Below are 461,373 nucleotides of genomic sequence, written 5' to 3' on the forward strand. Positions count from 1 at the left end.
CTTTTGTAACACAAAGTTTCAAACACACTTAGTTGCTGAGTGGCTAATCGCAATGGATTTCAAAGCAAAGGCAATCTCAGGTGGACTTTCTCAAAGTAAGAGAACAAAGCTAATCAAAGATTTTAGATCAAAAGACACGACGATCCTTGTTTGTACAGATGTTGCAGCACGAGGGCTTGATATTAAAGATGTTAACCTTGTTATCAATTACGATCTTCCTCAAGATGCTGCTAACTATGTTCACCGAATCGGTCGTACAGGGCGTGCAGGTTCAGAAGGTGAAGCAATAAGCTTTTGCTCTTTTGATGACTGTGAATACCTAGACCCAATTCAAGAATTTATTGGCGATAAAATTCCAAAATTTGAAGTTGGACCAGATGATATTTCTAAGCAGCTTTCAAAGAAGCCATTCATTGATCGTAAAACTTACAAAGTTGTCGATAGAACGACTGGCAAGCCTCTAACTCAAGAGGAAAAAGATAAGCGAAAGAAACCTGTACGCAAGAACGCCCAAAATAATTCAAAGAAGAGAACTCAAGAGAGAGTGAAGAAAACGCCTGTAAATGAGCAATCGACAACAAAACCAGTTAAGAAAATAGAAAAGAGACCAAATACACCAAAGTTTACGATTCAAGCAGACTCTCAAGAAAGTGCAAAAAAAGCCGCTCTTGAATTCTTTAAGATAAAATATGATTCTCAACTAAGCCTTGATGAATCGACACCTGGACGTAAGAAGTTTTTCTTATTTGGAAAAAGGCTTACAAAGTTCACTTATAGTCTTAGACCAACGTATAAGAAGATCGTGATGCCTTTCTTAATTGATGTCATAAAGAAGGCAAACTTAAAATTATTTGCAAAGTTCTCATTCAATGGAAAGAATATTAAAATCTTCTTTTCAGGAAAAGATGAGAAGATGTTAACACGTGATAATAATGAGCTACTCCAAGCTCTTGAACACCTGACAAGACTACACCTCTACAACAGTGTTGAAGTCCCAAGAGAAGTCAGACTAAACTTCAAGTGTAAGGGTATTAAGAATCAAGAAGACTATCTTATTAAGATGGTTGAGCGCGAGACAGCTAAAGTGCTAGACACTCGTGAGCCAGTCACACTTAAAGCATTAAACTCTTCAGATCGCAGGCTTGTTCATCAACACCTTGATAAGCACAAAGAAGTTAAAACAGTCTCGATCGGTGAAGGCCGAATGAAGAAGATTCAAATAACACTAGTGTAATTTTCTAATCCAGGTGCTTCTTCATTTACCTTACATTAATGAAGTCTAGCACCATTTGGAACGTCTTTATCTAAATCGAAAAGAACAATATCATTGTTTTTGTCTGAAAATCCCATAACAAGAACTTCCGACATAAACTTGCCTATTTGCCTTGGAGGGAAATTTACTACGGCCAATACTTTTTTACCGAGCAACTCATCTTTTGAATAATGTACAGTGATTTGCGCACTTGATTTCTTTATACCTACACCATCACCAAAGTCTATTTTAAGCTTAAAGCTTGGTTTTCTAGCTTCCGGAAAGTCTTCAACTTCAACGACCTCTCCAATTCTCATATCAACATCAAGAAATTGATTAAAATTAATTTCAGCAGCTGGCTCACTATTTGGATTAAAATCAAGGTGCACTTGCTCTCCCATTCTAATTTAATTCGAAAACTTATTTTAGGGTATAAAAATACCCTTGTAAAAAAATAGAGTTTTGTAGTGTGCAATGTTTTGATGATTGAAGGTAAAAAAATACTCGATGCAAACTCCCCCGCATCCTGCTCGTTGGATACCTCCGCCCATCGTGGGCTACGGCCTGCCCGAACTCGCACTCATAGAGATCATCTTTTCACTTGGTACTTAAGAGATAAAAACGTGCGCTTTGGGCACGTTTTTTCGGTCAGGTTGCTCTAACGAGCAAAGTCCTGAAAATCCTTTTTGGATTTGTAGTGTGCAATGTTTTGATGATTGAAGATAAAAAAAAGCCAGATCAATGATCTGGCTTTTTTATGGTGCCCCGACGCGGATTCGAACCACGGACACAAGGATTTTCAGTCCTTTGCTCTACCAACTGAGCTATCAGGGCATAAATGATTTGGTTCCAATAAATTAATGGTTTATGCCTTCTTCGTCAATAGAAAATTAAAAAGTTTTTTAATTTTAATTTGAGATATCTTTAATTATTATGTCTGCTATGAATGAAAAATTTTTAAGTATCGATAAAATTATTTTAACAGTAAATGAGACTACGGTTAACGCCCTACTCTTTAGACCACCACAAACTAAGCTAAAAAATACTGGTTACGCTATTTTTACTCATGGATATACTTCTCACAAGATAAGTATTTTTTCATGGGCACAGAAGCTTTGTGACGATGGAGTCCCAACTTTAATCTTTGACCAACCGGGTCACTTTACTGGATCTTTTCACGATGTGAACTCATTTGAAGACTTTAAAAATGACGCACCGGAACTTTTTAAAGAAGCAATTACAAAATTAACTCAAGCCTATCCAAATCAAGAAAAGAAACTTCTAGTTGGTGGCCACTCACTCGGAGCTCTTACATCTATTCTAGCAGTTCAAAATAACTACTTTGAAGGCTTTGACATTCATCATGTTGGTGTTGGCTTTGGTGTTCCACCAGAAGGTGTCACACATGTATTTGATACGCCTTTTTATCAGGCCACAGTAAGAGCAAGAGCAGAGCTTGTCTCAACCCACCTTGGCCCAGATACAATCTTTCCTTGGATCAAGGATCAAAAACACAATTTAACCTTATCAGGTCACAAAATTCACCTCATCTCAGGTGAAGATGATGTGGTTGTAGGTAAAGAGGGAATGGAGAATTTTGCAAAGATCTTAGAAGAACTTGGCAATACAGTGACAATGGAGAAGCCTAAGAAGCTTGGCCATCACCTACCAGATATGGCCGGAAGTTTTATAAAGAAATATGCAAAGAAAATTGATCTAATCTAGATAATAGCGAAGGTTTTTTAGCATCCCAACACGTCCAGTGCGCTCAAGAGGAGTGCCTTTGAATTGACGTCGATACTCACGATTACTCATGGCCTCAAGATCATTAATAATCTCATCCACAGGCCTTGTTAAAAAGAAGTCGATAAATTGCCTTCCACTTTCTTTAAACGCTTCAGAGTCGCTTTCTAGCTTTCTCTCAAGCCTCTTATTCCAAGGACAAACATCCTGGCAAATATCACAACCAAAGAATTCTCCGCGGGCCTTATCAAAGCCTTCAGGTGCTTGAATATCTTTAAAATGTTCGATGGTAAAAGTTGATATACACTTATCTGCAACAATTGTTCGCTTCTCTAAATCAATAGCATCTGTAGGACAAGCATCCGCACAACGTGTGCACTGGCCACAGTGATCCGTTTCAAATTTATCATTTGGGGCCTCCACTTCTTTATTAAGTAAGAGTGAGCCGATTATGAAGTAGCTTCCAATATGACGATTAATAAGCATGGAATTCTTTCCATACCAACCAAGCCCTGACTGATAAGCAAAGTCACGCTCAAGAATTGGTTGGGTATCAAGAGAGAACTTAAATTCAAGATTCGGGTCAAGCTTTTGTAACTCTTCCCCTATGGCCTGTAATTTATCTCTCACCTCATAATGATAATCACGACCTTTAAATCCAACAACGTAATTGGCGATTTTTAGCCCATTGCTCTCGCTACTTTCATAGAACTTCTTAGCACTACGAGCGATATGAGAGTAATCAAAAGCGATAACTAATGTTGACTTAATATCAGGATAGTAATTTTTAAGATCTTCTCTTTTTATAGCACGTTCATCCGCAAGATAGCCAAGGGCACCATAGAGCCCATCACTTACCCACTTTTTGAATCGATCAAGAGACTTTGGTTTTGATTCAGAGACGACACCCCATACTTTAAGGCCTTGGCCATTTAGGATATTTTGGATATCATCTCTTTTAATCATGACTTTTCAATAATTTCGATAGCACCTGTTGGACACACTCTGATACATTCATAATCAAGAGTACAGTGCTTAATATTGTCTTTATTAAGTTTTGTAAGCTTTGTTTTCTTATCAGCTTGCCAAATCTCATGCGGACAAATTGAAACACAGTTTTGACAAGTTGAGCAGATATTATGATCTAGTAAAATTCTTTTTTTTTTATCTTCTGCTATATCAAAAGGTTCTTCACCAGATTCTTCATGATGCTTTGCTTGTTTGATTATTTCAACTTTCACCGAGTTAGAATAACCTTTAGAGAAGATCTTTCCATCACCTAAGGTAACAACGATCTTATCTCCGTTAAAAAGCCCCATCTTCTCTTTTGCATGATTCACAATATACTTAACGTAAGAGCCTGTATCTTGTACTTCTTCTTCTACAAGATATGGATAAACACCCCAGTATAAACAAATACGACGAGCGGTACGAAGATTATGAGTCACACCTGCAACTGGTGTTTGTGGTCTAAACATCGAGACCTTACGACAAGAATTACCACCTTCAGTTACTGCAAGAATTCTCTTTGCTTCGACTTTTTCAGCAATCATTGATGCTGCAACCATTACTGATGAATTAACAGAAGAAAGGTCAATATTTCTAAGAAGAGGTCTCTCCTTTGGAGTCTTCTCTGCTTCATAAATAATATTACTCATCATAGTAACTGTTTCAACTGGATACATACCAGAAGCCGACTCACCAGATAACATAACAGCGTCTGTACCGTCCCAAATAGCGTTGGCAACATCACTTGCTTCTGCTCTAGTTGGTGTTGGTGCATCTGTCATACTCTCAAGCATTTGTGTCGCAGTAATAACAGGAATCATACGATCATTACACTTTTGAATAAGCTCTTTTTGAATTGAAGGAACAAGGTGGTTACCTACTTCAACCCCCATATCACCACGAGCAACCATAATGACATCTGTAATATCAAGAATTTCTTCGATATTATCTAGGGCCTGTGGTTTTTCTATCTTAGAAACAATAGGAACTCTTACTTTTAGCTTATGAAGTAAGGCCTTCACTGTTTGAATATCTTCTTTTTTACGAACAAAAGAAAGTGCGATGTAATCGATATTATGTTTTAGAGCAAACATTAAATCTGCTTCATCTTTTTCAGTAAATGCAGGAGCAGAAACTTCACAGTCAGGAAGATTAATTCCTTTATTAGACTTAAGCTCGCCTCCTACAATAACTTCGATTTTATAAACATCACGATCACGCGTTGTCGCTTTTGCTATTAACTTTCCATCATCAAAGAGGATTCTTGCACCATCATGACAATCATCAACAAGCTTTTCGTATATCGTAGGAATATAGCAATCTTTATACTCAGGATAATCTTCTTGCTTAGACGAAGGACCTATTACCCATGTTTGGCCTTTTTCTAATTGAAGGCCATTTGGTAATTTATCTGTACGGATTTTTGGACCTTGAAGGTCGATTAGAATCGCAATTTCACGTCCAAGGTTCTTAGAAGCCTGACGTATATTTGAGATAAGCTGTGCATGTGCCTCATGAGTACCATGGCTCATATTTACACGAGCAACATTGATCCCTGCTTTGATGAGTTTTTCAATCATCTCAACAGTGTTTGATGAAGGACCTAAAGTCGCAACAATCTTCGCACGACGGACTCTGCCCATTCCCATTATCTCTCCCTGAATTCTTATATTTCAATTCTTTCTAATTAAGCTTTTCGACTTGCTTGCTGTTCTGAGAACATTCCCGAGCTAATCTCCTTAGATCTTTCTTCTAAGGCCATTGCATTTGCAGCGCGTACCTCTTCAATACGGTTTTCATATTGATTAATAAGGTTTCTTCTTTCAAGCTTAGAGTTCTCATATAAAGTATTATATTGATTTTCAAGTTCTGTCACTTTACTCATATACTTTCTTTGAGACTCATCACGTTCACGTGCAAGCATATCTTCATAGTAATCTACCATTCTTTTTACTTGAATGTCTGCTCTTTGTTTAACTTGAGATAAACGTTTATCAAAGTCACCTCTAACTTCTGCTAGATGATTTTGATTTTCTCTATCCTTAAGAGCAATAGCATTTCTAGTCTGTTCTTTCAAATGCTCTGCTTGTAAATGGTTTGTCGTTTTTATACGCTCAATCTCTTTAGCATTAGCTTTCTTAAGACGACTTAACTTACCTTCATAAGAAGAAATTAACTTTTGGTTTTGTTCTTCTAGTTGTTCGATTTTTTGCGTCATAGACTTAGTAAGCTTCTCTTTATTTTCCAGGAAGCTTTCTTTAACTTCTTTCATCTCTTTTGCATGCTTGAAACGGGTCTCTTGAATAAATTCTTTTGACTCATCAGAGAAGTCTTCTTGCATTTGAGAAATTGCCTCAGAGTTTCTATTATTGATCTTTTGAATCGTTTCACTAAATTGATTTCTTTGTTTTTCATTTATCTTTTTAGCGTGTTCTTGTTCGTTGTAAGCATTGACATCTTTTGCCATAAGCTTTCTCTTATAACTATCATGAAGCTCTTCAATGTCATTATTAACTTCAACATTGATTTCACTTAGCTTATCACTCTTAAATTCGGCCATATCCTTTTCAAGAGCTGCGATATAATTTGATGCTTTTTGTTTTTGATTTCTTAAAACTTCTTTTGTTGACTGGGTACGACGACGTTCTTGAATATCTGCATTAAATCGATCGTCTTCAATTTGATCGCGAATATTCTTAATACGAGTTTCGTAACCACGCTTTGTTTGATCTAATTTATCATTGAAGATATCTTCGCGATTACCACCTGAAAGTTTTTGGTTCATTTCACGACGTGCTCTATCTAGAGAACGCGCATGTTGATTTTGAAGATCTGTTGCTGCTTGCTTATTATCACGTTGTTCAAGTTTTCTCTTTCTTGAGTTACGAATATTGATATCATCAATAGAGGCCTTAAAGCTCTTTTGATTTTCAGCAAGTTGTTTATCTTTTTGATCTCGCAAATCCTCTATTCTTTCATCTTGATATGATTTAAGAGATGCTTCTCTTTGTTTATGAGTTTTACGTAGATTTGTTACATCATCATTAAATTCTTCGTACAGTTTTGCTCTTTCACTACCATGGGCCTTATTTGATTGTCTGATCTCATCTTCAAATCTTCCAATCAAACGACGACGATCATTCTTTGTTGCTAATTCATGATCATGAGCTGTATCGCGGGCATTAGCATAAACATCTTTGATCTTTTCGTTAAAATGTCCTTCCATTTTATCGATAGTATTTTCAAAACGTCTTTGATTCGTTGAGAGTCGATTTCCCATCGTGGCCACATCATTCTTACCTTTGGCGTCATATGCTTCACGGATATTTTTAAAGCGATTATTAAAATCATCACGTATATCTTTGCGCTCTCTTTCAAAGTCGCGCTTATTTGTATTTAGTTTACTTAGGTAATCTTTTTGCTGCTCTTCAATTTTCTTTTTAGTATCTTCCGTTGAGATTTCTCTGAAACGATCTTGAGTTTCTTCTAGCTTCTGAATTGAATTATCATAAGCCTTTCTTTGCTTATTAAGACGATATTCTTGAGTTTCTTTTAACTCATCTAACTGACGATCATAATTTTGGCGCTGCTCTTCGCGCTTACGATTAAAATCCTCTCTGCTCTGTGACAATCTCTTACTATAGTCTCTAACGTCCATAAACTTTCTTCCAATTACCTAAAATATGAAGATTAAATAGGCCAAAATTGGCCAGATTACCTTACTATTCTATCAATTCTGAAGAATTTAAAAAGGCCGGGAATAAATGCCCGGCCTTCTTTATATAGTAAATATCAGAGTCTTTTACTTTGTCATTTCTGAATCAATAAGCTCTTTAAATACCTCAAATGGTTGAGCTCCATTGATTAACATACCATTTACGTAGAATGTTGGAGTTGATTTAACACCAACCTTTACACCTTCTTGTACAGTAGCATCAACTTGTGACTTCATCTTTCCAGAATCAAGACATTCATTAAATTTCTTTTGATCAAGTCCAACTTTCTTCGCCTTGGCCTTAAGTCCATCAACTGCTAGACCTGACTGATCAGCAAACATCTCATCATGTAATTTCCAAAATTTCTCAGATGATTGTTCATTTGCACATAGTGCAGCTTCAGCAGCTTTTGCAGCATCTTTATGGAAGCTAAGTGGAAAATTCTTAAATACAATCTTAACCTTATTTCCATAAGCTTTTTTGATTTCGTTCATAATCTCAACACCCTTTGCACAGAAAGGACACTGGAAGTCAGAATACTCAACAATAGTTACTGCTACATCTTTTCCACCAAAAGTTGGCTCATTTCCAGTAACAGGAATATCGAAGCGAGGTCTCTCAGGCTTTGCAAGATAGATCTCAACTGGTGAGTCCTTTGTTTTCTTAGCGATATAAGCTTCAATAGCATCACGCTTTTTTGTATTCTTTAGGAAGTCGATAATTCTCACTTTTAGTTGTGGATTCATCTGTGGAATATTTCTCTCTTTTGCGAAAGCATTGATTTCTTCTTCTGTGATCTCAATATCTTTAGCAACAACTGTATCAATAAAGTTTTCCATATTCATTGAAGTACGAGCTGGGTCTTCATTCTTATATTGTTCAAGTAGGTAGGCTTTTACCTTCCCTAGCTTCAGCTCATAAAGCTTTTGCTTCATTTCATAGATTTCGGCCTCTGAACCTTTGAATAATTCATCGTGACTTACTTCTTTTCCATTGAATTTAATTACAGCTGTATCATTTGGAGCCTTCTTAAATAGAAAATTAGGCTTTGAATTTACATCACTCGTACAAGCAATTAGTCCCATTGCAGAAATAGCAATCAGACCAAGAGCAATCTTGGATTTTTTGATCATGTTTGTTCTCCTTCACATCAATTTAAATTAATTATATGTAAAAAAGAGAAATAATGCATTAAGGAGTACGTCATTTTTTTGTCAATTTGATAATTCTTTAACAAATTGATCATACTGCGGTGAAGTATTTTTCAACTCTCCGTGTGTTCCTTTAGCAACAATACGTCCACCTTCCATCACAATAATTTGTTGTGCTTCTAGAATTGTCTCAACTCTGTGAGCGACAATAATTGTTACCGCTTGCTTTTGTACAAATAAAATCATTCTACGCAATGCTTCTTCAAGATCACTATCTAGAGATGATGAGATTTCATCAAAGAGAACAATTGGCTTTTTTAAATAACAAGAGCGGATAGCTGAGATAAGTTGTTTTTGTCCCAAAGAGATCTCATTTTGGTCTAATACTGTATCTGGCCTAATTCCCCACTTAGAAATATATGAGATCTGTGTACAGACTTCATTCCAGAAACTGTCGAAGTCACCAAATCCAGGCTGACCCATCGTAATATTAAACTCAACACTTTCAGAAAAGATATGTGAATCTTGTGAAACAATTCCTATTAATTCACGATACTCATTAAAGTCATCGATATAATCGAAATTATATTCTTTTTTCAGTCCATCGTGGTTTTGAACATAGACCCTTCCTTCATCAGGAATAATATTTGCTGCCATTATATTTAAAAGAGTCGACTTTCCACTACCTGATAGGCCAACAATACCAATGAGGTCACCTTGGTTTGCACTGAAATTAATATCTTCAAGAGTAAATGGCGTCGAATTCTTACCCTTTGCAGGATAAGTAAATTTTTGGATATCAATATCCATTGTATCAACATCATATTTGCGTCTTTTTGCGTCTATATCTGAAGACTTCTCTCTTTCTAGATCAGTTAAAAATTCGTCAATTCGCCCAACCCCAGTAGCTGCCCTTTGTATATTTGCAACCTTAGATGAAACGTCTTTAATTGGATTAATTGATCGTTGAATTAAATCAATTAATGCAAAGATTAAAGCAACCTGAGTTATACCACTATTTGGAATAATGAAAATTGCACAGGCCAAGAAAACAGGAAAAAGAGATTCAGCAAATGAATAATAAGAAGCATCCCAAACATTTGAAGAAAGGATTTTTCTTAAGAACTCATCAAAAACCACTAACGACTTTTTTGAAGTATACTGCTTTGCCGGATTATAATAGTTTTCACGAACCCCACCGATTAAATCAGCAACGACGCGATAAAGCTTAGCTCTTGAGTTTCTAACACTCAAAAATACTGCTCTCATATACTTAGAGCACCAAATAAGAATTAAGGCCGCACCAAATTGAATAGCAGCAAGATATGCACCAGCGATGGCATTTAAGCTAACAAAACTCACCAAAGAAGCTAAAACGAAGAAGATATCAATAATGATTCCAAATGTTCCAGACGTTACAAGCTCTCTTAAACTCTCTGTATCACTCATGATACGTGCAAGAACTTCTCCTTGAGGATAACGATCATTACGGTTTTCTTTTGACGTTTGAAGCTCAACACTTGATAGCCACTTCGAATAACAATGAGTTCTAACAAATTGAACCATTCCCACAACATAGCGATTTATAATCAAATTATAAACAGCGCGGTTTATAGCTGTCCCTAGAAAGACAAATGTCATGATTAGAAGGGTCTGGCGATAAATAGCTTCATTATCATAATTTGCCGTTAATTTATTTATTAACTGTGGCAAGGATGCCCCAAGAGCACTTGAGATAACTAGGCATAAAGTCATACTTAGAAGATACTTTCCACTACCTTCAAAGAATAAAAACTTAGAGGAGTTGTTTTTTGAAATGTTCATATATTTCTCCTTCTAAATTACTGTTTTCTTCTTTTTTCTTAAAGGCCTCAACTGTCATTTCTTCTAAGAGACCACCATCATCACAAATAAGAGATAAGTGATCACACTGCATGGCCGTTGTATAGCGGTGAGTAGACATAATAAGTGTTCTGCCATCAAAAACGCCCATATCGTTTAAACGCTTTAAAATATCTCTTTCGAGTACAACATCAATCGATGAAAATGGATCATCCCAAATAATAAACTCACTATCAAAGAGTAGAGACTTTATGAGTGCAACACGTTTAATTTGTCCACCTGATAATCTCTTACCATTCTCCCCTACAACTAAATTAAATAAGCTTTCACGGTCCTGGGCGAGATAATCTAATCCAAATATTTTTAATAACTCGTAGGCTCTTTTAGACTCCTCTTCGCTAAAGTCTTGGCCCAGTGATAAGTTTTCAAAAATAGTTCCATTATATAGATATGGATCTTGTGCGACATAACTTGTTGTATGAGATTGTAGCTTTAAAAGTTCACTGATCTTTATTAGTAGCTCAGATTTCCCACAACCAGTCTTTCCAACAACTGCATTCTTTTGACCCACATGAACTTTAAGTGCTAAATCACGTTCCCAAAATGGAAGTTGTAACTCTACAATTTCCTCTTTCTTCTTTAATGAGAACTCTCGTTTCAAAGACTTTTCTAAATCACTTTCACTATTCATGGCACCAACGAGCTCTCTTACTCTGGCCCATGCACCAGCAGAACGAGTAAAGACAACTCCAATCCAAGCTAGGAACATAATTGGTTCTAAGAATAGGTAAACAAAACCAGAAAATAAGATCAGGGAAGATGCACCAAGCTGTTCCTTATAAATAATAAAAGCACCCCAAACAAGCGATAACCCCACACCAGTAGGCATAAGAGGAATCGAGATACCGACTCGCTTACCGGCTTCATAGAAGTTATCTAATTCTTCTTGAGACTTCTTTGAGAATAAATCAATAAATGCTTTTTCTGCATGAAAGTTTTTGATTGTTTTCTTTCCTGCATAAGTTTCAATAATTGTATTTTGAACTTCACCTTGTAGGTCTTGAGTTTTTCGATAAAATTTTCTATTCGTGGAGACAATGACGCTGAAGACGATGAAAGCAAAGAACATCGGCAGTAAGGCAACAAATAATTCTTTATTAAAGCTTAAAAGTTTTGGAACAAGAATCGAAAGTGCAATAATGATATTTGCAATTTGAAGTAGAGCAAAACCAACGAGGGCCCTAACGTGCTCTAAGTCCCCTCCAATAATTTGAAAGATTTGTCCTTTAGAAAATTCTTTATAGCGAGATGGGCTGACTGTCTCAAGCTTCTTCATTAACTCAAATCTTAAGATCTTTTGCAGGACTCGTGCTGGGTAAAAGAAGAGAAGCCTAGATGAAGTTCTAAAGATAATAATCCCTAGAGCTAATAAAAATAAATGCCCCACAGGAATTGAAATTCCCTCTGATATTTTCTCTGCCAAATCTTTAGCAATAAATGGTAATTCACTTTGAATATTATGAGTTAAATAGAGACAAATAAAAGCCCCTATATAGTAATACCAGTAATGAATAAATTGGCTCACAACTAGTGAAGTTAATTTTTTATTAAGATAGCTTTTCATTGCGCACAGTCTACTTGAATAAGAACTATCAGTCTATACAAGGGTTTATGGTGATTTATATAATGAACAATCAACAAAATATGAAGATACCTTCTTAATTTAAGTTAAGTTTAAACCTGCCGTCTTTTTATTGAATAACTTTACAGTTAATATCCATAAAAATAATTTAAACAACAACACTTCTGAAAGGAAACATTGTGACCTATATCGCCGCGATTCTCTTAGTATTACTCTTAGTATCCATGGCAACAACAATGCACATGGTCATTAAAAATAAACAGCTTGAGGTCGATAAGAACGATCTTTCTCAAAGTCTTGAAGAAAAGCAGCACTTATTATCTGTCCTCTTCCACGACCTCTCTAATTCAACAACATTATTATCTCTTTTAAGTGACTCAACAATATTGGCAATGAAAGATAAAGAAGGGATTCTTAAAAATCTTGGTCGAGTAAGTGGTGTGATTGAGAATATGAGTGAATTAATTCAACATATAAGAAAAATCCAGTCTATCGAATCCGGAAAATCCACAATCAAATTAGAGCCTGTTAAATTAGAAGATACAATAAAGAGCTCAATTCAGTTAGTGCGAAAGAGGCTCGATAAGAAAGGACAGCATATTAGGCTTGAGATTCTTAATAAAAACCTAAAAGCAATGGCCGAACCATCTTCCTTAAATCAAAGTGTCTTCACAAATCTTATTACTAATGCTTCAAAATTCTCTCCACAAGGATCAGAGATCCTAATCAAAGTCAGCAACAGAAACTCAGCAATTCAGGTTGATATTATTGACCAAGGAATAGGTATTCCAGAAAGTATGCTAAGTGGTCTTTTCTCATTTACAAATGAAACTCATCGAGAAGGAACTCACGGCGAAGAAGGCTCAGGCTTTGGCCTTCCAGTGGTTAAGAAGTATATGAATTTCTACGGCGGAGATATTAAGGCATTTAATAATCGAGACGAAATAGGATCGACATTTCGCTTAAAATTCGTAAATGCAGCATATGTTGACACATCAATTGATACTCAAATTGTAGCAAAAAGAAGCCTTAGCAATCGAGATAAAGATGTCTTAGAAATCCATCATTAAAAAAAATGGTAGGACTATGCAGATTCGAACTTTACAACCTGCAGTCAAAAGATGCCCAAAGGCATGTTTTGATGCTGAGTTGATATCGGTAAATGTACTGGGTATAAAAATCGAATTGTACTAGATCAAATCAAAGATGGTAGGACTATGCAGATTCGAACTGCAGACCTCTACCATGTCAAGGTAGCGCTCTAACCAACTGAGCTATAGTCCTAAAATCACTCAGAATAATATTAAAATTCTCAAACAACGTCAAAAGATAAAATTGACGCACAAACCTAAGCCTCATTGTTTCTGATTTGCTAATATAACCAAAATTCGTGGAGGATATATGAAATATATTTTAATGATACTACTACTTTGTAGTTGTGCAGTTTCAAAGACAAAGCTTACAGAAGAAGGAAGCAAAGTTAAGGTTACATACCAAAAACCACGTAAGAACTGTACTGTCTTCACTTCTGTAATCGGTGAAAATGAAAACGGAATAAAAGACCTTGCAATTAACCATGCTATCAATCAAGTTGCAGATAAAGGTGGAAATACAATCTTTATCAAAGAAGCAGTTAATGAAGGCGGTCGCTGGAAAGTGACAGGAATGGGTTATCACTGCAAATAATTAATTGAGGAGTATTATGAAAGTTTTAGCAAGTGCTAAAGAGGCCATCGAAAATTTTTCGATGCCTGATAAAGTAGGATTTGGAAAAGTTCTTTTACCAATTATGGCAACGTGTGAATTCAAGCGTGGCGAATGGGGCGAGCTTGAGATTAGGCCATATGCAAAACTTGAACTAGATCCAACATGTAAAGTTCTTCATTACGGACAAGAGATCTTTGAAGGAATGAAGGCATATAATTACAAAGGAAATGGACCAAACCTCTTTCGTCCATTAGAGAACTTCAAACGCTTTAATCATTCAGCAAGAAGAATGGCCATGCCAGAAGTTCCAAATGAGATTTTTGTAAATGCGGTAAATACAATTACAAAGATGGGTGAAAACTTCATCCCAAAAAGAAGTGGTGAATCTCTTTATATAAGACCGTTTATGATCGCAACAGAAAATAACCTTGGGATAAAGCCAAGTGAAGAGTTTCTCTTCATGGTTATCGCCTCACCTGTTGAGTCTTATTTTTCTGGTGGTAGCTATAAAGTTTTAATTGAAAGACAAATGGTTCGTGCCTGCCCAGGAGGAATGGGGACAGCAAAAACAGGCGGTAATTATGCAGGAGCTCTAAACTCTGGTGTACGCACGCAAAAGCTTGGCCTTCACCAAAGTCTTTGGTTATCTGCAAGTGATAGAAAGTCTATTGAAGAACTGAGTGGAATGAATTTCTTTGCTGTCATTGATGGAGAAATTCACACTCCAGAATTAACAGAGACAATTCTTGATGGAATCACACGTCGCTCACTCATTGATATTGCACGCTCAAAAGGACTTAAGGTTATTGAGAGAAAGATGAGTATCGATGATTTAATTGAAGATATTAAATCAAATAAATGCACGGAATGCTTTTCTTGTGGAACGGCCGCTATTATCACTCCAATATGCTCTCTTCATGAAGAAAGTGGAGAAAGATATAATGTGAAAGAAGAATTTGGTCCAACCACAAAAATGCTAAGAGAGACTCTTCTCGGTATTCAAGAACAAACAGTGGAAGATCAATTTAACTGGGTTGTAAAACTTTAGATCAAATAAAAAAGGGCCTCAAATTGAGGCCCTTGTTATATCTACTTTCCTAGATTAGGAAGAATTTGGAAGAATACCATTGCTAGGATTGTTGGAAATAAGGCTCCAAGAAGAAGCTTTCCAGGATTAATCCCATCTTTACCAAATGTCCCCTTAAGGATTCCAAAACCAGCAGGGTTTGGAGCATTGGCAATAACAGTAAGACCACCACCGGCAACCGCACCAGCGACAAGGTTATACTTAGCCGAATCTGTAAGTTCAACAAGTGTCCCTAGATAAGTAAGAGCTGCGTTATCAGTAATCGCTGTAAGTGAAGTTGCACCAACAAAGAGAACAAAATCACCTAACTGAGTTAGGATCGGTTGTAGCCACCAACCTTGTTGTCCACCAAGTGTAACAAGACCACCAAGGAAGAAACCAACAAGAAGTGATTCTTTTAGTTTGATTTGATCTTGGTATTCGTTAGTTACTGTTGTGAAACCTAGGAAGAATAGGAATAGACCTAGGAAGAAAACCATATGGTGAGCAGAGAAAACAACTAGTCCCATGAAGATGATATGAATTAATGTCATCCACCAAGTTGGAGCAAGCCAATTTTCACTCTTTTCTTTAATTTCAAGCTTTCCTGCAAGTTCATTTTTAAATAGGAATGCAATAACTAATGTTCCAACAATAATTGAAATCGTTGCTTTATAACCGAAGTTAGTCAGCATGTGCATGAATCCCCAGTGCCATTTTCCAGCAACCATTAAAACAGGTGGAGCAGCAAAGTGAGACAGAGTACCACCGATTGAAACGTTTACAAATAAAAGACCAATCGTTGCATACTTAAACTTCATACTCATCTTCTCATCTGTGAAGAAGTAATCAAGAAGGATTAGTGCCGTAACAGTCATTGCCGCAGGCTCAGTAATGAATGAACCTAGGATAGGCCCAATGATAAGAGCTGAAATATAGAAGGCCATCTTTCCAGGGAAAGGTAGAACCTTAGCAATCATACCAATAATTTTTTCAGCAAGAACGATAATTGGTCTCGTACCGGCCATACACATAATAACAAAAACAAAGGCTGCTTCTGTGTAGTTAACGTCTTGTTCAAGATACTTTAGAGCACCGCCAATAACCTTGTGGTGATCATCGTAAACAGCAAAACCTTGAGTTGCACTGTAATAAACAATAAAAGCAGCTGCCCACATTCCAAAAACCGCTTCAACTTCACCTAAGAAGTGTAAAAGGTTTTCCATCATCGACCCTTCTGGGTACTTGTGTGCTAAATGTTGAATTTTCGAAACTAGAAACGTGTGCAAGATGGCACATGCAAATAGAATCGTACCTACGAGCTGTAGATTAGTTGGATTCATGTTACGTCCTTTGTAAGTAAAAATACTCTTTTATTTTATTCCTGTCGGCAAAACTGCGCAAGTACTGAAATTTTCATCTACATTAATTTATTTTAGTATTTTCCTAAAGTTTTTCTAAACCTTCATTCTATGAAAACCGAATAGATATCGTGTCACTAAATAAAATTAGCATATTCCTATTTTCATTTATTCTTGCTCTCAAGAGCATTGCAGGTATCGATTCGATTTCTAATCAGATTATCAATATCAACGGCACTAATTATCGAGCTAAAGATGTTATTTCAGATATTGTTCGTATTGCCAGGGCCAGAGATCCAAAACACGTCTCACCTCGACTAATCCCTCATGAATACGGTGAAACCCCTGTTAGAAATGAAGGTACTAGAGAGATCTGTATCGAATGCCAAGACATGACAAACTTTACATCTCAAATTGTCGACATTGTTCAAAAATTTAATGAAGACAACCCTACAAAAGACAATGTTGAACTCTCACAAGAAAGCTTTAAATTACAAGCAGTACTAGACTATACAAAAATAACTGACAACGATGGTCAGCCAAGATGTATAACGAATACATTTGCCAGTAAAGAGGCCTTTTACAGACCTGAGCTGTTTGAGGACTTCGAACTTGTTTTTACATCTGAAGCAGATTTATCTCAGTTTTCTTCAATGACTCTTCAAAGTAGCTCAAATATCCTTTCTCATATCACGTGGTTTAGGGCCACGGATGAAGTTGGCGAAGATATATTTGTCAAAGTCGTTAATATTAAAGATAAGAGGCCATATTTTCAGATTTACTATGCTGGGGAATCCTTTGTTGATCCCATCGCTCATCGAAAGCTTGCCCTACCAGATCTTACAACTTCAGAAGAAGAGATCATTCCTCGCAGAAGAGAGTTGTCTGCATTAGAGAATCGATCTTACGAAACAGGCCTAGGTTCTGTAAGAATTAATAAGGCCCTCCATCTTAGACAAGATTACTATATTCCAACATCTCTCACTCTGATTAATATGGAGACTGAGAGTAAGCCTTTTGAGAATACAACGATTAGAAGTAATCTAGATATTTCAGATCGTGATCAAGAATTAAATATCGGTGTGGATAATAAACTAACAGAAACAATTGATCTCAAAAGTAATCTTGAGCTCTCTCCAAAAGATCAGGAGCTTGATATGGCCGTAGAAGTAAATGGCCGTAGACGTGCAAGTGCTCACGTCGAAGCAGATGGAACTTATCGAGTCGGTGTTTCAATGGCCTCACCTCGATTCAAGAACTTTGATTTTGAAACTGATATTTCATATGACTCAAATCGAAATACTCGAATTGATAATAATTTTCGTTTAAATGGCTCAACGATTATTCAAACAGGTACAATTTTAGCAGAAAATGGCGATTTCGATTTTGTTGCTGGAAGATCAATTGATGTATTTGATGATGCTATTGTTACTTTTGAAGTTAGAAAAAATGGCATCGCTCAGAATGCAACAGATAACGATAGTCTGAACAGACTAGCTGATCAGACTTCCGCATATATTAGATTTGATATGAAATTTTAATTATCCGTCATCACCGATTGAAGCAACTGGACATGCATCCATTTGCTCTTGGCAAAGCTCTTCATCTTCAGGAGTTTCAGGCTGCTTCTTAACATAAGCATTTCCGTCCTCATCTTCAGCGAAAAACTCTGGTGCACCTGTGTAACAAACGTTACATGCAATGCATCCTTCTCCATTATCATCATCAGGATCTGTACAGTACCACTTACCTGCTACATTATCCTTATGCTTCATATCTTTGTTTGCCATGTTAACTCCTTGATTTTATTAACACACAACGTAATAAATTGTTGATATTATTTTGCCTAAGTCTACTAGATTTGAGAATATAGCACAAGATACTCAATCATAAATTTCACAGGAGATTTTCAAAATGACAACGAGCCTTGAAAAAGCTAATGCTTGGGCCAATAACCCTTACTTTGACGACGAGTCACGCGCTGAAATCCAAAAATTAATCGACGCTGACGATATGAAAGAGATCGAAGAAAGATTTTATAAAGATATCGAGTTCGGTACAGGTGGACTACGTTCCATTCTTGGGGCCGGACATAATCGCATTAATAAATATACTGTTCGTCGTGCTACACAGGCCCTTGCGGGTGAAGTACTAGATCACAGCTCTAAAAATGGAATTACAAACCCATCAATTGCTGTAAGCTACGATTCGAGAAAATTCTCTTTCGAATTTGCAAAAGAAGTTTGTGGCGTTATGGCGGCCAATGGAATCAAGTCTTATATCTACAAAAGACTTAATCCAGTGCCAATGCTTTCTTACTCTGTAAGATATCATAAGGCCCAAGCAGGAGTTATGGTAACGGCTTCTCACAACCCTCCTGAGTACAATGGCTACAAGGTATACTGGAATGATGGAGCACAGGTTACTCCTCCAAATGATAAGAATATTATTAATCGCTACTACGATATTACTTCTTATGATGCAGTTAAATTCATGGAATTTGACCAAGCTGAAAAAGAAGGATTTATTCACTGGGTTGGCGAAGATGTTGAACAAAGCTTCTATAACGATATCTTATCAAAAACAGTAAATCCTGAAATGTGTAAGAAAGATGGGAAGGATCTAAAAATCGTCTATACTCCAATTCACGGAACAGGACTAATTCCTTGTACAACGGCCTTAGCACAACTTGGGTTCACAAATGTTGAAGTAGTAAAAGAGCAGGCCCAGCCAGATTCAAGTTTTCCAACAGTAAGCTCACCTAATCCAGAAAATCCATCGGCAATGAAAATGGCCGTTGATTTAATGAAAGAAACTGGAGCTGATATCGCTTATGGTTCAGACCCAGATACAGATCGTCTTGGAGTTGCTTTTGAACACGAAGGTGAAGTTCAGTATATCAACGGAAACCAAATCGGAATCCTGATGCTTTACTATATGTTACATAGCCTAAAAGAAAATGGAACAATGCCTGCAAATCCATACTTTGTTAAAACTGTTGTAACAACTCCTCTACAAGAACTTATTGCAGATAAGTACGGAGTTAAATCATATTCTACTCTTACTGGGTTCAAATGGATCTGTGGACTTATGAATAAGATCGAAAAAGAAGATCCATCTGCAAACTTCCTATTTGGAACTGAGGAATCATTTGGTTACCTACCTCATGACTTTGTTCGAGATAAAGATGGTGTTGCTTCAATAACATTCATGTCAGAAGTAGCTCTCTACTTCAAAAAACAAGGCCTAAACTTAATTGAGGCCCTCGATAAAATCTATGAAGAATTTGGCTTTAGCCAAGAGACCCTTTTAAATCTTGTTTACCAAGGTAGAGAAGGGGCCGAAAAAATTACACGAATTATGAGTCATTTTAGAGACTTAGCTCCGTCGAGCTTGTGTGGTCAGGATATTCACGTTATAGAAGACTATCAGACAGGTATTGTTAAAGATCTTGAATCTGGTGAAGAATCAAAGCTGGAGTATCCAGTAAGTAATGTAATTGGTTACCACTTTAAAAATGGAAACCGCCTGTATCTTCGCCCATCTGGAACAGAACCAAAAATTAAGTTCTACATAATGATTCAGGAAAAAGAAGGAAGCTTAGCAGATAAAAAAGCAAAAGCTTCAAAAGTAACTGATGAGTTCTTAGCGTTTATTAATAAAACAGCAGAAGGACTATAAGGTTAAGGAGTAAAAATTTTGAAAAGTGATAAACTTGCAGTTGTATTAGTTAGTGGTGGTATGGATTCGTTAGTTTGTGCTGCAATTGCAAATGAGAAGCATGAGAACCTTGCATTTCTTCACCTTAACTACGGACAAAAAACTGAAGAACGAGAGCTTGATTGCTTCCAAAAAATCGCTGATCACTACGGTGTAGATAAATCTCTTCGTAAAGTAATCGACGTATCTTTCTTAAAGCAGATTGGTGGAAGCTCACTGACTGACGATGGAATTGATGTAAAACAATACAAAGGTGACTCAGAAGAAATCCCTGATAGTTACGTACCTTTTAGAAATACTCACATCATTGCAATGGCCGTATCTTGGTCAGAGGTTGTTGGTGCAAAGAATATCTACATAGGTGCTGTTAACGAAGATTCATCTGGTTATCCAGATTGTCGTCCAAGTTACTACGCAGCTTATAATGAGCTAATCAAGCAGGGAACAAAGGATGGTGATATCGAAATCATCACTCCAGTAATTGATATGGCAAAGAATGAGATTGTCCAAAAAGCGGTAGACCTAGGTGCTCCACTTCAATTTTCTTATTCATGTTATGCTCGAGGGGACAAAGCATGTGGAGTGTGTGATTCATGCGCTCTAAGACTTAGAGGCTTTCAAAAGGCCGGGATTGAAGATCCGATTGAGTACGATCAAAGACCGAATTACTTATAATAAAAAAGAAAGGCTCCAATAAGGAGCCTTTTTTATTTTTGATTTAAATAACCGAAAGCCGCGCCTTCGGCTAGCTTTCTTGAGTCACATTCATCTGTGCGCCAAAGCTTGCCTCAGGGCAACCTTTGATCGCACGATGTGATCAAAGACCAAATTATCTATAATAAAAAAAAGCTCCACTAAGGAGCTTTTTTTATTGGAATTATTCAGCAGCAGCTTCTTGAGTTTCTTCAGCAGGAGCTTCCTCTGCAGGTGCTTCTTCTACTTTTGGAGCAGGAGCTTTAATTAAGCCTGCATCTAAAAGGATTTTTACTTTTTCTTCTTTGTTGATAAATTTTCCATTTGCATCTTTAACAGCAAAACGGCCAGATCTTTTTTTAACGATTGTATACTCGCCTACTTTTTTAACAACTTCCATGAATTCTCCTATAATAATTCTTTGCGTTTGTTATCTTTTAAGTGTTGAACAATTTCTTTCACTCGTTGCGAATCATCCTTTGGCACAATCATTACGGCCTTATCATTTGAAACAACAACAAGATCTTGAACATTAATTAAAGAAACATGCTTATCCGGTGCATAAATAATATTTCCCGTAGCGTCCTTTAAGAAAGTTCCGTTACTATCAATTATAGTGTTTCCTTCCACACGGTCAACTACTTGTTCAAGTGCTTCCCATGAACCAAGATCATTCCAATCAAACTCGGCCTTAACTAGAGTAATGCGGCTCGACTTCTCCATGATGGCATAATCAATAGAGTCTTTTGGAATTTTATTATAAACTTCTTCCAGTTTGGCCTCTTCATTAAGATTGGCCTTTAAATCTTCATAAAAATTAAACATCTCTGGTGAATGGGCCTTAAATTCTTCTTTAAAGACACCAAGAGGGGCCATAAACATTCCGGCATTCCAAACATACTTACCAGTCTTTAGGTAAGCCGTGGCCTTTTCAAAATTTGGCTTTTCAACAAATTCTTCAACCTTAAAGCCATCACCAAGAGCATCCGCAACCTTAATGTAGCCGTATCCAGTATGTGGAAAGTGAGGCGGAATACCAATTGTTGTAATGGTTTTTGACTCACTTGATAATTTAACAGCTTTTTCAAAACTCGAGCGAAAGCCCGTTTTATTTAAGATGACATGATCTGAAGGCATAACAGCTACGATATCTTCATCTTTAGCTCCTGCTGCTTCTATTGCTGCAAGAGATAAGAGAATACATGGTGCGGTATTTCTTCCTGTTGGCTCATAAATGATATTATTCTTATTTACTTGATCCTTAGAACAATCGATGGCCAATTCACTTTGATCACGCGTTGTAATTATGAATCTCTTATCAATATCAACTGCACCATCAAATCGCTCAAGAGTTTGACCAAGTAAAGTCTCGCTACCAACTAATGAAAGATACTGTTTCGGTTTAGATTCAGTTGACTCTGGCCACAGACGAGTTCCCTTGCCACCGGCCATGATAAGTGTATAAATATTCATAAAAAAAAGCCCTTAATTATTAAGGGCCATCATATCATAAAAATTTTAAAATGCTGAATTAATCAAATTTGGTAAAGAAGTAATCACGCCCTGCAAAAAGAGAACGATTTTTCTTAACATACTGCTTCGCTTCAATAATTCTCTCAAAAGCTCCCAAGCTTACGCGAAAGCGATTCCCCTTTCCTGGAATATCCTTTTCATTAATAATTGGACTAAAACCAAGAACTCTAAAGCCTTCAGCAAATTCTTTAGCATCATCAATTGACTCAAATGAACCAACAACAATTGTGTACTTACCTGTGTACTCATCTGTACCACTTGATGTCTCTTGAATTTGAGTCGTCTCTGTTTGAGCTTGAACAACTGGTTCGGCCTGTCTTTCTTCTACTTGTTCTTGAACAGGTGGAGTATCTGCAGCGAGGTCATTGAACTCTTTATTCTCACTTGAGAACTCCTTAACCATTTTCTCTTTCAATGATTCCTCAATACGCTTGTTAAGATCTTCTTTCGAAACGTCTTTTGTACGTTGCTCTTGAACAAGTTCTTGAACCTTTTCTTCTTCTGGTGAAGTTAATTCGATCTTCTCTTTTTGTGTTACCGGTGAATCTAAAACCTTTTCAGCTTCTTGATCTAAACCAGACTTTTCAAAAGCATAGTTTGAACCAATCTTTAAACCAAAGAAGAAAGATGTTACCGCTACTAAAATAACGAAGATAACAACCAATAGGATTTCTTTTTTCTCAAAAACGTAGAAGTTACTTTTATCATTCATAAGGATATTTTAATCTCTCCCAAATTATTAGCAACTTGCTGAAAATACTAGGAAAAATAATCCTTTATTTCATAAATGAAATAATCCCCGAGTTTTTCTCTCATCTTAATGAAAACATTCATGCAATCATTTATAACGCCTCTAACTTAATTTTCGGAGGTACAAAGTGAAAAAGATTCTAAGAAATAATAAAGGCCAAGGTGTTATGGAATATATGATCATTACAAGCCTTGTAGGAATCATCTGCATAACGGCAGTAAAAGGCCTAGGTAGCCGAGTTAAAACAAGACTTGAGGATGCTTCATCAAAGATCACAGAAAGCATTAAGATCGACTAATGAAAGTCGTTCCTTTTTTCATATCAACTATTCTAATTTTAACGGTATTTCTTGCGGGTATTTCAGTTAGCGAGAAATACCGTTGTAAAAATATGATGGTATTTCGAAGCTATGTTCACACCCTAGCAAATACTCATCATAAAAATGAACGATTCAAACATTTCTCATGTGAAAGTCTTATTTCTCTTAAGAGATGGATTGATCCAAATTCACAATTAACTTTCGTGAAAACAAAGACAGAAAAATTTCTTATCTATAAAGGTAAAAAACACTACCTAAGGATGAAAGATGGACTTAAACCATAAGAAGATTCTAAATAATGAAAGAGGTAGCGTTAGTCTTATTGGTGCTTTCTTCTTTATGACTTTTATAGCTATCACTTTCTACAACATGGCAAAGTCTTATGAAGAACTTCATATTATCAAGCACTATAACAAATCATATATCTGTGCAAAAAAAACCGTTAAACATTACAATGACTTTTACAAGTTTATCTCTCAGACGAATATCGTTATTCGCTCCTTCTTTTATGGAAAATTTATACCAATATTAAGCTGGCTAAGGCCCTTTCTTTCATATGGAGAAAAAGGATTAAAAATCCTACAAGCAAGTTATCGATTTTATTTTCGATTAAAGTTGCTACAAATCAGTGAATGTAATTCTTTAAATATTGTTTCTCTAATGAAGGATGATCCTCTTGGACAAAAAGTCTGGAAAATTAAAAGGCAATTCGATGGAGGTGCAATATTTCAAAAAGAATGGAAGGGATTTATGCCTTTTCACTACAAAGGAAGTGATCTATCAGAAAATCATTCGTTCGTAATTACACTAAAGTTCAAGTTAAAGAAAGGCTATGTCTTAGACGATTTCACACTCAACTCAAGACATATGGCACCAATGGGTTTTCAACAATTGAAGGAATACTATGGTCTTCAATTCTTATAAGTACCCTCGTTTTAATAATTAACCTGGAGATTAAAATTGAAAATTCTAAACAACAAGAAATCAAAAACTTTACCAAGCAATGGAACGCAATCAAATAACTCTTGTACTTCTAAGCTTTTATTTAATAAAGAAAAAGAACAACAATTAAAAAAATCACTCTATCTTAGATTTTGGGTAGCACTTGTCCTAACTAATATCTTCACATTCATCCTATCCCAACCCATGACAGAGGCTACAATTGAAAAAGAAATAAATATTGCTAAAGATGAAAGACTTTTAAAACTTAGAATTAATGAGATGACTAATCTTGTAGGAAAAGACCAATATGTTGCCCTATATTCGGGAAATAACCACCTTACAAACAAGGCAAAGATTGTAAAAAAGCTTGAAGACAATACGAAGTCCATTTACTTAGTAAAAATATCTATTTCAGAACTGAATAAAATAGCTCCATATAAGGCACTTGAGTTAGATTCCTATCCAGTTACTAATCAACCCAAGTCTATTGGAGGCGTATATGAAATTGAAATTTAGCTTACTACTTCTACTTATTTCCCTAAACACTAATGCACGAAATGTCGTTGTCTACACTTATGATATTAAGGACGTCATGTTTGAAAAAGTCATGAAACTTGTTTTAGATGAAAATGCTGTAAAGAGTGAAGATATTAAGTTTATTCAAAAGAGTAATCCATGTGAAGACATCTACAAAGATGCTCTTCTTCATATTTGTATTAGTGAGAAAAATGAAGAATTTAAAGTTGTTCGCCAGAACAGAGTCGCTTTAAATAATACTTTTAACAAATAGCAAAAAGGACCCTGAAGAGGGCCCTTTTCTTATATCTAAAAATTAATTGATTTATTAATCTAGATGAATTTTAAACTTAGGAGTTGTTCCCTTGTTTCTGTTTTGCGCTTTTCTTCTAGCACCCATTTTTGTTTTTTTAGCATTACGCTTATTTCTTGTAACACGAGTTCTTGATACCATGATAAATCTCCTCAATATATTTAAAACTAATCTGAAAACAGTTTTCGAGTATAGCTTTATACTAACTTTCATGCCGTTTGTCAAAGTCATTTGCTTAATGTTCTTAGTAAATTTAAACGTTTACGCACAAGTTCACAAGCAAATAACACTCAGTATCGGTCAAGTATCTGAAATTTCATTAAAAGATGCTGAGAACTTCAGTGTTTCCAATAAAGAGATCCTCTCTTCCAAGGTCATAAAAGCCAAACAAAAATTATATATAAAAGGCAAAATGAAGGGACAGTCACTAGTTACAGTCTGGAAAAGCAATGGAAAAAAAGTCGTCCATACAGTCTATGTATTGTCTAAAAGTGGCCAATTTAAAATCCTTGAGACCTTATCAAATTTAAAAAACTTTGGCATCAGAGGAACAATAAAAGGAGATAAGCTTCTCATCTATAGTGATATTAAAACTATTGATCAATATCGAATAATCAAAGAACTTTTAAAAAGTAATGAGGACATAATCTATAAAGGAGAGCTACAAAATAAAGTGGCCAAGAAGATTATATCTGAAGTTCACCATCGTTTCTTCCAAAACTTTTATGATGATATTCGATGTCAAAAACAAGAACTTGATATTATATGCTTAACAACTGAAGAGATCCTTTCAGATGAAGGTTTTCTCTCACCTATCAAGGATAAATTCAAAGTTAAGTTTAGAACATCTCAACGGTTTAATAACTTGAGAAATCACAAATTAGAGATGCGAATTATCCAAATTGAGCGTCTTGATGGTAAGGAAATTAACTTTGGACTTGATCAAATTGATGTAGGCTTAACTGATCTTCTCGACAATGGAGCAATAGCACTTACTCGTAATCAGAATATAGTGTTAAGAGATACTGAATATAATGTTTCAACACTAGCAACGCAAAAGATTCTTCTGCGTACAAAACAAAAGTCGACGGTACAGATTGGATCAGAGATCCCATTTACAACGACAACGGTCAACAATGGAAATAATACTCAATGGCGCTTTGCTGGTTTAAAGATCTCAATGACACTTGAGAGAATTAACAATCGATTTAAGATTGAATATCAAACAAAACTAACCAGACCCATGGCCCAAAACAATGGCGACACTTATATAAATGGAAGCGCTCAGAGCTCAAGTTTTCTAATTCAAAAAGATTCAGCTATTCAAATGTTTGAAATTGATCTCACAACAGATGATCAAAGCGGCAGATCAATTCCATTATTTGGAAAGATTCCAGTTTTAGGAAAGCTCTTTTCTTCTTCGGCAAAATTTAAAACTTATAAACGAATCATTGCAATTGCAAAGCTTAAGTGAGGATATAAAGATGGAAGATTTAAATCAGTTTTTCTTTAATGAATTTAGAGCTTTATTAATTGAGAAGTCAAAGAAATCAAATCTCTTAAGCTTCGATTTAATCGTAGAGGAGGCTCTATCAATTAATAATCTTAGGCTATCTGACTTAGATAATATCGATCAAATAAAGATTTGGTTTGAGCATGTATACAATCAAAGCTATATCGATGATCTTCTTAAAATGTATGATGCAAGAGAGTTCATTATTCACTCTCCGAGCGATATCGAGGTTCACGCAAAAACAAATGAAAAGCTTAAAGTAGAATTCCTATCTAACGAAGACTTTCAATTAAGTCTGACTTTCTTAACAAGAAAGTTAAATATTGAATGGAGCTTTAGTTCACCATTTGCATCATTCAAAGTCTCAAGAATAATTACAGAAAAACCAATTGATATGAGAATAAGTTTAACACATCCTTGCCTTTCCCCAGTTAAGCAAGCGAAAGCTTTTATTCGAGTTCATAGTAAAGAAGTTTTTAATTTAGATAATTTCACACAAGACAATCAAGTTAAGTCACATATATATAAATTAGTTAATGAATATAAGAATATCGTAATTGCTGGCTCGACTGGAAGTGGAAAAACGAGTTTTCTAAAGGTTTGCAAAGATATGGCAAACTCAAATGAACATCATGTCATTATTGAGGATGTCGCTGAAATAGATGGAGATATTTCAAATACCACTCACCTCCTTTCGCACTCGAGCTCAGGAAAGAGCTTAAATGATTATTGTACCTATGCTCTTAGGATGTCGCCAAAGAGAATATTCTTAGGAGAAATTCGTTCTGAAGAGATAGTTCCCTTTTTACTAGCGATGAATACGGGACATAAAGGAATGATGACAACAATCCATGCAAATAATGCCAAAGACACTCTACTAAGGCTTAGTACTCTATTTTCTATATTCTCATCGAGTAAGAATGGTATTGAATTTAATCAAGTCTTAAAGTTAATCTGCCAATGCGTGGATAATGTTGTCTTTGTTGAAAACAAAGAAGTCACTGAGATTATAGAAGTCTATGGAAGTGAAGGAGACAATCCTATTTACTCTACTATTTATGAGAAGAAAAAAGATGATCACCAAAAAGGTTTATCAACGCCGCCAAATCTTGCTGTCTAACTTCCAAGCTAAAATAGTCATCATTATTCTCATCAAGTTCATAAGGATGCTCATTTGTAACCAAGGACTGATCATAATCGAGTCCAAAAACAGTTAATAAAGCTTTTGCCCCATCGATCTCTTGAGTTGAGATTGCCTTAAGTTTTGCAACCTCACCTTCACTAATACAACTTCCAGACTCATCAGGAAAAAAGACACTCTTGACAATTAGGGGCAGATTCTTTTCTATCAATGGATTCATTGTACGGTGAAAGAGAATCTTTGCTCCTTTATTTGTTAGAAGTTTAGTCTGACGATAGCTAAGATTTGGTATGAGTGGCGCAGAGTCTAATAACTTTGGATCATGGCCGTAAATCCCTTTTACATCCTTCCAAATCACAAGTTCTCGAACATCATCTAGGGCCCAAGCAAAAATAGCAGCAGAATAATCAGATCCTTCTCGACCTAGCGTAGAAGTTTCCCCGCTAAGTGTTTTTGCAATAAATCCCTGAGTAATGATCAGTTCTTTCTCATTTAATGGGTGGCACTTATCTTTTGTATTTTTAAAGAGAACCTTAGCTTCATTAAAATTACGATTAGTTGTAATATAGTCTCTAGCATCTGCAAGATGATTATGAACTTCCCTCTTTTGAAGATAATCTGAGAGAATCCTCGTTGAGACTCTCTCCCCAATACTATAAACACTATCTAAAACAGACTTAGTCTTTTCATTTTTAAGATAAGACTCAAGTTCACTTTGGAAATCAGATAGATCAGTGGATGTCTCTAATTCATCAATAATAACTTGATGCTTATTAAAAAAAGCTTTAACGAGATCAAGACTAGAAGTTTCAAAGATCTCTTCTAGCTCGTTTGTGGAATTATAAGTTGCAGACAAAACCACCAAGCAATTATTTGGGCACTTTATAATAAGGTCTGCTATTTGTTTTATAGTGGCAGCACATTTTATCGAGCTGCCACCAAATTTATAAATACTACGCAAAAAATTAGTCTCTTGTTAATTTCTTATAAGTGTAACGTTTTGGATTAAGAGCGGCATCACCTAGACGCTTTCTCTTATCTTCTTCGTACTCATCAAAGTTACCTTCAAACCAAACAACTTTTCCTTCTCCTTCAAAAGCAAGAATATGAGTTGCAAGACGATCTAAGAAGAAACGGTCGTGGGAAATAATTACAGCACAACCAGCGTAGTCTACGAGGGCCTTTTCAAGGGCCTGAAGCGTATTTACATCAAGGTCATTTGTAGGCTCATCCAGTAATAGAACGTTTCCACCTTCTTTTAAGACTTTTGCAAGGTGAACTCGATTTCTTTCCCCACCAGAAAGTTCAGAAACTTTCTTCTTTTGGTCTTCACCAGAGAAATTGAATTTTGCAATATAGGCACGAGAATTAACTTCAGTACCTGCAACGTTAATGAACTCTGTCCCATCAGCAACAACATCATAAATTGTTTTTTCTGGATCTAAGTCACGTCCTTGATCAACATATGCAAGCTTAACTGTTTCACCTACATCAAAAGTTCCTGATGTCGGCTCTTCTTGTCCGGTAATCATCTTAAATAATGTAGTTTTACCAGCACCGTTAGGCCCAATAATACCAACGATCCCACCTGGAGGAAGAGAGAATTCAAGGTTTTCATAAAGAAGCTTATCACCAAATGCTTTTGAAACACCTTTTGCTTCGATTACTTTATCACCAAGGCGAGGACCTGCAGGAATGAAAAGGTCATTTGTTTCATTTCTCTTTTCATTAGATAACTTTGCTCTTTCTTCATAGTTTTTAATACGAGCTTTTGACTTAGCTTGGCGAGCTTTAGGGTTTGAGCGAATCCACTCAAGTTCTTCCTTCATGGCCTTTTGTCTTTTAGACTCAGACTTCTCTTCTTGAGCAAGACGTTTTGCTTTTGTCTCTAGCCAACCAGTGTAATTTCCTTCAAAAGGAATCCCTTGTCCACGGTCAAGCTCTAGAATCCAGCCAGCGACATTATCTAAGAAATAACGGTCGTGTGTTACGGCGATTACTGTTCCTTTATATTGCTGAAGATGTCTTTCAAGCCACCATACTGTTTCAGCATCAAGGTGGTTTGTCGGCTCATCTAGAAGTAAAATATCTGGTTTTTGAAGAAGTAGACGACATAGCGCAACCCTTCTCTTTTCCCCTCCTGATAAGTTTCCACACTTTGCTTCTGAAGGAGGACAATTTAGAGCTTCCATTGCAAGATCAAGCTGACTATCAAGAGACCATGCATCAACTGCATCAAGTTTATCTTGAATCTTGGCCTGCTTATCAAGAAGATCGTTCATCTCATCGTCACTCATCGGCTCAGCAAACTTTGCAGAGATCTCATCAAACTTAGCGAGAAGGTCAACTGTCTCCTGGCAACCTTGCTGAACAACCTCTCTAACTGTTAACTCAGGATCAAGCTTTGGCTCCTGTTCCAGATAACCAACAGAATAGTTCTTTGCTAAATGTGTCTCACCTAAGTGATCTTCATCTAGGCCGGCCATAATCTTAAGTAACGTTGATTTCCCTGATCCGTTAAGACCAAGTACACCAATTTTGGCACCATAGAAATATGAGAGAGAGATATCTTTTAGAACGTGCTTTTGCTTATAAACTTTTCCAACACGGTTCATTGAATAAATAATTTGCTTATCGTTTTGATAGGCCATCGAGTAACTCCATTTGGTTAAATACTTACACAAATAAAGTACCTACAAAAGTATGGAATATCAATCACTCAGCGCGTTCCAATCTAAAGATTTAAATGACTTATCAAACGAAAGAAGTTTCCCACATAAGGAATGAAAAAGAAGACAACCAGCCAGATAAACTTACATATTTTAATTTTTGATAGTAGTTGTTCGTTTTGTGACTTGTATTCATCCCATAGTCCTATTTCAATTGACTCAAGGTCATCCCCAATATCTAGTCCTTGTGCCTGCTTCATCTCAACGAGGGCCGTTAGACGACGAAATAACTCCTTTGCATAGGACAACTGTATATCTGCTAAGGAATTGATTCTTGAACGACTTATTAACTGATTAAGAGGTGTTCCAACATCATACATGAGCTTGAAAATTAAAAAACTGTGAAGCACATGGCCAATTGGGACAATTTGCTTCTGTGCTAATCTCTTAATTAAATAATGAAAAGTTATAATTCCTATTAGATTGTAAGCAAGGGCACAACTAATAAATAGTGTATCGATTTCAAAATCGAGAATCTTCGTCGAGAAAATATTTAGGAATAAGGTTAAGCAAGCAGCAAGAATAAATTGGAAATAGCTTTCATTCATTACACCAGAGCTCTTCTTCTCGATCTGTAAGTCTGTAGACAATGAGTGCCTAAGCTTTGAAAGTGTTTTACTTGTTGCAGCTCCAAACTCCTTAGCAACTTGTGAAATTTCACAAATTAACTCATCAAAGAACTTATAATGAGAGAGGTGCGTCAAATCTCCCATTAGGTTTAGTTGCGACAAGTCAATTAGCAGATCCTTTCCTCTGCGATATTGACTACGATAACGATATGATAAGTTACTGGTTTTACGAATGAGCTTCTCTGCAGGAAGTAAGAAGACCAAGATTGAGATAGAAAGGAATGATATTATTGCCAAAGTGAACCTCCAATATCTTGACGTAACGCTATGTATCTGAAATAACAATTACTAATGGATAATAAAGAAGAGTTATTTCACATTCGAAATGAAAACAGACAACTTCATGCTGAAAGCGGCAAAGTTTCTCATCCAGACTTCTATCTAAATGATGAGACACTTGAAGAGCTTCAGAAGTTCTGCCAAGACTTTGACCCTTACCGAGACCTAGATCTTGAGACAAAATTTCGTCTACAAGAATTTGGAATAATTGATCTTTCTAACCCATTTGATATCACAAATAAATTACTACTCTTATTAGAGAACAACCTTCAGTATCGTATAAAGTTACAAGAGAACAAATAGTCATGAATAAAAAGACGTCAGCATCCTCTGGAAAATCCAAGGGGAAATCAACAGGGCGCTCACGCATCCGTACACCACGAGTCGAGCTACACCCTGCAAGTATCAAATATCTTTATAAAGGCCATCCTTGGATTACAAAGGATCGCTTCTCAATGAAGTTTCCTCAGGGATCTCCATTTGTAACGGCAAAACTAGAAGAAGGTAAATTTGCCATTTTATTAAATGACCCTACTCACGATAGTGTGCTAGCTCGCTTATGGAGAATTGGAGAAGGCTCACACCTTGGCCCAAAAGATTTCTACTTTGAATTAAGACAAAGAATGCAAGATAGCTTTGAGGCCCGCCGAGGAATAACAGACCGTGAAAACTACTATCTGGCGTTTGGTGAAACTGACTTCTTGCCAGGTCTTTTCATAATCAGACTTAAAGATCGTATTCTTGTTCAATTCTACTCTAACTTTTGGAATCACTTTGAAAAAGATATTCTAAAGATTATCAAAGACTTTTATCCGAATGATAAAGTTTGGGTACAAAAGAGAAACTTGAAACGTAAAAAAGAATTTTACTGTGCAAGTAATAAATCGATTCAAGAAGATGAGTTCACTGTAAATGAGTTTGGAGTCGATTATATAATCCGCCTCAATCAATTTTACGATATTGGTCTCTACACTGATATGGCAGCGATAAGAAATAGAGTAAAGGATGACTTTGAAGATAAGTCAGTTCTAAACTTATATAGCTATACAGGTGCATACACTCTCTTTGCTCTAAAGCAAGGAGCAAAGGATGTTACAAGTGTTGATCTTTCACAAAAATACCTGGACTGGCTTGAGGAGAACTTAGAATTAAATAAGATGGAAGGAAATACTTCTCTTTGTATGCCTACAATCAAGGCATTAGAAAAGTTTAAAGAAGAAGGTCGAAAATTTGATCTTATTATCTGTGACCCTCCTAGTGCTTCAAGTGATGGAAAGAAAGTATCAAAGGCAATTGATGCATATAAGGATATGATTCCTTTATTTGATATGATTTTAAATAAAGGTGGAAAAGCACATATCTTTTTAAATACTCACTCAATTACAAGAAAGAAGTTTGAAACAAAAGTAAAAGAGTATATTGGAAAAAGAAAGATAAGCATCACAGGAGCTTTAAGACTGACAGGCGACTGCCCTTCTCTAAAAGGCTTTATTGAAGGTGATTATCTAAAAGGTTTAACCCTTTTAAAGAAATAGGAAAATAAATGACAACAAATATATATGTACTTGTACCTGTACTAATTGGTTTTATTGGTATCCTTCAAGGAGCACTAAATCGTGTAATGACCCAAGATATAGGCCTTACTTGGATGGCACTTCTTGGAAACTTTGTGACTTTAGTAGTTTGTATAGGATTCTATTTCTTTGCAAAGGCCAACCCAGAATTCTTTCCTGATTTTGTTCGTCTAAAAGAATTTCAATTTAAATGGTGGTATGTCATTCCTGGTATCTTTGGATTTCTCTTTGTAGTCGGGCTTCCAATTGGTATTTATCAAATTGGAGCTGTTAAGACGACAGTTGGACTTATTGCCGCCCAAATGGTGACGAGTGTTATGTGGGATTTATTCATAGAGAATATACCAATGACTGTCCCAAAAGGACTTGGTGTTCTTATGGCGATAGCTTCAGTTCTTCTTATTACGCTATTTTAACATTTTTAAAAGATTGCGTTAAAATAGAATAAATTTAACGTAAGCACCGCTAAAATATTATGCTATAAGAAACTTATGGTTTTAGCTTATTTAAGATTACTCTTAGTTGGTATATTTCTCGTTCTTGGAACCCTTGTGTGGATTCCTATATGCATGCTGCGTCCTGCAAATCGTGGAAATACATTCTTTATTGCTCGTTACTATTCATGGCTGACGAGAATATTTCTCAATATTAAAATCGAAACACGCCTACCAGCAGGTTACAAGAGTACTCGCAATGCTGTTTTTATCTCAAATCATCAATCAAACCTAGATATATTCTTTGTAGGCCCGGCCCTTCCAAGACGAACTGTTTCACTTGGAAAGCAGTCTCTTGTTTGGATACCAGTATTTGGTCAAATGTACTGGCTTGCAGGAAATATCCTTATCAATCGAACAAATAAGAGAAAAGCCTGGTCTGTTATGGAAAAGGTTGCTCAGACAATAAAAGAAGATAATTGCAATGTTTGGATCATGCCTGAAGGTACGAGATCAAAAGGCCAAGGACTTCTTCCTTTTAAAAAAGGCCCATTTATTGTTGCAATAAAAGGTCAAATGCCAATTTACCCAGTAGTTTTTTCTAAATATGAGGATTCATTTGATCTTGGAAAGATAGTACCTGGTAAAGTTATTATCGAAGCTTTGGAGCCTATCTCAACACAAGGGTTAACTGTTGACGATATTGATGAGCTAATGAATAAAACTCGTAATCTTATGGCCGCAAAGCTCGATGACTTATCTAAAGAGCTTGCAAATTAAAAGATATTTACGCGAGTCATATAATCAACATCTCTAGCACTTGTTCTTCTTAAAGGGCCCTTTGTTCCAGGTGTAGTTGTTCTTCTTCCATCATTAACAGCAACACTACTTGTTGGACAATCCATTCCTAACCCACAAAGGTCCTTATTATTTAAATATAAAGCTGCCTCAAGAAAACTATACTTCTTACCTTTATACATTAGTCTTAGATCTTCAATCTTTCCTGAGCTATTTGGAAGAACAACAAAGTCCCCCTTCTCTAAAATATCAAGCATGAATTCTTTGTATGGTTGGTACTCTTCTGTGATTTTAAAAAGGACGTCATTATATTGTCTACCATTCCTATTTTTAGAATATGCACTTACAGTATCTCCATAAACTCTAATTGAAAGGATCTCTTGGTCACCATAATAAGGTCCTCTTATTTTCAGGTCACCTGTTGTTGCAAAGATTTGATCATAAGAAAATGCGTTTAAAGTGATAAAAAGTGCAACTGTAAGCTTAAGAATAGTCTTCATATTTTTCCCCTTGTGACTTATATTTATGCACTTTGTATGCCAAGTATTTCACGTATTATTGGGGAGATAGAGTGTTTAAAAGATGAGCAGTGTAAACAAAATAACTATTCTACCTTTTGGGTTGGATTGGGTTGGGTTGGGTTGGGTTGGGTTGGGTTGGGTTGGGTTGGGTTGGGTTGGGTTGGGTTGGGTTGGGTTGGGTTGGGTTGGGTTGGGTTGGGTTGCTAACTTTCACTTCGTGAAAGTGTCGCTTCTTCTTTGCGATTACTTTCCCATTGCTCCTGAAACAACAAAGCCGGGCTTGAACCCGGCTTGTTGAATAAAATTTTCTAGCTAAAGTGTTGGGGAGCTAGCACCGCAAACAATAGACTGGCTTTGGCCAGTCAATTTTGCGGGTGCTTAACCTACAATACGTTCACGCCATTTTCTAATATCTGGCGCTAGGTAGTCGTACTTCATCTCATCAAGAGTATATTGAGAGAATTCATAGTCTGTCGTGTGAGTTAGACACTCTGTTGGACAAACAGTTGTACAAAGACCACAGTAACAGCAAAGTGCTGTATCAATTGTGAATTGCATAAGATCAAGCTTAATAGGAGTACCATTTTTCGCTTTAATCGTTGGTGCATCTTTTTCTCTTCTAGTTGCTGTAATATAAATACAGTCAACTGGACAAGCCGTTGCACACTGGTAACAAGAAATACAGTTTTCAACATCGTTGAAAAGACGAGAGCGAGAGTTTTTAGGAAGCTCTTCTCTTACTTCTGGATACTCAATTGTTACAGGCTTTACACCATATACATATTTAAAAGTAATACCTAGACCTTTTGTTACAGTTCTAACTGCTGTCCAAATATTCTTAAACCATTTTCCTAATGTTAATTGCTCACCTGCTTGGTAAGTTGCTTGTGTACTCATCGGTCAACCTCTCCTAGTACAATATCAATACTTCCGATTGTAGCAACGAAGTCCGCAATCATCTGACCTTTTCCAAGCTCAGGAAGCATTGAAGTGTGTGTAAAACATGAAGACTTAACTTTAACTCTGTAAGGAGTTTTACCACCATCTGAAACGATGTGATAACCGAGCTCTCCACGTGGACACTCTGTTTTTGTATAGATTTCACCTTTAGGTAACTTGATGATCTTTGGAACTTTCCCCATAATTGGACCTTCCTCAATTCCATCAAGTGCTTGGCGTAGAATCTTAATTGATTCAAAGATTTCGAAAACACGTACATAATAACGGTCCCAACAGTCACCAACAGTTCCCATTTCACCTTTACCTGTAACTACATCAAAATCAAATTTCTCGTAGTAACCGTATGGCTTCTTCTTACGAAGATCCCACTCAACACCTGAACCACGAAGAACAGCACCTGTTGCTCCGTATTGGTAGGCCATTTCTGGAGTTACAACACCAACATTTGCAGTTCTGTCACGGAAGATAGCATTCATACCAACAAGATCGTGGTACTTCTTCATATTCTCTTCCATCTTAGTACAGAAAGTATCGATACGACGAAGTTGATCATCAGTGATGTCGTTCCATACACCACCTACCCAAATATAATTATAAAGAAGACGTGCACCAGAAAGCTCTTCAAAGAGTCTTAGGATTTCTTCTCTATCTTGGAATGCATATAAGAAAGGAGTGAAAGCACCAAGGTCGATTGCATAAGTACCAAAGTACATTAAGTGTGATGCAATTCTTTGTAGCTCTGCTACGATAATTCTGATGTATTCAGCTCTTTCTGGAATTTCTGTCCCAAGCATTTTCTCAACACCGTGAACATATCCCCACTCCATTCCCATAGCACCCAAGTAATCCATACGGTCAGTGAAAGGAATAATTCCGCGGTAGTCTAAGTTCTCGCTGTGCTTTTCCATACAACGGTGTAAGTAACCAAGGTATGGAGTTGCTTGAACAACAATTTCTGAGTCTGTTTTAATCTCAACACGTAAAACCCCGTGAGTCGCCGGGTGTTGAGGACCCATGTTAACAGTTAGAAGATCTGTATGAAGAGCCTCTTGCTGTTTAACATCTTGTGTTTTATTTAATGTATCTTCCATTAAAAATATCCTTAAAAATTAATTATTTGCTTCATCCATTTTCTTATTTAGAGCGGCCTCTAAATCAGCAGAAATCTTTCCATCCCATGAACCAGATACTTTCTTTGGTTCAGCAGCATCAACTCTCGCTTTAGCGAAGAATTCATGGTCAGCATTATTGATTTTATGTTCAGGATTAATCTCAAGACCATGCCAAGCTTTTTGAACTTCATAATCTTTACGAAGTGGAAAACCTTCCCAGTCTTCAGGGCATAGGATTCTTCTTAAGTCAGGGTGTCCAACAAATTCAACACCGTTCATGTCATAGACTTCTCTTTCAAGAAAGTTTGCAGACTTCCAAACGTCACATACTGAATCAACCTTAGGAACATCATCCTTGTTAGCTTTTGGAAGCTTAACTTTAATGATGACGTCATCAGAGTTAGTAATAAATGAAGCTAGCATATAATTAACTTCAATTTCACTATCGTAGTCAACGCCTGAAACAACTTGAAGAACATTGAATTGATATTCAGAGCTATCTCTAAGAACAAAACAAACGTCTTTGATTTTAGAAGCATCAACTAAGATTGGCTTATCACCTGCTTCATTTTCAATTAAAGATGCGTTTGCGCCACTAACTTTATCATTAATAAAACTTACTAATTCATTAAGCATGCTTCACCCACTTATCTTTAAGAAGTCTCTCATTTGCTACTTTCTTTTGAAGTGTCATAAGACCCTCAATAAGAGCTTCTGGTCTAGGTGGGCAACCTGGAACGTAAACGTCAACTGGAATGATTTCATCAACACCCTTAAGGACGTGATAACCATGTTGCCAGTAAGGGCCACCTTTGTTGGCACATGAGCCCATTGAAATAACATATTTCGGCTCGGCCATTTGTTCATAAAGAGTTTTAATTCTTGGTGCCATCTTAAGTGTTACTGTCCCTGCAACAATCATTAAGTCCGCACGTCTTGGAGTCGCCATGAAAGCACCACAACCAAAGCGTTCTAAGTCATACTTAGCACCACCAGTTGCCATCATTTCAATAGCACAACAAGCTAGACCAAATGTCATTGGCCATAGAGAATTCTTTCTTCCCCAGTTAAGGAAGTCATCGAGTTTTAATAAAACAACACTATCTTGCATTGTCAGCAATCCTTTTTAGATATGTAAAATTATGAAATTCTTAGCTTATAAATTACCAATGCTTAGGTTTCTAGTCAATTAAAGGCACACAAAAAACGCATGTTTTTTGATAGCGCATAGGGACAATCCCTAAACAGCTATATATCAAACAAATCAATGGACTAAATAAAATTCAATCTAAATATGCTCGACATCGAGCATTAAAGTTGGCACGTGCCTTTGTAACCTTCTCATTAGCACTAGCAATTGAACGAGTTTTTGACTCCGAAAGATAGGTCATTCGTTTAAGGTCATTGTGACAGACCTTTGTCATGATTTCTTGAAACTCTTCTACGATGGCCACCGGATACGGGCTGGACCAGGCAGATGAGATCAAGCTCGACTGTTCAGGTGAAATATGTGTAATCACTTCTTGTTTAATTCCGTGCTCATCAGCAGACTTTTTAAACTTATCATAGTGTTCACCTAGTTTATAAAATTCCTTTATAGCGAGATTTCTTGAGAACTCTTCCCCATCTAAGATATTAAGACATTGTGCAGATATGGACTTAAGTCCGTAAATATCACGTCCCACCTTACATTCAACGATAAATGCATCAACTTCCCCTCCTATACCTTGAATAGTATCTTCAAGAAAAGAAGATAGAGAAAACTCTCCAACATAAGGATTAAAAGGCTTCTTATAAATATAGTGTGTAAGTTCGTGAATTAAATCTAAAACAGCGTTCTTTGTATTATGTGACTTATCGATATAAACTTTTGAGCGAGTTTCAAAGCGTACACTTTCTGGAGAATTTGGACTGAACTTTCTTACAAGAGTCGTATCTGTAACAGAGACTTCACCACTTTCAATAACCTCTTCAAGTCTTTTATGATCCTTAGCAGCTCTTAGCCTGGCCTTATCAATTAAATTCACACCAAGTTTAGAGGTGTTAATTATATTAATTAATTGCTCAATACTCTTTTCTTCAGTTGAAGCAAGTCGTCTCCAATTCCCACTGTACTTCTTAGTACCAGAGTAAATTGTTCCGCCTCTTTCTCCCCAACTTTGTGCAAAAGTATTGCCCATGCTGCAAAGCAAGTAAGTCATCATTATAAATATCGTAGAATTAGACAATATCGACATTAATTTAAGTATCGACATTTGATGGTAATTCTTGAGTTATAATTAGCAGTTTTAACGAAAGTGCAAAATACTTCCTTTAACTTAATGCGTTTTGCACTTAAGAGGCAAAGCCATTAGAATAAGCATGTTCAAAAAAGAAAGAATATTAAGAATCTATGAATCAAGGAGAAAACAATGGAACATAAACTTCCAGAACTACCATGGGCAAAGGATGCTTTAGCACCTCATATTTCAGCTGAAACAATCGAGTATCACTACGGAAAGCATCACAATGCATACGTAACAAAGCTTAACGCAGCGATTCCAGGAACTGAATTTGAAAACATGACTCTTGAAGAGATCATCATGAAGTCAAAGGGTGGATTATTCAATAATGCTGCTCAAGTATGGAACCATACATTTTACTGGAACTGTCTTGCTCCAAACGCAGGTGGAGAAGCAACTGGTGCAGTAGCTGACGCTATTAATGCAAAATGGGGATCATTTGATAAGTTCAAAGAAGAATTCTCTAATTCTGCAGCAACTAACTTTGGTTCAGGTTGGACTTGGCTTGTTAAGAACAAGGCTGGAGAGCTTGAAATCGTTAACACTGACGATGCCCAAACTCCAATGACAGATGGTCACACTGCTCTTATGACAATCGACGTATGGGAACATGCTTACTACGTTGATTACAGAAATGCTCGTCCTTCATATATCGACGCTTTCTGGAAACTAGTTAACTGGGACTTCGTAAACAAGAACCTTGCTTAATTAGCGACAAACAAATCAAAAAAGAAGGGCCTCTATTTTAGAGGCCCTTTTATTATCCAACAAATTTTAAAACTTTTACTTCTAGTCCAAAATTATCCTCTTTTCGAAGAAGCTGAAATCGAGTCTTATCCTTAGTAGGATGAAGGTGCTTTACCTTTCCTAACTCTTCCTGAAGGTGTTTAGCGGACTCAATCGACTGACATTCAATCTTGTACTGATCACCCTTCTTTTGTTCAACAGGCAATAGATAGAACTCATCTTCAAATAAGTTTACATCAATTAAAAACATAAATAATTCCCCTATCTCTCTAAGTACCTATTTTTTCGGAAGGAATTAAAAAATATTAATGATTTTTTTCAGAATGTCGATATGTTTAATAAGTATTGGAGCAAATTATGAAAAGAATTATCGCAGCAAATTTAGTTATTTTAATTGCACTTACAGTTAAGGCAACTCAGGACTTTAAAAATAAAGATGAGTCTGTTTTCAATAAACACATTAATGCTCAAGCAAAGACTGCTGTTGAACTTTCTAATTTAAAAGATCAAGCGGATTTTGCTACGCGAACAGCGGCAACATATAAAGAGAAGTATGAAAAAGTACTTCAAGAAAAAGAAGTCCTATTATCTGAATACAAGGCCTATAAAATAAGAAGTGAAAAGCTTGTTGAAGTTCTCGATGAGAAAGGTCTTATTACACCAGAGATTGCAAAATATACTCAAAGATACGATGGTCGCCTACCGGCCAGTGACGAGTAATCTAAAAGCTAATTACATTATACGTAACAGAAATATCAAATTGGAGAAGAGAGTAAATCTCTTTTCCAATATAATAATTGAAATCCGTCCTCACTCTTAGAGCTTCTGTTATCGGAAAATTAAAACCCATTCCAAAAACCACTGAAGAGAACGTTTGATCTAAGAGACCTGATAACTTTGTACCATTATATACTGAAGAACTTCCTTCAACTGCTGTTGAATGATAGCCAAGGTTGAGATCAACTATATCTTCGAGCGTGAAACGAAACATAAAACCAAATTGTAAGGTTTCTAGGTCGATCTTATAACCCTGATGATCATTCTTTAAAGTTCCTGGCCTAAAGAATCCTTCAAGAGAAATTGTGTCATATCGAATTCCAACATTTGCAGAAGGAATAATTGCAGTAGCGCCATTATAATAATCGCTCTCAGAGATGACTCCAGAAAATGTAGTTCCACCTCCAACATAGAAGTCCAAGGCCTTTACATTAATAGATATGAAAATAGCAATTACTATGGATAAAGTCTTAAAGAATCCCACTTATTACCTTTTTTAACAAATTGAAAACGATCGTTAAGTCTGTGCTCTCCGTAAATGAAAAAAGTTATCTCATTAACTTCAACATAATACCCTCCCCAATTCTCTGGATAAGGAACACTTTCATTATTATAACGTATTAGGTTTTCATGGTATTCAGTTTCTAAATTTTTCCTACTAGGTACAGATTCTGATTGTTTTGAAGTAAGGCTTGCAACTTGGCTTTCCTTAGCTCGTGATTGGAAATAGCTTCTTGAAATATCTCTTTCACACTTACTAATTTTCCCACGTATACGGACTTGCTTACCTAGACGGTGCCAATAAAAAGTCATTGCAACATTATTATTACCATCTATCTCTTTTGCTTTTACAGAATTATAATTAGTAAAAAAGAGAGGCTTTCCTTTGTGAACTTCTTTTAGCAAGAGAGTCCTTGCATTTGGAGCACCGTGTTCATCCACTGTTGATAAGATAAATGCTGGAGCATTTTCTTCTTTATCTTGTGCATCTTGGAACCATTTTTCAAATATTTCAACAGGTGATTCTTTAAAGTCTCCAATAAAGTCTTTGTAATCGCTCAAATTATTACTCCATAATTATTTGAAAATCTCGCTTCGAATCGTGAAAGTCACGGTTGATGTCGAGAATTTCATAGTAAATACTTGGGAATTCATGCTCTCCGTACTGAAAATGAACAGGGGCACTTCTGTTTCCAAGAATATCAAGTTTAAAGTACATCAAGTTTGGTAGGTCATTAATTGGTACCAAACTCTGCACAACTCGATAAAAGTACTTCCTAAAATTATTCTTGTCGATGTTATCGATCACCTTTTCTAATTTTAAATACACATTATCTGGATGAGATTTAAGAACTTTTAAAATTTGCTTGGCCACATGCCTTGTATGGGCCCTTTGCCAGAAGAAAACTCGACTTATAAAGTACTTACCATTTTTTCTCGTTCCAATAATACGATAGCCACGATCTTTCTTTATCTTATTAACTTCATGAATAATATCATCAAGAGTAATGTCGCCAATATAATCAAAGATCTCTTTTCTAAGTATCAAGCGATAGCGTACTTCTGTGGTAATATTCGTCTTAAGTCCTGGTACTTCTCCAAAGTCAATTTTTCTAAAAATAAAAGAAGGAACGAGTGCTCTTAACTTACGATAAGTTTTTTTCCACTCTCCTTTAGTGAAGTAGCGATCTTTTCGAAGATAATTTGTCCCAAAGTCTAATGCTGAGTTTAGGACCTTATTTTTAGGTATAAATGAAAAGAAGGACTCTTCCATCTTATCTTTTCGTCGATGAATTAGAATATTAAATTCTTCGCTATATCGGTAGACTTTATTAGGAAAGAAATAATCTCCTTGGTCTTCTCCATTTAGAATTGAAATATTATTCTTATAATAAGTCATATTGTAGTCGATCTCAGAAATAAATACTCCAAACTTTAATCCACTTCTTTCGTACTTATATTCGTTAAAGCCTTGAAATAGTAATTCCACCCCAGCATTAAAAGCGGCCAACTCATTTGCTAAGCTAAAGTCTGAGATTAACTTCTCTTCAATATATTGACGTCCCGTATACTGGCCGAACATTTTATCAAAGTTTAGCTTAAACTTTGGCTTTAAAATTAGATCGAAAGCTTCGCGTGCCTTTGGTTTACTTAAATCAAACACGTAATCTAAAATATATTGTTCACCGATTCCTCGACCATAATTGAACTCAAAGACTTCAAGCTCAAAGCGTTTTGATACAAAATCAGGAGCTTTAACTGCTTTTACTAAAGTTACAAAAAAATCACTTTCAACTTTTGCTCCAGCTCTGGCCTCTGTAGATGTACGAGTAACTATTTTGAGTCTTACCTTAGACTCATCCATACGGTAAATATTTATAATATAATTACCACTAGTGATAACATTTGCGTTTACTTTAGCACCAATAATATCGGCATAATCATAACCGTAACTAGCTCCAATATTTAAATTCATGCTCGCAGGCATGGAAACAAAGTCTCCAACATTTAAACGCTCTAATGTACTTTCAGCATCAAATGGAATCTTATGGAATGAATAAGGAAGTGCGAGTATCGCTTTTTTCTGACTTTCAAAATGTCTAATAAAAGTAACTCGATCATCTTTTGAAAATGTAAGGCTTATTGGAGTAATGGCATCGATATAAGAGCCAGGGTTTACAGATCGATTAAATCTCCACTCATCTACTCTTGCAAACTTCCCCTTCAGATACGAAGGAGTCATTTCATAATTATACTTTAAACCGAGTCCGACACCTTTAATTTTATCGTAATTGAAAATATCAACAGAAGTTGAAAGGTTTAAATTTGCAACCTCTCTAATAATAATGTCTTTTAGTTTTCCATCTTTAAGAAAACTATTATCTTCACTATTGGCAAATGAAGACAAATTAAACACTGATAAGAGTGCAATAACAAAGTGAATTGGTCTGATTTTATTCATCGCTAGATGCTAACGATTTTTGAACTAGTCGGCAAATACAATTTAATGAAGATTTATAAGGCCTCTGGCAGTATTATCCTCGTTTTCAACATGTAGAAGATCCTTTAGCTTACGTGCATAAAGAAGATTTTCGTTACGGCGTTTTAATATGGCATATGTTGGAACTGCAATCTCATTATCTGGGCCAAGGCAATATAGATTCTGAAAGATTGTTTCATTACCTATTGCAGCAAGAATGATCTCACCTCTCAATGCCAAGGTTTCAAGATATTCAAGGTGCTCGCTAAAAAAGCTCTCTTTCAAATAAATTCCCTGCTCTTTTAATAATTGCGTAGCATTAAGAATTAAAGACTCATCTGATGATAAGAATCCAACTGGCAATTTTTTAACAACTTGCTCCATAGGCAAATCTCTAAACTTAGCGGCCATGGAAGTACTTATATAGAAGCGAAGCTGATTATTTGCGACCAAGAAGTTCTTATACATGTCATTACTTATCGGATTGTCACTAATAGCAATATCAACAGTATCGTTTTCTAAGAAGTACATTGTCTGTGAAAAATTTTTGGATCTCTTTGTTTTTGTATGGCCAAAGTCTCGATATAATTGAAAGTAATCTCCCAAGAAAGCCGAGACGGCCTGTGATTCTAAATGTGACTCTATAGAAAAACAAACATCATACCCGCCATCATCTTCAAAAGTTAGGCTATCAATAAGGCGCATACCATTATCAAAGATATTCTTTGCATAGGAATAAACGTCTTCGCCTTTTTGCGTTAGAACAATCTCACGGACCTTACGCTCAAACAATTGAACATCGTAATGCTGCTCAAGCTTCTTCACCTGTTCACTCACTGTAGAGGGAGCTAGCCCCATTTTTAATGCGGCCTTCTTTACAGATTTATGCTTTGCAGCTTCATAAAAACAATAGAGATGATTCCAATTCATAGATGTAACATAAATCGGAAATTCCGAATTTACAAACAATTAACTTAATATAGCTAAATAAAATCGCTACTATCTTAACAGTTTTAAAAGAGGAAGACTTATGACTACGCAAAACACGATGTTTACTGCTATTAAAAAGCAAAATGAAAACCGTATAAACCTTCGAAATATGGAGAATATACGACTGATCAGTGCTTCAAGACTAGAGAATAGTTCATTCGATAACTCAATGCTAGATAAAATCAATATTAGACACTCAGACCTTAATGAAAGTGACTTGAGAAAGTGTAATATGAAGTACGCAAAGCACAATAATTCAAATTATGAAGGTGTTGACTTTACTTGGTCAAACCTAACAAGAAATAAATTCAAAAGAATCAATCTTAAAGACGTTACTCTTGAGTGTACCAACCTTGAAGATAGCTCTTTTGATGAATGTGAACTAGCTGCAACAAGCTTTCGCTGGGCAAACCTAAATGGTGTAACTTTTAAAAGCTGTAACTTAGCAGGTTGTGACTTCTCAAATGTAGACCTTACAAATACAGTCTTCATTAATTGTAACCTTAAAGGTGCCATTTTTAACATCAATACAAGAATGCCATTTCAAAAAGATAATGCAATTAACAAACTTGGCATGGATTTCGTTGGAATCCAATAGCCAATTAAGACGCGCTCCAGAAGATTTTACTCATTCAGTAGTAAATTGCTTAAACATTTCACTGCTTAAGTTTCTGGAGCGTCTACATATTCTATCTCATCCATTTCTTAATAATATTTCCATAGATTATCTTAGAAGAACTTTATATATTTATAGAGTAATTTTAAAAAGGATTAAATCGTAATGAAACGTGCTCACTCCATCGCAGAAAGCGTTGCTAAGTATATTGTTGATCATACTAAAACATGCCTCTTTCTTTCATTCTTATTACTTGCTATTGCCGGAAGTGGAATCGTAAAAATTAAAGCCAATTACTCAGTAAAAGGTTGGCTAATGGATGATGACCAACGCCTTGTTGATCTTAAGGCCCACGAAGGAACATTTGGAAGTTCAGATACAATCGATATCATGCTTTATAAGGAAGATGGTATTTTCGATGAAAAGACGGTTAAGACGATTCAAGATATCACAAGAGATCTGTGGCAGATTAAGCATATTGTTCGAGTTGAAAGCTTAACAAATTATAATTCAATTGAATCAGAAGAAGATGATATTTTTATCACTCCATTTTTAGATGAAGAGGTTGAACTATCAGCTGAAAACCTAGCAAAGAAAAAAGAGAGAGCAATTAATGATAATCAACTTATCAATTCATCACTTTCAAAGTCTGGACGATTCACTTACATAAGGGCGTTTCTTGATACATTTGAAACGACTCCTCCTTATGATCAAGTTGTTGTTGATACCGAAGAATTGTTAGAGAAGTACAAAAAAGAAGATAATAATATCCAGTTTTTTCTCGGTGGGATTTCATTTATTAACGAATCACTACAAAGAGCATCTGATCGAGATATGGCCGTTGTTTTCCCAATTGTTGTGACGGTTCTTTCGATAATTCTTCTATGGTTTTTTAAAAGCTTTCTTGGCGTTGTTCTCCCCTTCTCACTTGTTGGTCTTGCGATTTTAACAACTTTTGGGATTGAGGGACACTTAGGAATTGAGCTATCAAGTATTATTGCTGCACTTCCGGCCATTCTAATAGCAATTGGTATTGCAGACTCGATCCATATCCTCATTGGCTATCGTCACTTTGCTTTATTTGAAGGAATGAATAATCACGATGCTGCAATTGCATCTTTAAAAAAGAACTTCATTCCAACCCTTCTTACAACATTAACAACTTCAATCGGTTTCTTCTCTCTAACAACGACAGAGATTAAACCAATTTATAATCTTGGTATTCTCTCTGGTATTGGAACATCAGTTGCTTGGTTTTTCACTTACTTCTTCTTAGGAGCACTACTTACTAAAATCTCATTTAAAAGAAAGGAAAATGAGGATGAAACAAAATTTAGTGCCTTTGATGGTATCTTCCAATTTGCAGAAGATCATAAAGTCTCTATAAATATCATCACACCAATTATTGCAATTGGCGCCATTTACCTAGGAATGCAAAATTATATCAATGCTGATCCAATTGAGTACTTTGATAAAGGTACTCCTGTAAAACAGGCCTTTGATAAAACAAGATCTGAATTTGGTGGATCACGTGTCATCGAATTAGTTTTTGACTCAGGTGAACCTGAAGGTGTAAAGAACCCAGCTTTTATGAAGAAAGCTGAAGAGCTAGTTCAATGGATGCTAGAGGATGAGAAAATAATTCGAGTAAGCTCTATTCTTGATATCATCAAGAAAATGAATAAGACGCTCCACTCAGACAATGAAGAATATTATGCAATTCCAGATACAAGAAGGGCCATTGCGGATCAACTCTTCTTATACACTCTAGGACTTCCTCAGGGACTTGATCTAAAGAATCAATTATCTCTTGATAATCAAAAGTTTCGCGTACTCGTTATGTGGGATATCAATGACTCAACTGCTGCAATTGAAAAAACTGATAAGATTATGGAAAAGGCCAAGGAAATTGGAATTGATATTTACGAAGCGGGACAATCCCCTATCTACAATCGAGTTAATGACCTTGTTGTAAACACTCTACTAACATCAATGAGTATTTCACTTCCAATTATTTTCTTAATTATTCTCTTTGTTTTCAAAGATCTCTCACTTGCACTACTTTCATTAATTCCAAACGTCTTACCTTTAAGTGTAGCCGCAGGAATTATGTACTTAGTTGGTGATGAATTAAATATTGGAAACGTAATCGTCTTTGCTGTTTGTCTCGGTATTGCGGTGGATGATACTATCCACTTTGTCTCAAATTACAAACTAAAGATGATGGCCGGTATGAGCGGGCACGACGCTTTAGCATCAACAATGCACCAAACAGGAAAAGCACTGACCTTGACAACGTTAATGCTTACGATCGCCTTTGGTCTCTTCTACTTAGGAGACTTTGTGCCTAATCAAAAATTTGGTGTTTACTGTTCAATTATTCTAACTTTAGCGCTTATTGCAGACCTAATTGTCCTACCTGCTGCGTTATTAAGTCTAAAGAGTTCAAGAGAATAGACTCTAAGGTATAGAAATTACATATCAACTCATCATATGTCTTAACTTACAGCTTACAAACTGCTATAAGCTAAGACATATTTTGAGGTATTTTAATGACGAATCAAACAGATCAAAACACACAAGAGTACACTGATCAATACGAGGCCCAACGCCAGAAAATTCAACAAAAGAAGGCCCGCCTAAATATCGGAAAAGAGAAAGAGGCCAGAAACCTGGAAAGAAAACCAGAGTGGCTTCGAGTTGGTCTACCAACAGGTGATAACTTTAAAGAAGTAAGAAAAGAATTACGCGAAAAGAAGCTTTTCACAGTATGTGAAGAAGCAAGTTGTCCAAATATGTCGGAATGTTGGTCCGCAAAAACTGCAACAATGATGATTCTAGGAGGAACGTGTACAAGAGCATGTAAGTTCTGTCATGTTGATACAGGAAATCCTAAAGGTGTCGTTGATTTTAATGAAATAGAAAATGCCGCAAAAATGGTTGAAACCATGTCACTAAAATACCTTGTTGTAACAAGCGTTGACCGTGATGATCTTCCAGACTTCGGTGCTGGCCATTTTGCTAATGTCGTTAAACGAATTAATAAAGACTATCCAGATACTCTAGTAGAAGTTCTAATCCCTGATTTTAATGGTGAGTCCCAACATATGGACACTCTTGCAAAGAGTAATCCATTTGTCATTGCTCAAAATATTGAAACAGTAAAAAGACTTACTCACGATGTACGTGACAGACGTGCGGGATATGAACAAACTCTTAATTGCTTAAAATATTACAAAGAAAACTATCCTCATATAGCAACGAAATCCTCTATCATGCTTGGACTAGGAGAAACTCATGAAGAAATTCTTGAGACGATGCAAGATCTAAAAAATGTAGGATGTGATATCGTTACTCTAGGTCAATACATGCGCCCTACAATGAGACACCTAAAAGTTGAGCGCTACTATAAACCACAAGAGTTTGAACACTATAAGAAAGTCGCCTATGAAATGGGATTTGAATTCGTAGCCTCAGGACCGTTAGTACGTTCAAGCTATAAAGCAGCAGATTATCTTGATCACCTAAGAGCGAAAGGCCATGACATTTAACGAATTACTTAAAGAATTAAATATCAATGAATTTGACCTTGAGACTCAAGGCCAAACTCATATTTTTCATAAAGATAATTGGGACTATGAAGAAGCTCTTACCTTTCAAGAGAAGGTTAATGAGTTTATTTATAATAACCCTGAACAAATGGTTTATATTATCACTTCCCATCCAGAAGTCTTTACGATGGGACGAGGGTTACAACGTAATCAAATCGAACAACATGGACTTGTTGACTTTGACCAGGCCATTATTAATAAAATTGATGTTCCTGTAGTTAATATAAAAAGAGGTGGCGGGTTAACCTTTCATCATCCAGGTCAAGTGATAGTCTATCCAATCGTCCATATTGGTAGGCAGAAACTAAAGACAATTGAGTTAATTAATAACCTATTCAAAAGTACAGTTAGGGCCATTGAAAATAATGACAAAACAATTTCTAATCTAGACTTTGATAGGCCATTGCTTGGATTATGGCATGGAGAAAAGAAGTTAGCATCAATGGGCGTCCAACTTAAGCGCTTTGTTTCTATGCATGGAATGGCATTAAACGTCTATCCATCACAGAAGATGAATCGTGCACTACAATTAACTTTTCCATGTGGCCTGCCTGGAGATATTTACAATACCCTCGTAAATGTATCAGAAGATGTCATTGATAAAGAAAATTATCGCTCAAATTTTATAAAATGTTTAAAAGAACAATTACTTAATTAAAAAAGGCCTCATTTGAGGCCTTTTCTTATTTTCGATATGATTTAATCTTCTCTCTAAACTTTTTGCGCTCGGCCTTCATTTGGGACTTAAATTCTTTCTTTAGTTTCTTAATCTCATCTCGTTGAGTTTTATGTCTAAGTTCTTTCATTTTTTTCCTAAACTCAGAGCTTTTCTCTTTCAATTCTTTGCGAATACTTTTATTTGCATCTTTATTACCAAATTTAAGTTTCGACTTTATAGCATTCATCTCTTTTATATGCTTTAAAACCATACTACGGTTCTGTTCCAAAAACTTTTCTCTTAAATCAAAGATTTGATTTTCTAACTTCAATCTTTTATTCATTTGCTCTTTTTGAAATTTATTAAATTCACCTTCAAGCTTAGCAATATCTTCTTTAGAAAGTTTTGCAATATCTTTTGAAAAGTCCTCTACTTTTTCATGACGATCTCGATGACCTCGCCTTCCCTCTTCGTCACGATATTTTCCGCGTCCTCCACCTCTTTCAGCAAGAGCAGAAAAGGTTAATAAAAAAGTTAAGATAAGAATATTAAATTTCTTCACGACTCACTCCTTAGGTTGGTCTTTAACTATTATACTCAAGCGATATCAAAAAGTTTCACACAAGCATAAAGTGCTGATATTAATGGCATTTTTTATCTAGTGAAACTTAATACTCAAATAACAGTATAATATATATGCGTATGATGAAGACAATATTTGGTGCAAATTCAAAACTTACAAGGGCCTCTGACAAAGAGCTGATGCTTCTTGTTACCAAAGATAATAATCATCATGCTTTTAGAAAACTATATGAGCGCTTAAGTGAGAAGCTATATCGCTTTATCTATTATATTGTCCTCGATGAGAGTGTTGCCCAAGAAATCACTCATGAAGCTTTCCTTACCCTCTATGATAAGAGAAAGATGTATCGAAGTGATTACCAAGTTTCAACATGGCTTTGGACTATAGGTAGAAACAAAGCATACGACTATAAAAAGAAGAAAAAAGAGATCAGTATTGATGATGAAATAATAATCTCATTACCAAATGATGATATCTCAACACTTCAAAAACTTGCACAAGAAGCAAGCTCTGAAACAATAAAAGAAGCATTAAAGCTTCTTCCAGATTCACAAAGAGATGCCATCCTCTTATGGATGGATGACTATAATACAAAAGAGATGGCTGAGATTATGGAAAAATCGGAACAGGCCATTAAAAATCTTATAAACCGAGCAAAAATGAAACTTAAGGAAGTACTTGAAGGAAGAATGGAGTCGATATGAAAAAAGACTTATTAAAAGACATTCTAAATGAGAAAACTCAAATTCAGGTTCCAAGAAACTTGGAACAGGATTTCTTACAAAAGTTTGATAATCATATTGAAATGAAAAGAACCAAGAAGAGAATTTTCTTTGGTATTAAGAATATTACTCTCACTATCGCCTCTTTATGTATTTTTACTATAGCTTTTATTAACTATACAGCTCCATCATCTAATAAAACGACTACAGTTTCTGATTATCTAAGCTTTGTTGAAAGTAATTTTAAAAACGACGATATTATTAACGAGAATATTGATGAAATAGATGGACTTGCATATACTAACTTCTATGATGATTACTAAACCATAATAGGAGTTTAAATGACACAAGAAAGAAATGACCACTTAAATGTTTTAGGTACTCCTTTACAAATGTGTGGCTGTACTCCAATGACAGGTTTTTATCGAGACGGTTTTTGTCGAACAGATATGCAAGACAGAGGAATGCATACAGTTTGTTGTGTTGTAACAGAAGAGTTTTTAGAGTTTTCAAAAGCTGACGGCAATGATCTCTCAACCCCTATGCCTCAATTTCAATTCTCAGGATTAAAACCAGGAGACAAGTGGTGTCTTTGCGCTGGCCGCTGGCTAAATGCATATAAGGCAGGGAAAGCTTGTCCTGTTATTCTTGAATCTTGCCATGAGGAAACCCTAGCGGTAATCCCTCTTAGCGCACTTAAAGAATTTTCACTTAGATAAGATAACTGCCTTGTTCCTTTAGATAATTTTTCATTAAGATGACTTTTGTCATACTTTAAGAGCAATTTTAAAATTATAAGCTGTATACCTGAATCAAAAGTATACGGACCCTAAAAAAAAGTTAAAATTAAAGTTACTTTTTAGAATATTCGTATATATAGATTCTTAAAAAGTTTTACTTCTAATTATTATGAGGAATAAAAGTTGAGAAAGCATCTTATCATCATCTTGGTTTTTTTATTTTCACAAGCTGGCCAAGCAGCTAAGAACAAAGACAATAGTCAATCTCCAAACAATCAAAATACTTCAAGTAGTAAGAATACTGGAAGTTCGAATAATAATGGCAACAAGGGCAATGGAAATAATGGCAACGGCGTAGGCGGTTCTGAAGGCAACCAAGGAACCGGCAATAGCGGAGATAACGGAAACGCTGGTGGAAGTCATTCTGGTGGCCAAGGGAATTCTGGAAATAGTGGAGACAACGGAAACCACGGTAACGGAAATAATGGCAACGGTAATGGCGGTTCTGAGGGCAATCAAGGAAACGGCAATAGCGGAGATAACGGAAACGCTGGTGGAAGTCATTCTGGTGGTCAAGGGAATTCTGGAAACAGTGGAGACAACGGAAACCATGGTAACGGAAATAATGGCAACGGCGTAGGCGGTTCTGAAGGCAACCAAGGAACCGGCAATAGCGGAGATAACGGAAACGCTGGTGGAAGTCATTCTGGTGGCCAAGGGAATTCTGGAAACAGTGGAGACAACGGAAACCATGGTAACGGAAATAATGGCAACGGTAATGGCGGCTCTGAGGGTAACCAAGGAAATGGCAATAGCGGTGACAATGGAAACGCTGGTGGCGATAACGGAGACTCTGGAAATAGTGGAGACAACGGAAACCACGGTAACGGAAATAATGGCAACGGTAATGGCGGCTCTGAGGGTAACCAAGGAAATGGCAATAGCGGTGACAATGGAAACGCTGGTGGCGATAACGGAGACTCTGGAAATAACGGAGACTCTGGAAATAATGGAGACAACGGAAACCACGGTAACGGAAATAATGGCAACGGTAATGGCGGCTCTGAGGGTAACCAAGGAAATGGCAATAGCGGTGATAATGGAAATGGCGGTGGCCATGATGGCGATAACGGCGACAACGGCGACAATGGCGATAACGGCGACAATGGTGACAATGGCGACAATGGTGACAATGGCGACAATGGCGACAATGGCGATAACGGCGACAATGGCGACAATGGCGACAATGGCGACAATGGCGACAATGGTGACAATGGCGACAACGGTGACAATGGTGACAATGGTGACAATGGTGACAATGGTGACGATGGTGACGATGGCCAAGAAGAAGACCAAGATGATGAGTCACAAGATAATACAGATAATGATGAAACACCAAAAGATACAGCAAAGAAGACAGATGAACTTAAGATGGAGTTTGCAGGGATAAAGCCAATTGTATTTGGTAATATTTACTCAACTTCTAGAATTGAAGCTACAGGTGAAGGCTTTGATGCTCCATCAGAAATTCAGTATACAGATAATGCTGGTGGATACCTTGTAACAACAAAGAGAAAATATGATTTAGGTCTTGGAGCTGCTGGTGTTTGGAATTTCCCGTACGCAGGTGAAGAATATCCAGAGCTAGTAAACTCATCTTTTGTTATTGGCCTAACAGCACTACAAAATTCAAGTGTTATCTATAAGAAGTCTTACCCTACTCTTGCACAAGCAAAGGCAAATTCACTTAGTGGGAAACTTCCATTTAAGGCCAGCGAACTTGAAATTTGGAACAATGGGGATAGTGTAAATTATATGGCAGAAGGAGGAGTTCTCCTTTCATTCACTGCTGTCTACAACTCTATTCCAGTTACGTTAGGTGGTATTTTTAAAGGTACTTATGATTACTATATTGAAAAACTAGAGGATAAAAGAGTCTATGTTGAAATAACGAGAACAGACTTAAAATCTGCGCTACTTTCAACAGGTATTTACTATGCGAATGCTTCTCTTTCAAAAGTTGAGAAAGAGGGTCAAAAACTATCATATATTTTTGATCTATCAGATGAATATACAGCAAAGGTATATGAAGATGTTCTTAAAGGTAAATTCTTAGAAGCTCAAGAGATGGGAGAAACATATCCAGATCTAAGAGTGACTAAAGTTGAAACAACTGATTTTAAAATGAAAGGAAAAGAATTTAATATTGGATTCAAGACACCTTTTGCGCAAATTCTTTCTTGGAACTTTAACAAGAGTCTTTTTGTTGGAGTATCAGACACTGAGATTCATAGTAACGGAGTTATCACTCATCGTGATTATGGAGTATATAAGAGCGGAGTATCTTCAAACTTTGGGCCATTAGAGAGAACTTCACTTAAAGCATTTTATGGTGCGACAGCGAAAGCGACAGTAGAAGGAAAAGACATTAATAATACTAGTGGAACATTTGTATGGTTATATGAATCCAACAATGGAACTTATAAGAAGTTAAGAAGAGCACTTTCGAAAGTTAAAGACTTCACTAACCTAACTGACTTTCTAAATGTTAAAATTGGAAAGAAGAAAGAGAAGCTTAATTACACAAAGCTTGAACTAAGTCTTGAGTATTCTGAAGCATTTACAAAATATTTAATGGATACGGACTTAAACTACAATACACTAAAATATGATCTTGTTGGCGATATCAATACTGCATGTACACAAAGACATTACAATTATGATCGCCGCATTGAATGTATTGATAATGAGTCAAGAAAAGCAAGGTCTGCACTATCTTCTATCAAGAAGTATCTAGCTAAAATGAAAGCAAGCTTTAAGAAAGATAATAAAGACTTCGTTAGTAATTATGCAAAAGTTGGAAAGAAGATATTATCAAGTAAGTACGTCTTCCAGGAAATTTTTGAGAGAGGTACTAAATGTGGAATGAAATTAAAACTTCATATGACAGGAGAGAAGTTTATTGCATTTGAAAAAGAATTAAATTATCCGAATACACCTGAATGTAAATAAAGAGAAGGCCAGCTTAGCTGGCCTTTTTTATTCTTTACCTTATCTCACTCTCCTTTTACAATTTAACTACATGCAGCCGTAGTTCAGTTGGATAGAACGTCAGACTTCGGATCTGAATGTCGGGGGTTCGAGTCCTCCCGGCTGCGCCACATCGTGCGGTAAAAGTGCCCCAAAGGGCAGTTTTGAAGCACAGATGGATGTCATTTACTGAATACGACCTAGTATTCAGGCAAGACGAGCGAAGCGATGTCGCGGCTTTCAGTTACACTAAATGCCAACTCTAACATCTTCTAACTATAGAGCTTCGTAAGCAACTAACTTCGCGTAATTTCGTAGACTACGTCACAACGCGTCTTCAAATACAATTGCCTAACGTGTAATGTCACTGCATGAAAAAACTAATCGTAACAACACTACTGGCAATCAGCACATTTGCCACACCCACTACAACTGAATTCAACAACTGGCTAGAAAGTCTAAAGACAGAATTAAACGAGAAAAATGGCTTTTCGTACGCACTACTAGATGAAGCATTTGACGGAGTAACATTTAATACTGATGTTATAAAATACGACCGCAGACAACCTGAGCATGTCATGAGTATGGGCCGTTATTTAAATATCGTCATTAGTAGTGAACGAGTTGAGAAGGGACAAAAATACCAAAGACAACTTGATGATATCTTCACTCAAATAAGACAAGACTATAACTTTCAAAGCCGCTTCCTTCTTTCATTCTGGGCACTAGAAACAAATTTTTCAAGTATTACTGGAAAGCTTGATATTATACGATCATTAACAACACTAACTTATGATGGAAGAAGATCAGCATTTTTCAAGAAAGAACTTATTAATGCACTAACAATGCTTGATAAAGGAATCTACTCTTACCCTACTGAGCGCATGCAAGGGTCTTGGGCCGGCGCAATGGGGTCAACGCAATTTATGCCATCTACAATGTTGGCCTATGCAATTGACTATGATCAAGATGGCTACATTAATATGTGGGAAAATCGTCATGACTTCCTTGGTTCTTCTGCAAACTTCCTATCACAAGTAGGTTGGCGTGGAGATGAGAGTTGGGGCCATGAAATAGAGCTTCCACAAGACTTTGATTACTTTCATAGTGGACTAAAGTATAAAGAAGATCTTCAATATTGGATCGATCGCGATATCACTCTAAAAGGAGGAACTCAACTTCCTCACACAGATGGAAAGACTGCAATTTACCTTCCTCAAGGAGCAAAAGGGCCTGCATTTATTGTATATCCAAACTTCTTCACTATTTTTAAATGGAATAATTCTGAAAAATACGCCCTAGGAATTGGTGTCTTGTCTGACTTAATTAATAATCGTGCGGATTATTTTTCAAAGTTTAATTTAAATGAAAAGTCATTCATGTCATTTGAAATGGCAAAACAAATTCAAGCTAAGTTAAATGAACTTGGCCATGATGCAGGTCCAGTTGATGGAATCCCTGGAAAACAAACAACAGCAGCAATTCAACGCTACCAAGTCTCTATTGGGCAAATACCCGACGGCTACCTAACTAAAGAGTTGGCCGAAGAGATTCTCTCAAAATAAACTATTCTTAACTTTAATACACAACCTCCTTCCCGATGAGAAGTTTACTAACTAAGTAATTAACTCATTGGAAAGGAGATTATATGCTTAAAATTATGCAAGGATTGCCTGATAGCATTGTAGGAATTGAAGGTTCAGGAAAGATCACAAAGAATGATTATATTGATGTTCTCGAACCCATTCTAGAAGAGGCCCTTGAAAAGGAAGAAAAAGTTTCATTGCTTTTCTACCTAAATGAAAACTATGAAGGATATACTCCAGGAGCAGTATTTGAAGATACAGCAATGGGAGTAAAGTACTTCAATGTGATGAAAAGATGTGCCGTTGTAACAGATAGCCCACTTATTACAGGTGCTGTTAATCTCTTTGCTCCAATTATTCCCATTGATTTTAAGTCATTCAAAATTTCAGAATTATCAAAGGCCAAAATGTGGCTTGGAGAAACACCTGAAACAGATATTGAATTTCACTTCGATTCAAATGACAATATTTTAACAGTTACTCCTACTGAAGCATTAAACATATCAGATTTTGAAACTTTGCAAACACTATTAAACCAAGTTTATAAAGAGACAGATATTATCTCGGGAGTAATCCTTAACACTCAAAACTTCCCAGGATGGGAGGATTTAAGAAGTATGTTAAGGCATTTTGAATTTTTAAAAGATAATCGATACCACTTTGAAAAAGTTGCGATATGTACTGATAATCGTTTTATTCAAAAAGCATTACCGACAGTTATTAAACATCTTGAAGATATCGATGCTCAAATTTTCAAGTATGGTGCCATCGACGAGGCAAGGAATTGGCTTCGAAATGTGGAGACACTAGATCAGATGCGTGCCGTATAAAAGAAGGCCCTCTTCATTAAGAGGGCCTTTTTATTTTTTTAAAGTGAATCAATCACAGAGTTAAGTGTTTGAGATGGTCTCATTGCTTTAGCAACAAGTTCAAAATTAGGATGATAGTATCCACCCATATCAACGGCAACACCTTGTGCACTATTTAATTCTTCAACGATCTTAGCTTCATTTTCAACTAGGTTTGAAGCAACTGGAGTAAAGATCTCTTTAAGCTCAGCATCGTCATTTTGATCAGCAAGTGCCTTTGCCCAGTACTGAGCTAGATAGTAATGAGAGCCACGGTTATCTAGTTCACCAACTTTTCTTGATGGAGACTTATCATTCTTAAGGAATGCACTATTTGCTTCATCAAGAGTTTTAGCAAGAACCTTAGCTTTTGAGTTACCAGTTTTAATTGCAAGATCTTCAAGAGAAACACCAAGTGCTAAGAACTCCCCTAGAGAGTCCCATCTTAGGTGATTTTCAGCTGTGAATTGTTGAACATGCTTTGGAGCTGATCCACCAGCACCAGTTTCAAATAATCCACCACCAGCAAGAAGAGGAACAATTGAAAGCATCTTTGCAGAAGTTCCAAGCTCTAAAATTGGGAAAAGATCTGTTAGGTAATCACGTAATACGTTACCTGTTACAGAAATTGTATCTTCACCCTTAATGATTCTCTCCATTGAGTAACGAATTGCTTTAACTGGATCAAGAATCTTAATTTCAAGCCCATCTGTATCGTGATCTTTTAAGTACTCATTAACTTTCTTGATTAAGTTAGCATCATGGCCACGGTTTTCATCAAGCCAGAATACGGCCGGAGTATTTGTTAGACGAGCACGTGTAACACCAAGTTTAACCCAGTCACGAACTGCAACGTCTTTAGTTTGACACATTCTCCAAATATCACCTTCTTCTACTGTGTGAGTAAAGATAGTGTTCCCTTCAGAGTCAGTAACAACGACTTCTCCTGCTGCAGGGATTTTGAAAGTTTTATCATGTGATCCATATTCTTCAGCTTTCTTTGCCATAAGACCAACGTTAGGAACTGTTCCCATTGTCTTTGGATCAAAGGCACCATTTTCTTTACAGAAAGTAATAACTTCTTGGTACATCTGAGCATAACTTCTATCTGGGATACAGAATTTAGTATCTTCAGTTTTATTATCTTTATTCCACATTTGTCCTGAAGTTCTAATTGCTGCAGGCATAGATGCATCGATAATAACATCAGATGGTACGTGAAGGTTTGTGATACCTTTATCTGAGTCAACCATAGCTAGACGAGGCCCATTTGCAATAGCTGCATCTAGTGCACCTTCGATCTCTGCTTTCTTTTCAGCTGGAAGGCCAGCAAGTTTTGCATAAACTGAACCTAGTCCGTTTGCCGAATTAACACCAAGTTCTTTAAACTCAGCTGCATATTTTTCGAAAACATCTTTGAAATATACTTCTACACAGTGACCAAACATAATTGGATCACTAACTTTCATCATTGTTGCTTTCAAGTGAACAGAGAAAAGAATGTCTTTCTCTTTTGCATCTTGAATATTCTTTGCAAAGTATTCTCTAAGTGCTTTTGCACTCATTACACCTGCATCAATGATTTCATCTTTAAGAAGTGAAACTTTTTCTTTTAAAACAACCTCTGAACCATCATTTTGCTTAAGTGTGATTTTTACATCAGTAGCATTTGGCATAATTGCTGACTTTTCAGAACCATAAAAGTCATTTGCTTCCATATGTGCAACATGTGACTTTGAATCACTCTTCCACTCACCCATTCTATGTGGATTAGCTTTTGCATATTCCTTTACAGGACCAGCAACACGACGATCAGAATTTCCTTCACGTAAAACAGGGTTAACGGCAGAACCAAGAACTTTTGCATAACGAGCTTGAATATCTTTTTCTTCATCAGTTGAAGGAGAATCTGGGTAATTAGGAACTTTAAAACCGTGATCTTGAAGCTCTTTAATTGCAGCAGATAATTGTGGAATAGATGCTGAGATATTTGGAAGCTTAATAATATTAGCTTCGGCCTTCTTTGCTAACTCACCTAAGTAAGCAAGGTCATCTGATTGCTTTTGCTCATCTGTTAAAAACTCTGGAAAATGAGCTAAGATTCTTCCAGCAAGAGAGATATCACGAGTCGTAACATCGATACCTGCATGCTTTGTAAAAGCTTTTACAATTGGAAGAAGTGACTGCGTAGCAAGAGCTGGCGCTTCATCAGTAATAGTGTAAATAATTTGTGACATTTTACATCCCGTGTTATTTGTTATGAAGTGATTATAAAACGCCTTATCCTATAATAAAACCAGCTACTTCGTCCACGATCTATGCGTCACACCCCATAAAACTAGACTTGTTTACTTTATTTTAGTTTGACACTTCAAACATTATTTCTAACAATCAACCTAATGAAAATTACTAAGGGAGATAAATAATGAAAGTATTTTTACTTCTCGCACTTGCACTTCCAGCATTTGCAGGAATTACTATCGATAAAAATAAAGACATCCAAGAAATTAAGAAAATGACAGGGTGTTACGAGATTAAGTTTCAGTCGGCCGAGACTTTTGCTTACAACAGCGGCTATGACTTTTATGACCGCTACGCTTCTGGAGCTCTTGAGTGGATCTTTGTTGATTCTGAAGATAAAGACTCAGTTAATATTCAACACATTCTTGTTACTCCACACGCCATTGTAAAGCATTGGCGACAGCAATGGGATTGGGAAGCTTCAAATGCACTAGATTATAGAGGCTTTTCAAACTGGAATAACCGTACAGTAAAGAACCCACAAGGTAATTGGGTACAAAGAGTATATCAAGTGGATGACTCTCCAAGATATGAGTGCTCTGCACCTTGGATTCATACTGATAAGAAATCATTTTGGGAATGTACGGCCAACGCACCTCTACCAAGAAGAGAATTCTCTATTCGTTCAGATTACAATGTACTTAGGAGAACAAATCGTCACGAGCAAACTTCATACGGGCACGTTCATGATCAAGATAATGTAAAAGTTAATATGCTTGAAAATGGAATGGAACTGAAACTTGCTATGGAAAAGAGCTACAATACTTATGTAAAAGTTGATGATAAGAGATGTCAGCCTGCACGTGATTGGTGGAAAGAGCATAAACTATTTTGGCGTGACGTAGTCAAAGTATGGGATGCTACACTTTACTCTCGCCCATCAATTCGTTTTGACTTCAAAAAAACAGGGGCACCAATGTGGTCTAGACTTTTCGCCCTTGATGATAAGTTCTCTACAATGCCTGGTTATAATTCAGAACTTGCGACTCAAGAAATCAAGGACTTAATTGAGTCTCATATCGTAGAATAATTTAATTACAATATTATAGAATAAAAAAGGGCCTGTTTTTCACAGGCCTTTTTATTTACTCTGCCCGTGGTATAATTAGTTTATCTTATTAATCACCGATACTTTACGGGAAAATATGCTTAAAAACGTTTATCTTTTAGTCTTTTTAACCTCATCAATGGCCCATGCTTCTACATACCAAGCTTCAAATGGGATTGAATTTGAAATTGATCAATGTTTAAAAGACTCAGATTGTAAGCAGCAACTTATAAAAGAGTCTCCCGTAAAAATTGCAAAAATTTTGAATGATTCAAAAAACCAGGGACAAACGAAGTTAGTATTAACTTCATTATTAGATGAAGAAAACTTAGCTAAATTTGATTCTCTTTATCGTTTAAGAACAGTAAATGATCAAAACCTTTTAAATAAACGAGACGCTAAGAAAGTCGAAATAAGTCTAAATAGGATGTCAGACACATATAAGTTTAACTATGCGACAGACTATATCCGCAATAACCATGACCAATTTAAAAACAATTCATATATTAATATCTTAATTAATAAAGTAATTAGAGATGAAATTAAGAATTCATCACCCCTATCAGATCAGAAAAAAGAAAAATTAAATCACCTTCATAAAGAAGGCCTAATAAACCTTTCTCATTACTCTCAAGATATCGATTTAGAAGATAATAAATCAGATGAATGTTACGACTGTAGTGTACAAACAGCTTCAACAAGTGAGTATATGTCAGTTACAAATCTTGTAAAGGTTGCAGAGCAAATGATAAAAGTTACAAGTACATGGTCTTCTGAATGTAATCTCGATGCAAAGAAAATAGAAGATGATGTCTTCTTCTATAATAAAACACGTAGGGCCAAAAGAGACTTACAACGTTACAAGAATACAACTTATATTAATCAAGAAACGTTTGAAGATGGCTGTACTAAAAAGATTGAGGCAAAAACTTATCGCAAGTAACAACGATGTCCTGCTCGTTGCATTTTATTTGCCCAAACATTATCACCGGCACCCCTAACACCATCACAATAGTATATTCCTGACCTTGAGAAATCACTTCTTTCTATTTTCTTAGGTTCGCTTTCCACATAAGTGACAAGTTGATTGCTGAAGTCTTTATAGGCATCAAAAAGAGGGCCTTCTTCTACCCAACCATTATCATTGAATACATTAAAATGAGTCCCCCAACTATTGTGGACTTTATATTGATTACGACATTCACCATTGCTATCACAGATAGTTCTAAATCCGCTTAAAAGATAGGCATGACCGCCACACGAACGCTTTCTCTTCTCTTGAGGACACATTGACATATCACTAATATCATCCTCTCCTTCACAATAGCGTTGCCAAGTACAGCTTGATATCGCAGCTGATTGATCATTCTCAAATAACTCAATCATTTTCTTTCTAAATTTATCTTTATCAGAAATATGTTCTTGATGAAACTTTACTCCTGGTATCTTAACCTTCTCTTTTTCATCTCGACATTTTTTAGGTATCAGTACTTCATTTAAGAACTCTTCAAAAGCGTTGATTGAAGCGATTTTAGTAGCTGCCCTCGATAAGTTTTCAATCATATCCGTACTAAATGGATAGTACTTCTTAAAAAACTCTTCATTACAAGGCCTACAAAACCCATCACTCTCAGTTTCTTTTTTTACCTGATAATAAATATCATTCATGGCCTTTAATTGGGGATGCTCTTCGATATCAAAGTCCCCATTTGCTTGGCCATTGTAGTTTTCAATTTGTTGATAAGGTGCACATTCTTCAGTTGAAAATGATAAATCAACTTTTTTACCATTTGTTAATGATCTAGTAACTTGAGGAATATTTCCACCATTTAGTCCTAAGAATTCTTTAGAATTACCATTTTGTAATTGAGTCTTCCCAAGTACATCTAGAACGGAAATTTGTTTATCCTCATCACAAGCTCCACTTTTAATACAAGCTTGATCTAATAAAGAAGTGGTAGCAAATAAGTAACATGAACCAAATCCATCTTGATCACGAATGATTGGCTTACTCTTTACCTCTAGCTGACTTGTCACTCTTTCACTCCCCATAGGAGGAAGTTGTTGATAAGCAGCATGATTATATTCATTCCACTTCATTTCTTCAGTAATTTCAAGCTTTGCAAAGGTTGTTAATGAAAGAATAGAAAAGATAAATATTTTAATCACGTAGCAGACTCCACGCACTAATCATACTTCCATCTGAAAAGCGGCAAAAGCCGATTTGATTACCATTTTTCATTTTTAAAATTTTATATTCAGAATTACCTATTGCTTTACATGCTTTTGAGCCAGGGTGGCCAGCTAGTCCACGAGCCTTCTTTTGCTTTCCCCTTCGCTTAAGACAGTCTTTTGATTTCTTACAAGTATCATTCATAAATACGGTATTTTTACCGCTGCCTTCTTTATAGATTTTTACTTCTTTGAATTTATCTTTTTCATAAATTTTCATAATTTGAAAATCTTTTGCAAAAAGATCAAAGGTAAAGAAAATTGTAAATGTAGATAGTATTATCATCTTAAACATCGACCTATCCTTTGGCCTTGAAAAATTGTTTGATACGATAAAAGAACTTCTCTACCCAATTACCCTGTACAGATGAAGGATCACGAGTAGTATCACTTGTTTCTTGTGCAATAACTTCAGCTACTTCTTCTAATGTTTTATCCATTTCATCGCCGTGCTCAATTTCTACAATAACTTCTTCAACCTCAACACTTCCATCATCATTTGATTCGATAACTTCACCATCTTCATTTACTTCTTCAACAGTTGCCCTTTCTTCAAGCTTCGATCTTTGATAGAGGTAAATAGGAGTTGAAGCTGGTATAAATTGTACAAGTTGTCCAATTACAGAACGACGATGAGTGATACTAATATCACCACGTGCATTTGCCTTCTCTTCAGCGGCCAGCATTCTCTCATAAAATTTAGGATCATTTTCTTTTGCATACTGCTTGAGAAGCTTATACTTCTTCACAGCAAGTGCATCAACCATTCGAGCAAAAGTCACGAGAAGTTCATCTTTAGGAATTGTCGTATTTACTGTTTTTAAATTTGAATAACTCTTTACTAAGTCATTACTGAAACTTTTTACAATATTATTAATCTTTGGAAAGTGTAGTCTTCTTGCTCTAGCATTATAGAAAGCTTGGAATAAGCGTACTGCTCGATACTTACCGATATGTTTTGACTTATAAATAAGGCCCATAAAGGTATCAACTATTTCGGGTTGTAATAATAGTGAATATAGCCAATTGACAACTTCAGAGTTTCTTTCCTTCTTTAGTTTTGTAATTAAGGCCATTGGATTTTCGTGAACAATTCGAGTTATATCATCTAACTCTGGACGACTCTCTCCTTTGAAAAATATTGGAAGAGTACTTTTTTCTCTATCACTTGCAACACCAAGGTTTGCCATAAGTTTTTTAAGCTCTACTTGGCATTCCTTATTACATAGATCACTATTTTCAAGGTCTCTAATATGCTCACGAACTAAGCGGTATTCATAATAATCATTACCTATATTAATAATATTTCTTTCTGCTTCCTTATCAACTTCAATCTTAAATAAGTCGACATTCGGTGAATTATCAAACTTTGATAAAATAAACTCATTGAATTCATCCGAGTACTCTTTTTCTTTCAAATATTTTTTAAGCTTTGTTTTTGTGACATCAGTAGATGAAAGAAAGTCAGATATATCTTTCATACGTTTAAAAGAGATAAAGTTTACTTCAAAATCTCTAAAGAATACTCTCCAGTCTCTTACATTCACTGAATAATGCTTAGTAAATAAGTTATTATCGAGTTTCTCAATCTTCTTCCATACAGAAAGAGACATTGCAGGCTCTTTGTGTTCACTAGTATTACGAAGACGACGATTTAAGGTCTCTAGTTTGTTAATCTTCTCCTTTAATTCAAATTCAGGAGTGTCATAGAACGAGTTTTTCTTTATACCAAGAAACGATTTAAATGCTCCTCCACAAGAAGCATAAATCTGAAAGTGAATAATTGAAGATAGAATTATTAAAGTATTTAGTCTTTTCATAGGCCCTCGTCCTCATATCGGATACTTGGGCCTAATCTTTAGAGTGTTTAGCTAAAGAATATATGTAATTTTAGCTATTTAAACAGTTTTTGATACTCACCATAACCTTCTTTCTCTAAATCTTGTTTAGGAATAAAGCGCAAAGATGCTGAGTTGATACAATAGCGCTTCCCTTCAGGGCCTGGGCCATCGTCAAAAACGTGACCGAGGTGGGCATCTCCAGACTTCGATCGTACCTCGATTCGAGTCATAAAGAGTTTATTATCCTCTTTCGTTTTAACTAAGTCTTTATCTATTGGTTTAGTAAAGGCTGGCCATCCTGAACCAGAATCATATTTATCAAGAGAACTAAAAAGTGGCTCACCTGTTGTTATATCAACATAGATTCCTTCTTCTTTATGATCCCAATACTTATTAGCAAATGGACGCTCAGTCCCTTCTTTTTGAGTTACTTCATATTCTAATGAAGATAGCTTTTCCTTTAATTCTTTTTCGCTTGGTTTCTTATACACTTTATTATCCTTTTTTGTTTCTTCGCATTTCAGAGGTTTTGAAGAATTGTTTCGAATAAATTGTCCTCGGCCAGATAGCTCTTTATAAGTCTTATATCTAATTGGGTTTTTCTTGTAATAGTCTTGATGATACTCTTCAGCTGGATAGAAAGTCGATCCCTTTTCTATTGCCGTAACTATTGGTGAATCATACTTCTTACATGCTTCAAGATTATTCTTCGAGTTTTGCGCTATATTCTTTTGTTTTTCATTTTCATAAAAGATCACAGTACGATATTGATTTCCCCTATCTGCAAATTGTCCTCCTTCGTCAGTTGGATTTATATTATTCCAATAGATATCTAAGATTTGTTCGAGTTGAACTTTCTTATCATCATAAACAATTTGGACAACTTCAACATACTCGCTTTTACCTGATGATACGATTTGGTAAGTAGGCTTAACTAAATCTTTAGTATTATCAGGGGACATGTAACCAGAGGTAACACTTTTCACTCCCTTAATTTTTTCAAATGGAGCTTCCATACACCAGAAACAGCCACCACCGAGAGTAATCTTGGCAGCATTAATATTATTAGCGAAAAGAAGGCCGATAAATAGGTATACAGCTGTAATAATCTTCATTTATACCTCCATGAAACTATTATAACAGGTTCTCGTATAAGTATTCGTAGCTGATGGCCTAATTGTTACATAATATTATCAATGAAAGGTTTGACCTCCTGATTACGGCCACTTAAAATTGTCTTATGAAAAAACTCATTCAATACTTTATCGATAACCTACTTATCTCAAACGTTCTTTTCTTCAGTGTATTTGTTATTGCCATTTTTGCTTGGACAAAAATTCCAAAAGAAGAAATGCCAGAGTTTGAGTCACCTTATGTTCGTGTTTCCACAATTTACCCTGGAGCAAGTGCTGAGGATATTGAATTCTTTATTACAAAACCCATTGAAGAAGAATTAAAAAATGTAGCAGGCCTAGATGAAGTGCGATCTGTTTCCTCAACTGGCTCAAGTTCAATTACTGTTGTTATGCTTGAGAACTACCCTAATCCAAGAGAAGTCTATCTCGACATTCAAGATGCCGTACTTAGGGCCGATCTACCTAGTGAAGCAGAGATTCCAACATTTAGACAATTTAAATCATCTGAAAAAGCCTATATCGATGTTGGGTTTTACCTAGAGGGAAAGAGAGACTTAACAGTTGAAGACCGAGCAAGACTGCAACAGCTTGTTAGAAACTTTGAAACACAAGTTAAAGCGCTACCTGCAGTATCGTCTGTTACTCGAAGTGGTTACCTTGATCCAGAAAATCATGTCCTTCTTGACCCATATAAAATCAAGCAAAACAGAATCTCAATTCACAACGTTGTAAGAAGTTTAAGAGAAAGTCATATTCGAGCACCGATTGGTGTATTAGAAGATACACAACAATCAAAGGTTACCTCTATTAATGAATTAGTTGATGAATCAGACTTTAAAGACTTGATGGTAACAGGTAATTACGAAGGTGATGGTGTCAGCCTCGATCAAATCGCAAGTTTTAAAAAGTCTTTTGAAAAAACGAATTCAATTTATAAAATCAATGGCCACGAAGGGATAATGCTCAACCTTAAAAAGAGTCATAATGTTGATATCCTAGCGGCCAATAAAGCAACACTTGCCTTTATTGAAAAGTATAAGAAGGGTCAACTTGATGATTTAAGGATTGTGACTCTCGATGATGAATCATATGATGTAAAAAACCGCCTATCAATTGTAGCAAGTAATGGGCTTCTAGGGTTTGGTCTTATTGTTCTCGTTCTCTTCCTATTCCTTGATTTCAAATCGGGGATTTGGGTAAGTATGGGGATTCCTTTTACTCTATGCTTTACCCTAATTTGTATGCTCATCTTTGATTTCACAATCAATAATATGACTCTGGCCGCTATTATTATTGTAATGGGAATCGTGGTTGATGATGCAATTATTGTTGCAGAAAATGTTGGCCGAATTACAGAAGATCATAAAGGCACATTAAAAGAATTAATGGATAAGGTTACAACAGAAGTAACTAAGTTACTAATGCCAATTACTAGTGCCATCGCCACAACATGCGTTGCCTTTGTTCCCCTTCTTTTCTTCGGTGGATGGTTTGGAAAGTTCGTGGCCGTACTTCCATTTATTATTACAATGATGTTAGTGGCTTCACTTATAGAGTCATTCTCTGTTTTACCGGCCCACGTTTATCAAAGAAAACCAAAGAAGAAACATGAAGTAAGTTGGTTTAGAAAATACGAACAAGTCTATGCAAACTTCTTAGAGAAGGCACTAAACTTTAGATTTTTAATAATCTTATTCTTTATTTGTTCAACCGTTTTATCAGGATATCTTTTTACGACAAAATTAAAGTTTGTCATGTTTCCGCGAGAAGAAAGTAAAGAGCTTAGCCTAAGTGTATATACAGAGAAAGGTACATCTAAAGCTGAAATCAATGAGTACCTAAAACCTCTTGAAGATATCTTACTTGAAGAATCACAACGACTAAGTATTGTTGGTTTTCGCTCTAACGTAGGTCAATCTCGTCGTGGAGGAGCTGTAAACTATAATCGAGCAAGTATCACTGTAGAGATTTTACCTGCCGATGAAAGAGAATTATCAGCAAATGATATCGTTGATATCTTAAAAGAGAGAACTAAAGACCTTCCAAATATAAAAGAAATACGCTTCTTTAAATCACGCTGGGGAAGTGGCTCAGGTTCAACAATTGAGGCGCAAATTCAAGATAATGATGACGAAGTTAGAGAGAAAATTGCCAATCTTATTGCCGATCATCAAAAGAATAATAAGAAGTTAAAAAATGTTGAAATTGAAAGACCAATAAATACAAAAGAATTCAACTTTAAAATTAACCAAAATGAGATCCTACGCTTTGGCCTTACTCCTAGTGATGTAACCACTTCTCTACGTACATTTGTCCAAGGTACTATTCTCTATACTCTTAAGAGTACTGATGAAGAGGTTGAGGTAAGACTAACTGTCGCAAAGAATTACAAAGTTGATATTGAAAAGCTAAAACAGTTAAGAATTGATAATGGAAAAGGTGGTTACGTACCAATTTCACGATTTATTACAATTGAAGAGGTTGTAAAACCATCAAATATTGAGCGCGTTGATTTCAAACGAACAACAATGGTTTATTCGGATATAGAAGAAGGTGCAAATACTACACCACTTGAGATTGCTGAATATTACGAGAACGAAGTTTTCCCAGAGATTTTAAAAGAATATCCATCTGCAATTATAAACTTTGTTGGAGAAATTGAAGAAACAAGAGAATCGACTGGTGATTTTAAGATGGCAGGATTTTTAGTTATCGCTCTTATTTATATGATTTTAACAATTCAGTTTAAATCATTGTCTGCACCTCTAATTATTATGACAATTATACCTATTGGGATTTCAGGAGTTATCTATATTCTCATGGCCCACGGCATGGAGATCTTCGGCTTCTTCGCAGTTATTGGGGCCCTTGGAATGGTTGGGGTTGTTGTAAACGACTCGATTGTCCTCATTGATAAACTTATTAGAGAGACAAAGTATACAACGCACAAGACTCAACTTTATAAGCAGATCGCACAAATCTCTTCCACAAGACTTAGAGCAATTATCTTAACTACATTAACGACAGTTATTGGAGTACTTCCTACGGCCTATGGGTTTGCTGGTTATGATTCAATGTTAGCAGAAATGATGCTTACAATGGGATGGGGTCTGGCCATTTCCACAATCATTACACTTTTTCTAACACCATCAATCTTCTCTCTTTTATCAAGATTTCTTGTGACGAAAGAAGAGCAACAAGAAGAAGCATTCTTATAATATTGCCCCTTGGAAACAAATACTTTCAAGGGGTTACATATTGATTTAACTTGTTCAAATTTTATACATATGGCCATAATTTTCAAAATAGGCTTAACAGTTAATAAATAATGTTAGTTTTGTCATATGACAAAGCTCTCTTTGAAAACAGGTATATTCACTATACTCCTCACCTACTTGTACCTAAGTATGGCACAGGTCTATGCTCAAGATTCCATGGAAATGGACTTAGTAATCAATGACATTACAATCGAAAATGATTTGGGTGAAGATATTGGAAATAATCTCTTATTCGGAATTGAAGAGCTTGAAAGTAAGACAGGTGAAACTCTTGATATCATCAAAGTAACAAATGATCTTGAAAACTTAAAAAAGAAAAATGATGAAACATATGAAAATGTTGAACTTGAAGTACTGCCAATAGATTCAAGTAGCATTTCGATCAAATTTGAAATGCAAAAGAAAAGAATTATCAAAAGAATTCTAATAAGTATTGAAAGTATAGAAAAAGACAAAAATGACATTGATAATGACTTAAGGAAGGAGCTTAAATTAAGACGAGGAGGGATTTTTAAGTCCAAGGATATGATGCTTGATATCTCCTCTATTGAAAACTTCTATAAGAAAAAAGGATATCCTCTTGTTAAAGTTAAAAAGAAACTAGAGCTAAATAGTGAGTCCGAAATTATCATCGACTTTAAAGTTCTCCTAAATACAGCTGAAGTTAAAATTGATGACATTAAAATTACTGGTAATAATTATTTCACTGATAAAGAATTAAATAAAATTATCAAATCTAAAGAGTCTTCTTTCTTCTCAAAGAATCTCTTTATTGAAGAAGAATACTTGAATGATATCGAAATCATTAAACGTCATTATATGGAAAGTGGTTTCATCAACATTGAAGTAGAAGCAGATTATAAAGTTAAAAAAGATGAAGCAGATATTTACTTTAAAATCAGTGAAAACAAGCAATTAAAATTAAACAAATTATCAATTGAAGGTAACTCTTTTTTAGAAACTCAAGAAATTCTTAATATTTTAAACACAAAGTTACCCACGGCCTTTTCAATAAAGAAGCAAAGAGAGGCCATTCAAAGAGTGCGAGAACTATACGGAAATAATGGTTACATCTTCACACAAATAACGATGAATTATGACGATAAGAGTGAGAGCGCAACACTAGTTATCAATGAAGGTAAGCCGCAAAAGATTATTAAAATTGAAATAATTGGTAATACAAAAACAGTGCCAGAAGTTATTTATGAAAAGTTAAATTTTAATATCGGAGAAATGGCAAATACGAGTAAGATTAATGAGTCTATATTGAACCTTTATAAAACTGGTTTCTTTAAAGATGTAAAAATTGACTTCTTCCCAATGACAACAAGTGCTGGAAAAGTAGTCATTCAGCTTCAAGAAAATAGTACTCAAACAATCCAATTCTCACTTGGTTCAGCCTATGGTGGAGCAGGTTTTGGAGTTTCTTTAAGTGACAATAATCTCTTTGGTACAGGAACATCACTTGCCCTATCAACAATGATCTCAAAAGAAATAAACCGTGTTGGGCTTGTTTATAATAATGAGAATATTTTTGGATCTGAAATTGATCTTAATATCAGTGCCAATCATGATTTTGAGAGAAGTTACCATTATAAAGAAAAGAAAACAGCTCTTAGAATAATGTTTGAAAAACAAATAAATAAGAATATAAGTCTAGGGCTAGGAACTCGCCTCGAGTTTGTTTCCATTGATAGCTTATCACAACAGTACTCAGATAATATCGACTTATCTGACACAAAAGATGTTGTAAGTGGCCTCATTGGTTCTTTCGCATATCGAATTCAAGATAAAGAAGAAAAAACTAATGGTGTAATATCTGTACATCTTCTACCTTCATTTCATAATCAGGAATTATTCTTTAAAGGTGTCGTTAATGCTCAAGTAACAAGAGATATTTATGAAAATGATGAAGGTGGTAAACATCAAATTTCAGGAAGAGTAACCCTAGGATATGCATCTCAAAGTACTCCTTTTTATGAAAGACTACAAGGTGGAGGAAATGGAACTATTCGTGGGTTTGAGTATGGATCAATAAATAAGGATGGCCAACTCGGATCTAACTCAATGATCTCAGCGAACCTCACATATAGTCTTCCAATATATAAGGATATCTTTAGCGGTGTACTCTTTTTAGATGCATTTGCTCCAGGTAGTAGTGACTTCGCATTTGATGACTTTAGAGTAGTTGGTGGTCTTGGGCTACGCGCTCACATGAACGCAGGCTTTGTACAAGAAACATTTGAAGCAGGTGTCACTATCCCACTCATAAGCAGACAAAATGATATAACAAAACCTTTTTATTTTATAATTGGAGATTATGATCCAGCTTACAACTTATAGGAGATTGTAATGAAGAAGAATCAATTACCTCAGCTCATAATGGCCCTTACCATTATAAGTGGAGTTAGTGTCCAGGCACAAAACTTAAAAGTATGTGACAGATTAAAGAAAGACTTTGATATTAAAGATGTTTCATTTGAAGAGTCACTTGATAAGGCCGAGCGCTATGCTAATTCAGATAAGCATTGTAAAGCGGCTCGAAGCTTTCAATTAGCAATGGTTAAGGATCAATCTAAAGCTCTTGAGCAAGGGCTAGATATCAAATTACTAAATGAGCTTTATGAAGGGAACTTCCTTAATGATTATGTAAACTTCTCATTATCTCTAAAAAAACTAATAAAGGATCATCCACAGTCAGAGCTAATGCATTTTCAAATGGCAAACCTCTATAATCAGAACCTACCTAAAGACATTAAAAATATGCCAATTGGTAATTTTGTAAAAGCAGATGGTAGTGCTAATAATATCGTTAATGAGTCAATTCTTGTTAACCAAGACTTCTTAAACAATTATCCAAATTCAAGATTTTCAAGAGAAGTTGAAGAAAATCTAGCTAATTCAAAAACAGTAGCTCTAAAAAAAGGGTTGGCCGACTTTAAAAATGAAGTTTGGCTTAATAGAAAGTCTGAAGATAAAGATATTTACGAATATCAAGCTGCAATTCTAATGAATCAGATAGTTGAAGCAAATGACGGACGCACAAAATCTCAAGCTCTATTAGAACTATTTGAGCTATTTGCAGACAATCAAAATCTAACAGATGCAAAAGAGAGAATGGCAAATTTAGCATCATTAATTGAAACAAGTGAAGATGTAAAAAGATCAGAGCTAAGAAAAGTAAGTAAAGAGCTTAAAAAAATAGGAAAAGTCCCTCAAACAACGAGTCTTTTAGATTTAAATAATAAAATACAAGAAGCTAGTGAACTTCAACAATCAATGCTTAGCAATGATGACTTAAAAGAATTAATCAAAAGTAAAAAAGGTAATGATCGTTCAATCTTTATGCCTATTGAATTCTCTGATTCTGAAAAATCAATGATGCTAAAAACACTTGGTGTTGTTGGTGTAATGATGGCCTTTGATAAGCCTTTGATGGATTTTGTACAAGATAATAAGAACGATACAATGACAACAATTACTGACTTTACTAACCTCTTTGGAGAAAAAGCAGGACTGCTTCCTGTAGTTGGTGCTTCAATGGCAATCGGACTTGTTTTTAAGAATGATCAATTTAAAAGAGCTGCCGTTAGAAGTGTCGGGGCCGTTCTAATTGGACAATTAGCAACTCAATTACTTAAGTCATTGAGCTCACGTGCAAGACCTCGTGAAGGAAAAGGTCCATATCACTTCGATGGTGTAAACTTTGGACGAAATAACACTTCTTTCTCTTCTGGTCACTCTGCTGGAGCATGGTCAGTTATGACTGTATTTGCAACAGAGTTTAAAGACACAAAAATTGTACCGATTGCAGCCTATTCTCTTGCTGCTTTAACGAGTTTTGCAAGAGTCTACAAGAATGCTCACTGGTTCTCTGACGTTACTCTCGGGGCCCTAATTGGATGGGTATCAGGTAAAATTATGTATCGTTTATTTGATAAAAAAGAAGACGGCCCAGTAAGTTTTACGCCAGTAACTGGAGATCTAAACGGTGCTGCTGTAACTTATAAGGTAGATGGGCAAAAAGACCTTAGAGCTTGGCCTATCGATTATTATCAACTAGTTTTTAATAATAAAGAGTCTGAGTAATACTTGAAAACAGTACTGGTTATCATATTCACTTTAATACTATCAATTGGCGTAAGTTCAAGTACTTATGCCATTGATTATAGTGTTTCTGATAATCAGGATGTTTTATTAGATATTAATAAAACTATAAATAAGCGTTGGCGTGACCTAGAAGAATTACAAGAGAACTCTGACTGGGTTGATACTCAGCTTAAACTCCAATATTTTGGAACAATTTATCAAAAAGGCTGGTTTGGGCCAAAAGTTCAACGTCAAATTATGCCATCTTTAGATGGAAAATACATTGTTGTTGATTCTATATCTGTGGGTGTGCCAATTCTTAAGCAAATGGCCTATTTAGGAACAAACTTTTTAATTAGATCTTCTTTACCATTCATTCAGGGTACTCCAACTGAAGAAAGACATTTCTCTAAGGCAACAGCTGTAGATAGTTATGAAGAAGCTATTGAGCTAAAGCATATGGAAGTGATAGACTTACCGACTTCACGTGAGAGATTTAATTCGTTAAGAGTGGGTCAACAAGTAAATACTGTCCTAACATCTGGTTTTGCTTCAAGAGTAAACCTTCTTTGGCTTGATTTTCTAAATGTTGTGATTCCAGAAGTTACGACTTTTGCACCAAAAGCAAAATTGAAAATTTCAAAATCATTAGATGTAACAATTGAGAAAGAACAAAATGACATTGCAATAATAACAATAAAGCACCTCGATGATATGTCTAAAGGTGCAGGACTAGGCTTAAGTTTAATTGTCGATGAGATTATTGATCTTCCAATTTCAATCGGTATTAATGAATCACAGGGCTACTCTCCTATTGTCTTTAATCTAAAAAAGAGCAAACAAGAAATAAATCAACTAATCTACCGCCTTGATTTGAGTTCACCAGAAGGACTTAAAGCTTACCTGAGTTTTCTTGATCAAGACTTTTCAGAGATTCAAGATCTAGAAGAAAGTGGAAATGAGAGTGTCGAACTTTTCATGAAAAAAGAAGGCCAAAGAAATAATTCTGAATTTAACTGGGGTTTAAACTTTGTTCTATGGAAGACAGGTGCCCGCTATATAAGTGAAAACGGAAAATATGAAACTAGGTTTAAAGATGGTGAAAACCTAAAGTACGAAGAAATAATTTATTCAAAGGTCAGTGATCATAAAGGATTCTCAGGCAAGGAGAAAAGAAATTATAACTTAAAGGCCGTTGTACCTACAAATGATAATGCGACAAAGTCTTTTAGCCTAACTATCAATTACTCTTATTCTGATGATGACAGTTCAGGAAGAGAGTTAAACAAAGAGGCAGACTTTTTATATGAGCGCTACCTTGATAATGGGATGAGAATTGATTTCGATAAAAACCAAGACTATGGAAAAGTCCAAATTTATTCATCACTTATCTTTTCAACAAAGGCAATTGAGGAGCTTATAGAAGTCGATGACTTCACCCTTTGGGAGTCCATTGCATTAGCATTTGAATATACAGATTCTCTAATATGGATAAGTGAAGAAGATCGCAACGACTTTAGAAGAGATAATTATGTGTACGAACATTCTGTCCGTAAGAGAAATCATCTTTCAGCTAATCAAAAGAAGAAACTTAAACAACTTGAAAACTTAAAATTAGCACAAAGAGTATATAAGCTATTTAATAAATTACGTTCAAATATCTCGGTAAAAGAAAAGGCCAAGCTTCTTGTTCATGGACTAAAGTCATCAAAGCTAGCACCAGTCGTGCAAAAAGCAATGGTCAATATAATTGGAATTAACGATTTAATGGGACAAGGATATATAAAGGGAAATCTCTACTAATCTTTTAATCGCCTTAATTTCTTTCCATGTAAATAACAATTAGTACTATGATCTTGAACGATTCCACATGCCTGAAGAAATGCATAAACAATAGTACTTCCGACAAAACGAAAACCTCTTTTTTTCAAATCTTTTGATATATCATCACTTAATTGTGTTTTAGAGGGATATTCTTTTAGATTTTTAAATGAGTTATATATAGTTTTTCCCTCTGTAAAAGACCAGATATACTTATCAAAGCTACCAAACTCTTTTTGAATCTTTAAAAAAGCCTTTGCGTTTGAAATAGTTGACTCGATTTTAAGGCGATTTCTAATAATTCCTGGATTATTCATAAGTTTTTCAACTTTAGCAGGGGTAATCTTTGAGACCTTCTTTATATCAAATTGGTAAAAGGCCTTACGATAATTATCACGCTTCTTGAGAACTGTTTCCCAGCTAAGCCCGGCCTGGGCACCCTCTAAAATGAGGAATTCAAATAATACTTGATCATCATGCACAGGTCTTCCCCATTCACGGTCATGGTACTTCACATATTGGTCGTTAGTTAATTTAAGCCACGGGCATCTTTCTTTCATAGAAAAAATTATATCTCTTTTTTTAATTACGGTTAAGTATTAAAATATAAGCTAGTGCTTTAAAGAAGGAAAATAAATGAAAAAAGTCGTTAAAAATCTTAGCTTCTGGGTCCTTATCGCTGGGATTCTAGGGTATATATTTGGGTCAATTTTTGGTGACCCATCTTGGGCAACAATGAAGACGCCACCAAACTTCTATCAAATAATCGTTATGATTAAGTCAGTATTTATTAGTGCTCTTAAGATGATGATTGCACCAATGATTTTCTTCTCTCTTATCGGAGGGATTATCAATATTGGTGAAATCACAAAGCTTAAATCAATGGGACTAGTGACTATCACTTACTATGTCTCAACGACGATTATCGCAATTATGATTGGCCTTACTGCTGTTTTCTTTATTCATCCATGGAAGAATTCAGGTGTTACCATAAAGACCAAGGATACAATTACTCAACAAAAGCCTGCTCAGTTTATTGAAGAAGGCTCAAACTCGATTCCTGTAGTTATTAAGAAAGTATTTGAGACAGCTCTTGTTAACCCATTTCACGCTCTTGCAAATAATAATATTTTAGGAATTGTAACTGCGGCACTTCTACTTGGGATGTCATTATTAATTGTTCATCATACATCAAATCCACTATATCAAATCGTAAAGGACCTCAATATTGTCATAAATAAGGTACTTCATTGGATTATTAACCTTAGTCCAATTGGAATCTTTGCCATCGTCTTTGATTTTAAGGTGAAGGTTTCTGGAGATATCTTTAGTGAGCTGCTTTCATTTGCCCTACTAGTCTTTGGGGCCACCATGGTTCACGGCCTTTTGGTTTTACCATCAATAGCTTGGTTCTTTGGAAAGCTTAATCCAATTGATCTATTTAAAAAGACGGCCCGTCCCCTTCTTCTTGCCCTGTCAACAGCATCAAGTTCAGCAACTCTTCCTGTTACAATGCAAACTTGTGAAGAAGAGTTAGGAGTTACAAAAGGAGTCAGTGGTTTTGTTTTTCCTCTCGGTGCTACAATGAATATGGATGGTACAGCATTATTTGAAGGTATTGCGGCCATCTTTTTGGCAAATCTCTACGGGATTGAATTATCTGGTGTTGCCATGTTCTCAATATTCTTTATGGCAATGCTCTCATCTGTTGGAGCTCCAGGAATGCCATCAGGTTCAATGTCGGGAATGCAAATGGTATTATTAGCGGCCGGGATTCCTCTTGAAGCAATTGGTATCCTCCTTGTGATTGAAAGGCCTCTAGACACATTTAGAACGGCCGTGAATGTGGAAGGTGATATCATTGGTGCTGTCGTCACTCAAAGATACTTAGATAAAAGAGAAGCAACTTAGAAGAAATAAAAAAGGGCCTCATTTGAGGCCCTATGTACTATTTGAGAGAGTCTTAACCTAACTACTTAAGAACAACATTAAATGCTAGGCTAACTTTATTATCAATTGCCTTATCACCTAAACTTTTGAAGAAGCTTTTAGATCCGTACTTAATTCCAAAATCTGTTCTATCAAACTCAAGTGTTCCAACAAATTTCTTTCCATTATTAGCAGCAAGGAAAGTTACTTCCTTTGTTTTACCCATAATTGTCATGTCCGCTATTACTGTAAAACCTTTTACTTCTTTAATTTTTAATGTAGCAGTTGGGTATTTCTTTACGTTGAAGAAGTCTTCATTTTTAAGGTGACCATTTAATTTATCTAGCCACTCACCTTCAAGATCTGTTGCTGTAAAAGAATTCATATCAACGACAACTGTTCCTGATACAAGCTGACCTTTTTCAACTTTAACATCACCTGATTTAATTTTAACTGTACCAAAGTGGCGACCTGTTACTTTTGTTCCCTGCCAGTAAATCGTTGACTTAGCAGTGTCGATTGTCGCTGCATTTGTTGTTAAAACCGTTACCGCAGCAAAAGCAAAAACTAATAACTTCTTCATAATATTTTCCTCCATTTGATTATTGAATTATGAAATTTCTTAAAAATATAATAGCAAAACATAGTGGAAAATAAAGATCATTATTGGCGACAAGTTGTGCTATAATTAGTCCATGATTTGGATAACGATAGAACAGATAAAATGCCTTCAGGCCCTTGATGAGGCCGGCAGTTTCACTAAAGCCGCAACAGCACTAGCAAAGGCGAAGTCTGCGGTAATTTACTCAATTAACAATCTCGAAGAGCAAGTAGGATTCCCTCTTGTGGACCGAACGAGCTACCGACCTCAAATTACTAATAAAGGTAGAGACTTTCTCAATGAAGCGGCCAAGCTAACAGCTCAATATGATCATCTTATTGAAAAAACCAAGCAAATTTCATCTAACGTAGAGACTCGCGTTTCCATTTCAGTATCAGGAATCTACGAACAAGAAAAGCTTTATCCAATTATCAAAAAGGCCATGTCGCTTTACCCTTCCACAGAAATTATTCTTGAAAAAGAAATACTAAGCGGAGAGAAAATGCTCATGGAAGGTCGAGTTGATTTAGCAATATTTGAAGATCTTTCTCGTACGAAAAATTTTGAGTTCAAGCCTGTTGGTGAAGTTGATATGTACCTAGTTATTGCAAAAGATCATCCTTTTCTTGATTTACCTAAGAAAGAACAGAGTTTCGCTAGTCTTGTGCAATATCCACAAATCATCCAAAGAAGTACCATTCCGGATGACACAATAAAAATTGGTGTAATGGATGAAGCTTTAAAGTGGCGAGTAACCGATACTCCTTCAAAGAAAGAGATAATTCTTAATGGTTTTGGCTGGGGACGTCTGCCCTCAACGATGATTAGAGATGAGCTTAAGAAAGGTAGCTTGGTTCATCTTAAGTCCCTAGAGAAGAAATCACTTGTAAAATTCTGTCTCGGACACAAAAAAGGCCATCAACTAGGAGAAGTGGCCCGATTTATCTGGGATTCTTTCTAGATACCTAAAAGAATTACCTATTTTCAAAGGTTTTCTCCCTTTTTTCAGTGATAAGTGTTAGGTTGGGCCATTATTATTGATTTAAACACAAGGTCCAAATGGAAACTATTTATATTGGAAATCTCAATTACAAGACTTCTGCACAAAACCTTAAGGGAATTTTTTCTCGCTACGGTAAAGTAAGTGATGTGAATCTTCTTAAAATTCCAGGAACTGAAAAAAGTAAAGGTATTGCTTTTGTAAAAATGCAAAAGAAAGACCAGGCACAAAAGGCCATAGATAGTCTAAATGCCACTCAACTTGATGGTAGAACTGTTAAGGTCTCATTTGCAATTGATAATCACGAAGTAAAAAAGCAGCGTGAAGTGGAAGATAAGAAAAAAGTAGCTAAAGAAATAAGCGAAGAAAAAATTATTGTCGCTAAGAAACGTCGCCGTCGTCGTGGCCTACAAGAATTATTTGATAACGTTAGAAAGTAGGCACTGAAATGACGAATAATGATATTTTAAAAAAGCTGCGAATTGCTCTTTCTCTAAAAGATTTTGAAATCATCGAAATCTTAAAACTTGTCGAATTTGAAATGACTAAAACTGAACTTTCAGCTCTATTTCGAAAAGATGATCACCCTAATTATAAGGAATGTGGCGATCAAGTACTAAGAAAGTTTCTAAATGGTTTAATCATTAAAAACCGTGGAACGAGAGAAGAAAGGGCCGAAAAAGCTGCGGCCAATGCAAAGAAGCCTACAGCAAATAAAGCGGCTCCAAAAACAAAGAAACACTCAAAGGTAAAATCAAATGGTTCATATAGGAAAAATAAACCTTCTAAAGGTCCTAAAAAAACTTCATAACGGTTATCGTCTAATTGACCAAGAAGGAACTCAGGAAGTCTTTCTTCCAGAGGACTTCGCACCTTTAAAAATCACAATCGGTGGTGACTTAAAGGTCTTCATCTATCCAGATACTCAGGGAGAGCTAGTGGCAACAACAGAGATGCCATTTGCATGTGTTGGTGAGTATGCTCTTTTAAAAGTTGTTGAAGTTCAAGAGTTTGGTGCTTTCTTTGATTTTGGTATTAGTAAAGATCTACTCGTTCCTGGAAATGAACAAAAAATAAAAGTACGTCCATATGAGTCTCACCTTGTACGAGTTTGTAAAGAGGACGGTACAGGGAGAATCTTTGGTACAACAAAACTTGGCCAATATATTCAAGGCTCAGACTTTGATATAAGTGAAGGAGATCAAGTTGATATTCAAATTGCTTCTCAAACTGAGCTTGGTCATCGTGTAATTGTAAATCGTAAATTTATTGGAATGATCTATAAGAATGAAACATTCCAACGAGTTTTAGTTGGTAATACATATCAAGCATTTGTAAAAAAGATCCGTGAAGACGGACTTGTGGATGTGGCCTTGCAAGAACAAGGAATTAAAAACTTAGTTGATTCAAAAGATGTTATTTTAGACTTTTTAAAACGCAATGGCGGCTCAAGTATCTTACATGACAAAAGTTCACCAGAAGATATTAAGAACTTTCTAGGAATGAGTAAGAAAACATTTAAGAAATCGATTGGTATGCTTTACAAAGACAAGCTTATCGAAATAAATGATAATGGAATAAAATTAGTAGAAGATAATAGATAAAGAAAAGCCTCGCAAAAGCGAGGCTTTTTTAATAAGTGAATTTGCAATATTATATATATTAATTAGTTACTTTAACATTAATAGCGCATGGACCTTTTGGACCTTCACCTAATTCGTATTCTACTTTGTCACCATCATTAGGTTCTCCACCTTGAACTGATGAAATGTGAAAGAAAAGATCTCCACCATCATCTTTTGTGATGAAACCGAAACCCTTTGTTGAATTGTAGAACTTAACTGTACCTGTACTCATTTTAATAAACCTCTTAAAAAAATTGTTTTTGTTAAGATAATTTTACCCTACAAGTAGCCAAATACCTACGAAAAAAGGAAAAAAAATTTATTTTGCTGTCCATTGTCAGTTTTGTGAAAAAGCCTCTTTAAGTTTCACTTCTAACTCTTTGATTTTAAATGATTCTTTTTTTGACTTTGTGCCCCATATAGCTCCGGGCCACGCTCTATCACTAGAGTAACGAGCGATAATATGAACATGTAATTGCGCAACTATATTCCCTAGAGCGCCAATATTTATCTTCTCAGGCCCAAAATTCTTATCAAAAAATAATGAAACCTCGTTAATTTCATCCATCAATTGTATTTGATCCTGACGTGATAATTCATGCACTTCTCTTATGTCTTCAAGACGTGGAATTAAAACGGCCCATGGGTTTTCAGTATCGGGAAGAAGCATGAGCTTACAAAGCTTTAAGTCACAAATCTCTACTAAGTCTTTCTTTAAAGTTGGGTGTAAACTAAACATTGAGTTTTCCTTTTATCGACTTCGCAACTTGAAAAGCTGTCGAAAAGCATCCTTGTAAGAGATATCCTCCAGTAGGTGCTTCAAAGTCTAACATCTCACCTATAAAGTAATATCGATCATTAATTTTCATACTTAGGTCTTCGTTTAATGAAGAAAAACAAACTCCACCAGATGTTGAAATGGCCTCATCCATTGGACGAGTTCTTCGAGCAGTAATTAAACAGTCCTTAATAACATGTGCAAGATATTCCTTATCAACTTGTGCCTTCTTGCGATCAAGAACTTCATACAAAAGAGCAAGTGCCACTTTATCTAAACCTAATCCTTTCCTTAATCGATTTGTAAGAGAGTCTTTTCCCCTCTTAGTAACTTTCTCAAGGACTTCTTTAAAAGTGAGATCAGGCTTTAGGTCAATACTAATGACTCCTTCACCTACTTCATCAATTTCATCACGAACAAAGTTAGAGATAGCATAGATAGCGCCACCTTCTAGGCCATATGGAGTTAGCATAATCTCACCTCGAGCAGACTCTCCTCGACTAGTCACAATGACATTCTTTACAAAGCCTCGGTCAACTTTTTCTAAAAAGTGCGATGACCATTCAACTTCAAAGCCACAATTCATGGCCTTTAGCTTACGGGTTTCAACTCCAAGTTTTTCGATATAATCGATCCACTTACCATCACTACCTGTCTTTTTCCAACTTCCGCCTCCAAGAGCGAAAATATAATAATCAGCTCTAACTATTTTTTGGGCATGCTCATGACGAAAGACAAGATCGCCATCATCAAGAATATATTCTAATTCGTGTTTTAAATGGAGATGAAAATTAGGATGATCTTTTAGGGCCTTCATCCATTGATAGAGAATATCAGCGGCCTTCATTTTCTTTGGAAAAATACGTCCGCTTGAACCAATAAACGTTTCTGTACCAAGCTCTTTTGCCCAATTAACAAGATCCATCGGAGTAAAGTCTTCAATATACTTTTTAAATCGCGCTTCATTAACACCATAGCGCTTAACAAAGCTTGATAACTCTTCACCATGGGTAAGATTTAAGCCGCTATTTCCAGCAACTAAGAACTTCTTTCCAACTCCACCTGTTTTTTCATAGAGGTGAACTTCAATATTATTTTTTAACAGCTCATATGCGCAGAAGAGGCCGGCCGGGCCTCCTCCAACGATGGCAACCTTTACTTGTTTTGACATGTTCAAATTTTAACATGCTAGCAAGTGACAGGAAAGTTATGCAGCTTTTGAGGAAATTGTATCCATATCAATTTTATATCTCAAAGCCTCGATTAATCGATCAATCTTATCTTCAGAGATGGGCTCATGTTTACGAGAATCATTAATTAGGTCATTCCAAGCAACCACATGGTCAATGACATCCAGATCAACATCACTTAATTTAATAAGTGCCATTGGCCAATTCTCAAAACTTCTGTGCTCAATCTCACGATCTGATAAGAGATTAACATTTTGATGTCTAGGATCGAGAATAATCTTATTATAGGTATAGATAACGTCTTCTTTTTTTCCTTCAATCACTTGAAAGAAGAAACCGCCGTTGTACATGAGAACACCGGTGACATCACGGGCATTATTATTTCGAAAGGATGCAGAAGTAATTTTATTCAAGTCGCGTTCTGCCTCAAATTCACTAGTCTTCTCACTAATGTAGATAATTTGATATTCATTACTCATTATGAACCACCTTGCTCGTCTATTTCTTCCATTATAGATGTCCAAATAGATTCTTTTGAAGACAAGAATACTTAAATTGCTACTTAATAATGAATCTATTCAATGCTTGATTTTTGATACTTCAAAAAGAACTTGAGCATTTTTTTGTAAAAACGATACCGCAGCAGCTCGATATGCCTTCCTCTTCTAACGGTTGCTAATTTCACAGTTGCTTGGTTTTCACAGTTGCTAAAGGTTTCAACTCTTGTTTCTTTGCCCCAAATAAACAAGCTCGCATTTGTTCTTTTCTGATCCCCTTGCATGTCACATCGATTATGATAAAGCCATCGCTCAACAGCTTGCCTTGCTCCAATATGGCCAAAGTCATACTCAGGCATATAATCCTTTCCTGCATACGGAATTGATTTATCCTTGGTACCATGAATATGAAAAATAGGAATCGCACTGGCCTGTGGACATGGATCCTGCTCAACGATGATTTCTCCATTTTCATCTCGAAGATCTAGAGATGCTCCCAAGGTGCCAACGGCCGTTACATAATTGGGATAAGTACAGGCCATCTTATAGGCAAAGAAGCCGCCGTTTGAATGGCCAAAGTAATAAATTCTTCTGGTATCCACTCGATTAAAGTCTGGATGTGAAGCTATATAGTCGATAAGATTTTTCATATAGAGCGTATCATCCACTCCAGTTTCGTAGAAATCACAACAGAAATTTCCACCATTCCAAAATGTATTACCGTCGCGATCAGTTCTCCCTTGAGGAGTAAGAATCATAAACCCAAGAATATCTTTATAAATCGAAAGTCTCGTTAGTATATACTGGAGAAAGATATTACCGGTATAGCCATGTATATTGACCACAAGTGGCCATTTTTCCCTTTCTTTATATCGTCTTGGTAGCTCTAGAAGGGCCTTTGGGTGGCCATCTTTTGATATCTTTATATAGTGAGTTGTCTTAATTGCCTTAAAGCGATGATGCTTTGAGTAATAGTCTGATGGACCAGCGTAAGCATTTAAAGCAATAAGAAGGAACGCCACAATTGTGGCCCAAGCTTTCATGACAGACTCCTTTAATGAGACAAATTTTATCACAATCAAAAAAATCTTTTGATGAAGTTAGTTGCCTTTGGCCCTAAAATAATTTTGCTTTAAGAACCAAGTAAATCCGTAGACTAAACGCATTAAATATATTAAGCTATGCCTCGTTAAGCATCTATTTAAAATGAAGGACAATTTATGATTTCAACTTCCAATGTTGGTTTAAGCTTTGGTGGAAAGAAGCTATTTGAAGACGTTAATATTAAGTTTACTCCAGGTAATTGCTACGGGCTAATTGGTGCCAATGGTGCTGGAAAATCAACGTTTATTAAAATTCTTTCAGGAGAAATTGAGCCTAATAACGGTACAGTTAATATCACTCCAGGTGAGCGCCTCTCAATTCTTAAGCAGGATCACTTTGCATATGAAGAAGAACAAGTTCTTCAAGCTGTTCTTATGGGTAACGAAAAGCTTTACTCAATTATGAAAGAAAAAGATGCCATCTACATGAAAGAAGACTTTAGTGATGAAGATGGAATGAAGGCAGCAGAGCTTGAAAGTGAATTTGCTGAAATGAATGGTTACGAAGCAGAATCTGAAGCAGGTATCCTTCTTTCTGGTCTAGGGATCGGAACTGAATACCATTATAAGACGATGAAAGAACTTACTGGTCCAGAAAAAGTAAAGGTCTTACTTGCTCAAGCATTATTTGGATCTCCAGATATTCTTCTTCTGGATGAGCCGACAAACAACCTTGATATCAAGGCCATTCAGTGGCTTGAGAACTTCCTATTAAATTATGAAAAGACTGTGATCGTTGTATCCCACGATCGTCACTTCTTAAATAAAGTCTGTACACACATTGCAGATATCGACTTTGGTAAAATCACAACTTACGCTGGAAACTATGACTTCTGGAGAAAGTCTTCAGAGATTGCAGCAAAGCTTCGTGCCGATCAGAATAAGAAAGCAGAAGAGAAGGCAAAAGAGCTTAAGGCCTTTATTCAACGATTCTCTGCCAATGCTTCTAAGTCTTCTCAGGCGACTTCTCGTCAAAAGCAATTAGAAAGACTAGAGCTAAACGATCTTCCAAAATCAACTCGTAAGTATCCATTTGTTCATTTTGAACCAAAGCGTGAAGCTGGAAAAGAGATCCTACGAGTTAATAATATTTCTAAGACAATTGATGGTGTTAAGCTGCTTGATAATATTTCATTTATGCTCAATAAAGATGACAAGATTGTTCTTCTTGGTGAGAACGATGTTGCTAAGTCAACTCTTATGAAAATCCTTATGGGTGAAATGGAGCCGGATTCAGGTGACGTTGAATGGGGTGTGACAATAACGAAGTCATACTTCCCAAAAGATAACTCAAGCTACTTCATGGATGGAAAGAATGATCTTGTGAATTGGCTAAGACAATACTCTGAAGATAAGGATGAGACATTTATTCGCGGCTTCCTTGGTAAGATGCTTTTCTCAGGAGAGGAAGCTCTTAAAAAGACGAATGTTCTTTCAGGAGGAGAAAAAGTTCGTTGTATGATGTCTAAGCTTATGCTCTCAGGGGCAAACGTTCTTCTCGTTGATGGGCCAACGGATCACCTTGACCTAGAAAGTATCACATCAGTGAACGAAGGTTTCACTAGATTTAAAGGTAATCTAATCTTTACTTCTCATGACCACGAGTTCATCCAAACCGTTGCAAATCGTATCATCGACCTGGATCACGAAACAGGGAAGATGATCGAAGATAAGTACATCAGCTACGATGATTATCTAAAAACAAAAATTAAATAATTTGAAATACCAAGGCCTCTTAACTGAGGCCTTTTTGCTACTTAGTTCTCACTTTTGACTTTGTGCAATGTAAGAAATCCTTCCAAATACCTATAATATCGTAACAATAAATGTAAGAAAGTTAATTTAATCGGCCAAATAAAATTTTTATTTCAAATCTCCTTTTTCCCAAGCTAGAAGAAAGAATATTTTAATAAACTCTAGGGAGATTCTAAATGAGAAAATTAGTTCTTTTTGCTGTTCTCACAGCACTAACGGCCACAACATTTGCAGCTGGTAGACGTGATGACCGCGATCGTCGATCACGAGGAAATAGTGGAAAATACGACAATAGCCGTACACGTGGTAATAACCAATCAGATAGAAGTCGTTCAAGAAATACAAGAGATGACAGACGTTATGATAACTCAAGAACACGTAATGATCGTCGCTATGATGACTCTCGTACGAGAAGAACAGATGATAGAAGATACGACGATTCTCGCACAAGAAGAACGACTGATAGAAGATACGATGATTCTCGCACAAGAAGAACTGACGATAGAAGATACGATGATTCTCGCACAAGAAGAACGACTGATAGAAGATACGATGATTCTCGTACAAGAAGACCAGATCCAACAAGAGCATATCGTCGATATCGCCACACACCATATCGCGATCATGTAAGACACAATCGTCGTTGGTACACGACTCGTGACTACCACAGAACAATTAGACCAATTTACGTATATAACAACCGTTGGCTAAGAGTAAGAGTTTCATATAGTGATGGTTATTGGTATGGATCAGATTACCCATACTTCATTTATAATGGTTACCGTCACCGTTACAGTTCATATGATACATGTAATTACGAGTTAGTTGATAGCTATACTGATCACGTTGAGCAAACATTTTACTCATATACTTGTTCTGTTGGTTATGACATCTGTGCTGACCTTAGAGATGATCTAAATTACTACCAAAACGATTACCGTTATTTCTGTGCCGAAAGATATAACTGGTAAATTTCAATACTTACTCCAAGGCGGCCTTTATACCGGGCCGCCTTTACTTTCTTATAAAGCGATTAAAAGAAGCAAAAGAAATGATAATTGAAAGAACAATTATCAGCATACCAAAGCCAATAATTTCAACTCCACTAAAGATATAGCGCAGATCAAATTGTAATTCAGCAATTGCAAAAGTTACCAGTTGACCAAGGACAATACCCACTAAAACAGAGCTTATGGCCATCAATGCCATCTCTTTCATAACAGACTTTCTGATCTCACTAAATCGAATTCCAATTATATTTAAAAGAGAGATATCCTCTCTTCGTGACTCTAATTGATGTGAGATTAGAGAATAGATCACTAAGAGTCCAACTAAGAAAACAATGAAGCTCATAGTGACTAGAATCTTTGTGATACTCTCCATTATTGTTGCGATCCTCTTTAGAGAACTTTGAATATCGATAAGTGATACGTTTTGAAATTTAGCGGCGAAATTTGATTGTAGCTCATCATTTACAACGCCCTCACCTTTACCAACTGCTGCGATAAAAGTTTTTGGTGCATCCTCAAGAACACCAGGGCCAAAAGAGATAAAGAAGTTTGGAAGAAAGCTTGTCCAACGAATTGATCTAAGAGCAACAACCTTAGCTAGTATTGGCATTCCCAAAACATTGAATTCTAACTCATCACCTAAATCAACTCCAAGTCGATTTGCATATCGATACTCTAGGCCGACTTCTGCAACTTCATCAGTTTCAAAGTCGAACTTCTTAGGCAGGCGTCCTTCTATAATCTCCTCACCGCGTACGAGGTGATCACGATAACTTAGATTCGTGGAGCGGTTACGACTCCTTCTCTCTCTTTGTTCTTCCCTTGTAAGATCTTCTCCTTCACTAGGTTTATAACCTTCACCATTAATTTTAACAAGTCGTCCTCGAACGATTGGAGAGATATTTAAGAGCTCTAATTTATTTTCTTTAATAAAAGACTTTAAATCATCGACTTGTTCGGGTTGGATATCAAAAAGAAAATACACAGGTCTTTCTTCTGCGGGAAGCGAAAGCTCTGCACTTAGAATGTTTTTCACCGATGGGATGAGAGTCATAAGTGAAGTCGATATAAATAGGCACAGAAAAATAAATAAAGTGGAAATCTTATGTCGAGTTACATACTTATAGGCCATACTTGATGAGAGATTAAGATTTAATCTAAGTTTACCAAGCCTATCTAAGATAAAGCTTCCCAACGGAAAGAATATACCGACAATAACAAGGAAGACGGCGATAAATGCACTTCCAACTTTTATACTTTCACTTAAGTAAATGGCCATTACCCAGTAAAAAAGAATAATTGGAATATATAATAAATAATCATAAATATTACGTGAAAGCGTTGTATCGTGATCAAATAGTGCCTTCTGGTCTAGTCTTAAATAAGGAATAATTAAAGCTGGAGCTAAGACAATTGTTGAAGCAACACCAACGGCCATTGTGACGAAGAATGTTGTTAATTCAAATTGCAATTTAATATCAATACCTAGGTTCTTACTAACCATAGTCTGAATAACAGGACTAAAGGCCGAACCAATTGTAATACCTAATAGAGAACCAATAAGACCTAGAAAGAAAAGCTTTAATGTATAGATTTTAAAGATATCTTTCTTACGCATTCCTATGAAACTTAGGATAGCAAGGTCTTTTCTACGTTTTAATAAGAAGCCTCTAAAAAGGTAGATTAGGCCAAGTCCTGCTAGAAAAAGACCACAAAGAGATACTAGGCCAAGAAAGTCTCCCAGATAATCCATCGATCGACCGACTCTTTGGGAATTAGACTGTGGTGATCTCACTCGAATGGATGAGTCCACAATTTTACTTTCTAAATTCTTTTCGACTTCTCTTAAATTCTTATCTGAGAGTTCACCTGCAATTTTAAAATGAACACTTCTCCAAATTGTACTCCCAGGCTTAATTAGCTGGGTTGAATTTAAAACTTCATTTTTAAGATATAATCTCGGGGCAAGCTGCCCCATCGAAAATCCGGCCGCGCCATCCTCTTCTACAATTCCTGCGACAACAAAGGACTTCTCCCCTATTTTTACATTATCACCAACTTCTAAACCTAGTTGCCCAACAAGCTCTGGATAAATAAAAACTTCATTATCTTTTATATCTTTAAAGTGTTTTCCACTTTTTGCAATGATATCTCCATAAAATGGAAAGCCTGCACCAAGTCCTCTAACATTAACTAAACGAGACTTATCACCGTTAAAGAGCATGGAATAAAGAGAGCGATTCTTAGTCATCTCAGTATAATCGAGATTTTCCTTGGCCGTATCAAGACTGTCTTTTGTGATGGCAATTCTTGAACTAATAGAAATATCAGAACCAAGAAGAGTTTTAGACTTTGCACTTAAAGCATTATCAAAAGAAGATTTAAATACTTCAATTGTTGAAAGCCCAACCATTCCAATTGATAAATTTAAAATAAAAATAAGAAAGAATACAGGAGAGCTTCTTAGCTCTCGCATTACCATTTTAATCTTCAAGACTAAGAACTCCATTCTCAAGATGATATATTTTTTCACATCTCTTAGCTAAGTCCTTATCGTGAGTCACAAGAACAAGACTCATTCTTTCATCGCGAACGATATCAAATATAAGATCCATAACTTCACCACCTGTATTCTCATCAAGAGAGCCACTTGGTTCATCGGCCAATAAAACACCAGGATGAGTAACGAGAGCTCGGGCAATAGCAATCCTTTGCTTTTCTCCGCCACTTAGTTGGTTTGGAAAGTGACTTTTTCGATGAGACATTCCGACTTTTTCTAAGAAGTAGTCCACTCGCTCACTTTTATCACTATTACCATTGACCTCTAAAGGTAGCAGAACATTTTCATATGCGTTTAGATGTTCTAATAGGTGAAATTGTTGAAATACAACACCAATATGTTTTGCTCGAAGATCAGTTATCTCTTCACTATTTAAGTTCTTGAGAGAATTAGAACGATAAGAAATATTGCCGGAAGTTGCATCATCAATTCCACACAGTAGTGAAAGCAGAGTTGATTTTCCACTTCCTGACTTACCTAGAATGGCAATGGTTTCCCCTTCACTAACATTTAGGTCAACGCCCTTTAGAACGTTTAATACTTCTTCCCCTTGAGAAAAGTCTTTTTTTACTTCATCTAAAGTTAAAACAATTTCAGTCATTAAAGTGCTCCCTTAATAAATGGGGCAACAGTTTTTGCAATGATCTTATGCCCTTCTTCATTTGGATGAATTCCATCATCTAAATTTAGATTTCTTTGTCCTGCTACGTCTTTTAAGAGAAAAGGAAGTAAGGTTACTCCTTCTTCTTTTTTTAAATCAGGAAACATTTTCTTAAACTCTTTTGTATACTCAGGCCCATAATTTGGTGGGATCTGCATTCCTGCAAGAATCACTTTTACACCTTTTGATTTTGCTAACTTAATGGCCTTTTTAAGATTATCTTTTGTCGAGTGAAGTTTAATTCCTCTTAGACCGTCATTTGCACCAAGAGCTAATAACATCACATCTGGCTTACCTCGTAGTGACCACTTTAGACGGGAAACAGCTGAAGCTGAAGTTGAGCCACTGATACTAGCATTCATAACAGTGATCTCAATCCCTTCTTTCTTTAGAATATCTCTAACCAGATTTGGATAGGCTTTTTCCGGATCAATTCCATAACCAGCAGTTAGAGAATCTCCTAGAAATAAGACTTTATTTGATGCAAGTGCACTAAAGCTGATTAATAGAACTAATAATAATTTATTCATATAAAACCCCATTTTAAATATTCTATGGCATCACAGCAAAAATAGCGAAGTTCATTTCGCTTTTTTACAAAGATTTAACATTGCAGCTTTTAAAGCTTTGCCGACCCTTTTTGATCAGTTAAACTATAGTAGTGAGTCAGGGAATAGAAATACTTCAAAATATATTCAAATATGATGCGTTTCGCGGCAAACAGGAGCAAATTGTGGAAAGCGTTATCGCTGGAAACAACGCACTGGTCCTAATGCCAACAGGTGGCGGTAAGTCATTATGCTATCAGATTCCTGCCTTGGCCCGCTTTGGCACGGCCATTGTAATCTCTCCTCTTATCGCTTTGATGAAAGATCAAGTCGATGCACTTATCGAAAAAGGTGTTGAAGCTGCTTATCTTAATTCATCAATATCTCATAGTGAACAAGATGATATTGTTGGTAATCTTCTAAATGGAAATATTAAAATTCTCTACGTCTCACCTGAGCGTATGATGAATGAATACTTTCAACGTATCCTAGAGCGAGTTGAGATTTCTCTCTTTGCAATTGATGAGGCCCACTGTGTTTCTCAATGGGGCCATGATTTCAGACCTGAGTATATGCAACTTGGAATGATTACAAAGAAATTCCCAGATGTTCCAAGAATGGCCTTAACTGCAACTGCGGGAGAGGCAACTCGCGGAGAAATTATCCGCTGTCTAAACCTTCATGGTGCAGGTATATTCATTAGCTCATTTGATCGTCCTAATATCACTTACGCCGTTAATAAGAAAACCACAAAAGAAAAAGACTTTTATAAGCTTGAAGAATTCATTAGTGAAAATCTCAATGGCCAATCTGGTATCGTTTACTGCCTCTCTCGCCGTGGTGTTGAAGAATGTGCAGATAAACTTGTTAAGGCGGGCTTTAAGGCCTATGCCTATCATGCCGGGATGAGTGCGCCTTACAGAGAAAAAGTGCAAGAAAAGTTTATTAACGATAGTAACGTCATCGTTGTAGCAACCATTGCATTTGGAATGGGAATTGATAAAGCAGACGTTCGTTTTGTTGCCCATATGGATATGCCAAAATGTCTTGAATCATACTACCAAGAAACAGGACGAGCTGGACGTGATGGACTTCCTTCAAAAGTCCTTATGTTCTATGGACTAAGAGACCTTGTTCTTCTTAAACGAATTGCCACTAAAGGCGTAAGCTCTGCTGCTAGAAGACGAGTTACAGAAGAAAAACTTGATGCAATCCTAGGCTTTAGTGAAGCAACAACTTGTCGTAGAGAGGTCCTTCTAAACTATTTTAATGATCCATACATTGGCCCATGTGGAAATTGTGATATTTGCTTAAACGATCAGACGAAACATAAGCGTATCAATGCAACAGAACTAGCTAAGGCAGTTCTTACTTGTGTTTATGAAACAGATCAACGCTACAACGTTCATTATATTGTAGATGTTCTTAAAGGTAATATCTCGGGAGTTATACAAAAGAATGGCCACCACCATATAACAAGTTTTTCTTATGCATCTAATGAAGATGAAGGCTTTCTCTATTCGCTTTGTCGCCAACTCATTGCTCAAGGCCATCTTAAGATGATCATGGATGGAACCTCTCAGATAAAACTCACTCAATCTGCCATTGAAGTCATCGAAGGCCGAAAAGAGGTCTTTATTCGTGCAGATTTTAAAAAAGGTGCGCCAGCTGCAAAAGTAAAAGCAGCAAAGAAAGCAGCTAAGGCAACAAAGAAAAAAACGACGAAAAAGAAAACGACTCGCAAAAAGTCTGCAGCAACTTATAAGCCTAACGACGGAACAGATAAAACTCTTTATGAGAACTTAAGAGTCCTGCGCTCCAAGCTTGCCAAGCAAAAACGCACTCAAGCCTTCAAGATCTTTCCAGATAAGACACTAATGGAGATGGCCGCGCAACGTCCACAAACCCTCACCGACCTAGAAGATATCTATGGTGTTGGGCCAAAGAAATTAAAGAGATTTGGAAAAATCTTTTTAGAAGCGGTTAATAGCGATTCTTAAATCTTACAATTAGAGACGGCTTTATATGGAGATTTCCGCGACGGTAATCAATGAATTTTGCACGCATAAGATTCTTAATGGCGTGAGAAAAGTCTTGATCACCAAGAGCAAACTCCTTGTACTGCGGCTGAGTCCAAAGACTTTTAAGTTCATCATGGAGATCTTTTTCTCTCTTTCTAAACTTTCCAAGATCCCTTAAGTGATAAATAATGAAAAGCTCTTCATCATCTAATTCAAAGCCTAACTCGTCAGTAATAGCACGAAGAACATGAGTTCCTGCAAGATACTTCTTATCTTTACCAAATTCATTTTGAAAATTAGGCATTCCTTTAAAGAATTCATCGAGTTTAAAAACCATATTATTGTACATTGCGTACGTACTCTTAGACGAATCGTTAGAGACGTGGATAAGCTTAGGTAAGAATTCAGCAAATTGCTGATGCTTCTTAAACTCAATTTTTTCTAAGATATTTTCAAATGCTTCTGATAATTCATCCATAGCGTCATTTTTAGCACAAAAGATCTGAAGATTCTATTGTGAAATACCTCGTACTTTATAATCTTTTCTAGGTTTTGAGCGCCAATTGAATTCTTTTTCACCTGAAGATCGCGAATTATTATAGACATCTTGAGCTGAATAAGAGTTATTAAGCATACATGCATTTAATTGAGCAACACGATCACAGCTTGCTTTAACTTTACTATCGTACTTCTGCTTCACTGTTGTGGCCATATTTGCTCGGCGATAACTATCACCTTCTGCATATTGAGTAATAAGATGCTTTTTGCCTGGAAAAATTTCATCTTTATAAATATCAAAGACTAGAGACTCACATGTTACATCTTTTAACTCTCTTTCAATTTGAGGAAAGTAATTCTTGAGATTGGCAGCTGAAGTCATTCTAAAACCGCCCTCATCATCACGACCTTCAAAATATGAAATATTACTGTAAACATCTTCAATTCCAGCAGATTCATTTTCACATGCGACTATTTTTTCATCTACTTTTGAAAGTAGTTTTTCAAAATTTTTCTTAGTGACTTCCTTATTTTCATCTGAGCAGGATACACACCACTCTCTCTCAGCAAAGTCAGAGTTTAAGTATAGTAGTGTTGCTAACATCGCATTTTCTAAACCTGTATTTGCATCTGCAAATGCAGGACTTACAATAAGATCTAGGATTGTTACCCTCTTTTGTGTATTAACCTTATCCTTAAGCTTATTAAATGCTTGATTAAAGCTTAATTTCTCAAACTCATAGGCCCTACCATTGACAAGGATTTCATTTTTAACAAGTGTTGCAATCGAATATTGAATCTTATGTTCACCTACTTGAATTGTTGCAATACCTTCTTCAATTTTTGCCTCTGGTAATTTCTTTATACCAACTTTCTTGGCCCAACGATAAAACTTATGTTGTTCTTTAACGTCTTTGAAAGAAGTTGCAAATGTCTCAGGATCGAGACGATTATCATTATATGTATCAGTAATATCAAGGAAGCGTTGATAGAAGTTTTCAAGAGCATACTCTTTGATAATGGCCTGAGCATTATATTCTTCTTTTTCAACAATCATTTTTGATTGAGCGGGTATTGAAACTAATGAAATTAGTGTAAATGTCGCAATAAATGATTTCCTCATATAATTCTCCCATTACACTTAACGGAGTAATTATATCAGAAATTAAATATTTATCTTATATTGATAATGATATTAAGGACTTGACCAACTTAAGAAGCTAAGTTGGTCAAATTTGTGCCAATTAGAGTTGGAAAGACATATTAAAAATAAATGCGCTGGAGCATTTAAAAACACCTTTTAGGTCCTTTCCACAATCCATGGCCGACACTTCATAATCCATGGCAAAACTTAAATCCTGAGTATTCATATTAAGGCCTTTGGCCAAAGAGATTCCTTGTTCGTCAAGGACAGGCTTTAAAAAGGCTTCTAAGTCTTTAGAAAGTACAGAAAATGATTTTATCTCACCTTTTTCATCCTTAGTGATAATTGCATTTACATTGGCATCCAGATCATTTTCTTTGCTACTAATATTAATCTTCTTATCGGAAAGAATTTTAATTATGAATGAATTGCTTCCCACATCAGTTGGGATACCTTGAGAAATTTCATTTCGTTTACCATTAACACTAACCATCATGTCGAAGTCACCATCAATGATAGAATTAGTACCCGTGTAAGTCGTCCCATTGACAACATACTCATCAATACCTTTTAAAAGTATTGTTGCTTCGATTCCGTTATCAAATAGCTTCTTAGAAGTATCAACGTTATTGATAATATCTTCGTATTTATAACCTTCTTTTAGTGCCATAGTCATAGCTGTCGAACACGAATCGACTTGAGCAAGATCAGCAGTGCTAATTCTGGCCGCTGCAACAACAGAGCCATCAAGTGCCTTTGCAAAGTTTCGTGCTTCATACTTACTTGAGAAGCGACAACTTGATAGTCCCTCTATATTAGAAAGGCTGGCCGAAGCTGATAGATTCAAAAGTGCAAGTAATGCAATAATTGAAATTTTCCTCATTTTCTCCCCTATTAAATATTTGAGAATAAATTATCATTTATTGAATAAAATATTCTAAAATTGAAAAATTTAAAGCTAGTGAACTAAGATTAAACACCATATTGTGACAGAATAAAGAAAGCCTTAAAACTTAAGATTTCTCTTAAATTTTAAGGCCTTATAGGTTATTGCGGACGCATTTTATGAATAAAGAGTCGATAGAGAGATGGTAAGACAATTAATGTTAAAATTGTTGCCGACAATATTCCCCCAACAACAACTGTTGCAAGAGGGCGCTGAACTTCGCCACCAAGTCCCGTTGAAAAAACCATTGGTAAAAAACCAAAGATATCAGTTAGGGCCGTCATTAGAACAGGCCTAAGTCTAATCATCGTCCCTTCTCGAACCACATCATCTGGAGACTTACCATCTTTTAGAAGGCGATTAAAGTAAGTCACAAGAACAACCCCATTTAAGATACTAATCCCACAAAGAGCAATAAAGCCCACTCCAGCTGAAATACTAAATGGTAGGCCAAGTAATTTAAGTGAAAGAACTCCACCAATTAAGGCCATTGGTGCGCATAAGAAAATAAGAAACACTTGTGCATAATTTCTAAAAGCACCATAGAGCATAACGAGAATTAGTAAAAGAGCTAGAGGAACAAGAATACTTAAGCGCTTCTTAGCAGAAATGAGATTCCTAAAACTTCCACCCCATTCAACATAGTAGCCATCAGGAAGGTTAAGCTTCTCAACTTCCTTAGATGCATTCTTTACAAAGTTTTCAATATCACGAGTTTTTGGATTGATAAGAATAGCAAGTCTTCGAACAGAGTTTTCACGATTCACAGAAGAATAGGTTTCAGAAAAATCAATATGGGCAACGTCACTTATTTTTACAGTATACCCATCTGAAATTCCGACAGGTAGATTGGAGATCGTTTCAACATCACGCCTTTCTTCACCAGAGAGTCTTGTGACAATTGGATACTTCTTAACACCATCATAAATGCTACCAACTTGAGCGCCACCAATGGCCGTTGAAATGACATCTAATACTGGTTTACTACTAACACCAAGTTTTGCAAGTTCATCGAGTTTAGGAGTGTATTGAATCATTGGAGACATTCCCTTTGATTCGACTTCTACTTCTCCTGCACCATCGACTTTCTTAATTGCGGACGCAACCTTATTTGCAACATCAGTTATGACGGCCAGATCTTCACCGTAGACCTTAGCTGAAACTTCAGATCGAGTCCCTTCAAGAATCTCATTAAAACGAAGTTCAACTGGTTGTGAAAACATCATCACTTGGGCCGGAATATTATTGGCCAAGGCCTTGCGAATCTCCTCCATCAAATCCTTCTTCGTTTTAATATCTCCTTTAGGCCACATACTTTTAGGATTTAGCATGACATAGGTGTCTGAGATATTAACTCCCATAGGATCAGTACTAATTTCACTTGCACCAGTACGGCCAAAAGCATTTTTAACATGAGGGAATTCTTTAATGACATCTTCACTTAAGCGTTGAAGTTTAATTGAGTTTTCAATACTGATATTTGCAGGACGAATAAATTGGACAGCAAAGTCTCCTTCATCAAGTTGTGGGATAAATTCTGATCCAAGAGAAGAAAAAAGTAAGACACCAAGAGCGATACTTGCTAATCCAAAACCAAGAACAACTTTTTTAAACCTTAATGCTAGATTTAAAATAGGCGCAAAAGACCGCTTTGCCATTGTCATAAGTCTTGGTTCCACATCTTTTGTATTTGAACTTAAGAACGTTGCGGCCAGGGCCGGAACAAGAGTGAATGAGAGAACAAGGGCACTTGCTAAGGCCATAATAAAAGTCATGGCCATAGGCCCAAACATCTTTCCTTCAATACCTGTTAAAGCAAAGAGAGGAATGAAAACGACGATAACGATGAGCTCACCAAAACCTGCAGCTGAGCGAATTTCGATAGCACTTTGAATCACAAGACTTTTAATCTCATCTCTTGATAAAGACCTTCCTAACTCCTTAGTTCGCTTTTGTAGACGATGAACACAATTTTCAATAACAATAACAGCACCATCAACAATAATACCAAAGTCTAAAGCACCAAGGCTCATGAGATTCCCTGAAACATTTTGCCAGTGCATTAGAATAAAAGTAATAAGAAGAGAAATTGGAATTGTTGCTGCGACAATGATAGCTGCTCTAAAATTTCCAACAAGAAGCATGAGAAAGGCCATGACAAGACCCGCTCCAACAATTAAGTTATGCTCGACAGTACTTAAAGTAGCATTAACCATGTCAGAACGATTATAGACAACTTCTAACTCCACCCATTCTGGTAAGTTCTTCTTAATCTCATCAATCTTATCTTTTAAGCGTAGAGAGACGGCACGAGAGTTTTCACCAAGAAGCATAAAGGCCGTCCCAAGAACAATTTCTTCACCATTATGAGTGGCAGCTCCGGTACGAATTTCTTTATCAAACTTAACGGCCGCAACATCCTTAACACGAATGATATCAAGCGATCCAAGTCTCTTAATCACAATATTTTCAATATCTGAAATTGATTTTAAAAGACCAACACCACGTACTAAGAGCTGCTCACCTGTTTGAGGAATATAGCCTCCCCCCACATTAAGATTCGTACTTTTGATGGCCTCCTCAATATCATCAAAGTGAATTCCGAAACGAGACATTTGATTGATATTAGGCTGGATGAAGTACTGCTTTTGATAACCACCAGTTGTGTTAACTTCCGTTACTCCCTTTACAGTGAGAAGTCTTGGTTTAATAAACCAGTCTTGAATTGAGCGAAGCTCCATTAAAGTAAGAAGCTCCTCCGATTCGTTAACATATTCTTTCTTAGATTTTAGAGAGTAATGAAAAATCTCTCCAAGACCAGTGGAAATCGGGCCCATTTCAGGCTTAATTCCTTGAGGAAGATCCAGGTTAACAAGTTTTTCTGACGTTAACTGACGGGCCTTGTAAATATCAGTCTCTTCACTAAAGATTACTGTAACTTGTGAGATTCCATACTTTGAAACTGAGCGTGTCTGTTCTACTCCAGGCATACCTGTTAAGGCCGACTCAATTGGGAAAGTCACCATTCGCTCAATTTCTTCGGGTGTTAGACCTTTAACTCCGGTATTAACTTGTACTTGAGTATTTGTTATATCTGGAACAGCATCAATTGCGAGTCGATCAAATGAATAGATCCCACCAATAATGAGAACAACCGTTGCGATAAAGACAAAGAGTCGATTGTGAACACTAAATTCAATAAGCTTATTAATTAAATTCATCTTATCCCCCCAATCCTAATGTGCGTGGCCATATTCAGACTTATCAGTTGAGAAGATATCGCTTATTCTAAGTAGCTCTATTCCTTCAATGACAATTTCATCTGAGGGTTTAAATGCAGTGGAAAAATCATGCTCATCAATAAGCTTATAAAAACCATTTCTTTTACGATAAAGAGCGCGCTCTTTTCCGATGATCACATATGATGACTTATTTAGATCACTTAAATTATAAGAAAAAGGAATGGTTTTAATCTTTAAGCGTGCTGTTGCTTGAGGTGAAAGCTTTAAGCCCAAGTGCTCGTCAATTTCTGTGATGGCCTTATTTTTTCCTGATTTTTCATTTCCGTGTCCATGATGATCGTCATGATCGTCATGATCGTCATGATCGTCATGATGTTCTCCATGCTCACCTTTGTGTTCACCATTGTGTTCTTCATGGTGGTCCTCGTGGTGATTATCGTGGTGATCGTCTCCACTAGCAAAAATGCTTAGAGAGAAGACTAAGACTATTAACTTAATATATTTCATATTCTTTCCTTTAAAATTGATCCGCGTAACAGATAGATATTCCATAAAGCTTCAACGGCTCCAAGTTCATAATCGTTACGACGATTAGTGAAATCAACGAGTTGCCTATGAGCCTCAATAACAAGGCCAGTAGAAATGACTCCTCGTTGAAAGAGAGTTTCAATACGCTTATGTTTCTTCTCAAGTGAACTTCTTGAAACCATACGCTGATAAACAGACTTATACCTCTTGTACTTGGCCAGCCAATTATTTAAGTCCATCTTTAAGTCAATTTCTTGATAGCGCATATTAAATTCGGCCCTCTTAACTTGGGCCAGACCTTTCGCTTTTGACCCATCATTGGTATTTAAAACAGGTATATCGAAAGTCAGACTTAATCCAAAAGCATGATCCTTTTGGTTATCGGCCTTTGCAAACTCATACATCGGCCCGATTTTTAAATCACTATAGGCATTAGACTTTGCCAGATCATAACTAGACCTTGCGGCCAAAAGCTTTGCCTTATTCTTTTGATACTCAGTACTTTCTTCTAAGTTAAGCTCGTGCATGGAAATATTCTTAAAACGAAATTCTCTTGGTAAAGAAGTTAGCCTAACACTACAACCTCCTCCTGCATTTAATTTCAAATGAGTTAAAAGCGTTGCTCTCTTAGCAGTTAATTCAGAAAGCTTTAGGTAGTAATCATCAATGGCAAGTGAAAGAGTTTCATATTCAACCTCCTGTGAAGGAGAGAGAGATTTCTTGATACGGCCCTTCTTCTTTAAAAGACTCTGTAGAGACTCATAAGCTTCTTTATAAATCGGTATCAATTCATTAATTTGTCTTAAGCGGTAAAGACTCAAAACATTTTCTAAAATAACATTCTCTTTGTTATTCTTTATTTCTAATTCACCCAGTACCATTTGATTTTTCGCAAGACTTTCACGGGCCCCACGCTTTCCACCAAGCTCAAATGTTTGAGTAACCTTAATCATGGAGTTTAATTCACCACTGCCACCAGAAACAATCTCAGATTCAAATTCTGGATTATAAACAGCATTAGCAGATTCAATTTCTCCTGCTAGAGACTCTCTTGTTGATTCGGCCAAGAGATTGACTTGATGGTTTTCTTTAATGAGCCTTAAGAACTCATTGGCGTCTTTAATCTGACAAGTACTCTTTGTAGCAAACACTACTTGTGAGAGTACAAGCGTTAAGACGCAAGTGTATAAGCATTTCATGCAACTATCCTTCTAATATTCTTTGATAAAAGTCGTGTTAAATTTAGTTAAGAATAAGAAGGTGGTTTTATTGTGGGATCTAGGAATGGAGACTTAAAGAAATTATCTCCAGAAGTTAATAATTGAGATTCAATTTTAACTGGCACATCTAACTGGTGTACTTGGTGTATATCGGCCACGAAATGGAGTCCTGTACAATGAATATGACAGTGGTCTGGGTTACTATCATGGCCATCGCAGTGATTAGCAGGAGTAATATCGTGTGAGGAATTAATTTTCTCTACTTTAACTTGTAGTTCAGTCATAACTTCGTGGGCCTCGTGAGAGAAGCTCACAAAAATCATGGCAATTGTGAATAGAGAAAGAAGAATTCTTAACATGATAAAAATATTAGCACGCAAATATTTGATAGTCTAGCCTCCAGTCTGCTTCCACTTCAAATTCTTTTTATCGAGTAGCGCCTTCACTTCTTCAAGTTTTTCACCATGAACTTCGATATAATCATTCTTATAAGCACCGCCTACACCTAGGGACTTCTTGCATTCTTTTGCTAGTTTTTGGCACCATTTCTTATTATTTGGAAGGCTTGAGATCTCCACAATAGCACGGCCCTTACCTGAGGTAAGTCGTCTAATACTTAGAACAAGTTCAGATTCGTTAACTTCTTCGTTGGCATTTTTATTTGAGTTCTTCTTTGAATTTTTTTGGCGTAAATCACCGGCCTCGTCAGACCATACTAATTTTGCATCTTTCAAGATTTATCCTTTTCAAACTTTTGTATTGCAATGCATGTTAACAAATTAAAGGACAAATGTGAATTTTATCTCAACGAGATCTCTGACAGAGGCAATCCAAATTGATGGATCTGGTATCTTTAACGCCTTAATTGATACATTTGAATGCCCTGAAATCAAGGTTTGTTTTTCATTATGACTTTCCCTCATAAAGATTTTAATTGGATACTCTTGCCCTCTAATTTTAATGATAGCAATATTTTCTTGATTAAACTTGATAGGACCTTTTAGAGAAACAATGATTTCAGGATACTTCTTAACAGTTAATGTCTCCTCATACATTTTTTCATTTCTTGCATCGTTATCAGTATCCAAGCTCATTGCCTTTATCCTAATAACAACATCTCGATATTGCCCTTTTTCCTCTTTATATACAATACTTCCTTCTTTAACGACACCATCAAAACTGGTTGTAATAAGCCCCGCCTTAGTGGACTCCATATGAAAGATGATTTTCTTATCTCCACTATGTGCACTGTCATAATCGTTATAATTTAAGCTCAGCTCCTTTGCATAAAGAGACTGAAAAAATAGAATTGTCATGAATCCAATAAGTATATTCTTCATATAAACCTCGATTTAAAAAATCATTTTCATTACACCACGAAATGGTGTGTAGATATTTCCAATAATGCCGATGAAAGCATCTCTTTTTTTCTGACTTAAATTAATAAAGGCCGCAACGATCTCAACAAGGAGCTTAGAACGAATGAGCCATTGAAATCCCTTATTAAGTCTTGTCTTTTCTTTAAAGTAGAGTTCTTTTTTTTGTTTATAATTCAGAAGGCCCTGCTCAAAACTCACAAGAGATGGGTAATCCTCTAAAGACTGCACTAACATATGGGCAGTCTTGATGGCATTAAAGATCCCTTCACCTGTAATAGGATCAACGAATCCAGCGGCATCACCTATTAAGGCGACATTTGTTTTTATGATATCGCTTACAGAGTGCTCGATAGGAAAACTGGTATGAACCTTTATCTCTTTTGTGATAGAGACTCCTATTTGATCTTTTATTTTATTAAGATAGAATTCAAACGTATCATTTGCCGAGCCGTATTTCTTTATATGCTTTGCCTGACACACAAGAGAGATATTAACTTCTTTGTCATTGATTGGATCAACACCAATATAGCAACCTTCATCAAAAATAAACATTTGTCCTTTTCGAGGAAGTTTTCTTTTACAAGGAAGCCAAGCATGTAGAGCAATATTCTTCTTTTCGTTTTCAAGCTTTAGATTAAGACTTTTAGCAACAAATGAATTTCTGCCATCAGCACCAATTAAGAGACGGCAATAAAACTCTCCTCCATCAAAAGTTTTAATCTGCCAGAAAGAACTATTAAATTTAATCTCGACAACTGTTGTTCCCATTTTTACTTGTGCCCCACTCTCCATTGCTTGAGAGAGGAGACGGTTATCAAAGACTTCACGATTAACACTGACTCCATAATTAGAACGGCCATGACTAGCTGGAAAATTTGAATCGACAACCGCTCCTTTCGGAGAATGGATAATCATTCCATTTAGATGTTTAAAGCCAGATAAGACATGATTTAAATCTAATTCTCTAAGGGATTTAACTCCTTCAGGACAAAGATATTCTCCACAAACCTTCCTCTTTATTTCTGATTGTCTTTCCAAAATTAAAATCTTATTTCCTTGTTTTGCCATAAGGTGTGAAAAGATGCACCCAGCTGGGCCGGCTCCAATAACAATTGCATCATAAATCATGACTTCCCCCAGTGTTAAAATCAGATCGTCCTAAGTAAAGAGTTGGTAGAACAAAGAGATCAAATATCATCCCACAAAGTAAAATAAATGAAAGATTGAGCCCAAATTCCTTTATTGGTAGAAAATCGTAGGCGCCAAATAAGAGGAATGCGACAATCAATGTAATTGAACTTGTTAAGACGGGTTTAACAATTGTCTCGAGGTATTCTTCCATGGAAAACTTATGACTACCTAGATAATGAAGAATATGGAATGTGCTATCCACCACAATTCCAAGACCTACACTATAAGTCATAACAGTAGCAATATTAAGTGACATATCACTAAGGTTTAAAAAACCAAGAGAGAGCCCTAAAGGTAGTGTATTAACGAGAATAAAAATAATAAATAACTTAAGCTCCTTAAGTGTTATCACTGCTATCAATGCCATAATGATAAGACTAATAAGAAAGCTTTTTGATAGCGTATGAACCATCTCTTTTTGAGAAATCATTAAATTATAATAAAGGCCATCAATTGTGTAATTCTGCCCTTTTAGAATCTGATGCACTTTTTTTATAAGACTTTCATACTTATCAACATTTAGAGGAGCACCGAGTAAAGTGATCTTATATTCGCCATCAATAGAATAGGCTTCCCTTAAGGCCTCTGGTGCTTTTGAATACAGCGTAGTATAGGCAAAACGATTTTCAGGTATTGAGAGGCTTCCACTATAGTCTTTATTAATTCTTTGAATCATCTGATTTCGTGAAAAGACCTTAAGACCTGTTACTTCTTTCAACTCATTTTCTAATTTAAGAATATGTTTTAAAGACTCATAGTCCTTTGTGTTAATACCAATTTCAACGATGGGCACTCCACCTGCAAGCTTCGTTACTTCTTCAAAACTTGCATGTATATCACTTTCTTTAGGAAAGTACTTTGTGGCATCAGTGATAACCTTCACATTATTTCCTCCCCAAATCCCTGCCAGGAGAGCAATTACAACAAGAGAAATAATCCCAAAAAAAGAAAGGCTCTTTTTAGGATAGAGTCTTAACTTATATTCTCGATCTCTACGGTAGTGAAGGAGCCCTTCAACAGATATTAGCCATATAATTGCTAAGATCGATGAGATAAGAATGAGAAAGCTACTGAGTAGACCAAAGCTTCTAATGACAAAAATCTCACTAATATATAAAGACAAGAAGCCTATAAAGGTTGTGATAAGCATTAAGACAATTGGCTTTAATTTTACTTTTAAGGCAAGCTTTAGGGATCCCATATCTCTTGCAGTAAAATAAAGATGTTGTCCAAGAGATAAAGTAATCACAAAAGTCATCAAGGGCACTATTGAATTCACCATATTCATATGATGAAAGAAATACTTAATGACACTAAGAGAGAGTATAGAAGAGAGGACACATGGAAAGAATAAGAGAATCGAATCTACGATATTTCTAATAAAGACAAAGAGTAGAAATAAAGAGAAGGCAAAGAGAAATGGAAAGATCTTTTCTTGCACGACCTCAGAAGACTTATCCAATTGGTAATTTGTATAGTCATGACCTGCACAATGAAAGCGAACTTGTTTCTCCACTTCCCTAACAATATTTTTTAACTGCCCCTTCTCCCCTTTATTAAAGACGATAAAGCCGACACTTTCTGAAGATGTTAACTCAAGACTTTTGAAGTCTCTTTCCTTTAATCTGTCTAAGTAGTCCTGGCGTTTCCTAACTAATTCATGTGGATAGAGAAAGTAACATTCATCATCACATGCCTCCTCTAGCTTCTTTCCAAATACCTCAAGATCTTCGTAGGTATTCACGGTAGGCATACCATGAGAGTAGATCACTAATGACTCGACTTCTGGAAAATCCTCTTGGAATTTTTCAAACTTTTCCATTCCTTCATCAGTTAGAAAGATAGATTCTGGATTCTTCTGGGCCAGCTCTCTTGTGTAAGAGAACATGGCACCAAAGGCTGCAAGAAAGATGAGAATGAGGGCGGCGCGATTGAAGTTCAAGGTGGGCTACCTCCACTCGAGCAAAATACTCTGGGCCATAAATCCAGGGCCAAAGGCGAGCATATAACCACGTTCACCTTCTTTAATTGTGCGCTCACTCGTTACCTTATGAAGAATATGCATAATAGTAGCACTGGACATATTGCCATGATTTTCTAAGACCCAACGAGACTCAGAGATATCCTTTTGGTAGTCTGAAATATAATTTTCCACCATTTGAATAATCTTCTTTCCTCCTGGGTGAAACATATAATTTTCAATATCTTCAATCTCAAGTCCATTGCGTTTTAAAAAAGGTAGGAATATATCTTCAAAATTTCCTTCAATTGCGGAAGGTACATCCTTATCAAGCACAATCTTTAAACCTGAGTTAACAAGCTCAAAGCCCATGAGATACTCACCGTGACTAAAGTGGTACATATCACTATCAATGATATGGGCGCCCTTTCCTTCCCCACCTTTTAAGACAGCACAAGCAAAGCCGTCTGAGAAAATTGCCGTTGAAACAAGGTTGGCCCCATCAAGATCATCCTTTTGAAATGTGATACTTGGTATCTCCATTGTTAAGACAAGGGCCGTTTTATCAGGATTTGATTTTAAAAAGTTATCTGCATAAATAAGGGCCGAAGTTCCACCTGCACAACCCATTTCAGTAACAGGTAGCCTAACCACCCCCGGCTTCATTCCAAACTCATTTACCAAGTAGGCATCCACTGATGGAATCATAAAACCAGTGCAACTTGTTGTTATGATATAATCCACTTGCGATGGATCCACATCACTATTTTCAAATGTTTGCTTAAGAAGCCTTTTTCCATACTCAATCATTTTCTCTTTGTAGATATTATTCTTCTCTTCAAAGCTTAAGTCTGAGAAAACTGTCTCTAAATCCACCACAATACTTCTTTGGTCAATATTTGCACCCTCAAGAATCTTTAGGGCCTTTCTTCTTGTTAACTTATCTACATCTTTCAACCACATACGATCAGCAGTCTCCATAATTTCCTGTGTTGAATAAGTGTAGTCTGGTCTAAGCGTTTCCATATGAACAATACGAGTCATTTGTTCCTCCTTCGTGCATATAGATTCGCTCCAAAAGTAAATTTTTGTAACTGGACTTACGTCCTATTTCCAAATAAAATATGTAAAAACAAGATGTTACAAATATATAAGACCAAGGTCCTAATCCAATGTTAAATAAACGTGAACGCCTTATAACAGGGCTTCTTTTCCTAACCATTTCAATTTTTCTTATCTTTGACATTTACGAGGACCTCCATGAAGGGGCAAGTTTTGAACATGTCTTTGAAGAGGCCATCATCATGATCATTGGCTTCATCGGAGCTGCATATTTGTGGTTTAAGTTATTATTTATTAAGAAAGAGAATATTAGGATAAGTGCAAACGTATCAAAGTTGAAAACTGACTTACAAAACTTTAAAGAACAAACAAAGAATCTCTCAGAAGGAATTTCTGACAAAATCAATGAACAATTGGATGACTGGAATCTGACCAAGTCAGAAAAGGATATCGCTCTACTTTTGTTAAAAGGCTTAAGTATCAAAGAAATCGCAGATATTCGCTCCACAGCAGAAAAAACAATCAAGCAACATTGTACAAAAATCTATCAAAAGTCGAATCTCAGTGGACGAAGTGAACTATCGGCATTCTTCCTTGAAGATATTTTGGTTATACGTTAAAAACTTGAGCCAGGTGTTTTTAAAAACTTCTTTTCTTCATCTGTTGAGCGTCGACCTAAGACCTTATTTCGATGTGGGTAGCGACCAAAGCGTTCGATAATGGCCATATGCTGATGCATATAATTAAGGGCCTGCTCACTTCCTAGTTCCTCAAAATACTTCAGTCCTTCTTTTTGAACCACTAAGGATTCACTGTGCATAAAGGGCATATAGAGAAAGTGTTTCTTTCTTTGCGTGAAGCCTTCATGAGTCTTCTGGGCCACCGCCTCCTGGGCCAATACTAAGGCCATGTCATCACTGGCAAACGAGCGAGGATCGTCGCGGTAAATATTACGAGAAAATTGATCTAAGAGAATGATTTCAGCAAGACGCCCTAAGTGCTCATGGCGCCACTCAAAGAGCTCACCTTTAGCGGCCATAGTGTGAAGACGACCAAAGCGCTTCTCTATTTCATGATCAACTTTAGGATCTTTGACCCATTTTTGTTCATCACTTAATTCATCGAACCAAAAATCAAGTACTTCGTGATACATCACTCCTCCTAATACTCTACTTTTTTACCATCTCACTTGCTCTAATTCTTAGATCTTAGTACATAGCATATATGAAAAATTTCATTCTCTTAGTGGCCCTAGTCTTTTTAGCAAGCTCATCTTTTGCAAGTGTGACAAGAGATGAATTTCTACAAGTAAAAGAGGCCCTCTATCAAGCATATAGCGAATTGGCCCCTTCTCAAAATGAAGTTTTAAAAATTAACTTACCAATCCCAGGTATCCCCAATGCTGACACCTATTGGTGGGATATCGACATGGTTCACGCTTCATATGTAAAAGTTGAAAATGATCAGAATCAAATAGAGCATCGCATTTACTTAATGGGTGGTTTTGCTCGTCTTTCAGGCATGACTCCAGATGGCCTTGCCCTTACAGGCTGTCATGAAATCGGACACGGTATTGGAGGAGAACCCTTTAAGAGCTCAGGTAGTACAACAGAGGGACAATCTGACTACTTTGCCACAAAGGTGTGTTTACCAATAGTTTTTAAGTATTTAAATGAGTTACGTGAGATCAATAGTAATCCAACGTATGAATCAATTTGCTCAAATCAGATTATGCACAACTCAAATACATGCCTTAGATTATTAACGGCCATGGAAGCCGATCAGGCATTTTTTAAGACTACAGGAGATGAAGTCTACTTCGATCACTTCTCTAATGAAGTTGCAACTGAGCTTAATACCGATGCATCCTATTACCCAGATTCACAATGCCGTTTTGACACAATGATCCATGGAATTCTAAATATCGAGCGGCCGATTTGTTGGTATCCTGGTGGTGCCGCAAACGGAACAATGCGACAATAGCTCAAATTTTCGACACATCCTCCATTAAGTGCTATGGTGCCTTTTCAATACTGTCAATTAAACAAACAAAGGGTGTTTATGGAAACTCATATGGAAAAAGTAAGTTACATTATCGGTCGTCAAATTGGATCTGATTTTGTTGCTCAAGGAATAGAAATCAATTCTGAAATCTTCGCAAATGCTGTTACGTCAGCAATGAAAGGTGAAGAAAGCCAACTTTCAGCAGAAGAAACACAAAAAACAATGAATGAATTTCAAGAGCATATGGCAAGACAACTTGCTGAAGCTGCAAATAAGCTAGCGGAAGAAGGTCGTGCTTACCTTGAAAAGAATAAGAGTGAAGAAGGTGTAACAACAACGGCATCAGGTCTTCAATACAAAGTTCTAGAAAGCGGAAGCGGTGCAACTCCAAGTGCTGACTCAACAGTTGAAGTTCACTATGAAGGTAAGTTAATTGATGGAACGATTTTTGATTCATCAATCCAAAGAGGACAAACAATCCAATTTCCAGTTGGTGGCGTAATCAAAGGTTGGACAGAAGCGCTTCAACTAATGAAAGAAGGTGATTCTTGGGAATTAACAATTCCATCTGAACTTGCTTACGGTGAGCACGGTGCAGGAGCGAAAATTCCTCCACACTCAACTTTAGTCTTTAAAGTTCAACTAATTAAAGCAAACGTATAGAGTAAATAAGGGGCCAGCATCGGCCCCTTAACTTTTACTAACCTTTCTTAACCAATCTTAAACATCAAAAGTATTAATAAAAAGCTACATTTCCTTTCATTAACTTATGGGAGGATTCAATGAAAAAACTCGTACTACTTTTAACGGTACTACCGTTTCTATTTAACTCGGCCACAGCTGAGCAAGTAAGAAAAAGCGGAGAAACAAAATTATCATCAACACAAACAATTAGTGCAATGGCACACTCGAGAAACTTTAGAAACTTCTTAAGTGCAGCAAAGTTAGCTGGACTAGATGATCTCGTTGATGCTGATGAAGATCTAACGATCTTTGCACCAAATGATCAGGCATTTGCAAAGCTACCGCCAGAAACAGTGGAGTATCTACTTGCAAACCCACTTGAGCTTAGAAAAGTACTTCTTTATCATGTTGGTTATGGACGTCTTGAGAAAAAAGATCTTCGTGAAGACAAGCAAGTAAAGACTTTTAATGGAAGGGTTATTCTTGTTGATCAAGATAGTGAAGAGTTCATTTTAAATAATGCAGCTATTCGTCTATCGACTATCAAAGGTCATGAAAGAAATATTATCGTTCATGAAATTAATGAAGTTCTTGTTCCTTCAGAAGAGCTACCACTAAACAACTTTCAAACAGTTGAATATGTTGACCTGAAGCAATACCTTGGTACTTGGTATCAGCAAGGTGCATACGACGCATTTTTTAATCTAAGATGCAAAGGAACGAAAGCAGAGTATAAGCTAAAGCATAACAGAGTACGTGTTAAGAACTCATGTCAACTTGCTAATGGTGAAGAAAAAGTTGATAAGGCATATGCTAAGGTTGCAGATAAAATTTCAAATGCGAAACTTAAGGTAAGCTTTGTTCCACTTCTTGGATACTTTGGAGTAGGTGCTGGTGACTATCAAATTATTCACCTTGATGAAGACTATACAGAAGCAATTGTTGGAGACGCTGCAAGAAATACTCTCTTTATCTTAACTAGAGAGAGAGAAATTGATGAAGCAAAGTATGAAGAATTAGTTCAAATTGCAGTAGATAATGGTTTTAGACCAGAATACATCAACAGAACTCCTGTTTATGAGATGGATGAGCCAACAGAACCTACTGAGCCTACAGAGCCGACAGAACCAACTGATCCATCAGATTCAAATGATAATCAAGATCAAACAGACCAAGATGATGACCTCATCATGGATCCAAATAGAGATCAAGACTCAAATGATGAAGATGCTATTCTAATTTTTAAATAAGCTAGCAAGAAATAAGGGGGCGATTGCCCCCTTTTTCTATTTAAGAATACATTTGAAATAAAATCACAGCAAAGAAGACTGCTACAAAGAGAATAAGGATTAGATAGAGACCTAAATCACTTCCCTCTTCATTACTACTCTTATAGTTACTTGTTCTTCCTTCATATTCAAAGTTCTTTACTTCTACAGTATTAACATCTGTTGTATTTTCCATACATTCTCCATAATTTTAAAATGACTAATTTAAACTCTTTATGAAAATGAATGGTATGGTGGGCTTAATCCGGAGTGACCTCCAAGATGTCTTTGAAGGAAGTGTGTTTGTGAAAACTCATTAACAATAAATATGTCTATGAATACTAATTGAAGGTTATAGTTACTAATAAATTGAGGATGATCAAAATCGACCTCTTCTTCACTTAACTCAGCTTCCTCAACAGATAGATCTAGGGAAATTGAACTATTAGTCTTAGTGAAATTAGAATGGTCTTTATGTAGGCCTGCTGAATTGTGACAAATGGCCCCAAATAAGAAAAGCGATAATAGAAGATAGAGTGATCTAATTTTCAAAACGCCACAGTCCTCTTACATTTGATACACCTGAAACTCTCCACTTATCTTTCTTGCGTAAAGTGAAAGTAAGCTCAACTGGCTCAAGAGTATATGCACCCTCTTTGATATTCTTCAAAATTGTAGCATTGGCCTGAGCTCTTTTCGAAATAAGAGGTGGCCTTGTAAGGCTTAATAAAGCAATTTGCATATCAAATTTATTATCAAAGTCAGGAACCATGACTATGGCCTTAACTGTAGCACTTCTTCCCTCTTCATTAACTTCCACAACCTTGAATGAGAGAAGTCCTTGAATTGACTCCAGTACCTCTTTCTTTGTCTTCTTAATATTCTTTTCCCAAGTAACGACATCTTTTACAAAGCCACGATAGTCCGCAATTTGTTGCTGAGAACCAAAGCCAGGATCATAGTAACTAAATGTCTCTTCAAAATTAACTAAGAAAGTCTCACGAATGACTGTTTCAATAGTTTCTTTTGAACTTGGTTTAGAGCAACTCATAAGAGAGATAGTTAAGCCTAGAAACAATAAATGGATAAAAGCCTTATTCATTGCTCCATTATACATGAGATATAAGTAAAATCGTTAGTTTTTATAAGTATTCTTTCTTTAAAAATTCAACATACTTAGAAAAAACAATATACCAAACCTTTATCCCCTGATTATCTCTTTCAACAACAGCATCCTTAATCTTATGCACAATTTGATCCATCTGAGTAAAACCATAAGATCTGGCCGAGCCTAGGATCGTGTGACATATCTGCCTCATGCTAACGTAGTCATTCACTCCGTAAGCAAAGGTCAATTTTTCAAAATCACTAATTGTATACTTTACGAAATCAGGAAGTAATCCAACAAGTTCATAATCTGTTTTTGCTCTTTCAAACTTCACTTTTTCTCCACTTCTTAAATTAGTTAAACAATATTTTGATAAGATTCTCTATATAGAAGGTTATAAACCGTCTTCTTTAAGACTGCACTGGCCACAGGTTTTTGAATAAATGCCGGAAAGTCATCACCACTATTTTCAACAAGCGAGCGGTAATTCACATCTTGAGATATAAAGATATATGAAATATCCGCACTACTTAATGACTTAATGACTCTCTTCACACTCATTCCATTAGTATCATTAAGATTAATATCAATTATGACCAGATCAACATCATAGGCAGTGATATAGTCAACTGCCTCGTATTCATCATTAAAAGTGATAACTTCTAACTGATAGTCTGACTCAAGAATTGGCTTTAAGTAATTTGTCATCTTTGGGCAATCATCAACTATCACGACGCGTTTTTGATAAGACCTAATCTTTGTCTTATTGTGATCCTGCAGCTTCTTTGCCCTTACATCAAATGTTCCATCAAGTTTCATAGAAATCCTTCCTTTAGTTCATTTCTTTTGACATAATATAAAGAAGTTGTGGGCCAGTTATCGCCAAGATTTCGAGAAGCCATAACAATTCAATAATTACGGCAACTTAAGTCAGTATTGTTTCTGTTTTTCAATTTGAGATTAGGAAAATTATGCTGCTTCGAATGAGCAATAACTACTAAGAAGAGAAGAATGAAGAACTACTTACTGATTGAAGACGATATTAGAATCCATAATCTCATTAAGGTTTATTTAAATAGTGATGAAAAGCTTCACTGTTATCAGGGCACCAAAGATATTCACAAGGTCCTAGAGCAAGTTAAAGTTGATATTGCTCTAATTGATATCCAGCTGGAAGATGAAGATGGACTTGCATTCTTTATGGAGAAGCGTGAGATCTTTGATAAGAATAATATCCCTGTCTTTATCCTTAGCCAAAATAAGGATCTTGTCACAAAGCTTAAGGCCTTTCAATTTGGAGTTGATGATTATATTGAAAAACCATTTGAGCCACTTGAACTATTTGCAAGAATTCGAAGAAAGGTTTCAAAGAATCAAAATAACTCACAAGACTTATCAATTGGAGACCTAACATTTAATGTTCTTAATCGAACGCTCTTTCTTGATGGACACGACGGTATTGAAGAAATTAAATTATCAACAATTGAATATAGTTTAATTCTCTATTTTGCCATGTCACCAAATATCGTTCTATCGAGGGAAACTCTCTTAAATGAAGTATGGGCAGATAAAGAAAATGTTACTGACCGTACCATCGATCATCATATTAGTAATTTACGAAAGAAGGTAAAGTCTAATAAGTATCATATTAAGACTCACTTTGGCCTTGGGTACTCATTCGCCCAATACTAGTCTTAGTACTTTAATTTAGTAGAGATGAACTCAATGTATTTTTTAAATACTTCATTCTGTTCTTGAATTTTATCAAGCTCACCTTCATCAACTAGATTCTTGATATTTCTAACTATCTCATCAAGTTCTTCAAAGCCATAAGAAATAGCTGTTCCAAGAATAGTATGACAAACATGCTTCATGGCCTCCACATCCTTATCACCATAGGCCAATTGAAATTTTTCAAAGTCTACTTGAGTATTGTCTATAAATGCCGGAATAATCTCTTTTAAATCTTCATCAATATTTGGTTGCTTAAATTCCATACTACACTTCGCTTCTCTTTAAAATTTTAGATACTTTCTTTAATAATAAATCTTTTTCAACTGGTTTTACAATATAATCGTTAACACCTAGGTCAATAACAGTTTTTGCAATCATATAGTCTTGGTTGGCCGAACATATACAAACAGGGATCTTTTTCAGTTTTTTATTTTCATTTCTTAAAACTAAGAATTCTCCACCGAACTCATTCGTCATATTTAAATCCAGAAGAACTAAGTCAGGAGAATAGGTATCAAGAACTTCATAAGTCTCTTTTAAGCTTTCACATGACTCAACAATTAAATCAAGCTCTTCAAGGTATAGCTTCATTAAACGAATAAAACGTTCATCATCATCAACAACAAGCACCATTTTGCCACTAAATTTCATTATAATTTTCCATTTTTATTTAATATTTTATCTATTGCTTCTAGAACACTGTTCTTTTTCACTGGCTTTGTTAGATATTCATCACAACCAATTTCAAAGCAACGATCCATATCCTCTTTAAGAGCAAAAGCAGTGAGAGCAATAATTGGAGTTCTTACTCTTTTCTTATCTTCTTCTAGTTGCCTTATCTTCTTAATCGCCTCAAATCCATCTAGAACAGGCATTTGAAGGTCCATAAAAATAAGATCAAAATCAGCTTCATACTTAAATAAGTAAAAGGCTTCCTGACCATTTTCTGCTTCAACAATGTCAAAGTTTTCATTTTTCAAGTAGACGTTAATTAAATTTCGATTATTAATAGCATCATCAACAAGAAGAATCTTAAGCTTCTTAGTCTTCTCTAACTTCGTTGGTAATTCATCTTCTTTTTTATGCTTACTAGACTGCTGCGGGCCTATGCTCCCCTTTTTCAAATTCAATGTAATTTGAAATTGACTTCCAATTCCAACCTTACTTGAAACATGGATAGCTCCCCCCATCAGTTCAACTAACTCTTTTGTAATAGCAAGTCCTAACCCAGTTCCACCATGTTGGTGAGTCGTTGACTTTTCACCTTGATCAAAGGCATTAAAGATACTCTCACTAACTTCATCTGGTATTCCAATACCACTATCAGTAACTGAAAAATGAATATTACCAGGAAGATCAGATGAGTTTTCTTTAATTACAACTCGTACACTTCCTTCTTGTGTGAACTTAATAGCATTTCCTATTAAATTAATTAGCACCTGAGTAATACGAGTCGAGTCTCCAATAAAATATTCTTCAACTCCATCTTCAATATTATAGGAAAGCTCTAACCCCTTCTCCTTAGCTGGCCAAGCAAAGATATCCATAACTCCTTCTAAGAGTTCCACTAGACTGAAATTTCTATCGTCGATGGAAATAGCAGAAGCTTCAATTTTAGAAATATCTAAAATATCATTTACAAGATTCAATAAGACTTCACTTGAGCTTCTAAGAGTACTTGCATATTGAATATACTCAGCAGGAAGAGGTGAATTAGCAAGAAGATCAGCATAACCAACGATGGAATTGAGTGGAGTTCGAATTTCATGACTCATATTTGCAAGGAATAAGGACTTTGCCTTTGAGGCCTCTTGAGCATCCTTAGTTGCCTCTCTTAGGCTTCTTTCATATTCAACCTGCTTAGTCATATCCAAGTTTACGCCAATATGACCGGCCGTACTTCCACCGCGATTTCGAAGAGGTGTTGCAATAGTTTTTGTGCGAGTCACCTCGCCAGTTTCCACATTGCAAAAATCAATATTGAGGTAAAATTCCTCTTCATTTAGAGCAGCTTCTGCCCATTTCTTAGCGACCTCCTCTCTTTGGTTAGAGTCAATGGCCTGAACCCAACCTTCTCCGAGAGCTTCTTCTTTATTCATACCTGCATAATCGAGCCAACGTTTATTTTGATACTTGGCGAGACCATCTGCACTTGTTAGAAATACACCTACCGGTAAAAGTTCCGCGAGTGTTTGAAACCTATTAAAACTATTTTGTAATTCTTCGAAAGCTTCCTGTTTTTCTTCAACAGCTTGCCAAGTCTCTATTTTCTTAGCAATAAGCTGAGAAAGAATTTCGACAAACTTAACCTCTTCTTTTGAAAAGCCACTTTTTCTAATGATTCTTGAAGAATAGTTTAAAGTTCCAAAGACTTTACCCTTAACGATAATTGGTGCACCGATATAGGATTCAAGCTTCATGTTTACATAAACAGGATGAGAACACATCTTAGGATGCATATCAACGTTTGAGAAAACAACTGTCTCTTTTCGAGATAGAACCTCAGCACAGTATGTGTTTTCAACTTCAGCTTCAAATCCAACGGTAATTTGCTCGTCAGGTCCGGTTACTTCAATAACTTTATATATTCCATCTTGAATATGGCTAATAATTCCATATTCGAGATCAAGAACAGCTGTACCTTTTTCTAAAAATTTTTGAAAATGATCAAAAGGATTTCCACGAACTCCAACATTAAGACTCTGGATTTCCTCCATCATAATTGAAAACTTATTACTGATAGTTAATTCGCTACTCATTTCAATATATTGAGAAATACCTTTTACTAAATTAGAAGCCAGTCGTACTTCATTCTCAGTAAGCTTTCTTGGTTCTTTGTCATAGAGAGATAACGCTCCAAGGACATACTTACCTTTAACGATCAAGGGAAAGCCAGCATAAAAACGATAATTTTCATTATCTATTCTTTGTGCCTTCATTGAAAACCTTTCATCGTTTTCTATATCTTCAATAATAAGGGGATCAAATCCCTTTGCTGTATTTAGAAAAAGAGAGTCGGAAACCTTTAGTTTTTTTGAATTGACGCCAAACGAAGACGTGATAATTTGATCACGTGTATTATCAATAGAGATAAAGCCAATTGGACATTTGACAAGTATCGCTACTGTTTCCAGGATACTGTCAAATGTCTCAATAATAGGCTCATTAAATATTTTTAGAGAGTTAAAAAGGTCAACCCTCTTTTCTTTAAATTCAGTTAAATTGGTCTTACTCATTTTTTTTTCTCAATATCAAAATTCTAAGAAAATTATAACACCTTTTTTGATCTGTGCACGAGTCTTCTTTATTTTACGCCTTCTTTTATTTCTTCCACAACTGATGGATCAAGAAGAGTTGACGTATCACCAAAATTATTAAAGTCATGGGCAGCAATCTTTCTAAGAATTCTTCTCATAATCTTTCCACTTCGAGTTTTTGGAAGACCTGAAACGATTTGAATCTTATCAGGACGAGCAACGGCACCAATTTCTTTTATAATTGTGTCGTTGATATGCTTTGTAACTTCTGCCTCATCTTTTAAATCAGTCACAACATAAGCATAGATCCCCTCACCTTTTACATCGTGCGGGTAACCAACAACGGCACTTTCAGCGATGGCCGTATTCTTACCGATAGCATTTTCAATCTCGGCCGTTCCAAAACGGTGACCAGACACATTGATAACATCATCCACGCGTCCTGTGATTCGCATATAACCTTCGATATCGCGTTTGGCACCATCACCAGAGAAATAATAACCCTTATAAGTTCTAAGATAGGCATTCATGAAACGCTCATGATTCTTATAAACAGTTCTAAGCATTCCTGGCCATGGGTGCTTAATACATAGCTTTCCTTCGGCCATTGTTTCACCAATCTCACGGCCATCATCATCAACTAGAACAGGAATAATTCCAGGAAGAGGAAGTGTTGCTTTACAAGGCTTTGTCTTTGTCAGCCCTGCCAGTGGAGAAATAAGAATCCCACCTGTTTCAGTTTGCCACCAAGTATCTACAATTGGACATTTCTTCTTTCCAATATGCTCATTATACCAATGCCAAGCTTCAGCATTAATAGGTTCACCAACAGAGCCTAGAACCTTTAAAGTTGAAAGGTCGTATTTAGCAGGAACATCGTCTCCACACGCCATTAAAGCACGAACCGCAGTTGGCGCAGTATAAAAATGTGTTACCTTATTCTTTTCAACGATATCCCAAAAGCGTCCCGCATCTGGATAAGTTGGTACACCTTCAAACATCATTGTTGTGGCGCCATTTAAAAGTGGCCCATAAGTGATGTAAGTGTGGCCAGTGATCCAACCAATATCTGCTGTACACCAGTACATATCTTTACTCGATTCTCCTGGGTCTACTTGAAAGACATTGGCAAAAGTATAAGCGGCCCAAACCATATAACCAGCTTGCGTATGAACAACACCCTTAGGCGTTCCAGTTGAACCAGAAGTATAGAGAATAAATAATGGATCTTCTGCATCTAGTTGAGGAGCTGTGTGCTTATCGGAAGCTTTATCAAAGAGTTCGTGCCACCAAAGATCACGCCCATCTTGCATAGTTACTTTATTATTTGCACGCTTATGTACAATTACATTCTTAACACAAGAGCAGTCTTTTTCTTTTAGGGCCTCATCGACAATAGACTTAAGTTCAGTGACTTTAGTTCCGCGAAGTCCTCCATCATTTGTGACAAGCACACTACACTCTGCATCTACAATTCTTCCGGCCAGGGCCTGAGCTGAGAAGCCACCAAAAACAACAGAGTGAATCGCACCAATTCTGGCACAAGCAAGAACTGTAAACATCAGCTCTGGGACCATAGACATATAGATACAAACACGGTCACCTTTTTTAACACCAAGCTCTTCTAACATATTTGCCGTTTTACAAACTTGAGCGTGAAGTTCTTTATAAGTGAATTCTTGATTTTTCTCACTAGGATCATTAGCAACATAGACCAGTGCTTTCTTATCACCTCTTGTTTCAAGATGACGATCGAGACAATTTTCAGTGATATTTAATTTGGCACCATTAAACCAACGAATTTCCCCATCAGTAAAATCACCTAACGTAACATCTTGCCACTTTTTAGAAAATTGAAAATTCTCTGCGATCTTTCCCCAGTATTCACTCGGGTTATTCTTTGCCTGCTCATAAGCGGCTTCATATTCTTCGAAAGTTTTAAGACGAATATCCATATTCTTTACCTCATAAAATTTTAGTGATTAGAACTAAATTTTCTCGCAAAGATATGAATTCGTCTAGTAAACGTATGGATTCTTAACTTCTATAATCTTACTTAGTAAGGCCCTTAAATCATTCATTTGGCCGTACCAATAATTAGGCGACTCAAAGTAGCCAAAAGTATATTTAAATGACGGATCGTCCCATCGCTTCGCAATCCATGCACTAAAGTGAATGAGGCGTAGTGCACGAAGAGAAGGAATTAATTTTAGCTGCTCATAAGGAAATGAGCGAATACTATCATATGCATCTAAAAATATATTTCGATCGATAATGGATTGTTGATCATCCCCTGGACAAATCGGCCATACATCCTGAACGACTGGGCCCATTACCATATCATCAAAGTCAACAAAGTAAGAATCATCACCTCTTAAAATGATATTTCCTTTGTGAAAGTCACCATGAACTCTTTGAAAGTTCATATTCTCAAAGAGAGGCTTTGATTCACGAATGATCTGATCACAAATTGTAATGAAGCTTTCTCTGATATCTGCAGGAATATAGTCCGTAGACTTTAAGTAGTTAAGATTAGCTTCTCCGTAAGATTCAGGAGTGAGTTTTATTCGATGTTCGGCCGCCTTAAGAGCACCAACACTATGGATACGAGCAAGTGAGCGCCCCATTATTTCAAGTTGCTCTTCATTCATTTCTTCAGGGTTTCTTCCCCCTCTCTTTTCATAAAGGCAATACAAAATCTTATGATCAGGCATTTCAAATAGAGTTTCACCATCGATATTTAATGGTGGAATCACAGGAACTTCTGCTTCCACAAGGTCATTTAAAAAGTCGTGTTCATCTCGTATTTGTTCCTTTGTCCAACGCCCAGGACGATAGAATTTGGCCACGATAAAATTATCACTTGGTGAGTTGATCTCACTTTCAGGTCGATCAACTTCAATTTCATAAACACGATTTTCGATACTATTTAAAGGTAAACAACGGCCAGTGGTTTTAAAGCCCACAGCGTCAATAGCATCCAAGATGGCCTCTGGATTTAATTTGAAGAAGTATTGGGTCTCTTCACTACCCCAAACATATTTAGACATGTAAAAAATCATACGCTTGCGCATGGCACCATGGCAATGAAAACATCGAATGTTACAAAGCCATATATTTAGGAGAGATTATGTATAAATTTGCACTTTTAGCACTTATTTCAACTTTTAACCTTGCTGCAACTTTTGAATTTGTTGGCCCATGTGAAAGAGCCGCTCTATTTGAAACCCAAATGCAACTAGATAATGGTGCAACAGTTGGAAGTGCAACAATTAAGCTTCTAAATACTTATCAAATCCCTCATAAGGGTACACAACGAGGAATGAATTCCATCTTTGATACTCCAACAGGAATTGATGCCATGGAGGTCTTAAGTGATACTCAAATGAATGCTCATGGATGGTGTTACTCAGTAAATGGCCTAAGTCCAGAGGTTTATCCAAACGAAGTTGAGCTTAAAGACAACGATCACGTTATGTGGTGGTTTGGATACGCTCACTATGATAGCGGAAAATGGATCACACAATGTGAGCCGACTTGGAAGCGAGCTCCTGCACAATTTTGCAACTAGGCCCTAAATTAGCTTGAACAACTTAGAGTTGAGCATCCTGGTCGTGAAGTCGACCACTCAGGAGCTTTTTTATAAAAAGGTCTCGTGAACTCATTTAATTCATATGGATTCAAAATCGCCTGCTCTAAATTACGTAGACTTGTTTCATCACCTTTTTCTAGGTCATCAAGAACAAGTTGCACGATATAATTTCTTGGAATAAAGACAGGGTTTGATTCGTTCATAACTCCATAGGCAATCATAGGATCTACTCTTTGAAGCTTTTGCTCCCTTTGCCATTTCTTTAACCAGATATCCAGACGATTTCTATCATCATTCGTTAAGTCTTTATAGAAGATGCTTTGCCAGTCAACTTCTTTGCCCTCCATCACAACCATTAAGCTGCGATAAAAGAGGGTCATATCTGCTTGAAGATCATATTGAAGATCAAAGAGTTCATCTATAAATTGACGCTCACAGGTTTTAAGTCCAACTTTCTTTGCTTGAATATCTTGATAGAAGTGATGGAACTTATCAGGAAAGCTATCCAGTTGTGCATCGAGGTTATCAAGACAAACAGTCTGAAGCGCCTCTTTTAATTGAGCAAGATTCCAATATGCAATATTGACTTGATTAATAAATCGGTAACGTTTTTCTCTGAAGTCAGTTGTATTTGGTGTCCAATTAGGATCGAATCGATCAAGCCAACCATAAGGCCCATAGTCGATAGTAAGTCCTAGCATTGATAAGTTGTCAGTATTCATCACTCCATGAACAAAGCCAACACGCATCCATTCACTCATGAGACAAGCAGTTCGGCGCACAACCTCACCAAACATTTCCTTAATGGACATGCCAGGAAAATAATTTTCTATCGTATAATCGATAAGTTCTTTTAATTCTTCGAGTTCATGGTTGGCCGCATGTATTTGATAATTCCCAAACCTCAAGAAACTAGGTGCAATTCTAGTACAAATAGCTCCTTTCTCGTAAGCAGCATTTCCATCATAGAACATATCCCTAAGGACATCCTCTCCGGTCTCAACAAGGCTTAATGCCCTTGTCGTTGGAACTCCTAAATGAAACATTGCTTCAGAGCAAATATATTCTCTAAGTGATGAGCGAAGAACGGCCTTACCGTCTGCTCCCCTTGAATAAGGAGTTAGACCTGCTCCTTTCAGTTGAATTTCCATCCCATTTAATTGACCAAGACTCATGGCCCTGCCATCACCAAGCTGTCCGGCCCAATGTCCAAACTGATGGCCACCGTAGCGAGCAGCAATCGGAGTTGGAATATAATTATCTTGATTACCACTTAAAAGTTTAATCCAAAGCTCTTTATCTGAATCTTTAATTCCCATGGCAGAAGCTAGGCCATTACTCCAACAAAGTAATTTAGGATTAGGTGCTTTCTCAGGTCTAACTTTAGAAAAGTGTGCACCTGGAGTTTGTTGAGGGCGACCTGTTAGCTGTTTAAACTCTCGTAGCCCCTGATAAATTTCTTCGAGTTTAATCATTTTTTGCCTCTAGTAATGTGGTGGCTTAAAGTCTTTAAGATTCTCAAGTGTCATCTGCTCAGCAGGACCGTCGCTCTGGGCGGCCACGAGATTCTTAACATGTGCAACTAATTCATCAATGATAAACTCTTGCTTTGTTACAACTTCATTTAGTTGGCCTAATAAATGATCTTGATGACAAAATTTTTCTTCAAGATCGACTAATCTCTTTTCAAGTTCTTCTTTATTCATGTTTATTAAATACTACATTCCTTAAGTAGCGTCTATTTATTAGTCGTAGCTTACTGTACTTCTAGTAACTTAGAGAGGTGTCAAAAATTAGGATTTAATTAATCACTTCCATTTAAGATCATGCTAAAATATTTGCCATGAAAAAGAAGTGGAATTTTGCCACCAATTTTATCAGTCTCATGCTGCTTGGGTTTATAATTTACAAGCAGGCGCCTGCTGTCATGAATAACTTTAAGAAAGAGGGCTCAAATCTCAATCCAAAAGAATATCTTGATATCAGAACAAATGAGAAGATCAACTTTCCGTCTCAAAATGAGAAGGATCACTCTATTGCGATCTTTTGGGCAACGTGGTGTGGGCCATGTAAAGTTGAAATGCAAAGACTCCATGACTCAGTATTGGAAGGAAAAATCAATCCACAATCAATCTACGCTATTAACGCATTTGAAACAGGTGTAAAAGTACGTCGCTTTATTAATCAAAGTCCATATAAGTTTCGTTTCATAAATTCTCCTTATGCAACGAGAAAGCTCCAAGTAAAGTCCACACCCACAACAATCTTTTTAAAGGGTAATAATGTCACTTCCATGAGTTCTGGTTTGAGCTTAATTGGTATTTGGCGAGCAGAAAAGCATCTGGCCACAAAGTAAGAACTCTCGACAAGAGTTTCTTTAAAGGCTAATATCGATTTATGGATTCAAATCAAAAACTTACATATACTAATGATGAAGGCCTAGAGGTTAAGACATCACAATTTTTAAGAAACCGAGGTTCTTGCTGTCGAACAAGCTGTCTTCACTGCCCATATGGATTCACTCTTAAGAATAACGATATCACTTTTAGAGATGTTGAAGCACAAGAGATAAAACTCGCACAAACAATTATGGATGAAAGTGCTGGTAAGCAAGAAGAAACTTCTTCCATAGCGGCCTCACTCATGGGATCTGCATTTGGTGCACCTAAGAAAAAAGTTAATTCAATACAAATTAATGATGAAAATTATCACAATTATGCTTTTGCTACTTTAAAAGAAGTTGTCTTTGGGCTAATTGAAAAAGGACCGAATCAAGCAAGAAAGCTCTACTTAAGAGAGCACTTTAAAGAGCAAGGCCTGGATATCGACTTCATAAATTCAACGATTTAAACCTGTTCATTAAATTTACACCCCTAAAAACTTTTACAATCATACTCATCTGAATCTCTAAATAACCTATATTAACAGGGAATATTTGGAGAATTAGATGAAGAGAACCGCACTACTTTTAGTAGTACTAACTACATTAATTTCAAGCTTACAGGCCCAGGCCAGACACAGCGACTCAGACTTTCGTGAAAGACAACGTGAAAGGATGAAAGAGCGTCGCAAAGAAAAAGAGCGCAAGAAGAAAATTAATCGAATCAACTGGTCTGCAAATTATCAGGACTTATTAAATGAGAATGGTCGCTTCTTTCAACGCCTATTTAGGCGTCATGATGCCGGTCGAATTATAGGTTTAGAGCTTATTATTGCATCAAGCTCTTGGTCAAATATTGAAAGTGGCTTTGGTCACACAATGCTTCGTTTTGTTGATGATATTGGAACTGAATCTGATGATGTTGTTCTAAGCTTTGTAGCAAATGTCGATAGTGTAAAGCTCAACTATGTAAAAGGTATATTTGGTGGATACCCAGTATTTCCTCAAGTCAAAAGTCTTCGTCTTTTTATGGATGAATACAATAACAGACAAAAAAGAGATCTTGATCGATACATTATTATCTCAAATGAAGAAATCAGAAATAACGTAATTAACGAGTTAAAAGAGCAATGGCGACAGATCGCTAAACACCGCATTGAAACACATAAAGGTGTAATGCAAGAAACTGTTGAAAAACTTAAAAACTACTCTAGTGAAAAATATGGACAGGGACAATATGGAATCCTGCCACTGAGGTCGCAAACAGGGTCAATCTATGCCCTATCAGCAATTCCAAAGAAAACTGAAGGACAAGTAAAGACAACAGTAGAAGAAATCTTTCCTCTTCTTTATGACCTTCCACAAAGTAGTGATTTGGGAGATTATACTTTCTTTGCAAATAATTGTGCTGGAGCACTTGTAAACTTCTTTAAACAAGTAGGACTTCCATATCATAAGAGCCTTGGTATAAAAGGAAGAATCCCTCTAGCTCTACCAAAGTACTTAAAAAGAGCATTAGTTAATCCTTATCCAATTATTAAGATTAAATCACTAAGAGAATTAAAAGAAAAAGTTGTTGAGATACTTGATCTTAAAGATATTGATCAACTTCGATACGACATAAAACCAGAACAAGTTAAAGTGCTAATTAATAAGCTAACTCTTAATGAAATTAGAAAACTAAATGAGATTGTATCATTTGACCTAGCTGCCTTTAATGAATACAAGGCTTTTATCAAAAAAACAGACCGTATTGGATTTGATGAATTACATGGCCTAGAAAAGGTTCCAGCTAACCTCTATGAAATTTGTAATAACTCAAAATGCGAGTCTGAAATCAAGACAAGCTTAGAGTCATTTTATGGAAAAGGTACTTTAGCAAAGATTCAAGAAGAAGGACAAAAGCTTTCTAAAAGAGAAATTATTAAGTGGAAACGCGATCATCGAACAAAAAGAAGAGTTCGTGTCTACACTGACCCATACGAAGGACTATTAGTTAACAAAGAAATACTAGATCATCAAAAACGATTCTATCTTTTACATGAGAGATGGTAATTTTAGGAGGAACAATGAAAAAGTCACTTTTAGCACTTGGGCTACTATGCTCTATTGCAACAACAGCAGCACAAGCAAATTGTCTTGAGCTTTACAAAGAAAGAAATGATGCACCTACTGATAAAGCAATTGGTACGGCTGCAGCACTTAGTACAACAGGTGTAGCACTTGCCTGGGGTGGAACTGAGCTTGCATCATCAACAATTGCAGCAGGAACAGCTGTTTTAGCAGATTCAGATAATGTTATCATTGATCTTATCGCTCTAGATATTATTCATGATGGTATTACTTCAGCAACTGAAGCTGTTTACTACGGTTCATCAAGTACGCTTGCTGCCTCTGGTGTTCTAGACTCAAGTAGAAGAAACTTTAGCGGGCAAATTAAGCTTATCGAAGATGCACAACTTGCACCAAAAGTAACAGGGACAACTCTTGCAGAGTTTACAGAAGACTTAAATGACAAGCGCTCTGAAGATGCTAAAGTTTCAACAGCAGATGTTGCTAACGAAATCCGCATCGCTAACGATCGTCTTGAATTCTGTATTGATCCAGATGATATGATGTCTATGTCTGAGATTAGAGATTTCATCAACAAGCAACTATAATACTTGTCTATATCGTGGGCCAAATTCCTTGGCCCACTGTTTATTTCCTAAACACTTTTCAATAACTAAACATTCAACTATTTGCTAACACCCTATAATCACGATATGAACTTGGCATATCTATTGCAATTATATATGAAATAGAAAAATCCAATCGTAAATCACAATTAGGGAGAAAGACGATGAAGAATATCTGTTGCCTAGCTTTAATGACATTAGTCGTTTTCAGTACGAATACACAAGCTGAAAGCTACCGTGGAAAGTTATTCAAGAAAGATGGTGTTGTGAAAGCAAAAATCCATATTGATGGCCAAGTCGATAACTTCAAAGTTACACAATTAAAATTCCCTAAACGCTACAACAAGTATCTCGATAAAGTCCTAGTCAACTCTCCTGATTATGTCTTTGAGTTTGATGGTGAGATCTCTGAGAATAATCTTATTATTGATAAGATGCCAAGAGTTGTTGCCGACTTAGAAGATCGAGTTGGAGTTCTTACAAAAAGTGCCGATGGTACATTCTATCTTAATGATCAAAAGGCTGAGTTTGGAAGAACAAAGAAGATTTACGGAACAAAATTTGATAAAAAATCACGTAACTATTTTGTTGGAAAGAAAGTCCACACTCAAGGTCACATGGAAGACAATACTTATATAATTAATGCAATTATTCCTGCAAACCTTTTCACTGTTGGTGATAATCCATATCCAGCAAATAAGAAATTCGAAAAGAATCCTTTAAAATACATTCTTAAAGAAATGCCAAAGAATAAAAATTCTCAATCACTTGAGCCATTTAGAGGAACTATTCGTCATCGTGATAATTATCAGGCCACTCCAGGAGATCACGTTTTTGTTGTCACTTTAAGTGGACGACAAGGAGATATTCCAGGTTCAGCAGCAGGACACTTTGCTATTGGAATGGGAGAAGTACAAAAAGACTTATCAATAAAAGGTGAAACATTTAATTTTTACTTTAAAGGTGAAAAAGAGGTTCTTGCTAGTAATACAGACCTAGTAAGTTACTTTGGTCACCTAATTCAAGGACAGGTTAATTACCGTCCAACTTATACACTAATTGGCTATGCTCGCTCAAAAGAAGATATGATGAAAGTTCGTGATATCTTTGAAGAACAACTACATCGAGTACGTACAGAAGAGGGTCTAGAAATTACTCCATTTTATAATTGTACAACGACTTCTAATGATACAATGAGAGAAATTGGCATCAAGGGAGCACATGAGTTTGCTATTAGTAATATCCTTGACTACCAATTTTATCTACCACTTAGCCAAAAAGCGCCAAAAGACGGAACTGATGCATCGAAATTATCTCAATTACGTTATATTCTAAAAAGAGATTCTGAGCATTACGTACCAAGAAAAGCATTTGAGTCTTTTGCTAAAGCAATGGTTTATCAAAGTAAGCGATTAAAGCTAAAAAGAACTGATTATATATTCTTACCTCAGACACCATCAGAGAGAAAGATGGGTGGTATCTCTTATGATGAAGTACTTGCTGAAGGAAATAAGATTGTTAACTTCAGTAAGGCCAGAGATGAGAGGATTGCAAAAGAAAAAGAAGCAAGAAAAGTACTGGCAGACGAAAGTTCTACACAAGAAGAGATTAACGCTGCAAAAGAAGTACTAGCAAAAGCTCCTTCTAAAGAGGAAGATGAAAAGCAAATTGATGAGCTTCTCTATAGTATCGATTAATAAAATTTAAATACAAAATTAAGTTTCTCCTAAACTATATAAGTGTCACTATATAGTTTAGGAGTTTTCATGTTTAAGGCCCTATTTTTTTTGGTTATCACTCTCCCCTTTTTTACACTCGCTTCAGATGAAATGAAGTGGCCCACTCACAGTATCAGCTTAACTTATGGTGTCTCTTTCCACGATAGTTCAATTCGACTAAACTATGACTGGCGATTTAGTGATAATAAAAAGCATATTATGGCATTTTCCTGGTATCAGTATCATCGTAGTGGAAGAAAAGTACTTGCTGAAGATATAAAATATTAGGATAAAGATGGTAATGAGCAAACAATCCCAACTGGAACACTCATCGACTCAGTATTTAACTTTGATATCATAAGACTCTTCTATGCTTACTCATTCTTTCTTGATGATCGAATTAATCTCTCAGGTGGTGATGGATTCTATGTTATGCCTTTTGAAGTAGGTGTTGGTGAATCAGGACAAGCAAAGACCAAGAATAGCTTTGTCGCACCATTACCAACATTTAAACTCAAAGCTGAGATTAACTTAACTCAAAAATGGATTTTAAATAGTGAGTTAAATCTCTTCTATATTAAGATAGGTAGCTTTTCTGGAAAGGTCTTTTCTAATAATCTCTATGCTGACTATCGATTTGATAACGGTTTTTTCCTAGGACTAGGTATCGAAGCATTTAAAATCGATATAAAACTAGATGAAGATAACACAATTTTTGAATCTGAGCTTGATGGACGAGTAATCCTCGCCAATCAGTCACTGCTAATGCGTCTTAGGTATGATTTATAGGAGTCTTATATATTTTTAAATATAGATCAATCCAGGCCAGAACCTCTTGTTTCTTCTTATTAAATTTTTCGACTTGTTTACTTGTTAAGGATTTTTGAAATTCATCAAAGAATTTAAAGAAGTATTCATTGTCTTTTAAAACTTGCTTTAAATTCTCTACATCACTAAAGTTTCTTTTCAATGCTTCTTGGTAAGCTATTTGATCATCTATCTTTAATGTCTCGACAAATTTCTTTCTCCAAGCACTTGAAGCCTTAAGATTTTCCTTCTTCTTTAAGTAATCCACAACAAGCTTTTCCACTAAAATATCTTGCTTGGGTGTTAATTCACCAAACAATCTTGAAAGCCTATCGACTCCTCGCTTTTTATAGCTTTTAAGATCAGTTTCTCTTTTTTCATTTGCTTTTTTCTGTTTTTCAACAAGCTCCTTTCTTTGCTTACTATCAAGCTTAGAGAGCACTTCAATAGAAATAGCATTTACATCTTTTAGAACACGAGAATACGGAGGATATCCTTTCACGACTTGCTTTCTTAGAGAGTCCTTCGTTATATCATAATCAGCTAAGATTTTTCTTAAGATGATTACTTCTTTATGATGCTCAAAAAATGAAGATGTTACCTGAGAGCGAAGTTCTTCTTCCTGCGCCTCATCTAATTCTAAATAGTCTTCAATTTTGTCACTGAGGAAGTCAGGTGCCTTACGTAGAATAGTTTCACGATAACTACAGCTCGATAAAAAAACAAATAGAAATAAGAAATATAGGACTTGTTTCATTTTGGGCACTCCACTTGTCGCCACTTCTTATCATTTACATAGCGAAGAGTGCGTGCATCCTTAACACCTGCTTCTTTTAACCAAATATCCCAACCCCACTGTCTCATGACAATATAGGTCTTTGGAAACTTATCACTTGTCACACAAGTATTTGCTTCTCTTTGAATTACAGTTTCGCCACCACAGCTTATAAAAAAAGCAAAGGCCAATAAAAGACTCATTAGAACCACTTTTCAACTTTAAATATAAAATCTAAAAAAGTATTATCTGCAACATAGAGATCATTGTTATTTATAAGTAAATTATAACGATCAATACGTTGATTAACTTTAAAGCTTATAATACCTAAACTATTTTGAAACTTAAGATAGTCAAATTCTATGTAATAATTTTGTTGAGTTGATTGATCAAGATTAACTCTCTCTGTCGCACCAGTGAGGTCAAAAGCGTCGGCCGAAAGGAAGTTGAAGCCGACAGTCGCTCTTATATTCTTTGTCACTTTAGCTTGTCCCAGAAAGCCCAACAGAACCTGAGAACTGTCCTGTGCCTTTAATCGTTCATTATTAAACTCTGACTGATTAACACCACCATTGTAGAAGTTAGCACCAATAACACCCATAAATGAAAAAGTATTAAAATCAATACCAGTATACGCAGCAATCTTATAGTATTCTTGTCCATCAAAAGGACTTACTGTTCTATTTAAAGGAGTTTTAGAAGAATTAGTAGCACCCCATACAATAGAGGCTTCAATATCAAAGAAGACTTCATTTTCTTGAATTAATCGATAACGTAAATCAACGCTTGGATCATAAAAAGCAAAAGGACTCTTCTCAGGTGTTTCACTATCATTTTCATCTTCTAGATGAGTATCAAAATCAGCTACTTCAGCATGAGTACTAAAAGCAATAAGAAAACGATCCGATATTGAATACCTATAGTTAATCCCAGCAACTAGAACAGAGCGATCAACTTCAAAGAATTCTTCAACGCCACCAGAGCGATCATCAAATTCCATTTCATCTAATGACCAATAGATAGAATATTCTAATACACTCCCACCCTTTTCTGGAAAGCGATATAAGTAGTCTAGACTCTTAAGTTGGGCCATTGATGAAAAAGAGAAGAAGATCAATAGAATAGAAATTAAATAATTCATAGAGTAACCCCAATGCTTAGACCGTAACGGTTACGAATAGGATCAACAGTTGGAGTTAGAATTGCTCCACTCTTATTATTAAATCGATACTTTCCATTTTCATCAAAGTGAAACTCGTACATGAAATAGCTTGTCAGAGATCCTATAAGGGCCCCAGTAGCGACATCTTTGAAGCTATGCTTATTTGCATCAATACGAGTCCAGCCAATATATGAAGCGTAAATAAGTGGTAGAGACGCAATGTAAATATTTTCATGAAACTTCGCGCTTCGATAAATATCCATACTCATCCACATCCCAACAGTAAAAGCATGAGTTGTATGACCACTTGGAAACGAAAGATAATTAGATTCATCTGGGCGCTGTTTATTTACAGCATACTTTGTACCAAATGTTATCCCCTGAGAAATGAGCATAGACTCAGTAAAAACAAATGCTTTTTCAAAAGCGTATTCATCATTTCCAAATAAATAGTATCCATACATTCCAGCTGTTAAAACTTCAGGCCCATGATTACCTAGTTGGTATGCCCATACAGGAACTTCAATATCATCTTCGTCAAAATCGTAATCACTACTATCGATTTCTTGTTTTACAAATACAGGGGAAATTATGGAATATGTCACTAATTCGATAGCAAAGAAAGTAGCTAAGAATTTGATTTGGATTGGAGAAATATCCCAACGACTCTTACGGATATGCTCAGAAGGAGGTGAAAACGCAAAAGAGTGAATGGTCACAAATAAGAATAAGATACATGCTTTTAACATATATAAATGAGACCAAATTTTACTTTAATCGTCTATCTATTTTACTTTTTTTACGATGAAAAGAGATAGCATGCTACAAACTAAGAAGCCTATTGCGATAGGCGTTACCGTTTCATTATACAATTGCCCAATAGTGGAACCAATAAGAGCTGAAATAAGAATCTGGACAGAGCTTATAACAGAGTTTGCTGTTCCGGCAATATGCCCCATAGGCTCGAGGGCCAAAGCACTGAAGTTCCCAAATAGTAGACCGAAGTTGAATAAACAAAGAAGCAGAAAACCATAGAATAAATAAAACGATGGATTTCCATTTGTGAAGTAAACAATAATATTAAATATAATTGCGACAATAGTAAGAACTGTAAGAGCTGTTTCACAAAGCTTTCTCATCCCCATTTCTTCAACAAGTTTTGAATTTAAAAATGAAGATAGTCCAATGGCCAATGCTAAAACACCAAAAGCGATTGGAAATTTATCACCTAGTCCATATTTTAATTGTAAAATTTGTTGAGATGAATTTAAGTAGCCAATAAAAGCACCAAATATTAAACCAGCTGCTAGAGTGTAACCAACAGTAGCAGGGTGCTTAACGGTTTCTAGAGTTGCTTCTTTAATCTTAGAAAAAGAAAGAGGTCTGCGATACTCTTCAATTAATGTTTCTTCTTGTCTCGTACTGAACCAAGCGAAATTAATGATCGCCAAAAAGATCATAAAGAGAAATATATCTCGCCATCCTCCAAAGCTTAGAATTAGTTGACCTAAAGTTGGCGCAAGCGCTGGAACGAGGACAAATATGATCATAATTAAAGACATCGTCTTTGCCATGACATTTCCAGAGAATCGATCTCTTACCATCGCTGTTGATATAATCTTAGCTGATGCTGCCCCTAAACCTTGTATAAGTCTTCCTAACAACATTAGATTAAATGTTGTTGCACTATAAGATATTATACAACCAAAGAAGAAAGTTCCTATACCAATATACATTGAAGGCTTTCTACCGATGGCATCAGAAATTGGCCCAAATAATAATTGCCCAATTCCCATCCCGATAAATATAAATGATATGACCATTTGGTTATCATTGGGATTAACGACACCTAAGCTATCTCCAATTAAGTTTAGGGCCGGTAACATCGAATCAATAGCTAGGGCCGCAAATGACATCAGTGCGGCCATTAATGCAATAAATTCTTTCTGACTTATTTTCTTTTGAGTTGCTTCAATATCTTGAGAAGGAAAATCCATTAACTGAGGTGTCCCATTTTGCCTGATTGGTAATCTTCAAAAGCTTGAATAATTTCTTCTTTTGTACTCATAACAAAAGGGCCGTGTGAAAAGACAGGCTCATCAATTGGAACGGCATTCATTATTAAAAGCTCTGCCCCCACTTTACTCGATACCTCAACCTCTTGGCCATCCCTATGAAAAATTGCTAATTGATGTTCGTTAACTTCATTACCATTTAAAGAAATACTTCCCTTCCTAACGAGAACAAGTAAGTTTGTTTTATCTTCTAAAGAAAGCGAGAAGTTAGAAGCTTCTTTCATATCTGTTTGAATAAGATTTATTGGAGAATACGTTTTACAAGGACCCACTTCTCCTAAATAATTTCCTGAAACTAATTTTAGTTCAACTCCTTGAGCAGGATGAATCCTTGGAAAAGTTTCTCCCTTTACGCCTTGATATCTTGGCGACGTCATTTTGAACTCGCTTGGAAGATTTACCCAAAGCTGTACCATTTCAAAAACGCCACCCTCTTCACTAAACTTCTGAGAATGAAATTCTTCATGTACAACACCACTTGCAGCAGTCATCCACTGGACATCACCTTTTCCAATGACTCCTCCGCCACCACTTGAGTCTCTGTGCTCAACTTCTCCACCAAAAGCAAACGTAACGGTCTCAAATCCTCGATGGGGATGTTCTCCGACTCCACGTTTTGCTTTTGTTGGAGCAAATTTCTTAGGAGCAGCAAAGTCCATCATAAGAAATGGTGTCGTATATTTATAAAGATTATGTCCAGGATGAAACATTGTGTGGACATGAAAGCCGTTACCAACCCAGTGCTTAGGAGGTGGATCAATAATATATGCTAATTCTTTTTTACTCATAAAATCACCTATATAATTTCCGAAGGGCCAAGAGCGACAATTCGATATGGATTAATATCCTCATGGCTATAAAAATAATGTCTTTTAATATGTTCAAAATTCGTTGTTTCACTTATCGCCTTCATCTCATAAAGTTCCTTGAGATAACGAGATAAATTTTTGTAATCTTTTATTCGTTTAAGATTACATTTGAAGTGGGTCACATAAACGCAATCAAAACGAAGAAGAGTTGGAACCAAACGAAGGTCTGCTTCGGTTAACCTTTCTCCTAAGAGAAAACGATTTCCTTCTAACTTCTCTTCAACTTTATCTAAAGCATCAAACAAACTAGTAACAGCGGATTCATAAGCTTCTTGCTTCTTTGCGAAGCCACTACGATAAACTCCGTTATTTATATTTGGATAAATAAAATCATTTAGCTCATCGATTTCACTAGCTAGCTCTTTAGGATAGTAATCATCAGTATTACCTGTTAGCTCATTAAATTCTTTATTAAAAATACGAATAATCTCAGATGATTCATTATTTACGATTCTCTGTGTCTTCTTATCCCATAAGACTGGAACAGTAACACTAGTACTCACTTCTGGATCAGCTTTAGTATAAATCTCTTGCAGGTAATTTAGGCCATATAGGTCATCTCCAGTGGCCCCTGAAATATTAGTTTCAAAAGTCCACCCCATATCTAACATATCTGGAGAGACAACACTTACACTGATATGCTCTTCAAGCCCCTTGAGCTTTCGATAGATTAAAGTTCGATGGGCCCAAGGACAAGCGTAGCTTACATAGAGATGATAGCGGCCAGACTCAGGCTTAAAAGTGTCGTGATCTTTTGAAATCGTATCTCTAAATGATCGAGGAATACGATCGTAAGCACCATCATCATCACTTGTTATGATTGAGGTTTTTATCCATTTTCCATCTACTAAACGTCCCATTTCGACTCCTTTTATTTACTAAAAGAATAGTGGGAATTCCGTCCTATTAAAAGTACATATATTTTAAGATTTTGTACTAAAATTAGATCATTTGGTATTGAGCTGACCACATGCGGCCAAGACATCATCACCCTTGGTTGTACGAACAAGAGTTGGAATAGAGTAAGTATCGAGGATTTCTTTGAAATTAAGAATATTATCTTCTTTCGGACGCTTGTATTGTGTTCCAGGAAATTCATTGAACGGAATCAGGTTAATAAGGGCCCTTCTATTTTGAAGCAAGTTCCCTAGCGCTCTAGCATCCCTTTCTCCATCATTTAAGTCCTTAATTAATAAATATTCATAAGTAACAAATTGCTTATATCTTAATGGGATATTATCAATGTACTCGAGAACTTCTTCTAATGGATAGCGCTGATTTATTGGGATAAGTTCATTTCGTATCTCATCAAATGCAGAATGTAGAGATAAGGCCAGATTAACTCCAGGTATTTCATCCTTCCATCTCTTTAATCCCGGTATATATCCACTTGTTGATATGGTAATTTTTTGATGGCCAATTGAAGTTCCATATTGTGAAGTAAAAATATCACATGCTTTTTTCACCTCATCAAAATTATGTAGAGGCTCACCTTGTCCCATGAAGACAATATTTAAGATGCGCTCTTCTCCAGGGCGATTCTCCTTAAGCCAATGCCATGCCGCTAGAAACTGACCTATAATTTCATAGGCCTTAAGGTTTCTTTTTAGGCCCTGCTTACCAGTAAAGCAAAAAGAGCATTTCATCGCACAGCCAACCTGAGAAGACAGACAGATCGAATACTTCTTATGAAATGGGATAAGAACACTTTCAACTTTATTACCATCTTCTAATTCAAAGAGAAATTTAACGGTACGATCGTTGGCCTCTTGAACCATTGCGACTTTAGGCAAAGAAAAACTTAAGTTTTCATTGATAAAACTTAAAGTTGATTTAGCAATATCTTGGATTTCTTTGCTATATGCGTTTTTCTTCTTATAATACCAATTGTAAAGAAGGTTTGCGCCAGACGAATTTAAGCCTTTAGAACTCAATAACTCTTGTAGTTCAAGGAATGTGAATTGAAAGAATGATTTTTTCACAGGGCAACAATATAGAATTTCCCTTTGTCCGTCTAGCTCAAGGGAAGAAAATGGAGAAAAAATGAAATATATAATCATTTTATTACTGTCTTTAAGTTGTTTTGCATCTGAAATAGGTCTAAAGGCCGGTGAGAAGGTCCCAAATTTAGCTCTAAAATCTATCACAGGAAAAGAATATCAATTAGATAATTTAGATAAAAAGACCGCTCTGATTTTCTATCGTGGTTCATGGTGCCCGTACTGCATAAAGCAATTAAAGAGTGTGCAATCAGAAGTTATGAGTAAAATCGACAAGAACTCACAAATCTTAGTTATAAGTGTCGATCGAGCTGCAGTTGCAAAGAAAATGAAAGATAAAAATAAATTCACTTTCGATGTTATTAGTGATCCTAAAGCACAAAGTTTATTGGCCTTTAATATTGTGAATAAAATTGATGATGAACTCGTAAAGAAATACAAACAATCATATCAAATTGATGTTGAAGCAGACTCTGGAGAAACACATCATATGGTGGCCCATCCTGCAGTATTTGTTATAGATGGAGATAAGATTACTTATAGTGATATCCATATTAATTACAAAGATCGTACAAAGAATGAAGAGATCATAAAAGCACTTAGTTCTAATTAATAAAGTAGCTTGCGATATTGCCATCAATAATAATGAATTGATCTTTTTCAAAGATAACCACTCCCCTGTAGTCACCATTAACAGGCAAGAGAATAGATCCAGTAAAAGAAGAGAAATTATTATCTGAAATAATGATTTCTCTATTATCAGGAGCAAGTCCATAGGCAATGGAATCATAGATTTTCAAACTCGTCACATGAGGCTGAAATTCACTTTCATTAGTAAAGACTTCCTTTTCACTACTAAGCATATAGTCTATTGAAGAAAATCTTGTCGCAATGATCTTATTGAACTTCTTATTAGGAACACTTAAGGTAACAAATTCATTTGTTTCGCGATCAAAGCTTAAACTTTGAATATATGCATATTTAGAGCGTACTGTTGAAAATCGTCCTCGCCTGGTTTCTAAAATTCCATCAGTACCATCTTTAAAAGACGCATATTGATTCTTTAACTTAGCCTCTTTATCCAATTTTAAAATGACATAACTCTTATTAATTCCCGTAACCATTAATCGATTACGATCAATAAAGGAAACTGCTGTAAGAGTCTTTATTTCGATACTAAAGAGATTATCCAGGTGGACGTAAGCTTTTATATCACTTAATTTATCATCGAGGATATAAACGTAGAACTGATCTGTAACAAGAGCAAATAATTTCGATTTTGGATGATAATCAATGTCTGTAATATTACCAATGATCGTTTCAGGAAGTTTTACTTCCTTAACTTTGATTAACTCATCACCGCTTTCAAACATGGCAATATCTCTTTTGGCCTGAGTCTTAATAACTGGCTTTTCCACATGATACTTACCACGTAAACTCATAGGACTAAGAATATTTGACCACGACTGTGTCGACCATTTCCAATCTTTTGGAGTCCAAGAAAAACGTATAGGATCACTTTGACCAATAAATGGTGGTGGCCCAACTTGTGTAATCGCTTGTATGGAGTTAATTCCAAGAACGATGAAATAGATAATAAAAGCACTTCCCTGCAGCTTAGTAAGGTATCGTACTTCTCCGTCCTCGTTATCAACAAGGTTCCCTCCAAAGAAGCCAAGAATGATGGCCAAGCATATAAAAATCATCCAATAAACAAAAATCCCCCAACTGTATGTATGGAATCCTAGAATCTCAAGTGCAAATCCCTGTCCAATATCTCTTAAGAAATGACCACCAGTGTGGCGTAAGGCCATAAAGATTCCAATTGCACAGTAGAAAATAAGTAAGGCCAAGTACTTTGGTCTTAGGCCGTAGCGCAAAATAAAGAGTGTAGTCAAACTAATGAACATCATAACAGCTCTTTCTTGCCAACAAAGAATACAAGGGTTATCGCCAAATCCGAAACCTAAAACAATACTTGCGATACCAATAGGTAGTACAACCAGAGCAATCGTTGCAAGAGAGACAATATTGTAAAAGCGCTCAGTTTTGCCTGACATTAGTAATTCCCTGGAGGAAGGATCATATGCTTAGTCGCTACAAACCAAACAAAGAACATAATAAAAGTAGCTCCAATTAAAAGATTTTCGGCCCTTTTTTGAAATTGAGGCCTACGCCAAATATAATAGGCCGACATAATCAGTAAAATAATCTCTAAGAATTCCATATATACCTCCTCAATGAAATACTTTGTTAGAAAATCGGAAGAAATATTTTCTTAGATAAGTTAATTTCACTTAAATTCGAATTGCCCTTAAAATTAAAGCTACCCCAAAGGAGAATTTATGAAATCGATAATCTTAAGCGCACTTATTTTTGTATCACTAAATACATTGGCAGGTCTTACACCTAAAAGAAAAGAGCTATACCATTGCGTAAATTATGACATGAGCTCGAAAGTTACTGATGCAATAATTTATGAGTCGCGATTTGGTCGAAATACTCCATTTCATGAAGTTGAAGTATTCGTCGATGATCTAAATCAAAATAATGAGTATTCGTTTATAAAGAAGGTAAATTATATTCATAAATACAACAAGAAAGTGGAATCGTTTACTACAGGAAACTTTCGTTTTCGCCTAGATCATGTTGCCCCAGGGATTAATGGTAATATTTGGACATTTGCTAGAGTTCCAGAACATGGAGTTCACTCTTTTGATTGGTCTTGTAAAGATATTAAAGAAAATAAATAAAAAAAGGGGCCAATGCCCCTCTTTTCTCACATCAAGTTAAATTGAAGAAGAAAGTTAAGCCTTCTTAACTTTCATTGCACATGGGCCTCTTTTTCCTTCTCCAATCATATATGTCACTTTGTCATCATTAGCTAATTTGTTACCTGATTCGACAGCAGAAATATGAACAAATAAGTCCCCGTCTCCTGTATCTGGCTTAATAAATCCAAAACCTTTTGCTTCATTAAAAAATTTAACCTTTCCCGTTTTTAATTCATTTTGTAATGCTTCCATAATCATCCTTGTTTTTCCCTTTCTCAGTGAGAAGTAATTTATATTTGATAAAGAAAGTTATCTCCCTAATGAAACAATATGAGAATTTAAGATAGGTTAATTTTTCACACAAATATAATCATGACATCCACATGCTACGGCCACTCCACCTTTTTCCTGACATCGCTCAGCGAATGCCTCATCTTCAGTAAAAATTTCTGTACAAGATGTTCCTTCCTTCATAGGGTGACAAGATCTTTTCATTCCCTGACGGTCAACACCAACAACTGTCTCTGTTTCATATTCAACGCAAACAAAATTGTGGCATCCACATTGAACGGCCTTAAATCCTCTTGCACGACAGTCTAGTCCATGCAAATCACCTACTTGAATTTCCATCGAACAATAAAGAGGCTGTACCATACGCAAACAACTTGACTCATTACCATTAACATCAATACCTGTGACAATACTGTCTAGCCCTTCGTTTTTTACAGCAAGGGCATCATTTGGAATAAAGAAGTTTAAAAGAAATACAACTAAAAAAAATAAATATGATATTTTCATAAGGCCTCCTAAAAGCATTATTATTAGAAGGCTCTTCGACATGAGTTTAAAATCTCGAAACTAAATTATGTTAAAGATTCAAATTAAGTAGCGATCTTTTTTCGTAATATAAACGGTAGTACAAAGATTGGAAGAACTGTAAATACCACAACGATGATTGCTCCAGCAGGAAGATCAAGAACATAACTCAAGGTCATACCAATAAAGCTAAGTATCGTTCCTATGACCCAACCTAAAAGAAGTTGTCCTTTTAGAGAGCTTACAAGATTGCTGCTTAAAAGAGCAGGTACCACTAGAAATGAGAAGACAAGTAAAATACCTGCAATCCCAACTGAGGATGTTATCACAACACCAAATAGAGAGAAGAACACAAAGTCCCAGAAGCTAGATGAGTCTGACTTTTCCATACTAGCTGCTATTATTTGTTTTCTAAAAATATAATGAATTAAAGCAACAATTGAGTAGATCACCCCTGTCTTTAGAACATCCATCCATGTTACCCAAAGGATTTTTCCAACAAGGATTTCTTTTATATGTTCAGCTCCATGGGCCATCATATTAACAACTAAAAGAACAGCAGATGAAGCAAAAGCATAAACAAGGGCAATTAGAACTTCTTGCGAAATATACTTTTCATACTTCTTTGCCCATGCAAAATATCCTGCTGCTACAAACGTGAAGCCAAGGGATATAAAGTAATTAAGTGAACTATGGTGATCTAAATGAAAAAGTAATGCGACAGTTGATCCAAGACTCGCAACTTGAGCTAATGAAAGATCAACAAAAATCACCCCGCGCTTAAGCACATGTAACCCTAAATAGCAGTGAATCCCCACCAGGATTAAACACATAACAAAAGGAGCTGCTAAGAACGAGATGATTTCCATATTTATTCCTTTAAAGCTTTAGCTAGTTCATCATATAGAGAGAAAATATCTTTTGCCTTTTCATTTCCATTTACGGCCACTGGAACGATATTAATTTTAACATCTTTAATGCTCGTTTTAATTCGTTTTGCCACACTAGAATCGAAGTAATTTTCAACGACAATACTTCTAATCCCTTCTTCTTTCATCTCTTTTATCACTTTAATGATATGAGAAGCTGTTGGAGGAATTCCAGGTTTAGGCTCAAGAACATTTTTAATATGAATACCAAACTCATCTAAATAGTAAGTTAAAGTTCTGTGATAAGTGATAATATGAGTCCCACTCTTAATTACACTTTTTAGCTCTTTGATCTTGCTCTTCATTTGATTCTCAAAGCGCTTGAAATTTTCTTCATAGCGAGATGTATTTTTTGAATCAATAAGAGAAAGCTTATCCTTAATCGCCTTTGCAACCTCAAGGGCCTTAGTTGGAGAAAGCATAAAGTGAGGATTTCCTTCAGGGTGAACATCACCTTGAGCTCGACTAATCTCTCCCTTATGCTCTTGCTTTAATGAGACAATATCTGCTGCTTCAAAACGTCCTCTTTGGCCATCTCTAATACTAGGGTTTCGACTTCCTCTAATAATTAAAGGAAGCCATCCACTTTCAAGACCTGCACCAATATTAACGAGAAGATCAGCTTTTGCTAATTTAAAAGTATAGCTAGGCTTAGCTTCTAAGAAATGTGGATCTTGAGTCCCTTTAGCAAGAGAGAGTACCGAAACACTCTCTCCACCTATTTTTTCTACAACATCAGCTAAATTAGTCGTTGTCGTCACTACTCGTACTTGAGCGAGACTTGCTATTGAGAATAAACTCAACACCAAATAAATCAATAATCTCTTCATCTTCTATCCCCTAGTATACATGGGCCGGATGGGCACCAATACTAAAGCTTAGCTGGAGAGAGACTCTTTTTTCAGGGCGATCTTCACCATCATGAATATCATCGTATTGTACTCTTAGAGACGAGAATTCAGTAGGAACAAAAGCAATTAGACCAGTATAAACATTTGTATCTGTTAGGCTCTCATCAGCAAATAGACCTAGGTATTCATACTGAGATTGTGCATACCAACGTTGTGCTAACTGATAGCGGAAGAATGTTGAAACACCACCGTTCTTTAACTCATTTTCACCTTGAATATCCTTGTGAATGAATTCTGTCGACCAAACAAATGAAGAGTACTTTCCTTTCTTAACTGGTTTCCACTTAAAAGTAAGGTCTGAACCAAGAACAGTCGTACGGTTTCTTAATTCAGTTGGTAAGCTTCTGTGATTATAGTATAGACCAGAAAGCCCCCACTCTAATGTTAGAGACTCAGATAAGTCCCAAAGGTTTTTCAAGTTTGCAACTGTTGCAATTGAGTGTGGATCCTCATGAAATAATTCTTCATTTGATGGTTGAATGAACTGAACTGTAAGGTCACTAAACCATGGAAGTGGAAGCATTGTTGAAACGCCAACTCCAACTTCATTTAGACCTTCTTCACCAAACATATACTCTTGAACGACACCACGATAAATAAATGGCTGTGCGTGCGTATGAACCATATTGTACTTACCAAATTGAGTATAGAACTTACCAATTTTAACCGTCACATCAGGAATTGAAATCGTTTCAGCAAAGATCTCTTCTGGTTCAAAAGCATAACCATGGCCTTCATGTCCAGCTTCTTCCTCTTCTTCATGTTCAGGGTGAATTGCAAAAGTTGCTTCTGCTCTAAAGTAAGCATCAACATCTGCACTAAATTGAATTTCTGCTTCTTGTAACTGGAAGCCGTCATGATCATTATCACGAGCAGAGTTCTTATAAAGAGTTAGTGCATTTAGGCCAATTGATGGATTAAAGCCGTTTCCTCTGGATGTGTCTGATAATGATGTTGATTGAGCTGATGCACTAAGAGCACCAAGTGTTAAAAGTGATGTAATAATATAATTCTTCAAAGTAACCTCTTTGTTATTTCATAAATAATAAATAAAAATTTAAATTAAATGGGATTATGAAATAAGACTAGGGGGACCGCGAAGAGTGATAGAAGTTAAATCTAAATAGAAAAGTGGTTCATCAGATGTGATAAATGGACCAGCAACTTCAACATCAGTCGCACTTACAATTAAAGTTGATTCAAGATCAGGAGAATCAAGACAGCTGATTCTTTTTCCATGAAGACACACGCTACAACTATCATGGATATTTGATATTTCATGAGAGTCATCGTGGGTATGAATCGTTGCAGCTAAGAAGCTTGCAAAGAATGCAATTAGTAATGTAAGTCTGGCGTAACGTAACATCAGACAAATCTTATCAGGAAGCTTTAAAAAATGTCTCGTTTTTTTTCAACAATAGCAAATATTTAGATGCGCAACATCTGACCTATAAAGAGGTTATTTGAAGATAATGAGTTACGTCTTCTAATTTCCCTCGCCGTCGTGTTATACAGTCTTGCAATGCGAGAGAGGCTATCTCCTCTTTTAACGCGATAACGAAATGTACGGACACCTTTTGTTACATCAAGTTTTTGCCCTATATAAATTCGGTTAGAGTATAAACCATTTAAGCGTCTAAGATAGGACACAGATAATCCATGACGTCTTGCAATCTTTCCTAAGAAGTCATTCTTCTTAACAAAGTATACTTTCTTCCCAACGACACCCTTGTACTCATCTAAGCGTAGAGTTAGTTTTTGTCCCGGATAAATGCGACTTCCTTTAATTCCATTTATTCTTTTTAATCTTTTTAAAGAGATCTTATACTTTCTAGCAATACGAATTAGAGAGTCCCCTCTTCTAACTTTGTAGCGAGTTGGAAATGAGTTTAATTTTCCCCACTGACGATTTGAAGAAAGCTTCTTTTGAATTTCTTCTACGTTTGTATAGTCATTTCGAGGAAGCCAAACAGCATAACTTCTAATCCAATTAGGTGTTCGTTTATATTTTAAAGCAGGATTAATTCTTTCTAACTCTTTACGATCAACTTCAAAGTGCTTGGCTACTTCAGCTAGCCTTACACCGCCAGGTACTTCAATAAGCTTTAAGTCAGGATATTTTTCGACTTCAGCAATTGCATTTGTATCAAAGCCAAACTCTTCCAAGTTTTCTCCAACATAGGCAGCGGCCAAAAACTTTGGAACATAATTTCTCGTCTCTCTTGGAAGAAGTTTACGATCAACGAGCTCCCAAAAATTTCTTGTCCTTCCTTTCATAATGGCACGAAGAACTCTAATTTCACCGCAATTATAAGCTGCAATTGCAAGCTCCCAAGAATTGAAGACATTATATAAATCTTTTAAATACTTTGTGGCCGCTTCAGTACTATGAATTGGATCATGTCTTTCATCAACTACGCGATTGACTGCTAAACCATAGCGACGGCCAGTTCCCTTAATAAATTGCCAAGGTCCAACCGCCCCAGCATGTGACAATGCTCTTTGATTAAATCCACTTTCAATTAGAGGAAGATAATATAGCTGATAAGGTAGCTCCTCTTCTTCAAGAACTGTTTGAATTACTTCTTTATAATACATCCCTCTTTCAATGAAGCGCTGAAACCTTTCGCGGTCTTTGGAGGCAAAATAAGTGATCCATTTTTTTACATGCTTATTCTGATATAACTCCATCTCATGGCGAATATCATCGTCGTATTCATAAGAAATAGTATTACTACCATTATTGATATCATTACTTTCAACGCGCTTTGGAGACTGTCCACAGCTAATGATGATTGATAGTGTTGATAAGATTATTAAAGTATTAATTGATTTTGACATTTTAGTTTTCATAGAGAAATTCTACGATGAAATAAATGACAAAAGGAATGCAGTATTGGCCTAATTAGACAAAACCAAAACCCTCAAGTTTACTTCAGTAGCTCATCTGAGACGTCTGAGACTTCAATCTGAAGATCAACATCTTCATAACGCTCAGGAACATTAGAAAGCTTCGCCTGAATTAACTCTTCAAGTTTTCTAATTGAGATAAGTCCTTCATCAGACTTCTTCCAAATCGCATATAAAGACATTCTAATTGGCTCACCTACGCGAAATGTCTTAATACCTTCATAATCCTCTAGTGGATTCTTTGGTAAGAACATAACACAACGGCCACGGGCACATAGCTTATGAACAAAGTCCAAATGATCGCTATAGACCTTTTCCTTTGGAACAATTCCATTCTTTCTAAGATGCTGATAAATAACTTTATTAAGAGTCTTATCCCAATTACTTTCGGCAAATGGAATATTAACTAGTAGGTCCTTGTGATCACGGAACTTTCCATAGAGATCTTTTGAACAGCAGAATACAAGCTCGAATGAGCCAATTTCAGCAACTTCTAAGCTTTTTCTTTTCGGCTTTCTTAGAGAAATTCCCCAGTCAATATAACCTTGTAACAGGTTATCAACGAGAATATCATGTCCAACTTGGCGAAGTGTATTAACGGTACCGTATTGAGTGTAGAGGTCCCAATATTGAGAAGCGAACTCTGTCGCTAAGTCGTGAGAAATTGTTTCTTCTATTCCGATAGAAACAGGGTAACCACCAACAACATCTTCCGAGAAATGTTCAAGAAGTTTACTTCCCTCTTCAAAGATCCCCTTAGTGCGCTCAAATAATTGCATCCCTTCTTGAGTAAGAGTTAGGCCTTTTGAGCTACGATTAAAGAGCTTCATATTGAATTTATTTTCGAGGCGTTTAAGTTGTTCACTTAGTGTTGGAGACGAGGTTCCAATAATTTGTGCGCCTTTTTTTAAAGACTGGACCTTTGCTACTTCATAGAAGCAATATAGGTGGTTCCAATTAATGTCCTTGAGTTTCTCCAAGCTTATACCCCTAATCATTAAATTCGTCTCCTAGCTTAACAAGTTGAACATAAATTAGCAAAAACCTAAGACTAGGTCCTAACTAACTAAAAATAATCAATTCTTTTGATTTTTTAAGCTTCTAAGAATTAGAAGAAATTGGGAAAACTTGGTTTAGAACGAATAAGACAATTTTTGTCGTGCGTTCAATAAAGTTTTGAAATAATTTTTTAAACATAATAACTACCTTTCTTGCTTACTAATATTAAACTTGTGGAAATCGATACCTTCTTTTTGAAACTCTGCATAAAGCATTGTTCTCATATCGTTTCTAAGCTCCCATGCTTCTGATGGGTTTTCCGCCCAAGCGGCCAACCAGCATTCAACAGCATCTTTTTCTAAATTCATCACCCACATTGTTGGGTCCTCAACATCGCAATAATACGATGATTTCTTTGCTGCCATTGTTCCTATCTCTTTCACCCTTTCAAGGTCCGTTCCAGGAGCAATGAAAAATGAAATATGGGTCCAAACAAAGCTGTCATTAATCGTGTAATTCAAAATTTCTTTTTGTAGAAGTTTTGAATTTGGAATAACAACACGAATCCAATTCCATTTTTTTACAACTGAATAAGTTAGTCCGATCTCTTCTATAATCCCGTAGTTATCATCTATCGTTACTGTATCTCCAATCTTAATAGACTTGAAGAAAGATATAATAACTCCAGCAAAGAGGTTCTCTAAAAATGGTCTTAGAGAAAAACCGGCAATAACTGAAACAATTGCTGCAATCAATGAGACATAGACTGTTGGAATCTTTCCAAGATAAGGAATTGAAACAAAAATCGACCAAAGAATAAAAATTAGTATTGGAAGTGCTCTTGTCATAAACGAGAAGCGGCCTTCAATACCTTCAGCTCCCTGTGACTTTAATTCCTTCTCCTGATCATCAACCGGAGAATCTGTCTCAACGGCATCAATGATATCTCTTCTCTTGATGCCTCTTAATTTCTTTCTCTCTACTCTTTTAATATTTAAAAGAACAAAGAAATACCCTCCTAAAAATAGGAGGGTAACTGTAATAGGATATAAATAACTAACTACTAAATTCTTGAGATCCATCATTTCCAAATTCTGCCGCTTGCTGAGTTCTGGCGTCTTTCACCTTGTTAGATGAAATTATATCATTGAACTTCGTCTGTGACAGAACTAGGTAAGTTATTAGACCCATAACAATTCCTGGTGCAACTTCATAAATGATTCCACCAAGGCCTTGTACCATCCAAATAACTGTCGTAGCACCACCAATTACCATCATGGCAATTCCTGTAAACTCTGAAACCTGCTTCTTCATTGCATAAACAAAGAGTAGAGGTCCAAAACAAGCTGCTAGAATCGACCAAGAAAGAAGAACTAATTCAAATACGTTCTTACTTCCATATAGCGCAACAACTAATGCAATAATTGTTGTTAATGCTGTCGCTAATTTTGTTAAATAAACATTATCTGATTTCTTTGGCATTAAATCTCTCGTAAATGCCGCTGAACAACTTAGTACCTGAGAGTCAGCTGTCGACATTGTTGCTGCAAAAATACCAGCTAGAACAACACCAATTAAAATCTCAGGAAGAAGCATTTGACTCATCATTGGAAGAGCAAGTTCAGCATCAAAGTTAGCTGAATTTGGCAGAAGTAATCTAGCTGTAAGCCCTGCTCCAATAGTCATAACAGTAAATGCGATGAACCATGCATAGTAATACATTCTTGTTTTATTCATGTGTTTCGTATCATCAATAGTCATGAAACGAATCATAATATGTGGCTGGCCAATTACACCAAATCCTGCAAATACCCATCCAAGGATAAAGAGGAAGACACCAGAGGCGCCGCCAACTTCAAGGCCAGTAGGCATGAAACTTAAATAACCAGGTGAAACTGCATTTAGCTTATCAACGTATTGTCCATAACCACCAACTTCGTTAACACCTACTACAAAGAGCATCCCCATAGCGACAATCATAACGAAAGACTGAGCAGCATCGGTCCAAATTGAGGCCCTAATACCACCTGATAGACAGTAAGCGAAAACAATAATGGCACCAATAATTGCACCAGTACTATAGTCCCATCCAAAAAGAACATGTAGTGCTTTTGAACCGGCCTTAAATTGGGCAGCAGCATAAACACCTAAGAAAATAAACGTGATTAGACCCGCAATGAATCTAAGTTTTTTAAAGCTTGTTCCTCGTTGCCATCTTGATAATACCCCACCGAAACTTAATAAATCTTCGGCTTCTGTTACTTCTCTTAGTTTCTTATGAACAAACATACTCATGATGTAGTCACCAACAATCCAACCAATCATAATCCATGAAGACTGAATCCCGCTGGTGTAAGTATAACCAATTAAACCAATGAACATGTAACCACTGTTGTTTGTGGCAACCGCTGAAAGAGCGGCCATCCAAGGAGGAGTGTTATGTCCTGCTAGGAGATAATCTGAGTTGTTTTTCTTACTTTTAAAACTTGAAGAAACTCCAATCAATGTGAACAGGAGTAAAAAAAAGAGGAAACTGTAAACAATCATTTAGCAATCCTTTCTTTTTGAGCCCTTTTCTTTTTCGACTTGTACTTAGTCTATAAAACCCACAATCACAGTTATTGCGGGCAAGAAAAGAACTCTTGTTTATTAATAAAAATTATCAATTTAAAAATATTTACTTTTTTAAAGGACTGAGAGGCAATTATCCTCATCTTCAATTAGGCTTCTACGAACGAAACCTAAAGGCCTGAGCGCCTTCCCGTGTCCTTCGTCATTACCAGTTTTTCTTTTTGGTGCGCGGTGTGCAGGTTTTTGATCCTGTTCAAGTGCACCATAACTAACTAATTGTACTAACTTTTCTGTTTTTTTATTATTCATATACCTACCTTAACACTGTCTGGATTTATTAAGAATTGCTTACCCCACTAATTAGGTTATACCTAATATATTGGTTATAGCGATTTCTTAATTTCGAATGAGCGATTAGCTGCTTGCTCTAAACCTGCCTGAATTCCACTACTTAACTCATCTCGACGAAATCTGTCGATTGCCTCAATCGTCACACCTTTCTTCGATGTCACCTGGCCAATCATATCTTCCAGATCCATATCAGACTTTTGAAGTGCACTCTTGGCACTTCCTCTAAATAGTTGAGCAACTAGAGCTCTTTGATCTTCTTTTTTGACGCCCCACTCTCCTAGGGTTTTCTCCATTGCGGCCATGAAATAATAAATATATGCAGGGCCAGATGCAGAGACGACTGTTACCTGATCAAAAGCATCTTCATTTTCAAGTTCAAATAACATTGAGTTCTTCTTTAGAATTGTACTAAGAAAGTCTTTTTCACTATCTTCAACAGCTGGAGAATAGTGAAGAAGACAAATTCCTTCTCCGTGTTCCATAGGTAAACTCGGCATTAAGCGTATAACCTTAGGTGCGCTTAGAAGTTCACTTACTTTCAATTGACCGATTCCGGCCATAATCGAAATAATCACCTTCTCACTTAAATCAACACCTTCTAGCATTTTGGCCAACTCAGAAAACTGCTGTGGTTTACAACCAACCATAATGTAGTCAGCTTTTGCTACATCTTCTAAGTTTTCTAATACGCTTCCCCCAACTTCCTTAGCAAGTTCTATTGCTCTTGTTTTGCTTGGAGTAAATGTTAGAAACTCAACTCCTTCTTTATTACTATCATTCATTGCGCGTACTACCGCGCCGGCCATGTTTCCACAGCCAATTACTGCAATCTTCTTCATTGAAATCTCCTAGCTTCTAATCTGACCATCACCTACGACTACATAACGAGATGTTGTCATCTGCTCAACACCCATTGGCCCGTAAGCGTGTAGTTTAGTCGTTGAAATACCAAGTTCAGCACCTAGTCCAAGCTGTCCACCGTCATTAAATCTAGTAGAAGCATTTACCATCACACAACTTGCATCAACACTACGTAAGAACGTTTCACAATTTTCTTGGTTATTTGAAACAATACACTCAGAGTGGTTACTACCAAACTCATCAATATGTGAAATCGCTTCATCTAAACTATCAACTGTTTTGATTGAAAGAATATTATCTAAATATTCTGTCGACCAATCTTCATCTTTAGCTGCAACAAAATCTCCCTTTGTTGCTTGAGAAAACTTTTCGTCAACTCTAAGCTCAGTTCCTTTTGCAAGTAAACGCTTAGCAATTTGATCATTAACTTTTGGTAAAATATCTTTATGGATTAGTAATGTTTCAATCGCATTACAAACTCCAGTTCTTTGTGTCTTTGCATTCTCAACAAGATTTACGGCCTTTTCAATATCAGCATCGCTATCAATGTACATATGACATAGCCCTTGATAGTGAGCAATAACAGGCATCTTAGCATTTTCAAAAATATGATTAATCAGTCCATGACCACCACGTGGTACAACTACATCAATTTCTTCTTTAAGAGAAAGAAGACCGTTTAATTGTTCACGACTATCTGATGCTAATACTGAGACTACATTCTTATCAACATACTTTGAAATTGAATCCTGAATAATTTGACCAAGAATCTCATTTGAATGTTTCGCTTCTTTACCACCTTTTAAAATAATGGCATTTGAAGACTTAAGAGCAAGAGCAGCACAATCGACAACGACGTTTGGTCTACTTTCAAAAATCATAAGAATTACACCAATTGGTACTCTTTGTTTCTTTACTCTAAGTCCTAAGTCATTTGTAAATTCATCATAGAAGCTACCGACAATTTCAGGTTGATCCTTGATTGTCTTTACACCTTTGATAATGTCATCAATTCTCTCATCAGATAACTTAAGACGATCAACCATTGCTTTATTTAAATCGTTCTTAAAAGCTTCATCAAGATCGAGCTGATTCTTTTCAAGAATAAGTTTACGATTTGAGTCTAGTCCTTTAATTAGGTCATCAAAGATTAAATCTTTTGTTTCTTTATTAAGCTTTAATAGTTGCTTTGAAGCTTTTCTAACTGTTTTAGCTAATTCTTTCATTTTTATTTTCCTTTATTATATCGTGTTCTAAAATTAAATTAATCGTATGAATGACTTCAATAGATGTTCTAAATCCAATTAAGTCTTCAATCTCATCACTATGGCGTCCTTTAATCTGTTCAACTTCAGTATTTCCATATTCACAAACACCTGAAGCGAATACTTCTCCATCACAGATAATATCCACGCAGTCTCCCTTATAGAATTCTCCGTAAACATCAATAATACCTTTAGGAAGAAGTGACTTACTCTTCTTAAGGGCCTTATAAGCACCGCGATCAACTTCGATGTAGCAATTTGGCTTCTTCATCGATAATAGCCACGCCTTTCTCTCTTCAGGATCATAAGCATTCTTAGGAGCAAAATATGTCCCAAGATCCTTAGTCAGTGGATCAAGAATAATGCGATCAGCATCAAGAGAGCTGATAATTGCCTTAATCCCAAGTGGTGTAATCTTTGTTACAGCATGGACTTTTGACTCCATCCCACCTTTACCGACAGCTGTTTTACCTTGAAAGTTAACCGAATCGAGAACGTCACTTCCAAATGGAACTTCTGCAATTCTCTTAGCATCAGGATAACCTGGGTCTTTGTCATAAAGACCATTAGTTGATGTAATCATTAATAATGCATCAGCGTTAATCATTTGCGCGGTCTGAGCAGCGAGATGATCATTGTCACCCAGAGCAATCTCAGTAAAAGAGATTGAATCATTCTCATTCAAGATTGGTGTAATATTGTTTTTAAGAAGAACATTAATATTCTGCTTAGCATGTAGATTTCTCTTACGATTTCTAAAGTCATCGTGAGTCAATAAAATCTGTGAACAAAGCTTTTCGTTCTCTTCAAATAATCTTGAGTAAGTATTAATTAATTTTGGCTGGCCAATGGCACTTGCTGAATGTTGAAGATCAATCTGCCCCTTTCGTGGTAGATGTTTCTTCAAAAATGACTTTCCAACACTAACGGCACCTGAACTTACCAGAACGACCTCAATACCTGAGTCAATTAATTCAGAAATATCCTCAACTAATTTTCTCAATCTTCTCGTATCTAAGTTACCGTTTTTCTTTGTTATTACGTTACTTCCGACCTTCACAACGATGCGCTTGACACCCTGCAGCTCTTTACGGAGTCTCATTAATTCCCCTTATCTTGGTTTAATAAGAAGATGCCACAAATTAAGGATAACCTAAAGTCAGTATATTACGTATTAGGTTTTACCAAACATGACATAGGGGCATTTGAATAAAAATATATGTGACGTATGATGTAGAAAACATGGAGGTATTAATGTTTATAAAAAGAGGAAGTATACAGCGACAGAGCAACGATACAACACCTATTCTGATTAATCCACAAGGTAAGCGCTATGAAGTGAGTTTTTTAGCTGCTTTCATTTGGGATCACCTCGATGGAAGAAGTCCGCTTCAAGAAGTTGTGACAGAAGTACAAAAAGCGGCCCGTATTGAAAAGCCAGGGCTATACAAAGTCGCTGAAAATATTGTTTCAGACCTTAAAAAGGTCGATTTAATAACAGAGACATCTAGTGAAATGAGTCAGCGTTAGATCGCTAAAACTTACTCGTGATTTATATCGATTAAGGCCACACATTGTTGTGGCCTTTTTTATTTGCCAAGTATTTCCCTCAACATTTACACATCAGGTTAAATTAATTTTTATGAAATATAAAAATAGGTTTTCGTTGTCTTTCAATTTAAGACTATAATGATGTCACATAATTTATTTTTGAATTGGAGTAATTTTGACTACAAAAACAGTAAAACTAAGAAAGGTCGAACGTATTAGACCTGATAACTTTGAACAAGAAGATCACTTTTATCCGAAAGCACTAAATTCACAACTACATCCACTAGTGAGTAACTTTTTAAATTTAGATCATGAAAGGATTATTAAAAGGTATAGTCACCTAAATCCTCAAATATGTACTGATACATTAAGAGATATACTTTCATACGAAACTCAGCATTTCTTTTGGGGAGGTTCAGACCTCTTCTATGTTACGACAGAAGCAGGTAACCGCCGTATGGTAATCCTTGAAACAAACTCATGTCCTTCAGGACAAAAGTCAATGCCACCTCGTACTGATGCTGATGAACACCGTGGCTATAAGTTTTTAATTGAAAATTCATTTATCCCAGCATTAAAGAAAAGAAAGAAGCGACTTCCAAAAGGCTCTCTTGCAGTTATTTACGATAAGAACTATATGGAAACTTCTGGTTATGCATCGACAATCGCTGACTTAACTGGAGAAGATGTTTATCTAATTCCCCACTTTCATGGTGAAGAGCAATTCATTACTTTTGAAGATGGTGTAATGCAACTTAAGCTTGAAACTGGTGAGATCATTCCAATTAGAGCAGCATTTCGCTATGTTACCCAAAAGCCATGGAATAGAATTCCTGCAACGACTAAAACATTTATTTATAACTCAACTCGAGTATGCTTAGCTGGTGGACGTAATAAACTCTTAGCAAATAAAGCGTATGAACTTTATAATTCAGAGCTTGCCGAGTCAGGTCTTCGAATCAACATGCCTGAGACAATCAAAGACGTTAACAAGCTTGCCGTTCCACTATGGGTACAGAAGTTTGGAGGTAAGGCCGTTATTAAAATTCCTTATTCAAATGCCGGACAAGGAGTTTTTACTGTAACAAATCAAGATGAATTAGATGCATTTATGCAAATGGATTATCCATATGATCAATTCATTGTACAAAGCTTAATTGGCCACTATGAATGGAGTTCGACGAGTGAGCATGGTAAGTTCTTTCACATTGGAACTGTTCCTAATAAAAAAGGAAATATCTATATTGCTGACTTAAGGCTTATGGTCTACAACTCACCTTCAAAAGGTTTCATGCCTTGTGCAGTTTATGCGCGTCGAGCGAGAAAGCCACTAGAAGCAGACTACCCAAAAAATAGTTGGGATGTTTTAGGGACAAACCTTTCTGTTAAAACAGGTGAAAACCAATGGGATTCTGATACATCTAGACTCATGCTTATGGATAGAAAAGATTTTAACTCACTTGGTATTGGTACAGATGATCTAATTGAAGCTTATATTCAAACAGTTCTAACAATCGTTGCCATTGATAAAATGGCCCAGTATCTATCAAACAAGAAAGGTGGATTTAAGAAGAAGTTATTTAAAACACTTGATAATGATGAATCATTATTTAATGAAATTATGTTCTAGGAAAAGAAATGAACGATATAAGAATTATTAAAGCAACTGAAGAAATTGATATTAATAGCTATGAGCTGGGAGAAGTTCACAGACTTCAAATTCTTCTTTCAGACAACTCCATGGGGGTACCGTGGAGAATTCCAATCGTCATCATCAGAGGAGTTGAAGACGGGCCAGTATTTGGAATTACTGCGGCCGTACATGGTAATGAGTTAAATGGTATCTCCACAATTTTTAAATTAATTGAAGAATTAGATCCCAAAAAAGTTAAGGGAACATTAATCATGGTTCCTATAAGTAACGTTCCAGGCTACTTAAATAATCAACGCGCCTTTATTGACGGTGTTGACCTAAATCGAATCATGCCAGGAAAACTAGGTGGTAATACAAGTAATATCTATGCTCATTATTTTACGAGCAAGATTATTTCAAAGTTTGACTACTTATTAGATCTTCACACTGCAAGTCATGGCCGTGTAAACAGTCTCTATATTAGAGCTGATCTTGAAAATGAAGAAACAAGAACATTGGCCTTCCTGCAAAATCCACAAATTATTGTACAAAAATACGATGAAAGTGGAACACTTCGTGCTTGGGCAAATGACCAAGGTATTCCAGCTATTACAGTTGAAATTGGAAATCCAAATGCATTTCAACATACATTAATTGATGAAACCCTTGAAGGAATCAGAAACACACTCCGTTATTATAATATGATCGAAGGTGAAGTTCACGATATGGTTACAGATGCAACAATTTGCGATCATTCATACTGGATATATTCAACAAAAGGTGGAATTGTTGATGTTCTACCAAAATTAACTGATCGTATTAAAAAAGGACAAGTCATCGCTAAGGTATATGATGTCTTTGGACAAGTTAAAGAAGTTATCTGTGCAAACAAGAAAGGAATTGTCATTGGTAAGAATGTAAGACCTAACTGCGAAGCAGGAACAAGGATCTTACACTTGGGTGTTGATTTTATGGCCCCAGACCCAGAAGATATTCCAGGTCATGATGATTACGAAATTACAGAAAAATAAAAAAAGGGCCATTCATGTGGCCCTTTTCTTATAAATTCATATTTAATGTCAAACCTACATTCGTTCGATCAGCTCGTATATCCTCTGCGATAAAACGAATATTTGGCGCTATCGAAATATCACGATTGAAGAAATAAGTTCCTGCGATAGTCTGTTGCAATACTCGCTTTTCCATTTCACTCTCTCTTCTCATTTGATAACGAGAATAAATGTCAGAGATAAGTCGAATTGAAATATTTCTTCTCAGGTACATTTCTGTCGATAAACTGAGCTGGTAAGTTCTCTCTGTTTGATATGGTAGTAATGACATATCAAAACCCATATACTTTGTTTTTGATTTATTAAAAAAGTATTGTGTAAAAGTTGCTGATGCAGCGATATAGGCAAATTTAGCTATTCGATAGGCCATGGCCTGAGAAAAAGCTGCAGCACCTTGATACCCATAATCTTTTTCAGTACCACGAGTTACGTGTTGGTATTTAACAAATGATACATTTTGTAATTCACCAAGATTATAAGTTTTAAAGTATGAGAGTACAGGATTATCAATATCTAATTCTTGTGAATTATCATCAAATTCTTTTTGAATAGTTGAAGTTGAAGCCGTGTGATTTGAATGAAATGGAGTTGCCATATACATACCGGCCTGAAGAGAAATATTGTCAGATTTAGTTAATCGATACTTTGCTCCAAACACACCAGAGATATTTGAAAGAGACGGTGTCCCTTGCGCATTTTTAATATTTGGTCTTTCAGCACTTGTTAGATCATTTATCGCTCCGCCTTTATAAGCGAATGTTGAATAAAATGACCACCTTTTTAAAGAGCCCGATAAAGTCTTAAGCGTTGGGTTTTCAATAACCTCTTCTTTTGTATCAAAAGATGATGCCTTTTTTACTTCTTTTTTTGAATTCGCTACTGGTGCAGCAAAAGTCATACTTGATACTAATATCAATGTTAAAATTTTCATTTTATACTCCATTTATTTAAAAAAGCTTAAAAAGCTTTCTCCTGTATTTTGTGTATTATATGTTGTCTCATTCGTTAAATCGTTAGCAATCATTGCAGATCTCCAAGACATCAAGCTTGTTTGAGGATCAGCTATACCGTGGCCATGGCGACTAAAATTCATTGTATAAATCTTTCCAGAATTAATATTTGTTAAAAGGCTATAGTCTTGATTAACAATCACTCTTCCTTGATGATCTTTTTGAATAACATCGGTTAATGAATCTAAGAATTTTGGTAGAACGCTTTTAAAGCCTGTTGCTAAAATAACAATATCTGCTTTAAATAACTCCTCACTTTCTGACATTAAATTATCAACTAATAATGAGTAATTACTTCCATTATTCTCTATACCTTTAAGCCAGCGCATTGGCGCAATTTTATATTCAGGTAACTTCTTTAAGTAAAACTTATCTAAATAAAGCTCATTATACATCTCTTGTAAATATTGGGGAGTATTGCCATCACTGGCAAGAAGCTGTGCTTGAGTATAGCTATCTTTTTGTTCTTGAGGTAGGGAATGAAAGTTTAAAACAAATTCAGGTGTGAAAATTTCATTTGTAAATGGTGCCTCATCTAATGGCTGCAGATTTTGTCTCCCACTTAATAAAGTTACACTCTCAACTCTGCCCCACATACCATTTAAAGAATTTCTAAATGTCTCAACTCCAGTTTGTCCTCCACCAATAATAACAACTCTCTTACCTTCAAGATTTAAGTTTTTCATGTACTTTGACTTAGCATGAAATACCTTGTCAGAAAGATGTGACTGAGCACACTCTGGAATATTCTTAGTTGGCCCAGAGGCAACACAAATATTCTTTGAAAAATAAGAGCCATCTTCTTTTATTACTTCAAATTTTTCACCATCATGTTTAATGTCAATCACATTAGAATTAAAGTCGATATCTTGGGCAAGTTTTTTTGAAACCCATTTACAATAGTCTTGAAATTCATAACGGTTAATGGCCTTACGATCTGTATTTAGGAAATGATAGAATTGTCCATTTTCCGTTAAATAATTTAAAAAGCTAAACTCACTTCTTGGATCCACAGGGGTAACTAAATCCTTAAGAAAAGATGTTTGCATCATAGCATCACCAAACATTAATTCCGGATGCCAGCTAAACTCAGACTTATTATCTAGAAACTTTTTACTAACATTATTAAGGGGATTTAATAATGCTGCTAAACTAAGATTAAAAGGACCTAAGCCTATACCTACAATATCATATGTCGTCTTCATCACTTACCTCTACTTATCCGACAAAAGGGGATTTTTTATATTATTACCAAGCATTGGCTTTAAACGTTGCGCTGTTTCACTGTAACCAGCAACAAATCGCACAGAATTAACCAATACTTTTTCAAATTCTACTTTTAATAAATTTATATTCTCACCAATATTCTTATCATCTTGATAATTTGAGATCACTCTACCGAGTAAGTGATAGAAGTCTCTTTCTTTATAATCTAGGTTTTCTTCAACAACTCTTGAGAAGTAACGAAGAAGCGTTACAAAATGACCTGTAATAAGATCATGGATTAAATACTCAGGGGCAAGCGTATCAAGAGAGACTCCAAAGTCCTCATTTATATGCTTAGAATTTGAGGCCATTCTAAAGTCGCCATGAAAGTCTTTTATAATTAACTTCTGAGGAGCTCCATTTTTTAAGATGACAATAGTATTCTGCCCATGAGCGACTAGTCCTAGTCCATGTTCGGCCTGAAGATGATAAAGAGGGATAACCACTGATTTAAAGTATTGTTTTAACCATTCTTCACACGTAAGTCTTGATTGTTTAATGTACTCAGCTACAAGGGAGCCCTTATCATTTGAAAATAATAAGGCGGCCGTTGGTATAGCAATTTCATTATCCCCTAACTTTGACTCAACACTTTCGCGCCAAACACATCCTAATAATTCTTTATAACGATAAGATCCGCCAGAAATCCGATCAAACTCTGGCATTGGACAACTAATCGCTGCGACTTCCTTTAGAACTATTACCTTATCTTTGAGAATATTATCGTCTGCGATGATCTTTTCAATTTTTTCAGATAGACGATGGCCATCCTTAATATATTTTTGAGGAATCCCTCTTACACACGAAGTATTAAGGATGGAAATCGCTAGTTTTAGATCATACTGACTCCCCTCAGTATCTGAAGACAAAGTACGAATAGATACTTGAGGGGTATAAGTTGCCCCTAACTCTCCAAGAGAGATAATTATATTTTTATAGATAAGCGGCGCAAATTGAATACTGATATACTTATTCCATTGCCATGGATGAACTGGAACAAGTAAGTAATCATCGAAATTAAGATCATAACTTGCAATCTTTTCTTTGATTTCTTTAAGCTCACTCTCATCAAATGAATCTGAATACAATGTAGAAAAAGCTAATTGTGTCTCATCTAGGCCCCAGATAAGATTGTTCTTTGCGATTGCGCACCAATGAACTTGATAACTATTACGTGACTCAGGAGCATATTTTTCTAATTCGCTCTTTCCCCATCCTAGACGTCCTTTATTCATAATGATTTTTGGATGCCCAGATAGGATTTGATCAACAGATTTAAAGTTATATTTTGCAATTTCTTCAATATTTATATTTTTTAATGTCTCATTTAAAATGAGATCACCATAAATTGTCTGGTTCCCTTCCTCAATAAATTGAGCAAGAGTTTCATCAGACATTTTACAAATATCTTGAACTTCATAAAAGAAGTCTGCCAATGTATACTCTTTTACGACTTTCCCATTACTATATTTTCTAAAGGATTCTTCTTCTATTTGGAGATTATCCCAAACACTTATACGTCCAAGAAATGTATAATAAACTTCTTCAGATATCTTTAAATAGAAATGACTATGATTATATTCAATATCAAATAACTCTTCATATTGAAGTTCTTCAATGGCCTTTATAATAAGCTTCTTATGAAGATTAAAGAATTCATGACTATTCATTTGTATTCTCCATATAAAAAAGCTCTCGACTAGCTTTTAAGAGATTAGATCTTTTATGAGGAAAGTCGAAAACACCTTCATGAGACCAGCCAGGAAGTAGTTCAGCTAACTTTAAAACCTTTTTATTATCTTCACGTGGCTCTCCCCAAATACTTTGAGTGCGCTTATCATCTTCAAAGATAAACTTTGTTAAATGAAAGATAGATTCATAAACTGCTTTTGTTCTTAAGTACTTCTCTTCACCAATTAAAATATGAATTCCACGATCATAGATATTGGCATCACAATATGGGGCAATACGATCATCAAATGCCCAATAAACTTCAAAATATCCTGCCTGTTGGCCATTGATATCGACAATTATTGGTAATTGAAATGGTGAAGACTTAAGGCCTTGAATATATTTTGCCAATTCATCTTTTGAGAAATTCATTTCCCAAAACTCATAGATATACTCTTTATTATGCCACTCATGGAATTTATCAATATCTTTATCTAAATCAAATGCACGAAGAGATATCGTTTGGCCAGAGTGAGTCTTGCACTCATAAAGAGTCCCTTGATATTGACGAGGTCGTCTTAGAAGAGAAACTATTGGGTTTTCGATTTGGTTATAAATATCCCAAGGGTTAGCTATTGTATTTTCATTAATATTAGTAATACAGCATCTAAAGTTTCCTTTTTGAAAAAGAGTTTCTGATTCAAGGAGAAATTTAAGAAAGGATGATTCTTTATATCCCTTAAAAATAAAATTTCTAAATTGATTTAAATGAAAGATCTCTGCTTTCTCATCTCCATTAGCGAGAGATATGATTGTATTAAAAACTGAGTTTATTATTAAATAATAAGTATAAACCTTATTTACATCATCTGGATTTAAAATATTCCCCTTAGTCTTGCTAATAAAATCATATTTTTTGCCAAACTTCTCAACACTCTTAGAAGTGAAGCCAGTCCCCTGACAATCACGATAGACTGCACCAATAGGCAGGCCATCTTTCATTCTTAAGATAATATTTTGCATATGAGCACCTAGAAGTACTCCATGCTCCTCTGAGAGCTTAATAAACTCTCCAACTACATTTTCAAGAAAAGCTGAAAACCAATTCTTACGAGCTAAAAAGAAATTACCAGTTTCAAGTTTTAGGTTTTTAGCATTTTCTTCTACTAACGTCGTTAAGTGAGACTTTCCAGTATATGGATTCTCTTCGGCCAGTGTTGCTAAGAGTAGACAATTATCACTTGCAAAATTCTCTCGTAATTGAATCGTTGATTCTATTATTGCACTTCCATCATTATTTTTAAGTGCAACATAAAATGGCTCATACAGGACTTCAAATTTCTGGCTAAATTCATCGACCTTTTCATTTTTAAAAACAGTCTCCATTTGCATACCGCGAATGGCCTCTTCAGGCTGAAGATGACGAATTGAATTAGTGAGCTTTACATCCATTGAATACTTAACTAAGTACGGAGCATCTTTTGAATATAGTGATCGAAGAGATGAAAGGGCACACCATTTTCTTCTCCCCTGTAAAATTTTTGTGATAAGTCCACTTTGTAAGAGGGTCTCGACTTCATTCTTTTTGGCCAAACGACTCCATTGCCATGGATGCATAGGTATATAAATATAGTCCTCTTCAAGTTCTTCAAGGTCAAAATTGGCCAATTCATTCATGGCCTTATGAACATTTATAATGTCACCATTTGTATAAATGACAGAAGAATGGCACTTAAGCCAAATTAAATTAAACTCATTTTTAAATTCTGGTGAATATAACCTCATATCCTCTTCGTTCATTCCATTTTTACATTTTGGGTATGGATGAAACGGATGGCCTAAGAGCATCAATTGTTCACTTGAGAGATAGTCATCAATTATAATGTCTCTATTTTCATATTCTCTTAAAATAAGTTCCATATTATTTCGAGAGTTCAAAACATTATCAATAAATGATGTATCTACTTCATTAAATCTTTCACATAGAATGGGTAGCATTTCATCAAAAGAGACTTCCTCATTGTTAAACAAGATCTTACCTGAATAGCGGTGACCACCTAGCGGAGAATATGCAGCTAATTCAAAGGTTAAACAATTCAGTTCATTGACTTCAACGATAAGAGCATCATTTGAAAACTTAATAAAATTCTCTTGAGAATAATCACGTGCCAAAGAATTAATAAGAGAGCGGATACTGTACTTATTTGCTAATATTCTTGGATTAGAGCTAATCATTACTTACTCCAACATAGGCTTTACTCAACTTTAGGCGAGAATTTTTTATAATCATGTAAACAGATAAAAATGTTAAAATTGAAAATATGAACATTATATAAACATCTAAATTAAGCTTAATTACTGTCCCTGCAATTATGGCCCCACAAGCATTACCTAACGTTTGATAAAAACTTATCTTACTTGCCACAATACTTTTTTGATCTGTGACATATTGTCCATAAATAAATCCCATGTAACAAACTGGGATAATTGCCGCTGCGATTGCAAATAATAAAATGAAAGCAACTAGAGTTGTGATACTAGTAATTAGTGAAAATGCGTAAAAGCTAGCAATGAGTGAGACAACACCAAAAGTTATGAAAATGTATGATTCAAGAAGTTTATATTTTTTTATTATAAATTGAATAAGGACAAGACAAAGTGTAGCTAAGGTTAAAGACCAATAAATAGTGGCCGACTGTTTTGTTGCCTCTTCAAAAATAGAACTTACAGCTTTTGTAATTCCTGTATTATAGAATGATGATATAAGAGTAAAAAATAAAGGAATTAAAAACAAAGGCTTAAACCTTACTTTCTTATCTTTTATTTCATCACTTTCTTCTTTGTAGTCTTCTTCACAAAGAAGAATTCCTTTTCCTGCTCGCTCCCATCCATTTAAAGATACTGCAATAATGAACACCATTAAGATCACTAAACTCATATTTAAGTTAAATGCGAATACACCACCTAAAATTAATCCAAAAAGACGGCCAATATTTAAGAACATTGTTGTATTAAGAACACCATCGCTAGATTTAGTGTGAAAACGTAAATTAATTAATTGAGAGAATGGAACAATGCTACTTGCAGTTGAGGCATGGATAATTCTTGATATGATGAATAGCCCAAATGCAGCGATTGGACTACTCACAAGAAATACCAGTAAGAGAAACCCATAAGAGAAGAAAATCCCAAAGAGTCCCACTCGATATACCGTAACTGGACTTAAACTATTAAATAAATTTCCCCAAACTCTTGTCATCAAAAGAAAGTGAAAAATTGAAAGTCCATAGAAGATAATAATTGTCGTAATATTTAAATTTGTTGCTTCTGAGATCATTGGAAGAAGTCCCAACAATATCATTTGTGAAGCGCCAAAAATGAAGCATAATAAGGAGATGGCCTTAACAAATTTATTATTAATTTGAACTTGTGAACTCATGAGACTTCTTTCCTTACTACTTTATCTTTTAGACGAAGAGTAAAGCTAAGAATATCCTTCCATGAAATTCCTAAGTAAATAAGAAAGAGTCCACTTAGTGGCCAATTATAATCAGAGGAAACAATGAAAATAATAAAAATAAATGCGCTTGGTAAAACGATCTCATTTAAAGAAATATTCACATCATTTAAAGTCGAGCCATCATACATTTTTGATGTAGAACTAAGTAATCGTTTTCTAAATAAGAAAATATAAATTCCACTGATTGGAATAAATGAAATGACTAATCCTAAAATACTCCAAATGACTTTTAAGATCACCCCACCATAATCACCGAAGTGTAGTGGTTCAGATAGAATAAGTAATTCTAGATACCAAGGAAGTGAAACAGTTCTAATTAAACTTCCTGTGATAGCATCAACATAAGCAATTTCATGATGATGCTCTTCATTTTCCATAAGAATCACAAAGTGATTTGGAACCGAAAACTCATTATCTGGAAATGAGATAAAGTCATATTCAAGATGTGGCAGCTTTTCTTTTAGCTCATCATAGATATCTAAAACTGAAACATAAGTGGCATTTTCAATAACTCTTGCATTTTCTTGTTGGGCACGAACATTATCTCTTAAGAAGAGGCCTATCAGTGTACTATTGAAAGCAAGAATTGTTCCTGTAAATGTCACGATCAATAGCCAAGCACATGTCTTAACTCCAATTATCTTATGGAAGCGACCTAAGAGAATTCGAGAATTCATATTCCTTATATTTCGGTAGAATTTATTAGAAATAAGAGCACCACTAATAAGTGCAATTAAAAAGAAAAGCCCCATTAGTCCAATTAAGATCTTCCCCTTACCTCCTAGGAGAAGTTCTCGGTGAAGCTTTAGAATGAAATCGATAACTTTATTAGAAGTTTGTGATTTAACAACTTCCTTATCGATTGCATTACCTGCCATATCAAATTTAAGACGTGTGGCACCTTTAAACTTTTCGATACCTGGCTCGGTTACTCTGGCATTAATATCACCATCATCACCTTTAAAAATAGAAAGGACTTTCTTACCTTCATACTTAGTGGAAATGAAATTTTCAATTTTTGAAAGAGATGATTTTTCTGAAATAAATGACGTTCTTTGTTCAACAGCTTGTACAGGTGCGAGCTCGTGTCTCCATACCAACACAACACCAGTAAGTCCTAAAATTAAGAAATTCACGGCCAAAACAAGGCCAAGGATTCTATGTATTTTTAAAAGTTTTCTAATTAATGAGCTCATATCTAAAATAAAAACAGGGCCGATCAAATTTCTTTGAAGGGCCCTGCTTCATATCAAGGATTTTTTTATAGTCTTTTATAAACCATAAAATCGATTCCAATATGTGTTGCACCAGCTCCACAAACTTCAGCAGCTCCAGCAGCAGGAACCATTAGTGTTGCGTGGTGAGGGTGTCCCCAGTATAGGTAGTCATTGTACTCAAGCTGAGAATCAAGGATTGCCTTACCTTCCGAACAGTCAGCAGCGGCATCAACTTTTGAGAAAGCTCTTGATTCAAGAAGTTCGATTGTTGACGCATCGTTATCAGCAAAAAGAAGTGAAGAGTAAGAACATTCAACACCATTTGCATTTTCAAAAGTTGCTTTAATTAAAACATTATCAAGTGTGTAATCAGTCGATAGGTCACCCCATACTACATTCATCCCAGAGTGAGATGAAGGTGCATTTGTATAATCAGAGTAAGCTCCACATACATAACCTTTGTTAGCAGCAAGCCATCTCTCACCTTCAAGAACTAAGTCAGTTTGAGCAAAAGCTGTAATTGAAAGTAATGAAACAAGTGCAATAAGTGATTTTTTAAACATGTTATTCTCCTTAAATTTAATACTTTTGTTAGTATGGAGAATAATTATCGCCACTGGTTTGATATGTCAAACAAATATCAGCAATACTAAACAAATGATTACGCACTCAAAATAAAAAAAGGAGGCTAAAACCTCCTTCTAATAATAAAATCGTATAGTTATAATCTTCTCTAGCTTAATATAATTGTTGTAAATAGTGTATGAACTCGCATATGGTCCTCCTTTTTTATGTGACCAGTATATGAGTTGATATAATTACTAGCGAATAATTTCCTGGAAGAGCTGTTTGAAGGCACCGAAATAAGCTCTGAGTTCCGACTTTTTAGAATGCCCATATGAAGACAAGTAATGTATTATGTTGCGGCGATGAAAAGCGTGCGCCCAGTCATAGGCCGTCATCTTATTTGAATTTTCAATTTCAATATTAGATCCATTTTGAATCAGTAATTTAAAAAGGCTCAAATCCCCTTTTTGTGCGGCCTTCATAAGAGGTGTATTTCCAAGATGATCAAGACAATTCGGATTTGCGCCGGAGTTTAACAATGTGTGTGCAAATGAACGATGCCCATTTTCAACAGCGACGTGAAGCGGTGTTTGGCCTTTTTGGTTTCTTACCTCTAAATTAATCTCTGATACAGAAAGTAATAAGATGCTCAGCTCCTGAACATTTCCTCTCTGGGCCCATTTAAAGATTCGCCTATCACTCATTAACATCTCCCTAAAATAAAATTTTAATCACCTGTATAGGAAGAAGAAACTTAATTATGTTAAATTTAGCGCGGAACGCATCATCGTATTTTATTGAATATCAAGGATTTGTTAAGAAATTATTTGATCTTTTACGTCGTTCTTTAGACAATAGTACCCTAATTAAAAACATACACATGGAGTGAAAATGAGAAATTTAGTTAAAAGCTCAAAGCTACTTATGCTTCTTCTAGCAGTGGCAATGGCAGCACCTGCTCAAGCGCAAGAAGAATCAAACAAGGAAGACATTGATAGTGAAATTACAAACGCAAGACTTAGAGCACAGTCTGGTTCAAAGTCTGACTACTCTTTATCTCTATCAATGGGATACAACGGTGGTACACTAGATGATATCTTTGGTGAAGAGAGACCAGATATCTATGGTGATCCAGAAACAGAAACAAAAACATCTTTTGGTGGTTCATTCTCAGGAAGATACCGTTTCAACAAAAATGACAGTATGACTGTTGGTGCAGGTTTTTCTGTACTAAACCCATGGGGACATTCAGAAGGTAACGTTGATAATCCATATATCGGTTATTCAAGAATTTACAAAATTGGTGACTTCCAAACTTCAACTTCTGCAGACGTAACTTTTGGTACAGCTGAATCTTACAAGAATGTAGACCTAAGACAAGTTGTAAGTGCTTCACACAATATGATGAAGAACTTTGAAGGAACTAACCTTACTATCGGTGCTTCAGTTTCATTAAGTGCATACTTCTATGGAAATGAGCCAGAAACAGTAGTTCCAAAAGATGCTCTTACTGAACTAGCAGTAGGTTTCTACCCACAACTAGAGTACAGATTCAATGATATGTTCTCATTCAGAACAGTATTTGGTTACTTCAACTACCAAAAATCAAGAGGTGAAGATTCAAACTTCTTAAGAGCATATGAATACCAATCAGTTGGTGTAGGAATTTCTGTAACAAGAGATATCTACGTATATCCAAATATTCAGTTCCTTGCTGATGATCTTGACTCAGACAAGACAAACTTTGCAATCTCTGCAGATATCAATATTCTTTAATCAAGTTAAAGTTTATACTTAGGCCCGCTTAGCGGGCCTTTTTTTTTGCCTTAATTCTATCTTAACCCTATAATTTAAATATGAATGTATTTAAGGGATTAAAGAATACCCACACAGAAATAAAACGTATCAACGGTTACTTAAAAGAAGTCGTCACTTTCCTTGATGACTCTGGAAAACCGATGGGACATGTAATAAACCCTCTTATGGTTGAATTGCGCTTAAGAGATATTACCCAAATCTTTGTGGGGGCCTTTCTTGTTGCTTCTCCTCTGTGCTTTACAGAAGAAGTCTGGACACTTAGTGAGACTCTTCCCTTTCAAAATATTTACTATTTATTTGCCGCATCTATTACGACAGTAACGTTCTTTGTGTATTTTAACTTTTATCGTTTTAAGCTTAAGGGAAATGTCATTGAGTTCTTAAAGCGTATTTTTGCCATCTACTTTATTACGACTTTAAGTGTTGTTATGATTTTATTTTTGATTAATAAATTTCCAGTAAAGACAGACCATATACTTGCATTTAAACGTACTGTAATTATCGCCTTTCCAAGTATATTTGGTGCTGCCGTTACTGATTATTTAAAATAATTAGAAGCTTGTATCTTTACTACCACAGTGAGGCATATTAGCAGCGTATGGGTTGTGTACTTTTTCTTGCTTAGAAGAATTCTGTACCCACTTCTTCTTAACCATAGGACATGAATAAGCGTTATACTCGCTTCCTACATCATAAGTATTAAGAATATAGATAAGTGCCATTGAGATCGTATGATAATTTTGTCCATTCTCATCTTTTGTCTTATTAGCTTTTATTTCATCAAGCTTAGTCATTGAAAACTTCAATAACTTCTTTATCTTTTCATGTGAGACCTTATTCATTGCATTCTTAAGCTCTTGGGCCGAGTCTGCAACACTCTTAGCATCATACTTAAAGAAGCTTGCGTGTAGCTTCTCATTGGCCTTTAAAACATTCACAACTTCTTCTTTCTGTGCTGATGTTAAGCTTTCTCTTACATCTGCAAATGTTGAAAAATTAATTAATACTGAAAATAATGTAATTAGCTTAAACATTTTCTTCTCCATGAGTAATTTCTTTTATACGTCTTTCTTCAAAGTACGAGTATGTAATTGGAACAATGAATAGAGTAATTAATTCAACTAACATTCCACCTAATGTTGGAATGGCCATAGGCTTCATGACTTCAGAACCTGTACTCGTTGACCACATAATTGGAAGTAAGGCCACAATAGTTGTAGTTGTTGTCATAATAAGAGGTCTAATACGTCGTGAACCTGCATTACTTATGACCTCTTTTAATTCTTCCCAGTTTTTAGGATTAATTTTTCGATTCTCTTCTTGAAGATACGTCATAAGAACAACACCATCATCTACAGCAATTCCAAAAAGAGCAATAAAGCCAACCCAAACTGCAACAGAAGTATTAAACCCACCAATCCATAGTAAAATTAGGCCACCAGCAAATGCAATCGGTATTGCACTAAAGATGATACCTGCATTTCTTAAGTTCTTTATTCCCATATAGATAATGAGAAGATTGATAAGTAAGGCCAACGGAATTAAAAGCAAAAGCCTCTGATTTGAGCGAACTTGATTTTCATATTGTCCGGCCCATGAAAGAGAGTACCCTTTTGGAAGCTCGATCTCTTTAGCAACTTTTTCTTTTGCCTCTTCCACAAAGCCTATGAGATCCCTATCTTGAACATTTAATAATACCAATGACTTTAGCATACCATCTTCTGATTGAATCATTGCAGGCCCTGTTACAACCTCAATTTTTGCTAATTGCTCAAGTGGTATATGTTGACCTAGAGGACTTGGAACTAAAACTTTCTTTAGTTCATCAATTCGATCCCTTAGCTCTTTTTTATAGCGCACACGAATAGGAAATCTTTTTCTTCCATCGTAAAATTGACCGATAGTCATTCCGCCAATTGCAGTTTGTAGTATTCGATTAATCGTTCCAGTATTTATACCAAAACGACTTGCAGCGATTCGATCAATATCAAATTCAATATAAGGTTTACCTGTGATCTGTTGAGCGTAAACACCACTTGCACCTCTAACCTCTTCTAATTTTCGTCCAATTTTATTACCAAGTTTTTCAAGAGTCTCGAGGTCATCACCAAATATTTTCACGCCAATTTGTGTTTTGATTCCTGTGGAAATCATTGAAATACGGTTTTCTATTGGAAATAACCAAGCATTCACAAGTCCTGGAACCTGAATCTTTTGATCGAGATCATTCATAATATCATAAATAGAAGTACCACTAGGCCATTCATCTTCAGGAATAAGTTTAACAACTGTTTCAAACATTGCGACAGGCGCTGGATCAAGCGCAGTTTCAGCTCGCCCTAATTTTCCATAAGCATCTTTTACAAGAGGGTGCTTCTTTAATTCACGATCAGTATAAGCTAGTAATTCACGAGCTTTTGTCATACCAACATCAGCTGTCGTTACTGGCATATAGAGGATCTCTCCTTCATTTAAAGAAGGCATAAATTCCTTACCTAATTGAGTCAGAGCAAAACCACCAAGAACTAGAATGATGACGGGAAAAATAAAAAATACTTTTCGATTATCAAGGAACCAATCTAGTACTGGTTTATATGTTGAGACTATTTTCTTACTTACTGGGTTTTTCTCAATTGGCCTTAAATCACCTTTTAGAAAGTAAACACTTAATGCTGGTACGAGAATAATAGCAACAATGACAGATCCAAACATTGCTAGAGTTTTTGCCCATGCAAGTGGACCAAAGAGTTTGCCTTCACTACCTTCTAATCCGAAAACCGGTAAAAATGTAATTATTGTTGTTGCCACAGCAGTTAAGATAGCAGGCCCAACTTCTCTAGCAGAACTTACAACAGTCTCAATTCTTTCATTTTTTGTGAGCTTATTTCCTTTTTCAGCAAGTGAAGAGTAAATACTTTCAGTCATGATAATTCCCATATCCACCATTGAACCAATGGCAATAACGAGACCTGAAAGACTCATAACATTTGAATCAATCCCTAATAACTTCATTAAAATAAAGCTAATTCCAACACCAAAAGGAAGTGTTAGAGAAACGAGAATAGACGATTTAAAGTGAAGTAAGAAAAGAAGAATCACTACGACTGTAATAACAATTTCTTGAGCAAGTGCACTGTAGACAGTACCAATTGTTCTCTCAATTACCTCAGTACGGTCATAAAATGATTTAAGCTCAACTCCCTTAGGTAGGCCTTGCCTTACTTCTTTGAGTTTTTCTTTTACATTATCAATTACTTCTTTAGGGTTTTCCCCAAAGCGCATCGTAACAATGCCGCCGACAGCTTCTTGTCCATTCTTATCGAGTGCGCCACGTCTAAATGCCGGCCCTGTTCCAACACGGGCCATGTCTTTAATTCTTATGGGAGTATCTTTTTTTACATCAACTACAACATTTTCAATGTCTGAAATTGATTTAAAAAATCCCTTACCTCGAACAATAAACTCTCTAGCTCCATCTTCGATGACTTCGGCGCCAACATCAATATTACTATTCTCAATAGCTGAAATGATTTTAGTAAGATGAATATCATATGCAATGAGCTTATTTGGATCCACATCAATTTGATACTCTTTAACAAAGCCACCAATACTTGCAACTTCACTTACACCATTTACACTTTGAAGGAGATAGCGAACATAGAAGTCCTGTAGTGTACGAAGTTCTTCTAACGATAATGGTTTTGAGTTTTCAGGAGTATTTTCCAATGTATACATATACACTTGGCCAAGTCCTGTTGCATCTGGTCCCATTGCAGGAGACACACCAGTTGGAAGCTCATTCTTTGCAGACGTTAGTTTTTCAAGAACACGTGACCTCGACCAATAAAAGTCAATTTCATCATCAAAGATTACGTATATCGTAGAAAAACCAAATGCAGAGGTTCCTCGAATATTCTTAACTCCAGGAATACCTTGTAACATAATACTTAATGGATAAGTGATCTGTTCTTCAATATCTTTTGGTGATCTTCCGGCCCATTCAGTGAAGACAATTTGCTGATTTTCTCCAATATCAGGAATAGCATCGACTCTTGCCGTATTGAGACTAAATATAGACAGAAGTCCAATTAAGATAAATATAAGGACAACAGCTACACGATTACGAATGGATAATTCAATAATTCTCTTAATCATTCATATCCTCATAGCCACCAAATAATTGTGCTTGTGCATCTAGTAGGAAGTTGCCCTCAATAACAACTTCATCACCTTCTTTCAGTCCTGATACAACTTCAACATAACCTTCTGACTCATGACCTGTATTAATAATTATCGATTTAAAACTTCTATCAGATTCTTTAACCCACGCAACCTTTCTCTTACCAGTATCAATAACTGCCGAGCGTGGAATAACAAGAGGCATCCCTTCTAAATTAAGACTTATTTGAGCGTTTGCAACCATCCCAGGTTTTAATTTTCCATTCTTATTTTCAATTGTTGCCCTAACTTTAAGTGTTCGAGATGTTGAATCTAGTACAGGACTAACAAAATCGATTTCACCAGTAGTAGTCTCACCAGGAAGGGCAATAAAATTTAATTCTACTTTTTGGCCAATTTCCACTAGTGCAGAGTCTTGCTCATAAACATCAAACTCAACCCAAACATCACTTAGGTTTGATAATTTAAAAAAGTCCTGACCTTCTTTAAAGTACTTTCCTACGGTAGCATTTCTAGTTTGAACAACACCAGTTGCAGGAGAATAAATCGTGATATTCTTAGGAATTTTTCCGTTTTTGGCCCATTCTTCGTATTGGTCTTTCTTTATTCCCCATAATTCAAGACGTTCACGACTTTGGTGATAAAGATCTCGAAATTCACGACTTCTATTCTTTAAATATGTACTTCGGGCAAGAATATATTCTTCTCCACCTGTGATAAGTCTTGGACTATAGATATCAACGACAGGATCACCGGCCTTTACAAAACTTCCAGTCGACTTCACATATACCTTTTCAACTCGGCCATCTATTCTTGCCGGAATATTACTTTCTTTTTCTTCTGACTCTAAAACTTGTCCAAGAAGTCTAATTTTCTTCGTCATTTTCATTGTCGTTACAGGAAAAAAAGATGGATTAAAGTGATTAAGATGAGACTTTCTAAGTTTGACTTTTGCAACAACACTTGCCGCTTCTTTTTTATTTATATCCACCTTAACCATTGGAGTTCCGTCTAAAGGACAAACTTCTTCTTTCTCACTTGTAACTTCAGGAAAGTTCTCACATGCCCAGAGCTGTTTCTTTTCGGCCTTGGCCTCTTTATCAGTGGCGTGATCGTGTTCCACCTCAACTTTTGTTAAGTTCATATGACAAATAGGACATTTCCCTGGCTTGTCTTCTCTTATTTGAGGGTGCATTGAACATGTGTAATAAGTTTCAACTTTTTGAGACGTTGTTGTTTCAACTTCTTTCTTACTCTGACAAGAAGAAAAGAGAGAGATAAACCCTAAAAAGACAATAATCAAGACCTTATTCATATAAAGATTCTCCAAGAGTATACTTTAAGTCCACCTTTCTCATTGAAAGCTTTGACTCTAAAGCGACCTTCTTTAGTAATATTGTTTGTAATCTAATTTCACTCTGTAATAACTCAACATAAGTGCTATTACCTAATCCATAAGATTTAGAAGTAATTGAACGTGAGTTTTGCGCAAAGTTGACTGACTTTCTTGAGATAATTCTCAGCTCTGCATTAAGCTTAGCAATATCGTCTTTAATAACCTCAATATCACGACTCTTTTTTAATTTGTAATCATCTAATTGCTTAAAGGCAACATATCGATTGGCAACAGCTTCCCCTTTAGCACCAGACTTATCGTCTGATACAGGAATTGGAAATGTAATTTGTGCACCAATAAAGTCACCATTATTATCAATGTCAGATCTGATCGTATACCCTACAGATACGGTAATATCAGGGATATAAGCGAGCTTTGATTGTTCTAGTGAATATTCTTTTGCCTTTAGATTTTCCTTTAAAGAGCTTAAGCGAAAATCCTGGCCTTCAGTTTTACTTGTATCAAGAAGCTTCCATGGCACTGATTTATAGTTAAAATTTAGCGCCTTATTACCTACCAGATACTTAAGCTGAGATTTATTCTGCTTTATTTCAAAGTTTTTATTACTAATTTCACTTTCAACTTCAGACTTTCTTATTTGAATATCTAATAAAGCTTGTTGGGTAATTCGGCCATTAGAGTAGAGTTTCTTACTCACTTTCAACATCTTAGAAATCCAAGATAAATTCTCTTTTAATATATCTAATTCGTTATTAATCCTTTTATATTCAATAAGATTTGCCCAAAGACTTTTTGTTAAGGCCTGTTCGAGATCCATTGCACTGTAGTTGATTGACCTTGCTTGTGCGCTTTGACTTTCACCGGCTTTTCCATATTTATTAGATAAAGCTATTTTTTGACCGATTCCAAATTCCAGTCCAGACATTGGCGTTTGATCAAACTTAAGAGAGTCCACAGGAAGATTTTTTGCAGCAATCTTAAACATTGGATCACCCCATGAAGCTTGCTTCTGAGACTTTTCAAGTAAAGATTTTGCACTTCCTTTCATGGCCTGAAGGCTATTGTGATTCTTTAGTTCTTCTACTGCTTCATTGAAAGTAAAAGCAAAAGTTGAGCAACTCAATAATATGATCAAATACTTAAACATTGAAACTCCTAAGACTTGGCAGATCTTTTAAGTAATTCCATGATTTCATCTATCTTTTCTTCTGATTCTTTAGAAGATCCAGATTTAAGAGCATTTATCACACAACTATTAAGGTGAGACTCTAAAATGACTAACTCTAGTCCCTTCAAAGCACTACGAATTGATTTTATTTGTGTAAGAATATCAACACAGTATTTTCCATCCTCGATCATATTCTTAATGCCTCTGACCTGACCTTCAATACGATTTACTCGAGTCAGTGTCGCCTTATGGTCTGGGTGTTTACTCATATCAACTTCCTTATTCTTAAACTATTAGTAACAACTGAAATACTACTAAGTCCCATAGCAATACTTGCAAGAACAGGTGGCATGGCAGGGCCTCCAAATGGAACAAGAACGCCTGCAGCTACTGGTATTAATAATGTATTATAAATCATCGATAGGAAGAGATTTTGCTTAATGATTTTCATTGTACCATTAGCAAGTTCAATAAACTCTACCGCTTTAACTATATCGCCTTTAACAATTGTAACATCAGAAGCACTGATTGCAACGTCTGTTCCAGTTCCCATGGCCATGGATAGATCAGCTTTAGCTAAAGCTGGGGCGTCATTGATTCCATCCCCAATCATTGCAACTTTTCGCCCCTTGGACTGTAATTTTTCAACTTGTTTGGCCTTTGCAATCGGTAATGCCTTAGAAATATAATGGTCGATTCCAATTTCTTCACTTACACTTTTTGCAACTTGCTCGTTATCTCCTGTAATCATCCAAGTTTCGATTCCAAGATTTTTAAAATGATCAATGGCCTCTTTTGCACTTGGCTTAATTTCATCACCCACGATCAGAGTTGCGATATGAGTCTTATCCTTAGCGACAAAAACAAAACTTCCTACTTTATTTGAAACAAGATTAGAGTCCCTTTTAATTCTCGCATCATCAAATAATGCTTCATTACCAATATGGTATTCAATATCATCGATTTCAGCGATTAGCCCCTTTCCTTTAATAACTTCAAAGCTATCTGGTTCAAAAAGCTCGATATCACTTTCTTTAGCAAAGTTAACAACGGCCTTAGCTAGTGGATGTTCCGAAAATTGCTCAATAGAAGCTAAATGAGTAAGTAGTTCTTTTCTGTCACTCTTATCTAAGTAGACCTCATCAATAACACTAGGCTTTCCAAAAGTTATTGTTCCTGTTTTATCAAAGATAATTGTATCAATTTTTACGGCCTTCTCTATTACTTCTCCACCACCAATTAAAAGTCCTTTTAAAGATGCGCGACCAGTTGAAACAACAACGGCCGTTGGAGTTGCTAATCCAAGTGCACAAGGGCATGCAATAACAAGAACAGCAATAAAGTTTGAGATTGAATTACCCCATTTAGGTTCTCCACCTAAGAAGTACCAACTAATAAATGTGATAATTGAAATAAGTATAACTGCAGGAGTAAAAATACTACTTATGCGATCTGCATATTTTTGTATCTCTGGCTTTGACGACTGAGCATCTTCTACAAAACTAATAATCTGAGAAAGAAAAGTGTCATTACCTACTTTACTCGCTTTATACTCAACGACATTGTCATCATTAATTGTTCCGGCAAAGACTTCATCATCAACTGTCTTACTAACAGGAATTGGTTCTCCTGAAATCATTGATTCATCAATTGAGCTGCTACCTTTCGTAATAACCCCATCGACAGCAAATTTCTCACCAGGACGAACTCTTATGATATCTCCAACGACGACTTCACTAATATCAATTTCTTTAAAAGTATCATCTCTTAAAACATTTGCCTTCTTTGCAGATAACTTAAATAAGTCATTTAAGGCTTCTTTTGTTTTCTTCTTTGCTCTTTCCTCAAAATATTGACCTAAGTAGACAAAAGAAGTGATAAATCCTACTGCTTCAAAATAAACTCTTACAGTCAATCCCATCTCTCTTGCATAGCCAGTAAAGACAGTGATAAAAACACTGTAGAGAAATGCCGCACTAGTACCTAAACCAATGAGCGTATTCATATTAGAGCGACCACTCGTTAAGAATTGAAAAAGTGATCGTTGAAATTTCAGACCAATCCACGCCCATACAGGTAGAGTCAAAAGAAGCTGGATATACCAATTTGCTTTTTGATTAGGCCAAGACTTGAAAGGTCCCATCTCAAAGAGGAAAACAGAGATTGCCAGAATAATCCCAAATAAGAACTTATAGAAATTATCTTTTTCAATCGTCTGTTTAGAATCCTCTTGTTGCTCACCTTCAACATCAGATTGAATTGAATAACCTAAATCGACGATTTTATCTTCAATCTTTTTCAAGGTCTCCTGATTATCAAATTCAAAGTGTCCACTTTCAACAGCGTAGTTAACACTACTAGACTTTACGCCATCAATCTTTGCAACTTCTTTCTCAATTGAAGAAGCACAACTAGCACAATGCATGCCTGAGATTTTAATATTTATATCCTGTTGATTCACATTTTCACTTTGCATTTGTCTCTCCTAAGCCTGAAGTTTTTTAATACTTGAAACAGGGAAACCGATACCAGAAAGAGTGGTCTTGATTTGCATATTTGAAAAGTTACTCTCACCACTTACAAGCACTTCCTGATTTTCAACATCAACATCAACACTTGAAATACCTGAAATATCTTTAAGTCCGCCTTCAACTTTACTTACACAACCACCACATTTAATACCACTTACAATAAACTTAACTTTTTTCACATAAACCTCTCTTTAAACCATATACCCCCATGGGGTATCTCACCTAATCATATTATTCATCGAGGTCTAAAGCAAGAGAAGTTAAGTTAAGTTGACAAAGAAATGACAATGAGGTGGAGGCTTATTATCTAAGCTACTGTAAATTCGTTATAAGAGATAGCAAGGATTTCTATTGAGAGTTCTTTATATAATCGGGAATTTTAGGGCCAACAAATCGATCGTCGTTATAGACATTATTCACACTAGATATATTGCGACAATTTGCTTTTGATGTTGGACTTGTGTGTTTAACAACTTTTTGCCCTAAAAGACTTATGATAACTTGATCTGGTAGCATTTCATTAAAAATATGGCCAACCACACTCTCCCTTAAACTCGTACTCTTCTCACAACACACGAGTTCACGAATGGTAGGCCTAGTTGTATCCACAAATTGCGCTTCATTCAAAGCCTCATCAATTTGAGGACCAACAAACTCTTGTCCATATTCTTGTACTTCTAAGCATCTTGTTTTTTGAACTTCATGACATTTTAATGTGGCCACTAACTCTTTATCAGAAATCTTCCCCTGTGCTAGAGCGACAGTTGAATAGAGAAGAGCAATTGAAAGAATGGCCAATTTTAAAAGGATCACAATTCCCTCCACAGAGACTTGAAAATACGTATATATACATATGATCAATAGATCTATTTTACTGCTCAATCAACTTTGATGTTGAATATCACCTAGGTACCTAGAATCACGATCGCAAATAGAGTTCTTTACAATAATATTTGGCTAGTTTTTCGGGCAAAGAGGCATATCAGGGTCTTTTTCACAAAGGTAGGCCTTAAGAATTTCATTTTCCTCTTTTAGGGCATCCACTTGCTCTTCAAGAGAAGAAATACGGCGTGAGTTGCCTTCTTGCATGAGCTTTTGCATACGCTTATTTTCTTCAATTTGCTCCTGCTGCTCTTTTGTTGCATTAATTAATGCCAAGAAGATTGGGTCATTATCAACAGTTAAGAAGTCATCAGTTGTCTTTCTAACTGCTTCAGGAATTACTTTTTGAACATCTTGAGCAATAAAACCAGAGTGCTCTCTTTCATTTAAAATACCAAGGGCATTATTATCTTTATAGCGATACTTAACAGTGTTTAAATTCATGATCTCATCTAATCCGTGACTATACTCACCAGTAAGATCCTTCAGTCTCTCATCTGAATATGTGGCCCAAGAACCTCCACCAGGTTTTGCAGCAGTACCATTAACAACTAATCTCTCACCATTTGCCGTTAATTGCGTCCCAGCACTAAGACCAATGGCAACCCCATGATAATTTGTATCAGTTCCAACATCTGGCTGAAGGTGTAGAGTTGATAAATAATCTCCATAAGTACTCGTTGAAGAGTGCCTTGCAAGAATCCAGGCACGCCTTCCATTTACGGCCCCACTTGTCCCAATTTCAACACCATTATTGGAATTTGTTATCTTATGCACAAGGTTTCCAGCTGTTGTATCTGTCGGATAGGCCGCAGCGCTATCTCGCCCGTGAACATGTAAATCAGCTCCAGGATTTGTCGTTCCAATCCCTAGTGACCCTGTACCAGTAAGCCTCATATACTCGGTGTAACTTCCACCACTTGTATATCTTGTAAATGCTAGGTCATCAGTTGGGTTATCACCCCAATAAACTGATGGAATTTTATCATCACCGGTTCCTGCACTTCCATCGATATCAAAAACCTGTAGGCCGACCTGATCATTACCTGATATTACAGTTAATCCACCAACTCCACTTGAACTCATCTGTCTTAAAGATTGGTTTACAGTAAAGTCTGCCTCTGAAGTAGGGTTTCCACCTACTGCAACTTGTCCATCTGCGTATGAGAGACTATTTCCATCTCTTTGCCATTGAAAGTGTCCACCCCAAGTATGAGGAAGAGAATTAGCTTCACCTGATGCACTACGAATTGTTACTGCAATACTATAATCATTAGTATGACTTGTTTTTATCTTAGGAACATTAGATTCAATAACAACATATGGATTATTAGAAGTCCCGTTATTACGACTAGAAAGACGAGTCTTCCATGTAGCAGAACCTTCATCATACCAAACAAGATAAAGTGCTCCTGTATCTGTAGCTGTCCCCTGAGTAACGAGTTGAACAGAATATACCCCAGTTGTTGGAAGAGACGCCCCACCAATCGTAACTTCAGCTAAAGTCGTATTACTTGCTGTTACTTGATATGAGTCAGTATGGTAGAAATTACCAACAGAGAGTTTTCCTTCTCCTGTTGTTGTTCCAATCCCGACGTTACCTCCATAAGGATTTAAGAAGAAATCATAAGCTGTTGAACCTGCACCATTTGTTCTCTGAAGATAACCAGCACCTAAACTAAAGGCCCCAAAAGAGGTTAAGGTAGAGTCCGTATCATGAGTCTTTAAAAGCATTGTTGCTCTAGAAACTGTCTCTGGAAAGCTTGTTGTGTAATCAGCAATATTTCTTTCAACAAATAATGGTGCAGTAGGTGTAGTTGTACCAATCCCGACTTTTCCATGTCTAAAAACGGCCGTTGGTGCTGCCGTGAAATCATCGTCTTGAGTAGCGGCTCCTTTTGTTGAATAAATAGAGACTACTCCTGAGTCAATAAAGTCGCCAGAAGTTGTGTTACCACCAATAGTAATACCAGCACCAGACATAGTAGCATGAGTTTGACTCACTTCGAGATCATGTCCAACACCGGTATCTGAAATTCTTAAATTGGAACCAATTAAAAGATTTGCATGATTATTTGATTGAATATTTGAGTAATCACCTTCACCATCTGTACCTGAAATGACGACATTTCCTTCATTGCCTACAACTTGAAAATCACCGACTGGAGTATTTGTTCCAATTCCGACATTCCCAGAACTTTCGACAGTTAGAAGATCATTAGCTCCAATTCCTCCAGAACCAGCAATAGAGAAAGCTCCAGTTGCATCATTAACTCCTAAATTAACTTGATCTGCTGATCCACTATCTGGTCTTAGAGTGACAAAAGTATTATTTGCACCAGTTGACTCTAGGATAAGTCGACCGCTAGTATTGGCAATATGAGCAACTGATTCAGGCGTACTCGTTCCAACACCTAGATTTCCACTATTATCAATAGTCATCTTTGTTGTACCACCAGTTCGAAAATTAATAACACCTGTTCCATTTGAATCACTATCTGCAGCGATGACATTATCAACTTCATTTGATGAAGATGTTGAATCAACACCAGTTAAGTTTGAACCATCACCATAGAATGCTGCCCCTTTAATATTTCCAGAAACATCAAGCGCCTGAGTTGGTGATGCTGTTCCAATTCCTACTCGACCATTTCCTTGAATTGTCATTGCAATCTTTGGAATATCATCACTACCTGTGTTGATAAAATATAAGCCGTCATCTGGTACGGGATTATTACTATCTTGATTTTCAAAGATGATAGCGCTGTTATTATTTGTCCCATAGACATTTGCATTGGCCTGATCATCTTGAACAAAAACCCTAAAAGGCTCAGTTGTTTCAGCTGAAGGTGCCTTGAAGTGATTGGTTGGATTATTATCAAATCTAAGAACTCCGCCAGATAGATCTAATGTATCCTTAGGATTTGTTGTTCCAATTCCTACATTTCCAGAGTTATAGTAAATATCACTACCAGCTGTCGTCCACTGAGTCGCACGAGCATCAACATATGTTTTAATAGCACTAACTGAAGGTGCTTGAGTTGTCTCATTCCCTACTGTTGAATCAACGACTGCAGCAGTTTGAGCACGGCCATCTGTAAAATATAAATTAGTCACTCCTTCGGAAAGATCATCTGTATCACTTAGGCCAGTGATTGCCGTGTAGTTAGCATTAATCTGAGCTTGAAGCTTTCCATAAGCATCAAGAATTGTATCGGTTGGAGCAAGAACAGCATTTGCACCAACAGTGTAACCAGTTAATGGTGTCCCCATTACATTTGATGCAGGCACTCGCCCACTTCCATCAAGTCTTAAAACTTCACCTGCACCATTAGATGTTGAAACTCCAATTTGAATATCATTGGCATTTGCCGTAAGTGCAATATCACTTGTCGATGTTAGGCCTTTAAATGGTAGATCTGTTCCAGACTTTGGAAGAACAAGTGAAGTCCCTCCGGCACTTGAGGCAGTATTTGTTTCACCGCCACCAGAAACAGCACTTGATAAACAGCCAGATCCATCAATACAAATATCATTTCCTGTTGTTACATTAATATTTCCATCTACAGTTAGTTTTTGAGTTGGAGAAGTTGTACCAATACCAACATTTCCAGTATCTGCTTCAATCGTAAAACGGCGTCCAGTTTCACCGTGGCCAAATTCGTATAATTGAAAGCTATCACCATACATTCCAATGCTCCAATCGGCACTTGAAGCTGTACTTAGAAGAACTTTTGCTTGATCTGAACTAGTTGCTCGATCTAAATGTAAGTTAGCTGCTCCATCATTTGATTTCACTAAAACATTTGTGGGCCCAGTTGTTGTCGTAACTTCAAGTGGAACCGTTGGTGTTTGAGTTCCGATACCAACACTTCCAGTATTGTAATAGATATCACTTCCTGTCGTGATCCACTGTGATTCATTTATTGCACCTGTTTCAGCAAGTACGTATGACTTCATAGCGGAAACTGATGCAGCTTGATCTATTTCACTTCCAGCTGTTGAGTTTACAACTGATGCTGTTTTTGCACGAATATCTGTGAAGTATAAATTTGTTGCTCCTTCAGTAATATCATCTGAATCTGTAATAGAATTTCCTGCAATTGAAGTTGCATGAGCATCAAGTTGGCCTTGAACCTTACCAAAAGCACCTAGAATACTATCCGTTGCAACTACACTTGAAGCGGCCCCTGTTGTGTATCCAGATAAAGGAGTAGCTAAGGCTGTACTTCTAACAACTGCTGTATCAAGCCCTATTCCAATGTCACTTGCATTTGATGTAAGAGTAATCCCACTCGTTGAAGTTAGACCTTTAAATGGAAGATCAGTTCCAGACTTTGCTAAAACAAGAGAAGTCCCACCAGCACTTGAAGCAGTATTGGTCTCTCCGCCACCTGTTACGGCACTAGATAAACAACCTGATCCTGCAATACAAATATCATTTCCAGTTGTAACCTGAATATTACCATCGACTTCTAGCTTTTCAGCTGGATTTGTCTTCCCAATACCTACGTTACCTGAATGAGTTAGGTTTAAAATCTTATTGGCACTAGTCATGGAATCATCATTAGAAGTGAAAGATAGAATATTTTCGGCAGTACCATTTACATTCATGATTTGAAAATGTTTCTTATCGAGTGGTGCTGGAGATGCTGCGGCCAAGAACTCCACAACAGCAGTAGAAGCACCAACCGCATCACGGCTTGATTCAAGTCTTAGCATTGCTTGAGTATTTGTACTCTCTTTTATATGAAGATGTTTTGCGGGAGTTGTTGTCCCAATTCCAATATATCCACTGCTATAATAAATATCACTTCCTGAAGTCGTCCATTGAGAAGAAGTAATTGCTCCCGTTTGAGCCGTTACATAATTTTTCACTGAATCAACAGAAGGAGCTTGTGTCGTTTCTGTTCCGGCCATTGAGTTAATTACTTTAGCGTCAGCGTAAATATCGATGTATCCTTTTACAGCAAGCTCACTTGGAACCTGTGTTGCACTATCAAGAGTTCCCGAGTTATCAAGATCTGATGCTGGGATTTGAGCAACGTTTAAAACATTTTGTAGTCCGACATAAGTCTTATCAATTGTTGGAGCATTAATTTTTGACCATGATATATTGGCCGCTGAATTAATATCGGCATCAACAATTGAACCATCTGTAATCTCACTTGAACCAATTGTTGGAGTAGGATTTGAACCAGCGGTAACACGCCCATAAGCATCAACTGTAACAGAAGTATAAGTTCCTGCCGTGCCAACAGTTGCTTGTCCAATTGTTCCTGCATTATTTACAAGAGTTGAATCAATTGAAAGCGCTGCCGTTTGATTTATACAATCAAATTGAGATCCATTCTTAATTAGTATTTGGTTATCAGCACAACTTGCAACAAAGTCTAAACTTTGTGGTGTAATGGCCGCATCAGCAATAGACTCTGCCGTTACTGCGTAACTTGCAAGAGGTGTTGCTAGAATATTTTGATAATCAAAAGTGATCGTATTAGTTGTATCGCGAACTTGTATTACAAGGGTTTCACTAGCAGGTGTATTAGCAATTAAAGTTGCCAATGAAGGAAAGTCTAACTCAACAGTATAGATTCCATTTGAAAGAGGTACTGAATTAAGTGTTTGCGTTGCAAGTGAAGTTGCAAGATCGTTCGAGTAATAGAGATCAAATTGAAGATTAGGTGTTCCTGAAATTGGAGTTCCATCTGCTTGAACGAGTCGACCAGAGTAACCAATTTTTGTCGCAAGCGTATTTGAGCTTAATACTAAGCTTAAACATAGTGCTAGAAAAAATGTCAATTTTCGACTTACGTGCAACATAATCCCCTGTTGTTACAGTGGCTTATCGACATCTTAACGCTCTTTAATTAACAAACAAATATCAATGAGTTAACAAGGTTAACTTTGCCTAAAAGACAAAAATTGTGCCTTCTAAATGTGCGATTTTACATTAATAAAATGGAACAATAACTGCTATTTACTAGTAGCCATTTGGCATATTATAGCCAACATCATCTGCACTCATATCAAAGTAAAAGACTTGGCCATTCTTCTTAAATGAAAAGCATCCATTCTTAGTGGCATTAAAAGAAATTCCAGATCCCCAATAACGGTATTCATCTGGACGATAAGTTGATGTCGCCTGTCCTGAAGCATCAAGATTGAAGAGAATTTTTCCGTTTCTTGATCCATCATTCTTGGCCACGAAGCTTCGAGTATAGAATCTTTTTTGAATATAGCGATCGGCCAGAGGAAATTCATCTCCTCTTTTTTCAAAGAACTTCATTTGTTCTGCGGTATGATAAAGAGATAGAACACTTTTCTCATTCATTAGAGTTTCAAAGAATTTTGCCTTCTCTTTTGCATATGAATATTTCGATAATTCACCATCATAGAATTCATTTGGAATGAAGAAGTGGCTATGGCCCATATCTGAGAAATTGATAAAGTCCACATAGTCATTATCTAGTGCGTATTCAATTTGTGAAACTAAGCTCTTGATAAAGACCTCTGGAACACGAGCATATTGAGTTTTTCCACCACTTGCCTTAAATGGCATAAGGAACTTATCATCCTCATAAAAGACGCGATTATCCATGCGCTTACCAGAATTATATATGACCCAAGAATTCTCTTCCATTTCAGCTCTTGTTTGATTCCAAGGAAACATATCCATATAGAGAATTTCTTCATTATCTGAAAGATAACAACTTGGACGAACTTCAATTGAAGCAAAAGATTTAAAGGAAATAATTAAAGCGAGTACGGGGATAATTTTCTTCATACTGAATACTTAACATATCCAAATAATGAGAATGAGTAGAATGTAATATTTTTATAGGTTGTGAGTAAGAGTTTTTACTGGCAAAATGGAGCTTGCGGATCTTTTGAACAAAGATAGTCTTTAAGCATCTGGTTTTCGGCCTTTATCTGCTCATTTTCTTCCTTGAGTGATGCTATATCACGAGAATTCTCATCAACCTTAGATTCAATTCCATTACTCATAAGATTATACTTTTCTTTATTGGCCACAATCATATTATTTAAATCCTGAAGGGCATTGATAATATAAGGTGTGAACTCCCCTTGGTTAAGAGTTAAATATTCACCGTCTTCTCTTTCTTTATCAACAGTTACAGCGTGAGGTATTGCTTCTTGAACTTCCTGAGCAATGAAACCATAATGTAGTTTTTCGCTTTGATCTGCATTCCAAACATAAGTACGAGGACGAAGTTTCATGATTGTTTCAATACCATCATTAAAGTCTTCAATATCGTGCTTAAGCCTTCTATCTGAAGAACAAGAGAATGTTGCAGACCCTCCTGCCTTACTACAAGCAGAACCTGAACCAGCATAAGTCCTGATTCTTCCATCGGCGTAATTAATTACATATGCATCACTTGAACATGAGCCTTCACAACCTGCTCCAACCCATCCTGTGGCACCGATATTTCCAGTGACATGTAGTTTATTTGAAGGTGCTTTATTTCCGATACCGACGTATCCAGATCCTGTTCCAGCAAGAGAAATATGTTGTCCACCTTGTTCATTCGTAACTGAAAGTACATCTGTCCCAGAAGTACCATAACCAATCCAACCAGAGCGAGTCGTCGGATTATCTCCATCTGCATACAATTGTAAATAAACATGGTCACTTGTAGGTGTTGCCTCAAGCTTCATAATACCTGCTCCACCTTTAACATGCAGAGGTGCACTTGGAGATGTTGTTCCAATTCCAACTTCTCCTGCTTCATCGATAACCATTCGGCCAGTCTGATCATTTGTACCAAACTGGATTTTTCCACTAGGTAGGCGATTTAATAAATATATATCGTCTGTTCCAATTGAACCAAATCCAACATAACCCATATTAGTATTAAAACCTTTAAACTCCAGATAAGGATTTGAATCTGTAAGCGATGTTGCACCAGTGTCCTCTATGATAGCAGCTCTTCCTCCTGTATTTTTTGCAATATGAAGAGTAGATCCTGGACTTGTCGTTCCTATACCAACATTACCTGACGTATCAAGAAATAGTGATTTGGTATCATCATCATCTGAAGCAAGAATCAAGCTATTTCCAGCAGTAGACTTTAGCTTTAAACCTGTGTAAGGTCCGCTTGTTTGTAAGCCTAAATAACCATATTCAGTTCCAGTAAATTCTAACCCTAAAGATCCTGCAACAGAGAGTTTTCGGGTAGGCGTGCTAGTTCCAATACCAACATTACCAGATCCATCAATTCGCATTCTTTCAGAATTTAATGAAGCAACAGTATTTCCACTTGTTCTAAAGATTAATGAAGCCTGTCCGTAATCTGCATTTGAACCAGTAGTCTCCTGAAGACTTGCAATAGAAGAATTAATAACAGTAGATGAACCAGTATAGTTTGATGAAAAAACAATATTATTTTCTACCCCTACTCCTGTTGTTGGATTATGTATTTGTAGTGTTCCGGGAAAGTCTCTATCAGCGGCAAAGTTTAAATTTTGATCTGTAGACGAGATAGTTAATCGTCCATCAGGGTTTGTTATTCCTAATCCAACATTACCAGTATTATAGTAAATATCACTTCCAGTTGTCGTCCACTGAGACTGATTAACTCCACCAATTTCAGTTGTTACATAATTTTTCATTGCACTTACCGAGGCAGCTTGAGTGGTTTCACTTCCTGCTGTTGAATTAACAACCGAAGCTGTCTGCGCTCTAGTATCTGTAAAGTATAGATTTGTTCCTTCACTGACCTGAGTGGTACTCATGCCTGTTAATTGAGAAGCATCCATAGCAGGAATTCTTCCAGAACCATCAAGCCTAACTAATTCATTAGCTCCATTTGAAGTTACAATCTCACTTTCATTTGCAAGAACACTTGAAAGACAATTTCCACCATCAATACAAATATCATTATCAATGGTAACGGCTCCGTCAGTTGCAATTGAAAGACCTGTTCCCCCACCATTTCCAACTAATTTATTTGTTGCTAAATCGAGATTTTTTGAAGCGATGTGATTCCCCATATTATCGGCACCACCAAGCTTTATAATTCTTAATGTCCCATTCGTAACAGATCCTGTACTTAATGAGTAACGTCCTTCAATATAGTCAGTAGAACCATTCATGGAAACAATAGCAGATGCGTTTTTATCTGCATTACTTGAACTCGTTGATCTTGTCCAAGAGCCTATTACTCCACTTCCATTTTTTGTAATTGAAGCATAATGGTGCCCCCCAGTTGTCATTCCATTTGCAACAGTGTGAATAATAACTAAGTAATTTCCAGCTTGTTTTGGGGTAAATCGATCAGTACTTAGATCAAATTCTCCATTTACATCAATACTTTCATTCGTATAGTTAATAACTCCACTTCCACTTTGTGTACCACTTGAAAATGAGACTTCTACATAACTTTCCGCATCTCCCGCTCCAGTTACACTATCACCTACGGCCCTCCAAGCTCCTCCTTTATAGACATAGATCCCTTGAATATCAGTATCATAAACCACAAGACCTTCTGCTGGTGATGCAATAGCATTTCTCTGAACTGAAGTCATACGCGGTGGCAAGAAACCTTTTGAAGTTGAGCTCACATCAAGAGCTGCTGATGCATCAGGAGTTGTTCCAATACCAAAACTTGTATAAAAGTTATTAGCTAAATCGAGTGGATCATAACAATAGAAACTTCCTAGGCCATTTGTTCTTAGGACCTCACCATTAGCACAACTTGTTGCTAGGCCGGCCAGTTGAGTATCTGTAATGGCCTGGGCAGCAATAGAGAACTCTGTTCCAGAAAGTGTTAAACCACTACCAGCTGTATATGTTGTGTTAGTATCTGTATCTGTGTCTATATCAGTGACACAAGAAAAACTTGACCCATCTGAAGATAAGACTTGTCCTGCGCCACAAGTTGGAAGAGTTGTCTTTGCAAAAGACTCAACACTTGGATCTGTCTCAACTGAACTTGGAAGGCGTCCACTTCCATCAAGTTGTGGAATTTGTCCTGCACCTGTACCTGCATCAACAGCAACTGTACCGGATGTTGTAATTGTTCCACCAGTTAAACCAGTTCCTGCTGTAATTGATGTAACAGTTCCAGCACCTGTCCCTGCAGTTGAGAGACAATTTCCACCATCAATACAAATATCGTTTCCAGTTGTAACATAGAAGTTACCATTAGCAGTTACTGTAGTATCAGCAGCAATTGAAAACCTCTTACTTCCTGCTCCAAAAACTCCAGAGTAAATATTAAAGCTACCATCATTATCATGAACAATATGATGGTTTTCACCTGCGATATTATTCCCTAACATTAAAGCACCATAACCACCAACGACAGCAGGATTACCAATATGAAGCTGCGTGGCCGGTGAAGTAACTCCAACTCCAACACTTCCAGAATTATAATAAATATCACTTCCAGTCGTCGTCCACTGGGACTCATTAATTGCACCAACTTGTGAAGTCACATAGGTTTTCATTGAAGACACAGATGCTGCTTGTGTCGTTTCACTACCTGCTGTTGAATTAACAACAGCGGCAGTTTGTGCACGCGTATTATTAAAATAGAGATTTGTAGCACCTTCTGCTACATCATCTGAGTTTGTAATAGTATTTCCTGCTATCGCAGTTGCATGAGAATTTAATTGTGCCTGAATTTTCCCAAAGGCCTGAAGAACAGTGTCTGTTGCAAGGGCCGCCGAGGCGGTTGAAGTATCAAGACCCGTTAAGGCCACATCAAGTGCTGGATTATAGTTTATAATTGAGTCCGCAATTTTATCACCCGCTCCAACTTGAGCAATCTTGCCATTTGTTGTTCCCACATCAACTGCAAGTGTTCCTGATGATGTAATTGTTCCACCAGTTAATCCAGTTCCTCCTGTTACTGATGTCACAGTTCCAGCATTTCCAGTTGGCCATGCACCACGGCAATCGGTACCAATACATAATTCAGTACCCTTTACCTTTCCTGCAACTTCAAGTTTTTCAGTTGGAGTTGAAGTGCCAATACCAATATTCCCACCAGGAAGAATGGCCATTCGATGAGTTAATCCCTGCTCAGATATTCTAAATGATCCATCGGAAACGCGATGACCTAGTTCCCATCCATTATTGGCAACACTATTTACGTTATTGATATGAATAGATGATTCAGTAGCATGATCACCCTCAAAATAAGCGATAATCCAATTAGAATCACTTACATGAAAAGCTGTGCTTGGAGCAATAACTCCAATCCCTACTCTTCCACTATTGTAATAAATATCACTTCCTGTTGTTATCCATTGAGAAGAAGTTATGGCCCCAGTCTGTGCCGTTACATAATTTTTTACAGAATTAACTGATGGTGCAATCGTTGTTTGCGTTCCAGTCATATCATCAATTACTTTTGCATCCGCAATTGTTTGCGCTGTCGTATCAACATAACTTTTTACAGCAAGCTCACTTGGGACCTGTGTTGCACTATCAAGAGTTCCCGAGTTATCAAGATCTGATGCTGGGATTTGAGCAACGTTTAAAACATTAGGCAGGCCTACATAAGTCTTATCAATTGTTGGAGCATTAATTTTTGACCATGAGATATTGGCCGCTGAATTAATATCGGCATCCACAATTGAATCATCTGTTATCTCACTTGAGCCAACACTTGGTGCCGGATTAGAACCACTTGTTACGCGCCCGTAAGTATCTACTGTAACAGAAGTATAAGTTCCTGCCGTGCCAACAGTTGCTTGTCCAATTGTTCCTGCATTATTTACAAGAGTTGAATCAATTGAAAGCGCTGCCGTTTGATTTATACAATCAAATTGAGATCCATTCTTAATTAATATTTGGTTATCAGCACAACTAGCAACAAAGTCTAAACTTTGTGGTGTTACGGCCGCATCTGCAATAGATTCAGCGGTCACAGCGTAACTTGCAAGAGGTGTTGCTAGAATATTTTGATAATCAAATGTGATCGTATTTGTTGTATCGCGAACTTGTATTACAAGAGTTTCGCTCACAGGTGTATTTGCAATAAGGGTTGCAAGACTTGGAAAGTCTAACTCAACAGTGTAGATCCCATTTGAAAGAGGTACTGAATTAAGTGTTTGGGTTGCAAGTGAAGTTGCAAGATCGTTCGAATAATAGAGATCAAATTGAAGATTAGGTGTTCCAGAAATTGGAGTTCCATCTGCTTGAACTAGTCGACCAGAGTAACCAATTTTTGTCGCAAGAGTGTTTGAGCTAAATACTAAGCTTAAACAAAGTGCTAAAAAAAATGTCAATTTTCGACTTACGTGCAACATAATCCCCTGTTGTTACAGTGGCTTATCGACATCTTAACGCTCTTTAATTAGCAAACAAATATCAATGAGTTAACAAGGTTAACTTTTCCGATTCTCAAGAATACTGCCTTGTAAATGTGCGATTTTTAGTGAGTTAAAGTGTAGAGACCTTGCTTACTTGAAGTTGTTCCTTGGGTATTTGAAAGTTGACCAGAAGTAGCGGAATTAGGTACTGCCTGAAAGTGTCCAAAGCCAACAAAACTTCCAAGTGTTCTTCGAACACCTGTTGTCACAGGAGTTGCTCCAGTGCCAGTAAAGTCAGCGATAGCGAAGTCTTTGACCACTACGTTTTGTACCTGACAGCTTACCACCCCAAGAACACGATCTTCTAAAACTGTCACAATATGATTATCTCCAATAACAAGATTTGGCATATCAACAGTTTGTATAATTTGATCTGTCACAGCAAGACCTGAAGTTGAAAAGTTCGTTTGAATAACTTGAGGTGACGGTGTTGCCGTCGCATAATCATTTAAAACCTCATTACATGTCCAAGGAGTCGCCGCAGTAAGCGGATCAAAGCTTTTAAAGTTTATCTGATGATAGTAATAGTCAGGCATTCCAAAGTCCGTTGATGCAGTCGTATTCTGTAATGGAACTTGAGTCGTTTGAGCATAAATCACATCATGAGATACACTTAGATCAGGACTTGTTGTATCAATTCGATAAAGTAAATCATCAACATCTGTTGTACTTGCTGATGCTTGTGCATAGTATGAGATTCCATAATCACCATCTGTAGGTAGATTAATTGGAGCTGTATATTGAATTGAAGGCGTACAAGAACTTCCTCCAGTATCTAAGCAATACCAAATCGTTGCGGACTCACTACAACTAATTGTCACACTAATAGGTGTAGCATAACTTCCCTCGGCCATATCATGCGAACATGTCACTTCTGTCACTGCAACATCATTAGACGACGGTCCAGACGAACCAGGGTTCGGTATAGAAGGAGGTAAAGTTGGAGACGTAGGACTATCCGGACCAGGACTTACACAACGCTTACAGCCAGGGTTATTTGGGCTAGGATTACTTGGAGAATTTGGTTTTGACTCCGGTGTTGGTGACGGCTGTGAGTCTGGCGAAGGAACAAATGGAGGCGTACTTGCTTGAGAATTATTTCCATCAAAAAAGTTTCCTGAATTACTACTGCCTTCAATTTCTCTTGAATTATAAGCAGGGTCACGAGCCTCACGGGCGGGCCTTGAAGTATTGGCCCCAACACTAGTTCTTGATCGATCCTTTCGATTATCTCTCTTCGTTTGTATTTCATCTGAGAAATTTGCCAGGCCACGATTTCCGCGCCCTGATGAGTTGGACATATCATTTTCGTTATTTTGGTCTTCAAGATTTTTAACTTGTTGTTCATCAATTTGAGAAATATTATCTTTGTTTTCATCTGAAGAAGGAGCAATGAAAGTAAGATAAGAAAATAGGCTGGCCAGAGTAACTCCACCAACAACATTTCTTAATAAGGACTTAAATTCATTTGTCATAATTCAAAACGCTCCAAAACCGCAATATCACACTATTTCTATCGGTTAATTTTATTGTAATCTTTAATTTAAAGCGAAGTGTTATCTATCGTACTGAAATGACATAAAAATAAAAAGGCACAGCCTAAAGCTGTGCCCATGATTTATGCCATATAAGTAATTAGAACTAAACGAGTTCTGAATTAGTTAAGTGTAGGAATTGATAATGCTTCTCGTATTGGTTTACTGCATCCGCAACAATTTGCTCTTTTGAGTAACCAAAGACATCATATTCCTGGCCTCCACTTAATAGGAAGACTTCTGCACGGTAATACTTTTCTTGATCACCTGGTGCATATTCTGGAACTTGGAATGTTCTTAAATAAACTTCGTATTTGAAATCATCAAAGCCTTCTTTTTCTATCACTAAAGAAATTGAGTCGTCTTTTCCATGGCGAATTTTTGCATCCAGGCCATTTTTAACAAACTCTTCTTGTAATTCAATGAGTCCTGGCTCGACTACTTCTGTTAAGAACTTATCGGCTTCCTTAAATTTTGGATGCCTAAAGAGAGCATTAAGTCGCTCTCGCCACGTCATACTCGCCTGTTCATATTGAATAGAGCTATTATGATTCCTTACTTGATTTCTAAGCATATAATCATCTTGTAGGGATCGTACTAGACAATAGACGGCCAAGAGAATCAAGAAGATCATAGGAAAGGCCGAAGCAATCGTCATCGTCTGTAGTGCCTCTAGACCACCAGAATGTAAAAGTACGGCAGCAACCACACCTTCTGTCACGGCCCAAAAGATTCTTTGCCACACAGGAGGATGCTGACTTCCACCAGAAGCAAGGGTGTCAATAACAAGAGATCCCGAGTCAGATGAACTAACAAAGAATGTAATAACAAGAATTACACCAAGAACTGAAAGAGCTGCTGACATTGGAAAGAATTCAAAAAATCTAAAAAGTGCAACTGGTACATTTGAACTTACTGCTTGAACAAACTCTCCAGACTTATCTTTTAGAGCAATACTAATTGCAGAGTTTCCAAAGACAGTCATCCAAAGAAATGTAAACCCAGAAGGAACAAAGAGAACACCAATTAAGAATTCGCGAATTGTTCTACCTCTTGAAATACGAGCGATAAACATCCCGACAAACGGTGACCATGAAATCCACCAACCCCAATATAGAAGTGTCCATCCACCGATCCACTCTTCTTTCTTATCATAAGCGTAGAGATTAAAAGTTTTATAGATAATATCAGAAAGGTAGGCTCCACTATTTTGAACATATTGTTGAAAAAGGTGTACCGTATCTCCTAAGAGCATTACTGAGACTAAGAGAATAGCCGCTACAGCTAAGTTGATATTTGATAACTTCTTAATTCCACCATCAAGCCCTAAAACAACCGAGATTGTTGCAAAGCCAGTAATTATAGCAATTAGAATAACCTGAATTGTTTCTGATTGAGGAATTCCTGTCAGATAACTAAGACCTGCATTTACTTGTGCAACCCCAAAACCTAATGAAGTAGCAACACCAAACATCGTTCCAATAACTGCAAACGTATCTACCATATCCCCTAAAGGGCCATGAATCTTATCTCCTAAGATTGGAAAGAATGCAGATCTTGGAAGTAGCGGAAGACCTTTTCGATAGCAAAAATAAGCGAGACAAACTGCTAACATTGCATACATTGCCCAAGCATGAAGTCCCCAGTGAAAGAAGGTAATCTTCATGGCCTCTCTGGCACTTTCTATAGTCTGTGGATCACCAACCGGTGGAGATGAAAAGTGCATAATCGGCTCAGCAACTCCAAAGAAGAGAAGTCCAATCCCCATCCCAGCAGAAAAGAGCATGGCAAACCACGAGATATTAGTATAAGACGGTTCTGAATGGTCAGGACCTAATTTAATATCTCCTAACCTACTTACCATTAGCCAGATTGCTGTAAATAACATTGCCCCCATTGCAAGTACATATACCCAACTAGTCTTGGCAATCAGCCAGCCCTGAATTCCCTTAAAGAACTCACTTAACTGTGTAGGCCATATTGAGCCAATCGCAGTAATGACGAGGATAAAAAATGCGGAGGAAAAAAACACATTTTTGTTAATAGTAGATTCTTTATTGATAACAAACTCCCTTTTAATCAGACCCGTTTCGGGACCGACACAAATTAACATATAAAAACCAATGCCAACTTATCGGAAGCTTGCTCTTAAATTTTAGGTACTTATATATTATTTACTCCCAAGGGCCTTAGAATTCACTCACTTGGCCAATAGCAACCAGTTAGAGCGTATAAAATCTTCTTCTGCGTTCATTTTCATTGAGAAAAATTCTGCGATCTGACATAAAGAAGCTATGTTTAAAAAGATCTTCCCCACTCTAATGTTTACGCTATTAACATTTAATTCTTATGCTCTACAAGAATATGCCGCTCCTTTTAGTAGCGTTAATTCTGCAAAATGTTTACAAGAGATGCCAACCCTCCTTGAGATATCAAAATTTTCAAATAATTTTCTTCATCGAGGAAATAAAGAAGTAGCGATTAATGGCTTTAAGTTTAGAAATGAATCAGAGACTTCATCTCGCCTATTTCGATCTTTAACAAGAAGCTATGTCTTAAAAAAACTAGATAAACATGAAGACTTTTCTCATTTAATTAAAGCAGCAAAGAATTGCGACAGTATACGTTGTGCTTTAAATGAATTATTCAAGGGACAAGAAATGGTTTATAAAACCATTTATCTCTCTGAAAAGTATGGCCTTAATACTTCACCATATCGAAATAACGATGCAGCACTTTTAAACCTGAAACAAATGAATGCTATCTTAAAAGGCATAAACTTAATTCCATCTCACTTTCCAAGATTATGGAAGAGTAAAAGACTTGTTCGTCACATAAAAGAAGACATCGGCTATGGCCATGTTGGGATGATATTTGCAAACGCTTCCATCGAACTATACACCCCTTGGGATCGTGAACTCGATAAAGATGGAAAGGCATATACCCTATTTCATGAAATTGGCCATAACTTAGCCTACTTCTACAATCTTAATTATTCTTCATTTTGGTGGGATATGTCTGGTTGGATCGATCACCCAATGGGATGGCGCTATAATCGTGACGAAATGGTTTCAACATATGGCCAAACAAATCCAGGCGAAGATGCAGCAGAAAGTATTGCGGCCTACCGTCTAAATCCAATAAATCTCAAAAGAGTATCACCAAAGAAGTATGCTTTTATAAGAGACTATATTTATCTTGGGCAAGAATATCTAAGCAGTAGCTCGTGTGGCCATACTCCAGTTAAGGACTACCTTAACAAGGTAATAAATAAAGCATCGAAGAATTGTAGCGAGACGAGCTGCGTAATAAAAAATATCAGACAATCAATAACAAAAGACAATCGTTTTCCACTCTTTAATAAGGCCAAAGACGACTTTTTTGAGGTATTTCTCTAGTGATAGGAATTGTAAGACATTTTCCTCACTTAAAAGCTGCCAGAAACTTTAATAATGGTTCACTAAGAATATATAATTACTCAATTGTATTAAATCTTAGGGAAACATTATGAGAAAGTATATTTTAATTACTTTTCTTCTACAATTATCTGCGTTTGCAAATATTTGTTTTAGTTTAAATTTACCAGAATCAAAAGAATACACTTATGAACCAGATGTCGTCATTTCAACTTTTGATAATATAGAACTTCACGGAAATCTCTTAACACCAAAGAATAAGCAAGGTCCATTTCCAACAATTATTTTTCCAAATAGTTGGACGATAGAAGAACATGAGTACATGGCCCAAGCAATCCGCCTTGCCAAAGAAGGCTTTCAAGTTTTTAGTTACAGTACACGTGGCTGGGGATGCTCTGGCGGATATATCAATGTGGCCGGAGAAAATGATTTAAAAGATCTAAAGACTATTATCGATTGGCTTGAAGACGAAACTCCAGCTCAAAGAAGTAATTTTGGTATGGCCGGAATCTCTTATGGTGGAGGACTCTCTCTAATGGGACTAGCTAGGGAATATCGTATCAAGACGGCCTTTGCCATGAGCTCATGGACTGACTTAAAGGAGTCACTTTACGCTCAAAATACACCTCGACTCTTTTGGACAAAGTTCTTAGTAAACTCAGGAAAGCTACTTGGAAATCTCGATCCAAGAATTCCAGAATTATTAGATGAAGTTTTAGAAGGAAATGAAGAAGGTTTTAAAAAGTGGGTTCAAAATCGAAGCCTCAATGACAACCTTGGTATGATTAATCTTTTAAGAAAGCCTGTCTACTTTGCTAATAACTTTAGTGATAATCTTTTTCAGCCAAATGCCCTTATTAAAACATTTCACAAACTAAGAGGACCTAAGGTCTTAGACCTAAGCCAAGGCTCACATGCAACAGCAGAGCTGCCTGGCCTCTTTGGATTACAAAATTATGTCTTTGATAAAATGAGTTCATGGTTTAAGTATTGGTTACAAAATGACAAGACTGCAAAAGACTTTGAGTTAGGAAAGATTGTTGTTCAACCAAGTGTCTATAAAGAAAGAGAGATTCAATCTTATTATCAGGTACCAAAGAGACTTTATCTTCATCCAAGAAGAATTACTCGAGGTGGCCTCTCGCCTTTTCCATATCTCTTACCTGCTCAAAGCGATAGCTTTATGGCAGGACTTGATACAGGAGCCAGCACAGGAGTTCCATTCCTTTCGGCCATATTAGACGCTCACTTTGAAGTGCCCACGATAAAGTATCCAAAATTAAATAACTTAATAAATAGTATAAGATATCAAACTGATCGCTTCGAAGAAGGCCTTAAATTAAGAGGAATCCCGCGCTTAAAACTAAATGTAGAAGTTAGTTCTACTCCTTATCAACTCATCGCCTATATTTACGATGTATCACCGACAGGAATAGCAAAGCTAATAACTCATGGTGCATATACTGGTAAATCACCACAAGAGAGAATTAATATCGAATTAGTTGCTACGGCCTATGATATTGAAGCAGGTCATCGCCTGGCCATTATCATCGACACTCAGGATCCTCTTTATGAAGAACCTAATAATAAGCTTTATAAAGTTAATTTAAACTTTGATTTCAAATCACAATCTTATTTAGAAATAAAAGGTTGGAAATAAGAAAGGCTCCTTACGGAGCCTTTTATTTTAGCTTAATTTTTCAAATGCTTTTAAAATATCTTTTCTTGTAATCATCCCTACTAATTTTCCATCATCAACAACAGGAATTCTTTTAAGGTGCTTAGACATCATTAATTCAACAACGCCATTTAGAGTATTTTCACTTGTGACTGTAACAACATTATGACTCATTACATCTGCTAAAGTCTTATTCTTAGACTTCTTATATACATCTTCAACATCTGTTAGATTAAAGTCTTGCCCAAATAGTCTCTTTATAGAAACAAGAGCATGCGGGATCTCAACTTCTTTACTGATGAAATCAGACTGAGTAACGATTCCAGTAAGAATACCTTCATCATTTACAACAGGCATAACACTTATACCTAGTTCAATCATTTTTTTAGCAGCGTCACCAACTGTCTGTGATTCAGTACAAGTTGTTACATCTTTAGTCATAAAATCTAAAACTTTCATATTCACCTCATTTGAGTTTTAATGCCCCCCTATTTTAACTCAAACTCTAGTTTTATTCCACATTTATGAACACAGGCACCAAAGTAGCATTTTTTCCTGACAAATATCTTACAATTACCTGACCAAATAACACTACAATTAAATTGACACGGATACCGACTGACTTTAAGCTATTCTAATACGTCGAGAATTATGCCAAGGAGTTAACTAGCTAATGCTAATTGTATATATCGTAATCTCAATTGGGGTTTCATTTCTGTGTTCCATCATGGAGGCCGTTCTTCTCTCAATTACTCCAAATTTTATTCTCGCTTCAGTTCGTCAAAATAAGGGATTTGCTAATTCTCTAAAGAAATATGCATCAAATAAAGACGAAGCGATTTCAGCAATCTTAACTTTAAATACTTTTGCTCACACTCTCGGTGCAGCAGGTGTAGGTTCTGAATCCATTCAACTTTTCAAAGAAATGGGAATCACTGGGGCAAACCTAGAGTTTTATCTTTCTGCTGTATCTGTTGTCTTAACACTGGCCATTCTATACTTATCAGAAATTATTCCCAAGTCACTTGGCCACCAACATTGGAAAAGTCTAACTCCATTCTTACTAAGAGTGTTGCCTCCACTTATTTTCATTCTAAAGCCTGTTCTTGTTATTTCAATGGGACTGATGAAGTTCTTTAAAAATGAGCCCTCTCATACGATGAGTCGAGAAGAAGTTGAGTCGATGATTGAGCTGGGTGTTCAGACAAAAGCACTTGCAAAGGATGAGGGTGAATTCTTACGTGAGTCTCTATTGGCATCTCGTAAAACGATCGATGAAGTCATGACACCGGCCAGAAAGGTTTTTATGGTTAAAACGACTTCAACTATTAAAGAAGTATATGACTTAAAGGCACCAGTAACTCGTATTCCATGCTTTGGTGAAACAGTGAACGATATTTGTGGCTATATTCATAAAGAAGATATCGCAAAGAATGTCATTGAAAAAAACTGTGATAAGCAATTATTTGAAGTGGATATTATGCGACCGATTTCTATAGAAAATTGTCGCACACCTCTTCGAAGTCTATTTAAGAAATTTATTCGCGGAAAAGAACATATTGCCATGGTTTCAGATGAGTATGGAACAATTCTTGGTGTCATCACTCTTGAAGATATTGTGGAAACATTCTTTGGTATTGAGATTATGGATGAGTTTGATGAAGTTGAAGATCTCCAAGAGCAGGCAAAAGAAGAGATAAAGGCCGAAGTGAAAAAAAAGGAGCACAGTTAAGTGCTCCTCCTAAGGAAGAAAGAGAGTTTATTCCTTAAAACTGAGAGGCATTTTGAGGTATCTTACCCCATTGGCCTGTGGACGAGGCATATGCCCGCCACGAATATTTACTTGAATACTTGGTAATAACAGCTTTGGTGCACTTAGAGTCTTATCACGACTTGTTCTAAAGTTTACGTACTCTTCACGTGTAGTATCTTCTTTTAAATGAATATTACTCTTCTTATTCTCACCAATGGTACTCTTATACTTAAGCTCACGGCCACCTGGCTGATAGTCATGTCCCGTATATACATTAGTATCATCTGGTAATGCATATAGCTTATTCTTTACAGAATCATAAAGTGCATTTGCATCTCCACCAGGAAAGTCACAACGGCCAGTACCATAATCTGGCATAAAGAGGGCATCTCCAGTAAAGACATTATTGCCAATGACAAATGAAGAACACGCTGGAGTATGGCCAGGAGTAAAGATCGTACTAATCTCAATAGAGCCTGCATGGATAGGTTTATCTTCATGCAAGAACTCATCAAAATCCTCTAGCTTTAGCTCCTCTAGCATATTGAAATGTTTTCCAAAAACATCTTGAACAATTTTTATATTTTCATTTATTGCAACTTTAACGTTTGGAAAAAAGTCTTTTAACTTTAAAGCTCCAGTTAAGTGATCTGCGTGAGCATGAGTTTCAAGAACATAATGTAGCTTAAGCCCTGCATCTTTAATAAAGTTCGTAACTTTTTCAACTGATTCAAAGCTTATAGAAGATGATGCCTGATCATAATCAAGAACTGGATCAATTATAACTGCATCCTTCGTTTCTTTATCGTAGACGACATAAGTAAGGGTATAAGTTAGTTCATCAAAAAATGTTTCAATTTTTAAATTATCCATAAGTTCCTCCTACACTAGAATAAATAAATTTCTAGTAAAAGACATTGATTCCCATCAATGTTTAAGAAAATTTTATCTACTATACTAATTAAAGGAGGAATAATTCATGGCCTATCTACTCGCACTTATAGCTGGAACAACTTTAGGACTTCTCGGAGGAGGAGGATCAATTCTAGTGGTTCCCATTCTAGTCTACATTGTTAAAGTTGACCCTAAAATTGCAATTACAATGTCTCTTGCTATTGTCGGTTTGACTGGATTCATGGGGACTTTCCGTCATTATAAGAATGGAAATGTACTTGTGAAGTTGGCCTTTCAATTTGGTGCCATGACCATGCTTTCAACGTATCTTGGAACCTACTTAGCAAAGTTTCTAACTGGTCAGATGCAATTATTTATCTTTGCTGGAATTATGCTTCTTGCTTCAATTTCAATGCTTAAAAATGGTAAAGAAGTTAAAATTAAAAATACATCTAATTTAACTATATTCTTAGCGGCCAGTGTCGTAGGAATTGTCACAGGTTTAATTGGTGTTGGAGGTGGTTTTCTTATTGTACCAGCTCTAGTGAACTTCTTTCATGTAGACATGAAAAAAGCAGTGGGTACTTCCCTTCTCATTATTGCAATAAACTCATTGATTGGGTTTGTAGGAAATATTATTAACTCCCCTGGCCTAGAACTTGATTATCAATTTATTGCGATTTTCACAGCTCTTGCAATTGTTGGATCTCAAATAGGATCAGCACTTACTCATAAATTGCCACAAGAGAAGCTAAAAAAGATTTTTGGCTACTTCTTAATTGTAATGGGTGCTTTTATGATTATTCGCGAAACTCTTCTTTAACTTATAAAGATACTTTTTCATAAGAAGAGAATAGAGTTTTACCACAACTTCAGGTTTAGCATTAAAGCCAAAAGTTTCTTTAATCATACGTTTATCAAAATCAACAACATAAGAAAAAGTTGTTCCATTTTGTGTTTCCTCAAATAAGCGGTTACTTCTTAAAAAGTATGGATTTGATTTTACAGTCTCAAATAGTGCCTGATGAGGATAGTCTAGCTTAATTAGCTCAGTTGTCGTTATAAAATGCTTTCTTATTCCAATCCAAGCATCTTCCCTAAAAATACTTCCTTCTTTAAGATGACGAGTATTCGTTGTCATCTCATTTACTTCACTTCTCCAAATATGATCATTCATAGGATCTGCAACAAATTCAAAAACCTCTTCAATAGGTGCATCGATTTCAATACTTCCTACAACTTGAACAGTCTCAATTGCATATGTAAATGTTGATATTAATAAGGCCACTAAAATATAGTTAAGATTTTTCATGTTAAAATGATGGCAGGCTTAGCGAGATGTGGCAAGTTTCCCAGACAAATGTAAGAATAATTGAATAATGGCCACACTTAAGAAGGCACTTAGTCCTAGCGCCCCTCCATACCCCTTTAACAGAGGGACTAAATAATGAAAGAAAATTGCAAATATGATTGAACTAATCGTTACTGTAATATTATGCATTCGACTAGGACAACTCATCCCCACAAAAGAGGCGCCAAAGAAGACAATGGATAATAATTCATAATTTGGTGTTAGCAAATAAAGAATACCATATGCAATAAGACTTAAAAGAGCTGATGATCTTATTATTCCAAACGCTTTAAGTTGTGAAAGCTGAAATGTTGAAATTCCTGCAATAATAGAAATAATTATTGAAGAGATCATATAATACTCCCCTTAATTAAATAAAAGAGAGCAACACTCACAAAAGCGATAGTACCGAGTTTTCCACCAAAGCCTTGAAAAAGTTTGAGTGAGTAGAGATAGATTACAGCTCCAATTAATGAAATCCCAAATATCTCCCAATAATTAGAAACTAATTCACTAGAACACATCCCTGCAAAGCTTCCACTATAAATGGCCGCACGCATATTTGAATTCACAGGAAGAAAACTTCCAATAAGTCCCACTGAAGCAGATGCTAAAACGGGAGACCAACCGGCCTTTGAATGGAGGATAAAACAAAAAAGGCATCCTAAAAAGAATGCCCCTAGCTTATATAGAAATCGTATTCTCATGCCCTTCTATCTTAGAGCAATGATCTTAGTTTTCCAACACGTAATGAAAAACTAGTGGTGCAACGATTGTCGCATCAGATTCGATAATGAATCTTGGAGTCTTAGAAGATAGTTTACCCCAAGTAATTTTCTCGTTTGGTACAGCTCCAGAATAAGAACCATAACTTGTTGTTGAATCAGAGATTTGGCAAAAGTATGACCAAAGAGGAACATCATCTTCCATATCTTGATTAAGCATTGGTACAACACAAATTGGGAAGTCACCTGCAATTCCACCACCGATTTGGAAGAAGCCAATGCCGCTATCTCCACAATTTTCTGGATACCACTTAGCAAGGAACATCATATATTCAATTCCATTTTTAACGAGTGACGGCTCAAGCTCTCCTGTTAGACAGTAAGAAGCAAAGATATTTGCTGTTGTTGAATCTTCCCAACCAGGAACGATAATTGGTAGGTTCTTTTCACAAGCTGCCATCATCCAAGAATTCTTAGCATCTGTTTCAAATTCTTTGGCAAAATCTTCTCGGCGAAGGATGCGATATAAGAACTCGTGTGGAAAAAGCCTCTCACCTGCTTTTGCAGCATTTGACCACTCTTCAAAAAGATATTTTTGTAACTTTCTAAAAGCTGTTTCCTCAGGAATACAAGTATCTGTTACGCGGTTAAAGCCTTGTGCTAGAAGCTCCTCTTCTTCCTCTGGACTTAGGTCTCTATAATTTGGAATACGCTTATAGTGATTGTATGCGATTAAGTTCATGATATCTTCTTCAAGGTTTGCACCAGTACAAGAGATTATTTGAACTTTATCTTGGCGGATCATTTCAGCAAGACTGACACCTAACTCTGCTGTGCTCATAGCACCAGCAAGAGTGATCATCATCTTCTTCCCACTCTTTAAATGATCAACATATGCCTTTGATGCATCAACAAGTGAAGCGGCATTAAAGTGACGATAATTGTTACTAAAAAATTGGGCCATTGTGCTCATAATAATTCTCCAGAGAAAGCCTAAATAGAACGAGACTTATTACACCATATTATGGATTCAAGTCTACATAAATTAATCAAAAATATTATAATTCGAAGAATACATTAAACCAAAGACTTTACTGCCTGAATTAGAAGTACTCTTTTCATCTTCATAATAGACTCCAAAGATTGGACTTGTCTTTCGATTGGCCAATTTAAAGCCAAACGAGAATTGATAAGTGCGTCCTGTATTTTCCTCATCTGTAGACTCATTGACGGTATCAATTTGTCGATACTGGAGTCCAAAAAGATATGAATAAGTCGATCCTTTAAAAACTCTGTTGGTAGGTAGCTTAAGTTCAGGTGAGCGCAGGCCAAATTTTATCAAAACATCATCAGAGAAATTGGCCCTATTTCGGTCTTCATTTCTTGAAATATTAATATCAATATTTTTCAGATCATAAAATAGATCAACAGAGGGGGCCCAGTTAGCACTTAAATAACTATAGCCTAAGTTTAGGCTTGTATTGCTTTTGTAGTCCGGTTTATTTTCACTTTTCAAGCGAATAACATCACCACTACCATCTTCTAATAGAAAAGTTTCAGTTCGTGAGGAAGAGGAATACTTAATACCAGGAAAGTCCAGACCTGCACTAAAGAAATGCCTCTCTTCTTTATAAGAAGCACTTATAATGGAGTTTATAATAATAAACTTTGTAATATTATTAGTCGTTTGAAGAAAAGTGTTACCACCACTTCCCCCTTCAAAAGTTGAAAAAGTTTTACTACCTTGTATCTCAAGGCTGAAACTTGCCCCCAGTGAGAACCTTTCATATTTCTTAGCAACAGAGATCCCAAGAACTGTTTCTTCAAATTGTACATTGGCCTTACCGCCGCCACTAATACTTGGAATATTCAAGTCAAATTGCCCGTTATTTGTACCAGAGTAAGTTACAAAATTTGTAAATGTTAAACCAAAGAGCTCTCCAGCAAACCCGGTAAAGTATGGAATGAACTGACTCTCAAAACTACTTCCCGTCCCTTCAAGTTCGCTATCTCCAATTGAGCCAATCTCTTGACGCGTATAAATTAGACCAAAGTAAATCTTTATATCGTCATATTTAGTAAAGGCCGTGGCAGATGGAAAAACGAGTGCGGCCCCAATATCTCCCGGACGTGATGTCGTATTTCCAAGAAATCCAGACTCGTGACCAATTGGAAGCCCCAAGCAAGAAAAGCAAATAAACGTAAGTATTACTAACTTATGAGAATTCATAGACAAAATTAAAACACTTAAAGTAAACAAAGTCTATTTACTATAAAAATTAAACTTTATTGTTGAAGTAACATACTGTTTGAGGTATCAAACCAATGTTTTAAAACATAACCTTTTGTACAAGCAATATAACAAACAAAGGATCTAACAATGATTAAAAAGTCTATCTTATCGATTTCACTAGGTTTTGGCCTAAGTATCTCTGCAGCTACGACAACACAAACTGTAATTAATAATTATGCTGATCTCGTTTACAGCACTTATTCTGACTCACTTGATAGAGCTGTTGTTCTTCAAGAAGACGTTGAATTCTTTATTTCAAACCCAGGGGTTATGACTCTAGAGATGGCCAGAGAATCATGGAAGCAAGCAAGAGCTCCATATGGCCAATCTGAAGTTTTTAGATTCTACAATGGACCAATTGATAGTGATCAAGGCCCAGAGGGACTTTTAAATGCATGGCCTCTAGATGAAGCATATATCGATTATGTTGAAGGTGCTCCAAATGCAGGTATCGTAAATAATGTTGCTGACTATCCTGTAATTACGAAAGACCTACTTTCTTCTTTAAATGAATTAAATGGTGAGAAGAATATCTCAACAGGATATCATGCAATTGAATTCCTACTTTGGGGACAAGACCTTTCTGCAACTGGTCCAGGTAATCGCTCATATACTGACTATGTAATTGGCCTTGGGCAAAATGCTCAAAGACGTGCAACTTACCTATCTGTAGCAACAGATCTTCTTATTGATCATCTTCAAACTCTTGTTGATGCATGGGAGCCTAATAAGAATAATTATAGAGCTGAATTTGTAGCTAAGAATCAAAAAGAAGCTCTTAATAATATCCTTGCAGGAATGATCTATATGTCAGGTGACGAATTATCTGGTGAAAGAATGTTCGTAGCTTGGGAGACAATGGGACAAGAAGATGAGCACTCATGTTTCTCAGATATGACTCACATGGATATTCAGTGGAACTTCTGGGGTGTCGCAAATATCCTAAAGGCAACGGGAATTCTAAGCCTAACTGAAAACACAGTTTTATCAGATGCAATTAATACTCGAGTTGCAAAGATCAACAAAATGCTAGCAGGTCTCCCTGTACCATTTGATCAAGCAATTCTTGATGAAAATGCTAGAGTTGATATCCTAGCTTCTATTGAAGAAATGGAAGAGCTTGCCATTGAACTTGTTGAACTATCTGAAGAATTAGAGACTCCAGTACAGTGGTAAGAAACTTAGTCTTAACATTTTTCTTTGTATTATCTTTTAATACATACTCCAGTGAAAAGTTCCCGGCCGGTGCCGGGACTACACTGGATCTTTCAGTTAATGCCTTCTCTCATCCAATGGCGGGAACCAGAGGAATGCTTCGTCGCTACTTTCAAACTGGAAATAGCTTCTTTAAAGGAGCATGGGTTACGGCCCCTTCATCAACTCCCCTACGGGACGGACTAGGACCAGTCTTTAATGCGACATCTTGTACTGCATGCCACTTTCTCGATGGCCGTGGTCGAGGACTACCAGATACTGACGGGCCAACAGATATTTCTCTTCTCTTTCGTCTTAGACAGATAAAAGAAAATGGAGAAGTCATTGAGCATGAAAAATACGGTGGCCAATTTCAGCCACATAGTATCGAAGGTGTAAAAGGCGAAGGTGAAGTCTTTGTTAAATTTGAAACCATCATTGGAAGTTTTGCAGATGGTGAAACTTATGAATTAAAGAAACCAAATTATATCTTTAGAAAATTATCTCAAGGTAAATTAGGTGATACTACCATAATTTCTCCACGAGTTGGGCCACAAATGATAGGCCTAGGCTTATTAGAAAATATTAAGGAAGAAGATATCCTTGAAAAAGCTGATCCTGAAGATAGAGATGGTGATGGAATTTCAGGTCGAGTAAATCGCGTCTTCTCGGTTGTCGAACAAAGAGAAGTACTAGGACGCTTTGGGTGGAAAGCAGGAAAGCCTAGTCTTCTTGAGCAAAACGCAGCGGCCTTTGTTGGTGATATAGGAATTACGAGTTATCTTTTCCCAAAAGAAGAATGTACTTACGTACAACTTGATTGTGAAGAAAAGAAAACTAAAAGTGATATTTCAAAGCACCTTTTAAATCGCGTAACAGAATACACTCAACTTCTATCAGTTCCAGTTAGAAGAAACTTTGATGACCCAAGAGTAAAAAGCGGTCAAAAGGTTTTTAATCAAATTAGTTGCCAAGCTTGCCACACTCCAAGTTATACAACTGGAAATCAGTCAAAGTTTAAAGTCTTAAATAATCAAAAGATATATCCTTATACTGATATGCTTCTACACGATATGGGCGATGCCCTTGCAGATGATATCAGAGAGTATAAGAATGAAGCTCAAGCAACAACAAGAGAATGGAGAACTCCTCCTCTTTGGGGTCTTGGCCTAATAAAGAAGATAAATGGGCACACTCGTTTTCTTCATGATGGAAGAGCAAGAAATCTAAAAGAAGCAATTCTTTGGCACGGTGGCGAGGCAAAAGAGGCCAAAGAAAACTTTTTAAAATTAAAAAAGTCGGATCGAGAAGATCTAATTAAATTCCTAAGGAGCCTATAATGAAGAGAATCATTCTATTAGCAACAATTCTAACTAGTAGCGTTTTTGCACAAATATGGCCTCTACCAGCAGGTACAACATATATTGTAAAAGGTACGGGCTTTGATTGTGGAAAATTCATTCGTCGTTATAAGGTTGAATATACTCAAACACCAAAAGTCTTTTTAGAAAGAGGCATTAATTTTAATCTACTAACTGCAGATAAAGACCTAAATACTTTTTCAATTGAAACAAGCTGGTCAACAAATAACGGACAAGTCTGTCAATTTGGACTCTTCTTTAACCGAGCAAGAGAAACCAGAACCCTTGATCTCGATTATACGATGTCACAAACTGATGGTGATTCTAAGTCTTGTTTAGAAAATGAAGAGCTTTTAAAGAGTAAACTTCAATCTGCTACTTATACAGCATCAAAACGCGGTATTCGATATATAGCAGTGGATATCTTAAATGAAGAAAATAACGTATGTGACGAAAATCGAGTTAGACTTATTTTTGACCGTAGAGCTCAATAATTAAGAAACGGCCTGCTGGTCATTTAAGTCTGGCAGGCGCATAACAAAGCGAGTATTTTCACATTCTGCATCATAGAAGAACTCTCCCCCATAATTAGAAATAATATTAGAACAGACAGTAAGACCTAGGCCGGCCCCCCTCTTATCTGCTTTTGTCGTAAAGAATGGGTCCATCAACTTTGATTGATCCTCTTTCTTTATTCCTTTACCGGAATCAGTAATTGAAATCTCAACATAACTCTTATTATCTCTTAGATAAACTCTTTCAGCTTTAAGTGTAATCCATCGATTGTCTTTTTTTGATATTAGCTCATCAAAAGAATTATTAAGCAGGTTTAAGAGCATCTGCCCAATTTGAACAAGTGAGCCATAAACCTTAAGCTCTGGATCAACCTCCACATTGAAAGTGATATCATATTCCTTAAACCTTTCTTGGCAAAGAGAGTTAACATCTTCAATCGATTCCATTAATAAGAAGTTTTCTTTCTTAGACTTTTCACCGTCTTTAGATAAGTGTTTTAAACCTTTTATAATTTTAGATATACGAGATACAGTTGTATTTATTCTATTGATTTGCTTGAAGTTACTTTCAACCTTGGTTCTTTGTTTTACTCGACCAGCAGTTAAGTCAATAATTGCTAGAGGGTTATTAATCTCGTGTGCGATTCCACTTGCCATCTCACCCATTGTAGCTAGCCTAGCGGAGTTAACAAGCTTAGACTGCTGATCAATTAATTGTTTTGTTCTCTCTTGTACTTTTTCTTCAAGAATATTATTGAGAGTAATTAAGCTTTCTTTAAATTCTTTTTGCTTAATAGAAAAATAATAGAGTACGCCACTACTAATGAGAAGAACGATAAATGACAATAGAGTCAACCAAAATTCTTTCTTATAACTAGTGTATAAATTATAAAGCTTCCCGTGATGGTAAATGACCCTTGCGTTTGATGGGATCCTTTTAAAATCAATATTATATTTCTTTAAAAGTTTAGAATCGAGAATCAAAGGGTTTTGTGGGTTTTTAATAATAGGAATATCTTCGACTTTTTTTCCACTTAGATAATCATTGGCCATTTTTGCCATAGACTTACCTTGCTCAAAACCACTTACAACATGGCCACCAGCAAGGCCATAATTTAAGTAAAAATCAGTGAAGCCATAGACAGGAAGAGTTGAGTTACGACTTATATTACTTATGACATCGCGAAATCGAGCATGTTGATTAAGGCGATCACGTGAATACCCTCCATAGAATACAAGCGCATCATCTTTAAAATTTCGACACCTCTTATATAGTTCTTCAAAACTTAAGTCTTCAATATATTCTACTTCATATTGCGAAAGAAAAGGTTTAACACCATCTTCAAATTGCCCTTTGAAATATCTACCTGATGGAGTGTGCTTTGTGTTGATAAAGATTATCTTCTTGGCATTTGGTTGTAGTCTTAAAGCAAGTTCGATATTCTTTTTAACATCTAGAATTGAGAGAATCCCTGTAAAGCTTTTATCTCTCTTATAAAGCTCACGCTTTCTCTTATCAAAACCATTGATACCACTAAAGATAATTGGAGCGTTATTAAAAATTTCCTTTCGATACTTTAAGGCAAAATCAAGAGCATAATCATCAGTAGTCGCAATCAAGTCAACACTAAGAGTTTTAAACTTATTAAAATATAAGTTCTTTAATGACTGATCAAAATCATCTCCATAAAAGCGCTTACTATCGATATACTCGGTAAAAAAATCAACCCTACTATACTTTGAAGAATTAATATTACTCTTAAATCCTTGTGCAATTCTATTTGTCCAATCATTTTCTTGGCTATAAGAATGGAGAACGACAATATTCAGATCTCCTTTGACTTGAGCATGCAGAGAGCTTGAAATAAAAATGAAAAGAAATGTGAGTAAAGTCTTTAAATATAGCACCTATAAATAATAACACTTTATCCTATAAATGAAATGCTTAAGTGTTAAAAATCTAGTGTCAATCTAGGAGATAGAAGGTATTTGAATCACAAATCTCGTATTAGAGGATGATGTATCAACAAATAGACGCCCGCGGTGATGCTCGATAATATTCTTACAAATACTTAAGCCTAAACCAGTCCCCTTCTTATCAACTTTCGTTGTAAAAAACGGCTCCATTATGCGCTCACGTATCTCTTGAGGAATACCATCTCCGGAGTCAGTTACTGAGATTTCCACCATGTCATTATCTCTTTTCCCCTCTAATTTAATCCAACGCTTCCCTTCACTTTCTACCAATTCATCAAAGGCATTATTTAAAAGGTTTAGAATTACTTGAGATATCTGAACAGCGCCGCCAGTAACCTTAAGATCATTTGCGATATTTACCTTGAAATCAATTTCATTATCTTTGAATCTTGCCTGACAGATTGAGATAACATCATCAATGGCCTCACGTATATTTACGAGCTCAGGAGAAAGCGAATCATCTTCTTTTGCTAATTGCTTTAGTCCTTGAATTATCTTTGTAATTCTCTGAACTGTATCTTTAATTTTCTGGGCCGACTTTTCAACTGTTTCATTATCTGCATTCTGTTTCAAACGGTGGGCCGATAGATCAATAATAGTAAGAGGGTTATTGATCTCATGAGCTATTCCACTTGCCATTTCACCAATAGAAGCTAGTTTTGCAGAGTTAATAAGTTTGGATTGCTGCTCAATAAGCTGCTTTGTTCTATCCTCAACTCTTTTTTCTAATTCTTCATTAATACGCAGAACTGCTTTCTTATGATTTTTTTGCTGATTAAAATAATATGAAAGAATAAAAACACTTGAGATTAAACTTATAAATGAAAAGAGAATAATCCAAAACTCAATTGTATATTCTTGATAAAATTTTTGAAGTTTATTCTTCTGGTTAATGATTTGTGCATTCTCAGGAAGCTTAGAAATATCAATATTGTATTTAACTATTTTTTGATAATCAAAGAGGATTGGGGCAGGAGCCTTTAAAACGATAGGCAATTCATCGACATTGCGACCCGCTATAATATGATTGGCCAAAATTGCAGCTTGCTCTCCATAAACCTCGCTACTTACAAAGTAGCCTCCAGTTAATCCATGAGGTAAATAGTATTTCAAAAAACCATAAATTGGAATTCCTGCGTAACCACTCATACTTTCTAAGCTTTTTTCAAAGTTTAGAAAAGTACCATTCTTATCACGTGAGAATGCTCCAAACAAAATAAAAGAATTTTCATCTAGTTCACCAAGCTTCTTATATAAGTCTTGTATTGCATAATCTTCAAGATAAACGATTTCCTGTGAAGGCTTAAACTCTTCAAAAGCTTTTTTAAATTCTTGTTTTAAATAGAGACCTGAATTTTCATGTATAGAGTTTAGAATATAGATCTTTTTAGCTTTAGGATGAATCTTTAGGCCTGTTTTTACCATTTTTATAATCTCAAATGATTCGACAACACCAGTGTAGCCACCTACTTTCTCATATTCATCAAATCTCTTATCATTGACTCCATTTAGGCCGGTAAATACGACAGGTGCATTTCTAAATATTGAGCTTCGATTCTTCATAGCAAAATGAAATGCATTATCATCAGTAGTAATAATTAAATTAATCTTAGTCTTTTGATATTTTTGTTTATAAAAATCTTCCAAGCTTTTTAGGTACTCCTGTGAAGAGCGCCTTTTTGTATCCATATACTCGGAGTAAGTAATTATTCTATAGTTTTCATCATCTATATTCTTACGAATGGAGTGATCTAATTGTGAAGTCCAAGAACTATCAGGAGAATACGAATGAAGTATTAAAATATGAAAGGAGTCGGCCGCCTTGGAAAACACCTGACTAGAGAAAGCAAAGAACAAAAATATTGAATATAAAGTTACTTTTAAATTAACCACTCTTATTTTTATCATTTTAAACAACTTTTGTACCCATAAATCGCCATCCGCACAGCGTCAATACAAGTTAAACGAGACATCACATAATGGACTTATGACTCATGATGAATTCTTATTAAAGATTAAAGAGTGCGACACACTGCAAATAATTGGCCCTATGCTGAGCGATACTTCAATTTTAAATAGTGAGCTAGCTTCTATTTATGTTGATGGTGGCCTAAACTACTACCGGCCATCTAAAATAGCCTCTCTTTCTATTGGTGATAATGATTCAAATATAAGTGATTTTAATATTGATATAAGACTTAATCCTGAAAAAGACTTATCTGACCTTGATGCCGCCCTAGAGCTTATTCCCAATAATATTACAAATTTGTACTTCTTTGGCTTTAGTGGCGGAAGAGCCGATCACCAACTCTTTAATTTAGGCTCTATTCATCATTTTTTAAAAGATAGTAAAAATCGACGTATTTGTTATATCGATAGGAATATTCAAGTTATATCAGCTGGACATCATATTATAAAACAAGACGGGCCCTTTTCAATTATTAGCCTAGAAAAGCAAAAAATTAAAATTTATGGTGAGTGTAAATATAAATTACGAGATTGGACCAGTGTTGAAGCGCTAAGTAGCCTTACTCTTTCAAATATTGGAAATGGAGAAGTCCACTTAGAAAGTGAACTCCCCCTTTTCATCTACCTTGATTAGTGTGAAGACTTATCACTGCTATCGGCAAATAATTTCACGAAGCTTTCATTAGCATCCGATACATTTATTCGCTTTGACTTGTTCTCAGCGCTTTTTGGTAAAGCTAAATACAAGATACCATCTTGCATTTGAGCTTGAACCTCATCACGATTTATTGTCTGAGGAACAGTGATGCTTCGAGAGATTCTTCTTGTTTCTCCCCCACCATTTTCAAATAATGTTTTACGAGTTGCTTCAATTGTAACGAGTCCATTATCAACCTGAATATTCAAGTCTTCCTTTTTTACTCCAGGCATATCAACACTTAGTAAATAAGCATTATCCGTTTCTTTCATTTCACCAAAGCCTGCACTTTCACTTGAAAGACCACGTCCCTGCCAAATATCCTCTAAACCATTGATCATCTCTCTGAAGTCGCTATCAATTGAATCTCCAGAAAAAAAGCTCGATGCGAGATTGGAATTTCTACGTGGAATAATTGAACGTCTCATCATATTCGCCTCCTAGTTTTAAATTAATAAGACGATTGAGATTTTAGCACTGTGAAAAAAGGAGCTAAACTTAAGAGATTTTTAAATGATTCAAATAATTATTAAATGACCTCATGACCCATAAATGAACAACTGCTTGTGTATAGCGATAAAGATACCAAGGTAAATATGGCCTAAATTCATTAACCGATACTATTGTGTAGCGTCCTTCGGCAACAGCGCGAAACTCGAGCCAGCCAGTATTCTTTGAGCCAGACAATAGACCTCCTACAATATGAAATTTAACTCGATTAAGGTTTGAGGTATTTGAGATTTTCTTAAGAGCAAGTAGAGACTTTTTTAACCCTATCAATTTGAATTTAACAATCTCATCATCTTGCTCCACATAAACAATCGAGTGAATATAGCGTGGGAGCCAATTCATATACTCTTGGGCCACTCTTTGCATATCTAAATGAGACGGATTGTCTAAGCGCTGAATTGATCGGACATTCTTATGTTCAAATCGACGCTTTTTATAACGTTTTGATTTTTCAAACTTATTAGTTGAGATCTTCTCTAGCATAGACTTATATGTTGGATAATTTATACAGTCCTTAATATCTTCATTCACCTCAACTACTGGTAAATGACATTTAAGGCTATCCACAAGAGGAGCAACTAATTCAAAAGGGGCCTCACCAAAAGTACTCACCCACCATTTTGAAAGGCTTAAATAATTAATTGGAACAGGTATCATTAGACACTTCTTTCCAATATGAGTGGCCGTCTCTCTTATTAATTGTTCATAAGTGACCTTTTCGCCATTAACAATATTAAGGCACTTATTATAGAACTTTGGGTTGCCTACTACTTTTTTGAAAATATCTGTTAAGTCATCTATATAAACAAGCTGAGTACGACTCTTCGTCCAGGATGGCAGAATCATTGCAGGAAGGTTTAGAACAAGATTTTTTAAAATTTCAAAAGAAGATCCACCATTTCCAACAATCATTCCCGCTCTTAAAATTGTCGTAGGGATTTTACAAGTCTGGAAAACTTCTTCAACTTCTAAACGACTTTTTAAGTGAGTACTTGTTTCTCCATCCGGAACTAACCCACCAAGATAAACGATCTGCTTTACATTATTTTTTACACAGGCCTTGGCAAAGTTATCTGCTAGTACTAAATCTGTATCTTGAAAACTTCCTTGAAATAATTTTGATGATGGCAACATTGAATGGACAAGGTATACTGCAACATCAGTATCTTCTAGAGAATTTTTAATACTCTGGTAAGAGAAAAGATCACATGACCTCCACTCAAAACTCGCCTCATTCGGACGATTAGAGGAACTACGAGATCGACCAAGGCCTCTAACATCATGAATCCCATTAAGTTTTTGAATAAGATGATGACCTATAAAGCCAGAAGCACCAGCGATAGTAATTTTCATTATTAAAAGATATCATAAAAAAAGCCTAGGCAATACCTAGGCTTAGTTAATTTATGTCGAATGAATAGATTTTAAGAAATTATGACTCTAGCATCATCTCATCAGAGCTCTCTTCTTCTGTTGATTCCTCTTTAGCAGGTGGTCGACATATAGCAATAACTTCTTCCATGTCCATCATTGCCTCAACCTTCTTAGGTAACTTCATATCAGCTACGGTTAAATTCTCCGCAATATCAAGCCCTGAAACATCAATTTCAACCTTTGCAGGCATATCTTTTGGAGTACCGCTAAGAGTGATATTATCGTGCATTAAAACAAGCACACCACCTTTCTTACGTCCAGCTGGCTCACCCATTGCAACAATAGGTACTTCAACCTCATTTGTTTCACCTTTAGGTAATTCAACAAGAGAGAAGTGAACAAGTTCCTTTGAAACAGGGTCTCTTTGTATTTCTTCAAACTTTACAAAGATAGTACGTTTCTTTGACTTAACTTCATAGACCTCACCTGTTTTACTGATGGCCTTTTTAAGGTCTAATTCAGATGCTCTAACAGGAGTATTCTCAACATTTGGTCCATACATTGTCCCTGGGATTAATCCCATATCACGTAATTCGTGAGTCTTTGTATGTAGATCACGATCTTCTATTTTTAGTTGAGTTAATTTATTAGTCATTTTGCTCATAACCATCCTTTTTTTTGTTGAACGATTTCTATTTGTTAGTAATAACCTAACGCAAATAGACTTATAAATTAAATGCATATAAGATTATGGATATATAATGTTAAATCTATATAGGTGCTTTATGTATAAGATCAATTTCAATCATCTCAAGTACTTCCTGACAATTGCAGAAGAGGGCTCAATTGTTAAAGCTTCTAAGAGGCTTAATATTACTCAACCAGCACTGAGTCATCAATTGCGTTTACTAGAAGAAGATCTTGAGAAGAAACTATTTGACCGCTTGGGCAAGAAGCTTGTTTTAAACGACAATGGAATTGTCGTTATGGAGTATGCACGAAAAATCTTTCGACACTCAGAGGAGATGATTCAATATCTCAAGTCTAATAATGATGATTTTATAACAATTATAAAAGTTGGAACTGTTCCATGGGTACCTAATGATGTTATCTATGACTTTCTAAAACCACTTATCATCAATCCACATTTAAAAATACAAATCTATCAAAAGGACCTCGACTCCCTTTATAAAGATATAGCAAATAACAAACTAGACTTAATCCTCTCGGATACTGAGTATACAGGCCGCTCAAAGAAGCTCATTGCTCACAAATTAAAGGCAGAACCATTAGTTTGTGTTGCAGCTTCTAAAAATAGCTTTAAGGGAAAATTTCCAAATTGCTTAAGTAATAAGAAAGTAATTAATTATCCAGAGATCTGTGTACTTGGACGCAATATTGAAGACTATTTTGAAATTAATAATCTTTCGGTAAAGATTGTTAGTGAATTTACAGACTCATCTTTAATAAAGTCTGCTGTCGAGCACGGTGGAGTTGCCGCATTTCTACCTAGAAGTGTTGTAAAGCAAAGCTTGAAAGAGAAGAGGTTGATAAAGCTTGGACAAGATAAGAATCTAGTCTTTAACTTATGGGCCATCACAAGTGGAGATATTTCAAAAGAAAATGCTCTTGCTCAAAGAATTGTAAAATATAGAGGCAGTTAAACAAGAGGTAGGTTTAGAGTTACTCGAGACCCACAATCTGGTAAGTTTTCAATTAATAATTTTGCGTTATGTTTTTCCAAGAATGAATGAACTAATTTTAAGCCAATACCAGTTCCCTTCTCACCTTTCGTTCCTTGCTTAACATGGAATGTGTTACCACTTGCAAGTCCATTGATGACAACATCAGGAACGCCTTCTCCTTGATCAACAACTTCAATCTGATATCCATTTTCATCATGTTGACCTTTGACATTAATCTTTCCACCTTCAGGAGTGAATTTGATTGCGTTGGAAATAATATTTCTAATACAAGTCTCAATCATAACGCTATCGTGATTTAGAACATAATCTTCAAGGTCGACATCAATATCAAGTTCTTTTGTCTGGGCCAATTCAATTGCAAATTCAATGGCCTTCTCAATTGTTGGCTTTATATTTGTATCTTTTGGATCATAGCCTAAACTTTCATTACTTGTTATGGCCCAAGATAAGAGGTCTCTTAAGAGATTATCTGTTTTACGAGCTGCTTTTAAAATTCTATTTTGATAGCTTTGAATTCTTTCCGTACTTAGTTCTCGATTTGAGCGTGTTACAGCTTGAGCTGAAGACATAATCACTTGAAGAGGACTCTTTAGATCATGTGCAATTGTTGAGATGACATCATCTTTAGTCTTATTCATTTCAGCAAGTCGTCTATTTGAAATATGAAAAAGTCGCCAAGCGCGATTAAACATAGAACGAAAAGCAAAGAGAACAATATTTAAAGAAACGAGAATAAAAACGCGATAACCATGATTTGCTAAGTCTGCTTCAGGATGTAAAAGAGGAACTGTTAAAAATACTAAAAACAAGAGAACACAATTCCAAATGATGCATTTTAGTCGCCCAGGAAGCATGACATAGAATGAAGTCGTCATAATCATAACACCAGCAAGAAGTGTTGAACTTCTTCCTTGAACCATAAATGTTAGAGCAGCAACGATAATGACTGATAGAAGTTTAATATAAAAAAGATGGACCTCAACTTTTTCACTATATGCCTTATTTCTCCACGAATAAACAAAGTAGAGTCCATATGCTACAAGCCCCACTCTTAGAGCTGTAAGTATATTGGGAGAACCATAAAAGAATGTCCTTTGGTAATCAGCGAAAAGGCCAGCAAAAAGCATCAAAATACAACAAGTGAGATAAGAGTAACGAGTATAGAAAGAGTCCTTATTCCAAGCATTTTCTAAATACTCTCTCTCTTCTTCAGAGTTTTTAAACTCTCCAAAGACATTTATAAATTGATCCAAAATTAAGTCCTACTGAAAAATATTTAAACTTAGTTACAATAAATTTTAATTAATGGCGACAGAAAAAATCATATCTAAGAATATTATACAATCGGGCCTAGCGGTCTCAAAGTTCTTTAATATTAAACACTTAGAACAGTTAAGGATATGAATTATTTTATAAAACTCACATACATGTACACGTTCATAATCAAGATTATAAGTAGTTACAAAACCATTCCCAAGACAGTCTAAATATCTAAAGGAAACGTAATTTATTTACATGATTAGAGAAGGGGTCAATTTTTCCGTTTTAAATTTAGACGGCCTAGAAAAATGTTTCAAAATCCCCTAATCAAATAAGTAAAATGTTAGTTTTCCTTATGAATAATTTTCTAGCAACTCTACTATTGTCCACAGCTCTATTAAACCTAAACTCTTTTGCCAAAGAAGATCATCAAAGCTTTTTAAAAATCTCAATGGAGGTTCAACAAGAACTGCAATGTGAGAGAGAGTTTCAAATTATTAATAAGGCCTTTAAAGTTCGTTCTAAGGATTTTGTGGATTGCGAAGATGCCTTTTGGGCCGATAGGGCCATGAGTAAAGTTAAACAAATTTCAAATATATCACCTAAGGTTAATCTTGAATTACTTGCAAGAGACAGTGGTGCCTCATTTGATATAGGAAGCACTATTCGCCTTCCCTTAAGACTTACCTTTTCAAATCGATGGGGACAAGTATATGACTCTCTTAGCCTAGGAACGGATGCCATCCTCTACCATGAGTATTCACATGCAATTTTTGGCGAGGTCATTGGAAAGAAGTTTTATCCACAGTTTAAGGCCATGGCAGAAACCTTATCACGATACAAAATAGCTCTTCAAAACGCCTATGCCACAGGAAACTATGGCAACGCTGTTAAGTACTACGAAAACCAGATAAAGAGACTACAAGAGAAAATGAAAACTCATCATGAAATTGAGTATTATCATTTATCATCATCGTATAATGAATTCTTTGCTGACCTTGTTGCGGTCTTAGTAACAAATAACGCTAATAGTATATTCAATGCTCTCTACTATGATGAGATGAGTGATCAGAGCTATCAAATGATTAAGCTTAGGTCTTTTGAAGATCAGTCAACAAACTACGATAATCGACTACTAAATGAGATCCATGGGGAACTGGCCCTAGCAAGACAATTTATTGGTAAAACAGTACTAAATGAGATTTTTTCAATTAGAGATGAAAAGTTAGCGAATCAGAGAAAGAAAGCACTTCTTGATAATGTTCTTAAGGCAATTGATAACCAAATGACGAAGAGAATTGAGCTTAATGACTTTGGAATTTCACCAAAGAAAAACAATGAAAAGTTAATTAAAGAGCTAAAAGAAGTTCTAAAGCTAGAAGTATAATAAGCTAAGCAAAGCTCTCGCCCATTAACGCACACCCTAATAAGAGGTTTAACTTAAAATCTTTACAAGATTAAATTGACGCTCTATGCCCCTAACATTTATTATTTTCTACAGGAATCGTTTAGGAGCATTTCATTAGCATCGACTTATTTAAATACTTTTATCCAGCTTCTGCATATGACCAAGAAGATGAGTTAGCGGCTATCCAAAAGAGATATCAGGCGCGCCTTATCACTTTTTCAACAATCACACTTCTAATACACTTTATAACAATAATTTTAATTATTTTCTCTCAAATTCAATTTACGACGAATTTTATATACACTGAAGCATTAGTGATTCCATTGTGTCTATTCTCCTTATACACATATAAGAAATACGACAATCTTCTCACATATCGAGTTCTTTTATACATTACAACATTTGTACTCTTAAATTATCGTATTTATGTCATGCAGTCCCACTCGACAGAATTACTGACATGGACTCTCGCTTTCTTCATCGTCATGGTTTACACGACAAGCTTAAAAGTTGCCATTACTATATTGATAAGTAATTTATCGCTAATAGTTTATAATACACAATATGGTGAAGCCTATGTGTGGCTACTACCACTAAAATATCAATTAATAATTCATAAGATCTACCCCACCCTAATTATTGCCTTTATCCTTTTCTATAAAAAATTGTCAGAAGTTGCCAAGACAAACGAACTAGAGCGTTTTAATAAAAGAGACGTGATATCAAAAATGATAATCACTTTATCTCATGAAATTAATAATCCATTGGCAATCGCAAAACTCACTGTAAATAAACTTAAAAGAAAAAGTGAAAATGAAATTATGAATAAGATGGATGAAAACCTAGATCAGATTTCTAAAATCACACATCTTATAAAAGACATAAGCGACTTGAAAGAAGTGGAGCATGGTGACAGAAGAATCTTCGATCTCTATAGTACTATCAGTACAAAAGATAAGTCGGCAAAGACTTAGGAGAATTTTATAAAAAAGGACCTGTTAAATTACTTTTATCCAAAGTCTGCATTTGATCGTGAAGATGAACTTGCTGCAATTGAAAAGAGATACCAAGCGAGGTTAATTTCTTTTACGGTTATGACCTTAGTAATTAACTTTGCATTAATTCTCTTAATTTTCTTCTTTCAAATTGAAACGAATTCATTCTTCATTCTAGGCTCATCACTCGTTATCCCGGCCGGGATATGCACTCTCTATCTCTACAAGAAATATGATAGTACCTTTTTATTTCGCTTATATATATTCTTTATTACTTTTGTCCTTTTAAACTACAGAGCCTATGAACTACAATCACATTCAAGTGCATTACTTCCATGGTTTATTGCTTTCTTTGTTATTAGTGTTCAGACAGTAGATTATAAGTCTTCATTTCTCATACTTGTGAGTAATCTCCTTGTAATGAGTTATGGCTACTTCTATGGGACTGTCTTCGAAGGTTTCCTCGCGCTGAAATATCAGATAATCGTCAACCAGATATATCCAACACTTCTTATCGTTATCTTTTTGCTTTATAAGAAATTAATAGAAAGATTAAAGGAAAAAGAAGTTGAACTGTTCCAAAAGAAAGACGTTATATCTAAAATGATTATTACCCTATCTCGAGAAATTAACTCACCTCTTACAGTTGCAAAGCTTACTGTTAATAAGCTTAGAAGAGAATGTGATGATGAATCAGTGGATCGAATTGAAGAGAGTCTAAATCGAATCACAAAAGTCACTCATCTAATCGAGGATATTAACGAGCTAAAAGAAGTGGAATATGGTGAAGGAAAAATGTATGACCTTTATAACTCTGTCAGAAATAAAGGTCGTTCAAAAAAAGATATTCTATCTTAACTTAGCGATCAAGCAGAACTGACAAGTATAAGAGATCATAATAAGTTGCCAAAAAGAGGTCTGGATCCCTTTGAGAAAGGTCTCGATAATACCTCTTTGCTTCCTCACTTCCCTCTTTAAATGACTTATTAAGGGCCTGGAAACTGCGACTATTTATTGCATGATGCTCAACAACTTCTTTCGATAATGCCAAGGTTTGCTCTAAATTGAAGTCCATGACACCTTTTTTATAGTTCTCCAACTCTCTTTGAGCGGCAATGATAGCAGGAGTTAAGAAATAAACACTTCCACCTTTTTTTACAATCGGTCCAGCAAATGTACTGACTTTATCACTTGCGAGATAAGGTCCCATATACTGACTATATGTCTTTCGAAGTAAGCTTCTCTTTGCACCAAGATTCCTCATTCCCTTCTTTTGGGCCAGCAGGAAAAGAGCATTTACTTCAGCAAATGACTCTGCTTCATGTACTCCATGTGCAGATGGTGAAGAAGAGTAATTCTTAAGCATGAAGTTTTGATCAAGACAATGTGATAATTCATGATAAAGTGAATAAAGATATAACTCTTCGAGCGTAAAGAGATTTTCAAATCTTGAAAAATCAAAGTTCTCATAAACATCGACTTCTTTTGAGTCACCTAAAACTCTTCTGACTTCTGCTGATAGATCATTCATAATTCCATTTGGTAAAACGGCGCAGAATTTTAATTCTTTCCCCCATCCTCTTTCAAAAAAAGGTATCGCTGAAGCGGCACCATTTAATGACGTAAAGTACGGAACGAGATTAACGGCCTCATTATGTGAAAGTTCGATGTCATGAATATCTAGGGTATAATTTTTAACAATTTCAATTTGATCAGTCTCTTCTAGACCAACGAGTTTTGGCGCTATTTCATTCTTATCGAAAATGATAATAGGATACTCATAAGTATTACGATATTCCTCATTCAACTTTTCAACTTCACTACTGAGATCAAAAGCAAAACCAAGGCCATGAGTTAACATTAATAAGATAGGGACAATTAAACGGGGTAGATTCTTCATGTTAACGTTAAACCATATATAAGAGGTGAAAACATTAACTCCAGAAGAATTACATGGAGTGAATAAAAAATATGCAATAAAAAGGGGGCCTAAGCCCCCAATATTATTATGCTACCTTTATTTTTGGATTTAATTTTAAAGAGCAATTAACAGTATTTGTTACTAAACACTTATCCTTAGTTTCTTCAAGTAACTTCATATACTTATCGACATCCTTTTTATTTTTGACTACTAACTCAGGCTTAATCTCTACCGAAGTAAAGGCCATACGTCCGTCTTTACGATCTAAAGTTGCATCCGCTTTAACGTCAATTTTATCCCAGTCTAATTTTCGGGCCTTTGCCAATTCTTTAAAGCTTAATAGATAACAACTCGAAATACTTGCTGAGAATAGGTCCTCAGGTGACCACTGATTTTGATCTCCTTGAAAGTCAGGACCTTGAAACTCTCGTGGAGCTGTTGAACGAATTTTACCTTCAATTCCAGAAGCTGAAATTTCCATGTTGTCATTTTTACTTTCACCATGTGAACTCGTTGTGTAAACACTCATATTTGTCTCCAATGTTTAGTTAATAATTGGATATTAAATGAAAAACGAACTCAAATGTTTTAAATAAAACCTCATTTTTATTTAAAAAGTAAACATGTCACTGATCTTCCAGTGTTTTAATTCTTTATAATCATGTTCAAATTACATGACTTAAATTAAATTGAATTTTCCTAATCTAGGTCATCTTTTTTCTAAGGAATTTCTTCTATGATTAATCTCAATTAGGAGAAAGATATGAAATCTCATGATCTTGAAAGAAAGTACAACATCCCAGTTCCTCGCTATACAAGCTATCCTGCCGTCCCCCATTGGAATGGGGCCCCATGTGAAGGTATTTGGCTTGGACACCTTAAGGATCATTATGATCCAGCTCAGGGAGTGGAATTATACATACATGTTCCTTTCTGTGAGAAGCTTTGTTACTACTGTGGCTGCCATCGTGTTATTTCCAAGAATAAAGATCGTGGCCTTGAATATGTGAACTACCTAATAAAGGAATGGAAGCTATATAAGAAGAAGCTAGGAGATATCAAAATCGCCTCGATTCATCTAGGAGGAGGAACTCCAAACTTCTTAACAGTAGAGGCCTTTACAAATTTATTTAATGAGTTATCTCCAAGCTTCAAAGAGGAAGAATTTAAAGGATCAATAGAAATTGATCCACGTACATGCACTAAAGAACAACTCGATATGTATAAGAGCTTTGGAATTGAACGACTCTCAATGGGAGTCCAAGACTTTGATGAAAAAGTGCAACTCGCAATAGGAAGAGTTCAGCCTTATGAGAAAGTAAAAGAGCTTGTAGATTATGCTAGAGAAATTGGAATTGCAGATATAAATTTTGATTTAATCTACGGTCTTCCTTTTCAATCAACAAATACAATCACAGAAACTATAGAAAAAGTATTAACTCTGAACCCATTACAAATCGCTTTTTATAGTTATGCTCACCTTCCATCAAGAATCAAGAATCAAAGACTCATTCCAGAAGAGGGCCTACTACACGGTATGGAAAAGAGAGCACTTTATGAAAAAGGAAAAGAGCTTCTTGCCATTAATCATTACGAAGAAATTGGATTAGATCATTTTGCAAAAGATGATAGCAGCTTGGCCAAGGCCAAAAAAGAAGGTCGTTTAAGACGTAATTTTATGGGACATACACATAAGACATCGTCTATGATCATAGGTCTCGGTTGCTCATCAATCTCTTCTTCAATTAAAAGCTTTGCTCAAAATGAGAAGGAAGTTAAAGAATATTATAATAAGATTAATAGTGGCCTTCTTGCCATTAGATCTGGTCATACACAATCATCCCAAGATCTTGAAGTAGAAGAAATCATGCAAGACTTCTTTGCAACTAATAGCATTGATAAGAAATCATGGAAAAAACTTAATCATGCAAGCATCATTAAACAAAAACTAGATGAGCTGCAAGAAGATGGCCTTATCGAAGAAGGTGATCGTTTTCTCGTAACAGAAAAAGGGAGACCTTTTATGAGAAATATCGCCAGTATCTTTGATCATCATTTACTAGAATCAAAGCAAAATAGTGGCTCGACATCCCTTTAAACAGATAGGCTGACTTGCAATTCCTCCCGGGATGACGCATAATAATATGTACACAACACACATATCTATAGGGAGAATTAATGAGTCAATTATCGCCACAAATGAAAGAAGAATTACTTGCTGAAATCAAATCTCTTGAGTCACAACTGACTGGAAATATGATGGATGATATGGATATTCGTGGGCGTATCCACAACATAAAAATGAAACTTGAAGGTGTAAAACCTGTTGATAGTTTTGTTGATTGCATTGGATGTGGTTCTTAAAATAATCAAATAAATTACAGTATAAAAAAAGGCCTCAACTAAGAGGCCTTCCTTATGACAAAAAACGCGAGAGAGAGAGATGCGTTTTTATGACAGCATTAAATCTTCAAATGCAGTAAGTCCGGCCTTGGCCCCCTCACCCATTGAAATAATAATTTGCTTATACGGAACAGTTGTAACATCACCTGCCGCATAAATTCTTTCTTGATTCGTGCGACATTTATCAGTCACAATAATTTCACCAAATTTATTTTTTTCCACAAGATCACCTAAGAAAGCGGTATTTGGAACGAGCCCAATTTGGACAAAGACTCCATCGAGATCAATCTTTTTAATATCTCCAGAATCACGGTCCTCATATTCAAGGGCCACAACCTTTTCACCGTCTCCAATAACTTTATCTGTTCGAGCATTTTTAATAATTGTTACATTCTTTAGTGACTCTAACTTATCAATTAAAACTTGGTCGGCCTTTAACTCAGGAGCAAACTCCACAACCGTTACAGACTTAACAATTCCAGCAAGATCGATCGCTGCTTCAACTCCAGAGTTTCCGCCACCGATTACACTTACATCCTTGCCTTTATAATAAGGTCCATCACAGTGAGGACAATAAGCAACACCACGTCCTAGATAGTCTTTTTCTCCTTCAACTCCTAGCTCGCGCCACTTAGCACCCGTTGCAATAATAAGAGACTTTGTTTTAACCACTTCACCACTATTTAAAAATAAAGTCTTAAGCTCTCCATTTTCAATATTATCAACACGACGATGTTCTAGTAGCTTAATATCGTATTCTGAAACATGTTTTCCAAGTGCAGCTGAAAGCTCAGGGCCTTCAGTATATGGAACAGAAATAAAATTTTCGATTCCCTTAGTATCTTGCATCTGACCACCAACACGATCAGTGATAATGGCAGTCTTTAGGCCTTTTCTTGCTGTATAAACAGCAGAAGACGCACCAGCAGGTCCACCACCAATAACAATGACATCATACTCTCCAAGATCCTTAGTTTCATTTGAAGTTGAGCTCTCATCTTTGCCAAAGCGCTCTTCTAACTTCTCAAGGAGATCAACAAGTGATGACTTACCAGAATGTACAAGGTCTTTATCGTGAATAACACTTGGTACACCTTGAATTTTCAACTCCTTAATTTCGTCTTGGACGAATTCACCATCAATCATTTCATGAGTAAAATCTTCCTTATAAATGGCCATTAAGTTTAAGGCCTGAACAATATCAGGGCAGTTTTCACATGAAAGAGAAATATATGTCTTAAGATCTATTGATCCTTTAAGAGCTTTTATTCGATTAATGATCATATCATCAGGGAGCTTCCCTTTTAGATCACTATTTAAAATGGCCAGGATTAAAGAGGTAAACTCATGTCCTCCAGGGATCCCTGAAAATTTAATTCCATTTGCCTTCCCATTAACTTGAATTTCAAAATGTGGGTAATCATAAGTCTCCCCACTCGACTTTGTACTTATTTTAGGAGAAGTACCTGCGATGCTCTCTAGCATCTCTACAAGCTCTTGTTGCTTTGAATTGCTAGATTCACTGTACACAAGTCCAATCTCACTTTCTAAATTAGCATAGACTGATTTTAATTGTTCAATGATTGCGTTATCTAACATTTTGTTCTCCTTCTTCAAAAAAGGGGGCACGAAGCCCCCCTATATATCTAGTATTCTGTATAAGAATAATTCCTAGATTTTACCTACAAGGTCTAGACCTGGCTTAAGTGTTTCCGAACCTGGCTTCCACTTAGCTGGACAAACTTCATCTGGGTGCTCAGCAATAAATTGAGCAGCTTGAACTTTTCTCATTAGTTCATCAGCGTTACGTCCAATTCCGTTGTCTTGAACTTCAGCAAGCTTAATTTCACCAGCTGGGTTGATTAGGAAAGTCCCTCTATAAGCAAGACCTTCTTCTTCAATATGAACACCAAATGCTCTAGTTAATTGACCAGTTGGGTCTGCAAGCATTGGGTACTTGATCTTCTTGATTGTTTCAGAAGCATCATGCCATGCTTTGTGAGTGAAGTGAGTATCTGTTGATACAGAGTAAACTTCTACACCCATTTTTTGGAATTCTTCGTACTTATCTGCCATGTCACCTAGCTCAGTTGGACATACGAAAGTAAAGTCAGCAGGATAGAAGAAAAGGATAGACCATTTTCCTTCTAGGTCTTTTGCTGTAACTGTTTTAAAGTCATCGTTTACGTAAGCTTGTACAGAAAAGTCTTGTACTTTTGTGTTGATTAAAGTTTGCACTTGCATCTCCTTTATAAAAGTTTTCAGTGTTTAATTCTTGCCTAGAATTATGGCAATAAATCAAGAAATTCTCTAATATTAATTGTCTAATATGTGATAGATTTCACCTATCAAGAACGGTAATTACAATAGATCTTGCTTATGTGTCGCATCAAAAAATAAGTCGGCCATATTGCTCTAAATAAGTGAGACGCGGTTAGTCGAGATGATATATCTCCATGATTTCACTAAGAATCTTATCAAAATCGATGTTGAGATCCTTGAGCTCACCTGAATGAACATCAAAAACCCAACCATAGACCTTAAGCCCTCTTTCACGGTTTGCTTTTTGAACAGCAGCAGTCTTTATGGCATTGATACATTGTTCCTGAACATTTAGCTCAACAAGGCGCTCATATCGCTTATCTTCGTCTTTAATATTATTGAGTTCAGTTTTGTGAGTGCGATATACATCTCTGATATTTCTAAGCCATGGATTAAGAATACCAAGGTCTTGGCTTTCCATTGCGGCCTTTACTCCACCACATCCGTAATGCCCGCAAACGATGATATGGTCAACTTTAAGATGTTCAACAGCGTAGTTTAGAACACTCATGACGTTTAGATCAATACTTATAACCATATTGGCAATATTACGATGAACAAAAACCTCTCCAGGACCGGCCCCCATAACTTCTTCAGCAGTTACTCGACTATCTGAGCATCCGATATAAAGATAATTCGGGTTTTGGCCCGCACCTAACTTTTCAAAGAATTTCTCATCCTCGTTAAGCTTTGCCTTCACCCATTCTTTATTATTTTTGAAGATATTTTTGATATCCATTAATTCACCTATTTGATTATATTCGATAAATAATATGTGAATCTAATGAATTTGCCAATTACGCTTTAAGTTATAATCCCTCTAGAAGGAACTTAACCGCCAGACTTTGAAGAATAATTGCTGCAATAATGCTAAAAATAGGCCCAAGCTTATCTGAAGCACGTTTTGCAATGCTCATTCCAACAATTGTTGAACAAAATGCCCATCCACCGATGGAGATAATATATGGAGTTAGCACCTTTCCTGATGCACCAATTGTCACACCAACAGCAAAGGCGTCAAGACTTGTAGCAAATGAAACGAGTATTACTTTAAAAATACTGTGGAATTCTTTTGGTTTTTCTTCCTCATCTTCGTGCTTACCACTCAATTCTTCATAACCTTCATAGGCCATATGAATGGCAACAGCAGTTAAGAGTCCAAACGATATCCAGTGATCAATATAATCAAATTGTGCAATAACTTTCGCACCAGCAATGGCACCTAAGAATGCAACTAGCGCTTCTGCACCACCTGAAGAGAAAGCAAATTTTATCGAATCACTAAACTTATGAGGACGAGCTCCCATTGCAACAGCAGCAGAAAAAGAATCCGCACAAAGGACAAGCCCAATAACTACAACTTCAAAATAATTAATCATAAGTACTTATAATACTGTTTGATAAGCTAGACAATGATTATTCTTTTTTTCACACTACTGTCCTAAATGGTATTTTTTTAATATTGTCATATCAATGAAATACTTAATTCTCATACTCTCATTTAGTACTTTTGCATCCCTTGAAAGCGTTGACTCTTACTTTAATGATGACGAGTTAAATAAGGTTCGAAACCAATCTGAATTTGAGATTGATCAATGCCATGATGTTAATAATATTAGCTTTGGTGAGAGCATAGAATATTTCATAAAAGAATTAGCAAATAAGAAACCAACATTTCTTCATGTGGCATCAATTTATAATATGCCTTCAAAAATGGAAAACCAAGAGGCCGTAGGACTACTTAGTCACCCTCTATGCCTAGTCTCTAAGAAAAGCCTTTCTCAAACAATTAAAAAAGTTCCTGATGATAAAACCATTGAATTAGCGAATCGCTTTGCAAGTGAACATAATGAATACCGTTCACTAGGCCATAGAGATGAGCTAAAGAAACTATGGGCAAGATTCTTTGGATGCCTTGCTTATACTGAAAGCTTAACGACTGCTGATACAAAAGCCAGTAAGAAGCTTGCAAAGAAATATGGACCTAGAAAATATAATAAACCGGATGGAGTAAAGTTCTACTACGATAAGTGGCAACCAAAAGTGAGTCGTTTAAATATAGGCCTCTTTCAATTCACACCAAATTACGCTGGCAATATTAAGCCCTGCGTGGATTCATGGAATCACTTCTACCAAGAAGAGAAATGTCAGATCAAGAATAAGGGCCAAGATAATTTGATAAGAGTTTTTGGCTCAACCACACAGCAATTTAATGCCTATTGTGGAGTCCACAAGGTTATTCAAGCATTTTCAGTTCAGCTTAATACGCAAACAAAGAAGTTCACTCACCCAAATAATACTGAATCAGGAAAGTTAAAAGAGTCGAATAAGAGATGTGTCAGCCCACACTTCTATGCAGGCTGGTCTTATAACCACTTTGGGCCTCTTCAAAACTCAACAGGTGATAACCTGGGAAAGCTTATGTCCTGTATTTATCACTAATTTTTAAAATATTTAATACTTCCCTTCATCCCAAAGACAATATGTCCCTTATCTAGGATTAAAGTATCCGCAAAGATATTCTCAGGCTTCTCACCTTCAGAAAATAAACGGGATTTGAGAAGGCTTCCATCATTAAGATCTAAGTAAGATATCTTTCCAAGGCGATCAATAAAGATCAGCTTCTCTCCATCATACTTCATTGATGAGTAGTTATAACCGAGCTTCTTCTTGCGACTCTCATACTTCCACTTAAGTTCGGAAGTCACACTATTCCAAGCATAGACACGTCCATCAAAGTCATTAAAAACAACAATATCATCAAAGACCAAAGGCTTTCCAATTACAGGTGAATCAATTTCAACAGAACTAACTCTCCCCCCTATTGAATTAAAGCATACAAGTCCACCAAGCTCAGACTTCACATGAAGTTCACCTTGAATAAAGCAAATATTCTCACGTGTTGCAACAGGTCCATACCAACTTGAAAGAGGTAGCTCTTCACGCCAAATTTGCTTTCCACTCTTGGCATCAATTTTATAAGCAAAAGGTCTGGCCTTGCCAAGATCTTCTTCAGGAACACCACTTGCAACATAAACGGCATTATCTTTTAAAAGAACAAAGGCATCCATATGGCCACCTTCAAAATGCCAGATTTCTTTCATTGTTTCAGGATCAATTGCATAGAGGCCATCGCCACCAGCTGTTTGAAAAAGATAGTCCTTTCCTTCAATTGTGTGAATGACAGGAAGAATCTCTGTATGCCCCTTAGTTTTAAAAGAGCCTACAACCTTCTTTGTCTTAGGATCAAATTTATAAACCCTCATATGATGAGAAGCATGAAGCCCTTCGCCAAAATATAAGAAGCCTTTAAAATAGACAGGAGTTGGCGACAGAAACTTACCAAAGAAAATCTTATTCTTTATGGCCCCAGTTTCTATATCCAAAACAAAGAGATTACCTTCTTTAGATCCAACAAAAAGCTCTCCATCGACAACAGTACCGGAAGCAAAGATTCCTTCAGGTACAACTTGTTGCCAAATAAAATTTTCAGGATCAACATTTATTGGGTCTTTCTTATAAGTGATATCACTATTAAAAGTATCTTGAATAAATAGAGGTACCGGCCCATGCTTTATATATTGATAGGCTTCCATTCCACCGTAGATAAGAAGATTAAAAATCATTGCAGAGATTAACACCTTAGGCTTAAGTAAAACCTCAAGAAGCTTTTTTGGCCCTTCGGCCTTGAGCTTAACCCCAAAGAGCCCTGCAATAAATGTTGCAACAACAGTAATTCCTGTACTTAGAAAAGCTAAGGGTAACAATACCGTTGGAACAATAGAGTAACTATAGTCACTACAAAAGTTGTTATTGCATGAGTTTAATACTTCCAGAATTTCCATCAACGAAAACATCCTCTCCACCTTTAAATTTAATATGACATTGTTTAATTCCACTCACAGCTGGAATTCCCATTTCTCTGGCAACAATTGCACAATGTGACAGAACACCACCACGCTCAACAATGATCCCACTTGCTTTAGTGAAAACTGGTGTCCATCCTGGATCAGTTGATTGAGCGACGACAATTGCATTTTCAGGCCATTCAATCTCTTTCCAATTTGAAGGATTATTGATGACAACAACCTTGCCCCTAACCATTCCTGAAGATAGTCCTTCTCCGACTAGATTGCTTGAAGACGCTTCTTCATTACCATCAATAACAGACTTTATTTCTCTTAAAGAAGTAACTGTTGAGAAGTTGAAGTTTCGAAACATTTCAATCTTATGCTTTCTTTCTCTGATAAGGCTTAAGTAACTACTTTTAAAATTCTTTATCTCATGGATATGAAGATAGAAGATATCATTTAAGTCATCTAATTTATATCGACGTGCGATTTCTAAACAAAGATATCGAATATGGGCATAAGGTTTTAAAATCGCCATTTTCCACTTCTCTCTTAGCTCTAAGAGATCCTTTAAAATCTTCCACTCTTCTAAGATCAAAGTTTTTTTAAATGACTTCATTGCCATAATTTCGGCTTCAACATCATCTAATGTATGATTATTTTTTTCTTTTACATACTTCTCTAAGGGATAATCATAGAATGCATCATCACCAATTTCTGCCCATCTCTTAGCACTGAGATCGAGCTCTCCCGGACCACGATGACCATAGCGAGCAAGAAAGTTGTGACGAGCATTGGGCTTTGCACATGCTTTTTTAAAGTAGAGTCCCATTTTAAATGTTTCTGAATTTATTCCTGCTCCAGACCATCTCTTAATTAAGTGATCTGCCTCTTGAGGAGTATAGATACTTTTTAAAAGAGATATTAAGGTTTGAATTGTTGTCTCTGTTAATGAGATCAAGATATAAGGCCATACCAAAGTTCTCTCACTAAATAGTGATGACTCTTTTGAGAAGCGACTTAATAGATCTTCCAATGTCCAATCTTGATAGATCTTACTATCATATGGCCTTTTATTAATAACAGAAATATCCACTAATGCCTTTGTTGCATCATTAATAACTTCTTTTCTATGTGTATTGATTGAGAGGCCAACCTTCAACATTCTCCACATTGTCTGAGGCGTTTTCATAAGAATGTGTGGAGTAACTTTTGAAAAATGAAATTTTAAATGCGGCCTAGGAATTGGCTCTATTGTATAAGGGATTGGACCAAAATACATTTGCCCAAGCTTTGAAAGGTTAATATAACTTCGTCCAAAGACTTCATCCATTAAACACTCATCTTTACTGAAGCCGACATAACCAAGCTCTTGCAAAGCCTTATCGAATGCCTGATCCTTCCTAAATGAATTGGCCCAAATCTCAGTTGTTAATGTTGTTGGCGCTGTTGTCCATTCTGCAAATGTCTGTCCATCCCAGACTGTGTCTTGAGGATAAATTGACTCTAATCTTTCAAGTTCCTCATGGCCAATTCTCTTAAGATTTGAAATTGAAGCTTTTGCTGTAATTGGCCTTGCTTGAAGAAGATAGACAATCCCCTTTTTATCAATGGCCCATTCAATATCAAAATCATCCTGATACTTATCTTCCACAAGTTTTGCACAACGAATAATTTCATCAATTTGTTCAGAAGTTATATCTGGGCTTACTCTTTGAGACTCACTCAAGATTGTGGGAGTTCTTTTCCCAGAAACAAGATCTTCGCCGACTCCATCAATATATTCAAGCATCCAAGACTTAAACTTCCCTCTTGGGTCTTTTGAAAAATAAACTCCTGAAAAAGATGGATCAATCATACGCTGAATAACAACGTTCATTGGGACTTCTTTAGAGCTTCCTAAGAAATGTTGGCGATAGGCTTTTGAAGATTCTTTATTAATTGAGTTAAAGCAGTCAGTAATCGCTCTTTTTAAATCACTATCATTATCGACATAGAGGAATGTGGAATTCTGGCCAGCAAAACTATTCTCTTTCGAGTCTTCCCCTGTAGCAGAACTTCTAACTGCCAAAGAGTATTCTCCATCTTTAGCAAATTGATAAACTTCCTCTAATTCTCTATCTGATGGCATTGCATCCAAGATAATTCCATTAGGAACAGGAATATTCATCTGTGCCATCATGGCAAGCATATAGGCTTTTCCACCTACTTGTGTTTTGTCTTCAGGTAAATTTTCAAAATAATATAACATCGGTCCATCCTCTCAATAAACTTATATCGTTTAAGAGTCAAAGAAGACATGATGTATATCATGAAAAACAATAATAACAGAACAGAAAGAAATTAATTTAAGAGAATATCTAAGATTTCCTGTTGCTCTTTTGTTCTTAAGCTCTTGTCAGTTACCACTGCGTTAAGATTGGCCTTTTCAGAGCTTTTCTTATCCTGATAAATCTTAGGTATTAAGTGCTTTAATAGCTCTTTTACATTAGACACATTCTTATTAATGACTGCTGTGATCTCTTCTAGTGAGCAAGCTTCATCTTTCCAACAATCGTAATCAGTTACAAGTGCTACTGTCGCATAAGCAATCCCTGCCTCTACTGAGAGATAGCTTTCAGGAACATTAGTCATTCCAATGACACTGGCACCAAAGCTACGATAGAGTTCACTTTCGGCACGACTTGAGTATTGAGGTCCTTCGATACAAATATAGCTGCCACCAAAGTGAAAGTTTGTATCAACTTTGTTTTGAACAGATTTGATCGATTCGACAAGCTCTAGCGAGATTGGTTGTGCAACAGAGACATGTCCCACAATCCCATCTTCAAAGAAGCTTCTTTTGCGTAGTCCTTTGGTCCAATCAATAAATTGATCTGGCATAAAAAAGTCACCTGGAGCGACTTCTTCTTTTAATGACCCTACAGCTGAGATTGAGATTATATGAGTCACTCCTAACTTCTTAAGAGCAAAAATATTGGCACGATAATTTATATCAGAAGGAGAAATATGGTGTCCTACACCATGTCTTGTGACAAAGAAGAATTCGTAATCAGAAACCTTGAGTTTTTTTATCTTACTACTAGGTTCCCCAAATGGAGTCTGTATTTCTAGAGATTCAACTTCCTCTAAAATATCGAGGTCATAAACCCCACTTCCACCAATAATTCCTAATTTCATATATCCTACTTATAAAATACTGCTAAGAATTGATTATACTTCTTTAAATTCTTAGTTCGTGTATTAATAGTTGTAATCTCAACATTTAAACCAGCAGCATCGGCCCATCCAACAATTTCTTCATTTGAAAAGCCGAAGTGCTTTACACCCATTGCTTTAGGGTCGGGATGGAAACTACCGTCTTCAGTCTCAAGATCCACAATGGCCATCTTCCCCCCATCTCTTAACATTGAAGCAAGTTTAAGAGTCATTTTATCTGGAGAATCAAGGTGATGAAAAGTCATTGAACTTATAATGAGGTCAAACTTTTCATCTAAGTCAACTTTTTCTAAATCAATATTTATCGAACGAATATGATCTTGGTCACTTGTCTTCTTGTTAAAGACTTCAAGCATACCGTGTGAAGTATCAACCCCTGTTATACTTTTTGCGATATTTATGAATTCAAGGCCAAAAAGTCCAGTACCACATCCAAAGTCTAGGATATCCACTTCTTTTGAAATATTTAAAACCTGAAGAGTTTTTTGCGCTAACTCTCCCATTAACTTAATTTTATCTTCTGAATCCCATGTATTTGCAGCATGATTAAAATGAGACATATTAAACTCCAACTATTTTGATATGAATATTATGATACTTCACTAAAAGTAGCCAATCGCTTTGCATTAAGCTTCAAAATCAAAGTAATCAGATAATTCACCTTCATCATCTGCTAAATCATCAGGGTTATAATCATCTAGAAAACCGATATGATAAAGAGCGTCTCCGGCCATAACAAGAGATGAAGTACTCATTCCCAGAATAACTCCATCATGCTCCATGCGAACTTTAGTAATGAGATCACCAGACATCTGACGTAGCTCTCCTACAACCTCACCCTCTTTAACAATTTTACCGTACTTTGCTTTATTTAATAGAAGACCACCACGGGAGGCCCGTGTCCATTTTCGTCTTTTTATAATAAATTTTTCACCAATAAATTCTTTCTTCGATTTTATCATTCCATAGTGCGACAGAATACTATTGATGAGATTTAGTCCATACTTGGCAATGGTTTCATCAATTCTAAGTCCTTCCCCTCCTTCAAAAACGATACATGGTTTACCTAATTCGCTGATTGCTTCTCTAAGTGAGCCATCACGTAAAGCACTATTTACAACAAGTGGTATACTCACATTTTCGACGAGTTCGTGCATTCCAGGAGTACTCAAATCACAACGGATTTGAGGTATATTAAAGCGGCCAGCACCGCCAGAGTGTAGATCAATAAAAACATCACCATAGCGAGTAACATTCCTAAAGATAAAATCTGCAAAGCGAGATCCAAAGTTCCCTTTATTCTTACCAGGAAAGCAGCGATTAATATCTTTTCGATCCGGAAGGTAACGGTGCTTATTTAAGAAACCATAGATATTGACAGTAGGAAGAACAATTAAAGTTCCCTTTAAGAGCTTCATCTTTTTCTTCATAAGAAGCTGGGCCGTACGAAGTCCATTAATTTCATCCCCATGCATGCAGGCGGTGACAACCACACAAGGAGAAACTTCTTTAGTCGCCCGATAAACGTAGACTGGAGCCTTAACTTTTTGAAGTCCATAAAATGATGGAAAATCCACAAAGTCCAGACGTGGATAGCCGATTTCGTAATCTTCAATATCTAAATCAAATAAAGAACTCTTCAATTAAATATCCTTTTTTACACTTTCGAAATTCTTCTCAATATATTCAATTATTTTAACGGCAATATTCTTCTCATTAGTTCCCTCAATTCCTTCAAGACCTGGAGATGAGTTAACCTCTAATATCTTTGGTCCACTGCCTGAGCGTATAATATCAACTCCGGCCATATTTAACTTCATGGCCTTTGCTGCCGCCACTGCAACTTTTCTTTCTTCGGGAGTAATTTTAACTTTTATCCCAACACCGCCACGGTGAATATTAGAACGAAACTCACCTTCTTTTGCCTGTCTCATCATGGTAGCGATAACCTTATCCCCTACAACAAAACAGCGTATATCTGCACCTTTTGCATCCTTAACAAATTCTTGAACAAGGAAGTTTGCATGCAACACTCTAAAGGCATCAATTAGGCTTTCTGAAGCTTTATGGGTTTCTCCAAGAAGAACACCTCGCCCCTGAGAGCCTTCAAGAAGTTTAACAACGAGAGGCGCCCCACCAACTAACTCAATTAACTTATCAGTTTGTTGAGTTGTTTTTGCAAAACTTGTTTTAGGAAGTGGTAATTCCTTATGTGAAAGGATCTGCATTGAGCGTAGCTTATCTCTTGAGCGTCCGATAGCATTTGAAGAGTTCAAACAATAAACTCCCATCATTTCAAATTGACGAACAATGGCCATTCCATAGGCACTAATACTAGCACCAATACGTGGAATTACAGCATCAACATTACTTAGCTTTCTCTTCTTATAATGAACCATTGGTGAGCCAGAGGTTACATCAACAAAGCAATCACTTGGATGAACAACTTCAATCTTATGACCTTTTTTCTTTGCTTCCTCTACCAGTCTCTTAGTTGAGTAGAGGTTCTTATTTGAAGATAAAATAACAATATTCATAATTTCTCCATAAATGATTACATTCAATTTTACAGTGATTTTACTCTGAAAATTCTCTTTTAAGTAAATAGAAAAGTTAAAAAAATTTAACTAGACTCAACAAGCTCCATATTCAAAAACCACATCTCTAAATATATATATACCATAGATTAGATAAGATGACTTAACGCCACAGGACAAGAAAATTAAGATTTTCTTAATTTTACGTTTATATCTTACGATTATTAAATCAGAAAAAATAATCTTGCGGGTTTCACCTCACTAAAGCATGATTTTAATCATAGCAAGGATTAAAATTTACATACAAAACCACTAATTTCTTATGAATAACAAACTTCTCTCTCTCCTCCTCATTTTTAGACACTTTTATTAGATAAAATCTTTTTACTTTTTTTCATGGTCAAATATTCACCTGAAAATAAAATAAAATTTTTTATTCATTTTACAATTTTGGTTTACAAAACTTCCCTTTTCATACAAATAGGACTGCGAAATCTTAAAACTCTAAAGGTATTGGTAGGTATTTGTATGGCGATCAATCTTATTATTAGCATGGACTGGGAAGGTATCTCTTTAGAGCATAAGAACCTTTCGGCCATTAGTCAGTTCAAACAAAAATGGAATGCACCTATTGTTCATTACAAGAATGCCGCTTATTACACCAATAAACGTCTTGAAAATATGGATATCAACAAAACAATGAAGTCTGTTATCTCTCAAGACGATGAAATTGGTCTACATCTCCATACCCCTCGCCACTTTGTACAAGCGGCAGGTGTTATGCCAAGAATGGCGCCATGCTTTAGCAAATACGGTGATTACAATGCTGGCGATATGAATGGCCAGGAAGTAATGCTTGTTGCTTATAACAAAGATGAAGTAAAGGCCATGATCCAATATTCACTAGAGAAATTAAAGAGTAACGGATTTGATGCCATTCATTCTTTTAGAGCTGGCGGATGGATGTCTGATGAAAGAGTTTGGGAAGCACTTGTTGAAACAGGTATACCAATTGAAAGTTCTGCAACAAATTACAACCTACTGAATGGAAGCTCTTGGGAAGGAGACAATCTCCAACGCTATATTTCCCTCATTTGGGGAGAATTGAATGTTCTATCTCGTCCATATTATCTTCAAAACTTCTGCGGAAGTCTTTTTGAAATTCCTAATAACCTAGGGGCCATTGATTATTGGAAAGAGCAGACTATTGATGATCACCTTGCAGCAATAACTGATCACTATAACGCCAATGAAGATATGTATTTAGTTATTAATTCTCACCAGGAAACTGCCCAAGAGAACTTTCACAAACTAGATAATTTTCTGAGTCGCTTAACTGATGATTATGGTGATGAAATAAACTTTACAACAAATAAAGATATTTATTTTAACGAATTAAAGAAGAATAGTTAAAAGGGAAGAACTACTTCCCTTTTATCAATTTCTCTTTTAAGTCCTCATCAACACTTTGTGGGCCAATCCATGGAGAATGCACAATTGAGAATAACTTCTTATCATCTTTTTTAGAAGAAATGGTTTCTCCATTCTTTTGAATAATAACATCTGAACCGTTTAGTTTATATATTGCCAAAACATCGCCTTCTTTAACATCAACGGCATTATTCTTTAACCATTCTAATTGTTTTTCAACCCCTTTAAGTTTACCTAGGGATTCATCCCAACCAGCTTGAGAATGTTTACGCTCTACATCTCTTAAGTAAGTAATCTTAATTAATTCATCATCTGAGACAATACTTTTAAAATAACTAACTTTATATACATCCCAGAAGTAATATGAAAGAACACCTTCTCCAACGAGCTTAAAGTCCTTATCAATTTTGGCCATTACAAGCATAGGAAATAATAAAACTAATATTAATAACTTATTCATATTGAATGACTCCTATTTTCCTCAATGGAATTAAAGTGAGATAAGTAAAGTCTAGCTCAAATGAATTAGTCGCAAAGTTTATGCTATTTTCTTTAGCATGATGATTATTTTGATATAACTCACCCATCATAAGGAAATCTATAATTAAAGTATTCTTTGAATGATCATCGAGATCATGGTTTCGATAACCGTACTTATGGCCACACCAATTCACAATGGCCCCGTGTATTGGACCAAGTAAACTATGGATAGGAACAAGAAGTAAAAACCAAAGAGAATCTGTAAAAAGTAAGTACATGAGTGCGTAAAACACAACAAAGAGAGATCTGACGGGAATAGAGTCAGCAATAGCAACAATTTTGGGAAAAGTTTCACGTTGCGTTTTTACACTCATGTACTTACGGTATGTATGTAACATCATATCGACAATATTCTTACTAACAACAGGAGAATGAGGGTCTCCCTCTAGATCCGAATGAATATGATGCTGCATATGTAAAGTTTTGTAATGTTGAGGGCGAAGAAAGCTTGGACCTTGCGATAAGATCGTGAGTATCAAAAAGAATCGATCCCAACCACGCGACATCTTACATTGATCGTGAGAAATATAGCGATGCAAGTAAAATGACTGGCAAAATAACGATAAATACCAATGAATAAATAGAAATCCTATCGCAAAATACATACTAGCTCCGTTTTACTCTGAGGCCCTAACTAATTTCTTATTGAATAAGAAGTGGCCAACAAACCACTCATCTCCATTATTATGACCAAAGAGTTCAGCACAAGAGGCAAAGAAGATTTTCCATCTTTCAAACCATAATTTTGCATCTTCTGCTCCATAAGTATCAGCAAGAACATTCATGAGAGCTTTTTCATGTTTATCCATATTTTTAAACCAAGCTTCTGAAGTTTCTTGATAATGCTTACCATTTACTTTCCACTTCTCTTCTAAAGAAAGTGAATCTTGCACTCTTTCAAAAAGGTCAAAACTTGGCATGACACCACCAGTGAAGAAATACTTCCCCATCCAGTTATCATCACCCTCAGTTTCAAAAAAGTATGAAGCACTCTTATGACAGAAGATATGAATGAAGACCTTACCATCATCCTTTAGCCAACTAGCAACCTTTTCAAAAAGAACATTATAATTTCTCATATGCTCAAACATTTCAATTGAAACAATACGATCAAATTGCTTATCGATACTAAAAGTATTCATATCTTGCGTTAATATCTTTAAATTACTAAGCCCACGACTCTTTGCCTTCGATTCAATAAATTCACGTTGAGACGATGAATTTGAAATGGCCGTAACTTTTGAATTTGGATACTTTTTTGCTAGATATAGAGTTAAAGAACCCCATCCACAGCCAAGTTCAAGAATATCCATTCCATCTTCAAGTTGCGCTCTTTTACAATAAAGTTCAAGCATCGCTTCTTCTGCTTCATCAAGAGTCTTTACTCCTCTTTCAAAAAGAGAACTTGAATACTTTAAATTTTTACCAAGAACTAACTCAAAGAAACCAGCTGGTAACTCATAATGTTGTTCATTGGCCTTATCTGTATCTTGAGCGATAACAGATGAATTAAGCTCACCTAAGATGCCATCTCGATGAAAACTGAAGTTCTCATAAATTTCGTCTTGTCTTTGCTTAATTAGCTTTCTAATTCCTACACGAATTAACGGATCAGGAATATAACCTCTTTCAGCAGCATTCATTAAAAATGACATATATTCTCCTTAGTTACGATAAAGTGGTTTTCCAAAAGTTAAATGAGAAACACCAATGGCCCTTTCATGGAATCCACCGATGCAATATGAGAAGTAAAAGTTCCATAATCTTATAAATTCCTCATCTTCTCCAAGTTTTGGGATTTCATGAGTATTTGTATTAAAACGTTTTTTCCATTCCTCAAGAGTTCTTGCATAATGTGATGTAAAGTCCACTTGATTATATAAACGCATATCTGAAGTAGACTTAAATGATGAAAGAACAGCATGAATTGAAGGAATAAAGCTTCCAGGGAAAATAAACTTTTTAATGAAGTCTAATTCCTTTACGGCACGGTCATATTCTTGATCGTTAATTGTAATGATCTGAAGTAGGGCCAGCCCATCCTCAACTAAAAGATCAGATATCTTTTGCGTATAACTATCTAAAAACTGCTCACCTACTGCTTCAATCATTTCGATTGATACAACACGATCATACTCACCTTTTAGAAGACGATAATCATCTTTCAATAAAGTGATCTTATCTTCTAAACCTTCTTTAGCAATTCTCTCTTTTGTTACACGATACTGATTATCTGATATTGTTGTCGTCGTAACGTGGCAGTCATAATTCTTTGCAAGATAAATCGCCAATGCACCCCAACCAGAACCAATCTCAAGAATACGATTTTCAGCTCGTATATCGAGGCGCTCTGCGATTAGCTTAAGCTTTGCTTGCTGTGCCTCCTCTAGTGTTGATTCTTCGTTTTCAAAAAATGCAGATGAGTACATCATTGATTCATCTAAAAAGTGTTCAAAAAGCTCATCTGGAAGATCATAGTGCGCTTTAATATTCTTCTTTGAACCATCAATCGTATTCCTGTCTTGCCAATACTCAATTAGCCTTGCAGGCTTTAGAAGATTAACAAGGCCTGAGTCCACTTGACTGAGTGTAGACTTATTTAAAGCAAATAGTCTCATAACATTATCAAGATCATCAGTGTCCCATTTCTTAAGAATATAAGACTCTGCTGCACCTATTGATCCTTTAGTGAAAACATCAACAAAGAAAGAAGGATCATTGACCTTGATTTCAGCATTAACAAGGATATCACCTTTACCAACCTCAGTAGTGATATCTTGTTCAATAATCTTAAGACGTCCATATTGAAGATCATCTAATGATTTAAGTATTAGCTTTCTAATGGATCTTGTTAAAAAACCATAGTTTGATAGCGCTTGTACTTCAGGGTATTTCTGAAGAGTTTTATAGTCTGGTTTCATAATACACCTTCCTTATTTTTATCTGAGATTATTGATTTACGACTGTCTGGGTTTGGATGATCAAAGAATGGAATTCTTTTCATCCATAGTCTTAATGCTTGAAAATATATTCCAAATATCATTTTAAAAGTCATTAGCGGATGTTTAAAAAGCATTCGATTTAAAGAACGAGATGAAATATTAACCCGTTTTAACTGAAGTCCTGCATAGAAGACTGCACTGCCTTTATCCAAGCTTGTCATATGAATTCTAAGAGAATTCGATGGCACAAAGAATTCCCAAATATATTTAATATCCATTGGGAAAAATGGTGAGATATGAAATTTCTTATCAAGCTTAATTTTTAATGATTTATCATTTACTTCCTCTCCATCAAAGACATAACAATAACGCTCACCCCAAGGAGTATTTTCAATTTCTGCCATTAAGGCATCAAGCGTCTCCCCATCCTCTTTATAACAATAGTAAAAGCTCACTGAGTTAAAACAATAACCAAAGAAGCGTAAATTTGTTAAAAGTCTTACTGGCCCATTTGGTCTTCTACCAATCTTGTTTTCAACAGTGTTAAATACTTCTTCTTTCAGTGGTTTTGACTTATCGCCATGGTAATCTCTTCTTCGAAAAGAAATAAAGTTCAACTTTTCAAGAGACCAAAACTTTGATTTAGAAAAGACTTCATCAAGTTCATCTAAATCAATATAGCTCAGAAATAACTTATACTTGAAGTTATGCTCTTTAGGTGAATAACGGTTATGAAGGACTTCTCCTTCGTAGAGGCAGCTTTTCATATCTTCTCCAGTTCCTCTACAACACGAAGAGCACTGAAAACACCATCTTCGTGAAAGCCATTACGCCAATATGCTCCACAATAGTGAGTACGATTCTTCCCACTTATATCTTTCCAACTTTCTTGTGCCTTCATCCCCTCGAGAGAGAATAATGGATGCATATAATCCATTTTTTTAAGTATTTTCTTCTCATCTATTTTTCGATATGGGTTTAGAGTGACATTGAACAAATTCTTACTCTTTAACTCTTGTAAGATATTCATATTATATGTCACTGTGGCCCCTACTTTTCTTTCAATAGGAAGTTGATAATTCCATGCGGCCCAAGCAAGCTTCTTCTTTGGAAGAAAACTTCGATCTAAGTGTAGGTATGTTGGATTAGCAATATAAGGAATTGAAGAAAGAACCTCGCTCTCTTTTTGTGTTGGAGCATCTAAAATCTTTAATGAAACATCACTATGTGTTGCAAAAATAACATGATCAAATTTTTCGCTCCCATTTTTTGTTTCCACAACAATGTGATCATCATGACGAATAACTTTTTGAACGGGAGTATTTAATCTAACACTATCCTTAAAATGTGGAAGCATTTTATCAATATATGAATTTGATCCTCCATCAATTACATACCACTGCGGACGATCATCAACCTCTAGGAAGCCGTGATTTTCAAAAAACCTTAGTACGAATTTAGCAGGAAATTGCCATACATCTCTTGGGTCAGTCGACCATACCGCGGCCATCATAGGAACAATATAATATTCAATGACGCTATCTTTAACTTTTCGTGATTCAAAAAATGCTTGAAGAGAGATATCTCCATTATCATTAGAGAGAAAATCCTTGGCCTTCTTATTAAAGTCAATTATTCCCTTTAGCATTGAATAGAATTTCGGTCTTAAAAAGTTTAATCGCTGAGCAAATAGAGTGTTAAATGAGGTTCCATTGTACTCAAGACCAGTTTTATCACAGCTGACACTAAAGCTCATGGATGTCGGTTTATAGGCAACATCTAATTCTTCAAGAAGTTTTAGAAAGTTTGGATAAGTCTTTTTATTAAAGACGATAAACCCAGTATCAACACGATGTTTTTCACCATCTAGCTCAATATCGTGAGTATGAGTGTGCCCACCAAGATAATCATTGGCCTCAAATAGAGTAACGTCGTGCTTACTTGAAAGTTTGTATGCACATGTTAAACCAGAAATACCAGAACCAATGATTGCTATTTTCACTACTCCCCCTTCAGCCTTTTCTTAATGTACTTTGTGACTGATCCGAGAACAGGAATATGTTCATATATAAATTCACCCATATCAAAATAGTCGCGGTGATAGCTTACAAGTCCATTTTCATTAAACTTTATGACTGAGTTTCCATGAAGAATAACTGGTTTTCCTGAGTTTAGATTTGGAGTTCTCAAAATCATTTTCCATACTCCCACATGATTAGAACCATTTGAGATAATATCCGAGAACTCAAATTTGATATCAGTTACACCTTCATAAATACCTTTGTAATATCCCTTAACTTCATCGATTCCCTTATGGCGTCCAATAGGGTCAATAAATAGAGCATTAGGAGCATAGAAGTTATCAAGAATATCGACGTTATCAGCTCTTAATTCATTAAAGACCTTCTCTATTCGTTGGGCCTGAGATTTCGTTTGTGCATTATCATCTTGCGCGTATGCCATATCCACATTGCCTCCTATTAGTAATAAACTTGTCATTAAAATAATTATTGTGTTCACCTTTGGAAACCAAAGTAGAAAGCGGTTCGTTCTTTCTTGGTATTTACGGTAAAGATCACCCTTAGACTTTAATGAAGACTCCTCTGCCGGAGGTACTCCTGTTACTGAAGTAATAAGATAAAGCATGATCAAATACGGTATTAAACCGATAAATGAAATAGGTGCTGAACTAAGTCCATATACCCCAAAGCCGGCCCAGATTAATGTTTCAAAAAAATAATTTGGATGTCTTGAGTATTTCCAAAGACCGATATCACAGACTTTTCCACGATTTTCTTTATTGGAAACAAACCTTTTAAGCTGAGAGTCAGCGATTAGCTCCCCAATAATTGCAATGGTAAAAATTAAAATTCCAAAGTAATTTGATATATCAAAAGTTGGATTCACTATCGCTAAGTAGAGAGGGATAGCTAAGACAACATTTAATAAGGCCTCACCAACAAATAGCCCATAGAGATAGACTCCATACATGACTTTCCACTTTTTCTTTAACTCTATATAACGTTTATCTTCTCCCGTTTGTCTTATTCGAGTAAAGAGATGTGTGCTTAAGCGTGCAGACCAGATTCCGTAGAGACAAAATAGCACAATAGCATTTAAGTTTTCAAAGAAGTTTTGACCCTCTGGGTAGTTAAAATATAAAACTCCCATAATTAGAAAGAAGCTTGAGCACCAATAAAAGTCTAAGTAAGCAAATACCTTAACTCGAAAAGAGATGTACCAGCCAATCGTAAAGTAGACTAGAAGCAGCGCTGTGATAATCAGTATACTTTCAAACACGTTTGATCCTTTTTAAGTCAGTTATCCTTATGCCTATTAGTACGCATAAGGCTTAGAAATAGATCAGTTAAATAAGAAAAAAAGCACAAAACAATGTAATTTTAACAACTTACCCCCAGTCTTTTATATTAAATAAGAAAAAATCAACTTTAATGTGATCCATTTTTTGATTCATCTCGTAATGAATAATATGAGAGTAATAAATATGCAGGATCAAGTTTTAGCGAATTTAGGACTCAGATGTGATAGACTAATTCCTATTATTAGGAGACATCACAAAGTGCAATTGGGCCTAACTGAATTAGAAAACTTGATTCGAGAAATCGCTCAGGAAAAATCAAGACATGCTTTTAAGAAGCTATTTGATTTCTATTACCCAAAGGCGATGAACTACCTCCTTAAAGCTGGATTATCAAAGGAAGTTTGCGCAGAGCTTTCTCAAGAGGCCATGCTAAAGGTTTGGAAGAAGTCTTCCTCATACTCTCCAGAATTGGCCAATGTTAATACTTGGCTATTTACAATAATAAGAAATACAAAATATGACTATTTAAGAAAACAAAGCCGTGATCCTTTAGCAATCATAAGTGCTGATGATGTTTTTGATGAAAATATTCACACACTTGATTCTACGCATGAAATTGAAGAGATTTATCAAAGAGCGCAAACTCAAGAAATGATAACTAAACTCTCTCAAGATCAGCAGGATGTTCTCTACGGTATATACCGAGAAGGACTAACTCAGTCGGAATTTGCTCACATGCGTGACATCCCCCTGGGGACAGTAAAATCACGGGTAAGACTAGCTATTAAAAACTTAAAATTACTAATGGAGGAGAAGTGAATAAGCTTTATCATCCTGACACAAATTTAATAAGAGACTATGTTAACGCTAAGTTACCAGCGGGAGCTTCTCTTCTAATATCAACTCACTTAAGTGAATGTGAGGACTGCCAACAACATATGGCCACACTTACAAACGAGGAAGCTCAAGTCTTTTTTGGTGATGATAGTGAGATCAAAAAAGATGAAGTGGACGATGCGTTTGAAAGCCTCTTTAATCGTATAGAAGATGAAGAAAGTGAAACGATTGTAAATATTAAAGCCAAGCAAAATACTGCAACGATTAACTTCGGGGATAAGGTATTTGAATTACCTGAAAAATTGGCCTTTGCGGCAGAGAAAAACCTTAATTGGAAAGAGTTCGGTAATGATTGCGGTGTGGCACAAATTACAGAAGGTGCCGGTGGTGGTCTTTTCTTTATCTACATGGGACCAGGAGAAACTGTTCCAGAGCACGGCCACAGTGGACGTGAATATAGCTATGTTGTTGATGGTTATTATTACAGTGAAGGAACTCGTTTAAGTAATGGTGACTTTTCTGTATTTGATGAAAAAGATACTCATGCACCAGCAACTGCAAGTGATGAAGGATGCTTAGTGGTTTCATTTGTTGAAAACCGCCTTAACTTCTTTCAAGGATTATTGGCACCATTAAATCGCCTACTCTGGTGGTACCTTAAGAGGTCTTAGAAAGTTATTATTCGCAGCAATCAGTTGAAGATTCAAACTCTATTGTGGAATAGACTACATGATGACTAGATAAAACCTCTTTAATACTTTGCTTTAAAATGTCTAAGTCCCTTGCCTTTGTTTCCGGCGCAACAAGAATATGAAATCTTAAATAGAATGATTCATTATCTAATGACCAACCTTTTATAGCATGCATATCTTTTACAAGCTCTAAGGCCTCAACCTCTTCTTTTATTGTATTCATCTCAATTTCATCAGGAAAATGCTGAAGGAATATTAGTCCAACTTTTTTAAGATTATGATAAACACCTCTTAGAATAATAAATGAGATCAAGATCGAAAGAATCGAGTCTAAAATATACCAAGGCTTAAAATGAAGTATTACACTGACAATAAGAACGGCCACCCACCCCATTAAATCTTCCAATAGATGGTACATAACCATTTTTTGATTTAGACCACTCGTCTTAGACATGCGATAAGCAGCAACCCCATTCACCACAATTCCCAATAAGGCCAACCATAGCATTCCCATTGCCTGAACAGGCTCAGGTGCCATTATTCTTTGAACTGCTTCGTAAATGACAAAAATACTACCAGAAAAAAGAATTAGGCCATTTATAAGTGCCGATAGAATCGAAAAACGACGATAACCGAAAGTAAATTGATTATCCGCTTCTTTCTTACTTAATTTTTCTGCGAAGTATGAAAATAAGAGAGCAAGGCTATCTCCGATATCATGGAGAGCATCTGAATAGATGGCCACACTATTTGTTAAGTAGCCGCCTATTAATTCAATCACAGCAAAACTAGCATTGAGGAAAAATGCGATTAAGATATTCTTGCCATTCATATCACCATGGTGATGGTGGTGATGATGGTGATGTCCTCCAGACATAAGGGCTCCTCAGATTCTGTGTAATTATTCATATTATTAATGATTAAACCGTAGAATTCAAGAGGGATACGATGTTATAATCTCTAGTATGAAGTTGATTAATACACTTACTCTTTTATTTCTAATTTTATCTTGTTCATCAAAGTCGTGGAAAGAGACATCACGTGAAAGTGCAGGAATTGCGCCAAAGGCCAATGAGCTAAAGGAAGATATTGTACAAGTCTATTATGCACGAGCTTTTTCCTGGCGAGGCAACTTTGCTGTTCATCCATGGATTGCTTGGAAGAAAGTTGATGAAGAACAATACACTGTAGCGCAAGTTACTTCATGGAATATCAGAAGAGAAGGTAGCGCCATTAGAATTGAAAAGGACCTTCCTGATCGTTTATGGTTTGATAATATACCAACCCTAGCCTTTGAGGCACGAGGTAAAAAAGCCTCTACCATCATTGAAAAACTAAAGCCTTTAATTGAAAATTATCCGTATAAAGATCTTTATCGTATTTGGCCTGGACCAAACTCAAATACATTTGTTTCCTATCTAAATCGCAATATCGAAGAATTGGATATTGAACTTCCACCTCATGCCATTGGTAAGGATTACCTAGGCACTAATAAATTTATTGCTCCAACAGCATCAAACACTGGCTACACCCTATCGGCCTTTGGGCTCTTAGGTGTAACATTTGCTAGAGCAGAGGGAATTGAATTCAATCTCCTTGGGTTAAACTTTGGTGTCGACTTTGCTGATCCAGCACTTAAGCTGCCTTTTGCTGGACGTGTTGGCTATCCAGACCGCTCACTATGATATTTATTATATTTACAAGCGATGGCGTTAGGATTAATCTAATTTCATGACTGAAGAAAATCAAAAATGCCCAAAATGTGAGTCTCCATATGCTTACTCAGATGGACAATTATGGAATTGCCCTGAATGTTTTCATGAATGGAGTCTAGATGCTAACAATGAAGAAACTGAACAAGAACATCAATTCCTTGATGTTAATGGGGCCCCGCTACAAAATGGCGACTCTGTTACAGTGATTAGAGACCTAAAGGCCGGCAAGTCCACAATCAAGTCAGGAACAAAAGTAAAAAATATTCGCTTACTTGATGATCCTGTTAACGGACACGATATCTCATGTAAAGTTGATGGCCACGGATCAATGTACTTAAAGTGCTCGGTAGTTAAAAAAGCTTAGGCTTTTACAACTCTCCATAATGAGTCAATAAAGTATTCATTCTTATCAGTAAAATGTTTTGCGACTTGAAAACCACTATCAAAGCACATTGTTTCAATGTCACCTTTTGTATATTTGAAAGAATATTCTAGGTGTAGTGGTTCGAAAGCTTCAAAGTGAAATGCTTTCTTCAATGACTTTATATAAACTGATTGATCCTTCTTTGGAAGCAAGTAGCTCTCCATTGCTCCTATTTTTGGATTAAATATTCCTACATGCTGGAAATTCTCTGGTACAAAATTACCACCTAACTCTTTATTTATACGCTCTAATAGATTTAGATTAAATTCTTTTGTGTACCCACTAGAATCATTATAAGCGGCCGTGAGTTTCTCAACATCTTTTTTAAGGTCAAAACCAATAAGGGCCATATCATTTGCCTCTAGTCCATTCCACATATGCTGTAAGAAGTAGTGACTTTGATGACGATTAAAGTTTCCAATATTTGATCCCAAAAATAAAACAAGCTTACGGTTTCTAGACCTTTCATTAATATAGCGAAGTCCTTCAAAGTATTCTGCGACAACACCATGTACTTGAAGATTCTCGTTAGGAGTAATGACTTGTTCAAGTTGCTTCATTGCCTCTGCTGATATATCGATAGGATAATAATTTACTGTTTTCCCGCTTTCTAGTAATCCTTCAATAATTAATTTACTTTTATGGCCATCTCCAGCACCAAGTTCAACAATATCCACTTCATCTTCTGAAATGATATTAGCAATTTCTTTATTAGCTTGCTTTAAAATTTCGTACTCAGTACGAGTTAGGTAATAGTCTTCATGTTTAGTTATTTTTTGAAATAACTCACTTCCCTTATCATCATAGAAGTATTTAGTTGATAGCATTTTTTCGTCACGACTTAGCCCATTAAGCACATCGAGAGCAAATTGTTCTTTGTCGTTAATATGATTTTCATAATTTACTAAATTAGATATTTCCATTACTTATCCTTGGCAATTCTTATTCCTGAAAACATCCAACGTTGGTGTGGACGATAAAAGTTACGATATGTTTTTCGATAATGATTACTTGGAGTACCAAAGCAGCCGCCTCTTAATACAAATTGATTACACATAAATTTCTCATTGTACTCTTCGAGGCTTCCTAGAAATGATTCATAACCTGGGTATGGAGAATAATGAGAAGATGTCCAATTCCACAATTCATGAGGTCCTTCATCAAGGCCTAATTCGCATTCAAATTCACTAGGTAAACGATAGCCGGCCCATTTTGAAAAGGCATAAGCCTCATAGTAACTAACATGGCAAACACTTGCATTTGGATCAACTAAGCCTAATCCTCCAAGAGTATACTCAAACCACTCTCCATCATTTAAAGACCAATACAGTGGTGCTTTTATTTTGTTTTCTTTAACCCAGTCGTGTCCATCACTTGGCCACAGTCGAAAATCTTCATAACCACCATCATTAATGAACTCTAAATATTCACTATTAGTAATTAATTGTTGCCTGACAGAGTACGAAAGAATCACTCTTTCATGATTTGGTTTTTCATTATCATATGAAAAATCCTGACCATTAAAGCCTACTTGATAAATCCCACCTTCAACATTTTTCCACTGATTCCTTGAGCGAAAAACTTTTAATGGCCAATACTGGTAATAAGCAGGATTACAAGGATTCATGGCAAATATATATTTGATATCCATTAGTAATAATTCTTGGTGCTGTTGCTCGTGATTTAAGCCGACCTCAAGTAAGAATTCAATTTCTGAAACAGGATCCATATTAGTTAAAACTTCACACATATAGAAATCGACATACTTACGATATTCATAAATCTCATTTACTGTAGGACGAGATAGATGTCCCCTCTGCCCTTGCAACCAGTGATTCCCAACGGATTTATAATATGAGTTAAATAAATAAGAATAGCCCTTATTGTATCGCTCATAATTATCGAGATACTTAGCTAAGATAAACTCTTCAAAAAACCATGTGGTATGAGCAAGGTGCCACTTAGGTGGACTTACTTCTGCACAAGGCTGAACAACATAATCCTCAATCTCTAAAGGCTTACATATATCTTCCGTTTCCTTTCTTATATTAAGATAGATAGAAGTTATATCATTTTGGATTACGTGAAAGCCAATCTCTCCCTTGGCCTTATTTATTTTGAATAGATTTTCTGAATTAAAGTTTATAGCTCCCCCCACATTAATTCTCGATGCAATAAAACGCTACCGTGGGAGGGTGATGATAGAAAGTTAAGAATATTAAAATTTCTTAAAGAATTAATAAAGTTTGAATCAAGCTTCACCCTACTTATAATTTCAAAAAGATCAAAATGGAGACTTTTAATATGAAAATTCAAGATAAGTATTCAATTACATTACTATTCCTTTTCTCCTCTCTCATCTTTGCACAAGATAAAAATGAAGTTCAGGACATGTCTGACCCATTAGCGGTCTATACGCAGGCCGGTATAGGTGCGACTAATAAAGGTTTAAATTTAAAGATAGGTATTTCATACGATACTGGAATTAAAAACCTTATGGGGATGAATGTAATAGAATTTAAAGGCTCACTTGGAGAAGAACTTGGCTGGGACAAGTCTTCAAAAAGAAGCAATAAGTTAGACAGCTTCCGATTTAGAAATTTCAAGGCCGACTTAACAACAGGTCGTGGTGCTCAAATTGATATCAATTATAACTTTAAACAATCTTATCTAGCGCAAAGAACAGGAAGTGCATCATATGCGCTTCTTCAAGCGCTACCAAAGTATTATTTTATCAATCTCTATCCTTTGGCAGGTCTAGGAGTAGACTTTGGAAAAAATGTTGTTGAAGATGATTCAAGTATTGATAGTGGGTACTCTATCTATGGAGTTAATGCACTTATTGGAATGTATGGAAAGTTTACGTTAACAGAGAAAATATGGCTAAATTATAATCCCTTTTGGCTAACTGCTGTGAGTGGCTCTAACCTCTATGAAGATAGTGCATATGCTCCAGGAAAAGATAATATTCTCTTACATGAATTTGCAGCAAGCTATCAATTCACACCATGCTTCAACTTACGTTACTTTGCAAATTGGAGTAATTTAGTAGACATAACAGATGGAGATCACCGCATTGAAGCAAATTATCAATTTTAGTGATCTCCAAATTTATATTTTAATATTCTAACTTAATTTTTTCAAAATCAGCTGAGCTGTGACGTTCATGAAGTTGCTGATCTTCATCTCCCCACGCTCGATTAACGACACGGCCTCGCAGTACAGCAGGTCTTTTAATTAATTCATCTGCCCAGCGGATGACATTCTTATACTCATGTACAGATAGAAACTCCGCTGCATCATATAGTTTCCCCTTAACAAGTGCCCCATACCAAGGGAAGATGGCCATATCAGCGATAGTATATTCATCTCCTGCAATATACTTATTATTCGCTAATTGTTTGTCTAATACATCTAATTGTCTCTTTGTTTCCATAGCAAAACGATCAATAGGATATTCAAATTTTTCAGGGGCATATGCATAGAAATGCCCAAAGCCTCCACCTAAGTAAGGCGCACTTCCCATTTGCCAAAATAACCAATTAAAAGTTTGCGCTCTTTTTATTGGATCTTTAGGAAGGAACTTGCCAAATTTCTCAGATAAGTAGACAAGGATTGATCCTGATTCAAAAACTCTAATTTCTTCACCATGATTCTTGTCTAAAAGTGCAGGTATTTTAGAGTTTGGATTAATATCGACAAATCCCGAACCAAATTGATCACCTTCTCCAATATTTATTAGATATGCATCGTATTCGGCCCCTTTAATGCCAAGTTCAAGTAACTCCTCGAACATAATTGTTACTTTAACTCCATTAGGAGTCCCTAGTGAATATAATTGAAATTGATGCTCACCTTGTGGGAGCTTCTTTTCTTCTCTCGAACCAGCTGTAGGTCGATTAATATTTGCAAACTCACCTCCGTTACCTTCTGAAAAAGTCCAAACCTTAGGTGGTGTATATTTATCACTCATATATTCTCCTTTAGATAAATGAAATTTTAATCATTATAACATCAATCAATGAGATTGAATGTGAAGCCTTTGTAAAAATCCATACCTAAGAATGTTAAAAATATGATTAAAAGAAGACAAATATTGATACGCATCAAATTATAAATATATTTTTATGCTATTCTAGATTTATGAAAAAAATAATCTTTCTAGTACTACTTTCGTTTTCAACTCTAGCTGGGCAAAAAGAGGCCCTTGAAGCAATTCAAAAAACAGCTATGGCACTAAAAAAAGAGCTTCAATCAGCAATGAAGGTCTCTCCAGTTAATGCCATAGAGGTTTGTAACACAAAGGCCATGCCCATCACTAAAAAATACCATTCGAAAGGTATTGAGGTCGGACGTGTTAGTCTAAAAAATAGAAATCCAAATAATACAGTAAAAGATTGGATGAAAGAAACAATTGATGCTTACGAATCAGGATCTAACAAGAAAGGCTATAGCGTTGTTCGAATTAGTAATAATCAATCCGGAATTATAAAACCAATAAAGACAATGCCACTTTGTTTAAACTGCCACGGTTCAAATATAAAACCTGAAGTGTCAGCTAGAATTAATAAGCTATATCCTGCAGATAAGGCCACTGGCTATAAAACAGGTGATACACGAGGATATTTTTGGGCAACTTTTAAAACAAAATAATAGGGATAAAAAATGAATATAGTTATCGTTGGTGGAGGTACAGCTGGTATTACAACAGCTGCTAGGTTGAGAAACTCTCTTGATAAATCTTTTGAAATTTCCGTTATCGAGCCTTCTAAGTATCATTACTACCAACCTTACTGGACCCTAAACGGTGCTGGAATTGGAACAAAAGAAGAAACTAGAAAGTTAACCAAAGAGGTTATGCCCCACCAAGTTAGCTGGATTCAAGATCGTTGTATTAAAATAAATCCTGATAAAAATGAAGTTGAGTGTGAAAAAGAAGGCATTATAAAATACGACATTCTTGTTGTTGCTCCAGGAATTCAAATAAACTGGGATCAAATAAAAGGACTGAAAGAGGCAATGGGTAAAGACGGCGTTTGCTCTAACTACAGCTATGAATATGTTGATTATACTTGGAAATTCCTACAAGAGCTTGATCATGGTAGTGCATTATTTACTTTTCCTAACTCTCCTTTAAAGTGTGGTGGTGCCCCACAAAAAATTATGTATCTAGTTGAAGACTATTTAAGAAAGCATGGAAAGCGAAATAATGTAGAGATAGAATTTACAAGCCCTGGCCAAGCTATCTTTGGGGTTGAGAAATATAAAAAGTCACTTGAGAAGATTATAAAAGAAAGAGATATTAAAACTCATTTCCAAATAAACCTAGAGCGAATTGACGGAATTAATAAAAAAGCCTTCTTTAGAGATCTTCAAACAAATCAACTCATTGAAAAAGAATATTCGTTTATTCATGTTGTTCCACCAATGTCAGCACCAGATTTTTTGATAAATAGTAAGCTTTTAGACGAGACTGGTTGGATTGATGTAGACAAGCATACTTTCCAACATCAAAAATATCAAAATGTATTCTCTTTGGGTGATGTTTCTAATGCACCAACAGCGAAAACTGGTGCAGCAATTAGAAAACAAGCACCTGTGGTAGCAGAAAATATAGTCAAATTTATTAATAAGAGATCTGACTTTAATAGAGAATATAATGGCTACACGTCATGTCCAATAGTTACAGGATATGGGCAGTTGATTCTTGCAGAGTTTGATTACGATGGAAAGCCTTGCGAAACTTTTCCTTTTGATCAGTCTAAGCCTCGCTGGAGTATGTACTTTCTAAAGGCCCATATTCTTCCACTTGTGTATTGGCATGGAATGTTGAAAGGCAGAATGTAGTTTATTTCTTTGCTGTATTCTTAATCTTTGGGTGTAGGCTAAATTCACAATTCATAGATTTAGTAACCAGACAATTATCTTTGGCCTTATAGAGTAGCTCTAAATATGGATCGACATTTCCTTCGCAACAAATTTCAAGGTTTACATAGATATCCACTTTTGTGAAAGCAAAACCTTTTTCAACTTTTTCAAGATGTGCATCGGCCTTAACTTCAATATTGGTCCACGCAAGCTTTTGAAATTGTGCAAATGACTTGAAAGTAAGTATATAGCAACTTGAAATACTCGCACTAAAAAGATCTTCAGGACTCCACTTATCTTCAACGCCTTGAAACTGAGGAGGAGGAGTAACTGTGAGAGATTCTTTCTTTTCGGCCGTAAGATTTAATTCAATATTATCGGCTCTACCTGTAGTAACTGTCGTGTAAGTTGCCAATATTAACTCCTATTCAACAACAAAATTATATTGATCATGATATATTTCAACTACTGTGAGAAATAAAATTCCTATAATTGGACCATAGAAGATTCCTCCCATACCAAATACTCCCATACCGCCTATAATCGTTAGAAGAACAAAGGTAGAGTTGATCTTAATTCGGTCGCCAATAAACTTGGGTTTAAACCAATTTTCAACAATAAGTCCAACCAGAGAAGTAAAGATAAAGAGCCCTACTCCTGCCCCTGTATCACCCGTTAGTACAAGATATAAACTGGCAGGAATCGTTACGATTGATATTCCCACTAATGGAACAAAGGCCAAAAACACCATGACAACTGTCCATAAGACGATGGATTCAAACCCCGTAAACCAAAGAGCAATACCTGCAAGTACACCTTGAATAACTCCTCCAACACCATTACATACCAAAGTTACATAATTCATTTGATTAAATTTTTCTAAAATCTTCTGTTCTTGGTCTGAAGGTAGTGGTGATAGGTCAAATATATAATTTTTTAAATGCTTTCCTTCAATGAATATACCAAAGACGACAATCATCATAATCGCCAAATCAAATATAAAAGTAATGATATTACCCATAATCGAATTGATACTTGAAATCACTGTTCCTGAAGCTCCTTTAAGGGCATTTAAAACAGCAGTCTTAACTTGATCCATATCGATATCCATACCAGACATTTGAGAAAAGCTTCTTATTAAATCAGCGACGGCCCCTTGTCCAAATAAGAAGTTATCAACTTCGTGATGTGCTAAGGCACTGACAATTCTTTGATATAATGAAACTGCTTCTTTACTAAGAGCTAGAGCTAAGAATATTAGTGGGATTAGTACAAGTAATGTAATAATCAAAGTCGTAAGGATGGAGCTGGTATAATTTGTAACTTTCCACTTGCTAATAATTTTATTTTTTAGTGGATTAAAGACACCGGCTAAAACAAGGCCAAAAATAATTGGTCCAATCATCTGCCTGGCCATCATCCAAACCAAATATCCAATTAATAGAAAAAGAAAACCAAAGAATACATAAGTTACATTATATTTATTTTGCATATAAATATTGTATGTTTGAATGCCTTAGTGTGCAAATAAAGAATAAAAAAAGCCTCCTAAAAAGGAGGCCTCTTTTAACATAATTTTTACGGTTTGATTTTAGTAGCAGTAGTAATAACCCCATCTATCATAGTAACAATCATAGTATGTGTAGCTATAAGCATACCAGTAGTAATAAAATACTACTCCACCAAAGAATAGGTAGTAGAATCCATAGTCATAACCATAACGACCGTGGTAATTTGCTCCAGTATTTTTCATACCATCTACATAATCTTGAATTAGTGATTTTGATTCTTCAAGAGTCATTGTTTCAAGATCAATTGAAGCGACAAGACTAGAAAGTTCATTGGCAACTTTTTGATCTTTGATATTAGACTTTAGGTAGTTTAAAACGTCAGCAGGTTTTACTCCTTCTGCTCTTAACTCACCTAATTGAGTCTCAAAGTTTCTAACAGTTTCATTGTAGAACTCTTGATCTTTTTGATCCCACTCTACAGATAATTTAAACTCAACCTCTTCAAAGATTGGAGCAATTTTCGCATCAACATTAGCTAGTGTTGAAAACGAGAAGCATACAAGTGCTACAGCAGCTAATTTCTTAAACATGAACATCTCCCTAAATAATTAGTTAAAATATATGGGTTAATACCCAACAAAATATATTACGTCAATTCTTTATCGAATCTATGTATTTATAAACCCATCTCATGATAGGCGTTTAGAAGCTTTATTCTGCCACTAAGCGGAGATTTACAAGAGCGTCGACATTCCTTAAGAATGGACTTCACTAAATCACCTCTAATATTTGAGCTGCTCGTTAAATTATTTCTAATATTATATATATACGAGTGACTCTTCTGTTCATCTAGCTCCCTAACTTGCCAAAGTACTCCTAAGACAAAGTCAATATTTGCATATGCATTAGACTCAAAGCCTGATTGATAAGTCTGCTCTCTAAATGCATCTTTTTCACGTACTCTTTTTGCATAGTCCTTTACCTTATCAGCAAGTGTTGAACTATTGGCAATTGAAGCGGCAAAGAAATCGGCCATGCCTTCATTAACCGGAGAAGAATGACTTAATGTTAACTTGTCACTAAGAGCGATATGAGCGAACTCATGATAAACAATTTCAGGAATAAACGATGTATCTAATAAATAACTCTTTCCCTGAAGGAGTCCATATATATGCTTCATCGCTATAAACGAAGCTTCAATAATTGCCGTGGAACCTAAGATACTAAGTCCAGAATCCACAAGCTCATCACCGCTTAATAAAAATAGATCAGCAACAAATCGTTGAAAATTAGCAAATCGAGATTGAGTACGAAACTCACTAAATAGTGCCGCAGTTTGTTCGAAGTCGTTCTTTAATCCTTCACTAGGTAAATTAACTTCTTTTGCTGGCCTAAACCAGATCTCATGTTGCCAAGGATCAATACCAAATCTTGCTCTTCCTTCTCCAGGAGGGATTGAAAGAGCATTATTATACTCAGGAGCTAAGTTATCATGAGCAAAGTGACCAATAGAATTAAATTGATTAGTAATTCCAAGTCTAATTGTGATTTGCCCTAACTCACTTACATACTTAGACTTAACAACATCAAGAAAATACTTCTTCGCTTTTTTTAGATGAAAGTAAACACTTGCTGCTCTCATCTTTTCTAAGTCATCATTTAGCTCAGATAAAATAATCGGTTTTTCAGACTTGGCTCTAACTATTTTAAAACTCTTATCTTCTAACTTTCCAAGGTTGTCGATGTCTTTGAATACGACCTCTTTCTTTACAAGATCCATTTCTTTATTACGAGTTAAAACTGTTGTTTTAAAAGCAGCAAAGCTAAACTGTGTAATAAGAAGAAGCACCAAGAGCTTAGAACATTGAATGATCACGAGCTGGCTCCTTTTTAATATCAGTTAACATTTCGATTCCAACGAGAGCAAAAACCTTCACAAAATAAACAGAAGCAGGAATTGCAGCAACAAAAATCGTTCCATATCTTTTTATAAAACGCTTTCGCTTTTCACCTTTTGTGAGTTTAGGATTCCAAACGTACTCAACTGTCTCAAGAGTACTTAGATCTTCCCCATTTACTAAACCTGTTTCAAAAGAAGCGGCCAAGATATCCTCAAACGATACATTCGTTGATGAGAATAAATTTGTGTTTTGTAAATCCCCTAATTCTTTACGAATCATCTTTGCAGCAAAACGATACTGCTCTAATGGGTCGAGAATTATTTCTTCCACAACTTCATCGTCTAAAACAACATTAATCGATACGAAGTCTGCATTAATGCGATTTAAGAGCCTTTCCATCATGCTTCTAAGATAAATAATCTGAAATGGATTATATTTTGAAAGTAGAACTTCACGACGAGATGCTTTTCGCTTTTCACTTCTTTTTGAAATATAGTCTACGCCCTCAATCTCAAGACGTTCAGGAAATTGATTTGTTAAAAAGTTTTGATTTTTACGATAATCAGATAATGTATTTGCTTCTTTATGATAATCTTCTTGTACCAGTCTTTTAAGCTGCCAATACATTCTCTTTGAAATTAGACCTTTGTGATAAGCAACCTTAAAACTCTTTATTGGCTTTTCAACTTTTAATGCACCTATTAGGTTCTTAAAAGCGATATTCAAACAAATGCCACCTTCGATCTGCTTTGAAAAATCATGAAATGCATTCTTATTAAAATCTTCTACCTTAGATTTAAATGGTGAAAGGTATTTATCTTTCTTTGATTTTAAAAATGATTTGATTGTTCGATTTAAAAGACGGTATTCAGTATCATCAATAGTCTTATTAGACCTTAAATAAATGAGTGAGTCTTTTAGACTTGAATACTTATCTAATTGATAAACCTCTTCTAAGATCTCGTACTCACATTGAGAATCGCTAAATGACATATTATCTAATTCAAAAAGCTGCTGTGAGGATAATTTTGAAGTTACTTCTTCAAGCTCTTTTTGGTCAAAATAAGCACTTGTTCCCGCAATATTTATAGCGAAAGTATTTCCACAGATTAGCTGTGCCAATAAAATAGCGAGGAGTGTTTTATTCATTCAATCTTAGTACAATAAGACAGGACAAATAGGAATATACGCTGAAATATATACAGCAATTATTTATATTGGGCCTCACTCACCAAAAGCAAAGCATAACTCCTTGAAATAACAGAAGGATTAGTAACAGAATTAATCTTCTCTATCACTGAAAGATGAAGGAATGATATCAATACCTAAACGTTGTCCTAGTTTTACGACAAAAGGAAGAGTCAGAGGTGCAAACGGCAGAACTAAAATAACCCCTACTCCAAGCCCCTTTAGGATTTCTACAAATTGCTTATTGGCCAAGACCATCTCTTCCTTAGTCGCCAAGCCTTTTGTATAGCGGCCATAGATGGAAAACATCTCTCGCGTCTCAACTCCTTCTTGCTCAAGCCCTCTTTTGAGTCTCAATAAAGACTTCTTAAGACGCGCCTTTATTCCTCTTCTTTTCGAAGATAAATAAATAAGCAAATCGAGATATTTCTCCTGAAATTTATTAGTTTCCTTCATCACAACATTTTACAGTTGCCCATGACTTGAAACAAGTATTAATTATTTAGGACAATCGAGATACATATCACAAATCTCTTGCATGGCCTTGTGAGAGTTATTAAATGCAAGGTTAATACTACCTCCTCCTCGGCCGGCAGAAAGATCTCCTAATAGAAAGATTCCTTCTTGCTTAGACTCAAAGAAGTCATTAACTTCTGGACCTTCTTTAGACATTTTTATACCGATAGTCTCTAGAAAGTTCTTTGGTGTTGAACCACCTAGTGCATAAAAAATATGATCAAACTTTTCTTGCTTTCCATCTTTAAAGTTGACTTGAATTCTTCCATCAGATTCTTCAACTGAATCAATATCAGTTCCTAGCCTAACATCACATAATCCATCTTTTCCTAGTTCAAGAAGTGTCTTGTGATTAATGTCATTCATACGACTAATTGATTCTCTACGATAACTGAAAGTGACATCATTCTTATTTTGAACAAGATATTGGGCGTACTCACTTGCTGAGTCCCCACCACCAACAACTAAGACTTTCTCATTTTTAACGAGATTACTAGTTACATCAAAATGGACCTTACTTGTTATTTCATTTGGAATTTTATAACTAGGACGATTTGGACGTCCCATAACACCGATTGCAATTGCAACTGTTTTTGTTACAAAACATTCTTCACCAGAGCAAACAACATATTGGCCATTTGCTAATTTTTTTATTTCATCAACGCTCTTCTCATAAACGACATTGAGCTTATAATCTGCGATTGCCTTATCGAGATAGCTCAATGTTTCTTTCTTTGTCGAATCCATTAAACATAAATGTCCAGTACATGAAACATCATTACCCTTATAATTGGCCGTAACCATCTTCTCTTCTGGATAGAATTTTCTGATGGCCCAAGAATGCTCCTTGGCCTTTTCAAGAACGAGAATATTACTTGGAGAAATTCCTTTCTCACATGCCTCTGTTGCTAAACTAATCCCAGCAGGGCCAGCTCCGATAATGACAACTTCATATAAACTCAATTCTTCGTACATTATTTACCTCATAAACTATTCTATACTGATTCAAATCATAGCAAGATTTTTTATTTAAATTATCAATACATTGTTAACACAGCGTAAAGATTCCTTAAACCCCTCTCAAGGAAATTAATTCAGTGAGAACAATCATCTTTTTTTACCGACGTAATATCAATAATATAAATTACGAGAGGATAAATGAATTTAATTACAATTAGGGAGAGAGAGTGACAGAAGGAGAAAGTAGCTTCGGCTATGATGAATTATTTTTTTCAAGAACCAACAAAAAGGGAATTATCGAATCAGGTAATTCTGTATTTCAACGAGTAAGCCAATATGAATGGGATGAAATGCTGGGTAAACCACATAAGGTTGTCAGGCATCCAACAATGCCACGAGGCGTTTTTTCACTTCTTTGGGATACCATTGGCCGCAATGAGATGATCGGTGCATACGTTAACAATCAAGCTAAAGACGGAAGTAATTACTGGGTATTTGCGCTAGTCTCACCAATTGATGATGGCTACTTATCAGTAAGACTCAAACCAAGCAGTAAATACTTTGCAATCATTCAAGAGAAGTATGAAGAGTTATATCATCTTGAAAAGAAGAAGAGGCTCTCACCAAAAGAGTCTCAAGATATTCTAATTTCAGTTGTAAAAGATCTTGGTTTTCAGGACTACAAACAATTTATGATTGAAGCACTAATGGCAGAACTAAATTCAAGACAAATAGAGCTTGGAGAAAGACCTATAAACGCATTACAGTTACTTGAAGAAGCATTGAACTCAGGGGCAACTCTTGAGAATAAGTCAGAATTAATTTTTGAGGAATATCAGAAAACTTCACTTGTACCAATGAATCTAGAAGTTCAGTCTGCACGAATTGGTGAAGAAGCCGCTTCCCTTGCAACGATCTCTTCACAGTACGATAATCTTGCCAAAGAAATACACACTGAAATAAATAAATTTGTGGAATCAGGAAAGATAGTGCAGCAAAAGGTAAAAGAATGCCAATTCTATGTTTGTAATTCGATTCTTCAGCAAGAGATACATAATTTCTTTGAGAATGAAACAAAGCCAACACCAATTCAAAAATCCAATGAAATGGAAATTTTAAATACATTGCGAATTGAACAAATAAAACGTGCAAAAGATAGCCTTCAAGAAATTCAAAAAGAGTTTCGAACTTTTGAGCGTGTTTGTAATGATGTAAAGAAGTTATCAATTGGTTTAGAGATGGTAAGCATAAGTGGAAAGATTGAAGCTGCAAAATTATCAACATCTTCAGGTGAACTTCATGGACTCCTACGCGACCTGGGTAATTTCAAAGACAGTTTAAAGCAAACATTAAGAGAAATTAATGATGCCGGGAAGAAGTTAATTTCACAAACACTACAGATGAATGAGTCACTAAATATGAGTAATGTTGCATAATCCATAAAAATACCCGTAGAATGTTCTTATAAGAGAACACTCTACGGGGCAATATAATGGACTTTAATTTACTTAAGATTTTTGAAAAAGTTGCAAAACTAGGAAGTTTAACAAAAGCAGCAAAGGCACTAGGTCATCCAAAGTCTAAGATTAGTCGCGACTTAGTTAAGCTCGAAAACTTAATTGAATCAAACTTGCTCATACGTGGGCCAAGGGGAATATCACTTACGCAACAGGGAGTGCACCTACTCCAATCAATTAGACAGCCAATAGAAGCCTTAGAAAGTTCTGTCAAAGAACTCCAAACAAATAATGATGAGATGAGAGGAGTCATTAAACTAACAGCTCCAGAAGACCTCTCACAAGAGATTTTAATGGAACTAATAAATGAGTTCATGGGAATATACCCTTCCATAAGGATAGAGATTTATTCAACGAATGATATTCTTGATTTTAAGGAGCACCAACTCAATCTTGCATTAAGAATTGGGAAACTAAAAGACTCGAACTTAATTCAAAAGAAAGTATGCGATATTGAAGTTGCCCTTTTTGCCTCAAGTCAATATCTAAATACTAATGAACGAATCTTTAAAGAAGATGATTTAAAACATCACTCTATTGGATTATTAAAAGATGTTTATGGGACGCCATTAACAAAGAAGAAATTAAGTGACCTACAAAGTCATTTTTCAACAAACTCTTTTCCACTATTAAAGCAATATGTGAGTAACTCACAAGGCATTGCAACCCTTCCAACTTTTTATTGCAAGAAAGAAATTGCGACAAATATATTTACAAAAGTTTTGCCAGAATTTACCTATTTCAAACGTTCTCTATTCGTTCTCTCTCCACCTTCTAAACATATCCCAAAGCATGTTAAGGTTTTTAAAGATTACATTTTTGAAAAGCTTCAAATTGCTATTTTAAGCTAACAGGAGAAGAGAGAAAGTCTTTGGATTGCTTAAAAAGACTATTGAATGGGTTATTTGCTTGGAGCTTTATTTCAGGGTTTCCAAAGGACATAAATAGCAGATCTTTTTCTATTTCTTCATAAATCGAAGAGTATTGATTGTTTGTAAAGTACTTACGCTCTTGCTTTAATTTTCTAATAAACTTAGCTGATTGGACATAATTACCTTTTGCATACTCCTTAACGATTTCAGCTAGTAATTCATACTTTGTAACGGGCCCTTTATTTGATAAAAGTGCTTTCGCTAACGGCCCGTTATTATCTGCTTCAACAAAGATCTCCACAGCAAAGTCATCGCCAGGGCGCTCTTTCATATAGCTTTTTAAAACTGGTAGAAGAAACGAGGTCTGTCCGCCGAGAATACTAAATTTGGCATAATCTCTTAAGTAGTTCTTATCTGTAATCCCTTCATAAGTAGAACGACATATTTTACAAGCAACTTCTTTTTGCTCGACTGCACTTTGAGCAGGGCTCATCATTGCATTAGGATTATCGATTTCACTAAAGCAACATGTCTGACAAGTATAAGACTTCTCTATAGTCTTAGTATGAATACATCCTGTATTGTGAATGAACTCATGAAAAAGTGTACCACGGAAACTATAAGCATTATCTTGCCAACGCCACTGTTGTCCTAAAGAGATAAACGGATGCTTCATTTCATTACTACTAAATTCATCTGAAGCGCTGGCATAGGCTTTAGCATCAGTCCAATTAATTCCTTTGGACTTAATATCTGCATTTGTTTCTGAACAAAAGATCTTTGGTTTATTATCAGGCTCACTAAAGAGATTGTTCATTTTAAGAAGTAATTCTTTCGAGCCTTCACCATCAAGCTCTTGTAAACAACTAAGGCCATCTTTATATGACTTTAAAATATTTGACTCGATATATTTACGATTGGATTTTTCAAGGCATGACTTTTCAACTAAGACACCATACTGCGTTTGAAAAAAACGATCATTAAATTCAACAAACTTTGAAAAGTCCTCTAGTTGAGTCTCACTCATTGTTGCGCTTTTAATTATAGGCTCTAGGCAATTAAGATCTTCTTCTTGATATTTATTAATTACACTTGCACCACTAACCTTTAGCTTTTTAGTCTTTAAATCAAAGACACCAAATTTTACAACAATATATCGACCAAAACTCTCAGATTCCCTCTTTACGATCTCATTTCGTGATTTATAAGTGCTAATATTCACACTTATAGCGAGTACATTTATATTCAAAAGGAGAAAGAGAAGAGCTCTTAGCTTACATTTATTTTTCACCTTCTAATTTTAGCATAATTTCTTCTATTTATGATACCCTAGGTATATGGCTACACATCAAGATGAAATTCCTCTATTTATCCCAAAGGGAGAAACCAATTTAATTATTCTAGGAACTATGGGCTCTATTAATGCTCGTACTGTAAATGGTGAAAAACCCGATGGTGAATTCTTTTATTACAATAATAATCGCAATCACTTTTGGAAAGTTTTACAATTCTTGTTTGAACCAGAAAAAGAAGCTCGAAAACTTACTATTGAAGAAAAGTATGCCTTCTTAGAAAAGTGGGGCATTGCTATGAGCAATATAGTAAATATTGCCAAGGTTCCAAATAAAGATAAAGACGATCCTTCTGATACTGTTTTATTTGCGGCCCATAAGAAAAATAACGTGGACTTTAAACATGCCTCACCAAAGTTTAAAAAGTTATTGAAAACAAAGCCTATGTTCTTTACTTGTCGTAGAAAAAAAGGAATTGAAAACTTACTTGAAGGCTTCTTCGAACAAAATGGACTTAGTGCAGACCTTATTGATCATATCTGGTATTGGCCAACGCCAACAAGATGTAATCCAAAGGCCCGCAGTCTTATTTGGAAAGATGAAATGAAAGAGTTTCTAGCGAAGTTCTCTTCTTAGAACTTTTCCAACATTATTCTTTGGTAACTCATCTCTAAACTCAATCTCTTTTGGTACTTTATAACCAGCAAGATTCTTCTTAGAAAAGTTCTTAATATCATCTTTTGTAATTTCTTTATTCTTTACGATAAAGACTTTTACAACCTCTCCTGACTTTTCATTATCGACTCCAATTGCCGCAACATCCTGAACACCGTCAAGTTCAAGAAGAACTTCTTCCACTTCATTTGGATAAACGTTAAAGCCAGATACGACTATCATATCTTTTTTACGATCAAGAATTTTAACAAAGCCTTTTTCATCAATACAAGCAAAGTCACCTGTTTTAAGCCATCCATCTTTAGTAAATGTCTTAGCTGTCTCTTCTTCTTGTTTCCAATAACCTTGCATAACTTGGGGACCTTTCACACACAACTCCCCTTCTTCGTTAAGGCCCAGCTCATTTTCTTGCTCATCAACGATCTTGATATCTGTCGAAGGAAGTGGAATACCAATCGATCCAGCGATATCTCTTCCATCAACTGGGTTACATGTTACAACAGGAGAAGCTTCAGTTAGGCCATAACCTTCGACGACACTTGACTTAGTTATCTCTTCCCATTTTTTCTTAACTGCTACTTTCAGTGCCATACCACCAGCAACACTCAATTTCATATAACTTAGATCCAGCTTTTGAAATTCTTGATGATTAAGCAATGCCTGCAATAAAGTATTCACAATTGTTGCGACTTCAGGCCTATGGTTTTTTATATCTTTTACAACAGAATCGAGATCACGTGGATTAGTAATTAATAAATTAGTTGTTCCCATATAGAAGAAACCAAGAATATTAACAGAGAATGTAAAGACATGATAAATTGGTAGAGGGGCCAGAACTTTATACTCTCCCTCCCCTAGACCAGACTTAATCCAAACGGCCATTTGAAGCATATTAGCAATAATATTTCGGTGAGTAAGTACAGCGGCCTTTGTTTTCCCAGTCGTTCCACCAGTGTATTGAAGAAGTGCAATGTCAGTATTTAAAAGCTTTGGATATGATGCTTTTAGCTTACTTCCTCTATCAATAGCGGTGTTTAAAGACGTGTATGTTCCTTTATAAGATGGAACCATCTTCTTAATATATTTGATGGTAAAATTAACGAGGTTTCTTTTTAAGAAAGGAAAAAAGTCTCCAATATCAGTTGTAATTACATGCTCAATCTTACTATCGGCCATGGCCGCTTCAAGTTTTGAGACAAAGTTACTACAAATAACAATTGCCTTTGCTCCAGAGTCTTTTAAAACTTTTTTAACCTCTCTTTCAGTGTATAGAGGATTCGTATTAACAACAATTAGGCCGGCCTTAAAGGCCCCGTAAAGGGCAACAGGATATTGTAGAAGGTTTGGCATCTGTATCATGATGACATCACCTTTTTTCAATTTTAGCTCTTCGATTAAGTAATTAGCAAAGGCATCCGATTTTTGAGCAACTTCACCATAAGTCATCTCAACATCCATATTTATAAATGCTGAGCGGTCCTGATACTTACTACAAGTTTCATCTATTACTTCGACAATACTATTGTAGCTATCTGGGTTAATCTCAAATGATGCATTTTTAGAGTAGCTATCTAGCCAAATCTTATCCATATTTTCCTCGTATATCCCTTAATTCTTATCAATACATGCACGGTGTAGTGCATCGATAAATTCAACTCGCATTTTTTCAAATTCTTCTTCTCTTCGCCCTCGCCCTATCCAAGAATGGATAAGCTCTCTTGCAGCTCCGTAAAGAAAGGCATCTAAAATATTTGGAGAAATGACTTTTACACCTTCAGACTCTCCTTGCTCACATAAGACTTCATAGATCTTAGTAGATAGGGAGCGATACTCTTTTTGAATAAGGTGGCGAATCTCAGAGAAGCCAGATTCAGACACTCTCCAAAAAAAACTACTCTCTCTTAAATTGTTCTTATGCCAATTGAAATATGTTGTAACCAACGCGTCTAATGTCTCATCAATTGTTTTGGCCGATATAGCAGCTTGATAAACTTCATTTCTAATTCTTGAGGTTAATTTAACGAATAATGATTTAAAGATATCTTCAATACCATTTGGAAAATGATAATAAAAAGTTCCTGTTGATAGACCAGTATGCTTCTTTAGCTTTGAAACACTTAAATCTAAAATGGGAACTTCATCTAATAAATTAAGAACGCCTTCATAAATGGCCTCTTTCGAATCCTGCTTCACTTTCACTTCCTATAGACAAGTTGTCTAGACGATTACTCTACAATATGCCATAAGAAAAGCCTCGACTCAAGAGGCTTATTCTAGGTAACGACAAATACGTAATATATTTAGACTTTAGAGATGACTATTTTGATCGATATAGTCCACGATTTTACTGAGTTCAATATAAAGAGTTGACTCAACTTTCTCCTGCCCTACACCAGCGGCGAAGTGGAATCCAGCAAAACCAAGTTGCTTTGCTGCTTCAACTTCATCAAAAGCTTCAGAAATATAAAGGCTTGGATGGCGACCAGTTTCGTCTAGCGCCTTATTAAATATGTATGGCGCGGGCTTTAGCTCATCATTACTCATTGGAATGTAAACCTTATGAAAGATAGTAAGGTCAAATTGGTCTTGATCATTCCAATGGGCCTTTACATATTGATTGAGTGACTCAATTTTCTGATCGTAGGTTTCACCAAATGACTCAGGAATATTAGAAATAATAGCAACCTTAATACCCATTTCTTTTAAGGAGCGTATATACTCCAAAGCACCAGGATAATAGTGATAATTCCCACTTTCTTTTGTGTTAACTATCGTATCCCCAAGGTCGAAGAAAACCCATCTTTCAGTTGTGGTGGTTTCTTGTGAATCAGAGGCAAAGTAGCCAATGGCCGCACATGAGATAATTGTAAAAAGAGAAAATAGAGTGATTTTTAGATTCTTTTTCATAATTAATTTTATCAAATCTACTTAATCTGTTCATGATATAGATCAGTAATATAAATTTAAATAAGAAATTCTAATAAAGAGTTTAATTCAATAAGAGTCGCATCAGAATCAAGACTCCAACTCTCTTTACTCTTTTCCATACGATCTTTTAATTCTTGGGCCTTTTTCTTAATTTTAAAAGTCTCGCCCTCTGATACAGAGTCCACCATACGCCATTTAAGCTCATCAAGAATATAATAGTAAGTCATTGGGCCTTCATCTCTGTCTAACTCCTGGTCAATAACAGTCATAAAGTCCCACCAATCATTCTTGCGATATCTTCTTGAGCTTGAATACATACTTATCCTTCTATTAATCTAGAAAATTTTACATTTTCCCTCTACGGAACTTAATTTTCTCGCTAGGTTCTCATTTATGCACCTACTAATGCCAAAAGATAACACCTGGAAAAAGTTCCTCAGAGATGAGGTCATGGATGAATTTTCCATCAAGAAGTCTCAAATCACAAGTCCTGATGGGCTACCGATTTTAGAAATTGATGAAAAAACACCATTAAGAAAGAGCTATCTTGGTCTTGCTCTGGACATTTTACCAGAAACCCAAACTATTCCAGCTGGAAGCATTGGAGAACAGAGCTCTTTGATAGTTAATCTTTTAAAGAAGAGTAATATTTCACAAACAGCCTATCAAGTCTTTAGTATTTCTAATAAGTACGGAGTCGTAACCAGTGGCCGCAGTGAGTTATTATCTCAAAAACTTGCTAAGAATTTAAGAAAAGAAGGAATAAAGAGAGGAAAGTTTCATTTCAAAGACTGCCCACTTATTAAGGCCTGTATTTATCCTGATCGAAGCATCAAGATTTCAATTCTCGATAAAGTAAAAAGGCAAGAATATGATCATCTTCTTAGTCCATTCCCAGGTGGCTACACAACGATTACCGATGATAAGCAGGCACCATCAAGAGCATTTAAAAAACTTGTAGAAGCGCAACTCGTACTTGGAAATGAAATAAAAGAAGATGAAACATTAGTAGATCTTGGAGCATGTCCAGGAGGATGGAGTTACGTCGCCCTCAATCAAGGAGCACAAGTCACATCAATTGATCGCTCTCCCCTAAGAGAAGACCTTATGCCAAAAGTGAACTTCAGCGCAGAAGATGCTTTCAAGTTTATGACTGAGGATGGTTTTGATTGGGTGGTTTCAGATATAATTTGTACTCCAGATAGAATTCTTGAATTAATAGAAACTTGGGCCACACCTCAAAAATGCAAAAACTTTGTCTTTACCATTAAGTTTAAAGGAAGTGACAGCTACGATATTCTCCAAAGCTTTAAAAAGAAATTACATAGCCTTGATTACGACTGTATTTTGAGACAGCTAAATGTAAATAAGAATGAAGTTATGGTTATGGGAACTCGAATCTAGACTCCCTTGATTTCGTGAGAGGGTGAAATCAAGGGAGCTAGGATGTCAACGAACACAATATGCTGAATCATTCAGCACACCTTTGAAAAGCTGGTAAATGACGATTTTGACTAACCCACTGTAAATTTTCAAATACTGCAATCAGATCAGGGTCATCGGCCAATTCAAAAATCTTATTATATAATTCAGCATTGGCCATCTCTCCTATAATTGCGACTTCACAGGCTTGTTGAATTGAATCATACCCAGGAACTCTCCCGTAGTATGAATCGTCTGGCACATCGACTCCATATTTTGCAAAGAAAGGAATTAGTGCATCAATATGTCTTTGTTCTGAATAAATAATTTTTGAAAATGGGCGAACTCTACCGAAGTCATCCAAAACTCTAGAATAAATTGCACGTGCCTTATACTCGTCATCGAGTGCCATCATTAATGCCCTAACGTTATCAGCTTGGGCAAGGGAGAAGGAAGCAAAAAGCAAACTGAACATAAATACGAAAACATTCAACTTTTTCATGACCGAGACCTCCAAAAGGTATCCTCTTCCTCACTATTAAGATGATAGCAGTTTGATGAATGTCAATGGTGTGAAATTTGTAAAACTAAACTTTATTATCGTAAGAGTTTACATTTTACTGAGTATTTAATCTTTTCAAAACCTTCAGCACCAAACCATTCTACATATTGGCAGTAAATCGTTTCATGCAGTTTTGTGTCTTGATAATTCAAATACAATTCTTCTCCAATTGGTGTGGAGAAGAAAGGTACAAGAAATATAAATGTTATAATAAGAGTTAAGATGATTTTTAGCATTGGTCTATTGAACTTCCCAAATTGCTAAGGCCCACTCAGGATGATCGATGAATGGGTTTCTGTTTTTCTGATATCGACATGCTTGATCATTTCGATATCTTTCATGCTCACTTACTGGATCTTGCTTATGCCACTTTAAAAGTGTTTTCAAAAACCATGTGCTATAAGTCTGATCTCTAGAACCATCTGTCATGTCATTATAACGAAAGCTTGGAATTCGACTTTCATAGCGAACAGCAAAGTAAAGCATTGCTCTAGCGATATCACCCTTGAACTCATCAATTGGCTCAAACACTGTACGGCGATATGCTGGATCTTTACTTCTTCCAAGTTTTGATCCATTTTCTGAAATCCATCTTGCTTCACCGACTTCACCAAATGGGTACGAGCTTCTCATTCCATTCACTTTTCCATCTGATGGATAAACATGGAATATATCTGTTTTCATTGGTCTTCTCTTACCAAAGAGACCTTGTGGAAATAAATGTTCACGATTGTAACAATCACCTTCGTTTCTGTATTGGCCACACTTCTTTTGACCGGCCCTAAACTTATATGGATCTCTTCCATTTGGATTTTCAGAATACATATCTAAAATTGTATTATCACCATCATATGTCTTATCACGATCAGATCTCGTATAAGCCTGGTGAAGATCATCATAAGAAAGACTACGATGTGTCTTCGTTAGAAGATTAGATAGTTTTGATTTGAACTCATAACCTGAAAGATGGGTTGGAAGTCCTGAGTAGAATTTACTTTGATCACAAGTTGCAAAAGTCATTCCTGAAATCAAAATCATTAAAGCCGCGATGTGTGTTTTTTTCATGGGAAAATGGTATCGGTCTTAAAACGTTAAAACAATGCAAAATATGAAAAAAATCTAATTAATAGTATTAGAATGGCCTTATGGCCCTCTATTAAACAGTCTTTAATTCCAATAACTTACATGCGCCTCGCGCAATTGTTTCGTTTATGAACTATACACTAAATAAAAATAATACAATCTGGCCATGGTCCAGGCCTTTTTCCCTTATATTTAAGAAAACAATAACGAGAGAGACAACCATGAAGTTTACTAAGCTTGCCTTAGCTTTTTCACTATGTGCAATCAGTACACAGGCCTTTGCAGAAATGACCGATATTGAAAAAGAGCTATATGCAGATCGCTCCCATGTGAAAACAAAAATTCAAATGGATAACGATAATCCTTTTTTAAACCTAATGCCTTCACTCTTCTACGTTGATGATGACCATGGCTACACACATGGGCTTGGAGCTGAAGTTGAAATATCACCAAGTGCTGACAATGCAATCATTAAAGAAAATGAAACATGGAAGATCGCTCTTTCATCTAAAATATACACAAAAGATGTCACACCAGAAGGTCAAGACCTCTTTCCAAATGATCCACAAGTATTCAATGAAGTAACAAAGCTTGACATTACTTGGGATGATATTCTCGATGCACAGATGTATGACAATAAGAGCTATATCCTAGTTGGTGCTGGGATTGGGAAATTCAATAATAGTGACGATGGTGGTTGGGGTGCTATCGGTCAGCAAAGAAGATGGCATGTTTATAAGCACAACAACTTAACGCCAGAAACAACTTCCATGTACGATAATCAATTAGGTGACACAAATGATGTCTTTGTCACGGCCAAAGCAGCAATTGGAAAGGTCGTTAAACTCGATACAAACCAATATGATTGTAAGTGTGAACTAGATCGAATTACATTAGAAACAGGTGTTGAACTTGTCAGTATCAGAAAAGGATCTCGTGTCTACTTCTTACTAGAAGCTAATAAAGTTCTAATAGAACGAGGAAGTCATCGTTTTGGAATGGAGTTATCTTTAGAAGGTAATGCACATGGCGACGGAAACTTTGGAGGTGACGCTTACGGAGGAGTTTTCTACGAATATAAAGGCTTTAGGATTAAGACTGGATTTTCTCAAGGATATGGAGAAGATAATGAAGAATTCTTTGAATATACTGACGATAATCCAATCTGGATGCTTAGTATTGAACATAGGTTTTAGTCACAAGGCAAACAGCTATTTTTCACAGTCTCAATTAGGCCCGGATATTTCTTTTTAATATCTGGGTTTAAAAAGAGGTACTTCTTTACCCCTTCAGTGCGCTCACAAATAATCCCAGCTTCAATAAGCTTTTTAACATGATGTGAAAAAGTGGCCTTATTAACACAGTAATCGAACGAGCCGCATGTCATTTCTTTATCACCACAACCTTCTTCATAAATAATAAGCTGCTTTATGACCCCCATTCTTATAGGGTCACCTAGTGATTTGAATATCTTATCGAGTGTTATTTCTTGTTTTTTCATTGTTAGATAAAATTCTAACAAATTGCTTGATTTTTTTCAAGAGCGGGTCTATTGTTTGATAAATATCTAACTATAATTTTAGGAGTACATATGCCAGATTTATTTTCCCCAATAAAATTAGGTCACCTTAAACTAAAGAATCGTATCATCATGGCCCCTCTTACTCGTGCAAGAGCTGGAGTTGAAAGAGTCCCAAATGAACTTATGCTTGAATACTATACACAAAGAGCAGGAGCTGGGATGATCTTAACTGAGGCCACTGCCATAACAAAAAAAGCTGTTGGGTATGCCAACACACCAGGAATTTGGTCAAAACAGCAAATTGCCGGCTGGAAGAAAATTACTCAAGCTGTTCAAGAGAAAGGTTCAAAAATCTTTATGCAACTTTGGCATGTTGGTAGAATTTCCCATCCAATGTTCTTAGACGGTGAATTACCTGTTGCTCCAAGTGCTATTAGGCCAGAGGGTCACGTCTCACAGGTTAGACCTATCACAAATTTTGAAACACCAAGAGCATTAGAGACAAAAGAAGTTAAGGCCATCGTCCAAGACTATAAACAAGCGGCCATAAATGCTAAGGAAGCTGGATTTGACGGAGTAGAAATTCACGCTGCCAATGGTTACCTAATCGATCAATTCTTACAAGACTCAACAAATAAGAGAGATGATATATATGGAGGCTCAATTGAAAACAGAGTGCGTTTTTTGCTGGAAATCACAGATGAACTCATTGAAGTATGGGGCGCTGATCGCGTTGGCGTTCACCTTGCTCCTCGTTGCGATAGTCACGACATGGGTGACTCTGATCCCTTATCACTATTTAGCTATGTTGTAGAAGAACTCAATAAGAGAGACATTGCTTTTGTCTTCACACGTGATCCACTTGATGATGGGAGTCTTTTTCCAGAATTAAAGAAACACTTTGATGGTGTCTTTATTGCCAATCAAAAGTTTACAAAAGAAACGGCACAAAAGGCCCTTAATGATGGAATTGCCGATGCTATTTCATTTGGTGTTCCATTCATTGCAAATCCTGATTTAGTAGAGCGATTTAAAAAAGATGCTCCTCTTAATGAGCCAGTCTTTGAAACATTCTATGGGCCAGATAAAGTTGGCTACACAGATTACCCAACACTAGAGGAATTATAATGCAGACAAAGCTATCATTATTAGACTTGGTCTTTGTAAATGAAGGCCAAGAACTAAGCGATGCATACAATGATTCTGTTAAGACAGCACAGGCCGTTGAGGAATTTGGATTTAATCGTATTTGGGTTGCTGAACATCACAATATGCCGGCCATTGCCAGTGCTGCAACTTCTGTTGTTATTGGATTACTTGCTGCCCAAACGAAAAAAATTAGAGTTGGAGCTGGTGGGATTATGCTTCCGAACCACTCTCCCCTAGTTATTGCGGAACAATTTGGAACTCTTGAAGCATTATATCCTGGACGAATTGATCTAGGCCTTGGGCGTGCTCCCGGTACTGATCAAATGACTGTTCAAGCCTTAAGAACTACGGCCCAAAGCTCAAACAACTTTCCTAAAGATGTCGTCGAGCTACAAAGACTCCTTTCAAAAGAAAGTGGTAATGATCCAATTGTGGCCACTCCAGGACACGCAAGCGAAGTTCCATTGTGGATTTTAGGTTCAAGCACATTTGGTGCGCAGCTAGCAGCTCATTTAGGTCTTCCTTATGCTTTTGCTTCACACTTTGCACCTGATGCTCTTCAAGATGCGCTAGATCTTTATCATGCTGGCTTTGAGCCTTCACCTCAACAAGAAAAACCATATTTTATGTTAGGGGTAAATATTATTATCGCTGACACAGACGAAGAAGCACAATTTCTAGCAACAAGCCAACAGCAATCTTTTGCTAACCTTAGACGTGGAGTTAAAAAGAAATTCTCTCCTCCAATTGAAGATATCAATACTTATTGGTCTCCTGAAGAAGCGATGATGGCAAAGCATATGCTTCACTTCTCTTTTGTTGGATCGAAAGAGACCGTTAAGAAAAAACTAGAGACTTTTATCACTCGCTATCGACCTGATGAACTGATGGTCGTCACATCAATCTATGATGTTGAAAAACGAATTCGATCTCTTAAGTACTTATCTGAGTTATAGGGTATAGGGTGCCATGCACCTTTTGTTTCGCCACTGCGAAACAAAAGGTGCATGGCACCGCCTTAAAGTAACGCACTTTACTATAATAAGTTTGGTAAGAATAAAACAACGGCCGGCCAATACGTCACTAAAAGCAATGTTAGCAGTAAAGCAATAATGAATGGCCAAATCTCTTTAACAAACTCACCTATTGTGACACCTGTAATGGAACAAGTCGTAAACATCATGGAGCCAAAAGGGGGCGTTACCCCACCAATCATAATATTAACGATGAGAACCGCGCCAAAGTGAATTGGATCAATACCAAGCTGAGTCGCCACAGGAACAACAAGTGGCGCAATGATAATGAGAGCAGCACCACCCTCAAGAAACATCCCCATTGCTAATAAAAGGACATTCATAATAGCAAGCATAACGTATTTATTCTGAGTTAAGCTTAGTAGGACCTCTGTAAGTCGTTGAGGAATCTGTTCCCAATTTAAGTAATAACCAAATACAGAAGCCGATACAATAATAAGAACAACAGTTCCCGTTCCATAGATTGTATCTTTCATAATAGGGATAAAGTGTTCTTTCTTAAGTTCCTTATAGATCAAAATACCAATTAGGACAGATGCTAAGACGGCGATTGCTCCCGCTTCCGTTGGAGTGAATAGACCAAATCGTAGTCCTAGAATAACTCCAAATGGTAGCGCAAGAGACCACATTGAATCAATAAACTGCATGGCAATTTCTTTACTATTTGCTTTTATTTCACGAGTTGGCTTATAGCCACGTTTTTTTGAGATAATTGCCACTGTGATCATAAGTGCGGCGGCCATAATTAGGCCAGGAGCATAACCAGCAGCAAACATTTTAGCTACTGAAACCTGAGCAATAAGTGCATATATAATAAGAACAATCCCAGGAGGAATGACTGGTGAGATAGCCGATGAAGCAGCAGTAATCGCAGCAGAGAATGCCTTACTATAGCCACGCTCTTGCATTTGTGGAACAAGGATCTTACTTTGCATGGCCGCATCAGCATTGGCAGAACCAGATACGCCACCCATAAATGTAGAAAGAACAACATTAACTTGCGCCATGCCACCAGTTAGATGACCGGTAAGCACATCGGCCATTTGCATAAGCTTTGCACTAATTCCAGAGTAATTCATAACAGATCCTGCCATGACAAAGAATGGGATTGCTAAGAGTGGAAATGATGCTGTTGCAGTAATAAACTTTTGTAAGACTAAGTCTGTTGGCATTCCTGCATCCATGAATGTGAAATAGAAAATCGATGCGCCAAATAGAGCAAAGGCAATTGGTAAGCTAGAAAAATAAAGAATGAAAACAATTGCTACTGGTAAGTATTCCATTATGCTCTCCTCCCCTTTACATCTTCAATTAAAAACTTAATGGAGTGAAAAGAGATAAGGCCAAAGCCAAAGATAAGAGCACTATTATAAACAGCTGAACTTATGCCTAGAACAGCAGTTGGTTTCTTATATGCAATAAATGTAAAGACAATACTTAGATAGAAGATGTAGCCGTTAATCAATATGGTAAGTAAGTGAGCAACAGTTCTAGCAATCTTTTCTTTTTCTGGTGAGAGTCTTACAATTAAAGCATCAATTCCTATATCCATTTTATTTTTATAGACGGCACTAGCACCAACAAAAACAGACCAAACAAAGCATATCGTTGAGACCTCTTCCGCCCAATATATACTGTAATTAAAAAGATATCGTAAGATGACATTCAAAATAACTAAGCAAACCATTATAATAAGAAAGCTTCCGCTAATAATCTCTTCAAAGTTTTTTAGAAATAATTTCATATGCGCTCTCTTATACTTTTAAGCTCATTTTGGATTTTATTATACATTTGAAGATTTACTCCAGGTAAGCTTTCAAATACATTCTTCGTTCTTTTCTCAAATGAAGCACGATCTATTTCATTAAATTTAACCCCATGAGACTCGAGTTTTTTAACAACACTTGAGTGTTTAGACTTTAAAAGATTAATCATTTCACGTGCCTCAAAGTCAAATTCATCTTGTATGATTTTTTGATACTTCACAGGAATCTTTGCCCAGACTTCCGTTGAAATATAAACACCACAGACACCTAAAAAGTGCTTTGTAAGTGCTACATTCTTTTTTCCTGTCTCATAGACTTTTGTACTAATATTTGTAAATTCAGATCCTTCAAGTCCATCGACAACACCCTGTTGAACTGCACTAAATGTCTCCCCCCAAGGAAGAGGTGTTGCAGTTGCCCCCATTGCATTTAAAGTCTCAATAAAGAGCTTACTTCCAGGAGTTCTAAGTTTTACTCCTTCTAAGTCCTCAGGGGTTCTTACAACCTTATCCGTAATAAGGTTCCTAAATCCAAAAATATATTCAAGTGAAAGTATTTTAATTCCTTGTTTTTCTAATTTCTTGGCCCAATCCTTAACCATCTGTGTCTTTATCAGCTCTGTGTATTCATCATAGCTATTATAAAGCATGGGACCAACAAGGGCAGTGAACTCAGGAACATAGTCTCCAATATAAGAAGGGTCTTCCACAGAAATAAAATGGGCTCCTCTAGCAACAAGCTCTACTCCATCTTTATAAGTTGCAATTTGGCCTTGGGGAAAAGTTAAAATTTTCACCGCTCCATTCGTTTTTTCATCAATTCGTTTAGCTACTTTATCCATTGAAAGAGTTAGGTCTTCTTTAGGGCTAAAGACATGACTTAAGCGTAATTTTATTTTGAACTTTGACGGATCTTTCGTCTCAGATGGACGACAAGAAATTATGCACAGTAATGCACAGATGAAAATCAACTTCATAAAAACTCTCTCATTGACGTTTATAAGATAATTATAACTTGTTTAGAGGGATTTCCAAGAAAGATTTAAGAAAATAAGGAGATGCTTAGCACCCCCTTCATATATGAATTAAGCAATCCTTTTGATGGTCTCTTTCATTGACTCTGTAGGACGACCGATTAATCTCGATAAATCCTTACTTTCAGAATAAAGTCCTCCTTTTGAGGCGCCAATTTCTGAGTCGGCCAACATATCCGCAATCACTTCAGGAAGACCTGCCTGAAGTAAAACGTCTCTGTACTCACTTTGAGTCATATTCTTATAAGAGATATCTCTTCCATATTGCTCGCCAATTAGAGTTGCAAATTCACTTAAATTATAAGAAGTATCACCTGCTAATTCGTATACCTTACCAGCATGGCCATTATCTGTTAAAACGTTTGCCGCGGCCAATGCATAATCATTTCTTGGAGCTGATGATATTCTCCCCTCTCCAGCACAGCCGAGAACAACAGAATGCTCCAATATAGTCGGAATTCCCATTGTGTAATTCTCTGAATACCAACCATTTCTTAAAATTGTTGTCTTAATATCAAGATCATTTATTAGTTTTTCAGTAGCAAGATGTTCTTCAGCAAGTCCTAATGGTGAATTGTCTGCTTCGAGAATACTTGTATAGGCTAAATGTTTCACTGAAGAATCTCTTACAATATCAATGACATTTTGATGTTGTGAAAGTCTTTTTCCTACTTCACTTGATGAGATAAGTAGTAATTTTTCAACTCCTTCTAAAGCAGATCTAAGACTATCAGGCTTCTCATAGTCTCCATACCTAACCTGTACGCCCTTTTTGGCAAACTCATCGAGTTTATCTGTTGAGCGTGCAATGGCAACAATCGACTTTGGTTTTACACCTTTATCTAATAAATTCTTTATAACTAATTGACCGAGTTGGCCTGAAGCTCCTGTTAAAGCGATCATATTTTCCTCCAATAATTATTAATAATAACGAACTGATCTCATTGATAATGAACCAAGTTCAAAGCCTTCATAATCAAATGTAATTTTATCTTCTTCTAAGCTAGAACCTAAAACGTATAAAAGAGGTAGGTAGTGCTCATCTGTTGGAATGCTAAATTTACCAGCTTGAGTCTTAAGGGCATCACTCACTAGCGGAGCATCTTCTCTTTTAAGAAGTTTATCTTTTACCCATTCATCAAACTCGATGGCCCAGTCAAGGCCTAAGTATCGATGCTTACGACTCATCATTCTTAAATTATGTACAATATTCCCACTTCCCATAATCATGACACCTTCATCTCTTAAGAACCTTATCTTTTTTCCAAGTTCGTAGTGATATTCATACGACTGATTGCGATCGAGACTCAATTGAACAACTGGTATATCCGCTTCAGGAAAAACATGTTTTAAAACTGACCATGTTCCATGATCAAGACCCCACTGCTTCTTATCAATATTAACTCGAGGCTTATTTATGGCCTTAGCAATCTCATCAGCTAAGCTGGCATTTCCATCTGCAGGATATCGAACATCATATAATGCTTGTGGAAAACCATAGAAGTCATGAATTGTCTTTGGATGATCCATTCCGGTAACCCAAGTTCCTTCAGTTTCCCAATGGGCCGAGATCATAAGCACGGCCTTTGGTCTTGAATAATCACGACGTAGTCCCTGTCCTAATTTTTCTAATTTTTTTGTAAAGTCGTTACTTTCAATGGCATTCATAGGTGATCCATGACCTAAAAATATTGCTGGCATTCTTTCTTTTTTAGTTGTCATAAACTTTCTCCCAAGCACTGCTGATGCTAGGCCAAAAAGAATTCCTGTAATAGCTTGGCGTCTTCCAAGTTTCATCATAGCAGTCTCCTGGCCGGTGATAATCTTAATTATTACCAAAAATCACATGTTGCAAAAGACTACAAATATGCAACCCAGTGTTGCCACAAAGGAACGCTAAAAAAGAATATAAAATATTGAAATAATAGGAAAAAAAAGAGAAGCCAAGAATAGGCCCCTCTTTTTAAATTCTTCTTAAATTAAGAAAGAGATTTAACTTGAACAGCACATGGACCTTTTTGTCCTTCACCTACTTCAAATTCAACTTTTTCGTCATCTCTAAGAGTGTTACCTTCAACACCTGAGATATGTACGAAAAGATCTTGTCCACCATCGTCTGGCTTAATAAATCCAAAACCTTTCTCATCATTAAAAAACTTTACTGTACCTGTAGCCATAATTTTCTCCTAGCTATTAAAATTTTGTTAGATCTGTGATCGAACTATATATCTTAAGTTCACCTGAACTTAAAAAACCATTTGCTATCCAAAATTGCTTATATTTTTTCTCAATTAAATAATCCACTCTCTCCCCCTTTGTAATAAGAAAGAAGTTGTAGTCATCAATACGAGTTACAAGTTCATCTAAGATGTCGGAAATATCTTGCATCTCACTGAAGTCATAAATAAAGTAAACCTGTGCCTTAGGTAGAACAAAGTCCTCTTCTAAAACATTCTCCAAAAGTATTTCGCAATTAAGTAATTCCATTCTCTCAAAGACGCGATTACCTTCTCTTTGTCTTTGTTTTAGAATTTCATATCCAATAAAGCGAGCTTCTGGAAAAATTGAGCTCATAACAAGCCCGATGCGGCCATAGCCAGCACCTATATCAACAATCTTGTGGATGTTGTAATCCTTTAATAAATAAAGGGCATCAAATAAATGATTATATGGAGTTTGTAATGCTTGAGGGTGTAACCCAATCCAAGTCTGTGTTCCATCGTAATGTTGCTTACGACTTGAATCATCTGCATCTTTATAATAAGCGCGGTACTTTTGAGAAAGCTTTTCTTCAATCTTTGTGATTTTATAACCTAGCTCACGATCAAGATTTTTGGCGTGAATGCGAGGGTGAATATTCTCATCAAGCATATATGTTCTAGGATTTCTCACCTTTTCACATAACAGCTCGGTCTTAGTTTGCGTCTTAATAATGAACTTACTCTAAATGTTAAATAGACAAATACTTTTAATTCTCTGCCGAGTTAATAATTTTGCACATCGAATTAAAATAGGAAGGAACTTTAAGATAAACAAGGAACTAACTATAAAAATCAAATACAATTAATTCCTTATACCGACTTTCTGCACACAGGGCAACAAATTAAAGTATTTAACGCGACTTACGGGTTATCTTTACACTAAAATTTTATATCCATTCACCTAAACAATACAATTTCAACAACTTACAATTATACTTATTCTCTTGTTTTAAATACACATAGATTACCTTCATCGATAATTACAGGTCTAGGCCAAGAGTTTTCTTCTGCAATATCCATAAGCCAGCCCCTAGCATTACCTTTTGTAATGATAGTTATCTCCTTATCTTTACTATATTCCACAATTTGCCCTAGCACATAGTGATATGTCTCTTTAGTAAAAGGATCATAGAGATAATAAACATCGGCTTCTGGAATCTTAAAAGAGGCCAGTGACAGATCCTGTACTTGAAAGCTTAAATTCTCTTCAAGGCCAAAAGCCTTTGTAGCTATATTTGATATTTCAACCCGATGAGGGACAAATTCATAACCAATGAAATCGACATCCGGACGCAAAAGAGAACACACTAATCCAACTCTCCCATAACCAGATCCAAGATCAATAACCTTTCCACCTTGCTTTAACTGCATATTCTCCATGGCCAATAAGATTGTAGAATAGCCAGATTGAACACCTACACCAGCTCCTGCATACAGCCTCTCTTTAATAGTAGAATCAAAAACCATATCTCGATCTAATTGGTAATTGAGGTTAAAGAGATCATCGAGATTATCAAATGTACGATAAAGATCAGGTCCCTTATGACCAAGACTTTGCAGTCGTCCTTCTTGGGCCTTTTCTTCGGCCAAGAAATAAAGACTCATCTCCTTTAAAGACTCAATAACAAATTCTTTTTGAGAGACCTCACATGCGCTAAGAATTTGTTTTAAAACATTTTCTTCAATTACTTTTGAGTCCTTGGCCACCTTTTTTAAATTCGTTTCACCACTAGCAATTAAAAAATCTTTTAAAAAAGATATTCTTAATAAGTCGTTTGAAAAAAGTGGAGTCATAAAATCACAGTACGAAATATCTCGTTCATCTTGACGCTTTAGCCATAATTGATCCTTAAGAAAACCTGTGACAGTGACAAGAAATGCCGAATTAATGTAGAGGTGTGCAAGTTGAATAGGCCCTAATTCTAGAGTACTAGGGTTCTTGCCTTCTAGTAGTCCTAGAAAAGTTTCTTTTGAAAGATTCATTTAGCTTTTACCTTGATGCTAATACGATCATGGTTGCTATGCATGAGCCTATTTATTATTGATGACTATATCTTACGTTCTAACAGTGATGAAGTAAATTAGATTCGACAGAAGTAGCCTGTTGCCTCGAGGTTGACTCTAAAAACTCCTTCTTTCGAGTCTATCACCACACGATTAACGTGAAAGTCTTCAGCTTTACTAAGCAATATATCCTCGGCCAAAGACGTAGCGACAAACGGCATGATACTAAAGCCCGTTGCAGAGAAATTTGCTACTGCCGAACAATTATTATTAACATCATCGACAATTGCCACTTCATCTAAGTTCATATTTTTAGATGCACAGCTTGTTAAAAGAATCAGAAAAATAGAAATATGAAAAAGTCCTCTCAAACTATTGTATCCTTTAAAAGGCCTTTTCGGCCGAGAAACCGAAAAGGCAATTTTGGGGTTTACTGCTGCATGAAGAAACAAACAGCAATCTTAATTATGTTTTAAATAATTGTCCTCAACTTTAAAGTTGGAAAACTTCTTTTGCAGCTCGGCCATTTCCATAGTTATCTCTTCTAAGACAGCTAGCTTCTTATTAATCGACTTATACCAACGTAAAGCCTGATAGAGTGCTAGAAATAGAAATAAGTTTGCAAACGTAAATAGAATAAAAAAAACAAGTAAATTCATCGAGCTCCCTTAATAACTGACTTCTCGTCTAATATTTTCAGATACTTAAGAACTTTTTATTAGTTTATGTTTTAATTAAGTTTAACTGTATATCTTACTGAAATCACAACACTAAAGTTTGCCATGTAAAACTTTAATTCGATAAGCAATATTTTCTTCAGATAAGCAAATGCTTAAACTTTAAGCGGCCGTACAAAATTCCACGGCCAAGATGCCATATCTATTATAAATGACGTTCAACTTCTGGCATCTTCTTTGCATTTAATTACAGGAATGAGAGAGATCCTATTTATAACATTTTTATGCAGTCTGAATGTATTTGCAGACATTGATTTCACAATCGAGAAATCATTCTATCAAGATCATCAAATTAAATATGACGCCAAGGAATTAACTTATAATAGTGAATATAATGAAAGCTCATATTGGTTTAAAACTAAGTATCGTGAATTTATTATTGGCAATATTGTTAATTGCCTTGAAAATAATTGCACGACATACCATCAGCGTGATCTCGATGAAATCTATAATGAATCACAGAATCAATTTGGAGAAAAAGACGCACAAGTATATTTCTCAAATGTCGTTGCCGGTCTCGTTATCTCTGCAGATGACTCACTAGAAAGACAAAATATTCTTTCAGAAGCGAAAGAATATATGAATTTCAATCAAAAAATTTATATCGGACATATACTGGGCCATATGATGAACAATCACTATGATCACGACCGCGACCCAGATGGAATTGTTTCACAAGACGAAATCTATAGAGCACAACGAAATGGGTATGATGCTGGTGTTTGCCGTGATATCGCGGTAGCACAAGCAACAGTCCTTAAAGACCTAGGTATTAGTGAAACATATATACTCGCCTATGCAACGGCTGGAGATGGCCATGCCATGGTTATTGCGCAAGATCCTGATAATAAGGATCGAATCGTTAGCTTAAATTATGGAGAAGTTAGAATTAATGAATCGCAAAGTGCTCAAGGACTATCTCAAGATTCAAGTCTTGCTGACTTTGGAATTAGTTATCGCATATTTAATGCTGACGGAACACCTCACGATCGTCTATCAACTGAATTAGGTTATGTTTTAAATAAGGTACTAGGCTTCGATAATAACTTATCTTCACCTGGCTCTAAATTTGATGGTATCAACTTTAGCTCTGTTGATTATACTAAAGGTATTTTTACTGCAACTGCATTCTATTCAGATAATGCTTCGGGATTAAATACTCTTGGAGCAGGTGTATCTCTTAGAAGAGACACTGAACATTTAACACTAAATGCAGGAGCAACAGGATATCATTCCAGAAAAAGCTTGAAGCATCGTGAATTTCACAGTCAAAGTATAGGTATCTTTGGTGGCATAGAAGCACAACTTAGAACGGGAAAGACTGACTTTGGTTTCTTAAAGAATATATATGCTGATACAAGAGTACTCGTTAGTGGTTCGATGGGAAAAGGAGATTACTCAAATGAAAAACTCGATGAAAATAATGAGATCGATGCACTAGATGGTGACTACTTTAGAAGTGAGCATCATATGCTTGCCAGTTCTCTATATGCCGAAAGTAATTTTGCAAATATGACATGGAGAGGAATTGTTACTGCACATGCCTCTATTATGAAAGATGATATCAGAAATGAAAGTCACCATTCACTTCACTATCTTGGTACAACAATAAAAAATCAATTAAATACACCGATTTCTGATGAGTATACCCTTACTTTAGAAAACACACTCTACCTAAAACAAAATGGTTCAACGATGGACTTCAATGCTGAAGTGAGATCCGGTGATGATCTTTTCTCTTTTCAGTTAGGAACAAGTCGCCCTATCTCTGGTCAAACTGGTTACTGGACCACAGGCCACGAAAAAGAAACTTACTTTAAGTTAAAAGCAAATAGTAGAGACAATCGATTTAGCTTGGGACTAAAGATCGGAAAAACAGAATCACACGGAACCACATATAGACTCGAAAGTGAGTTTCGATTTTAAAGGAATCAATAATGTCGTTAATATTGGATGATATCAAATACTTTATTACCGTTAGTGAGACCTTGAATGTGACAAGGGCCTCAGAGAAAATCGGAATATCACAACCGGCCCTAAGCTATGCCATTAAGCGATTAGAAAGAGAGCTTGGAGGCGATCTACTAATAAGACTTAAGAATGGTATCCAGTTAACCAAACTTGGTGAAGAGTTTTTAAAACGTTCAAGAAAGCTAATCTTTGAATGGGAAGAGGCCCAGAACTTAGTATCTTCAGAAGGAGATATTGCTCAAGGAAGTTATACTTTTGCAATTCATCCATCTGTAGCACTTTACTCCCTTAAGTGCTTTATGCCAGAGCTTCAAAAAGAATACCCTAATATAGGATTTAATTTTATTCACGGTCTTTCAAGAGAAATGACAGAAAAGGTCATTAGCTGGGAAGCTGATTTTGGTATTGTTGTCAATCCAATAAAACACCCAGATCTTGTCATAAAAAAACTATGTCTTGATGAAGTATCGATCTTTCATTTAAAGAATGCAAAAAACAAACTGATACTTGATGCCAGTCTTAGTCAGTCACAATATATCTTAAAAAAAATTGCCAAGAAAATTGATTTTGATGGCCATATTAATTCAGCAAACTTAGAAGTTGTTGCCAATCTCACATCCTTGGGACTTGGTTATGGCCTTCTTCCATCAAGAGTTGCTGCTCAGTACCCTACTTTAAATAAACTAAAGACTGCGCCAATCTTTAAAGATGAAATTTGTCTTATCTACCGTCCTGAAAAACATCGAAATAAAGTTAGTAAAAAAATCATAGAAATTCTTAAAACATCAACCTATTAGCCTTAACTTTTTATTCACTAGTAATTCTACAAGAAGCAATTAAGAATAAGTCGCCATAAAATAAACAAGGCTTAAATATTTAAAATGACGAAAAAAAATTCATCTTGTCTTGACTCCTATTTTTTTGCTACCATAGTATTATCGAGAGGTAACCTACTGAATTTACACCTCTAAAGAATCTTTTTTACATTACAACAGTATCAAGGAGGCTTTATGTTTAAAGAAAGTAACTCGGGTTTTTCGATGCAACCAATGGTTTCTTACTTTGGTATTGAACTCAATCAAAACCAGTATCAAAAGATTAAACAAAAACTTGATAGGCTCATGGATCGATGCCCAGTAAGTAGTTCTTATAAACTTGATTTCAAGAAACACCAGACGAATTATATCGGACAACTGACAATCCAGTCCTATGGTAAGAAGTTTTATGCAAAGAAAGTTGCCCATACACCTTATCTAACTTTCACACTGTTAGAAGATGAAATTGATGATCAACTTTTGAAATGGAAAAGAGAAAGGTTTAGTAACTCACTAGCAAAAAATTTATCAGGACCAAGGGTCGCCTAAGCTTTACTTCATTAAATAGTGGGCATAAACTAAGGCTATGACAAAGAAAACAATAGCCTTAGTGGCCCACGACCATAGAAAAAATGACCTTATTCAATGGAGCTTAGAACATAAAGAAAAGCTTCAAAAACATAAACTTTGTGCAACAGGTACAACAGGTAAGCTTTTAGAAGAAAAGTTAGGTGTTACTATTGAAAAGTTTCTAAGTGGACCTATTGGTGGTGACTTTCAAATAGGAACGGCCATTGTTGAAGGTAAAATTGATATGCTTATTTTCTTTTGGGATCCTCTTGAGTCCATGGCCCACGATCCTGATATTAAAGCGCTTCTTAGAATTGCAACACTCTACAATATTCCGATGGCCTGTAATCAAACTAGTGCAGACTTCTTTATCAACTCTCCTCTTATGGAAAGTAAATACGACAAGAAGCTTACGGTTTTAAATAATTACACAAATGCTCGAAAAAGTTATAATTAGAATTTCATATTTGTAACAGGACAAATATATTCTTCAAGACGCTTCTTATAGCTATCTTCAAATTCTTCACGTGAAACTTTAGCAAGAGTACTAAACTCAGACTTCTTCATTTCAGCAACAAGATCAAATGGTAAATACATCTCAAGGGCAGCAAGACCACCATCTATAGACTCAATAAGATTCTTGTAACCTCTAATATAACCGAAAGCCTCATCTTGTCTCTTATAACCGTCGTAGAATGCCGTTACAATTTCAGCTTTTTCTTCCATAGAAAGAAGATCACTTTCACCTAGAACCTTTCCCCAATCATCCATAAATGGTCCAACTGGAATTAAGAACTGAGATGATTTTCTAAGACACTTTGGCTGTCTCATGGCCATATGGCGGTGATTTTCTTTTGAAGAAAATTCTTTATTTACCTTTCCAGTGTAAACTAGAATTGGATCATAATTTTCATTTAACTGGTGCCCAAGCTTAAAGATTCGCTTATAGAAAGCATCTTCAGGGTCCATATTCCACTGAACCATAACTCGGTCAAGATCACCAAAATTGTGGGCCATAAGAGGAGCCGCTCTAAGGAAATTGATATGATCCCTTTCCTCACGAAGCTTTAGCATAATAAGCTCTTCTTTTTTAATCTCTTCTAAAATGACATCGGCCATATCGCAGGCAAGTTCAGTCTTACGATTTTTAACAAGAGCGCAGTAAGCACCAATAGCAACACTTAGCCATGTTCCCTCATGAGTACTCATGACTGTATTATTATCGTTATTGTAGGCTTTGCGACTAGTTACTTGAGAGTAATCCCAAGTCCAAGATTCAATCGTTAAACGGGCCATCTTCTCTATATGCTTTGAGATATGCCCATGCTTCCAAAGAGTCTCACGGATTTGGTTATCCACATCGGTTGGAACAAAAGTACCAGCTGTTGCCCAATGAGCACTGATACAAATGTGGAAGTATTCAGCAAGATTAATATTATTTAGCTGTTTTAAATTCTTCTTGTAGAATTTGAGCTTTTCTAGAAAGGCCCTTTTCTCACCTGATGTATCTAGCTCACCTTTAAATAAGAAAGGGGCCGTGTTTTCAACGTGTTGAAGTAATATATTTGGTGCAATTCCTACACCTTGTAATGCCATACCGGACTTCTTCTTTTTGCTCATGGGCTTAAATAGCACAATAAAATAGAAGCTACTAGTAGTTAGTATTCTCTACAATTTTTGAAAATTATAATTCCATCTGCAGGTGAATCATAGAAGGCTTCTTCTAATTCCCATTCACTTAAACGAGAAGTACTAAAACGCTTTTCTACAATTTTAAGCTCACGAGACTTCTCATTATATGTAACCTTTGCAGTATCATAAGCGATAATAGGATCAAACTTGCAAAGAAAGCGAAAGCCTGGAGCAGCATTACAACGCCCCCTATCTTTATCATAGAAAATATTTGTACCAGAGATTCGTTCATTGGCCCAAAGCTGTCCTGGCCCCATTCCCCTTCTATCTTGATAGCGATATGTATATTCAATTCGCCCACCAGCGACTTCGGCATAGACATCACTTGCCTGATAAGGCTTGGTTTTAAAGTCAAAACGACGTAATTTTACAGATTTAAGATCTTTACAATGTATTTGCGCATAAATTTGTGACGCTGCTACTAACATAGCAAAAGTGATTAAGATTTTCATAATTCCCCCCAGAATTTGGAAGCTAATGTATCAGAATGATTAAATAATTCACCTTTAACTTAGTGAAATGTAACTTTTACTCAAAAAATAGCAATAAATCGTCTTAAACTATATTTATGAGTTAAAAATATGTTAAATAACTGGCATGGAAAATAATAATTCAATGAGAATTAATAAATATATTAGTCAGAGTGGAATCTGCTCTCGTCGTGAAGTTGATGACCTAATTGAACAACAGATCGTGAAGATAAATGGCAAGCTTGCTGAAATTGGAGATCGTGTATTTGAAGGCGATGTCGTTGAAGTAAGAGGCCAGGTTGTAAAACCAAAAGTTGCAGAAAAAGAAATTATTATTGCTTTAAATAAGCCTCGCGGTATTGTTTCCACAACAGAGAGTAGCGAAAAAGATAATATTGTCGATTACGTCAACCATGTTGAGAGAGTATTCCCAATTGGCCGACTTGATAAAGACTCACAAGGCTTAATTTTTCTAACTAATAACGGTGATATCGTTAACAAAATTCTTCGTGCAGGAAATAACCACGAGAAGGAATATGTCGTTACCGTTGATAAGCCCATCAATGATAAGTTTATAAATGGCATGGCCGGTGGAGTTCCGATTCTTGGAACTATGACGAAAAAATGTAAAGTCGAACAAATGAGCATGATGGTATTTAAAATCACCCTCGTTCAAGGACTAAATCGTCAGATTCGTAGAATGTGTGAATACTTTGGCTATAATGTAACAAAGCTAGATCGTATTCGAATTATGAATATAGGCCTTGATGGACTTGGAGTTGGTGACTGGCGAGAGCTCAACGATCAAGAAATTGCATCTCTTTATAAATTAATTGAAGGCTCTTCTTCAGAAGATCACCGCATTCAAAAAAGGTCTGCCCTTAAGGCCCAAGTTAAGAAAAAGCCACAACAACAGCAACAACGTAGAAAGAAAAAGAGTAAATACGACAAGCTCTTTAAAGAACTTGATAAAGAATTTAATTTAAGTGGAAAAACAACTAAGCGCGAAGAGAAACGAAAGCAGAATGCAAAAGGAAAGCATCGTCGTCGTAAGTAATAATCACTTTATCTTCCAAGTACCGTTTACATCTCGACATACCTCAACTATTTGTGAAGGTTGTCCCTCTTTATCAATAGTGAGTTCAATATTTAGAGTGTAACAATTATTCTTTTTATCTTGAGCGATAATTTCTAGACTTCCTGAGTTACCAGTTGTTGTGTTCTTCCAATACTCTTTTTTCTTAAGTCTTCCCGACTCAAGTAATTCGCGACCAGTCTTTTGTAATATACGGGAATCTGATTTTGTTAATTCAATACCATTAAAGGTGAAGACACTTCCGATAAGAGCAAATGGAGCCTTTACAACCCCTTTAAAAAAACCAACGACGGCACCAGAGCTTGACTCTTCCCCTATATTCTTAGCATCACCAACAATATCACCAGCTCTATTAACAAGTTCTTCTGCACGATCTAAAAAACTTGGTACTAACTCACGAGTCATTTTGACCTCTTTTAAAATCTTAGGCAATTGAGAGACAAATTTATTAACCATTGGAAGTGATTTTTGAATTTCATTTGAGGTTTGCAATATACTTTGAGGGACTTTATCAATTGTGGCAGAGATTTCAGGTACAAGCTTAAACGCCCTATGAAACTCAATAGTGAAGTTTATAATGGCCCCAGCCAAAACAAATAAACTTAATGATAAAACATAGGTCGCAGCATTTTTCATACAAAGACAATCTTATCACGATGAAAACTTGAAAAGAGTATAGTTAAGTTAATTTAGAGTTAAGAAAATAACATTATGACAACCTAGGCTTATTAACAGCCGTTATAGATTAGCCAATCTTGATTTTTAAAGTCACCTTTTAAAAAGTCTTTATATGGAATTGCTAGAATCCCATCACCTTCATATCCATGAGCATCGAGAATAATCCACTCTTCCTTAGAGTTGTTTAATTTTATCTCTAAAAGCCCAAAGAAATTCGTTACATTATTTGCTGCTCCAATATCTCCATCAATATTATAAACTTTAGAATAGACTGTATTCTTATCACAAGAGCTGGCTTCCTTTTTGACGTATTGACCATATTCAAGGTGTTTCTCCTTATTTTTCAAGATCATTGCCATATAGAAATGATCCTTATCACCAACAGTCGTAAAATAACGTATTTGATCCTGAGGGGATTTTATAATCGTAGATAAGCATTGTGGAGGCATAAATAGTTGAACTTCCTGAATACGTCTCCACTTAATCTCCATCCCCTTTGGAACATTGTAAAAGACCATTCGACTGTCTAAAGTGTTAATCTTTAAGAGAGCGCCTTTCGTCTTTTCACCACAGTTTTTATAAGAATACTCACTCACCTGTGCATTTATCTTTTTCTTACCTTTGTAAGTTGCTTGATAAACTTTATCAGAATCTAGTTTAGAAAATTTACTTTCAAGAATTAAAGATTTTTCTTTTTCAACTAATTTCCCCGTAAATACTTTTACATTGTGCTTATTCAACAATGAAGAACTCTTTAAAAACTGAAAAGCATTAGAATTATTCATTAATAAAAAAAGAGGAATAATCAGGGACAATCGCTTCATTTTACTACCTTCATATACTGAGTATTGATATCAATTTTAACTTACTAGAAAGAATCAATCTAGCTCAAACACTCCTATAACAATTAATAACAAGAACTTGACTGGGAGCAAACAGATAAATACCCTATTAAGAAAGTATAATAAGGGGATTTTATGCATATTGATAAAGACAAACCTATACTAGTAACTGGTGCTACAGGTTACTTAGCAAGCTGGATTGTAAAATACCTCTTAGAAGATGGCTTTACTGTACACTGTGCAGTTAGAGACCCACAAAATGAATTAAAGACTTCTCACCTAAGAAGTCTTACTAAAGACTCCAGTAAAATCAAATTCTTTAAATCAGATCTTATGATTGAAAACTCATATGAAGAGGCCATGAAAGGATGTGAAGTAGTTATTCATACCGCCTCTCCATTCTTTTATGACTTAAAAAAAGATCCTCAAAAAACATTGGTTGAACCCGCACTGAAGGGTACGAGAAATATTCTCAATACAGTAAATAAAATTGAAAGCGTAAAGAGAGTTGTCTTAACAAGTAGTATCGCAAGTATTTTCGGAGATACTATTGAGGCCAGTACCAGAAAAGATCCAACATTTACAGAAGCCGACTGGAATGACACCTCTTCGCTAGATCATGCACCATATTCATATTCTAAAGTTATGGCAGAGAAAGAAGCTTGGGATATCGAAGAAAAACAAAATCGTTGGCGTTTAGTCGTAATTAACCCATCTTGGATTATTGGGCCAGCAGTGAACCCAGAAGCAAGTTATGAGTCAAAAAAGATATTCAAGCAATTCTGTGATGGAACAATGGCCTTAGGCTGTCCAGATATAAACTTAGCAGTCGTAGATGTAAGAGATGTTGCAAAAGCTCATATCAACGCAGCAACAAACTTCCATATTGACGGAAGAAATATTATTTCCGCAGCAAATTGTAACTTACTTGATATTGGAAGAATATTAAGAAATGAAGTGGGAGGTTTACTATTTCCACGCTTTCATCTTCCAAAGTTTCTACTGTGGTTAATTGCCCCATTTGTTGATTTCACAAGAGAGTACGTAAAAAAGAACGTTGGTCATCAAATATACTTTGATAACTCAAAATCCTTAAAGTTAGAGCTTGTTAATTATCGTCCAATTAATGAAACGATAAAAGAATATTACAATCAGCTCTATCGTAAATAGATTATTTATTTGATAAGATCAGACTCACCAGATATTTCTAAAACTTCTTTTAGCAAAGACCGTACATCAAAGCATGCTTCTAGCTTTTGAAGAACAAAGAATACTCCGCCTATTTTTCGATCTAAGAATATCGTGTGACGAGAAGGATTTCCAACAGCAACTTCTTTCATTAATCTTGGTGCCATCTCCATAACCTTATCGGCGACATTTGAGCGCCCCCAGTCATAAACTCCATCCTGAAAAGGGGCAGCTATAATTCTCGCATACTCCCAAAAAAAGTCCTCATTTGTTTGCTTATTCTTTGATAGATAATCCATATCATATAAGTTTTGGAAGAATAATTTTCGATCTAGATTTGCACAAGCAATAATTAAAGTTTGATAACCTTTTAAGAAACTATCAGGGGGTGTTTTAGATGCTCCAAAGTCAATGAGTCCCCATTGATTATTAGGAAGTAAAATATAATTTCCCATATGAACGTCAGTTTGTACTTTTTTAAAGTGGAAAAGTTCAAGAAACATAAGACGCATAAATTCACGACCTAACTCATTTCGGTCATCTTGAGAGAGATTTAGATGTTCTAACTCTCTTAAACTATGGCCATCAAGATACTCCATGGTAAGAACTTTTTCATTTGAAAATTCTTCTAAAATATCGGGAACTTTAAATTGAGGATAGTCCTTTAATAATTCTCTAAATTTATTAATTGATTTTGCTTCTTCTATATAATTTGTTTCTAAAAAGAGCATATCTTCAATTTCTTCATATATTTCACGAAGATCCACTTCCTTAGGAATGACATTAAGGATCTTCATTAACATCTTAAGTGCCTTCACATCATTCTTAATGGCCTTTCGTACACCTTTGTATTGGATCTTCATGGCATAGCGTGCATTTTCATATGTAGCCAGATGGACTTGCCCTAAACTAGCGGCAGCAATAGGCTCCTCTTCTATTTCCAGACGATCTAGAAAGTCTATAGGAACTTGAGTTTTGACTTGCTCCCAATCTAAATAATAAGATTGGTTCTCTAATTGCTTTAAAACTTTTTGGGCCTCAGAAGGTAAGAAGGCACCAGCATATGTAGAAAGAAGTTGCCCAGCTTTCATCAATGAACCTTTCATTACACCAAGTTCATTTGCTATTAATTCAACATGGGGGCCAATCCCACCACTTAGCTTATTTTTAAGATCTTCATTACGTTTAGACCAAACATCCTTGCCCATTTTCAAGGCCAATTTGGCAACCCCCATTTGTCTGGAGATAAATTTATTTTTAATTTTATTTATTTTTTTCATCTGTCCATTTATTCTAACACTAACAATATAAGATAACTCTATTTTTTCGAGGGCATATTATGTCATTCAGGCTTAACAGTTGTAATTACGCATTGATAGTAGGTGCTGGCCATGGAATTGGTTTTGGACTTGTTCATGCCCTACTAGTAAAAAATTCAAAAACTAGAATTATGGCCACTTATCGAAAAAGAGAAAATGCTGAAAAGCTCCTATCTTTACAAAGTGAGTACAAAGATCGTTTAGAGATCATACAAATAGATGCAACTAAAGAGAGTGAAATTTGTAACCTTTCAAATTCAATTAAAGAAAAGAATATTGGATTAGATCTCATCATCAACTGTATAGGTATGCTTCATAATGATGATATCTTACCTGAAAAATCTCTTAAGGACTTTAACTGTGAAGCATTTATTGAGGTTATGAGAGTTAATTCAATTGTTACACCATTACTGGCCAAACATTTTGAAAAACAACTCAATAACGATGTAACAAGTGTCTTTGCAACGATTTCTGCTAAAGTGGGAAGTATTGAAGATAATCGCATCGGAGGTTGGTATAGTTATCGTGCTTCAAAAGCGGCCTTAAATATGTTGATTAAAACTATTGCAATTGAGTTTACAAGAAAGCGAAAGAAATGTGTTGTCTTAGCTGTTCACCCTGGAACGACTAAGACAGAGCTTTCGCAGCCATTTATTAAAAGAACTACTTATAAGATTCACGAGACACATGAAACAGCATCGAATATACTAAATGTAATTGAGAACCGAGATAGTCATGACACAGGTAAGTTTCTATCTTGGGATGCACAGGAGCTTCCATGGTAAAAGACAACATAAAAAGAATCAGTGAAGAGGATTTTAAAGCATTTGATGATCGAAAAAGAGTTAAGGTTATTAATTCTTTATCTGGCTTTAAATCAGCGAATCTAATTGGAACAATAAATAATCAAGGTCAAACAAACCTATCGGTAGTAAGTTCTGTCGTTCACTTAGGCGCTTCCCCTGCTCTTATTGGCATGGTCATTAGACCAGATGTATCCAGAAGGGATACTCTTAATAATATTCGTGAAAATGGTGAGTTCACAATTAATCATATCAATGAAGAAATAGTCGAAAAGGCCCACCAAACAAGTGCTCGCTATCCACAAGATGTAAGTGAGTTTAATGCTTGTAAACTGACTGAAGAAATTAAAGACAATTTTAAAGCTCCATTTGTAGCAGAATCAAAAATTAAGTTCTCAGTTAAATTTGTTAGAGAAATAAAAATCGAAGAGAATGGAACACATTTTATTATTGGCGAGATAAAGAACGTCTACTTACCAGAATCTTGTATATGTGATGATGGCCATATTGATATTCATCTAGCTCAGACAGTTTGTGTATCGGGCCTAGATTCATACTCAAAGCCGAAGCATATAGGTAGGTTAAGCTACGCTAAACCAGATAAGGCCTTACATTGGATTAAGTAAGGCCTTAGAAAAATATTTATTATTCTTGAACTAAATTATTACATTCTATTAAAGTTTTTTGTTTCCAAGTAAATAGGCCCTTCTTTTGACCATCTATTTTAACCTCTGTTGGGTTTCCATCAGTATCTAAAGAAATATCAACACGTCCTCTTGTCACAGCATGACCATTTCTATGACCATTACAAGAAATCATAATGCCTGTCCCAAGAGATCCATCAAGATAATTAATTTCAGTCTTATCATCTGCACAATAAACAAAGTCAGCAAGTTGATAATCATTAGTAAAACCAACAACTTGTTGTTGATCACCCTTAGATAGATATAAAATAACTCCATTTCTTCTTTGTTCTTTTTCAACTACACATCCCTCACTATTTGAGAAGATCGTAGTTTCTGCATATGTCGTAAATTGTGAAAGAAAGATAACTGATACTATTAGTAATTTTTGCTTCATATAAATCTCCATTTGTTTACTCTTTGTATCATGATTATTTTTGGCCTTAAATCGTAAATTAAAGATCGTATAAAACTTACAATACAAATTTTATTGTACAAAAGTATACACTTCACTCAGTGTTAAATATTCCCTATCTCCACAAAGTAAATGTGAAGTAGGGATATATAGTCAATTACGTGAAAGTATTAAGAAGTATTTGAATAAGTAGCTAAGTGCCTAGAATTACCTAGCAGCCTTCGAACTTTCCTCTTAGGCATTGTAGTTGCAGATCATATTTTTTTGAGCACATAATTAATGCTTTTGCTTTAGCTGATTCTTTATCTTTTGCAACACCAGTGAAGCTTTGGCGAAAAACATTTAAAGTACATGTTGTATCTTGATTCATATTTTTAATAATATGATCTTTTGTCATTAATTCTTCCTCTAGTTTTTTTATCTCTTGAGTAAGATTAATTTTTGTATTTCTAATGACTTGATCTTTTCTCTTAAGTTTGTGTTTTAAGGATTCGATCTCTAGGCTTAAATCCACATTCGTATTTTTAACTTGTAATTCAAGTTCTTCAAGTAGCTTAAGAGCATATTGATTTCTATCTTCTAATTTCTCTAAAGTTTTCTTTCTAGAGCCAAAGCTTTTTCCATCTTCAATGATTTCGGTATTTTCTTCTAGATGAATTAATATATCCTCGAATAAACGACTATCATTTGCAAAAGTATAAGAACTAGCAATAAAAGATATTAATAATATTATTGATTTCATACCGCCCCTAATTTAGTTATATCTGACAAAATAATATCTATGGATACAATAAATAATTGAGTCAGTACACCGATTTCTACTTCAACAAAGCGCAGACAACACGACGCAGCACTAAGGATTCATTAATTGATAAAAGACGACAGATCATTTTTATCAAAAAGTACTGCTGTAACAGGAGATTCAGAAGAGCCTTCCATATTAAGTGGAAAACAGTTAATGAAATACTCTCCTTCTGGAACCTCATTTAAGTTAATATTTTCGAGAATTAACGCATTCTTAAAGATTTCATTATGAATTGGCCTCTCACTTGAGCCTGGCATAAAATCGGATGATTTCCATGAGGTACCAAAGAGATTAAAGCTCTCAAAGCTTGTTAAATATCTTGCGGCCTCGTGTGAAAGAGTTAATACATGTTTTGGCTCATGAAAACCAAATTCATTCTCCTGTACATTTTCAACCGAAATTAAAACCTTACTAATTCTTTTATGGCCTTTTAATTTTTCTCTAATCTCTTCTTCTTGAATGACCTTTTGCTTAAGCCCATCACCTAATTCCTTCCAACCTTCATTTTTAAACTTTATAACAATACAAGGGCCAAAGAAGTGATTAGGGTTATTTTTAAAAAAGAAGTCCGTAGACTTTCCTTCTTTCTGTGTATGTTTTGGTGTTTCAATATGAGTTAAACTATGGGGCCTTAAGATATGTGCATCATAATGCACTGGAGGAAGTTTACCCTCTTCAATTTTATATAAATTTTCTTTTTCATAAGCGACTCCCTCAAGCCACTCACCTTTTGAGTTAAGCTTAATCGATGGAGAGATTATATATGGCATAAGTATTTCCTCTTTTTTAAAGTGGGCAGTTTGAGTCCAGAAGATTTCTAATATTCTTTTGAAACTTCCTAATGACCTTGATTTGATTATCGAGTTCAAGCATCTTATCTTCAAGTTGCTTTCTCAACTTTCCATTAGGATTATTGGTGGCCAAAACTTTTGCAACAGTCTTTATCTCATTAAGAGATAAGCCTAAATCCTTGGCCTGTGAGATTAAATTCAATAATTCCACTGCCTCAATTGGGTACTCCCGATAACCATTATCACCACGTCTAGGAACAAGTAGCTCCATCTTTTCATAATAACGAATGGCAGAAGCTGCGACACCTGTCTTTTTTGATAATTCACCAATTTTCATAAGCTAACCTTTCATCTTGACCTTAAAGTATAGTTTAAGGTTTATACTAGTGTAAATCATCTTACAAAAGGAATACAAGTGAAACTATTAATTACAATTTTCCTCATGATTAATCTCTATGCAAACGAAGAATATCCACGCTTTTCAATAATAAAGACAGGAACCGCAAAGTCCCTTGAAGGACTTATCTATGAAGAAGGAAGCCTATTTAAAACAATGATGGTAAATCATGCAGGATTTCTTATTCAACATCAAGGAAAGACAATTCTATTTGAAACTGGGCTTGGAGAAGAGGTCGACTATCAATTCAAAAATGATATGTCTTGGTGGGCCAAGCCTCTTTTTGCTTATAAGAAAGAGCAGTCTATAAAAAAACAACTTAATAATAAATACACTATTGAAAGTATTATTCTCTCCCATGCTCATTGGGATCATGCGAGTGGACTTCGAGATTTTCCAAATGCAAAAGTAATTATTAGTAAAGAAGAAGAGCATGAAGTAAAACACCCCGTTGCAAATAGAACCTTTCCCACTCAATTTAAAGACGTCAAAACACAAAGTTTTCAATGGAAAGAAGAGTCCTATTTAAACTTTAAAAAGCATTATGACTATTTTGGTGATGGAACTTTAATCTTTGTTCCTCTATTTGGTCATACACATGGCTCACTTGGACTTATACTAAACTCTAAGGATAAGAAGTATTTCTTTGTTGGTGATGCAATTTGGACGACGAGGCAGCTAAGGCCAATACAAAATAAAGCCGCAATATCATCAATTCTCGTTGATACAGATAAAGAATTAACTCGAAAAAAGATCGATGAGATAAAGAAGATGCAAGACAGAGGCTTTATCATTATCCCTACTCATGATTACTACTTACATAATAAACTTGGTCTATTCCCTAAATGGATTGATTAGTTTTCTTCTTGAAGAAAGTCAAAGCGATCAATTGCACTAGGAAAACGCTTAATCTTATCTAAGTTAGCAACAAGATACTTTGAATCTTTACTAATTTCTAGATCAGCAATTGTTCCTTTTATCTTTTGGACTTGTGTATGAAGATTTGCCAAACGCTCACCTTTTAGCTTAGGTGTTGCAATCATTCGTTTATTTAAAGGATTCATCCATCGACCACGTCGATCTTTAAATCCAAAATGAAGATGAGGTCCTGTGACTCGACCAGTTGCTCCAACAGTACCAATTACTTGATGAGACCTAACCCAGGCACCAACTCCAACACTTCGTCGGTTGAGGTGATAGTAATAAGAAGTTGAACCGTCACGATGGCGAATTGCGATCTTATTTCCTGCATACTTATTATAAGTCGACATAATGACCTTTCCTGCGGCCACTGCATGAACTCTTTCACCAGTACGTCCCCTTAGGTCAATACCTCGATGCATTGCTCTTCTTCCAGTTACAGGATGCATTCTCCATCCATAACTTGAACGAATATGTAATCTCGGTAAAGGGTATCTTAGGCCAGCATTTATAAGGGCCTGTCCATCTGGAGTGTAATGAGCTGTATAAGTGGAACTTTTCTCTTTATCTTCATAGAAATAAGCATCATGGCTGCCGGCCTTGATTCCACTATAAGATGTAAAGAGAACTTTTGTTTGAACAGTTTTTTTATCGTGTTTTCTTTCACTTAAAAGAACTTTATAACGATCTCCTGCTCGAGCGTGCATTCTAAAGTTCACTTTGCATAGAAGAACATTTACCACTTCATTTACAACTGATCTTTCAAGACCTAATGCAAGAAGATCATCTTGTAGAGTTGATCCTGTTTTAAGCTGTCCCTCAATCATTCGAGGTTGCCAATATGTTTCCAACTCCTCTAATGAATAATCCCATTTTCCAGAATTTTCATTAAGAGTTACGACATGTGTTTCATATTCATTTTGAGAAAAAGAAAATTTAATAAGATTATTAAATTCATCATAGGTTGCTTCGAGACGATCACCCACTTTAAGCTTTGAAAACTCAACTTCATCTCTTAGCTGATTGATTAATTTCAAGGCCTGCTTATTATCGATATCAATACTTTTTAAGGCCAGATATAGTCCCTGTCCTCTTTTAACCTCACCTTTTTTAACAATATTTGCATGGCGAAGTGGACTTGCAATCATCATTTCTGATGATGCCTCAACACGCCCAATTACATGTTGGGTTTGGTTACAGCCATAGAGACTACTCAATAAAATTAAACTAATAAATAATTTCGACATCTTACCTCTAAGCATAGCAAACTTATCGGAAAAGACCAAAATTTCTTGATTACAAATACAATGAAAATTAGCGAATCTTTGAAAGGACGGCCTCAATAAATCTTTGTTTCATACCCTCATAAAGAGCGAGGTCATTAGAGTGATTTTCCACGAGATTAAGCTTAGCATTCTTATACTCAGTGGCAATCATAGGCTCAGCATTAAGATAGTCTCTAAAGTCTAGAATATCATTAATCCTTTCATCACCTTTCTTTAAAATCTTAACATTTGTTAGAACGCGATCACCTTCTGGAGCCTTTCGCTCAAATACAAATTGCTGAGATTCATTGGAAACTAAAGAGAAGCCATGGGCCATAAATTCATTACGGAATAATTCAATCCCATCAAGGGTATGAACAACACACAGAATATCTAAAGTAGGACGGGCCAAAACATTAGGCATCGCAGTTGATCCTATATGCTCACAACCAATGAAGTTATTTCTTAAAAGTTTTGCAAGAGCAGCCTCTTCCTTTGCAAAAACCTTCAACCAAAAATCATCATACGCTACTAACTCTATTGTCTTATCCATGGCCAAACCTAACACTTTGCTTACAACTTTGGCCATGAATGATTTGCATATTCAAAATCAATATTGTATTCATTAGAAAATTTACACAAGGGAGCTACACCAAAATGTGGCTGAGAATAACGGGATATGGCCGTAAAACCTTCTAACTTGATCCAGGTAATGCTGGCGTAAGGAGACACAGATGAGACTACTGTTCGTAGTGCTATTTTCACTAATCACAACTGCCCAAACAAAGAATGATGCCATCTACATTTATGGAACACTTATAGAAAAAGACTATTATAGCGATAGTAATAGTACTTCTGTTCGTCAAGCTAAGGACATACAGAAGTCTTTAAGTACAGATATGAGTGAAGCCTTCAAGATAATACCAAATCTAAATACAGCAAATGGAAGTTCTCGTTCAAGCTTTTTCCAAATTCGAGGAATTGGGGAAAGATCTGCGTATGAAGCAATTTCCAATTATTCAGTGGGAGTAATGGTAGACGAAGTCGACTACACAGGAATATCTGGTGTTACTAATCTTAATGGTTTATCACAAATTGAAGTATTTCGTGGGCCTCAGGCAACAGACTTTGGACCTTCTGCAATGGCCGGGATGATTCATTTAAAATCTCAAGACCCAACATCAATCTCTAAGACTAAAACCTATCTATCATATGAGTCGTTTAATACCTTTGAAGAAGCATTAAGTTACACCGGTATGCTTTCTACAAATACAGGGATGTCCATCTCCTTTAATAAAAGAGATAGTGATGGCTTTATGAAAAATGAGTATCTCAATCGCACAGATACAAATGGACAAGATGAACTTGCTTTAAGAGCAAGCCTTAGACATGATTTCTATGACTCGACTTTAACCCTCGGGCTTCATTATTTCGATAAGAATAATGGCTACGATGCTTTTACACAGGATAATTCCTACACCACTAAATCTGATAAACCAGGAAAAGATAAGAGTGAAACTTTCTCTCAATACCTAAAATTTGAAAAAGAGTTTAATGCAAACTTAATGAGTACCACAATATTTACCCATATAAAGAACGACTCATTTTATAGCTATGATGAAGACTGGGGCAATAATCCATATTGGAATTCTCTTCCAGGTTATAATGCTGACTACGATTACAATATAAAGTTCCCAAGAAGTCGCGAAGACTTCTCGCTTGATCAACGTTTTAATATAAGTAATCAAAGTACTTTTGGCATCTATATAAAGTCATCAGATGAAGACTTTAAAGAAGTTGGATACGAAGATGGAAATGAAAGGAAGAATATTCAAGGAGATATTGGAACTGAATTAGCTTCTGTATATGCTCAAAGAATTCATGATTTAAATAAGAAGCTATCTCTTGAATACGGCCTTAGAGGAGAATTCCGAAAGGTCGATTACAAAGAAAATAATAGTGGATCAAATTCAAATATTCATACTGAAGATCTCATGTATGGTTTTAATATTTCAATCTCTAAAAAAGACCTATTGGGAGAGCTTGCTTATCTAAAGATAGCTAAAGGTTATAAGCCAGGAGGTATTAATACTCAATCAGCAGTGCCACAGAATCGTAAGGAGTTTAAGCCAGAATCTCTCTACTCTTTAGAAGTTGGACAAAAAGCCAAATTAGATGACTCCCGCATCTCACTAAGTACAACACTCTTTTTTATGTATAGAGAAGACGCACAAGTTAAGACTTCTTTTCAAGATGATCCAATGGACCCAAGCTCATTCACTTTTTATACAGATAATGCAACAAGCGGAATTAACTACGGAGCAGAACTTGAAGCAAGTTATAAACAAGAACTTGGATTCAATGCACTATGGTCAATTGGACTTTTAAACACGAGATATCGTAATTACAATATCGGAACAAGAAACCTAAATGGCCGACAAATGCCACATGCCCCAAACTATCAAATAAACCTAAATTTTGAGTATAAATTTAAGTCAGGAGCTTATATTGGAGGAAACTTCTTTGCATCCGATGACTTCTATTTTTCAAACTCACACGATTTAAAATCACGTCCATATCAATTAGTAGATGCAAAGATTGGATACAGAAATGAAAGTCTAGATATTTCTATTTGGAGCAAGAATGTATTTGACGAAAATTATTCTTTACGTGGATTCTATTTTGCGAATATGCCTCCGACTTGGCAAGATGAACTCTATACTCAAAGAGAGGCGCCACGAAGCTTTGGAATAACAGGAAGATATATATTTTAGAAGGGGCAAGTCCCCTTCTAAGTTTTTACTGACAACAAATTACAAAAACTTTCCCTTGGGTCATACGGCTATCGGGCTGTGCAACACATCTCCAACCATCACTTCCCACTGGATAGTCTTTTACAATACGATGGCCATCATACCAGCTATTACTACAACCACCACCTGTTCGAACCCATCCTTCTTCACAGTTTACAGTTTGAATAGCACAATAACCTCCACCACATGAATGAGTTGGTGGTAGATTTTTTTCAAGAACCTTACAAGTCGGAGTTCCACCAACCTTTTTCCATTGCGTCCCATCACAGAACTCCATGGCCTTATCGCTACTATTATACTTCATTGTTCCTTCAACAGAAGCATTGCAGGTTGATTGATTTCCAATTTTAATACCACCGTTAACATCAAGTTTTGTAACAGGTGAATTTGTCCCGATACCAACATTTCCTGCATTATAATAAATATCATTTGGATCTGTGGCACTTCTTGAAAAGATAGTACTCTCGCCATCACTCAATGTACGACAATCAATAATAGCATCTGAAGGGTCAACCTGTACCCATAGCTTAATCTTCTTCACAAGCTCTTCGCTATAAGTATTCTTTCCCTTATTGAATTGAATAACAAGATGGGTCTCACCAGTTGAGCCCGAGTTTACACTAACTTCACTAGCTGCTGAACTAAGTCTAATTGACTCTATCGTCACACCATTATACTTCTTATTTAAAATGTAACGGTCTTCATTAGTATCATTTCTTAATTGTGAGATAGGACCTGAATCATTAGCATTAAGACCTTGAAAACTATTCTCACAAGCAGTGGGAGTAGCTAACATTGACCTCATCTCCCCTACAATTTGATTAATTTCACTAGTTGAACTTGCTGTCTTCATGGTTTTCATGCTTGTACTGGTCATTCGCATTAATGCTAAAGCGAGGATGCCGATTAAGCCTGCCGCAACCATTATTTCAACTAAAGTAAATCCTCTATTTCTTAAACTCATAATAATCCCTATTTAAATTCATTATAACATGACTCAAGTTTCATAAAAGTCACCTAAAACGTTGAAATCACAGAACAAATAAGTAAGAAAATTAACTAAGTCCATTATAATTATGAACTATAATAATCTTAGCTAACGCAACGAATCCCACTAACCCTTTAAGATACATAAAATCTTCTTCACAAGGCCGACATATCGATATTTTTAACGTAAACTGGTCCATCAAAGTTGATATAATTTAAGGAGTCATACTCATGGATAAGACAATCAAGGATAAATTAGCGCAAATTATCGAAAATATGCCTTCAGATTGGCTACGCTTAACAACACATAGACTCGATATTTACAATGAGTCACTAGCAAAGGTTGAGTTTCTTCAAAAGCTTGAAGAGATTACAAACTTTGAAAATCAAGAGTTAGAAAGATTACCAACAGCTTACGACTATATTCGCTTAGGCCATCCTCTTTCATGTATTCTCGAATGGGCCATCGCCAAGGCATCGAATTTAAATCCAGAAAGTGTTATTTCATTCTCTTCTCAAAGCATGCCAATCCTTGCAGTACTGAGAGCAAATAAATTTTTAGGAAAGAAAACCCAAATCGTAAGTGAAAAGCCTATTTCAGAACTTTTCAGTAGTGTTTATCAATATGACTTTATTCAAACACAAGAACTTGAAAAAGACTTTGATGGTACTACTATAGTGATCAATGGTAGTGAAAAGGCCGATATAAATGTAACGCTTTTTGATAACCTCGGAAGTGTCATTTCAGTAAATGATAATAATATTGATTATATTAAAGAGATTCAACATGTAAGACGTCGAGAATCAATTGCTATGACTCCGCAAAATTGCCTAACAGCAATCAAAGGTATTTTAGGTGAAGCTGGCCGCGGCATAACAAAAACAGACACGTCAGATCTTACAAAAACAATACAAGAAATTACAAGTTCAAATACACAAGTGGCCTTTAGTAATTGTGGCCTATCAGCTCAATATGCCATCATGATGGGACAAGTCCACTTTGCTAATAATAAACACCCTGGAAAAGACATCAAGTTTATCGTTCCTCCAAATTGTTACGGAGGTACCAATGATCAAGCAAGACGTGTTGCTGCTTGTATCGACAATGTTGAAATCATTGATCTTCCTGTAGATAGTGGAAAAGATATGGTTACTGAGCTTGAGAGAATTTTAACAGATGTAGCACACGCTGATGCTGTCCCTTTTATTATTGGGGAAATTCCCACAAACCCTCGAGTTGAAATACCTGATTTAATAAAACTTCGAGAAACTTTAAAGAAGCCAAGGTTCACTAATGATGGGGCCACTGCAGTTGGCGCTGTTTTTAATCTCGACCAAACATTTTGTCCAAATGTTAAATTCTTTGGTGATCACGGCTATCTAAATGATGTAAAAGTAATTTCATATGTTAGTGGATCAAAGTTTCCAAGTGGAGGTCTTTGTACTGCAGGATATGCTGTTGCAAGTGACAGTGCTGCAGAGTATATGAGTTACGTTGAAAATCATCTACGATTATGTGACAACGAAGCAACTGATTTACAACTTCAAATTTTAACTCGTGAAATGCCTAGTATGAACGAAAGAATTGCAAAGGCATATGCCAACACTCGTGGCTTTGTAGACTATATTCAAGAGATACTACCAAAAGCAAAGATCAACTTTGTTTCACATGAATTAGCAGATGCAACTTTTACTCCCTCTGTCTTCTCTCTCGATCTACCAGCGCGCAACGAAGAGCATAAACGAGAACTAAATCACAAGTTAATCCGTATGATGATTGACGCTATTCCGGAAGAAAGCAAGCACTGTGTGAGTTATGGACAACTAAAAGGTTGTTACTGGACTGTTCCTGCCACATCAACTCAAGGAACAACTAAGGAAAGTGACAAAGACTATATTGTACGCGTATCTGTAGCAGCAGATTTTAATCTCGCAAAACACAAAGAAGTATTCAAAAGATTCGTTAAAGAGTCATACTAAGAGCGAGGCTAAGCCTCGCTTTCTCCATTACTCATTCTTTTTTTCTTCGCATACGCCAAGGCATGTGTTGCAATTGGCGTTGTAATTAATAAGAAAATAAAGAGTGTAAAGTTTGTAATTACAAAATTTAAGTCTGGAATAATTAAACTTGAACCAATCAGAACAAGAGCAGCACCAAAAGCAGACGCTTTACTAGCAGCTTGTAACTTCATATAAAAGTCTGGCATCTTAATAAATCCCACTACTGCAAGGAATACAAATATAGAGCCTAAAAAAATTAAAATTTCTCCTATAAGCTGTATCATTTATCCCCCTTACTCATTTCAGATAAGTAAAATGCAAAAACAAGTGCTGTCACAAATCCAACAATTGCTATTAACTGGGCAATATTTAAGAAGAAAGGATTTCTATTATTTGTATAAAGCATAAGAAAAAGACTAACACCGGTTACACCAATCAAGTCAAAAGCTAATACTTTAACAAGCACATCCCTTTCTTTTACAGCTTCAAAAACAAGCAATAAGCAGGTTAGAATGATAATACCAGTTGAGATCATCATTAGTATACTCATCGTAAAATCCTTAGAACTCGACTTTCAATTTGTTCTTTAAACTCTTTAATGGCATCTTCTTCATTTTCTAAAAACATCATGTGAATATATAAATATGAATTATCTGGAGCCAAATCAATAACCATTGTTCCCGGTGAGAATGTAATAAGATTTGATAGCAACGCTATTTCAAAATCAGTCTTAACCTCTAAAGGAAACTTTATTATCCCAGGTGAAGATAAGTCTTTAGGCGTAATGACGTCCTGAGCTACTCTTAATGCTCCTAAGGACAAGTCCCAAAGATAGAGTACAACGAATTGTAATATATACCATAACTTCATAAATACCCCGTTAATAACCTAGCCCTAGTTTTGCGACATCTCTTGCTAAGCGAAAAATTAGAAGAGGGTTAAAACTTATGACTAAAGTGAATAAACAAAGTAAAAAACAAGAAATATAAGATCGTATAATTGATGATCTTGAAAGAGTATCAATTGACTCTTGTTCTTCACCCCAGAAAACCCCGCTCCATATCTTGACCATACTATAGAGAGTAAAAAAGCTCCCTATGATCATTGGTAAAATTATCCATACGAGCCTACTTTCCACAGCGATCTTAAATAGTCCTAACTTTGCCCAGAAACCAGAAAATGGTGGGATTCCAATTAGACTCGCCGCTGGAATCATAAAGAGAATTGATATCAATGGAGATGCTTTAAAGAGTCCTCCTAGTTTTGATATTTTCTCTGATGCAGCAAAATTCTTTACCAATCCAGAAACAAAAAAGAGATTTGTCTTAACTATAATATGGTGAAAAATGTAAAAAAGAGCACAGGCCAATGCGAGATTCTTAATTGCAATATTAGGATGAATACTGAAACTCACACCTACACCTATAAAACCGACCTGGCTTATAATATGATAACTTAAAATTTCTCTTAATTTATTTTGAACAACTGCGCACCATACCCCAATCAAAAGAGTAAGAATTGATAAAATAAGAATGATCCAAAATAATTGTAAATCTGCAGGAAAGACCTGGCCAAAGATTCTCATCATTGCATATAGCCCAAGCTTAGTAAGCAGACCGGCCAACACGCCACTTAAACCAGGTGATAACTTCGGGTAACTCTCCGGTAACCAGAAAAATAGAGGAAAAAAAGCAGACTTAATAGCAAATGCTCCAAATAGGGAGATCGCAAGAGATCGTACTAATCCAGGATCATTAGTATATAAAAGTGATAGTCTTTCGTTTAGAACCTGAAAGTCTAAAGTTTTAGTAAACTTATAAATGAAAGCGATAGAAATAAGAAAGATCAGACCACTTAAGAAATTAAGAATAATATACTTAAAACCACTTTTAAGTCTCTTCGTATTCCCATCAAGAACGACGAGAACATAGCTACTCATTAAAGTAATTTCAAACCATACAAATAAGTTAAAAAGATCTCTAGTAAGAAATGCACCAGTTAATCCTAAAAAAAGAGTATTATAAAGAAAGTGATAGACCTTATTTCTTTCTACTGTCACACCAGGATAAGCATATAATGCACCAGTGAAATAGATGGCCCCAATTACAAAAATCATCACTCCAGAAAAGAGATCATAACTAAGACTGATACCTATTCCACTCTCCCAACTACCAGCAACAAATGTAGAAGACTCTTGAAAAGAGAAGAGAAAGTATCCTGCTAATGCGAAATAAATTAATGAGAATATATTAGTAAATATAGTTCGTAATTTATCTGATCTTTTAAATAAAAGAGATAATGATGCCGAGATCATTGGTAACATTAATAATATAATAAAAATATTATCTATCATTATTGTGCCTCCTCTTCTTTGCGAACATCATTAATTTTCTTTACTACAGAGATCACAAAACAAAGAGTTGCAAATGAAATAACGATTGCTGTTAAGACAAGTGCTTGAGTCAATGGATCAGCAAAACGTACAGTAGAGAATGCCTCCCCTTCACCGTTAAAAGGATAGCCATGGGCCAAAACATTACCGATAGAAAATATAATAAGGTTTGCACCATTTCCTAAAGTAATAATAGCAAAGATACAATTTACCCATGTATTCTTTAACAAGAAAAGTAAACCTACTACAATGAATATACAACCAACTATAAATGTCATCTTATTGTTTATTCCTCTTTGAAAAGTCGACAAATTTCACATAGGCCATTGTTGTACTAGTAGAAACAATTGCAAAAACAATTGAATCAAAGAGTAGAACCGAACTTACTTTTCCAGCAATAGGAAAAGGTATCTTAGTCCATATAGCACTTAAACCGGACTTACCAATAAACATTGGTGAGATAAAGACAAGAACTAGTAATAGAATGCAAATGGCAACGATTGAAGAGTAATTATCGTTCAACCACATCTTAGTTCTTGATTCACTTCGGGCAATGATGTGAAGAATCAAAGCTAAAGACATAAGTAGCCCACCAATAAAACCTCCACCAGGAAGATCATGTCCTCTTAAAAGAAAGATAAACGAAAGTATTCCTAAAAGTGGACAAACGACTTTAAAACTTCCTCGAATTAAAGATTCATTCACGTTTACCTCGCTTTGAGAAGATCGCTAAAACACCAATGATTGCGATAGCAACAACTAGAACTTCTCCAAAAGTATCCATCGCTCGATAATCCACTAAGATAACGTTTACGACATTCTCCCCTTTTGCAAGAATCTTTGAGTTTTCAAAAAAGTATCGACTCGCACTCAAATCAAACTTCATGCGATTTGCTATTGCAAATAACCATAGAGATAAACCAAAAAGTAATGCTACGATGAAATTGTTGAGTTTTATATTTCGCCTATAATTATCTCCATTAATCGGTACAGCCTTTATCAAAAAGAAAACAAAGAAGAGAGAAAGTGTTTCAACCATTAGCTGTGTCATACTCACATCAGCGGCACTATGATAACCAAAGAATACGACTAAGAAGAAACCTGATATAACAAAGTAAAGGATTGCTTTAATATCAGAACGACTTAAGTATGCAAAAATAAGACCTCCTAGAACACCAGCTAAACATAAAGCCTTAGAAAGTGTAAGGTCTATCTCAGGGATACTTATATTTGATATTCCAAATTGAGTACTTATAGTAAGTATTGCAAGGAATCCAACCGTACATCTTATATAGTGAGCAAAGTCTCCATTTACCATAAGAGAGTTCATCTTTTTGAATATATCAAGTGTATAATGAAGAGCTTTTACAAGCTTTGGCCATGGACTAAATTCAGAATACTTTCGAGATAGGCCATCAAAACTTACAAAGTACTTATCGAGGATAAAGCTTCCTGAAATACTTCCTAGAATTGTTATAAGACTTAAGATAAGAACAATATTGTAAGGATATTCAAACCCATGCCATAACTTAATATATGTATTGTCGTTGAAAAGGCCAGTATCAATTAAAACACCATCTGAAATACTACCTAAACCAAATAAATTAGGAGCGATCGCAACTAGTAAGGCCATCACTGAATATAATAATGGTGAGATCAGTAAGCTTTTATAACCTTTAGCATGAATTGATCTTTCTTTGTCGACACGCTTTCTAGGCCAAGTAACTCGCAAGAGATTAATTGCTTGAATTCCCATAAAGAGATTACCTAGAAAGAAAGTCGGAGTAACAATCCATAAAAGTTCAGATTTAATACTCGTTGTATAAATAAACTCTTTAGCATAAAAACCGATACTCAAAGGAAACCCAACCATACTCATGGCACATAAAAGAGCAATAATGAATGGTAGGATACTTTTATTCTCACTATTAATAAGATCTTCACGCTCCATTGTATTGTAAGCTTTTGCAAAATAGCCGACAAATTGGAATAGGCCAGCTTTATAAAAAGCATGCGCAACTACAAGTAAGACAAAACTTATCATAGAGTAATCACTAGCAAGTCCAAGTAGAATAGCTAGCATACCGAGGATACAAATAGTTGAGTATGCCAACATGGTCTTAAAATTACCCTGTAAAAGGCATTGAAATCCACCATATAAAACAGTAATGACACCTGAATAAACAAATAGGTCTTGCCATAGAATACTTTGAGAAAATAATGGAAATATTTTAACACCTAATAGCAAACCGGCCTTTACCATAGTCGCAGAGTGTAGAAAACTACTTACAGGAGTAGGACCGGCCATGGCCAGTGGTAGCCAATAAGAGAATGGGAAGAGAGCAGACTTTGAAGCAATTCCTATAAATATTGCAAAAAGTGATAAGTTAAAATATTCATGTTGATGAAAGTTTGTAACCTTAAATAACGTTGGTAAGTGAAGAGATTCAAAAAATGTTAAACCCGATTCCATCCCTATTTGAGAAGTCATCATTATTCCGGCCAAAAGAAAGAGTCCACCTCCAACAGTAGTATAGAGGGCCCACTTCGCCTTCTCCTTAACTTGTGAGTCTTCATTCTTAAGTCCAATCAAGAAGAACGAAGTAACACTTGTCATTTCCCAAAATAAATAAAGTAGTAATAGGTTTGCGGAATATATAATTCCAAACATTGAAATAGTAAAAAGAGTAAGGGATGTATAAAAAACAGTTTTAACTCGAGAAGAATAGCTCTTCATGTAAAAGTAACTATATAGAAAAACCCCCACCCCTATTATGGCAACAAGAGTGCCAAATAAGTTATCTATACTTGTAGCTGAAAATAAATTATCCATTAGTATTTTCAATGTGTTCCTTCGTACAAACTTACAAATTTGATTTTAACAGCATTATAAGATATTAATAAAATATATAAAAATAATCTTTAGTATTGAAAAAATTAATAAAAGGTTAAGTATGAAATGGATTAATTATCATCATCTTATATACTTCAGAGAAATTGCCAGACAAGGCAGTATATCTAAAGCTTCAGAGGTTTTAAAGGTTGGACAGCCCGCCTTAAGTACTCAACTAAAAAACCTAGAGGAATACTTGGGTGTACAGCTCTTTGAACGTAAAAGAAGAAAAATGGTATTAACAGGGCCTGGAAAAGTTGTACTTGAGTACGCCTCTAAGATAAACTCACTAGGTCAAGAGTTAATAGAGTTAATTGATGACAAGGTGTTTACTAATGAAATTCACCTAAGCATTGGTGCGCTTGATAGTATACCTAAGCACTTAATATGTGACATTGTTGACTTGGCCCATCGTAAGACGGGATGCTTCCTTTCAATTTACGAAGGATCTCCTGATGAACTGTTAAGGCAGTTAAAGACACATCAAATCGAAGTCATGATATCGGATCAAGAAATTAACAAGCTAGAAAGACATAATATCTTTTCCAAAAAAATATTAACAAAACAAATTAGTGTCTACGCTTCAGCTGAATATGAACATTTAAAGAAGGGATTTCCTAAATCACTTGATGGTGCACCTTGCATTGTTCCAACTTCCCATTCAAAAATTAGAAGCGATGTGGAATATTTCATGCATGAAAAAGGAGTAAGGCCAAAGATTATTGCAGAAACTCAAGATACTTCGCTTCAAAGAATCTTAGCAACACGAGGCGATGGTCTAATCTTCTTACCTAGTTTCATTACAAAAGATCTCGTAAATGATAAAAAGCTTGTAAAAATTGGCAATCTGAAAGGTGTAACGACTAGTTATTATTTGATATATAGTAAGAGAATTATTGAGAATCCAGCTTTGGACTTCATTCTTAAGCAGAACTTTGAGAGAATGAGGCTACGTTAATTAAAATCATAGCCTCATATTTTTAACTGTTAAGTCTTTTTGTACTTGTCTGCATTAGACAATTGTTCGTTTTTCTTTTTTGCCACTAAATGATCGGCCGTAACGCCTTTGTTCTTATCTTCTCTTTTATTCATTTTTCCGGCATTAATACGATAGTCTCGTTTCGATGATCTTACTTTAATAAATTTTTGTATCGAAATATACACTCCGATCACAGCTAAGCATGAAAGTAAGAAAATGATTTCGTTGGCACTCATTAAATGCTCCTTTGTTTATACCTTGTCTTAATATACAGGAACAAGTCACTTCAATAAAATATATATTGCCAATAGGATGTATTAATTTATTCAATAGTATTTTTTTCAACTTTAATTTACTTATGAATAATAACAAGCCCTTAACAAGAAATGTCAGGAAATATTATGATTGTATAAAGGATTCATTCATTACTGGAGTGATTTGAGCAAGAAAGAAGAGGGAGAATGTTAACCTCCCTCTGTGATATGTCTTTAGAAGAATTTTACAACGTAAGTGTGAACAAAGTAGCCTACACCCAAGAGAACAATACCGCTTGAATAACAACTCCAAAACCCTAGATTAAATTTTTGTGCCAAAAGAAATGGAACAAAGAATAATAGAGAGACAGGAATAGCAACGAACACACTTTTTGCATATTCAACAGACTGACTTGAATCTCCCCATTCCAAATGAGAAAAAGCTAAAGCTAGTAATGTCGTTAAGGGAAGGGCCGTAATAAAGCCGGCCAATCCAGTCTTCTTACCTGATAACCACGAAACAAAACTAATTAAAACAGCCGCAACGATTGTCTTTCCTACTGCTAACCACATATTACTTCCCCGTAAAGTTTGCCGCTACAAACTCACCTGTAAGTTTTAAAAAGATATAAAGCTTCTTACCTTTTACACCTTTTTCGTTATTAAATGTAACAACCCATTCAGTCTTCTTACCAAATACTTTCTTTACTGATGTATCATATTTTGCAGCCTTCCATGACTTATCGATCTTGCCAGCACTAATAAGTCTTAGCATATGATACTTCCCAACTTCTTTACTCTTTTCTTTAGAGATTGAAACTTTTTTATGAGAGTGACTATGTCCATGAGAATGTCCATGACCATGTGAATGACCAGTTCCTGCAAATGACAGACTGCTTACACAAAGCAGAATTAAAAGTGATAGTTTTTTCATATTTTCTCCTTATAAATTATCATGTTGATATTCTTGCTCATTTTCTAATTTCATATGGTGGTGCATATGATTGTCTTCACTAAAGCCAAACTCATCTGGCCCAGAGGTATGAAGATAGCCATGTAATTGCATTAGAAGAAGCATGAAACCTGCTAGCATTATCCCATCATTAAATACTCGTGAGAGCCTTTTAAACATATGATGACGACGTAATTGTGTGATAATCAAAAGCATAATCGCAAGGGCCACGATCTGCCCAAGTTCAACCCCAATATTAAAAGAAATAATTCGCATTAGCATACCACTTCCCTTCTCTCCTAAAGGAAGTTGTTGTAGACGAGTAGAAAGGCCAAAACCGTGTATTAGACCGAAGATAAAGACCATCCACAATAAACTTGGCGACTTATTCATTCCAAAGTATTCTTGAAAGCCTTTATTATTATCAAATCCTTTGTAAATAACAGAAATAGCAATAACAGCATCAACTAACCAATAATTAGCTGTAATCCCCATAAAGGTTGCAAAGATTAAAGTAATACTGTGACCGAGTGTAAATATACTTATAAATCGCACAATATCTTTAAATGTTTTTAAAAAGAAGATAACCCCAAACAAGAAAAGTAAGTGGTCATATCCTGTAATCATATGCTCAGCACCAAGCCAAACATATCTTAAAAGGCCACCATCTATCATGGCCTGTTTTGCTTCTTCACTAATTCCGTGTGCAAATAGATTTGCAGAAAAAAGAAGAGGCACAAATCCGCGTATTAACTTAGACATAAATTCTCCTAGTAAAAAATAAAAAAATTAATCGTTATTTTTTTAACAAATAGGAGGCTTAAACAAGGTATTAGGAAAGAATTTTGAAACGAGGCTTTTTTCCAAGAATGTACTTTTATTGACTTCGAGAAATGGAGTCGTAAAGCTTATCTTAGAAAGATTATATATTTGAAATTCTGAGTTAGAGATTTTTCTCGTACCATGGTGATGCTCGTGCTCTTCACCATCTTCAGAGTGTTTATGTGAATGAGTGTGGGGTTCATCATCAATATTATCATGATGAGTTTGGTTTATATTTTGATATTTAATTAGATGTTGATCGACCGTACTAACCCCATCATAAATAGAAGCAAGTGCCTTTGCCTGAACACACAGACAAATTATCAGTATAAATATATTTAAATAAAGCTTCACCACCTAGCTATTTTAATAGAATTCTTAATATATAGTAAAGAAGTAAAGCCCCCTATAAGGAATAATTGCGTCATTACCAAGAGGTATTGACCATTAGCACATGTGACCGCTTACGATGCCCTGTGCATTTTTCATTGATGTCTCATATGTATGAGAAACTTCATGAACAAGACTATCAACACAGCACTCAAGCATGTCCTTATCTTGTAAACTTAAAACTTCTTGATTTGTTAACTTAGCAATCGTATTGATAATGTAAATTAAATCAAGTCTTGTAACTTCATGGTTATGATAATCAAGATTGAAATCAAATTCATTACAATTGATCTTCTTCTCTAGATTGATCAAAGCTTGCTGTAGTTTGTTTTCACAAGTAGCGATACGAATATCTTCTAAATGAGAAATTGAGATAAATTTTGTAATCCCCTCTTTTTCGAATCTAATTTCAAAAAAGTCACTAATACCATCATACATTTTGAAGATATTAGTAATTTCACCAACACCGCTTTCTAAAGAATAAACCTTAGTTTTATTTTTAATATAGTCATTTAAATCGATAATCATACTTTCTCCTTTGATTAGAACTTTTTTGTAATGGCGCCATAAATGACGCCCATTTGTTCAAATAAAAGACTAGTAACGATTAGTTCTTTCTTTAACTCGTGTTTTTGCTAGATTAACAATTAATGGTCTTCCCATAAATTCTTGGTCATGAAGTTCAGTTATAGCTTTTTTAGCATCTTCTCCATTTTCCATTTCAATAAATCCAAAGCCTCTACCACGGCCAGAGTCACGATCTCTAATTAGGTTGATACTTACAACTTCTCCAACATTAGAAAAAAGTGTTTTTAATTCAGAATCTTCAATATTATATGAAAGGTTTCCTACGTAGATGTTTGATTTCATTTTTACCTCCAAGGTAAGTGATGAGACTATGATGTCTCTCTCGTAAAAGGTTACGAGTTATATTTAAAATATTTTGGTCTAGAGAAGTTTATAAAACAGTGATGATGAGCTACATGAGCTATAAAGACGTCTTCGGACTCTCTTAGTATACACTACAATGTCTGTAATAACAAACAAATGCTTTTGATCTATGATTACACAGCCTTAGATGATGATATTTTATAAAAGAAGGATTTATAGAATACTCGTTTTATCTTCCTACAGTGAGAATAACTGTCTCTCTTTGCCAAAATAAGAGAAATCGCTTTTTTTCGATAACTTGAAAAACCACCTGCCAACCTTGTGTGGCCAAGAAATTAATTCTAGCTTCTAGTTTTTTTACAGGAATATTAGAGGCGCCTAAGAATACCGTTCCTAGGCCGCCCTCTGAAATTGTTTCGACTTTATACTCTTTAAACATCAACGACCTATTCTATGCAACAGCAAGTTGAGGCTTTAGTAAATCGATAACCTCGATAAGGTTTTTCGATACAAAATCAACTTCTTCTTTTGTCATCATTCCATGAAAAGGAAGAGCTAGTGTTCGTGTACTAATATCAATTGTATTTTCTAGCCCAGAGGTATCCACTTTAAAGTTTTTCATAAATGGTTGCTCATGTATTGCATCAAAGTATGCTCGAGCAGGAATCTCTCTTTTTCCAAGCTCTTCAATAACAGCATCACGACTTATACCACGTCCAAGTTTGACCACATAGACAAACCAGCTCATCGTGACACCCTCATCAATTACTTGAAGAGTAAGATTCTCATGCCCCTTTAGGGCGTCATTATACATATGAGCAACGCGCTCTCTATCATCAAGAATTTTATCAATTTTATTAAGTTGAGTAACACCAAGTGAAGCACTTAGCTCACTCATTCGGCAATTAAACCCTAGAAAGTCGTGCTTGAGCCATCCCCCCATGCTACTTCTTCCTTGGTTTCTTAAGGCCCTTACATGCATTGCCACTTCTTCGTCATCAGTAACAAGTATTCCACCCTCACCTGTTGTGATTTGCTTATTTGGATAAAACGCAAATGTAGAAACATCTGCAAATGTACCAACCATTTTTCCATCTATTTTTGCACCTAGTGCTTCACAAGAATCATCTATCGTTTTGAGGTTGTGTTTCTTAGCAATTTTACAAATCTCTTTCCAATTTGCAGGATGACCAAAGATATCAACACCAAGAATAACCTTAGTTTTATCCGTTATCTTTGCTTCAATATCTCTTGGACATACACAATGAGTAACGTCTTCAATATCAGCAAAGACAGGAGTTGCACCTGCATGAAGAATAACTGAAACAGATGAAACAAAAGTATAAGAAGGTACTATTACTTCATCTCCCTCTCCTACGCCAAGGGCAAGAAGAGCTAAATAAAGAGCAGAAGTACCAGAGCTTACAGCGACTGCTTCTTTAACTCCAATATAATCCTGAATATTTTTTTCAAACTCTTCAACCTTTGGTCCAAGAGAAAGAATACCACTTTCTAGAACTGAAACAACGCCGTCAATATCATCTTTTTCAATAACAGGCTTTGCCATTGATAATCTAATATCTGCTTTTTCAACTTCTTTATTCACAGGTAATCTCCTTACTGGCTGACCTATATAAGTCCCCGGCTTATCAATATTTTTAATAACACTAGAATTAAGTCCAATAACAACTTCAGAACATATTTTCACAAGAGGTTTTACGACAGAGCCTGCTCCAACCATAGTCAACTCACCAATATGAACTCCTCCGCAAAGAGTTGTATTAGGACAAATATGTGAGAAGTCCTCAACGACACAATCATGCTCAACAATAGATCCAGTGTTGATAATGACATGATTACCAACGACAGCGTTAGGGCCAATATATGCACCACTTAGAACAACAGTTCCATGGCCAATGACAGCACTTTCATGAATCGTAGCACTAGGATGTATAATCGTTTCCCATTTAACTGATAAGTCTTGTGAAAGCTTCTTTCTAATTGAATTACTCCCAATTGCTAGAACTCCACGAACTCCTGTAATATTCACAGGCAGAGAATCTGTTAAAATTGCTTCCTTATAAGAATGAAGAGCTTGAATATTATCTAAGTTTTTATCATAGATTGCGTATATATCTTGGCCACTTTCCTCGGCCGCAAATTGTACTGAAAGCGAATGGCCACCACCCCCAAATAAATAAAAAGGATGATCGAATCGTTCCATACTCTTTGTTTTACTAGAATTAATACCGACAGGCTTAATCATCTGCTTTATTGTCATTAAAATTATTTTAATATCAAAGAAAAAGGACTGTTCTTCAATATAAGAGATATCAAATTTAAACTTTTCATTCCAAGAAAGAGAGTTTCGACCTGATACTTGAGCAAGACCAGTTAGACCAGGTTTTACATCGTGTCTTCTCGCCTGTTCTTTTGTATAGAATGGTATATATTCTTTAAGAAGTGGTCTTGGGCCTACAACACTTAAGTCACCAAAGAGAATATTAAAGAACTCAGGGAGTTCATCGATGCTAAACTTTCTTAGCATTTTCCCGTAAAAGCCAATTCTTTGTGACTCATCAAGTGAAGTATCAAGACTCATCGTTCTAAACTTAATCATTTTAAAAATTTTATTTTTGTAACCAACACGCTCTTGAATAAAGAAAATTGGGCGCCCTTGAATAAGTAAACTTAGAAATGATACGAGGACTAAAATAGGAGAAGTAATTGCAATTGCAAAAATTGAAAAAGCAATATCAAAGGCTCTTTTCACTACCCGGCCTCACCAAGCTGAACAATAAAGCCAGACTTATTATTGATCGTATTATTTGTTTCGTTTATTAATTGTGACATCTCCAAAATACAATTTTGGTCATTCTCAATTGCGGCCAGAATAATTTCATTAATACGCTTCATTAGCATTTTACGAGAAATCTCATCATCAACGTTGCTACCACAGTCGCAATTTGGAAGAGTGACAATATCATCATGAGAAGTCTGATGTTCCTCACCAGTTAAATAAAGTTCTTCAAAAAGCTTCTCGCCTTTTTTCATTCCAGTAAAAACGATATTTAGACTATCAAGAGTCTTACCCATTGTTTTTGCAAGTCTTTCGACAATATCAATGATACGAATAGGATCACCCATCTTTAAAACACATAACGAAGCATTCTCAGACACAGTTAAGCTATTTAAAACAAGTCCCACAGCTTCAGGAATAGTCATAAAATAGCGTTTCATTCGAATATCAGTAATAGTTACTTTTTCATTATTTAAGATTTGATCCATTACAATTGGAATTAGAGATCCACTTGAGCCAAGAACGTTTCCAAAGCGTACTGCACGATACTCACAACTACTCTCCTTTGCATAACAAGCTAAAAGGATTTCACATAACCTTTTAGTGGCACCCATTACAGAAGTTGGATTAACGGCCTTATCTGTTGAGATTAGAATAAAGCTCTTTATAGGAAATTCTTTTGAAAGATCTAGTAAGTTCTTAGTACCTAAAACATTATTTACAATTGCTTCTTTTGGATTACTCTCCACTAGTGCCACATGCTTATAGGCTGCTGCATGAAAAATATAATCAGGACATGAAGTTTGAAAGCAGCTTCGTAAGGCTTCCATGTTTGTGATATCAATCATGCGTGGAATAATCTTTGTATCTTCAAGGTTTAATGCTTTAACCTCATTTGTAATTTTAAATAAGTTGTACTCACAATTTTCAATTAGAACAATTTCTTCAGGCTGCATTAATGTCAATTGTCTAACTAATTCTGAACCGATACTTCCACCTGCTCCAGTTACACATACTTTTGCAGATCCAATTGAAACGGCCAGGTCAGAGAGATCCACTTCCTTAGGCTCTCTCCCAAGAAGTGAATTAAGCTCTAATTTATTAATTTTAAAGTTTTGACCCGAAAATAGGTTTGCTTCTGAAATCGTAACTGATAGCTCATTACAGACATCTTTAATAAGCTTAGACTTATTAAAATAGTTGCAATCAATAATGATAACTTCTTTGATTTTAAATTCTTGGATTACTTCTTTTAAGTTCTCAATCTTTCCAAGAACCTTAAACTTTCCTTTAACGAGATTGACATCAAAATCATCAACGAACCCAACGATATTATGTGTTTCTTTATTAACATGATTCGCTAGAGAGACTGCTTTCTTATCGCTTCCAATAATAAGTGTTCTTTGAAAGTTGTGATTATTTGCGTTTTCAAAAATTAATTTACGAACAATTCTCGAGATAAGCATAGTCACAAGAGATACAGAATAGAGACTGAATAGAAACTGCTGATCAACATTAAAAACAAAGTGTAATGAAAAGCAAGTTGCAGTTAGAGCAGTAGCTGCTCTTAAGATACTAAATGGAGTCGTATGCCTCCAAGAGTCTAAATTACTCTGTGTTACAACACTGAAGAAGATAAAAAGTGAAGTGAATTCAAGATAATTGTCGAAGAAAGACTCTTGCCTCACCAATCCTAAAACTACTAAATATGTATTAATAATTAGCAGATCCAAAACTGGCCTAAAGAATATATTTACGACATAGGAAAAACTCACAAATACCCCACTCAAAAAGTTAAATAAATTTTAGCCATCTGCGATATAAACATCAACAAGGTAAATTTATCCTTAATGTAAATAAATCTCCGTTAAGTTATTATTAATAGGAATGAAGAGCATCTTAAAAAATAAAAGTTTGCCTATTTTTAATTCAATAGGAATCGTTTCATATTCACTATGTCAGTGGGTAATTATTAAGATAATTAGTAATAATTATCCGACGGCGACTCTCGGGGACTACGCACTTTCACTATCTTATCTTGCACCACTCACTCTCTTCTTCTGTTTCTCACTAAGAAACTTTTTTAACAGTCACAATGAAGAAGTAAATGTCTCGGATATTTTTACTCATAGAATAGTGTCAACGATAATTTACTTTCTTTGTTCTTTATTAATATTGAAATTGTTCGTTCCAAACGTTGATAACAGTGTATTTATATTATTAATGCTAATAAGGGGTGGCGACCTACTCTCAGACTTGGCCTATACAGTTAAACAAAGACAAAAGGATATACGCTATATTGGTGTAAGTCTTTCCTTGAAAAGTCTTTTCATAATCATCATTTGTCTTGTGGCCAATATTCAAGCCGATATTGCCATCGATCATTTCTTAATAGGAATACTGTTAATTACTACAATCTTCTTTGTAATTGATCTTAAGGCCTCTATACCAAGTTTTTCATTTAAAACTGATTATATAAAGAGAATCACAATCCTAACCACTCCCCTTGCCCTGGCCTCTCTTGTTAACTCTGTAAATGCAAATATTCCACGATACCTTCTGGACTTCTACTATGACAAAACAAGTGTTGCCATCTTTTCAACATTCTTCTTTTTCTATTCTTCAATAATTATAATTACAAACTCGTTCATTCAAGTCTCACTTAATAAATTATCACTATCACTTAATAGTCTGGTAGAGACACGAAAAATGATTAAGTCATATATTATCTTTGCTTTTATGACTTCTTTATCATTCATTCTATTTAATGAACTCATTGGGCAATTCATCTACAATTTGATCTTTGGTACGAAATACACTGAGTATGCTCATTACCTACATTATTTGAATATAATCATTCCGCAGGCTATTGCTATTATCATGATAAACTACTTTGTGATTGCTTTAAGATCTTATAAGACGAGCTTTCTCTTCACTTCTTTAACCTTAATCGTTCACTTTGCGGTGGCCATGGTTTTAATTAAAGGTAGTGAAATAGAAGGTAGTTTTGATGCATTCATTATTGCTCAGGCATTTTATATTATAATTAATATAGTTTTTATCACAAAGAAAGTTAGAGAATTACGACATGAATTTTGAATTAATCGAATATCATTTTTATCTATGTCTAATAATTCTCGTTATAAAGTTCTTCATCAATGGTTGGAAGGATCATTTAACATACTTTATCCTATTCTACTTTTTCTTTTCAATGGGCCCGATTCTAAACCTTATCCTCGGAAATGGAATCTACTTTGGAACACCTAAGGACTACATCCATATAGCAAGTACGAACTTCCTATGCGCTATTGCAACGATGTCGATTTTATCTGTGCTAATAAGGCCAAGAAACACAGAGATTGAAGAAGTTAGAGAGAACTTCCCTCTTCTAAACTGGATCTTTATCGCTTTTATTTTCTTAGCATTTTTTAATATTACAAAAATTGTAACGATTGGTCTCAATATAGACAAAGTTACAAAGATTTCATTAATTGGCAATTCGATACACTATATCTATCTCTTACTACAACTATTTCTTACGTCATTTTATTATTTGTGTAGAAAGAATAAAACGAGAAGATTCTATTATTTAAACTTCTTTACTTATATTGCATACTGCTTGGTTACAGGAGAAAGAGATTTCATTTTCCCGTTATTTTCAATCGTAGGACATCTCCTAATTCACCATCGAACAAGTTTTAAAAAGAAGCTAATTTTGACCTCATCACTATCTCTTCTTGGGATTGGTGGTACTTTGATATTCTTATTAAGAGATGCTACTCAGAAAACAACGAACTACATTGAATCATTTCTTAATCAAGGATCACTTTTATTCGTAAACGCGTTTACAGCAAAAATGGTTGATATAAAATATAACTTCTTTTACGGAGAGACCTATCTACACAGCTTCTTAAGTCTACTTCCAAGCTTTATCTATAAATCTTCTTATAATAATCTCGCGTGGCTAAAAGATAATTATGCCCCTGGTGGAGACTCTGGATATGGGTTTGGCCTAGATGCTGAAGGATATATGAATTTTGGATATATTGGCGTTATTATAACATTTGCCATTATCGTTCTAATACAAAGATATTGTAACTATAATATTAATCGTGGAAAGTTCTTTAAATACTATAGTGTATTCTTTCATGGCTTTACGATGTATTGCTTTCGAAATGATTCCTTGGCCTTTTTTAAAGGAAATCTATACGCAATCATCGTTTATTTTATAATCATTCAGGCCAATAATTTCATTACGAAAGGACAAGGAAAAGTAGCTACTCATGAATAAAGACATAAGAGTTATGCAAATTATAAAAACAACTGAAGGTGCTAGTTGGGCACTTCATCAAGTAAAGTTTCTTGTTCGTTGTGGAATTGATGTACATGTTATCTTAAATAATAATACTGGCAAATTCTATAATAAATGGAAAGAAAGTGGTGCAACTATATATACCCTAGAGTCAATCTTAAACCCTTTGCACCCTTTTAAAACCCTAAAGTCTATCTTATCTTTAAGAAGATTAATTAAAGAAGTTAATCCTGATATCATTCATAGCCACTTCTTTATCAACACGATTCATATGAGAATGGCATCTTTTAGGTTAAAACCTACTCGAATATTTCAAGTTCCTGGACCACTTCATCTTGAACACGCTATCTTTAAATATATCGATCTATTTTCAGCAAGAAAGAATGACCGCTGGATTGCCTCTTCTAAACATATCAAAAGTCTCTATATCAAAAGCGGAATAAATGAAGAGCGTGTCGACCTCAGCTACTACGGTAATGACTATAGTCAATTTAACACTTCTGATAGTGATCACTTAAAAAGAGATAATCATTTACGAAATAAATACGGATTCAAGGATAGTGACATTGTTATTGGAAATGTATGTTATATCTATCCACCTAAGAAATTTCTCGGACAAAAAGTAGGCCTTAAAAATCATGAAGTCATGATTAAGGCCATTGAAATTGCCAGGCAACAAGAGCCAAGAATAAAAGGGCTCTTTATTGGTGGACAGTGGGGAGATTCAACTTCATATGAACAATTGCTAAGACGATCAATTCCAGTCGATGAAAGAGAGAATATCGTTATCACTGGAAAGATCCCTCCAAGTGAAGCGGCAAAAGGCTGGCAAAACCTCGACTACGCTATTCACCTGCCCCTTTCAGAAAGCTGTGGTGGTGTTATAGAACCTCTTCTTGCACAAAGACCTGTTATAAGTTGTAAAACAGGAGGTATCCCAGAAATCATTATTGAAGGGTATACAGGCTTTATTACGTCACGAGATAATCCACAAGAAGTTGCTAGTAAAATCCTAGAAGTAATTAAAAATAAGAAGAATGCGATTGAATATACATTAAATGGCAAAAATCTTGTTCTCGATATGTTTAATATTGAAAGGACTGCCAAAGAGATTTTAGAAATATATAAGAAGATTATGAGTATACAGAATTCATATGAAGAATACTCTTCAAAGAAATATCTTAAAAGGGTCAACCCGTAATGAAAAGATCACACTTTTTAAAACTAATTGGACTAAGTATAGCTGCACCAGTATTTGGCCAAACAAGTACGAAGAAAAACTCTAAGACAAATACAAATCGTGATAAACGCGCCGATGACATAACTAATTATGGAGCACTAAGTGATGGAAAAACAGATGCCTCAAGTGCTATCAGGGCATGTTTAAAAGCAAACTCAAGTGCCTATATACCTATGACGACACACGGTTTTATCGCCGGTGATATCGTTGTGAATCAATCAAAAATACACGGTAATGGAACACTTATTCGCAAAAACAAATCAAGCTATACTCTCCTAACCAAGGGGAGCAATTGTGAAGTTAATGGGATTGTTTTTAAATCACAAGGTTCAAAGTACACCAATGGAGTCTCTGACATTATTATTGGAGAAAGTAGCAAAAGTATTAGAATTCATAATTGTAAATTTGAAAGTAGCCATTACTGTTCTATCTCAGCAGATAAAAATTCTGATTCAGATCTTAAATTAACTTATAAGTCCCCTGTTAAATCAATTGTCATCTCTAAAAATATATTCAGCGGAAAATATTCAAGGGCCCTATATCTACACAGTGTTGAGGATCTTCAGATTATCGACAATATCATTAAGGAGACTTTATATGATGGTATTAGATTAAGGCAGAGAATTAAGAAATGTATTATTTCAAAAAACTTATTTAATGATATCGGAATAAAGAAACATCAAGATTCACAAGATGCAATCGATACTTACTGGAGTGGAGAGGAGCTGATTATAAGTGATAATATCATTAAGAATTGCTCTAAGAATGCTATCGAGGTTAAGGGAGTCTCTCCGGATAGCACTGGTGCTACTGGAAAAGTGGTGATTTCAGGAAATGAGATTTTAAACACCGCTTATAGCGCTATTCACATATCTTCAGGAGCGAGCAAAACAACAAAGGTAAAAGACTTTGTCATTGCCAATAACATTATCAAAAAAGCAGGTACGGTTGGTGCCAAGAAAGGAAATGCTGCAATTTTCATAAGACATGGAGTTGAGAGTCTAGTTATTAGCTCCAATATTATTAGTGAGAATAATTCTAGAGGAATCTTCTTAGCGAACCTTGAAAAGGATCAAGGTGCCATAAAGAATGTCACGATTTCGGCCAATAACCTCGTTGATAATGGCAATAAGGATGAAGGATATGCAATTCTAAGCTCAGGTGTAGAAAATTGTATTATAAGTGCTAATAATATCGAAAATAAAAATGGACTTCAAAAGGTCGCCATTGCAATTACCGATCAAAAGGATAAATCTAGTAAGGCCGTTATTAGCAGTAATATAATAAGCTCAAATCACAAGGAAACGATTCTCTATAACAAGAAGAATAAGAATATAAAAGTAGTGAATAATCTAATCAATTAGTCGATTTTCTTATAGATTAGGTATGAACCTAGTGTTGTCGCAAGAATTGAAAGAATTGATGTATACCAAATTCTATTTTCGTAGAATCGCTCTTTTCTTAAGTAGACAACGTCACCTGGCTGTAATTGAAAGTTGTGGCTATTGAAATCACCACCGCTACTAAGATCAAATTCAATTGTCTTAAGCTCTTTTCCACTCTTACGAGTAATTTTAACTTCATTTAAGTTAGCATCACCTGTTGCTCCCCCAGCAAGAGAGAGACCGTTTATTAGGCTTGTTCCCTTTGGAACAAAGTGTAGACCTGCTGATTTTACTTCCCCCCAAAAGTTAGTCGGAATGAGTACTTCATTCTTAACTGACTTTGAAAAATAAAGTGAACCAGACTTCTTCTCAAGTCCTTTTACTTCAGTTGGTAAGACGAGTGAATTTAAGTCAATATTATTGGCCGCTTGCACGACTGGAGTGAAACAAAAGTTCAAGATGATTAAGCTAATAGTGATCAATTTCATAGAAATATCTTAATCAAACAAATAAACCTTAGCAAGAAACTTTTGTTATTTCAGGTGCTATCCCCAGATCTTTTGCGTCATGATAAAGGACTTGTATCTCGTCATGTGAATAAACTCGATCATCAATACAATAACAGATGAAACAAGATACTAGAGCCGTGAAAACAGACAGAACCATGCTCAATAAAATCAATAGCTTAAGTGTAAATTTCTTTTGATTCTCAATCTTTGGATTTAAAATATTAAAAGTTAAATAATTCTGTATTGAGTTTAGGCTATTGCGCGTTTCTCTAATCTTATTTCTAATATCGACAATAGTATTCTTAAGAGGATTGAGTTGATCATTAGTAATAGTATTAAGATTTCTATCTTTTAATAGCTTATCCCTTTTAAGCTTATTCTCGCTAATCTGCTCTGTTAATTTACTAATTAGAATACTAAGAGTTTTCTTTTTTTGAATTAACTCAGGAATTTTTTCAAGCTCAATAGCTTTATTCTTCTTATCATCAGTTATTGAAGCATCACTCACCTTAAGTTTCTTAAGCTCATTGGCCAAGTCACTTCGCTGCTTTTTTAAGCTTACAATGATCTCTGAATTACCTGCCAATGAGCCAGACTTTAGTAAATCAATATTCTTAGACACATCTACAATCTGTTGTTCTATTTCAGCTCTCTTTCTAATTAAAGAACGATCCTTTCCAGAAAAGGATACCCTTTTCATTTTTTTGTAAAACTTTAAGTCTGAGTCGACAGAAAAGAGAAGTTCTTTATTCTTTGCAAGACTCTTTTCCTGTTCTCTTATTACTTCATCAAGGTCAGAGATTCTTGAATCAGCTCCGACATTAATAATATTGTGATTATCTAGAAGTTGCTTTTCATTCTTCTCTAATTCATTCTCAAGCGCCTGGATTTTTTCTTTTGCTAAGATGTAATTAGAATTGAATTTAATGCTTTTTAAATTTTTAACAATAGAATCTTGAATAATTAGAGTCGTAAATTTGTTCTTACCTCTTGAATAAAGAACGTAGCCACCATAGCGAGGACTTTGCTTAATGCTATAATTATTTTGAATATTTTCTGCAATATATCGACTAATACACTCTTTATTATACGAACAGTACTCGTACACTGAGCGCAAGTTTTTCTTATCGCCATTATCATCTTCTATATAGAACTCATTAATATCTTCAACGGCCATAATATCTTGAGCAATACTAACTTTAAAGTCCCATCTTTCAACTAAAGAACGATAACTCTTTATTTCATCAATCTTATTAATACCAATTATTTGAGAAATTTTAGATTCTTGATTTACATTATCTAGCTTTGAATTGAAATGAATCTCTCTAACATAGTTCTTGTCTTGATTAACATAAAAGCTAATCAGTGCACCAACACTTACTAAAACACATATTGAATTTACAATCCAATAACGTCTCAATAGAGTAAACAAAAGAGAGAAGTTTATTACTGAATCTTTATCTAAAAGTAGCGTCAGTTTTTTCATATTACTTCCTCTTTAGCGTAAATAACTCCACCTAACTTAACACCTAAAGACTTTAGATATTCAGTACTCTTTTTCACTGTACTAAGTCTAGTTTTACGCTCTCTTACAATGAAGTCACAATGTGAAGAAAGTAAAATAGGAGCTCTATCATCAACACCAAGATCAGTGAGTTCTTTATCATCAAGTAAGAAGATGACCTTATCAAATGTTGAAGTAATCTGTTTCATTGCACCAGCAAGAGCATGAGAGTTTCCAACAAATAAAGAAAGAAAATAGCTATAATTTAAAACTGAAATATTTTCTGATAGTTTTTTTGTATTTAGAGACCTTTTAGTAGGGCCTTTAAGTTCTATACTTACCTCGTTAAGTGTTATATCTTTAATATTTTGACCTATATCTTGATAAGAGATAATTAGAACTTTCTTTTTAAAACATACATCAATACAGCTTGATATTGATACAATGATATCCTCAAGCCTTTGCTTATCGATCATCCCTACTATAGTTGAAACTTTACTTTCTTCTGATGTCTCACTAATTACGCGAGACATACTATGAAGGTCCTTTCTATTTTTGATACGATAGTAAATAGAACTCAAATCCTTCTTGCCCTCAGAAATATCGACTACATTCTCATTAATGATATTAGGATAATCATTTTGATTATGCATATTTTCAAAAACTAAGATTTTATTTTTCAAGCTACTTGTCATATGACCTCAGGACTTATTTAAAATCAAATTCGCCTTAATTATACATAATATTTATTAACTCTTCCTTAAAGGGGTACTATATTCCACTCTCTAAAAAACATAGTGCAGGACTAGGGCATTTTCTACCACATAGCAGAATATAAATTTTATTGTGCATATAATGAATGGATGGTTGAAACAAGTCCTACTACAAAACATAATAATATAGACTTTACTAGATTCACTTCTAGCCTGTGCCTATTCATCTCAAAAGACTCTTCAGACTTTATAAAGTGTATATTTAGCGCCCATAAAAGATCATCAAAGCCTGAGTTTCACAAGGGCAGTACCTATTCAATCTATGAGATCACTGCCCTTACAAATACTCTTGCTATTACAAACGAAATCATTGATTTAGACGTAGATAATAGAATTATTGAAAATGGTTCAAGTCTTTCAATGGCCATCATTCTTGATTGGCAGCCCCACTTGAGAAAAGTCGTCACAATAACAATAGACGATGTTCATATGCTTCTTGACGAAGAATTAGAATATTTAAAAACAAAGAGTTTTAAAGAAGACGTTAGTAAATATTATCACCGCATACTATATACAAGTGAGTTTAAGTGAAAAAGCACAGTAGAGATTTTCAACGCTACCCATTTGAATCATATAAAATTGTCGCATATACGATTAAAGACAATAAGAGAGTTCAAGTAAAACTAATGAATATAAGCCTAGGTGGCTGTCTCATTAAAACTAATCTAAGTGAAAATATTGATAATCTATATCTCCACCTTGCTGATAAGCAAATCAAAATGGAATTAAACCAAGTATGGATCCAAAGTGATGGTGATCATAAACTTATTGGTTTCAAAATAAAGTTTAATGACTACTACAACTTCAACCTATGGAAAAGTTTAGTTCACTCCACTCAGAGAATCGAAGAAAAATATAAAGAGAAGTATAATAAGAAAAAGAAAGAGATAAAAGACGTAAGTCTATAAGCCTGAGGTATTCATGGAAAAGAGTGTGTGTGTAATTGGTCTTGGCTACGTAGGTCTTCCGGTAGCATATAACTTTGCTAAGAAGTATCGTACAATTGGCATCGACATATCAAAAAAACGAGTTGAAGAACTAAGAAATCATCAAGATAGTACACGAGAAATTACGACAGACGAATTAAAAGCGCTTGAAATGAATTTTTCAACAAATATCGAAGATGCGTCTGATTACAACTTTTTCATCATCACTGTCCCAACACCAATCGACAGTTATAAAACACCAGATTTAACTCCTGTAATAAGTGCAACTCAAGCAGTTGCAAAAGTTTTAAAAAAGGGAGACACAGTCGTTTATGAGTCAACAGTCTATCCAGGTGTTACAGAAGATATTTGTGCAAAGATATTAGAAGAAAAAACAGGGCTTAAGTTTGGAATTGATTTCTTCTTAGGATATTCTCCAGAAAGAATTAATCCTGGAGATAAGGAACACACATTTACAAAAATAACGAAAGTAGTGTCTGGATGTTGTAGCGATAGTCTAAAAGAAATTGCTTCAATGTATGCAAGCGTAATTGAAGCAGATGTTTTTAAAGCGACTTCAATTAAAGTCGCAGAAGCCTCAAAAGTCATTGAAAATATTCAACGTGATGTAAATATTGGTTTAATCAATGAGCTCGCTTTGATATTTGATAAAATGGATATTAATACTAGCGAAGTATTAGAAGCATCAGGAACAAAGTGGAACTTCTTAAATTTTAAACCAGGTTTAGTTGGTGGCCACTGTATTGGCGTAGATCCCTACTACCTTTCATACAAATCAAAACAACTAGGAATTATTCCACAAATTATAAATGCAGGAAGAAGGGTTAACGATAGCATTGCTACACATGTATCACAAAAGGCAATAAAGCTCCTTATTCAGAATAATGTTAATGTAAAAGGTGCAAATATAGCAGTTTTAGGCTTAACTTTTAAAGAAAACTGTCCCGACTTAAGAAATTCAAAAGTTGAAGATATAATTAGAGAACTCAATGAGTATGCTACAAATACAATTTTAGTGGACCCACATTGTAATCAAGAAGAAGTCCTAATAAAATATGACAAAGAGATTCAAGAGTTTAATAAATTAAGAGATATTGATTTACTCTTAATAAATGTAGCTCATCGAGAGTTCTTGAACCTATCAGAAGAAGATTTAGTAAAAGTCTTTTCGGGAAAACCTCCCATTATAGTTGATGTTAAAAATATTTGCCCAAATACAATTAAAACAAATACCGAATACACATATTGGAGTCTTTAATGGATGAATCCTTACAACTTCTATCAGAGCAACTAAGAGAGAAGCCTAGAAAATGGCTTGTTACTGGTGCCGCTGGATTTATAGGGTCTAATCTTTGTGAGTTCTTATTAAAGAATAATCAAATAGTAGTTGGTCTTGATAATTTTTCAAATGGAAGAAGAGAAAATATTGAAGAAGTAAAAATGGTCTGTAATGAACATATTGATAACTTTCTCTTCCATGAGGGTGATATTAGAGACTTTGAGACTTGTGTGAAAGTCTCAAAAGATGTTGATCACATTCTTCATCAAGCTGCTCTTGGTTCTGTCCCTAGATCAATTAACTCCCCTGACTTGAGTCATCAATCAAATGTTGATGGTACCTTCAATATGCTAAACGCAGCAAGACAAGCAAATGTAAAATCATTTGTCTTTGCTTCAAGTAGTTCAGTTTATGGTGACAATGAAAAAGATTTCAAAATAGAAGATTCAATAGGAACACAATTATCTCCTTATGCAGTAACAAAGCATGTATGTGAGCTCTATGGAAGAGTTTTTAATTTAACTTATGGACTCCCTACAATCGGAATTAGATATTTTAACGTATTTGGGAAAAGACAAGATCCAAACGGAGCTTATGCAGCAGTTATACCAAAATGGATAGAGCGAGCTCTAACCGGTAAAGAACTAGAGATTTATGGAGATGGAGAAACAAGTCGTGATTTCTGCTATATCGACAATGTTATTCAACTAAATATTAAAGCATCTCTAAATACAGATACGAATAACTTTGGACAAATTTATAATTGCGCCCTTAGCAAAACAACATCTCTTAATACACTATCAAAACTCATCCTAGACAATATAAAAGAATACGCAGGAAAAGAGTTAGTAAGTGAAATCACTTACAAGGATTTCAGAAAGGGAGATATAAAGAATTCCCAAGCTAATATTTCTAAAAGCATTGAAAAACTAGGATATCAACCAGAGGTTTATATCGAGGAAGGAATTAAAAGAACTGTTCAATATTATCTTTCAAAAAAAGAGAATATATAAAGTGAAAAGAGTAAATATCACGCTGGATTTTAGATTCGTTAGATATAATGGCCAAGTTTGGACCAAGTCATCGTTCGATTATAAGTTCTGGCAAAGATACCTTATGACATTTGAGCACGTAAATATAATTGCACGGGTAGAAGACACTGACTCACAAGTAGGCCTAAAACCAGTAACAGGAGAAGGTGTATCGTTTACAGAGATCCCCTACTTTCTTGGGCCAAAAGATTACTTCTTTAAAAGAGGAGCAATAAGAAAGAAATTAAAAGAGATTATCTCACCTAATGAAGCTTATATTATGAGAGTTCCATCCACGATAGCAGATATTCTTCAACCACTTCTGATGAAAAATAATATCGAGTATGGAATTGAGTTAGTAGGAAACCCGTACGATACTTTTAAAAAAGGCTCTTACAAACATCCGCTAAGACTTTTTTTCCAGTACTGGCTAACAAAGAATGTGAAAACACAAATCTTTCATGCAAAGAGTAGCTCATATGTAACGAAGACTTTTCTTCAGGAACTTTACCCAAATCAAAATAGAGATAAGCAATTTAGCTATTCATCCATTTCTCTACTTCCAGAGCATATTGTTGCAGAAAAAGAATCTTTTAATAAACATAAGAAGCTTCTATTTATTGGTTCTCTTGAGTACTTAGTTAAATCACCTGATACACTAATTAAAGCTTTCTACAAGGCCTTACAAAGAAATAAAAACATTAGCCTAACAATGGTTGGAGATGGCAAGGAAAGAGCTGGGCTTGAGAGCTTAGTGAAAAGCTTAGGATTAAGTGATAAGGTTACATTTCTTGGCTTTTTAAACGGTGGAGAAGAAGTAAGAGCTGTTCTTGATGAGCACGATATTTATATCCTCACATCAATTTCAGAGGGACTACCACGAAGTATGGTGGAAGCAATGGCAAGAGGACTTCCGTGTATTGGAAGTACAATTGGTGGCATAAAAGAGTTACTTGAGTCAGATGACTTAGTTGATCCACAAAGTGTGGAAGAATTAAGTGAGAAGATTCTTGAGTTTTGCTCTAACGATAAAATGCTCAAAGAAAAATCAAAGAGAAATATTGAAGTTGCAAAAACATACCAAAATGAAATCCTTGATCAACAAAGAAAGTCATTTTATCAATCACTCACCTAATTCTTAAAGAGTTGTTATCTGACTATTCTCACTGGCCTCTTCATAGGTATATACATTATTTCTAATCCTATGTTCCGTTACTTTAGCTAAATTGTAATCAGTATCAATATATAGCTTAAATTTTAGATTTTTCGACTGATCTTCAATAATAATATAAAAAGGCAGTTCATCCCTTTCTCTAGCAAGCATTGGAGATTCAATCTTTAGCTGCTTTTGAGAGCTCGTATACTCATCTTCATTATACTTTATCTTAACAACGGCCTGATCTGTAAGATTGAATTTATACATTGGTCCCCAGTCCCCCCAAACAGAATATTCTAGCTTAGAAAGATCGGGTAATGTTACCTCAACATCAGTTGAATTCATTGGACTACCCCAAATAAAATCAAATTTTTGATTTGAAACTGCTCCGATATTTAGTTCCACAAGTCCTCCTTTGGTTCAATCCAAGAGTCTGATTGAAATAATTTAAATTTTAAATTTTTAGGATTAATCGATATAATTTTTAACCAATTGTTAGAAATCAGCTCTCTAACCATTTGATGTTTATTGATAATTTCATCAATTGCTGATGTCTCGGCCTCAATAAAGACTTGAAGTCTTAAAGGCTCATGAAAGTAGTCTCCTTTATATAAAACAGATTGTTCTGTTAATCCTCCAAGCAGATCACTTTCATTACCTTGAATACAGCCAATTCCACCAACAACATTATTTAGAACCTTATTCCCTGCACCAAATTTTTGGGGATTAACTGTACTTGCGTAATACTGCATATTAATCCAATTCGTTACAATCATTGGTGCAGTCATAATAAGTTCTAAAATCGAAAGATCTTTATCTTGTTCAAAATCATAGTCATGAAGGAACGCCCTTCCATCAAGTTCTAAACTTCTTGTTAATTTTCTGCGACCAACCACAAATGATGCATTTCTAGCAAGTCCCCATTCTGGACGAATCTCAGACCAGTCATTTGCCTTTTGAAAAAGCTCTCCGCTTAATTCACTATCCTTAAGCTTTGAACAATTTGGTAAATTTCTTGCTCTTTCTTTCTGACAATTCTTAGAGGCTTCTCTAAATTTCTTTTCATACAAACTTAGCTCTTGGCCTTGCTTCAGGTTTAATCCCTCAAACCGATCAATATGAAGTTCATCTTTTACAGTATTGTGCCAACCTGACATAAATAACGTATCTCTAGGTATCTCAATTCCTTTACTTTTTAACTTAGCTTGAACTTCTAAATCATTTAAAATTGTGGCCAGGAATATGGCATTACTTTGTCCATTATGTCCTGCACATGCACCGCATTCTAAAGCAGATGCATATGGGTTATTTGAAGATTCACTTCCATGCCCAATGAAGAAAACAAACTTTGCAAAATTCTTAGTTAGCCCCATATTCTTTAAAGCATTAAAGGCCAAGTTTACTTTCTCTTCGATTTTAATTTTTTCAAAATCAAATTGAATATTCTCTTTGTCTTTTTCAGATAGGCCCATTGAAGAGATATCGAGATTAGGCTTCTTTTGAAAGATGCCAGACTTTAAAATCTTTCCGATATAAGAAAATCCAAGTGTTTCAACAAAAGAAAAGCCTGAATTAGCAGAAGCTTGAACACTCTTTTTAAAATACTGAGTCTGTGCAAATGCTTGTTTTTTATTTTTAAGTGAAGTCTCATCTTTTGTCTCCACTTCACTAATTTCATAGGCAGAGTTTAACAGAATGGGACAATTTTGATCACTCCCTTTATGCCCAAGCCCCTTCACTGAAATTGGCACTCCAAAAAATCCTGCAAAGCCAATTGTTTGTATTTTATCTGAGCTATTTTCGAGGTGTCTTCTTAGAACCTCACTACGAACATCAATACAAAATGCCATTTGTACATCGGGCCTAGAGTAAAGATCCTTACTATTAACAGAGCTTTTAATTGTCTTTTCAACTCTCCTTCGGTAGGCACATTCAACGGCATTCAACCAAATATAAATGAGATCTAAATCACGATCATCTTTATTTGAACAATGTTGGCCCTCTAGGCTTACAACAGAGATCTCATCAAGTAGAGCGATATCATAGGCCATTCTCATGACAACGATATCAATTAATCCTCCTATCTCCTTAAGCTTTGAACTCTCTCCTGAGCGATTGGCCTCAAATTCAAATTTTTGGATGTATGAACTCCAACCTAGCGTCGTATAAATGAGACGATAATAATAATTTGAAAGATCATCTTGTTCTAAGGATATCTTTTCTAAAAGTTTATCTGTTAGAGATTCAAGTGCTTTTTTTGGACTTTCAGGAAGAAGCTCAACAATTTCATTGAATCGATTTGTTTTTCCATCAAATGGCCTGTCATATTTTACAAGGGACTTCCACCAAGTATAAAGTCTTGTATCATTTGTCTCTATTTTCCATAGCGCCTGACCTTCATCAAAATACGCCGAGGCCCATCTTGAGATTTCATTAGTTATTAGCTCAGTAGTCTTTTCATTATTTTCTAAGTCATAAAGATCACTAACTGCTCTAAACTTTAAGTCACAAACTTTTCTTTCAGATGATCTTATAAAGTTCATCAACTCTTTTATCGTAATATCATTTAGTGAATTGTTATGGATTTCTTTTAGATAAAGTTTTTTTGCAACTTCTAAATCATACTCTGTAACTTCACCAGATTGATATTTCTTTAGAAAGAACTCTTTCTTAGGTAAAGTATCTTTTCCTGAAATATGTCGCATATACTTGGCCAATTCGAGAAAGTTCTTATCTTTAAAGCCGAAGAAAGGATTTACAGCAACATAGTCACGTATATCCCAAAGAGGAGTTAATCTCTTGCTTACTTCAAGAAAAGTCTCAATGACAGACTTTTCTTGTCTAATCTTTAAAGACGTAAAAGCTTCTTTTCTAATTTTTTCTTTATCTAATTTTACGATTTCGTTCATTAGAAGCCTCCTCTTAGTGCTTTCACATAGATCTGTTTACCGACTTCTGTTTGAGAAATTTTGTCTAAACTATTTTGAATCAAATATAATGCTATGAAAAATCCAGCAGATATAAGAACTGTTACAACTCCAACGATTCCAGGCATTAATACATTGGCCGGAACAATTCCCTCTAATAAGATTGTCATGAAGTTTGTTAAACCGAGATAGATTAAAACAATAGAGCTTGCAAAAAGCACCGCTTGGAATTTATCTTTTGAATTTAAAATCATTTGAGATGCAGCTAAGGCCAAAACAATTAAGAGAATGAAGACCCCTGGGTTTTCTAAGACATTTACGCCTGTATACATTAGGCATCCAACGACTAAAACGATAGAAGTTGCGCCTAGAAGAAAAGAGTTCCTAAATTTATTAGTAATTTGTTGTTTTGGAAAATAACGATTGAGCCTACCAAAATCTGTTGCTGTACCCGAGCTTAAAAATGCATAGGCCTTGTAAAAAGCATGACCTATTATATGAACTGTTGCGATGGAAAAGGCACCTAATCCACATTGAAGCATCATAAATCCCATTTGAGCAATTGTTGAATAGGCCAAATTCTTTTTCACATTCACCTGAGTAAACATAACAATAGTTGCCCAAAATGCAGTGAAGCTACCAATGATTGCAAGTAATGAAAGCGCTAATGGAGTGCTCGATAAAAATGGGGCCATTCTAATTATTAAATAACCACCAGCATTTATTATTCCAGCATGCATAATTGCAGATACTGGAGTTGGTGTCTCCATCGTATTTGGAAGCCAGTGATGGAAAGGAAATTGTGCTGACTTTGTCATTGCACCAAGAACAAGAAAGATTGAAGCAGTATTTAGTAATATGTAATTATCTTTCATCAAGAAAGTATTTTCGGCCATTGCAAAAATAGTATTAAACTCAAGAGTTTTAAATACATTTAAGAGGATTCCCCCTGCTATTATTATAAAAATATCACCTAGACGATTTATCCAAAACTTCTGTCTTGCTGCTTTGATGGCCCCTTGCCTATTTGAAAAATGAGTGAGCAGCTTATGCAGAAAGTATGAAGCTCCGGCCCAAGAGATAGAAAATAAGACGAGATTTGGTGCCAAAAGCATTGAGAATACAAAACTTAGCGTAAAGGCCAGATTCTTTTTAAAGTGCTCGCTCTTAGGGTCATCTTCTAAGAATCTAATTGAGTAACGAGCAACGACTATACCGATAGTTGAAACTGTCGCAGCGATAAGTCCAGATAAGACATCAAGCTTTAATCCGACTGAGAAGTATTTAGAAAAGTTCCAAATGGTCAGCTGGATTGGACTTTTATCAATATAACTTAGTATTGAAAAACAAATAAATACAAACGGGCCAAGGAATTGAGCAAGGCCTAGGCTTAGCTTCTTTGAGCTACCAGATAACTTATTAATGATTATCGGCAACAGAAGTAGCACGGGAAGTAAGTATTGTAATGAGTTCATAAATTCTCCTTAACAAGGCAAGCCTAACAGGAGAACACTATACATGCAATTTTTTTCATGTATTTTTTATCATGCATTGCATATCATGTAATAATTTTCATGTATATCTTTTCATGCAAATACGGTATCTTATAAGCTTGTGGAGGGGCGATGAACCAGAATGAAGCAAAGTGGACATTTTTTAGTAATCACGGGCACGTATACCTGCTGATAGCTGCAAATGAGGACATTATTGTAAGAGAAATCGCTTCTAGAGTTGGCATCACCGAACGCTCTGTTCTAGGAATTATTCAAGACCTTTATGACGCAGGGTATATAATGAAGGAAAAAGTTGGTCGATCAAATCGTTACAAGATTGTTCCCAAGAAAACCTTGAGACACTCACTTGAATCAAATGTTCAACTACAAGATCTCATCGATCTGATTACTAAAACTAAAAATAGCTAATAATTCAGCACTACACCTCTTCTAAAATCTTTCTTCTTGGCCTTGCTATAAGTGAATAGAAACAAGGAACGACAATAAGTGTAAAAATTGTCGATAGGAAAACACCACCAATAATAACAAGGGCCATTGGCCTTCTCGTTTCAGAGCCTGCTCCCACAATAATAGCGGCAGGTAAAGCCGATGCAAGAGTTGTGAAGGTTGTCATAATAATTGGTCTAAATCGAGTTTCACAAGCAACAAGAATTGCATCAGTTAATTCTTTACCTTCATCTCTAAGCTGATTTGAGAATTCTACGATTAGAATTGATGTCTTTTTAACAATCCCCATCGTTAAGAGAATACCAATCATTGAATAAATATTCAGCGTACTTCCAGATAACCATAGTGCAATAAAAGATCCCGCCAAGCCAAATGGGATGGCCAAGAAAACAGTAATTGGATCTGAAAATGAATTAAATTGACTGGCAAGAACCATATAAGCAATTACTAGACCTAGGACCATGATCATAAGAACACTGAAGAGAGATTCATTTAGGTCCTTAGAAAACTTAATATAGTATCCCTTTGGTAACACATTCTTACTAACTTCTTTTATAAAAGCGATTGCCTTACTTTGAGCAACATCAGTATTTAAGTTTGCATCAACTCGTATACCTCTTGCTCTATTTTCTCGGTAAATTGATTGTGGACCGAATGCATCCTCAATCTTTACAACATCATTTAGAGTTACAAATTCTCCGCGATTATTTTGCAAAAGAAGTGAAGAGATATTTTCACGTGTGCGATCTTCTTCTTTTAATTGAACAAAGACATCATAGCGTCGTCCGCGTTCTGTATACTTTGTTGCACTAACACCACCTACACCAACGTTTAAGGCCTCAGCAATTGTTCTAACTTCAACTCCCCTTTGCTGTGCTTTAATTCGATCTGGAATTATATGAACTTCAGGAAGCTCACCAATATCATCAGAACGAACACCAACCATAAGTTTTGATTCGCGCATCTCTTTTTCTAACTGCTTATAAAGTTGAGCTTGAATCTCAGCATCTGGGCCAGTAATGGTAAATTCAATTGGACTACCTCTTCGGCCACCAATTGCAGATCCCATGCGGTCTCGAATAATAATCTTGATCCCTTCTATCCCAGCTAATTCTTTTCTAAGATCTGAGGCAATTTCAAATTGGGTCTTGGTTCTCTCGTTTCGATCCTTTAAGATCAGTACACCGAAGCCACGATTTCCAGTCGTGGCCCCACGTCCACCACCAACGGCAACAATCATTCTTCGAACATTTTCATTCTTTTCAACGATGGCCTCATATTCCTTCACCTTTGCATTTGTATAATCTAGACTCTTTCCATCTGGAGCAATAAAGATCACAAACATAAAGCCTCGATCAGACTCTGGTGCAAATTCCTTATCGATAAAGTTTAAAGACGTAAATGAAACAAAGATAACGACTAAAGAAGTTAAGAGAATTTTTATTCGATGACCTAGAGCAAAGTTTAGACATTTTACATAAGTTCTTTTTCCAAAATCAACAGCACTATCAACCCAGTGATGAATAAAGATCCCTTCAGAAGCAACATTTAAAAATTGAGAACATCTCATTGGAGCTAAAGTTAAGGCCTCAAGAGAAGATAAACTTACGGCAATACAAATTGTTAAAGCAAATTCTCTAAAAAAGCGTCCTTCTATCCCAGGCATCATTGTAATTGGTGCAAAGATAGCAACAAGGACAGCTGTCGTTGCAAGAACGGCAAAGGCGATCTCGCTACTCCCCTTAAAAGAAGCTTGGACTTTATCGTGGCCTTTCTTAGCGTAGCGAACAATATTTTCAAGCATTACAATGGCATCATCAACGACGATTCCAATTGCTAAAGTCAGTCCTAAAAGAGAGAACGTATTTAAAGAGAATCCCATTAAATACATGAATGCGAATGTTCCTATAATTGCCGTTGGAATTGCTAGGAGTATATTAATTGTTGCTGACATTGAGTTTAAAAAGAGCCAACAAACAAGAGATGTTAATAAAACTGATAATAATAGGTTTTGTAATAATTCATTAATAGATAAACGAATAAAAGATGTACGATCAAAGTTAACAGAGAGATTTGTTCCCTCTGGAAGATTATTTGATATCTCCTTTACACGCTCTTTTACTCTATCTGCAACTTCTACGGCATTTACACCTCTTTGCTTATAAATAGGCATAGAAAGAGAAGGTGTTCGATTAACACGAGAGATACGAGTTCGATTCTCAACCCCAGCATATATATGGGCAACGTCTGAGAGTCTTATTGGTACGTAATTCGCCCTTCCTCCCCTACGATTAATGATCATATTATTAAAGTCTTCAACTGTTCGACCTTCACCTAGAACACGAAGACTCGTTTCGGTCTCAGGTGTTTCAAATTTTCCGGCCGGTAACTCAACACTTTCTCGCTTGAGAGTTTCTACGATATCTGAAAGAGTTAATTGATATTGTTCAAGTTTTTCAGCTTTAACATCAACTCTCATCATTGGGTCACGGGCACCAAATGCTCTTACCTCAGAGACACCCTCAATTGTTGTTAATTGATCAATAATTCCATCTTTGAATAAAATATTTAGCTCTCGCTCATTTAATGTTGTTGAAACTAACGCTAAATACATAACAGGATCATCTGCTGCATTTGATTTTGTCACGGTTGGTGTTTCAACAGTATCAGGAAGAAGTCTCTGGGCCCTTCCTAGGAGTGTTTGCACTTCTTGTAATGCAAAGTCGATATTCTTATCAAGAGAGAATTCTAATTCAATACGTCCTTGACCACGGCCAGCTGTCGAGGTCATATCTTTAATCCCTTGCATAGAAACAAGTATAGATTCAGCAGGCTCTAATACATCTTTTTCAACTACTTCAGGTGTTGCACCTTCATATTCATAAGAGATAGAAATCGATGGATAATCAACATCAGGGTTTTCATTTATCCCTAGTTTCGTAAAACCGAGTGCCCCAAATAAGATTAGTGAGAACATTAGCATCCATGCGAAAACAGGATTCTTAATCGATATTGATGATAGTTTCATATTGAACCTTTTTTAACCCTTAGGAATATTTCCAAGATAAGCATTGGCCTGATAGAAGATTGACTTAACTTCAAGTGATGATCTAATCGCTAATTTTTCAAGATCAATAACATCATCAAGAGATCTGATGACTTCAATTTGAGTGACTAGACCTTTATCTAAATCTTTGAGTTGTTCTTGATAGGCTGCTCGACTTCGATCCAGCGCTCTTCGAAGAGTAATTAATTCATTCTTCTTGGCTTCAAAATTTCGAACGAAAGTATTCCATCGATTAATAGAATTACGTCTGGTGAAATCAACCTGTGCACTATTAATACGTTCTACTATTTTCTTGCTAGTAACTTTTGAAGATCTCTCTCCAAAGTCTAATAGATTAAGGGTAACATTTAGGCTTACACCCCAGTCACGATTTCCCCCCTCATTCTTATCGAGGTTGTAATTAGCACTTAAATCAATTTGTGGATATAAGTTAGCCTTTTCAATCTTACTTTCAAGGACTGAGCTTTCATAATCGAACTTAAGACTTTTAAGTTCTGGAATATTCTCAAGATCAACATTCTTTGAAAGCTTAAGTCCTAGCGGATCAATACGATTTTTTAAGCCTTCAATCTTATCAAGCCCAGAAAAATTTCTAAAGTCTGTTATCGAACTTCTAACTAATGCTTTAGTTGCAACGAGGTTAGCTTCAAGTCGATGAAGCTGGGATTCGAGGGCAAAAAGATCGGCCTTTCTATCACGGCCAATTTTCGTCCTTTTTTTAACAATACTAACTCTTTTTCTTAAATTGCTAAGTAGTCCATCGATTCTTTCATATTCTTCAATTGCAGAAGAGACTTGAAAATATAAAGTAGCAAATTGACTATAGTAAGCTGCCAGGTTCTTCTCTTTTAGAGCACGGGCCTGTTTAGGAACAACTTTCTTATAATCATAAAGTGCAAATTCTGCTCCACCTTGAAAGAGCTTTTGTTTCATCGAAAGATAAACCTCAGAATCCAATTCCTTATTCGTTGAGGAAAAATTTGGATACCTGTTTTCATAAGTATTCTCATTAACAATATCAAGACTTGGATATAGTGATGACTCTATTGTATTGAGATCTGAAATTGACTTATCTTCTGTTAATTCGAAGACCTCAACTTGCTTTGATTTTTTAAGAGACTTAATATAGAGATCCTCAACTGAGGCAATTATTGTAAAATGTGACAGTAGGCATAGTGAAGTGAATAAATAAATTCGACTCAAAGTTTTATCTCCTGAACTTTTACGACAAGCCTAAATTACTCAAATCGTAACCTTTTTAATAATAAGTTAAAGAATTTTATTAAGCTTTACTTACAAGTTCAATTAAGTTGACATAAAACTGACATATGAATGGATATTATGAAAAGAATAACGGCCAACAGCACGCAAAACAGTTAAGTTCACAAACTAGTTCACCCTTAACGGCCAATATATTGTGTACAAATCACTGACGAGAATAATCTTTAGAGGCCCTTACAAATTCTCGAAACAAATTCCTTATATCTTTTCGATAAAAGAGAAACTCGGGATGAAATTGTAATCCCATGATAAATCGAGGGCCTTCATTTTCCACAGCTTGAATAACACCATTATCCTCAACTGCACTCACATCAAGGCCTGTGCCGAGTTTATCAATAGATTGACTATGTAAGCTATTAACTTCAGTTTCATCCTTTTTAAAAATTTCATTTAAACGAGTATTAGGTTTAATCTTTATCTTTTTTCGATAAAAGACTTTACCCCACAAGCTACTTGGATAGTGTGCCCCTTCAAATACTTTTGAGACATCTGTATGAAGAGTTCCCCCCTTAAACACATTTAGAAGTTGAGCTCCACGACAAATACAAAAAATGGGAAGCCTCCTCTTTTTTGCAACTCTAAGCCAATTAAGTTCGAGCTCATCACGTTTATGATCATATTTATAATTCTCTTTAATGTCCTTGTTATTATAAATTCCCGGATATAAGTCAGTTCCTCCTGAAATGATTAGGCCATCAATATCAAGATCTAATTGAGGATGTTTTGTTGAGAGATTTACTGATCTTGCATTAGAAAAATATAAACAAACCCTAATTGCCAAGTTTTGAATTATGCCAGTTAATCCATATGATTTCGTAACACCAATAAGTGGCTTCATTAACGGAAGTCCTCAACATAGTGGTTACAAAGCCTTAACCACTTCTTTTCAAACGAGAGATTGCTATCGTGATAAAGGTCGATAAATGACTTAGACATCTTACTAATAATCTCTTTATCATTGGCAATTCTTTCTAATAAACACCAACGCTTCCATTCAACAAAAATATTCCAGGACTCTAACCCCAATTGACAACTAGGAAGGCGATAATGAAACGTAGGTCTTGCCTTAACTCGCTCATCAGTAACAACATTACGGACTCGCTCTTCATCGAGATAGAGAAAGAGTGGCAAGAAGTCCAGTCCCCTATTTCGAGTAGGATTGTATTCGAGATAATCATCAATAAGCTTTGAAAGATCTGGATGATAGTCTTGATCAAGAACAATCTCTGCATAGTCATTTGGGAAATCATCAACGTAGCCAGTTAACTCCCTAGTAAGCCCAATATCAATTTGTGATTGCAGCCAAGAACTAAGTAAAATATAAGAGCGAAGTACGCTTAATATATAAGAACTTTCCTTAGATGTTATCTCTGGATTGAATTGCATAGCAAAAGCAAAATATGCAGACTCATTAGTCCCTCTGGCACCAGCATCATGAAGGCTTTCTTCAATTTTCTTAATAATATTAAAATTTTCTTCTTCTAAAGGAGGAGAAACGATCTCAGTTGGAACGAGTTCTTGTGTGATAGGTTCTAAGATATCTTTTATCACACCTTCAAAGTCAAACTTCTTCACTTTGATATTTTTTTCTGAAGACTGTGCTAATTCTTTTAGAAGTTTTGCATCTGTTTCGACTTTAAACTCACCGTATTGTGAATCAACTTTAAAACATGCATCACTAATTTTCTCGACGTCACCATCGAGGCAATCAACGATTAAGTTTGCCGTTTTTTCAGGTGTTAGGCCTTGAAATTCGATTTCAAAGCCTACTGTACGGTTTTGATCTTTGAAATTCTTTGTCTTCATTCGAAAGATCATAACATATCTATTTTCAAGAATCGAATGGAGCAGTAAAAAACTCAACTTAAGAATAATTCTGGGAACTTAGCAAATTGGATTTATTTCAAAAGATATCCTATGATGAAAATCAAACGTTAAGAAGGAGTTACAATTGAATAAATTTAAAATTGACCTTGAAAAGATTAAAAGCCGTGCTCGTGAAAAGATGATGGACGGAGCAATGACTGAGTCTTACAAAGCTAATGCTCAAGAAGTAATTGAAGTTTTAAACGAGGCCTTAGCAACTGAAATCGTTTGTATTCTCCGTTATAAGAATAATCACTTCATGGCAGAAGGAATGAATGCCGATCCAATCGCTGCAGAGTTTCTCGTTCATGCAAATGAAGAACAACAACACGCAGACTGGCTTTGCGAAAGAATATGTCAGCTAGGGGGAATTCCTAACATGAACCCTGAAGGACTACTTACACGCTCACACGCTGACTATTATCAAGGAGCTGATCTTAGAAAAATGATTGAAGAAAACCTTGTGGCAGAAAGAGTCGCAGTTGAAACGTACTCTGAAATCATTAGATGGATTGGAGACTCAGATCCAACCACACGTCGTATGTTAGAGGATATTTTAAAAGAAGAAGAACATCATGCTGATGATCTTGTTGGATATTTAGAAAAAGGGCTTTAAAAAATTAATAATAGATGGAGGTAATTTATGAGTGATAAACCAGAAGTTCCACCAAATAAACCAAAGCATCCGACGCCTTCGCCTAAGCCGCAAACGCCGAAGATACCAAGAGAAGTTCCAGAGCCGCCAAATGCACCTGATAGGACGCCAATAGAAGTTCCGCCAGATGTGCCAAAAGAGCCGCCAATAAAGGAGCCTGAAAAGCCGAACGAAAATCCACCGAAAGCATAAACAACGAAAGGAGGTTTATCGATGAAAACAGTTAAAGATTTTTTAAATGAATTAGAAACAACTAGAGATGAATTAAAAGTTCAATCACATTTATTAAAATCCGAAGTGAAGGAAAAATGGGATGGACTTGAGAGTAAATGGGAGAAGATCAACAATGAAGTTGCTCCTACTAAAGAGGCCACTAAAGAAGCAATCGACAATATCTCAGAGGCCAACAAACTCCTTCTAACAGAGCTTAAAGAAGGCTACAAGAAAATCAAAGATACTTTATAAATTACCTCACCATGCTCCTTTTGTTCAAAAAAAGAAATAAAAGGAGCATGGCACTTAAACTACCTATTACTCCTCCCCAATCAGATAAGTGTAATGGAGACAGATGCAATATCTCTGCAAACCAAGTATTTTGAATTAAGACAATAGAGAAGGCCATTGTCATAAATACCATTATTCTTGCTGCTACCGTTCTTCCCTTAGTTAAAAATAAGACTACTCCAGCACTCCAAAAAGAAAGTAGGGCCATTGCTTTTGATCTTGCGTGTTGAATATTTTGGTTCTCAAGAAAACCATTTCTGTATGAATATATCAAAACTAATGTGAATATGATTCCAATAATCAGAATAGTTGCAGACTCCTTTTTACTAAAAAATGAGTTCCTCGCTCCTTTTATCTTCATAGATTTTCCATTTGATTTAAGTTGAAATGCAAAAAGTGCACTTGGATGAATAATTAGTTCTAACCAAACGACATGAATAGGCAAAAAAAGAAGAGGATAGCCGATTAGAGGAATAATTGCAGCAGATAGAATAAATGGAATATGGATAAGCAATAGGTATTTAAAACTCATTCTTAGATTTTCAAATAACTGTCTTCCTTCACGGATAGCATTCACTATTGTACTAAAGTTATCATCACTTAATATAATTGAGGCAACTTCTTTTGCACTTCGACTACCACGAAGTCCCATTGCAATGCCAATATCTGCAGCCTTTAAAGCTGGAACATCATTAACACCATCCCCGGTAACAACAACCAACTCTCCAGATTTCTTTAATGATTTAACTATCTTGAGTTTTTCAAGAGGACTGCATCTTGCAACAACATCAATGTTTTTTAATGATCTTATTTCTTCCTGGGACCAATCCAGATTATGTGCGGTGATAACAAGAGGAGATTCTTTTTTGAGACCAATATCTTTAGCGATAGCGGATGCTGTATCAGGATGATCTCCAGTAATCATTAAAACCTTTATTCCATTCTCCTGACAATAAATAATTGAATCTTTAACTTCAGGTCGCGCAGGATCCTCAAAAGCAAGAAGTCCAATGAATCGAAAATCACTATCTGGTTCTATAAATGAAGTTGTTTCAATTATTTCCTTAACAGCAACCGCTAAAACCTTGTGACCTCCTTTAGCGAGTGTGCTTACCTCCTTTGTCCATAAATCCAAATCAACAGAAGAGAGATTTGATTTTGACAAGATAACTTCAGGTGCTCCCTTAATCACACAAAGCTGGGACTTATCATTTCCTTCTAAAAATGCCACCTCCCGCTTTCTATCTTCAGTAAACGGAATAGACTTTAGCTTCAAAGGCATTTTCACACTACGTTTTTTTGACATATCAAATATGGCAATATCAACAGGATCATTTCCATCTGCATTTGATGCGGCCATTGAAAATCGCAATAGATCTTGCTCAGAGGTCTCTTCAGTAGTTTCAAGATGAGTCAGTGTCAATTTCCCAATCGTAATTGTTCCAGTTTTATCGGTGCAAATTTGGGTCACTCGACCAATATTTTCTACAGAAACGGCACGACGTACAAGTACATGATGTTTTGCTAAACGATAGACTCCAACCCCAAGAAAGAATGTAAAAACAATTGGGAATTCTTCAGGGATGGCCGCGACGGCCAAAACGCCAGCGCTTAACAACGCATCTAACCATCCATGTCCTTGATAAAGTCTAACCCCAGCAAGAACGAAACAAAATAATAGAGCGAGATATACTAAATTACGAGTAAGTTCTAAGATAGCTTGTTGTAGTGGAGTTCTTTCATGAGTAATATCTGTTACAGAATGTATAATCTCACCATAAGAAGTCTTCTTCCCTATTGCTAAGACTCTTAAATGACCATTTCCAGTAAGAACTCTCGTTCCGGCAAACCCTAAAAACGTTGAATCAACTAGACACTCTTTTTGTTTTAAAAGAGTATCTTTTCCTATTGAAGATTTATTCACAGGAAATGCTTCGCCAGTCAGTACTGATTCATCAACTTGTAAAGAATCACATTCTTCCCAGATACCATCAGCAGGTAAGAAGTGGTTTTTAGTAGAAAGTATGACAAGGTCACCTGGAACGATATCATTAGAATCAATCGAAACCTTTCTATTATCTCTTATAACAATCACGGATGAACTAAGTTGACTTCTTAAACTAGAAGTTGATGCCTGAGTACGCCAATGTAAAAAAGCATCCATAAAAACAAGAGGAATAGTTGCTGTATATAAGATTATTGATTCATAGATATCACCAACAAAATAGAAGACACTTGCAATGGTAATAAGAAACCAAACCATTGGATCTTTCAAAGTATCAAAAACCAACTCTAGCCAAGGGTTTCCAACACGTTCAACAATTATGTTTTCACCAAAGATTAATCGTTGCTTTGAAATTTCACTATCACTTAGGCCGCAAGATGTGATCTGAATGTCTCTTAGGTTTTGGAGTTGTGCTTTCTTTTCCATAATCACAGCAGAGGTTTTTAATGTTCTTATATACCTCCATCATTTATAGCTTAATTTTCAAATTAAAACGTTATTATATTTACTTAATTTAGATGGCCTAGAATAGTTGAAAATAAGATTATCTTAAGTACTAAGTTACGACTTTCCATATTAATCTTAAGAGAGCATCAAACACTATTTGATACTAGTTCTCAAAGGAGATTCAAATGGGAAGACAATCTTTAAGTGACCAAAGTAAGTATAAACATAGAGCTCATACTAAGCACTATGTCGATGATACATTCGAAAAAGGTACTGATACTCGAAATTGGAAAAAGAATATAAAAAGAGATGAAGATATTCAAGATTCAGATAGAACGGATCTGCATGCAATCGAAAACAAGCTCATCATAATGCGACAAGAAATTACAGATAGAATCAATACGTTAACACGAGATAAAACACACCAAGATAACCCATTGACGAAAGATCACGACGACCAGTCTATTGCAGTAGAAAACGATGAAGTGATTGAAGACTTAGATGAGTTAGCAAGAATAGAGCTTAAGAGTATCGATCACGCTCTAGAAAGAATAAAAAATGGAAACTTTGGAGTCTGTGAGAAATGTGGTTCAGAAATTGAAGACAAAAGATTAAAAGCACTTCCTTATGCAACTAGCTGTATTGAATGCGCCCAAAATTAGCTAGGCCATACTCCCTTCTTAGAATCCTAACAAAGAAGCATGGCATATAAGTTTTAATATTAGAGATTGAAATCGTAAACAACTTCTTGTCTAGTTACATCACTTAGTTCTTTTGGATAATTGATCATGCATGAATAATTATTAATTCTTGTAGGTGGACTCCCTGCACCAGGGTAGCCACCAGTTGTTACATCGTCTTGTAACTCTGAAAAGTCTAAAGACAGATAAGTTCTTGAGCGAACCTGATAGCCCTTATCTGCATTTGCAACTAGCTCAACAACAGAACCTCTTCCACCACTTGTTGACCTATAGCCTTTGTCAAAAAAGTGCCCTCTATAGCTTTTGAGACGAAAAACATTTTCACCTACGATTGTTAATTGGAAAACCTGCTGAGCTCTCCCCTTACTCATATTCCCACCGACTCTTTTTGTTTCTAAAGCACAAGTTATATTATCGATATCATTTGAAGCAAACGTAAGACTTGATGTTATAAAGAAAGCTGTTAGTAAAAGTATTTTCATATTCATCTCCTTTTTTGTGATTTTGTAGGTTCATTTATGACATTATTCTCATTGTAAGAATAATTCTTTATTGATATGGTGGTATAACTTTTAGATATAGGTGAATTATGCTTAAAGATCACTTAGGTAAACTTGAATATTTTTGTAATATTGTTGAAACAGGTTCTTTGCAAAAGGCAAGTCAAAAGGCATATGTAAGCCAGCCACAACTGTCCAAGGTTCTACGACAATTAGAAGAAGAGCTTGATACACAGCTATTGATAAGACGCTCAGATGGCGTTATTCCAACTCCAGCTGGCGACAAACTCTATTCCTATGCAAGAGAGACGATTGATCAAGCAAATCAAATGCAACTCTTAATAAGAGATAATGTGCAAGCGAGCGGTAATGTCTATATTGGAACATACGACAGTATTTCGAGATATTTCTTTCCTGACTTTATCAAGTACTTAAGAAAGCTTGCCCCCTCTCTTAATATTATACTTTCAACTGGGCGAAGTTCACAGAAGTTGAAAGAATTAAAGAAAGGTGAACTCGATATCGCCATCATTGTATCAAGTGGTGTCAAAAGTCGCTCTCTTAGTGAAAAGATCATATACTCAGACTCCTTTGGACTTTATCATTCTCAGCAAATTGAAAGCTCTTTTCTAGATCATATAATAAAGTTTCCAGAATCAATCCACTTTGATGCAACTAAACTAGGCTTTAAACATATTTTATCTTGCGATAATTTAGAAACAGTGAAATCTCTTACAGAGCAAGGACTAGGAGTCGGACTACTTCCTCATCGAGTTGCACGAGAAGGGGTCCTTCAAGGAAAGCTTATTCCTCACAAGAAAGTCTTAAGTCAAGAAAGCGAGCACAATATTTCATTATTTTATAGTAAGAAAAATATTAGCGCTCATGCACAAGTCGTTATAAATGAGGTCGAAAGGTTTTTAACAACGTGGGCAAAGAGCTAAAACCACTTGAAGTCTACTTAAACTTCTCACCAGTAAACATTAGAAGCCATGTCTTTCTCTTATTCTTATAAGCATCAAAGAATACGCCACCAAGATGTGCAACAATCAATGCAATTAAAGAGTTTGAAATGATCTCGTGAATATCTTCTAATAATTGATTACCAAAGAAGCGATCAAGTCCCATGAGAAAACCAGTAATCCCAAGTCCACCAATTGCAGTCCACATTAACCAATAGACATACTTTGCTTTCTCATTATAGTGAGACACTTTGCGGCCTTTACTAATTAATAAGCGAATGAAAACAAAGGCAACACAGGCATAGCCAAGGTAGCGATGAATTTGCTTGCCTTCTTCAAGAATAAAAAGATTTAAAATGATAATAAAGGCCACTCCCCAATGGAGTAGCCTAAATTTTAAAGGTAATTTCAAATCATTCACTAGTGATTCTCTTTCTTTACGATAGAACCATCAACTGGATTGAAATAGATTTCGACTTTATTCTTATCTTTGTCCCATCCATAGATTTCGTAGCAATTGCCTTCAGTTACTTTAAATTCATTAATCTTATATCCTTGTGATACGAGATTTGATTTAAAAGTCTCTTGATCTTGCCACTTGCTTTTGTCTTCAGTAGTACATTGTGTTTTCTTAGAACAAGAAACAAAAGTCATACCTAATAATACCATTACAAATATTTTCTTCATATATGCTCCTTATGGTTCAACGCCATTACTTTTTTATATTATCTAATTGAATTCCCATGAGGTCAAAGTTTTAGCTCTTGTAATAATATCTTAACTATCATATGACACACATATGAAAATCTTAATTCTACTACTTTGCTTTAGTACTTCGGCCCAAATCATCAATCGCCAATCAATTGCCAAAATGGCAAAGAGAAATCATTTGGCCCTAGAATATAGTGAAGTTAAGAAACTAATGTTTTCAACAGTAGATAATATAAATGGTGTTGTCTGTAGTGCCTATACACCTAGTCAGTGTCAAGAAAGATACCAGCGTCGCTATAAACGAAACTTCAAACTTAATATTGAACACACTTGGCCTCAATCAAAAGGTGCTGATGAGCTGCCAGCAAATAGTGATATGCATCACCTATTTGTGACGAGTAAAGAGTCCAATAGCAAAAGAGCAAATCTTCCTTTTTGTGATGCTGTTTATGACTACTGGCAAATGGATGGAAGTATTCAAGGCTTTGATGAATACTCTCAAGACTGTTTTGAACCTCAAGATCATCACAAAGGAAATGTCGCTAGAGCGATGTTCTACTTTGCTATTCGCTATGATTTTTCCATTGATAAAGATCAAGAAGAAACTCTTAGAAAATGGAATAAAATTGATCCAGTTGATAATCGCGAGTTAGAAAGAAATGAGATTATTCAAACTCTACAGGGTAATATTAATCCATTTATCTTAAATCCTGAATTTGTTGATGCAATAAAAGATTTTTAGAACCATCAGGGGCGCGGGTACCAATGGAACTTTCAATAACTTAGAATTCATTTTGCGCGTAAAATAGTTATGAAAGTGCCTAAATGAGCAGAGACTCAGTTAATCAGCTCTAATTTTAAGATAAATCACTAAATTACGCGCCGCTCATCCTAAATTTTGACGATTTTTTTACGCTAAGTAGCTAAAATTTCCATTGGTACCCGCGCTCCTAATTGAAAAAAATTAATATCAAATTGAAAAAGTTATGCATTAATGCAGCAAGAGCATTATTACTTCGCTAACAAATGTGAGGTAAAAATGAAAACTTTAGTACTAAACTTAAACAACTCAAAAACAATTCAAGAAGTCTCTTTCTTATTCAAACAAGGCTGGGAAACTTATCGTAGAAACGCACTTCCCTACAGTCTCTACACTCTCCTGTCTTCAGGCTTAATGTGGGCACTATCTTCAATCCCATTCGCTTCAAGCCTAGTCTTCCCTCTTTACATGGCCGGTCTCTACACAGCGATTAAGTCTTCAGAAGAAAAAGAGATACTGACTCTTGCAGACTTTTTAAATATTGAAAAAGCAAACTTTGGAGCAATTTTTAAAGTAGGAGCACTAACTTCACTATTAACAATGATTGGATTTATTGCATTTATTATTCCCGGTGCATATGCATTTTGCTCATATGCATTCACAACACCTCTAGTTCTTGATGCGAATAATAAAAATCTAACAGCATGGGAAATTTTAGAGAAAAGTCGTGGAGTTTTTCATAGCAATTGGAATTTGATTCTCGTCATGATGTCTTCATACTTTCTTATTTCAATTCTAGCACTACTTCCTCTAGGTCTTGGACTTTTCATCAGTACACCATTTTTAGCATGTGTTAACTACAGTCTATACAAGAAACTTAAATAACCCAAAGCGCTTCGGCGCTATTTCTTTGCGAGATAACTATGCCCAAGAAAAAGTTAATCAGACAAAACGTGTACCCATATCACGTCATTACAAGAAACAACAACCGCGACTGGTTTAACATTCCAATATATGAAGTGTGGGATATTTGCAAAGAATCTCTTATTTATGCATTAGAGCGTGAAAAAGTAGAGATCAATTGCTTTGTTCTGATGTCAAACCACTATCATCTTCTCCTAACGACACCACATGAGAATATTGATCGATTCATGATGCATTTTAATTGGCGTATTAGTTTTATGATTTCCAATAGAATAAATGTAATTAATCATAAGTTTAGTAATCGTTATAAGTGGTCAATTGTATCAAAGCAAAGTTATCTTTTTAATGTCTATCGTTATATTTATCAAAATCCAATTCGTGCAGGAATTTGTGATGAGTGCAAGGACTACCCATATAGTTCATTACACTTTTCTAACTTTGAAGCAGAGTTATTCAACTATAGGCCACATCTTAACTACTCCGATTCAAAGCATCTAATAGAAAAAAGATTCGGCTCTGAGTTTGATAACTGTATTCGTAATAGTCTAAAACGAAGCTACTTTAAGCCAAAGCAAAAGATATCTGTACTTTACAAGAAAAGACTTAATGACTTTAAATACGGCGTAAGTCATTGAAACTTCCATTCGTACCCGCGCCCCTAAATTTAGTAATCAACTATTCCATCGGGAACAACGACATAGCGAATTCGACTTCTATGCTCTTTAGAAATATTATTATTGATCCACTCTTTTAAGTTCACGGCATTTTGTGGGCGGATATATGAAAGATCAATTAGGATATGAATCCCATCCACTGCTTCAAGTTTATGCTTAATACTATTTCCAGACTGCTCGATATTAAAACGCCAATTTTGATCAAATAAAGGAGCAATAGGAGTTTTCACATCCCAGAAAACGCCCTGTCCATCAACAAATTCTGTCCCTTCTGGGCCACGAGCAATTCCTGCAGCAAGAATTCCACTCTCCTGAGCATAAAGGCCACTTACGGCCTCAAGAAGACTTGTTTTTGTTTGCTTAAAGTTGTGATCTGGATCTGCAGATAGTGAATCAAAGTCTTCATGGTCTAAATATCTCGCATTGACTTGTGCCATATCATCTTTAAAGAGATGCCAAAGCATAATATTCTCTTCATTAACTGAAGCAGAGAGATACTCAGACATTGCCTGTCGACAGCTAATATCGGCAACAGATCTTGAGGAATTAAAAGAGCTTGTGGATCTATTAATCCCACTTTCATCAATCGAAGAATAAAGACTTACAAATGAAAGTATTGTAATAAATACTATTGATGAAAGGAGAAACTTAAGTCGCATAATAGATTATCGACAATTTTACTCAATAGTTTAGTAGATTACGCTCAAAGTATTGAAATGATTAGTTTTCGTTATTTTTGGTTTTAGATAGAAACCAGTATTCACCTATAAAGATTAAAGCTAGTCCAATAAGAGATGCCCAAATAATAAAAACATCCTGCCTAAGTTTGACCCAAAATAAAGCAAATAGAATTATTATATCAACAATAATTGCGGTTATAAGAATAAAGGCATTTGCTTTTATTTTGTTTCTAAGTTTTGTTAGTACTCCCCAATGTACTGCAATATCCATGATAATATAAAAGATGGCTCCCAATGAAGCGATACGACTTAAGTCAAAGAAGATCGTCAGTATAATAGCTATCACGATAGTATAAACAAGAGTATGTTTTTGAATACTCCCTGGCATACCAAAGTGGCTATGAGGAACGATTTTCATATCTGTTAGCATTGCAAGCATTCGTGAAACGGCAAATGCGCTAGCAATAACTCCTGAAACAGTTGCAACGATAGCAAAAATAACAGTAAGCCAAAGACCAGTTTGTCCAAAAGCAGGTCTCGCTGCTTGTGCAAGAGAGTAATTCTTGGCCTCTATAATTTCAGGTACTGTTAAGTTTGAAGAGACAGCAAAAGAAGTAAGAAGATAGATAACCAAACAAATAAGAATAGAAATCAAAATTGCACGGCCCACATTCTTGTGTGGATCTTTAATCTCTCCTCCACTATTTGTAATCGTCGTAAATCCCTTATAGCCCAATACACCTAAGGCCACGGCTCCGAGAAACCCAAATGGGTCACTATGACTAGTGGTTTTGATCGCTTCATCAAAGTTAATACCAGTTGCCCAAAGCCCACCAATAGCCAATGCCAACAAACCGGCAATTTTAATAAATGACATAAAAAATGAAAAAGTTTGAATAAACTTATTACTTAATATGTTTATGAAAAATGCAAATATTAAAAGTCCGACACCTAAAACAGGAACCAAGTAATCCAACTCTTTTCCACCAAATAATTGCAGGGTATAAGTCGCAAATGTTCTTGCAACTAAACTTTCATTTATCACCATAGAAAAATACATAAGAAGAGCACAGGAAGCTGTCATGGTCCCTTTTCCATATGCTTTTTCTAAGAACATTGCTATCCCACCAGCTGAAGGATAGTAATTAGATAACTTAACATATGAATATGCACTAAAGCCTGCGACGATGGCAGCGACAAGAAAAGCAATTGGAAACCATTTCCCACTTAGCTCGGCCATCTGCCCTGTAAGAGCAAAAATACCTGCGCCAATCATAACTCCAGTTCCCATTGAAGTTGCACCCCAAAGGCTTAGGCTATTTTTCTTGTAATCTGTCGTGTGATTATCGTGATCCATATTAAAAAATTGTACAAACGTCTTCTAATAAAGCTGCGTGTTTATTGCGAAGCTCAATTGGATCCTCAAAAGTCATGGATGCTGTCTTTTCAGAAAGTGTTGAGCTTTCACCGCTTGGAAGCAAGCACTTAATAGAAGCTGAGCATTCATTCTTATGCTCACCTATCATTTTAGTTTCAATATTTAGCTTAACTCTAAGTTCTTGAGAGGCTTTTCCAGGAAACTTCTTGCATAGATCAATGAGAGACTTCTTAAGCTGGGGATTCTCCCACTTGAGGGCCTCAATGATTGATGGCTCAGTAGAGCTAACACGATAAAGGTCGCCGTCAATGAAACACTTAATCCCCTTATCTGCGGATGTTTCAAGATAACGATATGCAAAGTTTTCTAAATTATGAATAAAGAGTGATGAAATCCCACCTGATTCGATTAACCAATCACGATTCTTAGCATTCATCTCTTCAGTAAGCTTTTCTTTATCAATTTTCGTCATATATACATAATACTTGCTAAATCAATCTAGTAAAGTAATTCTATAATTATAACTTTTTTATAACTAGAGGAAGAGTATGAGTAATGTATTAGAACCATCTTTAAAATCAAAGAAGGCCGGAATCGCCTTCGGATTCGTCATTTCCTTTGTTCTCGGTGCAGCATTTGTCTTCTCTGCACTAAAAGCAGGAATTACCCCAGGAATTAGCCCCCTTGTTGTTTTATTTGGTTGGGTTGCCATGGGTGCCTTCTTTAAGAAGGACATGAAGGGCTTTCTAGCGATGGCCCAAGTAACTGGATCTGCCGGAGTTGCAGTAACAGCTGGTGTCGCTTTTGTCGCACCAATTATCCAAATTTTAGCAGCTGAACTTGGTGAACCTGTTCCGCCAGTTGATATTCTATCTCTTATTCTATCTTCTGCGGCCGGTTGTTTTCTCGGTTGGGGTTTTGTAGGACTTGCAACAGAGAGATTCTTAACTGATCCAAAGCTTCCGGCTCCCGAAGCTGTTGCTTGTGATCGCTTAATTCAAACAGCAGCTGATAATCCTCAGGCACGTCCACCACTAATGCTTTCACTTGTACCTGGTTTATTATTTGGTTTTGTGATGGCGTTTTTAAGTCAAATCAAAGTATTAAAAGCAAGTATCTATGACCTTAAGTTCACTCTTAGTGGCGTTGAAACAAAACTTCCACTGCCAATTAACCCACTCTATTTTGGAATTGGTGCACTTCTTACGGTTCCAACAGCAGTCTTAATTTTCTTTGGAGGACTTCTAAACGCAGTTGTTAAAGGAATGTCTGCGGCCCAAGGAATGCCAGGAACAACTTTTCGTTGGGTTGGTGGTGCAGCTATGGTTGTGGCCGTTGTTTATTCACTAATCGCTTATATTATTGAAGGTCGTAAAACTCGTAATGCCCTTGCTGATAAAGAAGCAGATTATAATGCTGAACAATTAGAAATCCCAGACGATAGAAGAAAGCAGCTTCTAGGATCAATCGTTTTTGGTGCCATCCTACTTCTTGCCATGATGATCTATTCAGGTGCAACAATTGTAGGGCTTGTGGCCCTTGGTATAGTTGCCCTACTACTAATCTTTTTTCTAAGTGGTCTAGGTGCTCTTTTATCCCTTCAAGTTGGTTCATCCGCTTCACCTGTTTCAGGAACAGTATTTATGGGAATGCTTGTTCTAAGTCTTGTGGGGCTTGCCATTGGACTAGAAGGAATTCAAGGTGTTTACTTCTTAGTTCCAATTATTGTTGCAGCTTGTGTTGCTATTTGTGCATCTAACGATTCATCACAAGATTATAAGACAATGCAATTTAATGGACTAAAGGTTTCAAGCTCATTTGTTGGGCAAATCGTAGGTCTTCTTGGTGGAGCTATCTCAGTTCCTCTTGCAGTTTACGTTGCACATGAGACAGGAACTCTTGGAAGTGAGGCCCTACCTGCACCACAGGCGGCCTTCTTTGCAACAGTCTTAAAGTCACTATTTATTCAAAGTGATATTCCTCTTATGCCAGTTTTAGCTGGGACTGGACTTGGTCTTGTTGCAGTAACTGTTGAAATAATTGGAAAGCGTAAAGGAATCATTCTAAGCTCACTTGCCTTTGCCGTTGGGATCTATCTTCCTTCATATATTGGAACGGGAATTCTACTTGGTTCTCTTGCAAGACTATCAGGAACAAAGTCAGTGACTAAAATCACTCACAGAGGAATCCTAACAGCAGCAGGACTTATTACAGGAGATGCTCTCTTTGCACTTCTTTTTGGAATTCTTGCCATTGCAGGAATGGAAATTGCTGGAGTAGAAGGGTTTAACTATCAAACAAGCTTAAGCGTACTTTTCTTTGTTGGTCTACTACTTACAACAGCAATCAACTACGCGAAAACTTCTGCAATCGAGAAATAACTCTCAGGGTGCCATGCACCTTTTGTTTCGCAAGTGCGTAACAAAAGGTGCATGGCACTTACCACTCTTACCACTTACTATTGAGATAAGTATGTACGGACTGAATCATACTAACATCTGGAGTTTCAGTCGTTATGATAACTTCATTAATTTCTCCATTGAAGTAATCACCACTACCACCACCAGTCGTTCCACTTAAAAGATTTGTTTTACCTGAGCGGCCACCAAGACCAATTGCTCCACTTTTACCATTTGAAGGAAAGACTCTTGTTGTGGTTGATGCAGTACCAATACTATTTGAATTAACAACACACTCTAAAGATCCATTTGCCCCGTCAGGGCCAGTATAGTTAGAGTAATCATAGAGCCAAGATACATGGTAAACAGAATCAGCATTTATAGGTGTGTTAATTTGAATAAATGGTTGCGCGCCATCTCCATCATCAACAGTATTCCAAAATGCACAATATAACTTCCCTTGATCAATATAAATATTCATCCCTCTAGTCGATCCACCTTCTTCATAAACAACTTGAGTCGTACTGATATTGGCCCCTGTCTTTAATGAGATCGTGATATTTTTAGAAGTCGTAACCGTATCATTAATTCCAGCTTGAGTTGAAAGTCGATAAGTTGTATCCCCTGCAAACTCCAGGGCATTCGTTGATGCATTATAATTTGCTCCTGCCCCCGACTGAATACTCCAGTCATATACTGTTGCACTTCCAGAAATATCGAGAAGAGTATTTGCAGTACCTGAAAAGAGCGGATCACTAGCGTCATAACCTGAAGGGTCTAAGATACTAGCTAAGTCCTGCCCATCGTAGTGTAGAATCGTAGAAGGTAGTCCACCATTAGCAATATCGTAAACCTGCCACACATTAGATGTGGCAATTTGAGAGTCATTATTACTCGTATCAACTCCCTTAACTGAAATATAGTAATCGACACCTTCATTTAATAATAAAGATATACCTGCCACGCCATCAATGGCCTGATAACTTTCAACAGTACCAATATTGGTCCATCCTAAGATATCATCACCACCAGCAGTGGTACCAATAGCAAATTCATAATGGTCAAGAATAAAGTATGATGACTGAATTGGAGACCAGCTTAAAGTAGCACTACTAGTTTGAGTTGAGTTATTAGTTAAGGCCAAATTATTTGGTGAACTTAGCTCACTACCAGACCACTTCCCTCTTAAATAATCATGGATAGCATTAACTCCAGTAGCGTCAGGAGTTGAAGCGGCAATAATAAATTCTAATATTTTTCCTTTAAAGAAGTAATCCTGATTACTATAAATCACACCATCATGAAAATGAGAACTATTCAATAAAGCACCAAGTCCAATATCTCCAGAGTGAGAAAATAAACGTGAAGTAGTCGCAACACTTCCAACTGAAGAGTTATTGATATAACACTCAACTGAACCATCAGGGCCAGCAGCACCGCTATAATTTGTATAATCCAGAGACCAAGTTATATGGTAAGTTGAGTCTGTAGAGATTGGTGAAGAAACAGACACAAAAGGCTGAACTCCGTCACCGTCATTTGAGTTATTCCAGAATCCACAATAGAGATTTCCACTGTCGATATAAATATTCATTCCGCGATTAGCATCACCTTCTTCATAAATGACTTGTCTTGTAGTGATATCATTTTCAGTCTTAACAGAAATAGTTAAGTTTTTCTCAATATCGGTACTTAGATTTAAGTCAGCGTGCTCTGGAATTTTTAAATAAGTAGTTGATCCATTAAACTTTATATTTCCACTTATAAAGTCCGGGTCTGAAGTAGCATCAGCGATAGCATTATGAACATTGATACTAGCTGACTTATCTTCCCATGTATAAACATTGCCATTAAAAGAAGGACTATCTGCTGAAATTGCGAGATTATCTTTTACAGTTAATAAGTCGGCACTATCAAGCCATACCAACATATTTGGAAGTGAATCTTCAACAGGTGTAATTTGCCATGCAGCTGAAGTCATAACAGTAGATACGTTACCGGCATAATCAACGGCCCTTACAGATGTATAATAATCCACACCAGTACTTAAATTTATATTCATCCCATTAAGGCCGTTTTGGGCCTGATAAGAAGTCACATTACCAATATACTTAAAACCTGACGTGATATCACTAGCGCCAGGGGCCGTTCCAATTGCTAACTCATAATATCTCATGGCACAGTTATCAGTAGCACTAGACCAAGAAGTAGTTGTTGCAACCGATTGAGATGCCTCACCTGAAACAGAAATATTTGATGAGAATACGGGACTCGTATTATCATAACGGAAACCAAGCGTATCAGTTACGACACTTCCATATGTCCCACCTAAGGACTTCACTCTAGCACTTGGATAAATAATTGAACATTCCACAATTCCAGTAAGATTTGAGAAGCTGTGACTTTGATTCGTTCCAACATTTGTAAAGCTTGCGATACTATCAGTTCCAGCAGATGAACCAAGTCCGACCTCAATAGAGTCAAAACTTTCTGCAGGGTTTGTCCAACTAATCACAGGACTATTAATTGGCGTTCCTCTAATCCAAACCGCAGCACTTGATAAGTTACTTACACCACCAGTAATAGTACTCGTAAAACTTACGCCGTTAGAAGTCAGCCCATTTAAACTCGCAGAAACGCTTGTTGTCCCAGCACTTGTGGCCACGACCTGCCCTGTAGAATCGACAGTTACAACACCAGAAGGAGAAACTGCATAGTTAGCAAAGTTTGTTATATCGATTGTCGATAAATCACTTAAATTTAATATTGCAGATAACTGAGCACTTCCTGAAACCTCTAAGACTGTTTGACTTGCCGATAAACTAATTGAAGTAAAAGTTGGACAAGTTAAACTTACATTAGTGATATCTGAACCAGAGATAACTCCAGAGGCATTAGCGAGACTACAGTTGATTGTAGGGTTTTGTGTAGGAGTAGCAATTGTAATGCTATAAGAATCGGTATCAAAAAGCTCAGTAGCAAATTGATAACTACTTGCCCCTGCTGGGATGTATAGATTCTCTACTCCATTTAGATTCAAAGTAATCCCACTATGATTAAGATTAGTAATAGGGCCACTAATCTTTCTTGAATTTGGTATTGAGCCCCCCATCCAAGATAGGATTGGAGCAGTGAAGGCACCATGCCCTTCTAAATTATAGCCTTCGTTTGGTACACGCCAACCAGGAGATGAGACAAAGTCGAAACTCGTATAACTTCCTGCCGAATTTGCACTGGCCTGTGCAACAGCACTTCCAAGAGAGTTAAAAGAGGCATCTCTATTTTCTTGGATATAAAATGATTGAGTGACCGATAAAGAACCTGCTGAAAATTCCTCACCAAGAATGGCCCCCATAGTTAAAGAGTCGAAACTTGAGCCTGTATTTTGAGTAACGATACCGTGAGCATAGACATCAGTAACCGAGTCCACAATTGTTGAATTTAAATATCCGACAATACCTCCGGCACTTCCGTCGGCTTCAACATTTCCAGTACTGAAGGAATCGGTAATACTTCCTTCTAATTGATAACCAATCAATGCAGAAATATTGCGACCGCTTGCAGTGATATTACCAGTAGCAAAGCAGCCTCTTGTATCACCTCGATGTAGACCGACCAGCGCTCCTGAAGAGTTTCTTACGCCAGAGACATTCCCGCTTGCATAAGAATTTTCAAGGTAGCCGCCTCTAAAATATCCAATCAATCCACCTACATAATCAGCAGTACCATTATTGATGATGACGTCACCAGTCGCATAAAGTCTTTCAAAACGAGAGGTCCATGAATTGGCATATCCTAATAGGCCACCAATATAAGATCTTGGTGTTGGATTGGTAATATTAACAGTTGAAGTTGAGTATGAGTCTCTAAATTCTTCACCAAAGAAATATCCAGCGACTCCACCAACAAATGAAGTTCTTGCATCAATTGTTCCGGTAGAGAAAACATTATACATGATAGAGTTTTCACCATGAAAGCGGCCGGCGATACCACCGACAAAATTAGATTGCGCATTGATATTCATTGATGAATTAGAGTCATGAATTGTCGAGTCTTCACTAAGCAGACCAACAATTCCTCCAATATATGAAGTAACAGAATTATAACGATCATCCGCAACAGTGATTGTTCCGGAACTAGTTGAATTAGTTATTGTCGCACTACTTCCCGATCCAAGTATCCCTCCAACATGAGAAGAGCCAGCACTGATACTTCCAGTAAAACTACAATTATCAAGGTTAACGCTTCCAACAGAGCGTCCAACAAGTCCTGCAACATGGCCATCACTTGCATCTTTTGGCGAAGAAATATCTCCCGTTATCGTGACAAATGAAATACTTCCGCCAGCGATTTCTCCAGCTAGACCACCTACATAATTATTAATAGCAGCGACATTTGAATTAGAAGTAACATTAGTGATAGTCATATTTGGTTCTTGAATTTGGGCCACTAATCCCCCAACATATCCAAGACCATTAACAGTATTATTTAAGTCAATATTATCAAGGCTAAAGCTTCCATCACTTGAAGTAACGATACCGATGAGGCCACCGGTATAATTATTCCCTTGTACATTAACTGTACTAGAAATATTGCTCATAGTTAAAGCAGCGCTGGAGCTGGCCACACCGATCATACCACCAGTATTTAAAATACCTGTTACACTACCTTCAAGCGTAATATTATCAAAAGTATTTATTCCATTAGCATTTCCAACAATTGAGCCAACTTTTGTATATCCATTAACTGAAAAATTTAAGAAATCAATATTCTTAACAGTCGCACCGCTCATGGTTTTAAAAATTCCCACGTTACTAGCAGATGGCCTATTAATGACAAAGTTTTTAACAGTGAAACCTTTACCGTCTAAGACTCCAGTAAAATTCCCGTTTAGCGGATTAATTGTACTACCTGCGAAATCAATATCATTAGCAAGTTCAAATTTTGCACTAGGATTAACTTCAATATTTTTAAAGTGATTTGGATTACAAATAATATAAGGGATGGTGTCACCATTACCGCCGCTATTATAATTTGCATATAAAGAACCACTAGCACCACTGTCACTACATGAGTTACTACTAATAGACTTATTAAGAGTTCTAGTAATAAGTGGAGATACGATGGCACCTGTATCATCTTTTAGTTGAGCATTGATTGTAATAGTACCCGACGTAAGTTCTGTGGCATCAATTAGTGCTACCCAACGATTATTGCTCTGGCATATCGTCGATAATGTTACTGAGCCTGTGATACTAATTTCTTCTCCAACAACTCCACACTCTCCGTGAATTAACTTAGTCGTTGCAATTGGAGCTCCATTAGAATCTGGATATGTAAATGAAATTGAGTAGGTTCCCACACTTACATTTACGACGGGATCTGTAGAAGTTATAATGTCCAATTGTTCAGTATTTGCTGCAATAGCGCTTAATGTCTTTTCTGATCCAATCCCAAATAAATTTGGTGTCCCCTCATTAATTGGGTCATCACTAAAAGTTTGAATCGAATTAAAACCATAATTGGCCTCATTCATAAAATCAAAAATAGCGTAGTTATAATCAAGAGTTTCACCTGGAAGTTTGAATCCGATATTTGGCATGGACCAATCATTTGCACCAGCAAAGCTAAATCCTGCATAACTTAATTCAGATGCCATTTCCTCAGCTGTAAGTTGATTCCCAAACCTGTTGAAACCATTAAAAGGTGCAGCAGAGGCCATATCTGTAAAAGTAATCGAATCCAAGAAGAATGTGTTATTAGCTATGTTGACGTTTGAGCTCGTTCCAAAAACTGGCCCAAAAATACTTTCCTCTAAAGTTGAGTCTGAAGACTTATTAATACTACCTACCATATAGGCATTCGTAATGCTTGTTGCATCATCGATATACCAGCCGGTAATACCACCAATATTTCCATCACCTTCTAAGTTGGCCTTAACAAAAACATCATTGATATTATTTTGAAAAGCAAGGCCTGCAATACCACCAATATAACGAAGTGACCCACTTATATTTCCGCCAGCATAGGCATTGTGTATTGGTGTTTTTAGATAACCAGCAATTCCTCCGATTAAAGATCTTGCCCCAGTAATATTTCCAGTATTGAAAACATTACTAATACTTTGGGCCTCAACATAACCAAAGAGTCCCCCAACATTATCTGCAATACCATTATTAAAGTGAATACTTCCAGAGTTGTATAATTTATCAAAAATAACATCACTCTTTTTAGTATAACCTGCGATACCACCAATATATGCCTTTGGAGTTGGGTTTGTAATCGTGATATTTGAATGAGAGAATGAGTTTGTAATAGACTTCCCACTCATAAAACCAACTAGGCCTCCAACATTTGAAGTCATTGCCTCTATCGCTCCTACAGAATACGAGCTATCAATCGTTGTATTGCCTCCACCAAGGAATCCGACAAGGCCTCCAACATAGTAAGCAGTAGAGTTTATATCGACATGAGAGTGTGAACCTGAGATTGATGAATCTAAGTTAATATTACCAACTAGACCTCCAACAAATTTCACAACACTATTATAATAATCTTCATTAACAACGATACTTCCTCTCGTATAAGAGTTTGTTATCGATCCAGATAGTAATCGTCCGATTAATCCACCAGTGTAGCTACCTCCAGAGGTAATATTAGAGACGACTTTAGAGTTACTTATGGAATGCGTACCTTTGGCGTGTCCAATTAGACCACCAACATTTACATCAACAGCATCTTTTGAAGTTCCAACAGAGCCAATATGAGAAACATTATCAAAGCTTCCCCCAGCACTCTCTCCAATAAGACCACCAACCACAACACCAGTACTTGTAATACTTCCTTTGTGGTGAACATTTGTAAAAGTTTGATTTGGCTCTAAAATTAAACCGGCAAAACCACCAACATAGTCATGGCCTGCTACATTTGAATAGATGTCTGTATTGCTAACATTTAAAAGGCCGTCGTTAGTATTGATATAACCAATCACTCCACCTGTGTAGTTATTGGCATTAACATCAACTTGTATTTGAGAGTCAGAAATATTAAGTGAGCTTGAGCTATTCCCCAAACCGATTAAACCACCGGCCATAGTAATTGCATTTACTTTCCCTGAAACTCTGATGCTATTAATCGTTCCAGCTCCTCTCCAGTCTCCTGCGAGTAAACCAACACGACTATTCCCCGTCACCTGTGCGTTGTGAATATGTAATTCACTAATATTTGCATCCGAGATATATTTGAAAATCCCAACACTATTATCAGCGGCACGATTGATAATATAATTTTTAAGAGCATATCCTCGACCATTAAGTTCACCTGAGAAGACAGCAGCTATAGGAACAATATTTTGACCAGCAAAATCGATATCGGTTGCGAGTTGAAATCTTGAGCTTGGGTTAAGAGCGATATTTAGAAATTGCTGAGAAGTACAAATTTTATATGGAATCAAAGATCCATCTGCACTTTCTGAGTTGGCATATAATTTAGTTAAATTTGCAGAATCCTCACAGATATTGTCTTGCTTAGTAAAAGTTCTTGAAGCTACAGAAGAGCCTCCACTCATATTTTTATCTTTTAATTGAACGTTAACTGTAACAGCTCCCACTGCTGACTCTAGTGCTGAAACTGGTGCTGCCCAATGATAATCACTCTGACAGATCGAGTATAAATTAACAGCACCTGTTACCTCAATTGGATAACCTGGCTTACCACAATGGCCTGAAATTACACTATAACCAGAAATTGAACTTCCATCTGAGCTAGGTCTTAGAATAGTGATTTCAAAAGCGCCAGGAGTGACAGTAAGACTCCCTTCAGCTTCAAGTGAGTCATCACAGGACACCATTGTGAACGCTAACATTATAAGAATAAAATTTAGCAATATTTTGTTCATTTTCTACCGTCAATTAAAGAAAAATTATTTTCAGGAAAACACATAGATGATTGTAAGCGACTATGCCTCCCCACAAACAATAATCCTTTATCTCATCGTAATTATATCTATTTATGTTTAGTATTTTCTGAACACTGCAAACAAAATAAATTGAAACCGGCAAAATTTATTGGCTAGACCAAAGAGGAACAAGTAAAAACAGGTACTTATTTGTGCGAGCGCGAGAAGGCCCTTAAGATATTAATTCTTAGACGCGGCTTTTATAAAGGCCATGACATCTGCCAAACAGCACTTCCCTGATGGGTTTGCTCTTTCACAAAAACAGCCTGGATCTTTCATTTTAGCTTTAATCTCATCCACAATTAATGTTTGATTATTACATCTTACAGCTTCAAATAATTCTTTCTTTGATTTTTTAAAACAATAACAAATCAATCCGTCGAGATTCTCAAGATCAACTTCCTTACTCTTTTCATCATTATTATTTGAACAGCAATTACTCATATTGCGATTGTAGCATGAATTCTAAATTAAAAAATCACCTATTAGCGATCTGAGTTTATCTTAATTACTTTTCTTTTTACTCACCTTCTTCCACTGAGAATCACTCTTTTTAGATGCATCGATATGCTTTAATCCGTAAGCACAACTTACTAGTGATAGAAGCATTAGAATTGATATTAAATTTCTCATTGATTACCTCTTTGCTACTTTTGTATTTTTTGATCTTAATAATTCTTTTAGTCTTACGGCGATATCACTTAGACACATTGATACAGCACCATTGAACCTTTCTTTGATATCAGTGTCTGTCCATACCATCTCAGTTGATCTTTCAACTTCTACAAAGTTTCTTTCGTATTCGTGTCCCTTTTTAATTTTTGCCCTTACATTTAAATCTGCGATACCAATCAGGCTTGCTGCCCAAAATCCAACATCTGGTTCAACAAATAATTGATTAATTTTTACATCAAGTACAACATCACTTTGTTTACGAAATTTAGAAACGATAAATCCTTGGATACGCAATTCACTTTCGATGGCATCTTTTAACCAACGAGATTGCGACGTTGGTAAATATACCTGAGCAGTATCGATTCCATAACCATTCTTCTTTACACCGACAACTCGGTCCTCTTTATTATCAACATGGACATAAACTCTGGTATTACTTCTGCTCTTTTCAGTGGATTTAGAATAATACTCTCTTTGAATATTCACATCAGTGAAGGCACAAGAGCATAAAAACATTAAACTAAGTATCGCTAGACCTTTGGACATAACCTCTCCTCTTAAATCATTATCTTTTCTAATTAATCGGCTTTAGGGAGACAAAATATGAACAAAATCAACAACTTAAGATACAAAAGAGATTTGCTTGCTAAGTTATAGATTATACAAGAATAATTTGGGATGACTTTATTTGCTGTGAACTAAACATTGTCAAAAATACATTATTTAACTCAAGATATTTAATTTGCTGTATAAAAATAAGAAAATTTATTCAAAGGCAAATATATGAAGTTACTTAGCTTAATTCTGTTAATCACTATTTCGTTCCAGGTTTCGGCCCGTCCAAGAAATGGCGCTCTTTACTGCGGAAAGCATGAGTCTCATATTAAAATCTATTTCAAACAAGATTCTAAGCTTTACTACTATATTGATAATACTGATTTAAGAGATCTAAAAGAATACGAGTGTGTGGAGTTCACACCAGAGCTTCCATTCTACGATGAAGTTCAAAGCGCATATCTTAAAGCACAAAAAGATGTTGAAAAATTCAGTAGCGGCTCAACTGCACTTTATCGACTAGAGCATGATACGCGCTACTATTGTGGAAACCCACAATCAGGAGGCCTATATGCTGCTTACACAAAGAAGTATTATGAGGCGCTCTACCTTTACGATATCGAATCAAAGACTTTTGATACTTACGATTGTATCAATCTTTAATACTTTTTATTCTTACTTCCAAGGCCAAACATAATTATTCTCCTGTTAGGTAGTCATCACTGATATTCACAAGGCTAAATTTCAACTTAGCTTTAAGCTCATCTTCTTGATAAACCTCTGCTGAAAACTTAAAAAGATTATCCATCTTATCAATGAGTTTAACCTTTGCCTTCAAGTCACCTTGAGGCTTCACGATACTTAAATACTTTGCCCCTTGAACTTTATTTAGAACCCCCAAGGCCCAGCCCTTGGTTTTATTAGAGTTATAATCTTTAACTGGTGAGTGATATTTTGTAATTAGAACTCCTGCACTTTGAGTGCAAAACTCCTGAATCATTGCCCCTGGAACGACTGGTGCATTTGGAAAGTGGCCCTTAACAAAGAACTCATCCCCAGAGAAGGTTTTTAATGACTCGATTTCATTCTCATTTGATTTCGTAACCTCAGAAACCATTAAGTATGGATCTCGATGATGTAGTAACTCTTGTATTTGTGTTTTATTCATTTCTTACTCCTTAATGGTATTTAGCGCAGACTGAAAGACAGAGACAATTCCTTGTCCTGGAAATGTATAGTCTCCAACAAAGTATATATTTTCGTTTTTCATTTTATTAGGAATTAAGCGAAGTAGAGAAAGTGCTGAATTATGAATCAGACCACCTACTTCTCCATTAAGCCTTTGTGTATAGTGCTTAAATGTTAATGGAGTGCCGACACTATCAAAGGCCACCTCATCAATTTCATGCTCTTTAAAGCATTTATTAAAAGCATCTAGAACGTCTGTTTTAAATTTCTCTTTTTTATTCTTATAAGCATCATCTCTTTGATCAAAACCATCGCAATCAACATGGGTAGACACTGTTACCATTTGCATACCTTCAGAGCGGTGCTGATCATCAGGGTGTGAGAATGAAAAGAAGAGAGATCCATCTCGGTAATGAACTTGCTGATATAATTCAGTGATAGGTATTTTACTTGAGAAGCTAAAATAGGCCGTCATTGCACCCCAAATCTTTCCCTTGTCTTGCTTTAACTCTTTATCCATAAATAATGAATCAAAAACTTCTGGAGAAATATTTGAGATTAGCTTTGAGCATTTAATCTGCTCTTTATTTGTTGAGATAAGATACGCCCCGCCCTCTTTTTCAATTTTCTCACAAGTAGAGCGATATTTAATCTCACCACCAAATGACTGAATCTTACTCTCTAAGGATTTCACTAATCCCCACATTCCACCTTCAATAGCATGGGTATCAAGCGGATAGAAGAAGCCAAGTATTCCCATAAATGCAGGACATGTCTTAGATGTTTGTTGAGTACTAATGAGAAGTAGTTGATCTAAGACACGAATAAATTTCTTATTTTTTTTCATCTCTTTAGGAAGGTAATTATAAAAAGACGATGTAAAAAGCTTAGGGTGTTTAAGAAGTTTTCTTGTTGGATTCATAAAGAACTTCTTAATTGTTGAAGGACCAATATTTGGAAAGTCCTGTACATAATCAAGACTCTCCCAAAGAAGATCCTCTAGGGCCTGCCATTTTTTTAGCGTCTTCAAGCAATCTAGATTAAAGACTCTTATTAACTCATCGTTAAGTTCATCTAAACTAGCGTAGAAGTTAAATACTTCATCTTCTGTATTAACTTTTATCCCTGGATTGCAGTGATAAGTTTTTAAATCTAAATTTAGTTTTTTTAAGATCTTATTTACTGGGCGGCCATCGGCAAGGCCACTTAGTGTTGTTGCACCGACATCGTAATATCCTTGCTTTCGCTTAAAGTATCCTGCACAACCTCCTCCAGCATAGTGAGACTCCACAAGCAATACTCGCTCACCTTTTTGGGCCCACAAGGCAGCGGCAGCAAGCCCGCCCATACCAGCACCAAGAACGACAACATCATACTCTTTCATAAAGTTATTCCGTTTTCTTCATACCATATCACAAATCATTTAAAGCTTACTAAACGATTTCGCAAAGTCTTAACTGTATAGGTAAAAAAAAGGCTGAAGAAGCCTATACACATAGTCTTGATTAAGAACTTAAGACAACTTAAACTTATCATTAGTTTCGTGGAGCTTAGAAATGCAAGAGTTAACACTTATTCACTTTTCCCTATGCTTACTCATGAGTGGTGTCATCTGGATGGTGCAAATTGTTCACTACCCCTCTTTCAAATTTATCGATGAAAAGAGCTTTCATTCATTTAGTGCATTTCATGTTAAGTCCATAAGCTTCATCGTATTGCCTCTTATGCTATGTGAATTAGCAACAGCAACACTTCTTACAATCAAGCAACCAGACATGGCCTTTATCATCAATCTCGTTCTTCTCATTTTTATCTGGATGATAACTTTCTTTATAAGCATGCCTCTTCATAAGAAGCTAGGAAGTAAAAGATATGATCAAAGCATCGACAAACTCATTCTTTCAAATTGGGCCCGTACAGTTTTTTGGACAGCAAGAAGTATTCTGCTTTTTGTCATCATAATCTCTAAAATAGAGTAAAGGGAAAAAAGTAAAATGAAAAAGAAGTGGATGAAATATACTTTAATAGCAGCTGGTCTTTATAATATCATATGGGGATCTTGGGTGATCTTCTTTCCAACCATGGCCTTTGAGCTTTCAGGTGCAAAGATTCCAACCTACCCTCAAATTTGGCAATGTGTGGGAATGATCGTCGCAGTCTATGGCCTTGGCTATATCATTGCTGCAGCAAACCCTATAAGGCATTGGCCAATTATTCTAGTAGGCTTCCTTGGAAAGATCTTTGGTCCTATCGGTTTTATCCATTCAATCATGCAAGATGTATTTCCTCTAAAGTTTGGATGGAATATCATCTTTAATGATCTTATTTGGTGGGTGCCTTTCGGCTTAATCCTCTTAGAAGCTTGGAAATCAAATAAAAGAGTAAGAAGTTTGTAATACTTCTTACGACTCTATTTCACCACAAGTAAGCATCTTCTTTCCGTAATATGGATTCTTAATAGAAGAACCTTTTTGAATCCAACGGGCCTTTGCCATTGGACATTTAACGATCTTTAGCTCGCTATTTTCAAGTGACTTTCCATTCTTAATATAGATTTCTGAAAGAAGTTTAAATGAGTCTCTTAGAGCACTAACACTTTCAATATTCTTGCCACAGTCATTATACTTATAGTCCTTAGCATAGTGGCCAAGTTCTTTCTCACACATTGTTTTCCAAGACTTTAAGGCATTATTTAGATTGCCTTCAACTAATGAACTCTGAAGCTTTAGGTAATTTTGATACTCTAACTCATGGCAAAAAACGTTAAAAGATAATATAAAAGCTATAAATAATTTCATGATTTCTCCTATGGGAACGTATGCCATCAACATACCCCCCTAGGGTATAACACGAAAAGCACAAAATCAAATTAATACTAATTAATCGAGAATTACTTTAGCGAGTGGCCAAAATCACATACTCTTTCTTATGCGCAGGAACCTGGCGACTAATGATATTATTAAATCCCCAATCGTAAAACTGATCTTCGAACTCTTCGATATTTTCAATATACTCCATCTTTACAACCTGAACTGTAAAAATGATTCCCTTAAGTGTGCGATTATACTTCTTAGCAAGTCTTAAGATCTCTTTAATAGATTGTTTTGGATTTATATTTATATCGGCATGAATCCAACGCACCTCTTCCGGTAAATCTTCATGAGAGAGATCTTGTACAGACCTTTTCATATGAGTAAAATTCTTGTGCTTACCTACTACTGGACTCACTTCAGCGGGATCAATCCCCACAACCTTACAACCATTATCCAAAAGATATTGGGCCGCTCCACCTGGAGCACAACCAAAATCAAGCCAAAGGTCTCCTTTGAATAATTTCACAGCATATAACTTAACGATTTGAGCAAGTTTTAAGTGGCCCTTTGAAATAGCATTTTTAGGCGTCTCTATGTCAACAATTGAATTTGGATAGCGCGTGCATCCGTTTGCTACACTATGGGCCCCAAACCATATTTCATTTGGTCCTAAGCTAATTAAATCGATGACAATCTTACCTTCGGCGCTATACTCATTCACCTCACGGCCAAAAGTCTTAGCTGCATCAAAATCAGTTTCACAACCAATTTCAAAGCTATGAATCATATGGTTTTCACTATCAAGTCCCGATGCCTTCACATCTTGCGCGATAGTCTCGGGCGTCGACTTCCCAAAGAAGATTCCACTACGAGTAGCAAACGTCAGTTGCAACTGTGAGATTGTCTTTAAGTCATACTCAACACCAGTATTCTTAAATGTCACAAAGCCTTTCTTTGAAAAACTAAAGACTAATTCAGGATAAAATATTTTAATTTCTTCTTTTAAAAGTATTTCATTTCCAGGATTGGTACATACGAAGATAAATTGTGGCTTGCTCATTGAGTTCCTTAAATATGATTTTTTAAATCATAGCATATATTTGTAAAAATCCTTAACTGACTTCTTGAATAAAGTCCCAATAACTATCGCGGATATAATCCCTTAGCCATTTATGAGAAGAAGAGTTTTGGCGGCTCTTGTGCCAAACCATCTGATGCTTAAATGGACTCACTTCAAAAGGGACATCATATAGCTTGAGATCAAAATACTTTGCCACAGTTTTCCCATAGGCAAGAGGAACCATCGATAACATATTTCTCTTCTCGACAAGCCTTGGGATGGAATTAAGGTATGAAGTCTTAACCAATATATTTCGGCTTTCGCCAATGCTACTAAGGTAATTATCAATATCACTACCAGGCTTCTCTGTTGGAGTATAGAGAACATGGCCGGCCTTTAAATACTGCTTCAGCGAGATCTTCTTTTTATATTGAGAATTGGATTTACTCGCAATAATACAAAAGTCGTGGATACCAAGAGTCTCGACACTAAAATTATTAATTTCTTCAAGGTTTCCAGCAAAACTTAAATCAATCTCACCTCTTATCATTCGATCCAAAAAATCTTCAAGAACAATCCCTTTCATCGTAACCTTAAGCTTAGGCGCGCTCTCTACTAATGACTCCATCAACTTAGGAACCCACATAAATGAATCAAAAGCTGTCCCAGAAACCCTAAACTCCTTGCTAGAATTATGAGAATCCCACCCCTCTTGTTCAAAGAGATTACTCTCAAGCTCATTTAAATAAGTTTCCAGAAATGAGCCGAGTTGAATGGCCTTATCAGTTGGAATAAAAGTTCGAGCTGTTCTAATAAAAAGCTCATCATTAAGACTATCACGTAAACGATTAAGAGCATGGCTGACAGCAGGCTGAGATAGGCCAAGATTTGTTGCCGTCTGACTTACACTTAACGTATTAAATAAGTCTTTAAAGATAACTAATAAATTGAGATCAAAACTTCTAATATTCATATGATTAATACCTAAAATTATCAATATTCATTTTATTTATATACTTACCAATTGTAAAATACAGTAAATTTCAATGGAGAATCATATGAAAGTATTAATTATTAACGCACATCCAGACCTAGAAAGCTTTACGACAAGTATCTCTAATAAAATCTATGAGACTCACCTTGCTAAAGGCCACGATGTAACCCTATTAAATCTTGCGTCAATTGACTTTGAAATAAGCTTTAAGGGATATTCTGATCGAGAGAAAATTGACACCCTTGAAGCAGACCTTGAATCCGCTCAAAAGCAAATCAAGAAAAGTGATCATATTATCATCACAACTCCCATCTGGTGGTCAACATATCCTGCAATCCTAAAGGGCTTCTTTGATAGAACGCTTCTTCCTGGCTTTGCCTTCAAATTTCACAAAGGAAAAATGGTTCAAGAAAAGCTTCTCACAGGTAAAACAGCAGAGCTTGTCTTATTAAGTGATGCGCTGGCCTGGTACAGACGCTACTTACTAAAAGACCCGGCCGCAACAATCCTTAAACGAGATATACTTGGCTTTTGCGGTATAAAAGTTAAAAAGGTACATCGTATCGGAAGTGTCGGTAGCCTCGACGCAGAAGCTCGCGAAAGGGTGATTAAGACTTTTTAGTTAGTGTAAAACCGTTTTTTTTTGGTGCTTTTCGATTTAAATTAAATGCCCTGTTTTCACAAAGATTATCGTTTCCTTCTCAACCCAAGGGTGGTGATTGGAGAGATGGCGACTTCTAAGCCAAGTTCCTTTTGGGTAAACGCCATGTTCATCTCGAAATTCACCACTTAAGACAAATATCTCCTCTCCTCCAAAGTGGGTATGGGAAATAAATCTCTCACCCTCTGGCCATTTAACCAAAGCGACACTCTCAGTTCCAAATCGATGAAGAGGCATTACTTCTAAATTTCCGTGACCTGGATGCCATTGAGTTGTTTTAGTATCCACTACGATTCTTTTCTTATCTTCTGGAGAAAATTGATTTAATTTTACAAATATAATACAGCCTTCACGACTAAAAGGTGAATGAGATGATCCAGGCGGGTTTCGAATATAAGTACCGGCCGGATAGTCACCATGTTCGTCAGAAAACACCCCTTCTAAAACAAAGATCTCTTCCCCTAGCGGATGTGAATGTTCACTGAATTTTGAGTTCGGTAAATACTGTACCACTGATGTCGTATGACCAGATTCTTTGGCTTCTCTTTCTAAAGGTTTTCTTAATACATTTGGTGAAGGAGATTTTACCCAATCCATCTCGGAAGTATTAATAGCTAAGTTTTTTGAAAAGTCTAAATTATAATTTTCTTTCATATAAAAGTTCCTGCATACTTTTCGATATGCGTCCCAGCTTTATTAATCAAGGATTTCCTTAACTCGCCCAACATCACCACTTTCAAGACGAACCTTAATCCCATGTGGATGATAATCTGACTTTGTCAGGATATCTTTTACAATACCTTCTGTTAACTCACCTGTGCGCTGATCTTTCTTTAAGACGATGCGAACTCGCTCGCCTATTTCAATGTGGTCTCTTACATTTCCTTCCATGGTTATTTAATCCTAGCTATAATTAGTTATAAGGTCTTATCTAAGTGTACGAGATAACTTAATTGATATCAATAGATCAGTAATCCAAATATACATATAAAATAATAAAACACTCCACTCATCCTTCTTTGGTATGATCTCATTGAACAAATAAAACATTGATATACTTAAGCCCACACCTATAATTATTAAATTAGCTCTTTCAATAATACTTAAGTCCGTAAGAGAACTATAGTTAGAATCTATAAACTCCACAATAAAACAACCTAACAGTGAGATCAATGTAACTAATATTGCAGCAGAGAAATCTAATAGATTAAGATTTGTCATTTTTACAATATTTAAATTAAAATATAGATTTGGTAATGATAAAAAGAGTGCAAAATAAAATGAAAAAAACTGAACCTTTAGTAATAACTCAATATTTCTCTTCTTTTTTGAACCTTTTTCAAAAAGATAACCTATCAGAATAAATACAAAAAGAGCCGCATTTGCGTAAATTAAGTTCATGTAAAAATAGTAAATCATAGTCATACTTCTTAATTAATCCTTCTAAAAACCATGAAAAAAAGGCTCCAGCAGACTTTTACGTAAACAGTGCACAAAAAACCATCAGAGTTCGATCTCTTCAAAATGGCTGATCTGATCTTCTTTTAAGAAAGTTACAATAACTAGAGTCTCCGGATCACATAAGGCAAAGAACTCAATGCCTTCATAGGTTCCATGATAACAGCTAAGATATGAGTCCTCTTCTCCACGCTTAACTCGACCAATATATTGCGTATCACCTAACTCATGCCTTAGCATATTTTGAATGTACCTTAACTCCTCAACCGTAATCTCACAGCCATAGCGAGAAAAGAAACGAGCTTGTGCATGTTTTGTTGTTTTATCAATATCCATAATTTAAACATTCTTTTCAATCTGTACGATTTCTTTCATAAAACTATTAATCAACAAAATAATGAAGAAATATATGAAGAAGAGGATGCTATTAATATTTTCATTTTTGAATATAAATTGAAGAGAGATATAACATATAGAAAGAATTAAGAAATATCCCCACTTCTTTTTTAAATATACATTTTTAAAGATATACTCTTGCTCACAGTTCTCACAATTAAGTTCAATCTTGTTGAAGAAATAAGGCAGTTTCATCTCTTGCTTGCAATTTAAGCATACTTTTTTATTTTTCATTATAAATCATACCTAATCTTTTTCATTTGATAATTGATAGCAAGTAGTACAAATATCAATAAAGAGAAAAGCGATCCCCAGCCCACCAAGCGTGTAGTACTCAAACCAAAAAACAGTGGCAACTACAATCAATGTAAATCCTATTCTCTTTTTCATAAATTAATGCAACTTTTAGATGCTTTGCATAGAACAATGGTCTTTTTCGCACACGAATATATATTTAGAAACAAGTAGAAATCTTTAAATGATAGATCATAACAATCTCATTGCTTTATTTCTACAGTCTCATTATTCTTTCCACTCATAGCACCTAAGATACAAAGTAGATGGAGGATTAAGCCAGGAAAAAAGAAAAAGAAATAACCGGCAAGAGTTAAACAAAACCAGGCAATACTGTTAAGAAACTGTCCTTTGTATAACTGACCCAAACCAGGAATTAAGAAGCTCAACACAGCAGCTACGCCACGAGAGTGTGACTCCTTTTGAATTATATATACTTTTTCAACTCGGGCACTATCTAATTGCTCATCACTCATACATTCTCCTCTCTAATTATACAGAAACGTATCGTCTATTTTGAACAGATTCTAAAACAGTGTTTTTCAAAAGTGATAACGGAGACTTAGAATTAACGATTCAAGAAAATCTAAAGAAAAAATGCTCGTGATAATCACAACTAAGCGTTTACTTATTCTTCAAAATTAGGTTTAGCCACCTCTCATCACGATCAGGCCTCTTATCTTCAGTAACCCAATCCTTTGAGATCGTAAGCTCATGAGGCAAGAACTCCTTAATCGTCTCAAGAGTCTGATCATTGAAGAAGCGCCCTTTGCGCTCACCTTCAAACTCTCCGTACTTGAAAGAACAATAGAAAACAGCATCTTCATTCATAAGATCTGAAATTTTTGAAAAGACATCCTTAAGTTCATTTGATGGCACATGCAAAAGAGAAGCGCATGCCCAGATTCCATCAAACTTTCCTTCAATACTCACGTCTTGAAGTAAGCCTTCATGTACGACGCAACCACTATGCTCACGAGCAAAGCCTGCAAGCTTCGAGCTCGGCTCCACTCCCTCTGCCTTATATCCATGATCGACAAAATACTTTAAGTCGCGCCCCGGCCCACAGCCGATGTCGAGGATAGCCCCTCCTGCCTTCACTTCTTTTAAGAAAGGTTTGTATAGACTTGTGAGATCGAGATCAAGTGTTGAATCGATGAATTCTTGGTTGTTCTTGTCGTAGTAATTCATATAACTAGAATACTAGAAATTTATAATCGCATCAAATCTATTTAGACGATATAATGTGACTATGATGGAAGAATTTATCCAATGGTACGAAAATATTAATAAGGCACGTGCAAAAGACTATTATGCACCTCACAAGCCTATCACAATCTTGTATGCCCTTGTAAAAGCAGCAAGTGATGTCCGTTGGATTGAGTATAACAGTGACAACGAGAAGTTAAGGTCAATCATTAGAGAATTCACTAAATTCACCTCGTCACCAAAAGAGTTAGATCCTTTATGGAGACTTAAAAATGACTCTAAAGTTTACAAATTTTGGTCGTCAATTCCCGAAAAAGTAATATTAGGAGCGAGTGGTATTCCTTCTGTTACAACAGCAAGAGAAAACAATATGATGTTTGGCTTCAGTGATGAGGTCTACAACAAGCTAAAAGACAATAAAGCTCATATCCATGCCCTCATTCGCTATATAACAGAGGATAACTTCCCAGATAGCCTACATGAAACTCTTTGGGAATTACTTGGTGTCTTTGACCTAGAGGCTCAAGCTCCAACCCAAGAAACCATCACGACAACAGTGACAAAAGTAAAAAGAGATCCAAGGTTTCCAAAGCTTATCTTATCTCTTTACGGTAACCAATGTGCTTGTTGTGGATTAAAGATTAATTTCAAAAACAACACGGCGCTTTCAATGGAAGCAGCCCATATCAAATGGAAAGCTCGCGGCGGAGACTGCAACGAACATAACGGCCTCGCTCTATGCCCTACTCACCACTACACATTTGATCGTGGTATCTGGACACTTAATTCTGACTATAGAATTGAGCTTAGTAATTCAATTCTAATTGATCGCAAGAATGATACATTCTTTACTCCTTATATTGGTGAATCGATTGGAAGGTTTATTCTAAATGAAGAATTACTTCCAAGTGTTGGGAATATTGAGTGGCATAGGAAGAACATTTTAAAGTAATTTATCAATAACTACTTAATTTCATAGTTATTGATATGAAAGATATCAATATGATTTTCTTTTATATCTAAAACTCGTACATGATATAGCTTAACGATACGAAGCTTTTCTTTAGCAACATAAGGATCAATTGCAAAATTTAGCGATCGACTCTTAGTCATAATAGAAGGGTATATTATACACTCAACATTTGCAGAATTTCTCTTATCCTTCAGAAAGAAACGACTAATTGCAGAAGTTAATTTATACTTCTTTTTTGAATTTGTTTTTTCACTGAGCTTACTACTTATATATTTGTATAGAATTTTATTCTTCTTTTTTTCACTTTTACTTAAATGATCAAAAAAAGAATCCATTCTTCCTTGGTGCCCCCACATTCGATCAAATACTTTTCCAAAACCACCAAGTAGAACACTTTCGAAAAAGGCTTCATCAATATTCTCAAATTCTGCTATAACCCATTCACTCCCAACTTTTGCGCGACATTCTAAAAGGGTCGACAGTTTATAATTTGAACTATAGAAAACGCTATGATTTATAGTGTTGCATCTACCATAATCAAGCTGTAATTCAGGAGGCTTTGCCCAATAGCTATCAAGATCCTTTATATCAAAGCTACCATCTACTTCACGTGCCCTAAATATACCAAAAAGTGGATTATCTCTTTTTTCGACAACTGAAAGCTTTATTCTACACAAAACAATACCGTTAAAGATTTCTACAACCTTATCAAATATCTTAGAAAATTCCCCTTGATTTTCGACTATATTATCAAGCTCTTTAAGATGTCGTTTTATTTGTGGTTTGGATACATTTGAATAAATTTCTTTCAATCTTCTCATACTAACTATTTAATATAACTAAATATATTACTAAACAAATCGCTCAATATACTTTTTCAAACTCGGATTACAAACATAAATATAAGCCCCTCGAATCCCTCTAAACATAAGGGTCTTATAAATTTTAATAATGTAATCCTTCAACTCTTCCTGGTTCTCGATACTAACCTTCCCTTTAGCATCAAAGTACTTTGATTTATCGACTACGATAGAATTACTTTCTTCATCATAATCAATTTCTTCACCAAAGATAATTCCCGCGTAATTTAAGTCATAGCCCTGCACGGTATGAATGCATCCCATCTCAGACATAGCTGTCGTTGAATTAATCCAGTCTTTGGTCTCTCTATTCCAAGTAAGCTCAACACCATCAATTTTTGCATCGTAGTCAGGTTTATCATCATGCTTTGAAGTCCATTCCCAAGAGTAACCAGACATCATACGGCATAGACCATGTTTTTTTTCTTTTTCAGCTAACGCCTTTACCATCTCATTCATGTCTGAGAAGATCTTTATGTCGTAGGCGCTAGAGAGAAATGGTGCTTTCAGAGTGCAGTTTAGTAGATTTGTGACAAAATCAATATATCCATTTCCACCAATACATCTCATTTGAGACTGAAGTAGGACCTCTGTACTAGTTTTCGACTTCTTTAGCTTTGCAAAATCTTCATGTCTTACATCGGCAGGCTTTATCGATTGTTCAGTATCATAGAAGAGAACCTTCTTCTTACTACATTTATTAATCCAATCTAGCTGATGACCATTCTTACCAAGGCCGTGCTTTCGATTAAAGTCATCAAAGCTCTTATAATTTGTAATACCGACTCTTCTTTGTAACCTATGGGCCTCATCTACAATAAGTATGTCATAATCTTTCTTATCAACATCACTTGGGCCAATTACCATGGACTTCTTTAAACCATATATACCTGCAAAAACATTCTTAAGAGTTTGTCTTAAAGAAGACATTGGCACGACAAAGCCGACATTTAATCCATTTGGATATTTCGACTTCAACTCTACAATAAGAGACTTTAATTCTAAGTCGTCCCAATTATAATCGTCTTCTTCATATAAATGATAACAAGTCAGAAGCTTTACAAGTGTCACACCAACAATCGTCTTACCAGTACCTGCTGCCCCTTGGATAAAGACTGAATTTGTTTTTCCTAGAAGACTTTTTAGCACAAGCTTAATTGATTCAAATTGGCTAATAGTTAATGATTTATATGGGGAGAATTTAAAGAGATCGGTGTTTTCTACATCTAATAAACTCTTAGATATTTTCTCATCTAACTCTAATGTAGACCAAATTTTGCTAAAAAGATTTTGATACTTTGGTTGTTGATAATACTGATGGTTAACAATCCCAAGATTTCCATTTAACAGGCGATAATTTGCTCCGGGAGGAAGATACTGAATCAATAAAGACTCGATATCTAATGCGGCAGATTTATTAAAATACTCACTCGAAATTAAGTAAAAATGAGTAAGTTTATTTTTCTCTTTATTTTTTAAATGACTTTTAAGCCTCGACTTTATATTTGTAGACTCACCTACATAAGCAATTCGCTTCTTATCATCAAAAAGAATATAGATAACTGGATATAATTCTTTTGCATGATAATTTGAATCAATTAGCTCAATATCATCTTCTGTAAAACGATATGTTTCAGCTATAAAGTTAAAAGAAGACATCTAAAGCTCAGTATATTTCTTTGCATTCCCCTTCGCTTTTTCGACAGGGTACTTTTCTGAATTCTTTTGTATTTTTGCTTTGGCCACCGACTCAAGATCAATATTAAGCTTTCCAGCGATACGAACAAGATAAAGAAATATATCAGCAACTTCTTCTTCTACTTCTTTAAACTTCTTAGGATTATCGACAATCGAGTTTGATTGATCCTCGCTCATCCATTGAAAGATCTCAACAAGTTCTGAAGTCTCTACACTCAAGGCCATTGCGAGGTTTTTAATTGAATGAAACTGGTTCCAGTCCCTATCTATTGCAAATTGTTCTAATTCATTTGAAATTTCACTAATATCAATATTTTTCATAATAATAGAGTATCTCTTTTGTATATTTATGCACTGGGCAATGCAACACAATAACAGACGCTCAAAGTTTATATCTTCTACAACTAACCTTGGGAGACAAAGGCTTAATTGCTTGTTCCCATATTTTCATGATACTTTAAATTACAAATATCAAGAAATTAACTACAGTGACATTTTCCGAGTTCATCAACTTTAAATAATTTATATACACCATCAATTAGCCGTATTTGTAATAGATACAATTTATTATTTAACAGATGTATAATATTAAAACCAATATACTCACTTTCATGATAAACTTTACGCTCATCAGGGCAATAAATATCTAAAAAAAGGCTAGGTGATGCGATCACAGTACCGACCTTTTGATCACCAACTAAGTGTTTATAATCCTGCTTATGCTTATGGCCATGCAAAACAAAGTCAACATTTATAGCTCTCAATAATTTAGATGATTTGTAGGAGTTTACAACTCTCATTGCTAAGACTTCTTTCAAATACTTTGAATTTGATTCACAATCATCCAAATAATCATCAATATGATGATGAAGTAGAACGATATTAAAATCAAAATTTGCAGAAGTATTTTTTCTAATTTCAAACTCTTTATCTAACGGAAATATCCCCTGTGAGATAGCTTTCTTATGTCTAAAATTAGAATCTATACATAGAAAGTTAATCATTTTTTTCTTAAACTGTAATTGCTCCCATGAAATAGGATTTGTTTCCAAGTTTAAAAATATTTTGTTATCAAAAAAAGCTTTCAATGCATTTGTTGTACTTTTATTTCGCGAAATATTATTGAAAAGACTGTCAAAAAGTCTAAAAACAAAGCTTCTACCTACCCAATAATCATGATTACCTGGCACTTCTAAAACCTTTCCTTTCTCAGAAAGCCTATTTCTAAAATTAACATATTCAATAACTTCTTTTAAGTCGCCTGTTTTAGTTAAGTCTCCAGTAATGCAAAATATTTGTTCATCATTTTCAATGTATTTTAATAAGCTTAAGAACTCATTCTCTAAATATATAGAATGTCCAGGATTCACTATTTTTCCAAAAAGTTTAAAAAATACCTTTCTAGCAAATGGAACCTTTGAAAGAAAGATTTCCCATGACTGCTTAAAGCATTTTGATTTTAACAATCCAAAAAAACTTACAGTATTACCATAATGCAGATCAGAAAGGTGCCATATCAAACTATCGTTCTTGACCAACTTTAAAAAATCATCAATTGGATTTTCTAGACACTTTTCAAATATTGATGGGAAACGCTTTACTGTAGGCTTTAACTTCTTTTTGGTTCGTACTTTTTCTTGTACTTTTTTTTTTTTACTTTTATATAAAGCATAAGTTATATTTGAAGAATTACTTACAAAGACTTTATCACAATAACTACACGTTCTCTCTATATCATTGATTTCAAGATAAACGCTTTCACCATCTTCATTAATAGCTCCACATCTAGGACAATCTATGTAGTAATATTCATCATATATATTTAATGATTTTATATTATTATAAACAACTAATGCCTCATCTTTACATATTTCAAATTCATTAATAAGGGATATTAAGGATAAAGAATCCCTATCTTGCTCTTTTAAAAATTCAATTATTTTTTCAGTTTTATGCAAGCTCAATTATCACATCCTGTAAATACTTTAAAAGCCCCTCTGAAGGGTCTCCTTTTCTTAACCAAAAAGACCCTTTCTTAAGGCTAACATATATTGTGTATTGTTTTGAATTCCACGAAAAATCTACTCCATGACTCAATATATCATAACCATCTAAGTCATCATCATAAGAATCAACATTTCTTATATCAATATCTGCACGAGACATGTAGTCCTTTTGGACATACTCTTTTGTCCTAGAAGGATCCTTCCCTTTTACAGACCTCACCTTTCCATTAATTCCTTCTACAAATTCATTAAAATTATCCTCTGTAACTTCCAACAAGTCATATACAGGCGCTGGGCTATTTGTTAATGCCTCTTTAAAGTAATTTATATAATATTGTGTATTGTGAGCACTACGAATTTGTAATATTGAAGTTGATGAATCCCACACACAAAGATCATAACAAGGCTCATTAATTCTTTTTAACTTAAAGTTTTGCCTAATATAGGTATGCTTTCCTTTATTACCAAATAGAAAGTAGAGTACCCCTTTCTTACCATTAAAAACTTTCAATAAAGTAGGTTCTTTCTTCATTCTTAAAGGCTTGACTCCTTCAGCTTTTAAACTTACAAAATCATTTATATTTTTTGAAAACTTTTCACTCGATTTTCTTACTTTTTTCATTTCTGCATCACGACCAAATTTAACAAAATGATAGACAGAATTACGTGCAAATATTGCTCCATCAAAAGCAAGAAATAAGGTCTCTAAACTTTGATTTTGTAATATATCAACAATTTCTTCTTTTACTAATTTACTCGTATTAAAATCGCTACCTTTAATTTTTTTAATTACTTTACTTAATCTCGTTTTTGAATGATCGAGAAGAATAATTCCAATATGACCCAATTCTATTTCCATACTACACTCACCTCTTTCTAGTTAACACTTAATATTTCCTCTCGATTATTCTCCTAGACGTTACGTCAAAGTGAAAAAAACAAGATTCTGAATTTAAGCTATTTTTAAATTTAATACCTTTCTTTCTCGATACTCAGGATCAACTCTCTGGAGAGCACAGCGGAATACAATATCTGCAAGACTATCAATTGCAATAAACTCTTCGTACTGTGCCATGTTTTTACACTTCAACCTAAGTGCCGCCTTCAGTTCGTTACCACTCTTACCTGCAAGAATACTGAAAAAGCCTCTTTCCATGCATTCCATTCTTGTAAAGATCACAACGTTACCAAAAACTTGTGCTCTATAATAAATTTCAAATTGTTCAAATGTTGAATCTTGCGCTTTTACGCATAACATTTTTGTCGACTCTTTATTAAAGAATATTCCACCTGTAATATACTCTTCAATACTGACTTCAAGACCAGGAAACTGACTTTTATTAATTTCATCTTTTACAATTTCATAAAATCGATCTTGTATTCCTTCGTTATCATCAAAAACAACAGTCCATGTTTCATCTTCATACACAGATGTGAAATCAAACCTCTTGGCCATAATTACTTCCTCACTTTGATATATTTAACCTACAGGTCGGAACCAAAGCCTTAAGACTTAAGCAATTTCAATAACTTAAGTAACAACACAGTTTTATATTATAAGTAACTGTATTTATTCATTGATATTGTTTTCAGTAGTTTTTAATAACTAACTTTACAGAAAAGTATATTTTTAAATATCTGACTTTAAATATCTAAATGGATTGTCAAGGCCGGCATAACTTACAGTCTTGGCCAATTTTTCAATCAATGAGAAAATTAATTTATGAAAAAAGAATATACGTTTATTGATATTTTTAGTGGATGTGGTGGACTTTCTTATGGGCTAGAACAAGCTGGTATGAAGTGTCTACTTGGTATTGACCATAATTATGATGCTATTGAGACTTTTAAACTCAATCACAAATATGCTGAGACTTATTGTGGGGATGTAAGAGAGCTTGATAATAAGCAGGTTGATAAGCTTATTGATTATACAGAGGTTGACTTTGTAGTCGGTGGGCCACCCTGCCAAGGGTTCTCAACTGTAGGAAAGGGTAAGGCAGATGATCCTCGCAATTTTCTATTTTTAGAATTTGTGAGAATCGTGAAACATTTAAATCCTAAAGGGATTGTAATTGAGAATGTTACGGGCTTATTAGCGAATAAGAACAAAGATGTACTTGAAAAGATTTTTTCAATATTTGAAGAAATTGGATATAAACTTCAAGCAAGAGTTCTTTCATCTGATGAATATGGTGTACCAGAAAAAAGAAGAAGAACTATTATAATTGGACTTAAGGAAGAATATACTCACCTTTTCCCTATCGTAACACATGGAGAAAGAGGAAAGAAGCCCACTCGAACTGTAAAAGATGCTTTCAGTACTATTAAAGAGAATGCAACTTATAATGATCCAAAAACAGCACAAGTAAAAAATGACTTAGATCGAGAAAGGCTAAAACATATTCCGGAAGGTAGAGGAATTAGATACGAAAGAGACCAAATCGAACTACTTCCTAAAAACTTATATTATGATGTTGATTGGAATGAACTAAGAGAAGGAAGATTTAGACAAACAAAACTACAACGTTTATCTTTTAACTCACCTTCCTTTACAATTTTGACATCTAGAACAATGTACTTTCACCCTGTTGAAAATAGATATTTAACTGCTCGTGAAGCAGCGTCAATACAATCATTTCCTAGTAGCTTTGAATTCTTTGGTAGTACAACATCAGTATTTAAACAAATCGGAAATGCTGTTCCAGTATTGATGGCCAAAGCTATTGGAGAAGTTCTTATCGACTCCATAGAAGGTAAAGTTGTCGACATACAAACGGTTCAAGACTTTAAAAAGAATGCATTTCACTATAATAAAGAGGTTGCGGTTTAATCTAAGCCGCCCTCTTATTAATTCTATCTTGTCTCAAAGATAAATAGATAACATTATCAGGATTATCTTCCGTCCCTTCAATAACTTCAGTCTCTTGTTCTTCTCCTACAACATCTGAAAAATTTTGTTGTACTCTCTTGACTTCTTTTAAGACCTCTTCTCTTTGCTTCTCTTCTTCTATTGCTCCAGGTATCTTTGGATCCCAAGAAGTATACAAACCAAAGCCATTTGCCTTTATTGTTCTTGAATCAAAAAATGGCCTATATCTTAATTTTACTCTATAGAGATTATACTCTTTCCCTAACTCATCTGGTTTTATCTCTTTTGATAATTTACTAGCTTCATCTTCACTCATGTTTGGAGCAAAGAATCCCCCATCACAAACAAATACTTGCTTAATTTCAGATAGTCGTCCATTCGGATAATCATTTACGATTAAATAATATACATTAAAATTAATCATTACCTCTACTGTGCACGACTTTAGCTTGAATCCATTTACTTTAAATCTACCTGAAGCTTTAAAGTTATGTATCAACTTTAATTTCAAGCTGTTTGTTTTTGTTTTACTAGGACACGTTGAATTAAAAGACGCTACATTTATAGAAGTTTCATACTTACTCTCTGATGCTTTATATTCAACACCGTAAAAGTCATTCTGATTAATTAGTTCATTTAGAAAAATTTTTATAGAGTTGTGTTTATCTTTTATTTTTTTGGAATATTTTGAATAAATTGGAAGGCTTACATTTTTTAAGATTCCTGCGTCTAATTCAATGTATCGAACCTGCTTATTTGCACCTTCTACCTGTAATGCAACTAGCTGATTTGTTTTGACTAGCTCCCAGTTAACTTCTTCCTCATGCTTATAATCAAATTCACCAAAAATACCAGAATCTGGGCATTCTCCACTTTTAAGTAGTATTTGCTGGCAACCAAGTTGCTCCCTTATACTCTTTGCAACATTTTTAAAATACTGCTCATTTTCACTTGAATTTCCACTTCTAAGTTTTGCAAAGTTAGAAGCACCATTTAAATAAAAGTCCTCAGCAGTTTTCTCCAGTGCGAGTTCAAATTGAAATTTTGTCCACATAACAACACTCCTAAAAATTTTTAGAAGTTATATTTTAACGAATAATAAGTATTTATATTAAAAACTAAATATTATTATTTAGCAGTACTTCTTTAAGTTTAAAGAATTCAATTATCTGAAGCATTAATTTATATAATTTATAAAGATCCAAAGTTTTTACCATTGGCAATTTTATGTGTATTCTGCCCATATTCCTAGCCATACTCGAAAATCGTCTTAAATCACAAATGAGAGCTCAATTTATTTTCTCAAAAGAAGATCGAACTCCAGTTCACTACGATCATATCACTCAGAGAAACTTTAAGCCCTCACAAATCAATTCAGGCGTGTCTAAGATCATTCGACTCCACGATTTACGACATACTTTTGCAAGTCATTTTGTCATGAATGGCGGTAACATCTACGTGCTACAACAGCTCTTAGGTCACAACGAAATTCAGACAACAATGACATACGCTCACTTGGACAAAAAGTTCATGCAACGAGCGTGTGAGTTTATTTCATTTTAATCATTGCCAGCTACTAATTTTATTTAAGTAGCTGGCTTGTTTTGTCGATTAGTACTTATAAAAATTATCAGTTGGAAAATATGGCAAAAAATAATGAAGTAACAAGCAACAGCTCAATACTTAAAGAGATCAAAGAATTACAAAAGTCTATTGATATTAACACGAAAAAAATAGAACAAAAATCAAATGACAAAGAGCATTTTTACAAATCTTTATCAAGTTTTGATCAAGAACTTCTTTTAAGAGCAGAGTCAAGAATCGCATCACAAACGACTTTTATAACGATACTTCTAGCTGTCTTAGGATTCATGACTATCTTTTTTAGCATTAAACAGTTTTTTTCGGCAAAAGAGATTAAAGAATTGAAGGATGAAATTGAATCACATATTCAGAAGAAAATTTTCGAATTAATTAATCAGCAAAAGAAAATTGATATGATTGATTTACTTACAAATTACCTAAGTGCAAAAAGTTACCGAAATGACTATGGTGCAACCTCACTAAAATTAATCTTACACAATAAGTGTGACCCAACATGCTTTAATATGTTAAATGAGCATATCGATAGACTCTTCGCCAGCTCCTCAGAAGAAAACAAAAGATCTTTAACACAGCTAATTGAATGTCTTTCAAATATAAAAAATGATGAAAACATTGATCAAATATTACTATCATTTGTAAATAAGATCTCTTATTTTCATAATCAATACTCACCAGATCCATATCATAGTTTACTTATATACTTTTCAGACAATGTATCTAAATACGAAGATCAGATTATAAAACTATTAGATTTTGAATTAAAATCCTATGAGTCAGATGCTTTTCATCAAGGTGCATATCATTTATCAAACAAAGTTCTTACAGAGAAAATTATAAATAAAATAATTGAACTAATTGCAGCCTTTCCACACCTAATAGAGAGCTTCCAGAACAGTCCTGACATTATTGATTCTTTCCTAGACTCTAGCTATGAAGAAGTTGTAGACCTTGATGGAATCATAAATAATGACAATGAAAAACTAAAGCGTAACTCTAATGCAACAAGAGTATCTGCATTTAATAATAGAGAATCTTACTTATATAAAAAGGCTCAGGAGCTAAAGGAGAAAAAAAGAGTGTAATCTCTTTATAATCATTATGGATAGCACTAATAATAATCACTTTGTTTGCTTCATTGACATCCTTGGTTTCGAAAACTTAATCAATAACGATAATAAGGATAAATTAAAGAAATATACTGAAATTTTTTCAAATCTAAGACAATATTGGAACTCCGAAACAAATGAGAAAAGTACATTAAATTTACAGTTTTTTGGATTTAGCGATTCATTAGTTATATCAGTTAAGGCTAACAGTGACCCATCTAAGAACATAAGCATTTTCAAGAACTTTTGTTCAGCGATATCCCAATTTCAACTTGATCTTGCAATACACGATATATGGCTACGTGGTGGTATTTCTTATGGAGACTTCGACATCATTCCAGTTAATTCCAACAATGAACAAGACGGTATTATTGCTTTTGGTCGTTCCCTAATAAAGGCTTACAAGCAAGAGCTGAAGTTTGCGAAATTCCCGCGAATAATTATAGATGGTACTGTCCTAAAGCCTTGCGGAGAAGTAGATAGAACGACCTTCATTGATAATGTCAATCGAGGTGGACATAACGGAACATTAAATAACGTAATATTTAAATGGAAAACATCATCGTTTTTCACAGAAGAATCACACAGAATCGCAAGTGATGTGTATTTATTCATTGATTACATGAGTTCAATTGATACAAAATCAACCCAAGAAATAGACAAGGTTATTGAGAACCTACAAAACAATCTCAAAGTTCCAGATTTTTTTGATAAATATCAATGGGTAATAAATTATTTTATAACAACATTATCCATTAAAAGGTCATCAGGTCGACTTGATGTTCAAAGGGCCAACGAGTTAATTAAAAGGTTAATAAGCATTTAACTCTGCCACAATTTTGCCACAATCGGGCAAAACCACCAGAAAAAAGTCTTTAACTTCAATGAGTTACTAGGTTCTGGTGGAGGTGCCGACAGACTTGCAAAGCTTTGTTTTCATTAAGGTCACAAAGCGAAGTGTAGCCAAAATAGCCACGACGGCCCATACTTTCGATAAACGTTATCACTACTCTTTTGTGTAACGTTTGGGTGTGTTCATTTTAATACTAATCATAAGTGTAGGCAAGTCACTGATCGCAATTAAAGACGTCTTGATCTTCTTAGAACATGATTGGGGAGAAATCTTCTTCTAGAATTTATTACTACTTGCTGTCTTCTTCTATTAGCTTCTATTCGGTTAAATAACTGTTTGTAACTTTGAATAAAATTTCTTAGAAAGCTATTAAATTCATCTCTCGTTTTTCCTAAATTAAAATCTATAAAGTTTTGTCTACTGAACGGGACAATGTAAGACCACCCCCCTTCTTTAAATGGCAATAACCACCAATTTCTTTGCTCTTCTCCAAAGTCAAAGAACACGGGAACCTTACTACTACTCCATTCATTAAGAATCCTGCTTTCCTCGGTATATATTTTCATCAGCATTGGATTAGGAGTAATCTGTACACCATCTTTTAGAGCATTAAAAAATTGCTCCTTATCTCTTTTCCTACGGAGGCCATCAACGACCCATACCAACTTTGGGTAAAAATTATCTCTTGATAACCTTTCTTCGCTTGTAATGAATGAGTGTTGAAACTCTATTACTGAACCATGTACTGTTTTAACATCTGCGATATGCTTTTCACCATCATCAGCATTCATTAGAAAGTTTTATAAAAAATGACTAATTAATCACAGTTACTTGAACAACATGATTCTTTTATAGGCTCTGCTTTCTTAATTTTTGATAGCTTAATTATGCTAATGCCACCTTTGATTACAACAAGAGAGACAATTCCTCCAATAACAAGGTCAGGAACATTACTCTTAAGAAAATATACCAAAACGCCGGAAAAAATCACTCCGGTATTAACGATTACATCATTAGCAGAAAATATCCAGCTGGCCTTCATGTGAACTTCTCCGTCTTTATGCTTATGAATCAAAATAAGACACCAAAGGTTAGCGATAAGTGCAATTACTGAAACCACGATCATATAATTAGACAGTGGCTCACTTCCAAAATAGAATTTTCTACCAACCTCGACCAAGCAAAGCAGGCCAAGAGAGATTTGCATAATTCCGCTAAAATATGCCGCCTTATGCTTCATTGCAATTGACTTTCCAACGGCACAAAGACTTAAACCATACACAAATGAATCAGCCAGCATATCTAGCCCATCAGCAAGAAGCCCAGTAGACTCAGCATAAAACCCTAAAATGATCTCAACAACAAACATCGTAAAATTTATACCGAGTAAGTATTTTAGCGTTTTCGCTTCTACACTAGGAGCGATATCTGGAATATCATGATCTAAAACCTCTTGAGAGCTTATTAAATCACCGGGAAGAGAAATAGCCTTTAAAGAGTCCAGTATCTGGTCTTTATCTACACTATGATAAAACTGCACAGTCCTAGACTCTAAATCAAACACCATCTTCACGCTTGGGTCTAAGTTTTCCATCAATCCTTCGATCATTTTTATTTCCGAAGGGCAGTCCATCTTGTCTACTTTTACTTTTGTTTTCTTCATGTATTCACACTTGTTTCATCTTTTCTTCTGGAAGCTTCATAAACTTTTCAAATATTAAATATAAAACAGGCAAAACTACCAAGGTAAGTATTGTCGATGAAAATAACCCTCCAATAACAACTGAAGCTAATGGTCTTTGGACCTCGGCTCCAACACTCGTAGAAAGCATCATTGGGACAAAGCCAAACATTGCAACCATTGCGGTCATTAATACTGGACGAATTCTTAAAACAGTTCCTCGCTTAACTAAATCTATACCTCTTTGGCCTGTTTTTCTTAAGTCATTAAAGCAATTCATTAGGACTACACCATTCAAGACTGAGATTCCAGATAACGCAATAAAGCCAACTCCAGCTGAAATACTAAACGGAAGATTGTTAATATTTAAAGCGAGAACACCTCCGACTAGGGCAAAGGGGACTCCCATAAATACAAGAATTGTCTGTGCTACACTTCCAAAAGCCATATAAATCATTGCTAATACAAGTAGTAATGCTAGGGGCGCAAAAATGGCCAAGCGATTTCTTGCTTGAATAAGGTTCTTGAAGTTTCCTCCCCACTCTAAATAACTACCCGGCGGAAGTTTTACTTCTTTTTCAACTTTTTCTTGAGCTGCACGGACAAATGTTTCAGTATCAACTCCTCTTGGGTTTATTAGTACTGCGACTCTACGTTTAGTTTGTTCTCGGTTAATAAGTCCATATCCTTCATCAAACTCAACTTCCGCAGCCTGACTTAATGGTACAAGATTTCTTTCTCCAAGCTCCACAGGCAATGAACGAATGACATTCAAATCTGACCTGTTTTTTTCGTCAAGACGAACTAAAACGGGAAACTTCTGAACACCTTCATAGATGTGCCCAACTTCTTCTCCACCCATTGCTATACTTATGGCCTCAAGAATTTCTCCTTTTGGAACTCCAAGTGATGCTAAAATTTCTTGTTTCGGAGTAACAGTAAGGATTGGTGATGTACCTTGAAGCTCAGTCTCTGCATCACCAGCACCGGGAACGGTACGAATAACACTAGCAATTTGTTCAGATGTTTCAACTAAAGATTCAAAGTCATCTCCAAACACTTTTACAGAAACATCAGCTCTTGTACCTTCTAAAAGCTCATTAAAGCGCATTTGGATAGGTTGACTTACAAGTACTCGCTGTCCAGGAATTTCTTCTTCAAGACGCTTAACAATATCTTTAGTCAGCTCACTCCATGTTTCAGGTTGACCTTCTCCCTTTGGCCATTCTTCTCTTTCCTTAAACGTAATGAATGTGTCAGCTAAGTTGACCCCCATCGGATCAGTAGCAACTTCAGCAGTTCCTATGCGGCTAAAAACACTCTTTACTTGTGGGAATTTATTTATAATAGATTCTGATTTTTCTTGAAACTTTATGGCCTGATCGAGAGAAATATTTACAGGACGAACAAATTGAATAGTTCTCGATGCTTCATCCATTTGAGGTAAAAATTCTCCTCCTAGTCGACTAAAAAGTAAAACTCCTAAGAATATCGCTAGAGCACCTACTGTAACAGTTATCGACTTAAATCTCATCGCAAAATTAAGGAGAGGCTTATAGAAACGTTCTACTTGTTGCATGAGCCAAGGGTCTTTTTCAACTACATTTCCGCTCATAAAAGTACTGGCAAGAGCTGGCACGGTTGAAAAGGAAAGTGCCAATGCGCAGAAAACTGCTAATGCAAATGTTGCCGCCATTGGTTGAAACATTTTTCCTTCGATACCAGTCAATGCAAGTACTGGTAGGAAAACTACGATTATTATAAGCTCACCAAACCCAGAAGCGGTACGAATTTCAACAGTTGCTTCATAAATTGTTCGTTGTATTTCTTCTCTTGATAAACGCCTTCCTAATTCTTTTCCTGCATCATGAAGCTTTCGCACACAGTGATCTAGTACAATTACAGCACCGTCAACAATTATCCCAAAATCAAGAGCACCTAGACTCAATAGGTTTCCAGAAATATTAAATAGCTTCATTAAAATGAATGTTAAAAGAAGAGAAAGTGGAATAACGACGGCCGTGATAACGGCGGCTCGAACATTTCCAAGTAAAAATAACAATATAAGGATTACTAGTCCTGCACCAGTTAAGAGATTATGTTCAATCGTACCGAGAGTTTTATTAACAAGGTCTGATCTATCGTACAAGACCTCCAATTTGATTCCACTGGGAAGAGTTTTTTCAATCTCTTTTACTCGTTCAGCAACTCGCTGACTAACATCACGACTATTTTCCCCAAGAAGCATCATTGCCGTTCCAATTACTGCTTCTTTTCCACGAACGAGCGCAGCTCCTGTTCGCAATTCTGATGATATTTTTACTTGTGCAACATCTTTAACTAGTAATGTTGTTACTGAGTTTAATGGTTGAAGGGGGGTATTTTTTATATCATCAAGGTCAGATAGTAGACCTTGTCCTTTTACAACAAATTGCTCTCCAGATTGTTGTACATATCCACCACCAACATTCATATTAGTCTTTTTCAGGGCATCAACTATGCTTGAAAAACTAACTCCAAAACGTAAAAGCTTATTTGGGTCAGGGATAACATGAAATTGCTTTTCATAACCCCCGATAGTGTTTACTTCAGCAATTCCCGGTATAGTAAGAAGTCTTGGTTTAACAAGCCACTCTTGCGCAGACCTTAGTTCCATTAGTTTTTCAAAACGTTCTTCTTTTGAGTCATCACTTTCTTCGTACTTAAGTGCATAAAAAAAGATTTCTCCTAAACCAGATGAAATTGGGCCTAGGTTTGGCTCTACTCCTTCCGGCAAGTCAGATGAGATTGACTGAAGGCGTTCAGATACTAATTGTCTAGCTCTGTAAATATCATATCCATCTTCAAAAACTACGGTTACAACCGATAGACCAAAACGGCTGATTGACCGTACTTGTTTTACTCCTGAAATTCCTCCCATTGAATTTTCTATTGGAAACGTTATTGATCGCTCAGCTTCTTCTGCTGAAAGTCCTCCAGCTTGAGCAAAAACTTGTACTTGAGTATTCGTTATGTCTGGAACAGCATCAATAGGAAGTTGAGTAAAACTAAACCATCCAGCTAAAGCTAACAGGAATGTAACAAAGAGTACTACTCCTCGGTGATAAACGGAAAAATATATTAATGTTTTCATATTAAGTTACCTAATTTTAATCTACACATGCATCGGCTTCTGGGCCAAACACGTCAAGTTCTACAACCCTTAATAGGCCGCTATTTTCAATCACTACTTTATCTCCAACCTTGAACTGATTAGAGCTAAAAATAGCTTTATCTCCCTCAAAGTTTGGTTCAATTTCAACAGCGCGATACCAGCCATCTCGAAGCCTATATGCAGAATAAAAATCTAAAAAACTAATAATAGATTTCTTGGGTACTGTTACAATCGCACTATTGACTTCTTTTACAGTGATATTGAGGTTATTTTTCGCCTTCTCCGATAACTTAAAGCCTTCCTTTTCATTTGCAGCGATAACTGCTTTGCCCGGGCCTATTCGATCCTTTGACTTTGACTCTTCTTCGGCCTGAGCTGTAAATACTGAGAAGATAGTAAATATAATTAAAAAATAGTTTTTCATAAAAATTCCTTTGGGACTTCACCAGAATATGATTGGAGCATCCAGTATAATTTATAAATACTTAACTCTTTTTCCTGTACGGCCTCTAGTGTTTCTAGGGTTGAACGATAGCTTTCAACAATGCCAGATGGCTGAATCATTCCTTTGGAAAAGAGTTCTAGTGACTTAGAAACAGATTTTTTTATATTTTTTTGAGAAGGACTATTTTTTAGAAATTGAGCAATATCATAATATTGCTCAAAATATGTTCTAACTTTAGTCGACTCTCTAAGTTTAGTTCTGCTGATAAGTGATTGCGCTTTCGATAGCTTGGCACGACTTTCTTGTTTCGCGCCGCCATTTGTATTAAATAAAGGTAGTACAAATTCAATTTTTGCGCCAAACTCTATATCACTTCCACTTTGCTTTTCCATAACCGGGCCAATTGATATTTCTGGCCACGCTTTACTTCTTTGATATTCAAATTCGCCTTTGACCTGAGCTAAAGAGGCTAGAGCTAACTTACTGCTAAATGTTTCTTTTACCGAGTTTTTCTTTAGTACAGGCCAATTTTTTCTTTCCCTAGAGATTAACTTTTCGGACTCTTTAATATTTCGACCAATTGACAACTCTAAGAGATTTTTGGTCAACTTAAAGTCTTGTTTTAATGAAAGGAGCTGAGTGTCTAAAACTGTACTTTGCATAGTAAAAATCGTGACTGCCGTTTTTTCTTCTGGTGTACGTACGGCCTTTCCTTTTAGACGCCTTGTAAATGACTTAAGTGATTTTTTCATTTCTTCAAGTAAAGAAATTCTAGTAGAAAGCTGTCTATATTTCACTAAAGACTGTGAAATATCGGTCGCAACTCTGGCCTTAATAGATTGATCTTTTATTAAAGATTCATTGTTTTTTGCATTTGCAATTTCAATTCTAGCTGATCTTTTCCCGCCAATTTCGATAGGCTGTAAAATTGAGATATTTTGGTTCTTGTTAGAGTCGAAATTGAATTCAGACTCCACTTCGGGGTTCGGAATTTGTGCCGCTTCTGTACTACGTCCTTCTCTCTCTTCACGACTAAATTTTAGTGAAACAATTCTCTTATCCTTTAAAAGTGCACAAACGTAGAAATCGTTTGCAGACTTAATAGGTTCATTACAGTCGGTAGCATATATGGTTTGTGAAATTATTAAAAAGGGCATAATTGCCAAAATGTATTTATACATATTTTTTGTATCCTTTTCCAAAACTTTGATTCTTACTTTTATTAGCACTACTTCTTCTGCAACGATCATAAGATCTCTTTTTAAGTTCAACTTTAAACTTAGAAAGATCCTCTTTAAAATTACCGTCAGGGTCAGGAAGTTTTGCTATCATATTGTAAAAAAGTTTTGATTCTTTAGTTGGAACTAGTCGGTGGTAAACCATTCGACCTTCTTTTTCGGCCATAAGAAGTCCTGAATTCCTGAGAGATTTTAAGTGTCTGGAAATATTTACTTCTGGTTCTAAAAGTGCATCGGTCAGATCGCATAAGCAAACTTCTTCATTAGGCATGGAGACCAATACTCTTAAAATTCTAAGTCTGGTTCTATCTGATAAAGCTTTAAATATTTCTGTAGGTTCTATATTGACGTTGTACATACTTGCACCGTAGTGTAAGTATGTAAGTGTGTCAAACAAAACAATCGTACGAGGAGTAAAAATGAAAAAGACAGCTATTTTAATCGGATTAACTCTAGGTTTTTCGTTAATAAGTGCATCAGCAGATGAAATAACTGATAACTTTGTTAAACATTGCCAGAAGCATTGTAAAAAACAGAAGACCCCAGAAAAAATCCATAAATGTATAGAGAAAAAAGGTCGTCTGAATAAAAAGTTTAGAAAAACAAAGTGTTGGGAAGTTAATGAAATTTTTGAGAAAAAAGATGAGAAGTCAGAGTAAGCAGACTTTTTATTAATAGAAAATCTCAATCTATCTTCAATAAATAACAAATGCTCCCCAGAAGCCCAATTAAAGATTTGTTGGGCCTCTGGAAGCATTTGAAGAAGTTTTTTCTTCAAGCTCATAAAACATTTATTTTCTTCCAGAAAGTCTGGTTCTAAATGATTAAATAAGTTATTATTCAAAATCAAATCATTCCTCTTTCATTATTTCAGCTTCCACTAAAACTTCAGTATTATTACCACGTAAGCTTCTTCACAAAGTTAAAAAACCGGTCAACTACATTCGATGACATCCAAAACGTTCTTAGTTTCTAACCCGATCATTTGCTGAGTGACTTTTTTTACATTGTTTTAGGCCAGATGAATCAGTTGTTTTGGTACAGTTTTCATTAATTTTCTGCTTACTTGCGCAGCCAACAGTAAAAAGTGAAAGTACTAAGATAAAAATAAAACTTTTCATTATATCCTCCGGGATATTATTAAATTTTAAAAAATAGATTAATTAAATCACGTAAAAACACGCAATTGTGCATTTAAAGCTACGCTTAAAGTTTAAGCGAGTTGTTTAAACGTGTGAGATTGGGGGCCTGTAAATTTCAAGGAGGTATGTGCTTTTGAATGTAAGCTCATAAGCAATTAAAGCACTGTTTTTTCTGAAGGCCATTCGTAAAGAATAACCTTTTGCATTTAAGAAACTAAAGCAACATGTAGCGCAGTCGTAGCAGTCCTGACAACAATCACTATTTTCAGATTGAGATTGATTTCCATTGTATAGGCTATTTGATACACCAACCGATTTGACTACGTAAGATGTGCTATATTTAGATATTTCACTGGCTTCAGCATTATTATATGTACTTCCAGTGAAATTAAATCCTGAAAGAAAGCATATATTTAAAATCAAAAAACAGCGAAAAAGTAACCTCATGTCAACCAATCTACAACAAAAAGATCACAGAATCAATAATATCTTAAACGATTACTCTATTATTATTGACGATCCTCTTTGAGAGCTAGATTTCAAATCATAATTTTACGATCAATCATCTAATAACAAACAGTAAATAGAATACCAATTCTTTGTGTGATCCTTGTTGCATAACCTTGGAGCTTTTATCATTATAATGTCAAATTAGACTGCTAACTCGTATAACTTGTTTCAAGTCTTGAATGTTTGCTAATAAATTCACTTGATTGTCCTAAATAAAGCATTTCTTTCCACTTATTCTCTGAAACTTTGCCTTTCTTTTTCTCCCAAAGTCGCTTATCTTCGTGCGCCCAAGTGATAGATTGAAGCTGAAGTTTTTCAATATCGTCTTTTGTCACATTCTCAAGAAAGTAACTAATGAGAGCATCAAATGTAATTTTCCCACAATCCTCAGTCTTATTTGCCCTGTCCAAGAATTTATTTACATCTTTTTTTGTATTTTTTTTAACTCTAATAGAGGTATAGTTGTCATTTTTCACTGCTGAATTTGTTTCATATGTTTTCATAGTATTGTTCTCCTTAAAGGTTTTAGTTTTTAAATGTTGATAGTAGTGGATAAACAGCTTTAAGTTTATCTTCACCAAGTGACCTAATTATAGAAATACAATCGTCTTGAATCTCTGTGACAAAGACCTCTGACTTCATGTGATAATCAAAGTCATCCATTGTGAATCCATAGGCTTCTAAAATGTGTTGAATCCTGCTTTTAGGGATTTCAACTCTGCCGTTTTCAATGTGTCCAATGGCGGTTTTGTGATAGCCACAAAGAAAACTTGCCTTGTATTGGCTAAGACCTTTGAGTTTTCTAATGGCCTTTAAAACCTGTGCTTCTTTAGTGATAACCCTTTTGTAACTACGCCTGAGTTTTTTGTTCTCAATTACTTTTGGAATTGTGACAAACTTAGCTTTAACTTTGTCACTTTTTCCATTGCAGCAGTTATTAAAATCATCATAAGAAAAACCATATCCAGATAAAATTTCGTCAATTTTTGATCTAGTAAGTGCGGTTCTTCCATTTTCAAATTTTTCAATTGTCTTAAAGCTGACTCCTAAAAGAACGCCAGCTTCTCTTCGGTTCACACCCTTTATTCCTCTTAGTTTCTTAAGAGCTAGGGCCTCAATTTTGTTTTCGTTTCGCACATTTCCTCCTGTGGTTAAAACTTGCGACCTCCGCAGTGCCATCACTATGCTGGTTTAGAAATAGCAATTTCTGCCAGTGAGGTGATGACGGTTTAAATTTAAAAAATTCAACAGGTTGACTAAGAAAAAGTGCTACGAATATTTTTGAAAAAGTGGGGTGCTACTCCGGTAGCCACCGAGGTAGCCAAAAGTAGCCTTTTTAAGAAATTTCGAGAAATCTCACGAAATAAAAGAGATGAGTTGAAACCTTAACTGCCCGAAACCATTACCCTTTTAGTTTTAATGATTTAAGACAAAATCCTGAAATTGATATCTTCTGGACTATAGTAAAATGGTGGACGAAGGAAGATGCCACGCGCACCAGTCTTCATCCGTTGATAATAATTACTCAAGCCTTATTATACTGGCTTTTCACTACCTTTCAACGCCAATTCAAAATGAAGTACTTTTAAGGAAGCTTTATATCGAGATGGATTTATCCAGCTATCAGATCGCTGAAGTTTCTGGTTGGTCTAGGACTAGCATCAGTGATGCCTTGAGAATCCTAGATTTATCTAAAGAGACTAAAAAAGCACCAAATCTCAAATTTGGGGAAAAACTCGTTGGTGGTAAGCGTGTCCCCCATAAAGAAGAACAGAAAGTTATTAAGAAGATTATAACTCTTCGCAACAAGGGACTCTCGTTCAGGGCCATAGCAAATTACTTAAATGAAAAAAGGGTTCCATCAAAGCTTGGTAGAAAATGGAATAAAACAACGGTTGGAGACATTATCAACCGCAACCAAAATCAGGAGGCATAGCATGCGTGCGATAATTGAGATATTTCTTGCGATATTATTTACAGTGATTTCAGGAACAACAGTTTTAAATTTTTCAAGTAAAGCCATTAAAAAGGAAGCTATTTTAAAGGTTCACAAGGGGCTGCCATCTCTGGAAATGTTCACACAAAAATTAACTAAGTAATTTACTCCTGAAAAAATCAACTGTAGGTAAATTCAATGAACAACCTCCGCCATCAGCTAGTGATCCAAAAATAATTTCCTCATCAGCAATGACAGTTGGAGAAGAATAGTTTTTAAACTGATTTCCATCTGGCAGTGATGTTTGCTCAATTTTTTCAAAATCAATATCTAGCTCAGAGAGAATATTCATAATTTTCTGAGCATTAGGGCAACCATCAAAATATATAAACTTTATTTTTTTCATAAAGAACCACCCTTATGATGTTTTATAAAGCCCATGACATCGGCCATACAACATTTTCCAGATGGGTTTGAAGTTTCACAAAAGCAACCAGGGTCTTTCATTTTCTTCTTTATATCATTTACAATTTCTTGCTCATTATTGGAGTGAATAGCATCGAACAAAGACTGTTTGGAATGGTTGAAACAATAACAAATTAATCCGTCTAAATCACCACTGACTTTATTATTTACTATTTGTTTTTTATCACAACATCCCATTAAAACCTCTATTGTTGACCACAAGCAAGTTTTTTATGTGCCTTATCAAGAAACACATTGTATTCGGTATATTTTTCGATTGCTTTACTTACATTGCAGTCAGTTTCCGCTCCATTGTATTGCTTTTCATCAAACTTGATACTGGCAATACCCACTGATACATTTTGATCTAAGAACTTAACTCCCTCAGCTTTCTTTAATGCAACTTTAACGCCTAAAATACAACCACCACAAGTCATTCCTTTAATATAGTAGTCTTTGGTAACGGTATTATCAGCCAGAATTGAAAATGAAATCAAAAATGTAAGTAATAAAATTATTTTCTTCATAAGAATCCTAAATTAAGTAAATGCTCCAATATGGAAATGTTAAAAATCCCAAAATTAAAACAGTGGCACTCCACAGAATAATTCTATTCCACTTGTCTGCTTTTGGATTCGCACAATAGGAGTTTGAATCACATTCTTCAGTACTTTTCTTTCGATAGGTAAAATAAAAAGCAGAGCCGAGTAAAATGATTGTTATAAATGTTAAGTATGGACGATATGGCTCCATTTTTGACAAAACGCCAGCACTTGAGACTCCCAATACAGCAAAAAGAACTGGGCCAATGCAACAAGATGCCGCTGCAATTGATGCAAATATACCGCTAATCAATGTTGCTTTTTGAGCTTTATTTTCCATAAACCATTCATCCTAATAGTTCTAAGAAGTGACAATTTGAATCACCTTTAGAAGATTCACACTTTTTAGAAACCTTTTTTAATGCACTCTTAATTTTCTTTAGCTCAGTAATTTTTCTATCAATATCAAGTTCTTTTTCTTTAATTTTATCCAATGTGAGCGAACATTTCCCATTTCTATTTATTTTAATATTAATAAGGTCTTTAATTTCATTTAACGTAAACCCAAGCTCCTTTGAGGTTACTATGAACTGTAATACACTCGAAGTATATGAATCGTAAAAACGATATCCTTTTTCACTTCTATTAGTAGGATTGATTAAGCCTTTGTCTTCATAGAAACGTATTGTATCTATAGAAACACCAGATTCTTTAGATAGCTCACCAATTTTAAGTAGATTCTTCATAACTAGCTCCATGATCTATTATAAACCATGGAGTATAGTCCAGACTCAAGACCTTTTAAAGCGCAATGATTTTGATAACTTAGAGTACTCTTCAATAAGTAAAAATAACTAGATCGTTCATCTCGTTAGCAATAAATTTCAAAAAAGCTTCTCTTAATGAAAAACAGGTTCTTGGTGGAAAATGGAATAAAACAACGGTTGGAGACATCATCAACCGCAACAAAAATCAGGAGGCATAGCATGCGTGCGATAATTGAGATATTTCTTGCGATATTATTTACAGTGGTTTCAGGGACTACGGTTTTAAACTTATCAAGTAAGACCATTAAAAAAGAAGCTCTTATAAAGGTTCAAAAAGGACTTCCATCGTTAGAGAGCTTTACTAAAAAAATGACTAAGTAGTAAAGGTCGGGTTCCAGCTTGGAAATCTTTTTTGAAGATCAATTTTTTGATCTTCTACAAACTGGTTGCTTTGAACTATGCCTGATTTGAAATAAATATCATAACCAGCCTGCCTTAGACACTTAGCAACCTCATCAGTACCAGCTTGCTTCTCTGTGTAAATTTTTAAAAAATCAGGCATTAGGCAGATATTCCAACCTGCTGTAAAAAAATTAGGGTCAAAAACCCTTTCCCAAATATGAGCGACATGAAGCCCTTTAGAGACATTTCTATTTTTGCCCCCCATTCTTAAACCTGCATATTGGCCAAAGGCTGTACGAGCCTTGTTATTATCGTAAATATTTATTTCTCGACCGTCCCATGTGCTCTTATTTCCTCTTTTGACACCTTTATGATGTTCATTAGATTCTCTAGCTGCATCTGGAAACTTAACAGGTGTTTTAACTAATTTTTGAGGGTTTATAAATAAAGTTGAATTAAGCATCATCAAAATAACTTCATCTGTCGTTTTTCCAGTAACATTTTTAAATAATTCAAATGAGCTAACATTAACAATATCCACTTTTTCCCCAACTTTATATAAAATACCTAAAATCATAAGGAATATTCAATAACAACTCATCCTGTTTTGAATATCGTGATAAAACTTTAGAAAAATCAATTGTGACAGGTAGAGTTTTGTATAACTCACCAGCATTCCAGTTCATTTTAGTTAATTTCATTATGTCATTAGCAATCTCATCTAAAGATGATTTTCCTGCATATCTTGTGATTTTTAACGGCGCAGGGATTCCTCTTGCTCCCTTATAGTAATCCTTTTTTTGATTTAGAAAATCAGTGCTTGGAATATTTCCGTGAGTAAACAAAAGGAACGAGTTATCATCTAACTGAATTGTCGTTCCACGGTCAACTGGATAACTTGCTGGCTGCTTCTTTTTCCTGTCTCCCTTTATTCCACGCCACAAGGGGTAATGCTGAATATGCAATAATTCAACATCTATACCTTTTGTTGCTTGTAAAATACCTTCAATCTCAGATTCGATAAAAGGAGTTGTCTTGTGAATTATCAATTTTTTTAATTCTGCATTGGTATCCACTTTAAAATAAATTTCTTTTAATGAATTAATCAGTCTCCTTGAGTCTTCTTTACTCATATAGGGGGTTTTGCCAATAAAGATAGGCTTGTTTATTGGATTTAAAAAGAACCTTGCCCCTCTACCTTTTGAGTCAAAGACTTGGCTCATACCGATAGTGACCGCGGTAAAAACCGCCCTGAGCGTCCTGAACGATCTCAGCCAACCCAATCAGGGGTTGTCCTACCTTTCTATAAAAAAGCAAAAACATTTGAATTTAAAGACGAAAAAAAACCGGCAGTCTTTAAGACTCCGGTGCGCATGGTATCTGGAATGGTGGAGGTGGTGGGATTGCCAAGAATGGCCAAACAAAGCTAATAACCGACGATTACAACAGAAAACGTGTGGCAAAACTAGACCACAATCAAATAACTAACCAAAATCACATAAGGATTTGGGCCTACTGTCTCCTTCATTATTCTAGTGTGGAGGGCAATATTCTATTTTGCCACATATCTGCCACACGAAAAACGGCCAATGGCGACGGTCCTAGAAATATCTCACCAATCAGAATTTAATGACTTATCATTTTTGAAATTTCTCAGAGACTTTTCATTAAAAATTTAGTGAATTTTGCCACACGGTTTGCCACAAAATTAATCATGTGCCATTTTTTCTTCAAAACAAAAATTACAAATCATTTCTTGCTCTTCAGGACAGAACATTCTTTGACAATGTGAGCACTTGTCCCAACGACCATCACGGGAGCTTCCTCCACAAGTAAAACAACTATAAAGGGAATCCTCATCAACAACACAAGTTTCAAATCCACAACTCGGACAGTCAATATAGGAGTCTTCAACTACTGGATTGTGCTTTGGATGATAATCCATATATGCAGAATGTTTATTGAAGTATAGGTTAGCAGCATCATTTGGATCATCATTTTTTTCATGACAGAAATAGCAATATGCCCCATTTTCTACTTCTAGAAATTTCTGATCACAAAGGTAGCAAGTTAACAATAACTGTCCATTTCTAACTTCTAAATTCGCTCTCTTTGTATTTTCTTCAACTAGTCTAATGTTTACACCTAATTGCTCACGAATTTTCTGTAGAGCTTGCTTTTCATTTTCCAATATCTCTTCTGTATCTATGTGTTCAGAAATAAACTCCAAAACTTCAATGACTGCCTTTACAGATAAAGATTCAAATACTGTACTTGATTCAGAAAACTCAAAATGCTCGATTCTATTTCTAATTTTTCTAATCTTTTCTAGTTCAAACTCAAATTCTTTTGTTAATTCAAGACCAATAACATTTTTGAGTCTGCTAATTGTATCTTTGATTCCAATTGACTCAAAGTCACCATTTTGAAAATCTTTGAAGTTAGGCTCTTTTCGCTTATTAAAAAGTAAAGACCAATGCTCTCTCCTAAGTAACTCCTTCATTACTAACAAGAAACCAGAGTAGATATTTAGAAGTGCATACTTTTTTGACCGAACATTATCCTCTCCTAACTTAATCATTCCCTCTAAAATGAAATCTAACCCATTATGTAAAAGTGATTGTTCAAAACCATGATGATCAGACATAAACTTCCCCAATAAAACCTTCGCCTAACCCCTTCTTGATCAATGTCCTTGCGTTCTCACAATCTTTTAGTGCATTTATACACTTTGATACAAAATTAGTCACAGCGAATTCTTGATTAGCTATAGCAATAAGTCCCTTATTATTATAAACACCTAAAACACTATCATATTCTTTATTTGTTAATATTGACCTTAGTTCATCAATTCTAGATGAGTTCCACTTTTCAATTTCTATTCCCGATTGCACTTCGTTAAATCGTTCTAATAAATCATTTAGCTTTCTTGCCTTTCCTAGACTAATTCGCCCTAAATTAAACTCTAATTTTCGATAAATATATTTTAAAGATTGAGTCTCTATTTCATCTTCAAATTTTTTAAATATTCGACTCTTAAAATCATCTAAACTTAGAGAATTATGTAATAATCTTGTATCCATATATTTTAAGAACTCCTCTGATAGAAATAGACTTTCAATTTCCGAACAGTTTAAGGTATAAATCTTACTTTGTTTTAACTTTTCTTTTTCTTCACTTGATCGAAAGTCAGCATCTATTATCCCGAAAACTTCAGAGTTTAAAAGACCTGTATTTTGAAAAGCTTTTGTATAATTTATAACATTAGTACAACTGCCGACTGGTAGGACCTCTAAAAGAGGAAAGAGAGCGCGGTATGTTTTAAAGTCATTACTTTCTGAGTCCCCTTCACAGAAGACTACTTTCTTCTGGGTACCTAGCAATCGCAAAAGTAACTCTTCAGGAATATCGTTAGAAGTTACGACTTCAAAATCCCATTTATTTGGGTTAGAGAAACTTTTCATCCATAACTTTGGAGCATCCTCCATACTAACAGCAAAGTCTAAATCATGAGTTAAGTAAATAAATATACAGTCAGGTCTTTCTTTTTCAAGAAGTCTCCATAACTGATTCACTATTGTTTTATGTAAATGTATCTCAGGCTCATCTACAATAATCAAGCTGTCCCTCGGTGCCTGAACGATTTGAGCAGCAAGATATAGTACAACCTTCTCGCCCTCACTCATTGAGATAGGGTGATATCTTGATTTTCTCCCCTCAGTAAAGACACATATATTTATATTATCTTCATCTAAGTCAATCTCTCTATGCTTTATTACAGTATTCCAAATTCTAAAAACCTTTTGCAGAAGACTCTCTTCCATTTCAGTTGGTACTCCAATTCTTATATTTTCGAGGTTTTTTCTTAAAAACTCTGAATTATGTCTACCTTGGTCTGCTATTAAGTTACTCAATAAAACATTAAATTCTGATGCACCATTAGTATATGAGTTAGGCTCCTTGTAGGTTCTATGTTGACTTTGAGTTCTTTTTAAAAGATCTGAAGTATGTTTCGTCGATTGGAGGACTTTAAAGGTATCAATTTTTAAAAAACGCTGTGCAGAGATAACTATCCCAGCTGTTCTTAATGTTGTTTTGATATAGGATGCAAAAGATGATTTTCCACTACCATTCGCTCCAACAATTACGGTATGGTTGTCAAAATAACTTAGGTTTTTATAAAAACTAGCATTAAATATCAAATTATCAATTAAGGCTTCATTTGATCCGATCTTTGCTTTTACGGTATTTCTAACCTGATTCATCTGTACATCGCTATGACCTGCATACACAGAAGCATTTATTTCTTCTTTGTAAGGAAGACTCTTAACTAAAATCTTAAAATCACTCAGTATCTTCTCTTTGTACAAGGGAAATCTCTCTACAACTTTAGCTTCTTCTAGATATGAAATATAAAATGAGTCCCACTTTTCTTTAATATGCTCGAATGACTCCTGTACACCTATCACTTTCGTTGCAACATCAAAATTACTTACTAGTCTATTTGTCTCTTCCAAGTACTCTGGAACCACATTTCTTATAACATTCATCAATAATCTCTCCGTTTTATATATTTTAATAATAATATATCTTATATAAAATAGCGATTAGCAGTACATATACTAACCATATAATAACAGCAACTTACACATCCATTTTGAACTTTTAAAAGAATACTGATAGACAAAGAAATGAAAAAAAAATTCAATCTCTACTTCGACAATGACAAAACGATATCAATCACTGCCAAAGAGGCTCTAGATTTCTTTGGAGAACAGCTAGATGGTAAAGATCGCAATATCTTTGAGTTTAAGACAGATGGTATTTTAAAACTTAGAGAATACCTTAAAACAGTTATTTCAAATGGAGATCAAGTTGAAGTAATCGTTTTTATACTTAAGCAATTCAATATCATTTTAACTCTTAATAAGTACTACTCAAAAAAACATTTCAGATCGACTATCTATAATCTTCCTTCAAGTGTAGATGAAGTAAAGCAAGAAGAAATGAAACTTAGGTTTGAAGACCTTGATTTTCCGCCAGAAGAGCTAAAAAGAATTGAGAAAAATCTAAAAGTTCCTGATACATATGAGTATCTTTTCAAACAAAAAAACGAGTCAAAGTTTTTTAAATTAAATAGAAAAAATAAGTTCTACTATGAGTATATGTTCTATGTAATTACAAGGAAAATATACAAGGACTTATTTCCTGATAACTACTGGAAAGAATACATAAGCTTCCTAAAGCTCTGTCATAAACATATTGGTGAAGTCTTCATCAAAAAACTCGACTTTAATCTCCTAGACGTAAAGGACTTTCAAGAAAGGCTAAGATATTACGAAGGATTAAAGGACCTACAACTATCCGAAAATACTAAATAGTACCCCCAGAAAACTGGCCGTTTTTTTTGTAGGCCAGTCTTCTGGTTATTAGACCATTACCAAATCTCTATTCTTTTAAACAACTCAGCAATGATGCTGACAATTTTAAAAGGATATTGATTATGGAAAATTCCACAAAAGCATTACTTAACATCGAAGAAGCTTCTAGCTTCCTCTCAGTCAAAGTCTCAAGACTTCGTACAGCAGTATTTCGAAAAGAAATACCATTCGTAAAATTTGGCCGTCTAGTACGTTTCAAGAAAGAAGAACTTCTAAAATGGATTGACTCAAACACAGTCAAAGCAAACGAAGAGGATTCATCATGGCTTTGGTAACGAAGAATTTCACGAAGATTCCAAATGAGCTGTTTCAATGCAAGAAACTAAGCCCTAAGGCCATCGGACTTTACGCATACCTTATGTATCGATCTTACACAGGACATACGAGAGGCTTCTTTCCGTGCCAGAAAAAGATCATGAAAGACTTAAGTATCGGCAGTCAATCAACGCTCAAAAAGTTGATTGATGAACTTGTGGTCTATGACTTTCTAGAGTTTAGAAGAGGATCAATTTTCACAGGAAATAGTCGCTATATTCTCCTAATACCCAAAATTTGCACAAATAATACGAGCTAAAACTGCTCATATTATATGAGCAATAAATGGGTACATTAAAAGATAATATAAGAATATTAGTGCAAAAAATGGAGTTTACTATGAAGCACATGAAATCAGTTAAGGATATACGCTTCATGCTTGATGAAGAAGTATTAAAACCAAAAGAACAAATAAAGAGACATAGTCTCGATCAAATTCAAATAAAAGAACCAAAAGAAGAATTTAAAACGAAGTATAAGTTTTTAAAAGCTCACAAAGGTTTTCAAAGAGGACACACTCATGTCTTCTTAGGAAGAACAAACAAAGGTAAATCAGCTCTTGTACAGTCTCTTGCTTGCGAGAATATCGTTAGAGGTCAGAACACCCTACTCTTTCTCTCAGAGGGCGAGAAAGGCGATGTTAAACGACGTATAGATACAATGTTATCTCTTAAGTATAAATCTGTTGAAGAACGTAATCGCATCATGCGAAGCCTTATACTTATAGATGAGTCTGACTTAGATCAAGCGACTATTCATGACCCACAATCATGGGTAGCTTCGCTATTTAAGTTTGTGAAAGAGTATGAGATTGACTTAGCTTATATTGATAATTTCTCAACTTGCTCTTTTGGTGATTCTTCCCCCGAAATTCAAGCGAATTTCATGAAAACACTTTGTGCTACAACACAGAGATATCAAATTGCACTAATAGGAGTTGTCCATCAAGCCAAGTCCGTAGCACCTGATAAAGAACTCACAATTGAAGATATTCGTGCAAATTCAGCTTTTATGAACTCCCCTTCATTCGTGTATGCCTTGAATAACTTTTGTAATTACAAAGATCAGTCTAAGCGAGTCTTATCAATTCTTAAATCACGTCTTGATGGCGATATCATCGGTAACTACTATGATCTAAGCTACAAAAAGTACAAAAATGAAGGTTTTTATGTAAAAGATCAGCAAATAGATAACAAGATCGCTAAAGAGCTGTTTTTTCGCAACAAATCGCAACGTTTTACTACAAAAAGCTTCCAAAAGAGTTGGTAAAAAGTATGAAAGGCCTTTTCTTATTTTCTATATTTGGTATAAGTCTAGTGCTCTTTCACATTCGAATAATCAGGACGACAGTAGGCCACAAATCCTTTTTTCAAAAAAGGAGTAAAAATGGCTAAATTAGACGAGGACAAAAAAGGTACAAAAACGAGCAAAAAGTGTTCGAAAACGAGCGAAAACGCTCAAAAACAAAAAAAGTACCGAGTTGATATTCGTATGCCTCACGGCAAGCGTATATCAAAAGTTTTTTACCGAAAGTACGATGCTGACCAATTCCGTGCAAAGATGCTCGTTGAGAGGCAACGTATTATCGACACAGGCGTAAACATAGACGGCGAAATCACGTTTAAAAAGTTTGCAGAAATGTGGCTTAGAGAACACGTCATAGGACGAAAAGCAGAGAAAACGATTCGTGGATATAAGTCGAATTTTAAAATGTATATCCTTCCAGTTCTTGGTGAAGTGAAGTTAAAACACATCAACTACCACCATGCCAAAAAACTTGAGAGCTACGTTCTCAAACAAGGCAAAAAGAATCGAACAGTTAATAAAGTGATGATGGTTTTAAAGACTGTTATCAACGAAGCGGTTAAACTTGATTACTTAGTTAGAAGCCCTATTCGTGGCTTTAAGGAATTAAAGGAAGACCCTTCACAACTTGAATACTGGTCTAAGGAAGAGATAAAACAATTCATCGACAAGAATCAAAATAATCCTTTGCTCGACTTTTATCAGATGACTCTTAACACAGGACTAAGACTTGGCGAGATTTGTGGTTTATGTTGGGATAGAGTTGACTTCAATGGTGGCTTCATTAGCATCAATCGCTCTCTAACAAGAGAGGGCCTTAGAAACACGACAAAGACCCATAAAGGCCGATACATTCCAATGAATGATAAGGTTAGGGCCATACTCGAAAATCGTCTTAAAACACGAAATTCGCAGTTCGTTTTTTCTACACCTAGTGGCGAAGCTCTACCTTACAGCCATATTAACCAAAGACACTTTAAAAAAGCACAACGAGTTGCGGGCCTTTCAAAAATAATTCGCTTTCACGATCTAAGGCATACATTTGCGAGTCACTTTATGATGAATGGAGGAAACCTCTATACATTGCAGAAATTATTAGGGCACTCCGACATCAAGACGACAATGATCTATGCTCACTTAGACAAAGATTTTATGATTGAAGCCGCTAACGTTGTTTCGTTTTAAAAATATCTCCTCTTTCAAAGAGGAGATATATTTATTAAGATAAAGAACATGTTTATAACCTTTACTAGAGAATACAAATATTTAATTGATAATATCAAAAATGGTTTTTTATTTCAGAATCATAAGATTGAATATAAACCTTCAACAGAACATACACTCAGTAAGCTAATTCCATTATGGGACGAATATAAAATAAAATCTCCAAACAAAGACTTTCTCGTAAACTTATACAAGAAACATGAGGGAATAAACTCTAATTTCTATAATGAGTTAAGTAATAAGTTATCTAATAGCAAAGCATTTGGAGTCAATTTTTTGCGAGACCTCGTTTCCTATAATTGCGATTTTATAGGTATGAAGTGCTTCACTGAAATTAGAAATAACCAAAAGATTCATCCTCAACATACAGGTTTTTTTGGTGAATATGGTATTTTAATGAAACATGAATGGATGATTAAAAATGGAGGCTCTCCTGTAGTATATGTTGATCCAAGCCTTCAATTTTCAAACCTTATAGGAAGCACTTTAAGTATTTTACAAACACTCGATGACTGTACTCAACATCTAGCAGGATTTAAAAGTACATACGTTCATAAAGAAATTTTCAATGTATTAGCTTTTGTAGAAGTAGCAGCTCATTCATTTGAATATGAATGGAGAATTGTTCACCCTTTCGATATAAATAAGTTGAACACAGAAAAAGAAGAAAAAGAACGAAGACTTCCATTCACTATTAAAGATGTTCACTCTATTTTTGTTCCCAATATTCAAGAGAGAGAAAAACTAGAAAAAGATCTTACCTATCAGTTAAAAGATATTCCCAATAACGAAAAACCTAAAATTCTTCTTACTAACAATATTATTTTAAGCGATAAAGATATTGAAAATATTGACAAAATTTTAGAACGAAATGAGTAACAGCTACTTTGTTCATTAATCTTGCAAAAAGAAAAGCTCCTAGGTGTCCTTACTTAAAGCGATATAACATATTGACTTACCCAAGTACGCGAAAGCCAACCTTCTTGAATTTTAACTTTTACAGGAAATCCTTCATGTATATTTTGATGGCTTTTCTTACAAAAGGCTTGGCTTGATATCTTTTCACCGTTTTTCTTGTTTAAAAGATAATAACATTTTCCACCGTCATTATTTATTACCTCAGGACCTAAAAAGTATATATCACTTACAGCTTTCTTGTTAGCGAACTTATAGTTTAAGAATTGAGTAGTTCCATATATGCAATATGATAAAGCTCCAATCGTACTTAATAATATATAAAACCTACCCAGCTTATCAGGGTGGAAACTTCTCAAGAGTCTTGATATAAAGCTAGCAATAAGAACTGATAAAATAAGAGAATAGAGATACCAATCAAATTGAAAACTAATCTCTAGGCCTTCTTTTCCAAGGAAGCTATCATTTAAACCTGCAACAACTATAGTATAAATAAGAAAAATAAAGAATGGAGTTGCATACACAAGTTGCTTAGTAATGTTATTCATGAAGACCTCAGAGAATTTACCTTTTGGATAATTATAACTCAGATCATCAATTCAATCATTTTTATCAAGGAACACTAATTACAACCCCTGCCACACCGTTGCCACACGACAAGGCAACCACCACGAAAAGCTGAATAATATTAAATAGTTAGAAGATCGTGGTGGAGGTGGTGGGAATCGAACCCACGTCCGAAATGACGTCTTGATAGCGGCCTACGTGCGTAGTCTTCATTTATCGTCAGAAGACAAGACTGTCCGAGATAGGTGACCTCGGCGAACCCCGGTGACAGATTAACGAGATGCCCCGGCAGCCTCGGAACCTAGTTAGCCAGCAGATTCAACTGGGTCGCTACATTCTGTTTCTTGGCAGTAGCGCCTCACAAGACTAGATCCTAAAAATAATTAGGCAGCCATTGGCATTGCATAATCGTCTGCAATTAAACGTCGGTCTCCTTTTTACCAGGACCATGGACACCAGCCTGGACACGCCCGGATACCTGTCAGCCATCCCGTCGAAACCAGGGCACCCCCATTAGATTTTGACACGGATATTGGAACAAATATTCGTAAGCGGCAGTATAGCACAGCATTTCAAAAGTGGAAAGAAATCGGTTCAGAAGATTATTTGAATAGCCCCCATATAAAAAGACCCCGTATAAAACGGGGTACTTCTTTGGCAAATCATAGAATTGTGATTTCGAAGGCACAAAACTACTAATAAAAAATATACCATATTTTGCCAATTTCCTCCATTCTTCCTCAATGAGGAGGACTCTTTCAGGAGTTGTTCATGGAAGGACTTTGGCAAGTCATAGAAATCACAGTGATAATAATTCAGTTAATTCTGGTTCTAAGAAAATTGTGATTTCGGGGGCGCTGCGAAAGTTGCGCCCTTTTTATCATTCATTTTTTAAATTCGCTTTTCCAAGAATTGTTCCTCCAAAATATAAGATTTCACATAAAAGCAGAAACGTTAGGGCATAAGAACTTGCCTCGAGCACTGGAATTATCAATCCCTTCATTGAACCAAGGGTTAAGTTTACACTGCTATAAATTAGAAAGTTCCAAATCAAAATAGCGCCTACTAGCTCAATATTTTCAGATTTAGAAAAAACTCTTCTAATTAATGGGCCAAGCTCATCATCCTGAATTAAAGGTGCTTCAATACTTGGATTCACTCTCTTTATCGCTTTATATAAAACTCCAAGCATTACAATCTCAAGTGCAAAAGAAATGACAAGGAATAACAAGGACTCTACGAAAACATATCCCCATAATAACTCGGCGCTTGAATGACTGGCATATCTTCCATAGCTATCAACTCCGCCTAGAATGGATACAACGATAGGTACGAAAATTAATAAATACAACATTCTCTTACTAACCATGACTGATTCCTAGTTTCCAAATTGTGGTCTTCCAAAGTTTATTTGTAAGTCCTGAAAATTAATTTCAATTTTATTTCTTAAGTTTAACATATTATCAAATTGATCAGGAGCACCATCTCTAACTCGGCCAAGAGTCTTATTAACCTCATCTCCTTTACAACCACTACTGCTCTTACACTCATCATCCTTCTTAGGCTTCACATGACCTTTTTTTGGCTTGTCCTCACCTTTCTTTGGCTTGTCCTCACCTTTCTTTGGCTTAACTTCATCTTTCTTTGGCTTATCCTCATCTTTCTTTGGCTTATCCTCATCTTTCTTTGGCTTATCCTCATCTTTCTTTGGCTTATCCTCATCTTTCTTTGGCTTATCCTCACCTTTCTTTGGCTTGTCTTCACTGTCAGCTTTAGGCTGATCACCTCCCCCAACACGAGGACTATTAATTTCCGGCATCTCTGGTTCGACTTCAGGAGTATCCGGAGCTCCCGTTCCAGACCTTGGTTGATCAGGCTTTGGTGTCTCTACTTTTTCTTTAGCTTTTACTTTCTTTAATGCTGAGTACGCTACTCCTAAGCACCCTATGCTACAAGTTAGGCCAGTCTTAATAGCGACAGGCGCCAAAGCTCCACCAGAAAGAACACTACCAACTACAGTAATCCCTGTAACAGTCCCACAAATACCAAAGCACAACTTAGTTCCACCTGTATCAACTCCACTAGCAGCAGAATAAAGCAAACTATTCTTATCCTGCTCAAGTTTATTTGCAAGAATCGGACTAATCATTTCACCTTCATTCATTCCGGGCCCACTATTTCCCATACGAGGCTTTAGACCATTAGACATACCATTTTCCTTATCTATTTCAGGTGCACCTAGACTGCCATCAAACTCATTGCCAAATTGTCCCATGCGAGGACCACCGAATTGATCCTTACTTTGCTCACGTTTTGTGGGATTAAAATTGGATGGCAGATTCAATTGTCTTTTTGGAGCATCAAAATTTGGATCGTAATTTCGATCAATTTCGATTCCAAAATCCTTTTCAAGAGTGTCCCCAATGGCAGGGTTTAGTGTATTTACGATATTTGCCATGCTTTGCACTTTGTCTTTCTTACCAAGAGATGCGTACATATCCATAAATACAATAGCAGGATCAACAAAAGCTGCATGAATTCCGTTGTCTCGAATATTATCCTTCATTTGAGACAATGTTGTTTCACGATCATTATTTGCATTATTAAAATCCATGCGGATTTCATCCACGAAATTTGTCACAAGCTTATCAAGCATAGAGTTTGGGAAAGCTTTACCAAGCTCATTTGTGAAATCCTCTTCAGCTTTCAAAAATGCTTTAAAATTTGTGGCCCTTTCTCTAAGGCATTCAGCATCTAAACAATCATTTAAAGACTTCGCCCAAGATGAACTTGTTAGAAGTATCGCCAATATTAAAATTAAGTTCTTCATAGAGTCTCCCTCGTTAATTTTGAAGTTAACGAAAACTACTCCAAACACGTTTCAAAAACGAAAAATTCCCTATCTGGAATAGATATTTCTTTAGATGAAAAATTTGAATGAATTCAATGAGATGACATGGCCCAAAATAACAAAACCCCGTAAAAACGAGGTTAAGTTTCTGGTCATTTTTAGAAATCATGATCTATGTAGTTCAAATTATTTTGATCTTACGGAAGTTGTGATTTCGGGGGCGCAGCGAAAGTTGCGCCCTTCTATTTTAGCGCAGAAAGCATCACTTCAAGCGCCCTGCTCTGCTGGGCGACGTTCAGCTTTTCAAATGGCGGAAGGTGCACAAAGCCGGCTTTGGCCCGCATCTTCTTCATATCAATGATACGGCGAATTCCATAGAAGACGTGATTGCAAACAAAGCGGCCACAGTCGCGAGAGATGGCAACAGGAATCTGCGCTTCTAGGATGGCATCTTCCATCTCTTTAAGTGGCAACGTGGAATCTAAAGTCTCAGGGCCATCTTCAAAGATGACTTCCTCTTGCGGGCGATTGCCCTCATTATCATCAGTGCGAGCATCATCAAGATTATGAGCGATCGCCTCCAAATTAATCTCACTCACCTTCGCATTTAATCCCAAGCAAATGATAAAGTCTGGATTTAAAAAGAAGGCCTCTTTCTTTAGGATTGCAAGAGACTTCTTAAAAACCACAGGCAGGATAAGCTTGTGGATCTCAAATCCTGGAATTTCACTATCGAATTTTTCAACGAGGATTTCAGAGGGGTTTATCTCCCCTCCATCAAATGGTTCAAAGCCTGTGATGAGAATTTTTTTAGTGCGTGACATATTCTAATTCAAAGCCCCAGCGCTTTTCATCAATATTTGTGCGCGGATAGATAATATTCTTTTCAGCATCAAAGCGAGTCTGACAAGTGCCTTCCGTTAACTCATCCATTGAGATGAAGTTAGAACGCGTGGCCTCACCATTTTCTTTTGAGATAGCAACAAAAGCATCCCCGTAGTGAAAGATCACTTCAGAATCTGTATACTCAACTCTTAAATTATTTTCTGTCTTATACTTCTTTGCAATGACCTTCACATCAGTGCGATAAATTAAATACTGATCCATGAAAAAAACATTGTCTTCAGATAAGAGAACCTTTCTAAAAGAGTATTCTTCATTTGTATAGCTTCCAGAACACTTATAGAGAGTATTGAGAATATGCATTCCCCCTGACTCCATATAGATTGTCTTACCTGTTTCCATATTTCTTGTGATTGTATGACCTAGAAAGAGTTCCGCCTTACATTCATAATCAACTGAAATCGAAGATGTATAAGTTGTTCTCAAATTACCATGGTGCTCACCTTTTAAAAGGTCTGATCCCATCTGACAGCTATACATCTTTGGCGTGCCGTAATCTTCATAGCAAACTTCAATTGAGTGCTTAAGGCCCTTAAGATAATTGATCTTAGCTCCCACCTTGGCGCGAAACTCTTGTTGCCCGGCCTTATCTTCAGGATAGACTGTATTAGCAAGTTCTGCCTTTAAATCTTTTTTGAAGGTGTTGGCAATCTCTTCAAGATTTGCACATTGGTTAGCATTTGCCGCAAGGCTCAATAATGTAAGTGTCCCTAATAATAGATTTTTCATAGTGGCATACTAGCAAAAAAAAAGCCCCCTTGCGGAGGCTTTTTTTCTATTTTGCTCTTACATCGAATACTTTGGACTGAAGTAATTCGCCTTTGTAAGAAACATCGACTTTAAACTTGAGTTTATCGTCTTTTGTTTTCTTCTTAAACTTATAAGTTAGAGCTCCTGTGGCCACAACCCCTTTACCTGGAGCAGCAACTTGAGTTTGAGCTTTCTTAAGATTGATGAACTTTCCACCCTCTAAAACACTGATTGCAACATCATAGCTTCCAGGAACAAAGTCACGTAGACCTGTTAGCTTAACTTTTACATCATGGCTTCTAAACTTACAGTTAAATAAACCTAGGAAACACTTGCGATCTTTTACTTTATCATCAAATTCTAATCCAACTTGTACCTCTGGGTTAACCATGACATTTGAAACAAATGTTGCAACTTCAGTATAGCTTCCACGTAAAGCGTCACCAGGGTAAGTCAGCTCAATTTGCATCTTAACTTCAGATCCTGGGCGAGCGTTATTTGTAACCTTCGCTTGGATAACATCACTTAAGTCGATTTGAGTTGAAGCCGGTAGAACTCTTAAGTTAGCACGTGTATTTGAAATCGAAACATTTGATGAAGCAGCGATCACTTTTGCTGATACCGCACCACGATTTGTTGCAAGTTTACCAAAGTTAACAAGACCAAGACCTACTGAGAATTTTCCATCCTGAGTTAGACCTTTTGGATCTTCAGTTTTTACACTTGTTTGTGCGTACTTATTAAGGCGAACAACACCGCTACTTGCAAATAAGTTAGCTGCTTCACTCTTACCTTTGGCAAGTTGCTCAGAACGCTTAGCTGCAATATTCTCATCAAATCCAGCTTCTTCACCATCAGTTGCACCATTTTGGTAAGCAACTCCCTCACCTTCTAAGCGAGCTTCAGCAAAGGCCGTCTTATAAGCTTTATCAAAAGCTTTTCTCGTCTCACCTGAGAAGTCACCGCTTGCAGCTTCATCACTTGCTTCTTTAAATAATGCTTCATAAGCAGCAAAGAAAGTGTCTTTGTGATCTCTAACAAATTGAGACTTATAAGCAGACTCATAAGAATCACTACAGGCTTCTTTAAAATCAGAAACACCTTTGTAGACATCAAAACAATTTTTGAAATCCTCATCAACATCGATACGAGTTGGTGCAGTGTAAACATACTGAGGCTTGGCCTTAGAAACTTGATCATTATCTTCATGACGAGCAATCTCTTTTTCAACGCGAGCGATTTCAACATCAACCTTTGACTTGATTCTTACTGGTGCAAAGGCCTCAGTTGAAACATAATCAGGTGTCTCAATTCCAAAGCTCTCTGTAAGTGTTTGGGCCGCTGTTGAGGCAAAGGCAAATGCCTTCTCCATAAATAAGCTTCCGTTTACACTATTTTCAAGAACCACTTTATTAGTTGGTAGTGTTGAAAATTTCTCTTCTTTAACTTGTGCATATCCTTGTGGGAAATTTTCTTTCTTAGCTAGAGCAACAGCAGTTTGTAGTCCTTGCTCATAACCTTTTGCGTAACCTTCATCGTAACTGGCCTGAGAGTTAACACCTTCGTCATACCCAGCCTCAAGTCCTTGCTCTTTACCATCAACAAGTCCTGCTAGATATCCTCTTAACTCACCAAGAGTTGTTCCATTCTTAGATCCATATAAAGAAGCATCTTCTTTTACATCAGCAGATCCAGCGTATTCACCAGCAGTTGCACCGGCCGCTTGACCTTGAGAAGCACCCATTTGCTGTGCCTCAACTTTGTAATCAGCATATAATTCTTTACGATCTTCATATTCCTCATAAGTTTCTTGAGTGATTGATTCTAAATCACTTGCCACAGCATCAGCTTGTGCAAATTGACCTTCTTTTACAAGTTGATCTTCTAAAAGTGCGCTTCTTTGAGACTCAAGCTCTTGGATACGATTTTCATTTTGTGCAATCTGAGATTGCTTAGAAGAGATTGTATAAGAGTTACTCTGCATACGATCTTGTGAGCTTTGGATCGTTTGTACGTTTGAAACGTATTGCTGATCTCTTTGCTTGTGCTCATCTTCAAGAGTTAGAAGCTGCGCTTGAACCTTATCAAGCTCTCCACGTAGGTGGCGGATTTCATCTTCAACAATTGAAAGTCTTCTTTGATATGAATCGCGCTCTGACTTAAGAGCATTTTGTGTATTTCGAAGTGTTCCAACCACACGGCGATTTGCATCGAAGTCATTCTTTTCTTGGTTTAGTTCACGTCTCATACGCTTTAGATCACCTGCAATGATAGTGATTCTCTCTTGCGCTTTTTGTTTTTGATCTTTAAGTGAAGCGATATCTCCTTCGATTCTCTTGATATCTTTTTTCACTTGAGCAAGGGCCGTCTGCTTCTGATCAAGCTTAGACTTTGCACTTGCTTGTGCACTTTGAGCACTTCTTAATTCAGTCTTAGCACTCGCTAGGCGATCCTTAAGTCTTGCAAGTTGAGGAACGGCCTGTGCGATTTCATTTTCTACCGCTGAGATATCAGCTAAGAGCTTCTTAACTTGAAGTTCAGCAGCTGCGACTTCTTGCTCGAGATTAGAAACTTTTGTATCTCCACCAGCAATAACCTTCTTTGCTTGAGCTAGTTCAGCTGAAGTTTTATTTAAATCTGCTTCAACTTTATTAAGACGTGGTGTTACTTCTGCAATTTTTTGTCTTAGAAGTTTTCTTTGCTCTCTAAGGTTTTTAATCTTATTAGCATTTCCACGATCACGATTTGCCATTAGCTCTTTAAGAGTTGCTTCAACTTGGGCAAGCTTTTCTTCAAACTTAGTTTTCTTCTCTTCTAATGCATTCTTTTGAGTTGCAAGTTGTTGCTTTTCACTTTTAAGAGAAGAAAGCTTTGATTTAGCTGATGAAAGCTCATTCTTTGCCTTATTTAATTCACTCTTCTTAGAAGATACTGTTGATTGCGCCTTAATGGCCTGAGCGTTTAGTCTATTCTTCTTTTCAACAAGAGGAGCTACCTTGGCCTCTTGCTTTGAGATTTTACTTTCTAATTGATCAACCTTTGCCTTGGCCGCACTAACCTCTTGGTTTGCACTGACAAGCTCGGCCTGAAATTTAGTCACTTGATTCTCTAATTGAGAAATTTTTGATGTGGCCTTATCAAGGTCTTCTTTCTTTTGTTTGATATTATTTTGAATCTTAGGAAGCTTAAGATTTAGGCGATCGCTCTCATCGATTGCCGTTTTGATATTTCCTTCAAGATTTTTAATTTTATCACGATTACGATCTAACTTCTTTTGCGCCTTTTGAAGACGATCACCATTTTGGTGAAGATTCTTTGTTACTGAATCAAGGGCAGAACGAAGATTATGTGCATTTCTTTGAGGACCGACTAGATCATCTTGGATTTCTCTTTGCTCACTTGATAATTCAGAGATAGCGCGAGCAAGTCTTTGTAGTTCATCACCAAGGCCAAGGTTTTCTTCCGTTAGCATGGCAATCGTATTATCGAGATCCATATTCTCTGTACTCAATTGACTGATGATAGCTACGGCCTCATCAATTTCTGATTTAGAGATTGCTATTGCAGAACCATTTGCTTCTAAGTCTGCAGCGATTTGCTGAAGCATGCTCTTAAGCTGATTGGCACTCATACGAGCACTATCAGAATCGGACTTTGCTTGAGAGTACTTTGATAGGTACGTCGGATAATCGATTTCATCAGGTAACTGTGCGTGAACGTTGGCGCTTAATGCCAATAGCGATAATAAAACTAAACTTTTAGTCGATCTCTTCATGAATCCCTCTCCTTTAGATCATGTTTCGTTAAATTAGTTCTATAACCCTGATTTTCCTTTGTGGAGACGGCCCATAGAAAACATTGTGAAAATACCTTAAATGTAAGAAAGTTTCAGAATATAACACCTAACCTTGTAAAGACTTCATGGATTCTGGTGTCAGAAGGGACAAAGTGGTCCTACAAGTTATTAAAAATAGGCCCTGTAACTATGAAGGATTATTGAAGAACTATTTGCAATGTTAGTGGAATATTAAGAATTGAGTTTAGAGAAAATGCCTGGCCGCAACTTAAGCAGAGACAGGAAAAGACGGCGGCCAGGCTTTTACACACAAGATAAGGACTTTTCAATAACCTCAAATAAACATTATTTTGATCGTTTCACATTGTAAATAGAGATTGAGAAACTTTACTTTTTCTTTAACTGTTAACCCATAAAATTTTGGCAAAAAGTTGCGAAAAAACGTGTTTAGATAAATAGTGAAATCCCGATAAATAATCATATCAACTATAGGTTTTCATGAAGCTGAGCACTTTTATCAGGATTTAATTCCTTTTCTGCCGGTATCTAAACACCTAAATTTATTATATACTTTATGGGTATATCTAATTTTTTCATTAACAAGAATAATCTCTATATATGGAAAGGGGGAACAAATGAAAAAACTTTTTACGTTATTACTTTTAGGTTCTGCACTAGTTATGACTTCATGTGGTTCAGATGCTAAAAAAAATGATTCATCTTCTGTTGAATCAGTAGAGTACGCAAACTCATCACTTGAGTTAAACGGTGATTCAGACTCTGGTAAAGCAGGTGCTCTAAGAACTGTTTATTTTGCATTTAATTCTTCAAACCTAAACTCGTCTACTAAGTCGACTCTTGAAGCTAACGCTGAATTTTTAAAAGAGAACACTGATGTTGAAGTACAAGTTGAAGGTCACTGTGATGAAAGAGGTGGACGTGAGTACAACATGGCACTTGGTGAAAACCGTGCACGTGCAATTAAGAACTACCTAGTAGCTCTTGGTGTTGATGCTTCAAGAATCTCTACGACTTCTTACGGAAAAGAAAGACCAATCGCTTTTGGTCACTCTGAAGAGTCTTGGTCACAAAACAGAAGAGGAAACTTCGTTGTTGTTTCTAAGTAATTTGAAGAATAAATGAAAGTATTAAAGTCTAAAATTACATTTTTACTTTTACTTCTAACTCTGGGTAGTTGCGGTCTAACGACCGTACGCCCTAAGTTAGAAATGACTTATGCACAGGTTGCTTTCCTTGCGGCAAAGGAAGCTGGTGGCCAAACACTCGCCCCTAACCTCTATCGAAAAGCCGAATTCTACTACTTAAAAGCTAAATCAAGCTACAAGAGAAAGTTTTTTAATAAAGCTAAGAAATACGCCATTTTATCAAAACAATTTTCTGAAAAGGCCGAATTCAAAGCCTATCGTAAAAAAACTCTCGATAGCATCTAATCATATTCTGGAGAATTTCTCATGAAGAAAACTTCCCTACTATCGACTATCACATTAATCACTTTAATGGGATCAATGACTTCTTGTAAGACACAGGAACAAATTGAGCGCGAAAAGAAAATCAATACAATGTCAGTTCAAATGCAGCAGAGTCAAAGACTTAATGCAGATGCCATCTCTAAGATGCAAGAGCTAGAGTCCTCGATCGCCGCTTTCCAAGGACAAATGGAAGAGTATACCAATGGTAAAGACCAGAAGGTTGAAGAGCTACAAAATAAAATTAATAAGCTCGAAGAACAAAACACTTCCCTAACTGATGAAGTAACAAAGCTTTCTGCAAAAATTGAAGAGCAAGATAAGTATATTAAAGAAGTTATTGCTCTCCTAAAAAAAAAAGATAAGCAAAGAAGAGCAAAAGCAGCTGCAAAGAAGCGCTCTCCTTATAACGAGGCCATGTATCTCTATGGAAAGGGTAAGTATTCTCAAGCTCGCCCTATCCTAGAAGAGCTTTATAAGGCCGGAAAGATCAAAGGCAAAAGTAGAGATCGTATCAACCACAACCTTGGAATGGTTGCTTATATTCAAAAGAGATATGATGATGCCATCACTTACTTCTCGTCTTTATATACGAAAAAACCAAAATCACCTTATAACGCTAATGGATTAGTTTACCTTGCCCGCTCTTTTGAAAAGAAAGGACAAAAAGATCAGGCCATAGCGATTCTTCAAGAGATGCTTAAGTCATTTCCTAAAAGTCGCCACGTTCCTGCAGCAAAGAAATTACTAGCAAGATTAAAATAAGAAAGGTCACTCAATGAAGAGAATATTTGGATTACTTACTTTAACTTTAGCACTTTCGTGCCAAAGTATTATCGACATGGATAAAGCAAACTCAGAGCTAAAGATTGAAGGCCCTAAGTTTTCCATCCTCTTCTCTCATTCAATCTCAGGTGAAACACATCCTTGTGGATGCCGTCAATTCCCTCTGGGAGGACTTCCACAAGTAGCAGGCTTTATGCACGAGCTAAAAAAAGAAAAACAATTTCTCTATGTTGATACAGGAGATATGCTCTTTCCTTCTTCAATCGTTCCAACTCATATTGCAAAATCACAAATGCAAGCAGCAAAGGATGTTGCTAAAGGACTCGATAAACTTGGCCTAAAATACACTCTTCCTGGAGATCAGGATCTTGCTGCTGGTGTTGGATTTTATAAAGAAGTTCTAAGTGAAGTTAGCTTCACTCCCCTTGTTTCAAACTTAAGTGATGAAAAAAAGAAGGACTTCCCTCATCAAGAGTTTACTAAGATTGTATTTGGAAAGAAGACAGTCTATTTAACAGGAATTGTTGAACCAAGTACTATACAAGGTCCATTACAAGGTTATTTTAAAAGACCTGAAGCAAGTTTTCCAGAAACCCTAAAGAAGCTTAAAGAAGCTGGATACGACGAGAAAAACCCACTAACACAGCTTGTGGTTATGTCTCATGCAGGACTTGATTACGATAAAGGCTTTGCTAAGAAATTTCCTATGATCGATTGGATTATTGGTTCTCACTCACAAAGTTTTACTAATTATTCAATTGATGTTGGTGATACTCAAATCGTTCAAGTTCTCTCAAAGAACCACTACATTGGAGAGATTGCCATCTCAAGTGGAAAAGAGAAGCTAGAAAAAGAATTTTCATACCACGAAATGCGTGAGCAATTAGGAGAGAAGATTCCAAATAACCCATTTACGGCCTATATCAATGAATCAAAGAAGAAATTAGATCAGATTCGTGATGAGGAACAAAAGATGATGTACTCAGGCGGTAATGAAATCAAAAAGATTCCAGATGCTAAGAGCTGTCTTGAATGTCACGAGGCCCAAGGAGAACACTGGGCAAAGACTCCTCACTCAGTTTCTTTTGCAACGCTTATGATTGCAGGAGAAGAAAATAAGACCTCTTGTATGAAGTGCCACTCTGTTGGAATGAATGAAGAAGGTGGTTATATCAATCACAACGATATTGTTCACTTCAAAGACTTAAAGACAACAGATAAAGGCTTTAGCGGCCATAAGAATAAGTATTGGCAAGATGTTTCAAAGGCCTTCAAGGATGTAAAATCAATTCGTAAGCTCTCTGATAAGAAAGTATCAGCTCTTCGTGTTGAATGGGATAAGCTTGATGAGAAGCATAAGGTTGAGCATAGCTATGCCAATGTTCAGTGTTTAAATTGTCATGAGGTTGTTACTGATCACCCATTTGCTATTGAAAATGATGAGCAAAAACTGGCCCACACAAAAGCTTCAATAAAGAATAAATGCCTTGAGTGTCACACAAGTGACCAATCACCAGAGTGGTATAAGAAAGATCGCGATGGAGTTTATTCAGGTGTTGATGAAGATTACTTTGAAAAAATGTACAAGAAGATGGTGCACTAAGAGCTTAGTTGTAGTCACCTCTTCTTAACTTTCTTTCAACATCTTTTTTCTGCTGATCAGATCGCTTGTCGTGGAGCTTCTTACCTTTAGCTAAGGCAATTTCTAACTTCACGCGAGAACCCTTAAAATAGATAATCGTTGGAACAATCGTTAAGCGCTCGGCCTTTGCACGGTGAGCGATTTCAGCGATCTCTTTTTCATGGAGAAGAAGCTTTCTCTTTCTCGCCTCTTCATGATTGAATTGATTTCCAAATTCATATTCAGGAATCTTGATATTATTGGCCCAAACTTCGCCATTTTTATCAATTGTAATATGGGCCTCACCAATTGAGACTTTTCCAGCACGCAATGACTTCACCTCTGTTCCAGCGAGAACCATTCCAGCTTCGTAAAGTTCAAGTAATTGATAATCGAACTTTGCTCTCTTATTTTTGGCTATTATTTTCTTTCCCATATTTACTCATTTAAAAATTTATATAGATTTTGCAAGTCTTCTAATTTTAGCGCTTCTGCCCTAACTGTCAAAGGTTGATTGATATGTGCTAGTCCCGCTTGAATTTTTTCAACAGAAGTATAGCTCTTTAGAACCTTTCCTAGCTGCTTTCTCTTAAATTGAAACACTGCTCTTAAGAATTTCTCAAATTTTGTAAATTCGTCCAGAGCAATCACAGGATTGTCTATTCTCTCAAAGCTAATAACGGCCGAGTCCACTTTTGGTGGTGGCGTGAAAGCTCCCGGAGGCGCCTTAACTAGAAGTGACGTTTTAAAATATGTTTGTGATAAGGCCATTAGAGAGCCCATGAAATTCTTCTTTGAAGCAAAGGCAAAGACCTTATCGGCAACTTCTCGTTGAAACATCAATGTCATATATTTAATTGATGGTGTTTGAAGAAATTTAAGAAGTAGTGGCGTTGAAATATTATAAGGCAGGTTTGAAACAAGCCATGTCTTATCACCTAGTCCCTTCTCATTAATGAAGGCCTCAAAATCAAAGGCCAATGCATCCGTAAAGTTGATATGATCAGCTTTTACAATTGGTGCAAGGTATTCAATCATGCGCTCATCTTTTTCAACAACGTGAATATCTTGGTTATGAGCAGCAAGATTCTTAGTAAGAATTCCAGGGCCTGGTCCTACTTCAATAATACTTTCGGCAACTTCAGCAAAGTCATCTGTTATCTTTGAAATAATATTTTGATTATTTAAGAAGTGTTGTCCTAGATCTTTATTGGCCCAAGGTAGTTTCTTGCTATCTTCCACTAAGTCTTCCTATGTTCTTTCTTATTAATAAATCGAGAACGTGCATCAATGCTAAGTGTAGCAGGATACTTAATACGACTCTCATAATTTCTTAGGGCATAATTAGCAATCATGGCACCATTATCTGTACAATATTTAGGTTCAACAAAGAATACGTTCTTATACTTCTCTTTTAAAACTTTTCTTAGATAGCTATTACAAGCGACACCGCCTCCCACAACAACAGGGAGATTCTTATGTCCCAACTCTCCAGCTTTCTCAATTGCATAGCGAAGCTTAAGCTTTAGGGCCGACACAATAGCGTGCTGATAAGAAGCACAAATATCTTTTGTATCCTGATTAATATCTTCAGGAGACTTCACATAATAGTCTGGATTCTTCTCTAGAAACGTTCTCAGGGCCGTCTTCACACCTGAAAAACTTAGGTTACAATCTTTTGAAGTCTTAAGTCCCACAGGGAATTCAAAACGATTGATATCACCTTCTTTTGCTAGATCATCAATAATTCGGCCAGCAGGATAACCAAGTCCCATTAGCTTTCCGCCTTTGTCATAGGCCTCACCTGCGGCATCATCAATTGTTGAGCCAAGAACTTCCACATCATCACTTGCGCGAACAAGAGTGTAGAGACTGTGGCCTCCACTTACAAGAAGCCCGATATATGGATAAGTCACTTCATGAGTGAGATGAACTGCTTCAAGATGAGCAAAGAGGTGGTTTACCGCAAAGATATCCACTTTCTTTAAAAGAGAAATCGTCTTGGCCGCATTTAGTCCCGTTAAAAGTGGACCAAGGAGTCCTGGGAAAGTCGTTACACCAACAAGATCAATATCTGAAAGTGTCACACCTGCTTTTTTAATGGTTACATCTAAGAGCGGGGCCAATTTATCGAGGTGATTTCGAGAAGCAATTTCAGGAACAACCCCACCCCATTGGGCAAGCATTTGTTCTTGTGAAAATAACTCAAATGCCAAAACTTCAGGAGCCTGCCCAGAAGTTGGATCACCTTTAAGAACCGCCACAGACGTGTCGTCACAACTTGTTTCAATGCCTAAAATATACTTTTGACTCACAGCTTATTACCGTTTTTTAAGTTATTGATTTATTTAGGTGCACCCTATCACTATTTGAGAATTTTATCGACAATTTTGACAATTTTTTCAAAGTGATCTTTGGAAAAGTTGGCCTGCATATGCTTTGCGATGTCTTCACTATACTCAAGATCGTAGTGATACTCTTCCATCTTCTTAGCTAGCTCATGGGCCACAATAAAAACTGCTGTTAAGGGCTTAATTTGTTTAGCATATAGCCCACGGGGAAAACCATTTCCATCAGGTCTTTCGTGGTGATTGATGAGAATTTCGTAAAGATTCTGGTCATTTATCCCCTCTTTTTCAAGAGTTTCAGATATCAGACGCCCGTGACTTAGAACAATATTCTTATCATAATCACTTAGCTCGGCCTTAAGAAGCTCTCCTTGAGAAGAGATGCGAGCAAGTGACTCATCTTCTAAGAGAAGATCGTGGTAAACAGAAGTCAGAATAATCGTTTCAATATTATCTTTCTTTCCCCAGGCCAGCTGCTTTAGGATTTCAACACCTAAGATACTTGTTAGGTAGCAGTGGTCATAGAGGTAATTTGTCATCTGCTCTCTTTCTGCCAAGAGATTCTTTAGTTTCACACTACCTTGGGATAGTTTTTTAAGATTTGATACATAACTATCCACCACGGCCATGGAACCTTCACTAATTCCATAATTTCCAACGAGTCTCTTTAGAGTCATAATCGACTTTTGAGCAATATCAAGATGTTCAGCTGGCGTTGATGGGTCGTATTTTAGAAATGAAACTTCACCTGCATTAACGACAAATTCATCCAGATCATCTTTATTGATATAGAGATAATTAATATCGCGATCAAGATAACTTTCAATTTGAGAGATTGTAAAAGTATCTCCCCTTTTGATGACCTTAACAAATTTTGAATCACTAAGTTTTACATAGGTATCACAAAGAGCAATGGTTCCTCTAAGGAAGTACTCTGTATTGATTTTCTTATAAGCTGTTCGAGATTGAACAAAGCTTGAAGGGCCACTCAATTCCGTGACGATATTTTCAAATGAGACATAAGAAAATGGTTTTGGAAGGTGCGCTCTTTTTAAGTGATAAGTAATATCACGTTCAAAGTTTATAAACTCTGCTTCAGTGAATGATGTAATCGTTAGAGTTGGAATATTTAACGACTTACTATCGAGAAAAGAGAAAATATCCTCGTCCCCATCGCGAAAGTACTCTGAAATAATAAGATGATAATTACCAGACGCATTGAGCTTGGCCTTAAGATCCTTAAAGCTAGCAACGCGCGTGATATTTGAATCTTGGAACGTGTTCTCGATACCTAAGACGTATATATCACTTAATTCAAAATCTGGTTCCGCAATTAAGACGTTAAAACTCATAGAAGACATTTTAACACTTGCCCAATTTTTTCCCTAGATGGAACTTTATGCTTTTATCTCACCCAGTAAAGCACCATTCCAATATAGCAGGCCAAGAAAATACTCCCCGCAATACGATAAAATGCTCTCTTCATATAAGAGATTGCAATTAAGAAAAGTGCTGCAAATACCAGAGCACAAACCTCAGGTATAAAATTTTCTGAAATTTTAATTTTATAAAAGACCAAGCTTCCAAGAACGAAGGCCACGTTGAAAATATTTGAACCGATGATATTTCCTGTGATGATATCGGAGTTCTTTCCCTTCTTTACTGTCATGATTGCCGTAACAAGTTCAGGAAATGAAGTTCCAAAGGCCACAAAAATAGCAGAGATAACATAACTTGAAATGCCAAATGCCAAGGCAAGCCCAGTTCCACTCTTAACTAGTAACTCTCCCCCACCATATAAAAGGGCAAAGCCAGCAAAAAGGTGAAGAATCTCTTTCATTTTAATTTCATCTTCTTTATGACTTGGTTTTTCAGGGTCGGCCATATGGGCGCGCTCTTTTTTCATCTCTCTAAATGTGTCAAAGAGGTAGAAGGCCATGAAGCCAAGAAGAAGAGCACTTCCCCACCAGTAGATTTGCTCTTGTAAGAGAACAACACCTAAGATTGCAGTAAGAATTAAATGAAGAATTAATTGTCTCTTAATATCTGCTGAGGTCAAAAAGAGTCTTCCAAGAAGTCCCGAGACCCCTAGGATCAAAAAGAGGTTGGCAATATTTGAGCCCACAATATTTCCCAGAGCAATCCCTGGATCACCGCGATAGCTTGCTAGCTGAGAGACGAAGAATTCTGGAAGCGATGTTCCAAATCCTACGATTAAAAGTCCAATAACTAAAGGAGATAGTCCTAAAGCAAGACCAATTTTCTCTGCAGACTCAAGAGCAAACTCGGCCCCATAATAAAGCATAACAATAGCAAGAACTAATAACACAACTTGTAAAACCATAAATTATTTCCAATAATTAACATATGTTAAATTTAAAACGCATTTATCTTCAGTTTAGCAAAAAGAATTTCAAATTCCTAAATATTTCGTCGTGCTTTATTGCCGACATCTTTGTTGCTGCCTATATCTATATTCTCTATACAGATCCTAAGCTGTATGAGGATTATTTAAGCACCACAGCAAAAATGATGGAACAAGTAGATAAGGCCAGTGCATCAATGATGAAAGACCCTGTCTTTCAAAAACAAATTGTGGATCTGATGATTCAATCGGCCATAACTCTTATTTGTATCTATCTCATCATTCATCTCTTCATATACCTCTTTCGTTTCTATGATAAGAAATTTGCTGACGGCTACCTAAAATTCTATTGTTGGACGGCAGGTGTACTGATGCCAATTGTGGCCTTATGGGATTTTTCAAATCCCCTAGTATTGATGTTTATGATTCCAGGAATCATTCTTCTCTTTAATGCATTTGGCTTTAAGTACCAGAGACAAATGAAGGAAGAATAAAATTTGTTAAATGAGGAAGAGTCCAATCAGGCATACTGCGAGCCTGGCCTTTGGCTTTCTGAAGTCCGCATACAGCAAGTAAGAATGAATCAAAGGCACGAACATTTTTTACAATGATCTCTAAATCATTATCATAGATAAAGATCCCTAGCTTATTTTCAATCTTTTTCACAATATCAAGACGGGCCTCAATTCCAAGATCAAGATCTGTTAGATTTAAGATATTCTTTTTTAGAATGATACGACTCTTTAATAATTCTAAAAGAATGAGGTTTACATGCCCTTCATAAAAGAAACACTCCTGAGGGAAGTGTCTTTTCATATAAGAAAAGCGTGAAAGCATCATGAGTGATGTATTTCCAAATGAATCAAAAGTTGTATTAAAGAGTTCTAAGAGTTGATCGTGATATGAGCACCAAATCCAAAAATCAAGTGAGCGATTCCAATAAGGAACAAAACCTTTTTTCAATCTTCTCTTAAATGACTTTGATAACATGAAGTCCTGAGACTCTTTAGAAAAAGTATCGCGATCAAAGTGAGTGAGATCTTCAAAATTTCTTCTTCTCTCATACTCTTTTGGATTTTCTTCTTCCATCTTTCGATCAATTTCTAAGATGGCCGTAATATCTTCTCTCACCTTCTCCACATGCCCCACTGGACACTTGGCAACACCAGGACACTTTAGATTACACTCATGACAGGCCGGGCGAGAAAGAGGAAAATCTACAATGACGTGTTTCAAATCGTATTTATCAATCCACTGATTGAGAATATCATCTCCATCAGAGTATTCATCTTCATCTTTTACATCCAGAATAGACTTAAGAAACCAACGTCCGCTTTCTTTATGGTGATCAAGTAGGCAAAAAAAGAAATTATCTCTTCTTCCTCCCTTCATTGAAAGTCCGGCGACGCGATTAAAAGTTAAGTTCATAGTGGCGCTTCAACACTAAACTCTAAGACTTTCATCTTTGAGCGTGTAATCTCCTTTAATACAGCTTCTTTATGTTGTGGGCCGTGAGCAAGAATGAAACATCCGCCTCCACCAGCTCCACAAACCTTCATACCAATAACATGCCCACTTTCTCTAAGTTTTGAATAGAGAGATCTCATGTCATCAGTAACAATTCCTGAAAATAGTTTTTCTCTTTGTGCACCTTCACGACAAAGAAGTCCAAGAAAGTCATCAAATTGCCCATCTTTAATTGCGCGATAAGCAGAGAATGTTAAGTCGCGAATTGTTGCAAGCCCTTCTCTTACACCATTTTCATGATCAAAGAAGTCTTTGTAAACTTGCCAATTATTAATTGCTGAAAGCCTTAGCTTTCCAGAATAAACTAAAGTTAAATGAGACTCTAAGAAGTTTTTAAAAGAGTCACTATAAAGTTGTTCAACTGCAATCGCACTATCTGTTGCCTTTAGAGCAAGAACCCCTCCGTAAAGAGCTGGATAATAATCTTGGTAGCCACAAGGGCCCTTATTTAAGATCTTCGATTCAATATTTTGAACCGTATTGATGGCCGTTTGGCGATCAAATTCCCGATCAGTAAAATCACATAGCGCTTTATAGACAGTCACACCCATTGATGAAGAGCCACCAAGGCCAGCACCAGGAGGCGATCCCGATTCAGTCGTAAGACGTATTCCACTCGTTAACTGAAAGTGGTGAAGAATTTGAGCAAGAAATGAAAGTGGCCCAAAGGTCTCACCTTCGAAATCTTCATTTGTGAAATCGACACTAGAATGGCGAGTTGTTGATTCATAATCAATTGAAACAAACTCAACACCTTCATAGTCAATTTCTTCAACAATAACCTTGGCCTTAAGTGATGTTGCCAAGTTTAGTGTAATTGTATTTCTAAGAACCTGATTGATAGGAACAATATCGAGAGTTCCCCCTAAGAGATCAACTCTTACAGATCCTTCATTTGAAGCACTTTTAACCATTATAAATTCCAATATACGGCAGCTCTCTATAGCGTCCGTCAAAGTCTAGGCCGTAGCCAATAACAAATTTATCTTCAATTTCAAAACCAAGATAATCAATCGAAACTGGATGTGCAGTCTTTGCAGGCTTATGCAGTAATGTTGCAAGTTTAATTGATTTTGGTTCTCTTTCTTTTAGTAGAACGTTCAACTCACTAATTGTAAGTCCTGTATCCACAATATCTTCAACAAGAACAACGTTCTTGCCTTTAATATCAACTTTAATATCTTTAGTGATTGTAATCTTTCCTGTACTTTCTGTTCCCTTATAAGAGCTAGCTCCAATAAAGTCGAAATAAACAGGAGACTTCATCTGACGAATAAGATCGGCCACGAAAATAAATGCACCATTTAACACACCAACGACCACAACCTCTTCTCCGCCGAAGTCTTGATCAATTTGCCTAGCTAATTCTTTAATACGTGATTCAATTTTCTCTTGAGAAATATAAGTTTCAATGGCCATAAACTTTCCTTACTATACAAATGAGTTATTTAAGATTTCACCGACACCACCTGCTCCTGGTACGATGTATTGTTTTCCAGTTAAACCAACTTCCTCATCCCAAAGAGTTCCAGGAACTGTTTTTAAAACGTGCTCCGGAGAAAGTCCTCGATCAAGCCTTAGCGCATAGATCTCCACATCAGGATGATCCTTTTGCATACGCTTAATATACTCAGGCGTTACAATGAGATTAATCGAAATATATTTTAAGGCCTTGCCCTTAACTTGATCTTTGTAGTGTCCAACCGCAAAAGACATGGAACCACCAGTTGCCCCCATTGGATCAGGAAGAATGACAATAGCACCCTCTTGGCCGCCACCAATCTTTGATCCACTAACATCCACTCCAATCACTTGTTCATTTTCATCTACCTTACGATTAACATAGAAATGATCCTGACGGATTAAAGAAGAGTTTAAGAAATAGTTTAGATTTTCAAAGCAAACGTGACTTGGGAAAGTTCCTGCGCGCGCAAGATCCACACAAACAACAGGTTGCTCTTTCTTTATGACCTCTTGATCAAAAACGGCCTTATCTGTAAGCCCTGCCATACGAGAGCGAACTTCAATAACTTCCTTAGGAAATGAATTTCCAAGTACTGCTTCAAGAAGAATAAAGTATAGCTTTTGTATTAAGTGATTGAGTTCTGGCTGAATGACGCCTTCATTTGAAAAGCGCGCTAATAAGCTTTCTGCCAAAGGATTGGAGAGAATGTAAACATTCTCTCCATATTTGTGTTCGATTTGACTTATTTTAAAATCGTTAGATTCGTAGTGTACGTCTTTAAGTTTTGATATTTTAGATTGTGTTTTCATTTTCCAATTTCACCTCGCTCTTAGAGTTTACCTCTTTTAAGCCTCCAAGTGAAATTGAAAATGCCTTAACATCTTGATCTTCATCTAAATAATCATAGTGAGCACGACATCTTGCTTCATATAAATCGGCCTCTCCCACAAGAACAGTTTTCTTATTCTCACTTGGTAGTCGATATGTTTTCGAAGCTGGTGCACCACAAACAGTACAGATGGCCTGAATCTTCATGACATCGTCTGCGATACATAGAAGCTCTGGCATTGGACCAAAAGCTTTTGATTTAAAGTCTTGATCTAGGCCTGCACAAATAACGCGAATTCCGCGACGAGCAAGTTTAGAAACGACTTTGATAATTGTGTTATCGAAGAATTGAACCTCATCAATTGCCACGATACGAGTTGAATCATAAACCTTCTGTAAGATTTCAACTGCATCCTTAACCGGTTCTGCTTCCACATGACGTGAAGAATGACTTACGACATTTGTCTTGTGATAACGGTCATCAATAACAGGTTTGAAAATTTGAACTTTTTGACGAGCAATTTGTGCTCGAGTTACTCGACGGATTAACTCTTCCGTCTTCCCAGAAAACATTGGTCCGCATACGACCTCAATGCCGCCGGTTTGGTGTGCGTGGCTTGCGTACATTGACTTAAACTCCTATTAATGTCAGATTTTTTTGTGTTGTGTCTCTAGGATTTATTATGACGGCCTAAGGGTTTTTAGGCCACTTACATCTTCTATCAAAAATTGAAAGCAACGCAACGAGTGCAGTGAGCCTAAATAAAGCTTATGATGAGACTGATGTACATTAGCATCACGAGGAAAAGCCCTACGATCAGTATTAATGGGGATAAGAGAATAAAGAAGCTTTGCACAAAAGAAAACCTCAGATTATAACGCAGTCCAAAATACAAGTAGACCACTTGAGAAACAAATTTTAAAAAGTCCCCAAAGATTGGAATGATTAAAAAGAAATTCCCTACGAGCGACGCAGCAATCGTATCTTCAAGATTAACTCCCTCAAGATCCTTATCAAAGAGTCCCGCAAAAAGAGAAATCACCACTCGCCAGAATTTAACAAAAACCCAGGCAGAAAGTGGGAAGAAGACAACTTTAAATAGTGTCGAAAATAAGAAAGCCTTTTGTTGAAATTCACTTGATGAGAAAATTGCAGGAAGAAAGCCTTCCTTTGCCATTTGCGCAGATAAGAGAATACCGATATGAATTTGTACCAGTGAATAGAGGCCATAGATTAGAACAAATGGCCAAGAGGCCAATGTAAAATCAGTAAACTTTAATTGTACTCCTCGTCGACTCTCATCTTTTACGATTTCAAAGAGACGCGCTTCGCGAATCTTTTCGAGCTCTTCCCTGTGGCTTGCTATATTTGAATTAACAAGTTTTGGATAAAGGAGGTACTTAATATATTGCTGATAAATGCTAATCACGTTTTTATTTTAATTGAATTCCAAATAAATGAAAATAGAACAATGACCTACTCTTTTAGTTCACTATAAAAGAATGATTCTGGCGTTTGGAGAACTTCACGAAATTTTTGATACGGAATGCTTGAGCGAAGTCGATCCTTATCCTTCATATCAGCTGGAAAGGCAGTCTCAAAGCGAGCAATAAGCCAATGCTTCTTCTTATCTGATTCAACTAACATATAAAATTGCTGACTAATGGCTATCTTTTGCCCAAGGATAAATGAGACCTCTTTACCATTTTCAAAAATAAATTTTAATTTTGGAGGATTCTCCAAAGAAAGAAGTTCCTCTTTTACTTCTTCATTATTTAAGATTCGATCAACCTTAAGCTTTTGCAATTCCTCATAGAATAATTTTAGATTCTCATCTTTCGTTTTCTTAAGATCAATACTTGCACCAGAAATTTTAATTCCTGTCACTTGCCCGTAACTTGATAAGGCAAGTATCTCTCGTTTTTGCTTAATCTCTTGTGCCTGATCCTGCTCATCTCTTTCAACCGTAAAATAAGCGGCCGTTATTGTAAGAATCAAAATGATTAGTAGATAGACATTTTTCATTATGCAGCAAACTTCCTACGTTGATAAAGAACGAGGGCCACAATCAAAAAGATCAGTGGAAGGATCACAATTGAAAAATAAAAAATCATTTGCTTCTCTATGACTGATACTAGAAGTGGCTTCTCTTTAAAGACCACTGAATTCATGGAAGCAAGTTGTCCTTGTCCCGTCATCCAATGATAGAGATTTGATATAAATTTAAAATTTGATTGATAACTAAAGAACTTATTTGAAATAAAAGATGTATTTCCAATGGCCATTAGAGCTGGCGCATCTTCACGTGTAATAGCTGCGGCCATATCAATTGGGCCTGCAATATCGGCACTATCTTTTTTAACATCACCTGCAATAACTGAGATTAACTTTTGTTCGGCCCAACTCTTAGGAGAAGAACTTGCAAGAGAGTGAAAGTTTTTAACAAAGTCTTTTGCAGCACTAACAGAGCTAGCAAGAGGAAGAAAGACGCGCTCTCTAAAATCTTGATTTATATGCAATTTATCAAAGCTTGTAATAATGGGTGCTGTCCCCTTTGAGGATTCAAGAGAGTTGGCCGGATCAATAACCACATCGTTATGAATAATTAGGCCATTATCCTCAAAAAACTTTTTAAGATTTGTAAGTTTTTCTCCGCGAAAGTTTGGCATAAAGGCACCAAAGATGCGTCCACCATTTTCATAATATGAACTAAGCTTTTCAACTTGCTCTTTTGAGAAATCATTAGTTGGCTCAAGAATAGAAAAGACATTACAAGTTTCAGGTATGGCCTTGGCCTGTAAAAGGTCAATTACATTTAATTTATAAGCTGATTGCTTAAGAACATGAATAAGTCCTGTAAAGCCATTATCAGTACTATCTTGAAACTTAGGATGATAATTAAAACAAATTGTCGGATCTTCTTTTCGTTGCAGACGAATTAACCCATTAGTAATTCCAAGCTCAAGAATACGAGTTACAATAACCTTCTTGTCCCCTTTTACAAGAACAATAGAAGGCGAAACTGTCACTCCGTATTGAGCAATCATATCTGGCCTTAGCTCAGGATCATAATAGCTTGTAACAAGTGAAGTATTTTCATTCTTATACAATTCTAAAAGAGAAAGAATAGCGTTCTTTGATTCTTTATTTGAGAAAACAACCATCTCAACTTTTTCATCAAATTTATCAACTGTTTTGACCGTTAAGTCTGATAACGTATTGAGCTTTCTTTGACTTAAGTCCCAAATTCCACCTTTTTTAAAAACGATAAAATTTAAAACAGCAAGGATGCAAAAGAGTAAGAAAAAGGCGGTAAAATTAGAAAGTAAATTTCTTCCAAAAGTACTCTTAACAAAATTTCTTATCTCAGTTAAATGAAAGTAAAAAGTTAGAATCGTCATTGCAAGAGCAATGATAAAAGTAGCTCCCACTAAGAAAGCATGCTCAGGAATAACTAAGAAGAGAAAGCATGCGATTAAATAGAAAACAGCGCAAAGGCTTAGAGTAATTTTTTTCATTTTCTAACCCCCATATTGCGAATGCCCACAAAACTAAAGAAGCCAATAAATGAAGCTAAGTAAAGTAGATCAAAGCTTGTTATTGCCCCACGTGAGAAATAGAAAATATGAGAACTAAAACTGAAGTATCTCATAATGGCCTGAACCATCTCATTTTGAATAACATTTGAGCTGGCATAGACAATAAGAAATGAAAATAGCGCCCCAAAAGATAGAACAATAGAAGCAATATATGAGCGACTTAATAATGAAGCATTAAGACCGATGGCCAAGTAGCACATTCCCAGCCCATAGATTCCAATCATATTTGTAAATAATATTGCAAAGTCATCAAACCCCTTTGGTGCTAGAAATAGCGGGATAATGAAGATTGGCAAAGTAATGAAAACAAGCTTAGTAAGGGCACTTAAGTACTTTGCAAAAAAGATCGACTCATCACTTAAGTTTGAAAGCTTTAAAAGAGAGAAAGTATTCTCTCTCTTTTCTTTAACAAAGGCACCCATTGTAATCATAGGAGCAAAGAAAAGTAGAATAAAATTTAGCGCCGAAAATGTTGGTGCAATAACAAAGTCCACGACAGTCTTATTTGTTAACTGTGGTGCCATTTGTAAATTATTATAGAAAATTGCAGACATTATAAAGTTTGAGATGGCCGCAAAGATATAAATAATTGGAGATGAAAAACTCTCCACAACTTCTTTCTTATAGACAATTGAAATTCCTCTTAGGAGCGGTATTGTTTTTTTCAAACTCATGCCTTCCCTCCTGGCTTTGCCGTTAGCTTCTTAAAGATATCCTCAAGGCCAACTTTCTTATTCTGCTGTGAAAGAATAGATAGATCATTTTGTGCAAAGTATTTCGAAAGAATGACTCGTAAGTCCCCATCTGACTTTTCTTTAGAACTCTCTTTAGAAAAAGTATAAATATCACCAGATACTGTGAAATTAACACCAAGCTCTTTTAGCCCATTAAGCTTACTTGTATCAATATTTTCAAATTCAACTTCTACCTCTTGTTTAATCTCAAGAGTTTTTTCAATTTCATCAATTGGTCCATGAGCAATAATATGTCCCTCATTTAAGATGGCGATATCATCACAAATTGAAGCCAGATCACTTAATTGGTGAGAAGAAATAAATATTGTGTGATCTTTAGAGAGATCTTTAATCACTTCTTTAATTTGAATAATCGCATTTGGATCAAGGCCAACTAATGGCTCATCTAAAACAAGAAGTTTTGGGTTATGACAGATTGCTGCTGCAATCCCTACTTTTTGTTTATATCCCTTTGATAGATTTTCAATTCGCTGGTGAGAAACATCAGAGAGTCCACATTTTTCGATAATCTCTTGAATTGAATAAGCATTCTGAGATGTTGCGTAAATCTCTTGAACAAACTTTAAAAACGGAGCAACTGTCATGTGACGATACAGCGATGGTTCCTCAGGTAAATAACCAATTGTTAGGTCTTCACTTTTTATTAACTCACCTGCTGTATATTCTTGCTCTTCTAAGATTATCTTCATCAGGGTCGACTTTCCTGCACCATTTGGTCCTAAAAAGCCTAAAACCCCTTGGCGACCGATAGTTAGGTCCACGCCTTTAAGGACTTCCTTGCCAGGAAATGTCTTTCTAATGGCCGACAATTTCACCAGGCTATTATCCATTCCTTGATCCACAGTAAAAATCCTTCTTTAAACCTTCATTTTTTAAAAGCTTCTTTAAAATCCTAACAAAAAATGAAACAATAAGAAAAGTCTTAAAATTTAATCATCAAACCTTTGAGAAGGTTTGCGAATCTTCCGATTAGGAAATATATGACCAAGAATGTAGAGCGTTTCAAAAACTTAGTTGAAAAAGCAAATAATATTGTTATCACAACTCACATCTTTCCAGATGCCGATGGTATTGGAAGTGAGATTGCCTTATGTATGGCCCTTAGAAAACTCGGAAAGAATGCCATATGTATTAACGAGGAAAAGTTATTTGATCGCTATCGCTACCTTGATCCAGATGGGGTTATTTCAAATTACGAAGATTCAAAAGATCATTTTAAAAAAATAGATTTATTCATTGTAACTGATACCAATGCACTTCCTCGTATTGGTAAGAATGTTCAAGAACTAGTTTTAAAGTCTAGTGAGCTACTCTTTATTGATCACCACCCTTGCCCAAAAGAGCTTGCAGCAATTCACTGTGTGGACTCAACCAAAGCAGCAACAGGTGAATTAGTAGGAGAATTAATTGAGGCCCTTGGTGTTAAGTTTGATGAGAAGATGGCCTTGGCCCTTTATACTTCAATTATTATCGATACCAGCTCATTTCGTTACCCAACAGTAACGGCCAATACACACAAGATTGCTTCAAAATTATTAGATACAGGTATTTCTCCTCCACAAGCTTTTAATCAAATCAACGGGATTAAACAAGTTGAGTATATTAAGCTTTTAGGCCAAGTACTCTCTTCTTGCCAACTAAGTAAGAGCGGACTTGTTGCATGGATTTCCATGACTGAAAATGATATTGAAAATCATAATTGTGAAGCAGAAGATACACATGGTTTCATTAATCACCTTTTAATTCTTGAAGGGATTGAAGTGGCCTGTATGTTTCGTGAAATTGACGACAAAGTTAAAATCTCATTTCGAAGTGTAAATCAAACTGTTGATGTTGGAATCATTGCTCAAGCACTTGGTGGCGGCGGTCACAATCACTCAGCAGCAACGATTATTGATGGAACACTAGAGAAGACGATTCCAGAAGTAATTCAAAAAATTGATTTAATGATTGAATCAGAAGACTAAGCGTTTAGTGCTTATTGATCTTTAAGGATTTTTCCCAGAACTTCTCTTTCTTTTGCAGAAAAGTTAAATGCACCGGCAGTTAAAGCATCTTTTAATTTTTCCTTAGTACCAGGATCTTTTGGATCATTCTTTTTTACATCACCAAAAGGCTCCCCTTCAGGAGTAACTTCAACTTTTGCAGTTGTCGCCTCTTTTAAAGCTTGCGCTTTCTTCTTTGCTGAAGCTGCATCAAGCTTAGTTTGGAAGGCCTGCTCTTTTTCTAATTTATGATTCTTAATTTTAGCGTGTATCTGACTACGACTAAGATCATTTGGCTTAGGTCTTCTAACAATCTTTGCCCCATTAGAATTAGGCATCGGTGAAAATGAAGAAGTCGAACTATCTGTTGCATAGTCTCTTCTTGCTTTCTTAGCTTGGTTAGCTGGTAAATGTGGTCGATCTGCTAATAATCTCACAATTTCATTGTACAGAAGTCCTTAACTCTTTTTTAGGTGGAAAAAAGCACGACTCTGTTTTTAGATGTACTTTCAGTAACTTATAATGCCGGTGCCTAAATTTGTCGGCAAAATTCGCCTTGCTCCACCTCAACAAGCTCCATAGTGAATAAGGCCAAAAAAAATTCAACGAGTCCTCACTAAACAACTGAAATTACTGAAACATTTTTCAAAAAATTTACATTTTTTTTGAATTTCGTTAATCGAGGTACACATCATGTTGTTTAAATTCTTGAATTCTTCATAATGGCTTTTATCGAAATAAATCGAAGAGAGAACGATTTGTGGTCTTTGTCGTACGTCAGTTGAGTTCAATAAGTTGTAAAAGAGCACAAGCCTTCAAAGAGACTTCTATTAAAAAGGGAAATCAAAATCTAATAGAAAGTCATTTGAGGTAATTATGAAAAATTCACTAGTATTTAAGCAGTCAAAACTTTTAATCACTTCTGCACTTGTTACCCTGTCGCTACTAACGACGTCATGTGGTTCAGGGGACAGTTCAAAGAACTTGGACATTCCAGGTGTTGATGGACCGACAGTAGTTTTACTTCAGGATGATATCCTAATTGATATCGTTTTAGAAAATGTGCAAGTTGAGGGTGGAGCAAGATTCAACATCCCTAACTACACAAACTCTTACGTTGAGATCGCTCCAGATCTTCAGTCAAACGGAACGCTTCTAGCATTCTCTGTTTCACTTGATGATATTTTTGGTGGAAAAGCTGATCGTCTAGATCCACTTACTCTACCAGGTGGACGTGCTATCCCAGGTGTTTCTGGTGGTGCTCTTCCAGCAGTAGCTTTCTCAGTACCAAGTATTAAGAACATCGCTTTCTACATTGGGCCACAAATCTTTGGTGTTTGGGTTCCAGTAAATGGTCTTAATATGTCAGGTGCAATGCTTACAACTCGTTTCTACACGGATAGTAAGAGAGTTGGTAACCTTTCACTTGTTGGTGAAGATGCAAACGGAGAAAACGGTGGTTTCTTCCTAGCACTAACAGTTTCTCGTTCAGAGGAAAGATACCTAGAAAGAATGGCCGATCGTTACTAATAGTCGACCAAAACGATTCACATAGTAAAAAATGCCCCCAGGTAACTGGGGGTTATTTTTTTCCCAAAAAAAATTAAGAACTACTTCACTTTTGTCGATAGAAAGGCATATGAGAGAAATTTTCCAAAAGTGAGGTATCGATATGGAAATCACATTAAGAAAAAGACTACTGACAGTCTTAGCACTACTAAGCTTCTCTTTCTTCTCTGTTTCATGTGGAGAAGGAAACGTTGAGATCCCAGGAGTTGATGGGCCAAACGTTAACCTACTAGAAGACAATGTTATTGTTTCAATGGTTTTAGAAGATGTATCTATTGTTGCTGGAGCAACTTACAAAGTTCCAAAATACAAGAAATCATTTATCGGACTTAACCCTAACCTAGAAGGTCCAGGTTCAGTTCTAACTTTTACAGTATCACTAGATGATATTTTCTCATCAGATGTAAAGCGTCTTGATCCAAAGACTCTTCCTGGTGGACGTATGATTCCTGGTGTAGCAGCTGGTGCTCTTCCAGCAGTAGCATTTACTGTAGAAAAAATTAAGAATATGGCATTCTACGTTGGGCCAAAAGTTTTTGGTATTTGGGTACCACTACATAACTTCAACCTATACGGATTTGCTTGGACTAAGTCTTTTAAAGCTGGTGACAAAAGAGTTGGAAATATCTCTCTATTTGGACAAGATGAAAACGGTGAAAATGCTGGTTTCTTCCTAGCTCTATCAGTTAAGTCTGCATACGAGAAGAGACTGAAAAGACTTTCTAGAAAGCACTAGCCGCGGCATTGATTGCCCAAAGGCAATCTATGGGACGCGGTGCTAGGCCACTAGACTTTAGCTAAAAAATTATTTCAACAAGCCGGGTTCAAGCCCGGCTTTTATGTTCAGGATGAACGGTATGTCCACGAAGGCAGGAGCCGAGAGTGGACTGTTGTCTCAAGGCCAATGGGAAAGCCTAAGCGACAATTTTACGAAGTAAAATTAAGCAATTAAGGTACGTCGTTACTTTTGGCACTTCCAATAAGTTAGGTGCCATTACTCTCCTCAAAACATTGATTTAAACAAACTATATCAGTATCTGCTAATTGATAATAAACGACCTTATTAGGATGAACTAAAAATGTAGTATCTTAGGTGATCATAAATCTATTATTGGGGATATTTTGATGTGTAAACTATTGAAAATGCCAAAAGTAACGACGTACCTTATTCTGAATCAGTAACCCAGATCTTCCAAACATCCGCGGCATCTTAGCGAAGCTAAGATATGAAGCGGTGTTAGCTCCCCTACACTTTAGCTAGAAAATTTTTCGAGAGGAGTGCATTTATGCACGACGGTTCGACTCAGGAGCACAGGGAAAGCCTAAGCGACAATTTTACGAAGTAAAATTAAGCGACTACTCTAAATCAGTAACCCAGATCTTCCACTTAAACCCAGTGTCCTTATTATTATCTAATTTAATCTTCACTGGACGACTCTTATTTTCTAGATCATTAATAACATAGAAGTCATTACTAAGAATTCCCGTCATATTGTAAAGACCCTGATGAAGATTATAATCAATAAGATATTTAATAAAAGTTAAACTCATTGGCGCCGCTACTGAACCAAGGTTATCAACCCTTTTCATCTTTGATAGCTGCTTGCGAGTTTGAAAGCTTCTTAAAGACCCATTAAACTTTTCAAGCGTCTTCTTTGAGAACTTATAATCAGTTTTAAAGCTCGTCATATCAACAACTGTTTTTTCTTTTGATTTCTCAAAGTTTCTAAGGGCCTTTTCAAAAGCAGAGACCTTCTCCACTGGCTTAGGCTCTGGCTTCTTTGGTTGAGGCTTTGGTTTTCTGATAATTTTAATGCTTTTAATATCAACTGTTTTAACCGGCTCAGGCTTTTTCTCTTCGACCTTTTTTACCTTCTTAACTGGCTCAGGCTTCTTTTGTTCAACAAGAGTTATTCCCTGATCATCAAATTCTTTTAAAGCACCAAACCAAAAGACCTTAAGCTCACCCTTTGAAGTAAGGGCCGTCTTAATAATCCTCTTACTCTTATCATCAATCTCTTCCATGTCTTTGGCCATTTCTTCATAGCGAGTGAAACAGGCTTGCCCCTTCCCACTGCGATTAAGAATTTTAAAGGCTGATGACTTAAGAATCTCATTTCGAATCTCTTTAATCTGTGCAGCTGCCATGTATTCATCATTTTCACTACAAAGACTTTGAATTTCATTTTTGGCAAATTGACATGCTTTTATAAGATGACTCTTCTCATCTCCACCGAAATCTAATCTAAGAATCTTTACAAGATCAGGATGGTAAGTTTCAAGACTAAATCTTCGATCAGTCTTAAGCTTGATTGGATATTTCCCCCAGTCTACGATATCTGGAAAGAAGTCTGAAACACGCCCAATAAAGAGCTTCATATCTTTTGACTTAGGCTTACACTGCTTAAAAATTGTTTCGTAATCAATCTGGCAGCTCTTCTCATCACCATATTGATATAGGGCGATACTTGTTTGTCGATAAAACTCGTAAAGACTAGCAATTGAAGTTAAGCGAATTAAGTAGCGCATATAGGCCAAATTCTCTTTAAGTTCATACTTAGAGCAAGAGAAGTTTGGATAGATATAGCGATTAAAGTCTTGTGAGAGATCCGTTAATTCTGGAACGAGAAGTACATCAAAGTAATTACGTCCAGTGTATTCATCATAGAACTCTTGTTTTTCATTTTGATGATCGATAATCAATCTTGGATCAAGTGGCCCATCATAATGCTCAAAGTCCCACTCACCTTTAACTCCATCTTCCTGTACAAGTGAAAGCGCACTTGTGGGATGAAGAATAAGGATGAGTAAAAATAGTTGTAAGTATTTAAAAATAAACATCCTCTTTATTGTACCCAAAGAAGACTGATGGCCGGCACATAGGTAATAATGGCCAAACAAATTAGTAGAATAAAGAGAAACGGCAAGGCCGAGCGATATAGTTCAGTAATTGGTCTCTTAAAGCGAATGGAGCTAATAAAGAGATTAATTCCCACTGGAGGCGTTATATAACCGATTTCTAAATTAGTGAGAAAGACAATGGCCAAATGAATTGGATGTATATCAAATTGCTGGGCCAATGGAAGAATTAGTGGAACAACCACAATTATCGCACTAAAAATATCCATTAAACTTCCTACAATAAGTAAGAAAACGTTCAAGAATAAAAGAAAGGCGTATTTATTAGTTAGAACTCCACTAAAGGCCGTAAATAATTGATTTGGAACTTCTTCATCAACGAGAAAGTTTGTTAGTCCAAGAGCGCAACAAAGAATAATAAGAATGGCCCCAACCATAGTCATGGAGTCTTTGATAATCCCAGGAACATCCTTAGTAAGACTTAAATCCTTATAAACAAAGCATTCAATGATTAGAATGTAGAAGGCCGTAAATGCAGCAGCTTCTGTTACAGTAACAAAGCCACCATAAATTCCCACAAGAACAGCAATAGGTAGTAACAACTCAAAGAAGGCCCCTTTAAAACTTGCAATGGCCTCACTTAACTCAAACTTACCTCTTTCATTATTTTTCCCAGACTTAAGAATTGAATAAATGGCAAGGCCCACAATCAATAGGACACCTGGAACAATTCCCGCTTTAAAGAGTTGATCAATATCAACACCAGCAACAATTCCGTAGAGAATAATTGGCAGTGAAGGAGGAAAGAGTAAACCAAGAGAGCCTGAAGTCGTAATAAAGCCCATTGTGAACTTGTCACTATGTCCACGGCCCATAAGAATTGGATAGATTAGGCCACCAAGAGCAACGATCGTTACACCACTAGCTCCAGTAAATGCAGTAAAGAAGGCACAAAGACAAAGGCCAACAATGGCAACTCCACCAGGCATCCAAGAAAGCATGGCATTGGTAAAGCGAAATAATCTCTTTGGTGCATTTGATTCTGCAAGTAAGTATCCTGCAAATGTAAATAATGGAATTGTTAAAATAGTTGGAGCAGAAGCAAGTCGATAGATCTCAACAGAAACTGCCGATGGATCAATCCCATTATGAAAGAAGGCCGCTAAGGCGACACATCCTAAGACGATAAAAAGAGGCACACCAATTAGCGCCAAAATTAATGCGGCAATACTAATTGTTATTAAGCTCATGCTCTTCTTCCCTAAAGTCTAAGAATGCTAGAAGTGAGCGCCAAAAGATTAGCGCAAACCCTGCTGGAATAATACCTACTAAAACAGATGTATGAACTCCCAGTGATGAAAGGCGTCCATATTCTTTTTCAACATTATAAAATTGTACACCTGAAGCAAAAAGCCAAGTGGCCCCAACAATTGTACAAAGACTGATAAATTTATTTAAAACAAAGAGTGATTTTTTATATCCTGAGTTTTCTAAGAACTTAGGAAGAATCTCAATAGCGATATGGCGAGACTTTCCACTTGCCATTGCAGCACCAAAGAATGCCAAGACAAAAACGAGGTGTCGAACTAATGGATCAATCCAAGAAAAAGAAAGATTGAACCATCTCAAAATAATTGAGGCGACACTAAAGCCTAAGATTGTTACGACGACAATAACAAGGCCAGTACTGATAAAATCATCGGTGAGTTTTTCGACTTTTCTAATCACAACTTAATTCTTCTTTTTACTCTTTTCTAAACTCTTTTCTAGCAGCTCATAGGCCTTTGCAGAAAACAGCTTTCCTTTTAATTTCTTAATTGTAGCTTCTCTAACCTTTACAGCTAGATCAATATCCTTATCACTTAGCTTAACAAATTCAACACCAGACTGCTTCATAAGATCAAGTGAGTCCTGATTATCTTTTTCATTTGTTGCTTTAACTTGATCGATATATCTCTTTGAAACTTCCTTCACAATCTTTTGATTCTCAGGAGAAATTCTTTTAAATGCTTTGTTACTAATTAAAAAAGCCCCCACAGAAGTTGAAAGAGGAAAATCAATTAAATACTGAACCTTTGTATTCCACTGCATCGAAAGAATCGCTAGAGGTGGAGCATAAGCCGCTTCTATGATTCCAGTTGAAAGTGAAGATAATACATCAGGAAGAGGAAGTGGTACTGAAACTAATTTCATTTCTTCTAAGATCGTTTCAACAAGAGGATCTCCTTCCCAAGACCAAATCTTTACTCCTTGAAGATTATCAAGAGAAGCAATTTTATTTTTAGAAACAAAGTACACCATACCGATATCGAAGAAACCTAGGTTAACAAAGTTCTTAGCTTCAACACTTTTATTTAGATATGGAGTTAAGTCATCAATTGCTTTTAATACGCGGTCTCTATCGTGATAGAAAGTAAATGGTAATTCTAAGACACGGATATCACCGTTAATATCCCCTAGAGTCTTTGCAGTAAAAACTCCACCATGTAATTGTCCAACGCGAATCTTTCTTAAAACATCTGGTTCATCACCTTGAGAACCACCAAAGTAGAATTTAACTTTTACCTTTCCACCAGTTTCTTTCTTAATTGCCTTGGCCATCTTTTTAAGATTCTTGGCCCAATTAGTTCCCTCAGGTGTTAAGACACCAACTTTTAGAGTTAGTGCATAAAGGTTAAATGTAACAAGTAGTGTAAGTGCAATTTTTAAAATATTTTTCATATGATCTTACCTATTAAAAAATTTCTTTTTCTAAACTTTCAATAATCTCAAGTCTTTTATTAGCGATGAGATTAAATAGATTATTATAATTAATTTCAGGAGCTTCTAGTTTTCCACCGCTCCAATACTTTGATTCTAAATTTTCACGTGTATATTTTTCTATTTCTAATTTCTGATTGAGATAAACATTCTTCTCATACATAGGAACTGCATAGAATTGAATAAATGCTAAACGTACCATCATATTATCTGGCCACTTTGCAATTGCTTTCTCAAATAAGGCCTTCCCTTCCATTGGATTACCACCAAGTCCACGTGGCCTAGATGCAACATAAGAAGCTGAAAAGATATCACAAGCACCGTAACCAAGTTTTGGATTCTTCTCACAAGACCAGTCATACATCACCTTGGCCAGTGGAAGATAAGCAACAGTTCTCATATTATCTCTTTGAAGATTAATAATTGAGGCCAAGGCCTGAGCTGTGTAGAAGACACCTTCAACATCAGAAGCACTATCACTTAATTTATCTTCAAGTAATTTATAAAATTCATCAGGGCTTGAGATATATTTTGTGAAGTCAAAGTTTTCAAAATCTCTTTCTTTAAAAAATAGAGCTGAATAACTAAGGGCACGAGTATAATTTGATAGCGCACGAGAACGATGAACAGAATTCATCTTTTCTTGTAGCTGATCTTTAAGATAGTATGTTTCATCAATAGCAAAGGCCTTGCCAGTGTAGCCTTTAATCAGAGTAACAATGAAGTCGACATTTGAGCGATCTGTAGCATAGAGCGTTTCTAGAACTTTGATATTTCCACTGATTGTTTCTTCAAACAAATTCCAGTCATTTTCCACTAAAACAGCATCTGAAGATTCAAAAATCATCTCCCCCATTTGCGAAGTCGCTGCCTTCTTAATAGTTGAACAAGAAACTACAGTAAAAAGTAGAATTAGCAATGCCAATTTTTCTTTGCACATTTTTGGCCATCCTTATAAAAACTATAGTAGTAATTTGCCTTATATAATTAGTAATTACAAGCAGTTATTACCTTTTTCTTGACGCTCGAGTCATCCACTACTGGCCGTATTGCACCATTTGTAAGCCCATGATATGATTAGAAAATATCATTCGGACTAAATGTTTTTTGCAGTTATTCCGAGTATATATTTAAGGATTTAAACTTTGTCACGGAGTGACCATTGAGAGTAGTTTTTCTACGAGTAGATGAACTACTTACCTAATCCGATTCTGAGTTAGTGAGCTTTTTCTCTCCACTTAGGTATCGATTAAGGTAAGTATTTTGAAAACCTTTTTCGGTAACTATTAACAAGGAGATGGAGATGTCATCACAAGGAACATCTAACGAAAAATTGACGCCAAACCTAAACCCAACTGGTCTAAACAGACTAAGAACTATTCGTAAGTCTGCTAGTCTAAAGCCTAGAAAGTCTCTTTTAAGAGTAAAGAGTCTTAGACCTACACGTGCTGTTTTAGGTGGAAGCAAGAAAACTGAAGAATCAGAAGGATAGAAAGTCTATCTCTTCTTTGATTTAGGTGAAATAAGTTGCTTGTCGTAAGTAGATTTCAAGCTACGCAAAGACTCGTCGCGAATTTCATCCAGTTTCTTAAGTCTTTGGTCGTGAAGAAAGTTGAGGTAGTTCTTCTTTGCAATAAAGAGGTTGTTTAAGTAGGTAACCTGAAATGCTCTCAACTCGCGGAAGCACAAGTCCTTTTCCACTCTGGTAAGCTTCCTACGACTTTCTTCAAGATCTTTTTGCGTTAGAACAAACGTTGAAAAATCCCCAGTACAAACACCTTTTTTAAGCTCAATGTAGCGATCGATTTCTTTTCTCAATTCCTGCGTCTTAGTTACGTAATCATCTGGTGGAAAACTTTTAACCTTTTCCAACTTATCATACATCTCTTTACTAACCTCTTTGTCAGTCTTTGCTTGAGGCTGAGCAACGGCCATCTTTGAAATGAGAATGAATGTTAAAGCGTAAGTTATATACTTCAAGCTAATGCCTTTTTAATTTTTTCCAAAAAATAATTACTATCTTTATTATGCGCAAAGACAAAGGTTATGGCCATTTTTTTAAACTTAGATTGTTGGCCACTCGTTAATTCTATGCTTCCTTTAGAGACACCAAATTTCTTAGCAACTAATTTCATAATTCCTGCATTGGCCTTACCATCTTCAGGTGGCGACTGAGTGCTAACGATGAGATGTCCAGTATCAGCAATAGCGAGCTTTTCTACTTTTGCTCCAGGCTTGGCCCAAATGTCGATCTCAATAATGAGATCAACTGCATCGCGCAATACCTGATGATGAATTCCTAACTGTGTTAGATAGTCACTTATTGAAATACTTCTCTCCACTTAGAGCTGTCATAGCCTAGATCAGACAGAAAGCTTTTCATTTCATCAATAAAATCAGAAAGTGGAAATCCCACAACGTTAGAATATGAGCCACTTAAGTTTTCCACAAATAAAAGACCCTGGCCTTGAATTCCATAGGCACCGGCCTTATCCATCGCCTCTTCACCTTCCAGATAGAGGTCTAAAATTTCAGGAGAAATATCTGTAAACTTCACTTCAGATACTTTTGAAAAAGTTCTCTCTTTACCACCGCATGCCATATAAACGGCCGTGTATACTTCGTGCTCTTTACCGGAAAGCTCATTTAACATGGCCCTTGCATCGGCCTTATCTTTTGGCTTTCCTAAAACCTTATCCCCAATTGCAACCAAAGTATCAGAGGCCACAATATAGTGGTTTGGAGTCGAGTCTTTCGTAAGAGAAACGATATCTCTTCCTTTAAGCTCGGCCAGCTCTTCAACGATTTCTCTAGGATGTTGTCTCGTAGTAATTTCTTCGACGTCAGAAGGTTTTATTTCAATTGGTACTTTCATCCAAGATAGAAGTTCCTTTCTGCGAGGACTCCCTGATGCCAGGATAAATTTTAGTGTTGATGCCATTTAGTTTTTTCCATAAATCAAGTTTTTCAGAATTAAGCTCTGGAAAATAACTTCGAGAGTTCTCCATTGCTCCTGCTCTATAATAACTTTCCTGTGCCTTAGTGTAAAAGTCTTTCCTAAGGACATCTTTATCTCGTCGGCCAACTCGTGCAAGAACTTGCTTTCGATAGCGATCAGCAATGGCCAAGTTTGTGGTTTCAATTTGTCTTGAATGTTTCCAGAGAAACTTTATACGATTATCAAGTTCACCCTCTTCCCACAGTCTCATGCCGTAGGCCCTTGCATAACCAACTTCATCTAATTTCTCAAATAGAACTTGTCCGTATCTCTCTAAGAAGATCTCTCGAGTATAGTAAATACCATTAATTCTCTTCGTCATTAATTCATTTTGTAAGAGAACATCATTTGGTTCCACAATAAAGTAGTTTCGATTTATAAAAGAAAAACGATACCACGTCCCTTTACTTAATTGCTCAAATTCTTCGTTTGCATATCCTCTTAAGTTAACTTTTGGATTTGTCTCATTCTTATAAGAATAACCTAATTGCTCTTCATCTCGAAACTTAAGATAGCTATCATTACCAATTGAGACATAGGTTTCAAAAGAAGGAGAATATGCTTCAAATGAAAAGAGAGGCGATTGAATAAAGAATCGACTCTTTCTCATTACCTTCTTATTATTTTTTTTAATTAAATCATTTATAAATTTTGTACGAGATCGATAACGAATATCATCTTCAAATAGGTACTCATTTAGAGATACATTCTTATCAAAAACAATTGGATTTGTTCGATTGATTGGAAGAGGATGAAAGACAGCATCAGTGTCTCTCTTTTTACTCATTTTCAATTCTTCTTCTGAGCGTGAGATTAAAAGCATATTTCCAACATTTGCTCTTAGGTAAAAGAAGACCTCTTTTTCTAAGACATTAATTTCTTTAAAAGAAACCGAGCTCTCTGGCGCCATACGAATCAGGGTTCCATCAAAGAGCATTAACCAAAGATAACTATCCACACCAGTTTCAATATCATCGTTTTCTTTAATGAGTGAGCGGTAACCAACTTTATTCTCACCGAGATCGCGAAATAATGTACATTGGCCTACACATTTAATAACTCTTCCCATCTCTTCTCTTAGACCAGACATCTTGGCCAGATCACGCCAAAGAGGATAGCTTTCTTTAAAGCGTAAATCTTCCTTCCAGCTTTCATAACTGAGCCAGTCTTTGGCCTCTAACTTATCCCATTTAATTAGAGATTTTCGATCATCCTTAAACTTAAGTTCAGGGTTTGCGAAGGCCGCAAAGTAAATTGTGAGTAGTAATAAAACACGTAGCATCATAAACTTCATCGACAAAAGCTGGTCCTGGCCATAAATGAAGAAGAAATTGAGACTTTTTCGGCACTTTATGCCCGATCTAAACTGTCAAAATCATAGGTTTCGTGCTAAATTTTGGGCCAAATATTAATTTACACAGAAACTTTAACAGACAAGGTTGATACGATGAGTCAGGATAACGGACAATTTTCTTTTGTTAACACAGAACATGAAGTCTTAAAATTTTGGGAAGAAAACGATATTTTCCAAAAATCACTTGAGCAAACAAAGGAAAAAGAGCCATATATTTTCTACGATGGCCCTCCATTTGCCACAGGTCTTCCTCACCACGGTCACCTACTTGCTGGAACACTAAAAGATATCGTTCCAAGATATTGGACAATGAAAGGTCGCTACGTTCAAAGAAGATTTGGATGGGATACGCACGGCCTTCCAATTGAGCAAGAAATTAATAAGAAATTAGAAATGACTGCACACGAAGCATTAGAGAAACTTGGTGTTGCTGGTTATAACCAAGAGTGTCGCTCAATTGTTGATCGCTACACAACTGAATGGCGCAAAACTGTTACTCGCCTTGGACGTTGGGTCGACTTCGACAATGACTATAAGACAATGGACCCAACTTTCATGGAATCATGTTGGTGGGTATTTAAATCTCTTTGGGATAAGGACATGGTTTACAAGGGAACAAAAGTTGTTCCTTACTCAACTGGTCTTGGAACAGGGCTTTCAAACTTTGAAGCAGGTCTTGATTACCGTGACGTTCAAGATCCGGCCATCACTGTTCTTTTCAAATTAGACGATCCAGAAAAAGCTGGTGCTGATTACGTGGCCGCATGGACAACAACTCCATGGACACTTCCATCAAACCTTGCTCTTTGTGTGGGTCCTGATATCGATTATGTTCGCGTAAAAGATAATGATCGTGGTGTAACAATCATCTTTGCTGAAGCAAGACTTGAAGCATATACAAAGAAGCGCAACCTTGAAGTAATCGGTGAATCATTTAAGGGAAGTGAACTTCTTGGACTTCGTTATGAGCCACTTTTTGATTTCTTTGCTGATCTAAAAGAAGAAGGCGCTTTTACAATCTTTAACGATGACTATGTAACGACAGATAGTGGTACAGGTATTGTTCACCAAGCACCAGCATTCGGTGAAGATGATAATAGAGTCTGTAAAGAAGCTGGAATGAAGGCCGAAGTTTGTCCTATCGATGATGCTGGTCAATTTACAAAAGAAGTTTCTGCTTATGCAGGTCAATACGTAAAAGATGCTGATAAGCAAATCATTAAAGACCTTAAAGAAAATACAAAATTATACGATCACGGAAACCTCGTGCACCCTTACCCATTCTGCTACCGCTCAGGAACGCCACTAATCTATCGTACAATCCCTCAGTGGTATGTAAAAGTAGAAGAAATCGTTGATAAGCTTGTTGCTAATAACAAAGAAATTCACTGGGTACCAGGTCATATCAAAGCAGGTCGTTTTGGTAAGTGGCTTGAGAATGCTCGTGACTGGGCCGTTTCTCGTACACGTGTTTGGGGAACTCCACTTCCAGTTTGGATCAACGATGAAACTGGAAATATGAAATGTCTTGGTTCAATCGAAGAGCTAAAAGAGCTTTCAGGGGTTGAGCTTACAGATCTTCACCGTGAGTACACAGATGAAGTAACTTTTAAAATCGAAGGTGAAGAAGGAACGTATAAGCGTATCCCAGATGTCTTTGACTGTTGGTTTGAATCTGGTTCAATGCCATACGCGCAACTTCACTACCCATTTGAAAATAAGGAAATCTTTGAAAACGGATTCCCAGCAGAATTTATTGCTGAAGGTTTAGACCAAACACGTGGTTGGTTCTATACACTAACAATCCTTTCAACTGCCCTATTTGATAAACCAGCTTTTAAGAACGTTATCGTTAACGGTTTAGTTCTTGCTGAAGATGGTAAGAAGATGAGTAAATCTCTAAGAAACTTCACAGCTCCTGATGAGCTAATGGAAGAATTCGGATCAGACGCTCTAAGGCTATACCTAATTAACTCTGGTCTTGTTAAAGGTGAAGAACAACGCTTCACTGACGCTGGTGTTAAAGACATGGTTCGCCGTGCCCTACTACCTTGGTTAAACTCTTTTAAATTCTTCCAAACATACGCATCAATTGATGGATGGAACTTTAATGAGCACGCTGAAAGTGGTGAGAATATCACTGATAATTGGGTTATCTCAAAACTACAAACTCTTAAAGAAAATATTGAAGCAGAGATGGCACAGTACCAACTTTACAATGTTGTTCCTGCGCTTTTTAACTTCATTGAAGATTTAACAAATTGGTATATCCGCCTGAATCGTTCACGTTTCTGGGGAGAAGGCCTAACTTCAGATAAGAAGCAAGCTTACACAACTCTTTTTACAACACTAAAAGAAGTTACGATTGCTATGGCACCATTTGCACCATTCTTATCTGAGCATATCTTTAGTGAGCTAAAGAAATTTGACTCAAGTGAGAAGAACTTATCAGTTCACTTATGCGACTACCCTGTTGCAAATACTGAGCTTAAGAACTCAGTTCTTGAAGATGCCGTTGATAGAATGCAACAGATTATCCTTCTTGGACGTCAAAAGCGTAACCAAGTTCAAATTAAGGTTAAGACGCCACTTGCTCGTCTAAGTGTTATTCACAAAGACCAAGCTCTTCTAGATGAGATCAAGAAACTTGAAGGATATATTCAATCAGAACTTAATGTTAAGAGCGTTGAGTACACAACTGATGAAGATAATTATATCAAGCTATACGCAAAACCAAACTCTCCAGTTCTAGGTAAACGCCTAGGAAAAGAATTTGGTAAGTTTATGGGAATGATTTCAAAACTTGGCGCAGCAGAACTTAATGAGCTTGAAGAAAAAGGAAGCCTTGAGCTTGCAGGTGAAACATTTGCTCCTTCAGACATCCTAATTTTTAGAGAGGCCAAAGAAGGAACACAGGCCCTATCTAATCGTTATATTTCAATTGATATCGACACAAACCTAAATGAAGAATTAATTCTAGAAGGTCTTGCTCGTGAAGTTATCAATAGAATTCAAAGAACAAGAAAAGACTCTGGATTTAATGTTGAAGATCGTATTGAAGTAAACTTTAATGCAACAGATCTACTAGCAAAAGCAATTGAAACTCACACTGACTACATCACAAAAGAAACACTAGCAAATAGCCTTAATGCTAGTAGCGATGCTCTTGAGCATGAGTTTAAAGTTGATGATGAGAATCTAAAAATGACAATTACAAAAGCATAATAAAAAAGCCTCCGAAATGGAGGCTTTTTTTTATTCCTGAATTAACACATAACCGACAGGTTTTGGTTTTAAATCAAAACACTCTTGTCTCTTATAATCCTCAACAGCATCTAAGACTTCTCCCTGAATTTCGATTTCACCATATACATGTTTGTAAACAGTTTCATCATTTAATACATCCCATCTTCGAGTTCTAAGATTCCAGTCTCTATATTCAACGACTCCTGTAACTAAGCAATCCTTAGACTTAGTAATTTCTAAATTTCCAAAATCGTCACGCGTAAAAAAATCGTTAAACTTCTCAACTGACTCCTCAAAGTAGTCAAAATATCTTACTGTATATTGATGTTGTACTTCGATTATACGATATGGTTTCCAATTTCGAGGTACAGGCTTAGAGATAATTATCTGAGGTACTTTTCGGTATCCAACGTCGGATACTTTTATATCGTGAAACATGGGCCTTTTAACAACTGCACCAGTATAAATAGTCTGTGATTTAAGCCCCTTGCATTGCTCTGGTTGTACAAGGCTTTTAAATTCATCCAAACTAATTTTTCCAGTTACACATCCATTATCAACTTCATTATTATAAGTTACTACTTCGTCATTCTTAAGCCTTAATCTTAACGTCTTAAGATGTACTTTATGATTAATGAATGCATCCTCTTCTACTTCATAGAAGAAGATTTTTCTGTCATTTTGATGATAGTAAGCTTGATTTGATAACTCTTTACCATTTTTTGAGACAAGAATAAAAGTCGCTTCAACAACTTGCTCATCTAATGAAACTTCTAGTTCAATCTCATTTTCGTTTGTAAGATCATAAAGAGAAAGACTCTTTTGAGAGTTAATGTTTCTTAAATACATTGGTCTATTAGTTGAGCCACTTTCTTCACAAGTTACTTTATTCTCACTAGAGACCAAGTTAGTTCTGAAATTCTCACATTCAATCGAGAATGTTGATCGCATTTCATTTGAAGCTAATTTAAAACTTTTATTTATTTTCTCCTTGTCTGATGAGTTACAAGATACAAATAAAACTGTTGCCAATACTAATAACTTTTTCATTACTCTCTCCTTATTCCTTAATTAGGATTGTTCCTACTAATTTTGGTTCAACGGGATAACACTTCTTCACACCAAGGTTTTCAGACATGCTAAAAAATCGATCATTTACTCCTAGGCCACAGTTTTTACAAAGCTTATTTACTTCACTATTTTGAAGGCCTCGATTTACCTTCTCATAAACCGTTCCAAAAGGAAGATAGATTCCCTTTTCTTCATAAACTTTATGATCATAAAATCCTTCAGTGAAACATAGACGATCTTCAATTTGCTCAAGCTCAAATCCAAACTCTGTTTTATTAAGTTCGTACAGCTTTTCAACAGGAACCTGTTGAGTCGTCATGTGATCAAACAAACGATACTTTGATGTTATTTGATATACTTTGTAATCTACTCGCTTCATCTTAGGAAACTTCTTAGTACCTTCATAGAATTTTGGAGATTCAACTTCTGCTTTAAAGTTTGGAATAAATTTTAAATTTGGGCATTGGCCACGAAGATCATCAAGGTTAATATCTTCTACGTTAAAGAGTCCGGTGTCACATCCCTTATCTTCAATTCTTGCAACGGCCACAGGAGTTCCTCCTGTGTGATAGTTTGAGATCTTTAGGTAAACGTCGTGTGCACTAAAGTCTCCAATTCTAAGTTCCTTAAATTTAATAGAATTGAAACCATTGTAAAGCATATCTTCAGAAAGCCTCTTGCCATACTTAGAAACGAGATAAAAATACGCTTGAATTGGCCTTTGAGTTACAACTTCTAGCTCAACAACAGCATGTCTTTTTAACTTATCTTGCTCAATTAATTCTTCATCAATAGAAAATAGAAATTGTGCTTCTTCATTAATTAGAGATGTAGGACATGTGATTTTTTCTTCAATAATATCAGTCTTAATACCCACGCATTGAATACTCGACTCAGCAAGGCTTTGACGCTGATAAGTTAACTTCTCTTCTTTTGTTTGATTTTCATTACCACAAGATACTAGTGAAATAAGTGCTATTAATAATAGTAGACGCATATAAAACTCCTTTGATTTATGGCCGTTTTAGCGACATTTTTCTCAAAGGAGTCTTTTTTTCTAAATTGAAATGATATTTTTTAAACTTGAAATACTATGAACCAAAGCCTTTAAGCTGTTCCCCGCCAAGTACATGAAAATGCGTATGAAAGACACTCTGGCAACCGTGTTGATTAATATTTGAAACGACTCGAAAGCCATTGTTTTCGAGCTCATTTGATTGAGTAAACTCTTTAATAGCATCAAATACCTGGGCCATATCATCGCGACTCATCTCATTTACATTCTTAGAGTGGTTGCGATGGATGAAGAGATAATGCTCTTTTGCAAGAGGTTGAATATCTTTAAATCCAATAACGTGATCATTTTCAAATACTTTATCAGAAGGTATTTCACCTTTTAGAATTTTACAAAATAAGCAATCATCCATAACTATCTCCCTATTCGTTTACTAATTCGACATGGGCCCCGAGTTTTTGAAGCTTCTCTGGTAAATCTTCATAACCACGTTGTAGGTGGTAGACGCGATCAATCTTCGTTTCACCATAAGCACAAAGAGCAGCAAGAACAAGAGCAGCTGATGCTCTTAGATCTGTACACATCACAGGAGCTGCCGTTAGAGGACGTCCACCTTCAATAAAGACCGAACTTCCCAATTGCTCAATACTTGCACCAAGACGTGTTAACTCAGGTACGTGCATGAAACGGTTTTCAAAAATATTTTCAGTCACAAGAGAGTTCCCTTCAACAACAGTTAGAAGAGCAACCATCTGTGCTTGTACATCTGTTGGGAAACCTGGAAATGGCTCAGTTATAACTTTTGATCCTTTTAGAGATGAAGGATATGTCTTAACGTAGTTGTCACCAATTTCTAACTTAGCTCCCATCCCCTGAAGGTTTTCAAGAACATTAAAAAGGTGTTTTGGATTAAAGTTTTTTACAGTCATCTCAGACTTAGTCATTAATCCACCAATAATATAAGTTGCCGCTTCAATACGGTCACCTATTGCTTGATAAGTTCCGCCGTTTAATTCCTTCACTCCATCAATAACAAGGCGAGACGTTCCAATCCCAGAGACTTTTGCACCTAGAGAGTTTAGGAAATTTGCCAGATCATCAATCTCTGGCTCCATTGCTGCGTTTTCAATAATAGTTTGTCCGTCAGCAAAAACACCGGCCATCATAAGATTCTCAGTGGCACCTACTGATGGGAATTTTAACTTAACAAGTGCACCTGTTAGATGATCAGTTTCAGCAAAGACAAAACCATTTTTCATTTCGATCTTCACATTCATCTTCTCAAGATTGTCTAAGTGAATATCAATAGGACGTGTCCCAATAGCACAACCACCTGGAAGAGAAACCTTTGCCTTTCCAAGGCGTGAAAGAAGAGGACCTAGAACAAAGATAGAAGCACGCATTGTTTTTACGAGCTCATAAGTGGCCTCATGTGAGCTTAGTGAAGAAGCATCAAAAGTAACATTCTTACCATCTCTATTACATTCAACTCCCATCATCTCAAGAAGCTTAAGCATTGTATTAATGTCACGAAGCTTTGGAAGATTTGTGAGAGTCACTTTCTTATCCGTTAAAAGAATTGCCGCTAAAATTGGTAGGTATGCATTCTTAGCAGGAGATATCTCAACCTCTCCAGACAGTCTCGCTGGGCCTTTAACTATGATTTTATCCATTCTTTCTTCCTTTTAAAAAACGATAGCGATCAGTATAGTCCTTGATTAACTCAAGTTCGCCAAAGTTATATTCCCCTAAGATATCTTTTAATCTTTCCAGATGCAATTCACTACCTTCCATAATGAACAGCCCGCCATTTTTAAGCTTTTTCTGTGCCTGATCAAAGAAAGTTTTAAACCAATTATCGTAATCCTGATCTTTTAAGTAAAGGGCCAAGTGAGGTTCAAATGAATGAACTTGTCCATGTACTTCACTTAAGTCAGCATTTTCTTTGATATAAGGAGGGTTCGTAATAATGATATCCAGATCTCCTGGAATATTTTCCATACGATCTGATTGTTGAAATTTTAATTTTACTGTTTTTGGATAACGGTAGCGATGAAAGAATTTATTTGCACGAGCAACATCCAAAGCCTTCTCACTAATATCACTTGCAATGATCTCGGCATCAATTTCACCAATCTCCCCTGCAAGACTTAGCGCGATGGCACCACTTCCCGTACCAATATCCGCAATCTTTATATGATCTAATCTATTCTTTCTAATGTATTCGGCCGTCCACTCCACCATGATCTCAGTTTCACTGCGTGGAATGAGAACATTTTCATTTATGTAGAATGAGGAGCGATAGAAGAATGATCGATTGCTAATATATTCGAGGGGGATTCCCAGCTTAACTTTTTTTAGAAATTCTTCAATGACACCCTTATTTTCAGAAATGTAGATGTCATCAAATTGTGAATCGAGAATACGACAAAAGTTTTTCAGCTCTAGCTTTAATCTTCCTAAGCTTATTCCAGGGTAGTTCGCCTCTAAGAATTGCTTATTCTCATTATAGAAAGAGCTGATGTAGTCGCCGAGAGTGGTGAAGCTCACACAACTCTCCTTTATTCCTCTTGGCCTTTAAGAAGTTCTGCTTGATTATGAGCAATAAGTGCATCAATAACAGGAGCAAGATCTCCTTCAATAATCTTATCAAGAGAATAAAGTGTTAGACCAATACGGTGATCTGTTAGACGCCCTTGTGGAAAGTTATAAGTTCTAATTCTCTCAGAACGATCTCCCGTTCCAATTAGTCCCTTTCTTTCCGCAGCTTCTTCAGCATTCTTCTCTTGAAGCATCTTATCGAAGATACGAGCGGCAAGAATCTTCTTTGCCTTCTCTTTATTCTTAAGCTGTGACTTTTGATCTTGGTTATAAACCGCAATTCCCGTCGGAATGTGAGTCATACGAACCGCTGAATCTGTCGTGTTAACGTGCTGTCCACCTGAACCAGATGCACGCATAACTTCAACACGAACATCATTCATATCAAGTTCCCACTCAAGATCATCAGTTTCTGGCATTACTGCAACTGTGATAGTTGATGTGTGAACGCGACCTTGTGATTCAGTCTTTGGAACACGTTGAACTCTGTGAACCCCTGATTCATATTTCATTTTTGAGTAAACTTTCTCCCCTGAGATTGAGAAGATTACTTCTTTAATCCCTTCGTCATTTTCAGAAAGTGATTCGATTTCAACTTTCCATCCAAGTGCACGAGCATAGTTTTGGTACATTCTTAAAACGTCAGCTGAGAAAATCGAGGCCTCGTCCCCTCCGGCACCGGCACGAATCTCAACCATACAGTTTTTATTATCTAAAGGATCTTTTGGAAGTAGAAGAAGTTTTAACTCCTCCTCTAAATCTGGAATCAATGGCTCGTTCTCATCGAGAACTTCTTTTGCCATCTCTTTCATATCAGGATCACTTTCCTTAAGCATCTCTTTTGCTTCGGCAATATCCTCTTTTATTTGCTTATATTTCTTATAAGCAACAACAACGTCCTCTAAGTTTGATCTCTCTTCAGAGATTTGCTTAAATTCAGTTTGTCTTTCATATAATGTCGGGTCTGCCATTTTTTCAGTTAGTACTTCGAAACGTTGTACTACTGAATCAAGCTTATCAAACATACTCATTTAAAATCCTTTTTACTTCAATTAACTATTCATAGACTCCATGAATTCGTTATTTGTCTTAGTCTTCGTCAGTCTCTGAAGCATAAACTCCATTGCATCAATTGTACTCATTGGGTGAAGTACTTTTCTTAGAACATATGTTCTTTGAAGATCTAGTGGCTCCATAAGAAGGTCTTCCTTACGAGTCGATGATCTATTGATATCAAGAGCTGGGAAGATACGCTTTTCAAGAAGCTTTCTATCAAGTTGAATTTCAGAGTTACCAGTACCTTTGAATTCCTCAAAGATAACTTCATCCATTCTTGAACCTGTATCAACAAGTGCAGTAGCGATGATTGTAAGTGATCCACCGTTTTCAATATTTCTAGCAGCACCGAAGAATCTCTTTGGTCTGTGTAGAGCATTTGAGTCAACCCCACCAGAAAGAATCTTTCCAGATGGTGGAACAACAGTATTATATGCACGGGCAAGACGAGTAATTGAATCGAGTAGAATAACAACGTCTTTTCCAGCTTCTGTAAGACGCTTTGATTTCTCAAGAACCATCTCAGCAACTTGTACGTGACGATTTGCTGGTTCATCAAATGTACTTGATACAACCTCAGCATCAACGTTTCTCTTCATATCTGTTACTTCTTCTGGTCTTTCATCAATTAGAAGAACGATTAGTACGGCTTCCGGATGATTTTCAGTAATTGCATTGGCAACATCTTGAAGTAAGTGAGTCTTACCTGCTTTTGGTGGAGCAACGATTAGACAACGTTGTCCAAAACCTTGAGGAACAAACATATCAATCATACGAGTTGAATAATTTGTTGGATTATATTCAAGGTTAATTTTCTTTTCAGGATAAAGAGGCGTTAAGTTATCGAAAAGAACTGTCTTCTTGTGAGCTTTTGGATCTTGATCGTTGATCGTACTTACTTTAAGAAGTGCAAAGTATCTTTCATTATCTTTTGGTGGACGAATTTGTCCCTCAACAGAGTCACCTTTTTTAAGAGAGAATTTTCTAATCTGGCTTGGAGATACGTAAATATCATCGGCACCTGGTAGGTAGTTATATCCAGGAGACCTTAAGAATCCGAATCCGTCTGGAAGAATTTCTAAAACACCGTTTCCGAAAATCTCTTGTTTATCTTTTGCGTGGGCCTTAAGAATAGCAAAGATTAGCTCATGCTTCTTCATACCTGCCGAGTTTTCAATTTTAGCTTTTTCGGCAAGCTTGTTTAAGTCCTCAATTTTCTTTTCTCTCAATTCACTTAAATGCATAAAAAGTTTTACTCCTGAAAATATATGAATTTGAATATCTGAATATTAGTTAGAATTGCCTCTAGTAAGTCGGCCCATTTAGACATGGACGATGTAGATTAATTTCATTGGTAATGATTTTAGTAGATAAATTCATCATAAACTGTCACCCCTTGCTAGTCAAGCTAACATTGGCGTTGACTTTAAGCAGCAAAAAGCGCATAAATACCTAATATGAATGAATTTTCAAGCTATCCAAAATTTAATGAACTAAAAGGCCTCAATATTCTTTCCATCGATTATGGAGAAAAAGTTATTGGCCTTGGCTTCTTTTGTCCCGGACGAGAGCCATTTCCAATTGGAGCAGGTCGTATCATTAACAAGGGTTTGGCCCACTTTTATAAAGAGCTTGAAGCTATCATTGAAGACCTAGTGGTTGAAGTTATTGTCATGGGAATTCCCTACTACGTCGATGGTAACGAAAGTGACAAGACAAAAGAGCACAAGGCATTATTTAACGCATTAGTTGAGAAATTTCCTACGATAAAATTCTATCAGCAAGACGAAACTCTTACGACTAAGTCCGCCAAAGAGCGCATGGAAAATTCTCCAGAGTTCAATTTTCAATACGATCCAACAAAAATTGATGAGCTAAGTGCTGTTATCATTCTTGAAGATTTTATCCGTAGTTAAAATTCAAAGAAGATAATTTCACAAAGTCCAAAAATGAGATATCCTATTGTTATGACAAAGAAACATTTATTTATATTTTTGGTGCTGGCACCAGCGTTCGCAATTACACTTTTAGTGGCACACACTTATTACAATATTTATCATTGGGGATATTCTGGCCCACAGACAGAATTTCAAATAAATAGCGGTGATACATTTGGTACAATCAATTACCGTTTGGCCCAAGATAAATTGATCTATTCTCCTCGCCTATTTCACCGTTACGTGAAATTTGAAGGGCATCTAACAGACTTTAAAGCAGGTCGCTACGTCATCCCAGAAGGGATTACAATGAGTGAACTTCTAAAACTTTTAATAAGTGGTAAAAGCTTAACTGTAAAAGTCACGATTCCTGAAGGATATAACCTTTTTCAGATTGCCAAAGTTTTAGCAGATGAAAAAATCGTTGATGAAAAGGCTTTTATTAAGGCCGCTAAAGATAAGAAATTAACACAAGCATTTGGAATTCCTGCAAATCGTATGGAAGGTTATCTATATCCTGATACTTATCAATTTCATGAGAAGATGGAACCAAAGGCAATTATTGAAAGTATGTATAGTAACTTTAAAGATAAGATTAAAGACTTAGACTTTTCAAAAGTTAATTTAACAAAGCATCAAATTGTAACTCTTGCATCGATGGTAGAAAAAGAAACTGGTGCTAAGTTTGAGAGACCTACAATTTCTGGTGTTTTCCACAATCGTCTAAAAAAGAGAATGCGTCTTCAATCAGATCCAACAACAATTTATGGAATCTGGGAAAGCTATAACGGAAATATTAGAAAGAAACACTTAAGACAGAAAACTCCTTATAATACTTATAAAATCTCAGGCCTTCCTGTTGGCCCAATTGCTAATCCAGGTTATGCGGCCCTAAAAGCGGCACTTAATCCAAAGACTCATCGCTATCTATACTTTGTTTCTAAAAATGATGGAACTCACGTTTTTTCTGAGACGTATAAGCAACATCGAGAGGCCGTAAACTTCTGGCAAAAGAATCGCGCAAATAGAAAAGGGCGAAGCTGGCGTGATTTAAATAAGAAACAATAGTAAGGAAGTATAGATGAAGTTATGGTCATCATTTGATCAAGATTATATTTTAAAGAGGCTTACTTCCCTTTACGAAGAAGGTGTTACAATCAACTTCTGGCAAAGCAATGACGATGTCAGAGAAGATTATCAAGCAAAGTTCACTGGTGTAACAAGTGAGAAGTGCTCAATTAAGCTTACTGCTGAAACAGCTCCTCTCTACACTCGTATTGCGCCTTTATCACCAATCTTCTTCCACTATCCAGCTGGTGACTTAATTTTTAAAAAAGATATTTTTAAATTAGAAAATGGTGGTATCTCATTTAAAACGCCAAGTGAAATACGTTGTCGTGACCGTCGAAGTGTCGAGCGCTTCAATTACAAGTACCCTGACTATAAGAATATCTCTTACACTCTTGAAGATAGTGAAGAGATTATTAATGATATTATTATCGATATCTCTCTTAGAGGACTGGCCTTTGTCATTGATGCTAAAAAGAAAGATAAGTACCAACTTGGGACAAAGATTTATATTCGATCAATCACAGACCAAGAACTTCCAACAAAGCATGAGGCCAAAGTCGCCTCTGTTAATCGCTACCATGTAAAGGGAGAAGGATTACAAAATCACCTCTTACGCATTGGACTTGAATTTACTCAAACACTTGAGTCTGTAACCTATGACTCTATTGGATCTCTAGTTAAGAAGAGACAAAATAAGCTTAAAGGATTTGATACCAAATTTTTTAACGGATTAAATCCTGATGACTATGAAAAGCAACTCGCTGTTATTTACAGTAAAAATCCACAGCTTGCGGCCAATATCAATGAATCCGTTGAAGACATTGATCGTCTTCGCTATATGACAATTGATATGAAACGCGAGTTCTTCTTAGAATTTAGTTTAGATCTAATGGCATGTGCCCTTCGCATGTCTTCAAAAGAGCTTATTAACGAATTATTATCTGAAGTAACAGATGGTGTTCGTGAAGAATTCCTTGAAAAGTACGACCAACCAAAGCCGGCCTCGGCAATTAATAAGGCCCAAGATGAGCTTCGAAAATTCATTCGTGAAAAAGAAAAAGATGGCTCATTTGTCCTAAGTCCTAAGTCTTTTGTGAAATACGTCTAAATGTTGGCATAACTAGACTTCCCCAAGTACATAAAGAACTGAAATCACGTAACTTTTTAAAATAGACTAACTAAAGTTTATTATTAGTTAAGACGATGAATATTAGTATTAATTTGTGGGACATAGCTATGAAAAAGTATCTAAACTTTTTAATTTTGATCTTACTTTTGGCCTTCACTTCATGTGGAGCTAAAACTTCAAATGTAGCAGTAAAACTACAAGGCTCATTCTCACAAGTGGCAGGACTATTTGAAAATGGTGCTGTAATGATCGCAGTTGGTGGACCAAGCGACAAGCCACCTCTTCTCTATACTGTTCCACTTAATTCAGCATCTTTTGATCACACATTTGATAACGGTATTTGGAAAATTATGATTCTTGGTTGGGATGGTGCCACACCAGGTGAAACGATGAAAGGAAATCTCTACTGCTCAGTTGTGAACAATGTTTCTTTCCCAGATCAAAGCACCCTTAATTTTAATCTTAGCCAAGTTGATACAGACGCAAATTTAGTTGTCGATCCAGGACATCCATGTGGAGCATTTATCGATGGATTACAAACTGTAAAGTATGCTTCAATTTGTGAAACTGAAACTTGTGATTCTGGTAACTACCTTAGATATAATAATACTAATCTATCTCTTAAATTTGGAATACCTTTCTATGAAGGACCTATTGATAAGCATTCAATTCTAACTCAAGCACGATTCACCAGTGAAATGAACGAATGTTATAGTGCTGCCAATAGTAATTTGATCGACGGGGCAGACTATGCAAAATTAGATATTGATCTTGCTGCCACAGGGATTACACTTCCATTTAGATTAACAGGTGGGTTTCACCTACCGATTCGAATGGAAGGATATGAAGACACTGTTGATAATACGATGGATTGCTCTAAAGGCTTTAACAATGCGGTTACCACAATTAACAGCATTGGTGAAGTAGACGCTGCAAGTGGACTACCGAGGCACTGGAGTGATGGAACAAAGTTTATCTACAAAATGCCGTTATCACCATTTGCAATAACAGGCCTACCTACTAATTCAATAGTTAGAAATTTATACGAAGTCGTTGATATTAATGGCCCTTACAATGACGATAATTACGGTGACGGTATCATTTCATATACATGTGACTACACATCGACAAGTGTCTCAACACCTCAAGTATGTCCTGCGGCCTCAACTATGATAGAGTCTGGTTATTTTTCATTTGATTCTACCAATGGCCAAATCATATTAGATGGTACGACTTATCCACACTTTGCGATGGGAAGTCAAATCACATTTAATATCGTTGCTAATTACACTGTTAATAGTACCAATTACTCTGAAAATAAGTCTTTCACTATTGGCTTTGATCCGATTTGGGGACTTAATTATACTCAGGCCCAAGGAACACTTGGAAGTCTTAATAATACTGATCAGACTAGTAATTTCATTGATCTTACCAATATGGCCGACTCTCAGTTAAATATTACAGGAGTGGATATTACTGGTAATACCGGTGAAACAGTCGTTCCTGTCGTAATTATTTCAAGCTGTACGAATGGTTCTCCTTGTCGAGTTGAGCTAGATGCTTCTGCTGTGACGACTTCGGCAACTGGTAACGTAAACATCCATCTAGAAAGTGGTGGTGATGTCACGACTGAAACACTCCCCTATAATTTCGTACCTTAATTGGCCCATAATTATGCCAAACTCGAGAAGTGTTCGAATTACAAGTAGCTAATATTAGATAATATTTAGAGCGTTCACTACTTAACATTAAAATTAAATTAACCGATAAGAGTATTGGATAGTAATGTTTTGGGGAACGTATGCACCGTAAATTCATTAAAGCTTTAGGATTAGTTTTTCTTTCAACTCTTCTTTTTACATCTTGTGCAAAGAAAGCATCTAATACAACTGTGACGATTTCAAAATCATCTTTCTTAGTTGGAGATCTCAGTAACACATTTGATGGTGGAGTTTTAATTATTGGAAAGAATCTCGATTCTAATCAAAGTTTTCAACTCGCACTTGACCCAACATCTCCTTCAACTATTGATATCGAACTTCCTTTTGGTACATACGATGTCAAGGCCATTGGTTGGCATGATGGAGCAACTCCAACAAAGATGAAGGGAACTAGATACTGTAGTCAAATAACCTCTGTCGTTGATCAAAATGAAACTCCAATGCAGCTAAACATGACACAAGCTACTTGTGCAAGTTTAACAAACCTCAATATCTATGACGGTACAACAAATAACGATTTTAATATTGAAGCATGCCATGGTGTTGTCAAAGTACCGGGACTTGGAGAAAGAGATAGTTGTGGCGAAGCAGGAAGTATTGCGAGGTCTCTAAAAGTTAAATACCTAAGTATTGATGCGGACGGAAACTTAAACAACGCACTCTCTCTTACTTCAGAATGTGTTGATGTCTATGCTCCAGGAACAGAAAACGAAGAATATTTTCAATATAGAGTTTCAGATATATCTGATATTGTTCAAGGAGAGGCCGGATATAAAACTCCAATAGAAGTCACTGCGTATCGGTTACCTGGATGTCCTGTTGGTGGAGACTCCGTTACACGACGTCCACCAAGACCTGCTGATATACCTAATGATAAGTATTTTAAAATCAAAAAAAGTGATGCTGGATTAGACTTTATGATAGGAATTAATTCTTGTAATTTTCCTGGCGCACTAACTGCTGCACCTTTTGCAAATGGTGCGGCCATAACAAAAAATTCAAATGTCATTTGTACTGTAAATCAATTCAATGAAATCGCAAATTATCCAGATAAAGAATTTATTATCGGTCAAACGATAGACTTTGGTGGAACGCCACCAACAACAGCTTCTTCAACACACTTTTCAGGTTATATTGAAGGAGATATTTGGATGTCAGAGACTAAAGTCCCTCATATAAAAGGTCTTCCAGGGAGCTTATTTTTCTCACTTGGAAGTAATGTTGCTGATTATTCCGCCGGTATAGAACATTTAAATATTGATGTTAGCTCTATTACAGATGGTCCTGTTATTGCAAAAATGCTCAAATATGATTCAGAATTCTATAGCATCAACCTTAATGGCCACATGACAAACTCTTCGCCATCTTTTATTCCTGATGGAACAAGTATAGGTGATACTTGTGGTGCTCTATTTAACCAAGTTTACTATACTGGAGCAGGGTCTCAAGTTTATGCAGATGTTGACTTTGAAAAAATAACATTCTCAAATTTCAAATTAACATGTAACGGGTTATCTGGAACTAATGCTAATTATATTGGTGGACTGATTGGAGCGGCGACTTCAGGAAACACAGAGACAGCAACAAATAGAACCTTTAGATTTGATCGTATTGAAGGCGATATCTTTATTGAAGTCGACTCTACAAATGCAAACCAATCAATTGGTGGTCTCATTGGCCTTTCTGAAAACCAAACGACAATTGATACTTGGTCTAACAAATATTCAATTACAAATACTTTTACTTCAAGCCCTCCTCGAATAATTGGAGGACTCCTTGGCCAACATCAATCAACGGCCGCAAATTCAATGGGTAAACTTCATTTAAATGATAATAATATTCATACAAATATCTTAAGTAATCTTGGATATGGGGCCATTCAAGGAGCAGGAGGACTTGTTGGAAAAGTTTTTAATCCTGATGAATTATATATACGTGGTTCAATAGTAACAGGAAACATAAATACGAATTTAAAAAATGCTGGTGGAATTATAGGTCATCTCTATTTTGAATCAAATACCAATTCTGCAAGTATCCAAACAACTTTAAATAATGCAACAGTACTAGCAGATGGAAGTGCAGGAGGTATCATTGGAGGATTATCAATAGATAACTTTACCAATGTATATCTTTCCACTGTAACAAACCGAGGACAAATTACAGGAGCTATAGGTTCAAGTTCGAATGAGGGAGTTGGAGGTATTGTTGGAAGCCTCCTAAATTCAACAGCAGGCTCATCTCTAAGTATCAGCACCTCTTCTAATAGAGGAAGTATCTCCTCAGTTAAAGGTCACTCAACAGTTAATGCAGCAGGCTCTATCGTTGGCCTATTTAATACAACAGCACTAAACTTCTCTGCGACAGGTGTTTATGCAGATATTTCAGATATAAAAACAGCAGGAGCTTCAAGGCCCTACTTTATCGGTTTTATTAACGATCTGACTTCTGCAAATATTTCAACAAACTTTTATTTAGATGAAGTTCTTTTTTCCGGATACACAAGTACTTCTCCTTTGAGTGAAACTCTTACTTACTACGGTGATAATACAAACCAGTATGCTTTTACATATGGAACTTTTGGTTCAAGTCCATTTCCAGCATCACTAAACGATCACCCTCTCTACACACTAGCTGGAGATTCAAAACTTGATCTATTTCTAAATAAATATATGCTCTTTGACTCAAATGGGAGATCCATTATAAATGGATCTGAAAGTAGCCCCTTCTTAATTAAAGCTAAGTCGGATATTGGTTTTGTGAATACTTCAATTGGCGCAAAGTTCTCATGGCGACTTACAACGAATATTGATATGGGTGGAGACTTCCTTCAATTATCACCTACAAACACACCATTTGAGGGAGACTTTGATGGAAATGGATATACTATTTCAAACTTCACTAATGATTACTCTGTCTTATCAACATTAATGCCTAATAACGGAATCTTCCCTCATGTTAGCTACGGAAGAATTAAAAACCTCAATTTAAAAGGTGGAAATGTTACTTTTAAATGCTCTCCTATGACTTACAACGGATCAGGAGTTTTAATTGGGCAACTTTCAACATCTGGACAATGGGACGGAAATGGAGACCCACAACTTTTCAATCTCTCTGTTTCTAATACAAATATAACAATGCCGAGCGGAAGTGATTGCAAGGGCGCCTCACCTTTTATTGGATATTTTAATTCAGATAATGGAGAAGATGCTGCTCGTTTTCAAAACATAAGTATCATAAATAATACGATTGATGCTAGTAAGTCTGCTGGACTCGTCGGTTACATCTACCTACCTTCAAGTACAACATTTCCATTTAAGAATGTTGAAGTAGTAGGAAATAAATTTATTGGTGAAAGTGTTACGACTTCAACTTCATCAAGCGCCTTCTTTGGTGCTTCCATTGCAAGTGGGATATACACTTCTTATGAAAATGTTCTCTTTATTGGTGATGTCAACGGAGATAATCCTGGTGCTATTACAAACGATGAAAATCTTGCGAATTTAGGTGCTTCAACAGATTCTCTAATTAGTAATGCCTATGCCTTCTTTGATGGCGGCCAGTATATTCAAGGAACTGCCTTTACAAATAACGGTGCAACAAGCTTAGCCGATATTGGAACGACATCATTTGATGACTACTTTATTCACGATGCTACAGTAGGCACTGTACGCTTAGACCGCGAGTATATAACAGAAGAAATTTATGATTAAGATGCCATGATAAATTGGCAGAAATAGCGAGGACGCGTTCAGCGTCCTCTTTTTTTATCCGGCAGAACTTACCGATTTCATTAGCTTAAGGAAAATTTACTAAATAATTCCCACCGCATGACGATGTAAGCCTACAATAGACAGCCAAAGCTTTTGTCTCACTAGATTTTATAGGAAAAAGACAGAGGTTTTGAGGCAACTATTTAATATAAATTTAAAGCAACTATTGCCCATAATAAAAATTACTTTTGAGCTAAATAAAATCAAGGGTAAAATTAATAGGAAGGCAATTAGAAAATCTTTGCTTGTTTTACTTCGTTAAGGAGGAGGACTAAATGGAAGCTGAAAAATTGGAACATTTCAAAAAGAAACTACTAGCGGCTAAGGCGGAAATTCTTAACGGTGGTATTCTGACGAGTACAGAAGATTTAAAGATGTCAACGGATGACCTACCTGATGAGGGAGACGTTGCCAACGCAGTTATTAATCAACAGGTTACATTCAATATGAGAGCCCGTGCTATGCACAAGCTTCGTTTAATTGAAGAGGCCCTTCATCGCGTGGAAGACGGGACTTATGGTCACTGTGAAGACTGTGATGAGCCAATCGGTGCTAAAAGGCTTGAGAACCAGCCATGGGCCGAATTATGTATCACTCACGCTGAAGAAAGAGAGCGTGAAGAACAACACATGCGAAGAGTCGGTTAAGACTTTTTACATATTCCAAATGTTAGTAATAAAAGCCTGCATACGCAGGCTTTTGTTTTTCCTGTCTCCTAATCTTAGAAAGCAATACTTTCATCTACATGAAACTTCTCTTTCTTGATATAGACAAATTTAGAAATATCCTTCCTCAATATCTTTTTGATTTTCTGATTGGTTTTAATGATCTCATTCACTTTTGGACTAGTGGGAGATGACACTGTGTTGTTAATTGGCGCGACAATCATAATGTAAGCAAATAAGAAAATGCTAATTGATAATGTCCATATTGTTTTCACTAAACTACCCTCCATGGTAACTTCTTCTACGTTCATAAATAAGCACATGAGATGCCAAATTTTGGTATAATAATTTCGGTGACTTACTATAGTAGAGCGATGAACACGGTGGCTTTTTGGCCTTCTTTTAGGACACCACTAAAACAAAAGTGTATAAGATTTTGACACCTATCTATAAACTATCCATACTGACTATAGGTGAACAACTTAAGTAGGTAGAATCACTATATTAGTGTTGGCATCAAGCCTGCATTATATATAGTGAGTTTGAGTTTAGACATAAGGAGCACTCTTGAAACTTAAATTAAACCT

The 461,373-nt window shown here is 35.9% G+C and carries 462 protein-coding genes, 3 tRNA genes and 1 other RNA gene (2 of these 466 only partly in view); 162 read left to right on the forward strand and 304 right to left on the reverse strand.

All coding sequences use genetic code 11. From position 1 onward, the window contains the following. Nucleotides 1-1,234 carry the 3' portion of a DEAD/DEAH box helicase gene (locus DAY19_RS06610; protein WP_114706413.1) on the forward strand. It extends 755 nt beyond the left edge of the window, so the window shows 1,234 of its 1,989 coding nt (coding positions 756-1,989); the start codon falls outside the window, past its left edge; the stop codon is at nt 1,232-1,234. Between the two features lie 35 nt (nt 1,235-1,269). Here DAY19_RS06610 and DAY19_RS06615 read toward each other — a convergent pair whose 3' ends face one another. Next, entirely contained in the window at nt 1,270-1,641 is a 372-nt protein-coding gene (locus DAY19_RS06615) for a tRNA-binding protein (RefSeq protein ID WP_114706414.1), read from the reverse strand. A 369-nt stretch (nt 1,642-2,010) separates the two neighbouring features. Further along, nucleotides 2,011-2,086 (reverse strand) — tRNA-Phe (locus tag DAY19_RS06620). Between the two features lie 108 nt (nt 2,087-2,194). On the opposite strand from DAY19_RS06620, the gene DAY19_RS06625 reads away from it, so the two are divergent. Continuing rightward, nucleotides 2,195-2,977, forward strand: a complete 783-nt coding sequence (locus DAY19_RS06625) for an alpha/beta hydrolase (protein WP_158536820.1) — start codon at nt 2,195-2,197, stop codon at nt 2,975-2,977. Here DAY19_RS06625 and queG read toward each other — a convergent pair. The 6 genes from queG to DAY19_RS06655 all read right to left on the reverse strand — a co-directional run bounded on the left by queG (nt 2,969) and on the right by DAY19_RS06655 (nt 12,336). After that, nucleotides 2,969-3,961, reverse strand: coding sequence for a tRNA epoxyqueuosine(34) reductase QueG (gene queG, locus DAY19_RS06630; RefSeq protein ID WP_114706416.1), 993 nt, complete (start codon nt 3,959-3,961; stop codon nt 2,969-2,971). The two genes, DAY19_RS06625 and queG, sit on opposite strands and share 9 nt — an antisense overlap. Beyond that, the gene (gene pyk, locus DAY19_RS06635; RefSeq protein ID WP_114706417.1) at nt 3,958-5,652 is read right to left on the reverse strand and encodes a pyruvate kinase; all 1,695 of its coding nucleotides are present in this window, start codon (nt 5,650-5,652) and stop codon (nt 3,958-3,960) included. The genes queG and pyk overlap by 4 nt, the downstream gene beginning before the upstream one ends. A 38-nt stretch (nt 5,653-5,690) precedes the next feature. Continuing rightward, nucleotides 5,691-7,634: a coiled-coil domain-containing protein gene (locus DAY19_RS06640; RefSeq protein WP_133296907.1), complete on the reverse strand. Its 1,944-nt coding sequence runs from the start codon at nt 7,632-7,634 to the stop codon at nt 5,691-5,693. 171 nt (nt 7,635-7,805) lie between these two features. Further along, nucleotides 7,806-8,852 (reverse strand): DsbA family protein, encoded by a 1,047-nt coding sequence (locus tag DAY19_RS06645; protein WP_114706419.1) that lies wholly within the window; start codon nt 8,850-8,852, stop codon nt 7,806-7,808. Nucleotides 8,853-8,933: 81 nt separating this feature from the next. Beyond that, complete coding sequence (locus DAY19_RS06650; RefSeq protein WP_114706420.1) at nt 8,934-10,694, reverse strand: ATP-binding cassette domain-containing protein; 1,761 nt, start codon at nt 10,692-10,694, stop codon at nt 8,934-8,936. Next, nucleotides 10,666-12,336: an ABC transporter transmembrane domain-containing protein gene (locus DAY19_RS06655; protein WP_114706421.1), complete on the reverse strand. Its 1,671-nt coding sequence runs from the start codon at nt 12,334-12,336 to the stop codon at nt 10,666-10,668. The genes DAY19_RS06650 and DAY19_RS06655 overlap by 29 nt, the downstream gene beginning before the upstream one ends. Before the next feature lie 197 nt (nt 12,337-12,533). Here DAY19_RS06655 and DAY19_RS06660 point away from each other — a divergent pair, with 197 nt between their 5' ends. Beyond that, nucleotides 12,534-13,424 carry a sensor histidine kinase gene (locus tag DAY19_RS06660; protein ID WP_114706422.1) on the forward strand — a complete coding sequence of 297 codons (891 nt, stop codon included), beginning with the start codon at nt 12,534-12,536 and terminating at the stop codon, nt 13,422-13,424. 137 nt (nt 13,425-13,561) lie between these two features. Here the strand turns inward: DAY19_RS06660 and DAY19_RS06665 are convergent. Continuing rightward, a tRNA-Val gene (locus DAY19_RS06665) sits at nt 13,562-13,638 on the reverse strand. 117 nt (nt 13,639-13,755) lie between these two features. Between DAY19_RS06665 and DAY19_RS06670 the strand changes: the two genes are divergently transcribed. Then, nucleotides 13,756-14,040, forward strand: a complete 285-nt coding sequence (locus DAY19_RS06670) for a hypothetical protein (protein WP_114706423.1) — start codon at nt 13,756-13,758, stop codon at nt 14,038-14,040. A 16-nt stretch (nt 14,041-14,056) separates the two neighbouring features. Continuing rightward, nucleotides 14,057-15,109 carry a branched-chain amino acid aminotransferase gene (locus tag DAY19_RS06675; protein ID WP_114706424.1) on the forward strand — a complete coding sequence of 351 codons (1,053 nt, stop codon included), beginning with the start codon at nt 14,057-14,059 and terminating at the stop codon, nt 15,107-15,109. Nucleotides 15,110-15,150: 41 nt separating this feature from the next. On the opposite strand, the gene DAY19_RS06680 is transcribed toward DAY19_RS06675, so the two are convergent. Continuing rightward, nucleotides 15,151-16,470, reverse strand: a complete 1,320-nt coding sequence (locus DAY19_RS06680; protein ID WP_114706425.1) for a putative Na+/H+ antiporter — start codon at nt 16,468-16,470, stop codon at nt 15,151-15,153. 149 nt (nt 16,471-16,619) lie between these two features. Between DAY19_RS06680 and DAY19_RS06685 the strand changes: the two genes are divergently transcribed. After that, nucleotides 16,620-18,029: a hypothetical protein gene (locus tag DAY19_RS06685; RefSeq protein WP_114706426.1), complete on the forward strand. Its 1,410-nt coding sequence runs from the start codon at nt 16,620-16,622 to the stop codon at nt 18,027-18,029. On the opposite strand, the gene DAY19_RS06690 is transcribed toward DAY19_RS06685, so the two are convergent. Further along, nucleotides 18,030-18,278: a ferredoxin gene (locus tag DAY19_RS06690; protein WP_114706427.1), complete on the reverse strand. Its 249-nt coding sequence runs from the start codon at nt 18,276-18,278 to the stop codon at nt 18,030-18,032. Nucleotides 18,279-18,402: 124 nt separating this feature from the next. On the opposite strand from DAY19_RS06690, the gene DAY19_RS06695 reads away from it, so the two are divergent. Beyond that, nucleotides 18,403-20,169, forward strand: a complete 1,767-nt coding sequence (locus DAY19_RS06695) for a phospho-sugar mutase (RefSeq protein ID WP_114706428.1) — start codon at nt 18,403-18,405, stop codon at nt 20,167-20,169. Between the two features lie 18 nt (nt 20,170-20,187). Beyond that, nucleotides 20,188-20,883 carry a 7-cyano-7-deazaguanine synthase QueC gene (gene queC / locus DAY19_RS06700; protein ID WP_114706429.1) on the forward strand — a complete coding sequence of 232 codons (696 nt, stop codon included), beginning with the start codon at nt 20,188-20,190 and terminating at the stop codon, nt 20,881-20,883. 202 nt (nt 20,884-21,085) lie between these two features. Here the strand turns inward: queC and DAY19_RS06705 are convergent, their stop codons facing one another. The 3 genes from DAY19_RS06705 to DAY19_RS06715 are packed head-to-tail and all read right to left on the reverse strand — an operon-like array spanning nt 21,086 to nt 23,146. After that, entirely contained in the window at nt 21,086-21,301 is a 216-nt protein-coding gene (locus DAY19_RS06705; protein WP_114706430.1) for a hypothetical protein, read from the reverse strand. Nucleotides 21,302-21,309: 8 nt separating this feature from the next. Next, entirely contained in the window at nt 21,310-22,374 is a 1,065-nt protein-coding gene (locus tag DAY19_RS06710) for a mannose-1-phosphate guanylyltransferase (RefSeq protein WP_114706431.1), read from the reverse strand. 58 nt (nt 22,375-22,432) lie between these two features. After that, nucleotides 22,433-23,146, reverse strand: coding sequence for an SPOR domain-containing protein (locus DAY19_RS06715; RefSeq protein WP_114706432.1), 714 nt, complete (start codon nt 23,144-23,146; stop codon nt 22,433-22,435). A 166-nt stretch (nt 23,147-23,312) separates the two neighbouring features. Between DAY19_RS06715 and DAY19_RS15315 the strand changes: the two genes are divergently transcribed. From DAY19_RS15315 to DAY19_RS06740, 5 genes are read left to right on the forward strand one after another with little or no spacing between them, the layout of a single operon-like run. Then, a complete protein-coding gene (locus DAY19_RS15315; protein WP_199506624.1) occupies nt 23,313-23,483 on the forward strand; it encodes a hypothetical protein in 171 nt (56 codons plus the stop codon). Beyond that, the gene (locus tag DAY19_RS06725) at nt 23,483-23,788 is read left to right on the forward strand and encodes a hypothetical protein (RefSeq protein ID WP_114706433.1); all 306 of its coding nucleotides are present in this window, start codon (nt 23,483-23,485) and stop codon (nt 23,786-23,788) included. Before DAY19_RS15315 ends, DAY19_RS06725 begins: the two co-directional genes overlap by 1 nt. After that, nucleotides 23,772-24,428 (forward strand): hypothetical protein, encoded by a 657-nt coding sequence (locus DAY19_RS06730; RefSeq protein ID WP_114706434.1) that lies wholly within the window; start codon nt 23,772-23,774, stop codon nt 24,426-24,428. The genes DAY19_RS06725 and DAY19_RS06730 overlap by 17 nt, the downstream gene beginning before the upstream one ends. 36 nt (nt 24,429-24,464) lie before the next feature. Next, nucleotides 24,465-24,962 (forward strand): hypothetical protein, encoded by a 498-nt coding sequence (locus DAY19_RS06735; protein WP_114706435.1) that lies wholly within the window; start codon nt 24,465-24,467, stop codon nt 24,960-24,962. Next, nucleotides 24,946-25,236, forward strand: coding sequence for a hypothetical protein (locus DAY19_RS06740; protein ID WP_114706436.1), 291 nt, complete (start codon nt 24,946-24,948; stop codon nt 25,234-25,236). Before DAY19_RS06735 ends, DAY19_RS06740 begins: the two co-directional genes overlap by 17 nt. Nucleotides 25,237-25,290: 54 nt before the next feature. Here DAY19_RS06740 and DAY19_RS15435 read toward each other — a convergent pair whose 3' ends face one another. Beyond that, a complete protein-coding gene (locus DAY19_RS15435) occupies nt 25,291-25,416 on the reverse strand; it encodes a hypothetical protein (protein WP_255509261.1) in 126 nt (41 codons plus the stop codon). A gap of 70 nt (nt 25,417-25,486) precedes the next feature. Between DAY19_RS15435 and DAY19_RS06745 the strand changes: the two genes are divergently transcribed. Then, nucleotides 25,487-26,749, forward strand: a complete 1,263-nt coding sequence (locus tag DAY19_RS06745) for a pilus assembly protein N-terminal domain-containing protein (protein WP_158536821.1) — start codon at nt 25,487-25,489, stop codon at nt 26,747-26,749. Nucleotides 26,750-26,759: 10 nt separating this feature from the next. Further along, a complete protein-coding gene (locus DAY19_RS06750) occupies nt 26,760-27,908 on the forward strand; it encodes an ATPase, T2SS/T4P/T4SS family (protein ID WP_114706438.1) in 1,149 nt (382 codons plus the stop codon). Here DAY19_RS06750 and DAY19_RS06755 read toward each other — a convergent pair. The 3 genes from DAY19_RS06755 to DAY19_RS06765 all read right to left on the reverse strand — a co-directional run bounded on the left by DAY19_RS06755 (nt 27,841) and on the right by DAY19_RS06765 (nt 31,524). After that, entirely contained in the window at nt 27,841-28,890 is a 1,050-nt protein-coding gene (locus tag DAY19_RS06755) for an aspartate kinase (RefSeq protein WP_114706439.1), read from the reverse strand. The two genes, DAY19_RS06750 and DAY19_RS06755, sit on opposite strands and share 68 nt — an antisense overlap. A 4-nt stretch (nt 28,891-28,894) precedes the next feature. Next, a complete protein-coding gene (gene ettA, locus DAY19_RS06760) occupies nt 28,895-30,580 on the reverse strand; it encodes an energy-dependent translational throttle protein EttA (protein WP_114706440.1) in 1,686 nt (561 codons plus the stop codon). An 83-nt stretch (nt 30,581-30,663) separates the two neighbouring features. Then, the gene (locus tag DAY19_RS06765) at nt 30,664-31,524 is read right to left on the reverse strand and encodes a hypothetical protein (protein ID WP_114706441.1); all 861 of its coding nucleotides are present in this window, start codon (nt 31,522-31,524) and stop codon (nt 30,664-30,666) included. Nucleotides 31,525-31,578: 54 nt separating this feature from the next. Between DAY19_RS06765 and DAY19_RS06770 the strand changes: the two genes are divergently transcribed. The 4 genes from DAY19_RS06770 (at nt 31,579) to DAY19_RS06785 (ending at nt 34,354) form a co-directional block, all read left to right on the forward strand. Then, nucleotides 31,579-31,869 (forward strand): hypothetical protein, encoded by a 291-nt coding sequence (locus tag DAY19_RS06770; protein ID WP_114706442.1) that lies wholly within the window; start codon nt 31,579-31,581, stop codon nt 31,867-31,869. A gap of 2 nt (nt 31,870-31,871) precedes the next feature. After that, complete coding sequence (locus tag DAY19_RS06775; RefSeq protein WP_114706443.1) at nt 31,872-33,101, forward strand: class I SAM-dependent rRNA methyltransferase; 1,230 nt, start codon at nt 31,872-31,874, stop codon at nt 33,099-33,101. Nucleotides 33,102-33,109: 8 nt separating this feature from the next. Next, nucleotides 33,110-33,556 carry a DMT family transporter gene (locus DAY19_RS06780; protein ID WP_114706444.1) on the forward strand — a complete coding sequence of 149 codons (447 nt, stop codon included), beginning with the start codon at nt 33,110-33,112 and terminating at the stop codon, nt 33,554-33,556. Between the two features lie 75 nt (nt 33,557-33,631). Continuing rightward, nucleotides 33,632-34,354, forward strand: a complete 723-nt coding sequence (locus tag DAY19_RS06785; RefSeq protein ID WP_114706445.1) for a lysophospholipid acyltransferase family protein — start codon at nt 33,632-33,634, stop codon at nt 34,352-34,354. Here the strand turns inward: DAY19_RS06785 and DAY19_RS06790 are convergent. The 6 genes from DAY19_RS06790 to DAY19_RS06820 form a co-directional block, all read right to left on the reverse strand. Next, on the reverse strand, nt 34,351-34,872 hold the full coding sequence (locus DAY19_RS06790; protein WP_114706446.1) for a hypothetical protein: 522 nt from the start codon (nt 34,870-34,872) through the stop codon (nt 34,351-34,353). The genes DAY19_RS06785 and DAY19_RS06790 overlap by 4 nt on opposite strands. Nucleotides 34,873-35,271: 399 nt before the next feature. Then, complete coding sequence (locus DAY19_RS06800) at nt 35,272-35,790, reverse strand: 4Fe-4S binding protein (RefSeq protein ID WP_114706448.1); 519 nt, start codon at nt 35,788-35,790, stop codon at nt 35,272-35,274. Further along, nucleotides 35,787-36,944 carry an NADH-quinone oxidoreductase subunit D gene (locus tag DAY19_RS06805; RefSeq protein WP_114706449.1) on the reverse strand — a complete coding sequence of 386 codons (1,158 nt, stop codon included), beginning with the start codon at nt 36,942-36,944 and terminating at the stop codon, nt 35,787-35,789. Before DAY19_RS06805 ends, DAY19_RS06800 begins: the two co-directional genes overlap by 4 nt. Before the next feature lie 18 nt (nt 36,945-36,962). Further along, the gene (locus tag DAY19_RS06810; RefSeq protein WP_114706450.1) at nt 36,963-37,601 is read right to left on the reverse strand and encodes an NADH-quinone oxidoreductase subunit C; all 639 of its coding nucleotides are present in this window, start codon (nt 37,599-37,601) and stop codon (nt 36,963-36,965) included. Beyond that, nucleotides 37,594-38,076 carry an NADH-quinone oxidoreductase subunit B gene (locus DAY19_RS06815; protein WP_114706451.1) on the reverse strand — a complete coding sequence of 161 codons (483 nt, stop codon included), beginning with the start codon at nt 38,074-38,076 and terminating at the stop codon, nt 37,594-37,596. Before DAY19_RS06815 ends, DAY19_RS06810 begins: the two co-directional genes overlap by 8 nt. Before the next feature lie 172 nt (nt 38,077-38,248). Beyond that, on the reverse strand, nt 38,249-39,169 hold the full coding sequence (locus DAY19_RS06820) for a hypothetical protein (protein WP_133296908.1): 921 nt from the start codon (nt 39,167-39,169) through the stop codon (nt 38,249-38,251). 207 nt (nt 39,170-39,376) lie between these two features. Between DAY19_RS06820 and DAY19_RS06825 the strand changes: the two genes are divergently transcribed. Further along, complete coding sequence (locus DAY19_RS06825) at nt 39,377-39,955, forward strand: superoxide dismutase (protein WP_114706453.1); 579 nt, start codon at nt 39,377-39,379, stop codon at nt 39,953-39,955. Between the two features lie 52 nt (nt 39,956-40,007). On the opposite strand, the gene DAY19_RS06830 is transcribed toward DAY19_RS06825, so the two are convergent. Then, the gene (locus DAY19_RS06830) at nt 40,008-40,244 is read right to left on the reverse strand and encodes a hypothetical protein (protein ID WP_114706454.1); all 237 of its coding nucleotides are present in this window, start codon (nt 40,242-40,244) and stop codon (nt 40,008-40,010) included. Nucleotides 40,245-40,351: 107 nt separating this feature from the next. Between DAY19_RS06830 and DAY19_RS06835 the strand changes: the two genes are divergently transcribed. After that, nucleotides 40,352-40,714: a hypothetical protein gene (locus DAY19_RS06835; RefSeq protein ID WP_114706455.1), complete on the forward strand. Its 363-nt coding sequence runs from the start codon at nt 40,352-40,354 to the stop codon at nt 40,712-40,714. A 1-nt stretch (nt 40,715) separates the two neighbouring features. Here DAY19_RS06835 and DAY19_RS06840 read toward each other — a convergent pair whose 3' ends face one another. From DAY19_RS06840 to DAY19_RS06855, 4 genes are read right to left on the reverse strand one after another with little or no spacing between them, the layout of a single operon-like run. After that, entirely contained in the window at nt 40,716-41,255 is a 540-nt protein-coding gene (locus DAY19_RS06840) for a hypothetical protein (protein WP_114706456.1), read from the reverse strand. Continuing rightward, nucleotides 41,228-41,833 carry a pyridoxamine 5'-phosphate oxidase gene (gene pdxH / locus DAY19_RS06845; RefSeq protein ID WP_114706457.1) on the reverse strand — a complete coding sequence of 202 codons (606 nt, stop codon included), beginning with the start codon at nt 41,831-41,833 and terminating at the stop codon, nt 41,228-41,230. Before pdxH ends, DAY19_RS06840 begins: the two co-directional genes overlap by 28 nt. A gap of 4 nt (nt 41,834-41,837) precedes the next feature. Then, a complete protein-coding gene (locus DAY19_RS06850) occupies nt 41,838-43,733 on the reverse strand; it encodes a hypothetical protein (RefSeq protein ID WP_114706458.1) in 1,896 nt (631 codons plus the stop codon). Nucleotides 43,734-43,775: 42 nt separating this feature from the next. Continuing rightward, entirely contained in the window at nt 43,776-44,681 is a 906-nt protein-coding gene (locus tag DAY19_RS06855) for a LysR family transcriptional regulator (RefSeq protein ID WP_114706459.1), read from the reverse strand. 100 nt (nt 44,682-44,781) lie between these two features. Between DAY19_RS06855 and DAY19_RS06860 the strand changes: the two genes are divergently transcribed. The 4 genes from DAY19_RS06860 (at nt 44,782) to lipB (ending at nt 49,626) form a co-directional block, all read left to right on the forward strand. Then, nucleotides 44,782-45,339, forward strand: coding sequence for a pentapeptide repeat-containing protein (locus DAY19_RS06860; RefSeq protein WP_114706460.1), 558 nt, complete (start codon nt 44,782-44,784; stop codon nt 45,337-45,339). Nucleotides 45,340-45,522: 183 nt separating this feature from the next. Then, complete coding sequence (locus tag DAY19_RS06865) at nt 45,523-47,814, forward strand: efflux RND transporter permease subunit (protein ID WP_114706461.1); 2,292 nt, start codon at nt 45,523-45,525, stop codon at nt 47,812-47,814. A 95-nt stretch (nt 47,815-47,909) separates the two neighbouring features. Further along, entirely contained in the window at nt 47,910-48,908 is a 999-nt protein-coding gene (lipA, locus tag DAY19_RS06870; RefSeq protein WP_114706462.1) for a lipoyl synthase, read from the forward strand. Beyond that, the gene (lipB, locus tag DAY19_RS06875) at nt 48,898-49,626 is read left to right on the forward strand and encodes a lipoyl(octanoyl) transferase LipB (RefSeq protein ID WP_114706463.1); all 729 of its coding nucleotides are present in this window, start codon (nt 48,898-48,900) and stop codon (nt 49,624-49,626) included. The genes lipA and lipB overlap by 11 nt, the downstream gene beginning before the upstream one ends. Before the next feature lie 25 nt (nt 49,627-49,651). Here the strand turns inward: lipB and DAY19_RS06880 are convergent, their stop codons facing one another. Further along, the gene (locus DAY19_RS06880) at nt 49,652-50,188 is read right to left on the reverse strand and encodes a hypothetical protein (RefSeq protein WP_114706464.1); all 537 of its coding nucleotides are present in this window, start codon (nt 50,186-50,188) and stop codon (nt 49,652-49,654) included. Nucleotides 50,189-50,328: 140 nt separating this feature from the next. Between DAY19_RS06880 and DAY19_RS06885 the strand changes: the two genes are divergently transcribed. The 7 genes from DAY19_RS06885 (at nt 50,329) to DAY19_RS06915 (ending at nt 57,117) form a co-directional block, all read left to right on the forward strand. Further along, nucleotides 50,329-50,913, forward strand: a complete 585-nt coding sequence (locus tag DAY19_RS06885) for an RNA polymerase sigma factor (protein ID WP_158536822.1) — start codon at nt 50,329-50,331, stop codon at nt 50,911-50,913. Then, on the forward strand, nt 50,910-51,254 hold the full coding sequence (locus DAY19_RS06890) for a hypothetical protein (protein WP_114706466.1): 345 nt from the start codon (nt 50,910-50,912) through the stop codon (nt 51,252-51,254). The genes DAY19_RS06885 and DAY19_RS06890 overlap by 4 nt, the downstream gene beginning before the upstream one ends. Before the next feature lie 18 nt (nt 51,255-51,272). After that, nucleotides 51,273-51,650 (forward strand): DUF2237 family protein, encoded by a 378-nt coding sequence (locus tag DAY19_RS06895; protein WP_114706467.1) that lies wholly within the window; start codon nt 51,273-51,275, stop codon nt 51,648-51,650. 204 nt (nt 51,651-51,854) lie between these two features. After that, a complete protein-coding gene (locus DAY19_RS15440) occupies nt 51,855-54,683 on the forward strand; it encodes a hypothetical protein (protein WP_114706468.1) in 2,829 nt (942 codons plus the stop codon). Nucleotides 54,684-54,755: 72 nt separating this feature from the next. After that, nucleotides 54,756-54,832 (forward strand) — tRNA-Arg (locus DAY19_RS06905). A gap of 240 nt (nt 54,833-55,072) precedes the next feature. After that, nucleotides 55,073-56,266: a lytic murein transglycosylase gene (locus DAY19_RS06910; protein ID WP_114706469.1), complete on the forward strand. Its 1,194-nt coding sequence runs from the start codon at nt 55,073-55,075 to the stop codon at nt 56,264-56,266. A gap of 83 nt (nt 56,267-56,349) precedes the next feature. After that, nucleotides 56,350-57,117 (forward strand): SpoIIAA family protein, encoded by a 768-nt coding sequence (locus DAY19_RS06915; protein WP_114706470.1) that lies wholly within the window; start codon nt 56,350-56,352, stop codon nt 57,115-57,117. Nucleotides 57,118-57,155: 38 nt separating this feature from the next. On the opposite strand, the gene DAY19_RS06920 is transcribed toward DAY19_RS06915, so the two are convergent. Then, complete coding sequence (locus tag DAY19_RS06920; protein WP_114706471.1) at nt 57,156-59,372, reverse strand: NADP-dependent isocitrate dehydrogenase; 2,217 nt, start codon at nt 59,370-59,372, stop codon at nt 57,156-57,158. A 188-nt stretch (nt 59,373-59,560) separates the two neighbouring features. Between DAY19_RS06920 and DAY19_RS06925 the strand changes: the two genes are divergently transcribed. Beyond that, the gene (locus tag DAY19_RS06925) at nt 59,561-60,466 is read left to right on the forward strand and encodes a DUF6607 family protein (protein ID WP_114706472.1); all 906 of its coding nucleotides are present in this window, start codon (nt 59,561-59,563) and stop codon (nt 60,464-60,466) included. Nucleotides 60,467-60,581: 115 nt separating this feature from the next. Then, nucleotides 60,582-61,427: a hypothetical protein gene (locus tag DAY19_RS06930; protein ID WP_114706473.1), complete on the forward strand. Its 846-nt coding sequence runs from the start codon at nt 60,582-60,584 to the stop codon at nt 61,425-61,427. Here the strand turns inward: DAY19_RS06930 and DAY19_RS06935 are convergent. The 4 genes from DAY19_RS06935 to msrB all read right to left on the reverse strand — a co-directional run bounded on the left by DAY19_RS06935 (nt 61,415) and on the right by msrB (nt 65,672). Beyond that, nucleotides 61,415-62,653, reverse strand: coding sequence for a C1 family peptidase (locus DAY19_RS06935; RefSeq protein ID WP_114706474.1), 1,239 nt, complete (start codon nt 62,651-62,653; stop codon nt 61,415-61,417). The genes DAY19_RS06930 and DAY19_RS06935 overlap by 13 nt on opposite strands. Continuing rightward, nucleotides 62,646-63,011, reverse strand: a complete 366-nt coding sequence (locus DAY19_RS06940; RefSeq protein ID WP_114706475.1) for a DUF333 domain-containing protein — start codon at nt 63,009-63,011, stop codon at nt 62,646-62,648. Before DAY19_RS06940 ends, DAY19_RS06935 begins: the two co-directional genes overlap by 8 nt. Nucleotides 63,012-63,015: 4 nt before the next feature. Then, the gene (locus tag DAY19_RS06945) at nt 63,016-64,536 is read right to left on the reverse strand and encodes a hypothetical protein (RefSeq protein ID WP_114706476.1); all 1,521 of its coding nucleotides are present in this window, start codon (nt 64,534-64,536) and stop codon (nt 63,016-63,018) included. 74 nt (nt 64,537-64,610) lie between these two features. Continuing rightward, the gene (gene msrB, locus DAY19_RS06950; protein ID WP_114706477.1) at nt 64,611-65,672 is read right to left on the reverse strand and encodes a peptide-methionine (R)-S-oxide reductase MsrB; all 1,062 of its coding nucleotides are present in this window, start codon (nt 65,670-65,672) and stop codon (nt 64,611-64,613) included. 125 nt (nt 65,673-65,797) lie between these two features. On the opposite strand from msrB, the gene DAY19_RS06955 reads away from it, so the two are divergent. The 4 genes from DAY19_RS06955 to DAY19_RS06970 all read left to right on the forward strand — a co-directional run bounded on the left by DAY19_RS06955 (nt 65,798) and on the right by DAY19_RS06970 (nt 74,863). Then, a complete protein-coding gene (locus DAY19_RS06955) occupies nt 65,798-68,911 on the forward strand; it encodes an efflux RND transporter permease subunit (protein WP_114706478.1) in 3,114 nt (1,037 codons plus the stop codon). A 189-nt stretch (nt 68,912-69,100) separates the two neighbouring features. Next, nucleotides 69,101-71,314 carry a BamA/OMP85 family outer membrane protein gene (locus DAY19_RS06960; RefSeq protein WP_158536823.1) on the forward strand — a complete coding sequence of 738 codons (2,214 nt, stop codon included), beginning with the start codon at nt 69,101-69,103 and terminating at the stop codon, nt 71,312-71,314. A 9-nt stretch (nt 71,315-71,323) separates the two neighbouring features. After that, on the forward strand, nt 71,324-73,060 hold the full coding sequence (locus DAY19_RS06965; RefSeq protein WP_114706480.1) for a phosphatase PAP2 family protein: 1,737 nt from the start codon (nt 71,324-71,326) through the stop codon (nt 73,058-73,060). 3 nt (nt 73,061-73,063) lie between these two features. Beyond that, entirely contained in the window at nt 73,064-74,863 is a 1,800-nt protein-coding gene (locus DAY19_RS06970) for a hypothetical protein (protein ID WP_114706481.1), read from the forward strand. Here the strand turns inward: DAY19_RS06970 and DAY19_RS06975 are convergent. Then, nucleotides 74,860-75,441, reverse strand: a complete 582-nt coding sequence (locus tag DAY19_RS06975; protein WP_114706482.1) for a DNA-3-methyladenine glycosylase I — start codon at nt 75,439-75,441, stop codon at nt 74,860-74,862. The genes DAY19_RS06970 and DAY19_RS06975 overlap by 4 nt on opposite strands. A gap of 76 nt (nt 75,442-75,517) precedes the next feature. Between DAY19_RS06975 and DAY19_RS06980 the strand changes: the two genes are divergently transcribed. After that, nucleotides 75,518-76,792: a dicarboxylate/amino acid:cation symporter gene (locus tag DAY19_RS06980; protein ID WP_114706483.1), complete on the forward strand. Its 1,275-nt coding sequence runs from the start codon at nt 75,518-75,520 to the stop codon at nt 76,790-76,792. Between the two features lie 61 nt (nt 76,793-76,853). Here the strand turns inward: DAY19_RS06980 and DAY19_RS06985 are convergent, their stop codons facing one another. Next, a complete protein-coding gene (locus tag DAY19_RS06985) occupies nt 76,854-77,393 on the reverse strand; it encodes a YceI family protein (RefSeq protein WP_114706484.1) in 540 nt (179 codons plus the stop codon). Nucleotides 77,394-77,505: 112 nt separating this feature from the next. Here DAY19_RS06985 and DAY19_RS06990 point away from each other — a divergent pair, with 112 nt between their 5' ends. From DAY19_RS06990 to DAY19_RS07005, 4 genes are all read left to right on the forward strand, one after another. Next, nucleotides 77,506-78,372, forward strand: coding sequence for a LysR family transcriptional regulator (locus DAY19_RS06990; protein ID WP_114706485.1), 867 nt, complete (start codon nt 77,506-77,508; stop codon nt 78,370-78,372). A 98-nt stretch (nt 78,373-78,470) separates the two neighbouring features. Continuing rightward, nucleotides 78,471-78,851, forward strand: a complete 381-nt coding sequence (locus tag DAY19_RS06995; protein ID WP_114706486.1) for an RNA recognition motif domain-containing protein — start codon at nt 78,471-78,473, stop codon at nt 78,849-78,851. Nucleotides 78,852-78,859: 8 nt separating this feature from the next. After that, complete coding sequence (locus DAY19_RS07000) at nt 78,860-79,222, forward strand: DUF1456 family protein (protein ID WP_114706487.1); 363 nt, start codon at nt 78,860-78,862, stop codon at nt 79,220-79,222. Further along, entirely contained in the window at nt 79,170-80,015 is an 846-nt protein-coding gene (locus DAY19_RS07005; RefSeq protein WP_115360791.1) for a CvfB family protein, read from the forward strand. Before DAY19_RS07000 ends, DAY19_RS07005 begins: the two co-directional genes overlap by 53 nt. Nucleotides 80,016-80,073: 58 nt before the next feature. Here the strand turns inward: DAY19_RS07005 and DAY19_RS07010 are convergent, their stop codons facing one another. The 5 genes from DAY19_RS07010 to DAY19_RS07030 form a co-directional block, all read right to left on the reverse strand. Continuing rightward, complete coding sequence (locus tag DAY19_RS07010) at nt 80,074-80,268, reverse strand: cold-shock protein (protein WP_115360793.1); 195 nt, start codon at nt 80,266-80,268, stop codon at nt 80,074-80,076. A gap of 105 nt (nt 80,269-80,373) precedes the next feature. Continuing rightward, nucleotides 80,374-80,775: an HIT domain-containing protein gene (locus DAY19_RS07015; RefSeq protein ID WP_115360795.1), complete on the reverse strand. Its 402-nt coding sequence runs from the start codon at nt 80,773-80,775 to the stop codon at nt 80,374-80,376. After that, nucleotides 80,768-81,985 (reverse strand): BaiN/RdsA family NAD(P)/FAD-dependent oxidoreductase, encoded by a 1,218-nt coding sequence (locus DAY19_RS07020; RefSeq protein WP_115360797.1) that lies wholly within the window; start codon nt 81,983-81,985, stop codon nt 80,768-80,770. The genes DAY19_RS07015 and DAY19_RS07020 overlap by 8 nt, the downstream gene beginning before the upstream one ends. A 36-nt stretch (nt 81,986-82,021) precedes the next feature. Continuing rightward, entirely contained in the window at nt 82,022-82,483 is a 462-nt protein-coding gene (locus DAY19_RS07025; RefSeq protein WP_115360799.1) for a BLUF domain-containing protein, read from the reverse strand. A 95-nt stretch (nt 82,484-82,578) separates the two neighbouring features. After that, on the reverse strand, nt 82,579-83,544 hold the full coding sequence (locus DAY19_RS07030) for an alpha/beta hydrolase family esterase (protein WP_115360802.1): 966 nt from the start codon (nt 83,542-83,544) through the stop codon (nt 82,579-82,581). Between the two features lie 177 nt (nt 83,545-83,721). On the opposite strand from DAY19_RS07030, the gene DAY19_RS07035 reads away from it, so the two are divergent. Together DAY19_RS07035 and DAY19_RS07040 are read left to right on the forward strand one after the other, a co-directional pair. Further along, nucleotides 83,722-85,320 carry an ABC-F family ATP-binding cassette domain-containing protein gene (locus tag DAY19_RS07035; RefSeq protein WP_115360804.1) on the forward strand — a complete coding sequence of 533 codons (1,599 nt, stop codon included), beginning with the start codon at nt 83,722-83,724 and terminating at the stop codon, nt 85,318-85,320. A 215-nt stretch (nt 85,321-85,535) separates the two neighbouring features. Further along, nucleotides 85,536-86,330: a hypothetical protein gene (locus tag DAY19_RS07040; RefSeq protein WP_115360806.1), complete on the forward strand. Its 795-nt coding sequence runs from the start codon at nt 85,536-85,538 to the stop codon at nt 86,328-86,330. A gap of 43 nt (nt 86,331-86,373) precedes the next feature. Here DAY19_RS07040 and DAY19_RS07045 read toward each other — a convergent pair whose 3' ends face one another. The 3 genes from DAY19_RS07045 to DAY19_RS07055 are packed head-to-tail and all read right to left on the reverse strand — an operon-like array spanning nt 86,374 to nt 90,120. Next, a complete protein-coding gene (locus DAY19_RS07045) occupies nt 86,374-88,863 on the reverse strand; it encodes an ABC transporter permease (protein WP_158536824.1) in 2,490 nt (829 codons plus the stop codon). Beyond that, nucleotides 88,853-89,530, reverse strand: coding sequence for an ABC transporter ATP-binding protein (locus DAY19_RS07050; protein ID WP_199506625.1), 678 nt, complete (start codon nt 89,528-89,530; stop codon nt 88,853-88,855). The genes DAY19_RS07045 and DAY19_RS07050 overlap by 11 nt, the downstream gene beginning before the upstream one ends. Then, nucleotides 89,530-90,120 carry an arylesterase gene (locus tag DAY19_RS07055; RefSeq protein WP_115360810.1) on the reverse strand — a complete coding sequence of 197 codons (591 nt, stop codon included), beginning with the start codon at nt 90,118-90,120 and terminating at the stop codon, nt 89,530-89,532. Before DAY19_RS07055 ends, DAY19_RS07050 begins: the two co-directional genes overlap by 1 nt. Nucleotides 90,121-90,251: 131 nt before the next feature. On the opposite strand from DAY19_RS07055, the gene recQ reads away from it, so the two are divergent. Further along, entirely contained in the window at nt 90,252-92,138 is a 1,887-nt protein-coding gene (gene recQ, locus DAY19_RS07060; RefSeq protein WP_199506626.1) for a DNA helicase RecQ, read from the forward strand. Here recQ and DAY19_RS07065 read toward each other — a convergent pair. The 12 genes from DAY19_RS07065 to DAY19_RS07120 form a co-directional block, all read right to left on the reverse strand. Continuing rightward, a complete protein-coding gene (locus DAY19_RS07065; RefSeq protein WP_115360814.1) occupies nt 92,122-92,637 on the reverse strand; it encodes a hypothetical protein in 516 nt (171 codons plus the stop codon). The two genes, recQ and DAY19_RS07065, sit on opposite strands and share 17 nt — an antisense overlap. A 33-nt stretch (nt 92,638-92,670) precedes the next feature. Then, a complete protein-coding gene (locus DAY19_RS07070; protein WP_115360816.1) occupies nt 92,671-93,780 on the reverse strand; it encodes a hypothetical protein in 1,110 nt (369 codons plus the stop codon). A gap of 121 nt (nt 93,781-93,901) precedes the next feature. Next, on the reverse strand, nt 93,902-94,684 hold the full coding sequence (locus DAY19_RS07075) for a hypothetical protein (protein WP_115360818.1): 783 nt from the start codon (nt 94,682-94,684) through the stop codon (nt 93,902-93,904). A 164-nt stretch (nt 94,685-94,848) separates the two neighbouring features. Next, the gene (locus DAY19_RS07080; protein WP_115360820.1) at nt 94,849-97,968 is read right to left on the reverse strand and encodes an efflux RND transporter permease subunit; all 3,120 of its coding nucleotides are present in this window, start codon (nt 97,966-97,968) and stop codon (nt 94,849-94,851) included. A gap of 15 nt (nt 97,969-97,983) precedes the next feature. Further along, nucleotides 97,984-98,496 (reverse strand): hypothetical protein, encoded by a 513-nt coding sequence (locus DAY19_RS07085; RefSeq protein ID WP_115360821.1) that lies wholly within the window; start codon nt 98,494-98,496, stop codon nt 97,984-97,986. Beyond that, nucleotides 98,493-99,716 (reverse strand): TolC family protein, encoded by a 1,224-nt coding sequence (locus DAY19_RS07090; protein WP_115360823.1) that lies wholly within the window; start codon nt 99,714-99,716, stop codon nt 98,493-98,495. The genes DAY19_RS07085 and DAY19_RS07090 overlap by 4 nt, the downstream gene beginning before the upstream one ends. 47 nt (nt 99,717-99,763) lie before the next feature. Further along, complete coding sequence (locus DAY19_RS07095; protein WP_133296909.1) at nt 99,764-100,096, reverse strand: hypothetical protein; 333 nt, start codon at nt 100,094-100,096, stop codon at nt 99,764-99,766. Between the two features lie 33 nt (nt 100,097-100,129). After that, nucleotides 100,130-100,471 carry an SUI1 family translation initiation factor gene (locus DAY19_RS07100; RefSeq protein WP_158536825.1) on the reverse strand — a complete coding sequence of 114 codons (342 nt, stop codon included), beginning with the start codon at nt 100,469-100,471 and terminating at the stop codon, nt 100,130-100,132. Nucleotides 100,472-100,516: 45 nt separating this feature from the next. Beyond that, nucleotides 100,517-101,077 carry a YceI family protein gene (locus DAY19_RS07105; RefSeq protein WP_115360829.1) on the reverse strand — a complete coding sequence of 187 codons (561 nt, stop codon included), beginning with the start codon at nt 101,075-101,077 and terminating at the stop codon, nt 100,517-100,519. Between the two features lie 12 nt (nt 101,078-101,089). Beyond that, the gene (locus DAY19_RS07110) at nt 101,090-102,244 is read right to left on the reverse strand and encodes an NAD(P)/FAD-dependent oxidoreductase (RefSeq protein ID WP_115360832.1); all 1,155 of its coding nucleotides are present in this window, start codon (nt 102,242-102,244) and stop codon (nt 101,090-101,092) included. Continuing rightward, complete coding sequence (locus DAY19_RS07115) at nt 102,234-104,249, reverse strand: RND transporter family protein (protein WP_115360833.1); 2,016 nt, start codon at nt 104,247-104,249, stop codon at nt 102,234-102,236. Before DAY19_RS07115 ends, DAY19_RS07110 begins: the two co-directional genes overlap by 11 nt. 6 nt (nt 104,250-104,255) lie before the next feature. After that, nucleotides 104,256-105,311, reverse strand: coding sequence for a type III polyketide synthase (locus DAY19_RS07120; RefSeq protein ID WP_115360835.1), 1,056 nt, complete (start codon nt 105,309-105,311; stop codon nt 104,256-104,258). Between the two features lie 128 nt (nt 105,312-105,439). Here DAY19_RS07120 and DAY19_RS07125 point away from each other — a divergent pair, with 128 nt between their 5' ends. Continuing rightward, nucleotides 105,440-105,949 carry a helix-turn-helix transcriptional regulator gene (locus tag DAY19_RS07125; RefSeq protein ID WP_115360837.1) on the forward strand — a complete coding sequence of 170 codons (510 nt, stop codon included), beginning with the start codon at nt 105,440-105,442 and terminating at the stop codon, nt 105,947-105,949. On the opposite strand, the gene DAY19_RS07130 is transcribed toward DAY19_RS07125, so the two are convergent. Then, nucleotides 105,946-106,482, reverse strand: a complete 537-nt coding sequence (locus DAY19_RS07130) for a DUF924 family protein (RefSeq protein WP_115360839.1) — start codon at nt 106,480-106,482, stop codon at nt 105,946-105,948. The genes DAY19_RS07125 and DAY19_RS07130 overlap by 4 nt on opposite strands. A 71-nt stretch (nt 106,483-106,553) precedes the next feature. On the opposite strand from DAY19_RS07130, the gene DAY19_RS07135 reads away from it, so the two are divergent. The 3 genes from DAY19_RS07135 (at nt 106,554) to DAY19_RS07145 (ending at nt 109,267) form a co-directional block, all read left to right on the forward strand. Beyond that, nucleotides 106,554-107,312 carry a hypothetical protein gene (locus DAY19_RS07135; RefSeq protein WP_115360841.1) on the forward strand — a complete coding sequence of 253 codons (759 nt, stop codon included), beginning with the start codon at nt 106,554-106,556 and terminating at the stop codon, nt 107,310-107,312. Between the two features lie 90 nt (nt 107,313-107,402). Continuing rightward, entirely contained in the window at nt 107,403-107,996 is a 594-nt protein-coding gene (locus DAY19_RS07140; protein WP_233500249.1) for an FKBP-type peptidyl-prolyl cis-trans isomerase, read from the forward strand. 119 nt (nt 107,997-108,115) lie between these two features. Continuing rightward, nucleotides 108,116-109,267, forward strand: a complete 1,152-nt coding sequence (locus tag DAY19_RS07145; protein ID WP_115360845.1) for a lipocalin family protein — start codon at nt 108,116-108,118, stop codon at nt 109,265-109,267. 40 nt (nt 109,268-109,307) lie between these two features. Here DAY19_RS07145 and DAY19_RS15230 read toward each other — a convergent pair whose 3' ends face one another. The 5 genes from DAY19_RS15230 to DAY19_RS07165 are packed head-to-tail and all read right to left on the reverse strand — an operon-like array spanning nt 109,308 to nt 111,212. Beyond that, nucleotides 109,308-109,481 carry a hypothetical protein gene (locus DAY19_RS15230; RefSeq protein ID WP_158536826.1) on the reverse strand — a complete coding sequence of 58 codons (174 nt, stop codon included), beginning with the start codon at nt 109,479-109,481 and terminating at the stop codon, nt 109,308-109,310. 38 nt (nt 109,482-109,519) lie between these two features. Next, nucleotides 109,520-109,837, reverse strand: a complete 318-nt coding sequence (locus DAY19_RS07150; protein ID WP_115360847.1) for a hypothetical protein — start codon at nt 109,835-109,837, stop codon at nt 109,520-109,522. Continuing rightward, nucleotides 109,827-110,387, reverse strand: a complete 561-nt coding sequence (locus tag DAY19_RS07155; protein WP_120404483.1) for a hypothetical protein — start codon at nt 110,385-110,387, stop codon at nt 109,827-109,829. The genes DAY19_RS07150 and DAY19_RS07155 overlap by 11 nt, the downstream gene beginning before the upstream one ends. A gap of 40 nt (nt 110,388-110,427) precedes the next feature. Further along, nucleotides 110,428-110,727, reverse strand: coding sequence for an Hpt domain-containing protein (locus tag DAY19_RS07160; RefSeq protein WP_115360851.1), 300 nt, complete (start codon nt 110,725-110,727; stop codon nt 110,428-110,430). A gap of 23 nt (nt 110,728-110,750) precedes the next feature. Then, nucleotides 110,751-111,212 carry a response regulator gene (locus tag DAY19_RS07165; RefSeq protein ID WP_115360853.1) on the reverse strand — a complete coding sequence of 154 codons (462 nt, stop codon included), beginning with the start codon at nt 111,210-111,212 and terminating at the stop codon, nt 110,751-110,753. Between the two features lie 192 nt (nt 111,213-111,404). On the opposite strand from DAY19_RS07165, the gene DAY19_RS07170 reads away from it, so the two are divergent. Then, nucleotides 111,405-112,085 carry a response regulator transcription factor gene (locus DAY19_RS07170; RefSeq protein WP_115360855.1) on the forward strand — a complete coding sequence of 227 codons (681 nt, stop codon included), beginning with the start codon at nt 111,405-111,407 and terminating at the stop codon, nt 112,083-112,085. Nucleotides 112,086-112,087: 2 nt separating this feature from the next. Here the strand turns inward: DAY19_RS07170 and DAY19_RS07175 are convergent, their stop codons facing one another. The 5 genes from DAY19_RS07175 to DAY19_RS07195 form a co-directional block, all read right to left on the reverse strand. Beyond that, nucleotides 112,088-112,390, reverse strand: a complete 303-nt coding sequence (locus DAY19_RS07175; RefSeq protein ID WP_115360857.1) for an Hpt domain-containing protein — start codon at nt 112,388-112,390, stop codon at nt 112,088-112,090. Nucleotide 112,391: 1 nt separating this feature from the next. Then, on the reverse strand, nt 112,392-112,778 hold the full coding sequence (locus DAY19_RS07180; RefSeq protein ID WP_115360859.1) for a response regulator: 387 nt from the start codon (nt 112,776-112,778) through the stop codon (nt 112,392-112,394). Further along, nucleotides 112,778-115,363, reverse strand: a complete 2,586-nt coding sequence (locus tag DAY19_RS07185; RefSeq protein WP_115360861.1) for a GAF domain-containing hybrid sensor histidine kinase/response regulator — start codon at nt 115,361-115,363, stop codon at nt 112,778-112,780. Before DAY19_RS07185 ends, DAY19_RS07180 begins: the two co-directional genes overlap by 1 nt. 68 nt (nt 115,364-115,431) lie before the next feature. Further along, complete coding sequence (gene acs / locus DAY19_RS07190) at nt 115,432-117,339, reverse strand: acetate--CoA ligase (RefSeq protein ID WP_115360863.1); 1,908 nt, start codon at nt 117,337-117,339, stop codon at nt 115,432-115,434. A gap of 63 nt (nt 117,340-117,402) precedes the next feature. Further along, complete coding sequence (locus tag DAY19_RS07195; protein WP_158536827.1) at nt 117,403-118,434, reverse strand: serine/threonine protein kinase; 1,032 nt, start codon at nt 118,432-118,434, stop codon at nt 117,403-117,405. 80 nt (nt 118,435-118,514) lie between these two features. On the opposite strand from DAY19_RS07195, the gene DAY19_RS07200 reads away from it, so the two are divergent. Continuing rightward, on the forward strand, nt 118,515-118,955 hold the full coding sequence (locus tag DAY19_RS07200; protein WP_115360868.1) for a DUF4430 domain-containing protein: 441 nt from the start codon (nt 118,515-118,517) through the stop codon (nt 118,953-118,955). Between the two features lie 8 nt (nt 118,956-118,963). Here DAY19_RS07200 and DAY19_RS07205 read toward each other — a convergent pair whose 3' ends face one another. Together DAY19_RS07205 and DAY19_RS07210 are read right to left on the reverse strand one after the other, a co-directional pair. Then, complete coding sequence (locus DAY19_RS07205; RefSeq protein WP_115360870.1) at nt 118,964-120,451, reverse strand: protein adenylyltransferase SelO; 1,488 nt, start codon at nt 120,449-120,451, stop codon at nt 118,964-118,966. Nucleotides 120,452-120,460: 9 nt separating this feature from the next. Beyond that, entirely contained in the window at nt 120,461-120,682 is a 222-nt protein-coding gene (locus DAY19_RS07210) for a SlyX family protein (protein ID WP_115360872.1), read from the reverse strand. Between the two features lie 221 nt (nt 120,683-120,903). On the opposite strand from DAY19_RS07210, the gene DAY19_RS07215 reads away from it, so the two are divergent. The 7 genes from DAY19_RS07215 (at nt 120,904) to DAY19_RS07245 (ending at nt 126,541) form a co-directional block, all read left to right on the forward strand. Then, complete coding sequence (locus DAY19_RS07215) at nt 120,904-121,332, forward strand: TlpA family protein disulfide reductase (RefSeq protein WP_115360874.1); 429 nt, start codon at nt 120,904-120,906, stop codon at nt 121,330-121,332. Between the two features lie 41 nt (nt 121,333-121,373). Beyond that, the gene (locus DAY19_RS07220; RefSeq protein ID WP_115360876.1) at nt 121,374-121,826 is read left to right on the forward strand and encodes a DUF5522 domain-containing protein; all 453 of its coding nucleotides are present in this window, start codon (nt 121,374-121,376) and stop codon (nt 121,824-121,826) included. Between the two features lie 97 nt (nt 121,827-121,923). Next, entirely contained in the window at nt 121,924-123,411 is a 1,488-nt protein-coding gene (locus DAY19_RS07225; RefSeq protein WP_115360878.1) for a lipoprotein N-acyltransferase Lnb domain-containing protein, read from the forward strand. Between the two features lie 14 nt (nt 123,412-123,425). Then, the gene (locus DAY19_RS07230; protein WP_115360880.1) at nt 123,426-124,016 is read left to right on the forward strand and encodes a hypothetical protein; all 591 of its coding nucleotides are present in this window, start codon (nt 123,426-123,428) and stop codon (nt 124,014-124,016) included. 182 nt (nt 124,017-124,198) lie between these two features. Further along, complete coding sequence (locus DAY19_RS07235) at nt 124,199-125,731, forward strand: hypothetical protein (protein WP_115360882.1); 1,533 nt, start codon at nt 124,199-124,201, stop codon at nt 125,729-125,731. A 69-nt stretch (nt 125,732-125,800) separates the two neighbouring features. Further along, nucleotides 125,801-126,040 (forward strand): hypothetical protein, encoded by a 240-nt coding sequence (locus DAY19_RS07240; RefSeq protein WP_115360884.1) that lies wholly within the window; start codon nt 125,801-125,803, stop codon nt 126,038-126,040. A gap of 144 nt (nt 126,041-126,184) precedes the next feature. After that, entirely contained in the window at nt 126,185-126,541 is a 357-nt protein-coding gene (locus DAY19_RS07245; RefSeq protein WP_115360886.1) for a hypothetical protein, read from the forward strand. Here the strand turns inward: DAY19_RS07245 and DAY19_RS07250 are convergent. The 8 genes from DAY19_RS07250 to rlmN form a co-directional block, all read right to left on the reverse strand. Then, complete coding sequence (locus DAY19_RS07250) at nt 126,525-127,316, reverse strand: hypothetical protein (RefSeq protein ID WP_115360888.1); 792 nt, start codon at nt 127,314-127,316, stop codon at nt 126,525-126,527. The genes DAY19_RS07245 and DAY19_RS07250 overlap by 17 nt on opposite strands. Beyond that, nucleotides 127,313-127,537 (reverse strand): hypothetical protein, encoded by a 225-nt coding sequence (locus DAY19_RS07255; RefSeq protein WP_115360890.1) that lies wholly within the window; start codon nt 127,535-127,537, stop codon nt 127,313-127,315. The genes DAY19_RS07250 and DAY19_RS07255 overlap by 4 nt, the downstream gene beginning before the upstream one ends. Further along, nucleotides 127,537-128,475: a hypothetical protein gene (locus DAY19_RS07260; protein WP_115360892.1), complete on the reverse strand. Its 939-nt coding sequence runs from the start codon at nt 128,473-128,475 to the stop codon at nt 127,537-127,539. The genes DAY19_RS07255 and DAY19_RS07260 overlap by 1 nt, the downstream gene beginning before the upstream one ends. Continuing rightward, nucleotides 128,472-129,245 carry a phosphatase PAP2 family protein gene (locus DAY19_RS07265; RefSeq protein ID WP_115360894.1) on the reverse strand — a complete coding sequence of 258 codons (774 nt, stop codon included), beginning with the start codon at nt 129,243-129,245 and terminating at the stop codon, nt 128,472-128,474. The genes DAY19_RS07260 and DAY19_RS07265 overlap by 4 nt, the downstream gene beginning before the upstream one ends. 36 nt (nt 129,246-129,281) lie before the next feature. Beyond that, nucleotides 129,282-130,493 carry a multidrug effflux MFS transporter gene (locus DAY19_RS07270; RefSeq protein WP_115360896.1) on the reverse strand — a complete coding sequence of 404 codons (1,212 nt, stop codon included), beginning with the start codon at nt 130,491-130,493 and terminating at the stop codon, nt 129,282-129,284. Continuing rightward, nucleotides 130,493-131,359 (reverse strand): pirin family protein, encoded by an 867-nt coding sequence (locus DAY19_RS07275; RefSeq protein WP_115360898.1) that lies wholly within the window; start codon nt 131,357-131,359, stop codon nt 130,493-130,495. Before DAY19_RS07275 ends, DAY19_RS07270 begins: the two co-directional genes overlap by 1 nt. A gap of 8 nt (nt 131,360-131,367) precedes the next feature. Next, nucleotides 131,368-132,300: a glutathione S-transferase family protein gene (locus DAY19_RS07280; protein WP_115360900.1), complete on the reverse strand. Its 933-nt coding sequence runs from the start codon at nt 132,298-132,300 to the stop codon at nt 131,368-131,370. 87 nt (nt 132,301-132,387) lie between these two features. After that, nucleotides 132,388-133,422 (reverse strand): 23S rRNA (adenine(2503)-C(2))-methyltransferase RlmN, encoded by a 1,035-nt coding sequence (rlmN, locus tag DAY19_RS07285; RefSeq protein WP_115362275.1) that lies wholly within the window; start codon nt 133,420-133,422, stop codon nt 132,388-132,390. 61 nt (nt 133,423-133,483) lie between these two features. On the opposite strand from rlmN, the gene DAY19_RS07290 reads away from it, so the two are divergent. Then, nucleotides 133,484-134,053, forward strand: a complete 570-nt coding sequence (locus DAY19_RS07290) for a peroxiredoxin family protein (protein ID WP_115360902.1) — start codon at nt 133,484-133,486, stop codon at nt 134,051-134,053. Here the strand turns inward: DAY19_RS07290 and DAY19_RS07295 are convergent. Beyond that, nucleotides 134,046-135,500 (reverse strand): disulfide bond formation protein B, encoded by a 1,455-nt coding sequence (locus DAY19_RS07295; RefSeq protein ID WP_115360904.1) that lies wholly within the window; start codon nt 135,498-135,500, stop codon nt 134,046-134,048. The two genes, DAY19_RS07290 and DAY19_RS07295, sit on opposite strands and share 8 nt — an antisense overlap. Then, nucleotides 135,500-135,667: a hypothetical protein gene (locus tag DAY19_RS15235; protein WP_158536828.1), complete on the reverse strand. Its 168-nt coding sequence runs from the start codon at nt 135,665-135,667 to the stop codon at nt 135,500-135,502. The genes DAY19_RS07295 and DAY19_RS15235 overlap by 1 nt, the downstream gene beginning before the upstream one ends. A 118-nt stretch (nt 135,668-135,785) precedes the next feature. Here DAY19_RS15235 and DAY19_RS07300 point away from each other — a divergent pair, with 118 nt between their 5' ends. Beyond that, on the forward strand, nt 135,786-136,193 hold the full coding sequence (locus tag DAY19_RS07300; RefSeq protein WP_115360906.1) for a hypothetical protein: 408 nt from the start codon (nt 135,786-135,788) through the stop codon (nt 136,191-136,193). Nucleotides 136,194-136,247: 54 nt separating this feature from the next. Here DAY19_RS07300 and DAY19_RS07305 read toward each other — a convergent pair whose 3' ends face one another. The 14 genes from DAY19_RS07305 to proB all read right to left on the reverse strand — a co-directional run bounded on the left by DAY19_RS07305 (nt 136,248) and on the right by proB (nt 148,929). Next, nucleotides 136,248-136,466, reverse strand: coding sequence for a cold-shock protein (locus DAY19_RS07305; RefSeq protein ID WP_115362277.1), 219 nt, complete (start codon nt 136,464-136,466; stop codon nt 136,248-136,250). 96 nt (nt 136,467-136,562) lie between these two features. Next, nucleotides 136,563-137,012 (reverse strand): ETRAMP family protein, encoded by a 450-nt coding sequence (locus DAY19_RS07310; RefSeq protein ID WP_115360908.1) that lies wholly within the window; start codon nt 137,010-137,012, stop codon nt 136,563-136,565. 83 nt (nt 137,013-137,095) lie between these two features. Continuing rightward, complete coding sequence (locus tag DAY19_RS07315; protein ID WP_115360910.1) at nt 137,096-137,899, reverse strand: metal ABC transporter permease; 804 nt, start codon at nt 137,897-137,899, stop codon at nt 137,096-137,098. Nucleotides 137,900-137,901: 2 nt separating this feature from the next. Then, nucleotides 137,902-138,789: a metal ABC transporter substrate-binding protein gene (locus DAY19_RS07320; protein ID WP_115360912.1), complete on the reverse strand. Its 888-nt coding sequence runs from the start codon at nt 138,787-138,789 to the stop codon at nt 137,902-137,904. 10 nt (nt 138,790-138,799) lie between these two features. Next, nucleotides 138,800-139,888, reverse strand: a complete 1,089-nt coding sequence (locus DAY19_RS07325; protein ID WP_115360914.1) for a hypothetical protein — start codon at nt 139,886-139,888, stop codon at nt 138,800-138,802. Nucleotides 139,889-139,942: 54 nt separating this feature from the next. Next, complete coding sequence (locus DAY19_RS07330) at nt 139,943-140,236, reverse strand: hypothetical protein (protein ID WP_115360916.1); 294 nt, start codon at nt 140,234-140,236, stop codon at nt 139,943-139,945. 62 nt (nt 140,237-140,298) lie between these two features. Beyond that, on the reverse strand, nt 140,299-141,723 hold the full coding sequence (locus DAY19_RS07335; RefSeq protein ID WP_115360918.1) for a lytic transglycosylase domain-containing protein: 1,425 nt from the start codon (nt 141,721-141,723) through the stop codon (nt 140,299-140,301). A 77-nt stretch (nt 141,724-141,800) separates the two neighbouring features. Next, on the reverse strand, nt 141,801-142,760 hold the full coding sequence (locus DAY19_RS07340; protein WP_158536829.1) for a LysR family transcriptional regulator: 960 nt from the start codon (nt 142,758-142,760) through the stop codon (nt 141,801-141,803). Between the two features lie 222 nt (nt 142,761-142,982). After that, nucleotides 142,983-143,864: a mechanosensitive ion channel family protein gene (locus tag DAY19_RS07345; protein ID WP_120404462.1), complete on the reverse strand. Its 882-nt coding sequence runs from the start codon at nt 143,862-143,864 to the stop codon at nt 142,983-142,985. Then, nucleotides 143,836-145,326 (reverse strand): sodium/proline symporter, encoded by a 1,491-nt coding sequence (locus DAY19_RS07350; RefSeq protein WP_115360924.1) that lies wholly within the window; start codon nt 145,324-145,326, stop codon nt 143,836-143,838. The genes DAY19_RS07345 and DAY19_RS07350 overlap by 29 nt, the downstream gene beginning before the upstream one ends. 138 nt (nt 145,327-145,464) lie before the next feature. After that, nucleotides 145,465-145,659, reverse strand: a complete 195-nt coding sequence (locus DAY19_RS07355; protein ID WP_115360925.1) for a hypothetical protein — start codon at nt 145,657-145,659, stop codon at nt 145,465-145,467. A gap of 74 nt (nt 145,660-145,733) precedes the next feature. Continuing rightward, nucleotides 145,734-146,540: a pyrroline-5-carboxylate reductase family protein gene (locus tag DAY19_RS07360; protein ID WP_115360927.1), complete on the reverse strand. Its 807-nt coding sequence runs from the start codon at nt 146,538-146,540 to the stop codon at nt 145,734-145,736. Between the two features lie 9 nt (nt 146,541-146,549). Beyond that, nucleotides 146,550-147,788 (reverse strand): glutamate-5-semialdehyde dehydrogenase, encoded by a 1,239-nt coding sequence (locus DAY19_RS07365; RefSeq protein WP_115360929.1) that lies wholly within the window; start codon nt 147,786-147,788, stop codon nt 146,550-146,552. Beyond that, nucleotides 147,772-148,929 (reverse strand): glutamate 5-kinase, encoded by a 1,158-nt coding sequence (gene proB, locus DAY19_RS07370; protein WP_115360931.1) that lies wholly within the window; start codon nt 148,927-148,929, stop codon nt 147,772-147,774. Before proB ends, DAY19_RS07365 begins: the two co-directional genes overlap by 17 nt. A 152-nt stretch (nt 148,930-149,081) precedes the next feature. Between proB and DAY19_RS07375 the strand changes: the two genes are divergently transcribed. The 3 genes from DAY19_RS07375 to DAY19_RS07385 all read left to right on the forward strand — a co-directional run bounded on the left by DAY19_RS07375 (nt 149,082) and on the right by DAY19_RS07385 (nt 152,042). Further along, entirely contained in the window at nt 149,082-149,357 is a 276-nt protein-coding gene (locus DAY19_RS07375; RefSeq protein WP_158536830.1) for a PqqD family protein, read from the forward strand. A gap of 196 nt (nt 149,358-149,553) precedes the next feature. Beyond that, nucleotides 149,554-151,008 (forward strand): ATP-grasp domain-containing protein, encoded by a 1,455-nt coding sequence (locus DAY19_RS07380; protein WP_199506628.1) that lies wholly within the window; start codon nt 149,554-149,556, stop codon nt 151,006-151,008. Nucleotides 151,009-151,016: 8 nt separating this feature from the next. After that, a complete protein-coding gene (locus DAY19_RS07385) occupies nt 151,017-152,042 on the forward strand; it encodes a succinylglutamate desuccinylase/aspartoacylase family protein (protein ID WP_115360936.1) in 1,026 nt (341 codons plus the stop codon). A 28-nt stretch (nt 152,043-152,070) separates the two neighbouring features. Here DAY19_RS07385 and DAY19_RS07390 read toward each other — a convergent pair whose 3' ends face one another. From DAY19_RS07390 to DAY19_RS07425, 8 genes are all read right to left on the reverse strand, one after another. Next, entirely contained in the window at nt 152,071-153,012 is a 942-nt protein-coding gene (locus tag DAY19_RS07390) for a hypothetical protein (RefSeq protein WP_133296911.1), read from the reverse strand. Nucleotides 153,013-153,024: 12 nt separating this feature from the next. Then, entirely contained in the window at nt 153,025-154,296 is a 1,272-nt protein-coding gene (locus tag DAY19_RS07395; RefSeq protein ID WP_115360940.1) for a lysine N(6)-hydroxylase/L-ornithine N(5)-oxygenase family protein, read from the reverse strand. A gap of 9 nt (nt 154,297-154,305) precedes the next feature. After that, nucleotides 154,306-156,027: an IucA/IucC family protein gene (locus DAY19_RS07400; protein ID WP_115360941.1), complete on the reverse strand. Its 1,722-nt coding sequence runs from the start codon at nt 156,025-156,027 to the stop codon at nt 154,306-154,308. After that, a complete protein-coding gene (locus DAY19_RS07405; RefSeq protein ID WP_115360943.1) occupies nt 156,020-158,263 on the reverse strand; it encodes a GNAT family N-acetyltransferase in 2,244 nt (747 codons plus the stop codon). Before DAY19_RS07405 ends, DAY19_RS07400 begins: the two co-directional genes overlap by 8 nt. Next, entirely contained in the window at nt 158,256-159,467 is a 1,212-nt protein-coding gene (locus tag DAY19_RS07410; protein ID WP_115360945.1) for a hypothetical protein, read from the reverse strand. Before DAY19_RS07410 ends, DAY19_RS07405 begins: the two co-directional genes overlap by 8 nt. Further along, the gene (locus tag DAY19_RS07415; protein ID WP_115360947.1) at nt 159,464-160,744 is read right to left on the reverse strand and encodes a PepSY-associated TM helix domain-containing protein; all 1,281 of its coding nucleotides are present in this window, start codon (nt 160,742-160,744) and stop codon (nt 159,464-159,466) included. Before DAY19_RS07415 ends, DAY19_RS07410 begins: the two co-directional genes overlap by 4 nt. Before the next feature lie 65 nt (nt 160,745-160,809). Next, nucleotides 160,810-161,328: a hypothetical protein gene (locus DAY19_RS07420; protein ID WP_115360949.1), complete on the reverse strand. Its 519-nt coding sequence runs from the start codon at nt 161,326-161,328 to the stop codon at nt 160,810-160,812. A gap of 258 nt (nt 161,329-161,586) precedes the next feature. Further along, the gene (locus DAY19_RS07425; RefSeq protein WP_158536831.1) at nt 161,587-162,036 is read right to left on the reverse strand and encodes an ankyrin repeat domain-containing protein; all 450 of its coding nucleotides are present in this window, start codon (nt 162,034-162,036) and stop codon (nt 161,587-161,589) included. Between the two features lie 187 nt (nt 162,037-162,223). Here DAY19_RS07425 and DAY19_RS07430 point away from each other — a divergent pair, with 187 nt between their 5' ends. Both DAY19_RS07430 and DAY19_RS07435 read left to right on the forward strand, forming a co-directional pair. Next, entirely contained in the window at nt 162,224-163,108 is an 885-nt protein-coding gene (locus DAY19_RS07430; protein ID WP_115360953.1) for a hypothetical protein, read from the forward strand. 80 nt (nt 163,109-163,188) lie between these two features. Beyond that, nucleotides 163,189-163,701 carry a DUF2391 family protein gene (locus DAY19_RS07435; protein WP_115360955.1) on the forward strand — a complete coding sequence of 171 codons (513 nt, stop codon included), beginning with the start codon at nt 163,189-163,191 and terminating at the stop codon, nt 163,699-163,701. On the opposite strand, the gene DAY19_RS07440 is transcribed toward DAY19_RS07435, so the two are convergent. The 13 genes from DAY19_RS07440 to DAY19_RS07500 form a co-directional block, all read right to left on the reverse strand. Continuing rightward, entirely contained in the window at nt 163,702-164,184 is a 483-nt protein-coding gene (locus DAY19_RS07440) for a DUF3347 domain-containing protein (protein ID WP_158536832.1), read from the reverse strand. Beyond that, nucleotides 164,177-167,305 carry an efflux RND transporter permease subunit gene (locus DAY19_RS07445; protein WP_115360959.1) on the reverse strand — a complete coding sequence of 1,043 codons (3,129 nt, stop codon included), beginning with the start codon at nt 167,303-167,305 and terminating at the stop codon, nt 164,177-164,179. The genes DAY19_RS07440 and DAY19_RS07445 overlap by 8 nt, the downstream gene beginning before the upstream one ends. Beyond that, the gene (locus DAY19_RS07450) at nt 167,298-168,644 is read right to left on the reverse strand and encodes an efflux RND transporter periplasmic adaptor subunit (RefSeq protein WP_115360961.1); all 1,347 of its coding nucleotides are present in this window, start codon (nt 168,642-168,644) and stop codon (nt 167,298-167,300) included. Before DAY19_RS07450 ends, DAY19_RS07445 begins: the two co-directional genes overlap by 8 nt. Continuing rightward, nucleotides 168,637-169,833, reverse strand: coding sequence for a TolC family protein (locus DAY19_RS07455; protein WP_115360963.1), 1,197 nt, complete (start codon nt 169,831-169,833; stop codon nt 168,637-168,639). Before DAY19_RS07455 ends, DAY19_RS07450 begins: the two co-directional genes overlap by 8 nt. 8 nt (nt 169,834-169,841) lie before the next feature. Next, on the reverse strand, nt 169,842-170,123 hold the full coding sequence (locus tag DAY19_RS07460; RefSeq protein ID WP_115360965.1) for a metal-sensitive transcriptional regulator: 282 nt from the start codon (nt 170,121-170,123) through the stop codon (nt 169,842-169,844). Further along, complete coding sequence (locus DAY19_RS07465; protein ID WP_115360967.1) at nt 170,120-172,330, reverse strand: heavy metal translocating P-type ATPase; 2,211 nt, start codon at nt 172,328-172,330, stop codon at nt 170,120-170,122. Before DAY19_RS07465 ends, DAY19_RS07460 begins: the two co-directional genes overlap by 4 nt. A 9-nt stretch (nt 172,331-172,339) precedes the next feature. Next, complete coding sequence (locus DAY19_RS07470) at nt 172,340-172,564, reverse strand: heavy-metal-associated domain-containing protein (protein WP_115360969.1); 225 nt, start codon at nt 172,562-172,564, stop codon at nt 172,340-172,342. A gap of 169 nt (nt 172,565-172,733) precedes the next feature. Next, nucleotides 172,734-173,198 (reverse strand): hypothetical protein, encoded by a 465-nt coding sequence (locus DAY19_RS07475; RefSeq protein ID WP_115360971.1) that lies wholly within the window; start codon nt 173,196-173,198, stop codon nt 172,734-172,736. Between the two features lie 144 nt (nt 173,199-173,342). Beyond that, nucleotides 173,343-179,069, reverse strand: a complete 5,727-nt coding sequence (locus tag DAY19_RS07480; RefSeq protein WP_158536833.1) for a tail fiber domain-containing protein — start codon at nt 179,067-179,069, stop codon at nt 173,343-173,345. A 181-nt stretch (nt 179,070-179,250) separates the two neighbouring features. Further along, entirely contained in the window at nt 179,251-180,054 is an 804-nt protein-coding gene (locus tag DAY19_RS07485) for a hypothetical protein (RefSeq protein WP_115360975.1), read from the reverse strand. A 74-nt stretch (nt 180,055-180,128) separates the two neighbouring features. Further along, nucleotides 180,129-185,531, reverse strand: a complete 5,403-nt coding sequence (locus DAY19_RS07490; RefSeq protein ID WP_158536834.1) for a tail fiber domain-containing protein — start codon at nt 185,529-185,531, stop codon at nt 180,129-180,131. 146 nt (nt 185,532-185,677) lie between these two features. Continuing rightward, nucleotides 185,678-187,090, reverse strand: coding sequence for a chitobiase/beta-hexosaminidase C-terminal domain-containing protein (locus DAY19_RS07495; RefSeq protein WP_115360979.1), 1,413 nt, complete (start codon nt 187,088-187,090; stop codon nt 185,678-185,680). Nucleotides 187,091-187,256: 166 nt separating this feature from the next. Next, entirely contained in the window at nt 187,257-189,212 is a 1,956-nt protein-coding gene (locus tag DAY19_RS07500) for a BCCT family transporter (protein ID WP_115362279.1), read from the reverse strand. A gap of 232 nt (nt 189,213-189,444) precedes the next feature. On the opposite strand from DAY19_RS07500, the gene DAY19_RS07505 reads away from it, so the two are divergent. Continuing rightward, nucleotides 189,445-190,548, forward strand: coding sequence for a hypothetical protein (locus DAY19_RS07505; RefSeq protein ID WP_115360981.1), 1,104 nt, complete (start codon nt 189,445-189,447; stop codon nt 190,546-190,548). A 109-nt stretch (nt 190,549-190,657) separates the two neighbouring features. Then, nucleotides 190,658-192,226 carry a CocE/NonD family hydrolase gene (locus tag DAY19_RS07510; protein WP_115360983.1) on the forward strand — a complete coding sequence of 523 codons (1,569 nt, stop codon included), beginning with the start codon at nt 190,658-190,660 and terminating at the stop codon, nt 192,224-192,226. Between the two features lie 27 nt (nt 192,227-192,253). Here DAY19_RS07510 and DAY19_RS07515 read toward each other — a convergent pair whose 3' ends face one another. Further along, a complete protein-coding gene (locus tag DAY19_RS07515; RefSeq protein WP_115360986.1) occupies nt 192,254-192,703 on the reverse strand; it encodes a CBS domain-containing protein in 450 nt (149 codons plus the stop codon). Between the two features lie 214 nt (nt 192,704-192,917). Here DAY19_RS07515 and DAY19_RS07520 point away from each other — a divergent pair, with 214 nt between their 5' ends. Next, nucleotides 192,918-193,976 carry a CNNM domain-containing protein gene (locus DAY19_RS07520; protein WP_115360988.1) on the forward strand — a complete coding sequence of 353 codons (1,059 nt, stop codon included), beginning with the start codon at nt 192,918-192,920 and terminating at the stop codon, nt 193,974-193,976. Between the two features lie 27 nt (nt 193,977-194,003). On the opposite strand, the gene DAY19_RS07525 is transcribed toward DAY19_RS07520, so the two are convergent. Beyond that, nucleotides 194,004-194,870, reverse strand: a complete 867-nt coding sequence (locus DAY19_RS07525; RefSeq protein ID WP_115360990.1) for an MBL fold metallo-hydrolase — start codon at nt 194,868-194,870, stop codon at nt 194,004-194,006. Nucleotides 194,871-194,976: 106 nt separating this feature from the next. On the opposite strand from DAY19_RS07525, the gene DAY19_RS07530 reads away from it, so the two are divergent. Beyond that, nucleotides 194,977-195,714, forward strand: a complete 738-nt coding sequence (locus DAY19_RS07530) for a sulfite exporter TauE/SafE family protein (protein WP_115360992.1) — start codon at nt 194,977-194,979, stop codon at nt 195,712-195,714. Here DAY19_RS07530 and DAY19_RS07535 read toward each other — a convergent pair. The 5 genes from DAY19_RS07535 to DAY19_RS07555 all read right to left on the reverse strand — a co-directional run bounded on the left by DAY19_RS07535 (nt 195,667) and on the right by DAY19_RS07555 (nt 199,197). Then, nucleotides 195,667-196,203, reverse strand: coding sequence for an SRPBCC family protein (locus DAY19_RS07535; RefSeq protein ID WP_115360995.1), 537 nt, complete (start codon nt 196,201-196,203; stop codon nt 195,667-195,669). The two genes, DAY19_RS07530 and DAY19_RS07535, sit on opposite strands and share 48 nt — an antisense overlap. A gap of 18 nt (nt 196,204-196,221) precedes the next feature. Beyond that, on the reverse strand, nt 196,222-196,596 hold the full coding sequence (locus DAY19_RS07540) for a hypothetical protein (protein ID WP_115360997.1): 375 nt from the start codon (nt 196,594-196,596) through the stop codon (nt 196,222-196,224). After that, complete coding sequence (locus tag DAY19_RS07545) at nt 196,593-196,949, reverse strand: hypothetical protein (RefSeq protein WP_199506630.1); 357 nt, start codon at nt 196,947-196,949, stop codon at nt 196,593-196,595. The genes DAY19_RS07540 and DAY19_RS07545 overlap by 4 nt, the downstream gene beginning before the upstream one ends. 25 nt (nt 196,950-196,974) lie before the next feature. Further along, the gene (locus tag DAY19_RS07550; protein ID WP_115360999.1) at nt 196,975-197,940 is read right to left on the reverse strand and encodes a deoxyhypusine synthase family protein; all 966 of its coding nucleotides are present in this window, start codon (nt 197,938-197,940) and stop codon (nt 196,975-196,977) included. A 72-nt stretch (nt 197,941-198,012) separates the two neighbouring features. Then, nucleotides 198,013-199,197 carry a hypothetical protein gene (locus DAY19_RS07555; protein WP_115361001.1) on the reverse strand — a complete coding sequence of 395 codons (1,185 nt, stop codon included), beginning with the start codon at nt 199,195-199,197 and terminating at the stop codon, nt 198,013-198,015. A 150-nt stretch (nt 199,198-199,347) separates the two neighbouring features. On the opposite strand from DAY19_RS07555, the gene DAY19_RS07560 reads away from it, so the two are divergent. The 3 genes from DAY19_RS07560 to DAY19_RS07570 are packed head-to-tail and all read left to right on the forward strand — an operon-like array spanning nt 199,348 to nt 202,309. Continuing rightward, entirely contained in the window at nt 199,348-200,436 is a 1,089-nt protein-coding gene (locus tag DAY19_RS07560; RefSeq protein WP_115361003.1) for an imelysin family protein, read from the forward strand. Then, the gene (locus tag DAY19_RS07565; RefSeq protein WP_115361005.1) at nt 200,430-201,794 is read left to right on the forward strand and encodes a di-heme oxidoreductase family protein; all 1,365 of its coding nucleotides are present in this window, start codon (nt 200,430-200,432) and stop codon (nt 201,792-201,794) included. Before DAY19_RS07560 ends, DAY19_RS07565 begins: the two co-directional genes overlap by 7 nt. Further along, complete coding sequence (locus DAY19_RS07570; RefSeq protein ID WP_115361007.1) at nt 201,794-202,309, forward strand: hypothetical protein; 516 nt, start codon at nt 201,794-201,796, stop codon at nt 202,307-202,309. Before DAY19_RS07565 ends, DAY19_RS07570 begins: the two co-directional genes overlap by 1 nt. Here the strand turns inward: DAY19_RS07570 and DAY19_RS07575 are convergent, their stop codons facing one another. Together DAY19_RS07575 and DAY19_RS07580 are read right to left on the reverse strand one after the other, a co-directional pair. Beyond that, a complete protein-coding gene (locus tag DAY19_RS07575) occupies nt 202,310-204,238 on the reverse strand; it encodes a sensor histidine kinase (protein WP_115361009.1) in 1,929 nt (642 codons plus the stop codon). It abuts the gene before it with no gap. 63 nt (nt 204,239-204,301) lie between these two features. Further along, nucleotides 204,302-205,996, reverse strand: coding sequence for a sensor histidine kinase (locus DAY19_RS07580; RefSeq protein WP_158536835.1), 1,695 nt, complete (start codon nt 205,994-205,996; stop codon nt 204,302-204,304). 298 nt (nt 205,997-206,294) lie between these two features. On the opposite strand from DAY19_RS07580, the gene DAY19_RS07585 reads away from it, so the two are divergent. Next, complete coding sequence (locus tag DAY19_RS07585) at nt 206,295-206,909, forward strand: motility associated factor glycosyltransferase family protein (RefSeq protein WP_115361013.1); 615 nt, start codon at nt 206,295-206,297, stop codon at nt 206,907-206,909. Here the strand turns inward: DAY19_RS07585 and DAY19_RS07590 are convergent. The 3 genes from DAY19_RS07590 to DAY19_RS07600 form a co-directional block, all read right to left on the reverse strand. Further along, complete coding sequence (locus DAY19_RS07590; protein WP_115361015.1) at nt 206,906-207,403, reverse strand: Hsp20/alpha crystallin family protein; 498 nt, start codon at nt 207,401-207,403, stop codon at nt 206,906-206,908. The two genes, DAY19_RS07585 and DAY19_RS07590, sit on opposite strands and share 4 nt — an antisense overlap. Before the next feature lie 67 nt (nt 207,404-207,470). Beyond that, nucleotides 207,471-208,835: an NAD-dependent epimerase/dehydratase family protein gene (locus DAY19_RS07595; RefSeq protein WP_115361017.1), complete on the reverse strand. Its 1,365-nt coding sequence runs from the start codon at nt 208,833-208,835 to the stop codon at nt 207,471-207,473. Nucleotides 208,836-208,914: 79 nt separating this feature from the next. Next, entirely contained in the window at nt 208,915-209,520 is a 606-nt protein-coding gene (locus DAY19_RS07600) for a 50S ribosomal protein L25 (RefSeq protein WP_158536836.1), read from the reverse strand. Nucleotides 209,521-209,641: 121 nt separating this feature from the next. On the opposite strand from DAY19_RS07600, the gene DAY19_RS07605 reads away from it, so the two are divergent. Further along, entirely contained in the window at nt 209,642-210,520 is an 879-nt protein-coding gene (locus tag DAY19_RS07605) for a LysR family transcriptional regulator (protein ID WP_158536837.1), read from the forward strand. Here the strand turns inward: DAY19_RS07605 and DAY19_RS07610 are convergent. Next, complete coding sequence (locus DAY19_RS07610) at nt 210,517-211,815, reverse strand: sensor histidine kinase (RefSeq protein WP_115361024.1); 1,299 nt, start codon at nt 211,813-211,815, stop codon at nt 210,517-210,519. The two genes, DAY19_RS07605 and DAY19_RS07610, sit on opposite strands and share 4 nt — an antisense overlap. Nucleotides 211,816-212,177: 362 nt before the next feature. Here DAY19_RS07610 and DAY19_RS07615 point away from each other — a divergent pair, with 362 nt between their 5' ends. From DAY19_RS07615 to DAY19_RS07625, 3 genes are all read left to right on the forward strand, one after another. Then, nucleotides 212,178-213,209, forward strand: coding sequence for a hypothetical protein (locus DAY19_RS07615; protein WP_133296912.1), 1,032 nt, complete (start codon nt 212,178-212,180; stop codon nt 213,207-213,209). A gap of 452 nt (nt 213,210-213,661) precedes the next feature. After that, a complete protein-coding gene (locus tag DAY19_RS07620) occupies nt 213,662-214,204 on the forward strand; it encodes a sensor histidine kinase (RefSeq protein WP_115361028.1) in 543 nt (180 codons plus the stop codon). 120 nt (nt 214,205-214,324) lie between these two features. Continuing rightward, nucleotides 214,325-215,083: an ATP-binding protein gene (locus tag DAY19_RS07625; protein WP_115361030.1), complete on the forward strand. Its 759-nt coding sequence runs from the start codon at nt 214,325-214,327 to the stop codon at nt 215,081-215,083. A gap of 1 nt (nt 215,084) precedes the next feature. Here DAY19_RS07625 and DAY19_RS07630 read toward each other — a convergent pair whose 3' ends face one another. Both DAY19_RS07630 and DAY19_RS07635 read right to left on the reverse strand, forming a co-directional pair. Beyond that, entirely contained in the window at nt 215,085-216,125 is a 1,041-nt protein-coding gene (locus tag DAY19_RS07630) for a hypothetical protein (protein ID WP_133296913.1), read from the reverse strand. Nucleotides 216,126-216,231: 106 nt separating this feature from the next. Further along, a complete protein-coding gene (locus DAY19_RS07635) occupies nt 216,232-216,675 on the reverse strand; it encodes an OsmC family protein (RefSeq protein ID WP_115361036.1) in 444 nt (147 codons plus the stop codon). Between the two features lie 234 nt (nt 216,676-216,909). Here DAY19_RS07635 and hemN point away from each other — a divergent pair, with 234 nt between their 5' ends. Beyond that, nucleotides 216,910-218,244, forward strand: coding sequence for an oxygen-independent coproporphyrinogen III oxidase (hemN, locus tag DAY19_RS07640; RefSeq protein ID WP_115361038.1), 1,335 nt, complete (start codon nt 216,910-216,912; stop codon nt 218,242-218,244). A gap of 80 nt (nt 218,245-218,324) precedes the next feature. After that, the gene (locus tag DAY19_RS07645) at nt 218,325-218,510 is read left to right on the forward strand and encodes a hypothetical protein (RefSeq protein WP_115361040.1); all 186 of its coding nucleotides are present in this window, start codon (nt 218,325-218,327) and stop codon (nt 218,508-218,510) included. Between the two features lie 87 nt (nt 218,511-218,597). Here the strand turns inward: DAY19_RS07645 and ahpF are convergent, their stop codons facing one another. The 4 genes from ahpF to DAY19_RS07665 all read right to left on the reverse strand — a co-directional run bounded on the left by ahpF (nt 218,598) and on the right by DAY19_RS07665 (nt 222,250). Continuing rightward, complete coding sequence (ahpF, locus tag DAY19_RS07650; RefSeq protein WP_115361042.1) at nt 218,598-220,148, reverse strand: alkyl hydroperoxide reductase subunit F; 1,551 nt, start codon at nt 220,146-220,148, stop codon at nt 218,598-218,600. Between the two features lie 72 nt (nt 220,149-220,220). Further along, the gene (ahpC, locus tag DAY19_RS07655) at nt 220,221-220,787 is read right to left on the reverse strand and encodes an alkyl hydroperoxide reductase subunit C (RefSeq protein WP_115361044.1); all 567 of its coding nucleotides are present in this window, start codon (nt 220,785-220,787) and stop codon (nt 220,221-220,223) included. A gap of 196 nt (nt 220,788-220,983) precedes the next feature. Next, entirely contained in the window at nt 220,984-221,610 is a 627-nt protein-coding gene (locus DAY19_RS07660) for a carbonic anhydrase (protein ID WP_115361046.1), read from the reverse strand. A gap of 70 nt (nt 221,611-221,680) precedes the next feature. Then, nucleotides 221,681-222,250, reverse strand: coding sequence for a manganese efflux pump MntP (locus DAY19_RS07665; protein ID WP_199506632.1), 570 nt, complete (start codon nt 222,248-222,250; stop codon nt 221,681-221,683). Between the two features lie 94 nt (nt 222,251-222,344). On the opposite strand from DAY19_RS07665, the gene DAY19_RS07670 reads away from it, so the two are divergent. After that, complete coding sequence (locus DAY19_RS07670; RefSeq protein WP_115361048.1) at nt 222,345-223,313, forward strand: hypothetical protein; 969 nt, start codon at nt 222,345-222,347, stop codon at nt 223,311-223,313. On the opposite strand, the gene DAY19_RS07675 is transcribed toward DAY19_RS07670, so the two are convergent. The 6 genes from DAY19_RS07675 to rimK form a co-directional block, all read right to left on the reverse strand. Then, complete coding sequence (locus DAY19_RS07675; protein ID WP_115361050.1) at nt 223,310-224,728, reverse strand: outer membrane protein assembly factor BamB family protein; 1,419 nt, start codon at nt 224,726-224,728, stop codon at nt 223,310-223,312. The genes DAY19_RS07670 and DAY19_RS07675 overlap by 4 nt on opposite strands. Next, the gene (locus DAY19_RS07680) at nt 224,682-226,973 is read right to left on the reverse strand and encodes a PEP/pyruvate-binding domain-containing protein (RefSeq protein WP_115361052.1); all 2,292 of its coding nucleotides are present in this window, start codon (nt 226,971-226,973) and stop codon (nt 224,682-224,684) included. The genes DAY19_RS07675 and DAY19_RS07680 overlap by 47 nt, the downstream gene beginning before the upstream one ends. 92 nt (nt 226,974-227,065) lie before the next feature. Then, on the reverse strand, nt 227,066-227,902 hold the full coding sequence (gene mtnP / locus DAY19_RS07685) for an S-methyl-5'-thioadenosine phosphorylase (protein WP_115361054.1): 837 nt from the start codon (nt 227,900-227,902) through the stop codon (nt 227,066-227,068). A gap of 5 nt (nt 227,903-227,907) precedes the next feature. Next, nucleotides 227,908-228,501: a class I SAM-dependent DNA methyltransferase gene (locus DAY19_RS07690; protein ID WP_115361056.1), complete on the reverse strand. Its 594-nt coding sequence runs from the start codon at nt 228,499-228,501 to the stop codon at nt 227,908-227,910. Nucleotides 228,502-228,567: 66 nt separating this feature from the next. Then, a complete protein-coding gene (locus tag DAY19_RS07695; protein WP_115361058.1) occupies nt 228,568-229,584 on the reverse strand; it encodes a succinylglutamate desuccinylase/aspartoacylase family protein in 1,017 nt (338 codons plus the stop codon). Continuing rightward, on the reverse strand, nt 229,585-230,478 hold the full coding sequence (rimK, locus tag DAY19_RS07700) for a 30S ribosomal protein S6--L-glutamate ligase (protein ID WP_115361060.1): 894 nt from the start codon (nt 230,476-230,478) through the stop codon (nt 229,585-229,587). A gap of 528 nt (nt 230,479-231,006) precedes the next feature. Between rimK and DAY19_RS07705 the strand changes: the two genes are divergently transcribed. Then, complete coding sequence (locus tag DAY19_RS07705) at nt 231,007-231,891, forward strand: polysaccharide deacetylase family protein (protein ID WP_115361063.1); 885 nt, start codon at nt 231,007-231,009, stop codon at nt 231,889-231,891. A 10-nt stretch (nt 231,892-231,901) separates the two neighbouring features. On the opposite strand, the gene DAY19_RS07710 is transcribed toward DAY19_RS07705, so the two are convergent. The 7 genes from DAY19_RS07710 to DAY19_RS07740 are packed head-to-tail and all read right to left on the reverse strand — an operon-like array spanning nt 231,902 to nt 238,691. Continuing rightward, nucleotides 231,902-232,369 (reverse strand): chalcone isomerase family protein, encoded by a 468-nt coding sequence (locus DAY19_RS07710; protein ID WP_115361064.1) that lies wholly within the window; start codon nt 232,367-232,369, stop codon nt 231,902-231,904. Further along, complete coding sequence (locus tag DAY19_RS07715; RefSeq protein ID WP_115361066.1) at nt 232,362-233,054, reverse strand: fatty acid desaturase; 693 nt, start codon at nt 233,052-233,054, stop codon at nt 232,362-232,364. The genes DAY19_RS07710 and DAY19_RS07715 overlap by 8 nt, the downstream gene beginning before the upstream one ends. 12 nt (nt 233,055-233,066) lie before the next feature. Continuing rightward, entirely contained in the window at nt 233,067-234,104 is a 1,038-nt protein-coding gene (locus DAY19_RS07720) for an SAM-dependent methyltransferase (protein WP_115361067.1), read from the reverse strand. 9 nt (nt 234,105-234,113) lie between these two features. Then, nucleotides 234,114-235,370, reverse strand: a complete 1,257-nt coding sequence (locus tag DAY19_RS07725) for an SAM-dependent methyltransferase (protein ID WP_115361069.1) — start codon at nt 235,368-235,370, stop codon at nt 234,114-234,116. Further along, nucleotides 235,367-236,158, reverse strand: coding sequence for a DUF1365 domain-containing protein (locus DAY19_RS07730; protein WP_115361071.1), 792 nt, complete (start codon nt 236,156-236,158; stop codon nt 235,367-235,369). Before DAY19_RS07730 ends, DAY19_RS07725 begins: the two co-directional genes overlap by 4 nt. Further along, entirely contained in the window at nt 236,155-237,393 is a 1,239-nt protein-coding gene (locus DAY19_RS07735) for an NAD(P)/FAD-dependent oxidoreductase (RefSeq protein ID WP_115361072.1), read from the reverse strand. Before DAY19_RS07735 ends, DAY19_RS07730 begins: the two co-directional genes overlap by 4 nt. Next, complete coding sequence (locus DAY19_RS07740; RefSeq protein WP_115361075.1) at nt 237,393-238,691, reverse strand: DUF1295 domain-containing protein; 1,299 nt, start codon at nt 238,689-238,691, stop codon at nt 237,393-237,395. The genes DAY19_RS07735 and DAY19_RS07740 overlap by 1 nt, the downstream gene beginning before the upstream one ends. 280 nt (nt 238,692-238,971) lie before the next feature. On the opposite strand from DAY19_RS07740, the gene DAY19_RS07745 reads away from it, so the two are divergent. Both DAY19_RS07745 and DAY19_RS07750 read left to right on the forward strand, forming a co-directional pair. Then, nucleotides 238,972-239,532, forward strand: a complete 561-nt coding sequence (locus tag DAY19_RS07745) for a sigma-70 family RNA polymerase sigma factor (protein ID WP_158536838.1) — start codon at nt 238,972-238,974, stop codon at nt 239,530-239,532. Continuing rightward, complete coding sequence (locus DAY19_RS07750) at nt 239,529-240,221, forward strand: cupin domain-containing protein (protein WP_115361078.1); 693 nt, start codon at nt 239,529-239,531, stop codon at nt 240,219-240,221. Before DAY19_RS07745 ends, DAY19_RS07750 begins: the two co-directional genes overlap by 4 nt. 7 nt (nt 240,222-240,228) lie before the next feature. On the opposite strand, the gene DAY19_RS07755 is transcribed toward DAY19_RS07750, so the two are convergent. Further along, nucleotides 240,229-241,119 carry a cation diffusion facilitator family transporter gene (locus tag DAY19_RS07755; protein WP_115361080.1) on the reverse strand — a complete coding sequence of 297 codons (891 nt, stop codon included), beginning with the start codon at nt 241,117-241,119 and terminating at the stop codon, nt 240,229-240,231. Nucleotides 241,120-241,207: 88 nt separating this feature from the next. On the opposite strand from DAY19_RS07755, the gene DAY19_RS07760 reads away from it, so the two are divergent. Both DAY19_RS07760 and DAY19_RS07765 read left to right on the forward strand, forming a co-directional pair. Then, the gene (locus DAY19_RS07760) at nt 241,208-241,927 is read left to right on the forward strand and encodes a DUF3750 domain-containing protein (RefSeq protein WP_115361082.1); all 720 of its coding nucleotides are present in this window, start codon (nt 241,208-241,210) and stop codon (nt 241,925-241,927) included. Between the two features lie 46 nt (nt 241,928-241,973). After that, nucleotides 241,974-242,321: a zinc ribbon domain-containing protein YjdM gene (locus DAY19_RS07765; protein ID WP_115361084.1), complete on the forward strand. Its 348-nt coding sequence runs from the start codon at nt 241,974-241,976 to the stop codon at nt 242,319-242,321. On the opposite strand, the gene egtD is transcribed toward DAY19_RS07765, so the two are convergent. Together egtD and egtB are read right to left on the reverse strand one after the other, a co-directional pair. After that, nucleotides 242,318-243,304, reverse strand: a complete 987-nt coding sequence (egtD, locus tag DAY19_RS07770) for an L-histidine N(alpha)-methyltransferase (protein WP_115361086.1) — start codon at nt 243,302-243,304, stop codon at nt 242,318-242,320. The two genes, DAY19_RS07765 and egtD, sit on opposite strands and share 4 nt — an antisense overlap. Then, nucleotides 243,304-244,539, reverse strand: a complete 1,236-nt coding sequence (egtB, locus tag DAY19_RS07775; protein WP_199506633.1) for an ergothioneine biosynthesis protein EgtB — start codon at nt 244,537-244,539, stop codon at nt 243,304-243,306. The genes egtD and egtB overlap by 1 nt, the downstream gene beginning before the upstream one ends. A 146-nt stretch (nt 244,540-244,685) precedes the next feature. Between egtB and DAY19_RS07780 the strand changes: the two genes are divergently transcribed. Beyond that, nucleotides 244,686-245,480 (forward strand): hypothetical protein, encoded by a 795-nt coding sequence (locus DAY19_RS07780; RefSeq protein WP_115361088.1) that lies wholly within the window; start codon nt 244,686-244,688, stop codon nt 245,478-245,480. Between the two features lie 19 nt (nt 245,481-245,499). Here the strand turns inward: DAY19_RS07780 and yghU are convergent, their stop codons facing one another. Beyond that, nucleotides 245,500-246,354 (reverse strand): glutathione-dependent disulfide-bond oxidoreductase, encoded by an 855-nt coding sequence (gene yghU / locus DAY19_RS07785; RefSeq protein ID WP_115361090.1) that lies wholly within the window; start codon nt 246,352-246,354, stop codon nt 245,500-245,502. Nucleotides 246,355-246,524: 170 nt separating this feature from the next. Between yghU and DAY19_RS07790 the strand changes: the two genes are divergently transcribed. Both DAY19_RS07790 and DAY19_RS07795 read left to right on the forward strand, forming a co-directional pair. Beyond that, on the forward strand, nt 246,525-247,034 hold the full coding sequence (locus DAY19_RS07790) for a Tll0287-like domain-containing protein (protein WP_115361091.1): 510 nt from the start codon (nt 246,525-246,527) through the stop codon (nt 247,032-247,034). Between the two features lie 12 nt (nt 247,035-247,046). Next, entirely contained in the window at nt 247,047-248,228 is a 1,182-nt protein-coding gene (locus tag DAY19_RS07795; protein ID WP_115361093.1) for an NAD(P)/FAD-dependent oxidoreductase, read from the forward strand. A gap of 1 nt (nt 248,229) precedes the next feature. On the opposite strand, the gene DAY19_RS07800 is transcribed toward DAY19_RS07795, so the two are convergent. From DAY19_RS07800 to DAY19_RS07830, 7 genes are all read right to left on the reverse strand, one after another. Next, nucleotides 248,230-248,664, reverse strand: coding sequence for an OsmC family protein (locus DAY19_RS07800; protein WP_158536839.1), 435 nt, complete (start codon nt 248,662-248,664; stop codon nt 248,230-248,232). A 9-nt stretch (nt 248,665-248,673) separates the two neighbouring features. Then, nucleotides 248,674-249,741: an AI-2E family transporter gene (locus tag DAY19_RS07805; protein WP_115361097.1), complete on the reverse strand. Its 1,068-nt coding sequence runs from the start codon at nt 249,739-249,741 to the stop codon at nt 248,674-248,676. Between the two features lie 99 nt (nt 249,742-249,840). Beyond that, on the reverse strand, nt 249,841-250,350 hold the full coding sequence (locus tag DAY19_RS07810; protein ID WP_115361099.1) for a hypothetical protein: 510 nt from the start codon (nt 250,348-250,350) through the stop codon (nt 249,841-249,843). An 86-nt stretch (nt 250,351-250,436) separates the two neighbouring features. Next, the gene (locus DAY19_RS07815; RefSeq protein ID WP_115361101.1) at nt 250,437-251,636 is read right to left on the reverse strand and encodes a hypothetical protein; all 1,200 of its coding nucleotides are present in this window, start codon (nt 251,634-251,636) and stop codon (nt 250,437-250,439) included. Further along, nucleotides 251,617-252,810, reverse strand: a complete 1,194-nt coding sequence (locus DAY19_RS07820) for a hypothetical protein (RefSeq protein ID WP_115361103.1) — start codon at nt 252,808-252,810, stop codon at nt 251,617-251,619. Before DAY19_RS07820 ends, DAY19_RS07815 begins: the two co-directional genes overlap by 20 nt. A gap of 132 nt (nt 252,811-252,942) precedes the next feature. Next, a complete protein-coding gene (locus DAY19_RS07825) occupies nt 252,943-253,305 on the reverse strand; it encodes a hypothetical protein (RefSeq protein WP_115361105.1) in 363 nt (120 codons plus the stop codon). Between the two features lie 42 nt (nt 253,306-253,347). Next, nucleotides 253,348-254,340 (reverse strand): NAD(P)-binding domain-containing protein, encoded by a 993-nt coding sequence (locus tag DAY19_RS07830; RefSeq protein ID WP_115361107.1) that lies wholly within the window; start codon nt 254,338-254,340, stop codon nt 253,348-253,350. 212 nt (nt 254,341-254,552) lie between these two features. On the opposite strand from DAY19_RS07830, the gene DAY19_RS07835 reads away from it, so the two are divergent. Both DAY19_RS07835 and DAY19_RS07840 read left to right on the forward strand, forming a co-directional pair. Next, nucleotides 254,553-255,761 carry a hypothetical protein gene (locus tag DAY19_RS07835; RefSeq protein ID WP_115361109.1) on the forward strand — a complete coding sequence of 403 codons (1,209 nt, stop codon included), beginning with the start codon at nt 254,553-254,555 and terminating at the stop codon, nt 255,759-255,761. A gap of 56 nt (nt 255,762-255,817) precedes the next feature. Beyond that, the gene (locus tag DAY19_RS07840) at nt 255,818-256,693 is read left to right on the forward strand and encodes a LysR family transcriptional regulator (protein ID WP_115361111.1); all 876 of its coding nucleotides are present in this window, start codon (nt 255,818-255,820) and stop codon (nt 256,691-256,693) included. On the opposite strand, the gene DAY19_RS07845 is transcribed toward DAY19_RS07840, so the two are convergent. Then, complete coding sequence (locus DAY19_RS07845) at nt 256,680-258,005, reverse strand: hypothetical protein (protein WP_115361113.1); 1,326 nt, start codon at nt 258,003-258,005, stop codon at nt 256,680-256,682. The two genes, DAY19_RS07840 and DAY19_RS07845, sit on opposite strands and share 14 nt — an antisense overlap. Before the next feature lie 46 nt (nt 258,006-258,051). On the opposite strand from DAY19_RS07845, the gene DAY19_RS07850 reads away from it, so the two are divergent. Next, nucleotides 258,052-258,642, forward strand: a complete 591-nt coding sequence (locus tag DAY19_RS07850; protein ID WP_115361115.1) for a uracil-DNA glycosylase family protein — start codon at nt 258,052-258,054, stop codon at nt 258,640-258,642. Here the strand turns inward: DAY19_RS07850 and DAY19_RS07855 are convergent. The 4 genes from DAY19_RS07855 to DAY19_RS07870 all read right to left on the reverse strand — a co-directional run bounded on the left by DAY19_RS07855 (nt 258,622) and on the right by DAY19_RS07870 (nt 261,926). Further along, complete coding sequence (locus tag DAY19_RS07855) at nt 258,622-260,271, reverse strand: AMP-binding protein (protein ID WP_115361117.1); 1,650 nt, start codon at nt 260,269-260,271, stop codon at nt 258,622-258,624. The genes DAY19_RS07850 and DAY19_RS07855 overlap by 21 nt on opposite strands. An 18-nt stretch (nt 260,272-260,289) precedes the next feature. Beyond that, a complete protein-coding gene (locus DAY19_RS07860) occupies nt 260,290-260,874 on the reverse strand; it encodes a TetR/AcrR family transcriptional regulator (RefSeq protein WP_158536840.1) in 585 nt (194 codons plus the stop codon). A gap of 114 nt (nt 260,875-260,988) precedes the next feature. Continuing rightward, nucleotides 260,989-261,588, reverse strand: a complete 600-nt coding sequence (locus DAY19_RS07865; protein WP_115361121.1) for an HAD family hydrolase — start codon at nt 261,586-261,588, stop codon at nt 260,989-260,991. Between the two features lie 56 nt (nt 261,589-261,644). Further along, nucleotides 261,645-261,926: a hypothetical protein gene (locus DAY19_RS07870; RefSeq protein ID WP_115361123.1), complete on the reverse strand. Its 282-nt coding sequence runs from the start codon at nt 261,924-261,926 to the stop codon at nt 261,645-261,647. Nucleotides 261,927-262,002: 76 nt separating this feature from the next. Between DAY19_RS07870 and DAY19_RS07875 the strand changes: the two genes are divergently transcribed. Beyond that, nucleotides 262,003-263,013: an SAM-dependent methyltransferase gene (locus DAY19_RS07875; protein WP_115361125.1), complete on the forward strand. Its 1,011-nt coding sequence runs from the start codon at nt 262,003-262,005 to the stop codon at nt 263,011-263,013. Nucleotides 263,014-263,080: 67 nt separating this feature from the next. Here DAY19_RS07875 and DAY19_RS07880 read toward each other — a convergent pair whose 3' ends face one another. The 3 genes from DAY19_RS07880 to DAY19_RS07890 form a co-directional block, all read right to left on the reverse strand. Continuing rightward, nucleotides 263,081-263,533, reverse strand: a complete 453-nt coding sequence (locus tag DAY19_RS07880; protein WP_115361127.1) for a ferritin-like domain-containing protein — start codon at nt 263,531-263,533, stop codon at nt 263,081-263,083. Between the two features lie 95 nt (nt 263,534-263,628). Beyond that, complete coding sequence (locus DAY19_RS07885; protein WP_115361129.1) at nt 263,629-263,829, reverse strand: hypothetical protein; 201 nt, start codon at nt 263,827-263,829, stop codon at nt 263,629-263,631. Between the two features lie 4 nt (nt 263,830-263,833). Continuing rightward, the gene (locus DAY19_RS07890; protein WP_115361131.1) at nt 263,834-264,658 is read right to left on the reverse strand and encodes an HNH endonuclease signature motif containing protein; all 825 of its coding nucleotides are present in this window, start codon (nt 264,656-264,658) and stop codon (nt 263,834-263,836) included. Between the two features lie 239 nt (nt 264,659-264,897). Here DAY19_RS07890 and DAY19_RS07895 point away from each other — a divergent pair, with 239 nt between their 5' ends. Beyond that, nucleotides 264,898-265,872 carry a hypothetical protein gene (locus DAY19_RS07895; RefSeq protein WP_115361133.1) on the forward strand — a complete coding sequence of 325 codons (975 nt, stop codon included), beginning with the start codon at nt 264,898-264,900 and terminating at the stop codon, nt 265,870-265,872. On the opposite strand, the gene DAY19_RS07900 is transcribed toward DAY19_RS07895, so the two are convergent. Next, nucleotides 265,869-266,177, reverse strand: coding sequence for an ArsR/SmtB family transcription factor (locus tag DAY19_RS07900; RefSeq protein WP_115361135.1), 309 nt, complete (start codon nt 266,175-266,177; stop codon nt 265,869-265,871). The genes DAY19_RS07895 and DAY19_RS07900 overlap by 4 nt on opposite strands. A gap of 90 nt (nt 266,178-266,267) precedes the next feature. On the opposite strand from DAY19_RS07900, the gene DAY19_RS07905 reads away from it, so the two are divergent. Beyond that, nucleotides 266,268-267,326, forward strand: coding sequence for an alkene reductase (locus DAY19_RS07905; RefSeq protein WP_115361137.1), 1,059 nt, complete (start codon nt 266,268-266,270; stop codon nt 267,324-267,326). Beyond that, a complete protein-coding gene (locus DAY19_RS07910; RefSeq protein WP_115361139.1) occupies nt 267,326-268,303 on the forward strand; it encodes an LLM class flavin-dependent oxidoreductase in 978 nt (325 codons plus the stop codon). The genes DAY19_RS07905 and DAY19_RS07910 overlap by 1 nt, the downstream gene beginning before the upstream one ends. Before the next feature lie 80 nt (nt 268,304-268,383). Here the strand turns inward: DAY19_RS07910 and DAY19_RS07915 are convergent, their stop codons facing one another. The 10 genes from DAY19_RS07915 to DAY19_RS07960 form a co-directional block, all read right to left on the reverse strand. Next, the gene (locus tag DAY19_RS07915) at nt 268,384-269,664 is read right to left on the reverse strand and encodes a TRAP transporter large permease (protein ID WP_115361141.1); all 1,281 of its coding nucleotides are present in this window, start codon (nt 269,662-269,664) and stop codon (nt 268,384-268,386) included. Next, nucleotides 269,664-270,125 (reverse strand): TRAP transporter small permease, encoded by a 462-nt coding sequence (locus DAY19_RS07920; protein ID WP_115361143.1) that lies wholly within the window; start codon nt 270,123-270,125, stop codon nt 269,664-269,666. Before DAY19_RS07920 ends, DAY19_RS07915 begins: the two co-directional genes overlap by 1 nt. Beyond that, nucleotides 270,122-271,123 carry a C4-dicarboxylate TRAP transporter substrate-binding protein gene (locus DAY19_RS07925; protein WP_115361145.1) on the reverse strand — a complete coding sequence of 334 codons (1,002 nt, stop codon included), beginning with the start codon at nt 271,121-271,123 and terminating at the stop codon, nt 270,122-270,124. Before DAY19_RS07925 ends, DAY19_RS07920 begins: the two co-directional genes overlap by 4 nt. 108 nt (nt 271,124-271,231) lie before the next feature. Then, nucleotides 271,232-272,083 carry an SDR family oxidoreductase gene (locus DAY19_RS07930; RefSeq protein ID WP_115361147.1) on the reverse strand — a complete coding sequence of 284 codons (852 nt, stop codon included), beginning with the start codon at nt 272,081-272,083 and terminating at the stop codon, nt 271,232-271,234. A gap of 18 nt (nt 272,084-272,101) precedes the next feature. Then, nucleotides 272,102-272,902, reverse strand: coding sequence for a 4,5-DOPA-extradiol-dioxygenase (gene ygiD / locus DAY19_RS07935; RefSeq protein WP_370454593.1), 801 nt, complete (start codon nt 272,900-272,902; stop codon nt 272,102-272,104). A gap of 257 nt (nt 272,903-273,159) precedes the next feature. After that, complete coding sequence (locus DAY19_RS07940) at nt 273,160-273,357, reverse strand: cold-shock protein (protein WP_115361149.1); 198 nt, start codon at nt 273,355-273,357, stop codon at nt 273,160-273,162. Between the two features lie 16 nt (nt 273,358-273,373). Beyond that, nucleotides 273,374-274,072 (reverse strand): class I SAM-dependent methyltransferase, encoded by a 699-nt coding sequence (locus DAY19_RS07945; protein WP_133296915.1) that lies wholly within the window; start codon nt 274,070-274,072, stop codon nt 273,374-273,376. Between the two features lie 305 nt (nt 274,073-274,377). Further along, nucleotides 274,378-275,424 (reverse strand): methyltransferase domain-containing protein, encoded by a 1,047-nt coding sequence (locus DAY19_RS07950; RefSeq protein ID WP_115361153.1) that lies wholly within the window; start codon nt 275,422-275,424, stop codon nt 274,378-274,380. Nucleotides 275,425-275,522: 98 nt separating this feature from the next. Further along, the gene (locus tag DAY19_RS07955; RefSeq protein ID WP_115361155.1) at nt 275,523-275,816 is read right to left on the reverse strand and encodes a hypothetical protein; all 294 of its coding nucleotides are present in this window, start codon (nt 275,814-275,816) and stop codon (nt 275,523-275,525) included. Between the two features lie 90 nt (nt 275,817-275,906). Beyond that, nucleotides 275,907-276,104, reverse strand: a complete 198-nt coding sequence (locus tag DAY19_RS07960; protein ID WP_115361157.1) for a hypothetical protein — start codon at nt 276,102-276,104, stop codon at nt 275,907-275,909. A 255-nt stretch (nt 276,105-276,359) separates the two neighbouring features. On the opposite strand from DAY19_RS07960, the gene DAY19_RS07965 reads away from it, so the two are divergent. From DAY19_RS07965 to DAY19_RS07980, 4 genes are all read left to right on the forward strand, one after another. Beyond that, nucleotides 276,360-278,108: a hypothetical protein gene (locus tag DAY19_RS07965; protein ID WP_115361159.1), complete on the forward strand. Its 1,749-nt coding sequence runs from the start codon at nt 276,360-276,362 to the stop codon at nt 278,106-278,108. Between the two features lie 11 nt (nt 278,109-278,119). After that, a complete protein-coding gene (locus tag DAY19_RS07970) occupies nt 278,120-278,950 on the forward strand; it encodes a LysR family transcriptional regulator (RefSeq protein ID WP_115361161.1) in 831 nt (276 codons plus the stop codon). Nucleotides 278,951-279,163: 213 nt separating this feature from the next. Next, a complete protein-coding gene (locus DAY19_RS07975) occupies nt 279,164-279,517 on the forward strand; it encodes a hypothetical protein (RefSeq protein ID WP_115361163.1) in 354 nt (117 codons plus the stop codon). 37 nt (nt 279,518-279,554) lie between these two features. Next, complete coding sequence (locus DAY19_RS07980; protein WP_115361166.1) at nt 279,555-279,995, forward strand: methylglyoxal synthase; 441 nt, start codon at nt 279,555-279,557, stop codon at nt 279,993-279,995. Here DAY19_RS07980 and DAY19_RS07985 read toward each other — a convergent pair. Together DAY19_RS07985 and DAY19_RS07990 are read right to left on the reverse strand one after the other, a co-directional pair. Further along, nucleotides 279,992-281,158 carry a hypothetical protein gene (locus DAY19_RS07985; RefSeq protein ID WP_133296916.1) on the reverse strand — a complete coding sequence of 389 codons (1,167 nt, stop codon included), beginning with the start codon at nt 281,156-281,158 and terminating at the stop codon, nt 279,992-279,994. The two genes, DAY19_RS07980 and DAY19_RS07985, sit on opposite strands and share 4 nt — an antisense overlap. A 38-nt stretch (nt 281,159-281,196) precedes the next feature. Continuing rightward, nucleotides 281,197-281,682 carry a hypothetical protein gene (locus tag DAY19_RS07990; protein WP_115361169.1) on the reverse strand — a complete coding sequence of 162 codons (486 nt, stop codon included), beginning with the start codon at nt 281,680-281,682 and terminating at the stop codon, nt 281,197-281,199. Between the two features lie 145 nt (nt 281,683-281,827). Here DAY19_RS07990 and rluF point away from each other — a divergent pair, with 145 nt between their 5' ends. After that, nucleotides 281,828-282,757, forward strand: a complete 930-nt coding sequence (rluF, locus tag DAY19_RS07995) for a 23S rRNA pseudouridine(2604) synthase RluF (RefSeq protein ID WP_115361171.1) — start codon at nt 281,828-281,830, stop codon at nt 282,755-282,757. Nucleotides 282,758-282,760: 3 nt separating this feature from the next. Here the strand turns inward: rluF and DAY19_RS08000 are convergent, their stop codons facing one another. After that, complete coding sequence (locus DAY19_RS08000; RefSeq protein ID WP_115361173.1) at nt 282,761-283,432, reverse strand: hypothetical protein; 672 nt, start codon at nt 283,430-283,432, stop codon at nt 282,761-282,763. A 92-nt stretch (nt 283,433-283,524) separates the two neighbouring features. Further along, nucleotides 283,525-284,217: a hypothetical protein gene (locus DAY19_RS08005; protein WP_133296917.1), complete on the reverse strand. Its 693-nt coding sequence runs from the start codon at nt 284,215-284,217 to the stop codon at nt 283,525-283,527. Nucleotides 284,218-284,451: 234 nt separating this feature from the next. Here DAY19_RS08005 and DAY19_RS08010 point away from each other — a divergent pair, with 234 nt between their 5' ends. Next, nucleotides 284,452-285,486, forward strand: a complete 1,035-nt coding sequence (locus DAY19_RS08010) for an NAD-dependent epimerase/dehydratase family protein (RefSeq protein ID WP_115361177.1) — start codon at nt 284,452-284,454, stop codon at nt 285,484-285,486. Nucleotides 285,487-285,491: 5 nt separating this feature from the next. Here DAY19_RS08010 and DAY19_RS08015 read toward each other — a convergent pair whose 3' ends face one another. Continuing rightward, nucleotides 285,492-286,784, reverse strand: a complete 1,293-nt coding sequence (locus tag DAY19_RS08015) for an ABC1 kinase family protein (RefSeq protein ID WP_115361179.1) — start codon at nt 286,782-286,784, stop codon at nt 285,492-285,494. A gap of 59 nt (nt 286,785-286,843) precedes the next feature. Between DAY19_RS08015 and DAY19_RS08020 the strand changes: the two genes are divergently transcribed. Further along, entirely contained in the window at nt 286,844-287,608 is a 765-nt protein-coding gene (locus DAY19_RS08020; RefSeq protein ID WP_115361181.1) for an SDR family NAD(P)-dependent oxidoreductase, read from the forward strand. Continuing rightward, on the forward strand, nt 287,602-288,252 hold the full coding sequence (locus tag DAY19_RS08025; RefSeq protein ID WP_115361183.1) for a flavin reductase family protein: 651 nt from the start codon (nt 287,602-287,604) through the stop codon (nt 288,250-288,252). The genes DAY19_RS08020 and DAY19_RS08025 overlap by 7 nt, the downstream gene beginning before the upstream one ends. Before the next feature lie 19 nt (nt 288,253-288,271). Here DAY19_RS08025 and DAY19_RS08030 read toward each other — a convergent pair whose 3' ends face one another. The 4 genes from DAY19_RS08030 to DAY19_RS08045 all read right to left on the reverse strand — a co-directional run bounded on the left by DAY19_RS08030 (nt 288,272) and on the right by DAY19_RS08045 (nt 290,657). Then, nucleotides 288,272-288,706 (reverse strand): hypothetical protein, encoded by a 435-nt coding sequence (locus DAY19_RS08030; protein WP_133296918.1) that lies wholly within the window; start codon nt 288,704-288,706, stop codon nt 288,272-288,274. A gap of 229 nt (nt 288,707-288,935) precedes the next feature. Beyond that, the gene (locus DAY19_RS08035) at nt 288,936-289,466 is read right to left on the reverse strand and encodes a hypothetical protein (protein ID WP_115361187.1); all 531 of its coding nucleotides are present in this window, start codon (nt 289,464-289,466) and stop codon (nt 288,936-288,938) included. Nucleotides 289,467-289,588: 122 nt separating this feature from the next. Then, entirely contained in the window at nt 289,589-290,299 is a 711-nt protein-coding gene (locus DAY19_RS08040) for a cyclase family protein (protein ID WP_115361189.1), read from the reverse strand. A 16-nt stretch (nt 290,300-290,315) separates the two neighbouring features. Beyond that, a complete protein-coding gene (locus DAY19_RS08045) occupies nt 290,316-290,657 on the reverse strand; it encodes a MerR family transcriptional regulator (RefSeq protein WP_115361191.1) in 342 nt (113 codons plus the stop codon). Between the two features lie 78 nt (nt 290,658-290,735). On the opposite strand from DAY19_RS08045, the gene DAY19_RS08050 reads away from it, so the two are divergent. Next, complete coding sequence (locus DAY19_RS08050) at nt 290,736-291,575, forward strand: MBL fold metallo-hydrolase (RefSeq protein WP_115361193.1); 840 nt, start codon at nt 290,736-290,738, stop codon at nt 291,573-291,575. On the opposite strand, the gene DAY19_RS08055 is transcribed toward DAY19_RS08050, so the two are convergent. Together DAY19_RS08055 and DAY19_RS08060 are read right to left on the reverse strand one after the other, a co-directional pair. Beyond that, nucleotides 291,572-292,885: a M23 family metallopeptidase gene (locus DAY19_RS08055; RefSeq protein ID WP_158536841.1), complete on the reverse strand. Its 1,314-nt coding sequence runs from the start codon at nt 292,883-292,885 to the stop codon at nt 291,572-291,574. The genes DAY19_RS08050 and DAY19_RS08055 overlap by 4 nt on opposite strands. Nucleotides 292,886-292,952: 67 nt before the next feature. Further along, nucleotides 292,953-293,456 carry a GrpB family protein gene (locus DAY19_RS08060; protein ID WP_158536842.1) on the reverse strand — a complete coding sequence of 168 codons (504 nt, stop codon included), beginning with the start codon at nt 293,454-293,456 and terminating at the stop codon, nt 292,953-292,955. Nucleotides 293,457-293,637: 181 nt separating this feature from the next. Here DAY19_RS08060 and DAY19_RS08065 point away from each other — a divergent pair, with 181 nt between their 5' ends. Then, nucleotides 293,638-295,677 carry a TonB-dependent receptor gene (locus DAY19_RS08065; protein WP_115361198.1) on the forward strand — a complete coding sequence of 680 codons (2,040 nt, stop codon included), beginning with the start codon at nt 293,638-293,640 and terminating at the stop codon, nt 295,675-295,677. A 25-nt stretch (nt 295,678-295,702) separates the two neighbouring features. On the opposite strand, the gene DAY19_RS08070 is transcribed toward DAY19_RS08065, so the two are convergent. Beyond that, nucleotides 295,703-296,680 (reverse strand): type II secretion system protein, encoded by a 978-nt coding sequence (locus tag DAY19_RS08070; protein ID WP_115361200.1) that lies wholly within the window; start codon nt 296,678-296,680, stop codon nt 295,703-295,705. 254 nt (nt 296,681-296,934) lie between these two features. Between DAY19_RS08070 and DAY19_RS08075 the strand changes: the two genes are divergently transcribed. Then, a complete protein-coding gene (locus DAY19_RS08075; RefSeq protein ID WP_115361202.1) occupies nt 296,935-298,683 on the forward strand; it encodes a PLP-dependent aminotransferase family protein in 1,749 nt (582 codons plus the stop codon). An 8-nt stretch (nt 298,684-298,691) separates the two neighbouring features. On the opposite strand, the gene mnhG is transcribed toward DAY19_RS08075, so the two are convergent. The 7 genes from mnhG to mbhE are packed head-to-tail and all read right to left on the reverse strand — an operon-like array spanning nt 298,692 to nt 303,767. Next, the gene (gene mnhG, locus DAY19_RS08080; RefSeq protein ID WP_115361204.1) at nt 298,692-298,988 is read right to left on the reverse strand and encodes a monovalent cation/H(+) antiporter subunit G; all 297 of its coding nucleotides are present in this window, start codon (nt 298,986-298,988) and stop codon (nt 298,692-298,694) included. Beyond that, complete coding sequence (locus tag DAY19_RS08085; RefSeq protein WP_115361206.1) at nt 298,985-299,254, reverse strand: monovalent cation/H+ antiporter complex subunit F; 270 nt, start codon at nt 299,252-299,254, stop codon at nt 298,985-298,987. The genes mnhG and DAY19_RS08085 overlap by 4 nt, the downstream gene beginning before the upstream one ends. After that, the gene (locus tag DAY19_RS08090) at nt 299,251-299,574 is read right to left on the reverse strand and encodes a Na+/H+ antiporter subunit E (RefSeq protein ID WP_115361208.1); all 324 of its coding nucleotides are present in this window, start codon (nt 299,572-299,574) and stop codon (nt 299,251-299,253) included. The genes DAY19_RS08085 and DAY19_RS08090 overlap by 4 nt, the downstream gene beginning before the upstream one ends. A gap of 10 nt (nt 299,575-299,584) precedes the next feature. Beyond that, nucleotides 299,585-301,057 carry a complex I subunit 5 family protein gene (locus DAY19_RS08095; RefSeq protein WP_115361210.1) on the reverse strand — a complete coding sequence of 491 codons (1,473 nt, stop codon included), beginning with the start codon at nt 301,055-301,057 and terminating at the stop codon, nt 299,585-299,587. Next, the gene (locus DAY19_RS08100; protein ID WP_115361212.1) at nt 301,057-301,374 is read right to left on the reverse strand and encodes an NADH-quinone oxidoreductase subunit K; all 318 of its coding nucleotides are present in this window, start codon (nt 301,372-301,374) and stop codon (nt 301,057-301,059) included. The genes DAY19_RS08095 and DAY19_RS08100 overlap by 1 nt, the downstream gene beginning before the upstream one ends. A gap of 1 nt (nt 301,375) precedes the next feature. Continuing rightward, entirely contained in the window at nt 301,376-301,801 is a 426-nt protein-coding gene (locus DAY19_RS08105; protein WP_115361214.1) for an MnhB domain-containing protein, read from the reverse strand. Further along, on the reverse strand, nt 301,794-303,767 hold the full coding sequence (gene mbhE / locus DAY19_RS08110) for a hydrogen gas-evolving membrane-bound hydrogenase subunit E (RefSeq protein ID WP_158536843.1): 1,974 nt from the start codon (nt 303,765-303,767) through the stop codon (nt 301,794-301,796). The genes DAY19_RS08105 and mbhE overlap by 8 nt, the downstream gene beginning before the upstream one ends. Before the next feature lie 283 nt (nt 303,768-304,050). Here mbhE and DAY19_RS08115 point away from each other — a divergent pair, with 283 nt between their 5' ends. Beyond that, nucleotides 304,051-304,947 carry a LysR substrate-binding domain-containing protein gene (locus DAY19_RS08115; protein ID WP_115361219.1) on the forward strand — a complete coding sequence of 299 codons (897 nt, stop codon included), beginning with the start codon at nt 304,051-304,053 and terminating at the stop codon, nt 304,945-304,947. A gap of 29 nt (nt 304,948-304,976) precedes the next feature. On the opposite strand, the gene DAY19_RS08120 is transcribed toward DAY19_RS08115, so the two are convergent. From DAY19_RS08120 to DAY19_RS08165, 10 genes are all read right to left on the reverse strand, one after another. Then, nucleotides 304,977-305,204 carry a hypothetical protein gene (locus DAY19_RS08120; protein ID WP_115361221.1) on the reverse strand — a complete coding sequence of 76 codons (228 nt, stop codon included), beginning with the start codon at nt 305,202-305,204 and terminating at the stop codon, nt 304,977-304,979. 252 nt (nt 305,205-305,456) lie between these two features. Beyond that, a complete protein-coding gene (locus tag DAY19_RS08125; protein WP_115361223.1) occupies nt 305,457-305,795 on the reverse strand; it encodes a hypothetical protein in 339 nt (112 codons plus the stop codon). Between the two features lies 1 nt (nt 305,796). Further along, the gene (locus tag DAY19_RS08130) at nt 305,797-306,156 is read right to left on the reverse strand and encodes a DUF6488 family protein (protein WP_115361226.1); all 360 of its coding nucleotides are present in this window, start codon (nt 306,154-306,156) and stop codon (nt 305,797-305,799) included. A gap of 9 nt (nt 306,157-306,165) precedes the next feature. Next, on the reverse strand, nt 306,166-306,936 hold the full coding sequence (locus DAY19_RS08135; protein ID WP_115361229.1) for a HupE/UreJ family protein: 771 nt from the start codon (nt 306,934-306,936) through the stop codon (nt 306,166-306,168). Nucleotides 306,937-306,978: 42 nt separating this feature from the next. After that, nucleotides 306,979-307,353 (reverse strand): hypothetical protein, encoded by a 375-nt coding sequence (locus tag DAY19_RS08140; protein ID WP_115361231.1) that lies wholly within the window; start codon nt 307,351-307,353, stop codon nt 306,979-306,981. A gap of 90 nt (nt 307,354-307,443) precedes the next feature. Then, nucleotides 307,444-307,914, reverse strand: coding sequence for a hypothetical protein (locus DAY19_RS08145; protein WP_115361233.1), 471 nt, complete (start codon nt 307,912-307,914; stop codon nt 307,444-307,446). Nucleotides 307,915-307,983: 69 nt separating this feature from the next. Then, complete coding sequence (locus DAY19_RS08150) at nt 307,984-308,256, reverse strand: RNA recognition motif domain-containing protein (RefSeq protein ID WP_115361235.1); 273 nt, start codon at nt 308,254-308,256, stop codon at nt 307,984-307,986. Nucleotides 308,257-308,506: 250 nt separating this feature from the next. Further along, the gene (locus DAY19_RS08155; RefSeq protein WP_115361237.1) at nt 308,507-308,716 is read right to left on the reverse strand and encodes a DUF4177 domain-containing protein; all 210 of its coding nucleotides are present in this window, start codon (nt 308,714-308,716) and stop codon (nt 308,507-308,509) included. Nucleotides 308,717-308,728: 12 nt separating this feature from the next. After that, nucleotides 308,729-311,050, reverse strand: coding sequence for a NeuD/PglB/VioB family sugar acetyltransferase (locus DAY19_RS08160; protein ID WP_115361239.1), 2,322 nt, complete (start codon nt 311,048-311,050; stop codon nt 308,729-308,731). Further along, nucleotides 311,050-312,852, reverse strand: coding sequence for a polysaccharide biosynthesis protein (locus tag DAY19_RS08165; protein ID WP_158536844.1), 1,803 nt, complete (start codon nt 312,850-312,852; stop codon nt 311,050-311,052). Before DAY19_RS08165 ends, DAY19_RS08160 begins: the two co-directional genes overlap by 1 nt. Nucleotides 312,853-313,300: 448 nt before the next feature. Between DAY19_RS08165 and DAY19_RS08170 the strand changes: the two genes are divergently transcribed. The 4 genes from DAY19_RS08170 to DAY19_RS08185 are packed head-to-tail and all read left to right on the forward strand — an operon-like array spanning nt 313,301 to nt 317,993. Further along, nucleotides 313,301-314,176 carry a polysaccharide biosynthesis protein gene (locus DAY19_RS08170; RefSeq protein ID WP_133296919.1) on the forward strand — a complete coding sequence of 292 codons (876 nt, stop codon included), beginning with the start codon at nt 313,301-313,303 and terminating at the stop codon, nt 314,174-314,176. Further along, nucleotides 314,166-315,368 carry an O-antigen polymerase gene (locus tag DAY19_RS08175; protein WP_115361245.1) on the forward strand — a complete coding sequence of 401 codons (1,203 nt, stop codon included), beginning with the start codon at nt 314,166-314,168 and terminating at the stop codon, nt 315,366-315,368. The genes DAY19_RS08170 and DAY19_RS08175 overlap by 11 nt, the downstream gene beginning before the upstream one ends. Continuing rightward, on the forward strand, nt 315,361-316,590 hold the full coding sequence (locus DAY19_RS08180; protein WP_115361247.1) for a glycosyltransferase family 4 protein: 1,230 nt from the start codon (nt 315,361-315,363) through the stop codon (nt 316,588-316,590). Before DAY19_RS08175 ends, DAY19_RS08180 begins: the two co-directional genes overlap by 8 nt. Next, a complete protein-coding gene (locus tag DAY19_RS08185; protein WP_115361249.1) occupies nt 316,590-317,993 on the forward strand; it encodes a right-handed parallel beta-helix repeat-containing protein in 1,404 nt (467 codons plus the stop codon). The genes DAY19_RS08180 and DAY19_RS08185 overlap by 1 nt, the downstream gene beginning before the upstream one ends. On the opposite strand, the gene DAY19_RS08190 is transcribed toward DAY19_RS08185, so the two are convergent. From DAY19_RS08190 to DAY19_RS08200, 3 genes are read right to left on the reverse strand one after another with little or no spacing between them, the layout of a single operon-like run. Next, the gene (locus tag DAY19_RS08190; protein WP_115361251.1) at nt 317,990-318,502 is read right to left on the reverse strand and encodes a polysaccharide biosynthesis/export family protein; all 513 of its coding nucleotides are present in this window, start codon (nt 318,500-318,502) and stop codon (nt 317,990-317,992) included. The two genes, DAY19_RS08185 and DAY19_RS08190, sit on opposite strands and share 4 nt — an antisense overlap. A 28-nt stretch (nt 318,503-318,530) precedes the next feature. Continuing rightward, nucleotides 318,531-320,009 (reverse strand): hypothetical protein, encoded by a 1,479-nt coding sequence (locus tag DAY19_RS08195; protein WP_115361253.1) that lies wholly within the window; start codon nt 320,007-320,009, stop codon nt 318,531-318,533. After that, nucleotides 320,006-320,722 carry a P-loop NTPase family protein gene (locus tag DAY19_RS08200; RefSeq protein WP_115361255.1) on the reverse strand — a complete coding sequence of 239 codons (717 nt, stop codon included), beginning with the start codon at nt 320,720-320,722 and terminating at the stop codon, nt 320,006-320,008. The genes DAY19_RS08195 and DAY19_RS08200 overlap by 4 nt, the downstream gene beginning before the upstream one ends. A gap of 168 nt (nt 320,723-320,890) precedes the next feature. Between DAY19_RS08200 and DAY19_RS08205 the strand changes: the two genes are divergently transcribed. The 5 genes from DAY19_RS08205 to DAY19_RS08225 are packed head-to-tail and all read left to right on the forward strand — an operon-like array spanning nt 320,891 to nt 325,192. Then, a complete protein-coding gene (locus DAY19_RS08205) occupies nt 320,891-321,331 on the forward strand; it encodes a hypothetical protein (protein WP_115361256.1) in 441 nt (146 codons plus the stop codon). Beyond that, nucleotides 321,328-321,708: a PilZ domain-containing protein gene (locus DAY19_RS08210; RefSeq protein WP_115361258.1), complete on the forward strand. Its 381-nt coding sequence runs from the start codon at nt 321,328-321,330 to the stop codon at nt 321,706-321,708. Before DAY19_RS08205 ends, DAY19_RS08210 begins: the two co-directional genes overlap by 4 nt. A gap of 13 nt (nt 321,709-321,721) precedes the next feature. Beyond that, a complete protein-coding gene (locus DAY19_RS08215) occupies nt 321,722-323,005 on the forward strand; it encodes a nucleotide sugar dehydrogenase (RefSeq protein WP_115361260.1) in 1,284 nt (427 codons plus the stop codon). Further along, nucleotides 323,005-324,039, forward strand: a complete 1,035-nt coding sequence (locus DAY19_RS08220; protein ID WP_115361262.1) for an NAD-dependent epimerase/dehydratase family protein — start codon at nt 323,005-323,007, stop codon at nt 324,037-324,039. Before DAY19_RS08215 ends, DAY19_RS08220 begins: the two co-directional genes overlap by 1 nt. 1 nt (nt 324,040) lies before the next feature. Beyond that, a complete protein-coding gene (locus DAY19_RS08225) occupies nt 324,041-325,192 on the forward strand; it encodes a glycosyltransferase family 4 protein (RefSeq protein ID WP_115361264.1) in 1,152 nt (383 codons plus the stop codon). A gap of 3 nt (nt 325,193-325,195) precedes the next feature. Here DAY19_RS08225 and DAY19_RS08230 read toward each other — a convergent pair whose 3' ends face one another. From DAY19_RS08230 to DAY19_RS08240, 3 genes are read right to left on the reverse strand one after another with little or no spacing between them, the layout of a single operon-like run. Then, a complete protein-coding gene (locus DAY19_RS08230; protein ID WP_115361265.1) occupies nt 325,196-325,618 on the reverse strand; it encodes a hypothetical protein in 423 nt (140 codons plus the stop codon). Beyond that, a complete protein-coding gene (locus tag DAY19_RS08235) occupies nt 325,609-328,122 on the reverse strand; it encodes a DUF2309 domain-containing protein (protein ID WP_115361266.1) in 2,514 nt (837 codons plus the stop codon). Before DAY19_RS08235 ends, DAY19_RS08230 begins: the two co-directional genes overlap by 10 nt. Then, nucleotides 328,122-329,615, reverse strand: a complete 1,494-nt coding sequence (locus tag DAY19_RS08240) for a proton-conducting transporter transmembrane domain-containing protein (protein ID WP_115361267.1) — start codon at nt 329,613-329,615, stop codon at nt 328,122-328,124. The genes DAY19_RS08235 and DAY19_RS08240 overlap by 1 nt, the downstream gene beginning before the upstream one ends. Before the next feature lie 150 nt (nt 329,616-329,765). On the opposite strand from DAY19_RS08240, the gene DAY19_RS08245 reads away from it, so the two are divergent. Further along, complete coding sequence (locus tag DAY19_RS08245; RefSeq protein WP_115361269.1) at nt 329,766-330,062, forward strand: helix-turn-helix transcriptional regulator; 297 nt, start codon at nt 329,766-329,768, stop codon at nt 330,060-330,062. A 10-nt stretch (nt 330,063-330,072) separates the two neighbouring features. On the opposite strand, the gene DAY19_RS08250 is transcribed toward DAY19_RS08245, so the two are convergent. The 4 genes from DAY19_RS08250 to DAY19_RS08265 form a co-directional block, all read right to left on the reverse strand. Further along, nucleotides 330,073-333,129, reverse strand: coding sequence for an efflux RND transporter permease subunit (locus DAY19_RS08250; RefSeq protein ID WP_115361272.1), 3,057 nt, complete (start codon nt 333,127-333,129; stop codon nt 330,073-330,075). Nucleotides 333,130-333,141: 12 nt separating this feature from the next. Then, on the reverse strand, nt 333,142-334,371 hold the full coding sequence (locus DAY19_RS08255; protein ID WP_115361273.1) for a TolC family protein: 1,230 nt from the start codon (nt 334,369-334,371) through the stop codon (nt 333,142-333,144). Between the two features lie 223 nt (nt 334,372-334,594). After that, nucleotides 334,595-335,287 carry a gamma-glutamyl-gamma-aminobutyrate hydrolase family protein gene (locus tag DAY19_RS08260; RefSeq protein ID WP_115361275.1) on the reverse strand — a complete coding sequence of 231 codons (693 nt, stop codon included), beginning with the start codon at nt 335,285-335,287 and terminating at the stop codon, nt 334,595-334,597. Then, complete coding sequence (locus DAY19_RS08265) at nt 335,287-336,255, reverse strand: amidoligase family protein (RefSeq protein ID WP_158536845.1); 969 nt, start codon at nt 336,253-336,255, stop codon at nt 335,287-335,289. Before DAY19_RS08265 ends, DAY19_RS08260 begins: the two co-directional genes overlap by 1 nt. 199 nt (nt 336,256-336,454) lie before the next feature. Here DAY19_RS08265 and DAY19_RS08270 point away from each other — a divergent pair, with 199 nt between their 5' ends. The 3 genes from DAY19_RS08270 to DAY19_RS08280 are packed head-to-tail and all read left to right on the forward strand — an operon-like array spanning nt 336,455 to nt 337,435. Continuing rightward, nucleotides 336,455-336,931 (forward strand): ferritin-like domain-containing protein, encoded by a 477-nt coding sequence (locus tag DAY19_RS08270; RefSeq protein WP_115362289.1) that lies wholly within the window; start codon nt 336,455-336,457, stop codon nt 336,929-336,931. Nucleotides 336,932-336,958: 27 nt separating this feature from the next. Further along, entirely contained in the window at nt 336,959-337,162 is a 204-nt protein-coding gene (locus DAY19_RS08275) for a hypothetical protein (protein ID WP_115361279.1), read from the forward strand. Nucleotides 337,163-337,183: 21 nt separating this feature from the next. Further along, the gene (locus DAY19_RS08280) at nt 337,184-337,435 is read left to right on the forward strand and encodes a hypothetical protein (RefSeq protein ID WP_115361281.1); all 252 of its coding nucleotides are present in this window, start codon (nt 337,184-337,186) and stop codon (nt 337,433-337,435) included. Between the two features lies 1 nt (nt 337,436). Here DAY19_RS08280 and DAY19_RS08285 read toward each other — a convergent pair whose 3' ends face one another. Next, nucleotides 337,437-339,905 (reverse strand): cation-translocating P-type ATPase, encoded by a 2,469-nt coding sequence (locus DAY19_RS08285; RefSeq protein WP_115361283.1) that lies wholly within the window; start codon nt 339,903-339,905, stop codon nt 337,437-337,439. Nucleotides 339,906-340,111: 206 nt separating this feature from the next. Between DAY19_RS08285 and DAY19_RS08290 the strand changes: the two genes are divergently transcribed. Next, complete coding sequence (locus tag DAY19_RS08290; RefSeq protein WP_115361285.1) at nt 340,112-340,588, forward strand: TraR/DksA family transcriptional regulator; 477 nt, start codon at nt 340,112-340,114, stop codon at nt 340,586-340,588. 59 nt (nt 340,589-340,647) lie between these two features. Here DAY19_RS08290 and DAY19_RS08295 read toward each other — a convergent pair whose 3' ends face one another. Then, nucleotides 340,648-341,109, reverse strand: coding sequence for a hypothetical protein (locus DAY19_RS08295; RefSeq protein ID WP_115361287.1), 462 nt, complete (start codon nt 341,107-341,109; stop codon nt 340,648-340,650). Nucleotides 341,110-341,216: 107 nt separating this feature from the next. Between DAY19_RS08295 and DAY19_RS08300 the strand changes: the two genes are divergently transcribed. After that, nucleotides 341,217-342,071, forward strand: coding sequence for a LysR family transcriptional regulator (locus DAY19_RS08300; RefSeq protein ID WP_115361289.1), 855 nt, complete (start codon nt 341,217-341,219; stop codon nt 342,069-342,071). A gap of 13 nt (nt 342,072-342,084) precedes the next feature. On the opposite strand, the gene DAY19_RS08305 is transcribed toward DAY19_RS08300, so the two are convergent. Together DAY19_RS08305 and DAY19_RS08310 are read right to left on the reverse strand one after the other, a co-directional pair. Further along, nucleotides 342,085-342,510, reverse strand: a complete 426-nt coding sequence (locus tag DAY19_RS08305) for a cytochrome b/b6 domain-containing protein (protein ID WP_115361291.1) — start codon at nt 342,508-342,510, stop codon at nt 342,085-342,087. Then, complete coding sequence (locus DAY19_RS08310) at nt 342,510-342,776, reverse strand: PepSY domain-containing protein (RefSeq protein ID WP_115361293.1); 267 nt, start codon at nt 342,774-342,776, stop codon at nt 342,510-342,512. Before DAY19_RS08310 ends, DAY19_RS08305 begins: the two co-directional genes overlap by 1 nt. A gap of 112 nt (nt 342,777-342,888) precedes the next feature. Here DAY19_RS08310 and DAY19_RS08315 point away from each other — a divergent pair, with 112 nt between their 5' ends. The 3 genes from DAY19_RS08315 (at nt 342,889) to DAY19_RS08325 (ending at nt 345,119) form a co-directional block, all read left to right on the forward strand. Next, nucleotides 342,889-343,542: an endonuclease I family protein gene (locus DAY19_RS08315; protein ID WP_115361294.1), complete on the forward strand. Its 654-nt coding sequence runs from the start codon at nt 342,889-342,891 to the stop codon at nt 343,540-343,542. A 297-nt stretch (nt 343,543-343,839) separates the two neighbouring features. Beyond that, nucleotides 343,840-344,445, forward strand: a complete 606-nt coding sequence (locus DAY19_RS08320) for a DUF2189 domain-containing protein (RefSeq protein ID WP_115361297.1) — start codon at nt 343,840-343,842, stop codon at nt 344,443-344,445. A 38-nt stretch (nt 344,446-344,483) separates the two neighbouring features. Continuing rightward, the gene (locus DAY19_RS08325; RefSeq protein ID WP_115361299.1) at nt 344,484-345,119 is read left to right on the forward strand and encodes a transposase; all 636 of its coding nucleotides are present in this window, start codon (nt 344,484-344,486) and stop codon (nt 345,117-345,119) included. A 29-nt stretch (nt 345,120-345,148) separates the two neighbouring features. On the opposite strand, the gene DAY19_RS08330 is transcribed toward DAY19_RS08325, so the two are convergent. The 3 genes from DAY19_RS08330 to DAY19_RS08340 all read right to left on the reverse strand — a co-directional run bounded on the left by DAY19_RS08330 (nt 345,149) and on the right by DAY19_RS08340 (nt 347,688). Then, nucleotides 345,149-345,817, reverse strand: coding sequence for a hypothetical protein (locus tag DAY19_RS08330; protein WP_115361301.1), 669 nt, complete (start codon nt 345,815-345,817; stop codon nt 345,149-345,151). Between the two features lie 61 nt (nt 345,818-345,878). Then, nucleotides 345,879-347,195 (reverse strand): APC family permease, encoded by a 1,317-nt coding sequence (locus tag DAY19_RS08335; RefSeq protein ID WP_115361303.1) that lies wholly within the window; start codon nt 347,193-347,195, stop codon nt 345,879-345,881. 1 nt (nt 347,196) lies between these two features. Continuing rightward, a complete protein-coding gene (locus DAY19_RS08340) occupies nt 347,197-347,688 on the reverse strand; it encodes a hypothetical protein (protein WP_115361306.1) in 492 nt (163 codons plus the stop codon). A gap of 76 nt (nt 347,689-347,764) precedes the next feature. Here DAY19_RS08340 and DAY19_RS08345 point away from each other — a divergent pair, with 76 nt between their 5' ends. Further along, nucleotides 347,765-349,597 (forward strand): hypothetical protein, encoded by a 1,833-nt coding sequence (locus tag DAY19_RS08345; RefSeq protein ID WP_115361308.1) that lies wholly within the window; start codon nt 347,765-347,767, stop codon nt 349,595-349,597. A 67-nt stretch (nt 349,598-349,664) separates the two neighbouring features. Here DAY19_RS08345 and DAY19_RS08350 read toward each other — a convergent pair whose 3' ends face one another. The 4 genes from DAY19_RS08350 to DAY19_RS08360 form a co-directional block, all read right to left on the reverse strand. Next, nucleotides 349,665-357,479, reverse strand: coding sequence for a hypothetical protein (locus DAY19_RS08350; protein WP_158536846.1), 7,815 nt, complete (start codon nt 357,477-357,479; stop codon nt 349,665-349,667). Between the two features lie 273 nt (nt 357,480-357,752). Beyond that, entirely contained in the window at nt 357,753-358,016 is a 264-nt protein-coding gene (locus tag DAY19_RS08355) for a bacterioferritin-associated ferredoxin (RefSeq protein ID WP_115361312.1), read from the reverse strand. Nucleotides 358,017-358,076: 60 nt separating this feature from the next. Then, entirely contained in the window at nt 358,077-358,205 is a 129-nt protein-coding gene (locus DAY19_RS15445) for a hypothetical protein (protein ID WP_255509241.1), read from the reverse strand. Nucleotides 358,206-358,208: 3 nt separating this feature from the next. Further along, nucleotides 358,209-358,793, reverse strand: a complete 585-nt coding sequence (locus tag DAY19_RS08360) for a YajG family lipoprotein (protein ID WP_115361314.1) — start codon at nt 358,791-358,793, stop codon at nt 358,209-358,211. A gap of 237 nt (nt 358,794-359,030) precedes the next feature. On the opposite strand from DAY19_RS08360, the gene DAY19_RS08365 reads away from it, so the two are divergent. Further along, nucleotides 359,031-359,465: a hypothetical protein gene (locus tag DAY19_RS08365; protein ID WP_115361316.1), complete on the forward strand. Its 435-nt coding sequence runs from the start codon at nt 359,031-359,033 to the stop codon at nt 359,463-359,465. A 34-nt stretch (nt 359,466-359,499) separates the two neighbouring features. Here the strand turns inward: DAY19_RS08365 and DAY19_RS08370 are convergent, their stop codons facing one another. Next, nucleotides 359,500-359,970, reverse strand: coding sequence for a 3-hydroxyacyl-ACP dehydratase FabZ family protein (locus DAY19_RS08370; RefSeq protein WP_115361318.1), 471 nt, complete (start codon nt 359,968-359,970; stop codon nt 359,500-359,502). A gap of 3 nt (nt 359,971-359,973) precedes the next feature. After that, nucleotides 359,974-361,374, reverse strand: a complete 1,401-nt coding sequence (locus tag DAY19_RS08375) for a phytoene desaturase family protein (protein ID WP_115361320.1) — start codon at nt 361,372-361,374, stop codon at nt 359,974-359,976. A 172-nt stretch (nt 361,375-361,546) separates the two neighbouring features. On the opposite strand from DAY19_RS08375, the gene DAY19_RS08380 reads away from it, so the two are divergent. After that, nucleotides 361,547-361,969, forward strand: a complete 423-nt coding sequence (locus DAY19_RS08380; RefSeq protein ID WP_115361323.1) for a hypothetical protein — start codon at nt 361,547-361,549, stop codon at nt 361,967-361,969. Between the two features lie 15 nt (nt 361,970-361,984). Continuing rightward, nucleotides 361,985-362,386, forward strand: a complete 402-nt coding sequence (locus tag DAY19_RS08385; protein WP_199506636.1) for a hypothetical protein — start codon at nt 361,985-361,987, stop codon at nt 362,384-362,386. 6 nt (nt 362,387-362,392) lie between these two features. Here the strand turns inward: DAY19_RS08385 and DAY19_RS08390 are convergent, their stop codons facing one another. The 3 genes from DAY19_RS08390 to DAY19_RS08400 all read right to left on the reverse strand — a co-directional run bounded on the left by DAY19_RS08390 (nt 362,393) and on the right by DAY19_RS08400 (nt 364,836). Next, nucleotides 362,393-362,788, reverse strand: coding sequence for a DUF3347 domain-containing protein (locus tag DAY19_RS08390; RefSeq protein ID WP_158536847.1), 396 nt, complete (start codon nt 362,786-362,788; stop codon nt 362,393-362,395). Between the two features lie 97 nt (nt 362,789-362,885). Further along, complete coding sequence (locus DAY19_RS08395; protein WP_115361327.1) at nt 362,886-363,863, reverse strand: SAM-dependent methyltransferase; 978 nt, start codon at nt 363,861-363,863, stop codon at nt 362,886-362,888. A 52-nt stretch (nt 363,864-363,915) separates the two neighbouring features. Next, entirely contained in the window at nt 363,916-364,836 is a 921-nt protein-coding gene (locus DAY19_RS08400; protein ID WP_115361329.1) for a LysR family transcriptional regulator, read from the reverse strand. 85 nt (nt 364,837-364,921) lie between these two features. Here DAY19_RS08400 and DAY19_RS08405 point away from each other — a divergent pair, with 85 nt between their 5' ends. Next, complete coding sequence (locus DAY19_RS08405) at nt 364,922-365,479, forward strand: NAD(P)H-dependent oxidoreductase (RefSeq protein ID WP_158536848.1); 558 nt, start codon at nt 364,922-364,924, stop codon at nt 365,477-365,479. Nucleotides 365,480-365,515: 36 nt separating this feature from the next. On the opposite strand, the gene DAY19_RS08410 is transcribed toward DAY19_RS08405, so the two are convergent. The 7 genes from DAY19_RS08410 to DAY19_RS08440 all read right to left on the reverse strand — a co-directional run bounded on the left by DAY19_RS08410 (nt 365,516) and on the right by DAY19_RS08440 (nt 368,857). After that, the gene (locus DAY19_RS08410; RefSeq protein WP_115361333.1) at nt 365,516-366,172 is read right to left on the reverse strand and encodes a cupin domain-containing protein; all 657 of its coding nucleotides are present in this window, start codon (nt 366,170-366,172) and stop codon (nt 365,516-365,518) included. A gap of 42 nt (nt 366,173-366,214) precedes the next feature. After that, a complete protein-coding gene (locus tag DAY19_RS08415; protein WP_115361335.1) occupies nt 366,215-366,409 on the reverse strand; it encodes a YwbE family protein in 195 nt (64 codons plus the stop codon). 36 nt (nt 366,410-366,445) lie between these two features. Next, entirely contained in the window at nt 366,446-366,919 is a 474-nt protein-coding gene (locus DAY19_RS08420; protein ID WP_133296920.1) for a hypothetical protein, read from the reverse strand. A gap of 102 nt (nt 366,920-367,021) precedes the next feature. Then, nucleotides 367,022-367,312, reverse strand: coding sequence for a hypothetical protein (locus DAY19_RS08425; RefSeq protein WP_115361339.1), 291 nt, complete (start codon nt 367,310-367,312; stop codon nt 367,022-367,024). A 306-nt stretch (nt 367,313-367,618) separates the two neighbouring features. Next, nucleotides 367,619-367,762 carry a hypothetical protein gene (locus DAY19_RS15240; protein ID WP_158536849.1) on the reverse strand — a complete coding sequence of 48 codons (144 nt, stop codon included), beginning with the start codon at nt 367,760-367,762 and terminating at the stop codon, nt 367,619-367,621. A gap of 107 nt (nt 367,763-367,869) precedes the next feature. After that, entirely contained in the window at nt 367,870-368,142 is a 273-nt protein-coding gene (locus tag DAY19_RS08435; RefSeq protein ID WP_115361343.1) for a hypothetical protein, read from the reverse strand. 148 nt (nt 368,143-368,290) lie between these two features. Next, nucleotides 368,291-368,857, reverse strand: a complete 567-nt coding sequence (locus DAY19_RS08440) for a class I SAM-dependent methyltransferase (RefSeq protein WP_115361345.1) — start codon at nt 368,855-368,857, stop codon at nt 368,291-368,293. 61 nt (nt 368,858-368,918) lie between these two features. On the opposite strand from DAY19_RS08440, the gene DAY19_RS08445 reads away from it, so the two are divergent. Continuing rightward, nucleotides 368,919-369,827, forward strand: coding sequence for a phosphorothioated DNA-binding restriction endonuclease (locus tag DAY19_RS08445; protein ID WP_115361347.1), 909 nt, complete (start codon nt 368,919-368,921; stop codon nt 369,825-369,827). 11 nt (nt 369,828-369,838) lie between these two features. Here DAY19_RS08445 and DAY19_RS08450 read toward each other — a convergent pair whose 3' ends face one another. The 6 genes from DAY19_RS08450 to DAY19_RS08475 form a co-directional block, all read right to left on the reverse strand. After that, nucleotides 369,839-370,669, reverse strand: coding sequence for a hypothetical protein (locus DAY19_RS08450; RefSeq protein WP_133296921.1), 831 nt, complete (start codon nt 370,667-370,669; stop codon nt 369,839-369,841). 30 nt (nt 370,670-370,699) lie between these two features. After that, a complete protein-coding gene (locus tag DAY19_RS08455) occupies nt 370,700-372,367 on the reverse strand; it encodes a DUF2075 domain-containing protein (protein WP_115361351.1) in 1,668 nt (555 codons plus the stop codon). Next, complete coding sequence (locus tag DAY19_RS08460) at nt 372,368-372,727, reverse strand: nucleotide pyrophosphohydrolase (protein ID WP_115361353.1); 360 nt, start codon at nt 372,725-372,727, stop codon at nt 372,368-372,370. A 158-nt stretch (nt 372,728-372,885) separates the two neighbouring features. Then, nucleotides 372,886-374,370: a metallophosphoesterase family protein gene (locus DAY19_RS08465; RefSeq protein ID WP_115361355.1), complete on the reverse strand. Its 1,485-nt coding sequence runs from the start codon at nt 374,368-374,370 to the stop codon at nt 372,886-372,888. After that, nucleotides 374,357-375,271: a hypothetical protein gene (locus DAY19_RS08470; RefSeq protein WP_115361358.1), complete on the reverse strand. Its 915-nt coding sequence runs from the start codon at nt 375,269-375,271 to the stop codon at nt 374,357-374,359. Before DAY19_RS08470 ends, DAY19_RS08465 begins: the two co-directional genes overlap by 14 nt. Before the next feature lie 93 nt (nt 375,272-375,364). Next, complete coding sequence (locus DAY19_RS08475; RefSeq protein WP_115361360.1) at nt 375,365-375,868, reverse strand: hypothetical protein; 504 nt, start codon at nt 375,866-375,868, stop codon at nt 375,365-375,367. A gap of 267 nt (nt 375,869-376,135) precedes the next feature. Between DAY19_RS08475 and DAY19_RS08480 the strand changes: the two genes are divergently transcribed. Beyond that, nucleotides 376,136-377,245, forward strand: coding sequence for a DNA cytosine methyltransferase (locus tag DAY19_RS08480; protein ID WP_115361362.1), 1,110 nt, complete (start codon nt 376,136-376,138; stop codon nt 377,243-377,245). Nucleotide 377,246: 1 nt separating this feature from the next. Here DAY19_RS08480 and DAY19_RS08485 read toward each other — a convergent pair whose 3' ends face one another. Continuing rightward, nucleotides 377,247-378,338 (reverse strand): hypothetical protein, encoded by a 1,092-nt coding sequence (locus tag DAY19_RS08485; protein ID WP_115361364.1) that lies wholly within the window; start codon nt 378,336-378,338, stop codon nt 377,247-377,249. A gap of 173 nt (nt 378,339-378,511) precedes the next feature. On the opposite strand from DAY19_RS08485, the gene DAY19_RS08490 reads away from it, so the two are divergent. From DAY19_RS08490 to DAY19_RS08500, 3 genes are all read left to right on the forward strand, one after another. Beyond that, nucleotides 378,512-378,847: a tyrosine-type recombinase/integrase gene (locus DAY19_RS08490; protein ID WP_115361366.1), complete on the forward strand. Its 336-nt coding sequence runs from the start codon at nt 378,512-378,514 to the stop codon at nt 378,845-378,847. An 80-nt stretch (nt 378,848-378,927) separates the two neighbouring features. After that, nucleotides 378,928-379,971 carry a hypothetical protein gene (locus DAY19_RS08495; protein WP_115361368.1) on the forward strand — a complete coding sequence of 348 codons (1,044 nt, stop codon included), beginning with the start codon at nt 378,928-378,930 and terminating at the stop codon, nt 379,969-379,971. Between the two features lie 16 nt (nt 379,972-379,987). Next, nucleotides 379,988-380,821, forward strand: coding sequence for a hypothetical protein (locus DAY19_RS08500; RefSeq protein WP_115361370.1), 834 nt, complete (start codon nt 379,988-379,990; stop codon nt 380,819-380,821). A gap of 254 nt (nt 380,822-381,075) precedes the next feature. Here the strand turns inward: DAY19_RS08500 and DAY19_RS08505 are convergent, their stop codons facing one another. The 9 genes from DAY19_RS08505 to DAY19_RS08540 all read right to left on the reverse strand — a co-directional run bounded on the left by DAY19_RS08505 (nt 381,076) and on the right by DAY19_RS08540 (nt 390,155). Beyond that, nucleotides 381,076-381,639 (reverse strand): competence protein CoiA family protein, encoded by a 564-nt coding sequence (locus DAY19_RS08505; RefSeq protein WP_115361372.1) that lies wholly within the window; start codon nt 381,637-381,639, stop codon nt 381,076-381,078. Between the two features lie 26 nt (nt 381,640-381,665). Then, on the reverse strand, nt 381,666-382,511 hold the full coding sequence (locus DAY19_RS08510) for a cation transporter (RefSeq protein WP_115361374.1): 846 nt from the start codon (nt 382,509-382,511) through the stop codon (nt 381,666-381,668). A 4-nt stretch (nt 382,512-382,515) separates the two neighbouring features. After that, nucleotides 382,516-385,662 carry an efflux RND transporter permease subunit gene (locus DAY19_RS08515; protein ID WP_115361376.1) on the reverse strand — a complete coding sequence of 1,049 codons (3,147 nt, stop codon included), beginning with the start codon at nt 385,660-385,662 and terminating at the stop codon, nt 382,516-382,518. Between the two features lie 16 nt (nt 385,663-385,678). Beyond that, nucleotides 385,679-386,107 carry a hypothetical protein gene (locus DAY19_RS08520; RefSeq protein ID WP_115361378.1) on the reverse strand — a complete coding sequence of 143 codons (429 nt, stop codon included), beginning with the start codon at nt 386,105-386,107 and terminating at the stop codon, nt 385,679-385,681. Beyond that, entirely contained in the window at nt 386,104-387,309 is a 1,206-nt protein-coding gene (locus DAY19_RS08525; protein ID WP_158536850.1) for a TolC family protein, read from the reverse strand. The genes DAY19_RS08520 and DAY19_RS08525 overlap by 4 nt, the downstream gene beginning before the upstream one ends. Then, complete coding sequence (locus DAY19_RS08530) at nt 387,302-388,210, reverse strand: ArsR/SmtB family transcription factor (RefSeq protein ID WP_133296922.1); 909 nt, start codon at nt 388,208-388,210, stop codon at nt 387,302-387,304. Before DAY19_RS08530 ends, DAY19_RS08525 begins: the two co-directional genes overlap by 8 nt. Nucleotides 388,211-388,331: 121 nt before the next feature. Further along, nucleotides 388,332-388,487, reverse strand: coding sequence for a hypothetical protein (locus DAY19_RS15245; RefSeq protein WP_158536851.1), 156 nt, complete (start codon nt 388,485-388,487; stop codon nt 388,332-388,334). Nucleotides 388,488-389,167: 680 nt separating this feature from the next. Further along, on the reverse strand, nt 389,168-389,521 hold the full coding sequence (locus tag DAY19_RS08535) for a hypothetical protein (protein ID WP_115361385.1): 354 nt from the start codon (nt 389,519-389,521) through the stop codon (nt 389,168-389,170). A 22-nt stretch (nt 389,522-389,543) separates the two neighbouring features. Further along, nucleotides 389,544-390,155, reverse strand: a complete 612-nt coding sequence (locus DAY19_RS08540; protein ID WP_158536852.1) for a helix-turn-helix transcriptional regulator — start codon at nt 390,153-390,155, stop codon at nt 389,544-389,546. A gap of 334 nt (nt 390,156-390,489) precedes the next feature. Between DAY19_RS08540 and DAY19_RS08545 the strand changes: the two genes are divergently transcribed. Both DAY19_RS08545 and DAY19_RS15320 read left to right on the forward strand, forming a co-directional pair. Next, nucleotides 390,490-390,954, forward strand: coding sequence for a recombinase family protein (locus tag DAY19_RS08545; RefSeq protein WP_158536853.1), 465 nt, complete (start codon nt 390,490-390,492; stop codon nt 390,952-390,954). Nucleotide 390,955: 1 nt separating this feature from the next. Beyond that, the gene (locus tag DAY19_RS15320; RefSeq protein ID WP_167849492.1) at nt 390,956-391,117 is read left to right on the forward strand and encodes a hypothetical protein; all 162 of its coding nucleotides are present in this window, start codon (nt 390,956-390,958) and stop codon (nt 391,115-391,117) included. On the opposite strand, the gene DAY19_RS08550 is transcribed toward DAY19_RS15320, so the two are convergent. The 5 genes from DAY19_RS08550 to DAY19_RS08570 all read right to left on the reverse strand — a co-directional run bounded on the left by DAY19_RS08550 (nt 391,106) and on the right by DAY19_RS08570 (nt 392,707). Beyond that, on the reverse strand, nt 391,106-391,360 hold the full coding sequence (locus tag DAY19_RS08550; protein ID WP_115361391.1) for a glutathione S-transferase N-terminal domain-containing protein: 255 nt from the start codon (nt 391,358-391,360) through the stop codon (nt 391,106-391,108). The genes DAY19_RS15320 and DAY19_RS08550 overlap by 12 nt on opposite strands. Further along, nucleotides 391,357-391,521: a bacterioferritin-associated ferredoxin gene (locus DAY19_RS15250; RefSeq protein WP_158536854.1), complete on the reverse strand. Its 165-nt coding sequence runs from the start codon at nt 391,519-391,521 to the stop codon at nt 391,357-391,359. The genes DAY19_RS08550 and DAY19_RS15250 overlap by 4 nt, the downstream gene beginning before the upstream one ends. Before the next feature lie 104 nt (nt 391,522-391,625). Then, nucleotides 391,626-391,946 carry a heavy-metal-associated domain-containing protein gene (locus DAY19_RS08560; RefSeq protein ID WP_115361395.1) on the reverse strand — a complete coding sequence of 107 codons (321 nt, stop codon included), beginning with the start codon at nt 391,944-391,946 and terminating at the stop codon, nt 391,626-391,628. A gap of 7 nt (nt 391,947-391,953) precedes the next feature. Next, nucleotides 391,954-392,301 carry a mercuric transporter MerT family protein gene (locus DAY19_RS08565; RefSeq protein WP_115361397.1) on the reverse strand — a complete coding sequence of 116 codons (348 nt, stop codon included), beginning with the start codon at nt 392,299-392,301 and terminating at the stop codon, nt 391,954-391,956. A gap of 7 nt (nt 392,302-392,308) precedes the next feature. Next, nucleotides 392,309-392,707, reverse strand: a complete 399-nt coding sequence (locus DAY19_RS08570) for a MerR family transcriptional regulator (RefSeq protein ID WP_158536855.1) — start codon at nt 392,705-392,707, stop codon at nt 392,309-392,311. A 240-nt stretch (nt 392,708-392,947) separates the two neighbouring features. Here DAY19_RS08570 and DAY19_RS15325 point away from each other — a divergent pair, with 240 nt between their 5' ends. After that, complete coding sequence (locus DAY19_RS15325; RefSeq protein ID WP_167849491.1) at nt 392,948-393,109, forward strand: hypothetical protein; 162 nt, start codon at nt 392,948-392,950, stop codon at nt 393,107-393,109. On the opposite strand, the gene DAY19_RS08575 is transcribed toward DAY19_RS15325, so the two are convergent. From DAY19_RS08575 to DAY19_RS08595, 4 genes are all read right to left on the reverse strand, one after another. Beyond that, nucleotides 393,102-393,707, reverse strand: coding sequence for a hypothetical protein (locus DAY19_RS08575; protein ID WP_115361401.1), 606 nt, complete (start codon nt 393,705-393,707; stop codon nt 393,102-393,104). The two genes, DAY19_RS15325 and DAY19_RS08575, sit on opposite strands and share 8 nt — an antisense overlap. Next, entirely contained in the window at nt 393,685-394,353 is a 669-nt protein-coding gene (locus DAY19_RS08580; protein WP_115361403.1) for an argonaute/piwi family protein, read from the reverse strand. Before DAY19_RS08580 ends, DAY19_RS08575 begins: the two co-directional genes overlap by 23 nt. A 485-nt stretch (nt 394,354-394,838) precedes the next feature. Then, nucleotides 394,839-395,777 (reverse strand): hypothetical protein, encoded by a 939-nt coding sequence (locus DAY19_RS08590; protein ID WP_115361407.1) that lies wholly within the window; start codon nt 395,775-395,777, stop codon nt 394,839-394,841. Continuing rightward, nucleotides 395,770-397,680 (reverse strand): AAA family ATPase, encoded by a 1,911-nt coding sequence (locus DAY19_RS08595; RefSeq protein ID WP_115361409.1) that lies wholly within the window; start codon nt 397,678-397,680, stop codon nt 395,770-395,772. The genes DAY19_RS08590 and DAY19_RS08595 overlap by 8 nt, the downstream gene beginning before the upstream one ends. A 141-nt stretch (nt 397,681-397,821) precedes the next feature. Between DAY19_RS08595 and DAY19_RS08600 the strand changes: the two genes are divergently transcribed. The 6 genes from DAY19_RS08600 to DAY19_RS08625 all read left to right on the forward strand — a co-directional run bounded on the left by DAY19_RS08600 (nt 397,822) and on the right by DAY19_RS08625 (nt 402,294). Beyond that, on the forward strand, nt 397,822-398,511 hold the full coding sequence (locus DAY19_RS08600; protein ID WP_115361411.1) for a hypothetical protein: 690 nt from the start codon (nt 397,822-397,824) through the stop codon (nt 398,509-398,511). Between the two features lie 122 nt (nt 398,512-398,633). Continuing rightward, a complete protein-coding gene (locus tag DAY19_RS08605) occupies nt 398,634-398,846 on the forward strand; it encodes a helix-turn-helix domain-containing protein (protein ID WP_115361413.1) in 213 nt (70 codons plus the stop codon). Continuing rightward, nucleotides 398,834-399,145, forward strand: coding sequence for a helix-turn-helix domain-containing protein (locus DAY19_RS08610; protein WP_115361415.1), 312 nt, complete (start codon nt 398,834-398,836; stop codon nt 399,143-399,145). The genes DAY19_RS08605 and DAY19_RS08610 overlap by 13 nt, the downstream gene beginning before the upstream one ends. Nucleotides 399,146-399,225: 80 nt before the next feature. Further along, a complete protein-coding gene (locus DAY19_RS08615) occupies nt 399,226-400,155 on the forward strand; it encodes an AAA family ATPase (RefSeq protein ID WP_158536856.1) in 930 nt (309 codons plus the stop codon). Between the two features lie 117 nt (nt 400,156-400,272). Beyond that, nucleotides 400,273-401,376 (forward strand): tyrosine-type recombinase/integrase, encoded by a 1,104-nt coding sequence (locus DAY19_RS08620; RefSeq protein ID WP_115361419.1) that lies wholly within the window; start codon nt 400,273-400,275, stop codon nt 401,374-401,376. 48 nt (nt 401,377-401,424) lie between these two features. Beyond that, nucleotides 401,425-402,294, forward strand: a complete 870-nt coding sequence (locus DAY19_RS08625) for an abortive infection system antitoxin AbiGi family protein (protein ID WP_115361421.1) — start codon at nt 401,425-401,427, stop codon at nt 402,292-402,294. A 53-nt stretch (nt 402,295-402,347) separates the two neighbouring features. Here the strand turns inward: DAY19_RS08625 and DAY19_RS08630 are convergent, their stop codons facing one another. The 7 genes from DAY19_RS08630 to DAY19_RS08660 all read right to left on the reverse strand — a co-directional run bounded on the left by DAY19_RS08630 (nt 402,348) and on the right by DAY19_RS08660 (nt 411,176). Continuing rightward, nucleotides 402,348-402,878 carry a hypothetical protein gene (locus tag DAY19_RS08630; protein WP_115361423.1) on the reverse strand — a complete coding sequence of 177 codons (531 nt, stop codon included), beginning with the start codon at nt 402,876-402,878 and terminating at the stop codon, nt 402,348-402,350. Nucleotides 402,879-403,037: 159 nt separating this feature from the next. After that, nucleotides 403,038-403,409: a transfer-messenger RNA gene (ssrA, locus tag DAY19_RS08635) on the reverse strand. A 368-nt stretch (nt 403,410-403,777) separates the two neighbouring features. Then, entirely contained in the window at nt 403,778-404,266 is a 489-nt protein-coding gene (locus tag DAY19_RS08640; RefSeq protein ID WP_115361425.1) for a hypothetical protein, read from the reverse strand. 9 nt (nt 404,267-404,275) lie between these two features. Continuing rightward, nucleotides 404,276-405,727, reverse strand: a complete 1,452-nt coding sequence (locus tag DAY19_RS15145) for a hypothetical protein (RefSeq protein WP_133296925.1) — start codon at nt 405,725-405,727, stop codon at nt 404,276-404,278. A 263-nt stretch (nt 405,728-405,990) separates the two neighbouring features. Further along, nucleotides 405,991-406,572 carry a pyroglutamyl-peptidase I gene (locus tag DAY19_RS08650; protein WP_115361427.1) on the reverse strand — a complete coding sequence of 194 codons (582 nt, stop codon included), beginning with the start codon at nt 406,570-406,572 and terminating at the stop codon, nt 405,991-405,993. Next, nucleotides 406,559-407,380 (reverse strand): hypothetical protein, encoded by an 822-nt coding sequence (locus DAY19_RS08655; protein ID WP_115361429.1) that lies wholly within the window; start codon nt 407,378-407,380, stop codon nt 406,559-406,561. The genes DAY19_RS08650 and DAY19_RS08655 overlap by 14 nt, the downstream gene beginning before the upstream one ends. A 46-nt stretch (nt 407,381-407,426) precedes the next feature. Then, nucleotides 407,427-411,176: a coiled-coil domain-containing protein gene (locus DAY19_RS08660; protein WP_115361431.1), complete on the reverse strand. Its 3,750-nt coding sequence runs from the start codon at nt 411,174-411,176 to the stop codon at nt 407,427-407,429. A 656-nt stretch (nt 411,177-411,832) separates the two neighbouring features. Between DAY19_RS08660 and pal the strand changes: the two genes are divergently transcribed. From pal to DAY19_RS08680, 4 genes are read left to right on the forward strand one after another with little or no spacing between them, the layout of a single operon-like run. Further along, nucleotides 411,833-412,324: a peptidoglycan-associated lipoprotein Pal gene (gene pal, locus DAY19_RS08665; protein ID WP_115361433.1), complete on the forward strand. Its 492-nt coding sequence runs from the start codon at nt 411,833-411,835 to the stop codon at nt 412,322-412,324. A 12-nt stretch (nt 412,325-412,336) separates the two neighbouring features. Further along, on the forward strand, nt 412,337-412,648 hold the full coding sequence (locus tag DAY19_RS08670) for a DUF4398 domain-containing protein (protein WP_115361435.1): 312 nt from the start codon (nt 412,337-412,339) through the stop codon (nt 412,646-412,648). Nucleotides 412,649-412,669: 21 nt separating this feature from the next. Further along, nucleotides 412,670-413,449: a tetratricopeptide repeat protein gene (locus DAY19_RS08675; protein ID WP_115361438.1), complete on the forward strand. Its 780-nt coding sequence runs from the start codon at nt 412,670-412,672 to the stop codon at nt 413,447-413,449. Between the two features lie 13 nt (nt 413,450-413,462). Further along, complete coding sequence (locus DAY19_RS08680; protein ID WP_115361440.1) at nt 413,463-415,073, forward strand: multiheme c-type cytochrome; 1,611 nt, start codon at nt 413,463-413,465, stop codon at nt 415,071-415,073. Between the two features lie 4 nt (nt 415,074-415,077). On the opposite strand, the gene smpB is transcribed toward DAY19_RS08680, so the two are convergent. The 5 genes from smpB to DAY19_RS08705 are packed head-to-tail and all read right to left on the reverse strand — an operon-like array spanning nt 415,078 to nt 419,783. Further along, nucleotides 415,078-415,527 carry an SsrA-binding protein SmpB gene (smpB, locus tag DAY19_RS08685; RefSeq protein WP_115361442.1) on the reverse strand — a complete coding sequence of 150 codons (450 nt, stop codon included), beginning with the start codon at nt 415,525-415,527 and terminating at the stop codon, nt 415,078-415,080. Nucleotides 415,528-415,529: 2 nt separating this feature from the next. Beyond that, nucleotides 415,530-416,333, reverse strand: coding sequence for a 16S rRNA (adenine(1518)-N(6)/adenine(1519)-N(6))-dimethyltransferase RsmA (gene rsmA / locus DAY19_RS08690; RefSeq protein ID WP_115361444.1), 804 nt, complete (start codon nt 416,331-416,333; stop codon nt 415,530-415,532). After that, a complete protein-coding gene (gene tsaD, locus DAY19_RS08695; protein ID WP_115361446.1) occupies nt 416,333-417,406 on the reverse strand; it encodes a tRNA (adenosine(37)-N6)-threonylcarbamoyltransferase complex transferase subunit TsaD in 1,074 nt (357 codons plus the stop codon). Before tsaD ends, rsmA begins: the two co-directional genes overlap by 1 nt. A gap of 50 nt (nt 417,407-417,456) precedes the next feature. Further along, the gene (locus DAY19_RS08700; RefSeq protein WP_158536857.1) at nt 417,457-418,791 is read right to left on the reverse strand and encodes an HD-GYP domain-containing protein; all 1,335 of its coding nucleotides are present in this window, start codon (nt 418,789-418,791) and stop codon (nt 417,457-417,459) included. A 53-nt stretch (nt 418,792-418,844) separates the two neighbouring features. Continuing rightward, complete coding sequence (locus DAY19_RS08705; RefSeq protein ID WP_115361450.1) at nt 418,845-419,783, reverse strand: calcium/sodium antiporter; 939 nt, start codon at nt 419,781-419,783, stop codon at nt 418,845-418,847. A 23-nt stretch (nt 419,784-419,806) separates the two neighbouring features. On the opposite strand from DAY19_RS08705, the gene DAY19_RS08710 reads away from it, so the two are divergent. Further along, nucleotides 419,807-420,298, forward strand: coding sequence for a hypothetical protein (locus tag DAY19_RS08710; protein WP_133296926.1), 492 nt, complete (start codon nt 419,807-419,809; stop codon nt 420,296-420,298). Here DAY19_RS08710 and DAY19_RS08715 read toward each other — a convergent pair. From DAY19_RS08715 to DAY19_RS08760, 10 genes are all read right to left on the reverse strand, one after another. Beyond that, nucleotides 420,267-421,232, reverse strand: a complete 966-nt coding sequence (locus tag DAY19_RS08715; RefSeq protein ID WP_115361454.1) for a hypothetical protein — start codon at nt 421,230-421,232, stop codon at nt 420,267-420,269. The genes DAY19_RS08710 and DAY19_RS08715 overlap by 32 nt on opposite strands. Beyond that, on the reverse strand, nt 421,229-422,245 hold the full coding sequence (locus DAY19_RS08720; RefSeq protein ID WP_115361456.1) for a GHMP family kinase ATP-binding protein: 1,017 nt from the start codon (nt 422,243-422,245) through the stop codon (nt 421,229-421,231). Before DAY19_RS08720 ends, DAY19_RS08715 begins: the two co-directional genes overlap by 4 nt. Beyond that, nucleotides 422,238-422,750, reverse strand: coding sequence for a hypoxanthine phosphoribosyltransferase (gene hpt, locus DAY19_RS08725; RefSeq protein WP_115361458.1), 513 nt, complete (start codon nt 422,748-422,750; stop codon nt 422,238-422,240). The genes DAY19_RS08720 and hpt overlap by 8 nt, the downstream gene beginning before the upstream one ends. A gap of 12 nt (nt 422,751-422,762) precedes the next feature. After that, nucleotides 422,763-423,605, reverse strand: coding sequence for a uracil phosphoribosyltransferase (locus tag DAY19_RS08730; RefSeq protein ID WP_115361460.1), 843 nt, complete (start codon nt 423,603-423,605; stop codon nt 422,763-422,765). After that, nucleotides 423,589-424,251 carry a thymidine kinase gene (locus tag DAY19_RS08735; RefSeq protein WP_115361462.1) on the reverse strand — a complete coding sequence of 221 codons (663 nt, stop codon included), beginning with the start codon at nt 424,249-424,251 and terminating at the stop codon, nt 423,589-423,591. The genes DAY19_RS08730 and DAY19_RS08735 overlap by 17 nt, the downstream gene beginning before the upstream one ends. 131 nt (nt 424,252-424,382) lie before the next feature. Beyond that, nucleotides 424,383-425,054, reverse strand: coding sequence for a hypothetical protein (locus DAY19_RS08740; RefSeq protein ID WP_115361464.1), 672 nt, complete (start codon nt 425,052-425,054; stop codon nt 424,383-424,385). 47 nt (nt 425,055-425,101) lie between these two features. Next, nucleotides 425,102-425,650 (reverse strand): hypothetical protein, encoded by a 549-nt coding sequence (locus tag DAY19_RS08745; RefSeq protein ID WP_115361466.1) that lies wholly within the window; start codon nt 425,648-425,650, stop codon nt 425,102-425,104. Further along, complete coding sequence (locus tag DAY19_RS08750) at nt 425,650-427,143, reverse strand: Gldg family protein (RefSeq protein WP_115361468.1); 1,494 nt, start codon at nt 427,141-427,143, stop codon at nt 425,650-425,652. The genes DAY19_RS08745 and DAY19_RS08750 overlap by 1 nt, the downstream gene beginning before the upstream one ends. Further along, complete coding sequence (locus DAY19_RS08755) at nt 427,140-427,898, reverse strand: ABC transporter permease (RefSeq protein WP_115361470.1); 759 nt, start codon at nt 427,896-427,898, stop codon at nt 427,140-427,142. Before DAY19_RS08755 ends, DAY19_RS08750 begins: the two co-directional genes overlap by 4 nt. Then, complete coding sequence (locus DAY19_RS08760; protein WP_115361472.1) at nt 427,895-428,821, reverse strand: ABC transporter ATP-binding protein; 927 nt, start codon at nt 428,819-428,821, stop codon at nt 427,895-427,897. Before DAY19_RS08760 ends, DAY19_RS08755 begins: the two co-directional genes overlap by 4 nt. Nucleotides 428,822-428,959: 138 nt before the next feature. Here DAY19_RS08760 and DAY19_RS08765 point away from each other — a divergent pair, with 138 nt between their 5' ends. Next, entirely contained in the window at nt 428,960-429,946 is a 987-nt protein-coding gene (locus DAY19_RS08765) for a DHH family phosphoesterase (protein WP_115361474.1), read from the forward strand. 11 nt (nt 429,947-429,957) lie between these two features. Here DAY19_RS08765 and DAY19_RS08770 read toward each other — a convergent pair whose 3' ends face one another. Next, entirely contained in the window at nt 429,958-430,401 is a 444-nt protein-coding gene (locus tag DAY19_RS08770; protein WP_115361476.1) for a hypothetical protein, read from the reverse strand. A 439-nt stretch (nt 430,402-430,840) separates the two neighbouring features. Between DAY19_RS08770 and DAY19_RS08775 the strand changes: the two genes are divergently transcribed. Next, nucleotides 430,841-431,494, forward strand: a complete 654-nt coding sequence (locus DAY19_RS08775) for a hypothetical protein (protein ID WP_115361478.1) — start codon at nt 430,841-430,843, stop codon at nt 431,492-431,494. Between the two features lie 142 nt (nt 431,495-431,636). After that, a complete protein-coding gene (locus tag DAY19_RS08780; RefSeq protein ID WP_115361481.1) occupies nt 431,637-432,269 on the forward strand; it encodes a hypothetical protein in 633 nt (210 codons plus the stop codon). A gap of 620 nt (nt 432,270-432,889) precedes the next feature. Here the strand turns inward: DAY19_RS08780 and DAY19_RS08785 are convergent. Genes DAY19_RS08785 through DAY19_RS08805 form a run of 5 tightly spaced genes read right to left on the reverse strand, consistent with a single transcriptional unit; the run spans nt 432,890 to nt 438,092 of the window. Then, a complete protein-coding gene (locus DAY19_RS08785; RefSeq protein ID WP_115361483.1) occupies nt 432,890-434,374 on the reverse strand; it encodes a hypothetical protein in 1,485 nt (494 codons plus the stop codon). A 5-nt stretch (nt 434,375-434,379) separates the two neighbouring features. After that, nucleotides 434,380-435,642, reverse strand: coding sequence for a TRAP transporter large permease (locus DAY19_RS08790; RefSeq protein WP_115361485.1), 1,263 nt, complete (start codon nt 435,640-435,642; stop codon nt 434,380-434,382). Continuing rightward, a complete protein-coding gene (locus DAY19_RS08795; protein ID WP_115361487.1) occupies nt 435,623-436,120 on the reverse strand; it encodes a TRAP transporter small permease in 498 nt (165 codons plus the stop codon). Before DAY19_RS08795 ends, DAY19_RS08790 begins: the two co-directional genes overlap by 20 nt. A gap of 3 nt (nt 436,121-436,123) precedes the next feature. Next, nucleotides 436,124-437,113 (reverse strand): TRAP transporter substrate-binding protein, encoded by a 990-nt coding sequence (locus DAY19_RS08800; protein ID WP_115361489.1) that lies wholly within the window; start codon nt 437,111-437,113, stop codon nt 436,124-436,126. Nucleotides 437,114-437,126: 13 nt separating this feature from the next. Beyond that, complete coding sequence (locus tag DAY19_RS08805) at nt 437,127-438,092, reverse strand: TRAP transporter TatT component family protein (RefSeq protein ID WP_115361491.1); 966 nt, start codon at nt 438,090-438,092, stop codon at nt 437,127-437,129. 363 nt (nt 438,093-438,455) lie between these two features. Between DAY19_RS08805 and DAY19_RS08810 the strand changes: the two genes are divergently transcribed. Beyond that, a complete protein-coding gene (locus DAY19_RS08810) occupies nt 438,456-438,644 on the forward strand; it encodes a hypothetical protein (RefSeq protein WP_115361493.1) in 189 nt (62 codons plus the stop codon). Nucleotides 438,645-438,649: 5 nt separating this feature from the next. On the opposite strand, the gene DAY19_RS08815 is transcribed toward DAY19_RS08810, so the two are convergent. Genes DAY19_RS08815 through DAY19_RS08830 form a run of 4 tightly spaced genes read right to left on the reverse strand, consistent with a single transcriptional unit; the run spans nt 438,650 to nt 441,450 of the window. Beyond that, nucleotides 438,650-439,132 carry a hypothetical protein gene (locus DAY19_RS08815; RefSeq protein WP_115361495.1) on the reverse strand — a complete coding sequence of 161 codons (483 nt, stop codon included), beginning with the start codon at nt 439,130-439,132 and terminating at the stop codon, nt 438,650-438,652. After that, on the reverse strand, nt 439,129-439,494 hold the full coding sequence (locus DAY19_RS08820; RefSeq protein ID WP_115361497.1) for a DUF167 domain-containing protein: 366 nt from the start codon (nt 439,492-439,494) through the stop codon (nt 439,129-439,131). The genes DAY19_RS08815 and DAY19_RS08820 overlap by 4 nt, the downstream gene beginning before the upstream one ends. Continuing rightward, on the reverse strand, nt 439,473-440,027 hold the full coding sequence (locus tag DAY19_RS08825; protein WP_233500253.1) for a Maf family protein: 555 nt from the start codon (nt 440,025-440,027) through the stop codon (nt 439,473-439,475). The genes DAY19_RS08820 and DAY19_RS08825 overlap by 22 nt, the downstream gene beginning before the upstream one ends. Continuing rightward, entirely contained in the window at nt 440,011-441,450 is a 1,440-nt protein-coding gene (locus DAY19_RS08830; RefSeq protein ID WP_133296927.1) for a FecR family protein, read from the reverse strand. The genes DAY19_RS08825 and DAY19_RS08830 overlap by 17 nt, the downstream gene beginning before the upstream one ends. Nucleotides 441,451-441,597: 147 nt before the next feature. Here DAY19_RS08830 and ileS point away from each other — a divergent pair, with 147 nt between their 5' ends. Next, entirely contained in the window at nt 441,598-444,729 is a 3,132-nt protein-coding gene (gene ileS / locus DAY19_RS08835) for an isoleucine--tRNA ligase (protein WP_115361503.1), read from the forward strand. Between the two features lie 30 nt (nt 444,730-444,759). On the opposite strand, the gene DAY19_RS08840 is transcribed toward ileS, so the two are convergent. The 7 genes from DAY19_RS08840 to rho all read right to left on the reverse strand — a co-directional run bounded on the left by DAY19_RS08840 (nt 444,760) and on the right by rho (nt 451,737). Then, nucleotides 444,760-445,800, reverse strand: coding sequence for a hypothetical protein (locus DAY19_RS08840; protein WP_115361506.1), 1,041 nt, complete (start codon nt 445,798-445,800; stop codon nt 444,760-444,762). Nucleotides 445,801-445,810: 10 nt separating this feature from the next. Continuing rightward, nucleotides 445,811-446,818, reverse strand: coding sequence for a hypothetical protein (locus DAY19_RS08845; protein ID WP_115361508.1), 1,008 nt, complete (start codon nt 446,816-446,818; stop codon nt 445,811-445,813). Between the two features lie 94 nt (nt 446,819-446,912). Further along, nucleotides 446,913-447,248 (reverse strand): HIT domain-containing protein, encoded by a 336-nt coding sequence (locus DAY19_RS08850; RefSeq protein ID WP_115361510.1) that lies wholly within the window; start codon nt 447,246-447,248, stop codon nt 446,913-446,915. Between the two features lie 10 nt (nt 447,249-447,258). Beyond that, on the reverse strand, nt 447,259-448,509 hold the full coding sequence (murA, locus tag DAY19_RS08855; RefSeq protein ID WP_115361513.1) for a UDP-N-acetylglucosamine 1-carboxyvinyltransferase: 1,251 nt from the start codon (nt 448,507-448,509) through the stop codon (nt 447,259-447,261). Then, a complete protein-coding gene (locus DAY19_RS08860) occupies nt 448,502-449,386 on the reverse strand; it encodes a N5-glutamine methyltransferase family protein (protein ID WP_158536858.1) in 885 nt (294 codons plus the stop codon). Before DAY19_RS08860 ends, murA begins: the two co-directional genes overlap by 8 nt. 11 nt (nt 449,387-449,397) lie before the next feature. Then, a complete protein-coding gene (gene prfA, locus DAY19_RS08865; protein WP_115362293.1) occupies nt 449,398-450,462 on the reverse strand; it encodes a peptide chain release factor 1 in 1,065 nt (354 codons plus the stop codon). Between the two features lie 27 nt (nt 450,463-450,489). Beyond that, the gene (gene rho / locus DAY19_RS08870) at nt 450,490-451,737 is read right to left on the reverse strand and encodes a transcription termination factor Rho (protein ID WP_115361517.1); all 1,248 of its coding nucleotides are present in this window, start codon (nt 451,735-451,737) and stop codon (nt 450,490-450,492) included. A gap of 213 nt (nt 451,738-451,950) precedes the next feature. Between rho and ruvX the strand changes: the two genes are divergently transcribed. The 6 genes from ruvX to DAY19_RS08900 all read left to right on the forward strand — a co-directional run bounded on the left by ruvX (nt 451,951) and on the right by DAY19_RS08900 (nt 460,768). After that, nucleotides 451,951-452,409, forward strand: a complete 459-nt coding sequence (ruvX, locus tag DAY19_RS08875; RefSeq protein WP_115361519.1) for a Holliday junction resolvase RuvX — start codon at nt 451,951-451,953, stop codon at nt 452,407-452,409. 33 nt (nt 452,410-452,442) lie between these two features. Next, entirely contained in the window at nt 452,443-453,498 is a 1,056-nt protein-coding gene (mltG, locus tag DAY19_RS08880; RefSeq protein WP_115361521.1) for an endolytic transglycosylase MltG, read from the forward strand. Nucleotides 453,499-453,511: 13 nt separating this feature from the next. Then, nucleotides 453,512-454,609 (forward strand): FliG C-terminal domain-containing protein, encoded by a 1,098-nt coding sequence (locus DAY19_RS08885; RefSeq protein WP_115361524.1) that lies wholly within the window; start codon nt 453,512-453,514, stop codon nt 454,607-454,609. A 128-nt stretch (nt 454,610-454,737) separates the two neighbouring features. Continuing rightward, on the forward strand, nt 454,738-456,291 hold the full coding sequence (locus DAY19_RS08890; protein ID WP_115361526.1) for a hypothetical protein: 1,554 nt from the start codon (nt 454,738-454,740) through the stop codon (nt 456,289-456,291). A gap of 140 nt (nt 456,292-456,431) precedes the next feature. Continuing rightward, nucleotides 456,432-460,061 (forward strand): hypothetical protein, encoded by a 3,630-nt coding sequence (locus DAY19_RS08895; protein WP_115361528.1) that lies wholly within the window; start codon nt 456,432-456,434, stop codon nt 460,059-460,061. 335 nt (nt 460,062-460,396) lie between these two features. After that, on the forward strand, nt 460,397-460,768 hold the full coding sequence (locus DAY19_RS08900; protein WP_115361530.1) for a TraR/DksA family transcriptional regulator: 372 nt from the start codon (nt 460,397-460,399) through the stop codon (nt 460,766-460,768). A gap of 74 nt (nt 460,769-460,842) precedes the next feature. Here the strand turns inward: DAY19_RS08900 and DAY19_RS08905 are convergent, their stop codons facing one another. Further along, on the reverse strand, nt 460,843-461,061 hold the full coding sequence (locus DAY19_RS08905) for a hypothetical protein (RefSeq protein ID WP_133296928.1): 219 nt from the start codon (nt 461,059-461,061) through the stop codon (nt 460,843-460,845). Between the two features lie 292 nt (nt 461,062-461,353). On the opposite strand from DAY19_RS08905, the gene DAY19_RS08910 reads away from it, so the two are divergent. Continuing rightward, nucleotides 461,354-461,373: the 5' end (the start) of a S8 family serine peptidase gene (locus DAY19_RS08910; RefSeq protein ID WP_115361534.1), read on the forward strand. The gene runs 1,129 nt beyond the window's last position; only the first 20 of its 1,149 coding nucleotides appear in the window; its start codon is at nt 461,354-461,356; the stop codon falls past the right edge of the window.

It is taken from the genome of Halobacteriovorax vibrionivorans (assembly GCF_003346865.1).
In the GTDB taxonomy this organism is placed as follows: domain Bacteria; phylum Bdellovibrionota; class Bacteriovoracia; order Bacteriovoracales; family Bacteriovoracaceae; genus Halobacteriovorax_A; species Halobacteriovorax_A vibrionivorans.

Excerpts from the sequence above, each read along its gene's own strand:
- DAY19_RS06625 (WP_158536820.1), top strand. The coding sequence starts at position 2,195 with ATGAATGAAAAATTTTTAAGTATCGATAAAATTATTTTAACAGTAAAT.
- queG (WP_114706416.1), bottom strand. The coding sequence starts at position 3,961 with ATGATTAAAAGAGATGATATCCAAAATATCCTAAATGGCCAAGGCCTT.
- pyk (WP_114706417.1), bottom strand. The coding sequence starts at position 5,652 with ATGGGAATGGGCAGAGTCCGTCGTGCGAAGATTGTTGCGACTTTAGGT.
- DAY19_RS06645 (WP_114706419.1), bottom strand. The coding sequence starts at position 8,852 with ATGATCAAAAAATCCAAGATTGCTCTTGGTCTGATTGCTATTTCTGCA.
- DAY19_RS06650 (WP_114706420.1), bottom strand. The coding sequence starts at position 10,694 with ATGAACATTTCAAAAAACAACTCCTCTAAGTTTTTATTCTTTGAAGGT.
- DAY19_RS06655 (WP_114706421.1), bottom strand. The coding sequence starts at position 12,336 with ATGAAAAGCTATCTTAATAAAAAATTAACTTCACTAGTTGTGAGCCAA.
- DAY19_RS06670 (WP_114706423.1), top strand. The coding sequence starts at position 13,756 with ATGAAATATATTTTAATGATACTACTACTTTGTAGTTGTGCAGTTTCA.
- DAY19_RS06675 (WP_114706424.1), top strand. The coding sequence starts at position 14,057 with ATGAAAGTTTTAGCAAGTGCTAAAGAGGCCATCGAAAATTTTTCGATG.
- DAY19_RS06680 (WP_114706425.1), bottom strand. The coding sequence starts at position 16,470 with ATGAATCCAACTAATCTACAGCTCGTAGGTACGATTCTATTTGCATGT.
- DAY19_RS06690 (WP_114706427.1), bottom strand. The coding sequence starts at position 18,278 with ATGGCAAACAAAGATATGAAGCATAAGGATAATGTAGCAGGTAAGTGG.
- DAY19_RS06695 (WP_114706428.1), top strand. The coding sequence starts at position 18,403 with ATGACAACGAGCCTTGAAAAAGCTAATGCTTGGGCCAATAACCCTTAC.
- DAY19_RS06705 (WP_114706430.1), bottom strand. The coding sequence starts at position 21,301 with ATGGAAGTTGTTAAAAAAGTAGGCGAGTATACAATCGTTAAAAAAAGA.
- DAY19_RS06710 (WP_114706431.1), bottom strand. The coding sequence starts at position 22,374 with ATGAATATTTATACACTTATCATGGCCGGTGGCAAGGGAACTCGTCTG.
- DAY19_RS06715 (WP_114706432.1), bottom strand. The coding sequence starts at position 23,146 with ATGAATGATAAAAGTAACTTCTACGTTTTTGAGAAAAAAGAAATCCTA.
- DAY19_RS06725 (WP_114706433.1), top strand. The coding sequence starts at position 23,483 with ATGAAAGTCGTTCCTTTTTTCATATCAACTATTCTAATTTTAACGGTA.
- DAY19_RS06730 (WP_114706434.1), top strand. The coding sequence starts at position 23,772 with ATGGACTTAAACCATAAGAAGATTCTAAATAATGAAAGAGGTAGCGTT.
- DAY19_RS06740 (WP_114706436.1), top strand. The coding sequence starts at position 24,946 with ATGAAATTGAAATTTAGCTTACTACTTCTACTTATTTCCCTAAACACT.
- DAY19_RS15435 (WP_255509261.1), bottom strand. The coding sequence starts at position 25,416 with ATGGTATCAAGAACTCGTGTTACAAGAAATAAGCGTAATGCTAAAAAA.
- DAY19_RS06745 (WP_158536821.1), top strand. The coding sequence starts at position 25,487 with ATGCCGTTTGTCAAAGTCATTTGCTTAATGTTCTTAGTAAATTTAAAC.
- DAY19_RS06750 (WP_114706438.1), top strand. The coding sequence starts at position 26,760 with ATGGAAGATTTAAATCAGTTTTTCTTTAATGAATTTAGAGCTTTATTA.
- ettA (WP_114706440.1), bottom strand. The coding sequence starts at position 30,580 with ATGGCCTATCAAAACGATAAGCAAATTATTTATTCAATGAACCGTGTT.
- DAY19_RS06770 (WP_114706442.1), top strand. The coding sequence starts at position 31,579 with ATGGATAATAAAGAAGAGTTATTTCACATTCGAAATGAAAACAGACAA.
- DAY19_RS06775 (WP_114706443.1), top strand. The coding sequence starts at position 31,872 with ATGAATAAAAAGACGTCAGCATCCTCTGGAAAATCCAAGGGGAAATCA.
- DAY19_RS06780 (WP_114706444.1), top strand. The coding sequence starts at position 33,110 with ATGACAACAAATATATATGTACTTGTACCTGTACTAATTGGTTTTATT.
- DAY19_RS06785 (WP_114706445.1), top strand. The coding sequence starts at position 33,632 with ATGGTTTTAGCTTATTTAAGATTACTCTTAGTTGGTATATTTCTCGTT.
- DAY19_RS06790 (WP_114706446.1), bottom strand. The coding sequence starts at position 34,872 with ATGAAGACTATTCTTAAGCTTACAGTTGCACTTTTTATCACTTTAAAC.
- DAY19_RS06800 (WP_114706448.1), bottom strand. The coding sequence starts at position 35,790 with ATGAGTACACAAGCAACTTACCAAGCAGGTGAGCAATTAACATTAGGA.
- DAY19_RS06805 (WP_114706449.1), bottom strand. The coding sequence starts at position 36,944 with ATGGAAGATACATTAAATAAAACACAAGATGTTAAACAGCAAGAGGCT.
- DAY19_RS06810 (WP_114706450.1), bottom strand. The coding sequence starts at position 37,601 with ATGCTTAATGAATTAGTAAGTTTTATTAATGATAAAGTTAGTGGCGCA.
- DAY19_RS06815 (WP_114706451.1), bottom strand. The coding sequence starts at position 38,076 with ATGCAAGATAGTGTTGTTTTATTAAAACTCGATGACTTCCTTAACTGG.
- DAY19_RS06820 (WP_133296908.1), bottom strand. The coding sequence starts at position 39,169 with ATGATGACTTACTTGCTTTGCAGCATGGGCAATACTTTTGCACAAAGT.
- DAY19_RS06825 (WP_114706453.1), top strand. The coding sequence starts at position 39,377 with ATGGAACATAAACTTCCAGAACTACCATGGGCAAAGGATGCTTTAGCA.
- DAY19_RS06830 (WP_114706454.1), bottom strand. The coding sequence starts at position 40,244 with ATGTTTTTAATTGATGTAAACTTATTTGAAGATGAGTTCTATCTATTG.
- DAY19_RS06835 (WP_114706455.1), top strand. The coding sequence starts at position 40,352 with ATGAAAAGAATTATCGCAGCAAATTTAGTTATTTTAATTGCACTTACA.
- DAY19_RS06850 (WP_114706458.1), bottom strand. The coding sequence starts at position 43,733 with ATGAATAAAATCAGACCAATTCACTTTGTTATTGCACTCTTATCAGTG.
- DAY19_RS06855 (WP_114706459.1), bottom strand. The coding sequence starts at position 44,681 with ATGAATTGGAATCATCTCTATTGTTTTTATGAAGCTGCAAAGCATAAA.
- DAY19_RS06860 (WP_114706460.1), top strand. The coding sequence starts at position 44,782 with ATGACTACGCAAAACACGATGTTTACTGCTATTAAAAAGCAAAATGAA.
- DAY19_RS06865 (WP_114706461.1), top strand. The coding sequence starts at position 45,523 with ATGAAACGTGCTCACTCCATCGCAGAAAGCGTTGCTAAGTATATTGTT.
- lipA (WP_114706462.1), top strand. The coding sequence starts at position 47,910 with ATGACGAATCAAACAGATCAAAACACACAAGAGTACACTGATCAATAC.
- lipB (WP_114706463.1), top strand. The coding sequence starts at position 48,898 with ATGACATTTAACGAATTACTTAAAGAATTAAATATCAATGAATTTGAC.
- DAY19_RS06885 (WP_158536822.1), top strand. The coding sequence starts at position 50,329 with ATGATGAAGACAATATTTGGTGCAAATTCAAAACTTACAAGGGCCTCT.
- DAY19_RS06890 (WP_114706466.1), top strand. The coding sequence starts at position 50,910 with ATGAAAAAAGACTTATTAAAAGACATTCTAAATGAGAAAACTCAAATT.
- DAY19_RS06895 (WP_114706467.1), top strand. The coding sequence starts at position 51,273 with ATGACACAAGAAAGAAATGACCACTTAAATGTTTTAGGTACTCCTTTA.
- DAY19_RS06910 (WP_114706469.1), top strand. The coding sequence starts at position 55,073 with ATGAAAAAACTAATCGTAACAACACTACTGGCAATCAGCACATTTGCC.
- DAY19_RS06915 (WP_114706470.1), top strand. The coding sequence starts at position 56,350 with ATGCTTAAAATTATGCAAGGATTGCCTGATAGCATTGTAGGAATTGAA.
- DAY19_RS06920 (WP_114706471.1), bottom strand. The coding sequence starts at position 59,372 with ATGTCACAAATTATTTACACTATTACTGATGAAGCGCCAGCTCTTGCT.
- DAY19_RS06925 (WP_114706472.1), top strand. The coding sequence starts at position 59,561 with ATGAAAGTATTTTTACTTCTCGCACTTGCACTTCCAGCATTTGCAGGA.
- DAY19_RS06930 (WP_114706473.1), top strand. The coding sequence starts at position 60,582 with ATGCTTAAAAACGTTTATCTTTTAGTCTTTTTAACCTCATCAATGGCC.
- DAY19_RS06940 (WP_114706475.1), bottom strand. The coding sequence starts at position 63,011 with ATGTTTAAGATGATAATACTATCTACATTTACAATTTTCTTTACCTTT.
- DAY19_RS06945 (WP_114706476.1), bottom strand. The coding sequence starts at position 64,536 with ATGAAAAGACTAAATACTTTAATAATTCTATCTTCAATTATTCACTTT.
- msrB (WP_114706477.1), bottom strand. The coding sequence starts at position 65,672 with ATGAAGATTATTACAGCTGTATACCTATTTATCGGCCTTCTTTTCGCT.
- DAY19_RS06955 (WP_114706478.1), top strand. The coding sequence starts at position 65,798 with ATGAAAAAACTCATTCAATACTTTATCGATAACCTACTTATCTCAAAC.
- DAY19_RS06960 (WP_158536823.1), top strand. The coding sequence starts at position 69,101 with ATGGCACAGGTCTATGCTCAAGATTCCATGGAAATGGACTTAGTAATC.
- DAY19_RS06965 (WP_114706480.1), top strand. The coding sequence starts at position 71,324 with ATGAAGAAGAATCAATTACCTCAGCTCATAATGGCCCTTACCATTATA.
- DAY19_RS06975 (WP_114706482.1), bottom strand. The coding sequence starts at position 75,441 with ATGAAAGAAAGATGCCCGTGGCTTAAATTAACTAACGACCAATATGTG.
- DAY19_RS06980 (WP_114706483.1), top strand. The coding sequence starts at position 75,518 with ATGAAAAAAGTCGTTAAAAATCTTAGCTTCTGGGTCCTTATCGCTGGG.
- DAY19_RS06985 (WP_114706484.1), bottom strand. The coding sequence starts at position 77,393 with ATGAAGAAGTTATTAGTTTTTGCTTTTGCTGCGGTAACGGTTTTAACA.
- DAY19_RS06990 (WP_114706485.1), top strand. The coding sequence starts at position 77,506 with ATGATTTGGATAACGATAGAACAGATAAAATGCCTTCAGGCCCTTGAT.
- DAY19_RS06995 (WP_114706486.1), top strand. The coding sequence starts at position 78,471 with ATGGAAACTATTTATATTGGAAATCTCAATTACAAGACTTCTGCACAA.
- DAY19_RS07000 (WP_114706487.1), top strand. The coding sequence starts at position 78,860 with ATGACGAATAATGATATTTTAAAAAAGCTGCGAATTGCTCTTTCTCTA.
- DAY19_RS07005 (WP_115360791.1), top strand. The coding sequence starts at position 79,170 with ATGGTTCATATAGGAAAAATAAACCTTCTAAAGGTCCTAAAAAAACTT.
- DAY19_RS07010 (WP_115360793.1), bottom strand. The coding sequence starts at position 80,268 with ATGAGTACAGGTACAGTTAAGTTCTACAATTCAACAAAGGGTTTCGGT.
- DAY19_RS07015 (WP_115360795.1), bottom strand. The coding sequence starts at position 80,775 with ATGTTTAGTTTACACCCAACTTTAAAGAAAGACTTAGTAGAGATTTGT.
- DAY19_RS07020 (WP_115360797.1), bottom strand. The coding sequence starts at position 81,985 with ATGTCAAAACAAGTAAAGGTTGCCATCGTTGGAGGAGGCCCGGCCGGC.
- DAY19_RS07025 (WP_115360799.1), bottom strand. The coding sequence starts at position 82,483 with ATGAGTAATGAATATCAAATTATCTACATTAGTGAGAAGACTAGTGAA.
- DAY19_RS07030 (WP_115360802.1), bottom strand. The coding sequence starts at position 83,544 with ATGAAAGCTTGGGCCACAATTGTGGCGTTCCTTCTTATTGCTTTAAAT.
- DAY19_RS07035 (WP_115360804.1), top strand. The coding sequence starts at position 83,722 with ATGATTTCAACTTCCAATGTTGGTTTAAGCTTTGGTGGAAAGAAGCTA.
- DAY19_RS07040 (WP_115360806.1), top strand. The coding sequence starts at position 85,536 with ATGAGAAAATTAGTTCTTTTTGCTGTTCTCACAGCACTAACGGCCACA.
- DAY19_RS07050 (WP_199506625.1), bottom strand. The coding sequence starts at position 89,530 with ATGACTGAAATTGTTTTAACTTTAGATGAAGTAAAAAAAGACTTTTCT.
- DAY19_RS07055 (WP_115360810.1), bottom strand. The coding sequence starts at position 90,120 with ATGAATAAATTATTATTAGTTCTATTAATCAGCTTTAGTGCACTTGCA.
- DAY19_RS07065 (WP_115360814.1), bottom strand. The coding sequence starts at position 92,637 with ATGGATGAATTATCAGAAGCATTTGAAAATATCTTAGAAAAAATTGAG.
- DAY19_RS07070 (WP_115360816.1), bottom strand. The coding sequence starts at position 93,780 with ATGAGGAAATCATTTATTGCGACATTTACACTAATTTCATTAGTTTCA.
- DAY19_RS07075 (WP_115360818.1), bottom strand. The coding sequence starts at position 94,684 with ATGAGGAAAATTTCAATTATTGCATTACTTGCACTTTTGAATCTATCA.
- DAY19_RS07080 (WP_115360820.1), bottom strand. The coding sequence starts at position 97,968 with ATGAATTTAATTAATAAGCTTATTGAATTTAGTGTTCACAATCGACTC.
- DAY19_RS07085 (WP_115360821.1), bottom strand. The coding sequence starts at position 98,496 with ATGAAATATATTAAGTTAATAGTCTTAGTCTTCTCTCTAAGCATTTTT.
- DAY19_RS07090 (WP_115360823.1), bottom strand. The coding sequence starts at position 99,716 with ATGAAATGCTTATACACTTGCGTCTTAACGCTTGTACTCTCACAAGTA.
- DAY19_RS07095 (WP_133296909.1), bottom strand. The coding sequence starts at position 100,096 with ATGTTAAGAATTCTTCTTTCTCTATTCACAATTGCCATGATTTTTGTG.
- DAY19_RS07105 (WP_115360829.1), bottom strand. The coding sequence starts at position 101,077 with ATGAAGAATATACTTATTGGATTCATGACAATTCTATTTTTTCAGTCT.
- DAY19_RS07110 (WP_115360832.1), bottom strand. The coding sequence starts at position 102,244 with ATGATTTATGATGCAATTGTTATTGGAGCCGGCCCAGCTGGGTGCATC.
- DAY19_RS07120 (WP_115360835.1), bottom strand. The coding sequence starts at position 105,311 with ATGACTCGTATTGTTCATATGGAAACGCTTAGACCAGACTACACTTAT.
- DAY19_RS07125 (WP_115360837.1), top strand. The coding sequence starts at position 105,440 with ATGTTAAATAAACGTGAACGCCTTATAACAGGGCTTCTTTTCCTAACC.
- DAY19_RS07130 (WP_115360839.1), bottom strand. The coding sequence starts at position 106,482 with ATGTATCACGAAGTACTTGATTTTTGGTTCGATGAATTAAGTGATGAA.
- DAY19_RS07135 (WP_115360841.1), top strand. The coding sequence starts at position 106,554 with ATGAAAAATTTCATTCTCTTAGTGGCCCTAGTCTTTTTAGCAAGCTCA.
- DAY19_RS07140 (WP_233500249.1), top strand. The coding sequence starts at position 107,403 with ATGGAAAAAGTAAGTTACATTATCGGTCGTCAAATTGGATCTGATTTT.
- DAY19_RS07145 (WP_115360845.1), top strand. The coding sequence starts at position 108,116 with ATGAAAAAACTCGTACTACTTTTAACGGTACTACCGTTTCTATTTAAC.
- DAY19_RS15230 (WP_158536826.1), bottom strand. The coding sequence starts at position 109,481 with ATGGAAAATACAACAGATGTTAATACTGTAGAAGTAAAGAACTTTGAA.
- DAY19_RS07155 (WP_120404483.1), bottom strand. The coding sequence starts at position 110,387 with ATGAATAAGGCTTTTATCCATTTATTGTTTCTAGGCTTAACTATCTCT.
- DAY19_RS07165 (WP_115360853.1), bottom strand. The coding sequence starts at position 111,212 with ATGAAACTTGATGGAACATTTGATGTAAGGGCAAAGAAGCTGCAGGAT.
- DAY19_RS07170 (WP_115360855.1), top strand. The coding sequence starts at position 111,405 with ATGAAGAACTACTTACTGATTGAAGACGATATTAGAATCCATAATCTC.
- DAY19_RS07175 (WP_115360857.1), bottom strand. The coding sequence starts at position 112,390 with ATGGAATTTAAGCAACCAAATATTGATGAAGATTTAAAAGAGATTATT.
- DAY19_RS07180 (WP_115360859.1), bottom strand. The coding sequence starts at position 112,778 with ATGAAATTTAGTGGCAAAATGGTGCTTGTTGTTGATGATGATGAACGT.
- DAY19_RS07185 (WP_115360861.1), bottom strand. The coding sequence starts at position 115,363 with ATGAGTAAGACCAATTTAACTGAATTTAAAGAAAAGAGGGTTGACCTT.
- acs (WP_115360863.1), bottom strand. The coding sequence starts at position 117,339 with ATGGATATTCGTCTTAAAACTTTCGAAGAATATGAAGCCGCTTATGAG.
- DAY19_RS07195 (WP_158536827.1), bottom strand. The coding sequence starts at position 118,434 with ATGTCTAAATATGTTTGGGGTAGTGAAGAGACCCAATACTTCTTCAAA.
- DAY19_RS07200 (WP_115360868.1), top strand. The coding sequence starts at position 118,515 with ATGTATAAATTTGCACTTTTAGCACTTATTTCAACTTTTAACCTTGCT.
- DAY19_RS07205 (WP_115360870.1), bottom strand. The coding sequence starts at position 120,451 with ATGATTAAACTCGAAGAAATTTATCAGGGGCTACGAGAGTTTAAACAG.
- DAY19_RS07210 (WP_115360872.1), bottom strand. The coding sequence starts at position 120,682 with ATGAATAAAGAAGAACTTGAAAAGAGATTAGTCGATCTTGAAGAAAAA.
- DAY19_RS07215 (WP_115360874.1), top strand. The coding sequence starts at position 120,904 with ATGAATAACTTTAAGAAAGAGGGCTCAAATCTCAATCCAAAAGAATAT.
- DAY19_RS07220 (WP_115360876.1), top strand. The coding sequence starts at position 121,374 with ATGGATTCAAATCAAAAACTTACATATACTAATGATGAAGGCCTAGAG.
- DAY19_RS07225 (WP_115360878.1), top strand. The coding sequence starts at position 121,924 with ATGAAGAGAACCGCACTACTTTTAGTAGTACTAACTACATTAATTTCA.
- DAY19_RS07230 (WP_115360880.1), top strand. The coding sequence starts at position 123,426 with ATGAAAAAGTCACTTTTAGCACTTGGGCTACTATGCTCTATTGCAACA.
- DAY19_RS07235 (WP_115360882.1), top strand. The coding sequence starts at position 124,199 with ATGAAGAATATCTGTTGCCTAGCTTTAATGACATTAGTCGTTTTCAGT.
- DAY19_RS07240 (WP_115360884.1), top strand. The coding sequence starts at position 125,801 with ATGTTTAAGGCCCTATTTTTTTTGGTTATCACTCTCCCCTTTTTTACA.
- DAY19_RS07245 (WP_115360886.1), top strand. The coding sequence starts at position 126,185 with ATGCCTTTTGAAGTAGGTGTTGGTGAATCAGGACAAGCAAAGACCAAG.
- DAY19_RS07250 (WP_115360888.1), bottom strand. The coding sequence starts at position 127,316 with ATGAAACAAGTCCTATATTTCTTATTTCTATTTGTTTTTTTATCGAGC.
- DAY19_RS07255 (WP_115360890.1), bottom strand. The coding sequence starts at position 127,537 with ATGAGTCTTTTATTGGCCTTTGCTTTTTTTATAAGCTGTGGTGGCGAA.
- DAY19_RS07260 (WP_115360892.1), bottom strand. The coding sequence starts at position 128,475 with ATGAATTATTTAATTTCTATTCTATTGATCTTCTTCTCTTTTTCATCA.
- DAY19_RS07265 (WP_115360894.1), bottom strand. The coding sequence starts at position 129,245 with ATGTTAAAAGCATGTATCTTATTCTTATTTGTGACCATTCACTCTTTT.
- DAY19_RS07270 (WP_115360896.1), bottom strand. The coding sequence starts at position 130,493 with ATGGATTTTCCTTCTCAAGATATTGAAGCAACTCAAAAGAAAATAAGT.
- DAY19_RS07275 (WP_115360898.1), bottom strand. The coding sequence starts at position 131,359 with ATGAGTAAAAAAGAATTAGCATATATTATTGATCCACCTCCTAAGCAC.
- DAY19_RS07280 (WP_115360900.1), bottom strand. The coding sequence starts at position 132,300 with ATGGGACGTTTAGTAGATGGAAAATGGATAAAAACCTCAATCATAACA.
- DAY19_RS07290 (WP_115360902.1), top strand. The coding sequence starts at position 133,484 with ATGAAATATATAATCATTTTATTACTGTCTTTAAGTTGTTTTGCATCT.
- DAY19_RS07295 (WP_115360904.1), bottom strand. The coding sequence starts at position 135,500 with ATGTCAGGCAAAACTGAGCGCTTTTACAATATTGTCTCTCTTGCAACG.
- DAY19_RS15235 (WP_158536828.1), bottom strand. The coding sequence starts at position 135,667 with ATGGAATTCTTAGAGATTATTTTACTGATTATGTCGGCCTATTATATT.
- DAY19_RS07300 (WP_115360906.1), top strand. The coding sequence starts at position 135,786 with ATGAAATCGATAATCTTAAGCGCACTTATTTTTGTATCACTAAATACA.
- DAY19_RS07305 (WP_115362277.1), bottom strand. The coding sequence starts at position 136,466 with ATGGAAGCATTACAAAATGAATTAAAAACGGGAAAGGTTAAATTTTTT.
- DAY19_RS07310 (WP_115360908.1), bottom strand. The coding sequence starts at position 137,012 with ATGAAAATATCATATTTATTTTTTTTAGTTGTATTTCTTTTAAACTTC.
- DAY19_RS07315 (WP_115360910.1), bottom strand. The coding sequence starts at position 137,899 with ATGGAAATCATCTCGTTCTTAGCAGCTCCTTTTGTTATGTGTTTAATC.
- DAY19_RS07320 (WP_115360912.1), bottom strand. The coding sequence starts at position 138,789 with ATGAAGAGATTATTGATTTATTTGGTGTTGAGTTTATTCTCAATAGCA.
- DAY19_RS07330 (WP_115360916.1), bottom strand. The coding sequence starts at position 140,236 with ATGTTACGTTACGCCAGACTTACATTACTAATTGCATTCTTTGCAAGC.
- DAY19_RS07335 (WP_115360918.1), bottom strand. The coding sequence starts at position 141,723 with ATGAAAACTAAAATGTCAAAATCAATTAATACTTTAATAATCTTATCA.
- DAY19_RS07345 (WP_120404462.1), bottom strand. The coding sequence starts at position 143,864 with ATGATGGATCTCAAGAATTTAGTAGTTAGTTATTTATATCCTATTACA.
- DAY19_RS07350 (WP_115360924.1), bottom strand. The coding sequence starts at position 145,326 with ATGATTGTTTACAGTTTCCTCTTTTTTTTACTCCTGTTCACATTGATT.
- DAY19_RS07355 (WP_115360925.1), bottom strand. The coding sequence starts at position 145,659 with ATGAATAATAAAAAAACAGAAAAGTTAGTACAATTAGTTAGTTATGGT.
- DAY19_RS07360 (WP_115360927.1), bottom strand. The coding sequence starts at position 146,540 with ATGAAGAAGATTGCAGTAATTGGCTGTGGAAACATGGCCGGCGCGGTA.
- DAY19_RS07365 (WP_115360929.1), bottom strand. The coding sequence starts at position 147,788 with ATGAAAGAATTAGCTAAAACAGTTAGAAAAGCTTCAAAGCAACTATTA.
- proB (WP_115360931.1), bottom strand. The coding sequence starts at position 148,929 with ATGAGACTCCGTAAAGAGCTGCAGGGTGTCAAGCGCATCGTTGTGAAG.
- DAY19_RS07375 (WP_158536830.1), top strand. The coding sequence starts at position 149,082 with ATGTTTATAAAAAGAGGAAGTATACAGCGACAGAGCAACGATACAACA.
- DAY19_RS07385 (WP_115360936.1), top strand. The coding sequence starts at position 151,017 with ATGAACGATATAAGAATTATTAAAGCAACTGAAGAAATTGATATTAAT.
- DAY19_RS07390 (WP_133296911.1), bottom strand. The coding sequence starts at position 153,012 with ATGAAAATTTTAACATTGATATTAGTATCAAGTATGACTTTTGCTGCA.
- DAY19_RS07395 (WP_115360940.1), bottom strand. The coding sequence starts at position 154,296 with ATGAAGACGACATATGATATTGTAGGTATAGGCTTAGGTCCTTTTAAT.
- DAY19_RS07400 (WP_115360941.1), bottom strand. The coding sequence starts at position 156,027 with ATGAATAGTCATGAATTCTTTAATCTTCATAAGAAGCTTATTATAAAG.
- DAY19_RS07405 (WP_115360943.1), bottom strand. The coding sequence starts at position 158,263 with ATGATTAGCTCTAATCCAAGAATATTAGCAAATAAGTACAGTATCCGC.
- DAY19_RS07410 (WP_115360945.1), bottom strand. The coding sequence starts at position 159,467 with ATGAGTTCACAAGTTCAAATTAATAATAAATTTGTTAAGGCCATCTCC.
- DAY19_RS07415 (WP_115360947.1), bottom strand. The coding sequence starts at position 160,744 with ATGAGCTCATTAATTAGAAAACTTTTAAAAATACATAGAATCCTTGGC.
- DAY19_RS07420 (WP_115360949.1), bottom strand. The coding sequence starts at position 161,328 with ATGTTTAAAAAATCACTTATTGCACTTGTTTCATTACTTTCAATTACA.
- DAY19_RS07425 (WP_158536831.1), bottom strand. The coding sequence starts at position 162,036 with ATGAGTGATAGGCGAATCTTTAAATGGGCCCAGAGAGGAAATGTTCAG.
- DAY19_RS07430 (WP_115360953.1), top strand. The coding sequence starts at position 162,224 with ATGAGAAATTTAGTTAAAAGCTCAAAGCTACTTATGCTTCTTCTAGCA.
- DAY19_RS07435 (WP_115360955.1), top strand. The coding sequence starts at position 163,189 with ATGAATGTATTTAAGGGATTAAAGAATACCCACACAGAAATAAAACGT.
- DAY19_RS07440 (WP_158536832.1), bottom strand. The coding sequence starts at position 164,184 with ATGTTTAAGCTAATTACATTATTTTCAGTATTAATTAATTTTTCAACA.
- DAY19_RS07445 (WP_115360959.1), bottom strand. The coding sequence starts at position 167,305 with ATGATTAAGAGAATTATTGAATTATCCATTCGTAATCGTGTAGCTGTT.
- DAY19_RS07450 (WP_115360961.1), bottom strand. The coding sequence starts at position 168,644 with ATGAATAAGGTCTTGATTATTGTCTTTTTAGGGTTTATCTCTCTCTTT.
- DAY19_RS07455 (WP_115360963.1), bottom strand. The coding sequence starts at position 169,833 with ATGTTTAAGTATTTGATCATATTATTGAGTTGCTCAACTTTTGCTTTT.
- DAY19_RS07460 (WP_115360965.1), bottom strand. The coding sequence starts at position 170,123 with ATGAGTAAACACCCAGACCATAAGGCGACACTGACTCGAGTAAATCGT.
- DAY19_RS07465 (WP_115360967.1), bottom strand. The coding sequence starts at position 172,330 with ATGCAAAGTGAAAATGTGAATCAACAGGATATAAATATTAAAATCTCA.
- DAY19_RS07485 (WP_115360975.1), bottom strand. The coding sequence starts at position 180,054 with ATGAAGAAAATTATCCCCGTACTCGCTTTAATTATTTCCTTTAAATCT.
- DAY19_RS07495 (WP_115360979.1), bottom strand. The coding sequence starts at position 187,090 with ATGACAAATGAATTTAAGTCCTTATTAAGAAATGTTGTTGGTGGAGTT.
- DAY19_RS07505 (WP_115360981.1), top strand. The coding sequence starts at position 189,445 with ATGTTTAAAAAGATCTTCCCCACTCTAATGTTTACGCTATTAACATTT.
- DAY19_RS07510 (WP_115360983.1), top strand. The coding sequence starts at position 190,658 with ATGAGAAAGTATATTTTAATTACTTTTCTTCTACAATTATCTGCGTTT.
- DAY19_RS07515 (WP_115360986.1), bottom strand. The coding sequence starts at position 192,703 with ATGAAAGTTTTAGATTTTATGACTAAAGATGTAACAACTTGTACTGAA.
- DAY19_RS07520 (WP_115360988.1), top strand. The coding sequence starts at position 192,918 with ATGCTAATTGTATATATCGTAATCTCAATTGGGGTTTCATTTCTGTGT.
- DAY19_RS07525 (WP_115360990.1), bottom strand. The coding sequence starts at position 194,870 with ATGGATAATTTAAAAATTGAAACATTTTTTGATGAACTAACTTATACC.
- DAY19_RS07530 (WP_115360992.1), top strand. The coding sequence starts at position 194,977 with ATGGCCTATCTACTCGCACTTATAGCTGGAACAACTTTAGGACTTCTC.
- DAY19_RS07535 (WP_115360995.1), bottom strand. The coding sequence starts at position 196,203 with ATGAAAAATCTTAACTATATTTTAGTGGCCTTATTAATATCAACATTT.
- DAY19_RS07540 (WP_115360997.1), bottom strand. The coding sequence starts at position 196,596 with ATGATCTCTTCAATAATTATTTCTATTATTGCAGGAATTTCAACATTT.
- DAY19_RS07545 (WP_199506630.1), bottom strand. The coding sequence starts at position 196,949 with ATGAGAATACGATTTCTATATAAGCTAGGGGCATTCTTTTTAGGATGC.
- DAY19_RS07550 (WP_115360999.1), bottom strand. The coding sequence starts at position 197,940 with ATGAGCACAATGGCCCAATTTTTTAGTAACAATTATCGTCACTTTAAT.
- DAY19_RS07555 (WP_115361001.1), bottom strand. The coding sequence starts at position 199,197 with ATGAATTCTCATAAGTTAGTAATACTTACGTTTATTTGCTTTTCTTGC.
- DAY19_RS07560 (WP_115361003.1), top strand. The coding sequence starts at position 199,348 with ATGATTAAAAAGTCTATCTTATCGATTTCACTAGGTTTTGGCCTAAGT.
- DAY19_RS07570 (WP_115361007.1), top strand. The coding sequence starts at position 201,794 with ATGAAGAGAATCATTCTATTAGCAACAATTCTAACTAGTAGCGTTTTT.
- DAY19_RS07580 (WP_158536835.1), bottom strand. The coding sequence starts at position 205,996 with ATGGATACAAAAAGGCGCTCTTCACAGGAGTACCTAAAAAGCTTGGAA.
- DAY19_RS07585 (WP_115361013.1), top strand. The coding sequence starts at position 206,295 with ATGACTCATGATGAATTCTTATTAAAGATTAAAGAGTGCGACACACTG.
- DAY19_RS07590 (WP_115361015.1), bottom strand. The coding sequence starts at position 207,403 with ATGATGAGACGTTCAATTATTCCACGTAGAAATTCCAATCTCGCATCG.
- DAY19_RS07595 (WP_115361017.1), bottom strand. The coding sequence starts at position 208,835 with ATGAAAATTACTATCGCTGGTGCTTCTGGCTTTATAGGTCATCATCTT.
- DAY19_RS07600 (WP_158536836.1), bottom strand. The coding sequence starts at position 209,520 with ATGAGCAAAATGACTAATAAATTAACTCAACTAAAAATAGAAGATCGT.
- DAY19_RS07605 (WP_158536837.1), top strand. The coding sequence starts at position 209,642 with ATGTATAAGATCAATTTCAATCATCTCAAGTACTTCCTGACAATTGCA.
- DAY19_RS07615 (WP_133296912.1), top strand. The coding sequence starts at position 212,178 with ATGAATAATTTTCTAGCAACTCTACTATTGTCCACAGCTCTATTAAAC.
- DAY19_RS07620 (WP_115361028.1), top strand. The coding sequence starts at position 213,662 with ATGCAGTCCCACTCGACAGAATTACTGACATGGACTCTCGCTTTCTTC.
- DAY19_RS07625 (WP_115361030.1), top strand. The coding sequence starts at position 214,325 with ATGACCTTAGTAATTAACTTTGCATTAATTCTCTTAATTTTCTTCTTT.
- DAY19_RS07630 (WP_133296913.1), bottom strand. The coding sequence starts at position 216,125 with ATGAAGAATCTACCCCGTTTAATTGTCCCTATCTTATTAATGTTAACT.
- DAY19_RS07635 (WP_115361036.1), bottom strand. The coding sequence starts at position 216,675 with ATGAGTGTTTACACAACGAGTTCACATGGTGAAAGTAAAAATGACAAC.
- hemN (WP_115361038.1), top strand. The coding sequence starts at position 216,910 with ATGAAATCTCATGATCTTGAAAGAAAGTACAACATCCCAGTTCCTCGC.
- DAY19_RS07645 (WP_115361040.1), top strand. The coding sequence starts at position 218,325 with ATGAGTCAATTATCGCCACAAATGAAAGAAGAATTACTTGCTGAAATC.
- ahpF (WP_115361042.1), bottom strand. The coding sequence starts at position 220,148 with ATGTTAGATAACGCAATCATTGAACAATTAAAATCAGTCTATGCTAAT.
- DAY19_RS07660 (WP_115361046.1), bottom strand. The coding sequence starts at position 221,610 with ATGGATATCAAAAATATCTTCAAAAATAATAAAGAATGGGTGAAGGCA.
- DAY19_RS07665 (WP_199506632.1), bottom strand. The coding sequence starts at position 222,250 with ATGATTAATTATTTTGAAGTTGTAGTTATTGGGCTTGTCCTTTGTGCG.
- DAY19_RS07670 (WP_115361048.1), top strand. The coding sequence starts at position 222,345 with ATGAAATACTTAATTCTCATACTCTCATTTAGTACTTTTGCATCCCTT.
- DAY19_RS07675 (WP_115361050.1), bottom strand. The coding sequence starts at position 224,728 with ATGTTTTCGTTGATGGAAATTCTGGAAGTATTAAACTCATGCAATAAC.
- DAY19_RS07680 (WP_115361052.1), bottom strand. The coding sequence starts at position 226,973 with ATGTTATATTATTTTGAAAATTTACCTGAAGACAAAACACAAGTAGGT.
- mtnP (WP_115361054.1), bottom strand. The coding sequence starts at position 227,902 with ATGAAATTAGGAATTATTGGTGGAAGTGGGGTTTATGACCTCGATATT.
- DAY19_RS07690 (WP_115361056.1), bottom strand. The coding sequence starts at position 228,501 with ATGTCTCATTTTAATCATGCTGCAAATACATGGGATTCAGAAGATAAA.
- rimK (WP_115361060.1), bottom strand. The coding sequence starts at position 230,478 with ATGAATATTGTTATTTTATCTTCAAATAAGAACCTCTACTCAACTAAG.
- DAY19_RS07705 (WP_115361063.1), top strand. The coding sequence starts at position 231,007 with ATGGCGATCAATCTTATTATTAGCATGGACTGGGAAGGTATCTCTTTA.
- DAY19_RS07710 (WP_115361064.1), bottom strand. The coding sequence starts at position 232,369 with ATGAATAAGTTATTAATATTAGTTTTATTATTTCCTATGCTTGTAATG.
- DAY19_RS07715 (WP_115361066.1), bottom strand. The coding sequence starts at position 233,054 with ATGTATTTTGCGATAGGATTTCTATTTATTCATTGGTATTTATCGTTA.
- DAY19_RS07720 (WP_115361067.1), bottom strand. The coding sequence starts at position 234,104 with ATGTCATTTTTAATGAATGCTGCTGAAAGAGGTTATATTCCTGATCCG.
- DAY19_RS07725 (WP_115361069.1), bottom strand. The coding sequence starts at position 235,370 with ATGAAACCAGACTATAAAACTCTTCAGAAATACCCTGAAGTACAAGCG.
- DAY19_RS07730 (WP_115361071.1), bottom strand. The coding sequence starts at position 236,158 with ATGAAAAGCTGCCTCTACGAAGGAGAAGTCCTTCATAACCGTTATTCA.
- DAY19_RS07755 (WP_115361080.1), bottom strand. The coding sequence starts at position 241,119 with ATGTCTGGAGGACATCACCATCATCACCACCATCACCATGGTGATATG.
- DAY19_RS07760 (WP_115361082.1), top strand. The coding sequence starts at position 241,208 with ATGAAGTTGATTAATACACTTACTCTTTTATTTCTAATTTTATCTTGT.
- DAY19_RS07765 (WP_115361084.1), top strand. The coding sequence starts at position 241,974 with ATGACTGAAGAAAATCAAAAATGCCCAAAATGTGAGTCTCCATATGCT.
- egtD (WP_115361086.1), bottom strand. The coding sequence starts at position 243,304 with ATGGAAATATCTAATTTAGTAAATTATGAAAATCATATTAACGACAAA.
- DAY19_RS07780 (WP_115361088.1), top strand. The coding sequence starts at position 244,686 with ATGAAAATTCAAGATAAGTATTCAATTACATTACTATTCCTTTTCTCC.
- yghU (WP_115361090.1), bottom strand. The coding sequence starts at position 246,354 with ATGAGTGATAAATATACACCACCTAAGGTTTGGACTTTTTCAGAAGGT.
- DAY19_RS07790 (WP_115361091.1), top strand. The coding sequence starts at position 246,525 with ATGAAAAAAATAATCTTTCTAGTACTACTTTCGTTTTCAACTCTAGCT.
- DAY19_RS07795 (WP_115361093.1), top strand. The coding sequence starts at position 247,047 with ATGAATATAGTTATCGTTGGTGGAGGTACAGCTGGTATTACAACAGCT.
- DAY19_RS07805 (WP_115361097.1), bottom strand. The coding sequence starts at position 249,741 with ATGCAAAATAAATATAATGTAACTTATGTATTCTTTGGTTTTCTTTTT.
- DAY19_RS07810 (WP_115361099.1), bottom strand. The coding sequence starts at position 250,350 with ATGTTTAAGAAATTAGCTGCTGTAGCACTTGTATGCTTCTCGTTTTCA.
- DAY19_RS07820 (WP_115361103.1), bottom strand. The coding sequence starts at position 252,810 with ATGAATAAAACACTCCTCGCTATTTTATTGGCACAGCTAATCTGTGGA.
- DAY19_RS07825 (WP_115361105.1), bottom strand. The coding sequence starts at position 253,305 with ATGAAGGAAACTAATAAATTTCAGGAGAAATATCTCGATTTGCTTATT.
- DAY19_RS07830 (WP_115361107.1), bottom strand. The coding sequence starts at position 254,340 with ATGTACGAAGAATTGAGTTTATATGAAGTTGTCATTATCGGAGCTGGC.
- DAY19_RS07840 (WP_115361111.1), top strand. The coding sequence starts at position 255,818 with ATGGACTTTAATTTACTTAAGATTTTTGAAAAAGTTGCAAAACTAGGA.
- DAY19_RS07850 (WP_115361115.1), top strand. The coding sequence starts at position 258,052 with ATGGCTACACATCAAGATGAAATTCCTCTATTTATCCCAAAGGGAGAA.
- DAY19_RS07855 (WP_115361117.1), bottom strand. The coding sequence starts at position 260,271 with ATGGATAAGATTTGGCTAGATAGCTACTCTAAAAATGCATCATTTGAG.
- DAY19_RS07865 (WP_115361121.1), bottom strand. The coding sequence starts at position 261,588 with ATGAAAAAGAATCTAAAAATCACTCTATTTTCTCTTTTTACAATTATC.
- DAY19_RS07870 (WP_115361123.1), bottom strand. The coding sequence starts at position 261,926 with ATGTATTCAAGCTCAAGAAGATATCGCAAGAATGATTGGTGGGACTTT.
- DAY19_RS07875 (WP_115361125.1), top strand. The coding sequence starts at position 262,003 with ATGCACCTACTAATGCCAAAAGATAACACCTGGAAAAAGTTCCTCAGA.
- DAY19_RS07880 (WP_115361127.1), bottom strand. The coding sequence starts at position 263,533 with ATGAAAAAGTTGAATGTTTTCGTATTTATGTTCAGTTTGCTTTTTGCT.
- DAY19_RS07885 (WP_115361129.1), bottom strand. The coding sequence starts at position 263,829 with ATGCTAAAAATCATCTTAACTCTTATTATAACATTTATATTTCTTGTA.
- DAY19_RS07890 (WP_115361131.1), bottom strand. The coding sequence starts at position 264,658 with ATGAAAAAAACACACATCGCGGCTTTAATGATTTTGATTTCAGGAATG.
- DAY19_RS07895 (WP_115361133.1), top strand. The coding sequence starts at position 264,898 with ATGAAGTTTACTAAGCTTGCCTTAGCTTTTTCACTATGTGCAATCAGT.
- DAY19_RS07900 (WP_115361135.1), bottom strand. The coding sequence starts at position 266,177 with ATGAAAAAACAAGAAATAACACTCGATAAGATATTCAAATCACTAGGT.
- DAY19_RS07905 (WP_115361137.1), top strand. The coding sequence starts at position 266,268 with ATGCCAGATTTATTTTCCCCAATAAAATTAGGTCACCTTAAACTAAAG.
- DAY19_RS07910 (WP_115361139.1), top strand. The coding sequence starts at position 267,326 with ATGCAGACAAAGCTATCATTATTAGACTTGGTCTTTGTAAATGAAGGC.
- DAY19_RS07915 (WP_115361141.1), bottom strand. The coding sequence starts at position 269,664 with ATGGAATACTTACCAGTAGCAATTGTTTTCATTCTTTATTTTTCTAGC.
- DAY19_RS07920 (WP_115361143.1), bottom strand. The coding sequence starts at position 270,125 with ATGAAATTATTTCTAAAAAACTTTGAAGAGATTATTAGCGGAAGCTTT.
- DAY19_RS07925 (WP_115361145.1), bottom strand. The coding sequence starts at position 271,123 with ATGAAGTTGATTTTCATCTGTGCATTACTGTGCATAATTTCTTGTCGT.
- DAY19_RS07930 (WP_115361147.1), bottom strand. The coding sequence starts at position 272,083 with ATGATCGCTTTAACAGGAGCTTCAGGCCAACTCGGTCAATTAGTTATA.
- ygiD (WP_370454593.1), bottom strand. The coding sequence starts at position 272,902 with ATGACAACTAAAAAAGAAAGAATGCCAGCAATATTTTTAGGTCATGGA.
- DAY19_RS07940 (WP_115361149.1), bottom strand. The coding sequence starts at position 273,357 with ATGGCTACAGGTACAGTAAAGTTTTTTAATGATGAGAAAGGTTTTGGA.
- DAY19_RS07950 (WP_115361153.1), bottom strand. The coding sequence starts at position 275,424 with ATGAATCTTTCAAAAGAAACTTTTCTAGGACTACTAGAAGGCAAGAAC.
- DAY19_RS07960 (WP_115361157.1), bottom strand. The coding sequence starts at position 276,104 with ATGAATTTACTTGTTTTTTTTATTCTATTTACGTTTGCAAACTTATTT.
- DAY19_RS07970 (WP_115361161.1), top strand. The coding sequence starts at position 278,120 with ATGTCGTTAATATTGGATGATATCAAATACTTTATTACCGTTAGTGAG.
- DAY19_RS07975 (WP_115361163.1), top strand. The coding sequence starts at position 279,164 with ATGTTTAAAGAAAGTAACTCGGGTTTTTCGATGCAACCAATGGTTTCT.
- DAY19_RS07980 (WP_115361166.1), top strand. The coding sequence starts at position 279,555 with ATGACAAAGAAAACAATAGCCTTAGTGGCCCACGACCATAGAAAAAAT.
- DAY19_RS07985 (WP_133296916.1), bottom strand. The coding sequence starts at position 281,158 with ATGAGCAAAAAGAAGAAGTCCGGTATGGCATTACAAGGTGTAGGAATT.
- DAY19_RS07990 (WP_115361169.1), bottom strand. The coding sequence starts at position 281,682 with ATGAAAATCTTAATCACTTTTGCTATGTTAGTAGCAGCGTCACAAATT.
- rluF (WP_115361171.1), top strand. The coding sequence starts at position 281,828 with ATGGAAAATAATAATTCAATGAGAATTAATAAATATATTAGTCAGAGT.
- DAY19_RS08000 (WP_115361173.1), bottom strand. The coding sequence starts at position 283,432 with ATGAAAAATGCTGCGACCTATGTTTTATCATTAAGTTTATTTGTTTTG.
- DAY19_RS08010 (WP_115361177.1), top strand. The coding sequence starts at position 284,452 with ATGCATATTGATAAAGACAAACCTATACTAGTAACTGGTGCTACAGGT.
- DAY19_RS08015 (WP_115361179.1), bottom strand. The coding sequence starts at position 286,784 with ATGAAAAAAATAAATAAAATTAAAAATAAATTTATCTCCAGACAAATG.
- DAY19_RS08020 (WP_115361181.1), top strand. The coding sequence starts at position 286,844 with ATGTCATTCAGGCTTAACAGTTGTAATTACGCATTGATAGTAGGTGCT.
- DAY19_RS08025 (WP_115361183.1), top strand. The coding sequence starts at position 287,602 with ATGGTAAAAGACAACATAAAAAGAATCAGTGAAGAGGATTTTAAAGCA.
- DAY19_RS08030 (WP_133296918.1), bottom strand. The coding sequence starts at position 288,706 with ATGAAGCAAAAATTACTAATAGTATCAGTTATCTTTCTTTCACAATTT.
- DAY19_RS08035 (WP_115361187.1), bottom strand. The coding sequence starts at position 289,466 with ATGAAATCAATAATATTATTAATATCTTTTATTGCTAGTTCTTATACT.
- DAY19_RS08040 (WP_115361189.1), bottom strand. The coding sequence starts at position 290,299 with ATGCCATATATAATCTCTCCATCGATTAAGCTTAACTCAAAAGGTGAG.
- DAY19_RS08045 (WP_115361191.1), bottom strand. The coding sequence starts at position 290,657 with ATGAAAATTGGTGAATTATCAAAAAAGACAGGTGTCGCAGCTTCTGCC.
- DAY19_RS08055 (WP_158536841.1), bottom strand. The coding sequence starts at position 292,885 with ATGTCGAAATTATTTATTAGTTTAATTTTATTGAGTAGTCTCTATGGC.
- DAY19_RS08060 (WP_158536842.1), bottom strand. The coding sequence starts at position 293,456 with ATGGATAAGACAATAGAGTTAGTAGCGTATGATGATTTTTGGTTGAAG.
- DAY19_RS08065 (WP_115361198.1), top strand. The coding sequence starts at position 293,638 with ATGAGACTACTGTTCGTAGTGCTATTTTCACTAATCACAACTGCCCAA.
- DAY19_RS08070 (WP_115361200.1), bottom strand. The coding sequence starts at position 296,680 with ATGAGTTTAAGAAATAGAGGATTTACTTTAGTTGAAATAATGGTTGCG.
- DAY19_RS08075 (WP_115361202.1), top strand. The coding sequence starts at position 296,935 with ATGGATAAGACAATCAAGGATAAATTAGCGCAAATTATCGAAAATATG.
- mnhG (WP_115361204.1), bottom strand. The coding sequence starts at position 298,988 with ATGATACAGCTTATAGGAGAAATTTTAATTTTTTTAGGCTCTATATTT.
- DAY19_RS08085 (WP_115361206.1), bottom strand. The coding sequence starts at position 299,254 with ATGAGTATACTAATGATGATCTCAACTGGTATTATCATTCTAACCTGC.
- DAY19_RS08090 (WP_115361208.1), bottom strand. The coding sequence starts at position 299,574 with ATGAAGTTATGGTATATATTACAATTCGTTGTACTCTATCTTTGGGAC.
- DAY19_RS08095 (WP_115361210.1), bottom strand. The coding sequence starts at position 301,057 with ATGATAGATAATATTTTTATTATATTATTAATGTTACCAATGATCTCG.
- DAY19_RS08100 (WP_115361212.1), bottom strand. The coding sequence starts at position 301,374 with ATGACATTTATAGTTGGTTGTATATTCATTGTAGTAGGTTTACTTTTC.
- mbhE (WP_158536843.1), bottom strand. The coding sequence starts at position 303,767 with ATGTTTGGAATTATATATTCCGCAAACCTATTACTACTTTATTTATTT.
- DAY19_RS08115 (WP_115361219.1), top strand. The coding sequence starts at position 304,051 with ATGAAATGGATTAATTATCATCATCTTATATACTTCAGAGAAATTGCC.
- DAY19_RS08120 (WP_115361221.1), bottom strand. The coding sequence starts at position 305,204 with ATGAGTGCCAACGAAATCATTTTCTTACTTTCATGCTTAGCTGTGATC.
- DAY19_RS08125 (WP_115361223.1), bottom strand. The coding sequence starts at position 305,795 with ATGTGGTTAGCAGTAGGAAAGACAATCGTTGCGGCTGTTTTAATTAGT.
- DAY19_RS08130 (WP_115361226.1), bottom strand. The coding sequence starts at position 306,156 with ATGAAAAAACTATCACTTTTAATTCTGCTTTGTGTAAGCAGTCTGTCA.
- DAY19_RS08135 (WP_115361229.1), bottom strand. The coding sequence starts at position 306,936 with ATGTCTAAGTTAATACGCGGATTTGTGCCTCTTCTTTTTTCTGCAAAT.
- DAY19_RS08145 (WP_115361233.1), bottom strand. The coding sequence starts at position 307,914 with ATGATTATCGATTTAAATGACTATATTAAAAATAAAACTAAGGTTTAT.
- DAY19_RS08150 (WP_115361235.1), bottom strand. The coding sequence starts at position 308,256 with ATGAAATCAAACATCTACGTAGGAAACCTTTCATATAATATTGAAGAT.
- DAY19_RS08155 (WP_115361237.1), bottom strand. The coding sequence starts at position 308,716 with ATGTTTAAAGAGTATAAAGTCGAAACAATTTCAGAGGGCGGCCTAGGA.
- DAY19_RS08170 (WP_133296919.1), top strand. The coding sequence starts at position 313,301 with ATGCTAATAAGGGGTGGCGACCTACTCTCAGACTTGGCCTATACAGTT.
- DAY19_RS08175 (WP_115361245.1), top strand. The coding sequence starts at position 314,166 with ATGAATTTTGAATTAATCGAATATCATTTTTATCTATGTCTAATAATT.
- DAY19_RS08180 (WP_115361247.1), top strand. The coding sequence starts at position 315,361 with ATGAATAAAGACATAAGAGTTATGCAAATTATAAAAACAACTGAAGGT.
- DAY19_RS08185 (WP_115361249.1), top strand. The coding sequence starts at position 316,590 with ATGAAAAGATCACACTTTTTAAAACTAATTGGACTAAGTATAGCTGCA.
- DAY19_RS08190 (WP_115361251.1), bottom strand. The coding sequence starts at position 318,502 with ATGAAATTGATCACTATTAGCTTAATCATCTTGAACTTTTGTTTCACT.
- DAY19_RS08195 (WP_115361253.1), bottom strand. The coding sequence starts at position 320,009 with ATGAAAAAACTGACGCTACTTTTAGATAAAGATTCAGTAATAAACTTC.
- DAY19_RS08200 (WP_115361255.1), bottom strand. The coding sequence starts at position 320,722 with ATGACAAGTAGCTTGAAAAATAAAATCTTAGTTTTTGAAAATATGCAT.
- DAY19_RS08205 (WP_115361256.1), top strand. The coding sequence starts at position 320,891 with ATGGTTGAAACAAGTCCTACTACAAAACATAATAATATAGACTTTACT.
- DAY19_RS08215 (WP_115361260.1), top strand. The coding sequence starts at position 321,722 with ATGGAAAAGAGTGTGTGTGTAATTGGTCTTGGCTACGTAGGTCTTCCG.
- DAY19_RS08220 (WP_115361262.1), top strand. The coding sequence starts at position 323,005 with ATGGATGAATCCTTACAACTTCTATCAGAGCAACTAAGAGAGAAGCCT.
- DAY19_RS08235 (WP_115361266.1), bottom strand. The coding sequence starts at position 328,122 with ATGAACGAAATCGTAAAATTAGATAAAGAAAAAATTAGAAAAGAAGCT.
- DAY19_RS08240 (WP_115361267.1), bottom strand. The coding sequence starts at position 329,615 with ATGAACTCATTACAATACTTACTTCCCGTGCTACTTCTGTTGCCGATA.
- DAY19_RS08245 (WP_115361269.1), top strand. The coding sequence starts at position 329,766 with ATGAACCAGAATGAAGCAAAGTGGACATTTTTTAGTAATCACGGGCAC.
- DAY19_RS08250 (WP_115361272.1), bottom strand. The coding sequence starts at position 333,129 with ATGAAACTATCATCAATATCGATTAAGAATCCTGTTTTCGCATGGATG.
- DAY19_RS08260 (WP_115361275.1), bottom strand. The coding sequence starts at position 335,287 with ATGAAGCCACTTATTGGTGTTACGAAATCATATGGATTAACTGGCATA.
- DAY19_RS08265 (WP_158536845.1), bottom strand. The coding sequence starts at position 336,255 with ATGAAGACAAAGAATTTCAAAGATCAAAACCGTACAGTAGGCTTTGAA.
- DAY19_RS08270 (WP_115362289.1), top strand. The coding sequence starts at position 336,455 with ATGATGGACGGAGCAATGACTGAGTCTTACAAAGCTAATGCTCAAGAA.
- DAY19_RS08275 (WP_115361279.1), top strand. The coding sequence starts at position 336,959 with ATGAGTGATAAACCAGAAGTTCCACCAAATAAACCAAAGCATCCGACG.
- DAY19_RS08280 (WP_115361281.1), top strand. The coding sequence starts at position 337,184 with ATGAAAACAGTTAAAGATTTTTTAAATGAATTAGAAACAACTAGAGAT.
- DAY19_RS08285 (WP_115361283.1), bottom strand. The coding sequence starts at position 339,905 with ATGGAAAAGAAAGCACAACTCCAAAACCTAAGAGACATTCAGATCACA.
- DAY19_RS08290 (WP_115361285.1), top strand. The coding sequence starts at position 340,112 with ATGGGAAGACAATCTTTAAGTGACCAAAGTAAGTATAAACATAGAGCT.
- DAY19_RS08295 (WP_115361287.1), bottom strand. The coding sequence starts at position 341,109 with ATGAAAATACTTTTACTAACAGCTTTCTTTATAACATCAAGTCTTACG.
- DAY19_RS08300 (WP_115361289.1), top strand. The coding sequence starts at position 341,217 with ATGCTTAAAGATCACTTAGGTAAACTTGAATATTTTTGTAATATTGTT.
- DAY19_RS08310 (WP_115361293.1), bottom strand. The coding sequence starts at position 342,776 with ATGAAGAAAATATTTGTAATGGTATTATTAGGTATGACTTTTGTTTCT.
- DAY19_RS08315 (WP_115361294.1), top strand. The coding sequence starts at position 342,889 with ATGAAAATCTTAATTCTACTACTTTGCTTTAGTACTTCGGCCCAAATC.
- DAY19_RS08320 (WP_115361297.1), top strand. The coding sequence starts at position 343,840 with ATGAAAACTTTAGTACTAAACTTAAACAACTCAAAAACAATTCAAGAA.
- DAY19_RS08325 (WP_115361299.1), top strand. The coding sequence starts at position 344,484 with ATGCCCAAGAAAAAGTTAATCAGACAAAACGTGTACCCATATCACGTC.
- DAY19_RS08330 (WP_115361301.1), bottom strand. The coding sequence starts at position 345,817 with ATGCGACTTAAGTTTCTCCTTTCATCAATAGTATTTATTACAATACTT.
- DAY19_RS08335 (WP_115361303.1), bottom strand. The coding sequence starts at position 347,195 with ATGGATCACGATAATCACACGACAGATTACAAGAAAAATAGCCTAAGC.
- DAY19_RS08340 (WP_115361306.1), bottom strand. The coding sequence starts at position 347,688 with ATGACGAAAATTGATAAAGAAAAGCTTACTGAAGAGATGAATGCTAAG.
- DAY19_RS08345 (WP_115361308.1), top strand. The coding sequence starts at position 347,765 with ATGAGTAATGTATTAGAACCATCTTTAAAATCAAAGAAGGCCGGAATC.
- DAY19_RS08350 (WP_158536846.1), bottom strand. The coding sequence starts at position 357,479 with ATGTTAGCGTTCACAATGGTGTCCTGTGATGACTCACTTGAAGCTGAA.
- DAY19_RS08355 (WP_115361312.1), bottom strand. The coding sequence starts at position 358,016 with ATGAGTAATTGCTGTTCAAATAATAATGATGAAAAGAGTAAGGAAGTT.
- DAY19_RS15445 (WP_255509241.1), bottom strand. The coding sequence starts at position 358,205 with ATGAGAAATTTAATATCAATTCTAATGCTTCTATCACTAGTAAGTTGT.
- DAY19_RS08360 (WP_115361314.1), bottom strand. The coding sequence starts at position 358,793 with ATGTCCAAAGGTCTAGCGATACTTAGTTTAATGTTTTTATGCTCTTGT.
- DAY19_RS08365 (WP_115361316.1), top strand. The coding sequence starts at position 359,031 with ATGAAGTTACTTAGCTTAATTCTGTTAATCACTATTTCGTTCCAGGTT.
- DAY19_RS08370 (WP_115361318.1), bottom strand. The coding sequence starts at position 359,970 with ATGAATAAAACACAAATACAAGAGTTACTACATCATCGAGATCCATAC.
- DAY19_RS08375 (WP_115361320.1), bottom strand. The coding sequence starts at position 361,374 with ATGAAAGAGTATGATGTTGTCGTTCTTGGTGCTGGTATGGGCGGGCTT.
- DAY19_RS08380 (WP_115361323.1), top strand. The coding sequence starts at position 361,547 with ATGCAAGAGTTAACACTTATTCACTTTTCCCTATGCTTACTCATGAGT.
- DAY19_RS08385 (WP_199506636.1), top strand. The coding sequence starts at position 361,985 with ATGAAAAAGAAGTGGATGAAATATACTTTAATAGCAGCTGGTCTTTAT.
- DAY19_RS08390 (WP_158536847.1), bottom strand. The coding sequence starts at position 362,788 with ATGAAATTATTTATAGCTTTTATATTATCTTTTAACGTTTTTTGCCAT.
- DAY19_RS08395 (WP_115361327.1), bottom strand. The coding sequence starts at position 363,863 with ATGAGCAAGCCACAATTTATCTTCGTATGTACCAATCCTGGAAATGAA.
- DAY19_RS08400 (WP_115361329.1), bottom strand. The coding sequence starts at position 364,836 with ATGAATATTAGAAGTTTTGATCTCAATTTATTAGTTATCTTTAAAGAC.
- DAY19_RS08405 (WP_158536848.1), top strand. The coding sequence starts at position 364,922 with ATGAAAGTATTAATTATTAACGCACATCCAGACCTAGAAAGCTTTACG.
- DAY19_RS08410 (WP_115361333.1), bottom strand. The coding sequence starts at position 366,172 with ATGAAAGAAAATTATAATTTAGACTTTTCAAAAAACTTAGCTATTAAT.
- DAY19_RS08415 (WP_115361335.1), bottom strand. The coding sequence starts at position 366,409 with ATGGAAGGAAATGTAAGAGACCACATTGAAATAGGCGAGCGAGTTCGC.
- DAY19_RS08420 (WP_133296920.1), bottom strand. The coding sequence starts at position 366,919 with ATGAACTTAATTTACGCAAATGCGGCTCTTTTTGTATTTATTCTGATA.
- DAY19_RS08425 (WP_115361339.1), bottom strand. The coding sequence starts at position 367,312 with ATGGATATTGATAAAACAACAAAACATGCACAAGCTCGTTTCTTTTCT.
- DAY19_RS15240 (WP_158536849.1), bottom strand. The coding sequence starts at position 367,762 with ATGAAAAAGAGAATAGGATTTACATTGATTGTAGTTGCCACTGTTTTT.
- DAY19_RS08435 (WP_115361343.1), bottom strand. The coding sequence starts at position 368,142 with ATGAGTGATGAGCAATTAGATAGTGCCCGAGTTGAAAAAGTATATATA.
- DAY19_RS08440 (WP_115361345.1), bottom strand. The coding sequence starts at position 368,857 with ATGAATTACTACGACAAGAACAACCAAGAATTCATCGATTCAACACTT.
- DAY19_RS08445 (WP_115361347.1), top strand. The coding sequence starts at position 368,919 with ATGATGGAAGAATTTATCCAATGGTACGAAAATATTAATAAGGCACGT.
- DAY19_RS08450 (WP_133296921.1), bottom strand. The coding sequence starts at position 370,669 with ATGAGAAGATTGAAAGAAATTTATTCAAATGTATCCAAACCACAAATA.
- DAY19_RS08455 (WP_115361351.1), bottom strand. The coding sequence starts at position 372,367 with ATGTCTTCTTTTAACTTTATAGCTGAAACATATCGTTTTACAGAAGAT.
- DAY19_RS08460 (WP_115361353.1), bottom strand. The coding sequence starts at position 372,727 with ATGAAAAATATTGATATTAGTGAAATTTCAAATGAATTAGAACAATTT.
- DAY19_RS08470 (WP_115361358.1), bottom strand. The coding sequence starts at position 375,271 with ATGGAAATAGAATTGGGTCATATTGGAATTATTCTTCTCGATCATTCA.
- DAY19_RS08475 (WP_115361360.1), bottom strand. The coding sequence starts at position 375,868 with ATGGCCAAGAGGTTTGATTTCACATCTGTGTATGAAGATGAAACATGG.
- DAY19_RS08480 (WP_115361362.1), top strand. The coding sequence starts at position 376,136 with ATGAAAAAAGAATATACGTTTATTGATATTTTTAGTGGATGTGGTGGA.
- DAY19_RS08485 (WP_115361364.1), bottom strand. The coding sequence starts at position 378,338 with ATGTGGACAAAATTTCAATTTGAACTCGCACTGGAGAAAACTGCTGAG.
- DAY19_RS08490 (WP_115361366.1), top strand. The coding sequence starts at position 378,512 with ATGTGTATTCTGCCCATATTCCTAGCCATACTCGAAAATCGTCTTAAA.
- DAY19_RS08495 (WP_115361368.1), top strand. The coding sequence starts at position 378,928 with ATGGCAAAAAATAATGAAGTAACAAGCAACAGCTCAATACTTAAAGAG.
- DAY19_RS08500 (WP_115361370.1), top strand. The coding sequence starts at position 379,988 with ATGGATAGCACTAATAATAATCACTTTGTTTGCTTCATTGACATCCTT.
- DAY19_RS08505 (WP_115361372.1), bottom strand. The coding sequence starts at position 381,639 with ATGAATGCTGATGATGGTGAAAAGCATATCGCAGATGTTAAAACAGTA.
- DAY19_RS08510 (WP_115361374.1), bottom strand. The coding sequence starts at position 382,511 with ATGAAGAAAACAAAAGTAAAAGTAGACAAGATGGACTGCCCTTCGGAA.
- DAY19_RS08515 (WP_115361376.1), bottom strand. The coding sequence starts at position 385,662 with ATGAAAACATTAATATATTTTTCCGTTTATCACCGAGGAGTAGTACTC.
- DAY19_RS08520 (WP_115361378.1), bottom strand. The coding sequence starts at position 386,107 with ATGAAAAACTATTTTTTAATTATATTTACTATCTTCTCAGTATTTACA.
- DAY19_RS08525 (WP_158536850.1), bottom strand. The coding sequence starts at position 387,309 with ATGTATAAATACATTTTGGCAATTATGCCCTTTTTAATAATTTCACAA.
- DAY19_RS15245 (WP_158536851.1), bottom strand. The coding sequence starts at position 388,487 with ATGAAAAGTTTTATTTTTATCTTAGTACTTTCACTTTTTACTGTTGGC.
- DAY19_RS08535 (WP_115361385.1), bottom strand. The coding sequence starts at position 389,521 with ATGAAAACATATGAAACAAATTCAGCAGTGAAAAATGACAACTATACC.
- DAY19_RS15320 (WP_167849492.1), top strand. The coding sequence starts at position 390,956 with ATGCGTGCGATAATTGAGATATTTCTTGCGATATTATTTACAGTGATT.
- DAY19_RS08550 (WP_115361391.1), bottom strand. The coding sequence starts at position 391,360 with ATGAAAAAAATAAAGTTTATATATTTTGATGGTTGCCCTAATGCTCAG.
- DAY19_RS08560 (WP_115361395.1), bottom strand. The coding sequence starts at position 391,946 with ATGAAGAAAATAATTTTATTACTTACATTTTTGATTTCATTTTCAATT.
- DAY19_RS08565 (WP_115361397.1), bottom strand. The coding sequence starts at position 392,301 with ATGGAAAATAAAGCTCAAAAAGCAACATTGATTAGCGGTATATTTGCA.
- DAY19_RS08570 (WP_158536855.1), bottom strand. The coding sequence starts at position 392,707 with ATGAAGAATCTACTTAAAATTGGTGAGCTATCTAAAGAATCTGGTGTT.
- DAY19_RS15325 (WP_167849491.1), top strand. The coding sequence starts at position 392,948 with ATGCGTGCGATAATTGAGATATTTCTTGCGATATTATTTACAGTGGTT.
- DAY19_RS08575 (WP_115361401.1), bottom strand. The coding sequence starts at position 393,707 with ATGATTTTAGGTATTTTATATAAAGTTGGGGAAAAAGTGGATATTGTT.
- DAY19_RS08580 (WP_115361403.1), bottom strand. The coding sequence starts at position 394,353 with ATGAGCCAAGTCTTTGACTCAAAAGGTAGAGGGGCAAGGTTCTTTTTA.
- DAY19_RS08590 (WP_115361407.1), bottom strand. The coding sequence starts at position 395,777 with ATGTCTGATCATCATGGTTTTGAACAATCACTTTTACATAATGGGTTA.
- DAY19_RS08595 (WP_115361409.1), bottom strand. The coding sequence starts at position 397,680 with ATGAATGTTATAAGAAATGTGGTTCCAGAGTACTTGGAAGAGACAAAT.
- DAY19_RS08600 (WP_115361411.1), top strand. The coding sequence starts at position 397,822 with ATGAAAAAAAAATTCAATCTCTACTTCGACAATGACAAAACGATATCA.
- DAY19_RS08605 (WP_115361413.1), top strand. The coding sequence starts at position 398,634 with ATGGAAAATTCCACAAAAGCATTACTTAACATCGAAGAAGCTTCTAGC.
- DAY19_RS08610 (WP_115361415.1), top strand. The coding sequence starts at position 398,834 with ATGGCTTTGGTAACGAAGAATTTCACGAAGATTCCAAATGAGCTGTTT.
- DAY19_RS08615 (WP_158536856.1), top strand. The coding sequence starts at position 399,226 with ATGAAGCACATGAAATCAGTTAAGGATATACGCTTCATGCTTGATGAA.
- DAY19_RS08620 (WP_115361419.1), top strand. The coding sequence starts at position 400,273 with ATGGCTAAATTAGACGAGGACAAAAAAGGTACAAAAACGAGCAAAAAG.
- DAY19_RS08625 (WP_115361421.1), top strand. The coding sequence starts at position 401,425 with ATGTTTATAACCTTTACTAGAGAATACAAATATTTAATTGATAATATC.
- DAY19_RS08630 (WP_115361423.1), bottom strand. The coding sequence starts at position 402,878 with ATGAATAACATTACTAAGCAACTTGTGTATGCAACTCCATTCTTTATT.
- DAY19_RS08640 (WP_115361425.1), bottom strand. The coding sequence starts at position 404,266 with ATGGTTAGTAAGAGAATGTTGTATTTATTAATTTTCGTACCTATCGTT.
- DAY19_RS15145 (WP_133296925.1), bottom strand. The coding sequence starts at position 405,727 with ATGAAGAACTTAATTTTAATATTGGCGATACTTCTAACAAGTTCATCT.
- DAY19_RS08650 (WP_115361427.1), bottom strand. The coding sequence starts at position 406,572 with ATGTCACGCACTAAAAAAATTCTCATCACAGGCTTTGAACCATTTGAT.
- DAY19_RS08655 (WP_115361429.1), bottom strand. The coding sequence starts at position 407,380 with ATGAAAAATCTATTATTAGGGACACTTACATTATTGAGCCTTGCGGCA.
- DAY19_RS08660 (WP_115361431.1), bottom strand. The coding sequence starts at position 411,176 with ATGAAGAGATCGACTAAAAGTTTAGTTTTATTATCGCTATTGGCATTA.
- pal (WP_115361433.1), top strand. The coding sequence starts at position 411,833 with ATGAAAAAACTTTTTACGTTATTACTTTTAGGTTCTGCACTAGTTATG.
- DAY19_RS08670 (WP_115361435.1), top strand. The coding sequence starts at position 412,337 with ATGAAAGTATTAAAGTCTAAAATTACATTTTTACTTTTACTTCTAACT.
- DAY19_RS08675 (WP_115361438.1), top strand. The coding sequence starts at position 412,670 with ATGAAGAAAACTTCCCTACTATCGACTATCACATTAATCACTTTAATG.
- DAY19_RS08680 (WP_115361440.1), top strand. The coding sequence starts at position 413,463 with ATGAAGAGAATATTTGGATTACTTACTTTAACTTTAGCACTTTCGTGC.
- smpB (WP_115361442.1), bottom strand. The coding sequence starts at position 415,527 with ATGGGAAAGAAAATAATAGCCAAAAATAAGAGAGCAAAGTTCGATTAT.
- DAY19_RS08700 (WP_158536857.1), bottom strand. The coding sequence starts at position 418,791 with ATGAGTTTTAACGTCTTAATTGCGGAACCAGATTTTGAATTAAGTGAT.
- DAY19_RS08705 (WP_115361450.1), bottom strand. The coding sequence starts at position 419,783 with ATGGTTTTACAAGTTGTGTTATTAGTTCTTGCTATTGTTATGCTTTAT.
- DAY19_RS08710 (WP_133296926.1), top strand. The coding sequence starts at position 419,807 with ATGTTAAATTTAAAACGCATTTATCTTCAGTTTAGCAAAAAGAATTTC.
- DAY19_RS08715 (WP_115361454.1), bottom strand. The coding sequence starts at position 421,232 with ATGAACTTAACTTTTAATCGCGTCGCCGGACTTTCAATGAAGGGAGGA.
- DAY19_RS08720 (WP_115361456.1), bottom strand. The coding sequence starts at position 422,245 with ATGGTTAAAAGTGCTTCAAATGAAGGATCTGTAAGAGTTGATCTCTTA.
- hpt (WP_115361458.1), bottom strand. The coding sequence starts at position 422,750 with ATGGCCATTGAAACTTATATTTCTCAAGAGAAAATTGAATCACGTATT.
- DAY19_RS08730 (WP_115361460.1), bottom strand. The coding sequence starts at position 423,605 with ATGAAAACACAATCTAAAATATCAAAACTTAAAGACGTACACTACGAA.
- DAY19_RS08735 (WP_115361462.1), bottom strand. The coding sequence starts at position 424,251 with ATGTACGCAAGCCACGCACACCAAACCGGCGGCATTGAGGTCGTATGC.
- DAY19_RS08745 (WP_115361466.1), bottom strand. The coding sequence starts at position 425,650 with ATGAAAAATGTCTATCTACTAATCATTTTGATTCTTACAATAACGGCC.
- DAY19_RS08750 (WP_115361468.1), bottom strand. The coding sequence starts at position 427,143 with ATGAAAAAAATTACTCTAAGCCTTTGCGCTGTTTTCTATTTAATCGCA.
- DAY19_RS08755 (WP_115361470.1), bottom strand. The coding sequence starts at position 427,898 with ATGAGTTTGAAAAAAACAATACCGCTCCTAAGAGGAATTTCAATTGTC.
- DAY19_RS08765 (WP_115361474.1), top strand. The coding sequence starts at position 428,960 with ATGACCAAGAATGTAGAGCGTTTCAAAAACTTAGTTGAAAAAGCAAAT.
- DAY19_RS08775 (WP_115361478.1), top strand. The coding sequence starts at position 430,841 with ATGAAAAATTCACTAGTATTTAAGCAGTCAAAACTTTTAATCACTTCT.
- DAY19_RS08780 (WP_115361481.1), top strand. The coding sequence starts at position 431,637 with ATGGAAATCACATTAAGAAAAAGACTACTGACAGTCTTAGCACTACTA.
- DAY19_RS08785 (WP_115361483.1), bottom strand. The coding sequence starts at position 434,374 with ATGTTTATTTTTAAATACTTACAACTATTTTTACTCATCCTTATTCTT.
- DAY19_RS08790 (WP_115361485.1), bottom strand. The coding sequence starts at position 435,642 with ATGAGCTTAATAACAATTAGTATTGCCGCATTAATTTTGGCGCTAATT.
- DAY19_RS08800 (WP_115361489.1), bottom strand. The coding sequence starts at position 437,113 with ATGAAAAATATTTTAAAAATTGCACTTACACTACTTGTTACATTTAAC.
- DAY19_RS08805 (WP_115361491.1), bottom strand. The coding sequence starts at position 438,092 with ATGTGCAAAGAAAAATTGGCATTGCTAATTCTACTTTTTACTGTAGTT.
- DAY19_RS08810 (WP_115361493.1), top strand. The coding sequence starts at position 438,456 with ATGTCATCACAAGGAACATCTAACGAAAAATTGACGCCAAACCTAAAC.
- DAY19_RS08825 (WP_233500253.1), bottom strand. The coding sequence starts at position 440,027 with ATGAAAGTACCAATTGAAATAAAACCTTCTGACGTCGAAGAAATTACT.
- ileS (WP_115361503.1), top strand. The coding sequence starts at position 441,598 with ATGAGTCAGGATAACGGACAATTTTCTTTTGTTAACACAGAACATGAA.
- DAY19_RS08840 (WP_115361506.1), bottom strand. The coding sequence starts at position 445,800 with ATGAAAAAGTTATTAGTATTGGCAACAGTTTTATTTGTATCTTGTAAC.
- DAY19_RS08845 (WP_115361508.1), bottom strand. The coding sequence starts at position 446,818 with ATGCGTCTACTATTATTAATAGCACTTATTTCACTAGTATCTTGTGGT.
- DAY19_RS08850 (WP_115361510.1), bottom strand. The coding sequence starts at position 447,248 with ATGGATGATTGCTTATTTTGTAAAATTCTAAAAGGTGAAATACCTTCT.
- murA (WP_115361513.1), bottom strand. The coding sequence starts at position 448,509 with ATGGATAAAATCATAGTTAAAGGCCCAGCGAGACTGTCTGGAGAGGTT.
- prfA (WP_115362293.1), bottom strand. The coding sequence starts at position 450,462 with ATGTTTGATAAGCTTGATTCAGTAGTACAACGTTTCGAAGTACTAACT.
- rho (WP_115361517.1), bottom strand. The coding sequence starts at position 451,737 with ATGCATTTAAGTGAATTGAGAGAAAAGAAAATTGAGGACTTAAACAAG.
- ruvX (WP_115361519.1), top strand. The coding sequence starts at position 451,951 with ATGAATGAATTTTCAAGCTATCCAAAATTTAATGAACTAAAAGGCCTC.
- mltG (WP_115361521.1), top strand. The coding sequence starts at position 452,443 with ATGAGATATCCTATTGTTATGACAAAGAAACATTTATTTATATTTTTG.
- DAY19_RS08885 (WP_115361524.1), top strand. The coding sequence starts at position 453,512 with ATGAAGTTATGGTCATCATTTGATCAAGATTATATTTTAAAGAGGCTT.
- DAY19_RS08890 (WP_115361526.1), top strand. The coding sequence starts at position 454,738 with ATGAAAAAGTATCTAAACTTTTTAATTTTGATCTTACTTTTGGCCTTC.
- DAY19_RS08895 (WP_115361528.1), top strand. The coding sequence starts at position 456,432 with ATGCACCGTAAATTCATTAAAGCTTTAGGATTAGTTTTTCTTTCAACT.
- DAY19_RS08900 (WP_115361530.1), top strand. The coding sequence starts at position 460,397 with ATGGAAGCTGAAAAATTGGAACATTTCAAAAAGAAACTACTAGCGGCT.